The sequence below is a fragment of the Pseudomonas sp. Pseusp21 genome (assembly GCF_059492145.1).
In genome coordinates this window covers 3,529,850-3,991,222 of sequence record NZ_CP168520.1, presented here as the reverse complement: position 1 = coordinate 3,991,222, position 461,373 = coordinate 3,529,850, and the positions used below count along the sequence as shown (strand labels likewise).

The 461,373-nt window shown below is 60.8% G+C and carries 396 protein-coding genes, 3 tRNA genes and 4 rRNA genes (2 of these 403 only partly in view); 217 read left to right on the top strand and 186 right to left on the bottom strand.

Annotated features, from left to right (window positions below):
• The 3 genes in view from rimA to rimK are tightly spaced (at most 16 nt apart) and all read left to right on the top strand, a layout consistent with a single transcriptional unit that may run on beyond the window.
• Positions 1-115, top strand: the 3' end of a protein-coding gene (rimA, locus tag ACEN93_RS18180) for a S6 modification regulatory phosphodiesterase RimA (protein ID WP_007952688.1). It extends 665 nt beyond the left edge of the window; only the last 115 of its 780 coding nucleotides appear in the window; its start codon lies beyond the left edge, outside the window; its stop codon occupies positions 113-115.
• 16 nt (positions 116-131) lie between these two features.
• Complete coding sequence (rimB, locus tag ACEN93_RS18175) at positions 132-611, top strand: retropepsin-like aspartic endopeptidase RimB (protein ID WP_011331964.1); 480 nt, start codon at positions 132-134, stop codon at positions 609-611.
• Positions 608-1,513 carry a 30S ribosomal protein S6--L-glutamate ligase gene (rimK, locus tag ACEN93_RS18170; RefSeq protein ID WP_007949201.1) on the top strand — a complete coding sequence of 302 codons (906 nt, stop codon included), beginning with the start codon at positions 608-610 and terminating at the stop codon, positions 1,511-1,513. The genes rimB and rimK overlap by 4 nt, the downstream gene beginning before the upstream one ends.
• Before the next feature lie 83 nt (positions 1,514-1,596).
• Here rimK and ACEN93_RS18165 read toward each other — a convergent pair whose 3' ends face one another.
• Together ACEN93_RS18165 and ompR are read right to left on the bottom strand one after the other, a co-directional pair.
• The gene (locus ACEN93_RS18165) at positions 1,597-2,910 is read right to left on the bottom strand and encodes an ATP-binding protein (protein WP_039764576.1); all 1,314 of its coding nucleotides are present in this window, start codon (positions 2,908-2,910) and stop codon (positions 1,597-1,599) included.
• A gap of 114 nt (positions 2,911-3,024) precedes the next feature.
• Complete coding sequence (gene ompR / locus ACEN93_RS18160) at positions 3,025-3,765, bottom strand: osmolarity response regulator transcription factor OmpR (RefSeq protein ID WP_007952694.1); 741 nt, start codon at positions 3,763-3,765, stop codon at positions 3,025-3,027.
• Positions 3,766-4,125: 360 nt separating this feature from the next.
• Here ompR and ACEN93_RS18155 point away from each other — a divergent pair, with 360 nt between their 5' ends.
• The 7 genes from ACEN93_RS18155 (at position 4,126) to tauD (ending at position 12,497) form a co-directional block, all read left to right on the top strand.
• Positions 4,126-6,450, top strand: coding sequence for a Tex family protein (locus ACEN93_RS18155; RefSeq protein WP_134333983.1), 2,325 nt, complete (start codon positions 4,126-4,128; stop codon positions 6,448-6,450).
• A complete protein-coding gene (locus ACEN93_RS18150; protein ID WP_052266506.1) occupies positions 6,450-6,833 on the top strand; it encodes a PaaI family thioesterase in 384 nt (127 codons plus the stop codon). Before ACEN93_RS18155 ends, ACEN93_RS18150 begins: the two co-directional genes overlap by 1 nt.
• Before the next feature lie 214 nt (positions 6,834-7,047).
• Positions 7,048-8,631, top strand: coding sequence for a glutamate--cysteine ligase (gene gshA, locus ACEN93_RS18145; RefSeq protein ID WP_039764572.1), 1,584 nt, complete (start codon positions 7,048-7,050; stop codon positions 8,629-8,631).
• A gap of 341 nt (positions 8,632-8,972) precedes the next feature.
• Positions 8,973-9,950 carry a taurine ABC transporter substrate-binding protein gene (tauA, locus tag ACEN93_RS18140; protein WP_039764570.1) on the top strand — a complete coding sequence of 326 codons (978 nt, stop codon included), beginning with the start codon at positions 8,973-8,975 and terminating at the stop codon, positions 9,948-9,950.
• A 16-nt stretch (positions 9,951-9,966) separates the two neighbouring features.
• Positions 9,967-10,761: a taurine ABC transporter ATP-binding subunit gene (tauB, locus tag ACEN93_RS18135; protein ID WP_039764568.1), complete on the top strand. Its 795-nt coding sequence runs from the start codon at positions 9,967-9,969 to the stop codon at positions 10,759-10,761.
• Positions 10,758-11,597, top strand: a complete 840-nt coding sequence (gene tauC / locus ACEN93_RS18130) for a taurine ABC transporter permease TauC (protein ID WP_039764566.1) — start codon at positions 10,758-10,760, stop codon at positions 11,595-11,597. Before tauB ends, tauC begins: the two co-directional genes overlap by 4 nt.
• Positions 11,598-11,654: 57 nt before the next feature.
• The gene (gene tauD / locus ACEN93_RS18125; RefSeq protein WP_495610342.1) at positions 11,655-12,497 is read left to right on the top strand and encodes a taurine dioxygenase; all 843 of its coding nucleotides are present in this window, start codon (positions 11,655-11,657) and stop codon (positions 12,495-12,497) included.
• 143 nt (positions 12,498-12,640) lie between these two features.
• Here tauD and mgrA read toward each other — a convergent pair whose 3' ends face one another.
• From mgrA to ACEN93_RS18110, 3 genes are read right to left on the bottom strand one after another with little or no spacing between them, the layout of a single operon-like run.
• Positions 12,641-13,678 (bottom strand): L-glyceraldehyde 3-phosphate reductase, encoded by a 1,038-nt coding sequence (mgrA, locus tag ACEN93_RS18120; protein ID WP_495610341.1) that lies wholly within the window; start codon positions 13,676-13,678, stop codon positions 12,641-12,643.
• A gap of 39 nt (positions 13,679-13,717) precedes the next feature.
• Positions 13,718-15,037, bottom strand: a complete 1,320-nt coding sequence (locus ACEN93_RS18115) for an LLM class flavin-dependent oxidoreductase (protein WP_495610340.1) — start codon at positions 15,035-15,037, stop codon at positions 13,718-13,720.
• A gap of 1 nt (position 15,038) precedes the next feature.
• A complete protein-coding gene (locus tag ACEN93_RS18110; RefSeq protein WP_495610339.1) occupies positions 15,039-17,264 on the bottom strand; it encodes a TonB-dependent receptor in 2,226 nt (741 codons plus the stop codon).
• A gap of 206 nt (positions 17,265-17,470) precedes the next feature.
• Here ACEN93_RS18110 and ACEN93_RS18105 point away from each other — a divergent pair, with 206 nt between their 5' ends.
• On the top strand, positions 17,471-18,508 hold the full coding sequence (locus ACEN93_RS18105) for a LacI family DNA-binding transcriptional regulator (RefSeq protein WP_039764559.1): 1,038 nt from the start codon (positions 17,471-17,473) through the stop codon (positions 18,506-18,508).
• Between the two features lie 87 nt (positions 18,509-18,595).
• Entirely contained in the window at positions 18,596-18,856 is a 261-nt protein-coding gene (locus tag ACEN93_RS18100; protein ID WP_007952727.1) for a hypothetical protein, read from the top strand.
• A gap of 24 nt (positions 18,857-18,880) precedes the next feature.
• Here the strand turns inward: ACEN93_RS18100 and betT are convergent, their stop codons facing one another.
• Both betT and epsC read right to left on the bottom strand, forming a co-directional pair.
• The gene (gene betT, locus ACEN93_RS18095) at positions 18,881-20,842 is read right to left on the bottom strand and encodes a choline transporter BetT (RefSeq protein ID WP_200889778.1); all 1,962 of its coding nucleotides are present in this window, start codon (positions 20,840-20,842) and stop codon (positions 18,881-18,883) included.
• A gap of 408 nt (positions 20,843-21,250) precedes the next feature.
• Positions 21,251-22,177, bottom strand: a complete 927-nt coding sequence (gene epsC, locus ACEN93_RS18090; protein ID WP_007952730.1) for a serine O-acetyltransferase EpsC — start codon at positions 22,175-22,177, stop codon at positions 21,251-21,253.
• A 190-nt stretch (positions 22,178-22,367) separates the two neighbouring features.
• On the opposite strand from epsC, the gene ACEN93_RS18085 reads away from it, so the two are divergent.
• The 11 genes from ACEN93_RS18085 (at position 22,368) to ACEN93_RS18035 (ending at position 33,872) form a co-directional block, all read left to right on the top strand.
• A complete protein-coding gene (locus ACEN93_RS18085; protein ID WP_495610338.1) occupies positions 22,368-23,372 on the top strand; it encodes a D-cysteine desulfhydrase in 1,005 nt (334 codons plus the stop codon).
• Between the two features lie 245 nt (positions 23,373-23,617).
• A complete protein-coding gene (tcyJ, locus tag ACEN93_RS18080) occupies positions 23,618-24,418 on the top strand; it encodes a cystine ABC transporter substrate-binding protein (RefSeq protein ID WP_039764552.1) in 801 nt (266 codons plus the stop codon).
• Complete coding sequence (tcyL, locus tag ACEN93_RS18075) at positions 24,418-25,083, top strand: cystine ABC transporter permease (RefSeq protein WP_007952735.1); 666 nt, start codon at positions 24,418-24,420, stop codon at positions 25,081-25,083. The genes tcyJ and tcyL overlap by 1 nt, the downstream gene beginning before the upstream one ends.
• A 4-nt stretch (positions 25,084-25,087) precedes the next feature.
• Positions 25,088-25,837 carry an L-cystine ABC transporter ATP-binding protein TcyN gene (tcyN, locus tag ACEN93_RS18070; RefSeq protein ID WP_064382730.1) on the top strand — a complete coding sequence of 250 codons (750 nt, stop codon included), beginning with the start codon at positions 25,088-25,090 and terminating at the stop codon, positions 25,835-25,837.
• 453 nt (positions 25,838-26,290) lie between these two features.
• Positions 26,291-27,055, top strand: coding sequence for a hypothetical protein (locus tag ACEN93_RS18065; protein ID WP_495610337.1), 765 nt, complete (start codon positions 26,291-26,293; stop codon positions 27,053-27,055).
• Between the two features lie 266 nt (positions 27,056-27,321).
• Positions 27,322-28,563 (top strand): SfnB family sulfur acquisition oxidoreductase, encoded by a 1,242-nt coding sequence (locus ACEN93_RS18060; RefSeq protein WP_039764545.1) that lies wholly within the window; start codon positions 27,322-27,324, stop codon positions 28,561-28,563.
• A 38-nt stretch (positions 28,564-28,601) separates the two neighbouring features.
• On the top strand, positions 28,602-29,795 hold the full coding sequence (locus ACEN93_RS18055; RefSeq protein ID WP_495610336.1) for an SfnB family sulfur acquisition oxidoreductase: 1,194 nt from the start codon (positions 28,602-28,604) through the stop codon (positions 29,793-29,795).
• Positions 29,795-31,147 carry an LLM class flavin-dependent oxidoreductase gene (locus ACEN93_RS18050; protein WP_074689426.1) on the top strand — a complete coding sequence of 451 codons (1,353 nt, stop codon included), beginning with the start codon at positions 29,795-29,797 and terminating at the stop codon, positions 31,145-31,147. The genes ACEN93_RS18055 and ACEN93_RS18050 overlap by 1 nt, the downstream gene beginning before the upstream one ends.
• Positions 31,148-31,301: 154 nt before the next feature.
• Positions 31,302-32,111 carry a MetQ/NlpA family ABC transporter substrate-binding protein gene (locus ACEN93_RS18045; protein WP_007952748.1) on the top strand — a complete coding sequence of 270 codons (810 nt, stop codon included), beginning with the start codon at positions 31,302-31,304 and terminating at the stop codon, positions 32,109-32,111.
• A 2-nt stretch (positions 32,112-32,113) separates the two neighbouring features.
• Positions 32,114-33,238 (top strand): methionine ABC transporter ATP-binding protein, encoded by a 1,125-nt coding sequence (locus tag ACEN93_RS18040; RefSeq protein ID WP_495610335.1) that lies wholly within the window; start codon positions 32,114-32,116, stop codon positions 33,236-33,238.
• A complete protein-coding gene (locus tag ACEN93_RS18035) occupies positions 33,228-33,872 on the top strand; it encodes a methionine ABC transporter permease (protein ID WP_039764534.1) in 645 nt (214 codons plus the stop codon). Before ACEN93_RS18040 ends, ACEN93_RS18035 begins: the two co-directional genes overlap by 11 nt.
• A gap of 53 nt (positions 33,873-33,925) precedes the next feature.
• Here ACEN93_RS18035 and ACEN93_RS18030 read toward each other — a convergent pair whose 3' ends face one another.
• Positions 33,926-35,296 (bottom strand): hypothetical protein, encoded by a 1,371-nt coding sequence (locus ACEN93_RS18030; protein ID WP_052266505.1) that lies wholly within the window; start codon positions 35,294-35,296, stop codon positions 33,926-33,928.
• Between the two features lie 217 nt (positions 35,297-35,513).
• Between ACEN93_RS18030 and ACEN93_RS18025 the strand changes: the two genes are divergently transcribed.
• On the top strand, positions 35,514-36,140 hold the full coding sequence (locus ACEN93_RS18025; protein ID WP_039764532.1) for a class I SAM-dependent methyltransferase: 627 nt from the start codon (positions 35,514-35,516) through the stop codon (positions 36,138-36,140).
• Between the two features lie 3 nt (positions 36,141-36,143).
• Here ACEN93_RS18025 and ACEN93_RS18020 read toward each other — a convergent pair whose 3' ends face one another.
• The 4 genes from ACEN93_RS18020 to ACEN93_RS18005 form a co-directional block, all read right to left on the bottom strand.
• The gene (locus tag ACEN93_RS18020; protein ID WP_495610334.1) at positions 36,144-38,396 is read right to left on the bottom strand and encodes a glycoside hydrolase; all 2,253 of its coding nucleotides are present in this window, start codon (positions 38,394-38,396) and stop codon (positions 36,144-36,146) included.
• 90 nt (positions 38,397-38,486) lie between these two features.
• Positions 38,487-41,552, bottom strand: coding sequence for an efflux RND transporter permease subunit (locus ACEN93_RS18015; protein WP_495610333.1), 3,066 nt, complete (start codon positions 41,550-41,552; stop codon positions 38,487-38,489).
• The gene (locus ACEN93_RS18010; RefSeq protein WP_074689416.1) at positions 41,549-42,613 is read right to left on the bottom strand and encodes an efflux RND transporter periplasmic adaptor subunit; all 1,065 of its coding nucleotides are present in this window, start codon (positions 42,611-42,613) and stop codon (positions 41,549-41,551) included. Before ACEN93_RS18010 ends, ACEN93_RS18015 begins: the two co-directional genes overlap by 4 nt.
• Positions 42,610-43,713 carry an efflux RND transporter periplasmic adaptor subunit gene (locus tag ACEN93_RS18005; RefSeq protein ID WP_495610332.1) on the bottom strand — a complete coding sequence of 368 codons (1,104 nt, stop codon included), beginning with the start codon at positions 43,711-43,713 and terminating at the stop codon, positions 42,610-42,612. Before ACEN93_RS18005 ends, ACEN93_RS18010 begins: the two co-directional genes overlap by 4 nt.
• Before the next feature lie 144 nt (positions 43,714-43,857).
• Between ACEN93_RS18005 and ACEN93_RS18000 the strand changes: the two genes are divergently transcribed.
• Complete coding sequence (locus ACEN93_RS18000; RefSeq protein WP_163973828.1) at positions 43,858-45,018, top strand: AAA family ATPase; 1,161 nt, start codon at positions 43,858-43,860, stop codon at positions 45,016-45,018.
• A 151-nt stretch (positions 45,019-45,169) separates the two neighbouring features.
• Here the strand turns inward: ACEN93_RS18000 and ACEN93_RS17995 are convergent, their stop codons facing one another.
• From ACEN93_RS17995 to ACEN93_RS17935, 13 genes are all read right to left on the bottom strand, one after another.
• Positions 45,170-46,048: a transporter substrate-binding domain-containing protein gene (locus ACEN93_RS17995; protein WP_011331934.1), complete on the bottom strand. Its 879-nt coding sequence runs from the start codon at positions 46,046-46,048 to the stop codon at positions 45,170-45,172.
• Positions 46,045-46,842, bottom strand: a complete 798-nt coding sequence (locus ACEN93_RS17990) for an amino acid ABC transporter ATP-binding protein (protein ID WP_103385561.1) — start codon at positions 46,840-46,842, stop codon at positions 46,045-46,047. Before ACEN93_RS17990 ends, ACEN93_RS17995 begins: the two co-directional genes overlap by 4 nt.
• A complete protein-coding gene (locus tag ACEN93_RS17985) occupies positions 46,839-47,498 on the bottom strand; it encodes an amino acid ABC transporter permease (RefSeq protein ID WP_007952770.1) in 660 nt (219 codons plus the stop codon). Before ACEN93_RS17985 ends, ACEN93_RS17990 begins: the two co-directional genes overlap by 4 nt.
• A complete protein-coding gene (locus ACEN93_RS17980) occupies positions 47,479-48,144 on the bottom strand; it encodes an amino acid ABC transporter permease (RefSeq protein WP_074689410.1) in 666 nt (221 codons plus the stop codon). Before ACEN93_RS17980 ends, ACEN93_RS17985 begins: the two co-directional genes overlap by 20 nt.
• Positions 48,145-48,742: 598 nt before the next feature.
• The gene (locus ACEN93_RS17975) at positions 48,743-49,540 is read right to left on the bottom strand and encodes a MetQ/NlpA family ABC transporter substrate-binding protein (RefSeq protein WP_011331930.1); all 798 of its coding nucleotides are present in this window, start codon (positions 49,538-49,540) and stop codon (positions 48,743-48,745) included.
• A 164-nt stretch (positions 49,541-49,704) separates the two neighbouring features.
• The gene (locus ACEN93_RS17970) at positions 49,705-50,637 is read right to left on the bottom strand and encodes a sigma 54-interacting transcriptional regulator (RefSeq protein ID WP_039764514.1); all 933 of its coding nucleotides are present in this window, start codon (positions 50,635-50,637) and stop codon (positions 49,705-49,707) included.
• Between the two features lie 54 nt (positions 50,638-50,691).
• Positions 50,692-51,273, bottom strand: coding sequence for an alpha/beta hydrolase (locus ACEN93_RS17965; RefSeq protein WP_007952774.1), 582 nt, complete (start codon positions 51,271-51,273; stop codon positions 50,692-50,694).
• 169 nt (positions 51,274-51,442) lie between these two features.
• On the bottom strand, positions 51,443-51,844 hold the full coding sequence (locus ACEN93_RS17960) for an ExbD/TolR family protein (protein WP_003220570.1): 402 nt from the start codon (positions 51,842-51,844) through the stop codon (positions 51,443-51,445).
• A 1-nt stretch (position 51,845) separates the two neighbouring features.
• Positions 51,846-52,571 (bottom strand): MotA/TolQ/ExbB proton channel family protein, encoded by a 726-nt coding sequence (locus tag ACEN93_RS17955; RefSeq protein WP_011331927.1) that lies wholly within the window; start codon positions 52,569-52,571, stop codon positions 51,846-51,848.
• Between the two features lie 45 nt (positions 52,572-52,616).
• Entirely contained in the window at positions 52,617-53,438 is an 822-nt protein-coding gene (locus ACEN93_RS17950) for an energy transducer TonB (RefSeq protein ID WP_039764508.1), read from the bottom strand.
• A 379-nt stretch (positions 53,439-53,817) separates the two neighbouring features.
• Positions 53,818-54,144, bottom strand: coding sequence for a hypothetical protein (locus tag ACEN93_RS17945; protein WP_039764506.1), 327 nt, complete (start codon positions 54,142-54,144; stop codon positions 53,818-53,820).
• A 181-nt stretch (positions 54,145-54,325) separates the two neighbouring features.
• Positions 54,326-55,669 (bottom strand): aryl-sulfate sulfotransferase, encoded by a 1,344-nt coding sequence (locus ACEN93_RS17940; RefSeq protein ID WP_074689408.1) that lies wholly within the window; start codon positions 55,667-55,669, stop codon positions 54,326-54,328.
• A 23-nt stretch (positions 55,670-55,692) separates the two neighbouring features.
• The gene (locus ACEN93_RS17935; protein WP_074689406.1) at positions 55,693-58,053 is read right to left on the bottom strand and encodes a TonB-dependent receptor; all 2,361 of its coding nucleotides are present in this window, start codon (positions 58,051-58,053) and stop codon (positions 55,693-55,695) included.
• A gap of 165 nt (positions 58,054-58,218) precedes the next feature.
• Between ACEN93_RS17935 and ACEN93_RS17930 the strand changes: the two genes are divergently transcribed.
• Entirely contained in the window at positions 58,219-59,163 is a 945-nt protein-coding gene (locus ACEN93_RS17930; protein ID WP_127796589.1) for a LysR family transcriptional regulator, read from the top strand.
• A 101-nt stretch (positions 59,164-59,264) separates the two neighbouring features.
• Positions 59,265-60,875: an alkaline phosphatase family protein gene (locus ACEN93_RS17925; protein WP_495610331.1), complete on the top strand. Its 1,611-nt coding sequence runs from the start codon at positions 59,265-59,267 to the stop codon at positions 60,873-60,875.
• A gap of 136 nt (positions 60,876-61,011) precedes the next feature.
• Here the strand turns inward: ACEN93_RS17925 and ACEN93_RS17920 are convergent, their stop codons facing one another.
• The gene (locus tag ACEN93_RS17920) at positions 61,012-61,932 is read right to left on the bottom strand and encodes a TauD/TfdA dioxygenase family protein (RefSeq protein WP_103385555.1); all 921 of its coding nucleotides are present in this window, start codon (positions 61,930-61,932) and stop codon (positions 61,012-61,014) included.
• 180 nt (positions 61,933-62,112) lie between these two features.
• On the opposite strand from ACEN93_RS17920, the gene ACEN93_RS17915 reads away from it, so the two are divergent.
• Positions 62,113-63,033, top strand: a complete 921-nt coding sequence (locus ACEN93_RS17915) for a LysR family transcriptional regulator (RefSeq protein ID WP_414881268.1) — start codon at positions 62,113-62,115, stop codon at positions 63,031-63,033.
• Between the two features lie 39 nt (positions 63,034-63,072).
• On the opposite strand, the gene ACEN93_RS17910 is transcribed toward ACEN93_RS17915, so the two are convergent.
• Positions 63,073-64,086: an ABC transporter substrate-binding protein gene (locus tag ACEN93_RS17910; RefSeq protein ID WP_085667641.1), complete on the bottom strand. Its 1,014-nt coding sequence runs from the start codon at positions 64,084-64,086 to the stop codon at positions 63,073-63,075.
• Between the two features lie 309 nt (positions 64,087-64,395).
• Between ACEN93_RS17910 and ACEN93_RS17905 the strand changes: the two genes are divergently transcribed.
• The 3 genes from ACEN93_RS17905 to ACEN93_RS17895 are packed head-to-tail and all read left to right on the top strand — an operon-like array spanning position 64,396 to position 68,431.
• On the top strand, positions 64,396-65,994 hold the full coding sequence (locus ACEN93_RS17905) for an ABC transporter permease (protein ID WP_495610330.1): 1,599 nt from the start codon (positions 64,396-64,398) through the stop codon (positions 65,992-65,994).
• Positions 65,991-66,806 carry an ABC transporter ATP-binding protein gene (locus ACEN93_RS17900; RefSeq protein WP_495610329.1) on the top strand — a complete coding sequence of 272 codons (816 nt, stop codon included), beginning with the start codon at positions 65,991-65,993 and terminating at the stop codon, positions 66,804-66,806. The genes ACEN93_RS17905 and ACEN93_RS17900 overlap by 4 nt, the downstream gene beginning before the upstream one ends.
• A gap of 14 nt (positions 66,807-66,820) precedes the next feature.
• Positions 66,821-68,431: an arylsulfatase gene (locus tag ACEN93_RS17895; RefSeq protein WP_495610328.1), complete on the top strand. Its 1,611-nt coding sequence runs from the start codon at positions 66,821-66,823 to the stop codon at positions 68,429-68,431.
• Between the two features lie 109 nt (positions 68,432-68,540).
• Here ACEN93_RS17895 and ACEN93_RS17890 read toward each other — a convergent pair whose 3' ends face one another.
• On the bottom strand, positions 68,541-69,614 hold the full coding sequence (locus ACEN93_RS17890; protein ID WP_085667639.1) for a fatty acid desaturase: 1,074 nt from the start codon (positions 69,612-69,614) through the stop codon (positions 68,541-68,543).
• Between the two features lie 100 nt (positions 69,615-69,714).
• Here ACEN93_RS17890 and ACEN93_RS17885 point away from each other — a divergent pair, with 100 nt between their 5' ends.
• A complete protein-coding gene (locus ACEN93_RS17885) occupies positions 69,715-70,719 on the top strand; it encodes an AraC family transcriptional regulator (protein ID WP_085667638.1) in 1,005 nt (334 codons plus the stop codon).
• Positions 70,720-70,734: 15 nt separating this feature from the next.
• On the opposite strand, the gene ACEN93_RS17880 is transcribed toward ACEN93_RS17885, so the two are convergent.
• From ACEN93_RS17880 to ACEN93_RS17870, 3 genes are read right to left on the bottom strand one after another with little or no spacing between them, the layout of a single operon-like run.
• Positions 70,735-71,958, bottom strand: coding sequence for a type II toxin-antitoxin system HipA family toxin (locus ACEN93_RS17880; protein WP_085667637.1), 1,224 nt, complete (start codon positions 71,956-71,958; stop codon positions 70,735-70,737).
• On the bottom strand, positions 71,951-73,363 hold the full coding sequence (locus ACEN93_RS17875) for a heavy metal sensor histidine kinase (RefSeq protein WP_085667636.1): 1,413 nt from the start codon (positions 73,361-73,363) through the stop codon (positions 71,951-71,953). The genes ACEN93_RS17880 and ACEN93_RS17875 overlap by 8 nt, the downstream gene beginning before the upstream one ends.
• On the bottom strand, positions 73,353-74,033 hold the full coding sequence (locus ACEN93_RS17870; protein ID WP_039772967.1) for a heavy metal response regulator transcription factor: 681 nt from the start codon (positions 74,031-74,033) through the stop codon (positions 73,353-73,355). Before ACEN93_RS17870 ends, ACEN93_RS17875 begins: the two co-directional genes overlap by 11 nt.
• Before the next feature lie 136 nt (positions 74,034-74,169).
• Between ACEN93_RS17870 and ACEN93_RS17865 the strand changes: the two genes are divergently transcribed.
• Complete coding sequence (locus ACEN93_RS17865) at positions 74,170-74,652, top strand: GlcG/HbpS family heme-binding protein (RefSeq protein WP_495610327.1); 483 nt, start codon at positions 74,170-74,172, stop codon at positions 74,650-74,652.
• Between the two features lie 16 nt (positions 74,653-74,668).
• A complete protein-coding gene (uraH, locus tag ACEN93_RS17860; protein ID WP_210710050.1) occupies positions 74,669-75,079 on the top strand; it encodes a hydroxyisourate hydrolase in 411 nt (136 codons plus the stop codon).
• Positions 75,080-75,140: 61 nt separating this feature from the next.
• Here the strand turns inward: uraH and ACEN93_RS17855 are convergent, their stop codons facing one another.
• Positions 75,141-75,824 carry a Crp/Fnr family transcriptional regulator gene (locus ACEN93_RS17855; protein WP_074689381.1) on the bottom strand — a complete coding sequence of 228 codons (684 nt, stop codon included), beginning with the start codon at positions 75,822-75,824 and terminating at the stop codon, positions 75,141-75,143.
• Positions 75,825-75,909: 85 nt separating this feature from the next.
• Here ACEN93_RS17855 and ACEN93_RS17850 point away from each other — a divergent pair, with 85 nt between their 5' ends.
• The gene (locus tag ACEN93_RS17850; protein WP_495610326.1) at positions 75,910-76,434 is read left to right on the top strand and encodes an Mpo1 family 2-hydroxy fatty acid dioxygenase; all 525 of its coding nucleotides are present in this window, start codon (positions 75,910-75,912) and stop codon (positions 76,432-76,434) included.
• A gap of 123 nt (positions 76,435-76,557) precedes the next feature.
• Here ACEN93_RS17850 and ACEN93_RS17845 read toward each other — a convergent pair whose 3' ends face one another.
• From ACEN93_RS17845 to dibA, 6 genes are all read right to left on the bottom strand, one after another.
• On the bottom strand, positions 76,558-77,547 hold the full coding sequence (locus ACEN93_RS17845) for a sulfate/molybdate ABC transporter ATP-binding protein (RefSeq protein ID WP_064592629.1): 990 nt from the start codon (positions 77,545-77,547) through the stop codon (positions 76,558-76,560).
• A gap of 3 nt (positions 77,548-77,550) precedes the next feature.
• A complete protein-coding gene (gene cysW / locus ACEN93_RS17840; protein WP_011331905.1) occupies positions 77,551-78,423 on the bottom strand; it encodes a sulfate ABC transporter permease subunit CysW in 873 nt (290 codons plus the stop codon).
• A gap of 13 nt (positions 78,424-78,436) precedes the next feature.
• Positions 78,437-79,255, bottom strand: a complete 819-nt coding sequence (gene cysT / locus ACEN93_RS17835) for a sulfate ABC transporter permease subunit CysT (protein WP_007952818.1) — start codon at positions 79,253-79,255, stop codon at positions 78,437-78,439.
• Positions 79,256-79,325: 70 nt separating this feature from the next.
• Positions 79,326-80,339: a sulfate ABC transporter substrate-binding protein gene (locus ACEN93_RS17830; RefSeq protein WP_011331904.1), complete on the bottom strand. Its 1,014-nt coding sequence runs from the start codon at positions 80,337-80,339 to the stop codon at positions 79,326-79,328.
• A gap of 139 nt (positions 80,340-80,478) precedes the next feature.
• Positions 80,479-80,661, bottom strand: coding sequence for a sulfur starvation response protein OscA (gene oscA, locus ACEN93_RS17825; RefSeq protein WP_039772974.1), 183 nt, complete (start codon positions 80,659-80,661; stop codon positions 80,479-80,481).
• A 190-nt stretch (positions 80,662-80,851) separates the two neighbouring features.
• Positions 80,852-82,771 (bottom strand): phosphodiesterase DibA, encoded by a 1,920-nt coding sequence (gene dibA / locus ACEN93_RS17820; protein ID WP_495610325.1) that lies wholly within the window; start codon positions 82,769-82,771, stop codon positions 80,852-80,854.
• A gap of 147 nt (positions 82,772-82,918) precedes the next feature.
• Here dibA and desA point away from each other — a divergent pair, with 147 nt between their 5' ends.
• Entirely contained in the window at positions 82,919-84,103 is a 1,185-nt protein-coding gene (gene desA / locus ACEN93_RS17815; protein WP_039772978.1) for a delta-9 fatty acid desaturase DesA, read from the top strand.
• 146 nt (positions 84,104-84,249) lie between these two features.
• A complete protein-coding gene (locus ACEN93_RS17810; RefSeq protein WP_495610324.1) occupies positions 84,250-85,239 on the top strand; it encodes a GGDEF domain-containing protein in 990 nt (329 codons plus the stop codon).
• A 27-nt stretch (positions 85,240-85,266) separates the two neighbouring features.
• Here ACEN93_RS17810 and ACEN93_RS17805 read toward each other — a convergent pair whose 3' ends face one another.
• The 3 genes from ACEN93_RS17805 to gabD form a co-directional block, all read right to left on the bottom strand.
• Positions 85,267-86,478 carry a response regulator gene (locus tag ACEN93_RS17805; RefSeq protein WP_039772982.1) on the bottom strand — a complete coding sequence of 404 codons (1,212 nt, stop codon included), beginning with the start codon at positions 86,476-86,478 and terminating at the stop codon, positions 85,267-85,269.
• Positions 86,479-86,619: 141 nt separating this feature from the next.
• The gene (gene gabT / locus ACEN93_RS17800; protein WP_007957613.1) at positions 86,620-87,897 is read right to left on the bottom strand and encodes a 4-aminobutyrate--2-oxoglutarate transaminase; all 1,278 of its coding nucleotides are present in this window, start codon (positions 87,895-87,897) and stop codon (positions 86,620-86,622) included.
• A 186-nt stretch (positions 87,898-88,083) separates the two neighbouring features.
• A complete protein-coding gene (gene gabD / locus ACEN93_RS17795) occupies positions 88,084-89,526 on the bottom strand; it encodes an NADP-dependent succinate-semialdehyde dehydrogenase (RefSeq protein WP_011331898.1) in 1,443 nt (480 codons plus the stop codon).
• Between the two features lie 443 nt (positions 89,527-89,969).
• On the opposite strand from gabD, the gene ACEN93_RS17790 reads away from it, so the two are divergent.
• A tRNA-Arg gene (locus ACEN93_RS17790) sits at positions 89,970-90,046 on the top strand.
• Between the two features lie 65 nt (positions 90,047-90,111).
• Here the strand turns inward: ACEN93_RS17790 and ACEN93_RS17785 are convergent.
• The 5 genes from ACEN93_RS17785 to ACEN93_RS17765 all read right to left on the bottom strand — a co-directional run bounded on the left by ACEN93_RS17785 (position 90,112) and on the right by ACEN93_RS17765 (position 93,949).
• Positions 90,112-90,381 (bottom strand): hypothetical protein, encoded by a 270-nt coding sequence (locus ACEN93_RS17785; RefSeq protein WP_219736870.1) that lies wholly within the window; start codon positions 90,379-90,381, stop codon positions 90,112-90,114.
• A gap of 20 nt (positions 90,382-90,401) precedes the next feature.
• Positions 90,402-91,004, bottom strand: a complete 603-nt coding sequence (locus ACEN93_RS17780; protein WP_495610323.1) for a hypothetical protein — start codon at positions 91,002-91,004, stop codon at positions 90,402-90,404.
• On the bottom strand, positions 91,001-91,582 hold the full coding sequence (locus tag ACEN93_RS17775) for an RNA polymerase sigma factor (RefSeq protein WP_371855319.1): 582 nt from the start codon (positions 91,580-91,582) through the stop codon (positions 91,001-91,003). The genes ACEN93_RS17780 and ACEN93_RS17775 overlap by 4 nt, the downstream gene beginning before the upstream one ends.
• 29 nt (positions 91,583-91,611) lie before the next feature.
• Positions 91,612-93,300 carry a vWA domain-containing protein gene (locus tag ACEN93_RS17770; RefSeq protein ID WP_495610322.1) on the bottom strand — a complete coding sequence of 563 codons (1,689 nt, stop codon included), beginning with the start codon at positions 93,298-93,300 and terminating at the stop codon, positions 91,612-91,614.
• Positions 93,301-93,388: 88 nt separating this feature from the next.
• Positions 93,389-93,949: a YbhB/YbcL family Raf kinase inhibitor-like protein gene (locus tag ACEN93_RS17765; RefSeq protein ID WP_074689365.1), complete on the bottom strand. Its 561-nt coding sequence runs from the start codon at positions 93,947-93,949 to the stop codon at positions 93,389-93,391.
• Positions 93,950-94,088: 139 nt separating this feature from the next.
• On the opposite strand from ACEN93_RS17765, the gene ACEN93_RS17760 reads away from it, so the two are divergent.
• Positions 94,089-95,618: an FAD-dependent oxidoreductase gene (locus ACEN93_RS17760; RefSeq protein WP_074689363.1), complete on the top strand. Its 1,530-nt coding sequence runs from the start codon at positions 94,089-94,091 to the stop codon at positions 95,616-95,618.
• On the opposite strand, the gene pgaD is transcribed toward ACEN93_RS17760, so the two are convergent.
• From pgaD to ACEN93_RS17690, 14 genes are all read right to left on the bottom strand, one after another.
• The gene (gene pgaD / locus ACEN93_RS17755; protein WP_074689361.1) at positions 95,611-96,144 is read right to left on the bottom strand and encodes a poly-beta-1,6-N-acetyl-D-glucosamine biosynthesis protein PgaD; all 534 of its coding nucleotides are present in this window, start codon (positions 96,142-96,144) and stop codon (positions 95,611-95,613) included. The two genes, ACEN93_RS17760 and pgaD, sit on opposite strands and share 8 nt — an antisense overlap.
• Entirely contained in the window at positions 96,141-97,496 is a 1,356-nt protein-coding gene (pgaC, locus tag ACEN93_RS17750; RefSeq protein ID WP_039772995.1) for a poly-beta-1,6-N-acetyl-D-glucosamine synthase, read from the bottom strand. The genes pgaD and pgaC overlap by 4 nt, the downstream gene beginning before the upstream one ends.
• 1 nt (position 97,497) lies before the next feature.
• Positions 97,498-99,495 (bottom strand): poly-beta-1,6-N-acetyl-D-glucosamine N-deacetylase PgaB, encoded by a 1,998-nt coding sequence (gene pgaB, locus ACEN93_RS17745; RefSeq protein ID WP_085667628.1) that lies wholly within the window; start codon positions 99,493-99,495, stop codon positions 97,498-97,500.
• Positions 99,496-99,507: 12 nt separating this feature from the next.
• The gene (gene pgaA, locus ACEN93_RS17740) at positions 99,508-101,988 is read right to left on the bottom strand and encodes a poly-beta-1,6 N-acetyl-D-glucosamine export porin PgaA (protein WP_085667627.1); all 2,481 of its coding nucleotides are present in this window, start codon (positions 101,986-101,988) and stop codon (positions 99,508-99,510) included.
• 256 nt (positions 101,989-102,244) lie between these two features.
• Positions 102,245-103,750: a YdgA family protein gene (locus ACEN93_RS17735; protein ID WP_039773001.1), complete on the bottom strand. Its 1,506-nt coding sequence runs from the start codon at positions 103,748-103,750 to the stop codon at positions 102,245-102,247.
• A gap of 199 nt (positions 103,751-103,949) precedes the next feature.
• Positions 103,950-104,585, bottom strand: coding sequence for a hypothetical protein (locus ACEN93_RS17730; protein WP_011331886.1), 636 nt, complete (start codon positions 104,583-104,585; stop codon positions 103,950-103,952).
• Positions 104,586-104,678: 93 nt separating this feature from the next.
• Positions 104,679-106,121, bottom strand: coding sequence for an efflux transporter outer membrane subunit (locus ACEN93_RS17725; RefSeq protein WP_074689355.1), 1,443 nt, complete (start codon positions 106,119-106,121; stop codon positions 104,679-104,681).
• On the bottom strand, positions 106,118-107,005 hold the full coding sequence (locus ACEN93_RS17720; protein WP_074689353.1) for an efflux RND transporter periplasmic adaptor subunit: 888 nt from the start codon (positions 107,003-107,005) through the stop codon (positions 106,118-106,120). The genes ACEN93_RS17725 and ACEN93_RS17720 overlap by 4 nt, the downstream gene beginning before the upstream one ends.
• Entirely contained in the window at positions 107,002-107,211 is a 210-nt protein-coding gene (locus ACEN93_RS17715) for a DUF1656 domain-containing protein (protein ID WP_007957657.1), read from the bottom strand. Before ACEN93_RS17715 ends, ACEN93_RS17720 begins: the two co-directional genes overlap by 4 nt.
• Positions 107,208-109,271 (bottom strand): FUSC family protein, encoded by a 2,064-nt coding sequence (locus tag ACEN93_RS17710; protein WP_495610321.1) that lies wholly within the window; start codon positions 109,269-109,271, stop codon positions 107,208-107,210. The genes ACEN93_RS17715 and ACEN93_RS17710 overlap by 4 nt, the downstream gene beginning before the upstream one ends.
• The gene (locus tag ACEN93_RS17705) at positions 109,268-109,696 is read right to left on the bottom strand and encodes a MarR family winged helix-turn-helix transcriptional regulator (protein WP_039773010.1); all 429 of its coding nucleotides are present in this window, start codon (positions 109,694-109,696) and stop codon (positions 109,268-109,270) included. The genes ACEN93_RS17710 and ACEN93_RS17705 overlap by 4 nt, the downstream gene beginning before the upstream one ends.
• A 121-nt stretch (positions 109,697-109,817) precedes the next feature.
• Positions 109,818-110,063, bottom strand: a complete 246-nt coding sequence (locus tag ACEN93_RS17700; protein ID WP_081353107.1) for a type II toxin-antitoxin system Phd/YefM family antitoxin — start codon at positions 110,061-110,063, stop codon at positions 109,818-109,820.
• Positions 110,064-110,151: 88 nt separating this feature from the next.
• A complete protein-coding gene (locus ACEN93_RS17695) occupies positions 110,152-110,397 on the bottom strand; it encodes a DUF2789 domain-containing protein (RefSeq protein ID WP_074689349.1) in 246 nt (81 codons plus the stop codon).
• A gap of 127 nt (positions 110,398-110,524) precedes the next feature.
• Positions 110,525-110,986 carry an aminoacyl-tRNA deacylase gene (locus ACEN93_RS17690; protein WP_007957669.1) on the bottom strand — a complete coding sequence of 154 codons (462 nt, stop codon included), beginning with the start codon at positions 110,984-110,986 and terminating at the stop codon, positions 110,525-110,527.
• 197 nt (positions 110,987-111,183) lie between these two features.
• On the opposite strand from ACEN93_RS17690, the gene ACEN93_RS17685 reads away from it, so the two are divergent.
• Entirely contained in the window at positions 111,184-111,711 is a 528-nt protein-coding gene (locus ACEN93_RS17685) for an NfeD family protein (protein WP_495610320.1), read from the top strand.
• Positions 111,712-111,713: 2 nt separating this feature from the next.
• On the top strand, positions 111,714-112,472 hold the full coding sequence (locus tag ACEN93_RS17680) for a slipin family protein (RefSeq protein ID WP_039773021.1): 759 nt from the start codon (positions 111,714-111,716) through the stop codon (positions 112,470-112,472).
• 43 nt (positions 112,473-112,515) lie between these two features.
• Here the strand turns inward: ACEN93_RS17680 and ACEN93_RS17675 are convergent, their stop codons facing one another.
• From ACEN93_RS17675 to ACEN93_RS17620, 12 genes are all read right to left on the bottom strand, one after another.
• A complete protein-coding gene (locus ACEN93_RS17675) occupies positions 112,516-114,096 on the bottom strand; it encodes a glycosyltransferase family 39 protein (RefSeq protein WP_163973803.1) in 1,581 nt (526 codons plus the stop codon).
• Positions 114,097-114,151: 55 nt separating this feature from the next.
• Entirely contained in the window at positions 114,152-115,663 is a 1,512-nt protein-coding gene (locus tag ACEN93_RS17670; RefSeq protein ID WP_254778413.1) for an efflux transporter outer membrane subunit, read from the bottom strand.
• Entirely contained in the window at positions 115,660-116,730 is a 1,071-nt protein-coding gene (locus ACEN93_RS17665; RefSeq protein WP_495610319.1) for an HlyD family secretion protein, read from the bottom strand. Before ACEN93_RS17665 ends, ACEN93_RS17670 begins: the two co-directional genes overlap by 4 nt.
• An 18-nt stretch (positions 116,731-116,748) precedes the next feature.
• Complete coding sequence (locus ACEN93_RS17660; RefSeq protein WP_039773028.1) at positions 116,749-118,284, bottom strand: MFS transporter; 1,536 nt, start codon at positions 118,282-118,284, stop codon at positions 116,749-116,751.
• Positions 118,285-118,386: 102 nt separating this feature from the next.
• Complete coding sequence (locus ACEN93_RS17655) at positions 118,387-119,304, bottom strand: LysR family transcriptional regulator (RefSeq protein ID WP_495610318.1); 918 nt, start codon at positions 119,302-119,304, stop codon at positions 118,387-118,389.
• Positions 119,305-119,362: 58 nt separating this feature from the next.
• A complete protein-coding gene (locus tag ACEN93_RS17650; protein WP_011331855.1) occupies positions 119,363-120,229 on the bottom strand; it encodes an ABC transporter permease in 867 nt (288 codons plus the stop codon).
• Positions 120,230-120,249: 20 nt separating this feature from the next.
• A complete protein-coding gene (locus ACEN93_RS17645; RefSeq protein WP_007957720.1) occupies positions 120,250-121,110 on the bottom strand; it encodes an ABC transporter ATP-binding protein in 861 nt (286 codons plus the stop codon).
• Between the two features lie 5 nt (positions 121,111-121,115).
• Positions 121,116-122,141, bottom strand: a complete 1,026-nt coding sequence (locus tag ACEN93_RS17640) for an ABC transporter substrate-binding protein (RefSeq protein ID WP_007957722.1) — start codon at positions 122,139-122,141, stop codon at positions 121,116-121,118.
• Positions 122,142-122,159: 18 nt separating this feature from the next.
• Positions 122,160-123,056 carry a TauD/TfdA dioxygenase family protein gene (locus ACEN93_RS17635; RefSeq protein WP_039773033.1) on the bottom strand — a complete coding sequence of 299 codons (897 nt, stop codon included), beginning with the start codon at positions 123,054-123,056 and terminating at the stop codon, positions 122,160-122,162.
• 375 nt (positions 123,057-123,431) lie between these two features.
• Positions 123,432-124,799: an HlyD family type I secretion periplasmic adaptor subunit gene (locus ACEN93_RS17630; protein WP_011331851.1), complete on the bottom strand. Its 1,368-nt coding sequence runs from the start codon at positions 124,797-124,799 to the stop codon at positions 123,432-123,434.
• A complete protein-coding gene (locus ACEN93_RS17625; RefSeq protein ID WP_064382650.1) occupies positions 124,789-126,945 on the bottom strand; it encodes a type I secretion system permease/ATPase in 2,157 nt (718 codons plus the stop codon). Before ACEN93_RS17625 ends, ACEN93_RS17630 begins: the two co-directional genes overlap by 11 nt.
• A 34-nt stretch (positions 126,946-126,979) precedes the next feature.
• Positions 126,980-128,332 (bottom strand): TolC family outer membrane protein, encoded by a 1,353-nt coding sequence (locus ACEN93_RS17620; RefSeq protein ID WP_495610317.1) that lies wholly within the window; start codon positions 128,330-128,332, stop codon positions 126,980-126,982.
• A gap of 359 nt (positions 128,333-128,691) precedes the next feature.
• On the opposite strand from ACEN93_RS17620, the gene ACEN93_RS17615 reads away from it, so the two are divergent.
• Together ACEN93_RS17615 and ACEN93_RS17610 are read left to right on the top strand one after the other, a co-directional pair.
• Positions 128,692-143,424, top strand: coding sequence for a retention module-containing protein (locus ACEN93_RS17615; protein WP_495610316.1), 14,733 nt, complete (start codon positions 128,692-128,694; stop codon positions 143,422-143,424).
• 146 nt (positions 143,425-143,570) lie between these two features.
• Entirely contained in the window at positions 143,571-143,909 is a 339-nt protein-coding gene (locus ACEN93_RS17610; protein ID WP_085613332.1) for a tryptophan synthase subunit beta, read from the top strand.
• Positions 143,910-144,068: 159 nt separating this feature from the next.
• On the opposite strand, the gene lapD is transcribed toward ACEN93_RS17610, so the two are convergent.
• A complete protein-coding gene (gene lapD / locus ACEN93_RS17605; protein WP_490841127.1) occupies positions 144,069-146,015 on the bottom strand; it encodes a cyclic di-GMP receptor LapD in 1,947 nt (648 codons plus the stop codon).
• Between the two features lie 14 nt (positions 146,016-146,029).
• Positions 146,030-146,722 (bottom strand): cysteine protease LapG, encoded by a 693-nt coding sequence (gene lapG, locus ACEN93_RS17600; protein WP_039773040.1) that lies wholly within the window; start codon positions 146,720-146,722, stop codon positions 146,030-146,032.
• Between the two features lie 193 nt (positions 146,723-146,915).
• Between lapG and ACEN93_RS17595 the strand changes: the two genes are divergently transcribed.
• The 5 genes from ACEN93_RS17595 to ACEN93_RS17575 all read left to right on the top strand — a co-directional run bounded on the left by ACEN93_RS17595 (position 146,916) and on the right by ACEN93_RS17575 (position 153,974).
• Positions 146,916-147,626, top strand: coding sequence for a GntR family transcriptional regulator (locus ACEN93_RS17595; RefSeq protein ID WP_039773042.1), 711 nt, complete (start codon positions 146,916-146,918; stop codon positions 147,624-147,626).
• A 754-nt stretch (positions 147,627-148,380) separates the two neighbouring features.
• Positions 148,381-149,154, top strand: a complete 774-nt coding sequence (locus tag ACEN93_RS17590; RefSeq protein WP_039773044.1) for a DUF3050 domain-containing protein — start codon at positions 148,381-148,383, stop codon at positions 149,152-149,154.
• Positions 149,151-150,080 carry a diiron oxygenase gene (locus ACEN93_RS17585; RefSeq protein ID WP_210710063.1) on the top strand — a complete coding sequence of 310 codons (930 nt, stop codon included), beginning with the start codon at positions 149,151-149,153 and terminating at the stop codon, positions 150,078-150,080. The genes ACEN93_RS17590 and ACEN93_RS17585 overlap by 4 nt, the downstream gene beginning before the upstream one ends.
• A 13-nt stretch (positions 150,081-150,093) precedes the next feature.
• Positions 150,094-153,483, top strand: a complete 3,390-nt coding sequence (locus ACEN93_RS17580) for an amino acid adenylation domain-containing protein (protein WP_495610315.1) — start codon at positions 150,094-150,096, stop codon at positions 153,481-153,483.
• 23 nt (positions 153,484-153,506) lie between these two features.
• On the top strand, positions 153,507-153,974 hold the full coding sequence (locus ACEN93_RS17575) for an SRPBCC family protein (protein ID WP_039773050.1): 468 nt from the start codon (positions 153,507-153,509) through the stop codon (positions 153,972-153,974).
• Positions 153,975-154,032: 58 nt separating this feature from the next.
• Here the strand turns inward: ACEN93_RS17575 and ACEN93_RS17570 are convergent, their stop codons facing one another.
• Entirely contained in the window at positions 154,033-155,913 is a 1,881-nt protein-coding gene (locus ACEN93_RS17570) for a methyl-accepting chemotaxis protein (RefSeq protein WP_064592567.1), read from the bottom strand.
• Between the two features lie 311 nt (positions 155,914-156,224).
• Between ACEN93_RS17570 and ACEN93_RS17565 the strand changes: the two genes are divergently transcribed.
• The 4 genes from ACEN93_RS17565 to ACEN93_RS17550 all read left to right on the top strand — a co-directional run bounded on the left by ACEN93_RS17565 (position 156,225) and on the right by ACEN93_RS17550 (position 161,571).
• Positions 156,225-156,725, top strand: coding sequence for a sigma-70 family RNA polymerase sigma factor (locus ACEN93_RS17565; protein WP_495610314.1), 501 nt, complete (start codon positions 156,225-156,227; stop codon positions 156,723-156,725).
• A complete protein-coding gene (locus tag ACEN93_RS17560; protein WP_495610313.1) occupies positions 156,725-157,726 on the top strand; it encodes a FecR domain-containing protein in 1,002 nt (333 codons plus the stop codon). Before ACEN93_RS17565 ends, ACEN93_RS17560 begins: the two co-directional genes overlap by 1 nt.
• A gap of 87 nt (positions 157,727-157,813) precedes the next feature.
• Entirely contained in the window at positions 157,814-160,315 is a 2,502-nt protein-coding gene (locus ACEN93_RS17555) for a TonB-dependent siderophore receptor (RefSeq protein ID WP_495610312.1), read from the top strand.
• 77 nt (positions 160,316-160,392) lie between these two features.
• Complete coding sequence (locus ACEN93_RS17550; protein WP_495610311.1) at positions 160,393-161,571, top strand: PepSY-associated TM helix domain-containing protein; 1,179 nt, start codon at positions 160,393-160,395, stop codon at positions 161,569-161,571.
• Positions 161,572-161,644: 73 nt separating this feature from the next.
• Here ACEN93_RS17550 and rrf (ACEN93_RS17545) read toward each other — a convergent pair.
• The 8 genes from rrf (ACEN93_RS17545) to ACEN93_RS17510 all read right to left on the bottom strand — a co-directional run bounded on the left by rrf (ACEN93_RS17545) (position 161,645) and on the right by ACEN93_RS17510 (position 170,150).
• Positions 161,645-161,760 (bottom strand): 5S ribosomal RNA (gene rrf / locus ACEN93_RS17545).
• A gap of 106 nt (positions 161,761-161,866) precedes the next feature.
• Positions 161,867-161,982, bottom strand: a 5S ribosomal RNA gene (rrf, locus tag ACEN93_RS17540).
• Positions 161,983-162,139: 157 nt separating this feature from the next.
• Positions 162,140-165,030, bottom strand: a 23S ribosomal RNA gene (locus ACEN93_RS17535).
• A 238-nt stretch (positions 165,031-165,268) separates the two neighbouring features.
• Positions 165,269-165,344 (bottom strand) — tRNA-Ala (locus ACEN93_RS17530).
• Positions 165,345-165,354: 10 nt separating this feature from the next.
• Positions 165,355-165,431: transfer RNA gene (locus tag ACEN93_RS17525), tRNA-Ile, on the bottom strand.
• Positions 165,432-165,554: 123 nt separating this feature from the next.
• Positions 165,555-167,091 (bottom strand): 16S ribosomal RNA (locus tag ACEN93_RS17520).
• Together the 16S, 23S and 5S rRNA genes with 2 tRNA genes alongside form the textbook arrangement of a ribosomal RNA operon.
• 643 nt (positions 167,092-167,734) lie before the next feature.
• On the bottom strand, positions 167,735-168,955 hold the full coding sequence (locus tag ACEN93_RS17515) for a CaiB/BaiF CoA transferase family protein (RefSeq protein ID WP_495610310.1): 1,221 nt from the start codon (positions 168,953-168,955) through the stop codon (positions 167,735-167,737).
• Between the two features lie 13 nt (positions 168,956-168,968).
• Positions 168,969-170,150, bottom strand: coding sequence for an acyl-CoA dehydrogenase (locus ACEN93_RS17510; protein WP_011331834.1), 1,182 nt, complete (start codon positions 170,148-170,150; stop codon positions 168,969-168,971).
• A 158-nt stretch (positions 170,151-170,308) separates the two neighbouring features.
• On the opposite strand from ACEN93_RS17510, the gene ACEN93_RS17505 reads away from it, so the two are divergent.
• The 10 genes from ACEN93_RS17505 to ACEN93_RS17460 all read left to right on the top strand — a co-directional run bounded on the left by ACEN93_RS17505 (position 170,309) and on the right by ACEN93_RS17460 (position 180,150).
• Entirely contained in the window at positions 170,309-171,208 is a 900-nt protein-coding gene (locus tag ACEN93_RS17505) for a LysR family transcriptional regulator (RefSeq protein WP_074689734.1), read from the top strand.
• A 434-nt stretch (positions 171,209-171,642) separates the two neighbouring features.
• A complete protein-coding gene (locus ACEN93_RS17500) occupies positions 171,643-172,764 on the top strand; it encodes a Re/Si-specific NAD(P)(+) transhydrogenase subunit alpha (RefSeq protein ID WP_039764785.1) in 1,122 nt (373 codons plus the stop codon).
• 15 nt (positions 172,765-172,779) lie between these two features.
• Positions 172,780-173,100 (top strand): NAD(P) transhydrogenase subunit alpha part 2, encoded by a 321-nt coding sequence (locus ACEN93_RS17495; protein ID WP_003220416.1) that lies wholly within the window; start codon positions 172,780-172,782, stop codon positions 173,098-173,100.
• Positions 173,100-174,533 (top strand): NAD(P)(+) transhydrogenase (Re/Si-specific) subunit beta, encoded by a 1,434-nt coding sequence (locus ACEN93_RS17490; protein WP_490842867.1) that lies wholly within the window; start codon positions 173,100-173,102, stop codon positions 174,531-174,533. The genes ACEN93_RS17495 and ACEN93_RS17490 overlap by 1 nt, the downstream gene beginning before the upstream one ends.
• A gap of 214 nt (positions 174,534-174,747) precedes the next feature.
• Positions 174,748-176,241: a succinyl-CoA:acetate CoA-transferase ScpC gene (gene scpC / locus ACEN93_RS17485; RefSeq protein ID WP_074689736.1), complete on the top strand. Its 1,494-nt coding sequence runs from the start codon at positions 174,748-174,750 to the stop codon at positions 176,239-176,241.
• A gap of 321 nt (positions 176,242-176,562) precedes the next feature.
• Entirely contained in the window at positions 176,563-176,778 is a 216-nt protein-coding gene (locus tag ACEN93_RS17480) for a DUF1127 domain-containing protein (RefSeq protein WP_011331828.1), read from the top strand.
• A 332-nt stretch (positions 176,779-177,110) separates the two neighbouring features.
• Positions 177,111-177,428 (top strand): DUF2388 domain-containing protein, encoded by a 318-nt coding sequence (locus ACEN93_RS17475; protein ID WP_007953908.1) that lies wholly within the window; start codon positions 177,111-177,113, stop codon positions 177,426-177,428.
• 107 nt (positions 177,429-177,535) lie between these two features.
• Positions 177,536-177,844, top strand: a complete 309-nt coding sequence (locus ACEN93_RS17470; protein ID WP_064592548.1) for a DUF2388 domain-containing protein — start codon at positions 177,536-177,538, stop codon at positions 177,842-177,844.
• A gap of 27 nt (positions 177,845-177,871) precedes the next feature.
• A complete protein-coding gene (locus ACEN93_RS17465; RefSeq protein ID WP_039764795.1) occupies positions 177,872-178,192 on the top strand; it encodes a DUF2388 domain-containing protein in 321 nt (106 codons plus the stop codon).
• Positions 178,189-180,150 carry a DUF7844 domain-containing protein gene (locus ACEN93_RS17460; RefSeq protein WP_064592546.1) on the top strand — a complete coding sequence of 654 codons (1,962 nt, stop codon included), beginning with the start codon at positions 178,189-178,191 and terminating at the stop codon, positions 180,148-180,150. Before ACEN93_RS17465 ends, ACEN93_RS17460 begins: the two co-directional genes overlap by 4 nt.
• Positions 180,151-180,215: 65 nt before the next feature.
• Here ACEN93_RS17460 and ACEN93_RS17455 read toward each other — a convergent pair whose 3' ends face one another.
• The 3 genes from ACEN93_RS17455 to trpB form a co-directional block, all read right to left on the bottom strand.
• Positions 180,216-180,659 carry an anti-virulence regulator CigR family protein gene (locus ACEN93_RS17455; RefSeq protein ID WP_085667265.1) on the bottom strand — a complete coding sequence of 148 codons (444 nt, stop codon included), beginning with the start codon at positions 180,657-180,659 and terminating at the stop codon, positions 180,216-180,218.
• Positions 180,660-180,781: 122 nt separating this feature from the next.
• Positions 180,782-181,594: a tryptophan synthase subunit alpha gene (trpA, locus tag ACEN93_RS17450; protein ID WP_085667266.1), complete on the bottom strand. Its 813-nt coding sequence runs from the start codon at positions 181,592-181,594 to the stop codon at positions 180,782-180,784.
• A complete protein-coding gene (gene trpB, locus ACEN93_RS17445) occupies positions 181,594-182,841 on the bottom strand; it encodes a tryptophan synthase subunit beta (RefSeq protein ID WP_103385843.1) in 1,248 nt (415 codons plus the stop codon). Before trpB ends, trpA begins: the two co-directional genes overlap by 1 nt.
• Positions 182,842-182,953: 112 nt before the next feature.
• On the opposite strand from trpB, the gene ACEN93_RS17440 reads away from it, so the two are divergent.
• Positions 182,954-183,871: a LysR family transcriptional regulator gene (locus tag ACEN93_RS17440; RefSeq protein ID WP_039764803.1), complete on the top strand. Its 918-nt coding sequence runs from the start codon at positions 182,954-182,956 to the stop codon at positions 183,869-183,871.
• Here ACEN93_RS17440 and ACEN93_RS17435 read toward each other — a convergent pair.
• Positions 183,844-184,170: an ElaB/YgaM/YqjD family protein gene (locus ACEN93_RS17435; RefSeq protein ID WP_011331820.1), complete on the bottom strand. Its 327-nt coding sequence runs from the start codon at positions 184,168-184,170 to the stop codon at positions 183,844-183,846. The genes ACEN93_RS17440 and ACEN93_RS17435 overlap by 28 nt on opposite strands.
• A gap of 156 nt (positions 184,171-184,326) precedes the next feature.
• Between ACEN93_RS17435 and ACEN93_RS17430 the strand changes: the two genes are divergently transcribed.
• Both ACEN93_RS17430 and ACEN93_RS17425 read left to right on the top strand, forming a co-directional pair.
• Entirely contained in the window at positions 184,327-184,542 is a 216-nt protein-coding gene (locus ACEN93_RS17430; RefSeq protein ID WP_007953919.1) for a dodecin, read from the top strand.
• Positions 184,543-184,670: 128 nt separating this feature from the next.
• Entirely contained in the window at positions 184,671-184,895 is a 225-nt protein-coding gene (locus ACEN93_RS17425) for a DUF1161 domain-containing protein (protein WP_039764805.1), read from the top strand.
• A gap of 61 nt (positions 184,896-184,956) precedes the next feature.
• On the opposite strand, the gene ACEN93_RS17420 is transcribed toward ACEN93_RS17425, so the two are convergent.
• Positions 184,957-185,958, bottom strand: coding sequence for an LLM class flavin-dependent oxidoreductase (locus tag ACEN93_RS17420; RefSeq protein WP_039764807.1), 1,002 nt, complete (start codon positions 185,956-185,958; stop codon positions 184,957-184,959).
• A gap of 243 nt (positions 185,959-186,201) precedes the next feature.
• Here ACEN93_RS17420 and ACEN93_RS17415 point away from each other — a divergent pair, with 243 nt between their 5' ends.
• Both ACEN93_RS17415 and ACEN93_RS17410 read left to right on the top strand, forming a co-directional pair.
• Complete coding sequence (locus ACEN93_RS17415; RefSeq protein ID WP_011331817.1) at positions 186,202-186,633, top strand: OsmC family protein; 432 nt, start codon at positions 186,202-186,204, stop codon at positions 186,631-186,633.
• A 103-nt stretch (positions 186,634-186,736) separates the two neighbouring features.
• The gene (locus ACEN93_RS17410; RefSeq protein WP_007953935.1) at positions 186,737-186,976 is read left to right on the top strand and encodes a DUF1161 domain-containing protein; all 240 of its coding nucleotides are present in this window, start codon (positions 186,737-186,739) and stop codon (positions 186,974-186,976) included.
• A 6-nt stretch (positions 186,977-186,982) separates the two neighbouring features.
• On the opposite strand, the gene ACEN93_RS17405 is transcribed toward ACEN93_RS17410, so the two are convergent.
• Together ACEN93_RS17405 and ACEN93_RS17400 are read right to left on the bottom strand one after the other, a co-directional pair.
• Positions 186,983-187,402 (bottom strand): PA0061/PA0062 family lipoprotein, encoded by a 420-nt coding sequence (locus ACEN93_RS17405; RefSeq protein WP_074689740.1) that lies wholly within the window; start codon positions 187,400-187,402, stop codon positions 186,983-186,985.
• A 40-nt stretch (positions 187,403-187,442) separates the two neighbouring features.
• Positions 187,443-187,865 (bottom strand): PA0061/PA0062 family lipoprotein, encoded by a 423-nt coding sequence (locus tag ACEN93_RS17400; RefSeq protein ID WP_074689741.1) that lies wholly within the window; start codon positions 187,863-187,865, stop codon positions 187,443-187,445.
• A gap of 57 nt (positions 187,866-187,922) precedes the next feature.
• Between ACEN93_RS17400 and ACEN93_RS17395 the strand changes: the two genes are divergently transcribed.
• Complete coding sequence (locus ACEN93_RS17395; protein ID WP_134334198.1) at positions 187,923-189,005, top strand: aminopeptidase; 1,083 nt, start codon at positions 187,923-187,925, stop codon at positions 189,003-189,005.
• Between the two features lie 102 nt (positions 189,006-189,107).
• Here the strand turns inward: ACEN93_RS17395 and ACEN93_RS17390 are convergent, their stop codons facing one another.
• A complete protein-coding gene (locus tag ACEN93_RS17390; protein ID WP_074689743.1) occupies positions 189,108-189,758 on the bottom strand; it encodes an HAD family hydrolase in 651 nt (216 codons plus the stop codon).
• Between the two features lie 28 nt (positions 189,759-189,786).
• A complete protein-coding gene (locus ACEN93_RS17385) occupies positions 189,787-190,332 on the bottom strand; it encodes a gamma carbonic anhydrase family protein (RefSeq protein WP_039764816.1) in 546 nt (181 codons plus the stop codon).
• An 89-nt stretch (positions 190,333-190,421) separates the two neighbouring features.
• Here ACEN93_RS17385 and prlC point away from each other — a divergent pair, with 89 nt between their 5' ends.
• The 3 genes from prlC to ACEN93_RS17370 all read left to right on the top strand — a co-directional run bounded on the left by prlC (position 190,422) and on the right by ACEN93_RS17370 (position 194,916).
• A complete protein-coding gene (gene prlC, locus ACEN93_RS17380; protein ID WP_495610309.1) occupies positions 190,422-192,473 on the top strand; it encodes an oligopeptidase A in 2,052 nt (683 codons plus the stop codon).
• Positions 192,470-192,760 (top strand): YheV family putative zinc ribbon protein, encoded by a 291-nt coding sequence (locus tag ACEN93_RS17375; RefSeq protein ID WP_007953955.1) that lies wholly within the window; start codon positions 192,470-192,472, stop codon positions 192,758-192,760. The genes prlC and ACEN93_RS17375 overlap by 4 nt, the downstream gene beginning before the upstream one ends.
• Positions 192,761-192,873: 113 nt before the next feature.
• Positions 192,874-194,916 (top strand): M3 family metallopeptidase, encoded by a 2,043-nt coding sequence (locus tag ACEN93_RS17370; protein ID WP_495610308.1) that lies wholly within the window; start codon positions 192,874-192,876, stop codon positions 194,914-194,916.
• Here ACEN93_RS17370 and ACEN93_RS17365 read toward each other — a convergent pair.
• Positions 194,903-195,547, bottom strand: coding sequence for a phosphatase domain-containing protein (locus tag ACEN93_RS17365; protein WP_495610307.1), 645 nt, complete (start codon positions 195,545-195,547; stop codon positions 194,903-194,905). The two genes, ACEN93_RS17370 and ACEN93_RS17365, sit on opposite strands and share 14 nt — an antisense overlap.
• Before the next feature lie 296 nt (positions 195,548-195,843).
• Between ACEN93_RS17365 and ACEN93_RS17360 the strand changes: the two genes are divergently transcribed.
• Genes ACEN93_RS17360 through ACEN93_RS17350 form a run of 3 tightly spaced genes read left to right on the top strand, consistent with a single transcriptional unit; the run spans position 195,844 to position 199,691 of the window.
• The gene (locus ACEN93_RS17360; protein ID WP_103385836.1) at positions 195,844-196,590 is read left to right on the top strand and encodes a gluconate 2-dehydrogenase subunit 3 family protein; all 747 of its coding nucleotides are present in this window, start codon (positions 195,844-195,846) and stop codon (positions 196,588-196,590) included.
• 2 nt (positions 196,591-196,592) lie between these two features.
• Complete coding sequence (locus ACEN93_RS17355) at positions 196,593-198,377, top strand: GMC family oxidoreductase (RefSeq protein ID WP_103385835.1); 1,785 nt, start codon at positions 196,593-196,595, stop codon at positions 198,375-198,377.
• 12 nt (positions 198,378-198,389) lie between these two features.
• The gene (locus ACEN93_RS17350; RefSeq protein WP_495610306.1) at positions 198,390-199,691 is read left to right on the top strand and encodes a c-type cytochrome; all 1,302 of its coding nucleotides are present in this window, start codon (positions 198,390-198,392) and stop codon (positions 199,689-199,691) included.
• A 53-nt stretch (positions 199,692-199,744) separates the two neighbouring features.
• Here ACEN93_RS17350 and ACEN93_RS17345 read toward each other — a convergent pair whose 3' ends face one another.
• A complete protein-coding gene (locus ACEN93_RS17345; RefSeq protein WP_007953977.1) occupies positions 199,745-200,047 on the bottom strand; it encodes a hypothetical protein in 303 nt (100 codons plus the stop codon).
• 233 nt (positions 200,048-200,280) lie between these two features.
• On the opposite strand from ACEN93_RS17345, the gene ACEN93_RS17340 reads away from it, so the two are divergent.
• From ACEN93_RS17340 to ACEN93_RS17330, 3 genes are all read left to right on the top strand, one after another.
• Positions 200,281-201,339, top strand: coding sequence for a PA0069 family radical SAM protein (locus ACEN93_RS17340; RefSeq protein WP_039764828.1), 1,059 nt, complete (start codon positions 200,281-200,283; stop codon positions 201,337-201,339).
• Positions 201,340-201,577: 238 nt separating this feature from the next.
• Positions 201,578-202,309: a carbonic anhydrase gene (locus ACEN93_RS17335; protein ID WP_039764830.1), complete on the top strand. Its 732-nt coding sequence runs from the start codon at positions 201,578-201,580 to the stop codon at positions 202,307-202,309.
• Between the two features lie 90 nt (positions 202,310-202,399).
• Positions 202,400-203,926, top strand: a complete 1,527-nt coding sequence (locus ACEN93_RS17330) for a SulP family inorganic anion transporter (RefSeq protein WP_103385833.1) — start codon at positions 202,400-202,402, stop codon at positions 203,924-203,926.
• A gap of 51 nt (positions 203,927-203,977) precedes the next feature.
• Here ACEN93_RS17330 and ACEN93_RS17325 read toward each other — a convergent pair whose 3' ends face one another.
• Complete coding sequence (locus ACEN93_RS17325) at positions 203,978-204,610, bottom strand: hypothetical protein (protein ID WP_039764833.1); 633 nt, start codon at positions 204,608-204,610, stop codon at positions 203,978-203,980.
• A gap of 369 nt (positions 204,611-204,979) precedes the next feature.
• Between ACEN93_RS17325 and coxB the strand changes: the two genes are divergently transcribed.
• The 4 genes from coxB (at position 204,980) to ACEN93_RS17305 (ending at position 209,274) form a co-directional block, all read left to right on the top strand.
• Positions 204,980-206,107: a cytochrome c oxidase subunit II gene (gene coxB, locus ACEN93_RS17320; RefSeq protein ID WP_039764835.1), complete on the top strand. Its 1,128-nt coding sequence runs from the start codon at positions 204,980-204,982 to the stop codon at positions 206,105-206,107.
• 82 nt (positions 206,108-206,189) lie between these two features.
• Entirely contained in the window at positions 206,190-207,782 is a 1,593-nt protein-coding gene (gene ctaD / locus ACEN93_RS17315) for a cytochrome c oxidase subunit I (RefSeq protein WP_039764837.1), read from the top strand.
• Positions 207,783-207,809: 27 nt separating this feature from the next.
• Entirely contained in the window at positions 207,810-208,361 is a 552-nt protein-coding gene (locus ACEN93_RS17310; RefSeq protein WP_011331799.1) for a cytochrome c oxidase assembly protein, read from the top strand.
• Positions 208,362-208,386: 25 nt separating this feature from the next.
• Positions 208,387-209,274, top strand: coding sequence for a cytochrome c oxidase subunit 3 (locus ACEN93_RS17305; RefSeq protein ID WP_011331798.1), 888 nt, complete (start codon positions 208,387-208,389; stop codon positions 209,272-209,274).
• A gap of 76 nt (positions 209,275-209,350) precedes the next feature.
• On the opposite strand, the gene ACEN93_RS17300 is transcribed toward ACEN93_RS17305, so the two are convergent.
• Complete coding sequence (locus tag ACEN93_RS17300) at positions 209,351-209,554, bottom strand: twin transmembrane helix small protein (protein ID WP_011331797.1); 204 nt, start codon at positions 209,552-209,554, stop codon at positions 209,351-209,353.
• A 72-nt stretch (positions 209,555-209,626) separates the two neighbouring features.
• Between ACEN93_RS17300 and ACEN93_RS17295 the strand changes: the two genes are divergently transcribed.
• From ACEN93_RS17295 to ACEN93_RS17275, 5 genes are read left to right on the top strand one after another with little or no spacing between them, the layout of a single operon-like run.
• Complete coding sequence (locus tag ACEN93_RS17295; RefSeq protein ID WP_085667441.1) at positions 209,627-210,367, top strand: SURF1 family protein; 741 nt, start codon at positions 209,627-209,629, stop codon at positions 210,365-210,367.
• Positions 210,333-210,926, top strand: coding sequence for a PA_0111/PP_0108 family redox-active disulfide protein (locus ACEN93_RS17290; RefSeq protein ID WP_085654030.1), 594 nt, complete (start codon positions 210,333-210,335; stop codon positions 210,924-210,926). The genes ACEN93_RS17295 and ACEN93_RS17290 overlap by 35 nt, the downstream gene beginning before the upstream one ends.
• A 10-nt stretch (positions 210,927-210,936) precedes the next feature.
• The gene (locus tag ACEN93_RS17285) at positions 210,937-212,016 is read left to right on the top strand and encodes a COX15/CtaA family protein (RefSeq protein ID WP_495610305.1); all 1,080 of its coding nucleotides are present in this window, start codon (positions 210,937-210,939) and stop codon (positions 212,014-212,016) included.
• Entirely contained in the window at positions 212,004-212,903 is a 900-nt protein-coding gene (cyoE, locus tag ACEN93_RS17280) for a heme o synthase (protein WP_007953992.1), read from the top strand. Before ACEN93_RS17285 ends, cyoE begins: the two co-directional genes overlap by 13 nt.
• Complete coding sequence (locus ACEN93_RS17275) at positions 212,900-213,535, top strand: SCO family protein (protein ID WP_007953994.1); 636 nt, start codon at positions 212,900-212,902, stop codon at positions 213,533-213,535. The genes cyoE and ACEN93_RS17275 overlap by 4 nt, the downstream gene beginning before the upstream one ends.
• Before the next feature lie 157 nt (positions 213,536-213,692).
• Here ACEN93_RS17275 and ACEN93_RS17270 read toward each other — a convergent pair whose 3' ends face one another.
• From ACEN93_RS17270 to ACEN93_RS17260, 3 genes are all read right to left on the bottom strand, one after another.
• Entirely contained in the window at positions 213,693-214,466 is a 774-nt protein-coding gene (locus ACEN93_RS17270) for a MetQ/NlpA family ABC transporter substrate-binding protein (RefSeq protein ID WP_103385831.1), read from the bottom strand.
• 74 nt (positions 214,467-214,540) lie between these two features.
• Positions 214,541-215,215, bottom strand: a complete 675-nt coding sequence (locus tag ACEN93_RS17265) for a methionine ABC transporter permease (protein ID WP_007953997.1) — start codon at positions 215,213-215,215, stop codon at positions 214,541-214,543.
• Positions 215,215-216,222 carry a methionine ABC transporter ATP-binding protein gene (locus ACEN93_RS17260; protein WP_007953999.1) on the bottom strand — a complete coding sequence of 336 codons (1,008 nt, stop codon included), beginning with the start codon at positions 216,220-216,222 and terminating at the stop codon, positions 215,215-215,217. The genes ACEN93_RS17265 and ACEN93_RS17260 overlap by 1 nt, the downstream gene beginning before the upstream one ends.
• 260 nt (positions 216,223-216,482) lie before the next feature.
• On the opposite strand from ACEN93_RS17260, the gene katE reads away from it, so the two are divergent.
• Positions 216,483-218,624: a catalase HPII gene (gene katE, locus ACEN93_RS17255; RefSeq protein WP_495610304.1), complete on the top strand. Its 2,142-nt coding sequence runs from the start codon at positions 216,483-216,485 to the stop codon at positions 218,622-218,624.
• Positions 218,625-218,716: 92 nt separating this feature from the next.
• Here the strand turns inward: katE and ACEN93_RS17250 are convergent, their stop codons facing one another.
• Genes ACEN93_RS17250 through zur form a run of 4 tightly spaced genes read right to left on the bottom strand, consistent with a single transcriptional unit; the run spans position 218,717 to position 221,516 of the window.
• The gene (locus tag ACEN93_RS17250; RefSeq protein WP_064592487.1) at positions 218,717-219,430 is read right to left on the bottom strand and encodes a PA5502 family lipoprotein; all 714 of its coding nucleotides are present in this window, start codon (positions 219,428-219,430) and stop codon (positions 218,717-218,719) included.
• Positions 219,431-219,467: 37 nt separating this feature from the next.
• Positions 219,468-220,256: a zinc ABC transporter permease subunit ZnuB gene (gene znuB, locus ACEN93_RS17245; protein WP_007954005.1), complete on the bottom strand. Its 789-nt coding sequence runs from the start codon at positions 220,254-220,256 to the stop codon at positions 219,468-219,470.
• Positions 220,249-221,034 (bottom strand): zinc ABC transporter ATP-binding protein ZnuC, encoded by a 786-nt coding sequence (gene znuC / locus ACEN93_RS17240; protein ID WP_039764852.1) that lies wholly within the window; start codon positions 221,032-221,034, stop codon positions 220,249-220,251. The genes znuB and znuC overlap by 8 nt, the downstream gene beginning before the upstream one ends.
• Positions 221,034-221,516 carry a zinc uptake transcriptional repressor Zur gene (zur, locus tag ACEN93_RS17235; RefSeq protein ID WP_011331783.1) on the bottom strand — a complete coding sequence of 161 codons (483 nt, stop codon included), beginning with the start codon at positions 221,514-221,516 and terminating at the stop codon, positions 221,034-221,036. Before zur ends, znuC begins: the two co-directional genes overlap by 1 nt.
• Before the next feature lie 66 nt (positions 221,517-221,582).
• On the opposite strand from zur, the gene ACEN93_RS17230 reads away from it, so the two are divergent.
• Complete coding sequence (locus tag ACEN93_RS17230; RefSeq protein ID WP_495610303.1) at positions 221,583-222,503, top strand: zinc ABC transporter substrate-binding protein; 921 nt, start codon at positions 221,583-221,585, stop codon at positions 222,501-222,503.
• Positions 222,504-222,545: 42 nt separating this feature from the next.
• Here ACEN93_RS17230 and ACEN93_RS17225 read toward each other — a convergent pair whose 3' ends face one another.
• Both ACEN93_RS17225 and ACEN93_RS17220 read right to left on the bottom strand, forming a co-directional pair.
• Positions 222,546-223,499, bottom strand: coding sequence for a homoserine kinase (locus tag ACEN93_RS17225; RefSeq protein ID WP_103385829.1), 954 nt, complete (start codon positions 223,497-223,499; stop codon positions 222,546-222,548).
• 61 nt (positions 223,500-223,560) lie between these two features.
• Positions 223,561-223,857 carry a DUF2782 domain-containing protein gene (locus ACEN93_RS17220; RefSeq protein ID WP_074689754.1) on the bottom strand — a complete coding sequence of 99 codons (297 nt, stop codon included), beginning with the start codon at positions 223,855-223,857 and terminating at the stop codon, positions 223,561-223,563.
• Positions 223,858-223,931: 74 nt separating this feature from the next.
• On the opposite strand from ACEN93_RS17220, the gene polA reads away from it, so the two are divergent.
• On the top strand, positions 223,932-226,739 hold the full coding sequence (gene polA / locus ACEN93_RS17215) for a DNA polymerase I (protein WP_210710318.1): 2,808 nt from the start codon (positions 223,932-223,934) through the stop codon (positions 226,737-226,739).
• Positions 226,740-227,153: 414 nt separating this feature from the next.
• On the opposite strand, the gene yihA is transcribed toward polA, so the two are convergent.
• Positions 227,154-227,798: a ribosome biogenesis GTP-binding protein YihA/YsxC gene (yihA, locus tag ACEN93_RS17210; RefSeq protein ID WP_039764859.1), complete on the bottom strand. Its 645-nt coding sequence runs from the start codon at positions 227,796-227,798 to the stop codon at positions 227,154-227,156.
• 191 nt (positions 227,799-227,989) lie between these two features.
• On the opposite strand from yihA, the gene ACEN93_RS17205 reads away from it, so the two are divergent.
• The 7 genes from ACEN93_RS17205 (at position 227,990) to ACEN93_RS17175 (ending at position 235,331) form a co-directional block, all read left to right on the top strand.
• Complete coding sequence (locus ACEN93_RS17205) at positions 227,990-228,295, top strand: c-type cytochrome (protein WP_039764861.1); 306 nt, start codon at positions 227,990-227,992, stop codon at positions 228,293-228,295.
• A gap of 32 nt (positions 228,296-228,327) precedes the next feature.
• Positions 228,328-228,939 (top strand): c-type cytochrome, encoded by a 612-nt coding sequence (locus tag ACEN93_RS17200; protein ID WP_039764863.1) that lies wholly within the window; start codon positions 228,328-228,330, stop codon positions 228,937-228,939.
• A gap of 200 nt (positions 228,940-229,139) precedes the next feature.
• Positions 229,140-229,781 carry a thiol:disulfide interchange protein DsbA/DsbL gene (locus tag ACEN93_RS17195; RefSeq protein ID WP_210710317.1) on the top strand — a complete coding sequence of 214 codons (642 nt, stop codon included), beginning with the start codon at positions 229,140-229,142 and terminating at the stop codon, positions 229,779-229,781.
• A gap of 14 nt (positions 229,782-229,795) precedes the next feature.
• Positions 229,796-230,674 (top strand): endonuclease/exonuclease/phosphatase family protein, encoded by an 879-nt coding sequence (locus ACEN93_RS17190; protein ID WP_039764867.1) that lies wholly within the window; start codon positions 229,796-229,798, stop codon positions 230,672-230,674.
• On the top strand, positions 230,671-232,761 hold the full coding sequence (locus tag ACEN93_RS17185) for a GGDEF domain-containing protein (RefSeq protein WP_085667283.1): 2,091 nt from the start codon (positions 230,671-230,673) through the stop codon (positions 232,759-232,761). Before ACEN93_RS17190 ends, ACEN93_RS17185 begins: the two co-directional genes overlap by 4 nt.
• Before the next feature lie 101 nt (positions 232,762-232,862).
• Positions 232,863-233,642, top strand: coding sequence for an N-acetylmuramoyl-L-alanine amidase (locus ACEN93_RS17180; protein WP_039764871.1), 780 nt, complete (start codon positions 232,863-232,865; stop codon positions 233,640-233,642).
• A gap of 75 nt (positions 233,643-233,717) precedes the next feature.
• Positions 233,718-235,331, top strand: coding sequence for an EAL domain-containing protein (locus ACEN93_RS17175; RefSeq protein ID WP_170928281.1), 1,614 nt, complete (start codon positions 233,718-233,720; stop codon positions 235,329-235,331).
• Here the strand turns inward: ACEN93_RS17175 and ACEN93_RS17170 are convergent.
• Both ACEN93_RS17170 and algB read right to left on the bottom strand, forming a co-directional pair.
• Complete coding sequence (locus ACEN93_RS17170; RefSeq protein WP_085667284.1) at positions 235,328-237,118, bottom strand: KinB sensor domain-containing domain; 1,791 nt, start codon at positions 237,116-237,118, stop codon at positions 235,328-235,330. The two genes, ACEN93_RS17175 and ACEN93_RS17170, sit on opposite strands and share 4 nt — an antisense overlap.
• A 10-nt stretch (positions 237,119-237,128) precedes the next feature.
• The gene (gene algB / locus ACEN93_RS17165; RefSeq protein WP_039764876.1) at positions 237,129-238,475 is read right to left on the bottom strand and encodes a sigma-54-dependent response regulator transcription factor AlgB; all 1,347 of its coding nucleotides are present in this window, start codon (positions 238,473-238,475) and stop codon (positions 237,129-237,131) included.
• Between the two features lie 427 nt (positions 238,476-238,902).
• On the opposite strand from algB, the gene ACEN93_RS17160 reads away from it, so the two are divergent.
• The 5 genes from ACEN93_RS17160 to ACEN93_RS17140 all read left to right on the top strand — a co-directional run bounded on the left by ACEN93_RS17160 (position 238,903) and on the right by ACEN93_RS17140 (position 243,247).
• Positions 238,903-239,187, top strand: coding sequence for a hypothetical protein (locus ACEN93_RS17160; RefSeq protein WP_039764878.1), 285 nt, complete (start codon positions 238,903-238,905; stop codon positions 239,185-239,187).
• A gap of 67 nt (positions 239,188-239,254) precedes the next feature.
• Complete coding sequence (locus tag ACEN93_RS17155; RefSeq protein ID WP_003177151.1) at positions 239,255-239,419, top strand: DUF1328 domain-containing protein; 165 nt, start codon at positions 239,255-239,257, stop codon at positions 239,417-239,419.
• 2 nt (positions 239,420-239,421) lie between these two features.
• The gene (locus ACEN93_RS17150; protein WP_039764879.1) at positions 239,422-239,886 is read left to right on the top strand and encodes an inhibitor of vertebrate lysozyme family protein; all 465 of its coding nucleotides are present in this window, start codon (positions 239,422-239,424) and stop codon (positions 239,884-239,886) included.
• 697 nt (positions 239,887-240,583) lie between these two features.
• A complete protein-coding gene (gltP, locus tag ACEN93_RS17145) occupies positions 240,584-241,915 on the top strand; it encodes a glutamate/aspartate:proton symporter GltP (RefSeq protein WP_039764881.1) in 1,332 nt (443 codons plus the stop codon).
• Positions 241,916-242,017: 102 nt separating this feature from the next.
• Positions 242,018-243,247 carry a nucleoside recognition domain-containing protein gene (locus ACEN93_RS17140; protein ID WP_074689763.1) on the top strand — a complete coding sequence of 410 codons (1,230 nt, stop codon included), beginning with the start codon at positions 242,018-242,020 and terminating at the stop codon, positions 243,245-243,247.
• A 3-nt stretch (positions 243,248-243,250) separates the two neighbouring features.
• Here the strand turns inward: ACEN93_RS17140 and ACEN93_RS17135 are convergent, their stop codons facing one another.
• The 9 genes from ACEN93_RS17135 to ACEN93_RS17095 form a co-directional block, all read right to left on the bottom strand.
• Complete coding sequence (locus ACEN93_RS17135) at positions 243,251-243,877, bottom strand: ABC-type transport auxiliary lipoprotein family protein (protein WP_039764884.1); 627 nt, start codon at positions 243,875-243,877, stop codon at positions 243,251-243,253.
• Complete coding sequence (locus tag ACEN93_RS17130) at positions 243,874-244,812, bottom strand: MlaD family protein (protein ID WP_495610302.1); 939 nt, start codon at positions 244,810-244,812, stop codon at positions 243,874-243,876. The genes ACEN93_RS17135 and ACEN93_RS17130 overlap by 4 nt, the downstream gene beginning before the upstream one ends.
• Position 244,813: 1 nt before the next feature.
• The gene (locus tag ACEN93_RS17125; protein WP_039764888.1) at positions 244,814-245,617 is read right to left on the bottom strand and encodes an ABC transporter ATP-binding protein; all 804 of its coding nucleotides are present in this window, start codon (positions 245,615-245,617) and stop codon (positions 244,814-244,816) included.
• A complete protein-coding gene (locus tag ACEN93_RS17120) occupies positions 245,614-246,762 on the bottom strand; it encodes an ABC transporter permease (RefSeq protein ID WP_085647177.1) in 1,149 nt (382 codons plus the stop codon). The genes ACEN93_RS17125 and ACEN93_RS17120 overlap by 4 nt, the downstream gene beginning before the upstream one ends.
• Positions 246,763-246,817: 55 nt before the next feature.
• Positions 246,818-247,846, bottom strand: a complete 1,029-nt coding sequence (locus ACEN93_RS17115) for a DUF5924 family protein (RefSeq protein WP_039764894.1) — start codon at positions 247,844-247,846, stop codon at positions 246,818-246,820.
• A 75-nt stretch (positions 247,847-247,921) separates the two neighbouring features.
• On the bottom strand, positions 247,922-249,313 hold the full coding sequence (locus ACEN93_RS17110) for a M16 family metallopeptidase (RefSeq protein WP_495610301.1): 1,392 nt from the start codon (positions 249,311-249,313) through the stop codon (positions 247,922-247,924).
• A gap of 94 nt (positions 249,314-249,407) precedes the next feature.
• Positions 249,408-251,066 carry a Na/Pi cotransporter family protein gene (locus tag ACEN93_RS17105; RefSeq protein WP_074689766.1) on the bottom strand — a complete coding sequence of 553 codons (1,659 nt, stop codon included), beginning with the start codon at positions 251,064-251,066 and terminating at the stop codon, positions 249,408-249,410.
• A 214-nt stretch (positions 251,067-251,280) separates the two neighbouring features.
• Positions 251,281-252,048: a TerC family protein gene (locus ACEN93_RS17100; RefSeq protein ID WP_039764900.1), complete on the bottom strand. Its 768-nt coding sequence runs from the start codon at positions 252,046-252,048 to the stop codon at positions 251,281-251,283.
• Between the two features lie 71 nt (positions 252,049-252,119).
• A complete protein-coding gene (locus ACEN93_RS17095) occupies positions 252,120-253,427 on the bottom strand; it encodes a CitMHS family transporter (RefSeq protein ID WP_007954069.1) in 1,308 nt (435 codons plus the stop codon).
• A gap of 324 nt (positions 253,428-253,751) precedes the next feature.
• Here ACEN93_RS17095 and ACEN93_RS17090 point away from each other — a divergent pair, with 324 nt between their 5' ends.
• Complete coding sequence (locus ACEN93_RS17090; protein ID WP_085667287.1) at positions 253,752-254,153, top strand: GFA family protein; 402 nt, start codon at positions 253,752-253,754, stop codon at positions 254,151-254,153.
• Here the strand turns inward: ACEN93_RS17090 and ACEN93_RS17085 are convergent, their stop codons facing one another.
• Positions 254,154-254,480, bottom strand: a complete 327-nt coding sequence (locus tag ACEN93_RS17085) for a DOPA 4,5-dioxygenase family protein (RefSeq protein ID WP_039764906.1) — start codon at positions 254,478-254,480, stop codon at positions 254,154-254,156.
• Positions 254,481-254,564: 84 nt separating this feature from the next.
• Between ACEN93_RS17085 and ACEN93_RS17080 the strand changes: the two genes are divergently transcribed.
• Positions 254,565-255,224 (top strand): NAD(P)-dependent oxidoreductase, encoded by a 660-nt coding sequence (locus ACEN93_RS17080; protein WP_074689770.1) that lies wholly within the window; start codon positions 254,565-254,567, stop codon positions 255,222-255,224.
• A gap of 4 nt (positions 255,225-255,228) precedes the next feature.
• On the opposite strand, the gene ACEN93_RS17075 is transcribed toward ACEN93_RS17080, so the two are convergent.
• Positions 255,229-256,179, bottom strand: a complete 951-nt coding sequence (locus ACEN93_RS17075) for a choline sulfate utilization transcriptional regulator (RefSeq protein ID WP_134334191.1) — start codon at positions 256,177-256,179, stop codon at positions 255,229-255,231.
• 114 nt (positions 256,180-256,293) lie between these two features.
• Here ACEN93_RS17075 and betC point away from each other — a divergent pair, with 114 nt between their 5' ends.
• From betC to ACEN93_RS17060, 3 genes are all read left to right on the top strand, one after another.
• A complete protein-coding gene (gene betC / locus ACEN93_RS17070; RefSeq protein ID WP_495610300.1) occupies positions 256,294-257,808 on the top strand; it encodes a choline-sulfatase in 1,515 nt (504 codons plus the stop codon).
• A 16-nt stretch (positions 257,809-257,824) separates the two neighbouring features.
• Positions 257,825-258,742, top strand: a complete 918-nt coding sequence (choX, locus tag ACEN93_RS17065; RefSeq protein ID WP_495610299.1) for a choline ABC transporter substrate-binding protein — start codon at positions 257,825-257,827, stop codon at positions 258,740-258,742.
• A 102-nt stretch (positions 258,743-258,844) separates the two neighbouring features.
• Entirely contained in the window at positions 258,845-260,413 is a 1,569-nt protein-coding gene (locus tag ACEN93_RS17060; RefSeq protein ID WP_163973779.1) for a SulP family inorganic anion transporter, read from the top strand.
• Between the two features lie 7 nt (positions 260,414-260,420).
• Here ACEN93_RS17060 and aroE read toward each other — a convergent pair whose 3' ends face one another.
• Positions 260,421-261,242, bottom strand: a complete 822-nt coding sequence (gene aroE / locus ACEN93_RS17055; protein WP_039764917.1) for a shikimate dehydrogenase — start codon at positions 261,240-261,242, stop codon at positions 260,421-260,423.
• 9 nt (positions 261,243-261,251) lie between these two features.
• Positions 261,252-262,166, bottom strand: coding sequence for an oxygen-dependent coproporphyrinogen oxidase (gene hemF / locus ACEN93_RS17050; protein WP_007954079.1), 915 nt, complete (start codon positions 262,164-262,166; stop codon positions 261,252-261,254).
• A 147-nt stretch (positions 262,167-262,313) separates the two neighbouring features.
• Between hemF and ACEN93_RS17045 the strand changes: the two genes are divergently transcribed.
• The gene (locus tag ACEN93_RS17045) at positions 262,314-263,291 is read left to right on the top strand and encodes an NADPH:quinone reductase (protein ID WP_074689774.1); all 978 of its coding nucleotides are present in this window, start codon (positions 262,314-262,316) and stop codon (positions 263,289-263,291) included.
• A 23-nt stretch (positions 263,292-263,314) separates the two neighbouring features.
• Here the strand turns inward: ACEN93_RS17045 and ACEN93_RS17040 are convergent, their stop codons facing one another.
• The 8 genes from ACEN93_RS17040 to ACEN93_RS17005 form a co-directional block, all read right to left on the bottom strand.
• Entirely contained in the window at positions 263,315-264,613 is a 1,299-nt protein-coding gene (locus ACEN93_RS17040; RefSeq protein WP_495610298.1) for a phenylacetate--CoA ligase family protein, read from the bottom strand.
• The gene (locus ACEN93_RS17035) at positions 264,603-265,871 is read right to left on the bottom strand and encodes an aminotransferase class I/II-fold pyridoxal phosphate-dependent enzyme (RefSeq protein ID WP_074689776.1); all 1,269 of its coding nucleotides are present in this window, start codon (positions 265,869-265,871) and stop codon (positions 264,603-264,605) included. Before ACEN93_RS17035 ends, ACEN93_RS17040 begins: the two co-directional genes overlap by 11 nt.
• Positions 265,868-266,962 carry a DUF3419 family protein gene (locus tag ACEN93_RS17030; RefSeq protein WP_074689777.1) on the bottom strand — a complete coding sequence of 365 codons (1,095 nt, stop codon included), beginning with the start codon at positions 266,960-266,962 and terminating at the stop codon, positions 265,868-265,870. Before ACEN93_RS17030 ends, ACEN93_RS17035 begins: the two co-directional genes overlap by 4 nt.
• A 42-nt stretch (positions 266,963-267,004) precedes the next feature.
• The gene (locus ACEN93_RS17025; RefSeq protein ID WP_495610297.1) at positions 267,005-267,739 is read right to left on the bottom strand and encodes an iron-containing redox enzyme family protein; all 735 of its coding nucleotides are present in this window, start codon (positions 267,737-267,739) and stop codon (positions 267,005-267,007) included.
• Positions 267,717-268,388: a GNAT family N-acetyltransferase gene (locus ACEN93_RS17020; RefSeq protein ID WP_064592414.1), complete on the bottom strand. Its 672-nt coding sequence runs from the start codon at positions 268,386-268,388 to the stop codon at positions 267,717-267,719. The genes ACEN93_RS17025 and ACEN93_RS17020 overlap by 23 nt, the downstream gene beginning before the upstream one ends.
• A 270-nt stretch (positions 268,389-268,658) precedes the next feature.
• On the bottom strand, positions 268,659-269,216 hold the full coding sequence (gene tsaC / locus ACEN93_RS17015) for an L-threonylcarbamoyladenylate synthase type 1 TsaC (RefSeq protein WP_011331748.1): 558 nt from the start codon (positions 269,214-269,216) through the stop codon (positions 268,659-268,661).
• A gap of 54 nt (positions 269,217-269,270) precedes the next feature.
• On the bottom strand, positions 269,271-270,371 hold the full coding sequence (gene dprA, locus ACEN93_RS17010; RefSeq protein WP_495610296.1) for a DNA-processing protein DprA: 1,101 nt from the start codon (positions 270,369-270,371) through the stop codon (positions 269,271-269,273).
• A gap of 79 nt (positions 270,372-270,450) precedes the next feature.
• The gene (locus ACEN93_RS17005) at positions 270,451-271,476 is read right to left on the bottom strand and encodes a LysM peptidoglycan-binding domain-containing protein (protein WP_039764931.1); all 1,026 of its coding nucleotides are present in this window, start codon (positions 271,474-271,476) and stop codon (positions 270,451-270,453) included.
• Between the two features lie 169 nt (positions 271,477-271,645).
• On the opposite strand from ACEN93_RS17005, the gene def reads away from it, so the two are divergent.
• From def to ACEN93_RS16980, 5 genes are read left to right on the top strand one after another with little or no spacing between them, the layout of a single operon-like run.
• On the top strand, positions 271,646-272,152 hold the full coding sequence (gene def, locus ACEN93_RS17000) for a peptide deformylase (RefSeq protein ID WP_039764933.1): 507 nt from the start codon (positions 271,646-271,648) through the stop codon (positions 272,150-272,152).
• Positions 272,153-272,208: 56 nt separating this feature from the next.
• Positions 272,209-273,168: a methionyl-tRNA formyltransferase gene (gene fmt, locus ACEN93_RS16995; RefSeq protein ID WP_074689778.1), complete on the top strand. Its 960-nt coding sequence runs from the start codon at positions 272,209-272,211 to the stop codon at positions 273,166-273,168.
• Complete coding sequence (gene rsmB, locus ACEN93_RS16990) at positions 273,165-274,475, top strand: 16S rRNA (cytosine(967)-C(5))-methyltransferase RsmB (RefSeq protein WP_490841423.1); 1,311 nt, start codon at positions 273,165-273,167, stop codon at positions 274,473-274,475. The genes fmt and rsmB overlap by 4 nt, the downstream gene beginning before the upstream one ends.
• 22 nt (positions 274,476-274,497) lie before the next feature.
• A complete protein-coding gene (trkA, locus tag ACEN93_RS16985) occupies positions 274,498-275,874 on the top strand; it encodes a Trk system potassium transporter TrkA (protein ID WP_495610295.1) in 1,377 nt (458 codons plus the stop codon).
• A gap of 20 nt (positions 275,875-275,894) precedes the next feature.
• Complete coding sequence (locus ACEN93_RS16980) at positions 275,895-276,209, top strand: tetratricopeptide repeat protein (RefSeq protein ID WP_495610294.1); 315 nt, start codon at positions 275,895-275,897, stop codon at positions 276,207-276,209.
• Between the two features lie 51 nt (positions 276,210-276,260).
• On the opposite strand, the gene ACEN93_RS16975 is transcribed toward ACEN93_RS16980, so the two are convergent.
• Together ACEN93_RS16975 and tag are read right to left on the bottom strand one after the other, a co-directional pair.
• Entirely contained in the window at positions 276,261-277,148 is an 888-nt protein-coding gene (locus tag ACEN93_RS16975) for a lysophospholipid acyltransferase (protein WP_064592406.1), read from the bottom strand.
• A gap of 40 nt (positions 277,149-277,188) precedes the next feature.
• Entirely contained in the window at positions 277,189-277,746 is a 558-nt protein-coding gene (gene tag, locus ACEN93_RS16970; protein ID WP_495610293.1) for a DNA-3-methyladenine glycosylase I, read from the bottom strand.
• 81 nt (positions 277,747-277,827) lie between these two features.
• Here tag and glyQ point away from each other — a divergent pair, with 81 nt between their 5' ends.
• The 4 genes from glyQ (at position 277,828) to ACEN93_RS16950 (ending at position 282,238) form a co-directional block, all read left to right on the top strand.
• Positions 277,828-278,781, top strand: coding sequence for a glycine--tRNA ligase subunit alpha (gene glyQ / locus ACEN93_RS16965; RefSeq protein WP_003187265.1), 954 nt, complete (start codon positions 277,828-277,830; stop codon positions 278,779-278,781).
• Positions 278,778-280,832 carry a glycine--tRNA ligase subunit beta gene (gene glyS, locus ACEN93_RS16960; protein WP_039764947.1) on the top strand — a complete coding sequence of 685 codons (2,055 nt, stop codon included), beginning with the start codon at positions 278,778-278,780 and terminating at the stop codon, positions 280,830-280,832. The genes glyQ and glyS overlap by 4 nt, the downstream gene beginning before the upstream one ends.
• A 4-nt stretch (positions 280,833-280,836) precedes the next feature.
• Positions 280,837-281,376, top strand: coding sequence for a D-glycero-beta-D-manno-heptose 1,7-bisphosphate 7-phosphatase (gmhB, locus tag ACEN93_RS16955; protein ID WP_165369524.1), 540 nt, complete (start codon positions 280,837-280,839; stop codon positions 281,374-281,376).
• An 82-nt stretch (positions 281,377-281,458) separates the two neighbouring features.
• Positions 281,459-282,238 carry a lysophospholipid acyltransferase family protein gene (locus ACEN93_RS16950; protein ID WP_495610292.1) on the top strand — a complete coding sequence of 260 codons (780 nt, stop codon included), beginning with the start codon at positions 281,459-281,461 and terminating at the stop codon, positions 282,236-282,238.
• Between the two features lie 156 nt (positions 282,239-282,394).
• Here the strand turns inward: ACEN93_RS16950 and ACEN93_RS16945 are convergent, their stop codons facing one another.
• The gene (locus tag ACEN93_RS16945) at positions 282,395-283,936 is read right to left on the bottom strand and encodes a sensor histidine kinase (protein WP_039764954.1); all 1,542 of its coding nucleotides are present in this window, start codon (positions 283,934-283,936) and stop codon (positions 282,395-282,397) included.
• 166 nt (positions 283,937-284,102) lie between these two features.
• Here ACEN93_RS16945 and ACEN93_RS16940 point away from each other — a divergent pair, with 166 nt between their 5' ends.
• A complete protein-coding gene (locus tag ACEN93_RS16940; protein ID WP_039764956.1) occupies positions 284,103-284,819 on the top strand; it encodes a response regulator transcription factor in 717 nt (238 codons plus the stop codon).
• Between the two features lie 64 nt (positions 284,820-284,883).
• On the opposite strand, the gene gyrB is transcribed toward ACEN93_RS16940, so the two are convergent.
• Genes gyrB through dnaA form a run of 4 tightly spaced genes read right to left on the bottom strand, consistent with a single transcriptional unit; the run spans position 284,884 to position 291,091 of the window.
• Complete coding sequence (gyrB, locus tag ACEN93_RS16935; RefSeq protein WP_011331734.1) at positions 284,884-287,301, bottom strand: DNA topoisomerase (ATP-hydrolyzing) subunit B; 2,418 nt, start codon at positions 287,299-287,301, stop codon at positions 284,884-284,886.
• A 5-nt stretch (positions 287,302-287,306) separates the two neighbouring features.
• Positions 287,307-288,410 carry a DNA replication/repair protein RecF gene (gene recF / locus ACEN93_RS16930; protein ID WP_003220208.1) on the bottom strand — a complete coding sequence of 368 codons (1,104 nt, stop codon included), beginning with the start codon at positions 288,408-288,410 and terminating at the stop codon, positions 287,307-287,309.
• 14 nt (positions 288,411-288,424) lie between these two features.
• Positions 288,425-289,528 (bottom strand): DNA polymerase III subunit beta, encoded by a 1,104-nt coding sequence (dnaN, locus tag ACEN93_RS16925; RefSeq protein WP_011331733.1) that lies wholly within the window; start codon positions 289,526-289,528, stop codon positions 288,425-288,427.
• Between the two features lie 39 nt (positions 289,529-289,567).
• Positions 289,568-291,091, bottom strand: a complete 1,524-nt coding sequence (gene dnaA, locus ACEN93_RS16920) for a chromosomal replication initiator protein DnaA (RefSeq protein ID WP_039764962.1) — start codon at positions 291,089-291,091, stop codon at positions 289,568-289,570.
• A gap of 568 nt (positions 291,092-291,659) precedes the next feature.
• Between dnaA and rpmH the strand changes: the two genes are divergently transcribed.
• From rpmH to ACEN93_RS16795, 25 genes are all read left to right on the top strand, one after another.
• Entirely contained in the window at positions 291,660-291,794 is a 135-nt protein-coding gene (gene rpmH, locus ACEN93_RS16915; RefSeq protein ID WP_003213577.1) for a 50S ribosomal protein L34, read from the top strand.
• Positions 291,795-291,810: 16 nt separating this feature from the next.
• Positions 291,811-292,212: a ribonuclease P protein component gene (rnpA, locus tag ACEN93_RS16910; protein ID WP_039765426.1), complete on the top strand. Its 402-nt coding sequence runs from the start codon at positions 291,811-291,813 to the stop codon at positions 292,210-292,212.
• The gene (yidD, locus tag ACEN93_RS16905; RefSeq protein ID WP_010465488.1) at positions 292,205-292,450 is read left to right on the top strand and encodes a membrane protein insertion efficiency factor YidD; all 246 of its coding nucleotides are present in this window, start codon (positions 292,205-292,207) and stop codon (positions 292,448-292,450) included. The genes rnpA and yidD overlap by 8 nt, the downstream gene beginning before the upstream one ends.
• Positions 292,451-292,452: 2 nt before the next feature.
• Positions 292,453-294,135 carry a membrane protein insertase YidC gene (yidC, locus tag ACEN93_RS16900; protein ID WP_495610291.1) on the top strand — a complete coding sequence of 561 codons (1,683 nt, stop codon included), beginning with the start codon at positions 292,453-292,455 and terminating at the stop codon, positions 294,133-294,135.
• Positions 294,136-294,216: 81 nt separating this feature from the next.
• Complete coding sequence (gene mnmE / locus ACEN93_RS16895; protein WP_039764968.1) at positions 294,217-295,587, top strand: tRNA uridine-5-carboxymethylaminomethyl(34) synthesis GTPase MnmE; 1,371 nt, start codon at positions 294,217-294,219, stop codon at positions 295,585-295,587.
• A gap of 552 nt (positions 295,588-296,139) precedes the next feature.
• On the top strand, positions 296,140-298,038 hold the full coding sequence (gene mnmG, locus ACEN93_RS16890) for a tRNA uridine-5-carboxymethylaminomethyl(34) synthesis enzyme MnmG (RefSeq protein WP_064600632.1): 1,899 nt from the start codon (positions 296,140-296,142) through the stop codon (positions 298,036-298,038).
• A complete protein-coding gene (rsmG, locus tag ACEN93_RS16885) occupies positions 298,035-298,679 on the top strand; it encodes a 16S rRNA (guanine(527)-N(7))-methyltransferase RsmG (RefSeq protein WP_495610290.1) in 645 nt (214 codons plus the stop codon). Before mnmG ends, rsmG begins: the two co-directional genes overlap by 4 nt.
• Before the next feature lie 18 nt (positions 298,680-298,697).
• Positions 298,698-299,495, top strand: a complete 798-nt coding sequence (locus tag ACEN93_RS16880; protein ID WP_039764974.1) for a ParA family protein — start codon at positions 298,698-298,700, stop codon at positions 299,493-299,495.
• Positions 299,496-299,504: 9 nt separating this feature from the next.
• A complete protein-coding gene (locus ACEN93_RS16875; protein WP_011336720.1) occupies positions 299,505-300,377 on the top strand; it encodes a ParB/RepB/Spo0J family partition protein in 873 nt (290 codons plus the stop codon).
• A gap of 148 nt (positions 300,378-300,525) precedes the next feature.
• Entirely contained in the window at positions 300,526-300,933 is a 408-nt protein-coding gene (locus ACEN93_RS16870; protein ID WP_003229783.1) for a F0F1 ATP synthase subunit I, read from the top strand.
• A 16-nt stretch (positions 300,934-300,949) separates the two neighbouring features.
• Positions 300,950-301,819, top strand: a complete 870-nt coding sequence (atpB, locus tag ACEN93_RS16865; RefSeq protein ID WP_039764981.1) for a F0F1 ATP synthase subunit A — start codon at positions 300,950-300,952, stop codon at positions 301,817-301,819.
• A gap of 134 nt (positions 301,820-301,953) precedes the next feature.
• Complete coding sequence (atpE, locus tag ACEN93_RS16860) at positions 301,954-302,211, top strand: F0F1 ATP synthase subunit C (RefSeq protein ID WP_003097235.1); 258 nt, start codon at positions 301,954-301,956, stop codon at positions 302,209-302,211.
• Positions 302,212-302,268: 57 nt separating this feature from the next.
• Positions 302,269-302,739: a F0F1 ATP synthase subunit B gene (locus tag ACEN93_RS16855; RefSeq protein WP_007954149.1), complete on the top strand. Its 471-nt coding sequence runs from the start codon at positions 302,269-302,271 to the stop codon at positions 302,737-302,739.
• 12 nt (positions 302,740-302,751) lie between these two features.
• Complete coding sequence (locus tag ACEN93_RS16850) at positions 302,752-303,288, top strand: F0F1 ATP synthase subunit delta (protein WP_011336717.1); 537 nt, start codon at positions 302,752-302,754, stop codon at positions 303,286-303,288.
• A gap of 21 nt (positions 303,289-303,309) precedes the next feature.
• Positions 303,310-304,854 (top strand): F0F1 ATP synthase subunit alpha, encoded by a 1,545-nt coding sequence (gene atpA / locus ACEN93_RS16845; protein WP_039764983.1) that lies wholly within the window; start codon positions 303,310-303,312, stop codon positions 304,852-304,854.
• Between the two features lie 50 nt (positions 304,855-304,904).
• Positions 304,905-305,765 (top strand): F0F1 ATP synthase subunit gamma, encoded by an 861-nt coding sequence (gene atpG, locus ACEN93_RS16840; RefSeq protein WP_007954161.1) that lies wholly within the window; start codon positions 304,905-304,907, stop codon positions 305,763-305,765.
• Positions 305,766-305,792: 27 nt separating this feature from the next.
• Positions 305,793-307,169, top strand: coding sequence for a F0F1 ATP synthase subunit beta (gene atpD, locus ACEN93_RS16835; RefSeq protein WP_007954162.1), 1,377 nt, complete (start codon positions 305,793-305,795; stop codon positions 307,167-307,169).
• A 45-nt stretch (positions 307,170-307,214) separates the two neighbouring features.
• Entirely contained in the window at positions 307,215-307,640 is a 426-nt protein-coding gene (locus ACEN93_RS16830; RefSeq protein ID WP_007954164.1) for a F0F1 ATP synthase subunit epsilon, read from the top strand.
• Positions 307,641-307,758: 118 nt separating this feature from the next.
• Positions 307,759-309,126, top strand: coding sequence for a bifunctional UDP-N-acetylglucosamine diphosphorylase/glucosamine-1-phosphate N-acetyltransferase GlmU (gene glmU, locus ACEN93_RS16825; RefSeq protein WP_085667305.1), 1,368 nt, complete (start codon positions 307,759-307,761; stop codon positions 309,124-309,126).
• Between the two features lie 127 nt (positions 309,127-309,253).
• On the top strand, positions 309,254-310,030 hold the full coding sequence (locus ACEN93_RS16820; protein WP_495610289.1) for a DeoR/GlpR family DNA-binding transcription regulator: 777 nt from the start codon (positions 309,254-309,256) through the stop codon (positions 310,028-310,030).
• A 2-nt stretch (positions 310,031-310,032) separates the two neighbouring features.
• Complete coding sequence (glmS, locus tag ACEN93_RS16815) at positions 310,033-311,865, top strand: glutamine--fructose-6-phosphate transaminase (isomerizing) (protein WP_039764991.1); 1,833 nt, start codon at positions 310,033-310,035, stop codon at positions 311,863-311,865.
• Between the two features lie 199 nt (positions 311,866-312,064).
• Positions 312,065-313,264 (top strand): Fic family protein, encoded by a 1,200-nt coding sequence (locus ACEN93_RS16810; protein WP_239065528.1) that lies wholly within the window; start codon positions 312,065-312,067, stop codon positions 313,262-313,264.
• Positions 313,265-313,274: 10 nt separating this feature from the next.
• A complete protein-coding gene (locus ACEN93_RS16805; protein WP_495610288.1) occupies positions 313,275-314,201 on the top strand; it encodes a LysR family transcriptional regulator in 927 nt (308 codons plus the stop codon).
• Positions 314,202-314,305: 104 nt separating this feature from the next.
• Positions 314,306-314,932, top strand: coding sequence for a glutathione S-transferase family protein (locus tag ACEN93_RS16800; protein WP_039764994.1), 627 nt, complete (start codon positions 314,306-314,308; stop codon positions 314,930-314,932).
• Between the two features lie 38 nt (positions 314,933-314,970).
• Positions 314,971-317,001, top strand: a complete 2,031-nt coding sequence (locus ACEN93_RS16795) for a 2Fe-2S iron-sulfur cluster-binding protein (protein ID WP_495610287.1) — start codon at positions 314,971-314,973, stop codon at positions 316,999-317,001.
• A 4-nt stretch (positions 317,002-317,005) separates the two neighbouring features.
• Here ACEN93_RS16795 and ACEN93_RS16790 read toward each other — a convergent pair whose 3' ends face one another.
• The 8 genes from ACEN93_RS16790 to ACEN93_RS16755 are packed head-to-tail and all read right to left on the bottom strand — an operon-like array spanning position 317,006 to position 325,991.
• A complete protein-coding gene (locus ACEN93_RS16790; protein ID WP_064600616.1) occupies positions 317,006-318,136 on the bottom strand; it encodes a glycosyltransferase family 4 protein in 1,131 nt (376 codons plus the stop codon).
• Positions 318,137-319,267, bottom strand: coding sequence for a glycosyltransferase family 4 protein (locus tag ACEN93_RS16785; RefSeq protein WP_039764999.1), 1,131 nt, complete (start codon positions 319,265-319,267; stop codon positions 318,137-318,139). It abuts the gene before it with no gap.
• A complete protein-coding gene (locus ACEN93_RS16780) occupies positions 319,251-320,618 on the bottom strand; it encodes a glycosyltransferase family 4 protein (RefSeq protein WP_085667310.1) in 1,368 nt (455 codons plus the stop codon). Before ACEN93_RS16780 ends, ACEN93_RS16785 begins: the two co-directional genes overlap by 17 nt.
• Positions 320,615-321,865 (bottom strand): ABC transporter ATP-binding protein, encoded by a 1,251-nt coding sequence (locus tag ACEN93_RS16775; RefSeq protein ID WP_163973769.1) that lies wholly within the window; start codon positions 321,863-321,865, stop codon positions 320,615-320,617. The genes ACEN93_RS16780 and ACEN93_RS16775 overlap by 4 nt, the downstream gene beginning before the upstream one ends.
• On the bottom strand, positions 321,865-322,662 hold the full coding sequence (locus ACEN93_RS16770; protein ID WP_210710298.1) for an ABC transporter permease: 798 nt from the start codon (positions 322,660-322,662) through the stop codon (positions 321,865-321,867). Before ACEN93_RS16770 ends, ACEN93_RS16775 begins: the two co-directional genes overlap by 1 nt.
• Positions 322,663-324,105 (bottom strand): mannose-1-phosphate guanylyltransferase/mannose-6-phosphate isomerase, encoded by a 1,443-nt coding sequence (locus ACEN93_RS16765; protein ID WP_039765006.1) that lies wholly within the window; start codon positions 324,103-324,105, stop codon positions 322,663-322,665.
• A 3-nt stretch (positions 324,106-324,108) separates the two neighbouring features.
• A complete protein-coding gene (gene gmd / locus ACEN93_RS16760) occupies positions 324,109-325,080 on the bottom strand; it encodes a GDP-mannose 4,6-dehydratase (protein ID WP_039765008.1) in 972 nt (323 codons plus the stop codon).
• A complete protein-coding gene (locus ACEN93_RS16755; RefSeq protein WP_103385804.1) occupies positions 325,077-325,991 on the bottom strand; it encodes a GDP-mannose 4,6-dehydratase in 915 nt (304 codons plus the stop codon). The genes gmd and ACEN93_RS16755 overlap by 4 nt, the downstream gene beginning before the upstream one ends.
• A 426-nt stretch (positions 325,992-326,417) precedes the next feature.
• On the opposite strand from ACEN93_RS16755, the gene ACEN93_RS16750 reads away from it, so the two are divergent.
• Genes ACEN93_RS16750 through ACEN93_RS16720 form a run of 7 tightly spaced genes read left to right on the top strand, consistent with a single transcriptional unit; the run spans position 326,418 to position 335,474 of the window.
• Positions 326,418-327,965, top strand: coding sequence for a glycosyltransferase (locus ACEN93_RS16750; protein WP_495610286.1), 1,548 nt, complete (start codon positions 326,418-326,420; stop codon positions 327,963-327,965).
• Positions 327,959-329,263, top strand: a complete 1,305-nt coding sequence (locus tag ACEN93_RS16745; RefSeq protein WP_074689849.1) for a glycosyltransferase — start codon at positions 327,959-327,961, stop codon at positions 329,261-329,263. Before ACEN93_RS16750 ends, ACEN93_RS16745 begins: the two co-directional genes overlap by 7 nt.
• Positions 329,260-330,144: a class I SAM-dependent methyltransferase gene (locus ACEN93_RS16740; protein ID WP_074689851.1), complete on the top strand. Its 885-nt coding sequence runs from the start codon at positions 329,260-329,262 to the stop codon at positions 330,142-330,144. The genes ACEN93_RS16745 and ACEN93_RS16740 overlap by 4 nt, the downstream gene beginning before the upstream one ends.
• A complete protein-coding gene (locus ACEN93_RS16735; protein ID WP_495610285.1) occupies positions 330,141-331,295 on the top strand; it encodes an acyltransferase family protein in 1,155 nt (384 codons plus the stop codon). The genes ACEN93_RS16740 and ACEN93_RS16735 overlap by 4 nt, the downstream gene beginning before the upstream one ends.
• A complete protein-coding gene (locus ACEN93_RS16730) occupies positions 331,289-332,107 on the top strand; it encodes a class I SAM-dependent methyltransferase (RefSeq protein ID WP_039765018.1) in 819 nt (272 codons plus the stop codon). The genes ACEN93_RS16735 and ACEN93_RS16730 overlap by 7 nt, the downstream gene beginning before the upstream one ends.
• A 48-nt stretch (positions 332,108-332,155) precedes the next feature.
• Positions 332,156-333,349 (top strand): DUF3142 domain-containing protein, encoded by a 1,194-nt coding sequence (locus tag ACEN93_RS16725; protein WP_210710294.1) that lies wholly within the window; start codon positions 332,156-332,158, stop codon positions 333,347-333,349.
• Positions 333,336-335,474 carry a hypothetical protein gene (locus ACEN93_RS16720; RefSeq protein WP_495610284.1) on the top strand — a complete coding sequence of 713 codons (2,139 nt, stop codon included), beginning with the start codon at positions 333,336-333,338 and terminating at the stop codon, positions 335,472-335,474. The genes ACEN93_RS16725 and ACEN93_RS16720 overlap by 14 nt, the downstream gene beginning before the upstream one ends.
• Here the strand turns inward: ACEN93_RS16720 and ACEN93_RS16715 are convergent.
• Positions 335,471-336,100 carry a LysE family translocator gene (locus ACEN93_RS16715; RefSeq protein WP_039765022.1) on the bottom strand — a complete coding sequence of 210 codons (630 nt, stop codon included), beginning with the start codon at positions 336,098-336,100 and terminating at the stop codon, positions 335,471-335,473. The two genes, ACEN93_RS16720 and ACEN93_RS16715, sit on opposite strands and share 4 nt — an antisense overlap.
• A gap of 144 nt (positions 336,101-336,244) precedes the next feature.
• Here ACEN93_RS16715 and ACEN93_RS16710 point away from each other — a divergent pair, with 144 nt between their 5' ends.
• A complete protein-coding gene (locus ACEN93_RS16710; protein ID WP_007954205.1) occupies positions 336,245-336,718 on the top strand; it encodes an Lrp/AsnC family transcriptional regulator in 474 nt (157 codons plus the stop codon).
• Positions 336,719-336,755: 37 nt separating this feature from the next.
• Here the strand turns inward: ACEN93_RS16710 and lpdA are convergent, their stop codons facing one another.
• Positions 336,756-338,156, bottom strand: a complete 1,401-nt coding sequence (gene lpdA, locus ACEN93_RS16705) for a dihydrolipoyl dehydrogenase (RefSeq protein WP_039765024.1) — start codon at positions 338,154-338,156, stop codon at positions 336,756-336,758.
• Positions 338,157-338,366: 210 nt separating this feature from the next.
• On the opposite strand from lpdA, the gene hflK (ACEN93_RS16700) reads away from it, so the two are divergent.
• From hflK (ACEN93_RS16700) to cfaB, 5 genes are all read left to right on the top strand, one after another.
• A complete protein-coding gene (hflK, locus tag ACEN93_RS16700; RefSeq protein ID WP_210710292.1) occupies positions 338,367-340,313 on the top strand; it encodes a protease modulator HflK in 1,947 nt (648 codons plus the stop codon).
• A complete protein-coding gene (hflC, locus tag ACEN93_RS16695; RefSeq protein ID WP_045121726.1) occupies positions 340,310-341,356 on the top strand; it encodes a protease modulator HflC in 1,047 nt (348 codons plus the stop codon). Before hflK (ACEN93_RS16700) ends, hflC begins: the two co-directional genes overlap by 4 nt.
• Positions 341,353-342,411, top strand: a complete 1,059-nt coding sequence (gene hflK, locus ACEN93_RS16690; RefSeq protein WP_039765030.1) for a protease modulator HflK — start codon at positions 341,353-341,355, stop codon at positions 342,409-342,411. The genes hflC and hflK (ACEN93_RS16690) overlap by 4 nt, the downstream gene beginning before the upstream one ends.
• Positions 342,408-344,315 (top strand): heavy metal translocating P-type ATPase, encoded by a 1,908-nt coding sequence (locus tag ACEN93_RS16685; RefSeq protein WP_074689865.1) that lies wholly within the window; start codon positions 342,408-342,410, stop codon positions 344,313-344,315. The genes hflK (ACEN93_RS16690) and ACEN93_RS16685 overlap by 4 nt, the downstream gene beginning before the upstream one ends.
• Positions 344,316-344,492: 177 nt before the next feature.
• Positions 344,493-345,680 carry a C17 cyclopropane fatty acid synthase CfaB gene (gene cfaB, locus ACEN93_RS16680; protein ID WP_103385797.1) on the top strand — a complete coding sequence of 396 codons (1,188 nt, stop codon included), beginning with the start codon at positions 344,493-344,495 and terminating at the stop codon, positions 345,678-345,680.
• Positions 345,681-345,682: 2 nt separating this feature from the next.
• Here the strand turns inward: cfaB and cls are convergent, their stop codons facing one another.
• Positions 345,683-347,122, bottom strand: coding sequence for a cardiolipin synthase (gene cls / locus ACEN93_RS16675; protein WP_074689867.1), 1,440 nt, complete (start codon positions 347,120-347,122; stop codon positions 345,683-345,685).
• A 146-nt stretch (positions 347,123-347,268) separates the two neighbouring features.
• Between cls and ACEN93_RS16670 the strand changes: the two genes are divergently transcribed.
• Positions 347,269-347,787, top strand: coding sequence for a DUF3617 domain-containing protein (locus tag ACEN93_RS16670; protein ID WP_007954220.1), 519 nt, complete (start codon positions 347,269-347,271; stop codon positions 347,785-347,787).
• A gap of 37 nt (positions 347,788-347,824) precedes the next feature.
• On the opposite strand, the gene ACEN93_RS16665 is transcribed toward ACEN93_RS16670, so the two are convergent.
• Genes ACEN93_RS16665 through folE2 form a run of 6 tightly spaced genes read right to left on the bottom strand, consistent with a single transcriptional unit; the run spans position 347,825 to position 353,037 of the window.
• Positions 347,825-349,162, bottom strand: coding sequence for a dihydroorotase (locus tag ACEN93_RS16665; RefSeq protein WP_495610283.1), 1,338 nt, complete (start codon positions 349,160-349,162; stop codon positions 347,825-347,827).
• A 3-nt stretch (positions 349,163-349,165) separates the two neighbouring features.
• On the bottom strand, positions 349,166-349,726 hold the full coding sequence (locus ACEN93_RS16660) for a gamma carbonic anhydrase family protein (protein WP_495610282.1): 561 nt from the start codon (positions 349,724-349,726) through the stop codon (positions 349,166-349,168).
• Complete coding sequence (locus ACEN93_RS16655) at positions 349,723-350,598, bottom strand: metal ABC transporter substrate-binding protein (RefSeq protein WP_085667320.1); 876 nt, start codon at positions 350,596-350,598, stop codon at positions 349,723-349,725. The genes ACEN93_RS16660 and ACEN93_RS16655 overlap by 4 nt, the downstream gene beginning before the upstream one ends.
• Before the next feature lie 11 nt (positions 350,599-350,609).
• A complete protein-coding gene (locus ACEN93_RS16650; protein WP_039765042.1) occupies positions 350,610-351,476 on the bottom strand; it encodes a metal ABC transporter permease in 867 nt (288 codons plus the stop codon).
• Entirely contained in the window at positions 351,476-352,144 is a 669-nt protein-coding gene (locus ACEN93_RS16645) for a metal ABC transporter ATP-binding protein (RefSeq protein ID WP_039765044.1), read from the bottom strand. Before ACEN93_RS16645 ends, ACEN93_RS16650 begins: the two co-directional genes overlap by 1 nt.
• On the bottom strand, positions 352,141-353,037 hold the full coding sequence (folE2, locus tag ACEN93_RS16640) for a GTP cyclohydrolase FolE2 (protein WP_064600558.1): 897 nt from the start codon (positions 353,035-353,037) through the stop codon (positions 352,141-352,143). Before folE2 ends, ACEN93_RS16645 begins: the two co-directional genes overlap by 4 nt.
• An 84-nt stretch (positions 353,038-353,121) precedes the next feature.
• On the opposite strand from folE2, the gene ACEN93_RS16635 reads away from it, so the two are divergent.
• Positions 353,122-354,321: an N-acetylmuramoyl-L-alanine amidase gene (locus ACEN93_RS16635; RefSeq protein ID WP_414882453.1), complete on the top strand. Its 1,200-nt coding sequence runs from the start codon at positions 353,122-353,124 to the stop codon at positions 354,319-354,321.
• On the opposite strand, the gene ACEN93_RS16630 is transcribed toward ACEN93_RS16635, so the two are convergent.
• Positions 354,318-354,692 (bottom strand): hypothetical protein, encoded by a 375-nt coding sequence (locus tag ACEN93_RS16630; protein ID WP_039765049.1) that lies wholly within the window; start codon positions 354,690-354,692, stop codon positions 354,318-354,320. The genes ACEN93_RS16635 and ACEN93_RS16630 overlap by 4 nt on opposite strands.
• Before the next feature lie 221 nt (positions 354,693-354,913).
• On the opposite strand from ACEN93_RS16630, the gene zigA reads away from it, so the two are divergent.
• Together zigA and ACEN93_RS16620 are read left to right on the top strand one after the other, a co-directional pair.
• Positions 354,914-356,119, top strand: a complete 1,206-nt coding sequence (gene zigA / locus ACEN93_RS16625; protein WP_085667324.1) for a zinc metallochaperone GTPase ZigA — start codon at positions 354,914-354,916, stop codon at positions 356,117-356,119.
• Entirely contained in the window at positions 356,119-356,769 is a 651-nt protein-coding gene (locus ACEN93_RS16620) for a DUF1826 domain-containing protein (RefSeq protein WP_495610281.1), read from the top strand. Before zigA ends, ACEN93_RS16620 begins: the two co-directional genes overlap by 1 nt.
• A 4-nt stretch (positions 356,770-356,773) precedes the next feature.
• On the opposite strand, the gene ACEN93_RS16615 is transcribed toward ACEN93_RS16620, so the two are convergent.
• Positions 356,774-357,130 (bottom strand): NADH:ubiquinone oxidoreductase, encoded by a 357-nt coding sequence (locus tag ACEN93_RS16615; protein WP_103385792.1) that lies wholly within the window; start codon positions 357,128-357,130, stop codon positions 356,774-356,776.
• A gap of 25 nt (positions 357,131-357,155) precedes the next feature.
• Here ACEN93_RS16615 and ACEN93_RS16610 point away from each other — a divergent pair, with 25 nt between their 5' ends.
• Positions 357,156-358,127, top strand: a complete 972-nt coding sequence (locus ACEN93_RS16610) for a CobW family GTP-binding protein (RefSeq protein WP_495610280.1) — start codon at positions 357,156-357,158, stop codon at positions 358,125-358,127.
• A gap of 1 nt (position 358,128) precedes the next feature.
• Here ACEN93_RS16610 and ACEN93_RS16605 read toward each other — a convergent pair whose 3' ends face one another.
• Positions 358,129-358,542: a DUF3301 domain-containing protein gene (locus tag ACEN93_RS16605; protein ID WP_495610279.1), complete on the bottom strand. Its 414-nt coding sequence runs from the start codon at positions 358,540-358,542 to the stop codon at positions 358,129-358,131.
• Positions 358,543-358,659: 117 nt separating this feature from the next.
• On the opposite strand from ACEN93_RS16605, the gene pdxY reads away from it, so the two are divergent.
• Positions 358,660-359,532: a pyridoxal kinase PdxY gene (pdxY, locus tag ACEN93_RS16600; protein WP_039765058.1), complete on the top strand. Its 873-nt coding sequence runs from the start codon at positions 358,660-358,662 to the stop codon at positions 359,530-359,532.
• A 103-nt stretch (positions 359,533-359,635) separates the two neighbouring features.
• Here pdxY and ACEN93_RS16595 read toward each other — a convergent pair whose 3' ends face one another.
• The gene (locus ACEN93_RS16595) at positions 359,636-360,118 is read right to left on the bottom strand and encodes an acyl-CoA thioesterase (protein WP_003229693.1); all 483 of its coding nucleotides are present in this window, start codon (positions 360,116-360,118) and stop codon (positions 359,636-359,638) included.
• A gap of 282 nt (positions 360,119-360,400) precedes the next feature.
• On the opposite strand from ACEN93_RS16595, the gene ACEN93_RS16590 reads away from it, so the two are divergent.
• Entirely contained in the window at positions 360,401-362,164 is a 1,764-nt protein-coding gene (locus ACEN93_RS16590; RefSeq protein WP_495610278.1) for a cation:proton antiporter, read from the top strand.
• Between the two features lie 21 nt (positions 362,165-362,185).
• Here the strand turns inward: ACEN93_RS16590 and ACEN93_RS16585 are convergent, their stop codons facing one another.
• The 4 genes from ACEN93_RS16585 to uvrD form a co-directional block, all read right to left on the bottom strand.
• On the bottom strand, positions 362,186-362,593 hold the full coding sequence (locus ACEN93_RS16585) for an SMI1/KNR4 family protein (RefSeq protein WP_007954245.1): 408 nt from the start codon (positions 362,591-362,593) through the stop codon (positions 362,186-362,188).
• Between the two features lie 138 nt (positions 362,594-362,731).
• Complete coding sequence (locus ACEN93_RS16580; protein ID WP_236187615.1) at positions 362,732-363,610, bottom strand: Tim44 domain-containing protein; 879 nt, start codon at positions 363,608-363,610, stop codon at positions 362,732-362,734.
• A gap of 175 nt (positions 363,611-363,785) precedes the next feature.
• The gene (locus ACEN93_RS16575) at positions 363,786-364,226 is read right to left on the bottom strand and encodes an EamA family transporter (RefSeq protein ID WP_064379739.1); all 441 of its coding nucleotides are present in this window, start codon (positions 364,224-364,226) and stop codon (positions 363,786-363,788) included.
• A gap of 148 nt (positions 364,227-364,374) precedes the next feature.
• The gene (gene uvrD / locus ACEN93_RS16570) at positions 364,375-366,558 is read right to left on the bottom strand and encodes a DNA helicase II (protein WP_495610277.1); all 2,184 of its coding nucleotides are present in this window, start codon (positions 366,556-366,558) and stop codon (positions 364,375-364,377) included.
• A gap of 259 nt (positions 366,559-366,817) precedes the next feature.
• On the opposite strand from uvrD, the gene ACEN93_RS16565 reads away from it, so the two are divergent.
• The 3 genes from ACEN93_RS16565 to ACEN93_RS16555 all read left to right on the top strand — a co-directional run bounded on the left by ACEN93_RS16565 (position 366,818) and on the right by ACEN93_RS16555 (position 371,023).
• Entirely contained in the window at positions 366,818-369,691 is a 2,874-nt protein-coding gene (locus ACEN93_RS16565; protein ID WP_495610276.1) for a putative bifunctional diguanylate cyclase/phosphodiesterase, read from the top strand.
• A 150-nt stretch (positions 369,692-369,841) separates the two neighbouring features.
• Entirely contained in the window at positions 369,842-370,708 is an 867-nt protein-coding gene (gene hexR, locus ACEN93_RS16560; RefSeq protein WP_007954250.1) for a transcriptional regulator HexR, read from the top strand.
• A 108-nt stretch (positions 370,709-370,816) separates the two neighbouring features.
• Complete coding sequence (locus ACEN93_RS16555) at positions 370,817-371,023, top strand: PA3496 family putative envelope integrity protein (RefSeq protein WP_103385789.1); 207 nt, start codon at positions 370,817-370,819, stop codon at positions 371,021-371,023.
• Here the strand turns inward: ACEN93_RS16555 and ACEN93_RS16550 are convergent.
• Complete coding sequence (locus tag ACEN93_RS16550; RefSeq protein ID WP_103385788.1) at positions 370,965-371,927, bottom strand: LysR family transcriptional regulator; 963 nt, start codon at positions 371,925-371,927, stop codon at positions 370,965-370,967. The genes ACEN93_RS16555 and ACEN93_RS16550 overlap by 59 nt on opposite strands.
• A gap of 190 nt (positions 371,928-372,117) precedes the next feature.
• Between ACEN93_RS16550 and ACEN93_RS16545 the strand changes: the two genes are divergently transcribed.
• Together ACEN93_RS16545 and oadA are read left to right on the top strand one after the other, a co-directional pair.
• Entirely contained in the window at positions 372,118-373,533 is a 1,416-nt protein-coding gene (locus ACEN93_RS16545) for an acetyl-CoA carboxylase biotin carboxylase subunit (protein ID WP_007954255.1), read from the top strand.
• Positions 373,534-373,544: 11 nt separating this feature from the next.
• Entirely contained in the window at positions 373,545-375,353 is a 1,809-nt protein-coding gene (gene oadA, locus ACEN93_RS16540) for a sodium-extruding oxaloacetate decarboxylase subunit alpha (protein WP_039765069.1), read from the top strand.
• Between the two features lie 104 nt (positions 375,354-375,457).
• Here oadA and ACEN93_RS16535 read toward each other — a convergent pair whose 3' ends face one another.
• On the bottom strand, positions 375,458-376,846 hold the full coding sequence (locus tag ACEN93_RS16535) for an autotransporter outer membrane beta-barrel domain-containing protein (RefSeq protein WP_495610275.1): 1,389 nt from the start codon (positions 376,844-376,846) through the stop codon (positions 375,458-375,460).
• 278 nt (positions 376,847-377,124) lie between these two features.
• Positions 377,125-380,082, bottom strand: a complete 2,958-nt coding sequence (locus tag ACEN93_RS16530; RefSeq protein ID WP_495610274.1) for an autotransporter outer membrane beta-barrel domain-containing protein — start codon at positions 380,080-380,082, stop codon at positions 377,125-377,127.
• Positions 380,083-380,322: 240 nt separating this feature from the next.
• Here ACEN93_RS16530 and ACEN93_RS16525 point away from each other — a divergent pair, with 240 nt between their 5' ends.
• Together ACEN93_RS16525 and ACEN93_RS16520 are read left to right on the top strand one after the other, a co-directional pair.
• The gene (locus tag ACEN93_RS16525; RefSeq protein WP_495610273.1) at positions 380,323-381,675 is read left to right on the top strand and encodes a HipA domain-containing protein; all 1,353 of its coding nucleotides are present in this window, start codon (positions 380,323-380,325) and stop codon (positions 381,673-381,675) included.
• A complete protein-coding gene (locus tag ACEN93_RS16520; protein WP_039765075.1) occupies positions 381,672-381,950 on the top strand; it encodes a helix-turn-helix domain-containing protein in 279 nt (92 codons plus the stop codon). The genes ACEN93_RS16525 and ACEN93_RS16520 overlap by 4 nt, the downstream gene beginning before the upstream one ends.
• Positions 381,951-381,980: 30 nt before the next feature.
• Here the strand turns inward: ACEN93_RS16520 and ACEN93_RS16515 are convergent, their stop codons facing one another.
• From ACEN93_RS16515 to ACEN93_RS16505, 3 genes are read right to left on the bottom strand one after another with little or no spacing between them, the layout of a single operon-like run.
• Positions 381,981-382,652, bottom strand: coding sequence for a GNAT family N-acetyltransferase (locus ACEN93_RS16515; protein ID WP_103385784.1), 672 nt, complete (start codon positions 382,650-382,652; stop codon positions 381,981-381,983).
• 12 nt (positions 382,653-382,664) lie between these two features.
• Entirely contained in the window at positions 382,665-383,111 is a 447-nt protein-coding gene (locus tag ACEN93_RS16510) for a GNAT family N-acetyltransferase (protein WP_039765078.1), read from the bottom strand.
• A gap of 10 nt (positions 383,112-383,121) precedes the next feature.
• A complete protein-coding gene (locus ACEN93_RS16505) occupies positions 383,122-383,745 on the bottom strand; it encodes an FMN-binding negative transcriptional regulator (RefSeq protein ID WP_085667442.1) in 624 nt (207 codons plus the stop codon).
• A gap of 92 nt (positions 383,746-383,837) precedes the next feature.
• On the opposite strand from ACEN93_RS16505, the gene pdxR reads away from it, so the two are divergent.
• The gene (gene pdxR / locus ACEN93_RS16500) at positions 383,838-385,418 is read left to right on the top strand and encodes a MocR-like pyridoxine biosynthesis transcription factor PdxR (protein ID WP_495610272.1); all 1,581 of its coding nucleotides are present in this window, start codon (positions 383,838-383,840) and stop codon (positions 385,416-385,418) included.
• Here the strand turns inward: pdxR and ACEN93_RS16495 are convergent.
• The 4 genes from ACEN93_RS16495 to ACEN93_RS16480 all read right to left on the bottom strand — a co-directional run bounded on the left by ACEN93_RS16495 (position 385,400) and on the right by ACEN93_RS16480 (position 393,387).
• Complete coding sequence (locus tag ACEN93_RS16495) at positions 385,400-390,016, bottom strand: dermonecrotic toxin domain-containing protein (protein WP_495610271.1); 4,617 nt, start codon at positions 390,014-390,016, stop codon at positions 385,400-385,402. The genes pdxR and ACEN93_RS16495 overlap by 19 nt on opposite strands.
• 117 nt (positions 390,017-390,133) lie before the next feature.
• On the bottom strand, positions 390,134-391,234 hold the full coding sequence (locus tag ACEN93_RS16490; RefSeq protein ID WP_495610270.1) for a polyamine ABC transporter substrate-binding protein: 1,101 nt from the start codon (positions 391,232-391,234) through the stop codon (positions 390,134-390,136).
• Positions 391,231-392,256, bottom strand: coding sequence for a histone deacetylase family protein (locus tag ACEN93_RS16485; RefSeq protein ID WP_495610269.1), 1,026 nt, complete (start codon positions 392,254-392,256; stop codon positions 391,231-391,233). The genes ACEN93_RS16490 and ACEN93_RS16485 overlap by 4 nt, the downstream gene beginning before the upstream one ends.
• Before the next feature lie 132 nt (positions 392,257-392,388).
• Positions 392,389-393,387: an AraC family transcriptional regulator gene (locus ACEN93_RS16480; protein ID WP_074689909.1), complete on the bottom strand. Its 999-nt coding sequence runs from the start codon at positions 393,385-393,387 to the stop codon at positions 392,389-392,391.
• A gap of 391 nt (positions 393,388-393,778) precedes the next feature.
• Between ACEN93_RS16480 and ACEN93_RS16475 the strand changes: the two genes are divergently transcribed.
• Positions 393,779-394,189, top strand: a complete 411-nt coding sequence (locus tag ACEN93_RS16475) for a hypothetical protein (RefSeq protein ID WP_495610268.1) — start codon at positions 393,779-393,781, stop codon at positions 394,187-394,189.
• 163 nt (positions 394,190-394,352) lie between these two features.
• Here ACEN93_RS16475 and ACEN93_RS16470 read toward each other — a convergent pair whose 3' ends face one another.
• The 3 genes from ACEN93_RS16470 to aspA form a co-directional block, all read right to left on the bottom strand.
• Entirely contained in the window at positions 394,353-395,357 is a 1,005-nt protein-coding gene (locus ACEN93_RS16470; RefSeq protein WP_039765091.1) for an asparaginase, read from the bottom strand.
• Between the two features lie 99 nt (positions 395,358-395,456).
• The gene (locus ACEN93_RS16465; RefSeq protein WP_163973737.1) at positions 395,457-396,902 is read right to left on the bottom strand and encodes an alanine/glycine:cation symporter family protein; all 1,446 of its coding nucleotides are present in this window, start codon (positions 396,900-396,902) and stop codon (positions 395,457-395,459) included.
• 441 nt (positions 396,903-397,343) lie between these two features.
• A complete protein-coding gene (gene aspA / locus ACEN93_RS16460) occupies positions 397,344-398,768 on the bottom strand; it encodes an aspartate ammonia-lyase (protein ID WP_039765095.1) in 1,425 nt (474 codons plus the stop codon).
• Positions 398,769-398,948: 180 nt separating this feature from the next.
• On the opposite strand from aspA, the gene ACEN93_RS16455 reads away from it, so the two are divergent.
• From ACEN93_RS16455 to ACEN93_RS16435, 5 genes are all read left to right on the top strand, one after another.
• Complete coding sequence (locus ACEN93_RS16455) at positions 398,949-399,866, top strand: LysR substrate-binding domain-containing protein (protein ID WP_039765098.1); 918 nt, start codon at positions 398,949-398,951, stop codon at positions 399,864-399,866.
• Positions 399,867-400,082: 216 nt separating this feature from the next.
• Positions 400,083-400,574, top strand: a complete 492-nt coding sequence (gene purE / locus ACEN93_RS16450) for a 5-(carboxyamino)imidazole ribonucleotide mutase (RefSeq protein ID WP_007954291.1) — start codon at positions 400,083-400,085, stop codon at positions 400,572-400,574.
• Between the two features lie 10 nt (positions 400,575-400,584).
• On the top strand, positions 400,585-401,667 hold the full coding sequence (locus ACEN93_RS16445) for a 5-(carboxyamino)imidazole ribonucleotide synthase (RefSeq protein ID WP_414882440.1): 1,083 nt from the start codon (positions 400,585-400,587) through the stop codon (positions 401,665-401,667).
• Between the two features lie 113 nt (positions 401,668-401,780).
• The gene (locus ACEN93_RS16440) at positions 401,781-402,026 is read left to right on the top strand and encodes a GlsB/YeaQ/YmgE family stress response membrane protein (RefSeq protein ID WP_003229635.1); all 246 of its coding nucleotides are present in this window, start codon (positions 401,781-401,783) and stop codon (positions 402,024-402,026) included.
• 103 nt (positions 402,027-402,129) lie between these two features.
• Complete coding sequence (locus ACEN93_RS16435) at positions 402,130-402,666, top strand: DUF3299 domain-containing protein (protein ID WP_039765102.1); 537 nt, start codon at positions 402,130-402,132, stop codon at positions 402,664-402,666.
• Positions 402,667-402,713: 47 nt separating this feature from the next.
• Here the strand turns inward: ACEN93_RS16435 and ACEN93_RS16430 are convergent, their stop codons facing one another.
• Together ACEN93_RS16430 and ACEN93_RS16425 are read right to left on the bottom strand one after the other, a co-directional pair.
• Positions 402,714-403,613 (bottom strand): D-hexose-6-phosphate mutarotase, encoded by a 900-nt coding sequence (locus tag ACEN93_RS16430; RefSeq protein WP_039765104.1) that lies wholly within the window; start codon positions 403,611-403,613, stop codon positions 402,714-402,716.
• A 57-nt stretch (positions 403,614-403,670) separates the two neighbouring features.
• The gene (locus tag ACEN93_RS16425) at positions 403,671-404,075 is read right to left on the bottom strand and encodes an acyl-CoA thioesterase (RefSeq protein WP_003229628.1); all 405 of its coding nucleotides are present in this window, start codon (positions 404,073-404,075) and stop codon (positions 403,671-403,673) included.
• Between the two features lie 377 nt (positions 404,076-404,452).
• Here ACEN93_RS16425 and ACEN93_RS16420 point away from each other — a divergent pair, with 377 nt between their 5' ends.
• Positions 404,453-405,751: an MFS transporter gene (locus ACEN93_RS16420; RefSeq protein WP_074689921.1), complete on the top strand. Its 1,299-nt coding sequence runs from the start codon at positions 404,453-404,455 to the stop codon at positions 405,749-405,751.
• A 14-nt stretch (positions 405,752-405,765) separates the two neighbouring features.
• Here the strand turns inward: ACEN93_RS16420 and ACEN93_RS16415 are convergent, their stop codons facing one another.
• Positions 405,766-406,257, bottom strand: coding sequence for a PIN domain-containing protein (locus tag ACEN93_RS16415; protein ID WP_039765106.1), 492 nt, complete (start codon positions 406,255-406,257; stop codon positions 405,766-405,768).
• Positions 406,254-407,312 (bottom strand): helix-turn-helix domain-containing protein, encoded by a 1,059-nt coding sequence (locus ACEN93_RS16410; RefSeq protein ID WP_039765108.1) that lies wholly within the window; start codon positions 407,310-407,312, stop codon positions 406,254-406,256. The genes ACEN93_RS16415 and ACEN93_RS16410 overlap by 4 nt, the downstream gene beginning before the upstream one ends.
• Positions 407,313-407,499: 187 nt before the next feature.
• Between ACEN93_RS16410 and ACEN93_RS16405 the strand changes: the two genes are divergently transcribed.
• The 7 genes from ACEN93_RS16405 to ACEN93_RS16375 all read left to right on the top strand — a co-directional run bounded on the left by ACEN93_RS16405 (position 407,500) and on the right by ACEN93_RS16375 (position 416,712).
• Entirely contained in the window at positions 407,500-408,501 is a 1,002-nt protein-coding gene (locus ACEN93_RS16405; protein WP_064600501.1) for a phosphate ABC transporter substrate-binding protein PstS, read from the top strand.
• A gap of 424 nt (positions 408,502-408,925) precedes the next feature.
• On the top strand, positions 408,926-410,959 hold the full coding sequence (locus tag ACEN93_RS16400) for an ABC transporter permease subunit (RefSeq protein WP_495611558.1): 2,034 nt from the start codon (positions 408,926-408,928) through the stop codon (positions 410,957-410,959).
• 16 nt (positions 410,960-410,975) lie between these two features.
• Entirely contained in the window at positions 410,976-412,646 is a 1,671-nt protein-coding gene (gene pstA, locus ACEN93_RS16395; protein ID WP_011336614.1) for a phosphate ABC transporter permease PstA, read from the top strand.
• Between the two features lie 93 nt (positions 412,647-412,739).
• Entirely contained in the window at positions 412,740-413,573 is an 834-nt protein-coding gene (gene pstB / locus ACEN93_RS16390) for a phosphate ABC transporter ATP-binding protein PstB (protein ID WP_007954333.1), read from the top strand.
• 124 nt (positions 413,574-413,697) lie between these two features.
• Positions 413,698-414,459, top strand: a complete 762-nt coding sequence (gene phoU, locus ACEN93_RS16385) for a phosphate signaling complex protein PhoU (protein ID WP_007954334.1) — start codon at positions 413,698-413,700, stop codon at positions 414,457-414,459.
• Between the two features lie 177 nt (positions 414,460-414,636).
• The gene (locus ACEN93_RS16380; protein WP_490842908.1) at positions 414,637-415,593 is read left to right on the top strand and encodes a response regulator; all 957 of its coding nucleotides are present in this window, start codon (positions 414,637-414,639) and stop codon (positions 415,591-415,593) included.
• A 222-nt stretch (positions 415,594-415,815) separates the two neighbouring features.
• Positions 415,816-416,712: a peptidoglycan DD-metalloendopeptidase family protein gene (locus ACEN93_RS16375; RefSeq protein ID WP_039765119.1), complete on the top strand. Its 897-nt coding sequence runs from the start codon at positions 415,816-415,818 to the stop codon at positions 416,710-416,712.
• A gap of 6 nt (positions 416,713-416,718) precedes the next feature.
• Here the strand turns inward: ACEN93_RS16375 and ACEN93_RS16370 are convergent, their stop codons facing one another.
• The 3 genes from ACEN93_RS16370 to phoB form a co-directional block, all read right to left on the bottom strand.
• Entirely contained in the window at positions 416,719-418,059 is a 1,341-nt protein-coding gene (locus ACEN93_RS16370; RefSeq protein WP_007954342.1) for a hemolysin family protein, read from the bottom strand.
• A 111-nt stretch (positions 418,060-418,170) separates the two neighbouring features.
• Positions 418,171-419,457, bottom strand: a complete 1,287-nt coding sequence (phoR, locus tag ACEN93_RS16365) for a phosphate regulon sensor histidine kinase PhoR (protein WP_495611557.1) — start codon at positions 419,455-419,457, stop codon at positions 418,171-418,173.
• 139 nt (positions 419,458-419,596) lie between these two features.
• A complete protein-coding gene (gene phoB, locus ACEN93_RS16360) occupies positions 419,597-420,286 on the bottom strand; it encodes a phosphate regulon transcriptional regulator PhoB (protein WP_007896474.1) in 690 nt (229 codons plus the stop codon).
• Between the two features lie 151 nt (positions 420,287-420,437).
• On the opposite strand from phoB, the gene ACEN93_RS16355 reads away from it, so the two are divergent.
• Positions 420,438-420,821 (top strand): COG4315 family predicted lipoprotein, encoded by a 384-nt coding sequence (locus tag ACEN93_RS16355; protein WP_064600493.1) that lies wholly within the window; start codon positions 420,438-420,440, stop codon positions 420,819-420,821.
• A 62-nt stretch (positions 420,822-420,883) separates the two neighbouring features.
• Here the strand turns inward: ACEN93_RS16355 and ubiA are convergent, their stop codons facing one another.
• Positions 420,884-421,774, bottom strand: coding sequence for a 4-hydroxybenzoate octaprenyltransferase (gene ubiA / locus ACEN93_RS16350; RefSeq protein ID WP_074689927.1), 891 nt, complete (start codon positions 421,772-421,774; stop codon positions 420,884-420,886).
• Positions 421,774-422,325, bottom strand: a complete 552-nt coding sequence (locus ACEN93_RS16345; RefSeq protein WP_495610267.1) for a chorismate--pyruvate lyase family protein — start codon at positions 422,323-422,325, stop codon at positions 421,774-421,776. Before ACEN93_RS16345 ends, ubiA begins: the two co-directional genes overlap by 1 nt.
• 199 nt (positions 422,326-422,524) lie before the next feature.
• Between ACEN93_RS16345 and ACEN93_RS16340 the strand changes: the two genes are divergently transcribed.
• The 3 genes from ACEN93_RS16340 to ACEN93_RS16330 all read left to right on the top strand — a co-directional run bounded on the left by ACEN93_RS16340 (position 422,525) and on the right by ACEN93_RS16330 (position 424,328).
• Positions 422,525-422,692: a rubredoxin gene (locus ACEN93_RS16340; protein ID WP_007954349.1), complete on the top strand. Its 168-nt coding sequence runs from the start codon at positions 422,525-422,527 to the stop codon at positions 422,690-422,692.
• Positions 422,693-422,713: 21 nt separating this feature from the next.
• Positions 422,714-423,862 carry an NAD(P)/FAD-dependent oxidoreductase gene (locus ACEN93_RS16335; protein ID WP_495610266.1) on the top strand — a complete coding sequence of 383 codons (1,149 nt, stop codon included), beginning with the start codon at positions 422,714-422,716 and terminating at the stop codon, positions 423,860-423,862.
• A 190-nt stretch (positions 423,863-424,052) separates the two neighbouring features.
• Positions 424,053-424,328 (top strand): HU family DNA-binding protein, encoded by a 276-nt coding sequence (locus ACEN93_RS16330; protein ID WP_003213368.1) that lies wholly within the window; start codon positions 424,053-424,055, stop codon positions 424,326-424,328.
• A 99-nt stretch (positions 424,329-424,427) separates the two neighbouring features.
• Here the strand turns inward: ACEN93_RS16330 and ACEN93_RS16325 are convergent, their stop codons facing one another.
• From ACEN93_RS16325 to ACEN93_RS16315, 3 genes are read right to left on the bottom strand one after another with little or no spacing between them, the layout of a single operon-like run.
• Positions 424,428-425,372, bottom strand: a complete 945-nt coding sequence (locus tag ACEN93_RS16325; RefSeq protein ID WP_039765128.1) for a phosphatidate cytidylyltransferase — start codon at positions 425,370-425,372, stop codon at positions 424,428-424,430.
• The gene (locus tag ACEN93_RS16320; RefSeq protein ID WP_039765129.1) at positions 425,369-425,968 is read right to left on the bottom strand and encodes a lysophospholipid acyltransferase family protein; all 600 of its coding nucleotides are present in this window, start codon (positions 425,966-425,968) and stop codon (positions 425,369-425,371) included. Before ACEN93_RS16320 ends, ACEN93_RS16325 begins: the two co-directional genes overlap by 4 nt.
• Positions 425,955-426,587, bottom strand: coding sequence for a CDP-alcohol phosphatidyltransferase family protein (locus tag ACEN93_RS16315; RefSeq protein WP_039765131.1), 633 nt, complete (start codon positions 426,585-426,587; stop codon positions 425,955-425,957). Before ACEN93_RS16315 ends, ACEN93_RS16320 begins: the two co-directional genes overlap by 14 nt.
• 691 nt (positions 426,588-427,278) lie before the next feature.
• On the opposite strand from ACEN93_RS16315, the gene tssA reads away from it, so the two are divergent.
• The 29 genes from tssA to ACEN93_RS16170 form a co-directional block, all read left to right on the top strand.
• The gene (gene tssA / locus ACEN93_RS16310; protein WP_495610265.1) at positions 427,279-428,841 is read left to right on the top strand and encodes a type VI secretion system protein TssA; all 1,563 of its coding nucleotides are present in this window, start codon (positions 427,279-427,281) and stop codon (positions 428,839-428,841) included.
• A 32-nt stretch (positions 428,842-428,873) separates the two neighbouring features.
• Entirely contained in the window at positions 428,874-429,377 is a 504-nt protein-coding gene (gene tssB, locus ACEN93_RS16305) for a type VI secretion system contractile sheath small subunit (RefSeq protein ID WP_003229587.1), read from the top strand.
• A gap of 28 nt (positions 429,378-429,405) precedes the next feature.
• Entirely contained in the window at positions 429,406-430,881 is a 1,476-nt protein-coding gene (gene tssC, locus ACEN93_RS16300) for a type VI secretion system contractile sheath large subunit (protein ID WP_011336600.1), read from the top strand.
• Positions 430,882-430,890: 9 nt separating this feature from the next.
• Positions 430,891-431,298: a type VI secretion system baseplate subunit TssE gene (gene tssE / locus ACEN93_RS16295; RefSeq protein WP_039765135.1), complete on the top strand. Its 408-nt coding sequence runs from the start codon at positions 430,891-430,893 to the stop codon at positions 431,296-431,298.
• Positions 431,299-431,309: 11 nt separating this feature from the next.
• Positions 431,310-431,834, top strand: coding sequence for a PAAR domain-containing protein (locus tag ACEN93_RS16290; protein ID WP_495610264.1), 525 nt, complete (start codon positions 431,310-431,312; stop codon positions 431,832-431,834).
• A gap of 57 nt (positions 431,835-431,891) precedes the next feature.
• On the top strand, positions 431,892-432,860 hold the full coding sequence (locus ACEN93_RS16285) for a DUF6402 family protein (RefSeq protein ID WP_074689936.1): 969 nt from the start codon (positions 431,892-431,894) through the stop codon (positions 432,858-432,860).
• Positions 432,857-433,270: a hypothetical protein gene (locus ACEN93_RS16280; protein WP_074689938.1), complete on the top strand. Its 414-nt coding sequence runs from the start codon at positions 432,857-432,859 to the stop codon at positions 433,268-433,270. Before ACEN93_RS16285 ends, ACEN93_RS16280 begins: the two co-directional genes overlap by 4 nt.
• Before the next feature lie 49 nt (positions 433,271-433,319).
• Entirely contained in the window at positions 433,320-433,763 is a 444-nt protein-coding gene (locus ACEN93_RS16275; protein ID WP_074689940.1) for a hypothetical protein, read from the top strand.
• Positions 433,764-433,780: 17 nt separating this feature from the next.
• The gene (locus ACEN93_RS16270) at positions 433,781-434,212 is read left to right on the top strand and encodes a hypothetical protein (RefSeq protein ID WP_495611556.1); all 432 of its coding nucleotides are present in this window, start codon (positions 433,781-433,783) and stop codon (positions 434,210-434,212) included.
• Positions 434,213-434,239: 27 nt separating this feature from the next.
• Positions 434,240-436,027: a type VI secretion system baseplate subunit TssF gene (gene tssF, locus ACEN93_RS16265; protein WP_011336593.1), complete on the top strand. Its 1,788-nt coding sequence runs from the start codon at positions 434,240-434,242 to the stop codon at positions 436,025-436,027.
• Complete coding sequence (gene tssG, locus ACEN93_RS16260; protein ID WP_039765146.1) at positions 435,991-436,998, top strand: type VI secretion system baseplate subunit TssG; 1,008 nt, start codon at positions 435,991-435,993, stop codon at positions 436,996-436,998. Before tssF ends, tssG begins: the two co-directional genes overlap by 37 nt.
• Positions 436,999-437,009: 11 nt before the next feature.
• Entirely contained in the window at positions 437,010-439,667 is a 2,658-nt protein-coding gene (tssH, locus tag ACEN93_RS16255) for a type VI secretion system ATPase TssH (RefSeq protein ID WP_039765149.1), read from the top strand.
• 10 nt (positions 439,668-439,677) lie between these two features.
• Positions 439,678-441,204, top strand: a complete 1,527-nt coding sequence (locus tag ACEN93_RS16250; RefSeq protein ID WP_085747929.1) for a sigma-54 interaction domain-containing protein — start codon at positions 439,678-439,680, stop codon at positions 441,202-441,204.
• Positions 441,205-441,297: 93 nt separating this feature from the next.
• Positions 441,298-441,438, top strand: a complete 141-nt coding sequence (locus tag ACEN93_RS16245; RefSeq protein ID WP_003229566.1) for a hypothetical protein — start codon at positions 441,298-441,300, stop codon at positions 441,436-441,438.
• Between the two features lie 18 nt (positions 441,439-441,456).
• On the top strand, positions 441,457-442,650 hold the full coding sequence (tagH, locus tag ACEN93_RS16240) for a type VI secretion system-associated FHA domain protein TagH (protein WP_039765152.1): 1,194 nt from the start codon (positions 441,457-441,459) through the stop codon (positions 442,648-442,650).
• A 5-nt stretch (positions 442,651-442,655) separates the two neighbouring features.
• Positions 442,656-443,156 carry a type VI secretion system lipoprotein TssJ gene (tssJ, locus tag ACEN93_RS16235; RefSeq protein ID WP_011336587.1) on the top strand — a complete coding sequence of 167 codons (501 nt, stop codon included), beginning with the start codon at positions 442,656-442,658 and terminating at the stop codon, positions 443,154-443,156.
• Between the two features lie 2 nt (positions 443,157-443,158).
• Positions 443,159-444,490: a type VI secretion system baseplate subunit TssK gene (tssK, locus tag ACEN93_RS16230; protein WP_039765155.1), complete on the top strand. Its 1,332-nt coding sequence runs from the start codon at positions 443,159-443,161 to the stop codon at positions 444,488-444,490.
• Between the two features lie 5 nt (positions 444,491-444,495).
• A complete protein-coding gene (icmH, locus tag ACEN93_RS16225; protein WP_011336585.1) occupies positions 444,496-445,371 on the top strand; it encodes a type IVB secretion system protein IcmH/DotU in 876 nt (291 codons plus the stop codon).
• Between the two features lie 13 nt (positions 445,372-445,384).
• Positions 445,385-448,924 (top strand): type VI secretion system membrane subunit TssM, encoded by a 3,540-nt coding sequence (gene tssM, locus ACEN93_RS16220; protein WP_039765157.1) that lies wholly within the window; start codon positions 445,385-445,387, stop codon positions 448,922-448,924.
• Positions 448,924-449,652 (top strand): PP2C family protein-serine/threonine phosphatase, encoded by a 729-nt coding sequence (locus tag ACEN93_RS16215; protein WP_039765158.1) that lies wholly within the window; start codon positions 448,924-448,926, stop codon positions 449,650-449,652. The genes tssM and ACEN93_RS16215 overlap by 1 nt, the downstream gene beginning before the upstream one ends.
• Positions 449,649-450,650 (top strand): serine/threonine-protein kinase, encoded by a 1,002-nt coding sequence (locus ACEN93_RS16210; protein ID WP_085667340.1) that lies wholly within the window; start codon positions 449,649-449,651, stop codon positions 450,648-450,650. The genes ACEN93_RS16215 and ACEN93_RS16210 overlap by 4 nt, the downstream gene beginning before the upstream one ends.
• A gap of 28 nt (positions 450,651-450,678) precedes the next feature.
• A complete protein-coding gene (locus ACEN93_RS16205) occupies positions 450,679-452,715 on the top strand; it encodes a type VI secretion system Vgr family protein (RefSeq protein ID WP_495610263.1) in 2,037 nt (678 codons plus the stop codon).
• Positions 452,716-452,725: 10 nt separating this feature from the next.
• Entirely contained in the window at positions 452,726-453,736 is a 1,011-nt protein-coding gene (locus ACEN93_RS16200) for an SEL1-like repeat protein (protein ID WP_064379819.1), read from the top strand.
• Complete coding sequence (locus tag ACEN93_RS16195) at positions 453,736-456,864, top strand: glycoside hydrolase family 19 protein (protein WP_495610262.1); 3,129 nt, start codon at positions 453,736-453,738, stop codon at positions 456,862-456,864. The genes ACEN93_RS16200 and ACEN93_RS16195 overlap by 1 nt, the downstream gene beginning before the upstream one ends.
• Entirely contained in the window at positions 456,861-457,634 is a 774-nt protein-coding gene (locus ACEN93_RS16190; RefSeq protein ID WP_064379824.1) for a hypothetical protein, read from the top strand. Before ACEN93_RS16195 ends, ACEN93_RS16190 begins: the two co-directional genes overlap by 4 nt.
• 104 nt (positions 457,635-457,738) lie before the next feature.
• Complete coding sequence (locus ACEN93_RS16185) at positions 457,739-459,127, top strand: lysozyme inhibitor LprI family protein (RefSeq protein WP_495610261.1); 1,389 nt, start codon at positions 457,739-457,741, stop codon at positions 459,125-459,127.
• A 58-nt stretch (positions 459,128-459,185) separates the two neighbouring features.
• A complete protein-coding gene (locus ACEN93_RS16180) occupies positions 459,186-459,935 on the top strand; it encodes a hypothetical protein (RefSeq protein ID WP_256586976.1) in 750 nt (249 codons plus the stop codon).
• Positions 459,936-459,966: 31 nt separating this feature from the next.
• Positions 459,967-461,058: a tetratricopeptide repeat protein gene (locus ACEN93_RS16175; protein WP_495610260.1), complete on the top strand. Its 1,092-nt coding sequence runs from the start codon at positions 459,967-459,969 to the stop codon at positions 461,056-461,058.
• A protein-coding gene (locus ACEN93_RS16170; RefSeq protein WP_495610259.1) for a lysozyme inhibitor LprI family protein crosses the window boundary here: on the top strand, positions 461,055-461,373 show its 5' portion. The gene runs 206 nt beyond the window's last position; the window shows 319 of its 525 coding nt (coding positions 1-319); the start codon lies at positions 461,055-461,057; its stop codon lies off the right edge, out of view. The genes ACEN93_RS16175 and ACEN93_RS16170 overlap by 4 nt, the downstream gene beginning before the upstream one ends.

Genomic DNA, 461,373 nt, shown 5'->3' with positions numbered 1-461,373 from the left:
GGGTGAACGGGATTTCCTGGCGGACTGCGGAATATTTCTGATGCAGGGTTACTGGTTCGCCAGACCCGCATTCAAAGCGTTAGCCCAGGTGTCCCCTGAAGCGTGGACGCGTTAATCGTTGGTTTTTTCCATTGAAGACATTTGACCATTTGACCGTTATCGGTCTGCGCGAGTGGGTGGCGCTTCCGGATCTGGGAGTCGCCGGCCTTCGGGCAAAAATCGACACCGGCGCCAGCACCTCCAGCCTGCATGCCACCGACATCGAGCCGTTCGAACGCGACGGCGAGAAGTGGGTGCGCTTCACCGCGCACCTGGGCACCGTCGTGCAGCTGCGCCATCGACGCTGCGAAGCGCCGCTGGTCGCCCGCAAGACCATCAAGAGTTCGAATGGCCAGGCTCAGGTGCGCTACGTGATCAGCACCACCCTGGCCCTGGGTGATCGGGTCTGGCCGATCGAATTCACCCTCGCCTGCCGCAAGTCCATGCGCTATCGCCTGCTGCTCGGTTCCAAAGCCCTGATCGACGGCCAGCTGGTGGTCAATCCGGGCATCAAATATGTACAAGACAAGCCGGTGTTCCCGGTATCTACCTCCTCCACAGGTGTTGCATGAAGATCGCTGTGCTGTCGCGGAACCCGCGTCTGTATTCCACCCGCCGTCTGGTCGAAGCCGGAACCGAACGCGGGCATGAAATGGTGGTGATCGACACCTTGCGCGCCTACATGAACATTGCCAGCCACAAGCCGCAGATCCACTACCGCGGCAAGCCGCTGGAAGGTTTCGATGCAGTGATCCCGCGGATCGGCGCGTCGGTGACGTTTTATGGCTGTGCGGTGTTGCGCCAGTTTGAAATGATGGGCGTGTTTCCGCTCAACGAATCGGTGGCCATCGCCCGCTCGCGGGACAAGCTGCGTTCGCTGCAATTGCTGTCGCGCCGGGGCATCGGTTTGCCAGTGACCGGCTTCGCCCACTCGCCTGACGACATTCCCGATCTGATCGACATGGTCAACGGCGCGCCGCTGGTGATCAAAGTGCTCGAAGGCACCCAGGGCATCGGCGTGGTGCTGTGCGAAACCGCAACGGCTGCGGAGTCGGTGATCGAGGCGTTCATGGGCCTGAAGCAGAACATCATGGTGCAGGAATACATCAAGGAGGCTGGCGGCGCCGACATCCGCTGCTTCGTGGTCGGCGACAAGGTGATCGCGGCGATGAAGCGTCAGGCCAAGCCCGGCGAATTCCGCTCCAACCTGCACCGTGGCGGCAGTGCCAGCCTGATCAAGATCACTCCGGAAGAACGCATGACCGCGCTGCGTGCGGCAAAGGTCATGGGGCTGGCGGTGGCGGGTGTCGATATCCTGCGCTCCAACCACGGGCCGCTGGTGATGGAGGTGAACTCGTCACCGGGCCTGGAAGGGATCGAAACCACCACGGGCAAAAACGTGGCGGGGATCATCATCGAACACCTTGAGAAGAATGGCGGGCCGAACATGACCCGCACCAAAGGCAAGGGATAGGGGCACTGGGGAGCGGCGAGCTACGAGCTGCAAGCGGCGAGTAAAAGCAGCTTTGGCTTGTCGCTTGCCGCTTGTAGCTGCCGTTAAACGGCATCTCTTGGCAGCATCAACCCCAGCGGCAATCGAACCCGCGCCTCCAGCCCGCCACCGGAGCGGTTGCGCAGTTCAACATTGCCGCCGTGCATCGAAGCAATCCGCTTGACGATCGCCAGCCCCAGGCCGGTACCTTTTCCGCCCCGCGCCCGATCACCTCGGGTGAACGGGTTGAAAATCGCCTCAAGTTCCGACGGGGCGATTCCCGCCCCACGGTCCATTACGCTCAGCACCACGTACGGCGCACTCGTGTCCCCGGAGACATAGGCCGCGACGTCCACGCTGCCGCCAGCATGATTCAACGCGTTGCCAATCAGGTTGTTCAGCAAACGCTTCATCGACACCCGCCGCAACGGGAACGGCTGGATCGGCTCCAGGCGCAGGCGCACTTTCTCTTCACTCTGGTTGTACGGTGCCGCGACTTCACGCACCAGATCACTGAGATCCACTTCCTCCACCGACTCGTCCCGACCATCGCGAATGAACGCGAGGAACTGGTCGAGGATGGCGTCCATGTCTTCGATGTCGCGCACCATATCGTTGGTCAGATCCGTGCGGTCCCCCATCAACTCCAGCGACAGCCTCAAACGGGTCAGCGGCGTACGCAAGTCATGCGAGACCCCCGCCAGCATCAGCTCACGCTCGCGGCCGGCCTGCTCGACGTCTTCGGCCATCTGGTTGAAGGCGCGATAAACCTCGGCCATCTCGCTGGGGGTGTCACTGATCGGCAGGCGCACGCTGCGGCCCTGGCCGAGTTGCCGGGCGGCGTAGACCAGACGCTTCAACGGTTGGTTGAGCTGGCTGACGAAAATCCACGCAGACGCCGTGGACAGCAACCCGATCGCCAGGAACCAGCCGAGCACGTTCCAGATTTTCTGGCCACGCAACGGGTGTGGATACAGTGGCACTTTCAGCCAGCCATCACCGAGGCTCGGCGCGCGAACCCATAAGGCCGGCGGTGAGTGCATGCGCAAGCGCACTTCGGTGTCAGCGCCCAGCTCCGCCTGCATCTGCCGCTGGTAGATTTCACTGTAGGGCCAATGTTGTTCGCCTTCCGGCACACCGGCGCCGACCACCCGGATCAAGGTCGCGGCATCGGCGATTTTCGCGCGGTTTTCTTCATCGGCGGCCCAGTAGGCACGCAGCGTCAGGGCGACGCCGTGGCTGTATTGGCGGTCCACCAGCACGTCCTCGTTCATCAAGAGATAAACCAGGGTCAATGCCTTGGAAAACAATACGACGATGAGCACCAGCCACAGGGTGCGGGAGAAGAAACTTTGGGGGAACCAGACGGGGGTTTTCATGGATAACCGCTACACACTTGCAGGAGCGAGCAATGCTCGCATATTGCGGATTGCGAGTCTGCGCGGACGGCGTTTCCGACCGTCCCCCGCAGACTCGCTCCTACAAATCACCCATCACTTGGTGGAGTTGCCATCCGGCACGAACACATAGCCAACACCCCAGACGGTCTGGATGTAACGCGGCTTGGACGGATCGGGTTCGATCATCCGGCGCAGACGGGAAATCTGCACGTCGATGGAACGCTCAAGGGCATCCCACTCACGGCCACGGGCCAGGTTCATCAGCTTGTCGCGGGTCAGCGGCTGACGGGCGTTCATCACCAAAGCCTTGAGTACCGCAAACTCACCGGTGGTGAGCATGTGCACTTCATCGCCGCGTTTGAGTTCGCGGGTGGCCAGGGAGAGCACGTAGTCGCCGAACGTGACGTTTTCTTCTTCACTGCCCGGCGCGCCCGGCACCGGTGCGGCCTGACGGCGCAACACGGCCTTGACGCGGGCCATCAGCTCGTCCGGGTTGAACGGTTTGGCCAGATAGTCGTCGGCGCCCAGTTCCAGGCCCTTGATACGACTCAGCTCGTCGCCCTTGGCGGTCAGCATGATGATCGGAATCTGATTGTTCGCGCCACGCAGGCGACGGCAAGCAGTCAGGCCGTCTTCGCCGGGCAGCATCAGGTCGAGGACGACCAGGTTGAACACTTCACGCGACAGCAGACGATCCATCTGCTCGGTGTTCGGTACGGCGCGGGCACGGTAGCCCTTGCTGACGAAAAAGCGTTCCAGCAGGCTGCTCAGCCCCGGATCGTCGTCAACGATGAGAATTTTTTCGCCTTCAGCAGTTTGTGCAGTGCTGCTCATTGGATGCTCCTTTTAGCTCGGCGCGCATTATGGCGTAGCTGCCGTTATACGCACCGTGTGCATTGTTAGCAGATTTTTCCTTCACTGCCAGAAAACCGGGGCTTGTGCCTACAGACTGCGTCGCCCCCGAATGACAGAACGCTGGTTATAATGCGCGGCCTTTTGTGCCAGGCAACGTCTGAATCGTTACCGCAGGTGGCCGTCCCTTATTTTCATGGGCGCCGCAGTAATTGTTCGATTTCACGGGTCAATGGGATGCCTTTTGACCCAGGCAGCGGCCAGCATCAAGCCGCCCCACCAGACTCCGGGCCTTCATTTACGCGCCTGCGAGCCTGCTTTCACAATTTGTCAGGTGGTTTTATGGACAGCATCAACAGCCGCATCGCCGAGGAACTCGGCGTACGCCCACAACAGGTCGAAGCGGCCGTCGCGCTACTCGATGAAGGCTCTACCGTTCCCTTCATCGCCCGTTACCGGAAAGAAGTGACCGGCAGCCTCGATGACACCCAACTGCGTCATCTGGAAGAGCGTCTGCGCTACCTGCGAGAACTCGACGAACGGCGCATCAGCATTCTTTCCAGCATTCAGGAGCAGGGCAAACTCACCCCTGAGCTGGAGCGCGAAATCAAACTCGCCGACACCAAGACCCGCCTCGAAGACTTGTACCTGCCGTACAAGCAGAAGCGCCGCACCAAGGGCCAGATTGCCCTGGAAGCCGGCCTCGGCGAACTGGCCGACGGTCTGTTCAACGACCCGTCGTTGACCCCGGAAACCGAAGCCGCGCGCTTCGTCAACGCGGAAAAAGGCGTGGCCGACGCCAAGGCAGCACTGGAAGGCGCCAAGTACATCCTCATGGAGCGCTTCGCCGAAGACGCCAACCTGCTGGAAAAACTGCGCACCTACCTGAAGCAGGAAGCCACTCTCAGTGCCCGCGTAATCGCCGGCAAGGAAGAGGAAGGCGCCAAGTTCCGCGATTACTTCGAACACGACGAACCACTGAAAAGCATGCCGTCGCACCGCGCACTGGCGATTTTCCGTGGCCGCAACGAAGGCATTCTCAGCTCTGCACTGAAAGTCGGCGAAGAGCTGCCGGGCACCCTGCACCCGTGCGAAGGCATGATCGGCCAGCACGTCGGCATCCAGAACCAGAACCGTCCGGCCGACAAATGGCTCGGTGAAGTGGTGCGCTGGACCTGGAAGGTCAAGCTCTACACCCACCTGGAAACCGACCTGCTGGGCGAGCTGCGCGACGGCGCCGAAACCGAAGCGATCAACGTGTTCGCTCACAACCTGCACGACCTGCTGCTGGCCGCCCCGGCCGGCCCGCGCGCAACCCTGGGCCTCGACCCGGGCCTGCGTACCGGCTGCAAGGTCGCGGTGGTCGACTCCACCGGCAAGCTGCTGGATCACGCCACGGTTTACCCGCACGTGCCGCACAACAAATGGGATCAGACCATCGCCATCCTGGCCGCCCTGTGCGCCAAGCACTCGGTCGACCTGATCGCCATCGGCAACGGCACCGCCAGCCGTGAGACCGACAAGCTGGCCATCGAACTGATCAAAAAATATCCAGCAATGAAAATGACCAAGGTCATGGTTTCCGAAGCTGGTGCATCGGTGTACTCGGCCTCGGAACTGGCAGCCAAGGAATTCCCGGATCTGGACGTGTCGATCCGTGGCGCGGTTTCGATTGCCCGTCGCCTGCAGGATCCACTGGCCGAACTGGTGAAGATCGACCCGAAATCCATCGGTGTCGGCCAGTACCAGCACGACGTGTCGCAGCTGAAACTGGCGCGCGGCCTGGACGCCGTGGTCGAGGACTGCGTGAACGCCGTGGGCGTGGACGTGAACACCGCCTCCGTGGCACTGCTGGCGCGGATCTCCGGCCTCAACGCGACCCTGGCGCAGAACATCGTGGCCCACCGTGACGAGCACGGCGCGTTCAAAACCCGCGCGGCGCTGAAGAAAGTCGCGCGTCTGGGCGAGAAAACCTTCGAACAGGCCGCCGGCTTCCTGCGCGTGATGAACGGCGACAACCCGCTGGACTCCTCGGCCGTTCACCCGGAAGCCTATCCGCTGGTGCAGCGCATCGCCGCTGAAACCGACCGTGACATCCGCTCGCTGATCGGCGATGCGGCGTTCCTCAAGCGTCTGGATCCGAAGAAATTCACCGACGAGACTTTCGGTCTGCCCACCGTCACCGACATTCTGCAAGAGTTGGAAAAACCGGGCCGCGACCCGCGTCCGGAGTTCAAGACCGCCGAGTTCCAGGAAGGCGTCGAGGACCTGAAGGACCTGCAACTGGGGATGATCCTCGAAGGCGTGGTGACCAACGTGACCGCGTTCGGTGCGTTCGTCGACATCGGCGTGCATCAGGACGGTCTGGTGCACATTTCGGCGCTGTCGGAGAAATTCATCAAGGATCCGCGCGAAGCGGTGAAGGCCGGTGACGTGGTGAAGGTGAAGGTCATGGAAGTCGACATCCCGCGCAAACGCGTCGGCCTGTCGATGCGCATGAGCGACACCCCGGGCGAGAAGATCGACGGTGCCCGTGGCTCGCGTCCGGGCTCGGCGCCACGCCAGTCGCAGGGTTCGGCGCCACGCAAGGAAAGCACCCCGGCGGCTCCGGTGAATAACGCAATGGCCTCGCTGTTCGCCAACGCCAAGCAGTTGAAGAAACGCTGATGGAAATGCCGGCCGGGCTTGTCGAGAGCGCGTTTTTCAAGCTGTTGGGCTGCCGTCTGCACAGCCTGGAAACCGGGGTGGCGCAAGTCGCCCTGGCGCTGGAACCCGAACTGCGCAATCGCGGCGGCAAGCTGCACGGCGGCGCGCTGTTCAGTCTGGTCGATATCGCCATGGGGCTGGCCTGCTCCAGCACCCACGGTTTCGACCAGCAGAGCGCAACCATCGAGTGCAAGATCAACTACATCCGCGCCGTCTCTGAAGGCGAGGTGCTGTGCACGGCGCGGGTGATCCACCCGGGCCGGCGCACGCTGGTGGTCGAAGCCGACGTGATGCAGGGCGACAAACTGGTCGCAAAAGCGCAAGGCACGTTCGCTGTCCTGTAGATGTTGTTCATCATTTTGAGTTAATTTCGGCGCTGTGATCGCAGCGTCGGAGTTTTCCTCGCCCGCGTCTGCCAGATTCAGGGACTGAAGTTGGCGTTTCCAATGGGGCTTTCATGGCCCGAAAACCAGGCGAAAACGCCAGTTTCAACTTCACCCTTGTAGACCGTCCTGCCCACCCCCATATTGGGGCGACTGACGCGTGAAGGAATCCAAATTGAGCGAACTTCTCAACCGCCGCCTGGCTCTGCTCGGCGAGCGCGCTAACCTCTCTCTGCTTGAGCAGTGCCTTCACGGTATCGAACGTGAATGCCTGCGGGTGACCGGCGAAGGCCGCCTGGCCCAGACGCCGCACCCTGAAGCCCTGGGTTCCGCGCTGACCAACGAACAGATCACCACCGACTATTCCGAGTCGCTGCTGGAGTTCATCACGCCCGCCCTGCCGGACCCGGCCGATACCCTCGCCAGCCTGGACAAGATTCATCGCTTCGCCTACAGCAAGCTCGGCAACGAATACCTGTGGAGTCCATCGATGCCGTGCCCGTTGCCGGCCGAGGAAGACATCCCGATCGCCTATTACGGCACCTCCAACATCGGTCAGCTCAAGTACGTCTACCGCAAGGGCCTGGCCCTGCGTTACGGCAAGACCATGCAGTGCATCGCCGGGATTCACTACAACTTCTCCCTGCCGGAAAAGCTCTGGCCGCTGCTGAAAGAAGCCGAAGGCTTCGTCGGCACCGACCGGGATTTCCAGTCGTCGTCCTATATCGCGCTGATCCGTAATTTCCGCCGCTACAGCTGGCTGCTGATGTACCTGTTCGGCGCTTCGCCGGCGCTGGACGCGGGTTTCCTGCGCGGTCGCTCGCACCAGTTGGAACAGCTGGATCCGGACACCCTCTACCTGCCCTACGCCACCAGCCTGCGCATGAGCGACCTCGGTTACCAGAGCAACGCCCAGGCGGGCCTGACCCCGTGCTACAACGATCTGGCGAGCTACACCGACAGCCTGCGCCAAGCGGTGGCCACGCCGTACGCGCCGTACGTTGAAATCGGTACGCACCAGAATGGCGAGTGGGTGCAACTGAACACCAACATCCTGCAGATCGAAAACGAGTACTACTCCAACATCCGCCCGAAACGCGTGACCTACACCGGCGAGCGGCCGATCCAGGCCTTGATGGCCCGTGGCATCCAGTACGTCGAAGTGCGCTGCCTGGACATCAACCCGTTCCTGCCGATGGGCATCGACCTCACCGAGTCGCGCTTCCTCGACGCATTCCTGCTGTACTGCGCGCTGAACGAAAGCCCGCTGCTGACCAACAATTCCTGCGGCAACGCCACCTCCAACTTCCTCAGTGTGGTCAAGGAAGGTCGCCGTCCGGGCCTGCAATTGCAGCGCGACGGCCAACCGGTCGAGCTGAAGGAATGGGCTGCCGAACTGCTGGAAAAAATCGCTCCGCTGGCGGCGCTGCTGGATCAAAGCCATGGCGGCGATGCCCACAGCAAGGCGCTCGATGCGCAACTGGCCAAGGTCAAGGATTCATCCCTGACGCCTTCGGCCCAGGTGCTGGCGGCCATGGCCACGCACAAGGAAAGCTTCGCGCAATTCTCCCTGCGCCAGAGCCAGGCTCACGCCGAGTTCTTCCGCAGCGAGCCGTTGGCGGCTGAAGAGCAAGCGAAGTTCGAAGAACTGGCGCGGTCTTCGCTGGCGCAACAGGCGGAGCTGGAGCAGAACGAGGTGGGCGATTTCGACGTGTTTGTCGGGTCGTATCAGGCGAGCATTCTGGCGATCAGCAACTGACATCAGAAGGTTCTTTGATCGTTCCCACGTCGAGGCGTCGAACCGTCTGCGTGGTAACGCCTCAATGGACGCTCCGCGTTCAAGTGACGCGGAGCGTCACGAGCTGCATTCCCACGCAGAGCGTGGGAACGATCAAAAAAAGCCTCAAGGGACGCTCTGCGTCCCAGTGACGCGGAGCGTCACAAGCTGAATTCCCACGCAGAGCGTGGGAACTATCAAATACCCCCGGCTTAGATTTTTCCGCTCATAAGCTAATTCTAAAAAGTTATTTATTTTTAGATTCTTAGATCATTTAGTCTCCTTTCACGCCGACGCTCGGTCGCCTGATATGGAGCTCTTGAATGAAACTGAATTTCCCGCTTCGCCTGCTGGCCTTGGCCTCTCTGGCTGCTGCGAGCTTCCTGGCTCAGGCCGCCGACCTCACCGTCGCCTACCAGACCACCGTTGACCCGGCGAAAGTCGCCCAGGCCGACGGCGCCTACGAGAAAGCCACCAAGGCTGACATCAACTGGCGCAAATTCGATAACGGTGCCGACATCATTGCCGCCATCGCCTCCGGTGACGTGCAGATCGGCTACCTCGGTTCCAGCCCGCTGACCGCTGCGATCACCCGCAAAGTTCCGGTGGAAACCTTCCTCATCGCCACCCAGATCGGCGCCGCCGAAGCGCTGGTCGCCCGCGACGGCTCCGGCATCAAGACGCCGCAGGATCTGGTCGGCAAGAAAATCGCCGTGCCGTTCGTATCCACCGGTCACTACAGCCTGCTGGCCGCGTTGAAGCACTGGAACATCGATCCATCGAAAGTCACCGTCCTCAACCTCGCCCCGCCAGCGATCATTGCTGCGTGGAAACGCGGTGACATCGACGCTACCTACGTTTGGGATCCGGCGCTGGGTGTGGCCAAGGAAAACGGCAAAGTGCTGATCACGTCTGGTGAACTGGCCAAGTTCGGCGCGCCGACCTTCGACGCCTGGATCGTGCGCAAGGACTTCGCCGAGAAGCACCCGGAAATCGTCACCGCATTCGCCAAGGTCACCCTCGACGCCTACGCCGACTACCGCAAGGATCCGAAAGCCTGGCTGGCCAATCAGAGCAACGTCGACAAGCTGGTGAAACTCTCCGGCGCCAAAGCCAGCGACATTCCATTGCTGCTGCAAGGCAACGTCTACCCGCTGGCAGCGGATCAAGTCAGCGACCTCGGCGCTCCGACCACCAAAGCCATCACCGACACCGCTGCGTTTCTCAAGGAGCAAGGCAAGGTCGAAGCGGTACTGCCGGACTACGCGCCGTACGTCAGCGCCAAGTACATCACCAACTGATCGGGAGTTAACTGCGATGGCCTTGCTACAGCTGGAGCGCATCAGCGCACAGTATCCCGGCAGCCCGGAACCGGTACTGTCCGATATTTCCCTGACCCTCGGCCCTCAGCAATTGCTGGTGGCCCTCGGCCCGTCCGGCAGTGGCAAGACTTCGCTGTTGAACCTGATTGCCGGTTTCGTCGAACCGAGCGCCGGCCGCATCACCCTCGACAACGTGCCGGTCAAAGGTCCGAGCGCCGAACGCGGCGTGGTGTTCCAGGACGACGCCCTGTTGCCCTGGCAGGACGTGCTGGCCAACGTCGCTTTCGGTCTGGAACTGGCCGGTGTGGCCAAGGACAAACGCGAACAGCGCGCTCGGGAAATGCTCGCACTGGTCGACCTTTCCGGTTTTGAACATCGTCGCATCTGGCAGCTGTCCGGCGGCCAGAAACAGCGTGTTGGCCTGGCCCGCGCTCTCGCCGCCGACCCACGTGTATTGCTGATGGACGAGCCCTTCGGCGCCCTTGACGCCTTCACCCGTGAACAGATGCAGGAGCTGTTGCTGCAAGTCTGGCAACGCACCGCCAAACCGGTGTTCCTGATTACCCACGACATTGAAGAAGCGGTGTTCCTCGCCACTGACCTGATTCTGCTGGCGCCGAATCCGGGGCAGATCGTCGAGCGTCTGCATCTCGACTTCGGCCAGCGTTACGCCGCCGGTGAGTCGGCACGAGCCATCAAATCCGACCCGCGTTTTATCGAAACCCGCGAACACGTGCTTGCCAAAGTGTTCTCGCAACGCAGCGCCGTTCTGCGGCAGGAGCACGCATGAGCAGTTACGACGTTTCCGCCACCGCCGTGAAACCCGCCGCCACGTCGGTGGTGACTCCCGTACGCCGCAGCCTCAGCACTCGCTGGATCAGCCTGCTGACCCTGTTCGCGTTGCTGGTGATCTGGTGGGCGGTGACGGCCACCGGCCTGATCGAGCCGCTGTTCCTGCCGCCACCGTCCGCCGTGCTGCAAAAAGGCTGGTTGCTGGCGACCACGGGCTACATGGATTCGACGTTGTGGCAGCACTTGGGCGCGAGCCTCAGCCGAATCGGCCTGGGCCTGGGTTTTGCGATTCTGACCGCGGTGCCGGTGGGCATCGCCATCGGCGCCAACCGCATCGCCCGTGGCGTGCTCGATCCGCTGATCGAGTTCTACCGGCCGATTCCGCCACTGGCCTATTTGCCGCTGATCGTGATCTGGTGCGGCATCGGCGAGTTGTCGAAAGTGCTGCTGATCTACCTGGCGATTTTCGCTCCGATCGCGATTGCCACCGCCACCGGTGTGCGCACCGTCGACCCGGCCAAATTGCGCGCCGCGCAGTCGCTGGGCGCCACCCGGGCGCAACTGATCCGCCATGTGATTTTGCCAAGTGCGCTGCCGGACATTCTGACCGGTGTGCGCATTGGCCTGGGTGTGGGTTGGTCGACCCTGGTCGCCGCCGAACTGATCGCGGCCACCAGCGGCCTGGGCTTCATGGTGCAGTCGGCTGCGCAGTTCCTGGTCACCGATGTGGTGGTGCTGGGGATTCTGGTCATCGCCCTGATCGCCTTCGCCATGGAAATGGGCCTGCGCGCCCTGCAACGCAAACTGGTGCCGTGGCACGGCCAGGCCCACTGATTTTTCAGCACTGACTACCCCGACAGTTTCGGGGCCCCGGAATTGAAGAGAACCACCATGAGCAGCCTGAACATCACCCCGTTAAGCTCGGCCCTCGGCGCACAGATCAGCGGCGTCGACATCAGCCAGCCGCTGAACCTGGAACAGCGCGACGCTATCGAGCAGGCACTGCTCAAATACCAGGTGCTGTTCTTCCGCAATCAACCGATCGAGCCTTCGCAGCAGGCGCGATTCGCCGCCTACTTCGGCGATCTGCACATTCACCCGATCTACCCGAACGTGCCGGAGCAGCCGGAAGTGCTGATCCTCGACACCGCCGTCACCGACGTGCGCGACAACGCGATCTGGCACACCGACGTGACCTTCCTGCCGACCCCGGCCATGGGCGCGGTGCTCAGCGCCAAGCTGTTGCCGGAGTTCGGTGGCGACACATTGTGGGCCAGCGGGATTGCTGCGTATGAGGCGCTGTCGGCGCCGATGAAAGCGTTGCTCGAAGGGCTGACCGCGACTCACGATTTCACCCGCTCGTTTCCGCTGGAGCGCTATGGCAACACGCCGGAGGCACTGGCGCAGTGGGAAGAGGCGCGGCGCAAGAATCCACCGCTGTCGCATCCGGTGATTCGCACGCACCCGGTGAGCGGACGGCGTTCGCTGTTCGTCAACGAAGGGTTCACGTCGAAGATCAATGAGCTGTCGGAGACCGAGAGCGAAGCGGTGTTGAAGTTCTTGTTCGCGCATGCGACGCGGCCGGAATTCACCATTCGCTGGCGCTGGCAGAAAGATGACATTGCGTTCTGGGACAACCGCGTGACGCAGCATTACGCGGTGGATGATTACCGGCCGGCACGGCGGGTGATGCAGCGGGCTACGGTGTTGGGGGATGTGCCGTTTTTTCGCTGAGCCTTTAACGCAAGAGCAAGATTGATCGTTCCCACGCTCTGCGTGGGAACGCCTCTACGGACGCTCCGCGTTCGGCTTGGCAGGGGACGCGGAGCGTCCCGGGCTGAATTCCCACGCGGAGCGTGGGAACGATCTGTGTGTCGTTATTCTGCCGTCGAAGGCTTCTCCCAAAGATTAATCCCGCCCTCCTGAGCAAACCGGTCAATCTCCGCCAGTTCCTCAGCACTGAAACTCAAATTCTTCAACGCCCCGACGTTCTCGATAATCTGCTCCGGTCGGCTCGCGCCAATCAGCGCCGAAGTCACCCGAGGATCCCGAAGTGTCCACGCCAACGCCAGTTGCGCCAGGCTCTGCCCACGACGTTTGGCGATCTCGTTCAACGCCCGCACGTGAGCGATGTTCGCCTCGGACAAGTGCGAAGCCTGCAACGAACCACCACCCGGACGATTGACCCGCGCATCCGCCGGCACGCCGTTGAGGTATTTGTCGGTCAGCAGGCCTTGCGCCAGCGGGGTGAAGGCAATCACGCCGGTGCCGAGCTCATCGGTGGTGTCGAGCAGGTCCTTTTCCACCCAGCGGTTGAGCAGGTTGTACGCCGGTTGGTGAATCAGCAGCGGCACTTTCCACTCTTTGAGAAACCCGGCGATCTCGCGGGTTTTCACTCCGGAGTACGACGAGATGCCGATGTACAGCGCCTTGCCCTGCTGCACCGCCGTGGCAAGGGCGCTGGCGGTTTCTTCCAGCGGGGTGTCCGGGTCGAAACGGTGCGAATAGAAGATATCCACATAATCCAGGCCCAGGCGTTGCAGGCTTTGGTCGAGGCTGGCCAGCACGTATTTACGCGAGCCGCCGCCCTGGCCGTAAGGACCGGGCCACATGTCCCAACCGGCCTTGCTGGAGATGATCAGTTCATCGCGGTACTGCTTGAAGTCTTCGCGCAGCAGACGGCCGAAGTTGATCTCGGCGCTGCCGTAGGGCGGGCCATAGTTGTTGGCCAGGTCGAAGTGGTTGATGCCCAGGTCGAAAGCCGTGCGCAGCAACGAGCGCTGGGTGTCGATCGGCGTGCTGTCGCCGAAGTTGTGCCACAGGCCCAGGGACAGCGCCGGCAGCACCAGACCGCTGCGTCCGACGCGGCGGTAAGGGATGGAGTCATAGCGGTTTTCGGCAGCGGTGTAAGTCATCGAATCCTCTCTTGTCGGTCTTGAATCGGGTGTCGATTGCTACGCAAATCTATTGCCGGGCCGGGCCAGGCCAAGGTTCTGGCGCAAGGTCCGGCCCTCGTATTCGATTCTGAACAGCCCACGCCGTTGCAGTTCCGGGACCACGCCATTGGCGAAGTCTTCGAGCCCGCCGGGCAGGTGCGGCACCAGCACATTGAAGCCGTCCGCCGCGCCCTGCTCGAACCACTCCTGCAAGCGGTCGGCAATCTGCGCCGGAGTGCCGACGACGCTGTAATGCCCGCGACCGCCAGCGATTCTGCGACCCAGTTCGGCCAGGGTCAGATGTTCTCGGCCGGCCAGTTCGGTCAACAGTTTCTGTCGGCTTTGCTGGCCGCTGTCAGTCAGCGGCAACTCCGGCAGCGGCCCGTCCAGCGGGTACTTCGACAGATCGAAGTTGCCCAGCATACGCCCAAGCAGAGCGATGCCCACCTCGGGTTCGACCAATTGCTGAAACGTTTCACATTTTTCCTGCGCTTCGGCTTCCGTCTGCCCGACCACGACAAATACGCCGGGCATGATTTTCAGCGAATCGGCACTGCGTCCGTACTTCGGCAAGCGCCCCTTGAGGTCGGCGTAAAACGCCTGGGCGCTGGCCAGTGAAGTCTGCGCGGTGAACACCACTTCGGCGGTCTGTGCAGCCAGTTCACGTCCGGTTTCCGACGAGCCGGCCTGCACGATCACCGGCTGACCCTGTGGCGAACGCGCGACGTTCAGCGGGCCCTTGACCCGGAAGTGCTCACCGACGTGATCCAGCACATGCAGTTTTTCCGGGTCGTAATACGCGCCAGTGACCTTGTCGCGAATGAAGGCATCGTCCTGCCAACTGTCCCAGAGCCCGGTGACGACCTGATGAAATTCCCGGGCGCGGCTGTAGCGTTCGACATGGCCGATGTGTTCGTCGCGGCCAAAATTCTGCGCTTCGGCGGCGTTGTCCGAGGTCACCAGATTCCACCCCGCTCGGCCGCCGGACAGGTGATCGAGCGAAGCGAATTTACGCGCCACGTGGTACGGCTCGTTGTAACTGGTGGTCGCGGTGGCGATCAGGCCGATGTGTTCGGTCACCGCGCTCAACGCCGAGAGCAAGGTCAGCGGCTCGAAATGATCGGAACGGGCCATGCGACTGGCGATGTCCTGGGTCGGCGCGGCAACGCTGTCGGCAACGAACAACGTATCGAACTTCGCTGCCTCGGCAATCTGTGCCAGGCGTTTGTAATGGGCGAAATCCAGTCCCGCGTTGGCCGGCACGTCCGGATGACGCCACGCGGCGACGTGGTGCCCGGTGGCCATGAGGAACGCGCCGAGTTTCAGCTGTCTGCTCATCTCAGAAGTCCTTGCGCAGTTGCACGCCGAAGTAGCGCTCGTCGTCGCGAGGCACGGCGCGGTAGATGTAGTTGCCTCCGCTGGCGAGCAGCGGCGAATAGGACTTGTCGGTGAGGTTCTTGCCGAGCAACGCCACGCGCCAGCCGTTGGTGTAATCGGCCAGAGCCACGCTGGCGTTCCAGAGGCCGTAGGCGCCCTGCTTGGTGTCGGCGTTCTGGCTGATGTCGTACTGCACTTCGCTCTGCCAGCTGTAGTCGGTGCCGAGTTCGATATCCAGGCCGTTATCCAGCGGGATGGTGTAGTCGGCGCGCACGTAGCTTTTCCAGTCCGGGCTGAACGGCAGCGGTTTGCCGTTGACGTTGCACGACGCCGCCGCGCCCGCCGGGCAGGCGAACTCGTCGATGCGGGCCCGGGTGTAGGCCAGCGCGCCGGAGAACTTCAGTTGCTGGGTCGCCTGCAGGGCGAAATCAAGTTCCACGCCTTCGGTGCTGACGCTGCCGGCGTTGATCAGGCGCGTTACGACTTGCCCGGCGACGGTGTCGAAAAAGTTAGCCTGGTAGTTGTCGTAGTCGCTGTGGAAAACCGCGAGGTTGGTGGTCAGGCGATTGTTCCAGGACGAGGCTTTGATCCCCGCCTCCCAGGTGTTGGAGGTTTCCGGTTTCAGCGCTTCGGTATCGCGCGGCTGCATGTTGAAGAACACGTTGTAGGCCGGGCCTTTGTAGCCGCGCGAGTAGGTCAGATAGGTGGTGACGGTATCGCTCAGGTCGTACTGCAAACCGAGCCGACCGGACCAGCCATCCTCGTCCACCGACCCGGAACTGCGGGTGGCCGGTTGAATGCCGCTGACGGTGGTGGCGGAAGTGGAAACACGACGGTGATCGTATTCGAGATCGTCGTGGGTGTAGCGCAGGCCGGCGATACCACGCAAGTCCGAGGTGAAATTCAATGTGCTTTCGCCGAACACCGCGTAGCTGTCGCTGGTGGTGCTGTAATCGGCGACGCCGCGATCAGTTCGTGTGGTGGTGGTCAGCGTGCGCTGATAGGTTTCCTCGTCCTTGCCGTGCATGTAGAACAGGCCGCCGACGTATTCGAGGAACTCGCCTTTCGGCGACGCCAGACGCAGCTCCTGCGAGTACTGGTCGAAGGCCAGATCGCCCTTGTCCGCCGTGCCGGGGAACGCGGCCGTCACCGTGCCGAGGCGGTCGCCGTCCTGATACTGGGTGTTGTCCCAGCCGCGCCACGCGGTGATCGAGGTCAGGGTGTAATCGCCCAGTTGCCAGTCGAGCTGGCCGGACAGGCCCTTGTTGGTGTCCTCGACGTGGGAGCGGGTGTCGGTGTTGATGTCGCGGTTGTGGCTGGTGGCACTGACCGGGCTCAACGCATTGGCGAAGGCCGGGGTCAACGACTTGGTCACGACGCCGTTGGGGCCGTCATCGTGGGACTGCATGTAGTCGGCGATCAGGGTAAAGGTGACGTCGTCGTTCGGGGTGAATTCCAGTTTGCCGCGCACGCCGCGATGGTTGTAGCCGTTGACCTCCTGACCGTTGTGCTGGTTGTCGACGTTGCCGTCGTAAGTGCCGAACAAGGTGCTGATCGAGCCCTTGAGCGTGTCCGGAATCAGGCTGCCACCGATGCCGAACCGGGTGCGGCTTTCATTGCCGCTGTAATACGACTGATCGATGTAGCCGTGGGTCGCGGCGGTCGGCGCCTTGCTGGTGATGTTCAGCACGCCGGCCGAGGCATTCTTGCCGAACAGCGTGCCTTGCGGGCCGCGCAAGACTTCGACGCGTTCCAGGTCCAGCAGGTCAAGAGTGGACTGGCCAGGACGGGCGTAGACCACGCCATCGATTACCGTGGCCACGGTCGGCTCGACGCCTGGCGAGGTGGAAATCGTCCCCACGCCACGCACGAACAGCGAGGTGTCCTTGTTCGACGCGCCGGTGCGGAAATTCAGCGACGGCACTTGCTGGACGATGCTCGCCACGCTGTTGCGGTTGTCGCGTTCCAGCTGCTCGCCGTCGATCACCGATACCGCCACCGGCACCTTTTGCAGCGACTCTTCGCGGCGGGTGGCGGTGACCGTGACGGATTTGAGGGTCGGCTCCTGATCGGTGCTGTCGGCGGCGAACGCGACGGGCAGCGGCAGCGCGGCCAGCCCGGTGAGTAGCCAGCCCGCAGCGCGGATCGATTGCGCCAGTTTGTGTGTCGCCCCAGGAATGTTATGCATGTTTGCCCGCTCGAAAAGTTGCCCTGAACCGCTGCCGTTCTGCGACGACAGCGCCTGTCTCGGTGTCTTGGGCATTCGCTCGAGCGAGTAGCAGACAACGCGCTTTGTTAGCGCTAACATCGCCAGTATTGGCAAGCCGGACATAGACCGTCCAATACTGAAAAATTACTTTTATATGCGTTTTGGTTTTTAAGAAGGATCGAGCCTTGAGCGAAGAAAAGCCCCGCAAACGCCGTGGCGCCGGTCGCGTGACCCTCAACGCGGTGGCGCGCCAGGCCGGTGTTTCGGCGATCACCGTGTCGCGCTATTTCAACCAGCCGGAACAGGTCTCGCCCGAACGCCGCGAGCGCATCGCGGCGGTGGTCGCCGAGTTGGGTTATGTGCCGAATCTGGTGGCCGGCGGGCTCGCCTCGGCGCGGGGGAAAATCGTCGGCATGGTGATCCCGAACATCTCCGGGCCGATCTTCGCCAACACCATTCAGGGCTTCAGCGACACCCTCAGCCGTCACGGCTACCAGCTACTTCTTGCCTCGAGTTACTTCAGCACTGAACAGGAAGAAAACGCCGTGCGGGCCTTCCTCGGCTGGTCGCCGGCGGCGCTGGTGGTGACCAGTCACTTCCACAGCGCGGGCACAGAAAAGATGCTTGCCGAAGCGGATATCCCGGTGATCGAAACCTGGGATTACCAACCGGATCGCGAGCCGATGCAGATCGGCTTTTCGCACTTCGAAGTGGGTGTCAGCGCCGCTCGTTATTTGCACAACAAAGGCTATCGACGCATCGCCTTCGTGCAGAACAGCGCACCCGGCGACTTCAGCGCACTGGAGCGCCGCGACGGTTATGCGGCGACCGTGCGTGAGTTGGGCCTGGAACCGTGGGTGTTCGCACCGGACGCCGATCGCGCCCCATTCGAGGCCGGCAAGCAAGCAATGGAAGCGCTGATGAACGCCTCACCCCGCCCGGACGCGATCATCTTCGCCAACGACAACCTCGCCGCCGGCGGCCTGCTGGCCGGACAACGCGCCGGCCTCAAGATCCCCGAAGACTGCGCCGTCCTCGGTTTCGGCGACTACCCGTTCGCCGAGATGCTGCTGCCGAGCCTGAGCACCATCAAACCGCCGGCGCTGGAGATCGGTGTACTGGCAGCGACGCGGGTGCTGGAAAGCCTTGGCGTGTTGCCGAGCGATGAGGTACAGCGGTTGAATCTGCTGCAGTGCACGGTCATAGAGCGGGAAAGTACCTGACGAATATGGCGTGGGCTGGTTTGGCTATGCTCTAAATGAAACCGCGAAGGCGCCCGACCAAACACCGACTATGCCGCAGGCCTCCCCATGCACACCGCAATCATCATCTTCTTCGGCCTGATCCTGCTGGCGCTGATGTTTTACATCGGCGAGCGCATCGGCTTCAGTCGGCAGACGCTGGCCTATGGTTTCGCGGCGTTGTGGCTGGCGTTGACGGTGATCAATGGTGCGGTCGGCGTGGTCCACGCCGGGCAGCCGTTGGGGTCGGAGATTGCGATCGGCAGCGCCGTGTATGGTGTGCCGCTGGCGGCGATGGTGTTGTTCATGGTGCTGAGCGCCGAGACTTGAAAGCGTCCCGGCGCTCTGCCCCGATCAACGCACCAGATGCAGAAACTGCATGTGCCGTTCGTACTGGTCGAGGATGTCGTTGATGATCTGCTCTTTCGTGTAACCGACCAGATCGTAATCCTGACTGCCCTCGCTCAAGTGCACTTCAGCGCGGTAGTAGCGGCGATTGTTAAGCTGCTTGGAGCCCATGCCGCCACGGGCAAACGACGGCGTGAAGTAGCCGCGCATCTGCACCTGATAGATGAACGGGTGCTGCTCGCCGTGACCGATTTCCAGGCTGACGCTGTCGTGTGCCGGGTCCGGTTGGGTGACCACGTTCAGGCCTTTCTCGGCGAACACGGCCGTCACTTCTTCGATGGCCGGTTTCACCGTGGTGTCCATGAAGCGGTACACCTCGTCGCGCGACGGGAAGTGCACAGCCTGGCTCAAACGCTGACGCCAGCCGCCCTTGCCACGCCGTGAACCGGACACCGGCGCCAGGGAATGCAGTTGCGCGATCTGCTTCTGCGACTCCAGGTAAAACGCCTTGTGCAGGCCCCACATCATCAGCAGCAAGATCATCGAGAACGGCAGCGAGGTCAGCACCACCGCCGACTTCAACGCATCGATGCTGCCGGAGAACAACAGTGCGCTGGTCACCAGCGCGGTCATCGCGCCCCAGAACACCCGCAGCCATTTCGGCCCGTCTTCATCCGGGTTGCCGCCCTTGGCCGACAGGGTCGAGAGCACCACGGTGCCGGAGTCGGCGGAGGTGACGAAGAACACGAAGCTGATGAACACCGTTACCGCGATGACGGTTTTGCTCCACGGGTAGGTTTCCAGCAGCAGGTAAAGGGTCATCGACGGGTTGTCGAGGGCCGACATGCCCAATGCTGACATACCGTGATTGAGCACCTGGTCGATGGCGCTGTTGCCGAAGATCGACATCCACGCCAGGGTGAAACCGAGCGGAATCAGCAGCACGCCGAAGACGAATTCGCGGATGGTCCGGCCACGGGAAATCCGTGCGATGAACAGGCCCACGAACGGCGACCATGCAATCCACCAGGCCCAGTAGAACACCGTCCAGCCGCCGAGCCAGTCGCTCGGTTTGTCGTAGGCGTAGAGGTCGAAACTCTTCATCGGCAACGCGCCGAGGTAGTCGCCCAGGTTCTGGATCAGGGTGTTGAGCAAATGCTGGGTGGGGCCGGCGAACAACACGAACAGCAGCAGCGCGCAGGCCAGCAGCATGTTGATGTCGGACATCACCCGCACGCCTTTATCCACACCGGAGACGGCGACGATGATCGCCGCACCCATCATCAGCGTGATCAGGCCGACCTGAATCCACTGGGTGTGGGCGATGCCGAACAGATAGTCCAGACCGGAGTTGAGATGGAGCACGCCGAAGCCCATGTCCGCACCAAGGCCGAACACCGTGGCGATGATGCCGAAGCCGTCCACCGCGTAGCCGATGGGGCCGTTGATGCGCTTGCCGATCAGCGGGTACAGCGCCGAACGCAGGGCCAGTGGCAGGTTGTGCCGATAAGCGAAATACGCCAGCGCCATGCCGACGAAAGCGAACACGCCCCAGCCGTGCAGGCCCCAGTGTAGAAACAGAATCTGCATCGCCTGACGCGCCGCGTCCGCCGTGCCGGCCTCGCCTTGCGGCGGCTGAAGCATGTGGGTTAGCGGTTCGGACACGCAGAAGAAAAACAGCGTGATGCTGATCCCGGCGGCGAACAGCATGCCGGCCCAGGACAGGTAACTGAATTCGGGTTCGTCGTGGTCGGCACCGAGTTTGATCTTGCCGTAGCCCGACAACGCGGTAACCACCACGAAGATCAGATACAGGGTCATGGCGAGCATGTAGTACCAGCCGACCGTGTTGGCCGCCCAGTTTTGCGCTTCGAGAAGCCAGGCGCCGGCCTGTTCCGGCATGGCGATGACGGTCAGGCCGAACAGCAGGATCACCGTCGCGGCGAACCAGAACACCGGCGGATTCATGCGTACCAGACCGCTGGCGGGGGTAGACGATGCACTCATGAACGGTGCACCTCAAGGGGTTGGAAAATGGCTGAAATGATCGGACTCAGCAAAGGCAAGCCTCCTGTTGTGAGCGGGCGGCGAACCGCCGGTTTAACTTGAATGAACGTTCAAGTTAAACATGGATAGCGCGCCAAGGACTAATCGCAGGGCTCAGCGGTACCTTTCGTACGCTAGCTCAAGAGGGGGTATGACGCTGTGGCGAGGACGATCGTTCCCAAGTGATCGTTCCCACGCTCTGCGTGGGAATGCCGCCCTTGACGCTCCGCGTCATATTGCAGGCCACTCTGTAATTCGGGGGACGTCCGGAACGCGGAGCGACCCTGGAGGCGTTCCCACGCAGAGCGTGGGAACGATCAGGTGTAATCGTTACTTCTGCGTCCCGTCGTCATGCTGCAGATTGGCTTGGGTCAGGTTGCACCCGGCCGGCACGCTGCGGGTCAGCCACACGTTGCCGCCGATGGTCGAACCCTTGCCGATGGTGATCCGCCCGAGAATCGTCGCCCCGGCGTAGATCACCACGTCGTCCTCGACGATCGGGTGGCGTGGATGGCCTTTCTGCAACTGGCCGTCCTCGTCCGCCGGGAAGCGCTTGGCGCCGAGGGTCACCGCCTGATAAATCCTGACGCGCTCGCCGATGATCGCGGTCTCGCCGATCACCACACCCGTCCCGTGGTCGATGAAGAAACTGCGGCCGATCTGCGCGCCCGGATGAATATCGATGCCGGTCGCCGAGTGGGCGATTTCCGAGCTGATCCGCGCCAGCAGCGGCAGGCCTGCGCGGTACAAATGGTGGGCCAGACGATGGTGAATCACCGCCAGAATCCCCGGATAGCACAGCAGCACTTCATCGACGCTGCGCGCCGCCGGGTCGCCGTGGTAGGCGGCCAGCACATCGGTGTCGAGCAAGCTGCGCAGGCCCGGCAATGCGAGGGCGAAATCCTGGATGATCCTGATCGCCTGCGCCTCGACCTCAGTGTCGGCCTGGGCGCTGTGACGGGCGACGTAACGCAGTTCGAGTCGTGCCTGAGCCAGCAATGCATTCAGCGCGACGTCGAGAGTGTGACCGACGTAGAAATCCTCGCTTTCCTCACGCAGATCCACCGGCCCCAGCCGCATCGGAAACAGTGCGCCACAGAGGGCTTCAAGGATTTGCGCCATTGCATCACGGGACGGCAACTCGCGTCCGCCCTGCTCGCCGGAAGCACGGCCATTTTGGGCCCGCCACTGATCCCGCGCGGTACGCAGCTGGCTGACGATGGTCTGCAATTGCCAATGGCTGGAACGCTCGCTCACGGTAAAGACTCCTCACGGGCGGCCGGACTGTCTGGCCGCGTCAACGGCGACTACTTTACGGCAACCCCATCGGGGCGAATTAAGAACCGATAGTGCTGGACTAAGCACATTTGGCTATAAGCGATTGACGGTTGCCCCGGTAAATCGGCGTGCCTATAGTCCGGTGATCTTCCTCCGCCAGTACGGAACCATGTCCACACAACCGATCAAACAACAGCTGCAACGCTTCAACCGCCTCGACCTGCTCGGCCAACCGACCCCACTGGAAAAGCTCGAGCATCTGTCCACTTGGCTCGGCCGCGATGTCTACATCAAACGCGACGACCTGACGCCGCTGGCCATGGGCGGCAACAAGTTGCGCAAGCTCGAATACCTTGCCGCCGATGCCCTCGCCCAAGGCGCCGATACCCTGATCACCGCCGGTGCACTGCAATCGAACCACGTTCGCCAGACCGCCGCGCTGGCCGCGAAACTGGGCCTGGGCTGTGTGGCGCTGCTGGAAAATCCACTGGGCACCGACGACAGCAACTACACCGGCAACGGCAATCGCCTGCTGCTGGACCTGTTCGACACCAAGGTCGAGCTGGTCGACAACCTCGACAACGCCGACGAACAACTGGCCGCCCTTGCCGTGCGCCTGCGCAGCAACGGCAAGAAGCCGTATCTGGTGCCGATCGGAGGCTCCAACGCCCTCGGCGCGCTGGGTTACGTGCGCGCCGGTCTGGAGCTGGCAGAGCAGATCAAGGACACCGGCCTGCAATTTTCCGCCGTGGTCCTGGCCTCGGGCAGTGCCGGTACCCACAGCGGTCTGGCGCTGGCGTTGAGTGAAGCCCTGCCGCAACTGCCGGTGATCGGCGTGACGGTGTCGCGCAGCGAAGAAGATCAGCGCCCGAAAGTCCAAGGCCTGGCCGAACGCACCGCCGACCTGCTGGGCGTGGCGCTTCCGGACAGCTTCAAGGTCGAGTTGTGGGACGAATACTTCGGCCCGCGCTACGGCGAGCCGAATGCCGGGACGCTGTCGGCAGTGAAACTGCTGGCCAGCCAGGACGCCGTGCTGCTCGATCCGGTCTACACCGGCAAGGCCATGGCCGGGTTGCTCGACGGCATCGGTCGCGGGCGTTTCGACGACGGCCCGATCATCTTCCTGCACACCGGCGGCGCCCCGGCGTTGTTCGCGTACAAGGATTTTCTCTGACGCGCTCGTTCCCACGCGCTGCGTGGGAATGCATCCCGGAATACGAAAAACAGATATTCCACAGATGAATAACAAACGGAAAATTCATTATTTTCAATTCTAAAAGAACCGTCATATAGTCTCGCCGCAGGCGAATTTCGCGAGAGACGCATAAGCTGCTTTAAGGCAGGATAGCGCTGTCGTCCAATTCCCGGATTCGCCAACTTTCCTTAAGCGTCTTCCATAAGAAAACACAGGGGCTTGTCATGATTCTTTCCGCACTACGTCGAAATCTGCTGGTAGGTTCGCTGGGCCTGGCACTGAGCGCCGGTCTGCTGGGGCAGGCGGTTGCCGGTGAGCAACTGCAACAGATCAAGGACAAAGGCGTTATCAACGTCGGCCTGGAAGGCACTTACCCACCGTTCAGCTTCGTCGATGCCGACGGTAAGCTGTCGGGTTTCGAAGTCGAACTGTCCGAAGCCCTGGCCAAGAAGCTGGGCGTGAAGGCCAAGATTCAGCCGACCAAATGGGACGGCATCCTCGCGGCCCTGGAATCCAAGCGTCTGGACGTCGTGGTCAATCAGGTGACCATTTCCGACGAGCGCAAGAAGAAGTATGACTTCTCCGAGCCGTACACCGTTTCCGGGATTCAGGCGCTGGTACTGAAAGACAAGGCCGCCGCGCTGAACATCAAATCCGCCGCTGACCTGTCCGGCAAGAAAGTCGGCGTGGGCCTGGGCACCAACTACGAACAGTGGGTCCGCGCCAACGTGCCGGGTGCCGACGTGCGCACCTACGACGATGATCCGACCAAGTTCGCCGACCTGAACAACGGCCGTACCGACGCGATCCTGATCGACCGTCTGGCCGCACTGGAATACGCCAAGAAAGCGCCGAAAACCGTCGCCGCCGGTGAAGCCTTCTCGCGTCAGGAAGCCGGTATTGCCCTGCGCAAAGGCGAGCCTGAACTGCTGGCCGCCGTGAACAAGGCCCTCGACGAACTGCGTGCCGACGGCACCCTTGAGAAGCTGTCCACGAAATACTTCAACGCTGACGTCACCCAATAATGGAAGAAGCTTTCCAACTCGCACTGGACTCCGCGCCCTTCCTGTTGAAGGGCGCGTACTACACGGTAATCCTCAGCCTCGGCGGCATGTTTTTCGGCCTGCTGCTGGGCTTTGGCCTGGCGTTGATGCGCCTGTCGCGTTTCAAGTCGGTCAGCTGGCTGGCCCGCATCTACGTGTCGTTCTTTCGCGGCACGCCGTTGCTGGTGCAACTGTTCGTGATCTATTACGGCTTGCCGCAATTGGGCATGGAACTCGACCCGCTGCCGGCGGCGCTGATCGGTTTCTCGCTGAACATGGCCGCCTACGCCTGTGAAATCCTGCGGTCCGCGATCGGTTCGATCGAACGCGGCCAGTGGGAAGCCGCCGCGAGCATCGGCATGACCCGCGCGCAGACCCTGCGCCGGGCCATCCTGCCGCAGGCGATGCGCACGGCCTTGCCGCCGCTGGGCAACAGCTTCATTTCGCTGGTCAAGGACACCGCGCTGGCCGCCACCATTCAGGTGCCGGAGCTGTTCCGTCAGGCGCAGCTGATTACCGCCCGGACTTTCGAAGTCTTCACCATGTATCTTGCCGCCGCGCTGATCTACTGGATTCTGGCCACGGTGCTGTCGCACTTCCAGAACAAGTTGGAAGAGCGGGTCAATCGGCACGACCAGGAGTCCTGACCCCATGATTGTCGTGGAAAAACTGACAAAGCAGTTCAAGGGTCAAGTCGTGCTCAACGGCATTGATCTGGAGGTGAAGGAAGGCGAGGTCGTGGCAATCATCGGCCCCAGCGGCTCGGGCAAGACCACGTTCCTGCGCTGTCTGAACTTCCTCGAGGAACCCACCAGCGGCCGGATCAAGGTCGGCGAGATCGAGATCGATACCAGCCGCCCGCTGAACCAGCAGCAGAGCCTGGTGCGCAACCTGCGCCAGCATGTGGGCTTCGTGTTCCAGAACTTCAACCTGTTCCCGCACCGCACCGCTCTGGAAAACGTCATCGAAGGCCCGATCGTGGTCAAGAAGACGCCCCGCGATGCAGCCATTGCCCTGGGCAAGAAGCTGCTGGCCAAGGTTGGCCTGGCGGGCAAGGAAGACGCCTACCCACGGCGCCTGTCCGGTGGCCAGCAACAGCGCGTGGCGATTGCCCGGGCGCTGGCGATGGAGCCGGAAGTGATCCTGTTCGACGAGCCGACCTCGGCCCTCGATCCGGAACTGGTGGGTGAAGTGCTGGCGACCATCCGCGGCCTCGCCGAGGAGAAACGCACCATGGTGATCGTCACCCACGAAATGGCGTTCGCTCGTGATGTGGCCAACCGCGTGGTGTTTTTCGATAAAGGCGTGATCGTCGAACAAGGCGAAGCTAAAGCGTTGTTTGCCAATCCGAAAGAAGAACGCACTCGACAGTTCCTCAGCAAGTTCAGAAATAACGGCTGACCTGTAAACTTTCCGGAATACAAACTTCCATGGATGGAAGTTCTACTTACACCTCCCGACAAAACTTGATCAAGCGATTGCAGAATATATATACGTCCTGCAACAGACTCGACATGATTAAAGTGCGCGCCCTCGAATTTCCCACTGCACGATCCAATAGCTGCCAGAGCACGCAAAGCCCGGCAGATACCGTGGTTCAATTCGCCATACCAGATAGGTAGAGTGCTTTACCACTGTAGGAGAATTCTGATAAATCCGTAATTCTGCAATTAACCAACCCCGTCCATTGACAGAACTTCCGGCGAACTTTTATCTAGTCACTTATCGCAACCCGCCACATCAAAAAGACCAAATAACGATTGGCCGAAAGACCCCGTATTTATTACCGGGCAATTCTGGCCATTTGAACTTTCAGAAACGGATTTCGCTGCAAGGCTTCAAGGAGAGGATTTCATGACCCGCACTTCGCCTATCCCCGAACTGGCCGCGCCGAGCCTGGCGCCATCCCAGAACAACGGCATCAACCTCGCGGCAGCGGCTCAGCTGCTGGTCAATGTGCCGCCCTACCCGGACATGGATACGGGCGACCTGATCGAACTGTTCTGGAACAACTGCTACGTCGCTTCTCACATGCTGACAGCGCAGGACGTCGCGACCCCGGTCAGCCTGCGAGTGCCGGAGAGTTTTATCGCCAGCGGCTCGTCATGCATCCACTATCGGGTCATGCGGGTAGGTCACGGCCCATCGTTGTCGGCAGCCGCGCGGGTCACAGCCAAGCTCGACTGCCCCGGCGGGCAACCACCGGCGGTGTGCGGTGACGAAAACCAGCAACTGGCCCCCGTGACCCTGCCCGACACCATTCGCCGTCAGGGCGTCAACGCAAACCAGATCAGACGCGGCGTGCCACTGACCATCGAGCCGTATCTGAACATGGCCGAAGGCGATGCCATCACCTTGCGCTGGGGCGATGTACGGATGGATCTGGCACTCATCACCCCGGCCGATATCGGCAAGCCGATTCAGGTCTGGGTGCCGCCGGCAGTCATCACCGAGGCCGGCGAGGATCTGCGGCTGGACGTGACCTATTGCATCCTCGACCGGGTCGGCAACAACTCGCGCTGGGCACCGCCGCGAACGCTGAAGATCGGTTGCGTGAATCCCTACCTCAAGGTGCCGCTCAAGGAAACGCTGAAGGCGGCAGAGCCACAAAAGAAATGAGCCAAAACGGTCGATGAGGGACGCCGTCCCTCGTCGCCGCACGCTTGACCAGCCAGACCACGCCCCCTTCTATACATATTCCTAAAAGTTAGTTTATTTAAATTTTATACGCGCTTAGGGTATATGCACCGGACCACCGGACATTCTTTCGTTCGCCGCACCTTTGCGGCGTTTTTCATGAGATGTGAGGTAGGTAGCATGGTCCGGAACACAATCACCCCAGTGCAGATCGCCAGGGCATTGCGTGCAGCCAAGGAGCGGCACTGATGTCCAGTCTGGCAGACGCAAACGTCCAGAGTGACCTGGACATCGCCCCGCTGTTGTTGCCCGCGCAAGTGCTGCGCAACGACGCTCAAGCCATCAAGGCCGCCCATGAGCTGGCGCAGGTCGCCCGCGTGCAGGCCGCCAAACGTGATCGCCAGCGCAAGCTGCCGTGGTCGGAAATCGAACAGTTCACCCGCAGCGGCCTCGGCAGCATCGCGATTCCGCGCGAGTACGGCGGCCCGCAGGTTTCCTTCGTCACTTTGGCCGAGGTGTTCGCGATCATTTCCGCGGCCGACCCGGCGCTGGGACAAATCCCGCAGAACCAGTTCGGCATCATCAACCTGATCCTCGGCAGCGCCACCGAGCAGCAGAAAAAGCATCTGCTGCAGAGCGTGCTCGAAGGCTGGCGCATCGGTAACGCCGGGCCTGAACGCGGCACCAAGGACACCCTGGAACTGAAGGCGCGCATCACCGCTGACGGCGATGACTACGTGATCAACGGCCAGAAGTTCTATTCCACCGGCGCCCTGTTCGCCCACTGGGTGGCGGTCAAGGCGCTCAACGATGACGGCAAGCAAGTGCTGGCCTTCGTCCGGCGCGGCACGCCGGGATTGCGCATCGTCGATGACTGGTCGGGTTTCGGCCAGCGCACCACCGCCAGCGGCACGATCCTGTTGAACAACGTGCGGGTCGATGCCGGCCTCGTGGTGGACAACTGGAAGATCAACGAAAAGCCCAACACCCAAGGCGCGGTGTCGCAGCTGATTCAAGCGGCGATCGACGCCGGGATCGCCCGTGGCGCCATCGATGACGCCATCGAATTCGTCAAGACCCGCGCCCGGCCGTGGATCGACGCTAACGTCGAACGGGCCAGCGATGACCTCTACGTGATCGCCGACATCGGCAAACTGAAAATCGAACTGCACGCTGCCGAAGCGCTGTTGCGCAAGGCCGGGCAAGTGCTGGATCAGGTGCATGCCGCGCCACTGACCGCCGAATCCGCCGCCCGCGCTTCGATTGCCGTGGCCGAAGCCAAGGTGCTGACCACCGAGATCTCGCTGCTGGCCAGCGAAAAGCTCTTCGAACTGGCCGGCAGCCGCGCCACCCTCGCCGAATTCAACCTCGACCGTCACTGGCGCAACGCCCGGGTGCACACCCTGCACGACCCGGTGCGCTGGAAGTATCACGCGGTCGGCGCCTATCGCCTCAACGGCAAGTTGCCGGCTCGCCATTCCTGGATCTGACGACCCGAACACTTTTGACCAGATCTCTGGAGAAACACATGACTCTTTCCCATCCCGTCGCGCTCATCACCAGCGACGAGCAAGCCTTGATCGTCGCCAGCGACCTGGCCGAAGATTTCCAGCGCGACAGCAACCTGCGCGACCGCGAACGGCGCCTGCCGCTGCCGGAGCTCGACGTGTTTTCCCGCTCCGGCCTGTGGGGCATCAGTGTGCCCAAGGAGTACGGTGGCGCCGGTGTGTCCAACGTGACCCTGGCCAAAGTCATCGCTTTGATCGCCAGGGCCGATGGCTCGCTGGGGCAGATTCCACAGAACCATTTCTATGCCCTCGAAGTGCTTCGGGTGAACGGCAGCCACGAGCAGAAACAACGGCTGTACGCCGAAGTCCTCGCCGGCCAGCGCTTCGGCAATGCCCTGGCAGAGCTTGGCACCAAGACTGCCCACGACCGTGTCACCAGCCTGAAACGCGACGGCAGCGGTTATCGCATCAATGGCCGCAAGTTTTATGCGACCGGTGCCATTTACGCCCAACGGATTCCAACGTCGGTAGTCGATGAAAACGGCGTGCAGCAACTGGCCTTCGTCCCGCGCGACAGCAAAGGCCTGACCGTGATCGACGACTGGAGCGGCTTCGGCCAGCGCACCACCGGCAGCGGTTCAGTGGTGTTCGAAGACGTGTATGTCGCCGCCGAAGATGTCATCCCGTTCCAGAGCGCTTTCGAGCGCCCGACCCCGGTCGGCCCGCTGGCGCAGATCCTTCACGCCGCCATCGACACCGGCATCGCCCGCGCCGCTTACGAAGATGCGCTGCACTTCGTGCGCAGCAAGACCCGGCCATGGATCGATTCAGGTAACGACAAAGCCACCGAAGACCCGCTGACCCTCAAGAGCTTCGGCCACCTGAGCATCCGCCTGCACGCCACCGAAGCCCTGCTCGAACGCGCCGGCGAATTCCTCGATGCGGCCCAGGCTGAGACCAATGCCGAGACGGTTGCAGCGGCCTCGATTGCCGTCGCCGAAGCACGGGCGATCAGCACCGAAATCTCCCTGGCCGCCGGCAGCACCCTGTTCGAACTGGCCGGCAGCCAGGCCACCCTGATCGAACACGGCCTAGACCGCCACTGGCGCAACGCCCGGGTTCACACCCTGCACGACCCGGTGCGCTGGAAATATCACGCGGTCGGCAATTACTACCTCAACGATGAAAACCCTCCGCTGCGAGGGACCATCTGATGAGCAAGAAAAAGATCCTGCTCAATGCGTTCAACATGAACTGCATCGGCCACATCAACCACGGGTTGTGGACCCATCCACGCGACACCTCGACCCGATACAAGACCATCGAATACTGGACCGAACTGGCGCAACTGCTGGAGCGCGGGCTGTTCGACGGGCTGTTCATCGCCGACATCGTCGGCGTGTACGACGTCTATCAGAACTCGGTGGACGTCACGCTGAAAGAGTCGATCCAGCTGCCGGTCAACGATCCGCTGCTGTTGGTGTCGGCGATGTCCGCGGTGACCAAAAACCTCGGTTTCGGCCTGACCGCCAACCTCACCTACGAGCCGCCGTATCTGTTCGCCCGACGCATGTCGACACTCGATCACCTGAGCCGTGGACGGGTGGGCTGGAACATCGTCACCGGTTATCTGGACAGCGCCGCCAAGGCCATGGGCCTCAGTGAACAGGTCGAACATGACCGGCGTTACGACCAGGCCGACGAGTACCTCGAAGTGCTCTACAAACTCTGGGAAGGCAGCTGGGAAAACGGCGCGGTGCTCAACGATCCGCAGCAGCGGATCTACGCGCAGCCGGACAAGGTGCACAAGGTCGAACACAAGGGCGAGTTCTATCAGGTCGAGGGTTATCACCTGTGCGAACCGTCACCGCAGCGCACGCCGGTGCTGTTCCAGGCCGGCAGTTCGGATCGCGGTCTGCTGTTCGCCGGGCGGCATGCCGAGTGCGTGTTCATCAGCGGCCAGAACAAGCAGTCGACCAAAGTGCAGGTGGACAAGGTCCGCGCCAGCGCTGTCGAAGCGGGTCGCAACCCTGAGGACATCAAGGTGTTCATGGGCCTCAATGTGATCGTCGGCGAGACCGAGGAAGCGGCCTGGGCCAAGCACGCCGAATACCTGAGCTACGCCAGCGCCGAAGCGGGCGTGGCGCATTTTTCGGCGTCCACTGGCATCGACTTTTCCCAGTACGAAATCGACGAACCGATCCAGTACGTGAAGAGCAACGCGATCCAGTCCGCCACCAAGAACCTGCAGAACAACGACTGGACCCGCCGCAAGTTGCTCGACCAGCACGCTCTGGGCGGGCGCTACATCACCGTGGTCGGCTCACCGCAGCAAGTGGCGGATGAACTGGAATCGTGGATCGCCGAAACCGGCCTCGACGGCTTCAACCTGACCCGCATCGTCACCCCGGAAAGCTATGTGGATTTCATCGATCTGGTGATTCCGGAGCTGCAACGGCGCGGCTCGTACAAGACCGCGTACGACACCGGCAGCCTGCGGGAAAAACTGTTTCACGGCGAAGCGCATTTGCCGCAGCAACACACCGGCGCCCACTACCGACACTAACCCCGGCACTGATCGTTCCCACGCTCTGCGTGGGAATGCAGCCTTGGGACGCTCTGCGTCCAGACAGCGGACGCAGAGCGTCCATTGAGGCGCGCTCCCACGCGGAGCGTGGGAGCGATCAGCACAAACCTTATGTACTGACTGGAAAACCACCATGACCAAGAAGCTCCTGTCCCACCCAGTCAAAGCACTGGCCCTGGCCTTCGGCCTGTTCAGCTCGGCGGTGTTCGCCGCAGATGCCCCGTTGAAAATCGGCACCACCGCCGCCTTCGCGATTCCGCTGGAAGCCGCCGTCGAAGAGGCCTCCAAACAGGGCCTGAAAGTCGAGCTGGTGGAATTCACCGACTGGATCGCACCGAACGTCAGCCTCGCCGCCGGTGACATTGACGTGAACTACTTCCAGCACATCCCGTTCCTGGAAAACGCCAAGGCCGCCTCCGGTTTCGACCTGGTGCCGTTCGCGCCAGGGATCATCAACAACGTCGGCCTGTACTCGAAGAAATACAAAAGCTTCGACGAGCTGCCGGAAGGCGCCAGCGTCGCCATCGCCAACGACCCGATCAACAGCGGACGCGGGCTGCAATTGCTGGCCAAGGCCGGTCTGATCACCCTCAAACCGGGTGTTGGCTACAAGGCCACTGAAGACGATATCGTCGCCAACCCGAAGAAGATCAAGATCCTGCAAGTCGAAGCCGTGCAACTGGTGCGCGCCTACGATGACGCCGATCTGGTCCAGGGCTACCCGGCCTACATCCGTCTGGCGAAGACTTTCGACGCCGGCTCCGCGCTGCTGTTCGACGGCCTCGACCACAAGGAATACGTGATTCAGTTCGTGATCCAGCCGAAGAGCAAGACCGACCCGCGCCTGATCAAGTTCGTCGACATCTACCAGCATTCGCCGGCCGTTCGCGCCGCACTGGATAAGGCCCACGGCAAGCTCTACCAGGCCGGCTGGGAAAGCTGAGGATGACCGCGGCCATCCAACGGCGACTGGATCTTCCAGAGCCACCCGCGCTGGCACAGCGCACCGAACTGCATCCCGAACTGAATCGCGCTCATGTGCGTTTCGTCGGGCTCGGCAAGACCTACGACGGCAAACAAGGCCCGGTCGCCGCCCTGCAAGGCATCGACCTGGCGATCCAGCGCGGTGAAGTGTTCGGCATCATCGGCCGCAGCGGCGCCGGCAAATCGTCGCTGATCCGCACCATCAACCGCCTCGAACAACCGACCTCGGGCCGGGTGCTGATCGATCAGGTGGACATCGGCGAGTACGACGAGGATCGCCTCGTCGCCCTGCGCCGACGGATCGGCATGATCTTCCAGCACTTCAACCTGATGTCGGCGAAAACGGTGTGGCAGAACGTCGAACTGCCGCTGAAAGTCGCCGGTGTCCCGAAGGAACAACGGGAGAAAAAGGTTCGCGAACTGCTGGAACTGGTGGGCCTGCAAGCCAAGCACAAGGCTTATCCGGCGCAGCTGTCCGGCGGGCAGAAACAGCGCGTCGGCATCGCCCGTGCGCTGGTGCATGACCCGGACATTCTGCTGTGTGACGAAGCCACCTCGGCCCTCGATCCGGAAACCACTCAATCGATCCTCGGCCTGCTGCGCGAGATCAACAAACGCCTGGGCCTGACCATCGTGCTGATCACTCACGAGATGGCAGTAATCCGGGAGATCTGCGATCGCGTCGTCGTGCTCGAACACGGCCGCATCGTCGAGCAGGGCCCGGTCTGGGAAGTGTTCGGCAATCCGCAGCACGAGGTCAGCCAGACTTTGCTCGCGCCGTTGCAGCACGCTTTGCCTGAAGAATTGCAAAGCCGTTTGCAGGCACAGCCTTTATCGGCGGACGCGGCCGTGGTGCTGCGCTTGCAGTTCACCGGCAGCCAGCAGGACGAACCGGATCTGGCCGCGCTGTTCGCCGCGCTCGGTGGCCGGGTGAAATTGCTCCAGGGCGGCGTGGAACGGATTCAGGGCCACGCGCTCGGGCAACTGTTGCTGGCGGTCGCGGGTTCGCAGCTGAATGCCGAGCAATTGCGTGAGCGCGCCGGGCAATGGGCACAACGCACGGAGGTGCTGGGTTATGTGGTTTGATCGCTTGCTGCAGGGTTTTATCGACACGTTTCTGATGGTTGGCGTGTCGTCGCTGATCGCGTTGCTCGTCGGGATTCCGATGGCAGTGATTCTGGTCACCAGCGACAAGGGCGGCATTTACGAAGCGCCAGTGCTCAATCGCGCGCTGGGTGCGTTCGTGAACCTGTTTCGCTCGATCCCGTTTCTGATCCTGATGGTCGCGCTGATTCCGTTCACCCGGCTGATCGTCGGCACCACCTACGGTGTGTGGGCGGCAGTCGTGCCGTTGACCATCGCGGCCACGCCGTTCTTTGCACGGATCGCCGAAGTGAGCCTGCGTGAAGTCGACTACGGCCTGATCGAAGCAGCGCAAGCCATGGGCTGTCGGCGCTGGCACATCGTCTGGCATGTGCTGTTGCCCGAGGCGCTGCCGGGGATTGTCGGCGGTTTTACCATCACCCTGGTGACGATGATCAACTCCTCGGCCATGGCCGGGGCGATCGGTGCCGGCGGCCTGGGCGACATCGCCTATCGCTACGGCTATCAGCGCTTCGACAGCCAGATCATGCTGACCGTGATCGTGCTGCTGGTGGCGCTGGTGGCGGTGATTCAGCTGGGTGGCGATCGCCTGGCGCGGGGTTTGAACAAGCGCTGAGCTCTCGCACGAAAGCGGAAAGGTCCGCTTTCGTGCCTTGCCGGGCCAAGGGTTCAGCTCACCAACAAACTGCTCATCAAGCGGCTGTCGGCCGTTCTCGCCAGATGCAATTGCTGCAGGCTTTTCGCAGCATAAACAATGCTGTCGGCATTGTTCGAAGCCATCTGTGTCCGCACCGTCGGATGGGCGTTGAACAGCTCAACGGCACTCTGAACATCCAGCGCATCCGAAACCCCCAAAGCCTGCGCGACTCCAGCGATGAAGCTGTCATGGTCACTCGTGAAGCCGTTCAGATACGCCACCGTCAATCCACCCTGCATGATGACCTCGGACACACCGCGCTCGGCAATGTCGTAGGCAGGGACGGGACGATCCAGTGCTTTTCCCATCAGGACATCCAGGTAAAAGAAATCCACTGCACCGGGCCCTACGCTCTTGAATCGATTGATCCGGTTGGTGTGCATCATTTCGTGGCCCAAAACAGCCGCAAATCCCCCTGGCTCGATGAGATTCTGGCTGATGAAGAACCGGCCATGGAAGTCGAGTGTGAACATCCGGGCCCTGCGATCCGGGTCAAACTCCACGCCCACGAACTTGTCCTGCCCCCACGGTCCCTGATACTCCCTGGACAGCGCCTCGCCCCGCGACAGGCAATCGCCGAGTCGCTCCCTGACGAGTTCATAATGCTGACCGAAGTACCCCTGCAATACTTCTGTGGTCTCGACATAGTTCGCCCCGATGCAGTCCTTTGCATCGGAGAACATTCCCTGCGCCCTTCCAAGCTCCGAACGCAAAATGGCTGAATGCTGGGGGGAAAACTGTCCCAGACCGCGCGCGACAATGGTTACGGACTCGGAAACCCGTTGCTCGAACCGGTCATCGCGGCCCTCGTAGAATTTTCCCGGCGCGTCTGTCCGGGTGTTCATGACGTTACTGATGTCGGACAGAATCGAAGCGTGCACCGGCTTCCAGATCATCGTCCGACGATCGAGTACCAGCGCAGGTCCTGATGCAACCCCTTCGGACGATAAAGTGGCGCGATACTCGCCTGTTGTCGCGTCCTGCCGAATCTGCACGACTTCGCCCGGTGCGATGTCGACGAACTGGCGCCCCTTGAAGTGCCTGATGCCCTTGGCGTCGGCCGCTGGCAATTGAGCGGGAAGTGTCAATCGGTAGTTGTTCAGCGATGGCAGCACCGATTGAATGGAAGCACTTTCAACAAGCGGCAGCGGACTGGTCGTGATGTGATCGGAAAATATCGGGAGCCCGGGCTGACTGTCGGCGACTGGTTGTGCAACTCGTGACACCTTCACCGCAGGCTCGTCGATCGAATGCGTCCTGCCAGGCCGCAAGCGGTTGAAGGTCGTGTCCGTCGCAGAACGAGGGGGCGGTGAGGTAACGGTGGTTTTGCGACCCGTGATCATGGGAAATCCTGTTTTTCCAAGTGAGTCCCTCCTGATTGAAAAGGGCAGACAACGCGACAGCCATCTATCGCACGGGCGCTATTTCAGCAGTCGCCCGAACACGCCGTGCGGTAAATAGTTATGACATCGACACCGACCTCATTGCGGATCCCTGGTCTCACAGGCCTCGCACGCATGGCGTATATTCCGATAACCCGATTGCCACCGCAGCCCGACCATGAAACAGAATCCTCTCGACCTTGAGCAGATCACCTCCACCACCCTCGGCCACTACAATTCGGTGGCCGAGGATTTTCGTGAAGGCACCCGCGATCACGATGTCAGCCAGAACATCGACGCCCTGTTGCGGCACATCCAGGGTGACGCGCCGTTTTCCATCCTCGATTTCGGCTGCGGGCCGGGGCGGGATTTGCAGACATTCACCCGGATGGGACACGTCGCCGTCGGTCTCGACGGCGCGGAGAAATTCGCGCAGATGGCGCGGGATGACAGTGGCTGTGAAGTATGGTGTCAGGACTTTCTGAAGCTGGATCTGCCGGCAGAACGCTTCGACGGGATCTTCGCCAATGCGGTGCTGTTTCATGTGCCGTTGCAGGAGTTGCCCCGGGTCTTGAAACAACTGCACGGGACATTGAAACCGGGCGGCGTGCTGTTCAGTTCCAATCCGCGCGGGGATAACCGTGAGGGCTGGAACGGGCCGCGTTATGGCTCGTATCACGATCTGCAAGCATGGCGCGGGTTGTTGACCGCTGCCGGGTTTGTCGAGCTGGAGCATTACTACCGGCCAGCGGGGCTGCCGCGTGAGCAGCAGCCCTGGCTGGCGAGTGTCTGGCGCAAGACCTGAGACTCAGGGCCCTGTCTCAACCTGAAAGTAAGCTGGCGCTTGCTCGGGCGAGCGCACGGTGATGCTCCGTGCGGGCAATGTCTGGCCCTGTACTTCGCGCCCCTGCACATCAAAATTGGCCAGCAATTGCGTGCCGTCTTCAAAGGCTGTCTGCTGCACCAGCCGATCTTCGCTCAACCATTCGAAACCGGTGAGCGCCTGGGGCGCCAGACGTTCATGCAACGGACGGAAAAAAGCATCCTGACGGGCAATCAGCGGTATGCGTTGCGCCAGAGTGTCGGCGCTGAGGTGATACAGCGGCGCGACGTTGTAGAGCAACTGAGCGAGTTCGTTATCTGCCCGTACATTGGTCAGTTTCAGGCTATCGAACAGCCAATGGTGGGACGTGATGACCGAGCCATGGAACACCGCCTGATACAACGGCAAACGACTGGCCGGATCAAAGTGAATACGCCGCAAAGATTCCTTGATCGGCACAGGTTTGAAGAAAACCTCCGGCTGCTCAGGCGGATACCACTTGCCTGCAAAATACCTGGACTTGGTGTTCTTGCTCATTTCGACGTCGCCCCAACCGATCACCGGGGTCTGCATCCCATGGGCGAACAGCACGCCTTGCGCGGTCGTTGCGTTGCCATCCTCCGAACCGGCAGGCAGCTTAAGCACTTCATTGATCCAGCGTGATGCTCCGATGTTGCCCTCGGCATTCTGTGCCTGGGTCATCGTTGCCCCGGGACGGTAGCTGTCGAACAGCATCCCGGTGGCATAGGCATCGAGAAACCAGCTATTGAAACCGGCGGCATCCCGAATGGCCGTCACACGTCGCTCAAGCAGTGGGCGCACGCACCGGGGATCGGTGTAATGCCCCGATTGCTGGAAGCCGCTTTTCAGCGTTCCATCGCTCTTCACGATTGCGCATTCAAGATTCGCCTTGTCCCCCAGGTGTGCGGTGGTCCAGTCAGGATTTTCACTGCGGCTCAGCGCCGTCTCATAGGAATCGTAAGGCGCGATCAGATAGCCCGCCGCCACGCCCGCCTTGATCGTCTCGGGGTGCCAGAGGCCGCCTTCCCAGCCCTCACCAAGTCCCAACCACAAACGGGACAGTCCGGCGTTCTGCAATTGCTTGATCGTATCCAGTGACAGAGTGCTGCCCCATCGCTCCGGCTCGGGAATCAATGCGTCGCCGAGATCGGCTGCCACTTTCGCGCGTACTTCAGCGTAACCTTTGACGAGAGCCTGCATGTCCGGCACCGCTCGGGCCTGCCAGGTCTTGCGTGCAAGGGTATTCAGGGCGTGGTTGAGACTGCGTAAAAGCACTTTTTTCTGATAGCCGCTCAACTCCCCGCCAGTGGCAAGTATCTGCAACGCCTCACGGTCCATCCCCGTTTTCAGCTCACGGGCCAGTGAGCCGCTGCCGCGCAACGTGTCGAGCAGCACGGGCCAGCTGCGCACATCCTTGGCCCCCAGCAGATCGTTGCCCCAAAGATACAGATGACTGGCGCCCGGCAGCCGCTTCGCCTGAGGCGTTTTCTCGAATTTGCTGCTCAGCGTTTCATAGCGACCGTTATCGATCAGCCATTGCCGGTAGCGTTTGGCGCCAGCCAGCGGGTCCGCCGCCCCGAGAAACAGCGTGAACGTCAATGGCGCGGACGGATCGAGCGAAGTGAAGCGATGCCGCGCGGACAGTGCCAAAGCCTTGCCCTGGGCACTGAACAACAGCCGATTGTTGAAGGGATTGGTCATCAGCCAATGCAGGCTGAAGCCATCCTGTTCAACACCCCAGAGCGGCAGACTCAGATCCTGAGTGGTATTGAATTCGCCCTGACTCAAAAGGAATGCCTGCCACACCCGATCGCCTCGCGGCACATAGTGCCCCTCGGCCAGGGGCCAGATCAGTCCCTTGCCCATCGCGCTGGCGGGTTGGCGCAAAAATTCCAGTTCTGCGGGCTCACGCGCCGTGATCGAGAAGGACAGATCACGTTGATCGAGCGCGGCACTGAGGGTCCAGGCTCCGTCATCCCATTGCCAATCGATGCGATCACCCCGTCTGCTCAAGTGGCTGACCTTATGCGCGGCAACGCCCGCCGAGGCCTGCACCGTCGCACCGTTTGCACGCGTGATACGAACAGCCAGCGTTGCCGGATCGAGTTGCACGCGCCAAAGCAAGTTCTCCAATACCGTATCGGCCTGTGACGGGGACGGCAGGCTCAAACCGGCAATCAGCAATAACACGCGCAGCCAGAAGGTAACGGTAAGCATCAGACATCCCTTCTCCTGGAGGAGAAGGGACGGTAACCGAATACTCCGATGCTGTAAGTCAGACCCTTCGCAAATATGTAACAGGCGTACTCACTGTGCCGATGACGCAGCGTCCTTCTTCGGCTCGCGAATCTTGTACCAGGCCACGTACAGCGCCGGCAGGAACAGCAGCGTCAGCAGGGTCGCAATCACGATCCCACCGATCATCGCGTAGGCCATCGGCCCCCAGAACACTTCCCGGGCGATCGGGATCATGCCCATGCTCGCTGCGGCGGCGGTCAGCAGGATCGGCCGGCGCCGGTGTTCGGTGGCTTCCACCACCGCATCCCATGGCGCGTAGCCTTTGCGCTCGAACTCGTCGATCTGGGTCACAAGGATCACCGAGTTGCGGATGATGATGCCGATCAACGCCAGAATCCCGAGGATCGCCACGAAGCCCATCGGCGTACCGGTCGGCACCAGCGCCAGCACCACGCCGATCAGCCCCAGCGGCGCGACACTGGCCACCAGGAACAGCTTCTGCACACTGTGCAACTGGATCATCAGGAACGTCGCCATCAAAAACAGCATCAACGGCAGCACTTTCGCAATCGGCCCTTGGGCCTTGCCACTCTCCTCGACCGTACCGCCGGTGGCGACCTTGTAGCCAACGGGCAGTTTTTCGGCGAACGCGTCGATGGACGGCTTCAACAGTTTCACCAGATCGGTCGGCTGAATCTCGTCACGCACCGACGCCTTGATGGTGATGGTCGGCAAGCGGTCACGGCGCCACACCAGCGGCTGCTCCAGCTCATAACGAACGGTGGCGAAGGCCAGCAAGGGGATCGACGTGCCGTTGGGCGTGACGATCTGCAGGTTCTGCAGGGTTTCCGGCGTACCGCGTTCCGAGTTCACCGCCCGACCGACCACGTTGATCAGGTAGATGTCATCGTTGACCTGGGTCAGCGGCGCGCCACTGACAATGCTGTTCATCAGGTTCGCCACGTCTTCGGACGACAGCCCAAGCTGGCGCGCCTTGTCCTGGGCGATGTCGATTCGCAGGACCTTGCCCGGCTCGTTCCAGTCGTAAATGATCTCGCCGATGTGCTCGTTCTTGTCCAGTTCAGTCGCCAGGTCGATGGCATGCTTGCGCACCTGGTCAATGTCCTTGCCGCTGATCCGGTACTGGATCGGACGCCCTACCGGCGGGCCCATTTCCAGCGCCTGCACGTAGCTGCCGATGCCGACGAAATCCTTGTGCAGCCGTTCGCGCAGGCGTTGGCTCAAAGCCTCGCGGGCTTCAAAGTCTTTGCTGACGATCACCAGTTGCGCGTAGTACGGGTTCTGCAATTGCTGGTCGAGTGGCAGGTAGAAACGGATCGCGCCCTGACCGATGTAGGTGCTCCAGCGCACGATGTCCGCGTCGCCCTTGAGCGTGGCCTCGAGCTTGTCGACGGCCTTGCGGGTCTCGTCGATCGAGGCGTTTTGCGGCAGGTTGAGGTCGACCAGAATTTCCGGTCGATCCGAGGACGGGAAGAACTGATTCTGCACAAATCGCATGCAGAACACCGCCAGCACAAACAACAGCACGGTGATGCCGATGGCCCACCAGCGATTGCGCATGCACCACAGCAAACCGCCATTGAACGCCCGACCAACGCGCCCCGGTTCGGCCTCATGGGCTTTCACGTTGGTACTGAGAATGTGCACGCCGATCACCGGGGCGAAGAACACCGCCACGATCCAGGACACGATCATCGCCACGGCAATCACCGCGAACAGCGTGTAGGTGTACTCGCCGGCAGAACTGGCGTTGAGACCGATGGGGACGAAACCGGCGACCGTCACCAGCGTACCGGTGAGCATCGGGAACGCGGTCGAGGTGTAGGCGAACGTCGCCGCCTCCTCCTTGCTCTCGCCCATTTCCAGGCGCGTGACCATCATTTCCACAGTGATCATCGCGTCGTCCACCAACAGGCCGAGGGCAATGATCAGAGCGCCAAGGGAAATCCGCTGCATGGTGATGCCGCTGTATTCCATGAACACAAACACCATCGCCAGCACCAGCGGGATCGAGCACGCCACCACCAGCCCGGCGCGCACACCGAGACTGATGAAGCTGACCAACAGCACGATCACCACTGCCTCGAACAAGGCACTGGTGAAGCCGCCAACGGCCTCCTCCACCACCACGGCCTGATCGGACACCGTGTGCACACCCACGCCAACCGGCAGATCCGCGGTCAGTTCATCGATGCGCTTGTGCAGGGCCTTGCCGAATTCCTGAACGTTGCCGCCCTTCTGCATGGCAATCGCCAGACCGATCGCCGGCTTGCCGTCGAAGCGGAATTCCGGCGTGGCCGGATCGGTGTAACCGCGAGTGATGTCGGCCACGTCGGCCAGGCGATAGAAGCGGTCGTTGAGCTTGAGATTGACCTCGGCCAGGTCTTTCTCCGAAGCGAACTGGCCCGAAGTCCGCACGGAAATCCGCTCCGGGCCCGCCTCGATCACACCGGCCGGAGTCACGGCGTTCTGCGACTGCAGGCTCTGCACCACCTGACGCTGATCGATGCCCAGCGCCGCGAGTTTGCGGGTGGAGAAGTTCAGGTAAATCACTTCGTCCTGCTGGCCGATCATTTCGATCTTGCCCAGCCCCGGGACATTGCGGATCTCGGCCCGCGCCTGTTCCACGTAATCGCGCAACTGGCGCATGGTCAGGCCGTCGGCGGTGAAGGCGTACACCGAGCCGAACACATCACCGAATTCGTCGTTGAATCCCGGCCCCTGAATCCCTTGAGGAAACTGCCCGCGAATGTCGTCGATCTTCTTGCGCACCTGGTACCAGATTTCCGGAATGTCCTTGGCGCTGGTGGTGTCGCGCAGGTACACGTACACCGTCGATTCGCCGGGGCGCGTGTAGCTTTTCACGTAGTCGAGGGAATCGAGTTCTTCGAGTTTTTTCTCGATGCGATCGGTGACCTGCTTGAGGGTTTCTTCCTGGGTCGCGCCCGGCCATTTGGTCTGGATCACCATGGTCTTGATGGTGAACGACGGGTCTTCCTCGCGCCCCAGATTGAAGTAGGAGAACACCCCCATGAGCAATGCGACGAACATCAGATACCAGACGAAAGACTGATGCTTGAGGGCCCATTCGGAGAGATTGAAAGAGCCTTTCATTGACTGTCCTCGTCAAGTTTTACGGATTGTCCGGGTTTGAGACTGTTGACGCCGGCGCTGACCACGCGCTCGCCGTTCTTCACGCCCCCCGCGAGCACCACGCTGCTGTCGGTGCGGCTGATCACGCTGACGTCGCGCGGGTTGACGGTTTTGCTTTGGGTGTCGATGACCCAGATTCGCGGTTTGCCGTCGACCTCCTGCAATGCTGTGGCAGGCAATTCGATACGCGGCTTGATCGCCGAGCTGAGGGTGACGCTGATCGCCGTGCCGAGGCGGAAGCCGTCGGGCGTATTGGCCAGGGTCAACCGTGCGCGGCGGGTGCGCGTGGCACTCTGGGCCTGGGGTTCGATCTCGCGCAGGGTGGCCGTGGTGTTGATGCTCGGGTCGAGCTGCCCGGCCACCAGAAACACCACGTCGGACGGGATCTCATCGACCAGGGTGTCCGGCAGATCGATCACCGCTTCCTTGATGTCCGGTTGTGCCAGGGTCACCACCTGCTGGCCCGCCGTCACCACTTGTCCGGCCTCGGCGTTCCACGCGGTGACCACCGCCTTGTGGTCGGAGCGTAGCTGGGTGTAATCAAGTTGATCCTTGCTCTGGTTGACCGCCGCGCGCGCCTGATCCAGCGAGGCCTGAGTGGTCTTCAGGTCCGTCATGGCAATGTCCAGTTGTGCCTGCGCGCCGACACCACGGTCGAACAGCGCTTGCTGACGGCGGGCATTGGCCTGGGCATTGATCAGTTGTGCCTGAACCCTGGCGAGGTCGCCCTGGGCCGAACGCAACTGGTTCTGCTGATCGGTCGGATCGAGGGTGGCAAGCAGCGTGCCCTTCTGCACTTCGGTGCCGACATCGACGTTACGGCTGGCAATGCGCCCGCCGACACGAAAACCGGTGTTGCTTTCATAGCGCGCCTGAATGCTGCCGGCGAAACGCCCGAGGTTTTCCTCGCTCATCGCTTCGACCTTGACCGACAACACCGGCCGTACTGGTTCCGGCGGTGGCTCGCTTTTCGAACAGGCGGCCAGCAACACGCCAATGGATAACAGCCCCAGACGCTTCATGGCTGTGCTCCCGGTTGCAGATCCTTGTAGGTGTTTTCGGCAATTTCGACCTTCATGCCCGGATGCAGCAACTGCCCACCCGCGACAATGACTTTTTCCCCACCCTTGAGGCCCTCGCTGATGATGACCTTGCCGATCAGGTAGCGGCTGACGGTGACGTTGTGCAACTGCGCTTCACCTTTGTCGTCGACCATCCACACCGCCGGATCGCTGACGTTCTTGGTCAGCGCCGACCACGGTAATTCAACGGCCGACTTGCCGGTGCCCTTGGCCGTGGCGCTCACCACCGAGCCCAGCTGCATCCCCTGCGGCAGGCTGTCGAGGCTGACCTTGACCTGCACCGTGCCGGACTGCGCGGACACCGCCGGGGTGATTTCGCGCACGGTGCCGGTGGTCTTGATGGCGGGGTTGTCGAGCAGGCTGACGACAATCGAACGCTCCGCCGGCCGTTCGGCCAGCAGGGATTCATAAACGTTGAACACGGCGTCGCGGTCACCGTCCCGGGCCAGGCTGAAAATCGGTGCCGTGGCCTGAACCACCTGGCCGACTTCGGCCTGGCGCTCGGTTATAACGCCGGGCGCATCGGCGATCAGCGCGGTGTAGCTCAATTGATCCTTGGCATTGGCCAACTGCGCCTGCGCTGCCCTCAAGGCACTCTGGCTGCTGCGCAATGCAGCCTGCGCGGAATCGTATTCGCTCTGGCTGGTGTAGCCCTTGGGCAACAGTTTCTGCTGGCGGACGAACGCGGCGGCGCTCTGTTTGACCCGCGCCTGCTCGGCCACTACCTGAGCCTGTGCGGAATCGACGTTGGTCTGCAAATCCTTCGGATCGAGCTTGGCCAGCACTTGTCTGGCCGAGACGCGGTCACCGACATCGACCATGCGCTGGATGATCTTGCCGCCGACCCGGAACGACAGTTCTGTCTGCACGCGGGCCTGGACGTCGCCGGTGAGAGTCACGGCGGCGGCGTAATTGGCGGGGTTGACCTCCTGCACGAAGACCCGGGGCAGGTATTCGGCGGGGGCCTTTTTCTCGCCGCATGCGCTCAATAAAGCGAGCAGACTCAGCATGACCGCTGTTTTCAATCCGGGACTCGCCATGCAGACTCCTTCCTGTGTACGAACGTGCAAGTGACGATACGACTGTGAGCTTAGAACAGGGTTCAACCTTCGTCCGGGCGATATATGCATTTCTGTGCAGCGAGTATCCTGACCCGGATTTCGGGGCACTCAAGAAGGATTTTCATGCTCAAGACCCTCGCGGTGGCCAATTACCGCTCGATCAATAAATTGGTGATTCCGCTGGGCCGTCTGAACCTGATCACCGGCCCCAACGGCAGCGGCAAATCCAACCTGTACCGGGCGCTGCGGTTGCTCGCGGAAACCGCTCAGGGCGGCGTGGTCAATGCGCTGGCCCGTGAGGGCGGGCTCGACTCGACGTTCTGGGCCGGGCCGGAAACCATCAGCCGGCGCATGCGCAACGGCGAGGTGCCGATCCAGTCCACCGTGCGCCAGGGCGTCAAACGCCTGCGCCTGGGCTTTGCCGGGGAAGATTTCAGCTATTCGATCGCCCTGGGCTTGCCGGAGCCGAGCCTTTCGTTCTTTTCCCTCGACCCGGAAATCAAAAAGGAATGCATCTGGGCCGGACCGCTCTATCGTCCGGCCAGCCTGCTGGTGGATCGCGACGGGCCGATGATCCGCACCCGTGAGGGTCGCAGCTGGGACGTGCTGGCCCAGCACACGCCGAACTTCGACAGCCTGTTCGATCAGGTCGGCAGCCTGCGCACCTCGCCGGAAGTGTTCCAGATGCGCGAGTTCATCCGCCGCTGGCGCTTCTACGATCACTTTCGCAGCGACGCCGACGCCCCGGTGCGCCAGCCGCAACTGGGCACGCGCACGCCGGTGCTACATCACGACGGGCGCGATCTGGCGGCGGCGTTGCAGACCATCCGCGAGATCGGCGATCCCGAGGCGCTGCAGGCGGCGATCAGCGATGCGTTTCCCGGTGCACGGCTGAGCATTGCGCCGCTGGCAGGCGGACGCTTCGCTATCGAGTTCTTTCAGGAAGGATTGCTGCGGCCGTTGTCGGCGGCGGAACTGTCGGATGGCACGTTGCGCTATCTGCTGCTGGTCGCCGCGCTGCTGACGCCACGCCCGCCATCGCTGATGGTGCTGAACGAGCCGGAAACCAGCCTGCATCCGGATCTGTTGCCAGCGCTGGCGCGGTTGATCATCCGGGTGTCGGAGCAGTGTCAGGTGTGGGTGGTGTCCCATGCCCGGCGATTGATTTCGGCGCTGCAGGAAGACCCGGAATGCAATTGCATCGTGCTGGAAAAGACCCTCGGCCAGACCGGGATCGTCGGGCAGAGGGTTCTGGATGAGCCTGCGTGGAATTGGCCTGATTAGCCTCACACTCTCGCTCCCACACCGTACCTGATCGTTCCCACGCTCTGCGTGGGAATGCCTCTGGGGACGCTCCGCGTCCAGTGACGCGGAGCGTCACGGGCTGCATTCCCACGCGGAGCGTGGGAACGATCAACGATCATCTACCAGGGAGTTAACCCTGCCACTTCCCGCCTTCGACAATCACGCTCTCAGGCTTGGTGTCATCACTCAGTTCTTTACGCACATATTGGTCATACAGCTTGAGCAGGTATTTCTCTTCCCCCAGCTTGGCCAACTCCGCGTTCACCCAATCGCGCAATTCGATGTTGCCCTTCTTAACCGCCGGCGCAATCGGCGCTTCGGCACCGAGTTTTTCATCCAGCACTCGGTAGCCCGGGTTCTGCTTGGCCCAGCTGAACAGCACCAGATTGTCCTGCGCGTAGGCATCGCCACGGCCGTTGGCCAGGGCTTGCAGGGACTCGGAGTTTTTCTCGAACTTCAGCAGTTTCCAGTCCGGATGGTTTTTGGTCAGCCAGATATCGGCGGTAGTGCCGGTGGTGACGATGGTGGTGCGGGTCGCCAGGTCATCCAGTTTTTTCACCTCGCTGCCCTGGGGCACCAGCGCCTGCACCGCGACCTTCAGGTTCGGGTTGGTGAATTCCACCGCTTCCTTGCGCTCCGGAGTCACGGTCATGTTGGCGAGGATCAGGTCGACCTTGTCGCTTTGCAGGAACGGAATGCGGCTCGCCGGCTCCACGGCCACGAACTCGACCTTGTTTTCGTCGCCCAGCAGATCCTTGGCGAATTGACGGCCGATATCGGTATCGAAGCCGACGTAACGCCCCGCTTCGTTGACGAAACCGAACGGCGGCTTGTCGGTGAACACGCCGACGATCAGTTTGTCGCGGGCCTTGATCTTGTCCAGGTAACCGGCCGGCGCGGTGCTTTCGCTGGCGACTTTCGGCTTGGCCGGTTCTTCGGTCTTGTTGCAGCCGGCCAACAGCGCGAGGCTGATCAGCGGTAGTGCGAATAAGGCTTTGGCAGTTTTCATGGCAGTTCCAGTTCCTTGGTTTGAGACGTTGTGGGCGAAGTCGTTGAAGTCAGCGCTTCGACGTAGGAGAACTTCTCCAGGAACTGCTGCGCGCGTGCGGTTTGCGGGTTCGTAAAGAAAAGCTCGGGCGGGTTCTGCTCAAGGATGCGCCCGCCATCCATGAACACGATGCGATCGGCCACCGCGCGGGCGAAGGCCATTTCGTGGGTGACGATCAACAGGGTCATGCCTTCGCGGGCCAGGCCCTGAATCACTTCCAGCACTTCCTTGACCATCTCCGGATCAAGGGCGGCGGTGACTTCGTCGAAGAGCATGACCCGCGGGTTCATGCACAACGAGCGGACGATGGCGATGCGTTGCTGCTGGCCGCCGGAGAGCTGGCGCGGGAAGGCGTCGCGTTTGTCCGCCAGGCCCACGCGTTCGAGCAACGCTTCGGCTTGTTGCTGTGCTTCGCGGCGTTCGCGTTTCTGCACTTTCAGCGGGCCGAGCAGCAGGTTGTCGAGCACGCTCATGTGCGGAAACAGGTGATAACTCTGGAACACCATGCCGATCTGCTGACGCACTTCGCGCCAGTCGGTGGCCTTGTCCAGCAATTCACGGCCGGCGAACTTCAGGTGACCGCTGTGGGCGGTTTCCAGACCGTTGAGGCAGCGCAGCAGGGTGCTTTTGCCGCAGCCGCTGGGGCCGAGGATGACGATGACTTCGCCGGATTTCACTTGCAGGTCGATGCCCTTGAGCACCTGCTGTTCGCCGAAGAATTTGTTGAAACCCTGAAACTCGATCAATGCGCTCATGCTTGCGTCCAGCGCCGCTCCAGCACGCGCGAGGCGGCCGACAGCGGGTAGCAGATAAAAAAGAAAAACAGAAACAGCGCGCCGTAGATCAGCACCGATTCGTAGGTGCGCTCGATGATCTGCTGACCGACCTTGATCACATCCACCACGCCAATCAGCACCGCCAGCGAACTGGTCTTGATGATCCGCGTGTAGACGTTGATGGTCGGAGGTGTCATGCGTTTCAGCGCCTGGGGCAGCAGCACATAGCCGTAGAGCTGCGCCGCGTTCAGCCCGATCGACAGCCCCGCTTCACGCTGCCCGCGCGGCAACGAATGCAGCGCACCGCGCGCCACTTCGCCGACCTCGCTGGCGCCCCACAGCGACAGCACCAGCACCGCACACCAGAAGCTCGGCAGGCTCAGGCCGAAGAAAATCGGCAGGCCGAAAAACAGCAGGTACAACCAGACCAGCACCGGGATCGCCCGGAACAGTTCCAGATAGATCCGCAGCAGCGCGTTCAGCCACGTCACGTTGAGCGTGCGCAGCACGCCGTAGAGCACGCCGCCGACGGTGCTGATGGCGATACTCAGGAACGAGATCGACAGGGTTTGCCCGGCGCCTTTGGCCAGTTGCGGCAACGACACCCAGAGCAGTTCAAGACCCGAACTGGCCATGCTGGAGCCTCCTTTCCAGACGGCTCAACAGCAGCGACAGCGGCAGGAACAGCAGCACGCAGATCAGCGTCAGCACGGCGAGCATTTCATAGGTCTTGTAGTAGAGCGCGATGTAGCTCTTGGTGGTGTAGAGAATTTCCGGCACCGCCACGGCCGAGACCACGGTGGTCTCCTTGAGCAGGAAAATGAAATTGGCGAACAGCGACGGCAGGCTGAGGATTCCCGCCTGCGGCAGGATCACGTAGCGCAGCAACTGGCCGTGGGACAAACCGATGGAGCGACCGGACTCAAGCTGCGCCTGGGGCACCGCATCGACGCCGGCGCGCAGCACTTCAGTGAGGTAGGCGCCGCCGAGAAACGTCATGGTGATGATCGCGGCGCTGAATCCCGAAACCTTGATTCCCAGCGCCGGCAACGCGAAGTAAACGAAGAACAGCTGGATCAGCAGCGGTGTGTTGCGCGCCAGCTCCACATACAGGCCGACCAGCTTTTGCAGGTAAGGCGTGCGGAACACCAGAATCGTCGCATTGAGCAACGCCACCAGCAGCGAGGTGCCAATGGCGATCAAACCGACCTGCAGCGTCACGCCCACGGCCTTGAGAAACGCCGGCAGGGTGCTGAGGATAAATGCGTAATCGAAGGTCATGAAACATCCTGACGCCGCTCGGTAAGCGGCGGTGGTGCAGTCCATGGACAGCGGGTAACTGTCCGGCAGGCACCGACTTTAAAGGCATAAGAAAAAGAATTTAAATACCGTTAAAGCATATTGATATCACGAAAAAACTATCCTGCGGGTTTGCCCCGACAGAATAAGAAGGCTATTTTTCCTTTCGCTGTAGGACGGATCTTTTTTTCATGAAAGCCCTCCAAGGACGAACAGCTTTTGGCCAGACTCCCCCGGCCAAACCCATAACAAGGAAGAGAACATGGACGTAAAAGTGCCGCAGCGACCGGACCCGCAGGATTTCGTGAAATGGCTGGTGGCTTTGCGCAGGGCGCTGAAAACCAGCGCTGCGTAGCCCCCACTTCGATCGTTCCCACGTCGAGGCGTCGAACCGTCCGCGTGGGAATGCAGCCCGGGACGCTCCGCGTCCCATCAAGAGCCGAACGCAGAGCGTCCGATGAGGCATTCCCACGCAGAGCGTGGGAACGATCATCGCAAACGCACACACAAAAACGCCGATGACCATCGCTGGTCATCGGCGTTTTTTTTCAACCTTGAAGGGGGTTGCTGTTGCGTCGGATCAGAACGCCGGCAGTACCGCGCCGTTGTACTTCTTCTCGATGAACGCTTTGACTTCAGGGCTGGTCAGGGCAGCGGCCAGTTTCTTGATGGCGTCGCTGTTCTTGTTGTCTTCACGGGCGACCAGGAAGTTCACGTAAGGCGAATCCGCGCCTTCGATCACCAGGGCGTCCTTGGTCGGGTTCAACTTGGCTTCCAGCGCGTAGTTGGTGTTGATCATGTCCAGGTCGACTTCTTTCAGAACACGCGGCAGCAGGGCCGACTCCAGTTCCTTGAACTTGAAGTTGTGCGGGTTCTTGGCGATGTCTTTCGGCGTGGCCAGGGCGTTCTTCGGATCTTTCAGTTCGATCAGGCCAGCCTTCTGCAGCAGGATCAGAGCGCGACCGCTGTTGCTGCCTTCGTTCGGAATGGCGATGGTAGCGCCGTCCGGCAGTTCAGCCAGGGTCTTGTACTTGCTCGAGTAGCCACCGAACGGTTCAACGTGCACGCCTTGCACGGTCACCAGGTACTTGGCCTTGTCGTCCTTGTATTTGCCGGCGTTGAAGCTGTCCAGGTAAGGCTTGGTCTGGAAGTAGTTGGCGTCCAGACGCTTCTCGCCAACCTGTACGTTCGGCTGTACGTAGTCGGTGAAGACCTTGATTTCCAGATCCACACCTTCTTTGGCAAGGGTCGGCTTGATCAGTTCGAGGATCTCGGCGTGCGGTACCGGCGTCGCAGCAACCACCAGTTTCTCGCCGGCCTGGGCCAGGGAAGCAGTCAGAGCAGCCGCCAATGCGGTAAACAACAGAACCTTTTTCATGCAGTGTCCTTATCGAAAATCGGTCGTCATCGACGACGGCATTAATACGTGTGCCAGCGATGTGCTACTGCTGGCGTGAAGCGGACAATACCGGGATTTTTTATTCCCGGACAATAACGTTTATTCAGCTTCATATTCCATTTTGTTCATGTTGAACAAAATGGTTACAACGCCTCGCTCAGGCTCAACAGCAATTCTTTCAATGCCTTACGTTCGTCGACGGTGCCGTTGAGGCTCACGCTCGCCACCTGACGCTCGATCTGAACCTGCGGCCCAGACACCTCGGGCAGGTTCAGGTGCTCCGGCAGGATTTCGTCGCCGGTGCTCACCAGCAACGCAAAATGAATGACGTTTTCCAGCTCCCGAGTGTTGCCCGGCCAGCTGTGTTGCTCGAGCACCTGTTGCGCCGCTTCGCTGATCAAAGGCACCGGCAGATCCAGGCGCTGGCTGTAGATGCCGAGGAAGTACTCGGCCAACGACAGAATATCGCCGACCCGCGCACGCAATGCCGGCAGTTCCAGATGCCCTTCGCTGAGATAGTGATAAAGCCGCTCGTGGAATTTCCCCGCCGCCACCGCTTGGGCCAGATCGATGCTGGTCGCCGCCACCAGGCGCACGTCCACCGGGCTTGGTTGATGCGCACCGACGCGGGTGACTTCGTGGTTTTCCAGAGCGGAAAGCAATTTGATCTGGATCGGCAGCGGCAGGTCGCCGATCTCGTCCAGGTACAAGGTGCCGCCGTTGGCCGAGCCGAACCAGCCGGCGCGACTGCTGGCCGATCCGCTGTAGCTGCCGGCGGCGTAGCCGAACAACTCCGCATCGGCGTAGGTCGGGCTGATCGCCCCGCAATTGACCGAGACAAACAGCCCGCTGCGATCACTGGCGCGGTGAATGTGGCGGGCGAGCAATTCCTTGCCGGTGCCGGTCTCGCCGCGAATCAACACCGAGATCGAGCGCGGTGCGAGCTGGGCCATTTCCTCGCGCAACTGGCGCGAGCGTGGATCGACGAACACCAGCGCCTTGGCGCGGATGCTCAGGGGACTTTTTTCCGCATCGGGAAAGGTCAGCAACGGCTGGCCGAAGGTTTCAAAACTCATGGCAGACTCCCGCCCCAAATCGCCGGGAGACGGGGGCGTTGAAAAAAAAAGTGGTCAGGCACGGCGCCGGGCGTGGTGTTCCATGCGGTTTTGCAGGCGATACAGATAAGCGAATCCCTGCTCCCAGCGTTGATGCCCGGACTTCACGTTGATATGGCCGGCGCCCGCGAGAATCCCCGCCTCGGCGCCCCAGTTGCGCGCCAGTTCCAGCGCACGCGGCGCACTGACGGCGGCGTCGTTGTCGGAGCTGACGACCTGGCTCGGGAAGGGCAGCAGATCGGTCGGGATCGGCGCGAAATTGCGCAGCGCCGGCACGCAGGCCGGACGCTCGACATCCGCCGGCGCAACCAGCAGCGCCCCGCGCACCTGACGCAAGTGATGCAGCGGCGCGGTGGCCGCCCAGTGCGCCACGGTGATGCAACCCAGGCTGTGCGCGATCAGAATCACCGGCGAGCTGTCGGCGGCAATCGCCTCGGCCAGCGCCGCGACCCAGTCTTCACGACGCGGCGTCAGCCAGTCGGCCTGCTCCACCCGCGCGCTGTTGGGCAGGCTGTTCTGCCAGTGGGTTTGCCAATGATCTTCTGGCGATCCTTGCCAGCCCGGCACAATCAGATAACGGATTGATTCGTTGCGCATGGGGGAGCTCTCCTGCGTCGTGTCTGTTCCTGAACGAGTATAGGGACGGGATTTATATTCGTTAAGGAATAAGAAGCTATTTATTAATACCCGAAAAGAATATCAAGCATTGGGCAAAAAAAGGGGCCGCACCCTGCCAAGGAGACGGCCCCGGAAAAACGTGAAACCCTTATCGTGCAGTGATCACCGACAGCTTGGTGATGCCCGCCCGCTCAATCGAAGCCATGGCTCGCGCCACTTCGCCGTAATTCACCCCGTCGTCCGCCTGCAATTGCACGCGCACTTCCGGGTCCTTGGCCTTGGCCGATTTGAGGTTGAATTCCAGCAGATCCGGCTGGATTTCGTCCTTGTTGATAAACAGTTTTCCCGCACCGTCGATGCTCACCACCAACGGGTCTTTCTGCTCGACCGGCGCCACTGCTTCGGTCTTCGGCAGGTTGATCGGTATTGCGTTGGTCAAAAGCGGCGCGGTGACGATGAACACCACCAGCAGCACCAGCATCACGTCCACCAGCGGCGTCACATTGATCTCGCTCAGCACCTCGTCGCTGTCTTGCGTGGAGAAGGCCATATCAGGACGCCTCCTTCACTTTTGTTGCGTTGCCCTGGGCCGCAGCCTTGTGCGCGGTCGGGTGGATCAGCACGCGGAACGAGCTTTTTTGCGCCAGGCTGTAGAAGTCGTGGGCAAAGTCGTCCAGGTCCGCCGCCGTCAGTTTCAGACGACGCAAAAAGTAGTTGTAAACCAGCACCGCCGGCACCGCGACCGCGATCCCCACACCGGTGGCGACCAGAGCTGCACCGATGGGACCGGCGACCGTTTCCAGGCTCGCCGAACCCGCCGCGCTGATGCCTTTCAACGCTTCCATGATTCCCCACACCGTACCGAACAGACCAATGAACGGCGAGGTGCTGCCAATACTCGCGACCACTGCCAGACCGGTCTCCAGCGAACGACGCTCGCGGACGATCTGCTGGCGCAAGGCACGTTCGAGGCGATCTTGATGGTTGATCGCCTGGCTCAGGTCATTGGCCTGCGGCGCCTCGCCCACTTGTATCGCCGCATAACCGGCCTGTGCCACCCGCGCTGCCGCGCCGGGCTGGGTTTCGCTCAACTCGGCGGCGGAGTCCAGACTCGACGCCGCCCAGAAGCGCTTGTGAAATTTGCGGTCCTGCGCCTTCAACCGGCCGAACTGCACAGCCTTGAGCAATGCCAGGCCCCAAGTGGCGACAGAGAAGACCACCAGCAGCCAGATCACCGCGCTTTCGATGGATTCCAGTGGAGATGCCAGTAACGTCATGATGTGTTCCCTCGTGTAAACGTTTAGCGCGAAATTGGTTTCGGTTTAATGAATCTTGAAATCGATGGGTACGCTGACCCAGCCGTCCTGGGCGACATCACCCTGCTTGGCCGGCACGAAGCTCCAGCGCTTCACGGCGTCCAGCGCCGCGTCGTCGAGTTGTTGCCGGCCACTGCTTTTCTGAATCTGGATCTCGCCCGGTTTGCCGCTGGCCAACACGTGTACCCGCAGCAACACCGTGCCTTCCCAACCGCGACGCTGGGCCAGCGACGGATATTCCGGCGCCGGGTTCTTCAGGTACGCGGCGTTGGCCGAGGCCGGCGTCACCGGAGCAGGCGCTGGTGGTGCAGGTGGCGCGGGCGCGGCGACCGGGGCGGCCGGGGCGGCCGGTTGTGGCGGCGCCGGTGGTTGCTCGACGGCTTTTGGCGCTGGTTTCGGTACGGGTTTGGCGACCGGTTTCGGTTTGGCAATCGGCTTCGGCTTCGGTGGCGGCTTGGTTGCCAATTCGTCTTCCACCGGCGGCGGAGGCTCGACCACCGGTGCCGGTGGCGGCGGCACAACTACAGGTGGTGCCGGTGGCGCCGGGCGCGAAAACTCGATGGTCATCGGCGGAATTTCCGGCGGCACGATCGGCAGCGCCGGCGTCGGATGCTGGTTGATCCAGTAGATCACCGCGCCGTGCACCACCAGCGCCAGAACGCCGAGCAGAATCGTTTCGCGGCGGCTCAGAATGCCCTTGGGCGCGCGCTGCAAACGCAGCTGCCCCAACGGCACGCGATGGGGCCGGCCGAGATCGACCAACTCGCCGCTCGGCGCCTGGCGCCACAGCACCTCCTGTGCGCTGGCGGCGGTCTGGACATTGCCCATTGATTTACTCCCTGCGGTCTCTTTGCGTTTTTTCGCGTAGCCGATTCGCCGCTTGTTGAATCCCCCACGGCGTGATCGATGGGTCAATCATTGGGCTAGACGCTTATCTCCGAAAGTAATCTTTCATGTTATGAATAGACGTTTATGGAATATATGAAACGGTCATTTCCGCCAAAGCCACGGCCTGCAAGGCTTCCAGCGATTCGCCAAAATCGACATGCTTTCCCGGCATAAAAAGTATTCATCCAAGGCATCGGGTTATCGGTGACCCGGGATTCAGTGACAACTAATTCCAAGGTGATAGTTGACAAACTTTTTAAAGGACAAACAAAAAGGCCGATGCATGTTTAATGCATCGGCCTTCGATTTGCGGAATTTCTTATTGCTTCAGAAACTCACCACCCAAGTTCACAACTTCACCATCGAAGTTCACGCGGGAGCCGGTAGCCCGGAGTTTTGCGTAGTTGTGATCAGGCGAAAACAGCGTCCAGGTCTGATACCCACTATTTCCGTTCTGAGCCAGTACCGCGATTGTAGTCGGGTTGCCGGTGCTGTTCTGGAAGTGGTAGTTCCCGTAACGGATGTCGTAATTCACGCCACCCTGGCTGAGGGTGCCGCTGAAGCTACCATTGGAATCATTACCGTCGGTGATAACCAGCTTGGCGCCAGAGTTGGCATTTACATAAGTGCCATTAATGCTCGACATAACGAGATTTCCTTTATCGTTGGATAAGTGTCTTCCGATGAGAGCAAGTTTCCTCCTGGAAACTCACGACACTCAGGATGGTTGGACATTCATTTATTGTCCACGCGACTTTTCAACGAAATTGCTATATGCACTATTCATGTCGCTCATAACTTATTTCGATTCGGAAGACTCTTAATAACTAACGACTGGCATTGGTTTGTTGCACACCAATGGCCGGCGCAATCACTGCCGTTTCCGAGCGCGGCGTTTCTGCCGGCACCCAGTCATAACTCACAGGAAGGGCCCGATAGACCCAGTTGCTGATCGCGTCGCTGCCCGGTGCCTTGCCCAAATAAGGGCTGACGTATTCCCAGACGTTTTCACCACTGGCCGTCACCTGGAAAAACCGCCCGTTCATGCCTTCATCGATCAGCGTATTGCCGTTGGGCAAGCGCCGCGCGCTGCTGATGAACGAGCTGTAAAACGCCCACCCCGGCTGCTTTGAATTGGCGGCGCTGTACTGCCAGACGATTTCATTTTTCACCGGGTCGATCTCCAGCACCCGCGAACCGGAAATCAGCCCCAGCGTGACGTTCGGGTAACCCGCCGAACCCTGGTTGTCGAACACCAGCAGATTGCCCGCGCCGGGCAGTCCGGCGGGGATGATGTGCGCGTCATGCTGACCGACGAACTGGTCTACCGGGCGCGGAATTTTCTGCGCGGTTTTCGGATTGGCCAACGGCAGATTCGGCCCCAGGCGCCAGACCACCTTGCCGCTGTGTTTGTCGATGATCGCGATGAAGTTCGCGTTGCGCGAATCGATCAGCAGGTTGTCCGGATTGAAGCGCTTGTCGCCGGCATCGAACCACTTGTTCGGCCCGACCAGGCTGAGGTTGTTGATGTGCAGGTAATCCGGATTTTCACTGGCGCGAACCAGCTTCAACTGCTCGGCGGTGAAGCCGAATTCGTTCAAGTGATCCGACGCCAGCCACTGCCATTTCACCTCGCCGGCGGGGCTGACTTCATAGATCACATCGTCGATCACCTCGGGCACCTTGAAGCCTTTGACCTTGTGCACCTTGTTCGCCAGCACCACGGTGTTGCCGTTGCTCAGGCGACGCTGATCGTGATGCTGTTGCGCCGCCCCACCGGGGGCCTTGTCGCCCCACTGCCAGACGACTTTGCCATTCCAGTCCAGCTCGCCGACGCTCTGATTGCCGAGGCCATTGCCAGCGGAACCGAGCTTGCCCGGATCCTTTTCGCTCAGTTGCAACAACACATGGCCACGCTCGCCACCGACCAGTTGCGGGTCGATGATCGCCGACGGGAAACCCGACTGCGGCCAGCTCTTCACCTCGTTGCCGTTCATGTCGATCAGGTGCGTCTGCTTGTCGGCACCGCTGAAGATCACATACTGATTGAAGGCCTTGGCCGGGTCGTATCGGGTGACGCCGGTGGGATAAACGCTCGGCGCGGCGAGCGCCCCGGCACTGAGCACTGCGCCGGACAACAACACCGGTAAAGCGGTTTTGATGCGCAACATGATGCAGCTCCTTGAAGGATCGATCAGAAGTCGTAGCGACCGGTGACGCCGAGGGTGCGCGGCGTACCGAGCAGGCCTTCATAGCCTCCGTTGCCGCCGGTCCACAGGGTTGTGTAGTAGGTTTTGTCGAAGGCGTTTTTCAGCCACAGCGAGACGTCCCACTGACCCTGATTGAAATCGCCGCGCAGGCCGGTGGAGAGATTGACCACCGCGTAACTCGGGATCTGGCCGTAGTCGGAATCTTCGACCGTGCCCACCGCTTTGGAGCGGAACGCGTAGCTGCCGGTGACGTAAGGTTGCAGACCGTTATCCAGATTCCATTCGTACTTGCCGTTGGCGTTGCCGATCCATTTCGAGGCGCCGACCACCTGATGGCCGCTGAGGTCGCACGAGGCCGGAGCACCCGGTGCCTGGCTGACTTCAGGCGGGCACGGCGCGTCCTTGTAGGAGAGATAGCTGACGTCGTTGTACGAGCCGTTGAAGTTCAGCGTCAGGCCGCGCAGCGGGATCAAGGTGCTTTCGAATTCCACCCCGCGCGAGCGCACCGAGCCGGCGTTGGTCAGGTATTGCACACGGTTGACGTCGTCGTAGGCGTTGGTCTGGTAAGCGTTGACCTGAGTCCAGAACACGTTGGCGTTGAGCTGCAAACGGCGATCCCACAGCGTGCTCTTGAAGCCGAGTTCAGCGTTGTTGGCGCGCTCGGTGCCGATCAGCAGCGAGTCGGCGCCAGCGGTCGGGGCCGAGCCGACCACGAGGTTGACCCCACCGGATTTTTCGCCGTGAGACAAAGTGGCGTAGCCGAGCAGGTCATCGGTGAAGCGATAGCTGAGGTTGAGCAATCCGGACGGGCTGGAGCTGTACTGATTCAGGTCGCCGGAATCGTAGGCACCGGTGCGGCCGCGTCGCGCAGTGGCTGCGGCACCCGTGACAGCGGCGCCACCGACCGGCGCGTCACGATTGACCCAGGCGTTCTTCTCTTCATAGGTGCCACGCACCCCGGCGGTGAAATCCAGTCGCGGTGTCAGGTGCCAGGTGCCTTGGGCGAACAGCGCGAAGCTGTCGGTCTTGATGTGGCCACGACCGACGCTGTTGACGTTGGCCAGCGCACCCCGTGGCGTGCCGTTCCAGATGTCTGCCTGCGGGCCGTAATAGGCGAAGGATTTGTTGTCCAGATCCGAGCCGAAGTAATAAGCACCGAGGACGTAATCGAAGAACTCGCCCTTGGGCGACGCCAGACGAAATTCCTGGGAATACTGTTTGTCCTCCACCGACACCCCGGCGTTGTAGGTGGCCGGCACATTGAGGCCATCGTCGTTGCGCGGGGTGAAATTCCAGAAGCGGTAGGAGCTGACCGAGGTCAGGGTGAAGTCGCTCGGCAGGGTCCAGTTGGCCTCCACCGATGTGCCGCCCTGATGCACGGTGACGTGCTGGTCGTTGTCCAGATTGACCTTGCGGTGCGAGCCGTTGACCAGTGTCGCGCCGGCAGCGGCGGCGCGGGCCGAGTAGAGATTGACGCCATTGATGGTCGGCCCGGTGTTGTACAGCACGCGGGTGCCGGCGCTGGAATCCTCTTCGTTGTAGTCACCGATCCAGCGCAGGTTGAAATTCTCGTTGGGCTTGAACAGCAGTTGCGCCCGGAAGCCGTCGCGGGAGCCGCCGTTCAGATCATGGCCGTTGAATTCGTTCTTGATGTCACCGTCGCTGCGGGTGCGATAGGCAGAGATGCGTCCGGCCAACTGATCGTTGAGCGGCCCGGAAAGCGTGCCCTTGGTCTGGAAATAACCGTCCTCGCCGACCGACGTTTCGATGCTGCGCTCCGGGGTGAAACTCGGCGCGCGGGTGCTGATGTTGATCACGCCGGCGGTGGTGTTCTTGCCGAACAACGTCCCCTGCGGCCCGCGCAGGACTTCCAGCTGCTCGATGTCCATCAGATCGAACACCGCCATCCCCGGGCGACCCAGATAAACGTTGTCGATGTACAGCCCGACGCTGCCTTCCAGACCATCGCTGGCCGGGTTGTTGCCCAGGCCCCGGATCGACACGCTGGACTGGCGCGCATGCATGTAGGCGACGTTGACGCTGGGCACCAGTTGCTGCAGATCCTGAATCCGGTAGACCCGCTGCGTCTCCAGAGTCTGGCCGCTGACCACGCTCATGGGCGTCGGCACGTCCTGAGAACTTTCTTCGCGACGGCGGGTGGTAACGGTCACGGTTTCCAGTTGCGAAGTGGCGGTCGCGGTCTTGCCAGTCGGTGCCGGCGCGGGAGTTTCTGTCTCAGCGGCGTAGCCGTGGGTCCAACTGGCACTCCCCGCCAGCAACAGGGCCAGAGGCAGGCGTTTGAGCCGTCGTGGCGGCGGCGGTGAAGCGAGGTTCAACGGACTCATGGGACTGCTCCTGGTCAAAAAACACGCAGACATCTTCCGTGCCGCATATTCTTTTAAGTTATTTATTTATGTTTTTACAAAGATTTACTGCATAAGAGATTGCCTTTATAAGGAGTCGACCTAATGCATATCCAATGCATTTCCCGGATATTTTTTATGTGAAAAATGCATATCGACTTGCGCCAACTCAGACACTTCATTGCCCTTGCCGAACAACGCAGCTTCGTCGCCGGCGCGCAGGCGGTGAACCTGTCGCAGTCGGCATTCAGCCGCAGCATTCAGGCGCTGGAGCACAGCGTCGGTTGCCAGTTGGTGGATCGCGGACGCAAGGAATTACCGCCGACCAAACAGGGCCAGGTGCTGCTTGAACATGCGCGGCGGCTGGTCAGCGGTGCGCAGCAGATGGCCAACGAGATCAGCCAGTTCAACGGGCTGGAGGCCGGAGAGTTACGCTTCGGTTGCGGCCCGGCGCCGGCGGCGGGATTAATCCCGCGAGCGATCGGCAGCTTCATCGGCCGCTACCCGAAAGCGCGGGTGCATTACCAGGTCGATGACTGGCAGAGCCTGAGCAAAAGACTGCTAAGCGAGGAGTTCGAATTCTTCGTTGCCGACACTCGGCACTTCGAGGCAGATCCGGATTATCTGACCCACCGGTTGCGACCGCGCAAATGGCATTTCTGCTGCCGCGCCGGGCATCCGCTGGCCGCATCGGATCGGGTCACCGCCGAGCAACTGATGAGTTATCCATTGGCCGTGAGCATTCGCCCGCCAAACCTGCGCAAGGTCATCGTCGACCTCAGTGGCCGGCCGGATTTCGTCCCGAACGTAGAGTGCGAGAACAGCGCCAGCCTGCTCGGCGTGGTGTTGCGTTCGGATGCGATCGGCATCGTCGGTGCCTATTCGGATGCACTGCATCAAGCCCGGGGTGAGCTGGTGTGCTTGAAGGTCGAAGGGTTGGCGGATGATCTGGAGGAGCTTTACACCCGTTATGGAATCGTCAGCCGCGCCGGGTATCGGTTGTCGCCACTGGCCGAGGCGATGATCGAGCAGATCAAGGCGATCGATGCGGTAGAAGAAGAGGTGTGTTCACTGGCGAACCTCGCCGTCTGAGCCCATGCGTTTCATGCATGGCAAGCATTCCCCGAATGCACTTGCCGAACACCCTCGCCGAAAGCGAAAAACCTCGCCTGTCTTCCTGACTGGTGAACCCCATGTCCAACCCGCAAAACCCCGTGCGCAACGTGCTGTACATCATGTGCGATCAACTGCGCCGCGATTACCTGTCCTGCTACGGCCACCCGCACCTGCACACCCCGAACATCGATCGCCTGGCCGCCGCCGGCGTGCGCTTTAGCCGTGCCTACACCCAGGGCACGATTTGCGGGCCGTCGCGGATGTCGGCCTACACCGGGCGCTATGTCAGCAGCCATCAGGTGGCGTGGAACGCCGTGCCGCTGCCGCTGGAAGAACTGACCATCGGCGATTACCTGAGACCCCACGGCATTCGTACTGCGCTGGTCGGCAAGACCCACGCCACGGCCAACGTGGATGCCTTGCAGCGGTTGGCGATCAACCCTGAAAGCGCCCAGGCCGAAGTGCTCAACGAGGTCGGCTTCGAGCCGTACCTTCGTCACGACGGCATCTTCCCCGACGACCCGCTGTTCGATGACAAACGCGAATCCGCGCCATACACCCACTACCTGCGCGAGCAGGGTTTCGAAGGGCGTAACCCCTGGCATGACTGGGCCAACGCGGCCGAAGGCGACAACGGAGAAATCCTCAGCGGCTGGAAAATGCGCAATGCCCATTTGCCGGCGCGAATTCCCGAGCAACATTCAGAGACTGTCTACACTACAAATCGAGCCATCGACTTCATCGGTGAGCAAGGTGAAAAACCGTGGTTTTTACACCTGTCCTATATCAAACCCCACTGGCCCTACATCGTACCGGCGCCGTACCACACTTTGTACAGTACGAAATCGATTCTCGAACCGGTACGTAATGCCTCTCCAAGCGACCACCCGGTCTATCAGGCCTTTCGCCAGCATGAGGAAAGCCTGAATTTCTCCAAAGATCTGGTACGACTGAACGTGATCCCGACGTACATGGGCCTGGTCAAACAGGTCGATGATCAGTTGGGGCGGCTGTTCGATTTCCTGCAAAGCAACGGCCGCTGGGAGGACACGCTGATCGTGTTCACCAGCGATCACGGCGACTTCCTGGGCGATCACTGGCTGGGTGAGAAGGAGTTTTTGCTGGAGCAGGCGGTGGGCGTTCCATTGATCGTGCGCGACCCGCGTGCGGCGGCGGACATCACACGGGGCACGGTGGACGAACGCCTGGCGGAAACCATCGACGGCGTGCCGACCTTTCTCGAAGCGCTGGGCGTGACGGGCGCCGAGCATCGCCTGGAAGGTCGCTCGCTGATTCCGCTGCTGCACGGTGAAAACCCCGACTGGCGCCGCTATGCGATCAGCGAATACGACTACGCCTTCCAGGCCCCGGCACGGGAGCGACTGGGCCAGCCGATCGACCGTTGCCGCATGACCATGGTGCGCAGCGAGCGCTGGAAATACCTGGCGTATGACGGCTTCCGGCCGCAGCTTTTCGATCTGTTGAATGACCCGCAGGAGCTGCAGGATCTGGGCGCGGACCCGGCGTATGCGGCGGTGCGCGAGGAGCATGCGGGGCATCTGTTCGAGTGGGTGCGCGGGTTGAAGCGGCGCACGACGATCAGTCATCAGGAGATCGATTTGCGCGGGCAGCGGTTTCGTTATGGGGAGCCGGAGACCGAGAAGATGGTGCAGATCGGCGTTTGGTGACAGTGATCGCTCCCCCCGCCGAGGTGCTGATCGTTCCCACGCTCCGCGTGGGAACGCCTCAATGGACGCTCTGCGTCCGCTTTGGGACGCGGAGCGTCCCGGGCTGCATTCCCACGCAGAGCGTGGGAACGATCATTCAAACGCCGACGATTTCTGCGCCTTTGATGGTCTGGCTACGCTGCCCATTCGCCCCGACCGGCACTTCCCCTTTCAGCGTCACCCGACGCACCACACGATCCTGAGTGCCGTAATCATCAATCGCATAATGCTGCGTCGAACGGTTATCCCAGATCGCCACATCACCGGCCTTCCAGCGCCAGCGCACGACGTTCTCCTGGCGGATCACATGGCTCTGCAGCAAGCCGAACAGGTGCGCCGAATCCGCCTGGGAATAGCCCTTGATGCGTTTGACGAAATGCCCCAGCAGCAAGCTCTTTTCGCCGCTGATCGGGTGTACACGAACCACCGGATGTTCAGTCTCATAAACGGTCGAGGTGAAGATCTTGCGATAGCGCTCAAGCTTCTCCGCCGACACGTCCGGCTTCACGGCGGCGTAGTCGTATTCGTTGCTGTGCACGGCCACCAGTTTGTCCGCCAGCTCGCGCAACTCGGTCGGCAATTCGTTGTACGCGGTCGCGGTGTTCGCCCACAGCGTGTCGCCGCCGAACGCCGGGGCCACCACCGAGCGCAGAATCGAGGCTTTCGGGTAGGCATCGACGAAGGTCACGTCGGTGTGCCACGAGTTGGCGCGCTGCCCTTCGGCGCCGTCCAGCTCCAGCAGGTAACGGGTGCCCTCGCGGGACGGCACAGTCGGGTGCGCCACCGGCTCGCCGAGCAAATGCGCAAAGGCTTCCTGACGTTGATCGTCGAGCTGGGTCTGCTCGCGAAAGAACACCACCTTGTACTGGATCAGCGCCTGTTGAATGGCTTCAACCGTCGCGGCATCCAGCTCACCGGACAGCTGCACGCCACGGATTTCGGCGCCGATACGGCCGGCCACCGGATGGATGTCCAGCGTGTGGACAGCGGGTTTTACAGCGAGTGCGGCATTGCTCATGGGTAGACCCTCATCGACTGCTTGCGGTTGGACGGCAGCGAAACAACGCTCTATCTATATTCCATTTACATCTAATAGATATTCACATGCTTCGTTGACGGAATAAGAGCTTGCATTTAAAACCTCAAGCAACCTCGTCGCAAATGCCTTCGAGCTATTTTTAGGATGCCGGAAAAGCATATGGATCTTCGCCAGTTGCGCTACTTCATCGCCCTCAACGAACACCGCAGTTTTGTCCGCGCGGCCGACGCCATGGGCATCACTCAACCGGCGTTCAGCCGCAGCATTCAAGGGCTGGAGCAGGAGTTCGGCTGCGTGCTGGTGGATCGCGGCAACAAGGATCTGCGCCCCACGCCCGAAGGCCAGGTGGTGCTGCAACACGCCCTGACCCTGGTGCAAGGCGCGGCGTTGCTCAGCGCCGAGGTGACGCAGATGACCAAGCTCGACGCCGGCGAACTGCACTTCGGTTGCGGCCCGGCGCCAGCGGTGAAACTGGTGCCGGACGCGGTGGCGCAATTCATCAATGCGCACCCGAAAGTGCGCACCTGTTTTCAGGTGGATAACTGGGAAAAACTCAGCCGTGCCCTGAGCCGCGAAGAGATCGAATTCTTCATTGCCGACATCCGCCATTTCGAGTCCGACCCGAACTTCCAGACCCAGCCGCTGACGCCCAAGCGCGGGGTGTTTTTCTGTCGGCCGGGGCATCCGCTGCTGGCCAAGGAAAGCCTGTCGACCAACGACATGTTCGACTACCCGCTGGCGACCACGCTGATCCCGCCGGGCATTCGCAAATTGCTGGCGAATCTCAGCGGGCGGATCGATTTTTCGCCGACCATCGAGACCGAGCACTTTCCGGCGCTGGTGAAAGTGGTGCTGCAATCCAACGCGATCGGCGTCGGTACTGAAGAGGCGTTTGTCGAGGACATTGCCCAGGGCTCGCTGGCGCTGCTGCACTGGCGCAATCTGCCGCAGAACCTGGAGAGCATGAATGCGCGGTGCGGGATCGTCAGCCGCACGGGATTCCGGCTGTCACCGGCAGCGCGGGCGATGATCGAGACGTTGGTGGCGGTGGATAAACAGGCGATCAGCATCGCGGTATGAGGGTCATTCCCACGCCTTGCGCGGGAATGACCACATGACTCATAGCTTTGCAGCCGCCAGTTCAGGCGCCACCCACTCGTTCACCTTGAACGGCTTGCGGATCAGCTTCTGCTGCGCAGCCAGATCCACCTTGCCCTGCAGGTTCTGAAGGAACAGCGGATCCAGTGTCGAAGGGAACACTTCGCTCAGGTTCTGATCCTTCAGATCCTGGGTCAGGATCACCGGCGGATAGCTCGCCAGCCCCGAGACGAGTTGCACATAGGCGTCCTTGTTGCTGTCTTGCGTCAACCAATCCACCGCCTGCTGCTGCGCCTTGAGCAGTTTTGCCACGGCTTCCGGATGCCCATCGACAAACTTGCCAGTCCCCACCAGCACCGACTGCACACTGCCGGCGCCACCGAGATCCTTGGTATTCAGAGGCAACTCGGCCAGGCCTTTGGCCTGCAACGCGGTCAGCCCGGAACTGCCCCATGACGCATCGATCTGCTTCGCCGCAAGCGCCGCTACCGCTGCGTTGAAATCGAGGTTGATCACCTTCACGTCCTTCTCGCTCAGGCCCACGCTGGCCAGCGCCGCATCGAACGACAACTGGGTCGCAGTGCCGCGGAAGATTGCCACGCGCTTGCCTTTGAGATCCTGCAGCGTCTTGATCCCCGAACCCGGCACGACGCCGAGGTATTGCTTCACACCCCGGGCGCTGGCGCTGAGCAGGCGCGTATCCAGACCGTTGGACTTGCCGATGATGGCCGCCAGATCTCCGAGATAGGCCAGATCCACTTGGCCATTGGCGAACGCTTCGTTGATCACCGGTCCAGCGCCCTTGAAGAAGCTCCACTGAATCTTGATGCCTTGATCGGCGAAGGCCTTTTCGAAGATCTGCTGATCGCGCAGCACGTCCACGATGCCCCCGCCGCTGTGCTGGGTACCGGCGCTCAGATCAGGCACGGCAATCCTGATTTCCTTGAGCTCGTCGGCCTGGGCAGAGAACGCCAGCAGCCCCGCCAGCGCCGGCGCGGCAAACAGACTGATGACACGTTTGAAAGGAAGGTTCATGGGTGCGGCTCCTGATCACGGCGGGCATTGAGGAGCCGAAAGTAGGCACATTCCGCATCAACGTTTAAATACTTAAAAAGCACATTTTTATAGCTTTAAACGCTAAGCCAGAGTGCACAGGGCCTGTAGATCGATATGCATGCAGAGCATCGAAAATATTCTCCGAATGCATTGGATGCGCATGGGCTGGAGGCCTTAAATGGTCTGGCTTATCTCCCAATAGCATTGAATTGAATTTTTATATATCAAATTTGCATACCGCACTTCCATGAAGGCAGGCCTGCCTGCAACCCGACAACGGAGGTCACCATGGCCCGACAATCCCTGCTCAGCCTGCCGCTGCACGCACCACCGCTGAAAGCACTGCGCTCATGGCCAAGCCTTGGCCAGCGTGTGCTGCCGTGGCTGCTGCCCCTCTCCCTGTTCGCCCTGTGGTGGCTGGCGGCGCGCAATCAATGGATGAGCGAACAGATCCTGCCCGCGCCGTCACTGGTGTGGAGCAGCGCGATCGAATTGTCCCAGGGCGAGTTGTGGAGTCATTTGTGGATCAGCCTGCAACGGTTGTTCTGGGGACTGCTGGCGGGTGTTAGCGCCGGCGCAGTGCTCGGTGCGGCGCTGGGCTTCAGCCGCCGCCTCGAGCGCCTGATCTTCCCGACATTCGCCGGCCTGGCCCAGGTGCCGACGCTGGCGTGGATTCCGTTGTTCATGGTGTTTTTCGGCATCGGCGAAACGCTGAAACTGGTGGTGCTGGTCAAAGCCATCGTGGTGCCGGTGACCTTGCATACGCTGGTCGGCGTGCGCGATGCGCAACCCAAGCTGCGCGAAGCCGCCGCTGTTTTACGTTTGCCTCCACGACTGTTGATCCGCCGACTGGTGCTGCCCGCCGCGCTGCCAGCGTTCATGGCCGGCGTGCGTCTGGCACTGGCCGCTGGCTGGACGTCGTTGCTTGCCGTCGAGCTGCTGGCCTCCAGCGAAGGCATCGGTTACCTGATGGTCTGGGCGCGTCAGCTGTTCATGCTCGACATCGTCTTCGTGTGCATCGTGGTGATCGGTCTGATCGGCGTGGCGATGGATCGCGGCATCGGTCTGCTGGACAGGAAACTGGTGCACTGGCCGCACCCAGCCGCGGCGGAGATTCGTCGCGGCCCGCGCTACGAAGGCTGGCAACGCGTGCAGCCGTGGCTGCTGCCGCTGGCGCTGTTTGCATTGTGGCAACTGGCGGTCGATCAGCAATGGATCGATGCCAACATTCTGGTCAGCCCGTGGGTGGTGCTTGAGGCGACGAAAAACGGATTGCTCGACGGCACGTTGATCTCCGGCATGGCCCTGAGCCTGGGCCGCACACTTGGTGGCCTGTTGATTGGCGGCGGCCTCGGCCTCGGGCTGGGTTTATTGCTGGGTCTGTCGCGCACCAGCGAACGCGTACTCGGCCCGACCTTCGCCGCCCTGCGCCAGATCGCGATTTTCGCCTGGGTGCCGCTGCTCACCGCGTGGTTCGGGCTAGGTGAACTGGCGAAATGGGTGTTCGTCGCCCTCGCCGCTTTCTTTCCGTTGTTTGTCGCAACTCAACGCAGCGTCGCCAACCTCTCGCCACAACTCAACGAAGCCGCGCAGGTGCTGCGCTTGAGCCTCGCTCAACGCCTTCGGCGACTGGTCCTGCCGGGCGCCGCGCCGGGGATTTTCGCCGGTCTGCGCCTGAGCCTGATCTACGCCTGGCTCGGCACCATCGGCGCCGAATATTTCATGCCGTCCAACGGCGGCATCGGCAGCCAGATGATCGGCGCCCAACAACTGCTGCGCATGGACCTGATCATGGCCGGGATGCTGCTGGTCGGACTCACCGGCGCCCTGCTCAACCTCATTGGCCAACGCCTGGAAATCCGCGCCACCCGCTGGAGACACGCATGAACGCACCGATTGTCAGCTTCAACCATGTAGGCAAATCTTTTGACGTCGACGGTTTCGAACTGGAGGCGATTCGCGAATTCAACCTCGACATCGCCGAGGGCGAATTCGTCGCCATCGTCGGCTCCAGCGGCTGCGGCAAATCCACCTTGCTGCGTTTGCTGGTGGGCCTCGATACGCAGTTTCGCGGGCAGATCAGCGTCGACGGCAAAGCCGTCAGCGGTATCGGCGGCGAGCGCGGCATCGTGTTTCAGGAACACCGTTTGTTCCCGTGGCTGACGGTGGCGGACAACATTGGCCTGGGCCTGGTCAACGAGCCGCTGAGCGCCGCTGAGAAGCAGCAACGCATCAATGATTTCATCGAGCTTGTGGGTCTGCGCGACTTCACCCGCGCCTACCCGCATCAACTCTCCGGCGGCATGGCCCAGCGCGTGGCGATTGCTCGCGGTCTGGTGGCCAGCCCACGAATCCTGCTGCTCGACGAACCCTTCGGTGCCCTCGACGCGCTCACCCGCCAGCAGATGCAGGACGAACTGCTGGCGATTCGCGAGCGGGCAAAGATCACCACGATTCTGGTCACCCACGATGTCGAGGAAGCGATTTTCCTCGCCGACCGCGTGGTGGTGATGGAACCGCGCCCCGGCCGGATCAAGCGGGTGGTGGACATCGCCCTGCCCCATCCGCGCCAGCGCAGCAGTTTCGACTTCCATCAGCTGCGCGAAGAACTGCTGCATGAACTGACCAGTGACGACCATTACCAACCGAGCGCACCGGTGCAGATCCGCGATCTGCCGCTGTCGTTCATTGCCTGCTGAACAGGAGCCTGTCGATGCCGCAACGTCCCAACTTTCTGGTGATTCTGGCCGATGACCTCGGCTTCTCCGACATCGGCGCGTTCGGCGGCGAAATCGCCACGCCGAACCTCGATGCCCTGGCCAACAATGGCCTGCGCCTGACCGATTTTCACACCGCACCGACCTGTTCGCCGACCCGCTCGATGCTGCTCACCGGCACCGATCACCACATCGCCGGCATCGGCACCATGGCCGAAGCGCTGACTCCGGATTTGATCGGCAAACCGGGTTACGAAGGCTATCTCAATGACCGTGTCGTCGCGCTGCCGGAGTTGCTGCGCGAGGCCGGTTACCAGACCTTGATGAGCGGCAAATGGCACTTGGGCCTGACCGCCGAACTGGCGCCCCACGCCCGAGGCTTCGAGCGTTCGTTCTCGCTGCTACCCGGCGCGGCGAACCACTACGGATTCGAACCCACCTACGATGAACACACACCCGGCCTGCTGAAATCCACCCCGGCGCTGTACATCGAGGACGACACGTTCATCGACGAATTGCCCAAGGATTTCTATTCCTCCGACGCGTTCGGCGACAAGCTGTTGCAGTACCTCAAGGAGCGCGACCAGAGCCGGCCGTTCTTCGCGTACCTGCCGTTCTCCGCGCCGCACTGGCCGTTGCAGGCCCCCGCCGACATCGTCGAAAAATACCGTGGCCGCTACGACGCGGGCCCCGAAGTCTTGCGCCTCGAGCGTCTGGAAAAACTCAAGTCGCTGGGGCTGATCGAGCCGGATGTCGAACCGCATCCGCTGATCCAGCTGACCGCGCAATGGGACGCGCTGAGCGATGAACAAAAACGCATTTCCGCCCGGGCGATGGAAGTCTACGCCGCGATGGTCGAGCGCATGGACTGGAACATCGGCCGTGTCGTCGACTACCTGCGCCAGCAGGGCCAGCTCGACAACACCTTCATCCTGTTCATGTCCGACAACGGTGCCGAAGGCGCGCTGCTGGAAGCCTTTCCGAAATTCGGTCCGGAGCTGATGACGTATCTGAGCCAGCATTACGACAACAGCCTCGACAACATCGGCCGCGCCAATTCCTATGTCTGGTACGGGCCGAACTGGGCGCAGGTGGCGACCGCGCCGTCACGCCTGTTCAAGGCGTTCACCACCGAGGGCGGAATTCGCGTTCCGGCGCTGCTGCACTATCCGCAACTGCCGCTGAAGGGACAGATCAGCCATGGTTTCGGCACGGTGATGGACATCACGCCGACCATCCTCGATCTGGCCGGCGTGCGCCATCCGGGCAAGCAATGGCACGGCAAACCGGTGGCGCCGTTGCGCGGGAAATCGTGGCTGGGCTTTTTGTCCGGCGAGACAGCGCAGGTGCATGACGAACACACCGTCACCGGCTGGGAATTGTTCGGGCGCCGGGCGATTCGGCAGGGTCAGTGGAAGGCGGTGTGGATTCCCGGGCCGGTGGGGCCGGCGACCTGGCAGCTTTACGATCTGGGCAGTGATCCGGGGGAGATTCATAACCTGGCGTCGAGTCAGCCGCAAAGGCTTGAAGCGCTGATCGAGCATTGGCAGCGGTATGTGGAGGAGACCGGGGTGATTTTGAGTGAATCGCCGTTTCAGCCGGATTGAGGGGGCTGAAATATTGCCATCGCGAGCAGGCTCGCTCCCACATTGGATCGTATTCACAATTCACTTGTGGGAGCGAGCCTGCTCGCGATGAGAGCGTTGCAATCACCCATCAAGCCTGAGCTGTACGAGCCTCTTCGGCCGATACCTTCACTTGGCGTACAAACCGGTTCGCCCGCCCGAACGTCCCGAAATCATTAAACCGAACCCCCATCTCCCGCATCACCTTATGCGCCACCGGCACCGTCAGCTGGCGAATGTAAAACGGCTCCTTCACCACAAAATGATGAATCCCGTGACTGCTGCCGAAGTTGAAGCAGAACGCCTGCAACGGCCACAGCCACCAAGGATTCAGCACCTGACATTGCTGCAACACATTGCCCGGTTCCACATCCCCGTAGTAATGCATGTTGGAGCTGATGAAGTGCAGGCAAAACGTGCGCAACACGTTCGGGCCAATGATCACCACGGCGGCGATATCGATCACCTGCATCACTGAAAGCGTGGTCGCCGACCATTCAATCGGCGAGCCCATCAACGAGGCGATCCCGTTGGCGGCATGGAACCCGAGAAACACATACCACGCCCCCCAATGCACCAGCGCCAGCGGCGCGTAGACCTTCAGCGTACGCTTGATGATGCTGAACTTGTGCGTCCAGGTCTTGGCCCGGAGCATGCGGATGAATGCTGACATCACGTTGTCGCCGACCATCAGCAATCGCGCAAAACCCCATGGCTCGCCGTTGGTGATCGCCCGTTCTTCCATGTCGGTTTCAGTGCCGGACACCTTGTGATGATTGAGGTGCAGATGGCGGCGAATCCACGGGTTGATCGTGCTCGGCCGCGCCAGCCACACCAGGCCCATCATCAGGTTGTGCGGCACCCGCTGTTTGCGGAAATACATGCTGTGGATCAGGTCGTGCTCAAGCTCATGGGTCAGCGAAGCGAAGAACGCGTTGAGCAACAGGCACGCCCACCACGCCAGGTGCCCGCTGATATACAGCGCCGCCGAACCGATCATTCCGGCCAGGGCAAAGGCGAGAATCCCGGCGCCGAGTGCATCCTGATGCTTGAGAATCGGGTAGCGCTCGCGCAGTTCCACGCCCTTGGCCAGCACCACTTCGCGAATATGCGCTGATCGCTGGGCAGCATTGTGTCGCTGGGGGCTTGCAGAAGTACGGTCCATGCTTCCATCCTCTGGTTATTGATGTTCGCATCCTGCCTCGCGCGGACTCCAAACGCGGTAGCCGAGAACGCCAACCTGTTGACCGGAAGCGCCAATCAGCATGAAGGAACCGACTTCTCTCGCCAGCTGGACCCGTGCCCTGCGCAAGCAACTCGACGCGCTGGGGCTGGACAGCACTGCCCTGTGTCAGCAGGCCGGGCTCGATCCGCAACTGATGGACGACCCGAACGCCCGCTATCCGTTGTCCGCCACCACGCGCCTGTGGGAAATCGCGGTGCAGGTCAGCGGCGATCCGGCAATCGGCTTGCGGGTGTCGCGGTTCGTCAGCCCCACGACCTTTCACGCACTGGGCTATGCGTTAGTGGCCAGCGGCAGCCTGCGGGAAGTGTTCGAGCGGATCGTGCGTTATCACCAGGTGGTCAGCGACGCGCTGGAACTGGAGCTGACCCGCACCGAGGACCGCTACCGCTTTCGCCTGAAAATCCCGGCCGGCAATCCGGCGCCCGCCTTCGAAGCCATCGACGCCTTTGCCGCCATCTACGTACGCACCTGCCGCAATCGCCTGGGCCGCGACTACGCGCCACTGGCGGTGTACCTGCGTCGCCCGGAACCGGTCGATGCGCATCAATGGCACAAGGTGTTCCGCTCGCCGGTGCACTTTTGCGCCGAAGAAGACCGGATCGAATTCGCCCTCACCGACTTCGACAGCCACCTCGACGACGCCAACCCGGAACTGGCCGAGCACAACGAAGCGGTGCTCAAACGCACCCTCGCCCAGCTCAAACCGCTGACCTGGGAGCGCAAGGTGCGCGACGCCATCGAAGAACAACTGCCCGAAGGCGAACCCAGCGCCGAACGCATCGCCCAGGCCCTGCACCTGAGCCTGCGCAGCCTGCAACGGCATCTGGCAGACGAGGGTTGTCGCTTCGACACCCTGCTGAATGAAAGCCGCGAAAACCTCGCGCTGCTGCACCTGCGCGATCCGCAATGCTCGCTGAGCGAGGTCAGTTACCTGTTGGGATTTGCCGACACCAGCAGCTTCAGCCGCGCGTTCAAACGCTGGACGGGGATGACGCCGGGGCAGTTTCGGGATCAGTTGCGCTGAGCGCAAATGGGTCGCTCAACCCTTGGTCAGACTGCGCTCAATCCCGGATTCCCACTGCTCGATCATTGCCGTACCTACCTCGGCGAACGCCTGATGGGTTCGGCAATGCTCAAGCATTTCCGCCATCGCCGTCTGCATGCCATGAACAACCTGCTGCAGTAGTTCATTGCACCGGCCTTCAGTGAGATTGCACGCCGTACGGCCGAAGCGCATCAGCGCCTTGTACTTGGGCCATGCCTTCGACCCGCCCAACAGCAAGGCCAGGCTGTCGTTCCTGATGTAAACCGATGTGGTGATGATGTCGTAAGCCGGGGCTAGCCGGATCGAAGCCTGCGCGCCGCAATGGTCATACAGCACACCGAAGTTCTTCAGATGCGCATCGCCGTTTTTCAGTCCCGCTGACAGCGCCACGATCTTGAAAAAAGCTTCCAGCGCCTGACTCAACAGCGCAGGAGAAACAAAGGCTTTGATCTGTCGGGCAGCGCCTTCGTAAGAACCATCGTATTTGGCTCTGGAAGGCCAGCCATTGAGTACGCAAAAGTCCTCGAAACCCAGATAGCCATGCTCAGTCAGGTCAAAACGCTCGACCACCAGAAACTTGCCCTGCTCACTCAATTCAAACTTTGGCACTTCAAGTCCGCTAAGCGCTGCGGCGCGCATACAGAAGTATTCGTTGGTCGCCAGCTCGGGAAACTCTTCGGGACGGAAGGCTTTGACCAGATGTGTGGAGCCTCGGTGAATCGGGTAAAGAGCGGCTGTCACACCATCGCGTACCAACACCTTAGGCTGCACGCCTGAAACACCGGAATACTGGCCATGTTTGTGCAACAGATTGTCAAACAAGCCATGAACGCCGTCATGTATCAAAAGATCGGACAATAACGTTTCGGGCTGATGATCTGTGACCGATTCGCAGGCTACTGCCAGCCGTCCTAGCTGACTTGAACCCACTATTGCCAGCAACGCAAAAGCATCGAAGTCACGAACTGCTTCGCCGAAGCGTCGAATCAATTCATCGCGCAATGCCCCTTCTGGCAAGTTCATCTCGAAAATCGGATGAACACCTCGCTCCCAGCCGTAGTTTTCCATCCGAGCTGACATCGTTAGCGAAACAGCATTCTCAGCGTTCACGCCCTCACAGTATCTGAACACGCTCTCCATGCCGGACTGCCCACGAACGAGTGTCCCTACGGAGCTATCAGCGACGGTGATTTCCAAACCCCGAATCAAATCAATCATGAGAATTCACCCTCCTCGGTGCATCAAGAGGGAAACCAAGCTCAAAAACTGTTCCCTTAACTTCACTACTCACCCGCACCCGCCCCCCATGCAACTGCATGATCGACTGCACGATTGCCAGTCCCAATCCGCCGGAGTCTCCTGGCTCCGCGCGGGACGGGTCGACGCGGTAGAAGCGGTCGAACAGTTTGCCCAGATGTTCATCCGCGATAACCGGGCCGTGGTTGTGGACCTGCAGCCAGCACAGGCCTGGCTCATCGCGTCGGCGCAGGCTGATGACCGAATCGGCGTCGGCATGGCGTACGGCGTTGGCCAACAGGTTGCCCAAGGCGCGTTGCAGCAGTTGCTGATCCGCCAGCAATTCTCCGCTGAACGTGTTTTCCAGACGGATTCCCCGGTCATCGGCCAGGGCTTCGAAGTAGTCGCATAACTCATCGCCGATTTCGTGCAACTTCAGCGTGCGCAGATCGAGTGCTCGCTCAGCCTGCTCGGCGCGAGCGAGAAACATCAGGTTCTCGGCCATGCGCTTGAGCCGTTCGAACTCTTCCATGTTCGACGCCAGCACTTCCTGATACTCGGTGCTGCTGCGCGGGTAATTCAGTGCCTGGCCGTTGCTCGCGAGCAAGGTGTGCAACGGCGTGCGGATTTCGTGGGCGAGGTCGGCGGAAAACTGTGAGAGGCGCTGGAAGCCGTCGTCCAGCCGCACCAGCATGCCGTTCAGCGCGTGCACCGGTTCCAGCAATTCCGCTGGCGTGCCGGCGGTAGGAACGCGTTGGTCGAGGCTGCGCAGGTCGATGCCGCGCAGCGCTTCACTCAGCTTGCGCAGAGGGCGCAAGCCTCGGCGCAACAGCACCAGACCCAAGGTGAAGGCAAGCAAGGCGCCAAGGCCGACGGCCAGATACAAGCGCAGGCGATAGCTGCCGAGCATCTGTTCGCGCTCGCTCAGCACCTTGCCGGCAATCACGGTCAGCGCTTCGCCGTTCGGCCCTTGGGCCTGACCTGACAGCAGGGCCAGCTCGACACCGTCCGCCGCCTGCCAGGTCAGCACATCACGGCGTTGCGGCGGCTGATCCCGGGGGATGGCCTGCACGGGCGGCAGTGCGCGCTGGCGAGGGTTGATCGTGATCACATTCGAGCCGTCCGCGCGTTGCACCAGCAGCAGACTGTCGAGGTTGCCCAGCATGTTCTGGTACAGCCGTGGCCGCGCCTGCAGGGCGTCGAGGCTGTCGCTGTCGGCGAGCAGCGCGCGCACCTGTTCCAGGCGACCGAGTAACGCCATGTCGTCGCGCCAGGCGATTTCCGAGGCCAGCGAGCGATACAGGAACACGCCAATCGCGCTGAGTACCAACGCACAGACAGCAGCGAACGCCAGGGCCAGGCGCCAGGCGATGGATCTAGCGCGCATCGTCGGGCGCTTCGAGTTGATAGCCGACCCCGCGCACGGTGTGGATCAGTTTGGGCATGTATGGATCATCGACTTTCGAACGCAGCCGACGCACCGCGACTTCGACCATGTTGGTATCGCTGTCGAAATTCAGGTTCCACACCTGCGAAGCGATCAGCGTGCGCGACAGCACCTCACCTTGGCGGCTGGCGAGCAAATGCAGGAGGGCGAATTCCTTGTTGGTCAGGGCGATGCGCTGGCCGCCCCGGCTGACCCGGCGGCGCAGCACGTCGATTTCCAGGTCGGCGATGCTGTACGACTCGGCCTCGCGCATCGGCCCGCGCCGCAACAACGTGCGCACCCGCGCGAGCAATTCGGCGAAGGCGAACGGCTTGAGCAAATAGTCATCGGCCCCCAGTTCGAGGCCGCGCACGCGGTCTTCGATGGCGTCCTTCGCCGTCAGGAACAGCACCGGCGTGGCGCCGCGCTGGCGGATCAGCTGCAGCAGTTGCCAGCCGTTGAGGCCCGGCAGCATCACGTCGAGGATGATCAGGTCATATTCCTGCTGCTCAATAAAGTAGCGACCGTCGAGGCCATTCAGCGCCACGTCCACGGCAAAACCCGACTCACCCAGCCCTTTGGCGATGAAGTTCGCGGTTTTGGCTTCATCTTCTACGACCAGCAAACGCATGGCACACCTCGATTGATCAGAGACACAGGCTAGGCCCCTTCGGCGACGTTGCCCATTACAAACTTGTAATCCGACTGACGAGGTTTCGACGGGGACCGGCGGATAAGGTGGTGGCCTTCGCTTCAGGAGCCTGTCCATGACCGCTAAATACTTGATCGCCAGCCTGGCAATCAGCTTCGGCACCGCCGCAATCGCCGCGCCTGATCTGCCCCATCACGCCGACCTCGATCTGAAAACCGCACGGCTGCTGGCCGACACAGCGCTGGAAACCTGCACCGGCACGGTGTCGGTGCTCGACCGTGGCGGCAACCTGTTGGTGATCCTGCGCGGCGACGGTATTGGCCCACACAACACCGCCGCCAGCCAACGCAAGGCCTACACCGCGCTATCGACGAAATCCCCGACCCGATTGTTTGCCGAGCGCGCCCGCAACAACCCGGAAACCGCCAACCTCAACACCCTCGATGAGTTGCTGTTGCTAGGCGGTGGCATCCCTCTGTTTGCCGGGAAAGAACTGGTCGGCGCCATGGGCGTGGCCGGTTCCGGCGGCGGCGAGCAGGACGAAAACTGCGCAATCAAGGCTGCCGACATCGTCGGCCTGTCCATCAACCGTACTTGACCCCAGGAGCATCACCATGACCCCACTGCGCATGACTTTCACCGCGCTTGGCCTGAGCGCTTTTTCGAGCCTGGCGCTGGCCGCCGGCAACCCGCTGAGCGTACACGTACTCAATCTGGAAAACGGCCTGCCGTCGTCGGGCATCAACGTGACGCTGGAGCGCCATGTCGGCCAGGACTGGCAGCCGCTGGCGCAGGGCACCACCAATGAACAGGGGCGGATCGCCGAACTGTTCCCGGCGAACAAACCGTTCGAAGCCGGTGAGTATCGGGTGGTGTTCAAGACCGGTGAGTACTTCGAGAAGACCAAGCACGAGACGTTTTTCCCGGAGATTCCGGTGATCTTTAAAGTGAAGCAGACGGATCAGCACTACCACATTCCGCTGCTGCTGAGCCCTTATGGCTTCTCCACTTATCGCGGTTCGTAAAAACAACATCGATCCAATGTGGGAGCGGGCAAGCCCGCTCCCACAGGGAAACCCGTGTTCTTCAGAGGGTCGCCAGCGCGCGCAGTCGCACAGCGTCGAGGATTTCGATCTCGCCATAACTCAAGCCGATAATCCCCTGCCCCTGCAACTCCTTGAGGATCTGGTTGGTGGTCTGCCGCGACAGCGACAGCATCGACGCCAACTGCTCCTGAGGCAGTTGCAGCACGCGGCGCGGCGGGTCCAGTTCGCCATAGCCCTCGGCGATCATCAGCAAGCGATGAGCCAGACGTGCCGGGGCCGGCAGCAGGCTCAGCTGTTCGAGGTTGATGAAGGTCAGGCGCAGCTTGTGGCTCATCAACAGAGCGAGATGCCGCCAATAAACAGGTTGCTCGTCGAGCAGTTTCAGCAGCGTGGCCTGGGGAATGTTCAGCAGCGTGCAGGGCCCGACCGCGTAGGCATCGTGGGTGCGGGGCTGGCCGTCGAACAGGCAGATTTCGCCGAACCAGTGCGGCGCCTCCACCAGACTCAGCAACGCCTCCTTGCCCTGCTCGCTGACCGCGCCGATGCGTACCGCGCCATCGAGCACCGCGTACAGCCCGCACGGCGCATCTCCGCGCTTGAACAAGCGCTGCCCCGCCGCCAGCCGCCGCTCCCGGGCCGCCGCCAGCAGACTATCCTGAAAGGACGAGGGCAGATGACTGAACCATTGCCCGGTCAGCAGGCGCTCACGCCAGACCTTATCCATGCGTTCTCCGAAAGATTGTCGCCTGCCTGACAGAGCGAGCCGTGAACCCGGGGCATGATTCGATCACCCTACAGGAGGAACAACAATGAAAAGCCTCGTCGATCATTTGAGTCAATACGCCGCTTACCACCGTGACCCGCGCAATATCGCCAGCCACTTTATCGGGATTCCGCTGATTGTGGTGGCGGTGGCCGTGCTGTTGTCGCGGCCGGAATGGTCGGTGGGCGGATTGTGGATTTCCCCGGCGGTGATCGCTGCCCTTGCTTCGGCGTGGTTTTACCTGCGTCTGGAGCTGAAGCTCGGGGTTCTGATGACCGTGTTGATGGGGCTGTCGGTCTGGGCCGGGCATGTCCTGGCGCAGCAGAGCACCATGGTCTGGCTGAGTGCAGGTCTGGCGATGTTCGTGATCGGCTGGGTGATCCAGTTTGTCGGACACCATTACGAGGGGCGCAAACCGGCGTTCGTCGATGACGTGAGCGGACTGATTGTCGGGCCGCTGTTTGTGGTGGCGGAACTGGCGTTCATGCTCGGGATGCGGCATGAGCTGAAAGAGCAGATCGAGGCGCGGGCGGGTGTGGTGCGGGTCAATCCGCATCGCGCGGCTGTCTGAACCACTGCCCGGCTCGCTCGTTCCCACGCTCTGCGTGGGAATGAATCCCGTGACGCTCCGCGTCACAGTGGACGCGGAGCGTCCATAGCGGCGTTCCCACGCAGAGCGTGGGAACGAGCGAGATCAAAGGCTGGCGACTTTCTGCCAGACCTTCGGCTTGAAGAACAACGTCTCCCCCTTGGCCAACCCGGTCAGGCTGTCGTGGTCTTTCACCACTTCCGCCTCGATCAGATCAGCCTGGCCCTCAACCTTCAACGTCACCCGCGTGGTCGCACCCAGCGGCCGGATATCGCGGACTTCAGCGGCGTGGTGATCCTCCAGTTCATGCCGCGACAGCGACACTTCGTGCGGGCGGAACAGCACGTGATTGTCATCGCCCAGATGCAGACGGTTCGAGTCGCCGAGGAAGTGATAGACGAAATCGCTGGCCGGGTTTTCGTAGACGTCGCCCGGTGAGCCGATCTGCTCGATCACACCCTTGTTCATCACCACGATGCGGTCAGCCACTTCCATCGCCTCTTCCTGGTCGTGGGTCACGAACACCGAGGTCAGGTTGATGTCTTCGTGCAGGCGCGCCAGCCAGCGGCGCAGCTCTTTACGCACCTTGGCGTCGAGGGCGCCGAACGGCTCATCGAGCAGCAGCACTTTCGGCTCTACCGCCAGGGCGCGGGCCAGGGCGATACGCTGACGCTGGCCGCCGGACAGTTGCTCCGGATAACGATCCGACAGCCAGTCCAGTTGCACCATATTCAGCAGCTCGTGGACCTTGGTCGCGATCTGGCTTTCGTTCGGGCGCTGGTTTTTCGGTTTCATGCGCAGGCCGAACGCGACGTTGTCGAACACGGTCATGTGGCGGAACAGGGCGTAGTGCTGGAACACGAAACCGACGTTGCGATCCCGCACGTCGTGGCCGGACACGTCCTCGCCGTGGAACACGATGTTGCCGTTATCCGGGGTTTCCAGACCGGCAATGATGCGCAGCAAGGTGGTCTTGCCGCAGCCGGACGGGCCGAGCAGCGCCACCAGTTCACCGCTGTGGATGTCCAGGCTGATGTTGTCCAGCGCCTTGAACGCATTGAAATTCTTGCTGACGTTACGCACTTCGATCGACATGAATTATTCCTCCGCGGCGCTGGCGCGCAGGCGGTTGATACGGTTTTCGCTCCACTGCTTGAGCAGCAGGATGAAGAGCGCCAGGATCAGCAACAGGCTCGCCACGGCGAACGCGGCCACGTGGTTGTATTCGTTGTAGAGGATCTCGACGTGCAGCGGCAAGGTGTTGGTCACCCCGCGAATGTGCCCGGAAACCACCGACACCGCACCGAACTCACCCATGGCCCGCGCGGTACACAGCACCACGCCATAGATCAGGCCCCATTTGATGTTGGGGACGGTCACATGCCAGAACATCTGCCAGCCATTGGCGCCGAGCAGGCGCGCGGCTTCCTCTTCCTGAGTGCCTTGTTCCTGCATCAGCGGGATCAGTTCACGGGCCACAAACGGCACGGTGACGAAGATCGTCGCCAGCACGATGCCCGGCAGGGCGAAGACGATCTGGATGTCGTGATCCTGCAGCCACGGCCCGAACAGGCCCTGGGCGCCGAACATCAACACGTAGACCAGACCGGCGATCACCGGTGATACCGAGAACGGCAGGTCGATCAGCGTCACCAGCATGCTCTTGCCGCGGAACGAGTACTTGCTCACGCACCACGCGGCACTGACACCGAACACCAGGTTCAGCGGCACCGACACCAGCACCGCGATCACGGTGAGTTTCAGCGCCGACAAGGCATCCGGTTCAAAGATCGCAGTGAAGAATGCACCGAGGCCGTTCTTCAATCCCTGCGACACCACGATGAACAGCGGCAGCAGCAGAAACAGGAAGAAAATCAGCCAGCCGAGGCCGATCAGGATCCGCCGCGAAGTGGCGCTGCCACGGCGGGCGGCGTTGGCCGAGGAAGCGGCCGCAATAGACGATTGGGACATGGTTCGCGCCTCCTTATGGGGTTTCGATGCGCCGCTGCAGCAAGTTGATCAGCAGCAACAGGACGAAGGAAACCACCAGCATCAACACGCCGATGGAGGTAGCGCCGGTGTAATCGTACTGGTCGAGCTTGACCATGATCAGCAGCGGCAGGATCTCGGTTTTCATCGGCATGTTGCCGGCGATGAATATCACCGAACCGTACTCGCCGACGCCCCGGGCGAACGCCAGGGCGAAACCGGTCAGCCAGGCCGGCAACAGCGCCGGCAGCAGAATGTGGCGAAACACCTGCAACGGTTTGGCACCGAGGCATGCGGCCGCTTCTTCGACTTCACGCGGGATGTCGGCCAGCACCGGCTGCACCGTGCGCACCACGAACGGCAGCGTCACGAAGGTCAGCGCCAGGGTGATTCCGAGTGGGGTGTAGGCGATTTTGAAACCGAGGTCGGCGGCGAACTGCCCGACCAGTCCGGTCGGGGTGTACAGCGCCGTCAGCGCAATACCGGCCACCGCGGTCGGCAGGGCGAACGGCAGATCGATCATCGCGTCGATCACCTTGCGCCCCGGGAACGTGTAACGCACCAGCACCCAGGCCAGCAACGTGCCGATGATGCCGTTGATGATCGCGGCGCACAGCGCGGTGCCGAAGCTCAGCTTCAATGCGGCGAGCACGCGGGGCGCGGAGATGATCGTCCAGAACTGATCCCAGGTGAGTTGGGCGGCGTGGACGAACATCGCCGCCAGCGGGATAAGCACAATCAGGCTGAGGTACACCAAGGTGTAGCCCAGCGTCAGCCCGAAGCCGGGTATGACGGGGGAGATACGACGCGACATAAAAGTCCTTGGTTTGAGAACGCGCAAAGCCCCGAACATAAATCCGGGGCTCGTTTTAGGCTATTGAAACTTACTGCGCCTGATAGATCTGGTCGAACACGCCACCGTCGTTGAAGAATTTCGGCTGTGCGGTTTTCCAGCCGCCGAAGTCCTTGTCAATGGTCACCAGTTCCAGTTTCGGGAACTGCTGGGCGTACTTGGCTGCCACGTCCTTGTCACGCGGGCGGTAGAAGTTCTTCGCCGCGATTTCCTGACCGGCCGGGCTGTACAGGTGCTTGAGGTAGGCTTCGGCGATCTGCTCGTTGCCCTTCTTCTCGGCGTTCTTGTCGACCACAGCCACCGGTGGTTCGGCGAGGATCGACAGCGAAGGCACGACGATGTCGAACTTGTCCTTGCCGCCGTCTTCTTTCAGCGCCAGGAAGGCTTCGTTTTCCCAGGCCAGCAACACGTCACCCTGACCGTTGTTGACGAAGGTGATGGTCGAGCCACGGGCGCCGGTGTCCAGAACCGGCACGTGCTTGAACAGGGTCTGTACGTATTCCTTGGCTTTGGCTTCGTTGCCGCCGTTGGCTTTCAGACCGTAGGCCCACGCCGCGAGGAAGTTCCAGCGCGCACCGCCGGAGGTTTTCGGGTTCGGGGTGATCACCGAGACGTCATTCTTGATCAGATCGCCCCAGTCCTTGATGCCTTTCGGGTTGCCCTTGCGCACCAGGAACACGATGGTCGAGGTGTAAGGAGTGCTGGCGTCCGGCAGACGCTTCTGCCAGTCGGCCGGCAGGGTCTTGCCGAGCTTGGCGATTTCGTCGATGTCGCCGGCCAGGGCCAGGGTCACGACGTCGGCGCGCAGACCGTCGATCACCGCACGGCCCTGCTTACCCGAACCGCCGTGGGATTGCTGGATTTTCACAGTGTCGCCGGCGTGCTCCGACTGCCAGTACTTCACGAATTCGGCGTTGTAATCCTGATACAGCTCGCGCGTCGGGTCATACGACACGTTGAGCAGTTCGTAATCCTTGGCAACCGCGGAACCGGCAAACACAGCACTGGCCAGGGCGGCCAAAGCGTAACGGCGAATCGACGACATGGTGAAAGCTCCTGGAATTCTTGGTGGTGGCTTTTTCTTATGGATTGCGAAAATCGGGTTGCCTGTAAAGATCACCGCCTGCGCCCACTCTTGCATTGATCCCCGGCAAGAGCGGGCGCAGGCTGGAATCTTTCTGGATTCAGCTCGGTTTGTTGCCCGGTTGCTGCAAGCGGAATTTCTCTTTGCGTTCGATCTGGACCACCTGGGCGTTATGCACAGTGATTTCCACCGCGCCGAAACGCAGGTCGCGCAAGGCGCTCTGGATTTCGCGCAAAATGGTGCTTTCGTCCTGACCGTCAACGCTACGCAGGGATGCGCTCATGGTGCTGCTCCTTTGTATGGGATATGCCTGGCAGTGGGCGGCACTGCGTTCGGCGTGGGAGCAATATAAGAGAGCTTTGGATATTCTTAAAAAGACTATTTAAGAATGTTTATATAACTGGAAAACATTATGTGATGCAGCAAGGGTTTGCGGCGGATTTGCCCGCCGGCAAACCCGCCGTACGCCGTCATCAACCGATCAAGGGCGCCCGGTTCCAGTCGATTTGCGCTTCCGGGACCGGCCGCCCAAACCAGTAGCCCTGCCCCAGATCACAGGCCTGCTCCAGCAGGAACGCGGCCTGTTCCACCTGCTCGATGCCCTCGGCATGCACCTGCATGCCCATGCTGCGGGCCAGGGCGATGATCACCCGGACGATCGCCGCATCGTCCTCGTCCCACGGCAGGCCGGCGACGAAACCCTGATCGATCTTGAGCTTCTGCACCGGCAGGCGCTTGAGCCGCAGCAACGACGAATAACCGGTGCCGAAGTCATCGATGGCCAGACGAATGCCCAGCTCGCGCAAACGATGCATCTGTTCCAGCGCGACTTCCGGATCGTCCATCACCGCGCTTTCGGTGACTTCCAGCTCCAGATAGGCCGGATCCAGGCCGGTCTCGTGCAGCACCTGCGCCACCTGCTGATACAACTCGCGGCGAGCAAATAACCGCGAGGACACGTTCACCGCGACAAACGACAGCACCACCCCGGCCTGCTGCCATTGGCACATCTGCCGGCAGGCCTGCTGCATGACCCAGGCGTCGATTTCCGAGATCAGCCCGGTACGCTCGGCAATCGGGATGAACTCCGCCGGCGACACCAGGCCCCGCTGCGGATGCTCCCAACGCACCAGCGCCTCGACGCCGATCAGGCGACTGGTTTGCAGGTCGTGCACCGGTTGGTAGTAGACCCGCAGTTCCTGCTGCTCCAGCGCGCGGCGCAACTCGAAGGCGATTTCGACCCGCTGCTGGGCGTGAGCCGTGAGTTCTTCGGTGTACAGCGCGTAGCCATTGCGGCCGCTGCTCTTGGCCTTGAACAGTGCCGCATCGGCGTTGCGCAACAGCTGTTCGGCGCTCAGTGCATCGCTGGGAAACAGGCTGATGCCGAGGCTGGCGTTGATGAACAGTTCATGGCCGTCGAGGCAGAACGGCTCCTTGAGCGCATCGAGAATACGCTGAGCCAGCGCTGCCGCCTGTGCCGGCTGTGGACAACTTTCCAGCAGAACCGCGAATTCATCGCCGCCCAGCCGCGCCAGGGTGATGCCCGGCCCGAACAACCCCTGCAAACGCGCGGCGACGGCCTTGAGCAAACGGTCACCAATGGTGTGACCGAGGCTGTCGTTGATCAGTTTGAAATGGTCCAGATCGATCATCAGCAATGCGCAGCCGCGCTTGTGGGTCTGCGCCGATGCCAGCGCCTGTTCGGCGCGGTCGCTGAACAGCAGGCGGTTGGGCAGGTCGGTCAGCGGATCGTGGTGGGCCAGGTGCTTGAGTTCGTGCTCGGAATCCTTGATCGCGCTGATGTCGGAAAACACCGCGACGTAATGGCTGAGACGGTTGTCATCGTCACGAATGACCCGGATCGTCTGCCATTGCGGGTAGATTTCACCGCTCTTGCGCCGGTTCCAGATCTCGCCGCTCCATTCGTCCCGCGCCTGTAAAGAAGCGAACATCGCCTGATAGAACCCCGGCGGATGGTGCCCGGACTTGAACATGCTGGGCTGCTGGCCGATGACTTCATCGCGCTGATAACCGGTGATTTCCATGAACGCGCGATTGACGTGCACGATCAGCCCCTGCCGGTCCGTGACCAGCACGCCTTCGCGTGTGCAATCGAATACCGCAGCGGCCTGACGCAGGCGTTCGCGATCCGCCTGGCGTTCACGCAATCGGGCGCCGATGCCCAGGCATTCGAACAGCCGCGCCCGGGCCAGGAAGATCAACCCGGCGCTGAGCGCCACGAACAAGTAGCCGTTGATCAGTTGCCAGCGCAGCAACTCGTCAGAGCTATCGAAGAAACTGTTCAATAAATAACCAGTACCTTGCAGCCAGACCACGGCAAGGACCAGGTAAAGCAGCGCTGCACGCAAGGCATCGCGGTATGTGGCAGACATTCGGCCGTCCATGTCCCTACAAAAATGTCGGGATTATAGGTCAAGAAACATCCAGCCATCTCTTATCTGAAAGGGCGACTGGTTTTATCTGTGTGCTTGGTGATAATGCAACGGCTGTTTTTTTCTTTATCGAGGGCCCTATAGCCTATGTGGTACGAAGGTTTTCTTGGCTTGTCGGCCTGGTCGCTGGTCGCCGTCACCCTGGTGATGACCCACGTGACGATCGTTGCCGTCACGGTCTACTTGCACCGCTACTCGGCCCATCGCTCCCTGGAGCTGAATGCCGGCCTGAAGCATTTCTTCCGTTTCTGGCTGTGGCTGACCACGGCGCAGAACACCCGCGAGTGGACTGCCATCCACCGCAAACACCACGCCAAATGCGAAACCGAAGACGACCCGCACAGCCCGGTCGTCAAGGGTCTTTCCACCGTCTTGCGCAAAGGTGCCGAGCTGTACCGCGAAGAAGCGCAGAACCCGGAAACCCTGCGCATCTACGGCAAGAACTGCCCCGAAGACTGGATCGAGCGCAACCTCTACAGCCGCTACCGGCTGCTGGGCGTGGCGATCATGGCCGTCGTCGACCTGCTGCTGTTCGGCACCATCGGCATCACCATCTGGGCGATCCAGATGATGTGGATCCCGGTCTGGGCGGCCGGCGTGGTCAACGGTCTCGGCCATGCCGTCGGCTACCGCAACTTCGAATGCCGCGACGCGGCGACCAATCTGGTGCCTTGGGGCATCCTGATCGGCGGCGAAGAACTGCACAACAACCATCACACCTACCCCAACTCGGCCAAGCTGTCGGTCAAGAAGTGGGAGTTCGACCTCGGCTGGGCCTGGATCCAGGTCTTCAGCTTCCTGCGTCTGGCCAAGGTCCAGCGTGTTGCCCCGATCGCCCACCGCGTCGAAGGCAAGGGCAGCCTGGACATGGACACCGCCATGGCGATCCTCAACAACCGCTTCCAGATCATGGCCCAGTACCGCAAGCTGGTGATCGGCCCGCTGGTCAAGCAGGAACTGGCCAAGGTCGATCATTCGGTACGCCACCAGTTCCACCGGGCCAAACGCCTGCTCTCGCGGGAAACCAGTCTGCTGGAAGATCGCCACCACGCGCGCATCCAGAACATGCTCGAGCACAGCCAGGCGCTGAAGGTAATCTACGAGAAACGTCTGGCCCTGCAGCAGATCTGGGTCAAGACCAGCGCAAATGGCCACGACATGCTCGCCGCCATCAAGGAATGGGTACACGAGGCCGAGGCCAGCGGCATCCAGTCCCTGCGCGAATTCGCTGACCAGTTGAAAACCTACTCGCTGCGCCCTGTCGCCGCCTGAGTGCCGTTGATCGGTGCGCCCGGTTCCCGGGCGCACCCTTCGGAACTTCACCCTCGATCCCCTATCTCAAAGACACTTCGCCACCCCCGGCGGGTTTTCCCGTGGCCGTTGTCGATTGATCGGCACGCCCTTTGAGATTCGTGTCGATGGTCAACAACAATCAAAAAGACTCATCCCCTCCCCAGTGGCCCGAGGCCGCGCAAACCCTGATGGCATTGATGCACGCCCAGGGCGAAGTCGCCCGGCTCAGCGAACGCGAGCAGCTGTTCAGTTCGCTGCTGGTCAGCGTCAACGCCGTGCTTTGGGCCTTCAACTGGGAAACCCGTCAGGTGTTGTACGTCAGCCCCGCTTACGAGCGGATCTTCGGTCGTTCCGCGGGCCTGTTGCTGGCCGACTACAACCAGTGGCGCGACAGCATCTACCCGGATGATCTGGAATACGCCGAACGCAGCCTCGCCGAAGTGCTGCACAAAGGCGCCGTGGAAGACCGTGAATACCGGATCATCGCCGCCGACGGCCAGGTTCGCTGGGTCAGCGACAAGTGCTTCATCAATCGTCAGGACGAACCGGGGCAACCGGTGATCATCGTCGGCATCGCCGAAGACATCACCGACAAGAAGCAGATGGAAACCGAACTGCAACGCCTGGCCACCACCGACGTGCTGACCCAGAGCAGCAATCGCCGGCACTTCTTCGAATGCGCCCACCGGGAATTTGAACAAGCCCGCCTGCAAGGCGCGCAAATGGCATTCCTGCTGCTGGACATCGATGACTTCAAAGTGATCAACGACACCTACGGCCACCCGGAAGGCGACAACGTGCTGCAACGAATCGCCGAATGCGGTCGTGCCTCGTTACGCCGGGGAGACCTGTTCGGGCGGATTGGCGGTGAGGAATTCGCTGCGGTTTTCCCGGGCTGTGCGCCGGACATGGCGATGCAGGTGGCCAAACGGCTGCAACGGGAAATCCAGCGGCTGAGTTTCAATCACGGTGAACAGACGTTCGGTATCACCGTCAGCCAGGGCCTGACCAGCCTCACCCCGGAAGATGAAAGCCTCGACACCCTGTTCGCCCGCGCAGACGCGGCGATGTACGAGGCCAAACGGCAGGGCAAGAACCGGATCATTTCCGCCTGATTCAAGAGCGGATGCGCAATCAAGCCGCTATTTGCGCATCCGCATCAGCTCCGGCAAGCCGATTTTGAGCAAGCGCGCCGTGCGGCTCTTCGCCAGCTCCTCAACGCCCTCATGCTCGGTCAGCCGCGCCATCTGCGCCGCCATGTTCATCACCAATGCCTCGCGGGAATACACCCCGCCACCGAGCTGGTAGACCGAGGCAATCAGCTCGCGCAACTCCAGCGGCAAACGCCAGCGAGTGCGCAGCGCCGAGCCATACGCCGCACCGAATTCGGCCAGCGCATCGCCGACTTCTTCCAGTTCATCCAGCTCGCCGCCGGCCTGCTTCCACTCTTGAAGACAACGCAGCAACGCCAGATCGCCGAGGCGATGGAGCATCCCGGCGCAGTAGCAGCGTTCCTGATCCAGATCGAGCAGACGCGCCAAGGTGCGGGCGTATTCGGCGGTGTGCAACGACAGGCCCCAATAACGCTCGGCGTAATCGGCCAGGCATGGGTCGCTGAGCCGGGCGCTGCGCTTGAGTGCCAAACCAAGGATCAGGTTCATGCTTTGGCCGGTGCCCAGGCGATGCAGCGCCTGCGCCAGGGTCTGTACTGGCGCACCGTGGTGCTGGGCGGCGCTGTTGGCGGCGGCGATCAACACGGCGGTGATCTGCGGGTCGGTGCGAATTTCCTCTTCCAGCAGCTTCAGATCCAGGCCGTTGGGATTGAGGCTGCGCTTGACCGCCACTTGCACGTCGGTCATCAGCGGCGCGCCGTCGGCCTGCTCGCGGCGACGTTCGAGGAACACCGACAATGTCATGCCCGGCGCCAGCGCCGGTACTTCGCAGAACACTTCCTCACCGGCGTTCAGCAGCAGCCCCTGCAAACGCTCGGTCAGGCTTTCCATGTTCAGGGGTTTGGCCAGGTAGGCGGTCGGCGCCAGCGGCAAGGCTTCGCGCACGCTGGCGCTGTCGTTGCGACTGCTCATCAGAATGAACGGCAGCGGCGGATTGCGTTTGCGCTGGCGCACGCTGCGCAACACGTTCAAGCCATCGACGCCGGGCAACTCCCAGTCGACGATCGCCAGGTCATAGGGCACTTCGCTGAGCAGCGTCATTGCCTCCTGGCCATCGGCGCACAGATCCAGCCGCGCGTCGCAACGCACATTCAGCAACACTTGTTTGAGCAGGTCACGAGACCACGGGTCGGCCTCGGCAATCAGGACTCTTGGTACAGCGGGTAAATCGACGGCCGTCATGCTCGCCCTCCCTTGCAATGCTTGAACCTTAGCCAATGCTGGCGTTTCGGTACAACCTGAAAACCGCGCAGGTGTTTCTCCCGGCATGAAAAAACCCGCCGAAGCGGGTTTTTTGTCGATCCGATCACACGGTGCTACGGATTACAGCTCCGAGAAGCACTCTTCGATGATCGCCAGGCCTTTGTCCAGTTGCTCGTCCGGCGAGGTCAGCGGTACCAGGACGCGCAGCACGTTGCCGTAGGTGCCGCAGGACAGCAGGATCAGGCCCTTGTCACGCGCCTTGGCCACGACAGCAGCAACGGCGGTCGGGTTTGGCTTGTGGCTGTCGCCGTTTTCGAACAGCTCGACTGCGATCATGGCGCCCAGGGCACGGACTTCGCCGATCACCGGGTACTTGGCCTGGATGGCTTTCAGGCCGGTGACCAGACGCTCGCCGACAGCCTTGCAGCGGTCCAGCAGTTTTTCTTCTTCGAACACTTCCATCACGGCCAGGGCCGCGGCGCAAGCGATCGGGCTACCGGCGTAGGTGCCGCCCAGGCCGCCTGGCGCGATGGCGTCCATGTATTCGGCCTTGCCGCAGACACCGGCCAGCGGGAAGCCGCCAGCGATGGATTTGGCGAAAGTGGTCAGGTCGGCAGCAACGCCCATCTGTTCCATGGCGAAGAACGTGCCGGTACGGCCAGCGCCGGTCTGCACTTCGTCAGCGATCAGCAGGATGCCGTGCTGGTCGCACAGGGCGCGCAGACGCTTCATGAATTCTTTCGGTGCGACGTAGAAACCACCTTCACCCTGCACAGGCTCGATGATGATCGCGGCGATGTCTTTCGGCTCGGCGTCGTTCTTGAAGATGCGCTCGATGGAAGCGATCGAGTCGTCGATGCTCACGCCGTGCAGTTCGTTCGGGTACAGCGCGCGGAAGATGCCGCCTGGCATCAGGCCCATGCCGGCCGAGTAAGGCACGACTTTACCGGTCAGGCCCAGGGTCATCATGGTGCGACCGTGGTAAGCGCCGGTGAAGGCGATCACGCCAGCGCGGCCAGTGGCGGCACGGGCGATCTTGACGGCGTTTTCAACGGCTTCGGAACCGGTGGTCACCAGCAGGGTTTTCTTGGCGAAGTCGCCCGGTACGCGAGCGTTGATTTTCTCGCACAGTTCGACGTACGGCTCATAGGCCAGCACCTGGAAGCAGGTGTGGGTCAGCTTGTTGAGCTGCTCGGTCACGGCGGCGATGATTTTCGGGTGCACGTGGCCGGTGTTCAGTACGGCGATACCGCCGGCGAAGTCGATGAATTCACGACCTTCAACGTCGGTCACTGTCGCGTTCTTCGCGGACTCGGCGAAGATCGGGTGAATCTGGCCAACACCACGTGGAACAGCTGCGGTACGACGGGCCATCAGTTCAGCGTTAGTCTTGCTCATTACAGTCCTCATTCGCCGCTCATCGGGCGGCGTGGTTCAAGGATAAAGCGGGAGGAATCGGCGGTGGCAGCATGCGATGATCGACTGCCACGGCGTTCCCGGCCGCAGAGAAAATTCCGGTTTGAAACGACGCAAAGGGACAGCGCTCTCGTGCCCTTTGCGTTTACAGCGATCTTCTACCGAGGCTTAGATGCCCAGGCAGAGGTATTTGATTTCCAGGTAATCTTCGATGCCGTACTTGGAGCCTTCACGGCCCAGGCCCGAGGCCTTGATGCCGCCGAACGGCGCGACTTCGTTGGAGATCAGCCCGGTGTTGACGCCGACCATGCCGTATTCCAGGGCTTCAGCCACACGGAACACACGGCCCAGGTCGCGAGCGTAGAAGTACGAAGCCAGACCGAACTCGGTGTCGTTCGACATTGCGATCACGTCGGCTTCGTCTTTGAAGCGGAACAGCGGCGCCAGCGGACCGAAGGTTTCTTCCTTGGCCACCGCCGCGTCTTTCGGCACGTTGGTCAGGATGGTCGGCTCGAAGAAGTTGCCTTCCATCGGCTTGCCACCGGCCAGAACGGTTGCACCTTTGCTCACGGCGTCAGCAATGTGCTCTTGCACCTTGGCCACGGCTTTCTCGTCGATCAGCGGGCCGGTGGTGGTGCCTTCTTCCAGACCGTTGCCGATCTTCAGCTTGGCGACTGCCACTTTCAGCTTCTCGGCGAACGCGTCGTAGACCGAATCCTGAATGTACAGACGGTTGGCGCAGACGCAGGTCTGGCCGTTGTTGCGGTACTTGGAAATGATCGCGCCTTCGACGGCCTTATCCAGGTCCGCGTCGTCGAACACGATGAATGGCGCGTTGCCGCCCAGTTCCAGGGAGACTTTCTTGATGTCCTTGGCGCATTCCGACATCAGCTGACGACCGATTTCGGTCGAGCCGGTGAAGGACAGTTTGCGCACGATCGGGTTGCTGGTCAGCTCGCTGCCGATATCGCCGGCGCTGCCGGAGACCACGCTGAACACACCTTTAGGGATGCCGGCGCGCTGGGCCAGTTCGGCCAGAGCGAATGCGGAGAACGGCGTTTGCGAAGCCGGCTTGAGCACCATGGTGCAACCGGCGGCCAGCGCAGGACCTGCCTTACGAGTGATCATCGCCGCCGGGAAGTTCCACGGGGTGATGGCAGCGGTCACGCCGATCGGTTGTTTGATCACGATCAGGCGCTTGTCCGGCTGGTGGCCCGGAATCACGTCGCCGTAAATGCGCTTGGCTTCTTCGGCGAACCACTCGATGAACGAAGCGGCGTAAACGATTTCGCCCTTGGCTTCGGCCAGTGGTTTGCCTTGTTCGAGGGTCATCAGGCGAGCGAGGTCATCCTGGTTCTCGATCATCAGTTCGAACCAGCGACGCAGTTTGCCTGCACGCTCCTTGGCGGTCAGTGCACGCCAGGCCGGAAGCGCCTTGTCGGCGGCTTCGATGGCGCGGCGGGTTTCGGCAGCGCCCATCTTCGGCACGGTGCCCAGAATCTCGCCAGTGGCCGGGTTGTTGACCTTGATCGTCTGACCGTTGTCCGCGTCGACCCATGCGCCATCGATGAAGGCTTGCTGGCGGAACAACTGGGTGTCTTTAAGCTGCATGTCGGCTTTCCTTAACAGCACCGCGCAAGGCGCGGAGCAAAATTATGATTGTAGAAAGGCGCCTCGCAAGGCTGCCGTCAGGGAAATCATTTACCGGGCTGGCACAAAAATAGCGCACGACTCAAAACGCGTGCGGCTCAGCACCTGGATAAGGAGCGTTTGAAATCTCAAACGAATCCTAGGTTCAAAGGGGTTGGAGGACAATAGGGCGTTCGAAAAAAAGAACAAAAACGCCGCAATTGCTGAACATTTCAGATCAACGTACCCACAGCCCCGATCGCAGGGAAACCATAGAACAGCCTCCCCAAAGCGCCAAGCGAGCCTTTTGCAGGACGTTACAGCTTTATGGAATGCAGAGTTTTCCAACCGACACTTGCACTGACAATCCACGCCAAAACCCGGCATGGACGCCCCGAGCCGACCTAGGTATGATGTCGCCCGCTGCACCAGTAGCTCAGCTGGATAGAGTACTGCCCTCCGAAGGCAGGGGTCGTGGGTTCGAATCCCGCCTGGTGCGCCATGAACAAAACGAAAAAGCCCCGGACTGCAAGGTCCGGGGCTTTTTTGTGCCTGCTGGCTGGCGACTCACTCCGTCGTCCAGTCAAACTCGTCGTATTCATCATCGTCTTCATCGTCCTCGATCAAGTCATCATCGAGAACGTCTTCCTCCAGATCCTCTTCGGCCTGCTTGGCCAGAAGAAACTCCTTGCGACTCTCCGTCACTGCCCGCCGCAGTTCCTCACCCTTCACCGGGCAGTTGAGCATTTGGGCGATGCGGTCGATTTTTTGGGCCACGGCATCCTCCAGCGCATCGGCAATGACCCGATAGTGCGCGTTTTTGCGGGTCAATGCCAAATGGCGGATGGCTGATACGGTCAGTTCTTGCGGATTTTTTCCAGCCGCAGGTCGAGATTCACGTTCGGGTAGCGCTTGTGCAAGTTGTTGAACAGGGTGTCAGCCGCTTGCGACTGGCCGGACTCGCGCAGGCGCAGGACCTCGCGCAGTTGCGCGTCGAGACCGTTGACCGGGGCGGCGGCGCGCTTGCTGACCTTGGCTTCCTCCGCCGTGTCGGCGCTGATCGATTCGCTCTGCATCGGTGCAGCCATTTCCGCCATCGGCGCGGGTGCAGGCGCGGAAAGCCCGCCAGCGGGGGCCGACAACGATCGGGCCTCCTGGCGGGCCACGGGCGCGGCCGGTTTCGCGGCGGGGGCGAAATCGTATTGAGCGGCGGGCTCCGGCGCGCGCTGCACCAGCGACAGCATCAGCGCGATGCCGACCAGGCTGGCGAAAACCACCTGGTAGCGCGGTGTCTGGCAGGCCTTGAGCCAGCGTTGCCAGAGACTCTGCCGTGGCGCCGGGGTTTCACGGCGGGCGGCGTTGAGGATCAGCGCGTCGAGATGCGCCGGCGGTTCGGCGTTGTGCTGTTCGCGCACGTGCTTGAGCACTTGCTCTTCGGGTGTCGGGCGGGCGTCCGTCATGTCAGTACCTCCTCGGCCAGCAGCCGACGCAGTTTTTGCTGGGCGTAGCGCAAGCGGCTCTTGACGGTTTCCAGCGGTGTTTCGGTGAGGCTGGCGATTTGCGCCAGGTCGAGGTCGCCATGGGCGCGCAGCAGGAACACTTCGCGCTGGTCGGCGGGCAAGGATTGCAGGGCGCTCTCCAGGCGCTGGCTGTCGCGGCTGAGGTTGAGCAATTGTTCGGGATCGGAGGCGTCGTCGCTGACGGCGTGGAATTGCTCGTCATAGCTGTCATGCAGCGGTTGCCGGGCGCCGTGTTTGCGCCAGTGGTCGATCAGGCGATTGCGGGCAATCTGGAACAACCATGTACGAAAGGTCGCCCGGCCTTGTGGCTGACTGGCGCTGCGGATCAGGCTCAGCCAGGTCTCCTGGAACACCTCGTCGGCCAGTTCAGGTTTGCCGCTCAAACCGAGCAGAAACCGGTAAAGACTCTGCCGATGACGGGCGTACAGGATCTCGAACGCCCTGCCGTCACCCTCGCGATAACGGGCCAGCAGCGATTCGTCGCTGCTGGCCTCAAGGCTGTCGGCGGAGGTAAACAGCTGGGTGATGAAGCCTTTGAGGCGGCTCACTATTCAATCCGTCGCTCGGTGGAGATTGCGTTGGAGGCCGTGGACGTACGCAAGCTCTGCGCCAGCTCCACCAACTGCACGAACTCGCTGCGCAGGCCGAAGCGGTCATCGCCACGGGCACCGCGGGCCAGGGCTTCGGTGTCCTTGAGGCTGAAATCGCCGGTGTAGCGACCGTCCTTGAGTTGCTGGGAAAACGCGGCGACGGCGGCGGCGAAACGCAGATCCTCACTGGCCGGCGCCACCTGACTGGCAATCGGCCGCTCGATCAGCAGACTTTTCCCACCCTCAGGCTTTTGATATCGCACGCGTAGCATGGCCAATTCTCCTTTCTTCTCGGAAACCACTGCATCGGTTTTTCCGTAACGCAGCGGTTCCAGCCAGCCCTTCCCGCCTGTCGGGACAATTTCATACAACGCCGTCACCGTATGGCCTGCACCGATTTCACCGGCATCGACCTTGTCATTACTGAAATCCTCACGCTTCAACGCGCGGTTTTCGTAGCCGAGCAGCCGGTATTCGCTGACCTGCGCCGGGTTGAACTCGACCTGCAACTTGACGTTTTTCGCCACCACGGCGAGGGTCGAACCGAGTTGATCCACCAGCACCTTGCGCGCTTCGCGCAAGTTGTCGATGTAGGCGTAGTTGCCGTCACCGGCATCGGCCAGTTGTTCCATCAGGTGTTCATTGTAGTTATCCACACCAAAACCCAAGGTGGTCAGGGAAATCCCGGTCTTGCGTTTATCCACAGCCATTTGTTTCAGGCTGTCGAAGTCGCTGATGCCGACGTTGAAGTCGCCGTCGGTGGCCAACAGGATGCGGTTGATGCCGTTGGGGATGAACGCTTGCTGCGCCATCTGGTAAGCCAGTTCGATGCCTGAAGCGCCAGCGGTTGAGCCGCCGGCGGTCAATTGCTCGATGGCTGTGCGAATTTTCGCTTTTTCCCGTCCGGAAGTCGGCTCCAGCACCACTCTGGATTCGCCGGCATACACCACCAGCGAAACCCGATCCTGCTCGCGCAATTGATCGACCAGCAACTTCAGGGTGCTTTTGACCCGCGGCAAGCCTTCGGGGCGGTCCATCGAGCCGGACACATCCACCAGAAATACCAGATTGGCCGGGGCCAGTTCCGCCACCGCGCGATCGGAGGCCTTGATGCCGATGCGCAGCAAGCGGGTGTGCGGGTTCCACGGTGAAGCGGCCAGTTCGGTGGTCACGCCAAAGGGCGAGCCATCGCTCGGCAGCGCGTAGTCGTAGGGAAAGTAATTGACCATCTCCTCCAGCCGCACCGCGCCTTCCGGCGGCAGTCGACCCTGATTGAGCAGTCGCCGAACATTGGCGTAGGCGCCGGTGTCGACGTCGGCACTGAAGGTCGAGACCGGGGTTTCGGCGACGCTGTGGATCGGGTTGTCGGCCAGCTTGGCGTACTGCTCGCGTTGTTCGTCACGATAGCCTTGTGGATAACTTTCACTGGCCGGCATCGGTGCAAAACTGGCGATCGGCGCTGCCCGTACACTGCGTTTGGCCATCGCGCTGTCGGCCATCACCGCTTCAGGCTGCACGGAGGATTTCAGTTCGGTCTGCGCCGGCGGCGCGACGGTGGTTTCCGGGCTGGAGGAAACGCCGCAACCGGCAACCACCAGCAACACACTGGCAGCAAGGGGGCGCAGAAACGTGGAAGGGAGGGACATGGGGGCTGACCTCGGGGAAGAATTGATCCATTCATCCCCTGAGACGGGCAGCCCTTTGCGTTCGGGTTAAACCTCGCCGAAATTTTTTTCAGCGGTGATAGCGCCGCACCGCACTGCTGTTGCGCAGCACGTGGCCTTTGATTTTTTCCATCAACTGGGCGCGGGTCAGGCCGGCAGGCAAGGCGTCCGGGGCCAGATCCAGGGCATAGATCTGGATGATGTAATGGTGCGCGCTGTCGCCCACCGGCGGGCACGGGCCGATGTAGCTGGTGGTGCCTTTGCTGTTGGTGCCACCGACGCCTTCAAGTGCCGATTTCGCTCCAACGCCGGCGGGAATCTGCCGGGTTGTGGCCTTGATGCCGTAGTGAACCCAGTGATCGACGCCTGCGCCTTTCTGGCCGTCCGGATCGTGCATGACGATGGCGTAGCTCAGGGTTCCGGCCGGGCCGGCATTCCAGCTCAGGGCCGGCGACTGGTTCTTGCCGCCGCAACCGGCTGCATCGCTGGCCGCCGCCGAGGTGAACAGGCGGTTATCCGACACGCCGGGAATGCTGAGGGTGAAACGCTCCTGGGCCTGCGCCGGAAACTGCACGCAAAGGGCGACGGCAACGGCCGCCAGCCAAGGGTTGAGAGAGGTCAATCGGGTCATTCCGGGAGCACCTTGTGCAGTTGGGCCTTCGTCGGCCTGCAAACTATAGCCGTACCGTTCGTGCCGTGGCAGTGGGAAATGGCTGAACCTCGCAATGCAGCCCAAACTCGTAAGAGAAATGCCTGTGAGGAGCACGACCATGACCCTGCACCGTGTCGCCCGTTTCGCCGATGTGCCTGAAGACCGTGGGCTGGAGGTGCAGATCGGCGACTGCAAGATCGTCCTGCTGCGCGCCGCCGGCCAGTTGCGCGCCTTTCAGGGGCAATGCCCGCACGCCGGCGCGCCGCTGGCGGAAGGTGCGTTGTGCCACGGCCGGCTGATCTGCCCGTGGCACAAGGCAGCTTTTCGTGCCGAAGATGGCGCGTTGTGCGAGCCACCGGCGCTGGACAGCCTCAAGCGTTATCCGCTGGAACTGCGCGGCGACGAGGTGTGGGTCGATGACCAACCACTGCCGGATCCGCACACCCCGCCGCAGGACGATCCGCGCACCTTTGTCATCGTCGGCGCCGGTGCCGGGGGAACGGCCTGCGCCGCCGCCCTGCGGGAAAAAGGCTTCGGCGGGCGAATCGTGCTGATCGACCGCGAGCCGGACGCCGGCTACGACCGCACAGTGCTGAGCAAATTCGTGCTGTCCGGGGAAATGCCGCCGCCGGAAACCCCGCCCCTGCGCGAAGACGATTTTTACCGCGAACAGCACATCAACCGGGTTTCAGGCGAGGTCACCGGGCTCGATGCCGATACCAAAACCCTTCACCTGAGCGATGGCCGCACACTGCATTACAGCGCGGCGGTGCTGGCCACCGGCGCGACGCCCAACGCATTGGAGTTACCCGGGGCCGACCTGCCCCAGGTGTTTGTCCTGCGCTCAAGAACCCAGGCGCAATCCATCATGGACGCCGCCCAACCGGGCCAGCGCGCGGTGATCATTGGTGACAGCTTCATTGCCCTTGAATGTGCTTCAGCCTTGCGCCAACACGGTCTCGAGGTGACGGTGCTGGCCCGTCACGCGATTCCCTTCGCGGCGCAATTCGGTGAAGCCGTCGGCAAGGCGATCCGGGCACTGCACGAAGAAAACGGCGTGAAATTCATCACCGATCACGAAGCCAGGGAGATCACCGGAGATGGCAAGGTCGAGGCGGTGTTGCTCGACAATGGCCTGCGCCTGTCGGCGGATCTGGTGTTGGCGGGAATTAGCGTACATCCAGCCACCGAAGCGTTCGGCGACTTGCCGCGCGAGGACGATCAATCACTGTTGGTCGATGCCAGCCTGCGCGTCACCGACAACCTGTGGGCGATTGGCGATATCGCCACCTTCCCGCTGAACGGCAAACCACAACGCATCGAACACTGGCGCCTGGCCCAGCAGCACGCGCGAATCGCCGCCGCCAACCTGCTCGGTGGCGACGAGCATTATCTCGACGTGCCGTATTTCTGGACCTGGCATTTCGGCCGCAACTACGACTATCTCGGTCACGCCGAGCAGTGGGACGCAGTGGAATTCATCGGCGAACCCGAACAGCCGCCATTTATCGGGCTGTTCGGGAGCAAGGGCGTGGTGGTGGCGGCGGTGGCCTGCGAAGAGGAGCGAGCGATGGCGCTGCTGGCCGAACGCATGAAACGACCGCTGCCGATGGATGAAGCCTGGCGGCTGATTCGCGCCGTCAGGTGATCCGGTTCAGCGGCTCGCGGTTGTCGTCGTCCTCGGCGTGCAGAAATATCACCCGAGGATGCTCGAGTGGCGCCAGCGGTGGCGGGAGCTCCTGCGGCTGAACCGGCCACAGATGCGGCACCACATGACTGACGTCGCCGTCCTGATCGTTGTGGATGGTCATCACGCCCGGCCCGCGCAGTTTCTGAAAGCGCTCGTCGCACAGCTTGAAGCTGCGGCTCAGCCCCTCATCGTCGACCACCGGGGACGGCAAGCGGCGCTGGGCGAAACTTCGGCTCTTGCGTTGCTGATAGCGCGCCCAGCCGATCAGGATCACCGCGTTGACTAAAGCCACCCACAGGTAAATCTGCAAGGTGCCGAGGGCTTCGAATGCCGAGTTGTCGATGCGTGGCCCGCCTTCGTGGGTCTCGATCAGCGGCCATAAACCGCGCGCCAGCAGATACAGCAGGCCGATCCAGGCCAGCACGGTGAAGAACGCATCGACCACCACCAGAAACGGCCGTTGGCGGGTCCGGATGATTTTCATTTGATAACCTCCTCTTCATCGTTCCCGAGCGGCTTGATACCCCGGTCGGGACTGACCCAGCGCGCACGCTTCTGGTGTTGGCCGAACAAGACTTTGGGGAAACTGACCAGCGTGGTCAGCAGGCTGACGAACCAGAACGCGATCGGATACCAGACCACCCAGAACATGGTCTTGCCCAGGCCCGGTTCGTAGCGCCGGTCAATGATGATGCTGACCGCGAACTGCACCAGACAGACAAACGCCAGCAGCAGACCGGTGAACGCCGGCGGCATCAGGTGATCGACCGCAATCGCTTCAGGCATGACCACAAACTTGCCGACGGCCCAGAAAATCACCGACAACAGGAAGGTGAACGCCCAACCGGTCGACAGGCAGTATTCGAACAGCAGCGGCCACAGGTAACGATGGCGGTACTGCCAGATTCCGCGAATGTTCTTGAACAGCACTTCGGCGCCGCCCTGGGCCCAGCGCAGACGCTGCTTCCACAGACCACGCAGGGTTTCCGGCATCAGGATCCAGCACAGGGCACGGGGCTCGTAAAAGATGCTCCAGTGGTCCAGTTGCAGCTTCCAGCTGATGTCGATGTCTTCGGTGATCATGTCCGGGCTCCAGTAGCCAACCCGGTTCAGCGCCGTGCGGCGGAACGCGACGATCACACCGGACACGGTGAAGATCCGCCCGAACACCCGCTGAGTGCGCTTGATCAGCCCGATGATCGACGAGAACTCACCGACCTGAACCCGCCCGACCAATGTCGAACGCGTGCGGATCCGTGGGTTGCCGGTCACCGCGCCCAGTCGTGCGTTGTCGAGCATCGGCGCCACCAGATAAGCAGCAGTGTTCGGCGCCAGCAGCGCGTCACCGTCGATGCACACCAGATATTCACTGCGCGCAGCGATGGCGCCCATGCGCAGGGCCACGGCCTTGCCCTGGTTTTCCGCCAGGTGCAGCACCCGCAGCCGTGGATCTTCCTTGGCCAGTGCATCCAGCACTTCGGCGGTGTTGTCCTTGGAGCCGTCGTTGATCGCGATGACTTCGATGTTCGGGTAGTGCTGCGCCAGCGCCGCGTGGATGGTGTCGGCGGCGTTGTCGCCCTCGTTGTAGCAAGGGATCAGGATCGAAATCAGCGGTTCGCCTTCCAGCGGTGGCGGCAGGGTGTCGTCCTTCCACGGCCAGTGCCGCTCCCAGTGCAGCCAGAAATACAGGCCACCGGAAATCCACAACCCGGACATGAACAGCGGGTAGAAGAACACGAAGTCCATCAGGAATTGCCCGGTGACCAGGAAGATCAGCCCCAGCGGGACGCCGAGGACGATCGCCAGAACAAGCAGGGCCAGCAGTCTATCCAGCATGTCATGGGTTCCATTTGTTGGAGAGCGCAGGCCGCACGGTTTTCAGGTCCGGCAGGTTCTCGAGAAAGTTGTCCGGGTAGTAGCCGAAACTGGTGGCGCCCTGACGCTTGAGGCGGCTCATCCAGTCGGCCAGTTGCGCGCCGTCGATGTCGGTCTGGTCCTTTTTCGTCCAGTCCCGGGCCTGCAATTCGAACACCGTGCGATTCAGCGCACCGGGGCGCTGTTTGATCTTCGCCACCAGCGCTTCGAGCCACGGGCCGGACTGCGCATACGTCTGTTTTTCCATGAGCGGCATGGCCATCGGCGCCGTCCAGTCGTAAGTCCCGAGGAAGTCATCGAGGTTCTGCGCGAACCACGCTTCGCTGTGCGGATTGAGCACTGGCTCGGCGAAGATGTTGCGCGCGGTGAGCACTTGCGGGCCACGAATCGCGCGCACCTTGGCGGTCAGCTCATTGGTGAAGTCGATCAGGTAGCGGCTCTTGAAGCGCGTCCAGCGCTGCATGGCTTCCGGATCGTCACGCAGGGCGGCGATCGAGTCCGGCAAACCGTTCGCGGCATAAGCCTTCAGCGCCTGCGGGCCGGCGTCTTCGAAGTCCGAAAGCACCGCGTCGTCGTGGTAGAGAATGCCGTCGACCGAGGTCAGGCGTGCCACGTCTTCGTAGATCTCACCGATGATCCGCCGCACTTCGGGATCGAACGGCGACAAGCGTTTGTATTGATCCGGGTCGACCGCGGTCGTGCCGGTCTTCGGATCCCAGCGCGTCACCCGTGGCAGCTTCGAATCCAGTTCGAAACTCAGCACCGGCATCCACGCAAAGACCTTCACGTGAGCCCGGGTACGCAGTTGCCAGGCGACGCGGTCGAACAGGTCGGCGCGCATCGGCAGATGACGGTTGGGGAAGTACAACGAATGCACCAGCCCATCGCCCTTCGGATCGGCGAAGGCTTGCAGGAACACCGTGTTGGCGCCCATGTCAGCCATGCGCTGGATCAGTTTGCCGAGGTTGATTTCCTGCTGCGCCGGGTCCGGGTCGTAGACGTTGTCCAGATCGACGTGGACCACGCGCATGGTGAAATCCGATTGCACGCCGACCACGCTGTTGGCGAAGTGCTCGCCGTCAGGGTCAGAGGCGACCAGGAAACGCGGCCCGCTCATCAGGTTGTCGAGGGCATCGAGGCCGTCATCGAGGGTCAGGGCCATTTCATAGCCCTCTTCGCTGACCACGGTCAGCGACGTGCCGTCCGCCGTGCCGTAAGGCCAGACCCAGACGCGCGGTTTCTTACCGGTGTTCTTGCGGATCTTCTCCGAGATCGCCTGCACGTCGGCGCGGATCCGCGCCTGGAAATCGGCCTCGGATTCGTAGCGTTTGCTCACCGGATCGTAGCGGCGGGTCGCGGCCGCCGGCTGCAGGTTGCCTTGCGGGTTGGCGAGAATGCCTTTGTGATTGGCATCGGTGTGAGCGGCGATTTCCACCAGACCCGATTGCGAGATTTCCCGCACCTGAGCCCAGGTCAGGAAGTCGGAGCGCGCACGCGGTGTACCGGCGAAATCCACCGGCTGGTTCAGCGGCGTGTCGATCCAGGTGCCGACCGGCGCCAGCAGCGCATGCCAGTTGTAGGCGCGCAACACCGGCAACACGCGGGTGTAGAAGCTTGAGTAACCGTCGTCGAAGCTGAGCAGGATCGCCTTGGGCGGCAGTTCCGGCCCGCCTTTGCGCGCGGCCATGATCTGGTCGACCGTCACCGGTTTGTAGTTGTTTTCCCGCAGCCAGGCGAGTTGCTCAAGCAGGCGCTCGGTGCGCACCGCCACCACCGCCTGATCGGGGTCACGATCTTCGACGTCATGGTAGGCAATGCCCAGCACGTGGTTTTTCGGCCAGGGCTTTTCATTGGCTGCCAGCGGTCGCTCGGACGGCGGCACGAAGGCCGGGGCTTGCTGGGCGCAGGCGCTGACCAGCAGCACTCCCAGCAGAAGGAAGAAACGCGAAATCAAAGGCATCTTCAAACTCTTCTAGAAGCGGAAAGTGAGGTCGACGAGCAGACGCAGATCGGTTTCCCGGTCACCGTCGTAGGGCCGGTTGATCACGCTGAACAAACCGCCCACCTCGAACACGTCGTTCCAGGCGTAGCGCTGGCCGTAACCGAGCAATGCCATGCCGCCGGTGCCGTGATCACGCTGGCTGTAAGTGCCCGCTCCGGCCTGGAACTGCTGGCTCCAGACGGTTTCGTAGCGGTGGTACAGCACGTGATTGACGTTGAGCAGCGGCATGACGCTGAAGTCCGACTTCGGGTTGAAGTACGGCACGTCATCGGACTTGGAGTTGTGGCTGGTGCCCACTTCCAGGCCCGCATCGACTTGCAGGTTCGGCGCGCTGTAGACGCCCTCTTTTCCGGTCAGCAAGGCTTCGACACGGTTGTTGCCGTCGCTGAAGTGCGACGGGCTGACCGCCAGCCGCCACTCGCGGCTCTCGTTGGCGCGCCAGCGGATGAAACCGCTGCCGCCGTTGGCCTTGATGTCGCTGTTCAATGCCCGCAGCGGGGTTTCGGCCGAGAGGTATTCGAGGCTGCCGCCGTATTGCCAGTGATCGTCGATGTCGCGGGCAATCGCCAGGCGCGCACCCTGCTTGTCGCCGAAACCATAGGAATGGTTCGACACTTCGGCTTCGAGGGTCATGTCGCGGGTGCGACGCTCCAGACCGACACGCTGGAAGCGATGGTGGCCGGTGCCTTCGGCAAAATCGCCGGTGGCGTAACCGGCCCCGGCGAACACTCGCCAGTCTTCATCGATTGGCGGGCTGTAGAGGGTGGTCTGGATGCCGAAATCCCGGCTGCCGGTGACCGCGCCGGCATCGCCACCGCTGCCACCGTTGGCCTTGCCGCCATAGGCCTCGACGCGCAGCTCGGACATGTCGTGCACTTCACGTTCACGGGCCAGACGCTGGACCTGACGGTTGTCGGGAAAACGCGCCACCACGTCATCGGTCAGCGCATCCATCTGCCGCCATTCCTGCAAGTCCATGGCGGTGCGGGCCTGCGCGACTTCCAGGCCCATGTCGCGCGGCGCGATGCTCTCGGTTTCCTTGAGCTGGTTTTCCGCGCGGCGCGGCCAATTGCGAGCCAGGTACAGGTCGGCCTGGGCCAGGCGCAGGCCGATGTTGCCCGGCGCCTGGTCCACCAGGGTCTGCAAGCGCTCTTCGCCGTGAGGCAGGTCGGAACCGTAGGTGCCGGCCTGTGCCGCCAGTTGCTGGGCGTCCATCCATTCATCGTTGGGGTTGCCGATCGGCAAGCCCTTGAGTTCGACACGCGGCTTCTGCGCCTTGGCCTGATCCTCAGCGACCTTGCGCGCCTCTTCGGCGCGGTCGCTTTCCAGCAGCGCGTAATACAGCGCCGTGGTGTCTTCGAGTCGGTCGCCGACATCGGCGTCCGGCGCCGCCAGCACCTGACGGTAGAGATCGGTGGCGATTTCCGGCTGGCGCTGATCCAGATAGGACGCTGCCACCCAGCGCAGGGCGTAGGTCGGGATCTTCACGCCTTCGGCTTGCAGCTTCTGGTATTCGCTGATGACTTCGGCGGTGCGCGCCCGGGCCTTGAGTGCGCCCATGCGGTCGATGCGCCAGCGGGTCACGTCATCGTGGGCGCTGGCGTCCGGGGTCCAGGTGGCGAGCAACTGGTCGTAGTCGGCCAGGGCGCGGTCGGCGATCACGTAGCGTTCTTTTTCGCTGCGGGTGGCCAGTTCGGCCAGGCGCACGCGTTCGGCGGCCAGATCACCTTCCAGTCGACGCAAGGTAACGGGATCGATCAACCCCGGACGCTGCCTGGCAAGCCGCAGCGCCGGTTCCGGCAGACGCGCCTTTTGCAGGGCGACCACGTATTCGCGGGCGACCTCCGGTTTGTTGCCGGCGCGCATGAAGGCCTGGTCGTATTCGAACAGCGCGTCGTACGGCTTGCCGGCGCGATTCAGGGCGTAGCCCAGCGCCAGTCGGCGGGAGGGATCATCGGGTTTGGCGGCGACCAGCGAACGGGCGCGGATCACCCCTTCGTCGGGCTTGCCGGAGTCGGCCTGGGTCAGCGCCAGACCGAGTTGCAGGTCGGCGTTGTCCGGCTCCAGCGTCAGGGCCTTGTTGTAGACCTGGATCGCCTGATCCCAGCGCTTGAGGTTGCGATAGGCCCGGGCGGTGGCGGTCAGTGCCTGGATCGGCAGCACGCGGCCACGACCCTGGGTCTCGTAGACCTGCACCACTTCGGCGTCGAGCCCGGCCCAACTGGCGATTTGCAGGTGATCGCTGACCTGGCCGGTGGTGGCCTGGGCCGGCGGCACCTGACGCAAAACGGTCAGCGCGGGCGTGTAATGCCCGGCCCGGGCGTCGAGCACCATTTGATCGTAGGCCGTATCGGCGAACGCGAACGCCGGCCAGAGCAACTGGCTGCACAGCGCGACTCGAAACAAAGGGCGTAAACCACGATGTAATACAGGACCATCAATACGCGGCATTCGTCAGCATCCTTACATGGCCAGCCGGGTAGCAGTGCCCCCCCTTGCCCAATTCGTAACGGAGGCCAGGTAGATCACCTGGCCAAGCTATCCAAGCAGTCTTGCACGCAAGCGTAGATCAATATTCAGAACACAATAATTGTTCAGATTCGTGACGATGACTGGCCCCGGCTAACCGTTGACCCGGATGCCAGACAGCAAAACGCCCGGCGTCTGCGGGTGCAGAGGCCGGGCGTTTCGGTGAAGCGCGGGGCGTTTACTGAGGCTGTTCGATACTGCCGAACTTGCTCATCAGGAAGCCCACGAACTGCTCGACGGTCATCTTCTGGCCGTTGAATTCAACCTGATTGGCGGCGTAATGCAGCTTGGTGACAACGTTGGTGCCATCCAGGGTCGCCAACTGCGAACCAACGGCCATGCCGGCGAACATGTCAGCGCCAGCGCTGGCCTGGTCGACGATGGCCTTGGCATCGGTCTGGCCATCGATTTGCGCCTGCACGCTGAGCAGGTCGACCAGCATCGGCTTGGACACCAACACATTGATGTCCAGCAGCGCGATCAACTGTTTGCCCAGTTGATCCGGTGGCAGGTCCATCGACGCAGGCTTGGTCAGATCAAGCACCAGATTCGCCCGGCTTTCGCCGTTGGCGGTTTTCAGCGACAGGTCTTCCAGCGCCAGTTGCGGCCCGGCCGCCAGCAGTTTCTGCAGGTCGGCCTTGACCTGAGTCGACTCGGCCTCGGTCAGGTTCAGCTCCGGTGCCGGCAGGCCGGCGGCGGTGGCTTCGGCAGCGGCTTTTTCGTATGGCTGCAGCTTGGTCTGGTAGATCTGCATCAGCGACATTGCCGACGGGATGTCGAGGTTTTTCAGGCTCATGGCCAGGTTGGCCGAACCGATCTTCTTGTCGTTGAGGGTCACTTCAGCGACCTTGTAGTCGGCACGGCCGGAGGCGTTGCTGCCGTTCTCTTCGGTACGGTTCTTCATTTCGAAGTTCTTCACGCCCAGCACCGACTGCTTGGCGCCGAAGGTAGTCTTGCTGCTGGTCAGCTCCAGGGTGTTCTCGCCGGTGTAGTAGCCGTAGGTGCTCTTGGCGAGATTGCTGGCCAGGGTCAGGCCATTGAGTTCGATCTGCACCGGCGTCTGGTCTTCGGCGACCGTGGTCAGGCGCAGGCTGTCCATGTAGCCGTCGGCCTTGACTTTCTGGGCCTGGGCGCTGGCGGAAATATCCATGTTCAAGCCGGAAAACTTCAGGTTCGACTTGTCATCCAGCGCAGCTTCCAGTGGCAGCAGTTCGAGGTTGCCGGTGGTGGACTGGTCGTAGCCGATATTGACCACACCTTTGAGCGGCGCCGCGCCCTTGGTGGCGGCAAACCATTTTTCGGTGATCGGGGTCTTTTCCAGCTCAAAGTGACTGGTGGCCATGACCGGCAGCCATTTCAGCGAAACCAGACGCGAGAACGGCAGCGGGCCATGTTCGATGCGGTCGACGAACAGCAGCTCGACCGGCGCTTCGCCGAACATTTCACCCTCGCCCTTGAGGCGATAGTGCGCGGTGCTGCTGAAGGTGTTGCGCTCCAGCGACACCAGTTCCAGCGACGCACTGCCGTTGGAGCCGGCCATGGCGGTCTGCAACTCGCTGTTGGCATTGGCGACGGCATTGTTCAACACGCCTTCGATTTTGGTGCCGGTGTACCAGGCCCCGCCTACGCTGATGGCGCCAATGGCCACAACAATTCCGAGAAGCACGCCTGCTGATTTATTCATGAATGACCTGATCGATTTCCGTGGCTGAAAGTGTGGTCGTCTTCCCTGAACCCGTGACCGGGCCGTGGCGCGACTCCGCTGAATTTAGCGGTGGAGATTAGCACCGGGCGCGCCTGGCAGCCCAATGTTTAAAGGTTAAAGAGTGTCGACAAGACATGGACAAACAAAAAGATCGCCGGGTTCGGCGATCTTTTCGGGCTCAGGAGTATTGAACCTCGATCTCGTCCAGCTGATGGTCGAAGCTTTTCAGCCTCGCGGTCCAGGTGTACACCAGCACTTCGAAATCCCGGTCGATCACCGCTCCGCCCGGCCCGTCGCTGCGCGGGTCGCAGAAATCCAGTTGATAACGCTCGCGGGCCATGGCCGTGGCGACGTCCGACAGTTCGCGGGCGTTGTTGAGCCAGTGCCAGCCGTCGCCGGCGACTTGCCGGTCGAGGGCCAGACATTGTTTTTTCAGGGCTTCGAGGCTTTTTTCCAGCGGCGTGCCGGTGAGCTCGCCCATGACTTCGGCGAAGGTACGCCCCGGCTGCCAGTAGCCGCCCCAGAAGTAGCGGTCGAATACGGTTTCGACTTTGCGCAGCGCGACCTTGGTGTCCCAGATCAGCAGCAGCGTCTTGCTTTGCTCAAGCTGGCGTTTTTTGAGTCGCTGGGTCTGTACCAGCGCCGACGCCACGACCACGATCGCCATGACCGCGATCAGCGCCACGGTGCTGTCGAGAAAGACCATTGCCTTGTCGATCTGGTGGGCCAGCATGATGCCGTAGAAATAGGTGGCCGACAGCAGCACCAAGGCTACCAGGGCGCACCAGAAGCCAAGAGCGTAAGGGTTTTTCATTATTGGTTTCCCCTAGACCTGCGCTAGCGATGTGCACTGAAAAGGCGCCTGGTTCGGGGCGCCCTTTCAATACCTCAAAGCATAGCAACGGCCTCAGGGTTTGCTGGCGCTCGAGGCTTGCGTTCGTCCGCTTTCCCAACCGCCGCCCAGGGCGAGGAACAAATCGATCTGGCTCATGGCAACCTGGGTGTTGGCGGCGGCCAGTTGCGCGGTGACGTCGGTGTAGGTGCGGGTGGCCTGGAGATCGGCGAGGAACGACTCGCGGCCGGCCTGGAAAAAGCGGTGCGTCTGGTCCGCCGCCAGTTTTGCCGACTGTTCGGCATCGGCCAGTGCATCGCGGCGTTGCAGCAGCGCGGAGTACTGGGACAGGCCGGTCTGGGTTTCGCGGATGGCGTTGAGCACCACGCCGTCGAAATGCGCCAGCGCGCCTTGGGTGGTGGCTTCGGCTTCACGGATGCGGGCCCGGGCGCCGTTGGTCGGCACGCTCCAGCTCAGCGACGGGCCGAAGCCCCAGCGATTGGTGGACGGTTTGCCCAGGTTGTCGAGAATGCCGACGGTGCCGATTGTCGCGCCGAAACTGATGTCCGGGTACAGCTCGCCGGTGGCGATACCGATCCCGGCGGTCGCGGCCGCCAGACGCCGCTCGGCCTGGCGGATGTCCGGCCGGCGCTTGAGCAGCGCGGCGCCATCGCCCACCGGCACCAGTTGAGCGATTTTCGGCAGTTCGGCGCAGGTCGCGGTGCCGGCCGGCAGTTGATCGACAGGCTTGGCCAGCAGCATCGACAGACGGAACAACCCGGCCTGCCGCGCCGCCTCATAGCGCGGCATGTCGGCGCGCAGGGATTTGAACTGGGTCTGCGAACGGGTGACCTGGGTTTCATCGCCGCGCCCGGCGTCGCGCAGACGCTGGATCAGCGTGGTGCTCTGGGATTGCAGATCGAGGGAATGCTGGGCGATTTCCCGCTCCTCGTTCGCCGCGCAGACCTGGGTGTAGGCCCGCACCACGTCGGCGACCAGGGTGATACGTGCGGTGTCGGCAGCGGCCTGGGTTGCGTCGGCATTGGCCTTCGCCGCTTCTATCCCGCGTTGCAGCGTGCCCCACAGGTCGAACTGATAGGACGCGCTGATGCCGATATCGCCGATGTTGGCCACCGGCACTTTCTCCGGCAGCAGGAACGCCTCGCCGGATTCCTGCAAGCGTTGCGCGCCCATTTTCACGCCGCCGCTCCAGCCACCGGCCGCCTCGGCTTCATCGACCTGGGCACGGGCCCGCGACAGGTTCGCCGCCGCCACCCTCAGATCGGTGTTGGATGCCATGGCCTGCTGCACCAGTTGATCCAGACGCGGATCCTGATACAGCCGCCACCAGTCCGCCGGCACCGGGGCCGACACCACCGGTTTGCCGGCCACCGCCAGGTCGCCCTGGAAATCCTTGCGCTGGATCGCCGCGTCTTCGGGCACGTGGTAGTCCGGCCCGACCATCGAGCAGGCCGACAGCATCACGCCCAGCCCGGCGACCATCAGGGCCCTGTTCATTGCGCGGGCTCCTGCGGTTGATCGTCGATGATCGACACGGTGGCGGTACGCCCGGCGATCATGCGGAAGTCATCCGGCACGTCGTCGAAGGCAATGCGCACCGGAATCCGTTGCGCCAGACGCACCCAGCTGAACGCCGGGTTGACGTTGGGCAGCAGGTTGCTGCCGCTCGAACGGTCGCGGTCTTCGATACCGGCGACGATGCTTTCGACATGCCCGCGCAGGCGGGCGCGGTCGCCGATCACGCGGATATCCACCGACTGCCCGACATGGATGCCGTCGAGTTTGGTCTCTTCGAAATAGCCGTCGATGTGGAACGAATTGCTGTCGACCACCGACAACACCGGACGCCCGGCAGTAACGAATTCCTGCGAGCGCGGTGCACGGTCGTTGACGTAGCCGTCCACCGGACTGCGGATCACCGAGCGGTCGAGATTGAGCTGAGCGCTGTCCACCGTCACCAGCGCTTCGGCCAGGGCCGATTGCGCGCGGGCCACTTTCGACAGGCTTTCTTCCAGCTGTTCGGCTGGCACCAGATTGCCCAGACCACGGTTACGCTTGGCTTCACGCTGCGCCTGAGCCAGGGTTTCTTCGCGATCAGCAACCGCCGCCCTGGCCTGGCGCAACGCCAGTTTGAAACGGTCCTGGTCGATGCTGAACAGCACCTGGCCGCGCTTCACCAACTGGTTGTCCTTCACTTCGACCTGCTGGATCAGCCCGGACACGTCCGGGGCGATCTGCACGATGTCGGCGCGAATGTGGCCGTCGCGGGTCCAGGGCGCGAACATGTAATACATCACCATGCGCCAGACCACGACGACGGCGAAAGTCACGATCAGCAGCGTCAGGACGACGCGACCGAGGGTCAGAAACGGTTTTTTCATGTCATCAGGTATCGACTGAGTGAATCCACGCCGTACAGCATCACGGCGTAGAGAGCCACGTTGAACAATGCCCGGTGCCAGACCAGACGGTAGAAATGCAGGCGTGTGAGCACGCCGTGTACCAACACAAACAGCACATAAGTGATGCCCATCAACACCAACAGGGTCGGCAGGAAAATGCCGCTGATATCCAGATCACCGATCATAGGGGCGCTCCTTCGGGCAGCGGTTCTTCGGGCTCTGCGTTGGAAACGAATTCCACGCCGGGCAACAGCGCCAGGCGCAAACCGCTCAAGGCGTGCAACAGGTTGAGCCGGGTTTCTTCATCGCCGTGGCCGTTGAGCGCGCGGCGGGTGCGATCCATGGTCATCAGCAAGGCGCTTGGCGCTGGCAGGCGTTCGCCGGCCTTGAGACAGGCCCGGAAATACTCGCCGACCTCTGCCACCACTTGCTTGAGCAGCGCGTTCGGCGCGCCCGTCACTCGCGGTGTGTAGGCGAGCAGGTCGAGCAGGTTCAGCCCCACGCGCACTTCGCGCATGGCGATGCCAGTGTCCTGGCCGGTCAGCGCCAGACGCGGCAGGTGCTGCATCAGGCGGTCGAGCAGTTGCACGCCCAGTTGCCGGTGCTCGGCGAGGTTGGCCGGTTCGGTCATGCTGACGATGTCTTTCCAGCTGAAACGGGTCAGGCGTTTGGCCGCCAGTTCGGCGCCGAACGGCCGGGCGATCAGGGTCCAGATAAACGCGAACAACAACCCAATCGGGCCCGCCAGGTTGGAATTGACGAAGGCAAAGAAGTCCGCGTCGTAAGCACCGGAAATGCTGATGAACGACGAGGTGTTGACCAGCGTCAGCAGCATGCCGAGGTAGAAGCGTGGCTGCACCGTCAGGGTGCCGACACAGATGAACGGCACCGCGAATGCCAGCACCAGCATCGGGAAATCGTGCAGGTTCGGCAGCACCAGAAACAGGTACAGACTGGCAAACAGCACCGACATTCCGGTCCAGAAAAAGAACCGGTAAATCTGCGGCGCCGGGTCGTCCATCGAGGCGAAGAAGCTGCACGACACCGCCGCCAGAATCACCGCGCTGCCGCCGTCGGTCCAGCCCAGCAGGATCCACAACACCGAGGCAACGATGATCGCCAGAATGGTTGAGGCCACCGAATACAGCATCAGCCCGCGGTCGATGAATGGCGTCAGGCGACCGAGGCGCCAGTGGCGATAGACCGCGCGCCAGCTGTCCTGGCGCTCGCACAGGATCGCGTCCTGCAGGCTGCGGCAGTCCTGCCACAGATCGATGAATTCGCCGAGGCGATACAGCGCGTTGGAAAACAGCAACTGCTTGCGATCTTCGAGGGTTTCGGCGCTCGGTTGCAGCGCTTCGAGCTGATCCCGCAGCGCTTGCCAGCGTTCCAGATCGGCGTCTTTGTGGCCGAGCCATTCGCGGGTCGCGGTGAGCAGTGGTGCGAACTTTTCCACCAGCTCGGGCGTGCGCCGTTCGAGGGCGTACAGCGAATCTTCGAGGGCATCGATCACCGGCAGCAGGTGGATCATCCGCCCGCGCAATTCCTTGGTGTTGCGTACGGTTTGCGGCCGCGCACCTTCGTGCGGCAACTGGCCGATCATCAATTCCAGGCTGTTGAAACTGCCGACCATCGCCATGCGCAGGGCGGTGACTTCTTCAGGCTGGACGTCGCGGCTGAGGAATTTCAGGCTGTAAGTCGTGGCGTCGGCGAACCATTTGCCCACGGCATCGTTGAACACCGGTGCCAGGCGTCGTGGCCAGAACATCGCGCCGACCACCGCCGCCACGGCGATGCCGAGAAAGATCTCTTCAGTCCGCGACTCGGCCACGTCCCACACCGCCAACGGGTTATCCACCACCGGCAGGGCGATCAACGGCAAGGTGTAGCCGGCCAGCATCAGCGCGTAGTTGTTGGCGGTGCGCAGGTGCAGGGACAGGAACAGCAAAATCCCCGTCCACAGGGCGATGACCACCACCAGCACGTATGGGCTCTGCACGAACATCGGCACGAACAACACCGCCGCCGCCGCACCGAGAAACGTGCCGATCGCGCGATACAGCGCCTTGGAACTGGTCGGGCCGAGGAACGGGCTGGAAACGATGTACACCGTGGCCATCGCCCAGTACGGACGGGGCATCTGCATGAGCAAGGCGATGTACAGCGCGGTCATCGAAGCCGCAAACGTGCGGATCCCGTAGAACCAGTCCCGCGCCGGGGGCATGCCGGAAAAGAACCCGTTCACGGATTGATCACCGTTGGCGGAGTGGCCGCCTCAAAAGCTCTCAGTACTCGAAGCGTAGCCTCCAGATCGCGCTGGTCGATGCCTTCGAGCACTTCATGACGCAGACGTACCAGTTGCGCCTCCACCGCTTGCACCAGCTCACGGCCGGCGTCGGTCAGGCTCAGGCATTTGGCGCGACGGTCCTGGGCATCTTCGGTGCGGCAGACAAACCCGGCGTGACACAACTGATCGAGCAGGCGCACCAGCGACGGCGACTCCATCCCCGCCGCCTGTGCCACCTGCACCTGGCGCACACCCTCGCCCAACCGCCCGATCATCAACAACGGGACGGCGCAGGCTTCGGAAATTCCATAGTTGACCAGCGTGGTCTGGCAGATCTTCCGCCAATGCCTGGCGGCCACCACCATGGCACTGCTGATGTTCATCTGGAGAGCGTCGAGGTTATTCGGCACGAGGGAATGCACACACTGTTAGTTTGCTAACTATCAATATCGCATTGGAGGGGAAATTCAGTCAAGTTTTGAAACAAATCTCCTCGAAGGTTTTTTACAGTTGATCCAGCTCGATGGGTTTTCCAATTTCATTGCGTCGCGAGTGAATGATCAACGCCAAATACTGATCGTCCAGCCGTTCAATAACCGCCTCATACAATGATGCGGAAAGCAGGACAGCTAAAACTTGACTGTGCTTTTGTAAAACGACTGGCTCATATTTGACGTCCTTGATTACCGCATCAAAATTTTCTTTAAAAGCCTCGACACTGATCATTTTTACCGGGGGGAATCTTTGCATTTTTCAGCTTCCAGTCTTCTTTGAAATCGGAAGCTACCCCAGATAGAGAGGGCGATTGAGGATATCCTGTGACGAAATTTTACGCTGACTAAGCGCCCCGCCCCTTCCTCAACATCACATCCAACTGATCCACCACCTCCGCCCAATCCGCATCATCGAGAATCTCGTCCCGCAGGAAATCCGCCTGGCTCTTGCTCCAGAAAAACGCGTCGCACAAGTGCAGTTCGGGTTTGAGCGGGGAATGGGTGGCGATGAACTGGTCGATGCTGACCGGGTCGTTGTCCAGGCCGAGTTGCTTGAACAGGGATGGGAGGCTGTGCGTCGGGTTTTCCATGTCGGAACTCCTGCGAGATTTATAGGGTGTGAAAGATTTTTCGCGAGCAAGCCCGCTCCACAGGTTTAGCGCAGAACCTGTGGGAGCGGGCTTGCTCGCGATTGGCGTCGACACAGACGCTGAAAAGCTATTGACTCAACTCCCGCACCTGCGCATGCGGCACCATTTTCAGGAATTCGGGCATGCTCATGTGCAGCAGGTTGTTGTGGTTGCCGGCTTCCAGGTAGATGTCTTTCTGCCGGGTCAGCAGCGGGTCGATGACCATGTCCAGGCCATAGGAATCGCCCAGTGGCGGTACGGCGCCGCGTTCGCAGTCGTCGAAAATGTGCGCCAGATTGCTTTCGCGGGTGATTTGCCATTCGCCGCTGCTGCGCACCTTGCTCAAGTCCAGGTGACGGCTGGCGGGCAGCACCGCCATCAGGTAGTGCCCGTGACGGTCGTCCAGGATCACCGATTTGGCCACCCGTTCTGCGGCAATCCCGGAGACCCGCGCCGTTTCCAGGCTGCTGGACGAGTGCGGGTGGGTGACGATGTCATATTCGCATTGCGCCCGGTTGAGGCTGCTCTGCACTTTCTTGGCCATACGCATGATGCACCTCGGTGCCCGCCGACGCTGCGCGGCGGACGGTAATGAAACGCTGTGGCTGTCCTTCAAAGTCTAGTCCCGTCGACCGCGCACACAGGGAAATCCGCCCACTGGCGGGGCGGGGAGAATTGATCAAAATTCATCCAGCCACAGCCTCAACTAGACTGTAAGAACAACCCCTGACTCTCGCGGAGGGTCACGTGAACATCCGTTGCTGTGCGCTTGCCCTGTTGCTGCTGAGTGGATCGGTGGTTGCGGCAGACACCCCGTTTACCGCTGTCAGCCCGGTCGGTCTGTGGCTGATCACCCTGGGCATCACGTTTCTGATCGCCGAAGCCGCGCTGCCCAACTACGGGGTGATCGGCCTCGGCGGCATCGTCATGTTTGTGATCGGCGCGCTGATCCTGAGCAACGCCGAACTGCCGGTACCGATGATGATCGGCCTCGGCCTGGTCAGCGCCCTGTTGCTGATCGCGCTGCTGGTCCGCGCCCTGAAAACCCGACCGCGCCAACCGGTCAGCGGCGATGCCGGCCTGCTCGGCAGTGTCACGGCGGTGACGGTGGTGCAACCGGAAGACAGCCGCAACGGCTGGGTGCAGTTACAAGGAGAACGCTGGCAGGTGCTGAGCGCCACGCCGCTGCACACCGGGCAACCGGTGCGGGTGGTCGGACGCAAGGGCCTGTTGCTGCAAGTGGCCGCGACTGACGCGGCACCGCTCGGAGAGTGATCATGGGCCTGCAAATCGGTTTTGTCGCGCTGCTGCTGTTGCTGATCGCCCTGGCCGGCTCGACGTTCCGCATCCTGCGCGAATACGAACGCGGCGTGGTGTTCCAGCTCGGACGCTTCTGGCAGGTCAAGGGACCGGGGCTGATCCTGCTGATTCCGGTGGTGCAGCAAATGGTCCGGGTCGATCTGCGCACCATCGTCCTCGACGTGCCGCCGCAGGACGTGATCACCCGCGACAACGTGTCGGTGAAGGTCAACGCGGTGCTGTACTTCCGCGTGCTTGACCCACAGAAAGCGATCATCCAGGTCGAAGACTTCCTCATGGCCACCAGCCAACTGGCCCAGACCACCCTGCGGGCGGTCCTCGGCAAACATGAGCTGGACGAACTGCTGGCCGAACGCGAACGCCTGAACATCGACATCCAGCAAGTGCTCGACGCCCAGACCGACGCCTGGGGCATCAAGGTCGCCAACGTCGAAATCAAGCACGTCGACCTCAACGAGTCGATGGTGCGCGCCATCGCCAAACAGGCCGAAGCCGAGCGCGAACGGCGCGCCAAGGTGATCCACGCCGAAGGCGAATTGCAGGCCTCGGAAAAACTCATGCAGGCCGCCGAAATGCTCGGTCGCCAGCCCGGCGCCATGCAACTGCGCTACATGCAGACCTTGAGTTCGATTGCCGGCGACAAGAGCTCCACCATCGTGTTTCCGTTGCCGATTGAACTGCTCAAAGGCATGGCAGATTTGTCAGGTAAATCCTGAGGCAAAAGCTCGCAGTCGGCAGCGGTGTCTATGAGGGGCGGTTTTAGTCGAGTGGTGGCTGGGGGATGAACAGGCGTGCCTTGGCGCCGCCGGCATGGATTTCGGCGCCGGGCTGCCAGGTGGCGGGTAAGGGTGAGAATTCTTCCGCAGCGTCGAACGTCCCGACCAGCCAGACCCGTCCATGCCCCGGCAGTTGCGCGAGGCTGTCCAGATAGACCTCGCGGCTCACCAGTGTGCCGAAGCCGTACTCATTCGGTTGTGTCGAACGGCCGTCCGCTGTCGGCGGAGTAAAGAGGCGCACCTGCGCACCGCTGCGGTCGTAATAGACGTAGCTCAAGTACCAGAGCATGTCGCTGGTGACGATACGATCGCCCGGCAGGAAATGCTGATTGACGTAATTCACCACGCGGTCGAACTGATCATCGCTGTCGACGTTGGCGTTGTTGTTCACGCCGAGCAGTTCCACGCCGATCAGTGAGACCAACACCGCCAAAGCGAGCAACCGTGCGTGGCTGTACAAACGGTCAATGGCTAACGCCGCCAGCATCGGCAACCCCAGGGCGTACGCCGTCAAATAGCGCTCGACGAAGACCGGCGTGATGAATGACACCGCAAATACCAGCAGCAGCGGCAGTCCGGTGTACAGCGCCAACAGCATACTGCCGCGCGACACGCTGCGATCGCGCATCACCGCGACAGCCGCCAGTGCCAGCAATGCCAGGGGCAACGCTGCGAACGTCAGCAGCGGTAACGTATCGCCATCGTCCTGAATCAACCACGACCAGATCATCGACGGCAGCGAACTCAAGGTGACGGCCGGCTCCCAGCCGACATCGCCGCCGGCCCTGAGCTGTTCCATGTGCTGCATCAAGTCGAGCAGATTGGGCAGCCAGGGCAGGTACAGCACGACGATGGCCAGGTTCGCCAGCCACCAGTTCCAGCGCTGGATATGGCGGAATCGATAACCGCGCTGTACGCGGATCGCGATCAGGTAGAGCCAGTGACACAAAACCGCGAGAACGGCGAAGTAGTGGGTGTAGAAGGCCGCGCTCATCAACAACGCGTAAATCACCAGATAGCGGTTTCGCTGGGGGCGCCTGATCCAGTAAACCAGCGCCAGGCTCGCGGCGAGCAACAGCCCTCCGAGCAACGCGTACATGCGCACTTCCTGGCTGTAGCGCACCGCTGTCGGCAGCAGCGCCAGCAACAGACCGGCGATGAAGGCTGCCCGGCGTGTGGCCAGGCGATCCACCAGCCAGACGCCCAACCCGACCGCCGCGATGCCGGCCAGCGCACTCAGGCAGCGGATCGCGAAGATGCCGTCACCGAACAGCTCGATCCAGCCATGCAGCAGTATGAAGTACAGCGGCGGATGCACATCGAAGGCCGCGTGCTTCCAGATTTCGCTCAACGGATAGCGCGCCAACAGCAGACTGGACCCTTCATCGCCCCAGATCGCCGCCGCCGTCAGGTCATAAAAACGCACGAACGCCGCCAGCGCGAGGATCGGCCACAGCCAATGATGTTTTACCCAGCGCACCCAGCGCAGGCTGCCGAACCAGGAGCCGGGTGCGGCAAAGGGATCTTGCGTGTCGCCCATTGGCGTGACTCTGTTAACCGCCATTGCTTCCTCTTGCCGCGCCGTTGCGCCACGAGAGTATGACGCGCCAACCTGCTCATCACTTTAGGTCAGCCACAGCAGAACCGTCGACGCCGGCTGGCGCTTTCGCGACACTCGGCAACACGGCGGCCCGGTTCTCGTCTGGGTACACCGACTCCCATCCCCCACCCAGCGCCCGGTACAGCCCGACCATCGCCAATGAAACGCCGGTGGAGCTTTCCACCCATTGTTCCTGGGTGGCGAGCAGTGCGCCTTGCACAGTGAGGACGTTGACGAAGTCGACCACGCCCTCGACGTATTGCTGTTGCGCGGTGCGCAGGGCGATCTGGTTCTGGCGCACGGCTTCGGCGAGGCTGTCGCGGCGGCGCTGGCTGGCGTTGTAGGCGGTCAGTTGGTCGTCGATTTCGTGCCAGGCGCGCAGGACGGTCTGTTGATAACCGATCGCCGCTTCCTGCTGCTGGGCTTCGCGCAGTTGCAGCACGCCGCGCAAGCGGCCGCCGTCGAACAGCGGCAGGCTGAATTGCGGGCCGATGCCGAAGGCGCGTGAGCCCCAGGAACCGAAATCGCTGAGCTGCATGGCTTGCGAGCCGAGATTGCCGGACAGGGTGATGCGCGGATAGAAATCGCCCTTGGCCACGCCGATGTTGGCGGTGGCGGCATGCAGACGGGCTTCGGCCTGGCGAATGTCCGGGCGGCGTTCGGCCAGTTGCGACGGCAGGCCGATGGCGACGGTCAATGGCGACTGCGGCACCGGCGCGTCTGTGGATAACTCTTGAGCCAAGGCCTGTGGCGGTTCGCCCATCAACAGGCTGATGGCGTTGATCAGTTGCGCCTGACGTTGCTCCAGCGCCGGCAGGCGCGATTCGATGGCCGCCACCTGCGCGGCGGCTTCGGCGACGTCGAGATCGGTGGCCACGCCATCGTTGAGGCGCAGTTGCGAGAGCTTCAGGCTGTGCCGCGCCACCTCGAGGTTCTGCTCGGTGACCGCGCGGGTGTTCTGCACGCCGCGCAGCTGGATGTAGTTCTGCGCGGTGTCCGCGAGCACCGCCAGCAGCACACCGCGACGGTCGTTTTCCGCGACTTCGAGGTTGGCATCGGCCGCTTCGGTTTCCCGGCGCACACGGCCCCAGAAATCCAGTTCCCAGGAGGCGGAGAAACCGGCGTCCCACAGGTTGAACGCGGAATCGCCGTTGTGCCCGGACGGGTCGTTCAAGCCTTCACCGCTGTTGCGTTTGCGGGCGTAGCTGCCGGTGGCGGCGGTCGTCGGATAGCGGTCGGCGCTGATCACCTGACGGGCAGCGCGGCTTTGTTGCAGACGGCTGCTGGCCAGTTGCAGGTCAAGGTTGCTGCGCAAGGCGCGCTGGGTCAGGGCCGAGAGCTGCGCGTCGTGAAAGACTTCCCACCAGCGCTCGTTCAACGGTTCGCTGACGGCCTGGCTGGGGGCACTTTTTGACGGTTTGGCCCACTCGGCAATCCGGGTGGTTTCGGGTTTCTGGAAGTCCGGGCCGACGGTGCACGCCGCCAACGCCGACAGACTCAGGACAACCGTCATGGACTGAAAGCGCTTCATCGCTGCGTCACCTCACGCACCGAGGCGGCCGAGCTTTCGGTGTCGATGCTCGCCTCCACCGACATCCCCACTCGCAGCCGTTCGGCCAGCGGCTGGCCCGGATCCAGCAAAACCTTTACCGGAATCCGCTGCACGACTTTGGTGAAGTTGCCGGTGGCGTTGTCCGGTTTGACCGCCGCAAAAGTCACGCCGGTAGCCGGGGCGATGCTTTCGACACGGCCGGTGAGGGCTTCGCCGCCGAGGCTGTCGACCCGCACGACCACATCCTGCCCCGGCTGCACGTCGGTGAGCTGGGTTTCCTGGAAATTGGCGACCACATAGGCCTGTTTCAGCGGCACCACCGCCAGCAGTTTGCTGCCCGGCGTCACATAGGCGCCGACCCGTACGGCGCGCTCGCCGATCATGCCGTCCTGGGGCGCGGTGATGCGCGTGTAGGACAGCTCGAAACTGGCGATTTCCAGCGCGGCCTGAGCGTGCTTCAAACTGCCTTCGGCAGCATCGCGCTGCGCCGTCAGAATCTCGACCTGCTTACGTTCCGCTGCCAGTTTCGCGGTGGCCGTGTCCAGCCGCGCAGAAGCCTGATCGATCCGGGTGCGCGCCTGCTGCGCGTTCTGCACGGTGCCGGCACCGACGCCGGCCAAGTGGTTGTAGCGGTTCAATTCCTGCTGGGCGAAGGCCATTTCAGCCTTGGCCGATACCACCGACGCCTGCGCCTGTGCGATCACCGAAGTTTGGCGCTCCAGAGTGGCCTTGGCGTTCTGCAACTGCGCGCGGGCCACCAGGGTTTGCGCATCGGCGGCTTCGGCGGCGGCGCGCAGGTCGCGGTCATCGATCAGCGCCAGCAACTGCCCGGCCTTGACCTGCTGGTTGTCTTCCACCAGCACCTCTTTGATGAATCCGGCCACACGCGGCACCACCAGGGTGAAGTCGGCAGAAACGAATGCATCGTTGGTGTTCTGCTGGGTGCGTTTGCCGAACAGGCCGGGCATCGCCAGATACACCAGCACACCAACCGCCAGCGCAGCGGCTACGGCCACCGCGAGTTTTTGCTTTGCTTGAGTCGTCATAAAAACCTTCTGTTTCAGTCAGGTCGGCGCGCGCGGCGGAAAGATCCGCGTCGGCAGCCAGAAAATCAGCAGGATCAGCGCCACCGCGACGCCAGCCATGCACAGATAAAGATCCGAAGAAGTCAGCACCACCGCCTGTTCGTGCAAGCGATGGGCGAGGCCGGGGTCGTTGCTCGCGGCCAGCGGCGAATTGCCGAGACGATCGACCAGCATCGTCGAGTGAAAATGCAGGCGCGAAGTGGTCAGCGCCTCGATCACGCCGGTGGCGACCACCGCCGCCAAGCCTTTCACGGTGTTGAACCAGGCCGAGGCGAACGGCCCGTCCTGGGGCTGGATGCTGCCGGTCGACAACATCAACAACGGCAGCACCGCCATCGGCTGGCCGAAAATCTGCAGCCATTGCAGGACGTAGAAATCGTCGCGAATCCATTCCGAGGTCAGTTGCGAGCCGCCCAGACACGACAGGGTCAACATGCTTAAACCCACGCCGAGCACCCAGCGGCAATCGACCCAGCGCAGGTTGCACAGCGCCGCCACCAGCGGCAGCGCGATCAACTGCGGCAACGCCGCGATCAGCATGATCGGCGCAGTCTGTACCGGCCGGTAACCCTGCACCTGAGCCAGATAACTCGATGGAATCAGCACCACCGCCAGCAGCACCACCAGCACGCCGGCCAACGTCATCAGTGCGAACGACAGGTTGCGGATGCCGAGCATCTGTAACTTGAAAAACGGAATCGGTTGCGACCATTCATTGATCAGAAACGCCACCAGCAACAACGAACCGGCGCCGAGCAAAGCGCAGATCAGGTTCGACTCGAACCAATCCAGGCGATTGCCCTGCAACAGACCGATCACCAGCATGCAGATCGCCGGAAAGCCCAGCAGCAGGCCTTTCCAGTTAAATGTTTTGAGGCGTTCCAGACGCAGCGGATCCTGCGGCAAGCCATAGGCGACAGCGGCCATGGCGATCAGGCACGGCACGATGATTTGCCAGAACGTCCATTGCCAGCCGACATATTCGGTCCACAACCCCGCCAGCGGCGTGCCGAGACCGGGGCCGAACGTCGCGGTCAGGGCGTAACCGGCGAGGCCGTAAAGCTTGATGTTGGCCGGCAGGAATCGCAGCGCAACGGTCATCAGCATCGGCGGCAACGCGCCGCCAGCCAGGCCTTGCAGGATGCGCATCAGCAGCAGGCTTTCATAGTTCGGGGCGAACGGACAGAGCACCCCAAGCAGGGTGAACACACCGATGGCGCAGAGGGTGAAGCGACGCAGGGAAAAGGTCACCGAGCACCACGGCGCGAATGCCATGGCCGCCACCGAGGTCGCGGTGTAGCTGGCGACCAGCCAGGTGCCTTCGTCGTAACCGATGCTCAGGGCGCCGCGAATGTCGGCCAGGGCGACCTTGGTCACCATCTCGTTGAGACCCGACACCAGCACCGCCAGCAGCACGCCGACCAGACCGATGATGATCCGCGCCCCGAACACCGGTGGCGCGGCTGCCATCGGAGCGGTTGCGGCGATCGGCGCCGTGACCGTCAGGGATGTCATGCAAGCAAACTCCGGAGGGAAAAATACCGGAGCATGTTAGTAGGGCTTAGTGCTGACGAAAATTGACTTATTGGCAGCTTATAAGTGCACCAGACGCAATTGTCAGGGCTGTGCCGCCAGCCAGGTTTCGTCGCAGCAGGTCTTGAGGGTTTCCCGCAGCCAGCGGTGGGCCGGATCCTTGTCGAAACGCGGGTGCCAGGCCTGGGTCAGCATCAGGGTCGGCAACGGGACCGGCAGATTGAACGAGCGCAGCTTCAAGCCCAGCCGCCGCACGCTGAGTAGCGCTTCCTTGGGCACCGGCAGGATCAGGTCAGAGTCCGGCAGGGCGAACATCGCCGCGTGGAAACTCGGCGCAATCACTGCCACCCGCCGCTCCAGCCCCAGGGCATTCAAAGCGGTGTCGATGGGCCCACGGGCGATGCCCCGGCGGGACATGCTGATGTGGGAAAAACCGGCGTAACGTTCGGCCGTGATCTCGCCATCCAGCAGCGGATGATCCTCGCGCACCAGACCGACAAAGTGGGTGGAAAACAGGTTCTGCACTTTGACTTCCGGCGTCACCGGGCGGGTGTTGCTCACGCTCAGATCGATCCGCCCTTCGCGCAGGGCTTCATCGTCGCCGTCGCCCTCGGGGACGAAACGTAACTCACAGTGCGGCGCCAGTTGATCGAGGGTGTCGAACAGCTTGCCGCCGTACACCCCGACGAAAAAATCGTTGGCACGAATGCTGAAGCGCCGGCGCAGGGTGCCCAGCTCCACGGCGTCCGCCGAGCGGAAAAGCAACGCCGCCTGCTCGACCACATCGCGCACCTGCTCGCGCAGTTCCAGGGCCTTGGGCGTCGGCACCAGACCGCGGCCGGCACGCACCAGAATCGGATCGCCAATGGCTTCGCGAATCCGCGTCAGGGTGCGGCTCATGGCCGCCGAACTGAGGTTCATCCGCCGTGCGGCGCCGACCACGCTGCCCTCGTCGAGCAAAGCGTCGAGGGCGACCAACAGGTTCATGTCCGGGAGTTGCATGCTGAGCACTCGTGACCGATCAGGATTGATTCGCACGCAATGCTAGCAGATCAGAAAATCAGCGCTGCATCCCCCAGCGCTTCACCGTCACCCGCTCCAGCGTGTCGAACACCAGGTTCTCCACCAGCAAACCGATGAGGATCACCACCGCCAGACCGGCAAACACCTTGTCGGTGTACAACTCATTGCGGTTCTGGAAGATGTACCAGCCCAAACCACCCTTACCGCTGGTGGCACCGAACACCAGTTCGGCGGCGATCAGGGTGCGCCAGGCGAAAGCCCAGCCGATTTTCAGTCCGGCGAGGATTGATGGCAGCGCCGCCGGAATCAGGATGAACAGCACGAAGCGCATGCCCTTCAAACCGTAGTTGCGCCCGGCCATGCGCAGGGTTTCCGAGACGCCGAGAAACCCGGCGTAAGTGTTCAGCGCCAGCGCCCACAGCACCGAATGCACCAGCACGAAAATCAGGCTGTTCTGCCCCAGGCCGAACCACAGCAACGCCAGCGGCAACAGCGCAATCGCCGGCAGCGGGTTGAACATCGAGGTCAGGGTGCTGAGCAAGTCCCGGCCAACCTGGGTCGAAACCGCCAGCGTGGTCAGGGCGAAGGCCAGGACGATGCCGATCAGGTAACCCTTGATCAGCACCACCAGCGAAATCCACACCTTGCCCAGCAGTTCGCCGCTGAGCAGGCCGTCGTACAGCGCATGACTGGTCTGCAAAAAGCTCGGCAGCAACAGGTCGTTGTTTTGCACCCGGGCGACCACCTCCCAGAGCACGGCGAGCAAAATCAGGATCACGCTTTTGCGCAGCCAGCCCTGTTGCCACAGGCGCTGGCCCAGCGGCAGCTCGCGCTCCACCGGAACGCTGGTCAGCGGTTGCAGATCGTTTTCGAATTCTTGACGTACGGATGATGAATGGCTCATCGGGCAATCCTCCAGGCGGCTCAATAAGCGATGCGGATATCAGTGAAATCCAGTTCGCGCTCGGTTTCCGGCGACTGGCCTTCATCGAACAGCAATCGGTGAATGCGCCGCGCCGATTCCTGAAACGCTACACCGCCGAGGCTGTGCAAATCGTATTGATGACTGTGCACTTCCGCCCTCACCCGCCCTGGATGCGGCGACAACAGCAGGATCCGATTGCCGACCACCAGCGCTTCTTCAATCGAGTGGGTGACGAACAACAAAGTGAAACGCACCTCCTCCCAGAGCAGCAGCAATTCCTCCTGCATCTTGCGCCGGGTCAGGGCATCCAGCGCGGCGAACGGCTCGTCCATCAGCAGGATTTTCGGCTGCATCGCCAGCGCCCGGGCAATCGCCACCCGCGCCTTCATGCCGCCGGACAAGGTGTGCGGATAGGCATCGGCGAACGCCGCCAGACCGACTTTCTCCAGGTAATGCAGCGCACGCTCTTCAGCTTCCTTTTTCTTCAGCGTGCGCGAAGCCAGCAGCGGAAACATCACGTTCTGTTTGACGGTTTTCCACGGTGGCAGTTGATCGAACTCCTGAAACACCACGATCCGGTCCGGTCCCGGCGCGTCGACTCGCTGGCCCTGCAGACGGATCTCGCCCTCGCACGGTGCAATGAACCCGGCGACGGCTTTGAGCAAGGTGGATTTACCGCAGCCGGACGGACCGAGCAGCACGAAGCGATCCTGTTGATCGACTTCGAAACTGACCTGATGGGTGGCCCGCACGACGCGCTGCGGCGTGCGGTATTCGAGGCTGACCTGATCGACCGCCAACAGCGCTTGCGCAGTGGCGATCGGGTTGCTGGCCGCGTGGCCTTGCAAAGGGGCGTTCATGTCGATCAGCTCCCCTGCAACGGTTTGGCGTCCTGGAAGAAGTAGTCCTTCCACGATTCGGGTTTGTTCTTGATCGCGCCGACGCGGTAGAGGAATTCGGCGAGCGGGTAGGTGTTTTTCGGCGTGACGCTGAATTCAAACTGCGGGTTGTCGATGATTTTCAGCAACGCGGCGCGGTCGATCTTGGCCTTGGTCACGCGGATATAAGTGTCCGCCGCCGCGCCTTTATCGTTCTGCGCAAATTGCGCGGCTTCGGTCAGCGCTTCGACGAACGCCTTGTAGGTTTTCGGGTTCTCGTTGCGGAATTTCTCGGTGGCGAACAGCACGGTCGGCGAGTTCGGGCCGAGCACGTCATAGGAGTTGAGCACCACATGCACGTTCGGATTTTCCAACGCCTGATCCTGGAACGGCGGGTTGGAGAAGTGCCCGGTCAGCTCGGTGCCGCCGGCGATCAACGCAGCAGTGGCGTCCGGGTGCGGAACGGCGATGGTGTACTTGTCGAGGCGGTTGAATTCCTTGTCGCCCCACTGTTTGGCCGCCGCGTATTGCAGGAAGCGCGACTGCACCGAAACGCCCACCGCCGGCACCGCGATGCGGTCCTTCTCGGTGAAGTCGGCGATGGTTTTGACCTTGGGATTGTTGCTGACCAGGTAGTACGGGAAGTTGCCCAGTGAGGCCACGGCTTTGACGTTTTGTTTGCCGTGGGTGCGATCCCAGATCGTCAGCAACGGCCCGACACCGGCGCCGGCAATGTCGATGGAACCGGAGAGCAGTGCATCGTTGACCGCCGCGCCGCCGGACAACTGGGTCCAGTCGACCTTGATGTCGAGGCCTTCCTGCTTGCCGTACTTCTCGATCAGTCCCTGATCGCGCACCACATTGAGCAATAAATAGACAATGCCGAACTGCTCGGCGATGCGGATTTCACCTTCGGCGTGGGCCACAGTCGGCGCCACCAGGCTGCCGGCGATCAGGCTGAACCCGAGGCCGATGGCCGCCGCCAGCGGCGCGAATGGAAGACGTTTGGACATGATCGGATCTCCGGCAAATCAGAAAGGCGCGTCGCCCTGAATGGTGGTGCGATACAGCTTGCGGCGCAGGTGCGCAGGGCAACCGGCGGCAAGGTGGATCAGCGAGCGGTTGTCCCAGAACACCAGATCGTGGGGCTGCCATTGATGGCGGTAGATGTTCTGCGGCAGCACGCTGTGGGCGTAGAGCTCGTCGAGCAGTTGTTTGCTCTCGTCTTCCGGCAGGCCGACGATGCGGGTGGTAAAGCCTTCGCTGACGAACAACGCCTTGCGGCCGTTTTCCGGATGGGTGCGGACCACCGGGTGCACGACCTCGGCGACCTGGGCCAGTTGCTCCGGGGTCAGGGTCGGGCGCCAGTTGCCTTCGAATTTGGTTTCGCTGTAACGCGCGGTGTAGGAATGCGCAGCCGAGCGGCCTTCGACCGCTTTGCGCAGCGCGTCGGGCAGGCTGTCCCAGGCTTTGTGCATGTCGGCGAACAGGGTGTCGCCGCCTTCAGACGGCAGCTCCTGGGCGTGCAGCATCGAGCCAAGGCTCGGCAGCTCTTTATAGGAAAGGTCCGAGTGCCAGAATTTGCCGGCATCACCGAGGCCGATGTTCTGGCCGTTTTCGACGATGTTGGAAACGATGAGGATTTCCGGGTGATTGGCCAGCAGGAACTGCTTGAGCACGTGGATCTGCAACACGCCGAAGCGGCGGCTGAAGTCGATCTGCTGTTGCGGGGTGATGCGCTGGTCGCGGAACACCACGACGTGGTGATCGAGGTGCGCGCGGTGGATGCGGGCGAAGTCTTCATCGTTGACCGGACGGGTCAGGTCGAGACCGATGATTTCGGCACCAACGGCACCGCTGAACGGGCGGACTTCGAAGGTTTGCGGCGCGGCAGTCGCGGCGCTTGGGGTAGCAGTAGCTGCGGACATCAATCAATCTCCCACGCACGGCGCGCTCAATGGCGCGCGCGTCGATCAGAAACTCACGCTGGATTGCGTGTTGGTTCGTGTCGTGCGGCGCGCCGATTGGTCGGCAGGTACGCAGGAGGCTGACTTTATAGCTATAAGAAGCGGAATTTAAATACTGTTAACGAATAACGATATGGCGAATGCTTAGGAATGGACTGGATGGTGAGTGACCATTTGTGTCACTTCTGGACGGAATGTGTTGTTCCGACAGACGCCTTCGTCGGATCGCCGCCCGGAGCAAGCCCGCTCCCGCACTCGATCGCGTGTCTCTGGAAAAACGCAGTCGAGTGTGGGAGCGGGCTTGCTCGCGAAGAGGCCGGAAAGGCCAATAAAGATCTAGCGTTCGTGCAACGCCTCGGCCCGCGCCCGGATGATCGGCTTGAGCAGATAGCTCAGCACGGTCTTCTTGCCGGTGATGATATCCACCGACGCCACCATCCCCGGGATGATCAGCAACGGCTTCTCGTCAGTGCCGAGATGGCTGCGCTCGGTGCGCAGCTTGATGACGTAGTAGGTGGTTTTCTTGTCTTCGTCGGTGATGGTGTCGGCGCCGATCTGTTCCAGCTTGGCCTTGAGACCACCGTAGATGGTGTAGTCGTACGCGGTGAATTTCACCGTGGCCTCCTGGCCCGGATGCAGGAACGCGATGTCCTGCGGGCGGATCTTCGCTTCGACCAGCAGGGTGTCGTCCAGCGGCACGATTTCCAGCAGGTCGCTGCCCGGCTGGATCACGCCGCCGATGGTGTTGACCAGCATCTTGTTAACGATGCCCCGTACCGGCGAGGTGACGAGCGTACGGCTGACCCGGTCTTCCAGCGCCTTGCCGGTGGCCTGGGCCTTGTTCAGGTCGGTGCGCGCCTCGTTCAACTGAGTCAGGGCTTCGCTGCGGAATTTGCCGCGGGTCTCGTCGATCTTGCGCTGTACTTCCTTGATCGCCGATTCGGCGCGCGGGATCGCCAGGGTGGTGGCGTCGAGCTGACCACGGGTTTCCACTTCGGCACGCTTGAGTCGCAGCACTTCCACCGGCGATACCGCGCCCTGAGCCACCAGCGGCTCGGACATGTTGATTTCCTGGCGTTGCAGACCCAGTTGCTGACGGTACTGCGCCTGCTTCGAGGTGAACTCGCGCAGCTCTTGCTGGCGCTGAATCAACTGTTCCTGCAGGCCACCGACCTCGTCGTGCAATTGCTGACGACGGCTGATGTACAGCGATTCTTCACTTTTCGCCTGACCCGGCACGGCTTTGAGCACGTCCTCGGGGAAATTCAGCGGCCGGTCATCGACCTCGGCGCTCAGGCGCTCGACCCGCAGCAGCATCGACAGCCGATCAGCCTCGGTTTCACCGACGTTGGAGGCGAATCGCGTGTCATCCAGGCGTACCAGCGGTGCGCCGGCCTCGACGATCTGGCCTTCCTTGACGAACAGCTCGGAGACGATACCGCCCTCGAGGTTCTGGATTTTCTGGATCTTCGACGAGGGAATCGCCTTGCCGTCGCCCTTGGTCACTTCGTCGATGACGGCGAAGTTGGCCCACAGCATCAGGAACACGAAGAAACCGATGATCGCCCAGATCGTCAGCCGCACCACGCGCGGCGCGTCCTCGATCAAGGCCTTGTTGACCTCTGGCAGCGGCTGGCCCTGCAGCGATGCCGAGCCCTTGAAGTAGCGGCGGATCGAATCCTTGAAACCCGACTTAAGCAACACTGATCTGCCCCTTCTTCAACGCTTCCATCACGGCCGCTTTCGGGCCATCGGCGAGAATCTGCCCACGGTCGACCACCAGCAGGCGATCGACCAGCGACAGCAGCGATGCCCGGTGCGTCACCAGCACCACGGTCTTGTTTTCCACCACCGCCGCGAGGCGTTGCTTGAGGCGTTCTTCGCCGGTGTTGTCCATGGCGCTGGTCGGTTCGTCGAGCAACAGAATCGGCGGATTGAGCAACAGCGCCCGGGCCAGGGCGACGTTCTGGCGCTGACCACCGGACAGGTTCTGCCCGCGCTCGCCGACTTGCAGCTCATAACCCTGCGGGTGCAGTCGGGCGAATTCGTGGACGCCGGCCAGTTCAGCGGCCTGCAGGACAAGTTCGTCTTCGACGTAACGAGCGCCGGAAATCAGGTTGTCGCGCAGGGTGCCGGCCAGCAGCTGGATGTCCTGGGGCACGTAGCCGATGTTGTAGCGCAGCTCGCTGACGTCGATCTGGCGGATGTCGACGCCATCCACCAGCAACGCACCATCGTCCGGCTGATAGAGGCCGACCAGCAATTTCGCCAACGAACTTTTGCCCGAGCCGCTGCGGCCGATGATGCCGATCTTCTCGCCGGGACGGATCACCAGGTTGATGTTCTTCAGGGCCGGGTTCTGCTGTTCCGGGTAGGTGAAGCTGAGCTGGCGGCATTCGATCGCGCCTTGCAGCACCTTGCGGCTCAGCGGGCGCTCTTCGAAATTGCGCTCTTGAGGCAACTCCATCATCTGGTCGACCGAAGTCATTGTCACCCGCGCCTGCTGGTAGCGGGTCAGCAGACCGGACAGCGACGCCAGCGGGCTGAGGGCGCGGCCACTGAGCATGTAGCAGGCGATCAGGCCGCCCATGCTCAGGTTGCCGGCGATGATCTGGTACACGCCGAAGACGATCATGATCACCCCGGCCAGTTGCTGGATCAGCAGGGTGATGTTCATCGCCAGACCGGAGAGCATTTTCACCCGCAGCTCGAGGCGGCTGAGGGTGCCGATGGTTTGCTCCCACTGATATTGGCGTTCGCTTTCGGCATTGTTGACCTTCACCGCGTCGAGGCCGGCGAGGGTTTCGATCAGGCTCGACTGACGCTCGGCGCCGAGGGCCATGGTGCGTTCCATGGTTGCCACCAGCGGTTTCTGCAAGGCATAGCCGATCAGCAGCGCAATCGGGAAGGCCAGCACCGGAATCCACACCAGATGCCCGCCGAGAATCGCGATGACGATGAAGATCAGGATGGTGAACGGCAGGTCGATCAGGCTGGTCAGGGTCAGCGAGGCGAGGAAATCGCGCAGGCTCTGGAATTCGTGGATGTTCTGGGCAAAGCTGCCGACCCGCGCCGGGCGGTATTTCATGGCCATGCCGACGATGCGTTCGAACAGCGTGGCGGAGATGATCAGGTCGGTTTTCTTGCCGGCCAGATCCAGGCACAGGCTGCGCAGGCTCTTGAGGATCAGGTCGAACAGATAGGCGCCGGTGATGCCCAGCGCGAGGACCCACAGGGTCGCTTCGGCCTGGTTCGGCACCACGCGGTCGTAGACATTCATCACGAACAGCGGCGCGGCCATGGCGATGATGTTGATCAGGAAACTGGCGGCGATGGCGTCGGCGTACAGCCAGCGCGAACGCTTGAGGGTGTCGCGAAACCACGAGCGTGCACGCGGGATCAGCGTGCCGTGGTTGACGTCGAATTTGTGCTGGGGCTGGGCGAAAAACACTTTGCCGGTGTAGTCGTCGGCCAGCAGCTCGCGGCTGACCAGGGATTCACCGCCGTCGCTTTCGCTGAGCAGCACCCGCGCATCATTCTCACCCTGCCAGCCGAGCAGGACGGCACTGCGGCCATCCTTGAGCAGCAACAGCGCCGGCATGGCAATCGCCGGAATCTCTTCCAGCTTGCGTTGCAGCACCCGCCCTTGCAGCCCGGCGCGCGCCGCTGCACGGGGCAGCAGCTCGACACTCAGGCGTTGTTTGGGCAGCGGCAGGCCGGTGGTCAGCATCGCCGCGCTGGCAGGTTTCTGGTGGAGCATGCAAAGAGCGAGCAGACCGTCCAGTAACGGATCGTCATGCAACGCGCGTGGATCATGACTGAGATGAACTCGACTGACTTCTGATTCCACGCTCGACACTCTTTAGCAGTTGAAAAGGGACAACTCAATTCATCCCAGGCAGCTGAACCTTGGGCTTCACGTCGTTCTGCACAACGGATGCCAAGGGTGCGACCACTCCCTGGCTCTTGAGCAATTCGCCCATGGTCGCCTTGATTCGATACTGAGTAAATAACTGAATGTTTTTGATTTCAGCCAGACGCCGCGAAGCGGTGAACAGCTCGTTTTCGCTGTCGAGCAAATCCAGCAGGGTCCGTTCGCCGAGGCTGAACTGGCGCTGGTAAGCAGTGCGCACCGAGGTGCTGTGATCAACGTACTGCTGAGCGATCGGCACCTGGGCGTTGGCGTTGTTCAGGGCGTTCCAGGCCAGGCCCAGCTCTTCATTCAATTGGCGCAAGGCGTTGTTGCGGATATCCAGCGCCTGGTTCGACAGGTAGGACTTGGATTCCAGATCCGCCTTGTTGCTGCCGCCCGAATACAGGTTGAAGCGCATGCGCAACATGGCCTGCCATTCGTTGTTGTGACCGTTCTGGCCGTCGAGGTCGTTGTCGGCAGTGCGGCCCAGCTCGGCGTCGAAGCGCGGGTAGAAGGTCGACTTGGCAGTCTCGTATTGCTTTTCAGCCGCGGCGATATCGGACTCGGCCGAACGCAGGATCGGGCTGTTTTCCAGCATCTGCTGGCGCGCTTCATTCAGGTTGGCCGGCATCATCGCCATGAACGGCGCCGGACGCTCCAACTGATCGGGCATCTGGCCGACAGCGCTGAGGAAGTTGGTTTCCGAGTCGGCGAGGTTGGTCTGCTCGGTGATCAGGTTGTTGCGGGCCTGGGCCATACGCGCTTCGGCCTGATCGAGGTCGGCCCCGCTGCCGACGCCGCGCTGGGTGCGCAGCTGGATCTGGTCGTAGATGCGTTGGTGACTTTTGAGGTTTTCTTCGGCCAGACGCACGAATTCGCGACGGGTCAGCACATCCAGATAAACCTGGGCCACGGTCAGCGCGGTGCGCTCGGAAGTGCCGAGCAGGGAATACGCGCGGGAGTTGACGGTGGCTTGTTGACGCCCGACTTCGCTGGACGTCGCAAAACCGTCAAAAACCATTTGCGACAGACGTAAACTTGACTCGCTGCGGTTCAGGGTTTCCCAGTGATTGCCGCCACCATTGGCACGGGTGGTCACGCTGTCGGTGCCTTCACGACCATAACCGCCCAGCAGATCGACCTTGGGCAGGTATCCACCTTTTGCAGCCTTTAATTGATAATCCGCGGCCAGCCGACTGTTGACCCCTGCCTGGATTTCCGGATGGGCATCCAGCGCCTGCTGCATGGCTTCTGGTAAGGATTGTGCTTGTACGAAAGAGGCGGCGAGAGCGAAGGGTAGAGCCTTGAACAGGTGCGAACGCATGGTAAAGATTTCCCAGAACTTCTTGTCTTGAATCACAGCAAATTGGTGAGCTGCGTCGGAAGATGGCAACCGGAATGACCGTATGTCGGAAAGTTTAAAACCGGAACTGGATCACACGCTGAAGGGCAGGTCGCCGCATAAATATCAATGTGACATTACTGGGACGATTGTTTAGGATGGCACCCAGAAGGTCAATAGTTTGGCATAAAGTTAATAGCGAAAGAATCTAGCCAAAATATTGACGAACAGCAGCGTCAACTTTGTTTCCTCTTTTTTTAAAAGTACGTCCAGACTGAATCGGCGCAGACAGCCATCAGGTCTATGGAAGTCAACTGAACGTGACACCCGGAGAGTCTTCAATGAGCAGTGTTGTTGCCATCGTCAAAAGCATTGTCGGTCAGGTTTTCGTGGTGTCCCCAGAGGGCGTCCGTCGCGTACTCGTTGAAGGCGACCGGCTGTTTGCCGGCGATCAGGTCGACACCGGCGTTTCCGGCGCCGTGTCCCTGGAACTGGCCGATGGCCGCACGATCGATCTGGGCCGTGACACTCAGTGGAGCGCCGATACCCCGGACTCCAGCACCGACCTGGCCGAAGCCACCGCGCAAGCCGCGCCGTCGGTAGAAGAGCTGCAACAAGCCATCGCCGCCGGTGTCGACCCGACTACCGCCCTTGAATCCACCGCAGCCGGCCCGACCGCCGCGGGGACTGGCGGTGCCGCCGGCGGCGGTCACAGCTTCGTGATGCTCGATGCGACCGCCGGCCGTGTCGACCCGACCATCGGTTTCCCCACTGCGGGCATCAACGCTGCCGGCCAGGCCGCGCAGAACATCACCGGCGGCCAGACCACCGACACCAACGCCAATGCCCTGCGCGAATCGACCCTGAGCCTCAGCGCCACGCCGAGCATCACCGAAGCCGGCGGCGTGCTGGTGTACACCGCAACGCTGACCCAGGCGCCGCTGACCGACCTGACCATCACCCTGTCCAACGGTGCGGTGATCGTGATTCCGGCCGGTTCCACCACCGGCACCGTCAACGTGCCCCTGGCGCCGAACGACACTGTTTATAACGACCCGACCCAGATCGACGTGACCGTCACCGGCACCACCGGCGGCAACGGCATCACCGTGACCCCGCCGACCACCCCGGCCACGACCCAGGTCACCGACACCATCGACACCACCACCGTCACTCTGACGGCGGGCCCAAGCGTGACCGAAGGCGGTCAGATCACCTACACCGCCACGCTGACCAACCCGGCGCAGACGCCGGTGACCGTCACGTTGTCCAACGGCTCGACCATCACTATCGGCGCCGGCCAGACCACCGGCACCGTCAACGTGCCGACCGCACCGAATGACGTCTATAACAACGGCAGCACCGTTACCACCACCATCACCGGTGCCACGGGCGGCAACTTCGAAAACCTGGTGCCGAACCCGACACCGGCGGTCACCAACATCGTCGATTCGGTCGACACCACCAATCTGACTCTGACCGCCACCGGCACCGTGGTCGAAGGTGGCCAGATCACCTACACCGCAACCCTGACCAACCCGGCGCAGACGCCGGTGACCGTCACCCTGTCGAACGGTTCGACCATCACTATCGGCGCCGGCCAGACCACCGGCAGCGTCAACGTGCCGACCGCACCGAATGACGTCTACAACAACGGCGGCACCGTCAGCACCACGATTACCGGCGCTACCGGCGGCAATTTCGAGAATCTGGTGCCGAACACGACGCCAGCGACTACTACCGTCACCGACTCCATCGACACCACCAACCTGTCGCTGAGCGCCACCGGTTCCGTGGCGGAAGGCGGTTCGATCGTCTACACCGCGACGCTGAGCAATCCTGCGGGTACGCCGGTGACCGTGACGTTGAGCAACGGCGCCGTCATCACCATTGACGCCGGTAAAACCATCGGCACCGTGACCGTTCCGGCGCCTGCCGATGACGTCTACAAAGACGCGGGCAAGGTCGAAGTCACCATCAAGGACGCCACCGGCGGCAACTTCGAGAATCTGGTGCCAAGCACTGTTCCCGCTGTCACCGAAGTGACTGACACCATCGACACGTCGACGGTCAAACTGACGGCTGATACTTCGGTTGCAGAAGGCGGCACCGTTACTTATACCGCTACGGTTGGCGCACCAGTCACCGGTTCGCCGGTGACTGTCACTTTGGCCAACGGCCAGACCATCACCATCGAAGTCGGTAAAACCACCGGCACCGTGACCACCACCGCGCCGAACGACGCATTGGCTGGCAATGCACCGCTGACCAACTCGATCACCGGCGTTTCCGGCGGCAATTACGAAAATCTGGTGGCCGACAAGACCCCGGTCTCGACCACGGTTACCGACGTTGCCGACACCACCAACCTGACCCTGAGCGCCACCGGCACTGTCGCCGAGGGCGGTTCGATTGTTTACACCGCGACGCTGACCAATCCTGCGGGCACCCCGGTGACCGTGACGTTGAGCAACGGCTCCGTCATCACCATCGAAGCGGGTAAAACCACTGGCACCGTGACCGTTCCGGCGCCTGCCGATGACGTCTATAAAGACGCCGGCAAAGTCGAAGTGACCATCAAGGACGCCACCGGCGGCAACTTCGAGAACCTGGTGCCAAGCACCGTTCCGGCTGTCACTGAAGTCACCGACACCATCGACACCACCACGGTCAAACTGACCGCGACAGAGTCAGCGGCCGAGGGCGGCACCGTTACTTACACCGCGACAGTTGGAGCGCCCGTAACTGGCTCGCCGGTCACCGTGACCCTGGCCAACGGCCAGAGCATCACGATTGAAGTGGGCAAGACCACCGGCACCGTCACCACCACCGCACCGAACGACGCATTGGCCGGCAACGCACCGCTGACCAACGCGATCACCGGCGTGAGCGGCGGCAACTACGAGAATCTGGTCGCCGACAAAACCCCGGTCAGCACCACCGTGACCGACACCGTCGACACCACCAACCTGACCCTGAGCGCCACCGATTCCGTGGCCGAGGGCGGCTCGATCATCTACACCGCGAGCCTGACCAATCCGGCCGGCACGCCGGTGACCGTGACCTTGAGCAACGGCGCGGTCATCACCATCGAAGCCGGCAAGACCACCGGCACCGTGACCGTTCCAGCGCCTGCCGATGACGTCTACAAGGATGCCGGCAAAGTCGAAGCGACCATCACCGGCGCAACCGGTGGCAACTTCGAAAACCTGGTGCCAAGCACTGTGCCGGCCGTGACCCAGGTCACCGATACCATCGACACCTCGACCGTCAAACTGACCGCGACCGAGTCGGCGGCGGAAGGCGGTACCGTTACTTACACCGCGACGGTGGGCGCCCCGGTAACCGGCTCGCCTGTGGTTGTGACCCTGGCCAACGGTCAGGCGATCACCATCGAAGTCGGCAAAACCACCGGCACCGTGACTGCCACGGCGCCGAACGACGTACTGGCCGGCCATGCACCGCTGACCAACTCGATCACCAACGTCAGCGGCGGCAACTACGAAAACCTCGTGGCCGACAAAACCCCGGTCAGCACCACCATCACCGATACCGTCGACACCACCACCGTATCGCTGACCGCCACCGGCAACGTCAACGAGGGCGGGCAGATCGTCTACACCGCGACCCTGACCAATCCGGCCGGCACCCCGGTGACCGTGACGTTGAGCAACGGCTCCGTCATCACCATCGAAGCCGGCAAAACCACCGGCACCGTGACCGTTCCAGCCCCGGCCGATGACGTCTATAAAGACGCCGGCAAAGTCGAAGTGACCATCAAGGATACTTCCGGCGGCAATTTCGAAAACCTGGTGGCCAACCCGACGCCAGCGGTGACCAACGTCGCCGACACCATCAACACCACGCACCTGACCCTCAGTGCCGAAAGCTATGTGCTCGAAGGCACGTCGATCACTTACACCGCAACGCTGACCAACGCCGCGCAGACGCCGGTAACCGTCAACCTGAGCAACGGCCAGACCATCGTTATCGAGGCCGGCAAGACCAGCGGTTCGGTGACCATCCCGGCGCCGAGCGATGACGTCTACAAGGATGTCAGCAAGCTCACCGTGACCATGACCGATGCCAGCGGCGGCAACTTCGAGAAGCTCGACGTCAGCAAGACGCCAGTCAGCACCACGGTCAACGACACCATCGACAAGACCACGCTGACCCTGAGCGCCAGTGACACCGTCAGCGAAGGTGGCCAGATCACCTACACCGCGACCCTGAGCAACCCGGCCGGCACCGCCATGACCGTGACCCTGGCCAACGGCGCGGTCATCAACATCGCCGCCGGTGCCACCAGCGGTTCGGTGAACTTCCCTGCGCCGGCCAACACGCCTTACATCGATGGCGGCAAGGTACAGACCGCGATTGCCAGCCACAGCGGCGGCAACTTCGAACAGGTCGATGCCAACCGTTCGGCTGTGGTGACCAAGGTCACCGACACCGTCGACACCACCAACATCAGCCTGAGCGCCACCGGTTCGGTCGCCGAGGGCGGTTCGATCGTCTACACCGCGACCCTGACCAACCCGGCCGGCACGGCCATGACCGTGACCCTGAGCAACGGCGCGGTGATCAACATCGCCAAAGGCGCGAGCACCGGCACCATCACCGTCGCCGCACCGAGCGACGACGTGTACAAGGACGCCGGCAAAGTCGACGCCAGCATCACCAAGACCACCGGCGGCAACTTTGAAAACCTGGTGGTCGACAAGACCCCGGCGGTGACCGACGTCACCGACACCATCGATACCAGCACCGTTTCCCTGAGCGCCACGGCCAGCACCGTTGAAGGCGGCGTGGTGGTTTACACCGCCTCCGTCACCGCACCGGTGACCGGTTCGCCGGTGGTCGTGACCCTGTCCAACGGCCAGACCATCACCATCCCGGTCGGCGCCAGCAGCGCCAGCGTCAACTACACCGCGCCGAACGATGCACTGGCCGGCGGCAACACGCTGAGCGTGAAAATCGACGGCACCAGCGGCGGCAATTACGAAAATCTGGTCGCCGACAAGACGCCGGCCGTGACGTCAGTCACCGACACCGTCGACACCACCAACCTGACCTTGAGCGCTACTGGTTCCGTGGCTGAAGGTGGTTCGATCGTTTACACCGCCACGCTGACCAATCCGGCTGGCACGCCAGTGACCGTGACCCTGAGCAACGGCTCGGTGATCACCATCGAAGCCGGTAAAACCACCGGCACCGTGACCGTTCCTGCGCCGGCCGATGACGTTTACAAAGACGCCGGCAAGGTCGAAGTGACCATCAAGGACGCAACTGGCGGCAACTTCGAGAACCTGGTGCCAAGCACCGTTCCGGCCGTGACCGAAGTCACCGACACCATCGACACCTCGACCGTCAAACTGACCGCGACCGAGTCGGCTGCTGAAGGCGGCACCGTCACTTACACCGCCACCGTTGGCGCCCCGGTAACCGGTTCGCCTGTGACCGTGACCCTGTCCAACGGACAGTCGATCACCATTGAAGTGGGTAAAACCACGGGTACCGTGACCACCACCGCGCCGAACGACGCGCTGAACGGTCACACCCCGCTGACCAACTCGATTACTGGCGTGTCTGGCGGCAACTACGAAAACCTCGTGGCCGACAAAACCCCGGTCAGCACCACCGTGACCGACACCATCGACACCACCAACCTGACCCTGAGCGCCACGCCGGAAGTCAACGAAGGTGGTCAGATCACCTACACCGCGACCCTGACCAACGCCGCCGGCACTCCGGTGACCGTGACGTTGAGCAACGGCGCCGTGATCACCATCGAGGCCGGCAAAACCTCCGGCACTGTGACCGTCGATGCACCGAAGGACGACGTCTACAAGGATGCCGGCAAAGTCGAGACGACCATTTCGACCACCACCGGTGGCAACTTCGAAAACCTGGTCACCAGCACCGCCCCGGCGGTCACCACCGTCAATGACACCATCGACACGTCCACCGTGTCGCTGACCGCCACCGCCAACGTCGCCGAAGGCGAAACCGTGGTCTACACCGCGACCGTGACGGCGCCAGTGACCGGCTCGCCGGTCGTCGTGACCCTGTCCAACGGCCAGACCATCACCATCGCCGTCGGCGAGACCACCGGCACCGTGAACTTCGTCGCGCCGAACAGCCCGCTGGCGGGCGGCAGCTCGCTGAGCGTGACCATCGACAAGGCCACCGGTGGCAATTACGAAAACCTGGCGGTCGACAGCAAACCGGCAAATACCTCGGTTTCGGACACTGTCGACACGACCAACCTGAACCTGACGGCCACCGATTCGGTGGCCGAGGGCGGTTCAATCACTTACACCGCGACCCTGACCAACCCGGCAGGTACGCCGGTGACCGTGACCCTGTCGAACGGCGCTGTCATTACCATCGAGGCCGGTAAAACCACCGGCACCGTGACCGTCGATGCGCCGAAGGACGACGTCTACAAAGACGCCGGCAAAGTCGAGGCGACCATTTCAACCGCTACTGGCGGTGGTTTCGAGAACCTGGTGCCGAGCACCGTTCCGGCCGTGACCAACGTCACCGATACCATCGACACCACCACGGTCAAACTGACCGCGACCGAATCGGCAGCTGAAGGCGGCACCGTTACCTATACCGCCACCGTTGGTGCCCCGGTAACCGGCTCGCCTGTGACCGTGACCCTGGCCAATGGTCAGTCGATCACCATCGAAGTGGGCAAAACCACCGGCACCACCACCACCACAGCGCCGAACGATGCGCTCAACGGCCATGCGCCGCTGACCAACGCGATCACTGGGGTGACTGGCGGTAACTACGAAAACCTCGTGGCCGACAAGACCCCGGTTTCGACCACCGTCACGGATACCGTCGACACCACCAACCTGACCCTGAGCGCAACGGGCTCGGTGGCCGAGGGTGGTTCGATCGTTTACACCGCGACCCTGACCAACCCGGCCGGCACTCCGGTGACCGTGACCCTGTCGAACGGCGCTGTCATCACCATCGAGGCCGGCAAAACCTCCGGCACCGTGACCGTCGATGCGCCGAAGGACGACGTCTACAAAGACGCCGGCAAAGTTGAGGCAACCATTTCGACCGCCACCGGCGGCAACTTCGAGAACCTGGTGCCGAGCACCGTTCCGGCCGTGACCGAAGTCACCGACACCATCGATACCACTACGGTGAAACTGACCGCGACTGAATCGGCAGCTGAAGGTGGCACCGTCACTTACACCGCGACCGTGGGCGCACCTGTGACCGGTTCGCCAGTCACCGTGACGCTGTCCAACGGTCAGTCGATCACCATCGAGGTGGGCAAGACCACCGGCACCGTGACCACCACTGCGCCAAACGATGCGCTCAACGGCCACACGCCGCTGACCAATGCGATCACTGGCGTGAGCGGCGGCAATTACGAAAATCTGGTCGCTGACAAAACCCCGGTCAGCACTACCGTGACCGACACCGTCGACACCACTAATCTGTCGCTGAGCGCGACCGACAGCGTGGCCGAAGGTGGCTCGATCGTTTACACCGCGACCCTGACCAACCCGGCCGGCACCCCGCTGACCGTGACCCTGTCGAACGGCGCTGTCATCACCATCGAGGCCGGCAAAACCACCGGCACCGTGACCGTCGCCGCGCCAACCGATGACGTCTACAAAGACGCCGGCAAGGTCGAAGTGACCATCAAGGACGCAACCGGTGGCAACTTCGAGAACCTGGTTCCGAGCACCGTTCCAGCCGTAACGGAAGTCACCGACACCATCGACACGACGACCGTGAAGCTGACCGCTTCCGAAACGGCCACTGAAGGTGGCACCGTTACTTACACCGCGACTGTTGGCGCGCCAGTGACCGGTTCGCCTGTGACCGTAACCCTGGCCAATGGTCAGTCGATCACCATCGAAGTCGGCAAAACCTCTGGCACTGTCACCACCACCGCGCCGAACGATGCGCTCAACGGCCATGCGCCGCTGACCAACGCGATCACTGGCGTGTCTGGCGGCAACTACGAAAACCTTGTAGCCGACAAGACCCCGGTTTCGACCACCGTCACTGACACCGTCGACACCACCAATCTGACCCTCAGCGCCACCAACTCGGTGGCCGAAGGCGGTTCGATCACTTACACCGCCACCCTGACTAACGCTGCGGGCACCCCCGTGACCGTGACCTTGTCGAACGGCGCCGTGATCACCATCGAGGCCGGCAAAACCACGGGCACCGTGACCGTCGATGCACCGAAAGACGACGTCTACAAAGACGCCGGCAAAGTCGAAGCAACCATTTCGACCGCCACCGGTGGCAACTTCGAGAACCTTGTTCCGAGCACTGTTCCGGCCGTGACCCAGGTCACCGACACCATCGACACCACCACGGTCAAACTGACTGCGACCGAGTCGGCGGCTGAGGGCGGCACCGTTACTTACACCGCCACCGTTGGCGCCCCGGTAACCGGTTCGCCTGTGACCGTGACCCTGGCCAACGGTCAGTCGATCACCATCGAAGTCGGCAAGACCACCGGTACCGTCACCACCACCGCGCCGAACGACGCGCTGAACGGTCACACCCCGCTGACCAACTCGATTACTGGCGTGTCTGGCGGCAACTACGAAAACCTCGTGGCCGACAAAACCCCGGTCAGCACCACCGTGACCGACACCATCGACACCACCAACCTGACCCTGAGCGCCACGCCGGAAGTCAACGAAGGTGGTCAGATCACCTACACCGCGACCCTGACCAACGCCGCCGGGACTCCGGTGACCGTGACCTTGAGCAACGGCGCAGTGATCACCATCGAGGCCGGTAAAACCTCCGGCACCGTGACCGTCGATGCACCGAAGGACGACGTCTACAAGGACGCCGGCAAAGTCGAGACGACCATTTCGACCACCACCGGTGGCAACTTCGAGAACCTTGTTCCGAGCACTGTTCCGGCCGTGACCCAGGTCACCGATACCATCGACACCACCACGGTGAAACTCACCGCCACCGAGTCGGCGGCTGAAGGCGGCACTGTCACTTACACCGCCACCGTGGGCGCTCCTGTGACTGGCTCGCCAGTGACCGTGAACCTGTCGAACGGCCAGAGCATTACCATCGAAGTCGGCAAAACCACCGGCACCGTCACCACCACCGCGCCGAACGACGTGCTGACCGGTCATGCGCCACTGACCAACGCAATCACCGGCGTGAGCGGCGGTAACTACGAAAATCTGGTGGCTGATAAAACCCCGGTTTCGACTACCGTCACCGACACCGTCGACACCACCAACCTGTCGCTCAGCGCGACTGGCACCGTGGCCGAAGGTGGTTCGATCACCTACACCGCGACACTGACCAACGCTGCTGGCTCGCCAGTGACCGTGACCTTGTCGAACGGCGCCGTGATCACCATCGAAGCGGGTAAAACCACCGGCACCGTGACCGTTCCAGCGCCAGCCGATGACGTCTACAAGGACGCCGGCAACGTACAGGCAACGATCACCAACGCCAGCGGTGGCAACTTCGAGAACCTGGTCACCAGCACCACGCCAGCCGTGACCAGCGTCACCGATACCATCGACACCACTACCGTGAAGCTGACCGCAACTGCGACGGCGGCCGAGGGTGGCAACGTTGTCTACACCGCCACTGTTGGCGCTCCGGTGACTGGCTCGCCAGTGACGGTAACCCTGTCGAATGGTCAATCGATCACCATCGAAGTCGGCAAGACCAGCGGCACCGTGACCACCACCGCGCCTAACGACGTGTTGAATGGTCATGCACCACTGACCAACGCGATCACCGGCGTGAGCGGCGGTAACTACGAGAATCTGGTGGCCGACAAGACCCCGGTCAGCACCACCGTGACCGACACCGTCGACACTACCAACCTGTCCCTGAGCGCCACCAACTCGGTCGCCGAGGGTGGTTCGATCACTTACACCGCAACCCTGACCAATGCTGCGGGCACTCCGGTGACCGTGACCTTGAGCAACGGCGCCGTGATCACCATCGAAGCCGGCAAAACCACCGGCACTGTGACCGTTCCTGCACCAGCTGATGACGTCTACAAAGACGCCGGCAACGTACAGGCCACGATCACCAACGCCACCGGTGGCAACTTCGAGAACCTGGTGACCAGCAACACACCTGCCGTGACCAGCGTCACCGACACCATCGACACCACCACCGTGAAGCTGACCGCAACCGCAACAGCGGCCGAGGGTGGCACCGTCACCTACACCGCCACCGTGGGTGCGCCGGTGACTGGCTCGCCGGTAACCGTGAATCTGGCCAACGGTCAGTCGATCACCATCGAAGTCGGCAAAACCACCGGCACCGTGACCACCACCGCGCCGAACGACGCGTTGACCGGCCACACACCGCTGACCAACTCGATCACCAACGTTTCTGGCGGCAACTACGAAAACCTCGTGGCCGACAAGACGCCGGTCTCGACCACCGTCACCGACACCATCGACACCACCAACCTGTCGCTCAGCGCGACCGGCACCGTGGCCGAAGGTGGCTCGATCACTTACACCGCGACTCTGACCAACGCCGCTGGCTCGCCAGTGACCGTGACCCTGAGCAACGGTTCGGTGATCACCATCGAAGCCGGCAAAACCACCGGCACCGTGACCGTTCCTGCGCCAGCCGATGACGTCTACAAAGACGCCGGCAACGTGCAGGCGACGATCAAGTCCGCCACCGGCGGCAACTTCGAGAACCTGGTCACCAGCACCACGCCAGCCGTAACCAGCGTTACCGACACCATCGACACCACCACCGTGAAGCTGACCGCGACCACGACGGCGGCCGAAGGTGGCAACGTGGTCTACACCGCGACCGTCGGCGCACCAGTGACTGGCTCGCCAGTGACCGTGACCCTGGCCAACGGTCAGTCGATCACCATCGAAGTCGGCAAAACCACCGGCAGTGTGACCACCACCGCGCCGAACGACGTGTTGAATGGTCATGCGCCACTGACCAACGCGATCACCGGCGTAAGCGGCGGCAACTACGAGAATCTGGTGGCAGACAAGACCCCGGTCAGCACCACCGTCACCGACACCGTCGACACCACCAACCTGTCCCTCAGCGCGACCAGCACCGTGGCCGAGGGTGGCTCGATCACCTACACCGCAACCCTGACCAACGCCGCTGGCTCGCCAGTGACCGTCACCCTGAGCAACGGTTCGGTGATCACCATCGAAGCCGGCAAAACCACCGGCACCGTGACCGTTCCTGCGCCAGCCGATGACGTCTACAAAGACGCCGGCAACGTACAGGCCACGATCACCAACGCTACCGGCGGCAATTTCGAAAACCTGGTCACCAGCACCACACCAGCAGTGACCAGCGTCACCGACACCATCGACACCACCACCGTCAGCATCACCGGCAGCACCTCGGTGACCGAAGGCCAGACCGCAACCTACACCGTCAGCCTGACCAACCCGGCGCAAACCGAAGTCACCCTGAAAATCGTCTACAGCGGCACCGCCGCCGACGGTTCGGACTTCACCGGCGTGTACACCGTGAAGATTCCGGCCGGTGCCAGCAGCGCGCAGTTCAACGTCGCGACCATCGATGACAAGATCACCGAAGGCACCGAAAACTTCGTGGTCAAGATCGACTCGGCCACCGGTGGCAACTTCGAAAACCTGGCGGTCAGCAGCACCAATGGCAGCGTCAGCACCTCGATCATCGACAACGATGCACCGCCGGTCATCGACCTCGACGCCAACAACTCAAGCGGTGCAACGGGTGCCGACTACAAGGTGACCTTCACCGAGAACACCCCGGGCGCAGGTGTGTCGATTGCCGACACCGACATCAAGATCACCGACCCGGACAGCACGATGCTGACCGGCGCCACCGTCGTGCTGACCAACCGTCAGGACGGCGATGCGCTGAACCTGGGCAACAGCGTCAACGGCATCACCATCAACGCCAACAGCACCAACGGCACCGTCACCCTGACCCTGTCGGGCAACGCGACGCTCGCCGACTACATGCAGGCCATCAAGAACATCAGCTTCACCAACAGCAGTGAAGACCCGAGCACCGTGCCGCGGATCATCACCGTGACCGTGACCGATGGCGGCAACTACTCCAACACCGCGACCACCACGGTCAACGTAGTGGCGGTCAACGATGCGCCGGTCGCTGCACCGGTCAACGTCACCGGCACCGAAGACACCCCGCTGGTTCTCGGCTGGTCGACCTTCGGCGTCAGCGACGTCGACAGCCCGGCCAGCAGCCTGGGCGTGAAAATCACCCAGCTGCCGGGCGAAGGCAAACTGCAGTATCTGGACGGTTCGACCTGGAAAGACGTCGCCACCAACCAGACTTTCAGCAAGGCCGATATCGACGCTGGCAAGTTGCGCTTCCTGCCGGATGCCAACGAGTCGGGTGTGAACGGTTACGGTGGCACTGGCGTTGGTAACAATCAGGCCGACTACGCGCAGATCAAATTCCAGCCAACCGACGGCCAGTTGCTGGGCAACACTGGCACCATCAAGATCGATATCACGCCGGTGGCGGATGCGCCGACCCTGTCGGTGGCCGACAACAGCGTGAAGTCCACCGGGCTGATCAAGGAAGTCTGGACCGGTCTCTCGGGCCTGGGCACTGACGGCAGCGGCGCCAACTCGACCACCCTGAAAAACGTGATCGACGGCGCGGGCAAGCCGAACACCAGCGGCACCGTGAACAACGTGCAGTCCGACGGCAGCGTGACCGCCGGCACTGCGTCGAAAACCTCGGGCCTGATTTATCTGGAAGCCGGCAAGACCTACACCTTCAGCGGCACCGGTGACGACAGCCTGCTGGTGACCATCGGCGGCAAGAACGTGGCCTCGACCACGTGGGGCGCGGGTGGCAACCTCAACGGTTCGTTCACCCCGACCACCAGCGGCTACTACACCCTGGACATCTACCACCACAACCAGAGCGGCCCGGGCAGCTACGACGTCAACCTGTCGGTCAACGGCAGCACGCCGATCGACCTGAGCAGTGCCGGCGTGCCGATCTATACCGGCGTGCAGGATCTGGTGAATGCCGGCGTAACCGTCTCCGATCTGCACGGCAGCAACGGCGAAGGCTATTACGACGGCTACAAGCTCAACACCGGCGCCGAAGGCACCACCGTGAAACTGTCGTCGATCAGCACCGCGCTGACCGATACCGACGGTTCGGAAACCCTGAGCATCAAGATCAGCGGCGCACCGGTCGGTTCGGTGCTCAGCGATGGCGCAGGCCACAGCTTCACCGTGACCGCCACCAGCGGCGACGCCAACGTCACCGGCTGGAACCTCGGCACCCTGACCGTGACCCCGCCGACCTACTACAACGGCCAGTTCAACCTGACCGTGACCTCGACCTCAACCGAACAGGTCGGCGGCTCGGCCAGCACCACTGCGACCATCCCGGTCACCGTGGTGCCGGCGGTATATAACGCGGTGGTCGCCACCTCGGCGGACGACACCGTCACCGGCACCGACGGCAACGACATCATCGTCGCCGACATCGGCGGCCTGACCGTGGTGCCGGGCACCAACTACAACATCGCGTTCATGGTCGACAGCTCGGGCAGTATGAGCGCCTCGTCGATCAACGCCGCCAAGGACTCGCTGACGTCGGTGTTCAACACCCTCAAACAGAGCCTGGGCAGCAACTCGGGCACGGTGAACATCTTCCTGGTGGACTTCGACACCCAGGTCAACAAGTCGGTGTCGGTGAACCTCAACGACCCGAACGCGCTGACCTTGCTCAAGGCCGTGCTGGACTCGATGTCGTCCGGCGGCGGTACCAACTACGAAGACGTGTTCAAGACCACCGCGAACTTCTTCCAGAGCGCTGAAGCGGTGGCCAACACCGGGGCGAAGAACCTTACGTACTTCATCACCGACGGCCAGCCGACCTACTACCAGAGCGGCGAGCAGACCAACCCGACGCTGTACGGCAACGTGAAGCTCGACGACGTGGTGAAAACCAGCAACTACAAGCTGGGCAACAGCTTTGCGACTTACATCGACAGCACCCACTACCTGAGCATCAACACCTCCGGCGAGGTCGTGTTGCAGACGTACAAGAATGGCTACTGGAACTGGAACAGTCTGGGCACCATTCATGCTCAGGGTGACGGCACCTACGAGATCTCGAGCCTGGCCGGCAGCGGCAGCAGCACCTCGTCGTACACCACCGACAACTCCGCCGCCGGCTTCGCACTGCTGAGCGGTCTGTCGAACGTCGAAGCGATCGGCCTCAATAACGGCGTCAGCCTCAGCGATTTGAAACCGTACGATTCGGACAAGACGCCGCAGACCAACATCGATCCGAAGGACCTGGCCAACTCGATCATCGGCCACACCGAAGCGACGATGCCGGGCAACGACACCGTCAGCGGTGGCGACGGCAACGACATCCTGTTCGGCGACCTGGTGAGCTTCAACGGCATTGCCGGCGAGGGTTATCAGGCAATGCAGGCGTTCGTGGCCAAGGAAACCGGGGTCGACGTCAGCAAAGTCACCACCAGCAACGTGCACCAGTACATCACCGAGCACTATCAGGCGTTCGATGTGTCCGGTGCCCACGACGGCAACGACACGCTGCTGGGCGGCGCGGGCAATGACATTCTGTTCGGCTCGGGCGGCAACGACCTGCTCGACGGTGGCAAGGGCAATGACATCCTGCTCGGCGGCACCGGCAACGACACGCTGATCGGCGGTCAGGGCAACGACATCCTGATCGGTGGTTCCGGTGCCGACACCTTCGTCTGGAAGGCAGGCGACACCGGCAACGACGTGATCAAGGACTTCAAGGCCAGCGAAGGCGACCGCATCGACCTGCGTGACCTGTTGCAGGGCGAGACCGGCAGCACCATCGACAACTTCCTGAAGATCACCACGGTCGACGGCGTGTCGTCGCTGCAAGTCAGCTCGGGCGGCAAGTTCAACTCGGGCGATGCCGCAGCCGCCACCCCGGACGTGACGATCAAACTGGAAGGCAACAACTGGTCCACGGCCAATATTCACAATCTGATTGCCGGCAGCGATCCGACCATCAAGGTCGACCACAACAACAGCTGATGCGTGAACAACGGCCGCCCCACTGGGGCGGCCGTCACGTTTGCAGCGCTTGAACCGGTGACGATTTCGTCGGCGCACCGCATACTCGCGCGCAGTTGGCTATGCTGCTGACAGCATGACGCTGGTCCATTTCCGAGGGATGCTCAATGTTTTACGTGCAACGCGATGCGCAGGGTCAGTTGATTCGCGTGGAAGCTGCGGCCTACGCCGAGGCCACGGAAACGCTGCCGGCCGACCACCACGAAATCCAGGCCTGGTACGCCAACGAGGCCGTGGAGAACAGCCTCAAACAGCTCAAGCAGAGCGACCTGGAAATGATCCGGGTACTCGACGACCTGATTCAGGTGCTGACCCAAAAAGGCGTGATCCGCGTCACCGACCTGCCAGCGGCGGCCCAGGCCAAGTTGATGGACCGGACCCAGGCGCGGGAAGCGCTGGGCGGGTTGAGTCAGTTGATCGATGAGGATGAGGGCGGGTTGATCTAATCCAGGATCTTCGATGAAGTTTGATCGTTCCCACGCTCTGCGTGGGAATGCCGCCCGTGACGCTCCGCGTCACAACGGTGTCTGACGCGACACCGACGGTGTGACTGGAACGCAGAGCGTCCCTTTATGCATTCCCACGCAGAGCGTGGGAACGATCAGTCAGCCCCAGAGTTTCGGCTCACCGAACAGTTGCCCCTGAACCCCATACAACCCCATCTCGCGAATCACCGACAATTCCCCTTCCGTCTCGACCCGCTCGGCAATCAGCGGCAGATCGATGCTGTGCGCCGCACGCTGGATCGCTTCGATGAACAGACGCTTGTCGCTTTCCTGATCGATCGCCCGGATGTAGCTGCCATCGATCTTCAGGTACGCCAGCCCCAGCCGCGCCAGGTTGCCGATCATGCTGAAACGCCCGCCGAAGCGCTGCAGGCTCAGGGAGAAACCGAGTTCACGCAGGCGCCGGGTCAATTGTTCCAGCACCGCTTGCTCCGGCAATTGCTCCTCGCCGATTTCCAGGGTCAGGCGCGCACCGAGGTTGGAATGCGCCCGCAGAATCTCGAACACTTTGTTCAACGCCTGCGGATCGGCGAGGGTCGCCGATGACAGGTTCAGCGCCAGGGACTCTTCATGACCGGCCATCTGTTCCAGCACCTGCTCGAGCATCAACCGGTCCAGTCGCGCGGTCCAGCCGAAGCGCTCCAGCCACGGCAGGAAGCGTCCGGCGGGAATGGTCTGGCCCTGATCGTCGAGCAAGCGTGACAGCACCTTGTAATGCAGCACCAGTTGCGTGTCCTGCGCCGCCACCACCGGCTGGAAGAACAGCTCGAAACGCCGCTGATTCAACGCCTGATCGAGCAGGCGATGCCAGGCGTGGTGATCGTCGCCGACCTCCGCCACCAGGCTCTGATCGAGGCACGCCCAGTTCTGCTCGCCCTGCCCTTCGGCCTGGGCCAGCGCCTGATCGCCGAGGCTGAGGACCGCTTGCGGCGAATCGCCGTGAGCGAACGGTGCCAGGCCGATAGAAGCCACGGCGGGCACGTCGGTGGCGCCTGTCGCGTGCAGGCTGCTCAGGGCACTGTCGAGGCTCTGCGCCAGTTGCAGCGCTTCTTCACGGGTCAACCCCGGCGCCAGCACGGCGAATTCACCGCCGCGAATCCGGGTGACGAGGTTCTGGGTTTCCGGGTATTTGGCGCACTCGCGGGACAGTTGCTCGCCGACCGCTTTCAACAATTCATCGGTGCGCTGACCGCCGAGGCGCTGGTTGAGACCGGCCAGATCCTTGACCCGCAACAGCAGCAGATAACCGGAACTGGCCTGCTCCGGGTTGCTCACCCGCGCATTCAGCTGCATCTCGAAATAACGCCGGTTGGCCAGCCCCGTGAGGTTGTCCTGATAGGACTCGGTGCGCAGTTTTTCACTGCGCTCGGCCTGCTCCTGGAACAGCGCCTTGAGCTTCTCGACCATCTGGTTCATCGCCAGCACCACGCGGCGCAATTCAGGCGTGCGCGGCAGATCCGGCAGACTCAGGAACTCACGACGGGCGATGGCGTGGGATTGCTTGACCATGTAATCCAACGGCTTCAGTTGCCGGCGCAGCAACAGCGCACCCAGCACCGCACTCACCGCCCCGCAGACCAGCAACCAGCCAAGGCTGCCGAGCGCGCTCTGCCAGAGCTTGGCCAGGGCGAACATCGGGTGGCTGACCACCTCGACCCGCGCCGCCTGCTCCCAGCCACGGCTGACCAGCGCATCGCCACCGGCCGGTTCCAGGCCGATCAGTCTGACGAACCAGTCCGGCACGTTGGTGACCGCCGGAATGCCGTTGCGCTCGACAATGGTCTGGTCGGTCTTCAGATCGACCACGCGGATGCTCGAGTAATAACCGCTGTCGAAGATCGAGCTGACCAGCAACTCGACCATCGCCGGGTCATCGATGTTCGGCGTCAACGACAGCGCCAGCGCCGTGGCCGCATCCTGGGCGTGGGAGCGCAACTGGTTGACGTACTGGGTGCGCGAGCTCTCCAGACTGACCATGAAGCTGCCGGTGAAGGCAACCACCAGGAACAGACAGATAGCGATCAACAGCTGTTTGAACAAAGACATCTGAGCGCGTGCTCCTAGTTAGTCGTCTCGACCGGAAATCCTTCGGCCTGCATTTTCTTCAACACATCCTGCCAGCGTGACAGGCGTTTGGTGTCACCGACCTTCTTGTTGCCCTTGGCGCCCGGCAGGTACAGCCCTTCGGCATTGAAAGAGTAGACCGGCAGCAAATCGGTTCGCTCGGCGGCCGGCTTGATCGGGTCGATCAGGCTGTCGAGCACCAGCGGCATGGCGTCAGGGCTGGAATAGTAAGTCAGGACCATGTGCGCGCGGTTCTGGCGCAGGGCCTTGACGTAGGTGATGCGCAACTTGTCACTGGCCACACCGAGGTGGCGCAGGCTGAAATACTTGGCGATCGCATAGTCTTCGCAGTCGCCGGCGCCTTTCCACAAGGCTTCGATGGGGGTTTCCCAATAGTCGACCTCGTGCCACAGATCGATGTCTTCGACGTAGCGCATCTGTTTGTTGAAAAACAGGTTCACCACTTTGAGCTTTTCCATCTCGCTGACCTGCTTCTGCGTGGCCAGCAGATTCTGCCAGGCATCGATCCGCTGTTGCCCGGCGCCCAATGGCCCGTACAGTGCCGTGGCCTTGCGGCTGATCGCGGAAAAATCCCAATCGGCATGCAGACCGCCCAGCATGATGCCGGCCAGCAGCAGCGCGCCGGCAAGCCAGCGCGCAATCCGTGGGATCACGTAACGTACCGCCAATGCAAGGCATCCAGGGCAGAGAGGAAAGCGCTTGATGGTGAAGGTTAGCCCAGCAAAAAACAATGGCACCATGAGATCATCGCTGCCGCGCTAAACTTCAGATGTGACAGGGTTCTTCTACACGGTTTGACAACCTGTAGAGCAATCACTAGTGTCCTTTGGATCCAAATCCGCAGTCATAGGGTGTGCAGTTGTGACCCAAAAGCCCAAGCCACTCCACAGCATCAAAGTCGACGGCCCGATTCCCGCGCATCTGGCGCGCTCGGTCATCGAAGAAACCCTGCGCGCCGCCATTCTCGACGGGCGCCTGCCCTGCGGCACCGCCGTGCGCCAGCAGGATCTGGCCGACCTGTTCGGTGTCAGCCGCATGCCGGTGCGCGAAGCCTTGCGCCAGCTCGAGGCCCAGGGCCTGCTGAACGTCACTGCCCACAAGGGCGCCGTGGTGGCGCCGCTGATCCAGGGTGACGCAACGGAAACCTATGAGCTGCGCATTCTGCTGGAGTCCGAAGCACTGCGCCAGTCGATCCCGCTGCTGACCCCGGTCGACCACGAACGCGCGGCCGGTTTCATCGAAGAACTGGAAAACGAACACGACTACACCGAAATCGGTCGGCTCAACCGTCTGTTTCACATGGCGCTTTACGGCAAGGCGCCCAATGGCCGACTGTTGCGGCTGGTGGAAGACGGCTTGAACGAAGAAGAGCGCTTCCTGCGCTTCAACCTCGAGGCCATGGGCCTGGGCAAAATCTCCCAGGACGATCACCGCGCGCTGTTGCAGGCGGTGAAAGAGCGTGACACCGCGCACGCCGTGACACTGCTGGAGCAGCACCTCAACCGCGGTGTCGAGGTCATCACCCGTTACCTCGCCAGCTCCGCCGGCCAAAGCCGCAAAGCGGCGCACTGAATCCTCCCTCCCGGGTGAGCCTCCACTCACCCGGCGAATAACCCGCTTACAAATCCCCCCACCCGTCACGGTCATTTGCCGTGGCACATCGACGCCTGCGCTCTAACCTCCCTTCTGCTTTGAACAGCCCGGAATTTGCACCGCAAGGAAGTCATTTTCGACGATAGCCGCGGCGCCGATTTACGCGCACCCTTGAATCGCCAACCCAATATAGAACGGGGACGCGCCGCCCCGGCAGCAGTCCCCGCACCAGGAACCTACGGAAGGAGCCTTGTCACGGGAACAGGAAGAAACGGCGCTCTTACAGCCCGACTTCATCCCCTCATATCAATTCGATTACTTAATTTGAAAGTTGCTTCGAGTGAGGCATTCACTCTTGTCGTTCAATTTTGGCCATTAAACGCCGAAAGGAGCAACTACGCCCAAATAAAACTTAACTTATAAGTTTTATCAGCCCCACTCATACTTCAAAAACAGCCAACTAAAAATAATTAAAAATAAACTTGTTAAGTTGTTTTGCGATGTATTAGTTTTTCTTCGCCGAGTTTGGATCCGAAATCACCAACCCGGCACAACCTTGCGCTACGGCCAGGTTCGCAGCGGTTTATCCGTCCGCTGCTGTCCCGGGCCCTTCAGACATTGCCTGTTTTCATCGAAACCGAATGAGGCTGTCGTTCGCCTGGAGAAACTTGCTCAACGTTGTTAGCGATTAATTGAGCAATCCTTATTCCCTATTAACCAGAGTCTCGCAACCATGCCAACTAAAGAGCAACTTACACTGAAGAAAGCCGAACTCAGCATTCATCCGATCTTCTCCGAGATCGATTCTTTGGCGACATTGCGCCGGTTCATGGAGTCCCATGTATTTGCTGTCTGGGACTTCATGTCGCTGACCAAACGCCTGCAGCAGGAACTGACTTGCACTCGCCTGCCGTGGTTACCGCCACGAGATCCGCACGCAGCAAGACTGATCAACGAAATCGTGCTCGGGGAAGAATCGGACGATCGGCTGTCACACGGGCATTACAGCCACTTCGAACTGTACCTCGATGCCATGCGCGAAGTCGGTGCGGACACGACAGCCGTGGAACGCTTCGTGACGCTGCAACAGGAAGGCGTGAGTTACGACGTCGCCCTGCAAAGCGTCGAGGTCGATCCGGCCGCTGCGCGGTTCGTCCGCGACACTTTGCACACCGCACTGCATGCACCCGGTCACAGCGTTGCCGCCGCCTTCCTGCACGGTCGCGAGAGCGTGATCCCGACCATGTTCCAGCGCATGCTCGATGCCTGGGGCATCGGCGTCGAGCAGGCGCCGACCTTCCGTTACTACCTGGAGCGACACATCGAAGTCGACTCCGAAGACCACGGCCCCGCCGCAGAACAACTGCTGGATCGACTGGTGGACGGCGATCCGCAGCGCGAAGCGGAGGTCTACGCCAGCGCCATCGCCGCCGTGGAAAGCCGCATCGCTCTGTGGGACGGCCTGCGCCTGAGCATGCGCGAACCGTTGGCGGAGGTGGCCCAATGAACGCCGCCGACTACCAGTCTTTCGCCGACGCCTGGGAAAGCCGCGCGACCATCCGCACCCGGCCACGCCGCGTGCTGGAGGACGACGCGCGGCTGATCTATCCGCTCAGCCGCCAGCCGTTGGTGCTCAGCGAAACCTTCCTGCGCGAATGCCCGCAGCAGCGTGATTTCGCCCTGGTGCAGACGCTGTACAAATTCATCAACGACGTGGTGATTTTCGAAACCGAGATCGTCGACAAGACCGCCCGCAGCATCGCCAAGAACCGCTTCGCCGTGGCCTTCCCGTTCGCCTGTCGCTACGACGCCATGACCGTGGTGGTGGACGAGGATTACCACGCGCTGGTGGCGATGGATTTCATGCAGCAGACCGTGGCCATGACCGGCATCGAGCCGATCGAGCTGCCGAATGAAATCGAACTGAGCCGGGCGATTCCGGCCGCCGTCGAACTGGCCCCGCAACACCTGCGCAGCGCCGTGGAGCTGATCTGCGTGGCCATCGCCGAAAACACTGTGACTGGCGATGTCGCGGCGTTCGCCCGGGACGACACGGTCAAGCCGTCGATCAAGGGCCTGATGGCCGACCACTTGCTCGACGAGGGCCGGCACTCGAGTTTCTGGGCGCGGATGGTGCGCATCTACTGGCACACCGCGAGTGATGCGGATCGCGACTGCATCGCGCAGATCCTGCCGGTGTTCATCGGCCATTACCTCACCAACGACATCCAGAAGTCCTTCGACCTGCGCCTGATCGACGCCCTGCCGGTCAACGATGCCACCCGCCGCGCACTGAAAGACGAGATGGCCGGGCTGGCCTTCCCGATCAATCGCCACCACCCGCTGGTGGGCAACATCGTGCGGTTTTTCCACAACAGTTCGCTGCTCGACACACCGTGCGTGCAGCACGCCCTGCGCGACTACCTGGTTTGACAAGGAGGCTGACATGAGACGTCTCGACATTTTGCTGAGGGGCCGTAGTCAGGCCTTGACCGACCTGACGCAGGAGCTCGAACAACACGGTCATTCGTTGCTGACGGAGGTTGCTCCGTCGGTGGATCTGGTGATCGATGACGGCAGTCTTGCGCCACAGGATTACGGCACGACAGCGCAGCTGAACTTGCGCCTGGGCATTGGTGCAACGGGCATCGGCGGATTGCCGGTGCTCGATCTGCTATGCCTCTGCAACTCGACGCTGCTGAGCCGCGTGCCCATCGCCGACGAACCGTCCGGCAATGGGCAGGCCCTGCGCCAGCGAACACTGGCGCAAGTGGTGGACGAAGTGGCGCTGCTGGTCAGCCGTTTTTCCCGCGATGCCGAGTATTTCCAGCACGCGACAGCGGCCCGTGCGCCGGACTTCGAGCTGGTGGAAAACCTGCTGTTCCTCGACAGCCTGGCTTACATCCATCGCCTCAATGCCACGGCCCATCCGGCCTTGCTGCAACAGGCGCAAATCCCGGTGATCGAGCGGCTGCAACAGAGTCTGATCGAACACGCGGAGCGCCCGGCGCTGCACCTCGCCGAGCAGTCGATCAGCTATCGCCAGTTGCATGATCACAGCCGTGCAATCCAGCAACGGTTGCTGACAATGCTGGAGACACAGCAGCAACCGTGGGTGGTGGGGATTTGTCTGCCGAAATGCGATGCGCTGTTTGCTTCGATCCTGGCGATTCTCGGCAGCGGTGCGGTGTACCTGCCGCTGGAGCCGAGCCATCCGCTTCAGCGCCAGCAGTACATTCTGGAAAACGCCGGGGCGGTGCTGTTGCTGCACGACGGCGAACACCCGCTGAGCGCTTCGATGCCGGGGCTGGATGTCTGCCGCATCGACCGCACTGACGTCGATCTGTCGCAACCGTTGGTTCGTCACCGGATCGAGCTCGGCGCGCCGTGCATGGCGCTCTACACCTCAGGCACCACCGGGCATCCGAAGGGTGTGCTGCTGAGTCAGGCAAACCTTGCCCACTTCACCGCGTGGTACGCCAGCTATGTGCAGTTGCGGGCCGAGAGCCGGGTGCTGCAGTTCTCGTCGCTGAGTTTTGACTCGTCGCTGATCGACATTTTCCCGACCCTGCTCGAAGGCGCGGAACTGGTGGTGCCCGACGACAACCAGCGCCGCGATCCGCTGCAACTGGTGGCGCTGATCCGACGGCGGCAACTGACCCACGCGTTCCTGCCGCCGGCGCTGTTGAGCATCCTGCCGCTGGAGCAACTGCAAAACGTCGGGCAGATCATGACCGGCGGCGACGTCTGCGAGCCGTTCGTGATCGAGCAACTGACGCGCCAGGGCAAGCTGCATAACCTCTACGGTCCGACCGAAGCCACGGTGCTGATCACCGCGCGGCAACTGCAACCGGGCGACAGTAATCGCACCCTCGGCGGGCCGATTGCCAACAGTCAGGTGCTGATCCTCGATGACGATCTGCAACCGGTGCCGGAGCAAACGGTGGGCGAATTGTTCATCGTCGGCCCCGGCGTATGCCTGGGTTACCTGAACAATCCACAGCAGACGGCGGAGCGCTATCTGGACTTGGAGTTGCCGGATGGTCAGCGTCTGCGCGCCTACCGCAGCGGCGACATGGCCAAGTGGGGCGAGGATGGCATCGAGCTGTGCGGACGCCGCGACAATCAGGTGAAGATTCGCGGCTTCCGGGTCGAGCCGGAAGAGATCGAACGGTGCCTGCGCGAGAGTCAGCTGTATCGGCAGATCGCCGTGGTGATCGACAGTCAGCGACGGATTCTGGCGTTCCTTGCCCAGCCGCAATCGGATGCCGCGCGCGAGTCGTTGAAAGCTCACGCGCAGCAGTTTTTGCCTGACTACATGCAACCGGTGGCGTGGACGGAACTGCCGAACATGCCGTTCGCCGCCAACGGCAAAGTCGACCGAAAAGCCTTGCTGGAGTTGCCGGTCAGCGTGCAGGACAGCGGCCCGAAATGCCTGCCGGCCAACGCCGAAGAAGCGCTGCTGTTGGAGATCTGGGGCGAGTTGCTGGAGCTGCCGACCAGCGACATTTCCACCGACGAAAGTTTCTTCAATCTCGGCGGTCACTCGATTCTGCTGTCACGCATGCTCCTGCGTCTGCGGGAGGAATTCGGCCGCAGCATTTCGATCAACCGCTTCATCGAACTGCCGACCATCGCCAAGCTCGCCACGCTGGTGCGCGGCACCGACGACAGCGCGGTGCTCAGCGCCCAGGCAATGGCCGACGCCGAGCGAGCGCTGGACATCGAGCCGCTGCCGATCAGCCGCATGGGCGATGTGCACAAGGTGATCGTCACCGGCGCCAACAGCTTTGTCGGTGTGCATATCGTCGAGGCGCTGCTGGGATGGGGCGCCAGCGAGGTGGCGTGCCTGGTGCGCGACGGCGGCGGGCAAACCGCGGCGCAGCGCTTTGCCCAGTCATTGCGAGAGAACCGGCTGGAGCATCTGGACCTGAGTCGGGTGCGGGTCTATTCGGTGGACATCACCCGGCCGCAACTGGGCCTCGCCGATGACGATTTCGAGCGACTGGATCGTGAATTCGGCGCGCTGGTGCACAACGCTGCCAACGTCAATCACGTACTCGACTACGAGTCGCTGGCGGCGGACAACGTCGAGCCGATTTTCGAACTGCTGCGGCTGTGCGAAGGGCGCAGCAAAAAGGTGTTCAATTTCGTCTCGACGCTGTCGGCCTCCAGCACCGTCGACGACGCAGGCCGGGTGCTGGAACTGCCCGCCGCACCGACGCCGCCGATCTACATCCGCAACGGCTACAACCTGTCGAAATGGGTCGGCGAGCGCATCCTCGAACGGGCCCGGGAGCGTGGGGTGCGGGTCAATCTGTATCGGCCCGGCAACATCAGTTTCAACAGCCTCAGCGGCGTGTGCCAGCCGCACAAGAACCGTTTGATGCTGATGCTCAAGGGCTCGATCCAGCTGGGTCAGGTGCCGGCCTTCGCGCTGAATTTCGACCTGATGCCGGTGGACTTTCTTGCCCGTTTCATCGCCTTCCACGCCAGCCGTTATTCGGCCGAACGGGCGGTGTTCAACCTGCACAACCCGGAGCCTCTGAGCTGGGATGCCTACGTCGCGTCGTTCCGCGAAACCGGCAGCGAGTTTTCGCTGGTCAGCGTCGCCGACTGGCAACAACAACTGGACCGGGTCGATGCCGACAACGCGCTGTTCGGCGTGCTCGGTTTTTACCTCAACGGCTTCGAGGAAGACATCGGCGACATCTCCCTGATCGGCCACGCCAACGCCCAGGCCGGCGTGCAGCAGATGGGCGCGCACTACCCGGAAAAATCCCCGGCGCTGCTGCGTCGCGGCTGCGACTACCTGAAAGAAATCAACTTCATCTGACTCATCAACCAAGGAGCAACACCATGAGCAATCTTCAACCCGACACCCTGATCAAAAACCCTCACGGCTGCCACGTCGTGTCTTCGGTGGAAGTACCGGTGGACGCCAGGCAAGTGTGGGCAGTGGTCGGTAAATTCGACGGTTTCGACCGTTTCATTCCGGCGCTGTCGCACATTGAAATGACCGGCGAAGGCGTGTCGTCGCTGCGCAAGAAGTTCTTCAAGGATGGCAACATCGTGGTCGAGCAACTCAACTCCCGGGACGACCAGGCGCTGAGCATGACCTGGACCACCATCTACAACACCCTGGGCGTGGCCAATCTGTGGGCGGCGATGAATGTGGAATCTTTGGGCGCGGGCAAGTCGCGGGCGACCTGGACGATCATTGCCGAACCGGCCAGCGGTGGGCCCGAGGCACTGCCGGGGTTCAAGGATTTCGTGCAGGGGTTTGCCGATGACGCGATGGGCAATGTGCTGAAGCTGTTTGTGTAAGGCATGAAAAAGCCCGCTGCGGATCACTCCGCAGCGGGCTGTTTTTTACCGCAAGCGATCAGATCTTGAAGCTGTCGACCAGCTGTTTCAAACGGTTGGCCTGCTGCGACAACGCATCGCAATCCTTCAACGTTTCATTGAGGTTGGCCACGCTCTGCTGGTTCAGCAGGTTGATCTGGTTGACGTCGACGTTGAGGGTTTCCACCACGGCAGTCTGTTCCTCGGTAGCGGCGGCCACCGACTGGTTCATGCCGTCGATTTCGCCGATGCGCTGGGTCACGCTGACCAGGCGCAGACCGGCCTGGTTCGCCACTTCAACGGTCTCCTCGCTGGACGCCTGACTGGCGTTCATGGTGGTCACCGCTTCGCGGGAGCCGACCTGCAGCGAAGTGATCATCTTGTGGATCTCTTCCGCCGACTCCTGGGTGCGGTGAGCGAGGTTACGCACTTCGTCCGCCACCACCGCAAAACCGCGTCCGGCTTCACCGGCACGGGCCGCTTCGATGGCCGCGTTGAGCGCCAGCAGGTTGGTCTGCTGGGAGATGCCTTTGATCACATCGAGAATGTGGCCGATGTTGTCGGTGCTCGCGTTCAGGGTTTCGATCTGGGTGCACGACAGGCTGATCTTCTGCGACAGCTCGGTCATGGCCTGAATCGTCTGCTCGACCACCTGACGACCGTCATCGGCCTGCTCGCTCGCGCCGCTGGCGTGTTGCGAAGCGTCGGCGGCGTTGCGGGCGATTTCCTGAGTGGCGGCACCCAGTTGATTGATCGCGGCGGCCACGCTGTTGGTGCGCGCGCTTTGCTCGTCGGAACCGATGATCGAGGCGTTGGACGATGCCATCACCCGTTGCGACAGGTCGTGTACGTGGCGAGTCGCGGAAGACACTTCGGAAATGGACGCGTGAATCCGCTCCACGAACTGGTTGAACGAACTGCCCAGCTCACCGAACTCGTCCTTGCTTTCCACTACCAGACGACGGGTCAGGTCGCCCTCACCCTGAGCGATGTCCTGCATCGCGCGGCCCATGGTGATCAGCGGACGCATCAGGACGGTGATCAGCAGGCTCAGGAACACCGCAATCGCGCCGACGGCGACGAACATTGCGATCAGTGCCGAGGTGCGGAACTGGCTGAGTGCGGCGTAGGCCTTGTCGCGGTCGATCGACAGACCGATGTACCACTCGGCATTCGGCAGACCGGCGACCGGAGTGAACGAAAGGATGCGTTCCTGGCCGTTGAGCACCACGTTCTGGTTGCCCTTCTCAATGCGCACTCCAGCGTTCGGGTAGATGTCCTTGAGGTTCTTCATCACCTGGTCTTTGTCCGGGCTGACGATCACCTGACCGTCACCGCTGACCAGGAACGCGTGGCCCAGACCGCCGAAGTCCACCGAGTTGATGATCTTCACCAGGGTTTCCAGGCTCAGGTCACCGCCCACTACGCCAAGCAGCTCGCCGTTCTTTTTCACTGGCATGGCGATGGTCACCACCAGACCGCCAACGGCGGCCATGTATGGCGGGGTCAGCATGGTCTGGTCAGCGGCCACGGCCTGCTTGTACCAGGGGCGCTGACGCGGGTCGTAGCCGTCCGGCATCTTCGCGTCAGGGCGCTGGGTGAACACACCGTTGGCCTGGCCGACGTAGGTGAACTGGAAGTTCGAGGTGAAGGCCGGTTGATCGACCAGCCCCGGGAAGTCGGCATTCTTGCCTTGATGGGCGACGTTCTGCGCGAGGTTTTCCAGCACCAGAATCCGCCCGCTCATCCAGTTCTGCACACTGCTGGCGGTCAGGTCACCGGCCTGCTGGACCGAGGACTGGAGGTTCTGGCGAATGGTGTTTCGCTGCAGATAGTCGTTGTACAAAGTGAACAGCGCGAACGCCAGGACCACGACGCCCGAGGCGGCCAGCAGGATTTTATGGCTGAACTTGAGATTCATTTCATGGGACTTCTTATGCGAAAAGTGGGGATGCGTTCCGGATGCAACATTCCATGTACAGCGCAGGCAGCGTTCTGACGGCTGCTCTACTTTGGTGCACGCATGTCTCACCAGTCTGTCGGCACGCTTTGGAGAAAACTTAGGGCTTTGCAGGAAATGGACGGCATTTCTGTCAGATTCCCGCCGGACGGCGTATTAGAGCGGTCGCCTCTGCTTTTTTGATGAGCGTTTTGCAGCGCCGGTTGCAAATTCTGTAACCCTTGATGACAATGCGACTAATTATCATTTGTGACGTTCGGGCTGTCGCGTTCATGTCCTCACCTGAGTTGGCTGTACAGGCGCTTTACAGTAGTCATCACGGCTGGCTCAACGGCTGGTTGCGCGCGCGGCTGGGCAATGCCGCCGATGCGGCGGATCTGGCTCAGGACACCTTCGTGCGTTTGCTGCAGCGCACCGAGCGTCTGGAACTCAAGGCACCTCGCGCGTTTTTGCGCACAGTTGCCCGAGGGCTGGTGATTGATCATTGGCGCCGTGAAGAAATTGAACGCGCCTATCTGGAAACCATCGCCCATTTGCCTGAAGCCGAAACCCCGAGTGCCGAATCCCGCGCATTGGTGATCGAACTGCTCGAAGGCATTGCCCGCATGCTTGAAGGCTTGAAGCCGAAAGTGCGTCAGGCATTTCTGCTGGCTCAGTGCGAAGGTTTGACCCACAAGCAGATCGCCGAGCAGATGGGGCTGTCCCTGCGCTCGGTAGAACGCTACGTCGCCGATGCGCTGTTTCACTGCTACGTGCTGCGGTACGAAAACTGATGCCGGTGGATAACCTCTCGCTTGGCCGACGCGCCGAGCCACCGCAGCAAGTCGTCCGACAGGCCATTCACTGGCTCCTGCGCCTGCGTAATAACAACGGCAACCCGCGCCTGAATCGCCAGTGCGAACAATGGCGCGCCGAGCACCATGATCACGAACTGGCCTGGCAACGGGTGCAGTCTCTGCAAGCCGAACTGACCCACAAGCTGCGCGCCGTGCCCGGTGCGCAGGTGGCATTCAACACGCTGGAAAACAGTGCGCAGGGGCTGGGGCGACGTCAGGCATTGAAGCTGTTGTCCGGCGCGCTGCTGATGGGCTCGGCGGGATGGCTGGCCAAAGACACGTCCGTCTGGCAACAGTGGAGCGCCGACTACGCCACCGCTACCGGCGAACGCCGTGGCTTCCAGCTGCCGGACGGCACGCGGATCGAACTCAACACCGCCAGCAGCGTGGATCTCGATTACACCGCGCAACAACGGCTGATCAAGCTGACCCGTGGCGAAATCATCGTCACCTGTGGCGGTGCCGATGAAGGTGCGCCGATTGACCGACCGCTGCGGGTGCAGAGTCGTCATGGCAGTTACGAGCCGTTCAAGGCGCGATTCATTCTGCGCCAGGAAGATGACTGCACGCGCCTGAGCGTCACCAGTGGCCGGGTCGCGATTCACTCCGCTGGCAACTCGACGGAGGCCATCGCCGGTCAGAGCTATCTGATCGATCACCATCAAATTCGCCCGGCGCCGCCGTTGGACATGGATGCCGGTGCCTGGGTCGACGGGCTGATCGTGACCCGCAACATGCGGCTGGGCGACTTCCTCGGCGAAGTCGGGCGGTATCGTCAGGGATTTCTGAGCTGTGCGTCGGATATTGCGGATTTGCGTCTGTCCGGCGTGTTCCGTCTTGAGGACACCGACAAGCTGCTGGCGATCCTGCCGCAGACCCTGCCGGTGCAATTGCGCTACCGCACCCGTTGGTGGGTGACGCTGGAGTCTGTGGCCTGAAAGTATTTTGGCGGGTTTTCGCGGCAAGTCCGGCTTAGTCAGTAAGCACTTCAACTCAGCCTTCGCGACTGCCTACGGAAACCTACAATGACTGCGCGCGTTACCTGTAAGAACCCTCTGAATTTCTCTGCCGAATCGGGAGTGTTGCGCCACGCCGTTCGGGCGGCGCTGTTTTCTACTGCACTGGGCGTTGGCGTGCTGCCGAGCCTGAGCATGGCGGCCAATGCCAGCGAGGTCAGCAGCCACCGCTACAACATCGCCCCCGGACCGCTGGGCGATGCGCTCAACCAGTTCGCGCGTGAGGCGGGCATCACGTTGTCGATGACGCCGCAGCAAACCCAGGGCCGGCAGTCACCGGGTGTGCAGGGCGAGTACTCGACCGATCAGGCCTTGAGCCATTTGCTCGACGGCGCGGGCCTGGAAGCGATCAGCCAGGACGGCAGCAGCTATGTGTTGCGCTCGGTCTCAGGAACCGAAGCGCTGGCCCTGCCGACCACCGACATCAAAGGCTTCGCCCTCGGCAACGCGCTGGGCAGCATGGACGGCTACAACGCGACGCACAGCCAGATCGCCACCAAGACCAGTACCGCGCTGCTGGAAACCTCGCAAAGTGTGTCAGTAGTCACCCGTGAGCAAATGGATGACCAAGGCTCGCAAACCGTGTCCCAAGCCATGCGTTACTCCCCCGGCGTACTGACCAACCCTTACGGCGCGACGCACCGTTACGACTATGTGGCGATGCGCGGCTTCAACGACGGTTCGGTGGATAACATCTACCTCGACGGCCTCAAGTCGATGGGCGACAGCGGCACCTACAGCACGATGCAGGTCGATCCGTATTTCCTCGAGCGCGTCGATATTCTGAAGGGCCCGTCGTCGGTGCTCTACGGCCGCAGCTCGCCGGGCGGTCTGGTGGCGCTGACCAGCAAGAAGCCGCTGTACGAGGCCTATCACCAGGTACAAGCCACCGTGGGTACTCAGGGCCAACGTGGTGTCGGTTTTGACTTCAGCGGACCGGTCGATGACGACAAGCGCATCGCCTATCGTCTGATCGGATTGACGGATCAGTCCGACACGCAATTCGACCACAACAAGGAAAAGCGCTTCGCCCTCGCGCCAACCGTCAGCATCGATTTCAGCGAGGACACGTCGCTGACTCTGCAAGCGTATCTGCAGCATGACCCGGACGGCGGCTATCACGGTGGCGTGCCGGCCGACGGCACGATTCATCAGCGCAACGGTAATCGTATCTCGCCGCACTTCTTCGAAGGCGAGCCGGGCATTGACGGTTACTCCCGTGATCAGCAGTCGTTCGGTTACCAGTTCGAACACCGCTTCAACGACGTCTTCACCGCGCGGCAGAACTTCCGCTACCTCGACTCCAAAGTGAACATGGATCAGGTGTACGCCTATGGCTGGACGTCGCCGACCAGCAACGAACTGAATCGCTACTACACCGGCGGTGACGAGCGCCTCCATGCGTTCATCGTCGATAACATGCTCCAGGCTGAATTCTTCACCGGCGCGACCAAGCACACAGTGCTGATGGGGGCGGATTACCAGCGGCGCAAAACCGTGGTCGACTGGACCAGTGGCGGCCTGGCGCCTATCAATGCGTTCAACCCGGTGTATGGCAATTCCGCTATCACGCCATACGGCGAGACGAGCTATCTGCGGCGCCTGGAGCAGACCGGCGTTTACCTGCAAGACCTGATCGAGATGGACAAGTGGCGCTTCTCGCTGGGCCTGCGTCAGGACTGGGTGGAAACCTCCGACGAAAACCGCATCGCCGAAGCCGGCCGTCCGGTCGGCACCGAGATCAATGATCGACGCACCAAGCTCACCGGCCGTGCCGGCGCGCTGTATCTGTTCGATAACGGCCTCGCACCGTACGTCAGCTATTCCGAGTCGTTCAACCCGAACTCCTACGCGGACAGCGCCGGCAATCCTCTCGCACCGACCGATGGAACGCAGTGGGAAATGGGCCTGAAGTATCAGCCGCCAGGTACCGACAATCTGTTCACTGCCTCGCTGTTCCGCATCGATCAGGAGAACCTGGCGACCAAACTGCCGCAGGAAAACTTCTATCGCGCTGTAGGCGCTGTCCGCTCTCAAGGCCTGGAACTGGAAGCGCACATGCAGTTGACCGACAACCTGAAAGTCCTCGGCAGCTACACCTTCACCGACATTGAATACTCGAAGTCGATGACCAGCACCTTGAGCACACCGACCAATGTGATCGAGAACAAAGGCAACTCGCCAACCCAGGCACCGCGGCACATGGCGTCCTTGTGGGCCGACTACAAGTTCGACAGCGCGGCGCTTGATGGCCTGCGACTGGGCGGTGGTGTGCGTTATGTCGGCTATAGCTGGGCGGATGCAGAGAACACCATGAAGGTGCCGTCCTACACATTGTTCGACGCATCGATTGGCTATGACCTCGGCAAGGTCGGTCTGAAGGGTATCGACGTACGCCTGAATGCGAACAATCTGACCAACGAATCCTACGTGGCCTCCTGCGCCAGCCTGGACTTCTGCTACATGGGCGAAGAGCGCAACGTCGCCGCCACGGTCAGTTACCAGTTCTAAGCCTTTGTCTTGTGCATGAAAAAGCCAGCCCCTGATTTCAGGGGCTGGCTTTGTCGTATCTGTGGGGGGAAGTTTCCATGCGTTCGTTTCTGGTTTTGTTGCACCGGTATATCGGGTTGGCCACGGCGGTTTTTCTGCTCCTGGCCGGGATCACCGGAAGCATTCTGGCGTTCAACCATGAGCTGGATGAGTGGTTGAATCCGGAGTTTTACGCGGCGTCGGCCGAGGGAGAGCGTCTGCCGCCAGGTGAGCTGGTTGATGCGGTGCAATCGGCCCTTCCGAAGTTGCAGGTCTGGTACATGGAGTACCCGAACGAGGCAGGCCACACGGCATTACTGGCGGCGGTACCGCGCAATGATCCGGCGACGGGTGAACCGTTTAAAGAACGCAATCAGGTGTTCTACCTCGACCCTGTCAATGGCGAGCAAAAAGGTCAGCGTTACTGGGGCGAGTGCTGTTTCCAGCGTGAGAACTTCGTTCCGTTCATTCTCGAGTTTCACTACAACCTGACACTGCCCGGTAACTGGGGTTTGCTGCTGATGGGGTTGGTGGCCATAGCCTGGGTGATCGACTGCTTAATCGCCCTCTGGCTGACATTGCCGCGGGGGAAACCGTTCTGGAAGAAGTGGTCGAGCGCCTGGAAGATCAAGGGCGGCCATGCGTATCGACTCAACTTCGATCTGCATCGGGCAGGGGGCTTGTGGCTGTGGTTGTTATTGCTGCCGATAGCCGTCAGCAGCGTGGCGATGAACCTGCCGAGCCAGGTTTTCAAACCGGTGGTGTCGTTGTTTTCTTCGATTGAACCGAGCGTATATGAGGCCCGAGGGCGAATGCCGGCCGAAGAGCTGGGGATCACCCGATTGAGTTATCAACAGGCGTACGAAAGGGCACAGCAGGAGGGAAAAAGGTTGGGGCTGACAGCAGCGATCGGCGAGTTGTATTACAGCTTTGAATACAACTTTTACGGTGCGGGATTTGGACAGCATGACACCGAGGCCCACGGCAAATCCTGGTTATTCTTCCACGGTACTGACGGACGATTATTGGGGCAGGAGATCGCAGGAGAAGGGACGTTGGGAGAGCGGTTTTATCGGTTGCAGTTGCCGATACATGGGGGGCGGATCATAGGCTTCACCGGACAAGTGATGATCGCAGTATTGGGTGTTCTGATTGCGGGGTTGTCGGGGACTGGCGTCTACATCTGGTGGCGCAAATGGCAGGCTCGTCGGAGCAGCAAGACGCGCAGAGCTGTTTGAAGATCAGACTTTTATGGGCTCTGAAACGACAAAACCCCTGTCTGCATTAGCAGACAGGGGTTTCGGAATTCAATCTTGACGATGACCTACTCTCACATGGGGAAACCCCACACTACCATCGGCGATGCATCGTTTCACTTCTGAGTTCGGGATGGGATCAGGTGGTTCCAACGCTCTATGGTCGTCAAGAAATTCTGTGACCAGCCCGTTACCGCAGTAACGTTCCGGCAAAAATCGGTGACTTCTACTAAAACAAAACCCCAACTGCTTTCGCAATTGGGGTTTCGGAATTTAATCTTGACGATGACCTACTCTCACATGGGGAAACCCCACACTACCATCGGCGATGCATCGTTTCACTTCTGAGTTCGGGATGGGATCAGGTGGTTCCAACGCTCTATGGTCGTCAAGAAATTCGGGTACTGACTCGTGACCGGATGGCCTCGCTTCAGCAAATTGGGTATGTGACAGCTGTCGGTGTTTTGTGAGCGTCGAACTTTCGGTTCATTGCGTCTTCACACACCGCAATCTGATGCTCTTTCGAGTCTACAGATTGCTTGGGTGTTATATGGTCAAGCCTCACGGGCAATTAGTATTGGTTAGCTCAACGCCTCACAGCGCTTACACACCCAACCTATCAACGTCGTAGTCTTCGACGGCCCTTCAGGGAACTCAAGGTTCCAGTGAGATCTCATCTTGAGGCAAGTTTCCCGCTTAGATGCTTTCAGCGGTTATCTTTCCCGAACATAGCTACCCGGCAATGCCACTGGCGTGACAACCGGAACACCAGAGGTTCGTCCACTCCGGTCCTCTCGTACTAGGAGCAGCCCCTCTCAAATCTCAAACGTCCACGGCAGATAGGGACCGAACTGTCTCACGACGTTCTAAACCCAGCTCGCGTACCACTTTAAATGGCGAACAGCCATACCCTTGGGACCGGCTTCAGCCCCAGGATGTGATGAGCCGACATCGAGGTGCCAAACACCGCCGTCGATATGAACTCTTGGGCGGTATCAGCCTGTTATCCCCGGAGTACCTTTTATCCGTTGAGCGATGGCCCTTCCATACAGAACCACCGGATCACTAAGACCTACTTTCGTACCTGCTCGACGTGTCTGTCTCGCAGTCAAGCGCGCTTTTGCCTTTATACTCTACGACCGATTTCCGACCGGTCTGAGCGCACCTTCGTACTCCTCCGTTACTCTTTAGGAGGAGACCGCCCCAGTCAAACTACCCACCATACACTGTCCTCGATCCGGATAACGGACCTGAGTTAGAACCTCAAAGTTGCCAGGGTGGTATTTCAAGGATGGCTCCACGCGAACTGGCGTCCACGCTTCAAAGCCTCCCACCTATCCTACACAAGCAAATTCAAAGTCCAGTGCAAAGCTATAGTAAAGGTTCACGGGGTCTTTCCGTCTAGCCGCGGATACACTGCATCTTCACAGCGATTTCAATTTCACTGAGTCTCGGGTGGAGACAGCGCCGCCATCGTTACGCCATTCGTGCAGGTCGGAACTTACCCGACAAGGAATTTCGCTACCTTAGGACCGTTATAGTTACGGCCGCCGTTTACCGGGGCTTCGATCAAGAGCTTCGCGTTAGCTAACCCCATCAATTAACCTTCCGGCACCGGGCAGGCGTCACACCCTATACGTCCACTTTCGTGTTTGCAGAGTGCTGTGTTTTTAATAAACAGTCGCAGCGGCCTGGTATCTTCGACCGGCGTGGGCTTACGCAGCAAGTGCTTCACCCTCACCGGCGCACCTTCTCCCGAAGTTACGGTGCCATTTTGCCTAGTTCCTTCACCCGAGTTCTCTCAAGCGCCTTGGTATTCTCTACCCAACCACCTGTGTCGGTTTGGGGTACGGTTCCTGGTTATCTGAAGCTTAGAAGCTTTTCTTGGAAGCATGGCATCAACCACTTCGTCGCCTAAAGGCAACTCGTCATCAGCTCTCGGCCTTGAAACCCCGGATTTACCTAAGATTTCAGCCTACCACCTTAAACTTGGACAACCAACGCCAAGCTGGCCTAGCCTTCTCCGTCCCTCCATCGCAATAACCAGAAGTACAGGAATATTAACCTGTTTTCCATCGACTACGCTTTTCAGCCTCGCCTTAGGGACCGACTAACCCTGCGTCGATTAACGTTGCGCAGGAAACCTTGGTCTTTCGGCGTGGGTGTTTTTCACACCCATTGTCGTTACTCATGTCAGCATTCGCACTTCTGATACCTCCAGCAAGCTTCTCAACTCACCTTCACAGGCTTACAGAACGCTCCTCTACCGCATCACTTGCGTGATACCCGTAGCTTCGGTGTATGGTTTGAGCCCCGTTACATCTTCCGCGCAGGCCGACTCGACTAGTGAGCTATTACGCTTTCTTTAAAGGGTGGCTGCTTCTAAGCCAACCTCCTAGCTGTCTAAGCCTTCCCACATCGTTTCCCACTTAACCATAACTTTGGGACCTTAGCTGACGGTCTGGGTTGTTTCCCTTTTCACGACGGACGTTAGCACCCGCCGTGTGTCTCCCATGCTCGGCACTTGTAGGTATTCGGAGTTTGCATCGGTTTGGTAAGTCGGGATGACCCCCTAGCCGAAACAGTGCTCTACCCCCTACAGTGATACATGAGGCGCTACCTAAATAGCTTTCGAGGAGAACCAGCTATCTCCGAGCTTGATTAGCCTTTCACTCCGATCCACAGGTCATCCGCTAACTTTTCAACGGTAGTCGGTTCGGTCCTCCAGTCAGTGTTACCTAACCTTCAACCTGCCCATGGATAGATCGCCCGGTTTCGGGTCTATTCCCAGCGACTAGACGCCCTATTAAGACTCGCTTTCGCTACGCCTCCCCTATTCGGTTAAGCTCGCCACTGAAAATAAGTCGCTGACCCATTATACAAAAGGTACGCAGTCACAGAACAAAGTCTGCTCCCACTGCTTGTACGCATACGGTTTCAGGATCTATTTCACTCCCCTCTCCGGGGTTCTTTTCGCCTTTCCCTCACGGTACTAGTTCACTATCGGTCAGTCAGTAGTATTTAGCCTTGGAGGATGGTCCCCCCATATTCAGACAAAGTTTCTCGTGCTCCGTCCTACTCGATTTCATGACTAAGAGACTTTCGCGTACAGGGCTATCACCCACTATGGCCGCACTTTCCAGAGCGTTCCGCTAATCTCAAAGCCACTTAAGGGCTAGTCCCCGTTCGCTCGCCACTACTAAGGGAATCTCGGTTGATTTCTTTTCCTCAGGGTACTTAGATGTTTCAGTTCCCCTGGTTCGCCTCTTGCACCTATGTATTCAGTGCAAGATAACCATCTTGTGATGGCTGGGTTCCCCCATTCAGACATCTCCGGATCAAAGTCTGTTTGCCGACTCCCCGAAGCTTTTCGCAGGCTACCACGTCTTTCATCGCCTCTGACTGCCAAGGCATCCACCGTATGCGCTTCTTCACTTGACCATATAACCCCAAGCAATCTGGTTATACTGTGAAGACGACATTCGCCGAAAATTCGAATTTCTCAACTAAGAGAACTCACAAATTTTACCTTAGCCTGATCACCACCAGTGAAAGTGGCCATCAGTCTATCTTTCTATCACATACCCAAATTTTTAAAGAACGATCTAATCAAAAGACTAGAAATCAATATTCAACTCGAATATTCATTTCTAAACTCTCAAACTTTCGAAGCAGTTTATGGTGGAGCCAAGCGGGATCGAACCGCTGACCTCCTGCGTGCAAGGCAGGCGCTCTCCCAGCTGAGCTATGGCCCCATAACAAAATTGGTGGGTCTGGGCAGATTCGAACTGCCGACCTCACCCTTATCAGGGGTGCGCTCTAACCAACTGAGCTACAGACCCAATTTCGAGCTTGTAACTGCTAGCTGTGAGCTATCAGCTTGGAGCTTAAAGCTGCTTCTATCGTCTTCTTCAATGAATCAAGCAATTCGTGTGGGAACTTATGGAGCAGCTGATGTCGTCGATTAAGGAGGTGATCCAGCCGCAGGTTCCCCTACGGCTACCTTGTTACGACTTCACCCCAGTCATGAATCACACCGTGGTAACCGTCCTCCCGAAGGTTAGACTAGCTACTTCTGGTGCAACCCACTCCCATGGTGTGACGGGCGGTGTGTACAAGGCCCGGGAACGTATTCACCGCGACATTCTGATTCGCGATTACTAGCGATTCCGACTTCACGCAGTCGAGTTGCAGACTGCGATCCGGACTACGATCGGTTTTATGGGATTAGCTCCACCTCGCGGCTTGGCAACCCTTTGTACCGACCATTGTAGCACGTGTGTAGCCCAGGCCGTAAGGGCCATGATGACTTGACGTCATCCCCACCTTCCTCCGGTTTGTCACCGGCAGTCTCCTTAGAGTGCCCACCATAACGTGCTGGTAACTAAGGACAAGGGTTGCGCTCGTTACGGGACTTAACCCAACATCTCACGACACGAGCTGACGACAGCCATGCAGCACCTGTCTCAATGTTCCCGAAGGCACCAATCCATCTCTGGAAAGTTCATTGGATGTCAAGGCCTGGTAAGGTTCTTCGCGTTGCTTCGAATTAAACCACATGCTCCACCGCTTGTGCGGGCCCCCGTCAATTCATTTGAGTTTTAACCTTGCGGCCGTACTCCCCAGGCGGTCAACTTAATGCGTTAGCTGCGCCACTAAGAGCTCAAGGCTCCCAACGGCTAGTTGACATCGTTTACGGCGTGGACTACCAGGGTATCTAATCCTGTTTGCTCCCCACGCTTTCGCACCTCAGTGTCAGTATCAGTCCAGGTGGTCGCCTTCGCCACTGGTGTTCCTTCCTATATCTACGCATTTCACCGCTACACAGGAAATTCCACCACCCTCTACCATACTCTAGCTCGCCAGTTTTGGATGCAGTTCCCAGGTTGAGCCCGGGGATTTCACATCCAACTTAACGAACCACCTACGCGCGCTTTACGCCCAGTAATTCCGATTAACGCTTGCACCCTCTGTATTACCGCGGCTGCTGGCACAGAGTTAGCCGGTGCTTATTCTGTCGGTAACGTCAAAATTGCAGAGTATTAATCTACAACCCTTCCTCCCAACTTAAAGTGCTTTACAATCCGAAGACCTTCTTCACACACGCGGCATGGCTGGATCAGGCTTTCGCCCATTGTCCAATATTCCCCACTGCTGCCTCCCGTAGGAGTCTGGACCGTGTCTCAGTTCCAGTGTGACTGATCATCCTCTCAGACCAGTTACGGATCGTCGCCTTGGTGAGCCATTACCTCACCAACTAGCTAATCCGACCTAGGCTCATCTGATAGCGCAAGGCCCGAAGGTCCCCTGCTTTCTCCCGTAGGACGTATGCGGTATTAGCGTTCCTTTCGAAACGTTGTCCCCCACTACCAGGCAGATTCCTAGGCATTACTCACCCGTCCGCCGCTGAATTCAGGAGCAAGCTCCCTTCATCCGCTCGACTTGCATGTGTTAGGCCTGCCGCCAGCGTTCAATCTGAGCCATGATCAAACTCTTCAGTTCAAACATCTTTGGGTTTTTAAGAAACCCTAAACTTGGCTCAGCAATCGTTGGTTACATCTTTGATTTCTCGCGGAGTAACTTGTGATGCTGATAATCTTGTTGACTATCAGTCTGACTCCACAAGCACCCACACGAATTGCTTGATTCAGTTGTTAAAGAGCGGTTGGTTAAGATCTTTCGTCTCAACCGAGGCGCGCATTCTACAGCAGCCTCATTTGCTGTCAAGTGATTATCTTCAGAAGTTTTCGAAGATTTCTTCAACAACTTCAACCACTTGCGCTTCCGATCTCTCGTTAGCGGGAGGCGAATTCTACAGCGTTACACGCTGCTGTCAACACCTCTTTTTCTCCGCTTTCGACCGAGAAGATCGAACCGTTGAAAGCACCAGAAAACCGGCATTTCCAACTCCTTCCAGACTTCGATGAACTGAAGCGATCCACTATCGAAACTTACTTAACTCATTGATTCTCAAGGAGTTTTCCGTTTCGACTGCGCCGGAAGTGGGGCGAATTATAGAGACTCAGAATCTGCCGTCAACACTTAATTTCGCTTTTCTTTCAATAACTTGCCGATAGGCCAAAAAGCACTCAAGTCCTTCTATATAGAAGAAGGATTCAGCACCCTTTCTATATAGAGAGAACTCTCAGAGCACTCCATCCTCCTTCATCGCAGCCACTGCACCCGCCCCCAAGCCCAGCACGCGCTGTAAAACCTCCAGCGTATGCTCGCCCAGCAAAGGAGGCGCACGGTGATACTCGACAGGCGTACGCGACAACCGGATCGGGCTGGCCACCTGCGGCACCATCCCCGCCAGCACGTGAGGCAACTCAATTGCCAAGCCGCGAGACTTCACCTGTGGATCCTCGAACACCTGTGATAGATCATTGATCGGCCCACATGGCACGCCCGCCTGCTCCAGCTGACTTACCCACTCTGCGGTGGTCTTGAAAACGGTCGCCTGGCGGATCAGCGGAATCAGGACGGCCCGATTCGCCACTCGCAGCTTATTAGTCGCGAAACGCGGATCATCCGCCCACTGCGGCTGCCCCGCCACTTCGGCGAACTTGCGGAACTGCCCGTCATTACCCACCGTGAGAATGAAGTCGCCGTCAGCCGTAGGAAAATCCTGGTACGGCACAATATTCGGATGCGCATTCCCCAGCCGCTTTGGCGCAGTGCCCGTCGTCAGGTAGTTCATCGCCTGGTTGGCCAGGCACGCCACCTGCACATCCAGCAAAGCCATATCGATATGCTGCCCACCACCATCGTGATCACGGTGGGCCAGCGCCGCCAGAATCGCCACGGTCGAATACAGCCCCGTCAGGATATCCGTGAGCGCCACACCCACCTTCACCGGCCCCGCACCCTCATCACCTTCGGGCCGCCCGGTCAGGCTCATCAGACCGCCGAGCCCCTGGATCATGAAGTCATAACCCGCACGCTTCGCATACGGTCCGCTCTGACCGAAACCGGTGATCGAGCAATAGATCAGATCCGGATTGATTGCCTTCAGCGACTCGTAATCCAGGCCATAAGCCGCCAGCCCCCCCACCTTGAAGTTTTCGATAAGGATGTCGGACTTGGCTGCCAACTCCCTTACCAGCTTCTGACCCTCGGGACGCGTGAAGTCGATCGTCACCGATTGCTTGTTGCGGTTGGCCGACAGGTAATAAGCCGCCTCGCTGGTGTTCTCGCCATAGGCGTCTTTCAGGAAGGGCGGCCCCCAGGCGCGAGTGTCGTCACCATTGCCCGGGCGCTCGACCTTGATCACTTCCGCCCCAAGGTCGGCAAGAATTTGCCCGGCCCATGGGCCGGCCAGCACTCGCGATAAATCCAGTACCCGTAGATGCGACAGCGCGCCCATGGTCGCTCTCCTATTAATAGAACGCCTGCAGGCCGGTCTGCGCACGACCGAGGATCAGCGCGTGAACGTCGTGAGTACCTTCATAGGTATTCACCACTTCCAGGTTGACCAGGTGACGGGCCACACCGAACTCATCAGAGATCCCGTTGCCGCCCAACATGTCACGCGCCATACGAGCGATCTCGAGAGACTTGCCGCAAGAGTTGCGCTTCATGATGGAAGTGATTTCAACCGCAGCAGTGCCCTCATCCTTCATGCGGCCCAGACGCAGACAGCCTTGCAGCGCCAGGGTGATCTCGGTCTGCATGTCAGCCAGCTTCTTCTGGATCAACTGAGTAGCGGCCAGCGGACGGCCGAACTGTTGACGATCCAGGGTGTACTGGCGAGCGGTGTGCCAGCAGAACTCGGCCGCGCCCAGCGCACCCCAGGAAATGCCATAACGTGCAGAGTTGAGGCAGGTGAACGGACCTTTCAGACCACGCACGTCCGGAAAGATGTTCTCTTCCGGCACGAACACGTTATCCATGACGATTTCGCCGGTGATCGAAGCCCGCAGGCCGACCTTGCCGTGAATCGCCGGGGCGCTCAGGCCTTTCCAGCCCTTCTCCAGTACGAAGCCACGGATGTCGCCGGCATCATCTTTGGCCCAGACCACAAACACATCGGCGATCGGGCTGTTGGTGATCCACATCTTGGCGCCGGTCAGGCTGTAGCCGCCATCGACCTTGCGTGCACGCGTAATCATCGCGCCCGGGTCGGAGCCGTGGTTCGGTTCGGTCAGACCGAAGCAGCCGATCCACTCGCCGGAAGCCAGTTTCGGCAGGTACTTCTGTTTCTGTGCTTCGGTACCGAATTCGTTGATCGGCACCATCACCAGCGAAGACTGCACACTCATCATCGAACGGTAGCCGGAGTCGACACGCTCGACTTCACGGGCAATCAGGCCATAGCTGACGTAGTTGAGGCCGCTGCCACCGTACTGCTCGGGAATGGTTGCGCCCAACAGGCCGACTTCGCCCATTTCACGGAAGATCGCCGGATCGGTCTTCTCATGGCGGAAGGCTTCCAGAACACGCGGCGCGAGGCTCTGCTGGGCGAATTGCTCGGCAGTGTCGCGGATCATGCGTTCTTCTTCAGTCAGCTGTTGATCCAGCAGCAGTGGATCGATCCAGTTGAAGCTAGCTTTACCGCCCATGAGTGAGTCCTCGCAAATCGGGTGAATTAACGTGGCATTGATCCTAGGCCCGCTTCGCCATCCCGGCAAACGAGGATTTCGCATCCTGTTGTGCTAATTTCTCACTCCGAAACGTCGCGAAATGCCGATTAAGCGATATATTAGTGAGGTTGACGTACATGCGCCGCAAGATACCCAGCACCACCGCCCTGATCAGCTTCGAAGCCGCCGCCCGTCACGAGAGCTTTACCAAGGCCGCCGAAGAACTTTCCCTCACCCAGGGCGCCATTTGCCGACAGATCGCCAGCCTGGAAGACTTCCTCAGCGTCGAACTCTTCCGACGCTCGCGTCGCGGGGTGAAACTGACAGAAGCGGGCCTTTCCTACAGCCGCCGGGTTGCCACTCAACTCGACGCCGTTGAACGCGACACCCTGTCGGTGATGGGCCAGCAAGGTACCAACGTGATCGAACTCGCCGTGGTGCCCACCTTCGGCACGCAATGGTTGTTGCCAAGGCTGAAGGACTTCCAGCTCAAGCACCCGGAAGTGACGGTCAACCTGACGAATCGCACGCGCCCATTCCTGTTTGCCGACACTGACTTCGATGCAGCCATCTACTTTGGCGATGCCGACTGGTCCGGTACCGAATCCCACAGGTTGATGGGCGAGAATCCGATGCCGGTATGCAGTCCCGCCCTGCTCGGCAACAAGACGCATCTGACACCCGATAAAATCGCCGATCTGCCGCTGCTCCAGCAAACCACCCGCCCCTACGCCTGGCGACAGTGGTTCAACTCGCAACACCTGAACATCCCCCGCGACATGACAGGTCCGCGCTACGAGCTATTCTCCATGCTGGCCCAGGCTGCCATGCACGACATGGGCATCGCGCTGATCCCACCGTTCCTGATTCAGCGCGAACTGGCCGAGAAACGCCTGGTGATTGCCAACCCAAACGCGCTCTCCAGCATCAAGGCGTATTACCTGATGATTCCGGAGCGAAAGGTCGAATCGGCGTCACTCAAGGCTTTTCGCGATTGGCTGGTGAACCAGGCACACAGCTACAACCTAGAAGGATAAAGGGCCTCAGCGATTACTAACCCCGTAGTCAGGAAAACCAAAGCCCTACAGATATAACTATTTGTCGCAAATAGACAGACTGTATCCGAAAGTCGTACAGACGTCCCACAAGCGCCTGACGACGTGGCTTTGCGCCCTCATTCGCGACTCATTGCGACCTATTCACGTCACCGATGAGAAAATTCTTCAAATTCATCCAGACTCCTTGAAAGGCACGGCCTGCAAGGGATTCAACTGGCCATCTGCGACATTCGGTCACGGGATGACTTGTAGTTAATTTTCCGTCACCCGTCATAATCCCTTGAAGGGCATAAACTTCGCCTGCAAAATGCCGCGCCCCGCCCTGATTTGGCGGGATCGTGCTGATCGGCCGCCCCAGTCGCACCATCCGTAGTGCATGGGTTTACTCAATAAGATCACGCAGGAGATTTGACGTGCACATTGGTGTTCCTCTCGAAACCCAGACCGGTGAAACACGGGTTGCTGCAACCCCGGAAACCATTAAAAAGCTGATCAGCCAAGGTCATAAGGTCACTGTGCAAACCGGCGCCGGCGTTAAAGCCAGCGTTGTCGACAGTGCCTATGAAGCGGCAGGCGCAACCATTGGCAGTGCCAATGACGCGTTTGGCGCCGAGCTGATTCTCAAAGTGGTCGCGCCAAGCGATGCCGAACTGACGCTGATCAAGCGCGGAACGGTGCTGGTGGGCATGCTCAACCCGTTCAACAACGACACCATCGCGAAGATGGCCGAGTGCGGGATTACCGCGTTCGCCCTGGAAGCGGCGCCACGCACCTCCCGGGCCCAGAGCCTCGACGTGTTGTCGTCCCAGGCGAACATTGCCGGCTATAAGGCGGTGCTGCTGGCCGCCCACTACTATCCGCGCTTCATGCCGATGCTGATGACCGCTGCGGGCACCGTGAAAGCGGCGCGCGTGCTGATTCTGGGTGCCGGTGTAGCCGGGTTGCAGGCGATTGCCACGGCGAAACGTCTGGGTGCCGTCATCGAAGCGTCCGACGTACGTCCGGCCGTGAAGGAACAGATCGAATCCCTCGGCGCCAAGTTCGTCGACGTGCCTTACGAGACCGATGAAGAACGCGAATGCGCGGTCGGCGTCGGTGGTTACGCACGCCCGATGCCGGCGAGCTGGATGCAGCGTCAGGCCCAGGCCGTGCACGAGCGCGCCAGGCAGGCTGACATTGTCATCACCACCGCACTGATTCCGGGCCGCAAGGCACCAACGCTGTTGAGCGCGGACACCGTGGCGCAGATGAAACCCGGCTCGGTGGTCATCGACCTCGCGGCAGCACAGGGTGGCAACTGCCCGCTGACCGTGGCCGATCAGGTCGTGATCGAGAACGGCGTGACCATCGTCGGCCCGACCAACCTCGCCGGTGAAGTCGCCGCAGACGCCTCGGCGCTGTACGCACGCAACCTGCTGGACTTCCTGAAGCTGGTCTTTACCAAAGAAGGCCAGTTCGAAGTGAACCTCGAAGACGACATCGTCGCCGCGTGCCTGATGTGCCGCGACGGCCAAGTCATCCGCAAAAACGCCTAAGCAGGGATTCAGACGATGGAAGAGCTTATCTCCCCCGGTATCTACAACCTGATCATCTTCGTGCTGGCGATTTATGTCGGTTATCACGTGGTATGGAACGTTACACCCGCGCTGCACACGCCTTTGATGGCGGTGACCAACGCCATTTCGGCGATCGTGATCGTCGGCGCCATGCTCGCCGCCGCACTGACCGTCACCCCTCTGGGCAAGACCATGGGCACCCTCGCCGTGGCACTGGCCGCGGTCAACGTATTCGGTGGCTTCCTGGTGACCCGCCGCATGCTTGAGATGTTCAAGAAGAAAGCCCCGAAAGCAAAAGAAGAGGCGCCTAAGTAATGAGCATGAACCTCGTCACGACGCTCTACCTGATCGCGTCGATCTGCTTCATCCAGGCCCTCAAGGGCCTGTCGCACCCGACCACGTCGCGCCGCGGCAACCTGTTCGGCATGCTCGGCATGGCACTGGCAATCATCACCACGGTCGGCCTCATCTATAAGCTGGGCGCTGAGCTGGCGACTGCAGGCATCGGTTACGTGATCGTCGGCCTGCTGATCGGCGGCACCGCCGGTTCGATCATGGCCAAGCGCGTTGAAATGACCAAGATGCCGGAACTGGTTGCGTTCATGCACAGCATGATCGGTCTGGCAGCGGTGTTCATCGCCATTGCTGCCGTGGTCGAGCCGCAGTCGCTGGGCATCGTCAAGCAACTGGGCGACTCGATCCCGGCGGGTAACCGTCTGGAGCTGTTCCTGGGCGCAGCCATCGGTGCAATCACCTTCTCCGGTTCGGTGATCGCCTTCGGCAAGCTGTCTGGCAAGTACAAGTTCCGGCTGTTCCAGGGCGCACCGGTACAGTTCAGCGGCCAGCACAAGCTGAACGCGGTACTGGGCCTGGCGACTCTGATCCTCGGCGTCACTTTCATGCTGACCGGCAACCTCGCCGCGTTCGCACTGATGCTGGCCCTGGCGTTCGTCATGGGCGTGCTGATCATCATCCCGATCGGCGGCGCCGACATGCCGGTGGTGGTGTCGATGCTCAACAGCTATTCCGGCTGGGCGGCGGCGGGTATCGGCTTCTCGCTGAACAACTCGATGCTGATCATTGCCGGCTCGCTGGTGGGTTCGAGTGGTGCGATCCTCTCGTACATCATGTGCAAGGCGATGAACCGTTCCTTCTTTAATGTACTGCTCGGCGGTTTCGGCAATACAGCAGATGCCGGCCCTGCCGGTGAGAAGGAAGCCCGTCCGGTGAAATCCGGTTCGGCTGACGACGCGACCTTCCTGCTGAGCAACGCCGACACCGTAATCATCGTTCCGGGTTACGGCCTGGCCGTGGCCCGTGCACAGCACGCGCTGAAAGAGCTGACCGAGAAGCTGACCCACCATGGCGTGACCGTGAAGTACGCGATCCACCCGGTGGCCGGCCGGATGCCTGGGCACATGAACGTACTGCTGGCCGAGGCCGAAGTGCCGTACGACCAGGTGTTCGAGATGGAAGACATCAACTCCGAGTTCGGTCAGGCCGATGTGGTTCTGGTGCTGGGCGCCAACGACGTGGTCAACCCGGCTGCCAAGAACGATCCGAAATCGCCGATTGCCGGCATGCCGATCCTCGAAGCGTTCAAGGCCAAGACCATCATCGTCAACAAGCGCTCGATGGCCAGCGGCTATGCCGGCCTGGACAACGAACTGTTCTATCTGGACAAGACCATGATGGTCTTCGGCGACGCGAAAAAAGTCATCGAAGACATGGTCAAAGCGGTCGAGTAACCCTCGCCGGCAACACCGAACGCCCCGACTTGTCGGGGCGTTTTTGTTTGCGCAAACCGTCGGACAATTTGCCGCGTTGTTGCAGATCCGGTAACGGTGTTTTACTTGAAACCCGCTAAATAGACGCCTCGTTTGCGACCTTGGTAGCGGGACAGGCGCTCGCGAAATTCACTAGACTGCGCATCCTGCAACTCGCTGCCCGAGAAAATAATCCATGTACCGTGACCGTATTCGCCTGCCTTCGTTGTTGGATAAAGTGATGAGCGCCGCCGACGCCGCTGCGCTGATTGAGGACGGCATGACCGTCGGCATGAGCGGCTTCACCCGCGCCGGCGAAGCCAAGGCCGTGCCCCATGCGCTGGCCGAGCGAGCCAAGGTCACGCCGCTGAAGATCAGCCTGATGACCGGCGCCAGTCTGGGCAATGACCTCGACAAGCAACTGACCGAGGCTGGCGTGCTGTCCCGGCGCATGCCGTTTCAGGTCGACAGCACCTTGCGCAAGGCAATCAACGCCGGCGAAGTGATGTTCATCGACCAGCACCTGTCGGAAACTGTCGAGCAATTGCGCAACCAGCAACTGAAGCTGCCGGACATCGCCGTCATCGAAGCTGTGGCCATCACCGAACAGGGCCACATCGTGCCGACCACTTCGGTGGGCAACTCGGCGAGCTTCGCGATCTTCGCCAAACACGTGATCGTCGAGATCAACCTGGCGCACAACGCCAACCTCGAAGGTCTGCACGACATCTATATCCCGACCTATCGCCCGACCCGCACGCCCATCCCGCTGGTAAAGGTCGACGACCGCATCGGCAGCACTGCGATCCCGATCCCGCCGGAGAAAATCGTCGCCATCGTCATCACCCAACAGTCGGACTCGCCGTCCACCGTGTCGTCGCCGGATGTCGATACCAAAGCCATCGCCGATCACCTGATCACCTTCCTCAAGCAGGAAGTCGATGCCGGGCGCATGACCAACAAGCTCGGCCCGTTGCAGGCCGGAATCGGCAACATCGCCAACGCGGTGATGTGCGGGCTGATCGATTCGCCGTTCGAAGACCTGACCATGTATTCCGAAGTGCTGCAAGACTCGACCTTTGACCTGATTGATGCGGGCAAGCTGAGCTTCGCCTCGGGCAGCTCGATCACTCTGTCGGAGCGGCGCAACAGCGACGTGTTCGGCAATCTGGAGAAGTACAAGGACAAGCTGGTATTGCGTCCGCAGGAAATCTCCAACCACCCGGAGGTGGTGCGGCGCCTGGGCATCATCGGCATCAACACCGCCCTTGAGTTCGACATCTATGGCAACGTCAACTCCACCCACGTCTGCGGCACGCGGATGATGAACGGCATTGGCGGCTCGGGCGACTTCGCGCGCAACGCACACCTGGCGGTGTTCGTGACCAAGTCGATCGCCAAGGGCGGCGCGATTTCCAGCGTGGTGCCAATGGTCAGCCACGTCGACCATACCGAGCATGACGTCGACATCCTGGTGACCGAAGTGGGCCTGGCCGACCTGCGCGGCCTGGCGCCACGGGAACGCGCCCGGGTCATCATCGATAATTGCGTGCACCCGGATTACCGCCCGGCGCTGAACGATTACTTCGAAAAAGCCTGTGCGATCGGCGGCCACACCCCGCACATCCTGCGTGACGCCCTGAGCTGGCACATCAATCTGGAAGAAACCGGACGCATGCTGGCGGTGTAATCCGCACAGATTTTCCGCTGGCGCAAACACAGTTTCGTCAGCGGAATTTTGAAAACCGCCGCAGCCGTCAAAAACTGTACTGCTGTACCGGTCTTTTCCTACGGCTTTTGCCTACTCTAATCATCGATTTGGGTAAAAATGCACCAAATAAGCGCAGACAAGTACAGTTTGCGCAATTTTGACCCGTACACCCCCTATAAACAGTTAACTGGTCACTCACAATACAGGTGAACTGTATCTAGAGAGTCTGGCCAAACGAGAGGATCATGGGCACCAGTTAAACCACTACCTAATCCCGCCACAAGCGGAAGGATGTCAACCATGGAACGTACACTCAGTTCCGAACTGTTCTTCGAAGACAAAGCTGTAAAAACCCAGGCTTCCCTGCCTCTGCGCGTTATCGCCAACCTGATGTTGTGGCAGCGCCGCATCTCCAGCCGCCACCAACTGGCTCGCCTGGATTCGCGTCTGCTGGCCGATGCCGGTATCAGCGAAGCACAACGCTACGAAGAGCTGAGCAAGCCGTTCTGGCGCTAAGCAGCGTCGCTGGCTCTGGTCGCTAGACCCACCGCCAGCAACCCGAATTGAATAAACAAGACCCGTCGCGGGAAACCGCGACGGGTCTTGTCGTTTGTGCCCTGAGAAAACCGAGTAGCCACCCTCGATCATCGGACAGGTACAGTTCTCATACTTAAATTCAAGACAGGTACAGTTACGAGAAATCGGTTCAGGCCAGCATCCTGACCACTGTGCGAAGTTGCAACGGAAGCCTAAGCTCCATTCAGAACGTGGCGAATGCTGTGCAACTGGCGTCTGACCTTCAGACACCGAGCCACCTCTCAATACGGTTTATCCACAGGAGTTCTCCCATGTCCCGTCTTCGTCTGCTCAGCGCCGCCGCTCTGCTGGCCGTAGCTGCCAACGCCAGCGCCACCAGCTTCATCGTGACCACCGACGCCGTTGTTGGCGCGCTCAAGTCCTCTTCCGATGCCACCTCCGACGTTACTTCGTCCTTCCGTGACGACAAGATCGTGCTCGCCGCCCGTGACGACGCTGCCAGCTTCGTAGCCAGCGAAGGTGAAATCCGTGGCGTGAAACTGGAGAGCGCACTGGATCACATCCGTCATCAGGCTCCGCAACTGAACGCGACCGACGCACAGCTGGCCCAGGCCATTCTGACGATCTAAGCGACAGGGGCATCGCGGGACACGCCGGTCGTGTCCCGATGTTTCGGCGCTGGCTCTAGTCGGGGCATTGCGCTAGCCTTGGGACTCGCCAACAGTTGCCGAGTCCCATGCGTTTTCTTTCAAATCTGCTTATCCCTTCTTTACTGCTCACCGCCTGCTGGATTCCTCTGGCAGACGCCTTCGATGTGTCCACACAGAACACCGTCGTCAGCGTCTGGGCCACGGGCATGGTTTCTTCCGCACCGTTCGACCGTAAACTGATCATCGCCGCGCACGACGATGCCGCAGCGTTCGTTGCCAGTGACGGCCAGATGCGCGGCGCACAGCTCGAATCTGCGCTGCATTACCTGCGCAAGAGCCGGCCAAAACTTCATGTCAGTGACCTTGAACTGGCACAGGCAATTCTCGTCCAATAGTCATCCCTGTCCTTTCGGAGTCGTTCCATGCGTAGCCCGCTGATTGCTGCCGCCCTTGGCCTGCTGTTGTTGGCCGATATGGCCCAGGCACACACCCTGGTAGCCACCAGTAACATCATCGTCCGCGCCTCCCAGCGCACCATCGATTTCACCTCCGACACCACTACGTCGATTCGCGATTCGAAAATCATCCGCGAAGCCCATGACGACGCTGCCAGTTTCGTGGCCAGCGACGGTGATATCCGTGGTGCAAACCTGGAAGCGGCCTTCAAAACCTTGCGCACCCGCGTGCCGGAAGCCCGCGACGCCAGTGATCAGGTACTCGCCGAAGCCATCCTCGCACTGTGAGGTCACTCGGCGCCTGGCTGCTGGCCGGGGCGTTGTTGCTGCTTGGCAACAGCGCCCACGCCGGCCTGCAATTGCGGCTCAAGACCGATGGCTTGAGCCCCGCCCAACAACAGGCCAGCCAGGCACTGCTCGATGAAGCCATGCAGGCGTTGCCGCCGAGCTTCATCGAACGCCTGGACCGGCGCATCGATGTCGGCTGGACCGACGACATGCCTGGCAACGCCTATGGTCAGGCGACGCTCGTCTCCGAACTGGACCTGAACCGCAAACTGCTCGCCAGCCTCACCGACGGCAGTGCGGCCAAAGAAAAAACCAATCGCCCCCATGGCACCGTTCGCCGAGAACTGCTGGCCACGGTGCTGCATGAAATCACTCACATTTACGATCGCGCGCGCTTGTGGCCAGCGGCCGAACGCACGCTGATCCAGCGCTGCACCCGGCGCAACAACAGCGCCGGGCTGATCGGCATTCCCGATGAGTGCCGCGGCCAGAACGGTCGGCGCTTCACCCTCAGCGATGATCCACGCCTGCTCGATCTCGCCGGCTGGCAGCAATACGTCGGGCGTCGGGGTGAGCGGGAACAGCACAACCGGCAGATCGCTCGCAGCCCCGACCTCTACGAAATCTCCAGCCCGAAGGAGTTTGTCGCGGTCAACATGGAGTATTTCCTCCTCGACCCGAGCTACGCCTGCCGTCGCCCGGCGCTGTATCGCTATTACCAGGAACACTTCGGCTGGGCACCGCCAGCAAAGGATGAATGCGCCAAAACCTTCGCCTTCCTCAACGCCGGCAACGACTTTGCCAAACAGCCCCTGGGCCAGGTCGATCCGGAACGTGTGTACGCGGTGGATTACCTGCTGGCAGAAGCCAACCAGAACTGGGTCAGCCGTTGGGGCCACAGCATGCTGCGTCTGGTGATCTGCGCACCTGGCCGGCCACGCGGGCCGGACTGCCGGCTGGATCTGGATCAGCATCTGGTGTTGTCGTACCGCGCCTTCGTCGGGGACGTGCAGCTGTCGAGCTGGGACGGTCTTGTCGGCAAGTACCCGTCGCGCCTGTTCGTACTGCCGCTGGCGCAGGTGATCGACGAGTACACCAAGACCGAACTGCGCAGCCTGGCGTCGGTGCCGCTGAATCTCTCGCGCAGCGAAATCGAGGGCGTGGTCGAACACGCCGCCGAAATGCACTGGAGCTACGACGGCAATTACTTCTTCCTCTCCAACAACTGTGCGGTGGAAGGCCTGAAACTGCTGCGCAGCGGCAGCAACAACGCCCGACTCACCGGCCTCGACAGCATCATGCCCAACGGCTTGCTGGAAGTGCTGAAGGGGCGCGGCCTGGCCGACACCAGCGTGCTTGATGATCCGAAAGAGGCGTTGCGCCTGGGTTATCGCTTTGACTCGTTCCGTGACCGTTATCAGGCGATGTTCGATGTGTTGAAGAAGCAATTGCCGATCAAGCAGACAACCGTTGAAGAATGGCTTTCGCTGTCCGCCGAAGAGCGTCGCCCATGGTTCGAACGGGCCGACCTGCGCACCAGCGCCGCGCTGTTGTTGCTGGAACAAGCCAGTTTCCGCCGCCAACTTTTGCTGGCTCAGGATGAGGTCAAGCAACGTTACCTCGGCGCCCGGGAGCTGGAAAACGGTGGCATGGACAAGGCCAACGCGACGTTGCAGCAGATTCTCGCCAACAGCGGCTTCCTCAGCCGGCCGGCAGAATTGCTCGACTCCCGAGGTTATGGCCTGCCGCAACCAAGCGAATTCAGCCGACTGGAAGCAGAAAGCAGCCAGCGCCAGAAACAATTGCTGGCCCTGACCGGCGATCTCGATAAGGAAGTGCGCGCGCTGCTGGAGCCCAAACGAGCAGCCGAGATTGCGGCCAGCGAGGCCAACGTAAAGCAGATCGGCGAACATCTGCGCAAACTGCACAAAGCCTCGGGCGGATTGGAGTTGCCCTGAACAACAGCCCTGAAAACAAAAGACCACAGCCCGTAAAGGCTGCGGTCTTTTTTATTGCCTGACGGTCAGTACAGAACGCCATCCAACACTTCGTAAACAACCCCGCTACCCACCGCGATCAGCACGATGTCACCGCCGGCACGACGCCATTCATAACCCGGGTAATAAGGCAGACGACTCAACGCCCGGTTATCCAGCCGCTCGCCGTAATAGCCGCGGGGCAGCGGCCGGCCACGTACCAGGTGGATGCCTGGAGGTGGCGGCGCACCGCGCACGAAGTAGCCATGATTGTCGCGGATCACCTGACGCACCGGGCCGAAATCCCGAGGCGGCGGGCCGCCGCGATGGTTGCTTTGCCAATCATGGTGATCACCACCGCGATTGTCGTAGTGGCCCTGTTGCGGGCCGCCGTGGTCGTGATCGTCGCGCGGATCGGCGCTGGCCAGCAGCGGTGTCGCGCTGATCATCAGCACGCCCAGACTGGCAATCAGACGTTTCGGCATTTTCATCGGGTCTTTCCTCACTGCACTGACAGCAAAAAGGGATTCAGAACGTGGTTCTGAATCCCTCGGTCTTGCTTGGTTAGTCTGTGCTTGGAGGCTCTAATTCCTCTGTATCAGGAACTTTACCTTCAGCTGACGCGAGCCTTACGCACGCCTTCGGACAGCGCCGAACACAGGCTCAGCACGCCGTCGATGGCCTGGTCCGGCGTGGTCGCGTTGGCGATGTGATCGATCAGCGCCGAGCCCACCACCACACCGTCGGCCAGACGCGCAATGGACGCGGCCTGCTCCGGCGTGCGGATACCAAAACCGATGCTGATCGGCAGATCGGTATGACGACGCAGACGCGCCACCGCCTCCTCGACGTGTTCCAGAGTCGCCGCACCGGCGCCGGTCACACCGGCAACCGACACGTAGTAAACGAAGCCTGAGCTGCCATTCAACACTTTCGGCAGACGCGCATCATCGGTGGTAGGAGTGGTCAGACGGATGAAGTCGATGCCCGCCGCCTGGGCCGGGTCGCACAGCTCCGAGTTATGCTCCGGCGGCATGTCGACCACGATCAGGCCATCAACGCCGGCCTCTTTGGCTTCAGCGATGAAGCGCTCGACGCCGAACTTGTGGATCGGGTTGAAGTAACCCATCAGCACCAGCGGGGTGTCGCTGTTTTCCTTGCGAAACTCGCGGACCATTTGCAGGGTTTTGATCAGGTTCTGTTTGGCACCCAAGGCGCGGATGTTCGCCAGCTGAATCGCCGGGCCGTCGGCCATCGGGTCGGTAAACGGCATGCCCAGTTCGATCACGTCGGCACCGGCTTTCGGCAGGCCCTTGAGGATCGCCAGCGAGGTGTCGTAGTCCGGGTCGCCAGCAGTGACGAAGGTCACCAGGGCGGCGCGGTTCTGTTCCTTGAGTTCGGCAAAGCGGGTTTGCAGGCGGCTCATCAGTGTTTCTCCTGCTTCGATTGCTCTTGTTGAGAATGTTCCATGTGGTGCATGACGGTCTGCATGTCTTTGTCGCCGCGACCGGACAGGTTGACCACCATCAGGTGATCCTTCGGCAGTTTCGGTGCGCGTTTGAAGACTTCGGCCAGGGCATGGGCGCTTTCCAGTGCCGGAATGATCCCTTCCAGACGGCAGCACTGGTGGAACGCAGCGAGGGCTTCGTCGTCGGTCACCGAGGTGTACTGGACGCGGCCGATGTCATGCAACCACGCGTGCTCAGGGCCGATGCCCGGATAGTCGAGGCCGGCGGAAATCGAGTGGGCGTCGATGATCTGGCCATCGTCGTCCTGCAGCAGGAAGGTGCGGTTGCCGTGCAACACACCCGGGACACCGCCGTTGAGGCTGGCCGCGTGCTTGCCGGTTTCGATGCCGTAACCGGCGGCTTCGACGCCGATGATCTCGACGCTCTTGTCGTCGAGGAACGGGTGGAACAGGCCCATGGCGTTGGAACCGCCGCCGATGCATGCCACCAGGCTGTCCGGCAGGCGACCTTCTTGGGTTTGCAACTGATCGCGGGTTTCCTTGCCGATTACGGCCTGGAAGTCACGAACCATGGCTGGATAAGGGTGCGGACCGGCCACGGTGCCGATCAGGTAGAAGGTGCTGTCGACGTTGGTCACCCAGTCACGCAGCGCTTCGTTCATTGCGTCTTTCAGGGTGCCGGTGCCGGCGACCACCGGGATCACCTCGGCGCCCAGCAACTTCATGCGGAACACGTTGGCCTGCTGACGCTCGATGTCGGTGGTGCCCATGTAGATCACGCAGTCCAGACCAAAACGCGCAGCCACGGTGGCGGTGGCTACGCCGTGCATACCGGCTCCGGTCTCGGCGATGATGCGTTTCTTGCCCATGCGCCGCGCCAGCAGGATCTGGCCGATGCAGTTGTTGATCTTGTGCGCGCCGGTGTGGTTCAGCTCTTCGCGCTTGAGGTAGATCTTGGCGCCACCGCAGAACTCGGTCAGGCGCTCGGCGAAATACAGCGGGCTCGGACGTCCGACGTAGTCGCGCTGGAAGTAGGCCAATTCTTCTTTGAACGCCGGATCTTCCTTGGCCGCCTCGTATTCGCGGGCCAGGTCGAGGATCAACGGCATCAGGGTTTCCGCGACATAACGGCCGCCGAACGAGCCAAACAGGCCGTTGGCGTCAGGGCCGTTACGCAGATCGGAGGTGTTCGAAGTCTGGGTCATGGTTCGCTCCAGCAGATTTCACGAGAAGACAATGGCGTTCACTCTACCCCTGACCTTTCAGGCTGAAAACCGATAAGATCGCCACAACCTGTCAGGAAAACTCACAGATATCATGAGCCATGACCTTCCCCCGCTGAACGCCCTGCGCGCCTTCGAAGCCACCGCCCGCCTGAACAGTGTCAGCCAGGCTGCAGAGCAACTGCACGTCACCCACGGTGCGGTCAGCCGCCAGCTCAAGGTGCTGGAAGAGCATCTCGGCGTCAGTCTTTTCGTCAAGGACGGTCGTGGCCTGAAACTCACAGATGCCGGCATCCGCCTGCGCGATGCCAGCGGCGAGGCGTTCGACCGCTTGCGCAGCGTCTGCGCCGAACTGACCCAAAGCACCGCCGATGCGCCGTTCGTGCTCGGTTGCTCCGGCAGCCTGCTGGCGCGCTGGTTCATTCCGCGATTGGGACGCTTGAATGCGGATCTGCCGGATTTACGTCTGCACCTGTCAGCCGGCGAAGGCGATCTCGACCCGCGCCGTCCGGGACTGGATGCATTGCTGCTGTTCGCCGAACCGCCATGGCCGGCAGACATGCAAGTCTACGAGCTGGCCAGCGAGCGCATCGGCCCGGTCATGAGCCCGCTGTTCAGCGGCTACCAGCGCCTGCAATCGGCACCGCCCATCGCCCTGCTGGACGAGCCCTTGCTGCACACGACTTCACGCCCGCAAGCCTGGCCGAGCTGGGCGCAGCAAAGCGGCTTCGACGCCAAGGCGTTAAAACTGGGGCAAGGTTTCGAACATTTGTATTACTTGCTGGAAGCGGCCGTCGCCGGGTTGGGCGTGGCAATCGCACCGGAACCGCTGGTGACCGAAGACTTGAAGGCCGGACGCCTGGTCGCGCCATGGGGTTTCAGTGAAACCCCGGCGCAACTGGCGTTGTGGCTACCCAAGCGCGCCGCGGACGGACGCGCCCGGCAATTGGCGCAGTGGCTCAGGAACGAGCTGCGCCAGACGGATCACTCGCCGCGCTTGAACAGCAAGTAAGCGGCCAGCAGACCCAGCGCACCGACCGCCACACCGGCAGTCGTCCACGGGTGTTCCTGCGCGTAATCGCGGGTGGCGATCCCGGTCTCGCGGGTTTTGACTTTGACTTCTTCGTAGGCATCGCTGAGCAGGCTGCGCGAATGTTTCAGCGCGCTTTCAGCGTTGCTCTTGAGCGCCTTGAGGGTCTTGCGCGACTCGTCAGAAGCGTCGTCCTTCAGGCTTTCCAACGACTTGAGCAGACTCTCGATCTCCGCTTCCATGCTTTGCAACGAGGCTTTGCGTAACGAGGTGTTGGCCATGGTGGCTCTCCTGCATTGGTGATGAGTGGCGTGTGTTGGTTGGGACTTCAGCGTTTCTGGAAAGTGCAGAAAATCTGAACTTCCTCTTGTCCGGATCGCCGAAATCAACACGGCAAATCGCTGCTAGGCTCAATTGCACACTTCAAGGAGAACACCATGAGTGACCATCACACCTACAAGAAAGTCGAGCTGGTCGGTTCGTCCACCAGCAGCATCGAAGACGCCATCAACAATGCGTTGGCCGAGGCCAACAAGAGCATCAAGCATCTGGAATGGTTTGAAGTGACCGAAACCCGCGGCCACATCAAGGATGGCAAGGCTGCCCACTTTCAAGTGACCCTGAAAGTCGGGTTCCGGATAGCCAGCAGCTGAGTTTGGTCTACGCTTCTGAACTTGCGCGCTGGCCGAGTGCCATAGGAATGGCAATGCGCTACGAGGTGAGTGCATCGAGCGAACGGCTCGATGCCCGCCTTAATTAATCCGACCAGGGAGTGCGACCGATGAAGAAGTTGATATTGGCAGTAGGTTTGTTGAGCCTTGCGGGTGGTGCGTTTGCTGCCGGCAAGCCCTGTGAAGAACTGAAGGCTGAAATCGCGGCCAAGCTGGATGCCAAGGGCGTTTCCGGGTATTCGCTGGAGATTGTCGACAAGGGTGCGGCCAGTGGCGGCAAAGTCGTCGGCACCTGCGAAGGCGGCGCCAAAGAGATCGTCTACACCCGCGGCTGATCACGCCGGAAAAACAAAAGCCGACGCTATGCGTCGGCTTTTTTGTGCGCGGCTATCGGGCTCAGCCCTTCATCACCTGCGCCAGCAGTTCGTAGGAATGCAGGCGATCGGCGTGCTCGTACAGGTCGCAGGTGAAGATCAGCTCATCAGCCTGGGTCTGTTCGATCAGCACTTCGAGTTTCGCGCGGATTTTCTGCGGGCTGCCGACCATCGCCAGACCGAGGAAATCACCCACGGCCTCACGCTCGTGGGGCAGCCACAGGCCGTCCATGGTTTTCACCGGTGGGCGCTGCACCAGACTTTGCCCACGCATCAGCGCGAGGATTCGTTGGTACACGGAGGTCGCCAGGTAGTCGGCCTGTTCATCGGTGTCGGCTGCCACCAGCGGCACGCCGAGCATCACATACGGTTTATCGAGCACCGCCGATGGCTTGAAGTGATTGCGGTAGACGCGAATCGCCTCGTGCATGAAACGCGGCGCGAAATGCGAGGCGAAGGCGTAAGGCAAACCGCGCTCACCGGCCAGTTGCGCACTGAACAGACTCGAGCCGAGCAGCCAGATCGGCACGTTGGTGCCGGTGCCCGGCATCGCGATCACCCGCTGATCCGGCGTGCGCGGACCAAGAAAGCGCGCCAGCTCAGCCACGTCTTCGGGGAAATCATCAGCACTGCCGGAACGCTCACGACGCAAGGCACGGGCGGTCATCTGATCGGAACCCGGCGCACGGCCCAGGCCGAGGTCGATACGTCCCGGATACAGGCTTTCGAGGGTGCCGAACTGCTCGGCGATCACCAGTGGTGCGTGGTTGGGCAGCATCACGCCGCCAGAGCCGACCCGGATGGTCGACGTGCCACCGGCCAGATAACCCAGCAACACCGAGGTGGCGGAACTGGCGATGCCGTCCATGTTGTGGTGCTCAGCGACCCAGAACCGCGTGTAGCCGAATTTCTCGACATGCTGCGCCAGGTCCAGCGAGTTGCGCAGCGACTGGGCCGGACTGCCGTTCTCGCGCACCGGCACCAGATCGAGGGTGGAAAATTTTACGTCGGACAGTTGCTTCATAAACCTGCATCTCCGATTGAGGGCGCAGGTTTGTTCTTGGCGAACGCAAACCTGCCCAATTCATAAGCGTGTTCTGTGCAATAAGGGCATATACCCGAGTTTCAATAGCCGATCCGAAATTTCCTACTAAAAAAGTCAACGATTCACTTGGGCTGAACTTTGTTCCGACGTCTATCCTCAGAAGCCTTGCAGGCAAAAACCACGACGGCGCGGCATTTCGCGCCCGATTTGAAGGAGGCACACATGGCTATCGTGAAGAAGGCATCCGCGCATTGGGAAGGTGACCTGAAAACCGGCATCGGCTCGATTTCCACCGAAACCGGCGTCCTGCGTGAAGCGCCCTACGGCTTCAAGGCCCGCTTCGAAGGCGGCAAGGGCACCAATCCGGAAGAACTGATCGGCGCCGCCCATGCGGGCTGTTTCTCCATGGCGTTCTCGATGATTCTCGGTGACGCCGGGCTCAAGGCCGACAGCATCGACACCCAGGCCGAGGTCACGCTGGATCAGGTGGACGGCGGCTTTGCAATCACCGCAGTGAAACTGATCCTCAAGGCAAAAATTCCGGGAGCGACCCAGGCGCAGTTCGAAGAGCTGAGCAACAAGGCCAAGGAAGGTTGCCCGGTGTCGAAGGTGCTGAATGCGAAGATCAGTCTCGACGCATCTCTGGTCAGCTGACTGCCTTGAGCCGGATCAGAACCCGCCAGGCAAAAGTGTGGTCGAATAAATGACAGCAGCTTTCGCGCATCTTCGTGCGCGCTGCTTCGATGGAGCTTCAACCATGAAACGTTTTGCCTTGGCGGTTATCTGTGGCGTGCTGGCAACGTCGGCCTTCGCAGCGCCCAAAGATTGCGAAGAACTCAAGCAAGAGATCGAAATCAAGATTCAGGCGAATGCCGTGCCCTCCTATACCCTGGAGATAGTTTCCAAAGAGGAGGCGGAAAAACACGACATCGCCATGATCGTCGGCACCTGCGACAACGGCACCAAAGCCATCATCTATCAGAAGAACGACCGCTGATACGCCTCAGATGATGCAGTTGACCTCGCGGTCTTCGGCGACGATTTCCCGCTTGTCGTTGTACAGGCGCGCACTCGGGGTAAACGCCAGAGAACGGCCTTCCAGCCTGTAACGCTGCCCTGCTTCGAAATGATCGTAGCGGATGGTCAGGTAGCACAGCCGCTCCACCGGGCCGGTCATCAGGCTGCCGCCTCCGCCGAACACTTCAAAGTCGAAGCGCACCCGCAACTCATGGCTGCCGGGCGTAACCTGAAAGAAACGCCCGTCAGTCAGTCGCTTATTGTCGAGACGCTCAGCCATCAGCAACTTACCGCCCGGGGACGGCGTCGAGAACTCGACCCAGGCCATGTTCGGATCGACGGGGGGCAACGGTGTCTGGCAACCGGCGAGCAGGCTGACGGCGAGCAACAGCATCATCGTACGCATGATGGATGTCCGTGAGTTCGGACATCCAGCATAACGCCGATCAGGTTCGCTGACAGCCCGCCGGCGTGCCCTGGCCCACCACGTTGCGTTGTTGATCGTAGAGTTTGGCCCACGGGCGGAAACCGATGCTTCCCGCCTGCAACTGATAACGCTGGCCGGCGTTGAAATCCTTGAATTTCACGTTCAACTGACAATCACGCCAAAGCGGCTCGGCATCCGGGCCGATGTTGGTCGCCTCGACCGGAAATTGATAACGCACCCTCAGCTCATGGCTGCCGGGCTGCACTTCGAAGTAACGATGATCGACGGCAGCCTTGTCGTCGACTTCCAGCGCCTGCAGCGCCGTGTCCTGTTGCCGGGCATCCAGATCGATCCAGGCTTGCGAGGGGTCAGGGTTCGGCATTCCGAATCCGGCACAACCGGCCAGCGTCAGCACGCTTCCTGTCAGTATCAACATGCGCATAGCGGAGCTCCAATGGGCGGGATAGTCTTGGGCAGACTTTCCGGGGGATTTCTTATTTTGATCAGGCCGCTTCCAAGCCATGGGTTACTTGATCGCGTTTTGCGGATTTTGTTTCCGGGTGTGATGATTTTGTTGCTCAACGGTTGCTCAAGCCTGAGCTATTACAGCCAGCTGGCCAGCGGTCAGCTGCAGCTTTTGCGGGCGCGGGAGCCGGTGGCCAAGGTGATCGCCGACCCGGCTCGCGACGCCAAACTGCGCACTCACCTGGCCCAGTCCCAGAAAGCCCGGGCTTTTGCCAGCGAACACCTGCATCTGCCGGACAACCAAAGCTATCGCCTCTATGCCGACATCGGTCGGCCGTTTGTCGTGTGGAATGTGTTCGCCACCCCGGAGTTTTCCCTGAGCCCGCAGAACCATTGCTTCCCGATTGCCGGTTGCGTGGCCTATCGCGGCTATTACAGCCAGAGCGCGGCGCGGGGCGAAGCCGCGATTCAGCGCCTGCAAGGCATGGACGTGTCGATCGGCGGCGTCGAGGCTTACTCGACCCTGGGCTGGTTCAATGACCCGATCCTCAATTCGATGATGGGCTGGGGCGACGAGCGTCTGGCAACGCTGATCTTCCATGAACTGGCTCACCAGCGTTTCTATGTGAAGGACGACACCGAGTTCAACGAGTCCTTCGCGACCTTCGTCGAGCAGGAAGGTACGCGGCAGTGGCGAGCGTTTCGCGGCTTGCCCCCGGAAAATGACTCGAAGCTCAAGCAACGGGACCAATTCATTCAGTTGATCCTCGATACCCGCTCACGTCTTGAAAAGCTTTATGCACAACCATTGGCGGCAGCGCAGATGCGCGAGCGCAAGGCGGCGGAGTTCGAACGGTTTCGACACGACTACCGAACAATGCGCGATAGCCAGTGGGCCGGCGACAAACGCTATGACGCCTGGGTCAATGCGCCGTTGAACAACGCGCGGCTGTTGCCGTTCGGGCTGTATGACCAGTGGGTGCCGGCGTTTGCGGCGTTGTTCAGGCAGGTCGGTGGGGATTGGCTGAGGTTTTATGCGCAGGTGGAGAGGTTGGGTGAGTTGCCAGTGACTGAGCGCAAAGCGGCGCTGAAAGCGTTGGTAGATTCGAAAGTCTGAGTGGCTGAAAGGTCCTGTTCGCGAGCAAGCCCGCTCACACATTAAGTCTGTGTTCAACACAAAACCAATGTGAGAGCGGGCTTGCTCGCGAAGGCTATCTGATCAGCGCTGCAAAAATGCCTGATGCAACTGATCCAAAGTCTCGAAGTGATAAGCCGGCGCCTCGGCATTCAACTCTTCAAAACTGCCAAACCCATAACCAACAGCCGCCGCATCCAGACCGTTGCTACGAGCACCAATCAGGTCGTGCTTGCGGTCACCGATCATCAGCGTATTGGCCGGATCCAGCCCTTCCTCGGCGATCAGGTGAGCAATCAGCTCGACCTTGTTGGTGCGGGTGCCGTCCAGTTCGCTACCGTAGATCACCTTGAAGTGTCTGGCGAAATCGAAGTGCCGGGCGATTTCCCGGGCGAACACCCACGGCTTCGACGTCGCGATATACAGCTGCCGGCCTTGGCCGCTCAGAGTTTCCAGCAACGGCGTGACGCCTTCGAACACCCGATTCTCGTAGAGGCCGGTGACCTTGAAGCGCTCGCGATAGAAATTCACCGCCTCCCACGCCTTCGCTTCATCAAAACCATAAAACTGCATGAACGCCTGCAACAGCGGCGGGCCGATGAAGTGTTCCAGCTTGGTCAGGTCCGGCTCATCGATGCCGAGTTTGCTCAAGGCGAACTGGATGGAACGGGTGATGCCCTCGCGCGGATCGGTGAGGGTGCCATCGAGGTCGAACAGTACGGTCTGGTAATGCATGAAAAATCCCGGGCGGTAGAGAGAAAAGTCAGAGCTGGTCGTAGCCTTCAGCCAGATGCAGGTCCTTGAGCTTCACGTAGTTCGCCGCGCTGTAGGTGAAAAAGGCGTTTTCCTTGTCGGTCAGCGGGCGAACCTGTTTCACCGGACTGCCCACGTACAGAAATCCGCTTTCCAGGCGCTTGCCCGGCGGCACCAGGCTGCCGGCGCCGATGATCACGTCGTCCTCGACCACCGCGCCGTCCATGACGATGCTGCCCATGCCGATCAATACGCGGCTGCCGACGGTGCAGCCGTGCAGCATGACCTTGTGGGCGATGGTCACGTCATCGCCGATCAGCAGCGGGAAGCCGTCCGGGTTGAACGGGCCGGCGTGGGTGATGTGCAACACGCAGCCATCCTGCACGCTGGTGCGCGCGCCGATGCGGATGCGGTGCATGTCGCCGCGGATCACGGTCAGCGGCCACACGGAGCTGTCTTCGCCGATTTCGACGTCGCCGATCACCACCGCCGAGCCGTCGACAAAAGCGCCTGGGTTCAAGCGTGGGGTGTGATTCTGGTACTTGCGAAGGGACACGATTAGTTCTCTCTCTGTCGCCGATAGCTGCGGTGGGTGTCGATTGTAATTAAGATGGGCGCATGTTTCTTCCAGCCAAGGTGCCAACCGTGAGCGTGAACAACCCTCTTCTGCAGTCCTACGACCTGCCGCCGTTCTCCGCGATCCGTGCCGAACACGTGCAGCCTGCCATCGAAACCATCCTGGCCGACAACCGCGCCGCCATCGCCGAAATCCTCAAGACCCAGGGCCAGAACCCGACCTGGGCCGGGCTGGTGCTGGCGATGGACGAACTCAATGATCGCCTGGGCGCCGCGTGGAGTCCGGTCAGCCACCTCAATGCCGTGTGCAACAGCGCCGAACTGCGCGAAGCCTACGAGTCGTGCCTGCCGGCATTGAGCGCCTACTCCACCGAGATGGGCCAGAACCGCGAGCTGTTCCAGGCCTATGAGGCCCTGGCCAACAGCCCGGAAGCCGCCGGCTTCGACGTGGCGCAGAAAACCATTCTGGAACATGCCCTGCGCGATTTCCGCCTGTCGGGTATCGACCTGCCGGAAGCCGAACAGAAACGCTACGCCGAAGTGCAGAGCAAGCTGTCCGAGCTGGGCAGCCGCTTTTCCAATCAGTTGCTCGACGCCACCCAGGCCTGGACCAAGCACCTGACCGATGAAGCCGCCCTCGCCGGCCTGACCGATTCGGCCAAGGCGCAAATGGCTGCTGCCGCCCAGGCCAAAGGCCTCGACGGCTGGCTGATCACCCTGGAATTCCCGAGCTACTACGCGGTGATGACCTACGCCCAGGACCGTGCGCTGCGCGAAGAAGTCTACGCCGCCTACTGCACCCGTGCGTCGGATCAAGGCCCGAACGCCGGCCAGAACGACAACGGCCCGGTCATGGATGAAATCCTCGACCTGCGTCAGGAACTGGCGAAGCTGCTCGGTTTCTCCAGCTTCTCCGAACTGAGCCTGGCCACCAAAATGGCCGAATCCAGCGATCAGGTCCTGAGCTTCCTGCGCGATCTGGCCAAGCGCAGCAAACCGTTTGCCGCCCAGGATCTGCAACAGCTCAAGGCTTACGCCGCCGAGCAGGGCTGCGCCGATCTGCAAAGCTGGGACAGCGGTTTCTACGGTGAAAAACTCCGTGAACAACGCTACAGCGTGGCTCAGGAAACCCTGCGCGCCTACTTCCCGATCGACAAAGTGCTGGGCGGTCTGTTCGCCATCGTTCAACGTCTGTACGGCATCGAAATCGCCGAACTGAAAGGCTTCGACACCTGGCACCCGGATGTACGCCTGTTCGAGATCAAGGAAAACGGCCAGCACGTCGGCCGCTTCTTCTTCGACCTCTATGCCCGCGCCAACAAGCGTGGCGGCGCGTGGATGGACGGCGCCCGCGACCGTCGCCGCACCGTCGACGGCGTGCTGCAAAGCCCAGTGGCCAATCTGGTGTGCAACTTCACCCCGGCCGACAGCGGCAAGCCTGCGCTGCTGACCCACGATGAAGTGACTACCCTGTTCCACGAATTCGGCCACGGCCTGCATCACCTGCTGACCCGAGTCGAGCATGCCGGCGTGTCCGGCATCAACGGCGTGGCGTGGGACGCGGTCGAGCTGCCAAGCCAGTTCATGGAGAACTGGTGCTGGGAGCCGGAAGGTCTCGCGCTGATCTCCGGCCACTACGAAACCGGCGAGCCGCTGCCGCAGGATCTGCTGGAAAAAATGCTCGCGGCGAAGAACTTCCAGTCCGGCCTGATGATGGTGCGCCAACTGGAGTTCTCGCTGTTCGACTTCGAACTGCACGCCACCCACGGTGACGGCCGCAGCGTCGCGCAGGTTCTGGAAGGCGTGCGCGACGAAGTCTCGGTGATGCGTCCGCCGGCCTACAACCGCTTCCCGAACAGCTTCGCCCACATCTTCGCCGGCGGTTACGCGGCGGGTTACTACAGCTACAAGTGGGCGGAAGTGCTGTCGGCGGATGCCTTCTCCAAGTTCGAAGAAGACGGCGTGCTGAATGCCGACACCGGTCGCGCCTTCCGCGAAGCGATCCTGGCCCGCGGTGGTTCGCAGGCGCCGATGGTGCTGTTCGTCGACTTCCGTGGCCGTGAGCCGTCGATTGACGCACTCTTGCGCCACAGCGGCCTGAGTGAGGACGCGGCAGCATGAGTGAGGCACCCGTGAAGACCAAAAAACGCTTTATCGCCGGGGCGGTCTGCCCGGCGTGCAGCGAGCCGGACAAACTGATGATGTGGAGCGAGGACGATGTCCCGCACCGTGAATGCGTGGCGTGCGGTTACAGCGACACGCTCAATGCCCAGGGGCTGTCGGTGCCGAAAGAGCTGGGCACGCGGGTCAACACCAGCGCGCTCAAGCCTGCACCGGACAAAACGGTTCAGGCGGTGCAGTTCTTCCCGAATCCGAAGCTGAAGAAAAAGCCTGACGAGCAGCACTGATCCTCAACCACCTTCCCCGATTCGGCGGTGGAAGGTGGTATTGGCTTAACACCTGTCCCCCGCACTTGCTTCGTAGGCTGGCCCCTTTGCGCCACGCCTCGAAGGAAGCTGCCATGCCCGACACCAATCCCCTCCTGCAACATTGGACGCTGCCACCCTGGCCAGCGATTCGCGCCGAGCATCTCGTGCCGGCAGTCAACCGCATCATTGCCGACAATCGACACATCATCGCCCAAGTGATCGCCAGTCAGTCCGAACATCCCGGCTGGGATGATCTGGTGCTGAGCATCGACGAAGCCGATGCCCGCCTCAGTGAATTCCGCTCGATTCTCGAAACGTTGTCGATGGTCAGATCCGACGATGCGGTCTGGCTCGTTGAAAGCGCCAAGGCGCATCTGGCGATCAATCAGTATCGCTCTGAAAAATCCCGCAATCGCCGGTTGTACAAGACCTATCAGCGTTTGGCGCAGAGCTCGATCGCCGGCAGTTTCGATGAGTCGCGCAACATCGCACTGTCGCGAATTCTGCGCCGATTCAAGCAGTCGGGCATTGAGCTTCCCACTGAACAGCAGCAGGAGCTGGCGCGGTTGAACCGCGAGATCGGTGGGTTGGAATTCGTATTTCTGGACAACCTCGAGCGCTGGGCCGAGGCGTGGAGCAAACGTGATGACGATGTGGCACTGCTTACGGGCCTGCCGCCGGCGATGAAGGATCGCCTGGCGCGCGCCGCACGCCAGGCCGGGCATGACGGCTGGCTGATCCGCCTGGACCAGAACACCTGCCAGCACATCCTCAAGTACGCCGAAAACCGCGCCTTGCGGGAGGAATGCTATGTGGCCTACCTGACCCGTGCCTCTGATCGGGGCCCACTGGCCGGACGCTTCGATAACGGCCCGGTGCTGGCCAAGCTGCTCGCCTTGCGCCAGCAGAAAGCCCGTTTGCTTGGCCACGAAAACGCCGCGCAACTGAGTCTGGCCAAACACAGCGCCGGGACGACGGCGTGGGTCAGTGGTTTTCTCCAGCGTCAGGCGGCGCAGCTGGCACCTGCCCTCGCGCAGGATGCAGAACAACTGGCGGCCTTTGCGCAGCAATGCGGGATCGACCGGGTCCAGCCGTGGGATGAAGACTTCCTCGCAGAACAATGGCGCCAGCAGCAGTTTCCCGGCGCACTGGAAAACCTGCGTGATTACTTCCCACTCGAGGGCACCCTGCGCAGGCTCTTTCTGTTCTGTGAACGGATGTTCGGGATCCGCATCGTCGAGCAGTCCGGCGGCGGGCAGTGGCATGACGATGTGCGCCTGCTGGAAATCAGCGAGCATGAACAGGTCATCGGCTACATCTACCTCGACCCGTTTCACCGCGACAAGGCGGTGGACTTTCCCGGCACCACCACACTGCGCAATCGCCGGATCAACGCCGAAGGTCGCCCGGCGCTGCCGATTGCGCTGCTCTACAGCAATTTCACACCGGCCACCGACACCCATCCGTGCCGGCTCGAAATCGACGATCTGCGGGTGCTGTTTCATGAATTTGGCCATTGCCTCCAGCACGTGTTGACGCGTTCGCCCCATTACACGCTGTCCGGCATCCTGCAATTGGGGCATGAAGCGGCAGAGTTTTCCGGGCAATTGTTTGAGCAATGGTGTCAGTCGCGCGAGTTTGTGCTGTGGCTCGGTGCCCATTTTCAGACCGGCGAGCGCTTGAGCGCCGCACGGGTCGACGCGGCTCTGTCAGCCAGTCAGGCCCATTCCAGCCGGCAACAGGCCTTGTTGCTGATGGGGGCGATGATTGACTTCGAACTGCACTTGACCCACGGCGATGGACGCTCGGTCGAAGAGGTTTGCAACGATGTGCAGCGCACTCTGACTCATCTGCAATTACCGGACGATCACCGGTTCGCCAATGGTTTCGATTACATGGTGACCCAGTACGACGCTTCGGTTTACGCCTATGTCTGGTCGAACATGCTGGCCCAGGAAGCATTCAAGCGCTTCAGCCGCGACTGGGTGTTCAACGCGCAGACCGGTCGTGAGTTTCGCGCAACGTTCTTTACACCGGGTGCGGGGCGTCCGCTCCTGGATGCGGTTGAAGCGTTCATCGGCCGGCCAGTCGCCGGCCTCGTTAATGAGGAGGCCGGAAGGGTTACTTCAGATTGACCGTCTGAAACCAGCTCTTCATCGAGCACGTAGCAAACGCGCTGGTACTGCAATCGCCATTGGCCAGCGCGGTGCGCAACTTGTCGACATCGACCTGCATCACGTAACGCACGCTGTCCCGGAAGTGCCCACTCTCACCAAAGCCGCCTTGAGTCATTTCGTTCAGCGCGTCTTCCTTGCTCCAGCCCTGCACGACGATCCGGTACATCGCCGCCATCAGGCCGGTGCGATCGGAGCCGTGCTTGCAGTGCATCAGCACCGGGCCGTCGGCTTCGGCGGACTGAATGGCACGCAGGGTCTTGAGCACATCACTGTCGTCCACGTGATTGGTGCGATAGGGCAGTTGCACCTGATGGATACCGGGGGCTTTCAGCCAGTTGGAATCCGCTTCCGGCAAAAAGTTGATGACCGTGGCCACTTTCAGGTTGTTCAGCAACGGTACCGCGCCGTCGTCGGGGAGCGCGCTGCGATACAGCGTGGGCGACATCTGGAACAGGTTGTATTGCACCTCTACCGGTTGCGCCCACTCGACGGGACGGGAAGCCGGGGTTTGCGCGGCCTGAGCTGGACTCCAACTGAACAGGGCCAGCAGCGATAAACAGAAAGCGGAGGAAAAACGCGTCAGGAACATGCTTTACGGCGACCGTGTGGGTTTCGTCAGTGAAGGCCGCAGCTTGCGAGCTTCGCGGTCAAATCCCCGTGAGGCGCTTGTAAAAGAATCGTGAATACCGCGGTTCCCTTGATCGAAAAGCGCTGTTTTTTTGGCTGAATCGGTTCATCCGGTTGCTTAGCCTGCTACCATTTGTCACATCATGTTGCAGACGCGTCCCCTTCTACCGGTCATTCCGGCCACGTCGCAGCCAGAAAATTCTTGAGCCGTTCGCAGAAACGGCTGACAACCATCAATGCCTGATGAGGTGCATCCCCATGTCTGATGAAGATCGAGACAACCCGCGGCGTGAGTTTTTGCGCAAATCCCTGACCCTGATTCCGGTCGTCACCCTCGCTGGCAGCGGTCTCGGCAGCACGGTGCTGCAAGCCGCGCCTGAAAGCGCGCCTGCCACGTCCCAGGCGAAAACGGCCGCCGTTGAAGCGAGCACCTATCAGCCGAGCTACTTCACCGCAGAAGAGTGGGCATTCATCAATGCCGCCGTCGCGCAGTTGATCCCCAACGATGCGCAGGGTCCAGGTGCACTCGAAGCTGGCGTGCCGGAATACATCGACCGTCAGATGAACACCCCCTACGCCGCCGGTGCCCTTTGGTACATGCAGGGCCCGTTCAATGCCGACGCCGCGCCGGAGATGGGCTGGCAGAGCAAACTGGTCCCGAAAGAGATCTATCGCCTCGGCATCGCCGCCACGGATCAGTGGGCAAAATCCATCAACGGTAAAACATTTGCCGAGCAAGACAGCGCTACCCGAGACGATCTGCTCAAGCAGCTTGAAGCTGGAAAACCGCAATTCGACGCGGTTCCGGCGAAGATTTTCTTCAGTCTGCTGCTGCAAAACACCAAGGAAGGGTTCTTCTGCGACCCGATCCACGGCGGCAATAAAGGCATGGTCGGCTGGACCATGATCGGCTTCCCGGGCGCCCGCGCCGATTTCATGGATTGGGTGGAACGCAACGAGCAGTACCCCTTCCCGGCAGTTTCGATTCGCGGCGAGAGGGCGTGAGCATGGCAACGGTAATGAAGAAGGTCGACGCAGTGATCGTCGGTTTCGGCTGGACAGGCGCGATCATGGCCAAGGAGCTGACCGAGGCCGGACTGAACGTGCTGGCGCTGGAGCGCGGGCCGATGCAGGACACTTACCCGGACGGCAACTATCCTCAGGTGATCGACGAACTCACCTACAGCGTGCGGAAAAAACTCTTCCAGGACGTTTCCAAGGAAACCGTCACCATCCGCCACAGCATCAACGACATCGCCCTGCCGAATCGCCAGTTGGGCGCGTTCCTGCCCGGCAATGGCGTGGGCGGCGCCGGGCTGCACTGGTCGGGCGTGCACTTTCGGGTCGACCCGATCGAGTTGCGCATGCGCAGCCACTACGAAGAGCGCTACGGCAAAAGCTTCATCCCCAAGGACATGACCATCCAGGACTTCGGCGTCAGCTATGAAGAGCTGGAGCCGTTCTTCGATTTCGCCGAAAAAGTCTTCGGCACCTCCGGCCAGGCCTGGACCGTGAAAGGCCAACTGGTCGGCCAGGGCAAGGGCGGCAACCCGTACGCACCGGATCGCTCGAACCCGTTCCCGCTGGAAGCGCAGAAGAACACGGTTTCCGCACAGCTGTTCGGTAAAGCGGCTACGGAGGTGGGTTACAAACCCTACAACCTGCCTTCGGCAAATACGTCGGGGCCGTACACCAACCCTTACGGCGCGCAGATGGGCCCGTGCAACTTCTGCGGTTTCTGCAGCGGTTACGTCTGCTACATGTATTCCAAGGCCTCGCCGAACGTGAACATTCTGCCGGCGCTGAAGCCGCTGCCGAATTTCGAACTGCGGCCTAACGCCCACGTTCTGCGGGTCAACCTCGACAGTACGAAAACCAAAGCCACCGGCGTCACCTACGTCGACGGCCAGGGCCGCGAGATCGAGCAACCGGCGGATCTGGTAATCCTCGGCGCGTTCCAGTTGCACAACGTGCGCCTGATGCTGCTCTCCGGCATCGGCAAACCGTACGACCCGGTCAGCGGTGAAGGCGTGGTCGGGCGCAACTTCGCCTACCAGAACATGGCCACCATCAAGGCGTTCTTCGACAAGGACACCCACACCAACAACTTCATCGGTGCCGGCGGCAACGGTGTGGCGGTGGATGACTTCAACGCCGACAACTTCGACCACGGGCCTCACGGTTTCGTCGGTGGCTCGCCGATGTGGGTCAACCAGGCCGGCAGCCGACCGATCGCCGGCACCTCCAACCCGCCGGGCACCCCGGCCTGGGGCAGTGCGTGGAAACGCGCGACCGCCGATTACTACACCCACCAGGTGTCGATGGACGCCCACGGCGCACATCAGTCCTACCGTGGCAACTACCTCGATCTGGATCCGGTGTACCGCGATGCCTACGGCATGCCGCTGCTGCGGATGACGTTCGACTGGCAGGAAAACGACATCAAGATGAACCGCTTCATGGTCGAGAAAATGGGCAAGATCGCCGAGGCCATGGGCCCGAAAGCCATCGCCGTGATCGGCAAGAAAGTCGGCGACCACTTCAACACTGCGTCGTACCAGACCACCCACCTCAACGGTGGCGCGATCATGGGCACCGATCCGAAGACCAGCGCGCTGAACCGTTACCTGCAGAGCTGGGACGTGCACAACGTATTCGTTCCGGGTGCCTCGGCGTTTCCGCAAGGGCTGGGCTACAACCCCACCGGCCTGGTTGCCGCGCTGACCTACTGGTCGGCGAAAGCGATCCGCGAGCAATACCTGAAAAACCCCGGCCCGCTGGTTCAGGCTTAAGGAGCGATGACCATGAAGACTCTCGTTATCGCGACCCTCGCGCTGCTCGGCTGCACTGCCGTTCATGGCGCCGAAGTTGATCAATCCTTGATCAAACAAGGCGAATACCTCGCCCGTGCCGGCGACTGCGTGGCCTGCCACACGGCCAAGGATGGCAAGCCGTTCGCCGGTGGCCTGCCGATGGAAACCCCGATCGGCACGATCTACTCGACCAACATCACCTCGGATAAAACCGGCGTCGGTGACTACAGTTTCGAGGATTTCGACCAGGCCGTGCGGCATGGCGTGGCCAAAAACGGCAGTACCTTGTACCCGGCGATGCCGTACCCGTCCTACGCCCGTGTCAGCGAACCCGACATGCAGGCGCTTTACGCCTACTTCATGCACGGCGTGGAACCGGTGGCGCAAGAGAACAAGGCCAGCGATATCCCGTGGCCATTGAGCATGCGCTGGCCGCTGATGGGCTGGCGCTGGCTGTTCGCGCCGAAGGTCGAGGATTACAAAGCCGCGTCGGACGACGCCGTCGTCAGCCGTGGGGCGTATCTGGTGGAAGGCCTCGGACATTGCGGCGCGTGCCATACGCCACGGGCCCTGACCATGCAGGAAAAATCCCTGAGCGCGGCCGAAGGCAGCAGTTTTCTGTCAGGCAGTGCGCCGCTGGAAGGCTGGATCGCCAAAAGTTTGCGCGGCGACCACAAGGACGGTCTCGGCAGTTGGAGCGAAGAGCAACTGGTGCAGTTTCTCAAGACCGGTCGCAGCGACCGCAGCGCGGTGTTCGGCGGCATGAGCGACGTGGTCACCCACAGCATGCAGTACATGACCGACGCCGACCTGACCGCGATTGCCCGTTACCTGAAATCGCTGCCGGCCAATGATCCTGCCGACCAGCCGCACCAGTACGACGAAAAAGCCGCCAAGGCCTTGTGGAATGGTGACGACAGTCAGCGTGGCGCGTCGGTGTACATCGACAACTGCGCCGCCTGCCACCGCACCGACGGCCATGGCTACACCCGGGTGTTCCCAGCGTTGGCAGGTAATCCGGTGTTGCAATCGGACGACCCGACTTCGCTGATCCACATCGTGCTCAAGGGCGGCACGCTGCCTGCGACGCACACGGCGCCGTCGACGTTCACCATGCCTGGCTTCGCCTGGCGTCTGTCGGATCAGGAAGTGGCGGATGTCGTGAGTTTTATTCGTGGAAGTTGGGGTAACAAGGCATCCCCTGTCACCGCGAAAGAGATTGCCAAGTTACGCACCGACGATATGACTACAACATCAGCCGGTGATCTTGGCCAAGTAACAAGCCACAAATAAGCGCAATAACCCCTGCATGATTAATCATGCGGGGGTTATTTATTTAATGGCTGTTACGGATTGGTAATACTGGCATAGGCTTTGGCCAGGGCAACCAGTTTGGCTCGATCCTGCTCACCGATTTCACCGTCACGATCCACATCGTGCTCCAGACGGCCGATGCTGAAGGTATGGCCGCCATCCCGGGAGGTCGCGGTGACAAAAATCGGATCAACCAGCATTTCGGTCTGTACGCCGGCCTCGGCATCCCAGCCCAGTTCCTTACGCGCCAGTTGCATGGAAACCAGTGTATTGGGTTCCGATGGGCCGGGTTGCATCAGTTGCAGAAAAATACCGCGCGAATTAAAAAACGACATCATCAAATCCTTTTGTCTTTTATATAGTCAAGTGGTGTGAAGCGGAGTGGATACTACGAACTTGAACAGTGAACGAACAGCCAACTTATGTTTCTTCAATTTGCACAACTACAACTTTAGCTCTAAACAAACTTACAACTAACTGCGCGATTTATTGATGGACGGCTGAACGGTAGTGGATCCTCCGCCACCTTGCGGATACTGTATGCATGTACAGACCAAGGACACCCGTGATGACCAGCCCCTTGCCCCCGCGCGGTCGCGGCACCGCGACCAACCCGCACAACCGCTTCGCGCCGAGTCGTTCGGTGGCCGAAGATGATGGCTGGTATCAGGAAGTGCCACTGACTCAGGGCACCGAAGTCAGCTTCGAAACCGCGAAGACCATCATCACCCGCAACACCTCGCCGGACCTGCCCTTCGACCGCTCGATCAATCCCTATCGCGGCTGCGAGCATGGCTGCATTTATTGCTATGCACGGCCCAGCCACGCCTATTGGGACATGTCGCCGGGGCTGGATTTCGAAACCAAACTGATCGCCAAAACCAACGCCGCCCAGGTGCTGGAAGAACAGCTGGGGAAAAAAGGCTATCAATGTGCGCCGATCAACCTCGGCTCCAACACCGATCCCTATCAGCCGATCGAACGCGAACACCGGATCACCCGCCAGACCCTCGAAGTGCTGCTGCGCTACCGGCATCCGGTGACGATCGTTACCAAGGGCTCGCTGATCCTGCGCGACCTCGACCTGCTCACCGAACTGGCACAACAGCGGCTGGTGGCGGTGATGATCAGCCTGACCACCCTGGACGACGAACTCAAACGCATCCTCGAACCCCGCGCCGCTGCGCCCAAGGCCCGGTTGCGGGCGATCCGGGTGATGCGCGAGGCGGGGATTCCAGTGGGCGTGCTGTGCTCGCCGATGATTCCGATGATCAACGACAGCGAAATCGAAAGCCTGCTGACCGAGGCCCACGCGGCCGGCGCCCAGAGCGCTGCGTACATGATGCTGCGCCTGCCGCTGGAGGTGGCGCCGCTGTTCGAGGAATGGCTCGAGGCGCACTACCCGCAACGTGCGGCGCATGTGCTGAGCCTGATCCGCCAGAGTCGTGGCGGCGAGCTGTACGACAGCCGTTTCGGTGCCCGGATGCGCGGTGAAGGGCCGTTTGCCGACCTGCTCGCCCAGCGCTTCGCCAAAGCATTGAAACGTCTTGGGCTCAATCACCGCGAAGGCTTCAACCTCGACTGCACGGCCTTCTGTCCGCCGGGTCGCCAGATGGCGCTGATTTAGCGACAATTGGCCCTTGGTTGAGAGGAAGGAATGCTTGGCCCGGTTTACGCCGGTCACGTTTTTTGTGACCTGGAACACACGTTCTAGAGCGCTTGATTCAGTTTGAGTTAAGTTTCGGCAGTTACCTTGTTCATCGAGTGACTGACGGGTCGGGATGACCCGGATGTTCTAAACAGCCACTGGCTTCACACCGGAATACACGGGAACGACTCCCCGAATCCGCCAATGAGGATGAATCATGAGTGACAAGGATAAACAGCCGTTGGCTGCGTCGGCGCAAGCCGCCCCTGTGGCGGAATCCGCCGATGCAGCGTTGAATCGTATCGTTGACGGCTTTTTGCATTTTCATCATGAGGTCTTCCCACAGCAGGAAGAACTCTTCAAGAAACTCGCCACGGCCCAATCGCCACGGGCCATGTTCATCACCTGCGCCGACTCGCGCATCGTTCCTGAACTGATCACCCAGAGTTCGCCCGGCGATCTGTTCGTGACCCGTAACGTCGGCAACGTCGTACCACCCTACGGCCAGATGAACGGCGGCGTTTCCACCGCCATCGAATATGCGGTTCTGGCACTTGGCGTGCAGCACATCATCATTTGCGGCCACTCCGACTGCGGCGCCATGCGTGCGGTACTCAATCCGGACAGCCTGGAAAAGATGCCGACGGTCAAAGCCTGGCTGCGCCACGCCGAAGTCGCGAAAACCATGGTGCATGACAACTGCAACTGCGCCGACGAAAAAGAAAGCATGCCGATCCTCACCGAGGAAAACGTCATCGCCCAACTGCAGCACTTGCGTACCCATCCTTCGGTAGCCTCACGCATGGCGAACGGTCATCTGTTCATCCATGGCTGGGTCTACAACATCGAAACCAGCGAAATCAAAGCTTACGACGCGGATCAGGGTTGCTTCCTGCCGCTCGACGGCAGCCATCCGATTCCGGTGGCGACGCCCAAAGCGCGCTTCTAAATCCTCCTAAAAATCCGTGTGGTTTGACGCCGGCCGCTGTTTCAGCGGCCAGGCCTTGCCACGCCTGAAGAAAACTTCGGGAGTATCGCCATGCGTGCGGCTCAATTGAAAGCTGTGTTGCCACGGGAGCTGCTAGCTTCGGTGGTTGTGTTTCTGGTCGCGTTGCCGCTGTGCATGGGCATTGCCATTGCGTCAGGGCTGCCGCCGGCCAAAGGCCTGATCACCGGGATCATCGGCGGTCTGGTGGTGGGCTGGCTGGCGGGGTCGCCGTTGCAGGTCAGCGGGCCGGCGGCGGGTCTGGCGGTGCTGGTGTTCGAGCTGGTGCGCCAGCACGGCATCGAAATGCTCGGGCCGATCCTGCTGCTCGCCGGTTTCCTGCAACTGGTAGCGGGACGCCTGAAGCTCGGTTGCTGGTTCCGGGTCACGGCGCCAGCGGTGGTGTACGGCATGCTTGCCGGTATCGGTGTGCTGATCGTGCTGTCACAGGTGCATGTGATGCTTGACGCTTCACCGAAACCCTCCGGTCTCGACAACCTCACGGCTTTCCCCGGCGCGGTGGCGCAGGCCTTGCCGTCCTTTGGCTGGCAGGCCGGGCTGCTCGGGCTGTCGACCATCGCGGTGATGTGGCTGTGGGAAAAATTCCGCCCGCATTCGCTGCGTTTCATTCCGGGCGCGCTGCTCGGAGTCGGACTGGCGACAGGCGCCAGCCTGCTGCTGGCGCTGCAAGTGAAGCGGGTTGAAGTGCCGGCGAATCTGGCCGAAGCCATCGACTGGCTGACACCGGCGGATCTGCTCAGCCTGGCCGACCCGACGCTGCTGATCGCCGCGTTCGCCGTCGCCTTCATCGCCAGCGCCGAAACCCTGCTGTCCGCCGCCGCGGTGGATCGCATGCACAGCGGCCCGCGTTCGGATTTCGACCGTGAGCTGTCGGCGCAAGGCGTCGGCAACATGCTCTGTGGTCTGGTCGGCGCGCTGCCGATGACCGGGGTGATCGTACGCAGTTCGGCCAACGTCCAGGCCGGCGCCACCACACGCTACTCGACGATTTTCCATGGCCTGTGGCTGCTGGCGTTCGTGCTGTTGCTGTCGAGCGTGTTGCAGAGCATTCCGGTGGCGAGTCTGGCGGGCGTTCTGGTCTACACCGGTTTCAAACTGGTGGATCTCAAGGCGTTTCGTGGTCTGGGGCGTTATGGCCGGATGCCGATGTTCACCTACGCCGCCACGGCGCTGGCGATCATCTTCACCGACCTGTTGACGGGCGTATTGATCGGTTTCGGCCTGACGTTGTTGAAACTGGCGTTCAAGGCCTCGCGCCTGAAAATCAGCCTGATCGATCTGCCGCAGGAAGGGGAAATGGAGTTGCGTCTGGTGGGCGCCGCGACGTTCCTCAAGGTGCCGGCGCTGACTCAGGTACTGGGCAGCATTCCGCCGGGCACGACGGTGCATGTGCCGCTCAATAACCTGAGCTACATCGACCATTCGTGTCTGGAACTGCTCGAAGAGTGGGGCCGGGCGAATGCGGCCAAGGGGGCGAAACTGTTGATCGAGTCTCGCGGGTTGAAGCGACGGCTCGAGGGGCGGATCCGCACCACCACCGGGATCGGAGCGGCGGGCTGAAAACACTTGGGGGAACAGAGCAATCTGTTCCCCCAATCGTTTGCGCCGAGATCAAGCCGCAGGCTGATCCAGCTCCAGGCCCACGCCCAGACGCCGGCTCATGCACGGCCAGCGTTTCCATGCCGCACCGGTGTCCGGGCTGCTGAGTTTCTCGCGGTAGGCTTCCACCGACTCCAGCGCAAAGCTGTCGTCGTCGAGCATGCTGTCCACCGCGTGGTGCACCACTTCGTCGAGTTGGTTGGCAAATTCCTCACCGATCAACTGGTGAGCAATCAGATTGGCGACCGTCATGTCCAAGGGGATCAGTGGCTGGCCGAAATGCTTGATGTACAGGTCGTTGACCTCTTCGACAAAACGGTGCGCCAGATAGGCTTCGTCCAGCAGACTGTCCAGGCCCACGGGTGGCTGGAGGAAGTACTGCTCGGCGATTTTCAGCACCGGTTTGATCTGCGATTCGATTCCCGCTTCCCTGGCGACTTCATTGGCTGCATCCAGCAGGTCTGGCACTTCATCGATGTAGGCGGCGACAAAACGCGTCAGCACGCCATTGGCGTCGGTTTCCGGCAACTGGATCGCCGGGTGCAGGTGTTGCATTTGAGCTTCCAGCTGACGGGTCAGCTTTCCGGTTTCAATCTCGTGTTGTCGGGCTATGTGTATTTGCTCGCGCAATGCGGCGGTGTTCATGAAAACTCCAGGAAACAAGGCAATGAAATAGGGAAGACATAACTTAGCTGGCTTACGAAAAATGCTAAGACGCATTTGTCATAATTATTTCATCCTTGATGCACCGGCGTTATATCGGTTTGCCACCACTCGTCTGCATCCTTCTCCATTCGTGCCCTGGAACGCAAGCGTCAGCTGTTTCATTCGATTTACGTCCTCACATTGCATTTCTCGGTGGCTGTCTATACTCGCCATTGAATGGAGTTAGCTGATGACGCCCGACTGCCCACGCAGCAAGGCCCGGCGATTCAAGTTCGTAGTCTGATGCAGCCGCTCCCTTGCCTCTGGTGAAAGCCGGCGGGATAACAAGAACGATAAGGGGAACCCGCAATGATGCGACATCCACACGTCTGGATGGGCCTCCTGTTGTGGTCGATTTTCAGCCCGGTGCACGCTGCCTGGACTGTGAATATGGCGCCTGGAGCGACTGAAATCAGTCACGCAGTATTCGACCTGCACATGACCATTTTCTGGATCTGTGTGGTGATCGGGATCATCGTCTTCGGCGCCATGTTCTGGTCGATGATGGTGCACCGCCGTTCTACCGGGCAGGTCGCCGCAAAATTCCACGAAAGCACCACCGTCGAAATTCTCTGGACCGTCGTCCCGCTGCTGATCCTAGTGGCGATGGCCGTTCCGGCGACCGCGACCCTGATCAAGATGTACGACACCAGTGAGCCGGATATCGATATCCAGATCACCGGTTATCAGTGGAAGTGGCACTACAAATACCTGGGCCAGGACGTCGAGTTCTTCAGCAACCTGGCCACGCCCGCCGAGCAGATCCACAACAAGGAGGCCAAGGGCGAGCACTACCTGCTCGAGGTCGACAAGCCGCTGGTGCTGCCGACCGGGGCCAAGGTGCGCTTTCTCGTGACCTCCGCCGACGTGATCCACTCCTGGTGGGTGCCGGCCTTCGCGGTCAAGCGTGATGCGATCCCCGGGTTCGTCAACGAAGCCTGGACCCGCATCGACAAGCCCGGCCTCTATCGCGGCCAGTGCGCCGAACTGTGCGGCAAGGATCACGGCTTCATGCCGATCGTGGTCGACGTCAAGGAGAAGGCCGACTACGAAAAATGGCTCGCCGAGCGCAAGGCCGAAGCGTTGCAGCTCAAGGAGCTGACCAGCAAGGAATGGACCCTCGACGAACTCAAGGAACGTGGCGACAAGATCTACCACACCACCTGCGTCGCCTGTCACCAGGCCGAAGGCCAGGGCCTGCCACCGATGTTCCCGGCACTCAAGGGCTCGAAAATCGCCACCGGCCCGAAAGACGCGCACCTGAGCATTGTCTTCCACGGCAAGCCCGGCACCGCCATGGCGGCGTTCGGCAAGCAGCTGTCGGAAGTCGATATCGCAGCGGTCGTGACCTACGAACGTAACGCCTGGGGCAACAACAAGGGCGACATGGTCACGCCAAAAGAAGTGCTGGAGCTGAAACAGGCGGAAAGCAAATGAGCCGGTCTATTGCGTACTTCGTGAACCGGTCGGGGCCCTGCGTCCCGGCCTGCCCAGTCCACTCACTTGAAGGAGACCGGCCATGAGCGCTGTCATCGATGACCACGGTCATGCCGAGCACGACCACGCCCACGGCCCCGCCAAAGGCCTGATGCGCTGGGTGCTGACCACCAACCACAAGGACATCGGCACGCTGTACCTGTGGTTTGCGTTCTGCATGTTCCTGCTCGGCGGCTCGTTCGCCATGGTGATCCGCGCCGAGCTGTTCCAGCCCGGCCTGCAGATCGTCCAGCCGGAATTCTTCAACCAGATGACCACCATGCATGGTCTGGTGATGGTATTCGGGGCGGTGATGCCAGCGTTCGTCGGCCTCGCCAACTGGATGATCCCGTTGATGGTCGGCGCGCCGGACATGGCCCTGCCGCGGATGAACAACTTCAGCTTCTGGCTGCTGCCGGCGGCGTTCCTGCTGCTGGTCTCGACTCTTTTCACCCCCGGTGGCGGGCCGAACTTCGGCTGGACGTTCTACGCGCCGCTGTCCACCACCTATGCCCCGGAAAGCGTGACGTTCTTCATCTTCGCCATTCACTTGATGGGGATCAGCTCGATCATGGGCGCGATCAACGTGATCGCCACCATCCTCAACCTGCGCGCCCCCGGCATGACCCTGATGAAAATGCCGCTGTTCGTCTGGACCTGGCTGATCACCGCGTTCCTGCTGATCGCGGTGATGCCGGTGCTGGCCGGGTGCGTGACGATGATGCTGATGGACATCCACTTCGGCACCAGTTTCTTCAGTGCCGCCGGTGGCGGTGACCCGGTGCTGTTCCAGCATGTGTTCTGGTTCTTCGGCCACCCCGAGGTGTACATCATGATCCTGCCGGCCTTCGGTGCCGTCAGCCAGATCATCCCGACCTTCTCGCGCAAGCCGCTGTTCGGCTACACCTCGATGGTCTACGCCACGGCGAGCATCGCGTTCCTGTCGTTCATCGTCTGGGCGCACCACATGTTCGTGGTGGGCATCCCGCTGGTGGGCGAGTTGTTCTTCATGTACGCGACGATGCTGATCGCGGTGCCAACCGGGGTGAAGGTGTTCAACTGGGCCAGCACCATGTGGCAAGGCTCGATGACCTTCGAGACGCCGATGCTGTTTGCCGTGGCGTTCGTGATCCTGTTTTCCATCGGCGGTTTCTCCGGGCTGATGCTGGCCATCGCCCCGGCCGACTTCCAGTACCAGGACACCTACTTCGTGGTCGCGCACTTCCACTACGTGCTGGTGCCGGGGGCGATCTTCGGGATTTTCGCGTCGGCCTATTACTGGCTGCCGAAATGGACCGGCCACATGTACGACGAAACTCTGGGCAAGCTGCACTTCTGGCTGTCCTTCGTCGGCATGAACCTGACGTTCTTCCCGATGCACTTCGTGGGCCTGGCGGGCATGCCCCGACGGATTCCGGACTACAACCTGCAGTTCGCCGACTTCAACATGGTCTCGTCGATCGGCGCGTTCATGTTTGGCGCCACGCAGATCTTCTTCCTGTTCATCGTGATCAAGACCATCCGTGGCGGCGAACCGGCTCCGGCCAAACCGTGGGATGGCGCCGAAGGTCTGGAATGGAGCGTGCCGTCTCCGGCGCCGTATCACACCTTCACCACACCGCCGGAAGTGAAATGAACCCTGTAGCCGTTGAGGGCCGCCACCATGGCTGACTCGATCTCGATGAAGAAGCTGGTCACCCGACTGCTCGGCGTGGTGGTGGCGATGTTCGTCTTCGGCTTTGCCCTGGTGCCGATCTACGACGTGATGTGCAAGGCGTTCGGCATCAACGGCAAGACCGCCGGGCAGTACGAGGGCGAGCAGACCGTCGATGCCTCGCGGCAAGTGCGGGTGCAGTTTCTGTCGACCAACACCGCCGACATGCCATGGGATTTCTATCCCAAGCATGACGAGCTGACGGCCAACCCCGGCGCGGTGAACGAGATGATCTTCATCGCGCGCAATCCCACCGACAAACCGATGAGCGCTCAAGCCGTACCGAGCATCGCGCCGAGCAATGCGGCCGCGTACTTCCACAAGACCGAATGCTTTTGCTTTACCCAGCAGGTGCTGCAGCCCGGTCAGCAGATCGAGATGCCGGTGCGTTTCATCGTTGACCGCGACATGCCCAAGGACGTGAAGCACCTGACGCTGTCCTACACGCTGTTCGATATCACCGCCCGACATCCTCCGGTGGCTGCAAACACTGGCGGTTAAGCGTGCCCGATAAGGAGAACAATAAATGGCAACTCATGAGCACTATTACGTCCCGGCCCAGAGCAAGTGGCCGATCGTGGCCACGGTGGGGATGTTCGTCACCGTGTACGGCCTGGCGACCTGGTTCAACGATCTGAAGGCAGCGCGTCCGGAATCCCACGGCCCGCTGATCTTTTTCGTCGGCGGTCTGTTGCTGGCGTACATGCTGTTCGGCTGGTTCGGCACGGTGATCAAGGAAAGCCGCGCGGGGTTATACAGCCCGCAGCTGGACCGCTCGTTCCGCTGGGGCATGAGCTGGTTCATCTTCTCCGAGGTGATGTTCTTCATCGCCTTCTTCGGCGCGCTGTTCTACGTGCGGCACATTTCCGGCCCGGCGCTGGGCGGCGAAGGCACCAAAGGCATCGCTCATATGCTCTGGCCGAACTTCCAGTTCACCTGGCCGCTGTTGCACACGCCGGATCCGAAACTGTTCCCGCCGCCCAAGGAAGTCATCAGCCCCTGGGGCCTGCCGCTGATCAACACCATCCTGCTGGTGAGCTCCAGCGTGACCATCACCATTGCCCACCACGCGCTGAAGAAAGGCCATCGCGGCGCGCTGAAACTGTGGCTGGCGATCACCGTGCTGCTGGGTTGCGCGTTCCTCGGCTTCCAGGCCGAAGAATACATCCACGCCTACCACGAACTGGGGCTGACCCTCGGCTCGGGCATCTACGGCGCGACGTTCTTCATGCTCACCGGTTTCCACGGCGCCCACGTGACCATCGGCACGATCATTCTGTTCGTGATGCTGATGCGCATCATGAAGGGCCACTTCGACAACGAACATCAGTTCGGTTTTGAAGCGGCGAGCTGGTATTGGCACTTCGTCGATGTGGTGTGGATCGGCTTGTTCATCTTCGTTTATGTGCTTTAACAGCAGCCGCGAGCTGCGAGCTTCAAGTCAAAACGGTAAGGCTTGTAGCTTGTAGCTTGTAGCTTGGCGCTTGCAGCTACCACGGCACGTGGGACACCAGTTGGCCGCTGTAGAAACCCCAGGCGATCAGGCCGACGGTGACAGCGGCCAACGCCACCCGAACACTCAAGGCGATCACCAGCCGATTCGAGCTGCTGTCGTCCTTGACCAGGAAAAACAGGCCGCTGAACAGGCTGACCACCGTGGCAATCAGCATCAGGACGATGGCTGCTTTGAGCATGGGAAGAACTCCGGGGGAACAAGCGATGCAGTTGAGTATAGCGATCGCACTGACTGATTTTCTGGCGCGGCCATGAAGCGCTTCCGGCCGGGTGTGGTGCCGACACTGGTGGTCGGCCTGCTGCTGCCGTTGCTGATTTCGCTGGGCTTCTGGCAACTGGGCCGGGGCGCGGAGAAAACCGCCCTGCTCGCCAGCTACGCCGAACGCCGCGCCGCCGAACCGATGGCCAGCACCGAGTTGCTGCACAGCGCCGATCCGGCCTTTCGCCGGGTGCATCTGCACGGCCAGTTCGACGCCGCCCACAGCCTGTTGCTGGACAACCGCCAGCGCAACGGCAAGGTCGGCGTCGAATTGCTGCAACCGTTTCAGGATCAACGCAGCGGCCAGTGGCTGCTGGTCAATCGCGGTTGGCTGCCGTGGCCGGACCGGCGCACGGCCCCGCAATTCAATACGCCAGCCGATGCCGTGAATGTCGATGCCTGGGTGTATGTCGCCCCCGGTGCCACCTTCCAGCTGCATGCCGATCCGGTCAGCAGCACCTGGCCGCAGACCGTCACCGCCATCGAACCCGCGAAGCTGTGGAAAACCCTCGAACGCGACGGGTTCGCCTACGAATTACGCGCCGAACCCGGCCCCGCCAGCTATCAGGCCGACTGGCCGGTAGTCGCGATGGGCCCGGAAAAACACCTCGGTTACGCCGTGCAGTGGTTCGCCATGGCCACCGCCCTGCTCGGTCTCTACCTCTATCTCGGCTGGCACAACGCAAAGGAGAAACACCATGGGAGCGGCCATGAATCCACCCAGCATGTCTGAAACGAAAGTCCCGGCCAGTCGCCGTCGCGGACGCATCCAGTTGCTGCTGATCGTGCTCGGCGTGGTCGGTCCGATGATCCTCGCCACCGGCATGTACAAGTTGCAGTTCTGGGTGCCGGAAGGTCGCAGCTATCACGGCGAACTGATCGGCAACGGCCAGACCCGCGCTGACCTCGGTATCCAGGCTGACGAAACGCGCTGGCAGATGCTCGTGACCGCGCCGAAAGACTGTGCGGTGGACTGCCAGCAACTGGTGTACCTGGCGCGGCAGATCCAGATCGGCCTGGGCCGCGAAGCCGGGCGCGCCAGCCACGCCCTGGCCGCTGCACAACCGTTGACTGCCGACTACGAAGCCAAGCTGACCCGCGAATACCCGCAGCTGCAACGCTACCCGCTGGACCCGGCGACCTTCAGCAAGGCCACGGGCGACAAGGCCACGCCGCAACTGTGGATCATCGATCCCCACGGCAACCTCGTGCTGCGCTACGACCCGAGCGTCAAGGGCAAGGATCTGCTCAACGACCTGCGCCACCTGCTGAAACTGTCGAACATCGGATAAGGGCATCGTCATGGCCAAACCTGGATTTCGCCTCGCGCTGTTTGCCACCCTGCTGGCACTGATCGTGGTGCTGCTCGGCGCCTACACCCGCCTGACCCATGCCGGCCTCGGCTGCCCGGACTGGCCGGGCTGCTACGGGTTCATCAGCGTGCCGAAAAGCGAAGCCCAGCTGGCCCATGCCGAACTGCATTACCCCGACTCGCCAGTGGAGGCGCACAAAGGCTGGAACGAGATGATCCACCGTTACTTCGCCGGCACCCTCGGCCTGCTGATCTCGGTATTGGCCGGTCGCGCGTGGGTCAATCGTCGTCATCCGGGGCAACCGCTGAAACTGCCGCTGCTTCTGCTGGCGGTGGTGTTCGCCCAAGCGGCGTTCGGCATGTGGACGGTGACGCTCAAGCTCTGGCCGCAAGTGGTAACCGGGCATCTGCTCGGCGGCTTCGCGACCCTGAGCCTGCTGTTTCTGCTGACGTTGCGACTGTCCGGCGTACTGCCGGCGCTGACCGTGCCCAAGCGTCTGCAATATTGGGCGACCGCCGGATTGCTGTTGGTGATCGGCCAGATTGCTCTCGGCGGCTGGGTCAGTTCCAACTACGCGGCGGTGGCCTGCATCGACTTCCCGACCTGCCACGGCCAATGGCTGCCGCCGGCGGATTTCGCCAACGGCTTTCACCTGACTCAACACATCGGCCCGAATTACCTCGGCGGGCAACTCGACAGCGATGCACGCACGGCGATTCACCTGACCCACCGCATCGGCGCGCTGCTGGTGACGCTCGTCCTGCTCGGTCTGGCCTGGCAACTGAAAGTCGTGGGCATGACCCGACTGGCCGGGCTGGTGCTGATCGCCCTCGCCGCGCAGATCACCCTCGGCATCAGCAACGTGCTGTTCCATCTGCCGCTGCCGGTGGCCGTAGCGCATAACGCCGGCGGTGCGGCGCTGCTGCTGGCCATGGTGCTGGTCAACTATCACGCGCGAACCAGCCTGGTTCGGGTCAAGCAGCCGATGATCGCGCGCTGGCGCCTGAGCCCGCGCAAACACTCGGCGGCGCCCATCACTATTAAAGGAGAGACGCCATGGCGATTCTGATCGGCGAACGTCCGGCGCAGGCGCTGTGGCGTGATTACCTGGAGCTGACCAAACCGAAAGTCGTGGTGCTGATGCTGATCACCTCGCTGGTGGGCATGTTCCTCGCGACCCGCGCCGGGGTGCCGTGGACGGTGCTGGTGTTCGGCAACCTGGGGATCGCGTTGTGTGCCGGTGGCGCGGCGGCGGTCAATCATGTGGTGGACCGACGCATCGATGCGGTCATGGCCCGCACCCACAAACGGCCGCTGGCGGAGGGCCGGGTTTCGCCCACAGGAGCACTGACCTTTGCGCTGGTGCTGGCGTTGCTCGGCCAGGCACTGCTGCTGACCTTCACCAATCCGCTGACTGCCTGGCTGACCCTGGCCTCGCTGCTCGGCTACGCGGTGATCTACACCGGTTTTCTCAAGCGTGCGACGCCGCAGAACATCGTCATCGGCGGCCTCGCCGGCGCCGCTCCGCCGCTGCTCGGTTGGACCGCCGCGACCGGCCACGTCAGTGCAGAACCGCTGCTGCTGGTGCTGATCATCTTCGCCTGGACCCCGCCGCACTTCTGGGCGCTGGCCATCCACCGCAAAGAGGAATACGCCAAGGCCGACATTCCGATGCTGCCGGTCACCCATGGCGAGCACTACACCAAGGTGCACATTCTGCTGTACACCTTCGCCCTGCTGGCGGTCAGCCTGTTGCCGTACGTGATCCACATGAGCGGCCTGCTGTACCTGATCTGCGCGCTCGGGCTGGGCGCCAGGTTTCTGCAATGGGCCGTGGTGCTGTACCGTGGCACTCGGCCGCACGCGGCGATCAACACCTTCAAGTACTCTATCTGGTACCTGTTTCTGCTGTTCATCGCCCTGCTCGTAGACCACTACTTACTGTTGAACCTATGACTCGAACCCAGAAAACCGTCTTCATCCTCGTCGCCGTGATCGCGCTGATCCTCGGCCTGACCGTCAACAAAGTGCTGAGCGGCAAGGGCCAGGGCGACCCGACTGCATTGATCGACGCCGGCATCATCCTGCTGCCGCAGAGCCGCAACCTGCCGGACGTGACGATGACCAATCAGGACGGCCAACCGGTCACGGTCAACGAGCTCAAGGGCAAGTGGAGCCTGCTGTTCTTCGGCTACACCTTCTGCCCGGACATCTGCCCCACCACCCTCGCCCAGCTGCGCCAGATCAAGAGCGAACTGCCGAAGGATGCCGTGGACAAGTTGCAGATCGTGCTGGTCAGCGTCGACCCGAACCGCGACAACCCTGCGCAGTTGAAACAGTACCTGGGCTACTTCGATCCACAGTTCATAGGCCTGACGCCAAAATCCATCGACGAGCTGCAGAAGGTGGCGAACGCGGTGAGCATTCCGTTCATTCCGGCGGACACCAGCAAGCCGAATTACACGGTGGATCACAGCGGCAACCTGGCGGTGATCGGGCCGGATGGGACACAGCGCGGGTTTATTCGGGCGCCGTTGAATAATGCCAAGCTGGTGGCGCAGTTGCCGGTGATGTTGAACCGCAAGTAAAAACTGAACGCACTAAAAAGGGGACGCCACTGGCGTCCCCTTTTCGTTTTGATCGTTCCCACGCTCTGCGTGGGAATGCAGCAAGGGACGCTCTGCGTCCCAGCGGACGCGGAGCGCCCGGGGATGCATGCCCACGCAGAGCATGGGCACGATCAAATCAGAACGCCGGCAACACCGCGCCTTTGTACTTCTCGGTGATGAATTTCTTCACTTCCGGGCTGTGCAGGGCGGCGGCCAGTTTCTTCATGGCGTCGCTGTCCTTGTTGTCCGCGCGGGACACCAGGATGTTCACGTAAGGCGAGTCGCTGCCTTCGATGACCAGCGCATCCTTGGACGGATCGAGCTTGGCTTCCAACGCGTAGTTGGTGTTGATCAGCGCCAGGTCGACCTGGGTCAGCACGCGCGGGATGGTCGCGGCTTCCAGTTCACGGATCTTCAGGTCTTTCGGGTTCTGGGCGATGTCCTTGACGGTCGACAGGATGTTGCTCGGATCATTCAGGGTGATCACGCCGGCCTTGGCCAGCAGCAACAGCGCACGGCCGCCGTTGGTGGCGTCGTTCGGGATCACCACGTTGGCGCCGCTTGGCAGCTCTTCGATTTTCTTGAACTTGCTGGAGTAGGCGCCCAGCGGTTCCAGGTGCACGCCGGTCACGGACACCAGGCTGGTGCCCTTGGCCTTGTTGAACTCATCGAGGTACGGCTGGTGCTGGAAGAAGTTGGCGTCCAGACGCTTCTCGGCCACTTGTACGTTCGGCTGTACGTAGTCGGTGAAGACCTTGACCTTCAGATCCACGCCTTCTTTGGCCAGTGCCGGCTTCACGAATTCGAGGATTTCCGCGTGCGGTACCGGAGTGGCAGCAACGGTCAGGGTTTCGTCGGCGTGGGCCGAGAACGCTGCAAAGGCAGCCAGGGCAACAATCAGTTTTTTCATTCAGCTAACTCCTTTTTATGGCGCCCGTCTGGCGCCTGCCAGCGAATGGCCGGCTCATGTCATTACAAAACCGGTTATTTGCGCGAGAAGTGCACGACCAGTCGGTCGCCGACCATTTGCAGCACTTGCACCAGAATCAGCAGCAACACCACGGTGACAATCATCACGTCGGTCTGGAAACGCTGATAGCCGAAACGGATCGCCAGGTCACCCAGGCCACCGGCACCGACCACACCGGCCATCGCCGTGTAGGAAACCAGTGTAATCGCCGTCACCGTAATTGCTGCGAAGATGCCCGGACGGGCCTCCGGCAGCAGGGCGTTCATGATGATCTGGCGAGTGGTCGCGCCCATCGACTGGGTCGCTTCGATGATGCCGCGATCGACTTCACGCAGGGCGGTTTCCACCAGCCGCGCAAAGAACGGTGTCGCGCCCACTACCAGCGGCGGAATCGCACCGGCCACGCCCAGCGAGGTGCCGGTGATCAGCACGGTGAACGGGATCATCACGATCAACAGAATAATGAACGGCAGCGAACGCAGGATGTTCACCACCAGCGACAGCAAGGCGTACACGCCTTTGGCTTCGAGCAACTGGCGTGGGCTGCACAGGAACAGCAGCACGCCCAGCGGCAGGCCGAGCAGCACGGTGAACAGCAGCGAACCGCCGAGCATCATCATGGTGTCGCCGGTTGCGAGCCAGATTTCGTACCAGTCGATATTGGTGAAGAAACTCATCAGGTCTTCCATTAGCGCAACACCTCCATGTGAACGTCAGCGGCGGTGAAGCGGGCGAACGCCGCTTCCATGTCGCCACCGGTGACGGCGAGGGTCAATTGCCCGTAAGGAATGTCTTTGATGCGGTCGATGCGACCGGCCAGGATGCTGTAATCCACACCGGTTTCCCGGGCGACGGTGCCGAGCAACGGCGCGTAGGTCGCTTCGCCCTGGAAGGTCAGACGCACGATGCGGCCCGGCACGTGAGCGAAGTCATCGCGCTGCTCGCTTTCGTCGATCTGCTCGCTTTCCTGAACAAAGCGCTTGGTGGTCGGGTGCTTCGGATGCAGGAACACATCGGCCACCGAACCTTGCTCGACGATCACACCGGCGTCCATCACGCCGACCTGATCGCACACGCGGCGGATCACATCCATCTCGTGGGTGATCAGGACGATGGTCAGTTTCAGCTCGCGGTTGATCTCGGCCAGCAGTTGCAAGACCGACGCTGTGGTCTGCGGGTCGAGGGCGCTGGTGGCTTCGTCGCACAGCAGGATCTTCGGCTTGGTCGCCAGAGCGCGGGCGATGCCGACACGCTGCTTCTGACCGCCGGACAGCTGCGCCGGGTACTTTTTGGCGTGATCGGACAGACCGACCCGCGCCAGCAACTCGGCCACACGCTGGTCGATCTCGGCGCGGGACAGTTCACCGGCCAGGGTCAGCGGCAGCGCGACGTTGTCGGCCACAGTCTTGGATGCCAGCAGGTTGAAGTGCTGGAAGATCATCCCGACCTGCTGACGGAAACGGCGCAGGCCGTTGGCGTCCAGCGCGGTGACTTCTTCGCCGTCGACGATGATCTTGCCGCCACTGGATTGCTCCAGGCGATTGATCAGGCGCAGCAGGGTACTTTTTCCCGCGCCGGAATGGCCAATCAGGCCGAACACCTGACCGTTCTCGATGGAGAAGCTGGTCGGGTGCAGCGCGGTGATGTCCTTACCGGCGACGCGGTAAGTCTTATGGACGTTTTGAAACTCGATCACGTAGCGAACCTTGTGGGGCGCGTTGGAAAAGGATCAGCGGTTAGCCGGGCGCGCATTTTAGCCTGTCCGTATAGAGGTTCTTAGCATTTATTTCGCAAATAACCTTCGATTTGGCAATAACAGGATCAAAGGTCATAAAAAAGGAACGCCCGAAACCCTCGTCAGTCACTACTTAAGCGACTTGAAAACCCTGGGTGCCGTGCCTGGGAAACACTCAAGCGTCCCGGAGCAATCCCGGGACAAACAGGAGTTCATGACTGATGAGTACCAAGAAACCTGCCAATGACAAAAGCCAACTGGCCGGCACCGATACCCCGGATCGCGCCAACACCAATGCCAAACTCGACAGCCTGGAGAAGTTTCGCTCCGACGCTACCGGTCAGGCCCTGCGCACCAATCAGGGCGTGAAAATTGCTGATAACCAGAACACCCTCAAGGCCGGGGCTCGCGGGCCGTCGCTTTTGGAAGACTTCATCATGCGTGAAAAGATCACGCACTTTGACCATGAACGGATTCCCGAGCGCATCGTTCACGCCCGCGGCACCGGCGCCCATGGATTCTTTCAAAGCTACGAGAACCATGCGGCGCTCACCAAGGCCGGTTTCCTGCAGGATCCGGGGAAGAAAACTCCGGTATTCGTGCGCTTTTCCACGGTCCAGGGGCCGCGCGGCTCCGGCGACACCGTCCGTGACGTGCGCGGTTTTGCCGTGAAGTTCTTCACCGACGAAGGCAACTTCGATCTGGTCGGCAACAACATGCCGGTGTTCTTCATTCAGGACGCGATCAAGTTTCCTGACTTCGTCCACGCGGTGAAACCCGAACCGCATAACGAGATCCCTACCGGCGGCTCGGCTCACGACACGTTCTGGGATTTTGTGTCGCTGGTACCGGAATCGGCGCACATGGTGATCTGGGCCATGTCCGACCGGGCCATCCCGAAAAGCCTGCGCAGCATGCAGGGCTTCGGCGTGCACACCTTCCGGCTGATCAATGCCGAGGGCAAATCGCGCTTCGTCAAATTCCACTGGCGCCCTACCGCCGGCACCTGTTCTTTGGTTTGGGACGAGGCGCAAAAACTTGCGGGCAAAGACACCGACTACCATCGGCGCGATCTCTGGGAAGCCATCGAAATGGGTGACTACCCGGAATGGGAACTCGGCGTTCAGATCATCGAGGAGGAAAACGAGCACGACTTCGACTTCGACATCCTCGACCCGACCAAACTGATTCCCGAAGAAATCGTTCCGATCACGCCGCTGGGCAAGATGACCCTCAACCGCAACCCGGACAACTTCTTTGCCGAAACCGAGCAGGTCGCTTTCTGCCCCGGCCATATCGTGCCGGGCATCGACTTCTCGAATGACCCGCTGCTACAAGGCCGGCTGTTTTCCTACACCGACACGCAGATCAGCCGACTCGGCGGGCCGAACTTTCATGAGTTGCCGATCAATCGCCCAGTGGCACCGTTCCACAACGGCCAGCGCGATGCCCAGCACCGTACGGTGATCGACAAGGGCCGCGCTTCGTATGAACCCAATTCCATCGATGGCGGCTGGCCGAAGGAAACCCCACCGGCGGCGCAGGACGGCGGGTTCGAAAGCTATCCGGAGCGCATCGATGCCAACAAGATCCGTCAGCGCAGCGAGTCGTTCAGCGACCACTTCTCCCAGGCGCGGCTGTTCTTCAACAGCATGAGCCCGCACGAGAAAGAGCACATCATCGCCGCCTACAGTTTCGAACTCGGCAAGGTTGAGCGTGAGTTCATCCGGGCGCGGCAAGTGAACGAGATTCTCGCCAACATCGATCTGGAGCTGGCCAAACGCGTGGCGGCCAACCTGGGTCTGCCAGCGCCAGGCAAAGGTACCGTGGACGTGCCTGAAACATCACTGGATCGTTCGCCGGCGCTGAGTCAGGCCAACCTGCTGCCGGAGAACATCAAGACACGAAAAGTTGCGATCCTTGCGGCCAACGGCGTCGATGGTGCGGCGATTGATGCGATGAAGAAGGCGCTGGCGGCAGAAGGTGCACACGCCAAATTGCTCGGCCCGACCTCAGCGCCGGTGAAAACGGCGGATGGCAAAAGCCTGGCGGTGGATGCGTCGATGGAGGGTTTGCCATCGGTAGCGTTCGACGCGGTGTTCGTGCCGGGTGGCGCGGCGTCGGTTAAAGCGTTAAGCGGTGACGGCGTGGCGTTGCATTACCTGCTGGAGGCGTACAAACACCTGAAGGCGATTGCGCTGCATGGCGAGGCCAAACAGTTGCTGGACGTGCTGAAGCTGGAGGCGGATGCGGGGTTGCTAGAAGGCAAGGATGTAGGCGCGCTGACCAAGCCATTCTTTGCTGCGATCGGGCAGCATCGGGTCTGGGATCGGGAGCCTAAGGCCAAGGCGATTCCGGCTTGATAGTTTTGTAATTTCTGAAACAGTCATCGCGAGCAGGCTCGCTCCCACAGGAATCATGTTGTACCTGTGGGAGCGAGCCTGCTCGCGATTTTTTATGGTTTACGAGGACTCAAAACCACTTGAGCGGGAACGCTGCGCAGGATCTGCTTTTTGATTTGCAGATCGAAGTCCGGATCAAGCTTCTTAACGCGCTTGGTGATCAACGTCGCCAGCCACGGGTAATCATTGGTGCGCGGGGCCTGAATGCTCACCGCACAGTCGTAATTCACCACATCGGCGGCGATCGCATCCAGCTGGCGGCGAAGTTTGCGGCTATCGGTGATATTCAGCGCAACCGTGGTGCTCTCGGCAGTCGGATCGATCACTTTGGCCTTCGGCTTGGCTTCAGCGGCTTGCAGCGCCGCTTCGGCTTTCTCCAGTTCAGCCTTGCGCGCTTCGGTGATCGCGCCATTGACGCCACCGGTCAGTGCCGGGGCCTTGGGCATCAGCACGCGGGCACGGGCCAACGCGGTCGCGGCCGCATTCACATCGCCCTTTTGCAGGACGATCTGGCTGCGGCGCAGATAGGCCTCGGCCAACTGGCGCTGGTATTGCTCAAGGGATTGATCGTTGGGTGTTTCGGCCTGCAAGGCTGCCAATTGGTCTTCGGCAGTGGCCAGTTCGCTGCTGGCCAGGCTTTGCTCCAGCTGTGCGATGGCCGTGGCCCGCGCATCGGGGACTTCGGCCACCGGTGGCGTGCTTTGGCAGGCGCCCAGCAGCACTGAAAAGGCCACAAGGAGCAGATAACGGGAGGCGAACGGCTTCATTCCTGCGACTCTCTATTTGCGCAAAAAACGAGCAAGTCTACACCCCTCGACGGGGCAGAACAAAACTCAGCAGAAACAGTGCGGCCGCCGTCACAACGATTGACGGGCCTGCCGGGGTGTCCTTGAACCACGACAACGCCAGCCCGCCACACACGGCGAGCATGCCCAGCACGCTCGCGCCCAGTGCCATCTGTTCCGGCGAACGGGCGTGACGTTGTGCCGCAGCCGCCGGGATGATCAACAGCGAAGTAATCAGCAACACACCGACGATTTTCATCGCCACGGCGATCACCACCGCGATCAACAGCATCAGCGCCATGCGCAAACCGGCCACCGGCAGACCTTCGACTTTGGCCAGTTCTTCGTGCACGGTGATTGCCAGCAGCGGGCGCCACAGCGTCACCAGCAACACCAGCACCGCCGCGCTGCCGCCGAGGATCCACGCCAGATCGGTCGGGCTGATCGCCAGCAGGTCGCCGAACAGATAGGCCATTAGGTCAATCCGCACTTCATGCATGAAGCTTAGTACCACCAGCCCGAGAGAGAGCGTGCTCGGCGCAAGAATGCCCAACAGTGTGTCGGACGCCAGCGGCTGGCGCTGTTGCAAGGTCACCAGCAGCACCGCCAGCAGCAGGCAACCCACGGTGACCGCGACGGTCGGGCTGACATCCAGCAGAAAGCCCAGCGCCACGCCGAGCAGTGCGGCGTGGGACAGCGTGTCGCCAAAATAGGCCATGCGCCGCCAGACCACGAACGAGCCCAGCGGCCCCGCGACCACCGCCAGCGCCAGACCTGCAAGCAGGGCGTAGAACAGAAAATCAGCCATGCTTGCAGCTATCTCCGTGAACGTGAGGTTGGCCCGTCAAAGGCCCCTTGACCACCGAACCGTGCAGGTCGTGGGCATGGTCATGATGGTGGTGATAGATCGCCAGGCTCGGCGCATTGTTGCCGAACAGCTCGACAAAAGCCGGATCGCCACTGACCTGCTCAGGATGCCCGGAGCAGCAGACGTGACGGTTGAGGCACACCACCTGGTCCGTGGTGCTCATCACCAGATGCAGATCGTGGGACACCATCAGCACACCGCAACCGTGACGGTCGCGCAGACGGGTGATCAGGCTGTACAGCTCGGCTTGCCCGGCAACATCGACGCCCTGCACCGGCTCGTCGAGCACCAGTAGTTCCGGCTCGCGCAACAAGGCACGGGCCAACAGCACGCGCTGCATTTCACCGCCAGAAACACTTTGCACCGGGCTGTCGATGACGTGCTCGGCGCCGACTTCCTTGAGTGCCGCCAGCGCACGCGGACGATCGACGCCCGGCACCAGCCGCAGAAAGCGCAGGACTGACAGCGGCAAGGTCGGATCGACGTGGAGTTTTTGCGGCATGTAACCGACGCGCAGCTTCGGCTTGCGCCAGACGCTTCCGCTGTCGGGTTTCAGCAGCCCGAGCACGGCGCGCACCAGCGTGGTCTTGCCGGCGCCGTTGGGGCCGATCAGGGTGACGATCTGCCCCGGCTCGACGCTCAGGTGAATGTTGTCCAGCACGTTCTGCCCGGCAAATCGGACAGCCACCTGCTCCAGACGGATCAGCGCATCGCTCATCAAGCCCCCCGGCAACCGGAGCAGAGGCCGACCACTTCGACGGTCTGGGCCTCGACGATGAAGCCGACGTCCTTGGCGCTGTGAACGATAGCGTCGCTGATGGTTTTTTGCTCAAGTTCGATGGCGGCATGGCATTCGCGGCAAATCAGGAACTGACCCTGGTGCGAATGTTTCGGGTGAACACAGCCAACGAAGGCGTTGAGCGAGGAAATGCGGTGCACCAGACCGTTTTCCAGCAGGAAATCCAGCGCCCGGTATACGGTCGGCGGCGCGGCGCGGCGGCCGTCCTGCTCGCTGAGCACGGCCAGGATGTCGTAGGCACCCAGCGGCTTGTGACTCTGCCAGACCAGTTCCAGCACCCGCCGGCGCAACGCGGTCAGGCGCAAGCCTTTCTGTGCACACAGGGCATCGGCCTCGGACAGCGCGCTGTGAACGCAGTGCGAGTGGTCGTGAGGACGGCTGGCAATCGGTGTAATAGGCATGAGCGGCGACGAGTTTGGTTAGAGACGTTATTATGTTACCCGTTCTCGCCTCATTGAGTGGTCATCGTGTCCCGACTTTTTTCTGTTTTTGTCGTATTCATCACCGGTTTTCTGCTGATCGGTCCGGCTCAGGCCGAGGTCAGAGTCCTCACCAGCATCAAGCCCCTGCAACTGATTGCCGCTGCGGTGCAGGACGGCGTGGCTATTCCCGAAGTGCTGCTGCCACCGGGGGCTTCGCCACATAACTACGCGTTGCGTCCGTCCGACGTGCGCAAGATGCAATCGGTGGACCTGCTGTACTGGATCGGCCCGGACATGGAAAGTTTCCTGCCTCGCGTGCTGAACGGTCGTACGTTGCCGAGCGTCGCGGTACAGGACCTGCCTGGCATGAAACTGCGCCGCTTCGCCGCAGACAGTCATTCCCATGCCGAAGAAGCCGACGAACACGACCACGATCATCGTCCGGGCAGCCTCGATGCGCATCTCTGGCTATCGCCGGTGAACGCGCGGGTTATTGCCGACAAAATGGCCGCTGACTTGAGCGCCGCAGACCCGGCCAATGCCGAGCGCTATCAGAGCAACGCCAAGGCGTTCGATGAACGTCTGGATGCACTGGATCAGCGCTTGAAGAAACGTCTGGCCGGTATTGAAGGCAAACCCTACTTCGTCTTCCACGAAGCCTTCGACTACTTCGAGGAGGCCTACGGCTTGAAGCACACCGGCGTGTTCAGCGTAGCGGCGGAAGTGCAGCCGGGCGCCCAGCATGTGGCGGCGATGCGCGCGCGCTTGCAGGAAGTCGGCAAGACCTGCGTGTTCAGTGAGCCGCCGCTACGTCCACGTCTCGCCGAGACCCTGGTGGCAGGCCTGCCGGTGAAACTGGCGGAACTGGATGCGCTGGGCGGGTACACGCCAGCGACGGCTCAGGGTTACGAGCAAGTGCTGGAGAAGCTGGGGAATGATCTGGCGGGTTGTCTCGAATCGCTCTGATACAAAAAAAACCGCAGCCTGTGCAGGCTGCGGTTTTTTCTTTTACAGGGCGAAAGGTAGCGGCGTATTGACCGTCTGACGCTGCGCCAGCCGCTGCTCGAACTCTTTCGGATCGTGAATCAGCACGTCCTGCCCGGCGAACGATTCCGCCGCAATCAGCCGCGACAGCCAGAACCGCACGCACGCCACTCGCAGCATGGTCGGCCACAATTCGGCCTCGGCCGCCGTGAACGGACGCAGTGCCGCGTAGGCACCGAGGAAGGCCCGAGCACGCGGGCCGTCGATCAGGCCATCATCGTCCGAACACCAGTCGTTCAAGGCGATCGCCACGTCGTAGAGCATCGGCCCGGAGCAGGCGTTGTAGAAGTCGATCAGCCCGGTCAGGTGCGTGCCTTCGAACATTGCGTTGTCGCGAAACAGGTCGGCGTGGATATTTGCCCGAGGCAGCGCGAGAATTTTCTCTTTCTGTTGGGTGATTTCGTCCAGCGCGGTTTGCAGCAGCGCACGCGGCGCGTCGCTCAGGTGCGAAAGAAACTGTGTGCCTTCTTCCAGCATCCAGTCCAGACCACGATCGGTCTTGCGTTTGATCATGTTGTTGCCCTGGGTTGCCAGGTGCAGGTGCGCCTGCAAGTCACCGACCTGCGCGCAATGCTGGGCGTTGGCCTGCTTGATGTGCTTGCCGGCCAGACGCGGTTGCAGCAGCGCCGGCTTGCCTTTCAGCTCACGCAGGGCCACGCCGTCAGTGGTGCGCAGTGCGTAGGGCACCGGCAGGTCGGCTTCGTGGAGGACGTCGAGCAGGTCGATGAAGAACGGCATTTCCTGCACCGGGCCGCGCTCGACCAGGGTCAGGACGAACTCGCCCTTTTCCATGCTGATGAAGAAGTTGGTGTTTTCGCTGCCGGCGGCGATCCCCTGGAAATCGAGCAGACGGCCGAGCCCGTATGGGGCGAGAAAGGTTTCCAGCTCGGGCCGAGCCAGGGGGGTGAACACAGACATGGTTAAAAACTGCTCAGTTCTGGCGCCGCCATCAAACGGCGCCGATTAAAAGTCAGGAAACTTACTTCCAGGTAAAGATTTCCCACGACGGAATAAGCATATCCGGCTGGTCGGACCGGATGTAGTTCGCGTCCGAACCATCGGCGCGCACCAGGAAATAGGGTTTACCGCCCTTCGGTGTGACCTTGATCGCGTAGACGAATCCACTGCGGCTGTATTCCTGAATGACCTTGTCGCCTTCCGTGTGCGTGCTAATGGTAACTTCCGGCTCCGACGATGGCGCATCATCCGCCGCGATCGCGGCCAGCGGTGAAACAGCAATCAGACTGACCAGCAGCAAGCGATTTAACGTACGCATGATAACCTTGTCCCTTTGTCGTCAACGGTCCCGCTATTCTAGCGCCGGGCCCGCCGAAAAGGTTGATTCTGCTCATGAGCCAAGCCCCCCTCGTCCTGGTGGACGGTTCGTCTTACCTGTACCGCGCCTTTCACGCGCTGCCACCGCTGACCACCTCCAAAGGCCTGCCGACCGGTGCGGTCAAAGGCGTGCTGAACATGCTCAAGAGCCTGCGCAAGCAGTATCCGGACAGCCCGTTCGCCGTGGTGTTCGACGCCAAGGGTGGGACATTTCGCGATGAGATGTACGCCGAATACAAAGCCAACCGCCCAAGCATGCCCGACGACATGCGCGTGCAGATCGAGCCGCTGCACCAGAGCGTGATCGCCCTCGGTTTCCCGCTGCTGTGCGTCGAAGGCGTCGAGGCCGATGACGTGATCGGCACCCTGGCCCGCAGCAGCGCGGCCGCCGATCGTCCGGTGATCATCTCCACCGGCGACAAGGACATGGCGCAACTGGTCGACGGCCACATTACCTTGGTCAACACCATGTCCGGTAGTTCGATGGATGTGGAGGGCGTGAAGGAGAAATTCGGCGTCGCTCCGGAGCAGATCATCGATTATCTGGCCCTGATGGGCGATTCTTCCGACAACATTCCCGGCGTTCCGGGCATCGGCCCGAAAACCGCTTCCGGCTTGCTGGTGGGCGTCAACGGCGGTCTGACCGAGCTGTATGCGCAGCTCGACATCGTGCCGACCCTGCCGATCCGTGGCGCCAAGACCCTGCCGGCCAAGCTCGAAGAGCACAAGGAGATGGCGTTCCTCTCCTATCAACTGGCGACGATTAAGGTCGACGTGCCGCTGGACATCGGCCTCGACGACCTGCAAATGGGTCCGGAGGACCCGGCCAAACTTTACGAGCTGTACACCCTGCTGGAATTCAAGAGCTGGCTGAATGACCTGGATCGCGATGCCAAGCGCCAGGAACTGAGCGCTGCTGCCGAGCCTGCGCCGGCCGGCGATCTGTTCAGTGCGCCTGCCGAAGAGGAAGCGCCCGCCGCTGCGGCTGAAGCCGCGTACGAAACCATCCTCGATCAGACGCGATTCGACGTCTGGCTGGAAAAACTGAAGAACGCCAAGCTGTTCGCCTTCGACACCGAAACCACCGGTATCGACGCGCAGCAGGCGCAACTGGTCGGGCTTTCCTTCGCGGTACAGGCCAACGAAGCGGCGTACATCCCGCTGACCCACTCCTACATCGGCGTGCCGCAGCAGCTGGATCGCGACACCGTGCTGCGCGCGCTCAAGCCGATCCTTGAAGACCCGAACAAGCTCAAGGTCGGACAGCACGCCAAGTTCGACATGAACATCCTGGCCAACTGCGCCATCGGCGGTGATCAGAATGAAGGCATCACCGTGCGCGGGATTGGCTTCGATACGATGCTTGAGTCCTACGTGCTCAACTCCACCGCCACCCGTCACGACATGGACAGCCTGGCGCAGAAATACCTGAACCACACTACCGTGAGCTTCCAGGACATCGCCGGCAAAGGCGCCAAGCAGCTGACCTTCGACCAGATCGCTCTGGAACAGGCCGGGCCGTATGCCGCCGAAGATGCCGACGTGACCCTGCGCCTGCACCAGACCCTGTTCGAAAAACTCAGCGCCATCCCGAGCCTGGCCAGCGTGCTGACCGACATCGAGATCCCGCTGGTGCCAGTGCTCGCTCGCATCGAGCGCCAGGGCGCGTTCGTCGATGCTGACCTGCTCGGCATCCAGAGCATTGAGCTGGGCGACAAGATGGTCGCGCTGGAACGTGAAGCCTTCGAGATCGCCGGTGAAGAATTCAACCTCGGCTCGCCAAAGCAACTGGGCGTGATCCTCTACGAAAAACTTGGCCTGCCAGTGCTGAAGAAGACCGCCAAGGGCCAGCCGTCCACCGCCGAAGAAGTGCTGGCGAAACTGGCCGAAGACGATCACCGCTTGCCGAAAGTGCTCATGGAACACCGTTCCATGAGCAAGCTGAAAAGCACCTACACCGATCGCCTGCCGGAGCAGATCAATCCGCGTACCGGGCGTATCCACACCTCGTACCATCAGGCCGTCGCGTCGACCGGACGCCTGTCGTCGAGCGATCCGAATCTGCAGAACATCCCGGTGCGCACCGCCGAGGGCCGACGCATCCGTCAAGCGTTCGTCGCGCCGAAAGGCTATAAACTGCTGGCGGCGGACTACTCGCAAATTGAACTGCGAATCATGGCCCACCTGTCCCGCGACGAAGGGCTGATGAATGCCTTCCGCAACAACCTGGACGTGCACACCGCCACCGCGGCCGAAGTATTCAAGGTCGAGCTCAACGAAGTGACGTCCGACCAGCGCCGGAGCGCCAAGGCGATCAACTTCGGCCTGATCTACGGCATGGGCGCGCAGAAGCTGGGCAAGGACATCGGCGTCGACACCAAGACTGCCAAGGCCTACATCGACACCTACTTCGCGCGTTACCCGGGCGTTCGCGAGTACATGGATCGCACCCGCGCCCAGGCAGCAGACCAAGGCTTCGTGGAAACGATCTTCGGTCGTCGTCTGTATCTGCCGGAAATCAACTCGAACAAGCCGCAGGATCGCGCGGCCGCCGAACGCACGGCGATCAACGCGCCGATGCAGGGCACCGCAGCAGACATCATCAAGAAAGCCATGGTGGCGGTGGATAACTGGCTGAGCGCTTCCGGGCTGGACGCCAAAGTCATCCTGCAGGTGCACGACGAACTGGTGCTGGAGGTTCGCGAGGATCTGGTCGATCAGGTTCGCGAAGAAATTCGCGTGCACATGAGCGAAGCGGCAAAACTGGATGTGCCGTTGCTGGTGGAAGTGGGAGTTGGCAACAACTGGGACGAGGCGCACTGAGGCCTCTGGGACGCGGCTTTGCTGCGACCGAGCGTCGCGGCAAAAGCACCGAAAACCGCTTAGGCCTGATCGTTCTTGAGTTTATTCCAAAGTTTTTTGAAAAGATTCTGAACTAATCTTGCGACAGGGCACTCAGAGATACTGAATGGCTGGTGAAGCCCTTCGATGCTCCTATGTTGTGTTAAGTGTTGGCAGATATCTGAACCCCGCCCTAGCGGTTCGGAACTTAAACCCCGGAACTTCTCCCTCCCCATACGAAGTCCGGGGCTTTTTTTTGCCTCAAAATTGGCTGTAGCGCGGTCATGCTGCGTTAAAAGCGTTAGTAAAAATGCTCATTTAGGTCCCCTAAACTCCGATTTTTACTAACACTTTTGCCTTGCCTGACCGCACTACAGCCAATTTTCCATATCCTTATTATTCAGCCGCTGCTTCCGCGCCTTTATCGGCCAGTTCCATCCAGCCTGCCAACACAGTGTAGGCCTCTTCCAGACCCATGCGTTTCGGGGCGGAGAACAGCTGGATAGTCACTTGATCGCCCCACCCCTTACGGATTTCCGACTGCACCTTGAGCAGCGTGTTCTTGGCCGCGCCGTAGGTCAGTTTGTCGGCCTTGGTCAGCAGGATGTGCATCGGCATGCCGGCGGCAACGGCCCAGTCGAGCATCAGCAGGTCGAAATCGGTCATTGGATGACGGATGTCCATCATCAGAATCAAACCCTTCAAACTCTCGCGGCCACCGAGGTAAGCCTCGAGGTGACGCTGCCAGTGCTGCTTGAGCGGGATCGGTACTTTTGCATAACCGTAACCCGGGAGGTCGACCAGACGCCGTTCATCGTCTAGCTTGAAGAAGTTCAACAGCTGTGTGCGACCCGGGGTTTTCGAGGTGCGCGCCAGGCTGGCGTGAGTCAGGGTGTTCAGCGCGCTGGATTTACCGGCGTTGGAACGACCGGCAAACGCCACTTCGAAGCCTTCGTCGTCGGGGCACTGATCGACCTTGGCGGCACTGAGCATGAACGTGGACTGTTGGCACAGGCCGAGGATGGGATTCTTGAGTTGCATGGGATTTCCGATGTGGGCGGCGCCGGGATTAGGCGCGGAACGCGGTGTCGCTTCCGTTTCAGTGACGCCAGTATATAATGCCGCAGATTTTGTGTGTGCTTTGTCCCAGCGAAGGATGAAGTTCACGAGAGCGACAGACCTTGATTGCGCATTAGAACGCAGAACGCTCTCAACCCTGAAAAGGTCGTTTTATGACGAAATGGCTGCTGGCTGCCGGAGTCTTGATGCCGATTTACAGCGCACAGGCTACACAGGATCCGGAAGCCGTGTACAACCGTGTTTGTGGAGCCTGTCATTCCGGCCAACTACCCATGGCGCCCAAAAGAGGCGATCAGGAAGATTGGACGCCGAGGTTGGCGAAAGGTATGGAGACGCTGGTGCAACACGTGACCCAGGGTTTCAAGGCGATGCCGCCGCGTGGTTTGTGCATGGACTGCAGTGCCGAGGATTACCAGGCCCTCATCCTCTGGATGAGCGAGAGTAAGCCCGGTCCATAACTCTTAACCCTTAGCCGTAGTTGGATTAGCTGATGAACAAACTGATCGTGAGTCTGCTGTTGACCGTGGGAATCTCAGGCTTCGCCCATGCCGCAGGCGATGCAGCCGCAGGCCAGGCGAAAGCTGCCGTATGCGGCGCCTGCCATGGCCCGGATGGCAACAGCATGGCGCCAAACTTTCCAAAGCTGGCCGGACAGGGTGAACGCTACCTGACCAAGCAATTGCACGATATCAAGTCGGGCAAGCGCACCGTTCTGGAAATGACCGGCCTGCTGACCAACCTGAGCGATCAGGACCTGGCCGATATCGCCGCCTACTTCGCCAGCCAGAAAGGCAGCGTCGGCGCCGCCGATCCGAAGATCGTCGCTCGCGGTGAAGCCCTGTTCCGTGGCGGCAACCTCGAGAAAGGCCTGCCAGCCTGCACCGGTTGCCACTCGCCGAACGGCGCCGGCAACGCAGCCGCCGGCTTCCCGCACCTGGGTGGCCAACACGCTCAGTACATCGCCAAGCAGCTGACCGATTTCCGCAAGGAAGAAGCCGGCCGCAACAACGACGGCGACGCGATGACCATGCGCACCATCGCCCGCAAGCTGAGTGACGAAGACATTGCGGCAGTCTCCAGCTACATTCAGGGCCTGCACTGAGACGCACGATTCGAGCATTGCGTGCGATGGCCAACGCCTGCCACGTTAACGCTCGATTAATCCGTCGCAGCAAGTATAAAAAGGGTGGCTTTGGCCGCCCTTTTTTGTGGCCGCTGCCGTTACACTACAGAACTCATGCCCGCCAGGATCTGTCTGAAAACAGGTCGCGCGAGGCGACCAAAATTGTCCAGGAGTAAAGCATGCGTAATCTGATCATCAGCGCCGCCCTCGTCGCTGCCAGCCTGTTCGGCGTGACCGCCCACGCCGCCGAAGCCCCTGCTGCCCCTTACGTCGAACTGAGCAACCCGGTGCCGGTCGCCGTGCCTGGCAAGATCGAAGTGGTCGAGCTGTTCTGGTATGGCTGCCCGCACTGCTACGCGTTCGAGCCGGTGATCAATCCGTGGGTTGAAAAACTGCCGTCCGACGTCAACTTCGTGCGCATTCCTGCGATGTTCGGTGGCCCGTGGGACGCTCACGGCCAGATGTTCCTGACCCTGGAAGCCATGGGCGTCGAGCACAATGTGCATGCTGCGGTGTTCAACGCCATCCAGAAAGAACACAAGAAGCTGACCGACAAGAACGACATGGCCGACTTCCTCGCCACTCAAGGCGTGGACAAGGACAAGTTCCTGGCGACCTTCGATTCGTTCGCCATCAAAGGGCAGATCGTGAAAGCCCGCGAACTGGCCAAGAAGTATGAAATCTCCGGTGTTCCAACCATGATCGTCAACGGTAAGTACCGCTTCGACATCGGCTCCGCCGGCGGCGCCGAACAGGCGCTGAAACTGGCTGATCAACTGGTGGCCAAAGAGCGAGCGGCCAACAAGGCAGCCGCCAACTAAGCGCGGCAATCGCCATGCGCCGCTGGGGAACCGAACGCGTCGTTGGCCTGCATGATCCGCAGGTCAACGAGCATCACCTGGAATCGACGGGCCTGCCCGCAGACAGCCGTCTGCGCTTGCTCAGCTTCAATATTCAGGTCGGCATCAGCACCGAGCGCTATCGGCACTACCTGACCCGCAGCTGGCAGCATCTGCTGCCGCACCCCGGGCGCTCCAGCAATCTGCAAAAGATCGGCAATCTGCTCGGCGACTTCGATCTGGTCGCCCTGCAGGAAGCCGATGGCGGCAGCCTGCGTTCAGGCTACGTCAATCAGGTCGAACACCTGGCCCAGCTCGGCGCCTTCCCCTACTGGTATCAACAACTCAATCGCAACCTTGGCCGACTGGCCCAGCACAGCAATGGTGTGCTCAGTCGCCTGCGGCCGTGGGCGATTGAAGACCACCCGCTACCGGGCCCAAAGGGACGCGGGGCGATTCTGGTGCGCTTCGGCGAAGGCCCGGAAGCGCTGGTGGTGGTGATGATGCACCTGGCGCTCGGCGCCCGGGTGCGCAGCATGCAACTGGCCTACATCCGCGAGCTGATCGGCGGCTACAAGCACCAAGTGCTGATGGGCGACATGAACACCCACGCCAGCGATCTGCTGCAACACTCGCCGTTGCGCGACCTCGGCCTGCTCGCCCCGCAACTCGAAGCGACATTCCCCAGCTGGCGCCCCCAGCGCTGCCTGGATCATATTCTGCTCAGCCCGACCCTGACCCTGGAAAAGGTCGAAGTGCTGGCACAACCGATTTCCGATCACCTGCCGGTCGCGGTAGAGATTCGTCTGCCGGGTTCGCTCACGGCCGATGCATTGCCCGCGTTGAGCACTGCCCTTCGCGGAACCCCTGAATGAGCGACGAAGCCCAGCGCTGGAAAGAGAAATACCTCAAAAGCATCGAACAACAGGAAAAGCTCGAACGTCGATGGGACGCCCGGCTCGACCTGCTGCGCCGCGGCCTGGTGCGCAGCACGCTGGCAGCAGAAGGCACCGACCGCGTGGTCGACCAGTGCATGAAAGAAATGCGCGACGTGGTGCGCACCGATGACATGGACGCTGGCCTCGCCGCCCTGCTGCCGCGCCTGGAAAAAGCCGTGCTCGATTCCGAGCAGCGTCGGGAAACCCGGATCGAACAGGTCAGCACCGCACTGACTGCGCTGGTCACTCAGTTGCAATCCCTGCCCCTGCCCCGCGATGTGGCCCAGCCGCTGAAGAAATTCGCCAAGCAGCTGGATGGGCGGGTGAGTCAGGCCAGAGAGATGCCGCTGCTGCTCAGCGAACTCAGCGGCTTGCAGGGCAAGGCCTTGAGCCAGCTGGCAACGCCGGCGGAACCGGGACGCCCGGGCTTGTTGCAGCGCCTGTTCGGCAATCGCGACAGCGAGGAAACGCCTGCTCCAGTGGCTCAAGCCGCTGCGGTCGCACCACCAGCGCAGCCACAGCAAGCGCCCGTCACACATGAAGCTGCGCCAGCGCCGGAAGCGGCTGTTACAAGCGCCGAACCGGTCGCCACTGCGAGCGTCAGCCAAGCACCGGTTGCCGCCCCCGTGGCCGAACCCGCGAAAACTCCAGAGCCACCCCCCGAATATCATGCGGAGCCGGAGGTGGCGGCCTTCGAGCCGGCCAGAATTCTCACCGAATCCCCCTCCGCCCCCAGCGAACCAGAAACCGCCGAGCCAGAACCGGAGCCGCAGACCTTCACGCCTCCTCCGGTTTTCGCGCCGGCAGTGCCCACGGCCATCAACCCCGACGAACTGATCCACCCCGGCGATAACCCGCCGCCCGTGATCCTCGACAGCCTGCCCCTGCCCGAGCCCATCGCCCAGGCATTGGCCGCCATCGATCCGGAACAATCCGAGCACGACATCCTCTACGCCCTGCCGGACTCCCCGGAGCCGTCCTACAGCTCGGTCGCCAAACACATCGAAGACACGCTGATCGGGCTGCTGGATGACCTGACCTTGCCGGAGCGCCATCGCCCGCAAGCCGAGGCCATGCGCGATCGATTGAAAAACGGCCTGAACTGGTACGAATTGCTGCCGATCCTCGACGATCTCGCGACCTTGATGCTGGCCATTACCGACAGCGGCCAGCACGAATTCGAAGCCTACCTGCAGCAACTCAACGAGCGCCTCGAAGCGTTCCAGAGCAACTTGCAGGCCGCCAGCGAAGGCCACGCCGACAACAGCTCTGCGGCGCGAGCGATGGACACGCAGATCCGCGAACAGGTCGACGGCCTGCAGAACAGCGTGCAGGAAGCGGCCGATCTGGACGATCTCAAGCAGGTGCTGGAAAACCACCTCGAAGGCCTGCTCGGCACCATGGATCAGCACCAGAAGCAGCGCGACGCCCGGGAACAGGAAGTGGCTGGACGCCTGAAAAGCCTGGCCGAACGCGTCGCACACATGGAGCAGGAAGCGCAGGGTTATCGCGAACACCTCGAAGAGCAACGCCAGAAAGCCCTGATCGATCCGCTCACCGGCCTGCCCAACCGCGCCGCCTGGACCGAACGGCTCGAACATGAAATCGCCCAATGGCAGCAGCACGGCAATACCTTGAGCCTGGCCATGCTCGACCTCGATCACTTCAAACGAATCAACGACAACTACGGGCATCTGGCCGGCGACAAGGTCTTGAAAATCATCGCCACGGTGCTGCGCAAGCGTTTGCGCGGCAGTGATTTCATCGCCCGTTTCGGCGGGGAAGAGTTTGTCCTTCTGCTCCCGGCCACCCCGCCGGCGGTCGGCGCCAAACTCCTGGAAACCCTGCGCGCCGCCATCGAAGCCTGCCCGTTTCACTTCAAGGGCGAGCGCGTCACGATCACGGTTTCCATGGGGCTGGCGGCATTCCGGCCGGGAGAACACAGCGATCTGGTGCTCAAAAGAGCCGATCAGGCGCTTTACCGGGCAAAAAACGCAGGGCGTAACCGGGTAGAGCTGGGCTGAGGCAATTGTTCCATATTGTTTAAATCAGCCCTTTAAGCGTCGAAGCGCAAGGCGATACGTTACACTGTTGCATTATCGTCTTGCGTGTACTGCCCTCTGCCATGAAATTTTTCACCCTCCTCGCGTCGCTCCTCTTATTGGCCGGTTGTGCCAGCGGCCCGCGTTTCGACACCAGCCATCCTTCGGTCAATCACGACAGCCGTGTGCAGTTCGTGATCGTGCACTACACCTCCGCCTCGCTCGAACGCTCACTGCAATTGCTGACCCACGGCGAAGTCAGCAGCCATTACCTGATCGGCGATGACAAGAACGCCACCATCTATAAGCTGATGGACGAAAACCTGCGCGCATGGCACGCCGGCGAAAGCGAATGGCAAGGCCGTACCTGGCTCAACTCCAGCTCGATCGGCATCGAAATCGTCAATCCGGGCTTCAAGGACACACCGACCGGTCGCCTCTGGTATCCCTACAGCGAAGCCCAGGTGCAATCGTTGATCGTCCTGCTCAAGGACATCAGCAAACGCCAGGGCATCAGCCCGCGCCACATCATCGGCCATAGCGACATCGCCCCGTTGCGCAAGCTCGACCCGGGGCCGCTGTTCCCCTGGAAGCGACTGGCGGCCGAGGGGCTGGGGCTCTGGCCCGACGAGCAAGCCGTGGCACGCCAGCAAGCGCAGTTCGACGCCGAGCTGCCGAGCATCACCTGGTTCCAGAGCCAACTGGCACGCCTGGGCTACTCGACGCCGCAAACCGGTGAGCTGGATGTAGCGACCCGCCATGTGCTCGCGGCCTTCCAGATGCACTACCGCCCTGCGCGCTTTGACGGCACGCCGGATGCGCAAACGGCAGCGTTGCTGCTGGTGCTGAATCAGACAAAATAATGACGCCCGCCCGACGGTCAGGGCGAAATCGCAATCAGCAGCTATAACTCATTGGTAATTCTTCGGATATCCATGATGGTTGCTACCCGAGAGACGCTGCGTAGCTGGTTTTATCGCCCCTGGTTTCTGGCGATGATCGCGGCTGTCCTCAGTGCGAGCCTGCTGATCACCGGCGGGCTGTTCGTGGCCGTGCGCCAGGTCGAGCAAAGCGAAAGCCAGGAAATGAACGCCCAGGGGGAGCGGTTCCTGGCACGTCTGGAGCAACTCTTCGGCCAGTTGCGCGAAAGCCTCGACGACCTCGAAGCCCAGCCCTTGCGCAGCTGCGACGACGAAATGATCGCCACGTTGCAGCAAGTGACGTTCAACTACCGCTTCGTCTATGAAGCCGCCTACATGGACGCCACGCGGATTTGCTCCAACCGTCCGCGCCAAGAAGGCCTGTCGGTGATCCGTCCTCCGGACATCAAGGGCCCGACCTACAGCTACTGGCTGAACACCACCACCGAACCCGATGAAAACCGCGCAGCGCTGATGCTCGGGCGCGGCAACTTTCGCGTAGCCACCTCGCGCGGACATCTCACCGACATGGTCGACCTGTTGCCCGGCAGCAGCCTGTTGGTAGTGCTGGATCACGGGACCCGGGCGATTCCGGTGCTCGGCGTTCCACAGGTCTGGCCGCCCACCGAGCCCTGGCCGCCGAAAACACCGAACGCGCTGCAAGTCACCCAGTCACACCTGATCTACCGCATGCCCACTGACAACCCGGAATACCAACTGGTGCTGATCAGCCCGCGCACGGGCATGCACATTCCGGAGCTCTGGTGGTGGATGGTGCCTTTCTGTCTGGTGCTCGGTGCGCTGGTGGGCGTACTGGTGTTCTGGGTCGTGCGCCAGCGCCAGTCGCTCGACGCCGAGCTGCACGGCGCCATCCGCCGCGGCGAGTTGCAGGTGCTTTATCAGCCGATCTTCGATCTCGACAGCCGCAACTGCGTCGGTGCCGAAGCATTGCTGCGCTGGCGCCGGCCGGACGGCACGCTGACCAGCCCCGACCTGTTCATCCCGATGGCCGAGAACACCGGACAGATTCGCCAGATGACCGACTTCGTCCTGCAACGCCTGCTCGAGCAGTTGGGTCAGTTGCTGCGGGCCAATCCGCAGCTGTACATCTCGGTGAATCTGGCCGCCTGCGACGTGATGGTGCCGCGCATCGGCCAGGTCATGGCGCGGCTGCTGACCCTGCATCGGGTGGCGGCGCGGCAGATTGCTTTCGAGGTGACCGAGCGCGGCCTGATCGATGTGGTAGTAGCCCGGGAAAACCTGCAGGCGCTGCGCGATGTCGGGCATCAGGTGCTGATCGACGATTTCGGCACCGGCTATTGCAGCCTGGCCTATTTGCAAACCCTGCCGGTGGATTGCCTGAAGATCGACAAGGCATTTATCGACGCCCTCGGCCATGACGCTGCCAGCAGCGGTGTCGCGCCACACATCATTCACATGGCCCAGGCGCTGGACCTGAAGGTGATTGCCGAAGGGATCGAATTCGAGTCACAAGCGGCGCTGCTGAGCAGCGAAGGGGTGAAGTTCGGTCAGGGCTGGTTGTTCGCCCACGCCTTGAGCGCGGTGCAGTTCATCGAACTGATTACCCGTGGACGGCGACTCGCCGGCCGCCGGATCGACGACGAAGCCTAAACCGCCAGCGCCATATAGAACTGCGTGCCCTGCCCCGGCCGCGAGTAAACGCCCATCCGCCCACCGTGCAACTGAACGATTTCCTTGCACAGCGCCAGACCCAGCCCGGCCCCACCCTTCTTGCGGCCCACCTGAACGAAAGGTTCGAAAATCCGCCCTTGCTGACCGTAGGCAATCCCTTCGCCGTTGTCTTCGACGCTGATGATCACCCGTTCGCCATGGCGACGGGCCTGCAAGCGGATCAGCCCGTCGCGCGCCGTGTGGCGCAAGGCGTTGTCGATCAGGTTGTCGAGGACTCGATCGAGCTGCGCCTGATCCGCCTGCAAGCGTGGCAGCGGGCTCTGCGCTTCGACGGTCAAGGTAACGCCCTTCTGCGCTGCCGAATCGGCGAAACGCAAACGCGCCTGTTCAAGCAGGTCCTCGATGGAACACGGCGCCAGTGTGAGTTTCTGCAAACCGCTCTGATAACGCGAAAAGTTGAGCAGATCGTTGATCAACTGCATCAGACGCTGCATTTCTTCATTGACCGTGTCGAGCAGATCGGATTCGCGCGACTCCGGAGGAAACTTCGCCCGCTCGCGGAACAGTCCGAACGCCATGTGCATGCCCGTGACCGGCGTGCGCAGTTCGTGAGAGGCGCGCAACACGAATTCGCTGCGCACCCGTTCGAAGGCGCGCTGCTCGGTGACGTCGTGCAGGACCATCACGGCGCCGAGTATATGCCCCTGGGTATGGCTGACCGGCGTCAGGCTGTAGGTCAGCAGGCGCGTTTCGCCGTCGACCTCAATGCTCAAATCTTCCGGCGCCCGCTCAAGGTTGCCACCGCGCAACACCAGTTGCAGCTGTGCATCCAGCTCCGGTCGCTGAAGCGCCGTGCCGAGGCCTTCGCCGAAACGGTCGCTGTCCCAGCCCAGTTGTCGCTGGGCCACCGGGTTCAAGTGTTCCAGACGACCCTGACGGTCGATCATCAGCAAACCGTCATCGATGCTGTCGAGCACCGCTTGCAGACGCTGCTGGCCGGCGAGCAATTCGTCGACATTGGTCGCCTGATGTTCGCGCAGGGCTTCGGCCATCAACCCGAAGCGCCGGGTCAGCAAGTTGATCTCCATAGCCGAGGACACCGGCAGGGTCACCTCGAAATTGCCTTGGCCGATATTGTCCGCCGCTTTGGCCAGCGCTTCGATCGGCGCACCAAAACGCCGGGCAATGCCCTGTGCGGTAACGAAGCCAATGATCAGCACCGCCAGCCCCACCAGTCCCAACAGGCCAGCGATCAGCAACGCGCGGTCGCGGGCGGCATGCTGGACTGAATTGATGTTGTCCAGTGCGTGCTTGTGCTCGGTAATCAATCCATTGCGCAGGGTATTGAAGCGCTCACGCAAGTCGCCACCGCCACTCAGGGCAGCAGCCGGGTCGCGGGAGATGTCGAACGCCTGGAGGAAGCTCAGATAATCGGCTTTGGCCTGACTGAATCCATACTGGCGATCGTCGTCTTTCTGCTCCTGGGCGATGCCCTCGTCGAGCAACTGGAAGTAATGCTGTTTGGACGCTTCGAACGCCACGGGGTCGGGCTTTTCGGCGAGCATCATGATCAGTTGATCGCCGAGGGTCTGGCGCAGCTTGAGCCCGAGATCGAGGGTGACGAAGTTGTTGCGGATCAGCGCCTCCTGAGTGCCGGCCATCTGCATCACGCTGACCAGCCCGAGCATCAGCCCGAGCAAGGCCACGGTGATCAGCGCGGAAATGCTCAGGAACAAGCGAGTCCGCAACTTCATCGCCAGTTTCATCGGCGGGCGCTCACAGGTTGTACTGCTTGCGCTTGCGGTACAGGGTCGAGGCGTCAATTCCCAGGGTCTTGGCGGCCTGATCGAGGGTGCCCGCGGTCGCCAGTACTGCGCCGATGTGGGCCTTCTCCAGTTCGTCGAGACTCAGCGCCGCGCCGACCCGTGGCGCATTGTTCGCCGGTTGTTCGGCCATGCCGAGGTGGCTGATTTCCACACGCTCCTGCGGGCAAATGATGCTGGCCCGCTCGACCACGTTGCGCAGCTCGCGAATGTTGCCGGGCCAGCGATAGCCCAGCAGTGCTTCGCGAGCCTCGTCACTGAAGCCCCGGGCCGGACGCGCGTATTCCTTCACGAAGCGGGCGAGGAAACGGTCGGCCAGGGTCAGGATGTCTTCGGCCCGCTCGCGCAGCGGCGGCAAATGCAGGGTGATGACGTTCAGACGATAGAGCAGGTCTTCGCGGAAACGTCCGTCACGCACCATGTCTTCGAGATTGAGGTTGGTGGCGGCAAGAATCCGCACATCGGCGCGGCGGGTGACCGGATCCCCTACCCGCTCGTATTCCTTGTCCTGGATGAAACGCAGCAACTTGGGTTGCAATGTCAGCGGAAAATCGCCGATCTCGTCGAGAAACAGCGTACCGCCATCGGCCTGGTTGACTCGACCCAACGTGCTTTCGCTGGCCCCGGTGAACGCGCCGCGACTGTGACCGAACAGCTCGCTTTCCATCAGTTCGGCGGTCAGCGACGGGCAGTTGATGGTGACGCAGGATTTCTTCTCGCGCTTGCTCCAGCCGTGAATGGCTCGGGCCAGCTCACCTTTACCGGTGCCGGACTCGCCGAGGATCAGGATGTTGGCGTCAGTGCCCGCCACTTGCCGCGCGGTTTCCAGTACGACTTTCATCGCCGGGCTGTGGGAATCGAGACCGTCCTTGGGTTTGCGAATCTCGCCTTCGAGGGCTTCCAGACGCGCCGACAGCTGACGTACTTCCAGTTGCTTGGCGGTCGCCAGGCGCAATTGATCCGGGCTGCACGGTTTGACCAGATAATCGGCAGCGCCGGCCTGAATGGCGTCCACCGCGGTGTCGACGGCCGAATGGGCGGTGACGATCACCACCCGCATCCACGGCGCCTGAATGCGCATCTGCGCCAATACATCCAGGCCGTTGTCTTCGCCCAGACGCAAATCCAGAAAGCACAGATCGAAAACCTGGCGTTGCAACAGCGCTTCAGCCTGGGCCGCACTGTTGGCAGTGGCGACAGAATAACCTTCGTCTTCGAGGCAATAACGAAAGGTTCGCAGGATGGCGGATTCATCATCCACCAGCAGAATGCGGCCTTGGTGCTCAGTGGCTGATTCCATTTTTCCTACGCTCCATAAATGAATGTCTTGGGTTAGTCCCGGAAAAATCGGGCAAGTTGCATGGTTGATTCTGATCGATTCCAGTCATAGCAGGGTAGCTCTCTCCTGCCCTTACGGCTAATCCACTGATTTTGTTGATTTTTTAAACATCGCACAGTTTCAGGACGATTTCCTGCCTCCTTTTCTGACATCCGCACCCTGCTCTCAATTCAAAAAGAATGATTTCTCCTACGAAATAATCGTGCATTACGCACGACGCCGCGAGGGTCATCGTGCAGGATGCGTCGTCAGTAACTTTTGCAGCATCTATAACTATTTGATTTTATTAGATTTTTTTAAACAAAAAAGCTGGCATGCGGGCTGCAATACATCACTCAGCCCGGGCAGAAATGCACTGCCCCAACCGAACAAGAGTGAGGAACCCAGGATGACTCGCCAACGTGCCGCCCAAATGCGTATTTCGCCACTGCATCTGCAGCAGGCCCTGTTTGGCGCACTTGCGCTGCTGATCACTCTGATCGCCTGCCAGCAATACCTGCGCTGGGAGCAGAGTCAGCAGCCTGAGCCCCTTATTTCCATGCAACACGCGACGCAGACGCACTTCAGCGCCGTCAGCAGCAGCCAGGCCGACAACGGCGCGATGCGCATGATGGACGTCGACCAGCCACAACCGCTGGGCGACATGCCCCGTGAAGAACGCTGGGTTTTCTGATCAACGAATCTGGGCGCCTACGCGCCGAGACCGGCAACATCCCTAAATAGAAGCAAGGAGAATCACCATGTTGAGCTGGGCAATCACATTCCTGATCATTGCCATCATCGCCGCAGTACTGGGCTTCGGTGGTATCGCGGGCACCGCCACGGGTATCGCCAAGATTCTGTTTGTCGTGTTCCTGGTGATGTTCATCGCTTCCTTCTTCTTTGGCCGTCGCGGTCGAGGTTGAACATGAAGGGGTTAAAGACACTGGCAGCCGCCCTGCTCCTGGGCGGTAGTGCCATGGCAATCGCGGCCAATGACGGTCAGGCGCGGGTCAACGAACTGTTGAGTTCCGACCCGCAATACAGGGAAACCTGGGAAGGCGTGGTGAAGAAGGAAGAACGCCTGCCGGAATGGGTGATGAACCTGTCCGGCACGCCTGACCAGCAGATGAATGCCGTGACCGAAGATGGCGACAAGTATCTGGTCGGCCCGCTCTGCGAATCCGCAGACAAATGCATGAACCATCGCTTGATCGTCGCGTTCAGTTTCGACAAGAAAGACGCTTACGCCATGCTTGTGGATGTGCCCGAAGGACTGCCGGCGGACAAGTCGCCAACGCGACATGCCACCTACCGCTTCCTCGGCAAACCCGATCAGGGCATGCAAAACCTTCTGATGGAAACGCTGAAGAAAGATCCGAACTGGTATTGAACACGAGAGCAGCCGAAAGGCTGTCCTCCATTGCGTCGGCCCGAGGAAGGCCGGTGCATGACCAGGGGGCCGGGACGTTCTGACTGTTGCAGGGTCGGAGTGACCTACGGGTACAGGGAGTGCCTGCGATGAGGGCCGGGTCAGGGTAAAAGCTGCGACGCAAGTTCGCCAACCGGAGTGGTTCGACGGACTTGCGCTGGGCTTTCAACGTGACAAAACGTTGATCCAGAGCGTTCTGCTCAACTTTTTTATCGCTCACACTGCATGCGAAAGCATTTCGCGGTGTTTCCTGGCGACCGTATATCGAGAAAGAGTCGATCGAGTAAGTCGGACTTTTAGTTTCCGAACGTAGGCATTTTCCTAAATTTTTCGTCGAAATCACTCGTTCAAAAAATAACCAACCTACGCTGTAATGGCCGGTTCACGGCACTTATGCCTGCCGAAATGTCGTATTCGAACCGGTTGGGACGCCAGTTTCATAAAAAAAAGCTCATGCCGATTCGGCATAGGGTAGGCGTTTACGGCATTAGACGGCGCAACCTTGCATCGGAATAGTTGCGCCTTTTTTCGCCTGCCGGAGAGCCGTAAACACGCGCTCCGGGGCACCTTATACGGAGGCAGATGCACAGACTTTTCCGCTGATGAGCGTTCCAGTTCCTGCATGTGCCTGAGTCAAACGCAAGTAAGGGTAAAGATAATGAAGAAGGCAAAGCTCAGCCTCGCCTGGCAGATCCTCATCGGTCTGGTATTGGGGATTGCAATCGGCGCGTTGCTCAACCATTTCAGCGCCGAAAAGGCCTGGTGGATCAGCAACGTCCTGCAACCGGCAGGCGATATCTTTATCCGTCTGATCAAGATGATCGTGATCCCGATCGTTATCTCTTCCCTGATCGTCGGCATCGCCGGCGTGGGCGACGCCAAGAAACTCGGGCGCATCGGCCTGAAAACCATCATCTACTTCGAAATCGTCACCACCATCGCCATCATCGTCGGCCTGCTGCTGGCCAACCTGTTCCATCCGGGTGCCGGCATCGACATGAGCACCCTGGGCACTGTGGACATCTCCAAGTACCAGGCGACCGCCGCCGAAGTGCAGCATGAACACGCGTTCATCGAGACCATCCTCAACCTGATCCCGTCGAACATCTTCGCGGCCATGGCTCGCGGCGAAATGCTGCCGATCATCTTCTTCTCCGTGCTGTTCGGTCTCGGTCTGTCGAGCCTGCAGTCGGACCTGCGCGAGCCGCTGGTGAAGATGTTCCAGGGCGTCTCGGAAAGCATGTTCAAAGTCACCCACATGATCATGAACTACGCGCCAATCGGCGTGTTCGCCCTGATCGCGGTGACCGTGGCCAACTTCGGTTTCGCCTCGCTGCTGCCGCTGGCCAAGCTGGTGATCCTGGTTTACGTCGCCATCGCCTTCTTCGCCTTTGTGGTGTTGGGCCTGATCGCCAAGATGTTCGGTTTCTCGGTGATCAAGCTGATGCGCATCTTCAAGGATGAGCTGGTCCTGGCTTACTCCACCGCTTCCTCGGAAACCGTGCTGCCACGAGTGATCGAGAAGATGGAAGCCTATGGCGCACCGAAAGCCATCTGCAGCTTCGTGGTGCCGACCGGTTACTCGTTCAACCTCGACGGCTCGACCCTGTACCAGTCCATCGCGGCGATCTTCATTGCCCAGTTGTACGGCATCGACCTGTCGATCAGCCAGCAACTGCTGCTGGTCCTGACCCTGATGGTTACCTCCAAAGGCATCGCCGGCGTGCCGGGCGTGTCCTTCGTGGTGCTGCTGGCCACCCTGGGCAGCGTGGGTATTCCGCTGGAGGGCCTGGCCTTCATCGCCGGTGTCGACCGTGTGATGGACATGGCGCGTACCGCCCTGAACGTGATCGGCAACGCCCTCGCCGTACTGGTCATCGCCCGTTGGGAAGGCATGTACGACGACGCCAAGGGTCAGCGCTACTGGAACTCGCTGCCGCACTGGCGCAGCAAGGAAAAACTGCCGGCCGGTGAAGTTTCGAAAAACTGATCCCCGCCCGCCAGGCACCCTGACAAACCCCGGAGAAATCCGGGGTTTGTCGTTTCTGGCGACCCCGCTATCATTCGCCGCATCTTCCGGGGGATTTGACTGATGCTTAATGGCCTGTGGCTTGGCTTCTTCATCGTGGCAGCCGTTTCGGCGCTGGGGCAATGGCTGATCGGCGGCAATGCCGGGATCTTCGCGGCGATGGTGGAAAGCATTTTTGCCATGGCCAAGCTGTCGGTCGAAGTCATGGTGCTGCTGTTCGGCACGCTGACCCTGTGGCTGGGTTTCCTGCGCATCGCCGAGAAGGCGGGGATTGTCGAGTGGCTGGCCAAAGCGCTGGGCCCGCTGTTCCTGCGACTGATGCCGGAAGTGCCGCCGGGTCACCCGGCCATCGGCCTGATCACCCTGAACTTCGCCGCCAACGGCCTGGGCCTGGATAACGCCGCCACGCCGATCGGCCTTAAAGCCATGAAGGCGCTGCAAGAGCTCAACCCCAGCTCGACCATCGCCAGCAACGCGCAAATCCTGTTCCTCGTACTGAATGCCTCGTCCCTGACCCTGCTGCCGGTGACGATCTTCATGTATCGCGCCCAGCAAGGCGCGCCGGACCCGACGCTGGTGTTCCTGCCGATCCTGCTGGCCACCAGTTGCTCGACCATCGTCGGCTTCCTGTCGGTGGCGTTCATGCAGCGCCTGCGGGTCTGGGACCCGGTGGTGCTGGCCTACCTGATTCCCGGCGCGCTGATTCTCGGCGGCTTCATGGCGTTGCTCGCGACGATGTCGGCCGCCGCACTGGCGGGGCTTTCGTCGATTCTCGGCAACCTGACGCTGTTCGGCCTGATCATGCTGTTCCTGGTGATCGGCGCCTTGCGCAAGGTGAAGGTCTACGAGGCCTTTGTCGAAGGTGCGAAGGAAGGTTTCGACGTTGCCAAGAACCTGCTGCCGTATCTGGTGGCGATGCTCTGCGCGATCGGCGTATTGCGCGCGTCAGGCGCACTGGACTTCGGCCTCGACGGCATTCGCCATCTGGTGGAGTGGGCAGGGTGGGACACGCGCTTCGTCGATGCGTTGCCGACCGCCATGGTCAAACCGTTCTCCGGCAGCGCCGCCCGGGCGATGCTGATCGAAACGATGAAAACCTCGGGCGTGGACAGCTTCCCGGCGCTGGTCGCGGCGACGATTCAGGGCAGCACCGAAACCACCTTCTACGTATTGGCGGTCTACTTCGGCGCGGTGGGCATCCAGCGCGCCCGGCATGCCGTAGGTTGTGCGCTGCTGGCCGAGCTGGCGGGTGTGCTCGGCGCTATCGGCGTTTGCTACTGGTTCTTCGGTTAAGGCTCAAGGCCGGGCAGGAGGGGCAACTTTCTGCCCTTGCTCCACCGCCCACGCCACGACTTTCGCGGTGAGACGATCACTGGCCTGACCGAACCCGGCCACTACCGCCGGGACCTTCACATCACTGAGCGGCTGACGTTCTTCGAATCGGCGACTGGCGAGAATTCGCTGGTCATAGCCGCGCACCAGCAACGCATCGACACGCACCACCACGCTGGCCTGATTGCCCTGATACTCGGTCTGAAACGCCTGCAGACTGCCGCCCAATTCCAGGTCTGCCTGGAAGTTGCTGTCATCGGTGCTCAACAGCGACACCCGGCCATCGCGCTGGAATCCATCCAGTAACCGGTTACGCACCAGCACCGGCGCCGGATCGCTCCAGCGCGAGGCCTTGTAACTGCTGATCACATCACCCTGAGGAATCACCGCGATGCTTGGTCGGTTCAGCGCTTCGCTGGCCTGCAGTTTGTTCAGGCGCAGCGACCAGTGCTGAGCAGCCGCCGAACCGGCCGAGGCGGGTGCCTGTGCCGCCGGCAGGCGATAGACATCCGACGGTTCGGACTTGGGCAGGATCGAGCACGCGCTGATCAGCGTGAAGCCGGCGAGGAGGGCGAGGCGAGTCAGCTTCATGGCGTGAACTCCTTGTTCTTGTCACTGCCCAGCAGGTAACCGCTGGGGTTGGCCTCCAGGCGTTGGGAAATGGCGCGCAGCGAATTCAGAGTCTCCCTCAGTTCACGGATCGCCGGGGCCAGGCCGTTGAGGCCCTGCATGCCGCTGTCGAGGGAATTCTGATTCTTGCTGAGCAGGCCGTTGATGGTGACGCTGCTTTGCTCCAGGGATTTCATCGCCTGTTCGGCACTGCCGAGCGCCTGTTTGCCCTGATCGTTGAGCAGGCCGTTGGCGTTGCGCATCAGCGCGGACGTCTGTTCGAGCATGTTGCCGGCCTGTTTGCCGACCGTCGCCAGTTGCTGCATGGCCTGACGCAGGTCGCCGCGCTGATCGTTGATCGAACCGGTGGTCTGCTCCAGATGCTCAAGGGTCTTGCTCACGCGCTCGATGTTGTCGGCAGAGAATATCTGATTGGCATTACTGAGCAACGTCGTGACCCCGCTCATCAAATCGTTGCTGTCGCTGAGCAGCCGCGAGATGGGCGAGGGCGAGGCGACGATGGTCGGCAGGTTGCCATCATGGCCCTTGAGTTTCGGACTTTGCGGCGTGCCTCCGCTGAGCTGGATGATCGAGGTGCCGGTGATCCCGGCCAGGGCCAGTTTGGCTTCGGTGTCTTCCTTGACCGGCGTGTCGCCGGCCAGACGAATCCGTGCCAGCACCCGACGTGGGTCCTGCGGGTCGAGGCGCAGGCTGACCACGTCGCCGACCTTGATCCCGCTGTACTGCACCGGGCTGCCCCGGGACAGGCCGCTGACCGCCTCGTTGAACACGACTTCGTAATCCTTGAACTCGGTGTCGACACTGGACTTGGCCAGCCACAGACCGAAGAGCAGGGCGCCTGCCACCACAATCACCGTGAACAGGCCGATCAATACATGATGGGCTCGGGTTTCCATGTCAGACCTCGTTGAGCTGTTTGGCGGCGTCCAGCGCCGAGCGGCCGCGAGGGCCGTGGAAGTATTCGTGAATCCACGCGTCGTCGGTTTCCGAGACCACGTCGATGGGACCGGCCACCAGCACCTTCTTCTGCGCCAATACCGCGACGCGGTCGGTGATGGTGTAGAGCGTGTCGAGGTCGTGGGTCACCAGAAATACGCTCAAGCCCAGAGCATCGCGCAGGGTCAGGATCAATTGGTCGAACTGCGCGGCGCCAATCGGATCGAGGCCGGCAGTGGGTTCGTCGAGAAACAGGATGTCCGGATCCAGCGCCAGCGCCCGGGCCAGTGCCGCGCGCTTGATCATCCCGCCGGACAGCGAGGCGGGGTACTTGTCCGCCGCCGACAACGGCAGCCCGGCCAGCGCCAGCTTCACCGCCGCCAGATGTTCGGCGTCGTCACGGCTGAGCCCGGCGTGCTCGATCAGGGGCAGGGCGACGTTCTCGGTGACGGTCAGCGACGAGAACAGCGCGCCTTTCTGAAACAGCACACCGAAGCGCCGCTCGATCAGCGAACGCTCATGCTCCGGCAGGCTCGGCAGGTTCTGGCCGAACACCTTGACCATGCCTTCGCTGGGCTGGCGCAGGCCGACGATGCTGCGCAGCAACACCGATTTACCACTGCCGGAGCCGCCGACCACGGCCAGGATTTCGCCTTTGTACAAGTCGAGATCGAGGTTCTCGTGCACGCTCTGGCTGCCGAAGCGATTGCACAGGCCACGGACTTCAATCACCGCCTCGGAGGGCGCGCGGGGTAGACGACTCACCAGCCCATCTCCATGAAAAACAGCGCAGCGACCGCGTCGAGCACGATCACCACGAAAATCGATTGCACCACGCTTGAGGTGGTGTGGGCGCCGACCGATTCGGCGCTGCCGCTGACCTTGAAGCCTTCCAGACAACCGATAGCGGCGATCAGGAACGCGAAGATCGGGGCTTTGACCAGACCCACCAGGAAATGTTGAATCCCTATGTCGCTTTGCAGCAGCGACAGGAACATCGCCGGCGAGATATCCAGCGACACCGCGCAAACCACCGCGCCGCCGACGATCCCGCAGATCATCGCCAGAAACGTCAGCATCGGCAGCGCCACCAGCAGCGCCAGCACCCTGGGCACCACCAGCAACTCCATGGGGTCGAGGCCGAGGGTGCGAATCGCGTCGATTTCCTCGTTGGCCTTCATCGAGCCGATCTGCGCGGTGAAGGCACTGGCGGTGCGGCCGGCCATCAGAATCGCCGTGAGCAGCACCCCGAACTCGCGCAGGAAAGCGAAGCCCACCAGATCCACGGTGAACACGCTGGCGCCGAAACTGGCCAGCACCGTCGCCCCGAGGAACGCCACCACCGCGCCCACCAGAAAGGTCAGCAACGCGACGATGGGCGCAGCGTCGAGGCCGGTCTGTTCGATGTGGGCGATCATCGGCGTGATCCGCCAGCGCTTGGGCCGGAAAAGGCTGCGGGCGATGGTTTCGAGAATCAGGCCGACGAAGCCGAGCAATTGCAGGGTGTCTCGCCAGACCGTGTCGACGGCCCGGCCGATGCGCGTCAGCAGTTGCACGCTGACGCTGATTTCCGGTTCCTTGATCGGCACGCAGAAGTCGGTCAGCGAACGATACACAGTTTGCAGCAAGGCGCGGTCGGCGCTGGAAATCGTGCAATCGGGGTGTTCGGCGGACTTGCCCAGCCGCTCCGAGCCGAGCAGCTCCACCAGCAGCGACGCACCGGCGGTGTCGAGGGCGCCGAGGCCGTTGAGGTCGATGGGGGTGTTGGCGTCGTACTGGCCGTGGAGCGTTTCGCTCAGTTGCTTGAGGTCGGCGTAATGGGCAAGCGTCCAGTCCCCGGTGACACGCAGGCGGGCAGGGGTGATCGAGGTGTCCAGGCGGGCACTGCCGGTCGTTGGGCTGCTGGTCATAAGCTCCGTGCTTGTTCGGCTTTTGAGACGAACCTACGTAATAGCACGAACCCGGTTACTTTTCTTTGGTCGGTGTGCTGTCCGTGACCTCGAAGCGCAGCACGCCAATCACCTGACCGTCCTCGGTCAACACTCGCACCTGCCACTTGCCCGCCGGGTTGCCGGGGAAGTTCTGCTTGTGGGTCCAGGCCCGGTAGCCTTCCTTGCGCCCGCCGTGGATGTCGAGGGCGATGCGGTCGACCTCTTTGCCGTTGAACTGCCAGACGTGATAAATCCGCTCGTCGAGCCCGCGCGGCGCGTTGATCGCGGTGTAGGCGTAGAGCCCGCCGCCACGGATCTGCTCGGCGCTGACTTCCTTGAGGCTGGCGCCCGGAACCCGGTCCTGCACCTGAGTGCTGATCGCCACGTCGGTCATCCACAGCGTCGCCGGCGGCACCCACGAACGCAGGACCCAGCCCACGCCACCGATGCCGACCGTAATGCACAGGATCGCCAAGGCATTGCGCACGGTGCGGATCGGGAAGATCGACGCCAGGCTCGGGAACGACAACACCACCGCAATCCCCAGCGCCCATTTGAAGCTTTGCGAGGTGGTCAGGTGCATGATCACCGGCAGCGCCGTGAGCAGGGCGGCGAACAGGGTCAGGGTGTGCAGCGCTAGGAACGCCCAGCGCCGTGGCGCCAGCCATTTGTAGTAGAGCGGGTCAACGATCGAGATCAGCGCCGCGATGCACAGCAGCCCGGTGAAAAACAGCTGGCCGCTGTTCCAGGTGGTGGTGATGAAGAAGAACGGCAGGACGAAAAACAGGCTTTCCTGGTGGATCATCTGCGTCGCGTAACGCAGCAGCGGCTGGGGGATTTCCCGTTTGAAGATTCGCGTGAACAGTTTGGTCAGGCTGTTTTCCAGCATCAGCCAGATCCAGCTCAGCAGCATGATCGTGGTGATCCAGCTCGCCAGCCCCTGTTGCCGGTCGACCAGAATGAAGCTGCCGACCCCGGAGATGAAACCGCCGAGCGCAATGACCCCGGGATAGCGCTTCATCAGTTCGAGAATGCGCTGGATCAGGAGGGTCAATTTAGACATTTGGGCGGTTCACGACAGTCGAGGAAAAAACCCCGACAGAGTACCGCCCGCCGGGCCGTGTGGCGAGGCTGCCGGTCATTCCGGATGCACGGACTTGCGCCGATGCAGGCGCCAGCCGAGCAGAATCAGCACCAGCACGCCCAATCCGCCCGCCAGCAGCCACAACACCTGATCGTCGCTGAGCAGCGGTTTCTCGATCCGCAGATAACCCGGTTGCAGCAACAACTCGCGCATGGCCTTGTTCGCCGCCTCCAGCGTCACGCCTTGCAGCTCCCGCGCAGGATCGGCAAAGCGGCCATCCTCGTAGTCGCCCAGCGCGCTCCAGTAATAGTCGGCCATGGCGCTGGTGCCTTGCACGGCCCAGGCCTGGTGGGCGATGGCGGCTTGTTTCAAGCGATTGAAGGTGTCGGCGTCGAGGCCGTTTTTCAGCAGGTCGGCCTTGAGGTCTTCCAGCACTTGTTCGGCTTCGGCGATATCACCGCGATCCAGATCGGCGTTGAGGCTCATGAAACCGACGCCGCCGAACACTTCGCGCTCGGCCCAGGGCCCGTAGGACAAACCGTGGTTCAGGCGCAACTGGCGGTATAGCGCCCACTCCAGGTATTCCTTGAGCAGGTCGAAGGTTTCGTCGTACTGATCGTCCAGCACTGGCTCCGGCACCAGCCAGTGCAGCTTGGCGCTGTTGCCGATGAAACCGCGAGTGATCGTGCGTTCGTGGGCGGCGCTGGCGCGGATGTCCGGCAACGGACGGTGTTCGCTCGGGTCGACCGCTTCAAGTGCGCCCCACGCCCGTTCCAGATAGGCCGGCAGCAGTTTGTCGAGGTCACCAACGACAATCAGGGTCATGTTGTTCGGCGCGTACCAGGCCTTGCGCACCTTCTCCAGCTGCTCGCGAGTCAGGCCATCGACTTCGGCCCGCTGCGGGCATTTCAGGCCCAGTTCAACCGCTAGTTGATTGCTCGCGGTGTGGCCCAGGTCCTGCCGGTCGAGGAAGCGTTGCAGCCGGGTGTAATGGCCGCCGTCCTCGCGCTCGACCACCCGTTTGGCCGCGTTGATCGCGTTGTCGTCGAAGCGGGTCTGGGTCAGCAGGTCCAGCAGCAGGTCGAGGACCTTGCGCTGGTTTTTCGCCGGGGCTTCGATGACAAACGTGGTGTCGGCGTTGCTGGTGAAGGCGTTCCAGTCACCGCCGAGTGCCTGCATGCGCTCTTCGAGACCACCTTCACCGGTGGCGTCGATGCCGCTGAACAGCAAGTGTTCGAGCAGGTGCGGCAGCTCCTTTTCATTGCAGTCGAAATCATCGAGACCGACGCCGATCACCAGCCGGATCGCCACGTGCCCACGCTCGGTGCCGGGCTTGAGCAGCAATTGCAAACCGTTGGGCAGCGCATAGCCTTCGACCTGAAAACGATCCAGGGCGAAGGCGGGCAGGGAACCGAGCAGCAGACAAGCGAACAACAGGCAACGCATAACGAGCTTCCATACGGCTGAATTGGAGATCCGTGTCGTCAGTCCGGCCGCGAGGCCGAACCTTGAGTTACTGACTGACCACAACCCCAGACGTTCAAGGCGAATGCGTGATGTCCGCCATATCGTCCGCCGCCAGCGCGCCGGTATCGGAAGTTTCCAGCACCACATAGGCGCTGCTGCAGAACAGCGAGTTCAAACGTTTCATGTCAGCAATCAGCTCCAGGTGCAACGAACTGGTCTCGATACTCTGCACGATCTTGCGTTGCAATCGGCTGACATGGGCGTGGGCCAGACGCCGTTCCTGGGCGCGAAAGCGACGTTTCTCGCGCAGCAACTGGCGGGCGCTTTCCTTGTCGCCGCTAAGGAACACCGACAGCCCGAGCCGCAGGTTGGCGATCAATTGCTGTTGCAGCCCGGCCAGCTCTTCCAGTCCGTCTTCGGAAAACGACCGGCGTTGCGAAGTCTTCTGCTGCTGCACTTTGCGCAGCATGCGTTCGATCAGGTCGCTGGCCAGTTTGAGGTTGATCGCCAGCTCAATGATCTCCGCCCAGCGACGACTGTCCTGCTCGCCGAGATCTTCGCGGGGCATCTGCGCCAGGTACAGCTTGATCGCGCTGTACAGCGCTTCGACGTCATCGGTCAGCTTGCGCATTTCCTGAGTGATGGCGGTCTGTTTGCCGCGCAGCACGTCGAGGGTCGCGTCGAGCATGTTGTCGATCAGGTCGCCCATGCGCAGGGTTTCCCGGGCGGCGTTGGCCAGTGCCAGGCTCGGCGTGACCAGCGCGGTGGGATCAAGGTGGCGGGGCTTGGCGGTGCCGTTGACCTCCGGCCGCTCCGGCAGCAGCCAGGCACACAACCGCGCCATCGGCCCGACGCTCGGCAGCAGGATCAGGCAACGCGCGGTGTTGTAGAGCAGGTGGAACCCGATGACCATTTCCTGGGGGCTGAAATCCAGGCTGTCGATCCAGTGCACCAGCGGATCCAGCACCGGAATGATCAGCAACAGCCCGATCAGTTTGTACAGCAGGCTGCCCAGCGCCACCTGCCGGCCGGCGGCGTTCTGCATGCTGGTGCTCATGAACGCCAGCACACCACTGCCGATGTTGGCGCCGATCACCAGACCGATCGCCACCGGCAGACTGATCACCGCAGCGCCGGCGAGGGTGGCGGTCAGCAGCACGGCCGCCAGGCTGGAGTAGGAAATCATCGCGAACAGCGCGCCGACCAAGGCGTCGAGCAGGATATCGCCGGTCAACGAGGCGAAAATCACCTTCACCCCTTGGGCATGGGTGATCGGCGCAGCGGCCTCGACGATCAATTGCAGCGCCAGAATGATCAGCCCAAGCCCGATGGACACGCGGCCCATCTGCCCGAGCCGCGTCTGTTTGCGCGACAGAAAGAAAATCACCCCGATAAAAATCAGCAGCGGCGACAGCCACGACAGGTCGAACGTCAGCACCCGCGCCATCAGTGCCGTACCGACGTCGGCACCCAGCATGGTCGCCAGGGCCGGGGTCAACGCCATCAGGCCCTGACCGACAAAGGACGTCACGAGCATGGCAGTCGCGTTGCTGCTCTGCACCATCGCGGTCACGAGGATGCCGGCGACAAAGGCCAGCCAGCGTTTGGACATGTTCTGGCCGATCACGTGGCGCAGATTGGTGCCGTACACCCGCAGGATGCCGGTTCGAACGATATGCGTGCCCCAGATCAGCAGGGCCACGGCAGACAGCAAATTGAGCAGGGTGAGCATGCAGACCCCCTGTAATGGCAGCGCCCCAGAGGGGCAAGTGGACGGTACCGCGCAATTTCTACGTTCTGATACTTAAGCTGTAGTTGGCTAACGGTCTGGGCGCCAGCATTGCACAGCTAAAGCGGGGATTGAAACAAAAGTGTCATGAAAACAGGTTCATGCAGCCATGAAAAAAGGGCCCGAAGGCCCTTTGATCTGTTGCGCAGCGTTCGGGTTACTGACCCGGAATATCCTTGCGCAATTTCACCGGATCCTGCTGTTTGCGTTTTTTCGCGATGGCGGTGCGCATCTTGATGTTGATCGCTTCGACCGCCAGCGAGAATGCCATGGCGAAGTAGACGTAGCCTTTCGGTACGTGCACGTCGAACGACTCGGCAATCAGCACGGTACCGACTACCAGCAGGAACGACAGCGCGAGCATTTTCAGCGACGGGTGCTTGTCGATGAACTCGCTGATCTTGCCCGAGGCCAGCATCATCACCAGCACGGCCACGATGATCGCCGCGACCATGACCGGAACGTGGGACACCATGCCGACGGCGGTGATCACCGAGTCCAGCGAGAACACGATGTCGATGATTGCGATCTGGATGATGGTGTAGAGGAAGTTGCCGCCCTTGCCCGAAGGCTCGTCGCCAGCTTCGTCTTCACCTTCCAGTGCGTGGTACATCTCCTGGGAGCTTTTCCACAGCAGGAACAGGCCACCGAAGAACAGGATCAGGTCGCGACCGGAAATGCCCTGGCCGAACACTTCGAACAGGTCGGCGGTGAGGCGCATGACCCAGGTGATCGACAGCAGCAACAGGATCCGCGTGATCATGGCCAGGCCAAGACCGAAGATCCGGGTGCGCTGCTGCATGTGTTTGGGCATGCGGCTGACCAGGATCGAAATCATGATGATGTTATCGATGCCCAGAACGATTTCCAGGGCGGTCAGGGTGAAGAAGGCAACCCAGATCTCAGGGTTGGTCAGCCATTCCATGTGTATTCCTTTGAGCGAGTGTTAAACCAGGACGCCAGCAATCAGCTGGCGTCCTGGTGAGTTTGGTGCCGTTACAACGTGCTGAACAGCGGGAAAGTCCCCAACAACAGGGCGGCGACCAGTATGCACAGGCAGACCAGCACTGCCCACTTCAGGGTGAAACGCTGGTGATCGCCGAACTCGATCCCCGCCAGTGCGACCAGCAGGTATGTCGACGGCACCAGTGGGCTCAGCAGGTGAACCGGCTGACCGACGATCGAGGCACGGGCCATTTCCACCGCGGTGATGCCGTAATGGCTGGCCGCTTCGGACAACACCGGCAACACACCGTAGTAGAACGCGTCGTTCGACATGAAGAACGTGAACGGCATGCTCACCAGCGCCGTGATCACCGCCAGGTACGGGCCGAGGAAATCAGGGATCACCGCCAGCAGGCTTTTCGACATCGCATCGACCATGCCGGTGCCCGACAGGATACCGGTGAAAATGCCCGCCGCGAAGATCAGACTGACCACCGACAGCACGCTGCCGGCGTGGGCGGCGACGCGATCCTTCTGCATTTGCAGGCAAGGGTAGTTGACGATCATGGCAATACTGAACGCCACCATGAACAGCACCGGCAGCGGCAACAGGCCGGCAATCAACGTGCACATCAGGGCCAGGGTCAGCAGGCCGTTGAACCAGATCAGTTTCGGACGGCGGGCATCCGGGAATTGCGAGACGCTGATTTCGCTGTGATCGATTTCGTCGCCGATCAGGTGCAGCTCACCCAGACGCGCACGCTCACGTTTGCCGTAGAAGTAGGCAATGATCAGGATCGCCACCACACCGGCCGCCATCGCCGGGATCATCGGTACGAAAATGTCCGACGGGTCCACGTGCAGCGCACTGGCGGCACGGGCGGTCGGGCCACCCCATGGGGTCATGTTCATCACGCCGCCGGCGAGGATGATCAGACCGGCCATGATCCGCGGGCTCATGCCGATGCGGCTGTACAGCGGCAGCATGGCGGCCACGCAGATCATGTAAGTGGTCGCGCCGTCACCATCGAGGGAAACGACGAGCGCCAGAACGGCGGTGCCGACCGAAACTTTCAGCGGGTCGCCCTTGACCAGTTTGAGGATCTTGCGCACGGCCGGGTCGAACAGGCCGGAGTCGATCATCAGGGCGAAATACAGAATCGCGAACATCAGCATCACGCCGGTCGGCGCAAGCTTGGTAATACCTTCGAGCATCATCGGGCCGATCTTCGGAGCAAAGCCACCGAACAGGGCGAACAGGATCGGGATGATGATCAGAGCGATCAGCGCAGACAGGCGCTTGGTCATGATCAGGAACATGAACGTGATGACCATGGCGAAGCCAAGGAAAGTCAGCATGGGAATACTCCAGGCGTAGCGCGGCTAGGTAAGTGAGCGGATCGGGTTGGATCAGCGCAGAACGGGAAGCACAAGGCGTACGGGCGGAGTCGGAGCGAGGAGGCGCGTTACAGAGGACATCAGAATCACCATTGTTGTTGTTAATTGGGCCTGTCGTGCGGGCAATCACACGCGTTGGCCAACCGGTCTGTTGCCGGCAGTGGGGGCGATCCTAATCGGGGAACCTTTCAGCTACCTTTCGCGCAAGAAAGCTTTGGGCGAACGGCCAACCGGCCGTCGGATGCGGGCTAGAGTCAATGAACACGGGAAGCGGAGGGCAGGGCGATGACTGAGTTGCACAGCGGTGGCTGCCATTGCGGACATATCCGCTATCAGTTCAGCGGAGCGTTGCACGACATCGCCCACTGTCATTGTTCGGTCTGTCGAAAGGTCAGCGGCGGCATCGTCACCACCTGGATCACGCTGCCGGCAGCGAACTTCCAGTGGCTGGCCGGGACGCCTTCGCGCTATGACTCGTCGACCAGTTGCGCCCGGTTCTTCTGTCCGAACTGCGGCGCACAACTGGCGCTGGTAACGTTGCTCAGCCCCGAGAGCATCGATCTGACGGTCGCCACACTGGATCATCCGGAGCAGGCCGCCGCAGAGCGGCATATCTGGACCGACAGCCAGTTGCCATGGCTGCACCTGGACGAGCATTTACCTGGCGAACCCGAAGAAACCATCTGATTAAAAAACAGACAGATCCAGCGGCCGCATCGCCCCCATCCAGATTGCATGGTCGGTGTGGTCGAGCAAGTCATCGCCGGTGTCCGGGTGCAGGAACACCACCAATCCCTTGCGATTGAGCGCCAGCCACGGCAGCACATCGCCGATCAGCTCCGGGCCGAAGGCCAGCTGGCAGCTCCAGTCCGGGTGCGGGCCGACCGGGCGCTCATGCACGCGGCCCATCTTCAATGGAAATAATTGCGCGGCCTGCTCACACAGCGCCCGCGCCTGTTCGATCGTGCTGGCGTCGTAATAAACGTGGGCGTGATAACCCTTGATCGTCTGCATCGCAAACCCTCTGAATCGGTTCGAACCCTCGGCGCTGCCCGTATGTCACACGCCATACAAGGGAAAACAAAAGGGACCTCAGCCATGAAAAATGCCGAAACCCCGGCGGTGAAAGTGGTGCTCTATGGTGCCATGAGTAGCCTGGGCAGTGCGTTGATGGCTGAACTGCTGCGTCGCCAGCACGAAGTCATTGCCATCCTCGACGATCTGACGGCGCTCGCCCCACGGCCGGGGCTGCGCACCAAAAGCGGCGATCTGCTCGATGCCGAGCGGGTCAATCAGAGCGTGGCCGGCAGCACGGCAGTGATCTGCCTGCTGAATGCGCCGGGCTTGCCACTGAGCAGTGATCATGTCGAGAAATCCGTGGTGCTGGGGCCGGTGGAACAGGTGCTGGCGGTGGATGCACTGATCGATGGGCTACAGGCGGCAAACGTCTCGCGGCTGTTTGTCATCGGCGAATTCGAAGCACTGGACGATCCGGAAAACGCCGACCCGCTGCAACGCCACGCCGCTCTGGAAGTGCGCGAAGCCCTGCAAAGCAGCCCGCTGCACTGGACGCTGGTGAATGCACCGCGCAGCGTCGCCGGGCTGACGATCGAGCATTTCAATCAGGTCGGCCGCACGCTCGAACCGGGTCTGGCCGAACCGCTGGAGCGCCTGAACCGGGTAGCGGTGGGCATTGCCGATGAGCTGCGGCTGAATTTGCATCTGCGTCAGCACGTGGATTTTGTTGCCGCCTCTTGATCCGTTACACAGCAATCGAAGGCAACGGCAGCCCGGCCAGGGATTCGGCGCTGCTGGCTTGTTCGGCCATCAGCCAATCCACGAACGTCTGGATCAACGCGCCCCGGCGTTTGCGCTGCGGCAGCACCACGTAATAACCGAGACGCGACAGGGTGGTTTCGGCGATCGGCCGGCACAATAGACCTTGAGTGAGCAAGTTATCCACAAGGTGCCGCCAGCCGATGGCCACACCCTGACCGCCAATCGCCGCTTGAATCAGCAGGGTGTAATTGTCGAAGCGCAATTGGCCCGGCGCTGGCGGCGCGCTGATGTTCAGCGCGCGAAACAGACCGCTCCAGTCGAACCAGTTGCTGCTGTTTTCCCCGCGCAGGTGCAGCAATGGAAACTCCATCAATGCCTGGGCGGGCATGGGCAGGGGACGATCCTTGAGCAATTGCGGGCTGCACACCGGGAATACTTCTTCGCTGAACAACCAGTGACTTTCGCCCTGTTTGAAGCGACCGTCGCCGAACAGCACCGCAACGTCGATATCCGGGCGCAGCATGTTGTGATTGCGCTCGCTGGTGACCAGGCTCACGTCCACCTGTGGATAAGCTTCATGGAAGCGGTGCAGACGCGGCATCAGCCAATACGCGGCGAAGGCGAAGTCGGTGGCGACTTGCAGTACTTCGTGCTGCTGTTGTGAGCTGATCGCGCTTAATCCCGCGTCGATATTCTGCAAACCAAGGGTAACTTGCTCGAACAGGATCGAGCCGACCTCGGTCAGTTCGATGCCCCGGTAGATACGATCGAACAGCCGTGTGCCGAGTTGCTCTTCCAGCCGTTTGATCTGCTGGCTGATTGCCGGTTGCGTCGTGCCGAGCTCCACCGCCGCAGCGGTAAAACTGCGATGACGGGCCGCCGCCTCGAAAGCGCGCAGCAGGTCGAGCGACAAATCACCGAGAGCTTCATACATAAGCTGTGCTTATCCTAGTCATTGTCCGGCGCGGGCTTTACCGGATATTGCGTGGAATCCATGCTCGATCGCAGCAATGTCGCATAAATATTCACTATGGAATGCCGCGATCACATGAAGCGCAAGAACATTCTTTTCATCATGGCCGATCAAATGGCCGCGCCAATGTTGCCGTTCTACGGCCCGTCGCCGATCAAACTGCCGAATCTCAGCCGCCTCGCCGAACAAGGCGTGGTGTTCGATGCCGCGTATTGCAACAGCCCGCTGTGCGCACCGTCGCGTTTCACCTTGGTCAGCGGCCAGTTGCCGAGCAAGATCGGCGCCTACGACAACGCCGCCGATTTCCCCGCCGACATTCCCACCTACGCCCATTACCTGCGCCGCCTCGGCTATCGCACCGCGCTGTCGGGCAAGATGCATTTCTGCGGCCCCGATCAACTGCACGGTTACGAAGAGCGCCTGACCAGCGACATCTATCCGGCCGACTACGGCTGGGCGGTGAACTGGGACGAGCCTGATGTGCGGCCGAGCTGGTATCACAACATGTCGTCGGTGTTGCAGGCCGGCCCGTGCGTACGCACCAACCAGCTCGACTTCGACGAAGAGGTGGTGTTCAAGGCTCAGCAATACCTGTTCGACCACATCCGCGAGGATGGCGATCAGCCGTTTTGCCTGACCGTGTCGATGACTCACCCTCACGATCCGTACACGATTCCCAAGGCGTTCTGGGATTTGTACGAAGATGCGGACATACCGCTTCCCACGACGCCGGATCAGCATTCACTCGATCCGCATTCCCAGCGTTTGCTCAAGGTCTACGACCTGTGGGACAAGCCGCTGCCTGTGGATAAAATCCGCGACGCCCGTCGGGCGTACTTCGGTGCATGCAGCTATATCGACGCCAACGTCGGCAAACTTCTGCAAACCCTCGAGGACTGTGGGCTGGCGGACGACACCGTCGTTGTGTTCTCCGGTGACCATGGGGACATGCTCGGCGAACGCGGCCTCTGGTACAAAATGCACTGGTTCGAGATGGCCGCGCGGGTGCCCCTGTTGATAAGTGCACCTGGCCAGTTCCAATCAGGCCGTGTCAGCGGCGCAGTGTCCACCGCCGATCTGTTGCCGACCTTCGTCGAACTGGCCGGCGGCAGCCTGGAGCCTGACCTGCCGCTGGACGGCCGTTCGCTGGTTCCGCACCTGCAAGGGCAGGGCGGTCACGACGAGGTATTCGGCGAATACATGGCCGAAGGCACTGTCAGCCCGCTGATGATGATCCGCCGTGGCGCCTTCAAATTTATCTACAGCGAAACCGACCCTTGCCTACTCTTCGATGTGGATAACGATCCGCGCGAGCAGGAAGAACTCAGCCAATCACCGCAACATCGCCAGCTTTTCGACGATTTTCTTGCTGAAGCACGGGCCAAGTGGGACATCCCGGCGATCCACCGCGAAGTCCTCGAAAGCCAGCGTCGCCGGCGCTTCGTCGCCGAGGCGCTGACCCTCGGCAAGCTGAAGAGCTGGGACCACCAGCCGCTGGTGGACGCCAGTCAGCAGTACATGCGCAACCACATCGACCTCGATGACCTGGAGCGCAAGGCCCGTTATCCACAACCCTGCCAAAACCAATAACGTTAAGGGGAAGTCCATGGTCAAGTTATCCACAGTCCTGACGGTCAGCCTGCTGGCACTGGGCAGCGCATCGGTGTTTGCCGAGAGCTGCGACACGGTGAAAATGGCCGACCCCGGCTGGAGCGACATCGCCGCGACCAATGCCATCACCGGGTTTCTGCTGGATGGCATGGGCTACAAGGCCAAGGTCGACACGCTCGCGGTGCCGATCACCTTCGGCGGCTTGAAGGATGGCCAGGTCGACGTGTTCCTCGGCAACTGGATGCCGGCGCAGCAGGGTTTCTACGACAAGTTCGTCGCCACCGGTGACGTCACCCAATTGGCGAAGAACCTCGACGGCACCGAATTCACCCTGGCCGTGCCGGATTACGTGTGGGACGCGGGTGTGCATAACTTCGCCGACTTGAATAAGTACGCCGATAAATTCGAGAAGAAGATTTACGGCATCGGCTCGGGCGCGCCAGCGAACATCTCGCTGCAAGAGATCATCAAGAAAAACGACTTCGACCTGGGCCAGTGGAAGCTGATCGAGTCCAGCGAACAGGCGATGCTGGCCGAAGTCTCGCGGGCGGTGAAGAAACAGAAATTCGTCACCTTCCTCGGCTGGACCCCGCACCCGATGAACGTGCAGCTGAAAATGCACTACCTCAAGGGCGGCGAGAAGTACTTTGGCGACACCGGTAGCGTCTACACCCTGACCCGCAAGGGCTATGCCGAGGCTTGTCCGAATGTGGGTAAATTGCTGACCAATCTTTCGTTCACTCAGGAGATGGAGAACAGCATCATGGCCGAGGTGGTGAACAAGAAGGTCAGCAATGCGGAGGCGGCGAAGGCGTGGATCAAGGCGAATCCGGGGGTGTTGGACAAGTGGCTTGATGGTGTGAAGACCGTGGACGGCAAAGATGCGTTGGCGGCAGTTAAAGCCAAACTGTAACTGCGCGGGCCGATCGTTCCCACGCTCTGCGTGGGAATGCCGCAATGGACGCTCCGCGTCCCGGGCTGCGTACAATGCGCAAAATTTCATCCGAGAGGATCCATGGCCCTCCCCAGCCGCCGCTCACTTTTCCCCTTCCTGACCTGGCTGCCCCGGCAGACCCGCGCCAGCGTCGGGCGGGACCTGGTCGTCGGCCTCAGCGGGGCGATTCTCGCGTTGCCCCAGTCGATTGCCTACGCCCTGATCGCCGGTCTCCCACCGGAATACGGGCTCTACGCCGCCATCGTTCCGGTGTTGATTGCTTGTCTGTGGGGCTCGTCGTGGCATCTGATCTGTGGGCCGACGGCAGCGATTTCGATTGTGCTGTTCGCCAGTGTCAGTCCGCTGGCTGTGCCTGCGTCTCAGGACTACATCACCCTGATCCTGCTACTGACCTTCCTCGCCGGGATTTTCCAGTGGTTGCTCGGCCTGTTGCGCTTCGGCGCGCTGGTAAATTTTGTCTCGCATTCCGTGGTGCTGGGTTTCACCCTCGGCGCTGCGGTGGTGATTGCCATCGGTCAATTGCCGAACCTGCTGGGACTGGATCTGCCGGCCAAGGCCACGGCGCTGGCCAGCCTGATGGATCTGCTGCGCCATCTCGGGGCTGTGGATAAACCATCGCTGCTCCTTGGTGTGGCAACGGTGGTGGTCGGTGCGTTGCTCAAACAATGGCTACCTCGCTGGCCGACGCTGTTGATGACCTTGGTCCTCGGCAGTCTGGTGGTGTGGCTGTGGCCGGCGATGTTCGGCCATGTTCAATTGGTCAGTGCATTTGTCGGGCGCTTGCCGCCGTTCAGTGGATTGCCGCTGGATATGGATCTGATCCTGCGCCTGCTGCCCAGTGCCGTGGCGGTGGGCATGCTCGGGCTGGTCACCAGCCTGTCGATTGCCCGTTCGATTTCCGCACGCTCGCAACAGCTGCTCGACGCCAACCAGGAAGTGCGCGCGCAGGGTCTTTCGAATATTGTCGGGGCGTTCTTTTCGGGATCGTTGTCCGCTGGCTCGTTCACCCGTTCCGGGCTGAGCTATGAGGCCGGGGCGTGTTCGCCACTGGCCGGGGTGTTTTCGGCGTTGTGGGTGGCACTGTTCGCGATTTTCGGTGCGGGGCTGATCGCGCATATTCCGATTCCGGCCATGGCCGGCAGCATTCTGCTGATCGCCTGGGGACTGGTGGATCATCGCGGCATTCGTGCGCTGCTGCGGGTCAGCCGGGCGGAATTCGTGGTGATGGGCCTGACCTGCATTGCCACGTTGCTGCTGGAATTGCAGACGGCAATCTATGCCGGTGTGCTCGCCTCGCTGTTTTTCTACCTCAAGCGTACTTCGCAGCCGAGGGTGCAGCACTGGCGTGATGGCGAAGATGATGTACTGCGGGTCGGCGGCTCGATCTTTTTCGGCGCCAGCCACTATCTGCAAGTGCGCCTGCAACGGATGCACGGCGCGCGGGTGGTGATCGAGGCGCAGCAGATCAACTTCATCGACTATTCCGGCGTGGAAATGCTCCATCAGGAAGCCCGGCGCCTGTTGCGCCAGGATCGCAGCCTGACCTTGCGTCAGGCGCGACCGCAGGTGGTGGAGGAGTTGCGCAAACTCGAAGGGCCGGAGAAATGCCCGATCCGCTTCGAGGACTGAGGGCGCCTTACAGCGCCAACTGCCGACGCAATTCCGCCAGAACCGGCGCAGTGTCGGGACGCACACCGCGCCACAGGAAGAACGCCTCGGCAGCCTGTTCGGCCAGCATGCCCAAACCGTCCATCACCACACCCGCGCCGTGCTCGCTGGCCCAGCGGCAGAACGCGGTCGGTTCCTTGCCGTACATCATGTCGTAGCACAAGGTCTTGCCGGGCTCGATCAGGCTTGGCGCAATCGGCGGCACGTCGCCGGTGAGGCTGGCGGAGGTGGCGTTGATGATCACGTCCACCGGCTCGCGCAACCAGTCGTAACCACTGGCCGACACCGGCCCCAGATCACAGAACAGTTCGGCCAGCAGCTCGGCCTTGTCCACCGTGCGATTGGCGATGATCACCGAGGCCGGTTTTTCCGCCAGCAACGGCTCCAGCGCACCACGCACCGCGCCACCGGCGCCGAGCAGCAGAATGCGTTTGCCGGCGAGGCTGAACCCGGCGTTGACCGTCAGATCGCGCACCAGCCCGGCGCCGTCGGTGTTATCGCCGAGCAGGCTGCCGTCGTCGAGCTTGCTCAAAGTATTCACCGCACCCGCGCGTTTGGCGCGGGCAGTCAGGCTGTCGGCCAGGCGATAGGCGTCTTCCTTGAACGGCACGGTCACGTTGGCGCCGCGACCTTCCTGGAAAAACGCCGTGGCGCAGCCGGAAAAGTCCTCGAGCGGCGCCAGCAGGGTGCTGTAGTCGAGACGCTGCCCGGTCTGTTCGGCGAACAGTTTGTGAATCATCGGCGACTTGCTGTGACCAACCGGGTTACCGAAAACAACGTAACGATCCATCACAAGTCCTCAGGCCTGAGCCAGCCAGTCGCGGTCTTGCAGGAAGTACTCGGTCAGGCGCGCTTCTTCGCTGCCCGGCTCGGCTTTCCAGTCGTAGGCCCAGCGCACTTGCGGTGGCAGCGACATCAGGATCGACTCGGTGCGCCCGCCCGATTGCAGGCCGAACAGGGTGCCACGGTCGTAAACCAGGTTGAATTCGACGTAGCGGCCACGGCGGAATTCCTGGAACTCGCGCTGTTTGGCGGTGAAGGCGTCGTTCTTGCGCCGTTGCACGATTGGCAGGTAAGCGTCGATGTACGCATCGCCGATGGCGCGCATGAAGGCGAAACTGGTGTCGAAGTCCCACTCGTTCAGGTCATCGAAGAACAACCCGCCGATACCGCGCGGTTCGTGGCGATGCTTGATGTGGAAGTAGGTGTCGCACCAGGCCTTGTAGCGCGGGTAGACGTCCGGGCCGAACGGCGCGCAGGCCTGCTCGGCGACGCGGTGCCAGTGGATGCAGTCTTCTTCGTTGCCGTAGTACGGGGTCAGGTCGAAGCCACCGCCGAACCACCAGACCGGCTCTTCACCTTCCTTCTCGGCGATGAAAAAGCGCACGTTGGCGTGGGACGTCGGTACATGCGGGTTGTGCGGGTGAATCACCAGCGACACGCCAAGGGCTTCGAAACCACGCCCGGCCAGCTCCGGCCGATGGGCACTGGCAGACGGTGGCAGGCCACTGCCGAAGACGTGGGAAAAGTTGACGCCGCCCTTTTCGATCACCGTGCCGTTCTCGATCACCCGGGTCCGACCGCCACCGCCGGCCGGACGGGTCCAGGCGTCTTCGACGAAGCGCGTGCCGCCGTCTTCGGTCTCCAGCGCGGCGCAGATGCGGTCTTGCAGGTCGAGCAGATAGGCCTTTACGGCGTCGGTGCGGGTCGTCATGGCTTCACCTTGGATCGGGCGGAACTGCGCGGCGCCCCGCGCAAATGGGCGCGTAGCATACCATCGCAAACCGGCACGCCGCAGTTGACGAAGATCAAGCATGAGCGTTCGATAGGGACCTTCCCAAATGACCCAAGGAGTAGGCAGATGGCCAAGCGAATCCAGTTCCGCGCCCACGGCGGCCCCGAAGTGCTCGAGTACGTTGACTATCAACCGGCCGAACCCGGTCCGCAGCAGGTTCGCGTGAGCAACAAGGCCATCGGCCTGAACTTCATCGACACCTACTACCGCAGCGGTCTTTACGCGCCACCGGCGTTGCCTTCGGGCGTGGGTGCGGAAGGCGCCGGCATTGTCGAGGCCGTGGGCAGCGAGGTCACCCGGTTCAAGGTCGGTGACCGTGTGGCGTACGGCAGCGGCCCGTTGGGCGCGTACAGCGACGTCCACGTTCTGCCGGAAGCGAATCTGGTGCACCTGCCCGACGCCATCAGCTTCGAAACCGCCGCCGGCGTGATGCTCAAGGGCCTGACCGTGCAATACCTGCTGCGCCAGACCTACGAACTCAAGGGTGGCGAAACCATTTTGTTCCACGCAGCGGCCGGCGGTGTCGGCTTGCTCGCCTGCCAATGGGCCAAGGCCCTGGGCGTGAAGCTGATCGGCACCGTCAGCTCGAAAGCCAAAGCCGATCTGGCCAAGGCCCACGGCGCCTGGGAAACCATCGACTACAGCCACGAAAATGTCGCCCAACGGGTGCTGGAATTGACCGACGGGATAAAAGTCCCGGTGGTCTACGACGGCGTCGGCAAGGACACCTGGCCGGCTTCGCTGGACAGTGTGGCGCCCCGTGGCCTGCTGGTGAGCTTCGGCAATGCGTCGGGCGCGGTGGACGGAGTGAACCTGGGAATTCTGGCGGCAAAAGGTTCGCTCTACGTCACCCGGCCAACTCTGGCGACCTACGCCAATAACGCCGAAAACCTGCAGCGCATGGCCGACGAGCTGTTCGGGATGATCACCAGCGGCAAGCTGAAAGTGGATATCAGCCAGCGTTATCCATTGGCTGACGCGGCGAAAGCGCAGACCGAGCTGTCGGCGCGGCGCACCACGGGCTCCACTGTCCTGCTGCCCTGACCACCGATGACCTCGGCTCATCTTCATGACTGTACCGGGGTCTTTTCCGTCGTCACGAAAAACGGCGTCTTGCCGGCCAGGGTAGTTTCGAATTCCTGACGGGCAAGACGCTTCACCTCCAGCCCCAGCACACCGGGCAGCCTGAGCAATGCACTGGCCTGTCCTTCGATTTGCAACGCATCTTCAATGACGCTCTGTGCGTTGGCTGTCAGTACGTCCTCGGCTATGACCAGACGCATGCGTGCCCCCTCGGGCTGTCGATCAATCTGCACCTGGACATCGGTGTTCTGCAGCTGCGGCAAAAGCTGTCGGAGTACGTGCAACACCTGTGACTGAGTGATGATCGCGCCCCCCAGTTTGATCGATGTTTCCACCCGCCCCTCAAGCGCCAGTACCGGCATGGAACTGCCACAGTCGCACTTCGTCACTGTGCGCAGGATTCGCCCACGATCGCCGATCCGGTAACGCAACAACGGCACATGATCAGGCAGCAGCGGTGTCAGTAAGAACTCACCGGTTTCTTCTTCAGCCACAGCTTGAAGGGTCAACGGATCAACCACTTCGAGCAGCATGGCATCGGCATGCAGGTGATAAAAGCCATGCTCCAGATGGGCGCACTGAAAACCGATGGGGCCGGTCTCCGTCGAGCTGTAGCCCAACGAGCGAATGTTGAGCATCGGCCAGTCCCGGGCCAACTGGTCGCGCAGCTTTTTACTGCAGGGTTCTCCAATGTAGTAAAGCCACTTCAGACTGCACAATTGCACAGCGCCGACTGTTTCATGATTGAACAACGCAGCGGCGAAGGAGGGAGTGCATATCAACGCATCAACCTTGTGTGCCTCAATCAGCTCGGCAACGCGCTGCACGCCCATCTGTGAACCGGCAGGCAGCAGGCGTGCGCCAATGTGCTCGACGATGGCTGCCGCGTATTGAAAGGCACCCTGCATTTCCCCGGCTGTCAGGCAGTTGACGACCACCTCAGGGCGTTCGTCCGTCGCACCGAACATCCGTGCCCCCAAGGGCACGATTGCAGCGTTGAACGCCCAGGAATGGGTGATCTGTTTGCGATTGCCGGTGCTGCCTCCCGAGGTCAGGGTCAGCCCGCCGCCCTGTGCTCGATGGGAAGCTTCGCCGAGGGTGGAAAACAATACGCCGCCGGACTCATCTTCCACCGCCAGAACCGGCAATCGATGCAGATCGGCCAATCCCCGCACTTCCAGGATTCGCGGATACAGCGCACGAAACCACGGCAGTGAACGCGCGTGAGCCAATTTATGCACAAGCGCCTCGGTCCAAACGTCGGTGACCGGTTCATTGCTCATTGCCGCGCCCTCCCTGACGAATGCCCAACTCATCAAATCCGCTACGGACGGCGTTCGCCAGAGACTCCAGATGGAGCTGACTGTGGCTCGCGCTGATGGCCAGACGCAAAATGGCCTCGCCCTTGGCCACCACCGGAAACACCGCGGTGGTGACCGCCATGCCCTGCCGGCGCAAATGCTGCGCCAGGCTTATCGCATCTCTCTCGGCCCCGACACGGATAAAACGAATGGGAGACGCGACGTGATGATTGCCCAGCACCGGCCCCAGCAACCTGTCGACCGTGGCGATGTTTCGCCACAACGCCGCCTGCAACTGCTCCAGTTCCGGGGACAAATGGATTTTGCCGGAAGCGACTGCCGCACCTACCCCGCCAACGGACAATGGCCCGCCAAACGTGTAAGTCGACGCATGGCGCCGAATCATCTCGGCATCGGCTTCGGTGCGCACAGTGATTGCCCCACCGGTTGCACCGAACGCCTTGGACAGCGACGACAGGAGGATCAGCCGGCCGCGCTGGCGTTCATCCGCCGCGTCCAGAGCGTAACCACCTCCGGCCAAGCCATGGATCGAGGTACCGTGGGCGTCATCCGCATAGAGATAACCGTCGAAACGCTCCGCCAGTTGCAGCAGCCGATTGATAGGGTACACACCGCGCATTGAGCCAATGCTGTCGGTCAGGATGATCGGGGTATTACCCGCCGCGACTGCCGTTGAACACGCTTCTTCGACCTGCTCTACGTCGCTGCAATCGCGGCGCTGTATTGGCCCGAATTGCCAGAGAATGCCTTGCAGCACCTGCATCGAAGCGTGAGCGGCACGGTCGACGATCCAGCACGGGCCACGACGCATGGGATACGAGGGCATCTCGCCGGAGCCGAGCAGCGGCAGACAGCCAAGGTGCGCACTGCCCACCGAGTTGAAGGTAACTGTGTGTCCCTGAAATATCCGGTTCAGCAGTTCATCCAGCTCACGCATGGGCGGCAACAGCGCCCGAGTTCGTGCGGCGGCGAACTGCACACCGAAAGACTCCGCAGCGCTCATGGCTCCTCGAATCAAACGAGGATCACATTCCAGGCCCAGATAAGAGCAGGAAAGAAACTCGGTCAGCCGTTCGCCGTTGTCGAGTTCGATCTCCTTGCCTTCACGCTTATCCAGCTTCAGGCCGTTCAGCCCTGCATCGAACAGCTGTTGCTGATCGTCACGCGCTTGCCGGACACGGTTTTTGATCCAATTGACGGTCGGTTGAAAGGTGTTCATCGGGATACCTGCAAAGAGGGAGAGCGGCGATAGACCTGGACATGCCAGAGCTGGGTTCTTTCTCGTGCAATGTCTGCCTGGTACTGGTGGGTGATATCGCAGAAGCCAGGGCAATCGGGTCGCACCACATGCAAATGCCCCCGCATGACCACCTGTGCGTTTTCCGACAGCGCCGGGGCCAGGCGCTGCAAAACGTTCTTGCCGGCCGCTTCGGGCATGAAAGAAGGCACGTCCGACAGCGATACGAAATCGATGTCGGCTTCCCCGGCAGCACAGTCAAGGATGTCAGCCTGCATCACACGTAACTCGCACTGCCGAAGTCCCTCACGGGCCCGCTGGAAGATCTGCGGATCGCACTCCAGCGGAAAGCCTTGTGGATAACGCAGCTCACCGAAAAACAGCATTTGCAGGAAAAAGCTCTCGCGGACCACTTGAGTGGTGAACAACGTATGGAAAATTCCCAGATACGCCGCGCGGGAACTGATCCCGAGGTTGTTGGGTGGAAACGCGCCCTTGTACAACAACGAATTGAGGACCGCCGCGTTTCCCAGCAAAGCGATCACGGCTTTCCAGCGCCTGAGCGGAAAGCGGGCTCGGTAATATTCCGTTTGTTCGTCAAGCTGGCTGAACTGAAAAATGCCCCGGCCGGCCTTGCCGGTAAACAGTCCGGTGATCTTCGCCAACCGCTTCAGGGTTTGCTCGAATGCGCCCATGTAGATCGGCGCTTCCCAACGTCGGGACTGGAAGAAAGCGGACAACCAGCGACGATCCGCCGGCGGTAAAACCAGTTGCTGGAAAAGAGAGCGGCGCCGCGCCCGCATACTTTCCATTCGATAGCCCATGAACGCCATGAACGACTCGTGATCGGTCTGTTCCAGCAGGGCAAACCGCAATCGGGTAAACGCCAGTTGCGGCGCGCTGATATCGGTACAGGTCATGCGTGTCGGGGAGGCGGCCAATAACGGCAACAGCCGGCCGCCGCATCCGGCGATACCCAGCACGTGCCCGGCACGTCTGGGCAGGATCGCGTACTCAAGCGCGGTGTCCTCATCCCCGAGCGTGTAGTTGAGCCGGTCGAAATAATCAGCCATGTCTGCCTCCAGCCATCTGATCTGAACATCGGCGGGCGGCCTTCATTGGTTGGCCAGGGCGTGGAGGAAGTCATAACCGGGCGCCAGCCCGTTTTGCCAGGCCTCGAACTGCTCATAGACCGCCTCAAGCATGTTGCCGGTCAGGCGCAGGCTGGTTTCCATCACGGTGGCAATCGCATCCCAGTCTTCCTGACGCTTGCAGGTGCGCTGCAGCATGAGTTTGATTTCGTTGAAGTGCTCGATATCAATGTCGGAATGTGCAATGAAGAATGTAAGTTGAGCGGGTTTTAGCGACAGTGTTTCACTCAGACTATCTATGAGCGGAGTAATGAACTGGTAGGCATTTTCTGCCCAATAACTATAACCAAGTCGTTGTAGCGGATTACCGGTAAAGGAAATCCAGTATAAGTACGCGATCAATACATCTGTAGCCGGAAGTGCAGGCGGAATATCAAACACTTCATTCTTCAAACCAAGACTCATGACATCGTGTAGTGCCATCTTTTCATGGCCGACTTCCTGTGCCGCATGTTCAAAACAGAACTTTGCATACACAGGATTATCCGCATGTCGGACACCGACCAATCCTTGATTTCGCGCATTGTGCGCCGTGTAGTGAAAAGTCTGAATCATATAGATCGCGTACAAGGCTTTGGAAACGCTGCCCTCACGGATGGCTTTCACCAGCCGCGAACTTTCCAGAATATCGGTCCATGACTTTTCGATTCGCTCATCGAGCAGGCTTAATTGTTGTTCAAAACTGAGAGGCGTATTCATCAATGGGGGTCTCCAATGGGTTGGCGAGCAGGTGGGCAGACTGTTGAAGTGCCGTGAGGATTTGCTGCCATTGAGCCGAGAGCAGCCAGTAATCGCCGCGTTGGCGCTGTTCGATGCGAAGGGCGTCGGTGGTGATGGGCGTCAGGCCGAAGCGCTGGAACAGTCGCCGCTGCGGTGATCGGCAGAGTGCGGTAACGCCCTCATAACCCCGCGTGACCGCCCATTCCGTGGCAGCGGCCAGCAGGCCGTTGATCGACATGGGGAACTGAGTTTGCGAGTGACTGATCAAGCGACTGAACTCGACATGGCGCGACAGCGTCGTGGCGGGAGACAGTTGCTGCTGCGCCAGTGAGGCCCATTCGAACGGCGCAGGGGTCACTCTCAATACGGCCGTGGGCCTGTCGTGCTGATACAACAGAAAGTGGGTACTGCGCGAAATAATCGCCAGGCGTGTTTCAAGTGACCTGGCTCTGGGTGTCAACATGTAGTGTTGCAATCGCAGCCGGAAATGGCGAGAAACAAACCGTTCAAACTCTCGTGTGTCTGATCCTGCTTCAAGAATAACGATGCGATAGTTTTCATGACGCCTTTTAAAGGTCGTCTGAATCTCCTGCAGATAATCCGTTAATTGCGAATCCCTGATATCCATTTCTTCTCCGCAGCCGTTAACTTTTCGAAGTTTTCTGAGCGCATTGAAATAATGAATGGTTTTAGAAAAATCGCCACTGTGTGGCTTCTGAGAATAACGTCGGAAAAATTACAACAATTGAATACTTAAAGATTCATCTGACGTAGAAAGGAAAATTTAAAACCAAAACCCGAGTTATTACTTCAGATACATGAAGGAAAAATCGCAGGCACGCGTAGTACTCCTCGCCATGAAAGCCGAGGAGCACTCAAAAATTAACCAAGGGTGGTATCAGGCCGGACGCACGATATTGCCGGTGGCCAGATCCCGAATCAGACTCGGATTCTTGCGACCGCCAAGCGCTCCGCCAAGCACCAGATCGACCTGACCACGGAAATACTGCTCGACCCGCAAGCGCGTGCGCGCTGCCGGCCGCCCCTGCGGATTGGCCGACGTCGAAATCAACGGCCCTACCAGCGAGCACAGATCCCGCACCTGCGGATGATCGCTGACCCGCAGCGCCACGGTGTCATGCACCCCGGTCACCCACTCTGGCAACAGGTTCTGGTGCGGCACCAGCCAGGTGTTCGGGCCCGGCCAGGTGCTGGCCATGCGGTCGATCCAGTCCTGCGGGAAATCCTCGAACAGAAAATCGAACTGACGAATGTTGTCGGCGACGAGGATCAAGCCCTTGTCCACCGAACGGTTCTTGATCGCCAGCAGGCGATCCACCGCTTCTTCATTCCAAGGATCGCACCCCAGCCCCCAGACGGCTTCGGTTGGATAGGCAATCACCGCCCCGGCGCGAATCTCTCGTGCGGCTTGTTGCACACGCCAACTGTTGACCATGAAAAACTCTCCGCAAACAGGTTTCGCGCAGTTTACCGATCTTCAATGTAAAACCTAGCTCACGCGCGCAAACCAGCGGCCGTTTTCGCACACCGCGCGGCCATCCATCTCCAGTTCGGTGAGTGCCGCCAGCACTTTGGGGAGCGCCCAGCCACTGCTGTCGGCCAGCCCCTCGCTGGTGTGCGGCGCCGCGTGCAGCAAGCTCAACAACGGGTTCTCCGGATTGGCTGCGGCTGTGGATACCGGCAGATGCTGCCAGCCGCGCAGGGCTTCGAGAATATGCTCGATGGTTTCCACCAGCACGGCTCCGTCGCGTATCAGTTGATGACAGCCCCGAGCGCCGGGGTGATGGATCGAACCCGGAATGGCGTACACCTCACGCCCCTGTTCCGCCGCCAGCCGTGCGGTGATCAAGGAACCGCTGGCGACACTGGCCTCGACCACCAGCACGCCGAGGGACAAGCCGCTGATGATGCGGTTGCGTCTCGGGAAGTTGCTCGCCGTCGGCCCGGTGTCCAGAGGAAATTCCGAAAGCACCGCACTGCCGGACGCAATCATCGCGTCCGCCAGCCGACGGTTGCGCTGTGGATAAAAGTTTTCCAGGCCGGTACCGAGCACGCCGACCGTTTGCCCGCCGACGTCGACAGCGGCTTGATGCGCCGCCGCATCGATGCCCAGCGCCAGGCCACTGGTGATGACGAATCCGGCCCCCGCGAGACTGCGGGAAAACGCAGCGGCAGTGTCCATGCCCGGACGGGAAGCGCGGCGACTGCCGACCATCGCCAGCTGCGGTTTTTCCAGAATCCGTGGGTTGCCAGCGACGAACAGCAAGGGCGGCGGGTCGGGAATCTGCGACAGCAAGGCCGGGTAATCCGGGTGATCCCACATCAACAAATGTTGATCCGGACGCTCTAGCCAGCGCAATGCGTGGCTGGCGCCGTCGCGAACTTCAGAACAGCGTCGGGCCTCGGCGCAAGCCGCCGGCAAACCCAGCGAGCGCCAGGCGCTGGCCGGCGCGCCGATCGCCTTCGAGGCGCAGCCGAAGGCTTCGAGCAGTTTGGCAAAACGTTTGGGACCGACTTCCGGCAAGCGGTGCAGGCGCAGGCGCGCTTCCAGTTCTGCCGGCGAAACCGACGGGGAGACAGGCATCATCATGGATCATCCTTGATCGTTATAAGGCCCGAACCTTTCGGAACAAGCTGTGGATAACTCTGTTGGTAACTTGTGAAGCCAGCTAAGGATTTCGCACCTTGTCCAGCACCGCCAGCGAGCGCGATGCGTTCAGCACGAGGCCGTAACTGAGTTTGTCGTAGGTGCGGAACACCATCAGCAATCCGGCACGTTCATCCGGGATTTTCAGCGGCTGGCCGGTGATCCGGTCGCGCACGGTTTCCCCGGTTTTCATCACCACCAGCACGTTGCCTTCGGCCAGACCGTCGCGTTTGCCTTTGTTCAGGGTCACCACGTCCATCGCGCCGATCTGCGTGACGCCGCGCGGCACATCGATGATCAGGCCGTTGATGTCGGTGGAGGGCGCGCTGGGCATGAAGGTCGAGTTGATCGAACGCTCTTCGCCGCTGAACAAGCGGTCGCCGAGGCGCACTTCCTGGGTCGTGCGTTGCAGGGCGAGGGTGGCGACGTCGCCTTCGGTGGCGACGATCTCACCACCGCCGATGTCGTCGGCGTTGATCCCCAGAAACTCCTTGCTCTGCGGATCGGTGTAGACCTTGCCCTGGCGGAAGATGCCGTAGACCGGCTGGTTCGGATCGAAATGGCCACGGGCGAAGATCCGGTCACCGGTGCCGCTGAGCACCCGTTCGGCATCGCCGGCGACGATGTACGGCGCCTTGTCGAAGTCCTCGACGTTGTCGACGATGCGGTTGCTCAGCAGAAAGCTGTTGATCGATTTGAGCGGAATGCTCGGAATCGCATCGGCCACCGGACTGGTGCGGATGCGCGGCGACAGCTTGATGGTGCCGCGTGACTCGCCGCGATTGACGGTCAGGCGCGGCTGGCCGTTGACGTAACTGAGCGTCAGCGTGTCGCCCGGATAGATCAGGTTGGGGTTTTCGATCTGCGGATTGGCCCGCCACAACTGCGGCCACTGCCAGGGTTCGCGCAAATATTTACCGGAGATGTCCCAGAGCGTATCCCCCGAAACCACCGTGTATTGCTGTGGAAAACCTTCCTTGAGTTGCACTTGCCCGTACGCGGTACCGGCCGAGGCCAGAAACAGCAGGGCGAGTAGTGATTTCCTCATGCGGTGAATCCCTTTATTATGTGCGTTCGCGTGAAACGCCAGAGCCCCCGTGGCTCGCTCCCTGCTCTATGCTGAAAATCAAGGAGCTACGTTTCACAACGGTAGCCTGCATCTTCGGACCCGCCAGGCCATCGCCCGACTTTACCTCACACGTGCAGCAATCAAGCTTATGGCCATTTTGAACATCCTCGAATTTCCGGACCCGCGTCTGCGCACTATCGCCAAACCTGTGGCTGTAGTGGACGACGAAGTGCGTCAGCTGGTCGATGACATGTTTGAAACAATGTATGAAGCGCCGGGCATCGGCCTTGCCGCGACCCAGGTCAACGTGCACAAACGTATCGTCGTGATGGACCTTTCCGAAGACCGCACCGAACCGCGGGTGTTCATCAACCCCGAGTTCGAACCGCTGACCGACGAAATGGAGCAGTACCAGGAAGGCTGCCTCTCGGTGCCGGGCTTCTACGAAAACGTCGACCGCCCGCAGAAGGTCAAAATCAAGGCTCTGGACCGCGACGGCAAGCCTTACGAACTGATCGCTGAAGGCCTGCTCGCCGTGTGCATCCAGCACGAATGCGACCACCTCAACGGCAAGTTGTTCGTCGATTACCTGTCCACGCTCAAACGCGACCGGATCAAGAAGAAACTGGAAAAGCAGCACCGCCAGAACGCTTGATGCCCCTCTCCAAAGGCTTGCTGCGGCAAGCCTTTTTCTTTTTATGAGACTCCCCCATGACTGAGCCACTGCGCATCGTTTTTGCCGGCACCCCGGAATTCGCCGCCGAACACCTCAAGGCCCTGCTGGACAGCCCTTACGAGATCGTTGCGGTCTACACCCAACCGGATCGCCCGGCCGGTCGTGGGCAAAAACTGATGCCGAGCCCGGTCAAACAGCTCGCCCTGGAAAACAATATTCAGGTGTTGCAGCCGCCGACCCTGCGCAACGCTGACGCTCAAGCCGAGCTCGCTGCGCTCAAGCCGGATTTGATGGTGGTGGTTGCCTACGGCCTGATCCTGCCGCAAGCGGTGCTGGATATTCCGCGCCTGGGCTGCATCAACAGCCACGCCTCGCTGCTGCCACGCTGGCGCGGTGCGGCGCCGATCCAGCGCGCCGTGGAAGCGGGCGATGCCGAAAGCGGCGTGACCGTGATGCGCATGGAAGCCGGCCTCGATACCGGGCCGATGCTGCTTAAAGTCGTGACCCCGATCAGCGCCGAAGACACCGGCGGCAGCCTCCATGATCGCCTTGCCGAAATGGGCCCGCCCGCCGTGGTGCAGGCGATTGCCGGTCTGGCCGCTGGCACCCTGGAAGGCGAAGTGCAGAACGACGAGCTCGCCACCTACGCGCACAAACTGAACAAGGACGAAGCACGCCTCGACTGGAGCCGTCCGGCCGTCGAGCTGGAACGTCTGGTTCGCGCCTTCAATCCATGGCCGATCACCCACAGCACGCTCAACGGCGAAGCGCTGAAAGTGCTGGCGGCGACACTGGCCGAAGGCAAAGGCGCACCGGGCACCATTCTCGGCGCCAGCAAGGACGGCCTGCTCGTCGCCTGTGGCGAACAGGCTCTGTGCCTGACCCGTCTGCAATTGCCCGGCGGCAAGGCGCTGAACTTCAGCGATCTGTTCAACAGCCGTCGTGAGAAATTCGCCACCGGCACCGTGCTGGGTGCAGCGGTGGACGCACAATGAACCCACGTCTGGCCGCCGCCAAGGCACTCGCCGCTGTCCTCAGCGGCAAGGCTTCGCTCAACAGCTCCCTGCCGACGCAACTGGACAAGGTCGAGGATCGCGATCGCGGCTTCACTCAGGATCTGGCGTTCGGCACCGCCCGTTGGCAGCCACGCTTGTCGGCGCTGGCAGAAAAACTGCTGCAGAAGCCGTTCAAGGCAGCGGACGCCGATGTCGAGGCGCTGCTGCTGGTCGGTCTCTATCAACTGCTCTACACCCGCGTCCCGCCGCACGCCGCCATCGGCGAAACCGTCGGTTGCGCCGACAAGCTGAAAAAGCCTTGGGCGAAAGGTCTGCTCAACGCCGTACTGCGCAATGCCCAGCGCGAACATGAGGCGATCTTCGCCGAACTGGAACGCGATCCGGTGGTGCGCACCGCCCACCCGCGCTGGCTGCAAAAATCCCTGAAGGCCTTCTGGCCTGAGCAATGGGAAGCGATCTGCGAAGCCAACAACGCGCATCCGCCGATGATCCTGCGGGTCAACCGTCGTCATCACAGCCGCGATGCCTACCTGGGTCTGCTGACTGAGGCGGGTATCGCCGCACAGCCGTGCACCTTCAGCCGCGACGGCATCATCCTCGACAATGCCGCCGACGTACGCAGCCTGCCGGGCTTCGCCGAAGGCTGGATCAGCGTGCAGGACGAAGCCGCGCAACTGGCCGCCGACCTGCTTGACCTCGCGCCGGGCCAGCGAGTGCTGGACGCCTGCTGCGCGCCGGGCGGCAAGACGTGCCACATACTCGAAGCCGAACCGGCACTGGCCGGCGTGGTGGCGGTGGATCTGGAAGCCAAGCGTCTTGTGCGGGTGAAGGAAAACCTCGAACGCCTCGGTCTGAACGCCGAACTGATCGCCGCCGACGGTCGCGACACGGCAGCGTGGTGGGACGGCAAACCGTTCCAGCGCATCCTGCTCGACGCGCCATGCTCGGCCACCGGCGTGATCCGCCGTCATCCGGACATCAAGCTGACCCGTCAGGCCGACGACATCGCCGCCCTCGCGCAACTGCAAGGCGAGTTGCTCGACGCGATGTGGAAAACCCTCGAAGTGGGCGGCATTCTGCTCTACGCCACCTGCTCGACCTTGCCGACCGAGAACACCGAAGTGATCGCCGCGTTCCTTGAGCGCACGCCGGGCGCGCGGGAGCTGGATCTGGCCACCGCCGCCGGGATCAAGCAGCCCCATGGTCGCCAATTGCTGGCCCAGCAGGGCGGGCATGACGGGTTCTACTACGCCAAGCTGATCAAGATCGCTGCCGCGCGCGGCTAAACGGATTCAATGGAGTGACTGGATGAAAATCATCATCCTCGGTGCGGGACAGGTCGGCGGTTCGCTGGCTGAACATCTGGCCAGCGAGGCCAATGACATCACGGTGGTCGACACTGACGGCGACCGTCTGCGCGATCTTGGCGATCGCCTCGACATCCGCACCGTGCAGGGCCGAGGCTCGCTGCCGAACATTCTGCGTCAGGCCGGTGCCGACGACGCCGACATGCTGGTCGCGGTGACCAACAGCGACGAAACCAACATGGTTGCCTGCCAGGTCGCTCACACCCTGTTCCACACCCCGACCAAGATTGCCCGGGTGCGCGAAGCGTCTTATCTGACCCGCGAGGAGCAGCTGTTCCAGAACGAGGCGATTCCGGTCGACGTGCTGATCAGTCCCGAGCAGGTCGTCACCAACTACATCAAGCGTCTGATCCAGCATCCCGGCGCCTTGCAGGTGATCGATTTCGCCGAAGGCCAGGCACAACTGGTCGCGGTGCGCGCCTACTACGGCGGGCCGCTGGTGGGCCAGCAGCTGCGCCAGTTGCGCGAACACATGCCGAATGTGGAAACACGGGTGGCCGCGATTTTCCGCCGCGATCGACCGATTCTTCCCCAGGGCGATACGGTGATCGAGGCCGACGACGAAGTCTTCTTCATCGCTGCACGTGAGAACATTCGCGCAGTCATGAGCGAAATGCGTCGCCTCGACGAAACCTACAAGCGCATCGTCATCGCCGGTGGCGGGCAGATCGGCGAGCGGCTGGCCGAGGCCATCGAAAGCCGCTATCAGGTGAAGATCATCGAGATGAATCCGGCGCGCTGTCGTTATCTCTCCGACACCCTCGACAGCACCGTGGTGTTGCAGGGCAGCGCGTCGGATCGCGACCTGCTGCTGGAAGAGAACATCGCCGACGCCGACATCTTCCTCGCCCTGACCAACGATGATGAAGCCAACATCATGTCGTCGCTGCTGGCCAAGCGTCTGGGCGCGAAGAAGGTGATGACGATCATCAACAACCCGGCCTACGTCGACCTGATCCAGGGCGGTGACATCGACATCGCCATCAGCCCGCAACTGGCGACTATCGGCACCTTGCTGGCCCACGTGCGGCGCGGCGATATCGTCAGCGTGCACTCGTTGCGGCGCGGCGCGGCGGAAGCCATCGAAGCGGTGGCCCATGGCGATTCGAAGTCGAGCAAGGTCATCGGCAAGGCCATCGAAAACATCGCGCTGCCACCGGGCACCACCATCGGCGCGATCATCCGCGATGAAGAAGTGATTATCGCCCATGGCGACACGGTGATTGCCGCCGGCGACCATGTGATTCTGTTCCTTGTGGATAAAAAGCATATTCGCGATGTGGAGAAGCTGTTCCACGTGGGCCTGAGTTTCTTCTGACCGACCAAGAGGCGAGACCGATGATCGAATCCCTGGAAAAAATGCTCGCCAAGGGTGTGGATAACTCGCTGCTGCGCTTCGGCTTGGGCAAGGGTTATCTGGATCTGGGAGAGAACGCGAAGGCGGCCGAGCATTTCCAGCATTGCGTAGGCTTTGATCCGAAGTATTCGGCGGCGTGGAAGCTGCTGGGCAAGGCGCAACTGGCGCTGGGTGATCTGGCGGCTGCTCGCCAGGCGTGGAAGCAGGGGCTGGAAGCGGCCCGGGCCCATGGCGACAAGCAGGCCGAAAAGGAAATGACGGTGTTTCTGAAGAAGCTCGAACGGCAGAAGCCGTAACGGCTGTGGATAACCCGCTTTGTCAGGTTATCCACAATTGCACATCGCCGATCAGTACCAACGCGCCTCGCCCGGCGGACGCTTCTTGAAGCGTTTCATGCTCCACATGTACTGGCTCGGATAAGCGGCCACATAACGCTCGACTACCTGACTCATTGCCGCGCAGGACGTTTCGGTGTCGGTGCTGTACATGGCTTCCGGCGCCGCTTCGAGGATCACCTTGTAGCCGGAACCGTCCGGCAGACGCAGGGCGTGCAGGAATACGCCGACGGCCTTGCCACCGGCGAGCATGTTCGGTACGAACTTGCTGGTCAGGGCCTGAGTGGCGAAGAACGGCACGAAGATCCCGGCGGATTCCGCCGGTTCCGGATCCGCGGGAATCCCCACCTGGCCGCCCTTGCGCACTTCCTTGATGACACTGAGGATGCCTTCCTTGGTCGACGCCGCCACGCGGTTGCCCAATTGCACCCGCTGCTTGCGCAGCAATTCATCCACAGCCTTGAGCTTTGGTGGCCGGTAGAAAATGATCGGTTTGCACTGGCTGCAATAGAAGTGGTTGAGCACTTCCCAGTTGCCCAGGTGACTGGTGATGCCAACCACGCCCTTGCCCGAGGCCAGCGCGTCTTTCAGCACTTCAAGGCCTTCGACTTCGCGTACCAGGTCGATGGAGCGCTGGGCCGGCCAGATCCAGGCGCAGGCGCTTTCGGTCAGGGACTTGCCGATGTCCTTGAGGCTCTGGCCGACCAGACGCTCGCGTTCGGCCGGGTCCATCTGGGGAAAACATTTGGCCAGGTTGATCCGCACCACATCCCGGGAGCGGTTGGGGGTTTTCCACATGATCCAGCCGATTGCCGAACCCACGGCCTGCACGGCCCGCCACGGCAGCAGGGCAAACAGCCGCAGAGCGCCAACCAGCATGGCGCCTTTAAACTTTTCCACAGGTCACTCCTGATCTTGTGCTGTGCGCGAGGCGGCCATTCTAACCGCCGTTGACGAGCTGCGCGTAGCGGTCGCAGTCCTGAGTGTGATCCATGACCATGCCCGAGGCCTGCATCAGCGCGTAGCAGATGGTCGGGCCGACGAAGGTGAAACCGGCTTTTTTCAGACCTTTGCTCATGGCCACGGCCTGCGGGGTGATGGCCGGGACTTCGCTGCGATCCTTGAAATGATTGATCACCGGGCGGTTATCCACAAACGACCAGAGAAACGTCACCGGATCCTCCAGCGCCAGCCAGGCCTGGGCGTTGCGCCGGGCGGCATTGAGTTTGAGGCGATTGCGGATGATTCCCGGATCGAGCATCAATTCATCGATTTCCGCGTCGCTCATCTGCGCCACGCGCTGTACGTCGAAGCCGAACAGCACCTCACGATATCGCTCGCGCTTGCGCAGCACGGTGATCCACGACAGGCCGGCCTGGAACCCTTCGAGCAAAAGCAACTCGAACAAACCCTGCGCATCGCGTAGCGGCGTACCCCACTCCTGATCGTGGTAAGCCATGTACAGCGGATCTTCGTTGCACCAAAAGCAGCGTGGCATAAGGCTCCAGGGGGTGGAGGTGCGACTGAATCGGGTATACTCCCGCTCTTTAAATCGCAGCCCAAGAAACAGGTGAATTTCGTGAGCCAGCCTACGCCAGCCGTGCGTACCTTCCAAGACTTGATCCTCGCGCTCCAGCAGTACTGGGCCGAGCAAGGTTGTGTGGTACTTCAGCCCTACGATATGGAAGTAGGCGCCGGCACTTTCCACACCGCGACATTCCTGCGCGCCATCGGCCCGGAAACCTGGAACGCCGCCTACGTGCAGCCAAGCCGCCGTCCGACTGACGGCCGTTACGGCGAAAACCCGAACCGTCTGCAGCACTACTATCAGTTCCAGGTGGTTCTGAAACCGAACCCGGACAACTTCCAGGAACTGTATCTGGGCTCCCTCAAGCATGTCGGCCTGGACCCGCTGGTCCACGACATCCGCTTCGTCGAAGACAACTGGGAATCGCCGACCCTAGGCGCCTGGGGTCTGGGCTGGGAAGTCTGGCTGAACGGCATGGAAGTGACTCAGTTCACCTACTTCCAGCAAGCGGGCGGCATCGAGTGCTACCCGGTGACCGGCGAGATCACCTACGGTCTCGAGCGTCTGGCCATGTACCTGCAAGGCGTGGATTCGGTCTACGACCTGGTCTGGGCTGACGGTCCGTTCGGCAAAGTGACCTACGGCGACGTGTTCCACCAGAACGAAGTGGAGCAGTCCACCTACAACTTCGAACACGCCAACGTCGACAAACTGTTCGAACTGTTCGACTTCTATGAAAGCGAAGCCAAGCGCCTGATCGAACTCGACCAGCCGCTGCCGTTGCCAAGCTACGAAATGGTCCTGAAGGCCTCGCACACCTTCAACCTGCTGGATGCGCGCCGGGCGATCTCGGTGACTGCGCGTCAGCAATACATTCTGCGCGTTCGCACCCTGGCGCGTTCCGTCGCCCAAGCCTACCTGCTGGCCCGCGCCAAGCTGGGCTTCCCGATGGCAACCCCGGACCTGCGTGACGAAGTACTGGCCAAGCTGGAGGCTGCACAATGAGTGCTCAAGATTTTCTGGTTGAACTGGGCACCGAAGAACTGCCACCCAAAGCCCTGAACACCCTGGCCGAAGCGTTCCTGGCCGGTATCGACAAGGGCCTGCAGGCTGCCGGCCTGAATTACGAGAGCAAAACCGTTTACGCCGCGCCGCGTCGCCTGGCTGTGCTGATCACTGCGCTGGCCACCCAGCAGCCGGACCGCAGCATCAACCTCGACGGCCCGCCACGTCAGGCTGCGTTCGATGCAGAAGGCAATCCGACTCAAGCGGCACTGGGTTTTGCCAAGAAGTGCGGCGTCGAGTTGAGCGAAATCGACCAGAGCGGTCCGAAACTGCGCTACAGCCAGAACATCGCCGGTAAGCCGACTGCAAGTCTGCTGCCGACCATCGTCGAAGACTCGCTGAACGACCTGCCGATCCCGAAACGCATGCGTTGGGGTGCGCGCAAGGAAGAGTTCGTGCGTCCGACCCAGTGGCTGGTGATGCTGCTCGGCGATCAGGTCATCGACTGCACGATCCTCGCGCAGAAGGCTGGCCGTGAATCCCGTGGCCACCGTTTCCACCACCCGCAAAGCGTGCGCATCGGTTCGCCTTCGAGCTACCTGGCCGACCTGCGTGCCGCGTACGTACTGGCCGATGCCAACGAGCGTCGCGAAATCATCGGCAAGCGCACCGAAGAACTGGCAACCCGTCAGGAAGGCACCGCAATCGTGCCTCCTGCGTTGCTCGACGAAGTGACCGCGCTGGTCGAGTGGCCGGTGCCGCTGGTGTGCTCGTTCGAGGAACGCTTCCTCGACGTGCCGCAGGAAGCGCTGATCACCACCATGCAGGACAACCAGAAGTACTTCTGCCTGCTGGATGCCGACGGCAAGTTGCTGCCACGTTTCATCACTGTGGCCAACATCGAATCCAAAGACCCGCAGCAGATCATCGCCGGTAACGAGAAGGTGGTTCGCCCACGTCTGACCGACGCCGAGTTCTTCTTCAAGCAGGACAAGAAGCAGAAGCTCGAAGCGTTCAACGATCGCCTGCAGAACGTGGTGTTCCAGGAGAAACTGGGCAGCGTCTACGACAAGGCCGAGCGCGTGTCGAAACTGGCGGCCTACATTGCCGCACGCATCGGCGGCAACGCTTCGTGGGCTGCCCGCGCAGGCCTGCTGTCCAAGTGCGACCTGGCGACCGAGATGGTCGGCGAGTTCCCGGAGATGCAAGGTGTCGCCGGTTACTACTACGCCCTCAATGACGGCGAGCCGGAAGACGTTGCCCTGGCGCTGAACGAGCAGTACATGCCGCGCGGTGCCGGTGCTGAACTGCCAGCCACCCTGACCGGTGCGGCCGTGGCCATCGCCGACAAACTCGACACCCTGGTCGGCATCTTCGGCATCGGCATGCTGCCGACCGGCAGCAAAGACCCGTATGCCCTGCGCCGTGCGGCACTCGGCGTGCTGCGGATCCTGATCGAGAAACAACTGGATCTGGACCTGAACGACGCCGTGGCTTTCGCCGTGAATGCGTTCGGTGCCAAGGTCAAGGCTGCCGGCCTGAACGACGCGGTGCTGGAGTTCATCTTCGACCGTCTGCGTGCGCGTTACGAAGACGAAGGCGTGGATGTCGCCACCTACCTGTCGGTACGTGCCCTGAAGCCGGGTTCGGCGCTGGACTTCGACCAGCGTGTGCAAGCGGTTCAGGCCTTCCGCAAACTGCCGGAAGCGGCAGCGCTGGCGGCGGTGAACAAGCGTGTGTCGAACCTGCTGAGCAAGGTGGAAGGCTCGGTGCCGACCGAAGTCCAGGCCAAGTACTTCGACAACGCCAACGAGTTCTCCCTGTACTCGGCGATCCAGCAAGCGGACCAGGCTGTACAGCCAATGGCTGCGGCGCGTCAGTACAACGAATCGCTGGCACGCCTGGCCGCTCTGCGCGAGCCGGTGGACGCGTTCTTCGACGCGGTGATGGTCAATGCCGACGACGCTAATGTGCGGGCCAACCGTTACGCGCTGCTGGCGCGTCTGCGTGGCCTGTTCCTGGGTGTTGCCGACATTTCGCTGCTGGGTTGAGGGATTGCTGTTGAAACTGCTGATTCTCGATCGGGACGGAGTGATCAATTACGACTCCGACGCTTATATCAAGTCGGTGGAAGAGTGGATTCCACTGCCCGGCTCGATCGAAGCGATTGCGCAGTTGAGCAAGGCCGGCTGGACGGTGGCGGTCGCCACCAACCAGTCGGGCATTGCTCGTGGCTACTACGACCTCGCCACCCTCGATGCCATGCACGCGCGCCTGCGCGAACTGGTGGCGGAGCAGGGCGGTGAAGTCGGGCTGATCGTGTATTGCCCGCATGGGCCGGACGAGGGTTGCGACTGCCGCAAGCCGAAACCGGGGATGTTGAAAACCATCGCGCAGCATTACGACGTCGCGCTGACGAATGTCTGGTTCGTCGGCGACAGCCTTGGTGACCTGGAGGCCGCCAAAGCCGTCGATTCACAGCCCGTTTTGGTAAAGACCGGGAAAGGCGAAAAGACTCAGGCCAAGACCTTGCCGGTGGGCACCCTGATTTTTGACGATCTCGCGGCGATTGCCGCAGAACTTATCCACAACTAGAGTGCTTCTGAAGTTCCTGACCAGGGATTGATCGGGAGTGCGCTTGAACAGTCGGGCATCGCCCGTAACGGTAAACGTCGCCATGTCGATACTGCAGGCCATCAGAATCTTCCTCTTTTACCTGCTGCTGGGCACCACCGCTCTGCTGTGGTGCAGCCTGAGCTTTTTCATCGCGCCCTTTCTGCCATTCAAGGCGCGCTATCGTTTCATCAACGTGTACTGGTGCCGCTGCGCCTTGTGGTTGACCAAGGTGTTTCTCGGTATCCGTTACGAAGTCAAAGGCGCGGAAAACGTGCCTGACCGGCCGTGCGTGATTCAATCGAACCACCAGAGCACCTGGGAGACGTTTTTTCTCTCCGCTTATTTCTCGCCCTTGAGCCAGGTGCTCAAGCGTGAATTGCTGTACGTGCCGTTCTTCGGCTGGGCCATGGCCATGCTGCGACCGATCGCGATTGACCGCGACAACCCGAAAGCCGCCCTCAAGCAGGTGGCGGCGAAAGGTGACGAGCTGCTCAAGGACAATGTCTGGGTGCTGGTCTTCCCTGAAGGCACTCGCGTTCCCCACGGCACCATCGGCAAGTTCTCCCGCAGTGGCAGCGCATTGGCGGTGAATGCGGGGCTTCCGGTACTGCCGATTGCACACAATGCCGGCAAGTTCTGGCCGAAAATCGGTTGGGGTAAAAAGCAGGGTGTGATTACCGTGGTCATCGGTGAGCCGATGTACGCCGAGGGCAGTGGCCCGCGCGCCATCGCCGATCTGAATGACCGGGTGCAGGCGTGGAACGAGAAAACGCAACGGGAAATGGGCTCGCTGCCTCCGGCCCCTCAGGCACCGGCTGCGAACGATCAGATCGCTGTCTGAGATTTGTGGATAACCTGTGTACGGTTTGTTCGCAAAATCCCGAATTATCGAATTAAGTGACTGATTTACTTATATATTTCCGAAGCTGATAAAACACCGTAAAAGGTGCATAAGTTTTTTCGGAAGTAAGGAAACCGGCTGATATAGCCGGTTTTTTTATGCCTGCTCTTCAGCGATCAGTGGCAGTTCCAGACGGAATGTCGTGCCTTGATCGACCACGCTCAGGCACTCGATCCGACCGCCATGGTGATCGACCACGGCTTTGACCATCGACAACCCCAGGCCCACGCCGTCGATGCCCTGTGCAGAAGAAAAGCGCCGGTACTGGCTGAACAGGTCGGGCAGCTCCTCTGCAGCGATGCCTTTGCCTTGATCGGTCAGTTCACAACGCAGCCAGTCGTTGTGGCAACTGACACGCATGTCGACCGTGGATTCGGCGGGACTGTACTTGATTGCATTTTCCAGCAGGTTGAACAGGGCGCGGGTCAACAAGCCTTGATCGGCCAGAATCAGACGCTCCTGTGATTGCTCGTCCATGTCGCTCAGGAGCTCGATGCGTTTTTGCTGAGCGATGGGCAACGCCTGATCCAGAACGTCCATGACCAGCATCCCGAACAGGCTCGGTTGAAACTGGTACGCCTCGGATTCCGCACGGGCCAGCAGAACGAAGCCGTCGGTGAGTTCCAGCGCCCGGCGTACCTGGCGCTCAATCTGTTCGAACAGTGGCGAATCCGTTCCCGCCTGATGTCGGTGCACATCGAGCAGGGCAAGAATCGCCGAATGGGGCGCGCGCAGGTCATGGGACAGGAAGCGCAGCAACACACCGCGCTGTTCCTCGGCGGCGCGTTCGGCGCTGAGGTCAGTGAGACTCAGGAGCCAGCCGATCGGCAGGTCGCCATCAACCGGCAACAATGCGGCGCGTTCCAGGCGCAGGCTACGTTCCTTGTGGTCACGAAACTCCAGCAGAGGCAGCTCGGACAGCGGCGGGTGTGGCTCTGTGGATAACTCCGGATAGCCCAGGCCCGCCAGTTGATCGAGCACATCCTCGCCCACCAGATTGTGATCGAACAGGCTCCGGGCCTTGCGATTGCCCAACAAGACTTGCCCCCGTGGATCGCTGATCAGGGTCGCGACCGGCAGATACTCCAGCCCGTCGGCGATGAATCGGCGGGTATCGCGAGTGCGGCTCATGGCTTGCTCAAGCGCCATGATCTGCCCCTGCAAGCGGTCGGCGCTGGGAAACTGCGCCCGACGCCGTTCGGGAAAGACTTTCGGTTCACTGTCCAGCCGCGCCAGCTCCCAGCCGAAGTAGGTCAGCACCACACTCAGGCGTCGCCAGTTCCAGATCAGATAGCCGAACAGCATGCCCAGCACCGCAGGCGTGGGTGACCACCAACGCCGCATTTCAGCCAGGCCTGCACTGGTCAGCAGCACACAGGCCATCCCGCCCAATGTCAGCCAGAGTGCCAGACGCGGGCGCCACAGCAGCAACCCAAGTACGCAAGCGACCAAGGCAACTGAAAGTCCCGCGCCCATCAACGGCGCCGGATCATGCAAATTGATCTGCGCACGCCAGGAAAGCAGTGCAGTCAGCGGCAACAGCACTAGACTTATCCACACCCACTCGCGCACCAGTTGCCGGAACAAACGCTGAACCTGGCTGGGTACGCGGCTTTCGTGTCGGCGGTGGTTATTCATGGGAAACAGGGCAGGGCGGGTTGAATGGTTTCATAGGCGGCCGGTCTGAGGACGTAGACCCGAAGAATCATAGCGGCTCACCCCTCGGCGTGCCGCTTACTTTCACTGCATGGAGTGAGCCGATCCGGTCGGCACCCATTGCCCGAGCGACAAGGAACCACCGCGTATGCGCGTTGCGATACTGGACGATGAACCCGCCGAACTGCGCCGGGTCGAGCAGACCCTGCAACAAATGGCCGAGGCCGGAGGACAGCCCTGGTCACTGCACAGCTTCGAAAGCGGTGAAGACCTGCTGCGACAGTTGCGCCGGGAAACCTTCGACCTGCTGATCCTCGACTGGCAATTGCCCGACCTCACCGGCCTGGCGCTGCTGCGCTGGACCCGCGAACACATGGAAGCCCCGCCGGCCGCCATCATGCTCACCAGCCGCGATGGCGAGAGCGATATCGTTCAGGCCCTGAATGCGGGGGCCGACGATTACGTCAGCAAGCCGTTTCGGCCCAATGAACTGAAAGCCCGAGTTGCAGCGGTGCTGCGCCGGCACAGCCTGCAACGTAGCACCCCGGCCGAGGTTCTGCGTTTCAATGACCTGGTGTTCGATGACGCCGAACTGACCGTCACCCGCGACGGGAAACCGATCGTCATGACCGAGCGCGAGTATCGTCTCGCCCATTGCCTGTTCAGCAACCTCGGCCGACCACTGTCACGGGATTACCTGTACGAACGATTCTGGCCCCACGAAGAGATGTCCACATCGCGACCGCTGGACACGCATATCTATCGCCTGCGCAACAAGCTCGGGCTGACGGCGGATCGGGGTTGGCAGTTGTTGACGATTTATGGGTATGGGTATCGGTTGGAGAGTGTGGCGGCGGGGGAGTGAATCGCAGGCAATAAAAAAAAGGCCAACGCTGATGCGTTGGCCTTTTCGTTGGTACTGACCAGGATCAGAAATCCAGGTTGGATACCGCCAGAGCGTTGCTCTCGATGAAGTCACGGCGAGGTTCGACCGCATCACCCATCAGGGTGTTGAAGATCTGGTCTGCGCCAATGGCGTCTTCGATGGTGACTTTCAGCATGCGGCGCACGCTTGGGTCCATGGTGGTTTCCCACAGCTGATCCGGGTTCATTTCACCCAGACCTTTGTATCGCTGGATGGTGTGGCGCTTGGTGCTTTCGGCCATCAGCCAGTCCAGGGCCTCCTTGAACTCGGTGACCGCTTTCTTGCGCTCGCCACGCTGGATGTACGCGCCTTCGTCGAGCAGGGTGCTCAGTTGAGCGCCGAGGGTGACGACGGTCTTGTAGTCGTTGCTGCCGAAGAAATCGCGGTTGAAGGTGACGTAGTTCGACAGGCCGTGGGAGATCAGTTCGACCTCTGGCAGCCAGACGCCACGTTCACGATCTTCACGCAGGCTGGCCTTGTAGACCAGGCCCGACTTCTCGACGGTGCGCAGACGGACTTCGTACTGGGCCAGCCAGTCTTGCATCTTGGCGTGGTCGCCGAGCATTTCCAGGCTGACGGCCGGCAGGTAGATGAAGTGCTCGGTCAGCTCCTGCGGGTACAGGCGCGACAGACGCTTGAGGGTCTTCATCACCATGCGGAAGTCGTTCACCAGACGTTCCAGCGCTTCACCGGAAATACCCGGGGCGTCTTCGTTCAGGTGCAGGCTCGCATCTTCCAGGGCCGACTGCGTCATGTACTCTTCCATGGCGTCGTCGTCTTTGATGTATTGCTCTTGCTTGCCTTTCTTGACCTTGTACAGCGGCGGCTGGGCGATGTAGATGTAGCCGCGCTCAATCAGCTCCGGCAACTGACGGAAGAAGAAGGTCAGCAGCAGGGTACGGATGTGCGAACCGTCGACGTCAGCATCGGTCATGATGATGATGTTGTGATAGCGCAGCTTGTCGATGTTGTACTCTTCGCGACCGATACCGCAGCCCAGCGCGGTAATCAGGGTGCCCACTTCCTGGGACGAGATCATCTTGTCGAAACGAGCTTTCTCGACGTTGAGGATCTTGCCCTTCAGCGGCAGGATGGCCTGGGTCTTGCGGTTGCGTCCCTGCTTGGCAGAGCCGCCCGCGGAGTCACCTTCCACAAGGTACAGTTCGGACAGCGCCGGGTCTTTTTCCTGGCAGTCAGCGAGCTTGCCCGGCAGGCCGGCGATGTCCAGCGCGCCTTTGCGGCGGGTCATCTCACGAGCCTTGCGCGCGGCTTCACGGGCACGGGCGGCGTCGATCATCTTGCCGACAACCAGTTTGGCTTCGTTCGGGTTTTCCAGCAGGAAGTCGGAGAAGTACTTGCCCATTTCCTGTTCGACCGCGGTCTTCACTTCAGAAGACACCAGCTTGTCTTTGGTCTGGGAGCTGAACTTAGGATCCGGCACCTTTACCGAGATGATCGCGGTCAGGCCTTCACGGGCATCGTCACCGGTGGTGGCGACTTTGTGCTTCTTCGCCAGACCTTCCTGCTCAATGTAGTTGTTCAGGTTACGCGTCAGTGCGGAGCGGAAGCCCACCAGGTGGGTGCCGCCGTCGCGCTGCGGAATGTTGTTGGTGAAGCACAACAGGTTCTCGTTGAAGCTGTCGTTCCACTGCAGGGCGATTTCCACGCCGATGCCGTCTTCACGCTGGATGTTGAAGTGGAACACCTGGTTGACCGCAGTCTTGTTGGTGTTCAGGTATTCAACGAACGCACGCAGGCCGCCCTCGTACTTGAACAGCTCTTCCTTGCCGCTGCGCTCGTCCTTGAGGACGATACCGACACCGGAGTTGAGGAAGGACAGTTCACGAATACGCTTGGCCAGGATGTCCCAGCTGAAATGAATATTCTTGAAGGTTTCGCTGGAAGCCTTGAAGTGAATCTGGGTGCCGGTGGTTTCGCTGTCGCCAACGATCGCCATCGGCGCCTGAGGTACGCCGTGGACGTAGGTCTGTTCCCAGATCTTGCCGCTGCGGCGAACGGTCAGGACCAGCTCTTCGGACAGCGCGTTCACAACCGAAACACCTACACCGTGCAGACCGCCGGATACCTTGTAGGAGTTGTCGTCGAACTTACCGCCGGCGTGGAGGACAGTCATGATGACCTCGGCGGCGGAAACGCCTTCCTCTTTGTGCACGTCTACCGGGATGCCACGGCCGTTGTCTTTAACGGTGATGGACTCATCCGGGTGGATGATGATGCTGATGTCGTCGCAATGGCCGGCGAGGGCTTCGTCGATCGAGTTGTCGACCACCTCGAACACCATGTGGTGCAGACCACTGCCATCGTCGGTGTCACCAATGTACATACCGGGACGTTTGCGCACGGCATCCAGGCCTTTCAGCACTTTAATGCTCGATGAGTCGTACGTATTTTCTTCGCTCAATGCCTTCACTCCCGATGGTCGTGGGTCTGGGTGATACGGCCCTGTTCCACGTGGAACAGAGCGACTGGCGTTTCCGTCTGCCAGCCTTCCCTCAATAATTCGTGATCTACACAGGTGATAAAAACCTGGCAGCGTAAGTCTTCCAGCAAGCGGCACAGCGCGCGACGATGGCTCTCGTCCAGTTCGGACGGCAAGTCATCCACCAGATAAATACACTGGCCGCGTCGGGCCTGGCTCACCAGATGCCCCTGGGCAATCCGCAATGCACAGACCACCAACTTCTGCTGACCCCGGGACAAGATGTCCGCGGCGTTGTGTGCACCCAATCTAAGACGCAAGTCAGCCCGTTGTGGCCCGGCCTGGGTATGACCCATCTGCTGGTCCCGTTGCACGGATCCGGCGAGTACAGCGCTCAATTCCCGGTCTTTGTCCCAGCCTCGGTAATAGCTGAGCGTCAAACCTTCGAGCTCAACCAGTTCGCTCAAGGTTTGTTCAAAGACTGGTTTCAAGGCTTTGATGTAAGCGCGGCGGTATTCATCGATTTCAGCGCTGGCCTGGCACAGTTCCCTGTCCCAAACCGCTTGCGAAACGGCGTCAAGTGTACCATGCCGCAGCCAGGAGTTTCTCTGGCGCAAGGCCTTCTGCAAACGCTGCCAGGTGGCCATGAACCGTGGCTCGACGTGGAATACGCCCCAATCGAGGAACTGCCGGCGAATCTTCGGCGCACCCTCCAGCAGGCGAAAGCTGTCGGGGTTGATCAACTGCAGCGGCAGAATCTCCGCCAGTTGCGCAGCGCTGCGGGCATTCTGACCATCGATGCGAATCTGGAACTCGCCCTGACGGTCGCGAGATATCCCCAATGCGCTGTGGCCACCCTCGGCAAGTTCAACCTGACCGAATACGGTGCAGGCGAGTTGCTCATACTGGATGACCGGCAACAGCCGCGTGCTACGAAACGAACGGGCAAGCCCAAGCAGGTGAATGGCTTCCAGAACACTGGTTTTGCCGCTGCCGTTGGCACCGTAAAGAATGTTGATTCGGGGGGAGGGGGAGAAGGTCACCGGGTGCAGATTGCGCACCGCGGTGACCGAAACGCGACTTAACGACATCCAGAGTCAGCTGATTACAGACGCATCGGCATGACAACGTAAGCCGAATCGTCGTTGTCGGACTCTTGCACCAGCGCACTGCTGTTGGAGTCGGACAGGATCAGACGAACCTGCTCGGTGGTCATCACGCCCAGCACGTCGAGCAGATAGCTGACGTTGAAGCCGATTTCCAGGGAGCCGCCGTTGTATTCCACGCCTACTTCTTCTTCCGCTTCTTCCTGCTCCGGGTTGTTGGCCTGGATCTTCAACTGACCGCTGGCCAGTTGCAGACGGATACCGCGGTACTTCTCGTTGGACAGAATCGCGGTACGGCTGAACGCTTCACGCAGCGCCTGACGATCGCCCAGTACCAACTTGTCGCCGCCTTTCGGCAGAACACGCTCGTAGTCCGGGAACTTGCCGTCGACCAGCTTGGAGGTGAAGGTGAATTCGCCGGTGGTCGCGCGGATGTGGTGCTGGCCCAGCACGATGCTGACATTGCCATCCGGCTCGGTGAGCAGACGTGCCAGTTCGAGAATACCTTTACGAGGCACAATCACCTGATGGCGATCCTGCTGGCCGATGTCGGCCTGCATCGAGCACATGGCCAGACGGTGACCGTCGGTGGCCACGGCACGGATCACACCGGTCGACACTTCCAGCAACATGCCGTTGAGGTAATAACGCACGTCTTGCTGGGCCATGGCGAAACTGGTGCGTTCGATCAGACGACGCAGCTTGCTCTGTTCCAGGCTGGTGGTCAGCGAACCCGGGCCTTCTTCCACAGTCGGGAAGTCGTTGGCCGGCAGGGTCGACAGGGTGAAACGGCTACGGCCGGCTTTCACCACCAGCTTCTGCTCGTCGACCTTGATGTCGATCAGCGCATCGTTTGGCAGGCTCTTGCAGATGTCCATCAGCTTGCGCGCAGGCACGGTGATGGAACCCGTTTCAGCCGGCTCCTCGAGTTGCACGCGACCGACCAGCTCGACTTCCAGGTCGGTACCGGTCAGCGACAGTTGCTGGCCATCGACAACCAGCAGCACGTTGGACAGTACCGGCAAGGTCTGTCGGCGCTCGACGACGCCTGCGACCAGTTGCAGGGGTTTCAACAGGGCTTCGCGTTGAATGGTGAAATGCATGGTCTAGTCCCTTGCCTTAATAAGCTGCGCTGGTGTTCATCAAGTGGTCAGTGTACGCAGCAGGTTCTTGTAGTCCTCGCGGATGTCCGCGTCGGATTCCTTAAGTTCATTGATCTTGCGGCAGGCGTGCAACACGGTCGTGTGGTCGCGACCGCCAAACACATCGCCGATTTCCGGCAGGCTGTGGTTGGTCAGTTCCTTGGACAATGCCATGGCCACCTGACGCGGACGAGCGACCGAACGCGAACGGCGCTTGGACAGCAAGTCGGAGATCTTGATCTTGTAGTACTCGGCGACGGTGCGCTGAATGTTATCCACAGAGACCAGTTTGTCCTGCAGCGCCAACAGGTCTTTCAGGGATTCGCGAATCAACTCGATGGTGATGTCGCGGCCCATGAAGTGCGAGTGGGCGATCACGCGTTTCAGCGCGCCTTCCAGCTCACGGACGTTGGAGCGAATGCGCTGGGCAATGAAGAACGCCGCATCGTGTGGCAACTCGACTTTGGCCTGGTCGGCCTTCTTCATCAAGATGGCGACGCGGGTTTCCAGCTCCGGCGGCTCGACGGCAACCGTCAGGCCCCAGCCGAAGCGGGATTTGAGGCGCTCTTCAAGGCCTTCGATTTCTTTCGGGTAGCGGTCACTGGTGAGAATGACCTGCTGGCCACCTTCAAGCAGGGCGTTGAAGGTGTGGAAAAACTCTTCCTGGGAACGTTCCTTGCGGGCGAAGAACTGAATGTCGTCGATCAGCAGGGCGTCCACCGAACGGTAGAAACGCTTGAACTCGTTGATCGCGTTCAGTTGCAGTGCCTTGACCATGTCGGCCACGAAACGCTCGGAATGCAGGTACACGACCTTGGCATTCGGGTTCTTCTTTAATAGATGGTTACCCACCGCGTGCATCAAGTGCGTCTTACCCAGACCCACGCCACCATAAAGGAAGAGCGGGTTGTAGCCGTGCTTGGGATTGTCTGCCACTTGCCAGGCCGCCGCACGGGCGAGCTGGTTGGATTTACCTTCGACGAAGTTTTCGAAGGTGAAGGTGCGGTTGAGGTAGCTGGTGTGCTTGAGCGCGCCTTCGACCTGCACGGTGCGCTGTTCGGCGCGAACCGGGGCCTGTTGCGAAGCGGCACCGGCCATCGGATCGAAGCTGTCGCGGGACGGCTCTTCACTGATTTCTTCGGTTTTCTGCGTCGAACGCTTGGTCGGTGCAGGCGTGGGAGCTGGCGCTGGTGCGCTTGCCGGCGCGGCATTGGTCTGAGCCTGGGACACTTGCGCAGCGGCCAATGGCGCATTCGGTGCGGCACGCGGTGCCGAACTGCGTTTGCTGCCTATTAATAAGGAAAGCGACGGTGCCAGACCGTTGCCATGCTCATCCAGCAGTTCAAGGACGCGCCCCAGGTACTTTTCGTTGACCCAGTCCAGAACAAAACGGTTCGGTGCGTAGACGCGCAACTCGTCGCCTTCGGCTTCGACCTGTAGTGGACGGATCCAGGTGTTGAATTGTTGGGCAGGCAGCTCTTCGCGCAAAAGCTCCACGCACTGCTGCCAAAGTTCCACTGACACGGATATCCCCTAAGTTGAAAGCCGGTGAGGCAAAAACAAGCGGCCATTGTAGCGGCCAGTCGTCCACTTATCCACATGCAGGTTGCCCGGTGGACATGATTTATCAATGCGTTAAACGAGAAAAAGGCGACCGACGGTGTGTGCATAAGCTCTGTGGATAACCGTATCTGAGCACACTGGACAACTGGGGGCGAAACTCGGTGGATAACCATCCTGTGGATAACCACCCATTCCACACACAGGTTATCCGACAGCGCAGCACAGGCTGAACACGGTTTTCCACTGTAGTTGTCATTCTCTGTACATCGCTTGAAACAAGGCCTTGAGCCAGTTATCCACAGACAGTGGTGTTCCTAGCTTTTACAAGCTTTACAGAAAAGCTTTAAATAATTCCCTTCTTTATTTTTATCTCTGGCAAACCGGGTAATCAGGTCCTGGACGCTCTGAAGATCTATTTATAAGGAAACGCTGGTTGGAAATTGACCTATGGACTTGCTTTCTCTAGAATCCCCGGTCTCTTAAAACGGGGGCCATTCCGGCCCGTTGTGGACGAACCAGGTAACACGACATGAAACGTACTTTCCAACCAAGCACTATCAAACGCGCTCGTACCCACGGTTTCCGTGCTCGCATGGCTACCAAGAACGGTCGTGCCGTACTGTCGCGTCGTCGCGCCAAAGGCCGCGCACGTCTGGCAGTTTGATAATCCGGCACTGGAGGTGAGTCAGGACTTCAGTCGGGAAAAGCGTCTGCTTACTCCCCGGCATTTCAAGGCAGTCTTTGACTCCCCTACCGGCAAGGTTCCGGGGAAAAATCTCCTGCTCCTTGCGCGCAACAACGATCTCGATCACCCCCGTCTCGGACTGGTTATCGGGAAAAAGAGTGTAAAACTCTCCGTCGAGCGCAATCGCCTCAAACGTCTGATGCGCGAATCGTTTCGCCTGCACCAGGATTCACTGGTCGGCTGGGACATCGTTATCGTCGCGCGCAAAGGTTTGGGTGACGTAGAAAACCCCGAATTGATTCAGCATTTCGGCAAACTCTGGAAACGTCTGGCACGCAACAAGCCGGCACCAGCAGTCAAAACCGAAACTGTAGGGGTAGACAGTCCAGATGCGTAAACTGGCACTCGTTCCGATCCAGTTTTATCGCTACGCCATTAGTCCCCTGATGGCCAGTCACTGTCGTTTCTACCCCAGTTGTTCTTGCTACGCGTATGAAGCCATCGAAAATCATGGCCTTCTGCGCGGTGGCTGGCTGACCTTTCGTCGTTTAGGTCGCTGTCATCCGTGGAATCCCGGTGGTTATGACCCGGTTCCACCTATCCCTACCTCCCGTTCTTCTTCGATGGCCGAGTAATCATGGATATCAAACGCACGATCCTGATCGTCGCCCTGGCAATCGTGTCCTATGTCATGGTCCTTAAATGGAACCAGGACTATGGCCAGGCTGCCCTGCCGACTCAGAATGTTGCTTCCAGTACGACTACATCCGGTTTGCCGGACACCGCCACTGGCAATAATGCTGCTGCCAGTGACGATATTCCGCGCGCCGCAAGTGATACCAGCGCACCTGCCGAAACGCCGGTCGCCGTCAGCAAGGATCTGATCCAGATCAAGACCGACGTGCTCGATCTCGCGATCGATCCACAAGGCGGTGATGTTGCCCAGCTGACCTTGCCGCTGTATCCACGTCGTCAGGATCGTCCGGACGTTCCGTTCCAGCTGTTCGACAACGGTGGCGAACGTACTTATCTGGCCCAGAGCGGTCTGATTGGCACCAACGGTCCGGATGCAAACCCGGCCGGTCGCCCGATCTACTCCTCGGAGAAGAAGACTTATCAACTGGCTGACGGTCAAGACCAACTGGTCGTCGACCTGAAATTCAGCAAGGACGGCGTCAATTACATCAAGCGTTTCACTCTGAAACGTGGCCTGTATGACGTGACCGTGACTTATCTGATCGACAACCAGAGCGCTCAGCTCTGGTCCGGTTCGATGTTCGCCCAGCTGAAACGCGATGCCAGCGCCGATCCTTCGTCCACAACTGCAACCGGTACCGCGACGTACCTGGGCGCAGCCCTGTGGACAAGTTCCGAGCCGTACAAGAAAGTGTCCATGAAGGACATGGACAAAGCTCAGCTCAAGGAAACCGTCACCGGTGGTTGGGTAGCCTGGCTGCAACACTACTTCGTGACTGCATGGGTTGCTCCGAAGGGCGAAAACAACATCGTCCAGACCCGTAAAGACAGCAAAGGCAACTACATCATCGGTTACACCGGTCCTTCGCTGACCGCTGCACCGGGTGCGAAAGTCGAGACCAGCGCTGTTCTTTACGCCGGTCCGAAAAGCCAGGCGGTGCTGAAAGAGTTGTCCCCAGGTCTGGAACTGACTGTCGACTACGGCATTCTGTGGTTCATTGCCCAGCCAATCTTCTGGCTGTTGCAACATATCCACAGCATCGTCGGCAACTGGGGCTGGTCGATCATCTTCCTGACCATGCTGATCAAAGGGATTTTCTTCCCTCTGTCGGCCGCCAGCTACAAGTCGATGGCCCGCATGCGCGCCGTGGCTCCGAAACTGGCTGCACTGAAAGAGCAACATGGCGATGACCGGCAGAAAATGTCGCAAGCCATGATGGAGCTGTACAAGAAAGAGAAGATCAATCCGCTGGGTGGCTGCTTGCCGATCCTGGTGCAGATGCCGGTTTTCCTTTCCCTGTACTGGGTTCTGCTGGAAAGCGTGGAAATGCGCCAGGCGCCATTCATGCTGTGGATTACCGACCTGTCGATCAAGGATCCGTTCTTCATCCTGCCGATCATCATGGGCGCGACCATGTTCATCCAGCAGCGTCTGAACCCAACACCTCCGGATCCGATGCAGGCCAAGGTGATGAAAATGATGCCAATCATCTTCACCTTCTTCTTCCTGTGGTTCCCGGCGGGTCTGGTGCTGTACTGGGTTGTGAACAACTGCCTGTCGATTGCCCAACAGTGGTACATCACGCGTAAGATCGAAGCGGCGACGAAAAAAGCCGAGGCGTAACTTACTCTGTGGATAACACCACTCAAAACGCCCCCTAGTGGGGCGTTTTGCTATCTGCCATTTTTGTCTGGATACCGGTTTATGAGCGCACCTCGTGAAACCATCGCAGCCGTCGCTACCGCCCAGGGCCGTGGCGGCGTGGGCATCGTTCGAATTTCCGGGCCGCTGGCCAGTGTTGCGGCCAAAGCCATCAGCGGCCGTGAACTGAAACCACGGTTTGCCCACTACGGCCCGTTCTTCAGTGACGATCAACAGGTGCTGGATGAAGGTCTGGCGCTGTATTTCCCCGGGCCGAACTCGTTCACCGGCGAAGATGTACTGGAACTGCAGGGCCACGGTGGCCCGATCGTCCTCGACATGTTGCTCAAGCGTTGTCTGGAACTGGGCTGCCGTCTGGCCCGTCCCGGAGAATTCAGCGAACGCGCCTTCCTCAATGACAAACTCGACCTTGCTCAGGCCGAGGCCATCGCCGACCTGATCGAAGCCAGTTCTGCACAGGCCGCGCGCAACGCCTTGCGCTCCTTGCAAGGTGCGTTTTCCCAACGTGTGCATAACCTCACCGAACAGCTGATCGGCCTGCGGATCTATGTAGAAGCGGCTATCGACTTCCCGGAAGAAGAAATCGATTTTCTCGCCGATGGCCACGTGCTGAGCATGCTCGACAAGGTTCGTAACGAGTTATCCACCGTATTGCGCGAAGCCGGGCAGGGCGCGTTGCTGCGGGACGGTATGACCGTGGTGATCGCCGGTCGTCCGAATGCCGGTAAATCCAGCCTGCTGAATGCGCTGGCCGGTCGTGAAGCCGCGATCGTGACCGAAATCGCCGGCACCACTCGGGATATCTTGCGCGAACATATCCACATCGACGGCATGCCGTTGCACGTTGTGGACACCGCCGGTCTGCGTGATACCGATGACCATGTGGAAAAGATCGGCGTTGAACGAGCATTGAAAGCCATTGGCGAGGCTGATCGAGTGCTGCTGGTAGTCGACGCCACTGCGCCAGAGGCCGCCGATCCGTTCGCCTTGTGGCCGGAATTCCTCGAAACCCGGCCGGATCCGGCGAAGGTCACATTGATCCGCAACAAAGCCGATCTGACTGGCGAAGCCATTGCCCTGGAAGTCAGTGACGATGGCCATGTGACGATCAGCCTGAGCGCCAAATCTGCGGGAGAAGGTCTGGATCTGCTGCGTGATCACCTCAAAGCCTGCATGGGTTACGAGCAAACCTCGGAAAGCAGCTTCAGCGCACGACGCCGGCACCTGGAAGCCCTGCGTCATGCCAGTGATGCCCTGGAACATGGACGTGCCCAGCTGACGTTGGCGGGTGCTGGTGAACTGCTGGCCGAAGACCTGCGTCAGGCCCAGCAGTCCCTTGGGGAAATCACCGGAGCGTTCAGCTCGGATGATCTGCTGGGACGGATCTTTTCCAGCTTCTGCATCGGTAAATAAGCCTTCCGTTGTCCACAGACAGGTCCGTTTGCGACCTGTCTGTTCTCCCTCCCTCGTATTTCCTTCCTCCAGTGCCGGACAGATTCCTGTTCCTGAGCGGATTTTCTGTGTCCGCGATTCCTTCATTCACCCGATTTCTGTGGATTAAGCCCTGTGAATAACTGCCACTGAGGGCAGTTGATAACAGGACCTGAAAGCTGAACATAACTACCTCTGTGGATAACCTACCCTTTCATCCACAGGCTTACACCGGTTATCCAACGGCCTCATGGCGACATGGCCACAGGGTTTTGAATCTTTGTACACATTGAAAATAAAGGCCTGTGTAAATCTATCCACAGAAATCATGGGCAGTAAGAATAAGCTTTAAAACAAAGGTTTTATAAATTTCTCTCTTTTTTATTCTTTTAACCGCGAGTTCTCCACAGCTGGTTAAATTTTGTGCAAAGGGTTCTTTAGGAAGGGCGAAGTCCCTATACTTGCCGACCAGGTCCAGAAACCTGATCTCAAACTATTCCTGAATTACCTACTTAAGCAGGCACGAGGTGCGTGGTGGATTTCCCTTCCCGTTTTGAAGTGATCGTCATCGGCGGCGGTCATGCCGGTACCGAGGCAGCACTGGCCTCAGCACGCATGGGTGCAAAAACCCTTCTGCTGACGCACAACGTGGAAACCCTCGGTGCCATGAGTTGCAACCCGGCTATCGGTGGCATCGGCAAAAGCCATCTGGTCAAGGAAATCGACGCCCTCGGCGGCGCGATGGCCATGGCCACCGATCTGGGCGGTATCCAGTTTCGCGTGTTGAACAGCCGCAAAGGCCCGGCCGTACGGGCGACCCGTGCGCAAGCCGACCGGATTTTGTACAAAGCCGCTGTCCGCGAAATACTGGAAAACCAGCCGAACCTGTGGATATTTCAACAAGCCGCTGACGACCTGATCGTCGAGCAGGAACAGGTACGCGGTGTCGTCACGCAAATGGGTCTGCGTTTCTTCGCCGATTCCGTGGTTTTGACCACCGGTACGTTCCTGGGCGGACTTATCCACATCGGCTTGCAGAATTTTTCCGGTGGTCGCGCCGGTGATCCACCATCGATCGCCCTGGCGCATCGTCTGCGTGAATTGCCGCTGCGTGTCGGTCGCCTGAAAACCGGTACGCCACCACGTATCGACGGCAAGTCTGTGGATTTCTCGGTGATGACCGAGCAGCCAGGCGATACGCCGATCCCGGTGATGTCGTTCATGGGCAACAAGGAACAACATCCACGGCAAGTCAGTTGCTGGATTACCCACACCAACGCCCGCACCCACGAAATCATTGCCGCGAACCTCGATCGCTCGCCGATGTATTCCGCTGCAGGCGAAATCGAAGGCATTGGTCCGCGTTATTGCCCGTCGATCGAAGACAAGATTCACCGATTTGCCGACAAGGAAAGCCATCAGGTGTTCATCGAGCCGGAAGGCCTGACCACCCATGAGCTTTATCCGAACGGGATATCCACAAGCTTGCCGTTCGACGTGCAATTGCAGATCGTGCAATCGATCCGCGGCATGGAAAACGCGCACATCGTGCGTCCGGGTTATGCGATCGAGTACGACTACTTCGATCCGCGCGACCTGAAGTACAGCCTGGAAACCAAGGTGATCGGCGGTCTGTTCTTCGCTGGCCAGATCAACGGCACCACCGGTTACGAAGAAGCCGGTGCGCAGGGTTTGCTCGCCGGTGCCAACGCTGCATTGCGTGCGAAAGGCAAAGAAGCCTGGTGCCCGCGTCGCGACGAAGCCTACATTGGGGTATTGGTCGACGACCTGATCACCCTCGGTACCCAAGAGCCGTACCGCATGTTCACTTCCCGTGCCGAGTACCGCCTGATCCTGCGTGAGGACAACGCCGACCTGCGTCTGACCGAAAAAGGTCGCGAACTGGGCCTGGTCGATGACGCGCGCTGGGCAGCGTTCTGCAAGAAACGCGAAAGCATCGAAATCGAAGAGCAACGCCTGAAAAGCACCTGGGTTCGCCCGGGCACCCCGCAGGGCGATGCGATTGCCGACAAATTCGGCACGCCGCTGACTCACGAATACAACTTGCTCAATCTCTTGAGCCGTCCGGAAATCGACTACGCTGGTCTGGTCGAAGTGACCGGGCAGGGCGCCGAAGATCCACAGGTCGCCGAACAGGTCGAGATCAAGACCAAGTACGCCGGTTACATCGATCGCCAACAGGACGAAATCGCCCGTCTGCGCGCCAGTGAAGACACGAAACTGCCTGTGGATATCGATTACGCCAACATTTCCGGTCTCTCCAAGGAGATCCAGAGCAAGCTGGGTGCCACGCGTCCCGAGACGCTGGGCCAGGCTTCGCGGATCCCCGGTGTGACCCCGGCAGCGATCTCGCTGTTGATGATTCATTTGAAAAAACGCGGCGCGGGCCGTCAGTTGGAGCAAAGCGCTTGAGTTCTAAGGTCACTTCGCAACACGCCGAAGAGTTATCCACAGGAGCCCGCGAGCTCGGTGTCAATCTCACTGAAACCCAGCACGAACTGCTGCTGGGTTATCTGGCCCTGTTGATCAAATGGAACCAGGCCTACAACCTGACTGCCGTTCGAGATCCGGACGAAATGGTTTCCCGCCACTTGCTCGATAGCCTCAGCGTAATGTCGTTCATCGAAAACGGCCGCTGGTTGGATGTCGGCAGCGGCGGCGGTATGCCGGGGATCCCTCTGGCGATCCTGAATCCGGACTCTCAGGTGACCTGTCTGGACAGCAACGGCAAGAAAACCCGCTTCCTGACCCAGGTCAAACTCGAACTCAAACTGGATAACCTGCAAGTTATCCACAGTCGCGTCGAAGCCTTCCAGCCTGCACAGCCGTTCAACGGGATCATTTCCCGGGCGTTCAGCAGCATGGAGAACTTCACCAACTGGACTCGCCACCTCGGCGACGCCGACACGCGCTGGCTGGCAATGAAGGGCGTCCATCCGGCGGATGAGCTGGTAGCATTGCCGGCAGACTTCAAACTCGATAGCGAACACGCCCTGGCCGTACCCGGTTGCCAAGGCCAACGCCATCTGCTGATACTGCGCCGCACGGCATGATTGGGAACACAAGCAAGAATGGCTAAGGTATTCGCGATAGCGAACCAGAAGGGTGGTGTGGGCAAGACCACCACCTGCATCAACCTCGCAGCATCCCTGGTCGCGACCAAGCGCCGGGTGCTGTTGATCGATCTCGATCCACAGGGCAACGCCACCATGGGTAGCGGTGTGGATAAGCATGGCCTGGAAAACTCGGTCTATGACCTGCTGATCGGCGAATGCGATCTGGCCCAGGCAATGCACTACTCCGAACATGGCGGCTATCAACTGCTGCCGGCCAACCGTGACCTGACGGCGGCCGAAGTGGTGTTGCTGGAAATGCAGATGAAAGAAAGCCGTCTGCGCAGCGCGCTGGCGCCGATCCGCGAGAACTACGATTACATTCTGATCGACTGCCCGCCGTCACTGTCGATGCTCACGCTGAACGCACTGGTCGCCGCTGACGGGGTCATTATCCCCATGCAGTGCGAGTACTTTGCGCTCGAAGGTCTGAGCGACCTTGTGGATAACATCAAGCGCATCGCTGAACTGCTGAACCCGAACCTGAAAGTCGAAGGCCTGTTGCGGACCATGTACGACCCGCGTCTGAGCCTGATGAACGACGTTTCAGCCCAGCTCAAGGAACACTTCGGCGATCAACTGTACGACACGGTGATCCCGCGCAACATTCGTCTGGCCGAAGCACCAAGCTACGGCATGCCGGCGCTGGCCTACGACAAGCAATCGCGTGGCGCGCTGGCCTATCTGGCCCTGGCGGGCGAGATGGTTCGCCGTCAGCGCAAAAATTCACGCACCGCCGCTGCCCAGCCAACTTAAGGAATCCCCATGGCCGTCAAGAAACGAGGTCTCGGACGAGGACTGGATGCGCTGTTGAGCGGTCCGACTGTCAGCTCGCTGGAAGAACAAGCGGCGCAGGCTGACAGCCGCGAGTTGCAGCACCTGCCGCTGGACCTGCTGCAGCGCGGCAAGTATCAGCCACGCCGGGACATGGATCCGCAGGCGCTGGAAGAGCTGGCGCAATCGATCAAGGCCCAGGGCGTGATGCAGCCGATCGTGGTTCGCCCGATTGGTGGTGGTCGTTTTGAAATCATTGCCGGCGAGCGTCGCTGGCGCGCGAGTCAACAAGCCGGGCAGGAAACCATCCCGGCGATGGTGCGCGATGTGCCGGATGAAACGGCAATCGCCATTGCGCTGATCGAGAACATCCAGCGCGAAGACCTGAACCCGATCGAAGAGGCGGTAGCCCTGCAGCGCTTGCAGCAGGAATTCCAGCTCACTCAGCAACAGGTTGCCGAGGCTGTGGGCAAGTCCCGCGTCACCGTGGCCAACCTGTTGCGCCTGATTGCGCTGCCGGAAGTCATCAAGACCATGTTGTCCCATGGCGACCTGGAGATGGGTCATGCCCGTGCATTGCTCGGTCTGCCGGACAATCAGCAGGTGGAAGGGGCGCGACATGTTGTCGCACGCGGTCTTACCGTGCGCCAAACTGAGGCACTGGTTCGCCAATGGTTGAGTGGCAAACCGGAGCCGGTAGAGCCTGCCAAACCTGACCCGGATATCGCCCGCCTCGAACAGCGTCTGGCCGAGCGCCTGGGCTCTGCGGTGCAGATCCGCCACGGGAAGAAGGGCAAGGGTCAGCTGGTGATCGGATACAACTCCCTCGATGAGCTTCAAGGTGTGCTCGCACACATCCGCTGAAACAATTCCTCTTGTAGCGCGCAGTCGGAAATCACTACCTGACAGTTGAATAGGGGCAGAACCGCCCCTATACTCTGCGCGCATTTTGTCGGCACAAATTATGCCAAGTTATTGAATTTCGGCAGCCGACCATTGGAGAGCAATAGTGATGGAAACCCGCAAGCCAAACCGCCTGCCGTTCCATCGCCTGGCGGTTTTTCCGGTGTTAATGGCTCAATTTGTCATTTTGCTCATTGCCGCTTTGGCGCTCTGGCAATGGCACGGAGTCGTTGCCGGATACTCGGGACTTTGCGGAGGCCTGATAGCCTTGCTGCCCAATGTTTATTTCGCTCACAAGGCATTTCGGTTTTCCGGCGCCCGAGCAGCCCAGTCCATCGTCCGGTCTTTCTATGCCGGCGAGGCAGGCAAACTGATTTTGACGGCAGTGCTGTTTGCACTGGTGTTTGCAGGTGTGAAGCCACTGGCGCCGATCGCTGTATTCGGCGCCTTCGTGCTGACTCAGTCGGTCAGCTGGTTCGCTCCCCTGCTGATGAGAACAAGACTTTCGAGACCTTAGGGCGTTTGAGGCAACCATGGCAGAAACAACCGCTTCGGGCTATATCCAGCACCACTTGCAGAACCTGACCTTCGGTCAGCTACCCAACGGCGGCTGGGGCTTTGCCCACACCGCAGCAGAAGCCAAGGAAATGGGCTTCTGGGCTTTCCACGTCGATACCCTCGGCTGGTCGGTCGCGCTGGGTCTGATCTTCGTCATTCTTTTCCGCATGGCGGCCAAGAAGGCGACTTCCGGTCAGCCGGGTGCACTGCAGAACTTCGTTGAAGTCCTGGTCGAATTCGTCGATGGCAGCGTGAAAGACAGCTTCCATGGCCGTAGCCCGGTGATCGCACCGCTGGCACTGACCATCTTCGTCTGGGTGTTCCTGATGAACGCCGTCGACCTGGTACCGGTCGACTGGATTCCTCAGCTGGCCATCCTGATCTCCGGCGACCACCACATCCCGTTCCGCGCCGTGTCGACTACCGACCCGAACGCGACCCTGGGCATGGCGTTCTCGGTTTTCGCACTGATCATTTTCTATAGCATCAAGGTCAAGGGCATCGGCGGTTTCATCGGCGAACTGACCCTGCACCCGTTCGGCAGCAAGAACATCTTCGTTCAGGCCCTGCTGATCCCGGTGAACTTCCTGCTGGAATTCGTGACCCTGATCGCCAAACCGATCTCTCTGGCTCTGCGTCTGTTCGGCAACATGTATGCCGGCGAGCTGGTGTTCATCCTGATCGCTGTGATGTTCGGCAGCGGCCTGCTCTGGCTCAGCGGCCTGGGCGTTGTCCTGCAGTGGGCGTGGGCTGTGTTCCACATCCTGATCATCACCCTGCAGGCGTTCATCTTCATGATGCTGACCATCGTCTACCTGTCGATGGCGCACGAAGAAAACCATTAAGACCAGTCTCGACTAGTCTGATGTCCTTCCCGGTCAAACGGGAAGGGGCTCCTCACGGGGCACCATGAAACGATTTGTTTTACCGCTTTAATCTAAAAAACCTAAACCATACGACGTAAAAGTCGGGAGGAAAGATGGAAACTGTAGTTGGTCTAACCGCTATCGCTGTTGCACTGTTGATCGGCCTGGGCGCACTGGGTACCGCAATTGGTTTCGGCCTGCTGGGCGGCAAGTTCCTGGAAGGCGCAGCGCGTCAGCCAGAAATGGTTCCAATGCTGCAAGTTAAAATGTTCATCGTTGCCGGTCTGCTCGACGCCGTAACCATGATCGGTGTTGGTATCGCTCTGTTCTTCACCTTTGCGAACCCGTTCGTTGGTCAGATCGCTGGCTAATCATTCGGATCTCCGAGTGATTTGGTGTGATGGACAACGTAACTGCGAGGTGTTGGCGTGAACATTAATGCGACCCTGATTGGCCAGTCCGTTGCGTTCCTGATTTTTGTACTGTTCTGCATGAAGTTCGTATGGCCTCCGGTCATCGCAGCTCTGCACGAACGTCAAAAGAAGATCGCTGATGGTCTGGACGCTGCCAGCCGTGCAGCTCGCGACCTGGAGTTGGCCCAAGAGAAAGCGGGTCAGCAACTGCGCGAAGCGAAAGCTCAGGCAGCTGAAATCATCGAGCAAGCCAAGAAACGCGGTAACCAGATTGTCGAAGAGGCCGTTGAAAAGGCCCGCGTCGACGCTGACCGTGTGAAGGTTCAGGCTCAAGCCGAGATCGAACAGGAACTGAACAGTGTCAAAGACAAGCTGCGCGCCCAAGTGGGCTTGCTGGCTGTCGGCGGCGCCGAGAAGATCCTGGGTGCCACAATCGATCAAAACGCGCACGCAGAGCTGGTTAACCAACTGGCTGCTGAAATCTAAGCGAGGGCGATCATGGCAGAACTGACCACGTTGGCCCGACCTTACGCTAAGGCGGCCTTCGAGCACGCTCAGGCCCACCAGCAACTGGCCAATTGGTCAGCCATGCTCGGCCTGGCAGCAGCGGTGTCGCAAGACGACACCATGCAGCGCGTGCTCAAGGCCCCGCGACTGACGAGCGCAGAAAAGGCCGCCACGTTCATTGACGTGTGCGGCGACAAGTTTGATGCCAAGGCACAGAACTTCATCAATGTCGTTGCCGAAAACGACCGTCTCCCGCTTCTGCCGGAGATCGCCGCTCTTTTCGACCTGTACAAGGCCGAGCAAGAGAAATCGGTAGACGTTGAAGTGACCAGTGCTTTTGCATTGAACCAAGAACAGCAAGACAAACTCGCCAAGGTTCTCAGTGCACGACTCAACCGGGAAGTGCGCCTGCAAGTCGAGGAAGACAGCTCCCTTATCGGGGGTGTGGTCATCCGCGCCGGCGACCTGGTTATCGATGGCTCGATTCGCGGCAAAATCGCGAAACTTGCCGAAGCATTGAAATCTTGAGTTTGAAGGGGCAGCAGAGCAATGCAGCAACTCAATCCTTCCGAAATAAGTGAAATTATCAAGGGCCGCATCGAAAAGCTCGATGTGACCTCCCAAGCCCGTAACGAAGGCACTGTCGTCAGCGTATCTGACGGTATCGTGCGGATTCACGGTCTGGCCGACGTCATGTACGGCGAGATGATCGAGTTTCCGGGCGGCGTCTACGGTATGGCCCTCAACCTGGAGCAAGACTCCGTAGGTGCCGTTGTACTGGGCGCGTACACCAGTCTGGCTGAAGGCATGAGCGCCAAGTGCACCGGCCGCATCCTCGAAGTTCCGGTTGGTAAGGAACTGCTGGGTCGCGTTGTCGACGCACTGGGTAACCCTGTTGACGGCAAAGGTCCACTGGGCAACACCGAGACCGACGCGGTCGAGAAAGTTGCTCCGGGCGTGATCTGGCGTAAGTCGGTAGACCAGCCTGTACAGACTGGCTACAAGGCTGTCGATGCCATGATCCCTGTCGGCCGTGGCCAGCGTGAGCTGATCATCGGTGACCGTCAGATCGGTAAAACCGCTCTGGCGATCGACGCGATCATCAACCAGAAAGACAGCGGCATTTTCTGCGTCTACGTGGCAATCGGTCAGAAGCAATCGACCATCGCCAACGTGGTTCGCAAGCTGGAAGAAAACGGTGCACTGGCTAACACCATCATCGTTGCAGCGAGCGCCTCGGAATCTGCAGCACTGCAATTCCTGGCTCCGTACTCCGGTTGCACCATGGGTGAATTCTTCCGCGACCGCGGTGAAGACGCGCTGATCGTCTATGACGATCTGTCCAAGCAAGCAGTGGCTTACCGCCAGATTTCCCTGCTGCTGCGCCGTCCACCAGGCCGTGAAGCTTACCCAGGCGACGTGTTCTATCTCCACTCCCGTCTGCTGGAGCGTGCATCCCGCGTTTCGGAAGAGTACGTAGAGAAGTTCACCAACGGCGCAGTGACCGGCAAAACCGGTTCCCTGACCGCACTGCCGATCATCGAAACCCAGGCTGGCGACGTTTCCGCGTTCGTTCCGACCAACGTGATTTCCATCACCGACGGTCAGATCTTCCTGGAATCGGCCATGTTCAACTCGGGCATCCGCCCTGCAGTGAACGCCGGTGTTTCGGTATCCCGTGTGGGTGGTGCCGCTCAGACCAAGATCATCAAGAAGCTGTCCGGTGGTATCCGTACCGCTCTGGCTCAGTACCGTGAACTGGCGGCATTCGCCCAGTTCGCTTCTGACCTGGACGAAGCGACCCGCAAGCAACTTGAGCATGGTCAGCGCGTTACCGAGCTGATGAAGCAGAAGCAATACGCGCCAATGTCGATCGCCGACATGTCGCTGTCGCTGTATGCCGCTGAGCGTGGGTTCCTGACTGACATTGAAATCGCCAAGATTGGCAGCTTCGAACAAGCGCTGATTGCTTTCTTCAACCGCGATCACGCCGATTTGATGGCGAAGATCAACGTTAAAGGTGACTTCAATGACGAAATCGACGCTGGCCTGAAGGCTGGTATCGAGAAGTTCAAGGCCACCCAAACCTGGTAAGCCGCAGCGGGAGCCGCAAGGCTCCCGCTTGCTAACCTGATAGGTGTTACATGGCAGGCGCAAAAGAGATTCGCAGTAAGATTGCGAGCATCAAAAGCACGCAAAAAATTACCAGCGCCATGGAAAAAGTGGCGGTCAGCAAAATGCGCAAGGCACAAATGCGCATGGCTGCTAGCCGTCCTTATGCGGAGCGTATCCGCCAGGTAATTGGGCATCTGGCCAACGCCAACCCGGAATACCGCCACCCGTTCATGATCGATCGCGAAGTAAAGCGCGTCGGTTATGTCGTGGTGAGCAGTGACCGTGGTCTGTGCGGCGGCTTGAACACCAACCTGTTCAAGGCCCTGGTCAAGGACATGGCGGTAAACCGCGAAAACGGCGTCGAGATCGATCTGTGTGTCGTTGGTAGCAAGGGTGCGGCCTTTTTCCGCAACTTCGGCGGTAACGTCGTTGCAGCTATCAGCCACCTGGGTGAAGAGCCGTCGATCAATGATCTGATCGGCAGCGTCAAGGTGATGCTGGATGCCTACCTGGACGGCCGTATCGACCGCCTGTCCGTGGTATCCAACAAGTTCATCAACACCATGACGCAACAGCCTACCGTGGAGCAGTTGATTCCATTGGTGGCGACCCCGGATCAAGAACTCAAGCACCACTGGGACTACCTCTACGAACCAGACGCCAAAGAGCTGCTTGACGGCTTGATGGTGCGTTACGTGGAGTCGCAGGTGTACCAGGCGGTGGTCGAGAACAACGCGGCTGAACAGGCTGCGCGGATGATCGCGATGAAGAACGCTACCGACAACGCCGGTGATTTGATCAGCGATTTGCAGCTGATCTACAACAAGGCGCGTCAGGCTGCGATCACCCAAGAGATCTCGGAAATCGTCGGCGGCGCTGCCGCGGTTTAACGGTTCAAATATTCAGAGGATCCAGCTATGAGTAGCGGACGTATCGTTCAAATCATCGGCGCCGTTATCGACGTGGAATTTCCACGCGACAGCGTACCGAGCATCTACGACGCCTTGAAGGTTCAAGGCGCCGAAACCACTCTGGAAGTTCAGCAGCAGCTGGGCGACGGCGTGGTTCGTACCATTGCGATGGGCTCCACCGAAGGCTTGAAGCGCGGTCTGGACGTCAACAACACTGGCGCAGCCATCTCCGTACCGGTCGGTAAAGCGACTCTGGGCCGGATCATGGACGTACTGGGCAACCCGATCGACGAAGCTGGCCCGATCGGCGAAGAAGAGCGCTGGGGTATCCACCGCGCCGCTCCTTCCTTCGCTGAACAGGCCGGTGGCAACGAGCTGCTGGAAACTGGCATCAAGGTTATCGACCTGGTTTGCCCGTTCGCCAAGGGCGGTAAAGTCGGTCTGTTCGGTGGTGCCGGTGTAGGCAAGACCGTAAACATGATGGAACTGATCCGTAACATCGCCATCGAGCACAGCGGTTATTCCGTGTTCGCCGGTGTGGGTGAGCGTACTCGTGAGGGTAACGACTTCTACCACGAGATGAAGGACTCCAACGTTCTCGACAAGGTAGCCCTGGTCTACGGTCAGATGAACGAGCCACCGGGAAACCGTCTGCGCGTAGCGCTGACCGGTCTGACCATGGCCGAGAAGTTCCGTGACGAAGGTAACGACGTTCTGCTGTTCGTCGACAACATCTATCGTTACACCCTGGCCGGTACCGAAGTATCCGCACTGCTGGGCCGTATGCCTTCGGCAGTAGGTTACCAGCCGACCCTGGCTGAAGAGATGGGCGTGCTGCAAGAGCGCATCACTTCGACCAAGCAAGGTTCGATTACTTCGATCCAGGCCGTATACGTACCAGCGGACGACTTGACTGACCCGTCGCCAGCGACCACGTTTGCTCACCTGGACGCCACCGTCGTTCTGTCCCGTGACATCGCTTCCCTGGGTATCTACCCGGCGGTAGACCCACTGGACTCGACTTCGCGTCAGCTGGACCCGAACGTGATCGGCAATGATCACTACGAGACCGCTCGTGGTGTTCAGTACGTGCTGCAGCGTTACAAAGAGCTGAAGGACATCATCGCGATCCTGGGTATGGACGAGCTGTCGGAAGCCGACAAGCAGTTGGTAAACCGTGCTCGTAAGATCCAGCGCTTCTTGTCGCAGCCGTTCTTCGTGGCTGAAGTCTTCACCGGTGCTTCGGGTAAATACGTTTCCCTGAAAGACACCATTGCTGGCTTCAAAGGCATCCTCAACGGTGACTACGACCACCTGCCAGAACAAGCGTTCTACATGGTCGGCGGCATCGAAGAAGCGATCGAGAAAGCCAAGAAACTGTAATCCAGGCGCCCGGCAACGGGCGCTAATTTAGGTTGAGGCAATCAGATGGCTATGACAGTCCATTGCGACATCGTCAGCGCGGAAGGAGAAATCTTTTCCGGCCTGGTCGAGATGGTGATTGCGCACGGTGCTCTGGGTGATCTTGGTATCGCTCTGGGCCACGCGCCGCTGATCACTAATCTGAAGCCAGGTCCGATCCGCCTGATCAAGCAAGGCGGGGAAGCCGAGGTGTTCTACATCTCCGGTGGTTTCCTCGAGGTTCAGCCGAACATGGTCAAGGTGCTTGCCGATACCGTGCAACGTGCCGCCGACCTGGATGAAGCTCAGGCTCAAGCAGCTCTCAAGGCTGCCGAAGCTGCTCTGCATGAGAAGAGCGCAGATTTCGACTACGGAGCTGCGTCCGCACGTCTGGCCGAGGCTGCAGCTCAGCTGCGCACCGTCCAGCAGATCCGCAAGAAGTTTGGCGGTTAATCCGTCAGCCACTTGTTGTGCGATTGATAAAAAAGGGTAGCCTCGGCTACCCTTTTTTCTTTTCAGAATTCCCGAAACCCGGTCGCAGTTGCTGACCACCCAGGATTGGTAGCCAGTCATGTCTCTTGAAATCGTTATCCTCGCGGCCGGTCAAGGCACCCGCATGCGTTCCGCGCTGCCAAAAGTGCTGCACCCGATTGCCGGCGACTCCATGCTCGGCCATGTTATCCACAGTGCCCGCCAACTTGATCCCCAACGCATTCACGTGGTCATCGGCCATGGTGCCGATGTCGTGCGTGAACGTCTGGCCGCCGATGATCTCAATTTCGTATTGCAGGACAAGCAGCTGGGCACCGGTCATGCGACTGCCCAGGCTGTGCCGTTCATCACCGCCGATACCGTTCTGATTCTCTACGGCGACGTGCCGCTGATCGAAGTCGAGACCCTGCAGCGTCTGCTCAAACACGTCGTGCCCGGGCAGATGGGCTTGCTCACCGTCGAGCTGGACGATCCGACCGGTTATGGCCGCATCGTGCGCGATGCCGACGGCAAGGTTGCCGCCATCGTCGAACACAAGGACGCCAGCGAAGCGCAACGGGCGATCACTGAAGGCAACACCGGCATCCTGGCAGTGCCGGCCAATCGTCTGGCGGACTGGATGAGTCGCCTGTCGAACAACAACGCTCAGGGCGAGTACTACCTGACCGACGTGATCGAGATGGCGGTCAGCGATGGCCTGACCGTCGCCACCGAACAACCTCACGATCCGATGGAAGTGCAGGGCGCCAATGATCGCAAACAGCTCTCCGAGCTGGAGCGTCATTACCAGCTGCGCGCCGGTCGTCGCCTGATGGCTCAGGGTGTCACCCTGCGCGATCCGGCCCGTTTCGATGTGCGAGGCGAAGTGACCGTCGGTCGCGATGTGCTGATCGACATCAACGTGATTCTCGAAGGCAAGGTTGTCATAGAGGACGATGTGATCATCGGCCCGAACTGCGTGATCAAGGACAGCACCCTGCGCAAAGGCGTGGTGGTCAAGGCCAACAGCCATATCGAAGGCGCGGTGCTGGGCGAAGGCAGCGATGCCGGCCCGTTTGCCCGTCTGCGTCCGGGCACTGTGCTGGAGGCCCGCGCCCATGTGGGTAACTTCGTCGAACTGAAAAACGCGCGCATGGGCGAGGGCGCCAAGGCCGGGCACCTGACTTACCTGGGCGATGCCGAGATCGGTGCACGCACCAACATCGGCGCCGGCACCATCACTTGCAACTACGATGGCGCCAACAAGTGGAAAACCGTGTTGGGCGAGGATGTGTTCATCGGTTCCAACAACTCGCTGGTGGCGCCTGTGGATATCTCTGCCGGTGCAACTACTGCAGCCGGCTCGACCATCACTCAGAATGTGGATAACGCGCAATTGGCTGTTGGCCGGGCGCGGCAGAAGAACATCGATGGCTGGAAGCGGCCTGAGAAGATCAAGAAGAGCTGAGTTATCCACAATTCTCAAATTAAAAAAGACCGCTGCCAGCGGTCTTTTTTTGGGCACCGACTTGACGATTCGCAGCTGATAGGTTTTGATTGCTTCCGTTATCTTTCGAATCGAAACTTAATTAGCCATGTCGAAACGCAACACACCTCAGCGCCGTCACAACATTCTGTCTTTACTCAATGAGCTGGGCGAAGTGAGTGTGGATGAACTGGCCAAGCGCTTCGAAACTTCGGAAGTTACGATTCGCAAGGATCTCGCCGCTCTGGAAAGTCATGGCTTGCTGCTGCGTCGCTATGGTGGCGCGATCACCATGCCCCAGGAACTGGTGGCGGACGTCAGTCAAAACGTTTCCAAATACAAACAGGCGATTGCCCGCGCCGCCGTCACACGCATCCGCGAGCACGCCCGCATCATCATCGACAGCGGCAGCACCACCGCCGCGATGATTCCCGAGCTCGGCCAACAGCCGGGGCTGGTGGTGATGACCAACTCTCTGCATGTGGCCAACGCCCTGAGTGAACTCGAGCACGAGCCTGTGCTGCTGATGACCGGTGGCACCTGGGATCCGCACTCGGAATCCTTTCAGGGCCAGGTCGCCGAGCAGGTACTACGCTCTTACGACTTCGACCAGTTGTTTATCGGTGCCGATGGCATCGACCTGGTGCGTGGCACCACCACCTTCAATGAATTGCTCGGCCTCAGCCGGGTGATGGCGGAAGTGGCGCGGGAAGTGATCGTGATGGTCGAGGCCGACAAGATCGGCCGCAAGATTCCCAACCTGGAGCTGCCATGGAGCAGCGTCCATACCCTAATTACCGATGATCGCCTGCCCCTGGATGCGCGCGATCAGATTCAGGCTCGCGGTATCAACTTGATTTGCGCGACTGTCAGTCAGGAGAAATAAGCATGTGTGGAATTGTCGGCGCGGTAGCTGAACGTAATATCACCGCCATTCTGGTCGAAGGCCTCAAACGCCTCGAATACAGGGGCTATGACAGTGCCGGTGTTGCGGTGTACACCAATGACGGCGCTCTGGAACGCACTCGTCGTGTCGGCAAAGTCAGCGAACTCGACGCGGCGCTGGCCGAACATCCGCTGGTTGGCCGTCTCGGTATTGCCCACACCCGCTGGGCCACCCATGGTGCGCCGAGCGAGCGCAATGCTCACCCGCATTTCTCCGGTGACGTCGCTGTCGTGCACAACGGCATCATCGAAAACCATGAGGCGCTGCGTGAACAACTGAAGGCACTGGGCTACGTGTTCACCTCGGACACTGACACCGAAGTCATCGCTCACCTGCTGACTGAAAAACTCAAGACCTTGCCGGACCTGTCGGACGCTCTGAAGGCTGCGGTCAAGGAGCTGCATGGCGCTTACGGTCTGGCGGTTATCCACGCAAAGCAACCGGATCGACTGGTTGCTGCTCGCAGCGGCAGCCCGCTGGTGATCGGTCTGGGCCTGGGCGAAAACTTCCTCGCTTCCGATCAACTGGCCCTGCGTCAGGTCACCGACCGTTTCATGTACCTGGAAGAGGGCGATATCGCCGAAATCCAGCGGGACAAGGTGCAGATCTGGGACGTGACCGGCAAAGCCGTCGAGCGCCAGACCGTCCAGTACACGGATGGTGCGGAAGCCGCCGACAAAGGCGAGTTCCGTCATTACATGCTCAAGGAAATCCACGAGCAGCCGTCCGTGGTGCAGCGCACCCTGGAAGGCCGATTGAGTGCGAATCAGGTGCTGGTGCAGGCTTTCGGTCCACAAGCTGCTGAACTGTTCGCCAAAGTGCGCAACGTACAGATCGTGGCGTGTGGTACCAGCTATCACGCGGGCATGGTTGCCCGTTACTGGCTCGAAGAGCTGGCCGGGATTCCGTGCCAGGTCGAGGTCGCCAGTGAATTCCGCTACCGCAAGGTGGTGGTGCAGCCGGACACCCTGTTCGTCACCATCTCCCAGTCCGGCGAAACCGCCGACACCCTGGCCGCCCTGCGCAACGCCAAGGAACTGGGCTTCCTCGCCAGTCTGGCGATCTGCAACGTCGGCATCAGTTCGCTGGTGCGCGAATCCGACCTGACCCTGCTGACCCAGGCTGGTCGTGAAATCGGCGTGGCCTCGACCAAGGCCTTCACTACGCAACTGGTCGGTCTGCTGCTGCTGACCCTGTCTCTGGGCCAGGTGCGCGGTACATTGGGCAAAGGCGTTGAAGCCACGCTGGTCGAAGAACTGCGTCGTCTGCCAACTCGTCTGGGCGAAGCGCTGGCGATGGACAGCACGGTGGAAAAAATCGCAGAGCTGTTCGCCGAGAAAAACCACACGCTGTTCCTGGGCCGTGGCGCGCAATTTCCGGTGGCGATGGAAGGGGCCTTGAAGCTCAAGGAAATCTCGTACATCCACGCCGAAGCCTATCCAGCTGGCGAGCTGAAACACGGCCCGCTGGCGCTTGTGGATAACGACATGCCGGTGGTGACCGTCGCGCCGAACAACGAACTGCTGGAGAAGCTGAAGTCCAACCTGCAGGAAGTCCGCGCCCGCGGTGGCGAACTGATCGTGTTCGCCGACGAAAAAGCCGGGATGACCAATGGCGAAGGCACCCACGTAGTGCAGATGCCGCACATCCACGACATCCTGTCGCCGATCCTCTACACCATTCCGCTGCAACTACTGTCGTACTACGTTGCGGTGCTCAAGGGCACGGACGTGGATCAGCCGCGTAACCTGGCGAAGTCGGTGACGGTGGAGTGATGGGCTGCACAAGAGCGCGAATTATTCGCGCTCTTGTGCAGAACACAGATACACCGCAGCAATTCCTACAGAAAATCCGGAAAAAAAATCCGCTAACTACACCCATTAATGAAATCTCCTACATTACTCAAGGCTAGGTAATTAAAGGCTTTGAGCGTAATCTTGAATTCGCAAAAAAATCCGCGATTCTGGAGGTTTGATGAGTGCTGAATCTGTCTTGGGAAACCATTGGCTCGAGCCGCTCATGCCTGTATTTCCCAGCGAAATATTGCAACTGGCCGAGCAAGTGCCCTTTCAGGCGGGAAAACTCAGCGCCATGGTTTCTCCCCCCATGCTGCAACGCGTCGGCGGCCTACTGCGTGTCACCAGCAGTTTTTACAGCAACCTGATAGAAGGCCAGTTCACGGAGCCAGTGACGCTTGCCCCGACAGCTCCAAAACGTCACCGCAAAGAGCTCACAGAGCTGGCTATGACGCACATCGGCACACAGCAGGCATTTGAACGAGCACTGACTATGCATAAGGACCTGTCATGGGAAACCCTGTTCAGTCCGGCATTCGTTACGCGCCTGCACAAGCGTCTTTTTCTCGGTGCTTGCGACGAGCAACTGAGCCTGAGTGACGGGAGTCAACTGGTGCCTGGTCAACTGCGGGATGTGGCGAGTCAGGAAGTGCTTGTCGGCAATCACGCGGCCCCCTCCTGCCAATCTGTATCGCCCATGCTTAACCGGATGCAGCAGGTATACGGTCGTTTGCCGGACGCTCGGAGTCGACTGCTTGCCGTCATGGCTTATCACCATCGATTGGCCTGGGTGCATCCTTTCGTTGACGGAAATGGACGAACAGTCAGGCTGGTGACGCATCTCCAGTTGCAGAAACTTGGGCTGGTTTCGCCGCTCTGGTCCTTATCCCGCGGGCTTGCTCGACAGCAGGCGTCCTATTACGCCCGGCTGGCCAACGCCGACAAGCCGCGTCGTGGGGATCTGGATGGTCGTGGTCAACTGACGCAGGCCGGTTTGTTCGAATTTGTCGGTTTCATGCTGGAAACCTGTCTCGACCAGATGCGTTATACAGAGCAGGCGTTGAACATCTCCAATATGCGCGAAAGGTTGCATACCATTTTTGCTTGGGACGAGCGGATCAAGCGAGAGGGAATCAAGCTGGAAACAGCCCGTGCTTTGCATGTTCTGCTGACGCAGGGCACGTTGAGCCGCGCGGATTTCAAAATCTTCACGGGATTGTCCGATCGGGTGGCAACGGATCAATTGAGAAGTCTCGTACAACTGGGTCTGGTTCAGAGTGCGACACCCAAGGCACGTGATCTCTATCCGGGTTTGCCGATCTGGTTTGCTCAACTGTTATTCCCTGACTTGCATCAGCGGATGAACGCCGCGGTTTAGGAGTTGAAAAGTGGATCGCTTTCAGGAAATGCAGGTTTTCGCCATCGTCGCCCAGGAGCAGGGCTTTTCTGCTGCGGCGCGGCGTCTGGGTCTGTCGGCGGCGAGCGTGACCAGGGCGGTGGCGGCGCTGGAGCAGCGGATCGGCACGCAGTTGCTGATCCGGACCACCCGCAGCGTGCATTTGAGCGAAGCGGGTCTGCGTTATCTGGAAGACTGTCGGCGGATTCTCGCCGAGGTGCAGGAAGCGGAGGATTCCGCTGCCGGCAGTCATACCCAGCCGCGTGGGCAGTTGACGGTGACGGCGCCTGTTTTATTCGGCGAGCTGTTTGTCACGCCGGTGATGGCGCGTTATCTGACGCAATACCCGGACGTTTCCATCAACGCCCTGTTGCTCGACCGGGTAGTAAGCATGGTCGAGGAGGGCATTGACGTCGCGGTGCGTATCGGCGAGTTGCCGGACAGCAATCAGCATGCGATCCGGGTCGGTGAGGTACGGCGGGTGATTTGCGGCTCGCCGGAATACTTCGCGGTCCATGGTCGGCCTGCCCATCCACAGGCATTGGCTGGTGCGCCGGTGGTGGCGACATCGGCTATCGGTCAACAGCGCAGTTGGCCATTCATGGAACACGGTGAACTCATCGGCGTAAAACCGGAACCGCGTCTGGTGGTCACCGCCAATCAGGCTGCGATCACGGCGGCGTCGCTGGGCCTGGGACTGACCCGGGTGCTGTCTTATCAGGTGGCCAGCAAGGTCGCCTCCGGCGAACTGGAAATCGTCCTCGCCGAGTTCGAACTGCCTGCGTTGCCGATCCATGTGGTGTATCAGGGCGGACGCAAGGCGCCGGCGCGGGTGCGCAGTTTTGTCGATTTCATGGTGAACGCATTGCGTGAGCATCCGGCGCTGAAAAACGCCGCGTTATTTCATCCAGAGAAATAATGGATTGCGTTTGCTGGTGATTCTGTTGTTTTCACGATAGGTGGAAGATGGCTCCCACGGCCGCCGTCCACCCTGAACGGCGCCATCATCCAGCGGAGTCGACCATGCAAGCGATCAAACTCTACAACTTCCCGCGTTCCGGCCACGCCCATCGCGTCGAACTGATGTTGTCACTGTTGCAACTGCCGACCGAACTGATCTTCGTCGATCTGGCCAAGGGCGAACATAAACAGGCGCCATACCTGGCTATCAACAGCTTTGGTCAGGTTCCGGCCATTGATGACAATGGCGTGGTACTGGCCGACTCCAACGCGATTCTCGTCTACCTGGCACAGAAATACGGCAACGGCCGCTGGCTGCCGAGCGATCCGGTCGGCGCCGCGCATGTGCAGCGCTGGTTGTCCGCTGCCGCCGGGCCGATTGCTTTCGGCCCTGCGGCCGCCCGCCTGATCACGGTGTTCGGGGCGAAGTTCAACGCCGAGGAAGTCATCACCCGTGCGCACAACTTTCTCAAGGTGATGGACCTGGAACTGGGCAAAACCCCGTATTTGGCGGGTACTGAGCCGACCATCGCTGACGTGGCGGCCTACAGCTACATTGCCCACGCACCGGAAGGCAATGTGTCGCTGGACGACTACGCTAACGTTCGCGCCTGGCTTTCGCGCATCGAGGCGCTGCCCGGTTTTGTCGGCATGCCGCGCACCATTGCCGGCCTGCAAACCACCGTCTGACATTCAATCTGCGCCGACGGCGCAGGGGAGAGACCGTGATGGAACGTTCACCGTGGCACGCTGGCGAGCAACAGTTACAGGCCCATGTCGGCGTTGCCGAGCGCATGGCGGAATTCGGGCGTAAGGTGATTCGCACCTGGATGCCGGATCAACACCGCCAGTTCTATGAGCAATTGCCTTTCATGCTGTACGGCGCGGTGGATGCCGAAGGTCGACCCTGGGCCAGTGTGCTGGAGGGGGAGCCGGGCTTTGCTCACTCTCCCGAGCCGACGCAACTGCAGTTCGCCAGTCTGCCGGCTGCCGATGACCCGGCGCAGTTACAAGCCGGCGCCGCCATTGGTCTGCTTGGTATCGAACTGCACACCCGCCGGCGCAATCGGCTCAATGGCCACATCGATAATCTTGACGCGAACGGGTTCGGTCTGACGGTGGATCAATCGTTCGGCAACTGCCCGCAATACATTCAATTGCGTCAGTTTCAGCGGGTGCCGCTGACCGATCCGCAGACCCGCAAAGCCGAACACCGTGACAGCCTCGATGACGCCGCCATTGCGCTGATCGAAAGCGCCGACACTTTCTTTGTCGCCAGTTACGTTGATGTCGACGGCGAGCGTTCGGTGGATGTTTCCCACCGCGGCGGTCAGCCCGGTTTTGTGCGGATCGAGGGTAATCGCCTGACGATCCCTGATTTTGCCGGCAACCTGCACTTCAACACGCTGGGCAATCTGCTGCTCAATCCCTTGGCCGGCTTGCTGTTCATCGACTTTTCCACAGGCGATGTGTTGCAGCTCAGCGGTCGCACCGAGATCATTCTCGAGGCGCCACAGATCGAGGCCTTCCAGGGCGCCGAACGCCTGTGGACTTTCGAGGTGGAAAAACTGGTTCGGCGTCCGGCAGCGCTGGCTCTTCGCTGGCGCTTCGACGGGATGTCACCCACCAGCCTGCTGACCGGTAACTGGGCCCAGGCCGATGCACGGTTGCAGGCCAAGGCATTGGGAGACAGCTGGCGGCCATTGCGCGTGGCAAAAGTCGAAATGGAAAGCCGTCACATCCGCTCGATCTATCTGGAGCCGGACGATGGCGCAGGACTGCCGGTGTTTCTCGCCGGGCAGCATCTGCCGCTGCGGTTCACTCTCGATGGCGAGGTGCACATCCGTACCTACAGCCTGTCCGGCGCGCCGTCGGACGATTTTTTCCGGATCAGCGTCAAGCGCGAAGGACGGGTGTCGACGCACCTGCATGAGCAGATTCGCGTAGGCGATGTGCTGGAGGCGCGCTTGCCTCAAGGGCATTTCACGGTCGAGGCGCTGGAGCGCCGTCCACTGGTGTTGTTGGCGGCCGGAGTCGGCATCACGCCGTTGCTGTCGATGCTGCGTGAGGTGGTGTATCAAGGCCTGCGGACCCGGCGGATTCGCCCGACCCTGTTTGTTCAGAGTTCCCGCAGCCTCGCCGACCAGCCGTTCCGCGCAGAGGTGGATCGGTTGCTGGAGGAAGCCGGTGATGCCGTGAAGGTGTTGCGAGTGCTCAGCCAGCCGGAAGACGATCTGGTCGAAGGAAAAGACTTCGACCTGCGTGGCCGTATCGATGGCGATCTGTTGCGCAATCTGCTGACCGACGAGGACTTCGATCAGGTCGACTTCGTGCTCTGCGGTCCCGGCGGTTTTACCCAGGGTATTTACGACATCTTGCGCGAACTGGATGTGCGGGACGGACAGATCCATGCCGAAACCTTCGGCCCTTCGACCCTCAAGCGCCAAGCCGATCCGGACGCGATCGTGATGGAACAACCGCCGGCTGCGACCACGTCGGTGCCGGTGGTGTTCGAACGTTCAGCCAAGGAAGCGCGCTGGCAGCCCGATGGCGGCAGTCTGCTGGAGCTGGCGGAAAGTCGCGGCTTGCGTCCGGAATTCAGTTGTCGCGGGGGTTCGTGCGGCACCTGCAGGACGCGGCTGATCAGTGGCGCGGTGAATTATCCACAGCCTCCGGCAGAAGTGCCGGAGGAGGGGCAGGTGCTGATTTGCTGCGCGGTGCCGGCGCAGAGTGCCCAGCCGCTGGTGCTGGATCTGTAACGGATCAGGCGTAGGACAACGCCTTTTCTTCCAGCAGCTCCTGATACAGCTCGGTCCATTTGCGGCCCATTTCATCGGCTGTGAATAACTGCCGATAGCGGGCCTCAGCCTTGAGGCCCATTTCGGCGGCGCGGGCCGGGTTTTCCCACAGGGTGCGCATCGCTTCGCGAAATGCCGGTGGATGACTCGGTGGCACCACCAGTCCGGTTTCGTTGTGGATGTTGATGTAGCTGGTGCCGGTGCCGATCTCGCTGGAGATCATCGGTTTGCCGTACATCGCGCCTTCGAGCAGCGAAATGCCGAACGCTTCCGAGCGCAGGTGCGACGGGAACACGATGGCGTAGCTCAGTTGCAGCAGGGCGACCTTGTCTTCATCGCTCAGCCGTCCGAGGAAATGAATGTTGCGCAGACCCAGGGCCGCGGCCTGGGCGTGCAGTTCCTGCTCCAGCGGGCCGGCGCCGACGATCACTACCGGATAGTCCACGTCTTTCAAGGCTTCGAGCAGGATGTGCAGGCCTTTGTAATAGCGCATCACCCCGACGAACAGGAAAAACTTGTCCCCAAGCTGCTGACGCCAGCGGTTCATGCGCTCGACGTCAGGCTGTGGATAACCGGCCTTGTTCAAGCCATAGGGGATGACGCGAGTCTTGTCCTGGAATTGCTGCAACACATCACTGGTGTGCAGATAGTTTGGCGAAGCCGCGACAATCCGGTCGGCGCTGGCGAGAAAGCGGTTCATCAGCGGGCGATAGAGTTTGAGCAGGTGCTTCTGGCGAATGATGTCCGAGTGATAGGTCACCACCGTCGGTTTGTTCACGCCGCTGGCAAAATGCACGAGATCCATGAACGGCCACGGGAAGTGGTAGTTGATTACGTCGGCTTCGGCGGCCAGTTCACGAAACTGCTTGAACACGCTCCAGGAAAAACCCGTGGAGGCGAACTGGATATCCAGTTTGGCCCGATGCACTTCATGCTGGCCGAGACGCACCACCGCAGGTTCTGGATTGGCGCTGAGGGTCAGCACCTGGCCTTCGATGCCGTGTTGGGCGCCACTTTCGCAGAGTTGAAAGATCACTTGCTCGATACCGCCGACCGAGTCAGGCAGGTACGTCTTGAAGAAATGAAGAACTCGCATTCAACCTCCCATGGCCTGGTGGTAGGCGCCGGCCGTGGCCTGCGCGCAACGCTTCCAGGAAAAAAGCCGTGCCTGCTGCAATCCGGCTTCCCGGCATGCCTGCCAGTGCGCTTGATCATCGATCAGTCGGCTCATCGCATCACGCAAGCCGTCTGCATCGTCAGCTTCAATATAGTTGCCGGCGTCGCCCGCCACTTCCGGCATGGCCGAAGAGCGGGTGATTACCACTGGCGTGCCGCTGGCCATCGCTTCCAGCACCGGCAGGCCGAAACCTTCATACAGCGACGGAAAAATCAGCGCCCGGGCGCCGGCCAGCAATTGCGCGACTTGCTCATCGGGCAGGTAGCCGAGCAGGCACACGTGCCCGCTAGCCAGTGCCTGTCGCAATTCATCACTGAACTGGTCGCGCTGCCAGCCGGCCATGCCGACGATCAACAGCGGGAAACGCTGGCGCACCCGATCTGGCAACAGCGCGTGGGCGCGCAGGGCCAGATTCAGGTTCTTGCGCGGCTCCAGGGTGCCGACGCAGAGAAAGTACTCCCGGTACTCGACCGCATGGGCCTTGAGCACCGCATCGATGGCTTGTGGATCGCGCGGCCTGAAACGCTCGGCGACACCCAGCGGCGCGACCACGAAGCGCTCGGCAGGCAGTCCGAAATACTCCCGGGCCTCGTCAGCGATGGCTTGCGAGTCGGTCAGAATGATCCGCGCCTGGCGTACGCCTTCGGCGAGCCGGCGCTCGATTTCCCGCAGCCGCGCCGGTGGCTGGGTCTCGGGGAAATGCAGGTGCGTGAGATCGTGCAGGGTAATCACGGTCGGGCCATCGAAGGCCAGCGGCCACAGACTCGGTTCGTGGTACAGATCGACCGGTTGCGCCGGGCCCTGATCGAAGCGTTTCTGTTCAAGCCAGCGGCGCGCCTGATAGGCCCCGGGGATCTGCCGCAGCAGCGGCGTCAGGCGCGAATAACCGGGCATCGCCGCTTCCGGCAGTTGCGCACTCCAGCCCCAGCCATGGAACAGCGCCACCTCGATATCGGTTTCAGTGTGCAAGGCATTCACCAGTTCGGCCACGTAATGGCCGATGCCGGTGCGCGGTGCCTGGAGGATGCGGGCGTTAAGGGCTATGCGCATGTTGCCTCGCTGACACCTGAGGTGCCTCCAGCACATGGCGCGCGGTACGCTCGGCCAGTTGCGCGCTGGCTTCCCGCCAGCCGATCCAATGCCAGTCGCTGACATCGCGGGCGGCGGGGAATCGGCCGCTGCGCTCAAAGCTCTGCACCAGATCGGCGAGGCTTTGCGGCGACTGCAGGTCGAAATAGGCCATGAACTCACCGCCGATCTCGCGAAACACCGGGATGTCGCTGCCCATCGCCGGCAGCCCGCGCTGCATGGCTTCCACCAGCGGCAGGCCGAAACCTTCGACGAACGAGGGAAACACCAGCGCGCTGGCATGGGCGTAGGCATGTTCGAGGCTGGTGTCGCTCAAGTCGTTGAACATGAACAGGCGTCGGTTCAGCTCGGGATGATGGCGGATCCGGGCCAGCAGCGCGTCGCACTTCCAGCCAATGCGCCCGGCAATGCACAACCGGGCTTTCGAGCCGTTCGCCCAGGCATGGTCGAAGGCATCCAGCAGATAGTCGTGGTTCTTGCGCGGCTCGATGGTGCTGACCATCAGGAACACCGGCTCCGGTGTTGCGAACAGCTGTTGCAAACGTGGTTCGACGGCGGCTTCGACGCTCTGCAGATCCAGCTCCGAACCGAGGTGAAAGTAGTCGAACCAGCGTTTGCCGACTTGTGCCGACCCGAGGCGACGCTGCATTTCTGCACGCAACTGATCACGCACGGTGGCGGAAATGGCCATGAAGCCGTCGGCGTTGCGGGCGATCCAGTCGAACCACTCGCTGTACACCTCGACCAGCCGCGTGTCGTAAAACTGCGGGTGGGACAGGGGAATCAGGTCGTAGATCACCGCAACGATGCCCAGGCCTTCCTGTTTGAGGCGCTCGGCATGCAGGAAAAAGTCGGAATGCCAGGACGAATCCAGCAGCACCAGTTGATCGCCCGGCTGGTGTTGCAGCGGCTCGCAGCGTTGGGGCATTTGATAGCGATTGACTAGCCCGACCAGCCGCAGCGGTAGCCCGAATGCACCGAACGAGGTCAGGCGATAGCCGACGTACAACACGCGTCGTGCCAGTTTTGTGCGGCAACGAGTGTCCAGCCGTTGATGCAGCTGCCAGAAACGATGAGCCAGCCGTTCAAGACGTTCGCCAAACGTGACGATGGCATTGAACAGCGGCGAATCCAGCGGCGCCAGACGCTTCACTCGGTACAACTGGCCCTTGAGCAGAACCACCGGCACGCATTCGATCCCTTCGGCGCTCGGCGGCAGCTGTTTGATGACGTTGCGCACCACCCGCTGAATCCCCGAATTGACCTTCGGGTGTTTGAACACGTGGGTGCATTCAACCAGCAGGCGGGTCATGGCGCGCGCTCCGCGAGGCTGTCCGCGTGGCGGGTGATCGAGGTGCTGGCGCCCAGCCATGAACAGCCGACGAAATCTTCCTGGCGGTTGTTGATCACGTGGAACACCAGACCGTAGTCACGCCATTCGAAGTTGCGGTCCAGGTGCGAGTCCAGTCGCGACAGGCTCAGGGCCACGGAGTAATTGCCCTTGCCCAGGCCCATGACGAAGGCGAAGCGATAGATGATGCGTTCACCCGCACTCAGGTCTTCCAGCGCCTGGTTCTGACGGTGGGTGTTGATGCCGTACATGGCCTGGCCCAGGCGATCCTTGATCATGAAGCCGAGCACCAGCCGCTCGATGTCCTGGCGAATCTCCACCTCGACTTCCAGTGTCACCGGCTGACCGACTTCGGCGGCGTCGATGGAGCGTCCGCGTTCATCGAGCAGGCGCACGCTGAGGATCCCGGCCTCGCCGGTGCCCGACACAGTGCGTACCTGGCCGCCGTCGAGCAGTTCCTGGCGCACGGTCTGGCCTTCGCGTTCGGCGAGCAGGGCGTTGTAGTAATCCATGACCGCTTCGGGTTTGTCGTGCATCACCATGTGGCCGCCTTCGAGCAGGATCGCCGAGTCGCAGATCGACTGGATCGCGGAGCGGTCGTGGGACACGATCAACAGCGTGGTGCCGGCCTTGCGGAAGCTGCGGATGCGGTCGAAGCTCTTGTGTTGGAAGTAGGCATCGCCCACCGAAAGCGCTTCGTCGACGATCAAAATATCCGGGCGGCGCGCGGTGGCGACGCTGAAGGCCAGGCGCATCTGCATGCCGCTGGAGTAGGTGCGCACCGGGTGATCGATGGCCTCGCCGATTTCCGCGAAGCGTTCGATGTCCGGCATCAGGGCTTCGATGTCTTCGACCTGCATGCCCAGCAGTTGCCCGGCCATGATTGCGTTCTGTCGGCCGGTGAAGTCCGGGTGAAACCCCATGCCCAGTTCCAGCAGCGCCGCGACCCGGCCCACAAGCTGAATCTGGCCGCAGGTCGGTTGAGTGGTGCCGGTGATCATTTTCAGCAGGGTGCTTTTGCCGGCGCCGTTGACCCCGACAATCCCCACCGCTTCACCGGGAGCGATTTCAAAATTCACGTCCTGCAGCACCCAGTGCTGGCGATGGCGCATCGGCGAAAAAGGAATCAGCCATTCGGCCAGGCGACTCCAGCGGGTGGGGTACTGCTTGTAGGCCTTGCCCAGGCCTGTGACGCGTATGTGCCCCATCAGAGTTCATCCACCATTTCGCCGACCCGCCGACGAAACAGGCGCAGGCCGACCGCGCACAACAGCAGGCCGATCACGAAGATTGGCAGCAGCGAACTCCACACCGGCCACTGACCATAGAGAAACAGATTCTGGTAACTGCCGATCAGGTTGGTCAGCGGATTGAGCTGCAACAGGCGCTGCACCCACTCGGGCAGGATGCTCAGCGGGTACACGATCGGCGTCAGCCAGAACCAGAATTGCAGGCAGATGGCGAACAATTGCCCGACATCGCGAAAGAACACGTTGAGCACGCCGAGGATCATGCCCAGTCCGGCGCAGAACAGCACTTGCAGCGCCAGCAGCGGCACCAGTGCCAGCAGGGCTATGCCCGGCCAGCGCCCGCTGATCAGCAGAAACCCGAGGAACAGGCCGATGATGATCGCGAAGTTGATTCCTGCATTGAGCAGCACGATCACCGGCAGGCACAGGCGCGGGAAGCTGATTTTTTTCAGCAGGTTGGCGTTTTCCAGAAACATGTTCTGGCTGCGCAGGGTGATTTCCGAGAACAGGCCCCAGGTCAGCAGCCCGGCGCACAGGTAGACGCTGTAGGCCATGCCGTCGTCCACGCCGGGCAGGCGGGCGCGCATGATGTGGGAAAAGATCACCGTGTACACGATGATCATCGACAGCGGGTTGAGTACCGTCCACAGCGCGCCGAACAGCGAATTGCGATACCGCGCTTGAAACTCCCGCTTGACGCTACCGAGGATGAAACCCCGATAGTCGTGCAGCGAGCGGTACAGGGAAAGCAGCATTCACACCGTCCTGCCGTATTGGTCTTCGAAGCGGACGATGTCGTCCTCTCCCAGGTATTCACCGCTTTGTACTTCGATGATCACCAAGTCGATCACGCCGGGGTTTTCCAGACGGTGCTTGTGACCGGCGGCAATGAACGTCGATTCGTTCTTCGCCACCAGGGTCGTGCCGCTGCCGTTGTTGGTGACTTTGGCCATGCCTTCGACCACCACCCAGTGTTCATTGCGGTGATGGTGCATCTGCAACGACAGCTTGCCGCCGGGTTTGACCACGATGCGCTTGATCTTGAAGCGCGGGCCTTCTTCGAGCACGGTGTAAGTGCCCCACGGACGGCTGACCGTACGATGCAGGCGATAGGCTTCGTGGGATTTGTCCTTGAGCTGTTTGGCCACGCGTCGCACATCCTGGGCACGGTCGGCGTGGGCTACCAGCACGGCGTCGGCGGTGTCGATGATTATCAGGTCTTCCACACCGACGGCAGCCACCAGCCGGCCATCGCTTTGAACGAAGTTGTTGCGGCTGTCGATGAAGATCGCTTCGCCGCTGGCGCGGTTGTTATCCGCGTCCGCCGGCACCAGCGCGGCCACTGCACCCCATGATCCGATGTCGCTCCAGTCGAAACCCGCCGGCACCACCACAACCTTTTCCGAGCGCTCCATCAGTGCGTAGTCGATGGAGATGTCGGTGATCTCGGCGAACAGCTGGGGCGACAGTTCCTGTTGCAGGCAACCGGCGGTTTCCACCGGTTCGCTGGCGGCCATGCAGGCGCGGGCCTGTTCCAGCAGCTCGGGGGCGTGCAGCGCCAGCTCGGCGATCACCGTTGCGGTGGAGAAACAGAACATCCCCGAATTCCACAGAAAATTGCCGCTCTCCAGATAATGGGTGGCGGTCTGCAGGTCGGGTTTTTCCACGAATCGCTGGACCTTGGCCGCGCCCCGGTCGTTGAGCGGTGCGCCGGTCTCGATGTAACCGAAGCCGGTTTCCGGGGCGGTCGGCACCACGCCAAAGGTCACCAGATAACCGTCCTTCGCCAGATTGACCGCGTGCTCGACCGCGCTTTTGAGCGCCTCTTCATTGACGATCAAATGGTCGGCGGGCATCACCACCATGATTGCCGCATCACCGTGCAGGGCTTGCAGCGAGAGTGCCGCCGCCGCAATGGCCGGTGCGGTGTTGCGTCCGGTGGGCTCGAGCAGGAAGTGTCCGCGATGCCGGGACAGGCGCGCGGCCTGATAGTGATCCTTGCTCTGGAAGTAGTACTCGCGGTTGGTCACCGTGACAATGTCGCCCCAGCCGTCCAGCAGCGCGGCGGCGCGCCGGTAGGTCTTGCCCAGCAGGGACTGGCCGTCGGGCAGGGTCATGAACGGCTTCGGATGGCCTTCGCGGGAAACCGGCCACAAACGGGTGCCGGCACCGCCGGACAGAATCACGGGGATCAGCATGGCCTACTCCTTGGCGACGCGTTTCATGTCCGCATCCATCATCATGCGGATCAGGGTGTCGAGGTCGGTCCTGGGTTTCCAGCCGAGCACGCGCTGGGCCTTGGCCGGGTTGCCGAGCAGCACTTCGACTTCCGCCGGGCGGAAAAACGCCGGGTCGATCTTCACGTAATCCCGGTAGTTCAGGCCGACGTGATCGAAGGCGATGCGGCACATCTCGCGCACGGTGGTGGTGACGCCGGTGGCGACCACGAAATCGTCGGGCTTGTCCTGTTGCAGCATCAGCCACATGGCCTCGACGTAATCACCGGCAAAGCCCCAGTCGCGCTTGGCGTCGATGTTGCCCAGGGCCAGCTCCTGCTGTTTGCCCTGTTTGATCCGGGCGGCGGCGTCGGTGACCTTGCGGGTCACGAATTCGATGCCGCGCAGGGGCGATTCATGATTGAACAGAATGCCGCTGCTGGCGTGCAGGTTGAAGCTTTCGCGGTAGTTGACGGTGATCCAGTGGCCATAGAGTTTGGCCACGCCGTAAGGACTGCGCGGGTAGAACGGGGTGTTCTCGTCTTGCTGCTCGGCCTGGATCAGACCGAACATTTCGCTGGTGGACGCTTGATAGAAACGCGTGTGCGGGCTGAACTGACGGATCGCTTCGAGCAGGTGGGTCACGCCCAGGCCATCGACGATCCCGGTGGTCACCGGTTGGTCCCAGGAGGCAGCGACGAAGCTCTGGGCTGCCAGGTTATACACCTCGTCCGGTGCCGACTTGATCACCGCGCGCTGCACCGAGCAGGCATCGGCCATGTCGCCATCCAGGTAGACGATGTCCGCTTCGACGCCCATCTCCCGCAGGCGCCAGCGCGAGTCGCTGCTGCGCCGTGCGACAAGGCCGTGAACCTTGTAACCCTTGTCGAGCAGCAGCTTGGCCAGATACGCGCCGTCCTGGCCGGTGATCCCGGTGATCAATGCACTTTTTGTCATTCTTGTCGTACTCGCGTCTCCCAGTCGGACAGGATCGCCCGCAGGGATTGTTGTGTAGTGATTTGCGGCGTCCATCCTGTGGTCCGGGCCAGCCGTTGGTGGCTGCCGCAGACGCGACGCTGATCCGCGCGGCGCATGCGCGCCGGATCCTGAACCAGTTGCAGCTCGACCTCGGCCAGGTCGCCCATCTGTTCGATGAGGCTGCGGATGCTTTGCTCACGGCCTGAGCAAATGTTGTAGACCTGCCCCGGCGTGCCTTTCTCCAGCAGTGCGAAATAGGCCGAGACCACGTCGCCGACATCGAGGAAATCGCGGGTGACATCGATGTCGCCGACTTCCAGGCGCGGCGCTTGCAGTCCTTGCTTGATGCGGTTGATCTGCCGCGCGGCGCTGGCGATGACGAAGCTTTCCTTCTGCCCGGTACCGATGTGGTTGAACGGCCGCGCCACCAGCACCGGCCAGCCTTCGCTGAGGCCCCATTGCAGGCTGAGGAATTCGGCCGACAGCTTGCTGACCGCATAGGGATTGCGCGGGCAGGGTGGTTGTTGTTCGGTGATCGGCAGCGCGGGTTCTTCGACCTGGCCGTAGACATCGCCCGAGCTGACATACAGGAACGTGCCCTTGAAGCCACGGGCCTTGAGGGCCTGCAACAGGTTCAAGGTGCCGAGCAGGTTGATGTCGAAGGTGCGTGCCGGGTCGCGGAAGGCTTCGGGGACGAAGGTCTGGCCAGCCAGGTGAATGACCGCGTCGGGCAGCTGTGGCCAGAGATCGATGAGGCTGTCCGGTTTTGTCAGGTCGTAAGCCGAGGCGGCAGGCAGCAGCTGCCACGTCGCGTCTTCCCCTTGCAGACGTGACTGGATGTGTTGTCCTACGAACCCACTGAGGCCCGTGATGAACAGACTTTTTTTCAAACAGCGACCCCTTGGTCTTTAACTTTCACCTCTTCCCACAGGCTTTAAGGGAATGTCTGTCAGACCCCTGAAAAAACCGGGCAGAACGGCAGGTGAAGTCATTGTTGTAGTTGTTTGGCTGCCAATCTGTGCCAATTGCGCAGCAATTTCAACCGGCCAAACCGTGACCGGTCAGTTCTCGTCAGAGTAGTCGGGTTTTTCTCGCCGGGCGGTTCCCGAAGGCGCGACGGATGTGTTTAGAATGCCCCTCGTCGCGATCCCCGGCGGCTTTTCGCAAGGATCGTGCGACAGGGTAAAACCGACCATTAAAACAAGAACAGAGACGTGCCCGATGACGCAGGACGAACAGCGCTGATGCCGGTTCGATCCGACGCCCGGCCGTCATAGCGTGAAGCTGCCGGGATGGCGGTTGCACCGTGGGATGCCATGAATTTCATTCTCTACTCGGACGTCAACGACCGCTCCATCAGCCAGAGTCTGGGGCGTCCCGAATACAGCTACTACTTCGTGCTCAAGGCCTATCGCCCGGTGCTGGAAAGCCTGGGGCGGGTGCATGTGGTGTCTAACAGCGTCGAGGTTGATCCACTCTATCGGCAACTGCTCGCCGCCGGTGAAAGCAGCGTTTTCCTGTCCTTCACGCCGCCACAAAATACCCCGACCGACCTTGAATGCCCGACGATTTGCGTCATCGCATGGGAGTTCGATTCGATCCCCGATGAATCATGGGACGATGATCCGCGCCACGACTGGACGCAGATGCTCGCACGACAGGGACGGGTCATCACGCTGTCGAGCCACACTGCCCGGGCGATCCGCCGCGCCATGGGCGAGGACTTTCCGGTACTCGTGCTGCCGACGCCCTTGTGGGAAAACTTCGCCGCCATTCGTGAGCAACATGTCAGTGAGCCGATCAATCCCGGCGCGACCCTGGCTATCAAGGGCTGCATTTTCGACAGCCGCACGCTGGGACTGTCTGCCGACGATTTGCTGCCCAAACCGCTGACCGCCGAACAACTGGCTGAAATCGAGGCACTGCGCCCGCCACCGCTGACGTTCAAACGCCGCCTGGTCATTGCCCGTCATTATCTGCGTCTGTGGAGGCTGGGGGCGGGTGAAGAACGGGTGAAGTTCCTGCATCACTGGTACTGGGAAGGTGTGCAGGATCTGCTGTCGGATCGCACACACGCCTGGCTCGAGAAACGCCTGCCGGCCATTGCCGCTCCGCATGCGGTGGCCGTGGCCGAGCCACCGCCGCTGGATCTGCCGGACACGTCCTCGGTGGTCGAGACCACGGTGGAAGGCGTGATCTACGTGACGGTGTTCAACCCCAGGGACGGCCGCAAGAACTGGCATCATCTGGTTACCGCCTTCTGCTGGGCCTTTCGCGAAACGCCTGACGCGACACTGGTGCTGAAGATTACCCAGAACGATCTGGCGTCCTACTACAGCGAACTGATGACCCTGCTCGCACAACTGACACCGTTCGCCTGCCGGGTGCTGGTGATGCATGGTTATCTGGACGACGCGCAATACGCGCGGCTCTACCAGGCTGCGAGTTTCTACGTGAACGCCTCACGCTGCGAAGGCCTGTGCCTGCCATTGATGGAGTTCATGTCCAGCGGCAAACCGGTGATCGCCCCGGATCACACGGCCATGGAAGACTACATCGACGACACCGTGGCCTTCGTCGTCCGGTCCAGCGAAGAGCTGACGATCTGGCCCCAGGACACCCGCATCATTTACCGCACCCTGCGCTATCGGCCGGACTGGGCTTCGCTCAAAAGCGCCTATGAGAACAGCTACCGGATGGCCAAGGCGCAGCCGCAGGAATACGCGCGCATGTCTGCCGCCGCTGTCGAACGCATGCACGATTACTGCGCGTTTGCCCCGGTACAACGGCGCATGGCGGACTTTTTCGGCCTCGTGCCGCTGGCTGCCGATGCCGCCCCCGTGACGGACAACGCCTCATGCTGATCATCATTCATTCGGAAACCAACCAGCACACCATCGCGCAGAACCTGGGGCGTTCGGAGTACAGCTATTACTTCGTGCTCAAGGAGTATCGCCCGGTGCTCGAACGCCTTGGGCGTGTGGTGGAAGTCGTCGATCCGGCGCGCGAAGTCGATGCGTTGTATCTGGAATGCCTGTCCCGTGGCGAGCCCTGCGTGTTCCTGTCGTTCTCGCCGCCGCACCGCACGCCGATCCACCTGGCATGTCCGACGTTGCCGGTGTTCGCCTGGGAATTCAGCACCATCCCCAACGAACCCTTCGACAACGAGCCGCGCAATGACTGGCGCACGGTGCTCCGGGCCTGCGGCGCGGCGATCACCCATTCCACCTACACGGTCAACGCCGTGCGCGAGGCCATGGGCGCCGATTACCCGATTGTCGCGGTGCCGGCGCCGGTGTGGGATCGCTTCGCGGCCCGTGGCGCGCAGCTTCAGGGCCAGCCCTCGACAGGGCCGGTACGCCTGACGATCAAGGGGCTGGTGGCCGACAGTCGTCAGCTTGATCTCAATGCGTTTGGCCCGAAACACCTGCGCCGTGGCCAGGGTATCGATTTCCAGGCACCGGTGCGCGAGCAAGAGTTGCTACTGGAGGGGGTCGTCTATACCTCGGTATTCAATCCCGGTGACGGACGCAAGAACTGGGAAGACATGCTCAGCGCCTTCTGTGTGACGTTTCGCGATGTCGAAGACGCGACACTGGTGCTCAAGCTCACGCACCACGATGCCGAAGAGGCGCTCAGCGACATTCTTCATCATCTGTACAAGAACCAGTCCTACCGCTGTCGCATCGTGCTGATTTACGGCTACCTCGCGGATGCCGACTACGAGCGTCTCGTGCAGGCCACCCGGTACGTGGTCAACACGTCCTACGGCGAGGGCCAGTGTCTGCCACTGATGGAATTCATGTCCTGCGGCAAGCCGGCTGTGGCGCCGCGCACCACGGCGATGATCGATTACCTGAGCACCGATAACGCATTCGTGGTGGAGTCCACCGATGAACTCACCGCCTGGCCTCACGATCCGCGCAAGGCGTTCCGCACGTTGCGCTATATGACCAACTGGGCGTCGGTCTGTGTGGCCTATCGCGACAGCTATGAGGTGGCGAAGAACGATCCCGGGCGCTATGCACAGATGTCGGCGCAGGCCGTTGCCAGCCTGCAGGCGTTCTGCAGTCAGGCGGTGGCCGAGCAGCGGTTGCGCGATTTTCTCGTTCAGGTACACGAGCACCTTGGTGCCGCTGCAACGGAAGCCACGGGGACATGATCCGCGCATGGCTGAGGCGTTTGCGTCCGGTTGCGCACCCGGCGCCGGTATCCGTGCCTGAACCGGTTGCCGCGGGCGTGTCGCCCAGGGATGTGGGTCTGCATGACGCCATGCTCGACGGCTGGTTTCACGGCGACAGTGGTGAGTTGCTCAAGGGCTTTGTCATTGACGCGGACGACACCCTGCTCGACGTGGGGTGTGGCGAGGGTGTCGCGACATTGTTCGCCGTGCGCCAGGGCGCCTCGGTGATCTTCACCGACAGCGAACACGACAAGGTGCGCGACCTCGCCCGACAAGTCGAAGCGCAGAGCCGCAAGGCCAGTCTCGGTCTGGTCAGCAACAGCCTGCCATTGCCGCTGAGCGACGGCTGTGCGAGCAAGGTCGTGTGCATGGAAGTGCTGGAACACATCGATCATCCCGAGCCGTTCATGGCCGAGCTGGTACGCATGGGCCGTCCCGGTGCGCTGTACCTGCTCAGCGTGCCGGCACCAGTGGGCGAGCATTTGCAGCAGGGCATCGCCCCGGCGGGTTATTACCAGTCGCCCAATCATGTGCAGATCTTCACCCCGGAACGCTTCGCGGCATTGGTTGAGGATGCTGGTCTGGTGATTGAGCATCGTCAGGCCACGGGATTTTTCTGGGTCATGGGCATGATCTTTTTCTGGGCCAGCGAGCGGGCTGCTGGCCGTGACCTTGGCGGTGCCGTGCGCGACCGGATCCAGGCGCCGTATCCACCGTTGATGGAGAGCTGGGCCAGAACCTGGCAGGACTTGCTGGCGCAGCCAGACGGTTTGGCGATCAAGCAGATGCTCGACCGGTTCATGCCCAAGAGTCAGGTGATCATCGCCCGCAAACCGCTCGATGCAGGACCTGTGTCATGAGCGGCAAGCGGATCATGGACATCGAAGTCCTGCGCGCTGTCGCGGTACTCGGCGTGCTGTTTCATCACCTGCAGGGCAGCCTGTTCACCGACCCGGTGCCGCTGCTTGAAAGGGTTCATGCCTGGGCGCAGCCATGGTGGGGCGTTGACCTGTTTTTTGCGATCTCGGGGTTTGTCATTGCCCGCAGCCTGATCCCGGCGCTGAGCGGTTGCAGCAATCGCCAGGAATACTGGGAGCAGACGCGCAATTTCTGGCTGCGTCGGGCGTTTCGTCTGTTGCCCTCGGCCTGGCTGTGGCTGGCGTTGATGCTGCTGGCGTGCGTGTTTCTGAATCGATCAGGCGCGTTCGGGACGTGGTCCGCCAACGTCCAGGCCACGTTGGCCGGGGTGCTGCAGTACGCCAACTTCCGCTTTGCCGATGCGTTCTTTCATTACGAATACGGCAGCAGTTTCGTCTACTGGAGCCTGGCGCTGGAGGAGCAGTTCTACCTGTTGTTCCCGCTTGTGATCATGCTGTGCCGCAAGTATCTGGTGTGGGCATTGCTGGCGCTGGTGGCGGTGCAATTGTTCACGGTGCGCACGCCGCTGTTGATGGTGATTCGTACCGATGCGCTGGCGCTGGGTGTGCTGTTGGCCATGTGGAGCGTGCAGCCGGGTTATCGCCGTTGGGAGCCGGTATTCCTGCGGCGGCCATGGGCCGGAGTGTTCGCGCTGATCGGCCTCGGAGCGCTGCTGAGCTTCATGGCCACCGACCGTTTCACCTTCGCCGGTTACCGCATCGGGTCTATCGCCGTGCTCAGCGCCGTGCTGGTGTGGATCGCTTCATACGACCGCAATTACCTGCTGCCGGCCGGTGGCCTGCAACGACTGATGGCATGGATCGGCAGCCGCTCCTACGGCATTTACCTGATCCACATCCCGGCCTATCAACTGGTGCGGGAACTGATTTTCCGTTTGCAGGGTGCCGGCCTGCCGAGCCCGGCCGGGCATCCGATCATGACGCTGCTGATTGCCGGTGGCCTGATCGTGCTGCTCAGCGAACTCAATTACCGCTTGATCGAAATGCCCATGCGCAATCGAGGCGCCACGCTGGTGAAACGCCTCGGCACCTCGCGAACCGTTGTCTCGCCCCCTGGAGCCACCTCATGCTGAGCCTTTTGAAAAAACTCACGGCGGCTCCGGCCCCCGCACACGCTGTCGCACCGGTCGCCGACAAGGTCGACCCTTACATGCTCGGCCTGCACGACGCGATGCTCAGCGGCTGGTTCAACCAGGAAACCGGCGAGCTGTTCAAAGGCTTCCCGGTGACCGCCGACGACACCTTGCTGGACGTTGGCTGCGGCGACGGTGGCAACGTGCATTTCTGCGGCATGCGCGGGGCGAAGATCATCATTGCCGACATCGACGGCGCCAAGGTCGAAGCGACTCGCCAGCGCCTGAGCGATACGCCGGCGCGTGGCGTCGAATGCCATGTGACCGACTGCAATCCGCTGCCGATCGCCGATGGCACCGCCACTCGCGTGGTGTCCACTGAAGTCATCGAACACGTCGACGACCCGGCGCAGTTCCTTGCCGAACTGGTGCGCGTCGGCCAGTCGGGCGCGCTGTATCTGCTGACCGTGCCGCACCCCAGCTCCGAAGACCTGCAAAAAGACATCGCCGCGCCGGAGTATTTCCAGAAGCCCAACCACATTCGCATCATCAGCGAAGAGCAGTTCAAGGCGATGGTCAGCGAGGCGGGACTCGAGATCATCAGCCATAGCCAGTACGGCTTTTACTGGTCGATGTGGATGATGCTGTTCTGGGAAGCGAAGGTCGAATTCAGCAACCCGGATCATCCGCTGCTCAACCATTGGGCCGAGACCTGGCAAGCGGTGCTCGACTCGCCGCGCGGCGCGCAGATCAAGCAGGCGCTGGATGCGGTGGTGGCGAAAAGTCAGGTCATCATTGCCCGCAAGCCCTGAACGCTTTTGTGTAACCTTGCAGCCTGATGTCTCAGGGATCTGCAAGGTATGCGCTTTATCATCGGGTGGTCCGCCCTGGTGGCTGTGTTGTTGCTGTGTGCTTGTGAGCGACAGGACGCAGTGCCACTCGATCAGCAACTTTACGTCTGGCAACGGCAATGGACGCCGGCCCATGAGCTTGCCCTGAATGACAGTCGCAACGACTTTTCGACGTTGCGGGTCTTGGCGTTGCAGGCGTTCCCGAATGCCGGATGGAGTCGGGCACGCGTCGATTCTGCGTTGCTGAGACGCGATGCCCGGCCGTTGATCGCGGTGATTCGCCTCGACGGCCAGCTCAAGGCGCTCGATTCGCAAGCGGTTACGGCGCAAATCCTTCAAGTGCTCGCTGACTGGCAAGTTCAGGGGCTTACCTTGGCCGGGGTCGAGATCGACCATGATGCCGGCAGTGCCCGACTGTCGGCCTATACCGAATTCCTCACACACTTGCGCGGCGCATTGCCGGCCAGCCTGCCACTGAGCATCACCGCGCTGCCTGCCTGGCTCGACAGCCCGCAATTGCCCGCGCTGCTGGCGACCGTCGACAGCAGTGTGTTGCAGGTGCATGCCGTCAGCGATCCGCGTCGCGGTCTGTTCGACTCCGAACAGGCGCAGCGCTGGGCCAAGGCCTGGGGGCGAGTGACCGACAAACCGTTTTATCTGGCGCTGCCGGCCTATGGTGTAGCGCTGTTGCCGGATGTCGATGGCGCTCCGGTGGTGGAAAGCGAAGTACCGCTCGAGCGCGGTGGTCAGCGGCGCGAATTGCTCGCCGATCCGCAACAACTGGGCCGACTCGCCAATGAATTGCGCGAGGATCGCCCGGCGCATCTGGCCGGCCTGATCTGGTTTCGTCTGCCGTTGGCCAACGACCGCAGAGCCTGGAGCCTGAGCACGCTGCGCGCGGTCGCCCGAGGCGATGCGTTGAGCAGCCAGCTCGGCGTGGTGTTTACCGAACAGAATGGCCTGCAAGACATTGCCCTGCGTAACGTCGGTAACCTCGACAGCGCCTGGCCCGCCCGCATCACCATCCAGGCCCGGGGCTGCGAAGGCGCTGACGCGCTCGCCGGTTATTCGTTGCAACAAGACCCGGATCTGCTTACCTTCACCCGCCTGCGCGACGGCCGATTGCCGGCGGGAGGGCAGCGCGCGATCGGTTGGGCACGCTGCGCAAATATTGATCAAGGAGGTTCGCATGTTGACCCGTAACTGGCCCCGCCATCTGCTTTGCCTGAGCCTCAGCCTGCCGCTGGGCTCGGCGCTGGCCTGTGGCCCGGACTTCCCGATGCGTCTGCTCGACGATCGCGGGCAATCGCTGGCGGAGCTGCCGGAGGGCAACTTCAGGTTCGAGATCAGTCGCCTCGGCAAAACCATCGCCGGGCTGAAGAACGTCACCGCCGCCACCCACAATCCGGATGACATCTACGCCGAGGCGCCAGAACCCGCCGAGGTGCGCGACAAGGCCGAGCAGATCGGCCTGACGCCTGAACAGCAAGCGCTGGTCAAACAGCTGCGCAGCCTGACCGACGCGCGTCAGGTCGACGCGCAGGGTGCGAGCCTGCCGGCGGAACTGCGTCTGTATGTGGCGGGCGCGGTGGCGTTCGGCGCCGGTGACCATCAACTGGCGGTCGAGTATTTCCGTCAGTTGCTGGCGCTGCCGGCCGATCAGCGTGCGTTGCGCAGCACCTGGGCCGCGTATTCGCTGGGCCGGGCGTTCTTTGCCATGAGCAGCGAAGCGGGCGATGCGCTCGAAGCCTTGGAAAACGCCATCGACGCCTTCCGCCAGACGCGGCAATTGAGCATCGACGGTTTCAGCGATCCGCTGGAACTGGGCGTGGCCAGCCTCGGCGAAGAGGCGCGGGCGTTGCGCATGGCGGGTGACTGGAACAGCGCGATCAAGCTGTATGCCGCGCAGAACCTGCACGGCTCGGACGTCGGTTACACCTCGCTGAAGCAGTTGATGAACGAACTGGCCGAGGAGCCCGAAGATCGGCTGGCGAAATTGCTGCGCCGCGAAGCGGTGCAGCAACTGGTGACCGCCTCGCTGATCAGCCGGATCGGCTGGTCGTTCGGCGATGAGCCACCGAACGAGAAGAAGCTGGTCAAAGCGCTGCAAGCGAGCACGCGCGGCAGCCTCGACAACGCTGATCGCCTGGCGGCGATGAATTATCAGCAAGGCGATTACGCCAGCGCCAAGGCGTTCCTCGAACACGCGGGCGACAGCGGTCTGGCGTGGTGGCTGCGGGCAAAACTGGCGGTGCGCGATAGCGATCGGAACGCAGCGGCTGCGGCCTACGCGAAGGCTGCGCAAGCGTTCCCGCAGGACGAATCCTGGGGCGAGCGGCGTACCGCCGACTGGAATCTCGAAACCGTGCAGCCCAAATGCCGGGTCGAAGGTGAAAGCGCAATTCTTGCGCTGCAACGTGGCGAGTACCTGCAGGCCTTCGACCAGTTGTATCGCAGCCAGCATATTTACTGGTTCGACGCCGCGACCGTGGCCGAGCGAGTGCTGACGGTCGAGGAGCTGAAAAACTATGTCGATACCAACGTGCCGGCACCGCCCGCGCTGAGCCAGCAGGATCGCGACAATTACGTGCCGCTGCCGGTGGCCGCCAGCCTGCGCAATCTGCTGGGGCGGCGCTTGTTGCGTGAGGGGCACTACGCAGAAGCGGTCGGTTATTTCGACAATGCCGATCTGCAGAACAAGGCCCGGCTCTATGGCGAGCAACGCCTGAAGGCCGACTCAGCGTGGTGGCCGACCCAACGTGCCAGCGCACTGTTCAATGCTGCGTGGACAGCCCGTGAGTGGGGCATGGACATCCTGGGCTACGAAATGGCCCCGGATTACGCGACCTTCGGCGGCAACTACAGCCTGGAAAACACCGAGCTGAAAGTCGGGCCGCTGGTCAGCGAGGCCGAAGTGCGACGTCAGAAGGCCAGTGAAGCGCAACCGGATGAGCGTTATCACTATCGTTTTGTCGCCACGGCGCTGGCCAGCCGTGCGGCGGATAATCTGCCGCACACCAGTCAGGCGTTCGCCGCTGTGTTGTGCTCGGCGGCGGGCTGGAACAGCAGCCTGGAAGAGCAGAGTGCGTTGTACAAACGCTATGTCGATGAAGGGCCGTACGTCCCGTGGGCCGTGGATTTCGGCCATCAATGCCCTTATCCGGATTTTGAAAACGCTGACAAGCGCTACGTCACTCAGGTGACCGATTCGGTGCGTTCGACACTGCGGCCGTACAAGTGGCCGGTGCAGATCGGAGCGATCGTGGCCTTCAGCGCTGTGGCGTTGCTGCTGATCACCCGCCGCCAGCGCAAGGCCCGCAAAGCCTAAGCCTGCTGGACGAACGTCAGGCGCACGGCAAAGCCGATCAACAGGCTGCCGAACAGCCACTGTTGCACTCGCTGGGCCGTCGGGCTGTGTTTCAGCCAGCGGCCCAGCGCGGCGCCGGTCAGGGCGTAGGCGCTGTCGAACAGCAGACCTGTGCCCACCAGCATCGCACCGAGCACGGCGAACTGGGTCAGCACCGCTGCGCCATTTGCCACGATGAACTGCGGCAGCAGCACCGAGCAGAACAGTAACGCTTTCGGGTTGAGCAGGTTGGTCAGCAGGCCGCGGCGGATGGCCGCGTACCACTGCGCATGACTGTCCGTCACGGTGCCGGCGTCCAGATCCGGCAACAGCGTGGTGCGCAGGCATTGAATGCCGATCCACAGCAAATACGCCGCCCCGGCGATCCGCACAGCATCGAAGGTCCACGGCGCCGCCTTGAACAGCGCCGCCAGCCCCAGCGCCGCGAGCGCTACATGACAGCCTCGGGCGATGGCCAGACCCACCGCCGTGGCCAGCGCTGCGCCGCGTCCCTGACGGGCACCGGTCTGCAACAGCAGGATCATGTCCGGGCCGGGCAACAGAAAGACCACTGCCAGCGCCAGGAAAAACAGCCAGAGACTTGCCATATCGCACCCCTTTCGTTGTCGATTCGGTAGCCTCAGTCTAGGGCCGAAGGGCAGGGCAGGTGGTTGCGTAGTCAGCTTCTAAAGGCCTCTGGATTGGCATAATCTGCGCTCTTTCACCGCGAAAACCATCAGGATCTGCCAACCATGAAACTGGATGCCTTCGACCGCAAGATTCTTGCCGCACTGCAACGGGACGGACGCCTGAGCAACGTACAACTGGCCGACGAAATCGGCCTGTCGGCATCGCCGTGCCTGCGCCGGGTGCGGATGCTCGAAGAGGCCGGGGTGATTCGCGGATATCAGGCCAATCTGGACCGTGATGAAGTGGGGTTGGGGCTGACGGTGTTTGTCGGGGTCAAGGTCGAGCGCCACAACGACGAACAGGCCGAGGCGTTTCACCGGGCGGTGACGGCGTTGCCGGAGGTGATTTCAGCGTTTCTGGTGTCCGGGGAATCGGACTTTCTGCTGCAAGTGGTGGTGCCGGATCTGCGCGCCTACGACCGCTTTCTCACCGGTTGCCTGTTGAAGCTGCCGGGGGTGAGCGATATCCGCAGCAATTTTGCGATCCACACGGTGAAAACGCCCGGCGCATTGCCGCTGGGGCATCTGCCGTCCTGATACTTCCCGCATTGCGCGGGAAGTATTCGCACAGTGCTTACATCTGCGTCGCCATCCCTTCGACATTCATTGCCGCCTGACGCAACGCTTCGGAGCGGGTTGGATGCGGGTGACAGGTCAGCGCGATGTCTTCGGCCGAGGCGCTGAATTCCATGGCCACGCAGAACTCGCCGATCATTTCGCTGACGCTCGGGCCGACCAGGTGTACGCCGAGGACTTCGTCGGTGCGCTCATCAGCGATGACTTTGGCAAAGCCTTCGGTCTCGTGATTGATCTTCGCCCGGCTGTTGGCGGTGAACGGGAATTTGCCGACCTTGTACGCCCGGCCTTCAGCCTTCAGCTGCTCCTCGGTCTTGCCGACGCTGGCCAGCTCCGGGCGGGTGTAGATCACGTTGGGAATCAGCTCGTAATTGACCTCGCCGGCCTTGCCGACGATCTGCTCGATGCAGGCCATGGCTTCGTCTTCGGCCTTGTGCGCGAGCATCGGCCCCGAGGTCACGTCACCGATCACCCACACACCGGGCGCTTCGGTGCGATGCTGTTTGTTGGCGAGCATGCCGCGTTTGTCGGTGCTCAGGCCGACGTTTTCCAGGCCCAGGCCCTGGGTGTACGGACGACGACCGATGGCCACCAGCACATAATCGGCTTCAAGGATTTCCGCGCTGCCGCCAGCGGCAGGTTCGACGCTGAGTTGTACGCCAGTGGCCGAGGAGGTGGCGCTGGTCACTTTCGAGCTCAGCTTGAAGCTGATGCCCTGTTTACTCAGTGAGCGTTGCAGAGTCTTGCCGGCTTCGCCGTCGACACCGGGGCAGATGCGGTCGAGGTATTCCACCACGGTCACCTGCGCGCCGAGCCGGCGCCAGACCGAGCCGAGTTCGAGGCCGATCACGCCCGCACCGATCACCACCAGATGCTTGGGCACTTCGCTCAAGGACAGCGCACCGGTCGAGTCGAGGATGCGCTTGTTGTCGATCTCCACACCGGGCAGGGGAGTGGGCTCGGAGCCGGTGGCGATGACGATGTCCTTGGCAGTCAGCTCGATCCGGCTGCCCTGATCGCCGGTCACGCTGACTTTTCCGGGGCCGTCGATATGGCCCCAGCCCTTGATCCAGTCGACCTTGTTCTTGCGAAACAGGAATTCGATGCCTTTGGTCAGGCCGCTCACGCTTTCGTCTTTCTGTTTCATCATTTGCGCGAGGTTGAGCGTGGGTTTGACCTCGATACCGAGGTTGGCGAACTCCGCTCCCAGCGCTGCTTCGTACAGCTCTGACGCATGCAAAAGCGCCTTGGACGGCATGCAGCCGACGTTCAGGCAGGTGCCTCCCAGCGTGGCGCGGCCCTCGACGCATGCGGCCTTGAGGCCCAGCTGGCCGGCGCGGATCGCTGCGTTATAACCGCCCGGGCCACCGCCCAGAATCACCACGTCATAGTTGCTCATGCTTTTACTCCTGGCTGAAGGATGCGGATCGGTAAAAGTAGTTGGTGCTTAAAATTACGAACGTAATATGTGCGTTTCCAGACATTTCGGTCAAGGCTTCAGGCAAGCGACAGGTTGCCCATCTTTGAATGATGCAAATGAGTACAAATATTTCACGACTTTCGTTATATCGTAACGATATGTGCAGTGAGCCAAAGAGTTTGGGGGGATATGCAAGTCGATCTGGATGAAGGCACGCCGGTGACCGGGTTGCCGCGCTTTCAGCAAGCGGCAACGCAGGGCCGGCGTTTGCGTCGCCTGGCGATCGGTCTGGGCGCGCTGGCCGGGGCAGGGTGGGTGCTGGCATTTTTTGTCGGGCTGTTTGCGCCGCAATCGCTGTGGCCCGCGTTGCTGGTCAATCAGAGCGCGGCGTTGCTGGTGCTGGTCGCCGGGCTGCAATCGGCATGGTGGGTGACGCAATGGCGGGCGTGGGTGATCAATCCCGTCGTGCCGGTGACGGTTGCTGAAGAACCTGCGCCGGATGGCTGGTACGAGCGGCTGCTGGATCGGATGAGCCAGCGCAGTCTGCATCTGCTCGGGCAGATCGGCGCGGCAACGTTGTGGCTTGGCGGGTGGTCGTTGCTGGTGCTGCTGAGCCTCGAGCAGACGTGGAATCTGACGCTGCCGGCGGCGGGTGTGGGGTTGTCCGCCACGGTCGGCGCGGCTATCGCGTTGCTCTTGGCGTTCGGTCTGCTGGTGCTGGAGCGACAGCTGGCGCAGGAAAACCCGGCGCAATGGCCCGAGGCCGGAGCGCTGGCACAGCTGACGCGAGTTGCAATCATCAGTCTGGTGCTGGGCGCGTTGTGCCTGTTGTTCGCCAGTGACAGTGCGATCTGGCCGGTGCGTCTGGCAGTGTTGATCGGCATTCTGCCGGGGCTGGTTGCCTTGGAATTGCTGCTGCGTGCACTGCTGTCGTTGTTCAGCCCGCGCCGCGAACAACTCGAACCGGTGCTGCTGGCCCGTAGTTTCGTCGCCGATCTGCTGCGCTGGCCGCCACAACCGTTGCTTGCGTTGCAGCATGAGTTGCATAACCGCTTCGGCATCGATCTGCGTCAGATCTGGGCCTTCAGTTACATGCGCCGCGCGTTCTTGCCGGTGTTGGTACTGGTAGCAACGGTGGGCTGGTTGCTCACCGGCCTTCACGAAATTCCGATGCAAAGCCGTGGCATTTACGAGCGTTTCGGTAAACCGGTGCAGGTGTTCGGGCCGGGGCTGCATGCGGGTTTGCCCTGGCCGTTGGGGCGTGTGCTGAATGTCGAGAACGGCGTGGTCCATGAATTGGCGACCAGCGTCGGCGAGAACCCGGCACCCGTGCAGTTGGACCCGGCAGAAGGTCCGGCGCCACTGACAGCCAACCGTTTGTGGGACGCCAGTCACGTCAATGACAAGTCCCAGGTTATCGCCAGCAGCCGGGGCGATCAGCAGAGCTTTCAAATCGTCAACATGGACGTGCGCTTCGTCTATCGCATCGGCCTGAGCGATCAAGCCGCACTGGCCGCCACCTACAACAGCGCCGATGTGCCGACGCTGATCCGCAGCACCGCCAGCCGGATTCTGGTGCATGACTTTGCCTCGCGCACACTCGATGGTTTGCTTGGCGAGGACAGGACCGGACTCGCCGAAGAAATCGGCCGCGCCGTGCAAAGCGATCTGCAGAAACTCGACAGCGGCGTGGAAATTCTCGCCACAGTGGTCGAAGCGATACACCCGCCGGCCGGTGCGGCCAATGCCTATCACAGCGTGCAAGCGGCGCAGATCGGCGCTCAGGCGTTGATCTCTCGCGAGCGCGGCGCCGCTGCCGAAGCGAGTAACCAGGCGCAGTTGCAGGCCAGCCTCGCTCGGGATCAGGCCAGTGCCAACGCCCATGAAATCAATGCCACCGCCCGGGCGGCGGATCTGAAGTTCAGCGCCGAACAAAAGGCCTACGCCAGCGCCGGCCAGGCCTTCGTGCTGGAGCAATACTTCAGCCAACTCAGCCAGGGTTTGAGCAAAGCCAAACTGTTGGTACTCGACCATCGCCTGGGCGGCAGCAGTAACGCACCGACCATCGACCTGCGTACGTTCACGCTGCCGGCAGATCCGGCGCGCACCACCGCTCAGCCAGGAGCCACCCATTGAGCCAGTCGCACACTCACGATCACCATGACCACAGCGGCCACGATCATGCTCATGGCGGCGGTCATCACCATCACGGGCATCATCACCATCACCACGGTGCGCCGGAAGAGGCAGGGCCTTTTCCGTGGAAACGTATGGGCTGGGCAGCGTTGCTGGTGGCGTTCGCCATCGCGGCGGCGAGCCTGGTGCAAGTGCGCTCCGGTGAAGCCACGGTCATCACCCGTTTCGGCAATCCGTCCCGCGTGTTGCTGGAGCCGGGTCTGAGCTGGCGCTGGCCGGCACCGTTCGAAGCGGCGATTCCGGTGGATCTGCGTTTGCGCACAACCTCCAGCGGCTTGCAGGACGTCGGCACCCGCGACGGTTTGCGCATCATCGTTCAGGCGTACGTGGCCTGGCAGGTGCAGGGCGATCCCGACAACGTGCAACGCTTCATGCGCGCCGTGCAGAACCAGCCGGACGAAGCGGCGCGGCAGATTCGCACGTTTGTCGGCTCGGCACTGGAAACCACGGCCAGCAGTTTTGATCTGGCCAATCTGGTCAATACCGATGCCAGCCAGGTTCGCATCGCCGATTTTGAAGCGCAGTTGCGCCAGCAAATCGATCAGCAACTGCTCGCCACTTACGGCGTGCGGGTGGTGCAGGTGGGCATCGAACGGCTGACATTGCCATCGGTGACCCTCACTGCAACGGTTGACCGGATGCGCGCCGAGCGCGAAACCATCGCCACCGAGCGCACGGCCATCGGCAAGCGAGAGGCAGCGCAAATCCGCTCCGCCGCCGAACGCGATGCGCGCATCGTGCAAGCCGATGCCACGGTGAAAGCTGCCGATATCGAAGCGCAATCGCGGGTGGAAGCGGCGCAGATTTACGGACGTGCTTACGCCGGTTCGCCGCAGCTGTACAACTTGCTGCGCTCGCTGGATACCCTCGGCACCATCGTTTCGCCGGACACCAAACTGATCCTGCGCACCGACGCCGCGCCGTTCCGGGTGTTGGTCGACGGTCCGCCCAATCTCGACAGCAAGAGCGGATCGCAGCCATGAATGAAGTTCCACGTGGAACACATTCGCTGAACAGTCCGTGGATTCAAGCGGGACGTCTGGCGTTTTTCGCTCTGTATGCGGTGACAGTGCTCGCGGCATTGGCCTGGGCGTTTTCCAATGTCCGGCAGATCGATCCGCAAAACCGCGCGGTGGTTTTGCATTTCGGAGCGCTGGATCGCATTCAGAATGCCGGGTTGTTGTTGGCGTGGCCGCAGCCGTTCGAACAGGTGGTTTTGTTGCCGGCGGCGGATCGGGTGATCGAGCGCAGAGTGGAAAACTTGCTGCGCAGCGATCAGGCCCTGCAGGCGGATCGCGTGGCAACCTTCGCCACGCCGCTGAGTGATGCGCTCGCCGGTTCCGGTTATCTGCTCACCGGTGACGCCGGTGTTGTGCAGCTGGATGTGCGGGTGTTCTACAAGGTCACCGATCCTTATGACTTTGTGCTGCAAGGCGAGCACGTGCTGCCGGCGCTGGATCGAGTGGTGACCCGCAGCGCAGTGGCGCTGACGGCCGCGCGGGACCTGGACACGATTCTGGTCGCACGACCAGAGCTGATCGGCGCTGACAATCAGGCCGCCGAACGTCGCGAACGACTGCGCGGCGATCTGGTGCAAGGCATCAACCGCCGCCTCGCCGAGTTGAAGGCGAGCGGTCAGGGCATCGGCATCGAAGTAGCACGGGTCGATGTGCAATCGAGTCTGCCGGAGCCGGCGGTGAGCGCGTTTAACGCGGTCCTCACCGCCAGCCAGCAAGCCGACAAAGCGGTCGCCAATGCCCGCACCGAGGCCGAGAAGCTCACTCAGTCCGCCAACGAACAGGCTGACCGCACGCTGCAAGTCGCCCACGCCCAGGCAGGTGAGCGCCTGGCCAGAGCTTCCGCCGACACGGCGACGGTATTGAGCCTGGCCAAGGCGCAACAGCAGGGCACGGACCCGCAAATGCTCTTGCGTCTGTACCGCGAGCGGATGCCGAAGATTCTCGGTCAGGCCGGTTCGGTCACCACGGTCGATCCAAAAGACGATTCACGCCTGATCATTCAGGGAGCCAGCAAATGACTGCCACCACCACCGCACCGAGCTTGTTGTCCTCGGCCGAACAACGCCGCGCCGCGCGCCAGTTGACCTTGGCAATGCTCGCCCTCGGCTTGCTTGGTCTGGGGTTGATCTGGCGCTGGTTGATGCCGGAACAGACGGGCGTCAGTCAGTTGCTGCTCGGATTTGCTTCTTTGTTAGTCGCGGTGCCGGTAATGCGTTCGGCGTGGTTCAGCCTGCGTTATCCGAGCCTGCACGGCATCACCGACCAGTTGATCGCCCTGGCGATGATCGGGGCCTGGGCCACGGGCGATCTGCTCACGGCGGCGCTGTTGCCGATCATCATGATCTTCGGCCACGTGCTGGAAGAACGCAGTGTGATCGGTTCCGAGGAAGCGATTCATGCCCTCGGCCAATTGACCCGCAGCCACGCGCGCAAGGTGCAGGCGGACGGCTCGATCATCGAAGTCGACAACGGCACGCTCAAGGCCGGCGACAAAGTCGAAGTGCGCGCCGGGGATCGAGTGCCGGCGGACGGTCGGGTTTTATCCGGCCAGGCCAGCCTCGATACGGCGTCGATCACCGGTGAGTCGGTGCCGGTCGAGGCGGGCGTCGGCATGGCGGTATTCGGCGGTGCGATCAACCTCGACGGGCTGCTGCGAATCGAAGTGACTCGCACCGGGGATGAGTCCACCCTCGGCAAAGTCATCGCGCTGATGCAGAACGCCGAACGCTCCAAACCACCGATCACTCGTTTGCTCGAACGTTATGCCGGCAGTTACATGGTGCTGGTGTTGCTGCTCGCGGCGGTGACCTGGTTTATCACCAACGATGCGCAGGCGATGCTCGCGGTGCTGGTGGCGGCATGCCCATGCGCGCTGGTGTTGTCGGCACCTGCCACGGCGATTGCCGGGGTGGCGGTGGCGGCGCGGCACGGGATTCTGATTCGCAGTTCGGCATTCCTTGAGGAGCTGGCCGATCTCACTTCGCTGGTCGTCGACAAGACCGGCACCCTGACGTACGGCACGCTGCGCTTGCAATCGATCAACAGCCTGCGAGCAGATCACGGGTCGGTGATGGCGCTGGCTGCAAGCCTGGGTGCGGCTAGCAGCCATCCGGTCAGCCGCGCGCTGGCCGGACTGGTCAGCGCAGAAGAGGCGCTGGTGCTGACCGATATTCATGAGCGGCAGGGGCTGGGCGTAGTGGCCAAAACCGCGCAAGGCGACGCCGCACTCGGGCGTCCGGAGCTGTTTGCGCAGTTGGGCATCCCGACCACCGCCATCCCCGAACACGATGGCCCGATTGCCGGGCTGGCACTGAACGGCGAATTCCTTGCCTGGCTGTTGCTGGCCGACACCGTCAAACCGGAAGCGCGATTTGCGTTGAGCGAACTGCGTGATCTCGGGTTGGGGCGGCAACTGCTGTTGACCGGTGACCGTCAGAGCGTCGCGCAAACCCTCGCCAGGGATGTCGGCCTGCACGAAGTCGAAGCCCAGGCGTTGCCCGAAGACAAGCTCAATCGAGTGCTCAAGGAAATCGACAACGGCTTCCGGCCGATGGTGGTCGGCGACGGGATCAACGATTCGTTGGCGCTCAAGGCGGGTGTTGTGGGTGTGGCGATGGGCGCGGGCGGCGCGGATATTGCGCTGGCATCCGCCGATATCGTACTGATCGGCAGCGACCTGCGGCGGCTCGGCACCTGTGTGCGCCTGAGCCGCCAGTGCCGACGGACCTTGCAGGTGAACGTGATCATCGGTCTGGGCTGGACGCTGGCCATCGTGGTGTTCGCGGCCTTCGGCTGGCTCGGTGCGGCGGGGGCGATGATCGCCGCGTTGCTGCACAATCTGAGTACGCTGTTGGTGCTGGGCAATGCCGGACGCTTGCTGCGTTTTCAGGAACCACTGCTGAAGCTCAAAGCGTCGGACTGATCAATTTTCGAACTGTGCGCCGGTCTCGCAGTCATTTGAGAAGGCGCACTGAACCAGGGATGACAGCGCGATGACAGCCTCTGAGGCTGATAGTCGGCGACTATCAAATCGATAGCCTGCTAATTTTCAAGGATGGTCTACCCTCAGATCAGACGTCTGAAACCAGGGGGATATTCCATGCTCGCGCAACTTCCACCGGCCTTACAGAATCTGCAGCTTCCGCTACGCCTGCGACTCTGGGACGGCCATGAATTCAATCTGGGCCCGACGCCCAGTGTCACCATCGTGGTCAAGGACCCGTTGATGGTGTCCCAGTTGACTCATCCAAGTCTCGACGCGCTGGGGGCGGCGTTCGTCGAGGGCAAACTCGAACTGGAAGGCTCGATCAGCGAGGTCATCCGGGTGTGCGATGAGTTGAGCACGGCGCTGCTCGACGAGGACGAAGACAGTCAGCCGGTGCGCACCGTGCATGACAAGGAAACCGACGCCAAAGCCATTTCCTATCACTACGACCTTTCCAACGCGTTCTACCAGCTGTGGCTGGACAGCGACATGGCGTATTCCTGCGCGTATTTCGAAACCGGCAGCGAATCCCTGGAGCAAGCCCAGCAAGCCAAGTTCCGGCACCTGTGCCGCAAGCTGCGCCTACAGCCCGGCGACTATCTGCTGGACGTTGGTTGTGGCTGGGGCGGACTGGCGCGGTATGCCGCCCGTGAGTTCGGCGCCAAGGTCTTCGGTATCACCCTGAGCAAAGAGCAACTGGCCCTGGCCCGCGAGCGTGTCAAAGCCGAGGGGCTGGAAGATCAGATCGAACTGCAACTGCTCGACTACCGCGATCTGCCCCGGGACGGGCGTTTCGACAAAGTGGTCAGCGTCGGCATGTTCGAGCACGTCGGCCACGCCAACCTCGCCGAATACTGCAAAACCCTGTTCGGCGCGGTGAAAGAGGGCGGTCTGGTGATGAACCACGGCATCACCGCCAAGCACACCGATGGCCGCCCTGTGGGGCGCGGCGCCGGGGATTTCATCGAGAAATATGTGTTCCCCAACGGCGAGCTGCCGCACCTGGCGATGATCTCGGCCGAGATCAGCGAAGCGGGTCTGGAAATCGTCGACGTCGAGAGTCTGCGCCTGCACTACGCGCGCACGCTGGACCACTGGAGCGAACGGCTTGAGGACAACCTCGAAGCCGCTGCGAAACTGGTGCCGGACCAGGCGCTGCGTATCTGGCGTCTGTACCTGGCGGGCTGCGCTTATGCGTTCGCTCGCGGCTGGATCAACCTGCACCAGATCCTCGCCGTGAAGGCCCATGCCGATGGCAGCCATGAACTGCCGTGGACGAGGGACGACATCTACCACCCTTGAACCTAGAGGATCGGTGAAATCAGCCGGGCGATCCGCATACCGACCTGTTGCAGGCGGTGGATCTCCCGGCTTTCTTCTTTGGCGACTTCGTAGGCCTGGGCGAAATCATCGTTGAGCATCTGTTCCACGCTGGCGGCAAATTCGCTGTCGACGGTCAGCAGCATTACCTCGAAATTCAGCCGGAACGAGCGGTTGTCCAGGTTGGCACTGCCGATGGCGCTGATTTCGCTGTCGATCAACACCACTTTCTGATGCAGGAAACCCGGTTCGTAGCGGAATACCCGCACGCCGGCGCGCACCGCTTCGAACGCATACAGGCTGGAGGCGGCGTAGACGATGCGGTGGTCGGGGCGCGAAGGCAGCAACAGGCGCACGTCGACTCCGCGCAGCACCGCGAGGCGCAATGCTGCGAATACGGCTTCGTCGGGAATGAAGTAGGGGCTGGTGATCCACACGCGCTCGGTGGCGGCGTGGATGGCTTCGACGAAGAACAGCGAGCAGGTTTCGTAAGCATCCGCCGGGCCACTGGCGAGCAATTGGCAAAGCACGCCGTCCTCCGGGTACGCGTCCGGCAGGATCAGCGGCGGCAATGACCGCGCGGCCCAGAACCAGTCTTCGGCAAACGACTCCTGCATGCACGCCACCACCGGGCCGCGCACCTGGACGTGAGTGTCGCGCCACGGCGCCAGCGGTGGTTTTTCACCCATGTACTCGTCGCCGACGTTGTGGCCGCCGACAAACCCGATCAGCCCGTCGACCACCACGATCTTGCGGTGGTTGCGAAAATTCACCTGGAAACGATTGAGCCAGCCGCTGCGGGTGGCAAACGCCTTGACCTCGACGCCTCCGTCGCGCAGCGCCTGCACGTAGCTGTGGGGCAGGGCGTGGCTGCCGATACGGTCGTAGAGCAAATGGATCACCACGCCTTCGGCGGCTTTCTTCAGCAGCAGGTCACGCAGGCGCTGACCGAGACGATCGTCGTGAATGATGAAAAACTGGATCAGCACCGCTTCCCGCGCCTGGTCGATTGCGTGGAAAATCGCCTCGAAGGTCGCCGCGCCATTGATCAGCAATCGCACTTCATTGTTGGCCAGGCACGGCATGCGCCCCAGCTTCGGCATCGCCCGCAACGAATCGTAAGCATTCGAGGCGCGGGCGGTCAGGGCCTCTTCCACCCACGGCCGCCAGTTGAGCTCGGAAATCGCCAGGCGCATTTGTTCGTTGGCCTGACGGCGGGCCTTGATGTAGCCATCGAAGGTGCTGCGGCCGAACACCAGATAAGGAATAAGGGTGAGGTAGGGAATGAAGATCAGCGACAGCGCCCAGGCGATCGAGCCTTGGGCGGTGCGTACGGTCAATACGGCATGGATCGCGGCGATCGAGCCGAGGGTGTGTATCAGGGCGATCAGGTAACCGAAAATGTGCGGTCCGAAATAATCCATGGGGCAACCTTGCTCCTGAAGATTCAATGCTTAACAGACCATGTTCCATGGCGATTGTCGCTATTTGTTTTCACGCCGTCAGCGCCCGCCATGAACCGAAACAGGCGGCCGGCGTCTAACGGCCACTACTGATCAGGAGTTTTTCAATGAACGTTCGTCTGCTGGGTTTGGCGCTGGGCCTGGGTTTGGCCTTGCCGGTGGTTGCTCAGGCGCAAATGCTGCAGCCGGGGTTGTGGGAAATGACGTCGAGCAATGTGAAGGTCGATGATCAGGTGATGGATGTGCAATCGATCCTCGGCCAGATTCAGGGCCAGATCACCCCGCAGCAGCGGGCGGAACTGGAGAAGCAGGGGATCAATATCGGTGGCAAGGGTATCCGCGCCTGCCTGACGCCGCAGCAGGTGGCAACCAACGATATCCCGCTGGCGGACCCGCAGTCGGGTTGCAAACAGCAGATCACCGAGCGCGTCGGCAACCAGTGGAAATTCCGCTTCAGTTGCCCGAAAGCCCAGGGCACCGGCGTCGCGACGTTCCTCAGTGATCGTGAGTTCACCACCGTCGCCAACGGCACTTTCAACGCTATCGGGATCAACCAGAAGGGCAGTCTGGAAACCCGGGCGGTCTGGCTGGGGCAGGATTGCGGTACCGTCAAACCGAGAGCGTAAATCAAACCGCCTCCACATCGAGTGGAGGCGGTTTTTTTCAGCGCATGAACCGCAGCGGCAATCCCTGACAGTTGTCATGGATCCGATGGTCATGCCACGCAATCAGCCCCGACACCATCGTCGTGCTGACCCGATGCCGAAAGCTGCGCTGAGCGAAGGGCGTCCAGCCGCATTGCGACAGAACCGGTTGGCGGGACACCGCGACACCCCCAGGCTCCGGTTGAACCAACACCAGATCCGCCCAATATCCTTCACGTAAATAACCGCGATCCGGAATGGCAAACAGATCGGCCACCCGGTGGCTGGTCTTCGCCACCAGCGTGGTGATCGGCAATACGCCATCCGCCACCAGTTCCAGAAGCGCCGGCAGCGCGTGTTGCACCAGTGGCAGTCCAGACGGCGCCTGTTCATACGCTTGCTGCTTTTCCGCCCAGGTGTGCGGTGCGTGATCGCTGCCGATCACGTCCAGTCGATTGCTCAGCAGTGCCTGACGCAAGGCATCACGATCGGCTTGGGACTTGATCGCTGGATTGCATTTGATCAGGTTGCCAAGCTTCGGATAGTCACGGTCATCGAACAGCAAGTGATGCAGGCAGACTTCGGCGGTGACGCGTTTTTGCGACAGCGGTTTGTCTTCGAACAACGCCAGCTCGCGGGCCGTTGTCAGGTGCAGGACGTGCAGGCGAGTGCCATGACGTTTGGCCAGATCCACCGCCAGAGACGATGAACGAAAGCAGCTGTCGGCATTACGGATCAGCGCATGGGCATCGGCTGGCAATTGGTTGCCGAAGCGTTCGCGCAGGTTCGCGGCGTTCGCATCGATGCTCGGCGTGTGTTCACAGTGGGCCAGCAGAATCGTCGGCACTTTGGCGAACAGACGCTCGAGGGTGTTGGGGTCGTCCACCAGCATGTTGCCGGTGGACGCGCCCATGAACACTTTGACCCCGGCCACTTCGCTCGGGTTGAGTGCTGCGACCGTGTCCAGATTGTCGTGACTGACGCCGAAGTGAAAACCGTAGTTGGCCACCGAGTTGATTGCCGCCCGGCGCTTTTTGTCGGCCAGCGCTTCGAGAGTCAGAGTGGCAGGGTGGGTGTTGGGCATGTCCATGAAACTGGTGATGCCGCCGGCCACGGCTGCACGGGACTCGGTGTGGATGCTGCCCTTGGCCGGCGCACCCGGCTCACGGAAATGCACTTGGTCATCAATCATTCCCGGCAGCAGCCATTGACCGTCGGCGTCGATTTCACGGGTCGCGTTTTCCCCTTCGATGCTGCCGGCGATCTTGACGATGCGCCCGTGGCTGACCAACAGATCGGCGTCGAACTCACGCCCCTCGTTCACCAGCCGCGCATTGCGAATCAACACACTGCTCATGATTCAGAACTCGTTCTGCAAGGCTTTGTAGCCGCGCACCAGGTCGACGTTGGTGCGCGCCACATCTTCGGAAAACTCCGAAGCGCTCACGCTCACCGGCGGGAATTGCGAGAGGTCGGTGCCCGGGCCGATGCGCGTGGTGGAGGGCACGTAGAACGCGTCCGGCAGATCTCGGCCGTCGACCACCGAGTTGTGCCGCACCACACAGCCGTTGCCCACCACGCAATTGAACAGCACGCTGTTGAAACCGATGAACACCCGGTCGCCGACCGTGCACGGGCCATGCACGATCGAGCGGTGGGCGATGGAGCTGAATTCGCCGATAGTCACCGCCGCGCCGGATTTGGAGTGGATCACCACGCCGTCCTGGATGTTCGAATTGGCGCCGATGGTGATCGGCTCCATGTCGCCCGTGGCGTCCACTTCATCGGCGCGGATCACCGCGTACGGGCCGACGAATACGTTTTCACTGATGACGACTTTGCCGCAGATGATCGCGGTTTTATCGACGTAGGCAGACTCGGCAATCTGCGGCAAATCACCGGAAGGATTTTTACGGATCATGGTTGGCTCAGGGCTTGGTAAAGAGTGTTGAGGTTGTATTCGAACAGCCCTGTGAAGGTGCTGGCCGGACCGCTGGCGGCGAGGGCGTCGGAGTACAGCGTGCCGCCGATGTGTGCGCCGCTTTCGTCGGCGATCTGTTTGAGCAGGCGCGCGTCCTTGATGTTTTCCATGAACACCGCTTTAACCTTGGCCTGACGAATCTGGGTGATCAGCGCGGCGACTTCGGCAGCGGAAGGTTCGCGTTCGGTGGACAGACCTTGTGGCGCCATGAAGTCTATGCCGTACGCCTGACCGAGATAACCGAAGGCGTCGTGGCTGGTGACGATCTTGCGGTTGCCCGGCGGCAAGGAACCGAGCTTCGCTTTCGCTTGGGCGAGGAGGGCGTAGATCTGTTTCAGGTAGGCCTGGCTGTTGCGCTCGTAGTCGGCTTTGTTTGCCGGGTCAGCGGCGATCAGCGCCTTGGTGATGTTGGCGATGTAGAGCTCGGCGTTCGCCAGGTTGTGCCAGGCGTGAGGATCGGGAACGGTTTCGCCGTCCTCATCCAGCGACCGCGGAATCACGCCGCGACTGGCGCTGATCACCGGGGCTCTGGTGTCGGTGCTGGCGACCAGCCGATCCAGCCACGGCTCGAAACCCAGACCGTTCTTGACGATCAGTTTCGCCTTGAGCAGGGCTTTGGCGTCGTCCGGAGTGGGTTCGTAAGTGTGGGCATCGGCGTCAGGGCCGACCATGTTGGTGATCTGGATATGCTCGCCGCCGACCTGATGCACCATGTCGGCAAGGATGCTGAAACTGGTGACCACCGGCAGTTTTTCCGCCGCCGATAACGACATCGACAGCATCAGGCTGAACAGCACGAGTAGAGCGCGCATCGGGAAACACCTCATTGGGATGTGAGCAAAGGCGGGCGGCGCAACAGACCGTGAACCGGTCCGAACACCACGGACAACAGGTAACCGCCACCGGCGACCAACACGATGGCCGGTCCGCTGGGCAGCGAGTAGTAGAACGACAGCAACAGGCCGAGCCATACCGATGCGCAACCGATGAGCGCGGCGATAGCGATCAGGATCGGCAGGCGCCGGCTCCAAAAGCGTGAGGCGGCGGCCGGCAGCATCATCAGGCCGACCACCATCAAGGCGCCGATGGCCTGGAAACCGATCACCAGATTGAGCACCACCAGCGTCAGGAACACGCCATGGGCGACGGGGCCGAGTCGGCTGACCGTGCGCAGAAAAAACGGATCGAGCGTGTCGAGTAGCAACGGTTTGTAGATCAGTGCCATGGCCATCAGGCTGAGTGCCGACACCCACAGCATGCCGTTGAGGGTCGGCCCATCGACCGCCAAAGCGGAGCCGAACAGCAGGTGCAGCAAATCGAGTCGCTTGCCAGCGATGCCGAGAATCAGCACGCCGCTGGCCAACGAGATGGGATAGATCGCGGCGAGGCTGGCGTCTTCGCGCAGGCCGGTGCGCCGGGTGATCCACGCGGCGAGTCCGGCCATGCTCAGGCCGGCACCGAGTCCGCCGAGGGTCAAGGCCGGCAGACTCAACCCGGCGAACCAGAACCCCAGCGCGGCGCCGGGGAGGATGCCGTGGGCGACGGCGTCGCCAATCAGGCTCATCCGGCGCAGGATCAAAAACACGCCCAATGGCGCGGTGCTGCACGCCAGGACCAGACCGCCGAGGAGGGCCCGGCGCATAAAGACGAACTCGTGGAACGGTTGCCATAAATGGCTCAGCGTGAGCATCAGGCCACCTGCGTGTGAGGTGTTTGCTGAATGAGGTCGGTGCTGCTGCCGAATGCGCAGCCGCTCTGTTTGATCAGCAAGGTCTGTGGAATGTGTTGGCGCACGGCGGCAAGGTCATGGCAAACCACCACCAGGGTTCGTCCCTGCTCATGCCAGGCGTGCAGGTGTTGCCACAACAGTTTCTGCCCCAGTTCGTCGAGCGCGGCATGGGGTTCGTCGAGCAGCAGCAACGGAGTGTCGGCCAGACTCAATCGGGCGAGCAGGGCGCGTTGCAGTTCTCCGCCGGAGAGGGCCATCAGGGGACGATGTTCCAGTCCGCTCAGATGCCAGTCTTCCAGTGCGGATTCGAGACGCTGGGCTCTGAGATGCGACGACAGTCGGCGTCCCCAGAAACCGGCGGCCACCAACTCTTGAAGACTGATCGGGAACTGTCGATCCAGATGCTGTTGCTGAGGCAGGAAGGACAAACCGCTTTGGCGTGGAACACCCAGTTCGACTTTGCCGGCCAGCGGTCGCTGTAATCCGGCGATGACTTTGAGCAGGCTGCTTTTGCCGCTGCCGTTGACGCCGATGATTGCCGTCAGACTGCCGCTTTCCAGCCGAAGGTTCAGAGGCGCAGTGAGCGGTTGGCCGGGTGTTCCCCAGCTCAGGTTCTGGCAACGAATCATGGCTGCTCCCGGCGCCAGTGACTTTCGGCGACCGCATCGTGGGCATGAAGGCTTTCGGCGTGGATGACTCGGACGTGAAACTCGCTGATACCGGGTGAACGACGCAGGGCCAGATTCAGGCGTCGAGCAGCGTCTTCGCAGAACATCAGGTTCTGGCCGTTGGCGAGGGCGAAGGCTTGTTCGTCGGCGCGCTTTACGGCGGTTTGTACGGCGGTGCCGAGGGCTGCTTCGGCGTCGTTGATGATAGACGTCAGCGGCAATTCGTCGACGAATTCGTCCAGATGCAGATGCAACTGGGCGGTACTGCGTTGGCTGTGAGGTGTGGCCACGATGCCTTGAGTCGAACCCAACCACGCCAATACGTCGGCGTGCTGCAGCGGTTTGTTGGCAAAGTCGTCGATGAATTGTTGCTGGATCAGTTGCCTCGCCAATGCTGCAGAACACGGGCAAGTCGACGAGTAAGCCACCTCCATTTTCAGTTCCACGTGGAACATTTTGCTTTTCAGGTGGGCTGAAACAGTGACGGGGTAGGTTTTCCATCCTGCCAAAGGACTGACCAATGCCGACCTTCTCAGCAATAAATCTGTGTGGATATTGAGATAGGCGGCTTCGGAAAGATCTTCGTGGCTGTCGAGAAAACGCTGCAGAACTTTTCGCAAAAGGGCGGGAGAAAGGTTCTCCTGCTCCAGCGCTTCCAGCCCCAGATAGAGCCGCGACATGTGAATGCCGCGTGCGTCTCCATCATCAAGACTGACGCCTGCATCCGCTTTTGCAGCCAAGCGTTGGCCTTCGATAAACACAGGTAATGCAATGCCGCACATTCCCACCCATTCGAGTGGCAGGGCCTGGCGGGCGGCTTGAGCCGCGACATCCGGCAAAGTCAGCGCGTTCATGAGCAGTTCCATCATGGTGATTGAATTTAATGTTACATTATAACAATTCAAACCACGATGCCTTTTTCATGAACAGGCTTTCATATGCACAGACGCCACTTGCTCAACCTGATGCTGGCCAGCGCGGCCTTTGTTTTGCCTTTTTCGGTGTCCGCTACGCAGATACGCAATGCGCGGCTTTGGCGTTCGGATGACAAGCTTCGGCTGGTGTTCGATCTGAGTGGTCCTGTGAGCTACAAGACCTTCACCTTGAGTGCGCCGGAGCGGTTGATCATCGATTTGAGCGGCGCCAGCCTGAGTGGGGATTTCAGCCAGTTGGCGTTATCCGGCACCCCTATTCATTCGATCCGCTCCGGCCATTTTGGCCAAGGGAACACCCGGATCGTGCTGGATCTAAGCAGCCCGGTTCAGCTCAACTCATTTTTGTTGGCGCCTCAAGATGGGCAAGGACATCGCCTGGTTTTGGACTTGATGAGCGCATCATCGGGGCCGCCTCCAAGCGTTCCACGTGAAACACCCCAGGAAAAATCCCACCCCAAGCGCGACATCATGGTGGTGGTCGACCCTGGTCATGGCGGAAAAGATCCGGGTGCAATCGGCGCCAAAGGCGAGCGGGAAAAGGATGTGGTTTTGTCTATTGCACAACTACTCGCACGTCGGCTTAAACGAGAGAAAGGATTTGATGTGAAGCTGGTTCGTAACGACGATTTCTTCGTCCCGTTGCGCAAGCGTGTGGAGATTGCGCGTCAGCACAAGGCCGATATGTTCATCTCGGTGCACGCCGATGCTGCACCGCGTCTGACGGCTTCCGGGGCGTCGGTGTACTGCTTGTCCGAAGGTGGCGCTACGTCCGCCACCGCGCGGTTCATGGCGCAGCGTGAGAACGGTGTGGATCTGCTTGGCGCCACCAGCCTGCTCAATCTCAAGGACAAGGATCCGATGCTCGCTGGCGTGATCCTCGACATGTCGATGAACGCAACCATCGCTGCCAGTCTGCAACTGGGAAGCACAGTGCTGGGCAGCCTGGCCGGCATCACCACGCTGCATCAAAAGCGCGTGGAACAGGCTGGATTTGCCGTTCTGAAATCGCCGGATGTGCCGTCAATCCTGGTGGAAACCGGGTTCATTTCCAACGCACGGGACAGTCAGCGCTTGGTGACCGCGCGTCATCAGCAGGCCGTGGCGGACGGTTTGTTTGAGGGCTTGCAGCGCTATTTCCAGAAGAATCCACCTGTCGACAGCTATATGGCCTGGCAACAAGAGCAGAAAGGATCGCGGGTTTAGCAGCCAGTGATCCGGCTGCAGGTGAACTTCGCACTGCTGCCGCCTGAGCTGGAGAACCGATTGATCGTCGTCCAGCCCACTCGCCGGTTGTAGCCAACCCAGGCTTCTCCATCGGAAGCGATGCCGGTGAAGAAGGTCAGTTGCCCATAGCGGCTGTTGGTTTGTGCCCAGTAGCGGTTTCCCGCTTTCTCGAATCCGCGCAGGTAAATCGTGCTGCCGACGGTGTTGACGCTGTAGGCGTTGCCGTTGGCATCGATGCACGCCAAAAGGTTCGCGCTGCGCGTGCAATTGGCGAGTCCCGGCACTTGTGCTTCGGCCTTCAGCGTCAGCAATGCCAGGCAGATAAACGAGTATTTCAGCGCGGTTTTCATGACTTAACTCGGCGACGACCTATTGCAGCTTCCGGCCCTTTGTCACTTTGGGCAAGAAGAGAGTGGATTGATTTTGTTGTTATACTATAACATTAATCGGACAAGGCTTTCCGTGGCTTCCATTTCAAGCGTCTGCTTCCCTGGTGATCTCATCGAAGCTCAAGAACGCTCGCCCCGAGAGCCTCAGCGTTGTTTAGCGATCGTCTGATGAGGTTTATCCAATGTCTTCCCGACTTCCCGTGACCGTTTTGTCCGGCTTTCTCGGTGCCGGAAAAAGTACACTTTTGAATTACGTACTACGTAACAGAGACGATCTGCGCGTCGCCGTTATCGTCAACGATATGAGCGAGATCAATATCGATGGCAGCGAAGTCCAGCGTGATGTCAGCCTGAACCGTGCAGAAGAGAAGCTCGTGGAAATGAGCAATGGCTGTATCTGCTGTACGTTACGTGAGGACCTTCTGGAAGAGGTCAGTCAGTTGGCCCGCGAAGGCCGCTTCGACTATTTGCTGATCGAGTCCACCGGAATCTCCGAGCCGTTGCCAGTGGCCGAGACATTCACCTTCCGTGATGAGCAGGGGCAAAGCCTCGCCGACATCGCTCGCCTCGACACCATGGTCACTGTAGTCGACGGTATGAGCTTCCTGCCGGACTACCTGGCCGCTGAAAACCTCGCCTCCCGTGGCGAATTCCTCGGTGAAGAAGATGAGCGTTCGATCACCGATCTGCTGATCGAGCAGATCGAATTCGCCGACGTCCTGTTGATCAGCAAGATCGACCTGATCAGCAGTCGCGAGCGGGAAGAGCTGATGGCCATTCTCAGACGCCTCAACGCTCAGGCCGAGATCATTCCGATGGTCATGGGTGAGGTACCGCTGGAGAAAATTCTCAATACCGGTCGTTTCGACTTCGAAAAGGCCGCCCAGGCCCCGGGCTGGTTGCAGGAATTGCGTGGCGAACATGTGCCGGAAACCGAGGAGTACGGCATCGCATCCACGGCCTATCGGGCGCGCCGGCCCTTTCATCCGCAGCGTTTCTTCGACTTCATCGATCGTCCTTGGGTAAACGGCAAACTGCTGCGCTCCAAAGGCTTCTTCTGGCTGGCCAGCAAACCCACCGACGCCGGTAGCTGGTCTCAGGCAGGTGGCCTGATGCGCCACGGTTTCGCCGGGCGCTGGTGGCGCTTCGTGCCTAAAGAACAGTGGCCGCAGGATCAGGAAAGTACCGCCGCGATTATGGAAAACTGGATCGCCAGCGTAGGCGATTGTCGCCAGGAGCTGGTGTTTATCGGGCAGAACATCGATTTCGCACAGCTGTCGTCGGAACTCGATGATTGCCTGCTGACCGATGCCGAGATGGCGCTCGGTACTCAAGGCTGGCTACAGCTACGTGATCCTTTTGGCTCCTGGCACGACGAGGTCGCCTGATGCTCGCCCTGAAACCGCTGCCAGGCAGCACGCGTCATCAGTCTTTCGGCCAGACCCCTCAGGCGCTGGCGAACATACTCGACGATGAAATCAACCTCGCGGTCTGGCAACGACAGCTTCCGCTGCACATTGCCGAATTTGCGGACTTATTGTTGTCTCTGAACGAACCTTACGCCGAGGCGCTGTGCCTGGAATTGCCGGACGAAGACGCAGAACCGGATCTCACGGGACTGGCCAGCGGCTTTCGCGATCTGGAAGGCTACGAAGGGTTTGTCGCCGACTTGAAATGGCTGGTCAGCGCCTTCGCCTGCCTGCTGGGCGCGCGGCGAATCGGCTTGCGCCTGCGGGTGCTGGACAAGGCGATGTGTCCGCGTTTCCACGTCGATCATGTGCCGGTGCGGTTGATCACCACGTACGCCGGTGTCGGCAGTGAATGGCTAAGGGAAGGGCAGATGGACCGTCGGCAACTGGGACAACCGCAAGCCGAGCCCCAGGATATGTCACGGATTCAGCAATTGAATCGCGGCGAAGTGGCATTGCTCAAGGGCGAAAAATGGCACGGCAACGAAGGTTTCGGCCTGATTCATCGCTCGCCGCAACCGGCGCCAGGTGAGCGGCGGCTGATGCTGACCCTCGACTGGCTCGGATAGCGCCTCAGGGCTTGAGCCATTTCCCCTGGCTCTGAGCCTCGCAATAGGGCTGCAAATACGCCGTATCGGTGGCCACGCCGTAATAGTGGATATCCTGGCGATAAGGCATATTGGCGACTTGCGCGTTGCTGCACACGCCGAACGCGCCGGCGGGGCACTGGTCGACGTATTGAACCTCGACTTTCTGCCCGGCCAGGGTCGGCTGGCAGAAGCCGTCGTTGAACAGTTTTTCCGGGATGTTGCGGTTCTGCTGGCAGACTTTCACGTCGAGCCGCTCCGCCTGACTGTGCACCACGCAGGCCTGGGCCAAAGCCTCGCTCGACACCAGCGTCAGCAGCAACGACCATCCCATCCACCGCATCTTCGACCTCCAGAAAACCTTGAACATGTTGCAGAACATTCCCACCCACGTCATCGCCGGCCCCTTGGGCGCGGGCAAGACCAGCCTGATCCGCCAGCTCATGGCCCAGCGACCGGCGGGCGAGCGTTGGGCGGTGCTGATCAACGAGTTCGGCCAGATCGGGCTCGACGCGGCGCTGTTGACCCGCGACGCCGATGGTATCGCACTGGGCGAAGTGGCCGGGGGCTGTTTGTGTTGCGTGAACGGTGCGCCGTTCCAGATCGGTCTGGGGCGATTGTTGCGCAAGGCACGGCCGGATCGCTTGTTCATCGAGCCCTCGGGGCTCGGGCATCCGGCGCAGTTGCTGAAGCAGCTGAACGAGGCGCCGTGGCAAGGCGTACTCGCCGTACAACCTTGCTTGCTGGTGCTGGACGCCCAGGCCCTTGCCGCGGGCAAAACGCTGCCGGACGCGCAGCAGGAAGCCTTGGCCAGCGCAGGCCTGCTGCTGTTGAACAAGGCAGAAAACCTCGACGAGCCCACGCGTGAGCGAATCACCCGACAGTTGCCGTCTGTACGATTGATCTGGACGCAGCAGGCGATGCTGCCGCTCAGCGAATTGCCGGGACTGGCGGTACAGGCGCAGGCAGGTGTGGATAAGTTGATCGTGCCCCAAGCGCTGGCACAGATGCCGGCCATCTGGAGCGATCCGGCGCTGCCGATCTGCCTGAGTCAGGCCCAGGAGGGTGGCTGGAGCATCGGTTGGCGCTGGCATCCGAGCCAGGTGTTCGACGTGTCGGGGATAACCCGATGGCTGAAAAGCCTGAACTGGCGCCGGGCCAAACTGGTAATTCACAGCCTGGACGGCTGGCAGTCAGCCAATGCGCTGGATAATGCCGAGCTCAGCTGGCTGCCCAGTGAATGGCGCAAGGATTCCCGGATCGAGCTGATTTTCGACGAACCGCAGGCGGTCAGTGAATTACAGGCCGGGCTGGCCCGGTTTCGGCTTCAGGCAGGTTGATTCAAGGCTTCCACTTGGTGTGTTCCTGACGCCACTGGCTCAGCTCAATCACTTCACCACGCGGTTTTGTCACCTCCACCACCGGCGGTGTGTCATCAAATGGCGCCGGGTAGGGCGCCAGTTCGATCTGCGCGCTGTGCGCACCGAACTGGGTGATCGTGCCGTTATGTCGGGTTTCGCCGGTCACGGTAAATTCGAAATTGTAGACCCGGGCCAGACGTCGCCGACCGCTGGCGTCCTTGATCAGGCCGATCTTCTTCAGCGCCACGTTACCGTCGAGCAGATCGACGCCGACATTCACGCAATGCTGTTTAACCCGCTCCAGCGCCCGCTCGCGCAAGCCGTGGTTGTGCCAGAGCCACGCACCGGCGGCGGCGAACAGCATCAGCACGAAAATGTTTTCCAGGGTGAGCATCAACACGAAACTCCAAATGATTGCGTCAGCTTAACTGCGTCGCCGGTCTGTCGTACAGGCTGCGTTTCGTCGCATACTGCGCGGCTTGAATTTCAATCGTTTTACGGAAAAACCCGAATGAAACGTACGCCTCATCTGCTCGCCATCCAGTCCCATGTGGTGTTCGGCCACGCCGGCAACAGCGCTGCGGTTTTTCCGATGCAGCGGGTCGGGGTGAATGTCTGGCCGCTCAATACGGTGCAGTTCTCCAACCACACCCAGTACGGCCAGTGGGCCGGTGAAGTGCTGGCACCGCACCGGATCCCCGAGCTGGTCGAGGGCATCGCCGCGATCGGTGAGCTGGGCAATTGTGATGCGGTGCTGTCAGGTTATCTCGGCAGTGCGGCGCAGGGGCGGGCGATTCTCAGTGGCATCGAGCGGATCAAGGCGGCCAACCCGAAAGCCCTTTATCTGTGCGACCCGGTGATGGGGCATCCGGAAAAGGGCTGCAGCGTTCCTGCTGAAGTCAGTGACTTCCTGCTGGAGGAGGCCGCTGCCGTTGCGGATTTCATGTGCCCGAACCAGTTGGAGCTGGACAGCTTCTCCGGGCGCAAGCCGCAGTCGCTGTTCGATTGTCTGGCGATGGCGCGTGCGCTTCTGGCGCGTGGACCGAAAGCGGTGCTGGTCAAGCATCTGGATTATCCGGGCAAACCGGCGGATGGCTTTGAAATGTTGCTGGTGACGGCCGAGGGCAGCTGGCATTTGCGGCGTCCGCTGCTGGCGTTTCCGCGTCAGCCGGTGGGGGTGGGCGATCTGACGTCCGGTCTGTTCCTGGCGCGTGTGCTGCTCGGTGACAGCCTGGTGGCGGCGTTTGAATTCACCGCAGCAGCGGTACATGAAGTGCTGCTGGAAACCCAGGCCTGCGCCAGTTACGAGCTGCAACTTGTGCGGGCGCAGGACCGGATTGCGCATCCGCGGGTGAAATTCGAGGCTACGCCGATCAGCCTCTGATGCCGCGTCGGCTTCAATCGCGAGCAGGCTCGCTCCCACAGGTGACGTTTTATCCGTGGGAGCGAGCCTGCTCGCGATAGCGGTCGTCAGATCGCTAAAAATCTCAGGCGTCGCCCTTGATTTCCTGATAGCGCTTTTCCAGCTCCTGACGGATCTGCCGGCGTTGTTGCGCCTGCATGTAGCGGCGTTTGTCTTCGCTGTTCTGCGGTTGCAGCGGCGGTACGGCGGCGGGTTTGCGCTGATCGTCCACCGCGACCATGGTGAAGAAGCAGCTGTTGGTGTGACGCACCGAGCGCTCGCGGATGTTCTCGGTCACCACTTTGATACCGACTTCCATCGAGGTGTTGCCGGTGTAGTTCACCGACGCCAGGAAGGTCACCAGTTCGCCGACGTGGATCGGCTCGCGGAAAATCACCTGATCCACCGACAGGGTCACCACGTAGCGGCCGGCATAACGGCTGGCGCAGGCGTAGGCCACTTCGTCGAGGTATTTGAGCAGGGTGCCGCCGTGGACATTGCCAGAGAAGTTGGCCATGTCGGGGGTCATCAGTACCGTCATCGACAGCTGGGCGTTTCCGGGTTCCATAACGTTCTCACGGGTCAAGGCAGGGTTGCTGGAAGAAACACCTCTGCGGGTGCCTGGTCGCTTTTCAAAAGCACCGTTATCGGGACGCCAGGCAACTGGCCGCCGTCACGCCCGAATCGATCTGTTTCCATATATTGCACCGCCTTTCAGCCGGAAGTCGCGGTGTTACCCTGCAAAAGCGCCTCCCCAAGGGCGATTCCTACACCCAAAGCGGATTTTTACTCAGCTCGCCCAGACATTTCCCATGCCTGCGTGAGCCTCGTCATTCAAGGAGCCCACACCATGCATGCCATCAGCTTTATTCAGGATCTGGCGGTGATCATGTTGGTCGCAGGTGTGGTGACCGTGTTGTTCCACCGTTTCAAGCAGCCGGTGGTACTTGGCTACATCGTCGCCGGCTTCATCATCGGCCCCCACACACCGCCCTTCGGTCTGATCCACGACGAAGAAACCATCAAGACCCTCGCCGAGCTGGGGGTTATTTTCCTGATGTTCTGCCTGGGCCTGGAGTTCAGCCTGCGCAAGCTGTTCAAGGTCGGTGCTACGGCATTCATCGCGGCGTTCCTCGAAATTGTTCTGATGATCTGGATCGGCTACGAAATCGGCCGCTGGTTTGACTGGAACACCATGGATTCGCTGTTCCTCGGCGCGATCCTGGCGATTTCCTCGACCACCATCATCGTCAAGGCGCTCAACGACCTGAAGATGAAGAACGAGCGCTTCGCGCAGTTGATTTTCGGTGTGCTGATCGTCGAGGACATTCTCGGCATCGGCATCATCGCCTTGCTGTCGAGCATCGCGGTGAGCGGCACGGTGAGCTCCGGCGAAGTGTTTTCCACGGTCGGCAAGCTCTCGCTTTTCATGATTGTCGCCCTGGTGGTCGGCATTCTGCTGGTGCCGCGTCTGCTGGCTTACGTCGCCAAGTTCGAAAGCAACGAGATGCTGCTGATCACGGTGCTGGGCCTGTGTTTCGGTTTCTGCCTGTTGGTGGTCAAGCTTGAGTACAGCATGGTGCTGGGGGCGTTCCTGATCGGCGCGATCATGGCCGAGTCGCGGCAGCTGCTGAAAATCGAGCGCCTGATCGAGCCGGTTCGCGACCTGTTCAGCGCGATCTTCTTCGTCGCCATCGGCCTGATGCTCGACCCGATGATCCTTCTGCAATACGCGTGGCCGATCGCGGTAATCACTGTTGCCGTGGTGCTGGGCAAGATGCTGTCCTGCGGCCTCGGTGCGTTTATCGCCGGCAATGACGGACGCACCTCAATGCGGGTCGGGATGGGGCTTTCGCAGATTGGCGAATTCTCCTTCATCATCGCGGCGCTGGGGATGACCCTGCAGGTCACCAGCAACTTCCTGTATCCGGTGGCCGTGGCGGTTTCGGTGATTACCACGTTGCTGACGCCGTACCTGATCCGGGCTGCCGATCCGCTGTCGATCAAGCTGTCTGCCGCCATGCCGCAGCGAGTCGGTCGAGTGTTCGGGATGTACGGCGAGTGGCTGCGCAGCATTCAGCCGCAGGGTGAGGGCGCGATGCTGGCCTCGATGATCCGGCGGATTCTGCTGCAGGTCGGGGTCAATCTGGCGCTGGTGATCGCGATCTTCTTTGCCGGCGCTTTCTTTGCCGGGCGCCTCTCGATCTGGATGCAGGACTGGATCAGCGATCCGAGCTGGCAGAAGGCGTTGATCTGGGGTGGGGCGTTGCTGGTGTCGCTGCCGTTCCTGATCGCGGCCTATCGCAAGCTCAAGGCGCTGTCGATGCTACTGGCGGAGATGGGTGTGAAGCCGGAAATGGCCGGGCGTCACACGCAGCGAGTGCGCCGGGTGATAGCCGAAGTGATCCCGATCATCTCGCTGCTGGTGATTTTCCTGCTGCTGGCAGCCTTGTCGGCCAGTATCTTGCCGACCAACAAGTTGCTGGTGCTGATCGCCGTGGTCGCAGCCGCCGTGGCGGCGCTGCTCTGGCGCTGGTTCATCCGGGTGCACACGCGGATGCAGGTGGCCCTGCTGGAAACTCTCGACAACCACAAGGAGCCGTCGGGGCACTGACCACCCATGGGATGGGGCGTTTCAGCTTTCCAGCCAGACGTCCCGAGCCCAGTGCCAGACCGATTCCCAGGACTCTTCGGTGATCAGTTCTTCCTCACCCGACCACAGCACCACGGTGCCGTCTTCTTCGACGCAGTAGTAGTCGTCACCATCCTGGCAGATCGGGATCAGGTCGCGCGGCACGCCGGCATCCCAGGCGTTGGCGGCGACGTCCGGCAGGTAGGTGTGGGATTGCGGGTCGGTGACGGTCACCGGCTCCAGGCTGCCGTAAACCACGTCGCTGACGGTCAGCAGAAACTCTTTGAAGACGAACGGGATGTTGATGAAGAGTTCTTCTTCGATTTCCACCAACTGGTCTTCGTCAGGCAATTCCAAAGGAACCGGTACGGGTTCGTTGGCTTCGCGCAGTTGTTCGATGATTTCTTCCACGTCCGGGATCCTCTTGCTTGAATGGCGCGGTTTATATGGGGCGGTTTATACAGTAGCTCGCTATAGATGCAACCGCGAAATAGAAAACCCCGGCCGAGGCCGGGGTTTTCATTACTGCGCGTAAAACGTCGGAGGTGATCAGCCGTTCTGGCGGATACCGGCGACCAGCCAAGGCTGGTTGTCGCCCTGTGGACGCTCCATGTTCCAGCTTTCGCTGAACACTTCGCCCTGCTGGTCGAAACGCGAAGTCTTCGACACGCCGTTGAAGGTCAGGGTAGCGATGGTCTTGTCCGCACGGTCATCCACGCCATCCAGTTGTACCTGGAGGTTGTCGATGAAGGTGGACTGGAAGGCATCGCCCAGTTCCGCGCGCTCGCGCTTGAGGAACTCGAACATTTGCGGGGTCACGAACTCGGCGATCTTGTCCATTTCGTTGGCGTCCCAGTGCTGCTGCAGCGCCTGGAAGTGGCTGCGGGCAGCTTCAAGGAAGCGCTGTTCGTTGAACCAGGCCGGAGCGTTGATCACCGGACGGGCGGCAGCAGGCGCGGCCGAACCACCGAAGATCGAACCCATGGCTGCTGGTTTCTGTTCGAACACTTCACGCTGCATCGGCGCGCCGGCCGGAGCGAACTGCTCCTGCTGCTTGCGACGACGGGCGGCGATGAAGCGGAAGATCACGAACGCGATCACGGCCATGATCAGGATGTCGAAGATCTGCATGCCTTCGAAGCCGCCGCCCATGAACATGGAAGCGAGCAGGCCACCGGCCGCGATGCCGGCCAGAGGGCCGAGCCATTTCGAAGCACCGCCGGCCTTGGCCGCAGCGCCCGCGGCACCGGCAGCACCAGCGGTCGCCGCAGCGCCGCCCATGCCTGGGGAAGAAGGAGCCATCTGGCTGGTCTGGTGCGTCGGCGCAGCGCCGGCGCTTTTGCCACCACCAAAGCGCTTGGCGTTGGCGTCGAGGCTCATCGTCAGGCCGATGCACAACGCCATGGCGATGCTAAGAAAACGTTTCATAAAGGGAATTCCCGTTTGTGGAGACACGCGCGCCATGTTGCACAGCTGAAGTGTTACTGGCTAGCGAGAGAGTGTTTCGGGCTTTTGCCTGACAGGTTACGTTCAGCTCGGTCGGGGCAATAAGGCTATGTACTTTTGTCTGTAGGAAAAGGAGATAGGTTCAGCAGGAAATAGATCAGCGCCGCAAGGCCAGCATCACCACACCAGCGGTGATCAGGCCGATGCCGCCCCACTGGCGCAGGTCGAGTTTCTCGCCCAGCAGGATCACACCGAGCACCGCCACGAAGACCACGCTGAGCTTGTCCACCGGGGCGACCAGCGACGCCGGGCCGACTTTCAATGCCCGGAAGTAGCACAGCCACGAAGCACCGGTTCCCAGGCCCGACAACAGCAGGAACAGGTAGCTCTTGGCGGAGATCGATCCCAAGGACTGATATTGGCCCGTGGCGTACAAAATCAAGGCCAGGCTGACCAATACGACGATTGTGCGCAGCAGGGTGGCGAAGTCGGAGTTGACGTTTTCGATGCCGATCTTGGCGAAGATGGCCGTCAGCGCGGCGAAAGTGGCCGAGAGCAGGGCCCAGAACGTCCAGGAAGAAAAGAAGCCCGAGCCCATGGATGTTGCCTCCAGTGTTCGTGTCCGATCGTTCCCACGCTCTGCGTGGTAACGCCGCCATGGACGCTCCGCGTCCACAGTGACGCAGAGCGTCACGTGATGCATTCCCACGCAGAGCGTGGGAACGATGAGCAACGACGGGCTGCCCTTAAATGGCTTCCAGCTTCGCGTACCCGAGCATCAGCCACTTGCTGCCTTCGGCGAAGTTCACCTGCACCCGGGCCTGGGCGCCTGCGCCTTCGAAGTTGAGGATCACACCGTCGCCGAAGATCGAGTGACGGACAGCCTGGCCAAGGCTCAGGCCGGTTTCCGGAATCTCGCTGCCGCTGAACAGGTTGCTGCCGCCCATCGACTGGTTGCCGCTGAACGGCCGGCTGACGCTGTTTGACAGGCGTACTTCCTGAATCAGGCCTTTCGGTACTTCCCGTACGAAACGCGACACCTTGTTGTAGGTTTCGCTGCCGTACAGGCGTCGGGTTTCAGCATAGGTCATCACCAGATTCTGCATCGCCCGGGTAATGCCGACATAGGCCAGACGCCGTTCTTCCTCAAGGCGTCCAGGCTCTTCCAGGCTCATTTTGTGCGGGAACAGGCCTTCTTCCATGCCCACCAGGAACACGTAAGGGAATTCCAGACCTTTGGCGCTGTGCAGGGTCATCAACTGAATGCTGTCTTCGTGCTCGTCGGCCTGGGTGTCGCCGGCCTCCAGCGAAGCGTGACCGAGGAATGCCGCCAGCGGCGTCAGTTCTTCGTCTTCTTCGGTGTTCTCGAAGTTGCGCGCGGCGCTGACCAGTTCCTCAAGGTTTTCCACCCGGGCCTGGCCTTTCTCGCCTTTTTCCGCTTCGTGATAGGCGATCAGTCCGGATTGCTCGATGACGGTTTGAGTCATCAGGTGCAACGGCATCTCGGCGCACTTGGCGGCAAGGTTTTCGATCAGCTCGATAAACGCGCCCAGCGCACCGGCGGCACGACCGGTCAGGCCCTTGTTGGCCACCAGCTGGCGCATGGCTTCCCACATCGACACATCGCTGTGACGGGCATGGTCGCGAATCGCTTCGACGGTTTTCTCGCCGATGCCACGCGCCGGGACGTTGATCACCCGTTCCAGCGCCGCATCGTTGCCGCGACCTTCCAGCAAACGCAGGTAGGCCATGGCGTTCTTGATTTCCGCCCGCTCGAAGAAGCGCTGGCCGCCATAGATGCGGTACGGAATGCGTTCACGCAGCAAGGCTTCTTCAAGAACGCGCGATTGGGCGTTGGAGCGGTAGAGAATCGCGATATCGCTGCGAGCCAGGCCGGTTTTCAGCGCGCTTTCGATGGTTTCGACAACGTAGCGCGCTTCATCGTGTTCGTTGAAGGCGGCGTAGAGGTTGATGGCTTCGCCGTCGCCGCCATCGGTCCAAAGCTCTTTGCCCAGACGTCCGGTGTTGTTGGCGATCAGGGCGTTGGCGGCTTTCAGGATGCCGGCCGTGGAGCGGTAGTTCTGCTCCAGACGGATGGTCACCGAATCCGGGAAGTCGGAAGAGTACTGGTGGATGTTCTCGATTTTCGCGCCGCGCCAGCCGTAGATCGACTGATCGTCGTCGCCGACCACCATCAGGCTGTCGCCGCCCTTGCCCAGCAGACGCAACCAGGCGTACTGCACGGCGTTGGTGTCCTGGAATTCGTCCACCAGAATGTGTCGGAAACGCTTCTGGTAGTGCGCCAGCAGGCCCGGGTGGTCGCGCCACAGGTCGAGGGCGCGCAGCAGCAGTTCTGAGAAATCGATGACGCCGGCCCGCTGGCATGCCGCCTCGTAGGCTTCGTAAATGCCGCGCATGGTGGCCAGGAACAGATCGCCGCTGGCTTGAATGTGTTGCGGACGCAGACCTTCGTCTTTCTGCCCGTTGATGAACCACTGGGCCTGACGGGCCGGCCAGCGTTGCTCGTCCAGCCCCAGCTCGCGGATCACCCGCTTGACCAGGCGTTGCTGGTCGTCGCTGTCGAGAATCTGGAAAGTCTGGCTCAGCCCGGCTTCCTGCCAGTGCGCCCGCAGCAGGCGGTGCGCCAGGCCGTGGAAGGTGCCGACCCACATGCCGGCCGGGTTGATGCCCAGCAACTGCTCGATGCGGTGACGCATCTCGGCAGCGGCCTTGTTGGTGAAGGTCACCGACAGAATCGAGTGGGGCGAGGCGTTCTCGACCTGGATCAACCAGGCGATACGGTGCACCAGCACTCGGGTTTTGCCGGAGCCGGCACCGGCCAGGACCAATTGACGACCAACGGGAGCCGCTACGGCCTGGCGTTGGGCATCGTTGAGGGAGTTCAGCAGAAGGGAGAGATCATCGCGCATCGGGGCATTCTAGGGTGCGCCGCAGGCCCGGGCAAACCGAGCTTTGCATTAGCCGATGAAAGTGCTGCCGATGACGACCGGTCGGTCACCGGCTACAGGCGTTGGCCCGCCTGAGCTCAGGGCTTTGGTGGGGGCTGGGCGGGGGAAAAGTTTCGGTGAAATTATGATCTGGGGCAGTTTGGCAAGTGGTTCGGCTTGTGTATGCTCCGTCCACGTTTCCGGGCGCATGCTCACACTTATAAGAACAAGAACGTTGCCTATGACCCTCAGCTTCGACCTGTCGGGCCCCTCCGTGGAGCCTCGGGTGATCCGCAAGCTTTACGCCACCCAGATGGCGGTCGAGCGCACGCGCCTTCTTTATCAGGGTTCGCTGCTGCCCACCCTGTTCATGTTGATCAACGGTCTGGTCTGCGCCGCTCTGCTCTGGAGCCCGCAGCGTTACTTCGTGGTCAGCGTCTGGCTGGTGTGGCTGTTGTCGCTGGTGGCGTTGCGGGTGATTCAGGTCGCCGCGTTCGACTCGGCGATTCCCGATCGCCAGGCCCAGCCGATCTGGGGGCGCATGTTCCTGCTCGGCTCGACCATGACCGGCCTGACCCTGGCCGGCGCCGGCATCGCCCTGGTCCCGGCCGACAACTTCATGCAGCAGGCCTGGGTGTTCGGCCTGATCGGCGCCGCGACCCTGTCGGCCAGCGTGGCCTACGCCGTGAGCATTCCGGCGTTTCTTTCCTTTACCTTGCCGTGCCTGCTGCCGGCCATCGGCTACCTGTTCTGGGGTGGCGACGAGCTGGCGCGCGGCTGGGGCTGGCTCGGGCTGATCCTGCTCGGCTCCCTGAGCGTGGTGGCGTGGCAGGTCAATCGGCTGATCGATCGCGGTTTGCTGCGGCGCTTCCAGAACCAGCACCTGATCGAGCACCTGCAACAAACGCAAACCCGCAGCGAACAGCTCAATCAGGAGCTGGCGAAGGAAATCGAGCAGCGGCGGTGCGCCGAGGGCAAGCTGCGCGAGGCGCAGGTCGAGTTGGAGGATCGGGTCGCCCAGCGCAGCCGAGAGCTGGATGTCGCCAACCAGGCGCTGAGCAAAAGCGAGGCGCGCCTGGCCCTGGCGTTGAAGGCCAGTGAGCTGGGGCTGTGGGACTGGAACCTGCAGACCGACGAGGTTCACCACACGCAGATTCAGGAACTGTTCGGCCTCGACCCGCAGTACGTCACCGGGCTGCTCAGGCATCTGCGACCAAGGCTGCACCCGGATGATGTGCCGCCGCTCAAACGCGCGCTGACCGAGCACTTGAAGGGGCGCACGGAGGATTATCAGATCGAATACCGCGTGCGCCATGGCGACGGTCACTGGGTCTGGATCGAAGACCGTGGACGGGCGGTGGAGCGCGACGAGAACGGGCGGGTCATCCGCATGGTCGGCACCCGCCGCGACATCAGCGTCAGCAAAAGTCTGGAAGCCCAACAGCAATTGGCGGCGACGGTGTTCGAGGCTGCCAGCGAAGGCATCGTGATTCTCGATCCGAATTACTCGCTGATCGCCATCAACCAGGCCTTCAGCCGGGTCACCGGGTATGACATCAACGACATGCTCGGACGCAACGTTGTCGAACTGCCGTGCAGTCGCGACGCCCGCCGCCATTACGTCGCGATTCGCCACGCGCTGGAGCAGCACGGCAGTTGGCAAGGCGAACTGGTGGAAACCCGCAAGAACGGCGAGTTGTATCCGCAATGGCTGCAACTGAATGCCGTGCGCGACAGTCGGGGAAATGTCAGCCATATCGTCGGCTTCTTCGCCGATCTGTCGGCGCGCCGCGAATCCGAAGAGCGCATGCGCTACCTGACCCACTACGACGAACTCACAGGCCTGGCCAATCGCTCGCTGTTCCGCGAACGCCTGCACGAAGCCCATCAGCGCGTGCGACAGGGCGGGCGCCGGAGTCTGGCGCTGCTGCACATCAATCTGGATCGCTTCAAGCTGCTCAACGACAGCCTTGGCCACGAGATTGCCGACCAGTTGCTGCAAAAGATGTCCCGGCGTCTGGTCAATGCTCTGCCGGAAGCCGACACCATTGCCCGGCTGTCCGGCGATGAGTTCGCGGTGCTGTTCGACGCCTACGGCAACCTGTCGAGCCTGGCGCGGGTCGCCACGCGACTGTCGAGCAAGCTGCGCCTGCCGTTGACCGTGGAAGGGCATGAGCTGGTAGTCAGTGCCTCAATGGGCATCAGCATGCTGCCGGACAACGCCCGGGAGATTTCCGCACTGGTCAGTCAGTCGAACATGGCCATGCAACATGCCAAGCACCTGGGCGGCAACAACTTCCAGTTCTACACCGACAGTCTGCAGGCCAGCACGCTGGAGCGCCTGCAACTGGAAAACCAGCTGCGCAAAGCCATCGAGGAAAAGCAGCTCAAGGTCTTCTATCAACCGAAGCTGTGCCTGGGGACCGGCCGTCTCAACGCGGCGGAAGCGCTGGTGCGCTGGGATCATCCGACCATGGGGCGGGTGCCGCCGGGGGACTTCATCGGTCTGGCGGAGGAGACGGGGCTGATCGGCCCGATCGGCGAATTCGTCCTGCGTCAGGCCTGCTGGCAGGCGTGTGAATGGCAGCGTCAGGGGCTGGCGCCGATCCGGGTTTCGGTGAACCTGTCGGTTCATCAACTGCGCCAGGGCAAACTGGTCAGTCTGGTGCGCCAAGTGCTGGAGGAAACCGGCCTGGCGCCGCATTACCTTGAACTGGAACTGACCGAAAGCCAACTGCTCGACAGCGTCGAACACATCATCGCCACGTTCCAGCAGTTGCGGGATCTGGGGGTGAAACTGGCCATCGACGATTTTGGCACCGGCTATTCATCGCTGAGCTATCTGAAGCGGATTCCGGTGGATTACGTGAAGATCGATCAGGCCTTTATTCGCGGGTTGGGCGAGGGCAGCGAAGACGCGGCGATCACCCGGGCGATCATTGCGATGGCTCATGGGCTGTCACTTAAAGTGGTCGCCGAAGGTGTCGAGCGATCCGAGCAACTGGCGTTTCTGAAAGCTGAAGGTTGCGATGAGGTGCAGGGCTATCTGATCAGTCGTCCGGTGGAGGCGGTCGGCCTTGCTGCGTTGCTGCGTGAACAGGAAAAACCGCTGTAAAGGGCTACATGCAACGCATGTCGCCTGATCCGGGGGGATCCGGTTACGCATTGAGCAGGCAAAAAGCCGATTCATGTAGTATAACTACAAGCTTGCTACATCCCTGGCATCTGGCCAAAGCACATCTTTCCATAACAAGAGTCCAGCCCCTTGAATCTGCTGCAACACATCGCCCAGTCACGTCACCTGTTACGCAAGTCGGAGCTCAAGGTCGCCGACCACGTGCTGCTTGACCCTGCGGCAGTGATGCACAGTTCCATGGCCGACCTGGCTCACAGCGTCGGCATCAGCGAGCCGACCATCGTGCGCTTCTGCCGGGCCATCGGTTGTTCCGGTTTCCAGGATCTGAAACTCAAGCTCGCGCAAAGCCTCGCGGCCGGCGCCAGCTTCGGTCAGTTCGCGATCCATGAAGACGATTCCGTTGCCGACTACAGCCTGAAGATTTTCGACACCACGTTGCACACGCTGATGGAGGTTCGCGAGAAGCTCGATCCCCTTGAGCTGCAGCGGGCGGTGACGTTGATGTCCCAGGCCCAGCGCGTCGAATTCTATGGTTTTGGTGCGTCGGGCGCGGTGGCGGCGGATGCGCAGCACAAGTTCTTCCGTCTGCTGCTGACGGCGGCGGCGTATTCCGACCCGCACATGCAGGCGATGTCGGCGGTGACGCTGAAGCCCACCGACGTAGCGATCTGCATTTCCCAGTCCGGCCGTTCCAAAGACCTGCTGATCACCGCCAACCTCGTTCGCGAGAGCGGTGCATCGCTGATCACCTTGTGCCCAAGCCAGACACCGCTGGCCGAGCTGTCGACCGTCAACCTGGCAATCGACGTGCACGAGGACACCGAAATCTACACCCCGCTGACCTCGCGTATCGCTCACCTGGTGGTGATCGACGTGCTGGCGATGGGCGTGGCCATGGCGCGCGGGCCGAGCCTGGTCAACCACCTCAAGAGCGTCAAGCGCAGCCTGCGCAGCTTGCGGCTGTCGCCAAAATCGGTGAAAGCGCTGGATGACTGATAGTGATGGGGTGAAGGCAATCTTCATCTGTCTGTAACCCCGTCGAAGCCAAACCGTCATCCCTTGCGCCTATCGTGAAACTCCCGTAATCGCCTTGGGAGACTCGAAATGGCTCAGCCTTACGAAGAACGCAACAGCGCCGCGAAAACCCGTCGTCAGCAGGAAGACCAGCGCCGCATGGAATTTCGCCGCGCCATCGAAGATCGCTTCGAACTTCGCCAGCTTCAGGCCGAAATCGGCGATTTTCCCGAGGACATCAATCACTGGCAGGCAGCGCCGGCAGCTGCCCGTCGAAGCGCTCAACCAGCGCGCTGATCTGCACCCTTTCGCTGCGGATAAACGCCAGGAAGGCGTGCGCCACCGGTGACAGCCGTTTGGCCTTGGCTTGCACCAGGCACCAACTGCGAAACAGCGGCAACTCTTCGACCGGCAGCTCGACCAGGCCGCCGGTCGCCAGCTCCAGGTTCAGGGCGTGGCGCGTCAACAGCGCCAGGCCCAGACCCGCCACCACGCATTCACGCTGGGCTTCGGCCGACGCCACTTCCTGGGTCTGGGTGAAGTGCACGCGCTTCTCCTTGAAATACTCCTCGCAGGCCAGCCGCGTACCCGAACCGGGTTCGCGGATCAGCAAGGTGTAAGGCTCCAGATCCTGCAAGCGCAGCGGGCCCATGTGCGCCAGCGGATGATCCGGCCGCGCCACGGCGACGATCGGGTTGTTGAGGAACGGCAGGAACTCCAGACCCATGTCCTGCGGGACCATCGACATGATCACCAAGTCGTCGCGGTTATCGGAGAGGCGGCGGATCACTTGGCCGCGGTTGACCACCGTCAGCTGCAGGTTCACTTCCGGATGCTGGCGCTTGAACGCCGCAAACAGGTGCGGCACGAAGTATTTGGCGCTGGACTCCACCGCCAGCTTCAATTGGCCCTGCAGTGAGCCCTGCATGTCCGACAGCTGCATGTCGAGGTTTTCCAGGCGGCCGAAGATGTCCCGGCTGGCGCGCTGAAGTGCTTCGGCCGCTTCGGTCATGTAGAGTTTTTTGCCGACGTAATCGAATAATGGCTGCCCGATCAGTTCTTCGAGCTGACGAATCTGTAGGCTGACGGCCGGTTGTGTGAGCGACATTTCCTCGGCCGCTCGGCTGTAGGAACGTAAATCACACACTTCGTTGAAGATCTGCAATTGACGCAATGTCATACGCATCAAGGACTTACGCATTTTCTAACGACTCTGGCCATTGGCTGATGCGATGACTATAAGTCTTTACTTATGCCTGACCCAATTTTTATTCATTTTTGTTAATCCCTTGTCAGCGCTAGTGTGGAGCCGAGACCAGATTGAAACATTTGGTCACGTGCCGACCTGGGTCTAGCAGGTCGTGGTGCCACCGGCTCAAGGGAACCTCCAAGTGATAACAAAGATCCTGATCGCCAACCGTGGTGAGATTGCCGTACGAATCGTGCGTGCCTGCGCCGAGATGGGCATCCGCTCGGTCGCGATCTATTCCGACGCCGACCGGCATGCCTTGCATGTGAAGCGTGCGGACGAGGCCCACAGCATTGGTGCCGAGCCGCTGGCCGGTTACCTGAACCCGCGCAAGCTGGTGAACCTGGCCGTGGAAACCGGCTGCGATGCGCTGCACCCCGGCTACGGTTTCCTTTCGGAAAACGCCGAGCTGGCAGACATCTGCGCCGAACGTGGGATCAAATTCATCGGCCCGTCGGCGGAAGTCATCCGCCGCATGGGCGACAAGACCGAAGCGCGCCGCAGCATGATCAAGGCCGGTGTGCCGGTCACGCCGGGCACCGAAGGCAACGTCTCGGGCATCGAGGAAGCATTGAGCGAGGGCGACCGCATCGGTTACCCGGTGATGCTCAAGGCCACTTCCGGTGGGGGCGGTCGCGGTATCCGTCGCTGCAACAGCCGCGAAGAACTCGAACAGAATTTCCCTCGGGTCATTTCCGAGGCCACCAAGGCCTTCGGTTCGGCGGAAGTGTTTCTGGAAAAATGCATCGTCAATCCCAAGCACATCGAAGCGCAGATCCTCGGCGACAGCTTCGGCAACGTCGTGCATCTGTTCGAACGTGACTGCTCGATCCAGCGCCGCAACCAGAAGCTGATCGAAATCGCCCCGAGCCCGCAACTGACCCCGGAACAGCGCGCCTACATCGGCGACCTGTCGGTGCGCGCGGCCAAGGCTGTCGGGTACGAGAACGCCGGCACCGTGGAGTTCCTGCTCGCCGAGGGCGAGGTGTACTTCATGGAGATGAACACCCGGGTGCAGGTGGAACACACCATCACCGAAGAAATCACCGGGATCGACATCGTCCGCGAACAGATCCGCATCGCCTCCGGCCTGCCGCTGTCGGTGAAGCAGGAAGATATCCAGCATCGCGGTTTTGCCCTGCAATTCCGGATCAACGCCGAAGACCCGAAGAACAACTTTCTGCCGAGCTTCGGCAAGATCACGCGCTACTACGCCCCCGGCGGCCCTGGCGTGCGCACCGACACGGCGATCTACACCGGCTACACCATTCCGCCGTTCTACGACTCGATGTGCCTGAAACTGGTGGTCTGGGCGCTGACCTGGGAAGAGGCCATGGACCGTGGTCTGCGCGCCCTCGACGACATGCGTCTGCAAGGCGTGAAGACCACCGCCGCGTACTACCAGGAAATCCTGCGCAACCCGGAATTCCGTAGCGGCCAGTTCAATACCAGCTTCGTCGAAAGCCACCCTGAGCTGACCAACTACTCGATCAAGCGCAAACCCGAAGAGCTGGCCCTGGCCATCGCCGCCGCCATCGCCGCCCACGCAGGCCTGTGAGGAATACAAGAATGAGCAAGAAGATCTTCGTTACTGACACCATCCTGCGCGACGCCCACCAATCGCTGCTCGCCACCCGTATGCGCACCGAAGACATGCTGCCGATCTGCGACAAGCTCGACAAAGTCGGCTACTGGTCGCTGGAGTGCTGGGGCGGCGCGACGTTCGACGCCTGCGTGCGTTTCCTGAAAGAAGACCCGTGGGAGCGTCTGCGCCAACTGCGCGCCGCGCTGCCCAACACCCGTCTGCAAATGCTCCTGCGCGGGCAGAACCTGCTGGGCTACCGCCACTACAGCGATGACGTGGTCAAAGCGTTCGTCGCCAAGGCCGCGGTCAACGGCATCGACGTGTTCCGCATCTTCGACGCAATGAACGACGTGCGTAACCTGCGCGTGGCCATTGAAGCGGTGAAAGCTGCCGGCAAACATGCCCAGGGCACTATCGCCTACACCACCAGCCCGGTGCACACCATCGATGCGTTCGTTGCCCAGGCCAAGCAAATGGAAGCCATGGGTTGCGACTCGGTGGCGATCAAGGACATGGCCGGTCTGCTGACCCCATACGCCACCGGTGAACTGGTACGTGCACTGAAAGCCGAACAGTCGCTGCCGGTGTTCATCCACTCCCACGATACCGCTGGCCTGGCAGCGATGTGCCAGCTCAAGGCCATTGAAAACGGTGCCGACCACATCGACACCGCGATCTCCAGCTTTGCTTCGGGCACCAGCCACCCTGGCACCGAATCGATGGTTGCTGCGCTCAAGGGCACCGAGTTCGATACCGGTCTGAACCTGGAGCTGCTGCAAGAGATCGGTCTGTACTTCTACGCCGTGCGCAAGAAGTACCACCAGTTCGAAAGCGAATTCACCGCCGTCGATACCCGTGTTCAAGTCAACCAGGTGCCGGGCGGGATGATTTCCAACCTGGCCAACCAGCTGAAAGAGCAGGGGGCTCTGAACCGCATGGGCGAAGTGCTGGCGGAGATTCCGCGCGTGCGTGAAGACCTCGGCTTCCCGCCGCTGGTGACCCCGACTTCGCAGATCGTCGGCACCCAGGCGTTCTTCAACGTGCTGGCCGGCGAGCGCTACAAGACCATCACCAACGAGGTGAAGCTCTATCTGCAAGGCGGTTACGGCAAAGCGCCTGGCACCGTGAACGAGAAGCTGCGTCGTCAGGCCATTGGCAGCGAAGAGGTGATCGACGTACGCCCGGCCGACCTCCTCAAGCCGGAAATGGCCAAGCTGCGTGCCGATATCGGCGCACTGGCCAAGTCCGAAGAAGACGTGCTGACGTTCGCCATGTTCCCGGACATCGGCCGCAAGTTCCTCGAAGAGCGTGCCGCCGGCACCCTTACCCCGGAAGTGCTGCTGCCGATCCCGGAAGCGGGCAAGGTGGCTTCGGCCGGCGGCGAAGGCGTACCGACCGAGTTCGTCATTGACGTTCACGGCGAAACCTACCGCGTGGACATCACCGGTGTCGGCGTCAAGGCTGAAGGCAAGCGTCACTTCTACCTGTCCATCGACGGCATGCCGGAAGAGGTGGTGTTCGAACCACTCAACGAATTCGTCGGCGGCGGCAGCAGCAAGCGCAAGCAGGCTTCGGCACCGGGTCACGTCAGCACCACCATGCCGGGCAACATCGTCGATGTGCTGGTCAAGGAAGGCGACACCGTGAAGGCGGGCCAGGCCGTGCTGATCACTGAGGCGATGAAGATGGAGACCGAAGTCCAGGCGGCGATTGCCGGCAAGGTCACCGCCATTCACGTTGCCAAGGGCGACCGGGTGAACCCGGGCGAAATCCTGATCGAGATCGAAGGCTGAGATAACAGCCTCGATACAACGCTTTAAACCTCGGGGGGGCATGTGCTCCCCTTTTTTTTGCTTTCAAGTTGCTGCCGCAACGTGCGGCAGCAGCCAGTCCGGACTCAGAACGCCATTCGCCACTGGCCCGATACACCATGGTTTCGGCTGTCGGTACCGATCTCACCCGACAAGCCAACACCGAGTGTGTGATTGGCCGAGACGGTCAGATCAAGCCCGGTGTCCAGCGTCAGGCTGTTGCGGTCCAGCTCTGCGCCATAAACGGTGTAGTCACGGCCGCCGGTGACCAGACGTTGCCGGGTGCTAGTGTCGGTCTCGCCGTAAACATGTTTCCATCCCGCGCTGAGTCGTGGCGTGAGGCGCATGCCGTTATCCAGCGTGCTGACTTTCGCCATGCGCAGGCCGACGGTGGTGTTGAAGTTGCCCTGGGATTGATCACCCACCCGGAGCGCCGCATCCCCGCCTTTTTCGGTGTAGCCATCGCGGTGGTAACGCTGGTAGCCAAGGCCCGCAAATGGCTCGATGCTGACGTTGGCCCGACCCAGGTTGTATCCCGATTCGATGAACGCTTGCTGGGTGCTGGCCTGGTAGTTGCCCTTGAGCCGGTCGTGGAAGCGACCGAACGCAACTTCACGGCGCGTGCTGCCTTCATGGCGGCTCCAGGTTGCACCGAACCGGAGTGACAACGGGCCGGTCTGGCGCAAGGCGTAAGCACCGAGGTGCCAACTGTCGAGATCGCCGTCCAGCTCCTTGCTGTCCATGCGCGTGCCGGAGGTGCCGCCCATCAAGCCCAGTCGCCAGTCTTCGTCGAGCCGCCAGTCCGCACCGATCAGCAGTCCTTTGGTGGAATGCTGCATGGGCTCCACATCGCGATCCAGTTTCCCGCTGTGGCCGAGGGCCTGCAGCCAGACCCTGCCGCTCTCGGCGTTTCCGGCCGCGTGGCGCGGTGCGTTTGGCTGGTTTTCATGCAGGTTATCGAGCTGGTGCATGGCCGACAGCAGGCTGGCGCTGACCGGTGTGACGCTGCTCAAGGTGGCCTTGGCGAGGTTGGCGTTGTTACCGCCGGCCAGTTGATCGTAGGCGAGGGCGGCCGTAGTTTCGTCGGCAGCGAGCAGGGCTTCGATGGCTGCGTTCCCCGGAGGTAGAGGGGAATCCGTTGACGGCGGCTGGTCTACCACTTCGGTTTGTTGAGCTGCGGACGTTTCGGCCAGAACCGATTCCGGTAAGGGCGCTGGTTTTTCCAGGCTTTCTTTGAGTGCGCTGCCGCTTTGCGTCGTGGCGACTTTCTCGGAGGGAATGTCATCGGGTGCAGGAAGGGGGGCTGCTGGAATCTCAGTGCTGACCGGAAATGTTTCTGGCGTCGGAGCGATACTTTCTGCAAGCAGTGGCTCTGGAGCGAGACTGGGCGGAGCAGGTTTTTCTTTCTTCTTGCGCGCAGGCTTGGGTTTCACTTCGTCCATGACGGGCGCGTCGGGCTCCGACTGCTCTGCCATAGAAAACTCCACGCAACCGACTACCAGCGCGACCGCCAGGACAAGATGTTGGAGCTTGTATTTGCATTGGATGGGCATTCCGTTCGCCTCAGGTGAAATGAGGCCAAACTGTAAAAGTCGATGCCGGTGCGCCGATGCCGGGCAATTCCGAGCTGAACGCAGGTGATGACGTCTGCTTTTGTAGCCCGGGCGCTGGCGGGTAATGAACCCGCCATGATTACCCGATCGCCCAGACGCCTTTACCTACAGCTCCCGCTGAAATCCGGATTGGCGAAATCTCAAAAACTCATCTGCCACTGCCCGATCAACCCGTGATTACGGCTGTTGCTGCCAATCTCGCCGCTGTATCCAACCCCCAGCGTATGCCGCGCGGAAATGCCCAGATCCAGCCCCGCTTCCAGCACCAGACTGTCACGATCCAGCGAGCTGCCGTCGACACTGAACGCCGTGCCACCCACGACGAAGGCCTGACGGGTCGAGCTGCTGACATCGCCGTAGGTGTGCTTCCAGCCGGCGGCCATGCGCGGGGTGAGGCTCATGCCATTGTCCAGCGAGCTGAGGTGCGCCAGGCGTACACCGAAGGTGCTGCTGAAGTTGTCCTGGGTCTGGCTGTCGACCTGCAAGGCCGCCGCGCCACCCTTTTCCTGATAGCGCTCGCGGTGATAGCGCTGGTAGCCGAGGCTGGCGAACGGTTCGGCGCTCAGTCGGCCGCTGCCCATGGCATAGCCGAGTTCGGCGAAGGCTTGTTGGCTGTCGGCGTCGTAATCACCTTTGGGGCGATCGCTGAAACCATTGAACGCGATGGTGCGTTTGCTTTCGCCCTGATGGCCGCTGTAAGCCGCGCCGAGGCGCAGGGCCAGCGGGCCGTTTTGATGCAGCGCATAAACACCGGCGTGCCAGCTCTCGACATTGCCGTCGACACCGGTGGCGTCAAGGTCGGTCTTCGAATAGCCGCCGAGCACGCCCAGACGCCATTGTGGATTGAGTGCCCAGTCGGCACCGAGCACGCTGCCCTTGGTGCGCTGTTCCAGACCGCTGCTGCCGTGTTCGCCATCCAGCTTGCCGTAGCCGCCGATGGCCTGCAGCCAGAGCCGGCCCCGAGCGTTCGGGTCATTAAGGTTTCGCGCTTCTGACGGAACGCCGTTAGCCGCGAGGATCGGCGTATCACGCTGATCAAGACCGACCATCATGCCGGGACTGCCACCCATTTGCTGCATGGCCGAGAGCATGCTGCTGCCGACCTGGCTGCTGGCGCCGAGAGTGGCGCTGGTGAGGTTGGCGTTGCTGGCGCCGGCCAGTTGCTCGATGGCCGCGCCGGCGCTGGATTGCGTGGTGTTGAGCAGGGCGTTGTACAGCGCATTGTTCTTGCCGATCGAGGCCAGGCTGTTGGCGGCATTGCTGCCGTTGCCGGTGGCGGCGAATTCATTGAACGCCACGTCATTGCGGGTGTAAGTCAGGTCGACCTGCGTTGGCGTGTAAGCGAGGGTCGGTGTGAGGAACGCGTAGTCGCTGGTGACCGCGCCGAACGTGCCGTTGACCCGCGCTGCCTGCAGCACCGTGTAATGGCTCTGCCACGGATAAGTGCCGCTGCCGGGATTGACCGCCAGCGTTGCGCCGTTGAGGTTGGCCGTGCCGCCGATCTGGACTGGCGCGCTGCTGCCATCGGCGTTGACGCCGTAGGCGAGGGTGGATGCGCTGCCCATGTTCAAGTCGTGCGCGACGGTCGCGGTGCCGAGGCGGGAGTCAGTACGCAACGTGCCATTCACGTTGAGGTTGCCCACCGAACCACCACCCGCATACACACCTCCGGCGTCCACGGTCAGGTTGCCGGCGATACCGCCCTGGTTGATCAGCGTGGCGCCGTTGCGCACGGCACCGCCGTCGCTGAAGTCGCCGCTGCCGGTGAGCGTCCAGGCGCCTTGCTTGACTTCCAGCCATTCAAAGTTGCGGCTGGCACCGAAGCTGCCGCCGGCTGCGTCATCCATCACTACGCGGTCGTAACCGCTGCCGCCATCGACCACGCCGACAAAGCGGCTGCCGCTGCGCAGGGTCAGGCTGTCATTGCCACCACCCAGGTCCAGCGCCAGGCCGTTGCTGCCGCTGATCGTGCCGCCGTTGATCACGCTGTCGGCGAACTCTCCGACGAATTTCACGCCGAAGCCGTCGAGGCCCTGGATAGTGCCGTAGTTCTCCAGCGTGGTGGCCGCCAGCCCCGAACCGCCGCTGCCGTCATCCACCAGAATGGCGCTGTTGGCGCCGCTGATCAGTGCATCCTTGGCGTTGAGAATGTAACCGCCGCCCAGGGCAATGCCTTCACTGCCATTGGCGAAACCACCCTTGTCCACACCGCCGGCACCGACGCCCTGGATGATGCCGTAGTTTTCGATGTGAGCGATGTTGTCGATGTCCACGCCGTCGCCGTCACCATTGGGTTGCAGCCCGGAATACGCGCCAGTGATGGTGCCGTGGTTGATCACCGTGCCGTCGCCATCGGAACCGAAACCGGAGCCGTTGCGCCCGGTGATCTGCCCGTAGTTGACCAGCGTCGCTCCCAGGTCAGTGGTGATGCCATGCCGCCCGCCGGAAATCACGCCGTAGTTGGTCACGCTGACGCCGGTCGCGGTGTCGATATCGATGCCGTCGAACTTCTGGTCGGCGTTGTGCGAGTCACCGGTGGAGATCTCGCCGTAGTTGCTGATGGTCGCATTGGCGCCGGTTTTCATGCCGTCGCTGGCGTCGCCACGAATCAGCCCGCCCGCGCGGTTGATGATCGTGGTTTTTACCCCGTCGCTGCGCAACGCATCCAGATCCAGGCCTTGGCCGGTGGTCGAGCGAATGGTGCCACTGTTGTCGATCAACAGGCTGCCGCTGACAAAGTTGCTGTCGATGCGAATCGCATCGTTGGAACCGAGAATCTGCCCGCCGCTGCGGTTGTAGATCGCGTAGTTGCGCGCCTGGGTCAGGTCGCCGCTGCTGTCGATGGCCCGTCCGCCGGTAGAAATGATCTTGCCTGCGTTATCGATGATCACACCGACGCCGCTGGTGCCGTCCTTGAGGCTCACAGCCTTGCCGCTGTTGGTGATGCTGCCCGGCGCCGAAATCGTCAGTGTGTCTTTACCGCCCAATGTTTGCGACGCGGTGGTGGCGGTGTCGATCTGCACGGTCTTGCCATGGGCGGCGCTGGTGGCGATCAGCAGGGCAATGGCAAACGACAGTCGCTGGGGCGGGAAGGGCATGGGCAGAACGTCCTTTTTGTTATAAGCGGGGCGTTCTGTATAGCGGAGGGTTTTTACAGAATGATGTCCGTGGCGAACTCAGCGGCATCCGCATTATTTTGCGTTTATTTCGAGGTTTTATTTCTTAATCTGCACTTTATTGCAGATTAATGAATCTCTCTATCTTCTTAAATGCACTATATTGCACTTGTAGTTCACCAAACGACCGCATTAATGCATTTAATTGCAGATGAGAGCCGCATGCACAACCTGACATTGCAGATATTCGACGCCGGCAAATGGCATGACGCGATGGTGTTGAGTTTCGACTCGCCCGAAAAAGGCTTCGAAAGCCGCTGCAGTTTTGGCTACGAGTCGGCGTATCTGGTCGAAAACATTGAGGCTATCGGCTCGCCTTTTTCCAAGGCCGTGAGTGCGCTGTTGCCCCTTGATTGGGAAGGCCGGCGATCCATCACCCCTGCATTCGTGCATGACATCGCGCCGGCAGGCGCCGCTAAAAGGTTTCTTCTCGCACGTCTTGGGCAGGAGAAACCTGCAGGCATCAGTGCCGATCTTTACCTGCTCGGTCGCTGCACTCCGGCTCCGATCGGCAACATGCGGATAAAAGAGTCGGCCGAGGCTGTCGACGAGCGCAAGCCCATCGGGTTTCAGCGTCAGGAGGTCGTCAGCCGTGACCACCGCTTCCTTGAATATGCCTATGAAATGGGAGCTGCGATTGGTGGGGCGACTGGGGCCGGAGGTGAGGCTCCCAAGATTCTCCTGGCCGAGGATCATGCCGGTCTTTTGTACCCCGATGCCGTGCTGGATGATGAAAACGTCCATCAGCACTGGTTTGTGAAGTTCGCCCGGAATAAGGGAAGTCAAACCGATCAAGACATCCTGCGCAGCGAATTCCACTACTACCAGGCGCTTCAGGCACTGGGCATCGAAACCGTCGCGGCAGAAGGTCTGGCGTTAGAGGAGGCGAACAAACCCAGCTTGTGGATGCAGCGTTTTGATCGCCAGGTGACGAGCCGTGGGGTAGAGCGTTTTGCCGTGGAGTCGATTTACTCGTTGGCCGAAGTGACGACGCCGGGAAGCGCGATGAACCATATGGAAGTCATTCGCATGCTCGCCGAACTCTGGCGCAATGCGGGGCAAGCGGATCAGATTCCGGCACTGGTGGCGGACTATTTACGTCGGGACCTGATCAACAAGATTCTTGGCAACTCGGATAACCACGGTCGCAATACCGCAATCATTCGTGACGAGGGCTCGTATCGTCTGGCCCCCATTTATGACCTGGCCCCCATGGTCATGGATGACGAAGGTGTGACCCGCACGACCAAATGGCCAAAAGAGCTGGAGAGGGCGGGAGATGTCGATTGGCGAGGGGTTTGTCGCGCATTGGCGGATATTTCCGATCCGGATGACCCCTTGGCAGGGTTGTCCGACGCGCCGGAATCTTTCGAGCGCCTGCGTGAAGATGTGCAGTGCCTGGCCGAGTTGCCCGACATTTTGAGCGCCAGCGGTTTGCCTGACCGGACGATGAATCATCCGGGCGTCCACCTGAAAAACCTGGAGCAACGATTGAAAGAGTGGGATCTGAAATGAGCATGACCGTCGTCGAGCGAACCGTGCTCATCGAAAGCATTCAAGAAGCGCTGGCTGAAGGAACCGTAGAAATCGGTGAAGCCGTTCGCCGTTTACGCGTGGAGGTGACCGGGCTGCATCAGACCCAGTTCGCAAAGATGTGCAAGATTTCGGTACGCACGCTGGTGCACATCGAACACGGCGAGGGTAATCAGACACTGAAATCCCTGAATGCCGTGTTCCGCCCGTTCGGGCTGAAAATGGGCGTGGTACGGGTTCGGCGAAACAACAGCTGAACCCGCAACCCGCTTAGTGTCGAGCAAGTTTCAAGCGCGGCACTCAACCAACCCTCTCACCTGCCCATCGGCCGTCTGATTCTCATCGCTCAACCAGCGCTCGAACCCCGCCGCAATCGCCGGCCATTCCGAGTCCAGAATCGAGTACCACGCGGTATCGCGGTTCTGGCCCTTGACCACCATGTGCTGGCGGAACACGCCTTCGAAGCTGAAGCCCAGGCGCTCGGCCGCGTATTTGGAGCGGGCGTTGCCGTTGTTGCATTTCCATTCCAGGCGGCGGTAGCCGAGAGCGAAGGATTCTTTGGCCAGCAGGTAGACCGCCTCGGTGCTTTTCGGCGAGCGCTGCATCGGGGCGCCGAAGGTGACGTGGCCGATTTCGATGCGGCCCTGGGCCGGGACGATCGACATCAGGCTGAGGATGCCTTGCACCTGGCCGCTGACGCGGTCGATGACACTGAAGAAATACGGGTCGCTGTGGGCCGCGTGGTTGTTCAGCCAGTCATTGAAGACGCTGCGTTCCGGAAACGGCCCGTAGGGCAAGTAATCCCAGAGTTTCGGGTCGGCGCCGGGGCCTTGCAGGGCGTTGAACAGGTCGTCGCCGTGGCGCGCCGGGTCGAGCTTTTCGAGGCGGATGAAGCGGCCTTCGATCAGGGTGGTGGAGGGCGGCGGCACACCTTTCCAGTCGGCGAGGGAAGTCGTCATGCATGTGGCTCCTTAAATGGCTTTGCGAAACTGGATGAAACCCGGGCGCTCGGCGATGCGCTCGTAGAGCTGGATCGCCGTGGCGTTGGTTTCGTGGGTCAGCCAGTGCACCTTGCAGCAACGATCGGCCTTGGCCGTGGCGTAGACATGTTCGATCAGCAGGCGACCGACGCCGGTGCCACGGGTTTGCGGCTCCACCAGCAGGTCTTGCAGGTAGCAGGAGTTTTCGATGCTCCAGTTCGAACGATGGTAGATGAAATGCACCATGCCCACCGCTTTGCCGTCGGCCCAGGCGAGGGCGGCGTGGGTCGGTTCGTTCGGGTCGAGAAAGCGCTGCCAGGTGCTTTGGCTGACGGCGTCCGGCAATTCCGTGTTGTAGAAGCGCAGGTAGGCCTGCCACAGCGGCAGCCAGGCGGCGTGATCGGCGGCGCTGACCGGACGGATGTCGATCTGACTCATGGTGATTTCCTTAACGCATCAAGTGAGCGAGGGTTTGATCGTTGATGTCGGGGCTGGCAGACAGGCCTTCGCGCACGCCGGCGATGTCTTCGGCGCTGCGGTTCTGGCTGAGCTTGCGCTTGCCTTCGAGGCGGTCGATCGGAATGGCGAACCCGACGATGGCCTTGAGCATGCCGTCGATGTAATCGGCCGGGGCATCGTCGACCGACCAGGGCTGGGCGCGGCCGGCCTCATGGCGATTGGTGAGGGTGCTGACGATATCCAGCAGGCGACCACCGTCGCTGAAGGTTTCGGCGTGACCGTAGGCGTGCACGGCGACGTAGTTCCAGGTCGGCACGACTTTGCCGTGCTCGGCCTTGCTCGGGTAAAAGCCCGGGCTGACGTAGGCATCGGCACCGGGGAAAATCAGCAGGGCCTCGGCGCCGTCGCGCAGGTCTTTCCACTGCGGATTGGCTTTGGCCAGATGCCCGTACAGCGTGCCGTTCGGACCTTGTTCGCGATGCAGCAACACCGGCACATGACTGGCCTGCAAGCCTTGTTCGCCGTGGGTCACCAGAATGGCGAGGCGGGTGGCGAGGATCAGTTCGTGCAGTTGGGACAGGTCGTCGATGGCAAAGGCGCGGGGTGTGTACATGGAGAAAATTTCCTTGGCGAATGCCTGCATCGTAGGCAGGCTATTGGTCTGTTGTAAGAGCCATTGATGACCAATTTCATAGGTCCATTGTCATGCCCGATTCGACCACGCTGTCGCTGCCGTTCAACCCTGCCGGTATCGAACTCGACCGCCGCAAAGGCTTGAGCCGCCAGCTCTACCAGGCCTTGCGCCTGCGGGTACTCGACGGGCGCCTGGCCAGCGGCACGCGGTTGCCGGCGAGCCGCGATCTGGCGGCAGCGTTGGGGATTTCCCGCAACAGCGTGGTACGTGCCTACGATCAGCTGTATGCCGAAGGTTTCATCGAAGGCCGGGTCGGGGACGGCACTTATGTGGCGCAGTTGCCGCAATCGCTGGCGCCCGCGAAAAAACTATCCACAAAACTATCCACAAAAGTATCCACAGGGTTTTCAACAGGCTTACCCACAGCCTTATCCACAATTTCGGCCAATTCCACTGGGAATTTATCCAGCAAAGTTATCCACAGCCGTGCGTTGCAGCGGCTTGAGCAGAACCATTTACCGACGCCACCGAGCGGTCCGCCGCGAGCATTCCGGGTCGGTATTCCGGCCTTCGATCTGTTCCCTTTCGACGTCTGGGCCAAGCTGAACGCGGCGTTCTGGCGCAAACCCGATTTGCAGCAACTGTGTTACGGCGATCCGGCAGGCGATGCGCGCCTGCGCGGTCTGATTGCCGCTTATTTGCGCAGTTCGCGCGGCATGCAGTGCTCGGCTGAGCAAATTGTGATCACCAGTGGCGCACAACAGGGAATCAGCCTTTGTGCACAGTTGCTGGTGGAGCCGGGCGCCGGGGTCGGTATCGAGAATCCCGGCTACCGCGCAGCCGGTCATGCCTTTGCGCTGGCCGGTGGTCGATTGCAAGGTATTGCCGTGGACGAAGAGGGTATCGACTGCGCGGCACTGGCGGCCGCCGAAGATTGCCGGGTGGCTTATGTCACGCCGTCTCATCAGTACCCGACGGGGGTGGTGATGAGTCTGGCGCGACGCCTGGAACTGCTGACCTGGGCCGAGCGCACCGGCGGCTGGATCGTCGAGGATGACTACGACGGCGAGTATCGCTACACCGGCGCGCCCTTGGCCCCGCTGGCTGCGCTCGACCGCCAGGGTCGCGTGTTGTACGTCGGCACTTTCGGCAAAGTTGCGTTCCCGGCGCTGCGCCTGGGGTATCTGGTGTTGCCGCCGGGACTGGTGGAAGCCTTTGCGCAGCGGCGGGCGGTGGATGTCCGGCATTCCGAAGTGAGCACTCAAGCGGTGATGGCCGAGTTCATGGCAGCCGGGCATTTCCAGCGGCACATCCGACGGATGCGCCGGGCAGCGCTGAGCCGGCGCAACACGTTGATCAACGGTTGGCCGCAAGGCCTGGCGGGTGTCGGCGCACTGCCGGCGGTGTCGGCCGGGCTGCATCTCACCGTGGCGGTCGACAGCGTGGCCCGCGAACAACAACTGATCGAACAGGCCGCCAGCGTAGAGGTGGAGATCCATGGCCTGAGCAAATACTGGCTGCCGGATTCGACGACGCCGCTCGATCAGCGTGCCGGCCTGGTGCTGGGTTTTGCGGCGGTGCCGGAGCCGGCGATCGAGTCGGCTCTGGTCCGTTTGCATGAAGTGTGGCGCCGTTATTCGTCTTTCGGTTGAGGCTCCGGCTCCGGCTCCGGCTGTGGTTTGAGGAACAGATCGCGTACCTGCGGATCGACAATACGCCGTAGTGCATTATCGACGGCATCGAAGGTGCTCAGTGTCTGACGGGATTTTTCATCGAGCGTCTGCAGATAGGCATCGGCCGGTTTCAGATGGGCGATGGTGTACTGCTCATCGGCATCCTTGAGCTGGTCGTAGTGGAAATGCGCCACCCACAACGGCTTGTCCGCCCGGGACTTGTCGAGAATTCGATACTCCTGGAAGTAGTCTCCGCGATGGCGGGTGCGAATACGACCGCGTGGATCCTTGCTGACCTTGAGCTGCCCATGGTCGTGCAGCCAAAGGAAGTAGGCTTCCCGAGGTTTGCGTTGTTTAAGCATGGCCGCATAGGCCGCAATACCTTCAGCGTGGGTGCGGGTGGCAGCTTCGCGCAGATCGCCGCTCAACGAAGTGACGGGCCACGGATCCTTTTTCGCGTTTTTTCTGCGGATGATCGCTTCGTCGACATCGCTGGCCGCTTTTTTGAGGCGTTCGACCTGCTGCTCGAACATGTCGCGGATGTCTGCGGGAATACGCCCTGGCCGCCTGGCGTCCTCGCGGGTCTTGCGGTTGAAACGGTCGATGTCTGCTGCAAGCTGCATGGCTGATGAAATAAGGTCTTCGTCATCCGCAGGCGCTTTCGGTTCGGGCCGTTGGGTGGAAAATTTGACGAATGCGGTCTCGCTGTCGGCGTCGCCTTCCGGGGCGGTCGAAGCCTGTTCGTCCACCTCAGGGCGTGGACGACTCTTGGTGATTTTCACTTTGGACTGCGATGTGGACGGCTGCGGCCGGGACTTGACGGGCGTCGGTCGCTCTTGCGGTTCGGGCAACTCCGTGGTCAGGCGCTCGCGGGCGACCGCACGGAATTCGCCGATCAGTTCGCGGATCCTGTCGAGCCTTGCCTGGACGAACTGACCGGGGTGCTCGGCGGGCAGCTGTTCGACGCGTTCTCCGAGACTGGCGAACAGGTCGTTCCATCGCGACAAACGTTCGATACGTGCCGGCTGCCCATCCGCCGCCACCTCTGTTTTGCTCAGCAGGCTCAACTCATGAGCAGCGTCGGCAGCGGTGGCCGTAATGATCCCGATCGCGACGCGGGCTTCATTCATGGCGGCCCCCGGTTGCTCCACGACACAGCGTTCGTAGGACATGCCGATTTCATTGGCTTTCAGGTCCAGCGGGGTGAAGTCCGGCAGTAGAAGCTCCAGCTTCTCTGCCACCTTCCGGGCCTTGCTCGAATGGCCGCTCAAGACTTGCAGTGAGTGATCCAGCGTCTCCAGGTTGACAATCATTTGATCGCTCAACGCGGTGGCGACGGTGGCGATCTCGATCTGTTGCTTGCGCGGTAGCGGTGTCCGGTGGTTCACACTGTCGACGAATATCTGTGTGGTTTTGGCGTAGATCCGCATCTTCACCCGCAGCCAGGAGCCAAAGCAGCGATGCTGACCCAGGGTCAGCGTCATCAGTTTGGCCTGATGCAGTGAACCGCCGCCTCCTGACTGGCGCCAGAGTTCGAGTTGGGCCAGGGCCTGGGTGTAGTCGTTGCCCAGTTTCGTGGCCCTGTCCAGATAAGTGGAAGCAGCGCGTTCAAATCCGGCCTCGCTGGTATCTTTTGGAAGGGATACCAGCGCTTGCAGAAGTCGTGTTTTTTCCTGGGTTTCACGCGCTTCGAATTGCTCCAGCTTGGTCCAGGCGGCGTCCATCGTCTGCTTTTTGGAGCGACGGAAGGCCTCGATCCGGCTTTTCGGCATGCCCCCGCGCAAGCGCAACTTCGGATCCCAGTGCCATTGTCCGGTTGTCTCGTCATATTTCACGGCCATGCCGATATGCAGCGGATCGACCGGATCGACAAGGTGCACCGGCTCGTCTTTTTCGGCGCTGACCTGGAACCAGCGCGTGCCGACCTGGACGCAGGTCTTGCCCTTCAGGGTGTACAGATGAGTGTGCGGCGAGGGTTGTTTGCCGATCAAGTCAGGTTTGGGGATCTGGAACCGGTCGAGCATCTTGATGAAGCGTGTGCTGTTGTCCGGTCGCAGCAGTGCCCCCTGTTCGATTTGAGTGAGATGTGCGGCAGGCACTTCTCCGATAAGGGGTGTTGGATCGAGTGTGACGGATGGCGTGGCCTCTTCCGGGGCGGGTTCTGTTTTCTGCGCAGGCAATCGGACGGCTTCGTCCTGCTGTTTCAGGCGCGGCAGCCACGAATGATTGCGTCGCGCCACGACGTGCTGGGTCAGGATGATGCCGAGCGTCAGCAGCACATCGCCGGTGGATTTCCAGGCCACCACGGTGTCGTCACGTTCATGGGCATCGATCGCCTGCTGGATCTGCGTGATGGTCTGCCAGACCCAGACGGCGGTGCCCGCCGCGCCGCTCATGAAGTTTGCGGCGACATTGAAGGCTGCCCAGCCACTGTCCGTCAGAAGCGCCCAGCGGCGCTCGCTGTTGGACTGTGACTGGCGGTTCGCAAGTTCAACCAGCGCCTGACTGTTCGCCGCGTACAGCGACGCGAGAATGTCCCCGTGGAGTGGTGCGTTCTCCAGTTCGATCGGACCGGTCAGGTCGAGGTGCATGAAGGGTTCGGTGCCCAGTTGGGTGATGATCCATGGCGAGGGCAGACCGACCGGGAAGGCGTACTGCGAGTACTCGAAGCTCCGCGCCGCGTTGTCCAGCCAGGCCAGTACCGAGCTGCGCAATTCGCCATCCTGATAAAGCGCATACATAAGGTTCTGCAAAGACGCGAACTGCATCAATGGCGTGTCCAGCAGCGGACGGTATAGCAGGCAAGGTCCCTGGGTGTGTACGCGCGGGCAAATGATGAACATGTTGGTGACTACGTCCGAACGCCGGCTCAAACGGCGGCGAGGGACAAACGCCAGAGGACGGATGGTGACCGGATGTTCGGGTGTCGGCAGTTTGCGGGTGATGGCATCCATCAATTGGCAGACATACGCATAACCGTGTTCATCGACGCCGCCCTGCTGCTTGAGTTTGCACTCCAGCGCCAGCAGCGGCAGAAGCGTCGGCAATTGGCGCAGGTAGCGGGTCTTTTGCGCAGCCGAACGGATCGGGTCATCAATCAACGCGCGTTTGATCACTTGCGGGTAGTGACCGCCGATGTCGACCTTTTGCGCGATGCCGCTCAGAAAATCCACAGTCAGCCAGGCAGGCACGGCCCGGCCATTGTCGAAGGCGATTGTGGCTTGATAGGGCGGAGCGTTTTGCAGGGCGAATTCGCCCAGGGTTTCGTGAGTCCGGTCAAACGGGTTGGGCAGCGTGAAGCCGCCGGTTTCGAAGCTGTGGGTGACGATGATGCGCAAGTGTTCAAAAGGCAGGTCGGCAGCTCCGGTGGCGCTTTTGTCGGCGATGATCGCTTCGCGCATCCGGCGTTCGGCATAGGGTTCGATCAGCGGGATGTCGTCTTCCTTGAACACGCCATTCTCGGATTCGTTGCGCAAGGTTCCGAGCTCGGCAATGTAGCGACTGTAGTCTTGCAGATCATCAGCAGAGCCGGCTTGCAACCAGTCGGGAATGACCTCTTCCAGTTTGTCGAGACGGGCTCGCTCGAGCGAACTGAAACGTGCACGGCTTTGTCGCGCGGAACCGGCGCGGGCACTGATCGACGGGCTGGCGGGATCCAGCGCCTCGATGGCTTCGAGCTGATTGCTGATCAGCGCTTGTGCCACGGCATCGAAAATATTCCCTTCAGGCTCGATCAGGCGCCATTTCAGTGAGCGACCGGCCAGCTCCGGGGCGATCCGCTGCGGGAGCGTTTCACCCAGCTCGGTCAGTGAATCGAATGACTCATAGCCATCGGCAACGGTGTACATCAAGACGCGTTGCCGCTGTTTGACGGTCGCGGTCAGCACCAGCGCGCCGGCGATGATCAGGTGTGTGCTGTCGTCGCCTTCGACCAGGTCGATATCCATCAGGCAGGCCTTGAGCCCGACGTAATCGCTGTTCACGCCCGATCGTCCGGCCCGGTCCGGGTGCTGCGCGACAAATCGTGCCAGTGCGCAATCGTCGGCGCCCCAGCCGCTGGCCGTCTGCACATTCGCAGCCGAACACACAAGATCGGACAGCTCTTGCCAGCGTGGCCGGCTGCCGGGCGATTCGTTCCAGTAATCAAGCTGGCGCTGCTGGTATTCGAGGAACAGAAACGGGGCGTGATCGTTCATCAGCGAAGTGATGTCGTCCATGCTCACCGGCAACAGAATCGGCGGGACGGCTTCGGGTGATCGGGTCAGGAAGTGCTCCCCGTCAAGATAATCAGCCTTGGTCTTGTGCAGGGAGTGCTGGATAAAGGCGTGAGTCAGGGACTCGTAGGCGAAGGCTCTGGAGGGGCTCTGCAAGGGATCGGATTCGCGCAGGGGCGTCGCAAGCAGGGTTCGATCCGGATCGATGTGTTGCTCGGGATGGTTTTTGCTCAGCGCTTTGCGCAATAACGCCGAGGCGACCTGATGCAGCGAGTAACCCTGGCCGATCAGTTCAGCCAGCAGGCTCTGTTTCAACAAGGGAGGGGAAACACTGGGTACAGTGATGGCGGTAGATTCTGTCATGGTCATGTCCATGGGAAAAATCCGGACACTAGAACCTCGGTCGCGACGCAGTGGGGTACATAAATCTTGCAGGCAAAAAAAGACCCGCGAAGGCGGGTCTGTTCAGGTTGTCAGGTTTCAGGTGCCGGACTTGATTTTGGTCCACGCCCGCGTGCGTGCCCGTTCCGCATCGCGCGGCAACGGTTGCAGGGTGTAGAGCGTATTCATCGCCGCATCGGTCGGGTACAGATTCGGATTGTTGCGAATTGCCGGATCGACCTGCGCGGTAGCGTCCTTGTTCGGGTTCGGATAGCCGACAAAATCGCTGACCGGCGCAATCACCTGCGGTTGCAGCAGGTAGTTGATGAAGGTGTAGGCGTCCTGGGGATTCTTCGCGCCTTTCGGGATCGCGAGCATGTCGAACCAGATCGGCGCCCCTTCCTTCGGCAGGCGCATGTCGACCACCACGCCGTTCTTCGCTTCCCTGGCGCGGTTGGCGGCTTGCGAGAAGCTGCCTGAATAACCGACCGCGACGCAGATGTCACCGTTGGCGATATCGGCCATGTACTTGGACGAATGGAAGTAGGTCACATATGGACGGATCTTCATCAGCAGCGCTTCAGCCTTGGCGTAGTCCGCCGGGTTCTTGCTATTGGGATCCAGGCCAAGGTGTTGCAGGGCCAGCGGCAGGATCTCCGAAGGCGAATCGAGCAGGGCCACGCCGCACTGCTTGAGCTTGCTGATGTTCTCTTCCTTGAAAATCAGGTCCCAGCTGTCCACCGGCGCGTTGTCGCCCAGCACCGCCTTGACCTTGGCCGGGTTGAAGCCGATCAGGATGGTGCCGTACATGTACGGCACGGCGAACTGGTTGCCCGGATCGTTGGCCTCGATCAGCTTCATCAGTTTCGGGTCGAGGTGGTTCCAGTTCGGCAACTGGCTGCGATCCAGCGGTTGGAATACCCCGGCCTCGATTTGCTTGGCGAGGAACACGTTGGACGGGACCACCACGTCATAGCCGGAGTTGCCGGTCAGCAGCTTGGCCTCCAGCGCTTCGTTGGTGTCGAAGATGTCGTAGACCAGTTTGGTCTGGCTGTTCTGCGCCTTGAAATCTTCCAGTGCCTTGGGGGTGATGTAGTCGAACCAGTTGTAGACGCGCAGGGTGCGTTCATCCGCGTGTGCGGCGCCGCTCAGCAGCGCCGCGCACAACGCTGGCGCGATGAGGTGCTTGATTCTGCTCATTGTTCGAAACCTTCGAGCACGTTCACCGCGTTGATGCCGATTTCTTCTACCGCGTAGCCACCTTCCATGACGAACAGAGTCGGTTTGCCGAGCGCCGCGATGCGTTTGCCCATCGCCAGGTAATCCGGACTGTCGAGTTTGAACTGCGAGATCGGGTCGTCCTTGAAGGTGTCGACGCCCAGCGACACGACGATGATGTCGGCGCCGTAGTTGTCGATCTGCTGGCAGGCTTGATCCAGCGCCGCACTCCAGACATCCCAGCCGGAACCGGCCGGCAGCGGGTAGTTGAAGTTGAAGCCTTCACCGGCGCCTTCGCCGCGTTCATCCTCGTAGCCGAGGAAGAACGGGAATTCCGCTTCCGGGTGGCCGTGGATCGAGGTGAACAGCACGTCGCTGCGCTCGTAGAAAATTGACTGGGTGCCGTTGCCGTGGTGGTAGTCGACGTCGAGGATCGCGACCTTCTTGTGGCCCTGATCGAGGAATGCCTGCGCGGCGATGGCGGCGTTGTTGAGGTAGCAATAACCGCCCATCAAGTCGCCGGCAGCGTGGTGTCCCGGTGGACGGCACAGGGCGAAGGCACCCCGGGCGCCACGCTGGATTTCCGCTTGTGCGGTCAGCGCCACCTGCGCCGCGCTGTACGCCGCTTGCCAGGTGCCGGCGGTGATCGGCGCGCCGCCGTCGAAGCTGTAATAACCGAGCTGGCCGTGCAGGCTGGTCGGCTTGACCTGACGCAAGGTGCGCGCCGGCCAGGTGTAGGGCAGCAAGTCGCCGTCGGCGTTGAATTCGGTCCAGCGCGCCCAGGCACCTTTGAAGAAGTCGAGGTAGTCGCGGCTGTGGATGCGCTCGATCGGCCCGAGGCCGAAATCCTTCGGCGCCTCGACCGGGCCGAGGTTTTGGTTTTTCACCCGCTGCAGCACGTGGTCGGCGCGCGACGGCATCTCGAAGCAAGGCTTGAGTTGCCCGTCGATCAATTCGCAACGGCCATGGTGCAGGTGGTGATCGTCAGAGTAGATCGTCAGCATTTGTTGTTCTCCGCAGGGGCTGATTCGGTTGGCTCCAGTGTTGCGGCGTGGAGCGAATCGGAGAACGGCCAGAGAGGCCAAAAGGGGATCGATGTGGCCAAAAATACTGACCTGATATCGCCCCTCGACGGTTTAACCGTGTGGTCGGAACTGACTCGGCGCCACGCCGCTCCAGCGCACGAAGGCATGGCGGAAGCTCGCGGTCTCGCTGAAGCCCAGGGTTTCGGCGATGCGGTAGATCGGCAACTGATCCTCGCAAAGCATCTGCTTGGCCCGCTCGAAACGCAGTTCGTCGAGCAGCTCCTGGTAGCTGCAACCCATGTCCTTCAGATGCCGGCGCAAGGTACGCGGCGAGCAGTTCATCTGCTGCGCCAAACCTTCCAGCCCCGGTGCGGCGTTGAGCTGAGCGCTGAGCAACTGGCGGATTCGCCCCAGCCACGCCTGACGGCCGGTGAACTCGGTGTTCTGCTTGCGGCAGCGTTCGGCCATGGCCTGGTGGGTGATGATGTCAGCCAGCGGCAGCGGCTGATCGAGCCAGCGCCGGTCGAAGGCGAAGGCATTGTCCTTGGCGCCAAAGTGCAGCGGCGCCTTGAAGAGTTCGGCGTAGCTGTCGCGGTAATCCGGCGCGGTGTGTTCAAAGCGGGTGGCCAGCAATGGCAGCGGATGGCCGAGCAGGTCGTCGCAGATGACTTTCAGCGACACCAGACAGAATTCGGCATTGAACACCGCCATCGCCGGGCTTTCGCGGTAATCGGCAGCGACGAACCAGACGCGCTCGCCGTCGTCCTCCAGGCTCAGTTCGAAAAGTGTTCCCAGCAGCGCCGGATACCGGATCGCCAGGCGCAAAGCGTCACCGAAGGTGGCACAGGTCAGCAGCGCGTAACCGAGGATGCCGTAGCAGGAAACGTGCATGCGCCGGCCCAGTTCCAGACCGATGTCATGCTTGAGCGCGACTGCATTGGCGCAGACCTGCATCTCCTGGTTGGTGGTGATGCGAGTGTCGGCCCGGCTCAGATCCGCCGCGCTGATGCCGCTGCCGGCCAGCAGCGCTTCGCTGGACAGGCCCTGATCCCTGAAGGTGTTGAGCACCAGGGAGACAGCGTTGAGGGTGGTGAGGTGGGAGTGGAGCATGGGGCAATCCGGGCTGAAAAGAACTGTATTGGTGCAAGTTGCGTGCCGGGCAATTTGGGTTTGGCGAGAGCGCCGGATGATAGTTGGTTTAAGTTTTTTACGTGGAGTTTTAATATTTCGTAAATGTTCACAGCGGAAATATTCTGAGTTGTTGGATTAAAAATATAAAGTCAGAGCTGGGGGCTTCAATTTACATGCTTGATTGTGAGCTAACCACTGTCAGAAATTACAGGTCGGATCTATAAATACGACCGCTTGTCGGTTAATTTAAATTCTCGAATTCTATTTGACATGAATTTTTTGACTTCTATTGTGAAAGTTGTCGCCCCGCCCGAAGTCAGCAGTTGGAATGCGACCATTTTTGATTCGCTGGAAAGCAAAGGAGATTGAAATGAGCAAGAAAGCAGACTTTGACGACATCGTTGCCGATAAATTTAAAGGTTTGAAAATGGGTCCGGCCGAGGGGAGTATGAAGGTAAGGATTAATGGTCTGGAAAAAGTATTTAGTACGACTAAGGGTTCCAACCATGAGAGCAGCATGTTTATCATTTACAAGTATGAAGACATAAAGATCAATATTTTCTGCATTAAGGAATATGGTGTAGAAATACCCTTTGATATCTGGAGTGACACCGTTCTGCAATTTGTAACGCCTGAAGGTATTCAGTATCCAAGTGAAGGCGGTGTGACCCTATATGAGGGTACAGAACCTAATTCATATCATGGGGTTTTTCATGCGAAAATTGCGGAGGGATCGACAAGCCTGGATAAAGGGGTTTTTGATGTAGTATTCCCTCAATGAGTAGTATGGAAAGGTGGGTACTTTTGGAGTGTGATCAGAAGGGTAACTCCAAACTCACGCTAGGAGGATTTGCATTTACGTAAGATTGATTGTTTTAAAACCTTCCTGCAGAAGTTCTGCAGGAAGGTCAATTGATGTTAAAAAATTGTATTTACAGCCCTGATCAGATGAGTTCGCCGCACAGATCGAGTTCGACCAGTCGCCGCACTTCAGCTGTCTCAAGACTCGCACCAAGCAATCCGTTCAACTTGCCGAACGCTGCCTCGCGAGTCATCCCGCCACCAGACAACACGCCAACACCACGCAAGCGGCTGCCCGCTTCGTAGACATCCAGCTCCACGCCGCCTTCATGGCACTGCGTGACCGCAACCACGACCACGCCGTTGTCCCGCGCCCGGCCGAGGCTGGCGAGGAATTGCGGGTTATCGCTCGGTCCGGTGCCGCTGCCGTAGCATTCCAGCACCAGACCCTGAATGCCGCTGTCGAGCAGGCCGTCGATGATCTCGGCGCCAATGCCTGGGAACAGCGGCAACACCGCAACCTTGGCCAGTTGCTTCGGTTGGTTGTAGTTCAGCGCGGCCGGCAAGGAAGTGGCTTTCACGCCGCCGCCCTGACGCTCCAGGCGTTTGAACGGATGACGGCCGAAGCTGCGCACTTTCGCGCAGCGGGTCGGGGCCAGCAGTTCGCCGTGGAAATACAGATGCACGCCCGGCGCCAGGCCGTGGCCGAGGGCGACCAGTGCGCCGCTGAGGTTTTCCCAGGCGTCGCTGTCGGTGACGCCGGCCGGCAGCATCGAACCGGTGAAGCACACGCGGGCATGCAGGCCGAGCAATTGGAAGCTCATGGCGGCGGCGCTGTAGGCCAGGGTGTCGGTGCCGTGCAGGATCAGTACGCTGTCGCAGCCTTGCACATCGACGGCGTCGACCACCGCTTCTCGCAGTTGCTGCCAGTAGGCCGGGGTCATGTTGGCGCTGTCGATCAGCGGCGACATCTCGCGAAAGCGCCACTGCGGCACCACCAGCTCTGGCTGGCTGTGCAGGTAATCGCGCATCCGCGCTTCGAAACCGGACGCCGGGGCCAGGCCATTGGCGCTGGCCTGCATGCCGATGGTGCCACCGGTGTACAGCACCATGACGTGCTGGGCGGCAGGGTAGGTCGAGGAATTCATGGGGAGTTCTCCTGAACGAGGACAGCATGCGGTCGAGCATGACGCCGACCGCTGCTTGTGTCACGCCGAGCGCAGGATCTGCGCCCGGTTTTTACCCGATCAGCGTTGCGCTGCCGGGATGCCTTGCGGCTGAGTGTTGGCCTGGGTGTCGGCCGACGGGTTGGCAGGCCAGGCTTTCAGGTCCAGATCCAGGTCGCTGAACTTGCTGGAGTCGAACACCGGCTGGTCGACGCCTGCGCGGCGCTGCGCATCGTAGTCGCGCATCACGCGCATGCCGACCTTGAACAGCAGGGCCAGGGCCATCAGGTTGACGAAGGCCAGGCAGGTCATGGTGATGTCGGCGAAGGCGAACACGGTCGACAGGTCCTGCATCGAGCCCCAGACCACCAGCGCCAGCACCAGGCCGCGGAACGTCATCAGTGCAGCGCGGTTGCGGGTGAGGAACTGCAGGCTGTTTTCGCCCAGGTAGTAGTTGTAGAGGATGCAAGTGAAGACGAACAGCGACAGTGCGACGCTGACGAACATGCGGCCCCAGTCACCGACCACGGCGGCCAGCGAGTTCTGGGTCAGGACGATGCCGTCACCCTCGAAGCCCGGGGTGTAGAAGCCCGACAGCAGGATCAGCAGCGCGGTGCAGGTGCAGATCACGAAGGTGTCGAGGAACACGCTGAACGCCTGAACCACGCCCTGAGCGCCCGGGTGCTTCACGGCCGCCACGGCGGCGACGTTCGGCGCACTGCCCAGGCCCGCTTCGTTGGCGAACACGCCACGTTTCACGCCCATCACGATCGCGCTGCCGAGCAGGCCGCCGAAAGCCGGGTCGAGACCGAAGGCGCTTTTGAAGATGGTCACCAGCATGGCTGGCACGTGTTCGATCTGGGTGCCGATCACGTACAGGGTCACGCCGATGTAGGCCAGGGTCTTGATCGGAACCAGCAGGTCGGACACCGAAGCAATACGCTTGATGCCACCGATGAAGGTAATGGCCAGCAGCACCGCCAGGACGATGCCGGTGTGTTGCGGGTCGAAGGCAAAAGCGTTCTGCAGCGAGTGGGTCACGGTGTAGGACTGCAGGCCGATGAAGGCGAAGCCGTAAGTGACCAGCAGCAGGATCGAGAACACCACCGCCATGCCTTTGAGCTTCAGGCCGTGCTGGATGTAGTAAGCCGGGCCGCCACGGTACAAACCGTCGCCATCGGCGCGCTTGTAGACCTGGGCCAGGGTGCATTCGAAGAAGCTGCTGGACATGCCGACCAGAGCGGTCACCCACATCCAGAACACCGCACCCGGACCACCCAGGGTCACGGCGATGCCGACACCGGCGATGTTGCCTGCACCGACGCGGCCGGCGAGGCTGAGCATCAGGGCCTGAAACGAGCTGAGTTGCCCGGCGCTGCCCTTGAGGCTGTCGCGGAACACCGCGAACATGTGGAAGAAGTGGCGCAATTGAACGAAACGCGAGCGAATCGTGAAGTAGCTACCGAGCCCGACAATGAGCACGATCAGTACTTTCCCTGAGAGGAAGTCGTTGATGACTTCGAGCATGGATTTTTCCTCGCTGTTTATTGTTTAAGCAAATGCTGGATGGTCAGAAACATCGCGTTACACCGGTGTGCGCGCGGCACAACGGGCGAGGCGAGGGTTCGTCCCGGATCCATATCGCGGGTTTGTTATTAGTTCGGGTTTCGCATGGGTTATGGCCTCGTTACCGACGACCGCTCACGCGAAGAGGGGCGGCACTATACCGATCAGTGCGGCGCCCGTCTGCACGGTTGTGGTGCAAGCGACGAAACGAAGCTTTGAAACACCCGACGTTACCGGCGTCGGGCTTGTCTGGGAGCCGGTTTGCAGCCAGCTTCCATACATACGGTTCTCAGGTTCAAACAGTTAAAAAAAAGGGCTCGGGGAATCATCCCCAAGCCCTCAAAAGGTGAGAGGTGTCTAGTCCCTCGACCTGGTGAGCGGTGCTACAAGTCACGCGTCGGCTCAGGCTTTGAGCGGAACCAGACGCGGAGCAATCATGTTTTCCGGGCGCAGGATGTCGGCGAGCATGGCTTCGTCGAGCAGACCTTCTTCGCGCACCAGTTCCAGCACGCCGCGGCCGCTTTCAAGGGCGATACGGGCGATGCGGGTGGCGTTTTTGTAGCCGATGTACGGGTTCAGTGCAGTGACCAGACCGATCGAGTGTTCGACCAGTTCGCGGCAGCGCGCTTCGTTGGCGGTGATGCCGACGATGCAGTGCTCGCGCAGCATGTCCATGGCGCGTTGCAGCAGGCGGATCGAGTCGAGGATCTTGAAGGCGATCAGCGGCTCCATCACGTTCAGTTGCAGTTGGCCGCCTTCGGCTGCCATGGTCAGCGCCAGATCGTTACCGATGACCTGGAATGCCACCTGGTTCACGGCTTCCGGGATCACCGGGTTGACCTTGCCTGGCATGATCGAGCTGCCTGGCTGACGCGCTGGCAGGTTGATTTCGTTGATGCCGGTGCGCGGGCCGCTGGACAGCAGGCGCAGGTCGTTGCAGATCTTCGACAGCTTGACCGCGGTGCGCTTGAGCATGCCGGAGAACAGCACGAAGGCGCCCATGTCGGAAGTGGCTTCGATCAGGTCGGCGGCTGGAACCAGCGGTTGACCGCTGATCAGCGCCAGACGCTGTACGGCCAGGGCCTGGTAGCGCGGGTCGGCGTTGATGCCGGTGCCGATCGCGGTGCCGCCCAGGTTCACTTCGGTCAGCAGTTCCGGGGCCAGCGTCTTCAGACGGGCCAGGTCTTCGCCCATGGTGGTGGCGAAAGCACGGAATTCCTGACCCAGGGTCATCGGCACGGCGTCTTGCAGCTGGGTACGACCCATCTTCAGGACGTGGTTGAATTCTTCACCCTTGGCCGCAAACGCCTGAATCAGGCTGTCGAGGCTGGCCAGCAGCGCGTCGTGACCCAGCAGCAGACCCAGGCGGATCGCGGTCGGGTAGGCGTCGTTGGTCGACTGCGCCATGTTCACGTCGTCGTTCGGGTGCAGGTACTGGTACTCGCCTTTCTGGTGACCCATCGCTTCAAGAGCAATGTTGGCGATCACTTCGTTGGCGTTCATGTTGGTGGAGGTACCGGCGCCACCTTGAATCATGTCGACCACGAACTCTTCGTGGAAATCGCCGCGGATCAGACGGGCACAGGCTTCGCTGATGGCAGCGTGCTTGGCTTCGCTCAGGTGACCCAGCTCGCGGTTGGCGTCAGCAGCGGCCTGTTTGACCATTGCCAGACCGACAACCAGCTTCGGGTAGTGCGAAATCGGAACGCCCGAGAGACGGAAGTTGTTCACCGCTCGCAGGGTCTGGATGCCGTAATACGCTTGAGCAGGGACTTCGAGGGTGCCAAGCAGGTCGTTTTCTGTGCGGAATGATGCAGCGGAGGACATGATAGAAATCATCTCGATAGGGACCCGGTCTGTGCCGGAACGCTGCGAATGCTAGGCTTGTGGGAATTTTTGGGCCAATGCTGTTAAACACTGCCCTATGCACATTCGGCATAATGCCCGTGTGACGCCGCATGCGCGGCAGACGTGCGACCTGTTTTGGTGCGTGTCCGGGAGGACGTGATGAATCTGGAAAGCAAATGGCTGGAGGACTTCAGTGCTCTGGCCGCCACCCGCAGCTTCTCGCAGGCGGCCGAACGGCGCTTCGTGACCCAGCCGGCCTTCAGTCGGCGGATCCGCAGCCTGGAAGCGGCGCTCGGGCTGACGCTGGTCAACCGCTCGCGCACGCCGATCGAGCTGACGGCGGCGGGGCAATTGTTCCTCGTAACCGCGCGCACCGTGGTCGAACAGCTCGGTGAAGTGCTGCGCCATTTGCATCACCTCGAAGGTGGGCAAGGCGAAGTGATCCAGGTCGCAGCGGCGCATTCGTTGGCGCTCGGATTCTTCCCGCGCTGGATCGCTCAACTGCGCAACGAAGGCCTGAACATCGCCACCCGGCTGGTCGCGACCAACGTTGGCGACGCGGTGCACGCGCTGCGTGAAGGTGGCTGCGACTTGATGCTGGCGTTCTATGACCCGGACGCCGCCATGCAGATGGACCCGGAAATCTTCCCGTCGCTGCACCTGGGCCAGACCGAAATGCTCCCGGTGTGCGCGGCGGATGCCGATGGCAAACCGATGTTCGATCTGGAAGGCGAGGGCAGTGTGCCGTTGCTGGCGTATAGCGCCGGAGCGTTTCTCGGGCGTTCGGTGAATGGCTTGCTGCGCCAGCGTCAGCTGCGTTTCACCACGATTTATGAAACCGCCATGGCCGACAGCCTGAAAAGCATGGCGCTGGAAGGCCTTGGTATCGCCTGGGTTCCGCAACTGAGCGTGCGGGCCGAACTGGCCCGTGGCGAACTGGTGGTCTGCGGCGGTGCGCAATGGCATGTGCCGCTGGAGATTCGCCTGTACCGCTGCGCGCTGGTGCGCAAGGCCAATGTGCGGTTGTTGTGGCGCAAGCTGGAAGGCGGGGCGGCGCAAGGTCCGGCCGGTGCGTGAAACATGTCCCGGTCACTGACCTTCGAGTCAATAAAACCGGGCTTTTGCGGCAGATGACAGATGGTCGCAACGGGGGCTGTTTATTGCTTTCTTTGCGGTATACTGCGCGGCCTTCGGCCGGTTCGTCCGGCCATTTTTCCTACAACAAGCCACGCATCCTGCGTGGCTTGTTGTTTTTGACGCGCCTGCGGGCGCCCAGAGAGAAGAGGCGCGACGATGAGTGCACTGGTTGGCGTGATCATGGGCTCCAAGTCCGATTGGTCCACCCTTAGCCACACCGCCGATATGCTGGAAAAGCTCGGCATCCCGTACGAGGTCAAGGTGGTTTCTGCCCACCGCACCCCGGATCTGCTGTTCCAGTACGCCGAAGAGGCTGAAGGCCGAGGAATCGAGGTGATTATCGCCGGTGCCGGTGGCGCAGCCCACCTGCCAGGCATGTGTGCGGCCAAGACCCACCTGCCGGTGCTGGGCGTGCCGGTGCAGTCGGCGATGCTTTCGGGCGTCGACTCGCTGCTGTCGATCGTGCAGATGCCGGCCGGCATTCCGGTCGCCACCCTGGCCATCGGCAAGGCCGGCGCGATCAATGCCGCGCTGTTGTCGGCGAGCATCCTGGGCGCCAAGCATCCACAATTCCACGCGGTACTGAAAACCTTCCGTGCCGAGCAGACAGACAGCGTCCTGGACAATCCAGACCCACGTATTGCCTGAGGTTGTTGAGATGAAGATCGGTGTAATCGGTGGCGGCCAGTTGGGTCGCATGTTGGCCCTGGCGGGTACTCCGCTGGGCATGAACTTCGCTTTCCTCGACCCTGCGCCGGACGCTTGCGCCGCTGCGCTGGGCGAACACCTGCGGGCCGATTACGGCGATCAGGATCACCTGCGTCAACTGGCCGATGAAGTCGATCTGGTGACCTTCGAGTTCGAAAGCGTCCCGGCGGAAACCGTAGCTTTCCTTTCGCAATTCGTGTCGGTCTACCCGAGCGCTGAAGCCCTGCGCATCGCCCGCGACCGCTGGTTCGAAAAGAGCATGTTCAAGGACCTGGGGATTCCGACCCCGGCGTTCGCCGACATCCAGTCGCAAGCCGACCTGGACGCCGCCGTTGCGTCGATCGGCCTGCCGGCCGTGTTGAAAACCCGCACCCTGGGTTACGACGGCAAGGGCCAGAAAGTCCTGCGCAAGCCGGAAGACGTGGTCGGTACGTTCGCCGAACTGGGCAGCGTGCCTTGCCTGCTGGAAGGCTTCGTGCCATTCACCGGTGAAGTGTCGCTGATCGCCGTGCGCGCCCGCGATGGCGAGACGAAATTCTATCCACTGGTGCACAACACCCACGACAGCGGCATTCTCAAGCTGTCGGTCGCCAGCTCCGATCACCCGCTGCAGGCCCTGGCCGAAGACTATTCCAGCCGCGTACTCAAGCAGCTGGATTATGTCGGTGTGATGGCGTTCGAGTTCTTTGAAGTCGACGGTGGCCTCAAGGCCAACGAAATCGCCCCGCGCGTGCACAACTCCGGGCACTGGACCACCGAAGGCGCCGAGTGCAGCCAGTTCGAAAACCACCTGCGGGCCGTTGCCGGTCTGCCGCTGGGCTCGACCGCCAAGGTCGGCGAGAGCGCGATGCTCAACTTCATCGGTGTGGTGCCACCGGTCGAGAAGGTCATCGCCATCGACGATTGCCACCTGCATCACTACGGCAAGGCCTTCAAGGCCGGGCGCAAGGTCGGTCACGCCAACCTGCGCTGCAAGGACAAGGCGACCCTCGAGCAGCAGATCCTCAAGGTCGAAGCGCTGATCGCCGAGTAACGACAGTTTCATCTGGCAACGGCGGAACCATTGCGGGGCCGCCGTTCTCTGATGGCAGGATGCGAAAGTCTGGCTAGGCTTCATCGCATATCTACCATTCAGAGGGAAATGCCATGGGAATTATCGGAACCATCTTTATCGGCCTCATCGTCGGCCTGCTGGCGCGGTTCCTGAAACCGGGCGATGACAGCATGGGCTGGATCATGACCATCCTGCTCGGTATCGGCGGTTCGCTGGCAGCCACCTACGGCGGCCAGGCCCTGGGCATCTATCAGGCCGGTCAGGGCGCAGGTTTCATCGGTGCGCTGGTTGGCGCCATCGTATTGCTGGTGATCTACGGCCTGATCAAAAAGAACTGATTCAAAGCGACAAAGTCCTCTCCGCCAATCCGGCGGGGAGGGCTAAAATGCTCGGCGATTCAGCGTCCCCTCCCTTTTCGAGCATCCTTTACCGAGCACCTTCATGCGCCGTCTTCTGTTGACTCTCCTTTTGCTGGGCAGCGGTATGGCCCACGCCGGCGAACTGCCGGAAACCGACTGGCTGGAACTGATGCCCAAGTCGGACCAGAAAGCCCTCGAGGCCATGCCTGAAATCGACCACAACTCCCCGGAAGCCACCGGCACCTTCACCCAGAAAGGCGGGATGAAGCAGGCCAAAGGTTTGCCGGCGGTGATGTATTCGACCAAGACCGTGGCGTCGATGAATGACAAACACATCCGCATCGGCGGTTATCCGGTGCCGCTGGAATCCGACGCCAAGGGTCGCAGCACGCTGTTCTTCCTTGTGCCGTACCCGGGCGCCTGCATCCATGTTCCGCCACCGCCACCGAATCAACTGGTGCTGGTGCGCTATCCGAAGGGTTTGAAGCTGGACGATATCTACACGCCGTTATGGGTGACCGGCACGCTGAAGATCGAAAAGGTCAGCAATGACCTGGCCGATGCGGCGTATGCGCTGGAAGCGGACAAGGTGCGGGTGGTGCAGGAATCGGATCTGTAATTCAGACCCGCAAAAAAAACGCAGCCTCAGGGCTGCGATTTTTGTTTTCAGAGTGGCTCGCTGCCAATACTGACACCCATTGTGTGACCGGCATCCGGCGCCAGAGTCATCACATCACTCATCACGTTCGCCGTCTCGATGCACAGCATGCGCTGCCAGCCGTCGTTATCCATGTCGCTGAGCGCGGCGGCGCGGTCTATCCACGGGTTCCAGATCACCGCCGTGCGTGAACCGGTAGCGGTCAGCACGATGCGCCGTTCCCAGGCCGGGTCGACGATGCTCAGTTGCGACGGAGCGTCGAGATAGATGCGGTCGGTTTCCCCGGCAAAACGCAGGTCGCCTTGCTGGGTGTGAGTCTTCCAGTCGTCCAGGGTCTCGATGTAATCCAGGCCATCCACGCCTTCGACGCGCACGTTGCGCACATCGCTGACCGCGAAATAGCTGTGCAGCGCCTGGCTGATGCTGACGGTGTCGGCGCCACGGTTGTGGCTGGTCAGGCTGATGTGCAACTGATCGTCGAGGCGCAGGGTCAGGGTCAGGTCGACCTGATGCGACCAGCCCGGAAAACCGCCTTCGGGGTAGGGCAGGGTGAACTCCACCTTCAGGCTTTCACCTTCGGTTTCGATGCCGCCTAGTTCCCAATCCATCGCCCGGACAAACCCGTGGGCGGCGGCCGGTTCCTCGCTGACGCGCATCGCCTGCACGCTCTGCGGGTTGCGTTCGAACTTGCCGAACCACGGCCAGCACACCGGCACACCGGCGCGGATGCTCTGGCCGGTCTTGAACACGGCCTTGTCGTTCAGCCAGATGATCGGCGGCTGGCCGTCCACCTGATAACTGAGGATGTGCGCGCCTTGCTGGGCCACCAGCACTTCGGCCTGACCGTGGCGGATGCGCCAGCAGTTCAGTTCATCCAGTTTCACGGCTTCAACGTTGGGCGTGTTCATGGGACAACTCTCGATCAGCAACTTGGACGACTATCGACCGTGAAACGGTCGCGAGGTTTAACGTGCGCGTGGCGGCACCGAGCGGGTGCGACCGCTGCCATCGATGGCAACGAACACGAACACCGCTTCGGTCACTTTACGCCACTCGCTGGACAGCGGGTCGTCGCTCCACACCTCGACCATCATCTGGATCGAGCTGCGGCCGATTTCCAGGGTCTGGGTATAAAAGGACAATTGCGCGCCGACAGCCACCGGCACCAGAAACGCCATGCGGTCGATGGCGACGGTCGCGACACGGCCACCGGCAACACGGCTGGCCATGGCCGTGCCGGCCAGGTCCATCTGTGCGACCAGCCAACCGCCGAAAATATCGCCGAAGCCGTTGGTTTCGCGGGGAAGTGCGGTGATTTGCAGGGCCAGGTCGCCTTGCGGGATCGGATCTTCTTGTTCGAGCTCTATCATGCCGGGGGTGCCTCTGACCCGTGACTCTTCGTTGGTGCTGCTGGTGGTAGCCGTCTTCGGGAAAAACGATTCAGCACCGAACATACTACGTTCGTCACGTTTTCCATCAGGCGCCTAAGGAGAAACTCTGCGAAACCGGCTAATCCCGAGCAAAGGCCGGGCCAACGACGTTTTCGCACAGCAACCCCCTACAAACCGGAGCAAGGTTGCGAGTATATCGGTCGGTAGACTCCGCGACGACCGTCCGGTTCTGATTTCGACCGGCAAATACGCACCTCTATGTGCTTTTTCGAACAATTTGCTATGGTGCCGAACCTGCCCGAGCCACAGCCAGCGTTGTTGTGGCGGCAGATCCGACTATAAGAGAAGACCTTGCCATGACCACAGCGCCCTCGAGCCTCGCGCAGCCCGACCAACCCGCACGACCGTTGACCCGCAATGACTACAAGACTCTGTCGCTATCGGCCCTGGGGGGCGCGCTGGAGTTTTACGATTTCATCATCTTCGTGTTCTTTGCCACCGTGGTCGGCAAATTGTTCTTCCCGGCCGACATGCCCGAGTGGCTGCGCCTGATGCAGACCTTCGGCATCTTCGCCGCCGGTTACCTCGCACGGCCGCTGGGCGGGATCGTGATGGCGCACTTCGGCGACCTGCTGGGGCGCAAGAAGATGTTCACCCTGAGCATTTTCATGATGGCGGTGCCGACCCTGATCATGGGCCTGCTGCCGACCTACGCGCAGATCGGTCTGTGGGCGCCGATCCTGCTGCTGTTGATGCGTGTCATCCAGGGCGCGGCGATTGGCGGTGAGGTGCCGGGGGCGTGGGTCTTCGTTTCCGAACACGTACCCGGCAAGCACATCGGCTACGCCTGCGGCACCCTGACCAGCGGCCTGACGGCAGGCATCCTGCTGGGATCGCTGGTCGCCACCGCGATCAACAGCCTCTATACGCCAACGGAAGTTTCGGATTACGCCTGGCGGATCCCGTTCCTGCTGGGTGGCGTGTTCGGCCTGTTCTCGGTTTACCTGCGCCGCTGGCTGCACGAAACCCCAGTGTTCGCCGAACTGCAACAGCGCAAGGCGCTGGCCGAAGAAGTGCCGCTGCGCGCCGTGCTGCGTGACCATCGCGGGGCGATCGCAGTGTCGATGCTGCTGACCTGGCTGCTGTCCGCCGGTATCGTCGTGGTGATCCTGATGACCCCGACCGTGCTGCAAACGGTCTATCACTTCTCGCCGACCACCGCGCTGCAATCCAATAGCCTCGCGATCGTATTCCTGAGCTTCGGCTGCATCATTTCCGGCGCGCTGGCGGATCGTTTTGGTGCCGGTCGCGTGTTTGTGTTCGGCTGCGCGGCTCTGCTTGCCAGCTCCTGGACGTTCTATCACAGCCTCGCCGATCACCCGAACTGGCTGTTCCCGCTGTACGCGTTGACCGGTTTCCTGGTCGGCACCATTGGCGCGGTGCCTTATGTGATGGTGAAGGCTTTCCCGCCGGTGGTGCGCTTCAGCGGTCTGTCCTTCTCTTATAACGTCGCTTACGCCATCTTCGGCGGCCTGACCCCGATGGTCGTCAGCCTGCTGCTGAAAGAAAGCGCGATGGGGCCGGCCTACTATGTGGCGGTGCTGTGCGGGATGGGGATCCTGGTCGGCGCGTGGTTGTGGAAGAAGGGACGCTGATTTAGTTCCAGAACTCAGGGCTTTCGCCAGCGCGAAAGCCTTGTTTCACACTCGCCAATCGGCAGGCGAGCACCGTGTTCGAGCATGTGAGCCAAAGCATTTGCAGCTTCTGTTTCGTCGATGACTTGGTGCTCTACCATTAAATCGAGCAGCCATAGCGCGCCGTGTACCTGTAACCCATCTCTTTGGGCCTGACGGCGCAACCTGCCATCTCCGGTGAGTAAAGGACGGCCCGTTTCCTGCGCAAGCAAGTAGCAGGAGACATCGGCTAAAGAGCTGTTGTTGTGCTCGATCCTCAGCCCCGACAATCTTATTACACCTGCCTCATCGAACGATTCGACAATCAACCCTCGGTCGAGCAGCTCGTCGTGTGAAAAGTCGTCGAGTTCGTACATTACGAAGTCAGTGCAACACAGCGTAAACGGCAAGCTGAACATCTGCTCCAGCAATCCGGCATTTCTGAAGTCGATCCAGATATTTGTATCACTGATATAGATCAGACTCATGCACTCTCCAGTGAGCCCAAGAAATTGGGGTCAAGTGCGCTCACTGGTTTGCGCAGGAGTTCAGCAGCCCGCGACTTGGTGATCAATCCTTCTGCCAATCCCCAGAACACCAGGGAATCAAAGCGCTGGGGCGGTTTGCACGGCATAGGTTCGGGCTCTGCTTTGCGCCAGCCGTTGGCACTGAATTGAATAGTGAGGGATTTGTAGCCACTTTCGCTAAGTAGCTTCAGATCCTTCAGTCGTCTCAACGCAGCGTGCATCGATATTCCGTATTGGCGTTTGGCGATCAGTAGCTCTCGTGGATGGACTCTGGACCGGGGATGGCTGCCGAAATCGCCGGTTACGCTTTTGGCGGGATAGAGAAATGCGCCGGCAAAACGGTGACAACAGTTTTCTTTGTCTCTCTCCGGCATGTCTCCAGGCAACGCCATAACCCAATGGCCGAGCTCATGAGCAGCCGTAAATCTGATTCGCTCACCTGGACGGTCAGCATTCAAAGCAATTAGTACATGTTCGCCGTCACCGGTAGCAGCACAAGCGCCATCGAAATCATCTGGGCCGTTCAGCATTGCAACCTTGATGCTGTGCTCTTCCAGTTGCTCAGTCAGATTGGCGATGGGATCGCTACCGATTCCCCAAAACTGGCGAAGCTTCTCGGCTGCCAGCTCAGCCTCCTCAAGGGTTGAAACAGGGAGCATCTGTGCGGGGGTAGCAGGGGTCTGGATATCTGCAGGATCGAAACATTGCTCAAGTGAAATGTAGCGCTCGAGATGTTCCCGAATTTTTTCTTCAACTTGAGCTTGGCGATACTTGGGCATTCTGGCCAGCTTTCGAAACTCAAGAGGTGCCAGAGGAATAACCTCCGCGCGGAAAAAATATTCGGGGCTGACCTGAAGTGCCTTGGCCAGTTGCAGCAGGCGAGAAGAGTTTGGAGTGCTCAACCCTTTCTCATATTTGCTTAACGCTTGTTTGGTGATGTCGCCAAGCTGGGCCGCCAGACCCTCTAGGGTGAGGCCTCGTTGCAGGCGGGCGCGGCGAATTCGGTCGTTTATCATGAGTTCCTCTCGTGGTTGACAAGGCTATCTTTTGGATTCGATTTGTCAACCTGCTGCGGAATTCATTTTTTGCGACACCTCGGATGCTGGCCTTTCATCCAATTGTCATATTTCAGCCATAGAGTGTTCACACGGCCTGCTGATACTTGGCCCCGACTTAACACACCCTATCTGCTAGGAGTAAGGCATGAAACTGAAGCGTTTGATGGCGGCAATGACTTTTGTCGCTGCTGGCGTTGCGACTGCCAACGCGGTTGCCGCTGTTGACCCTGCGATCCCGAGCTACACCAAGACCACTGGTGTGTCGGGCAACCTGTCCAGCGTCGGCTCCGATACCCTGGCCAACCTCATGACCCTCTGGGCTGAGAACTACAAAAAAGAATACCCGAACGTAAACATCCAGATTCAGGCCGCTGGCTCCGCCACTGCGCCACCTGCGCTGACTGAAGGCACCTCCAACCTGGGCCCGATGAGCCGCAAGATGAAGGACACCGAACTGGCGGCCTTCGAACAGAAATACGGCTACAAGCCAACCGCTATCCCGGTTGCCGTGGACGCCCTGGCTGTCTTCGTACACAAGGACAACCCGATCCAGCACCTGACCATGGAACAGGTTGACGCAATCTTCTCGTCCACCCGTCTGTGCGGCGCCAAAGCCGACGTGAAAACCTGGGGCGACCTGGGCGTGACCGGCGACCTGGCCAACAAGCCAGTTCAACTGTTCGGTCGCAACTCGGTATCCGGCACCTACGGCTACTTCAAGGAAGAAGCCCTGTGCAAAGGCGACTACAAGCCTAACGTCAACGAACAACCAGGCTCGGCTTCGGTCGTGCAGTCGATCAGCTCCTCGCTGAACGGCATCGGTTACTCGGGCATCGGCTACAAGACCGCCAGCGTGAAAACCGTGGCCCTGGCCAAGAAAGGCAGCTCGGACTTCATCGAAGACACCGAAGAAAACGCCCTGAACGGCAAGTACCCGCTGTCGCGTTTCCTGTACGTATACGTCAACAAAGCCCCGAACAAGCCTCTGGCCCCGCTGGAAGCCGAGTTCGTGAAACTGGTTCTGTCGAAACAGGGCCAGGAAGTGGTCGTGAAAGACGGCTACATCCCTCTGCCAGCCAAGGTTGCTGCAAAAGCACTGGCTGACCTGGGTCTGCAGGAAGGCGGCGCTGAAGTCGCAAAAAAGTAACAAACTGAGTCAGGGGTGAACCCCGCCTGACTCACGTGTGGGGCCCGGCCCGCAAGCGGCCCGGCCCCCACACTCCCCGAATTCTTCTATCCACTGCCAGTGCCCTGCTGGCGGCGGATTTGGTGCGTCACTGCATTGTCATCTTTCTGTCATACAGGATCGCTAGGGTGTGCGCATGAATGATCTGGCCAATTCCAAAATGACTACGAACCCTCCCAAGCGCATTGACTTCAATACGCCTGAGTTGCAACGCAAGCGCCGCATTCGCGCGCTCAAGGATCGCTTCACCCGCTGGTACGTCCTCGTCGGCGGTCTGGCGGTACTGGCAGCCATCACCCTGATCTTCTTCTTCCTCGCCTACGTCGTCGCGCCGCTGTTCAAGGGTGCCGACCTGACCGCGAAAGATGCACTCACCCCGGCCTGGATGCAGGACGCCGGCAAGCCGCTGATGATTTCGCTCGAAGAGCAGAATCAGGTGGCCATGCGCGTTTCCGACAAGGGCCAGGCGCTGTTCTTCGACATCGACAGTGGCGCTGAACTGAAGCGCGTCGATCTGCCCTTGCCGGCAGGCGCCAGTGTGACCTCCATCGGCGAAGACCAGCCGGGCCATCCGCTGGTGGCCGTGGGCCTGTCCAACGGCCAGGCGCTGGTGTTCCGTCACACTTATAAAGTCAGCTACCCGGATGGCAAGAAGACCATCACTCCGGCCATCGAGTATCCGTACGGCGAGACACCGATCGCGCTGAACGAAAGCGGCGGTGCGCTGGAGCACGTCAGCCTCAACGCCACCGATTCGACCCTGATGCTGGTCGGCTCCACCGGTTCGCAACTCAATGTGCTGTCGCTGACCAGCGAAGAAAACATGATGACCGGCGAAGTCACCAACGAGCAGAAGCGTATCGATCTGCCGCAGATGACCGAGCCCGTAAAAAACATTTTCGTCGACCCGCGCCAGCAGTGGCTGTACGTGGTCAACGGTCGTGCCCAGGCCGACGTGTTCAGCCTGCGCGACAAGAGCCTCAACGGTCGCTACAAACTGCTGGAAAACGCTGACGCTGAAGTCACCGCGACCACGCAACTGGTCGGTGGCATCTCGCTGATCGTCGGTGACTCCAAAGGTGGCCTGGCCCAGTGGTTCATGGCCCGCGACACCGATGGCGAGCTGCGCCTGAAGCAGATCCGCACCTTCCAGATGGGCTCTACGCCGATCGTTGAAATTTCCGCCGAAGAACGTCGCAAGGGCTTCCTGGCCCTGGATGCCAGCGGCAAGCTCGGCGTGTTCCACAGCACCGCGCACCGCACCTTGCTGGTCGATCAAGTCGTCGAAGGCCAGGGCCTGTTCGGCCTGTCGCCGCGCGCCAACCGCGTGATCGTCGAAGCCGGCGGCAAGCTGCAACCGTTGCTGCTCGACAACCCGCACCCGGAAGTGTCGTGGAGCGCGCTGTGGAGCAAGGTCTGGTACGAGAACTACGACGAGCCTAAATACGTCTGGCAATCGACTGCGGCCAACACCGATTTCGAACCGAAACTGAGCCTGTCGCCACTGACCTTCGGCACCCTGAAAGCCGCGTTCTACGCGATGCTGCTGGCTGCACCGCTGGCCGTCGCCGCTGCGATCTACACCGCGTACTTCATGGCCCCGGGCATGCGCCGCAAGGTCAAACCGGTGATCGAGCTGATGGAAGCGATGCCGACGGTGATCCTCGGCTTCTTCGCCGGTCTGTTCCTCGCGCCTTATGTAGAAGGGCATCTGCCGGGCATCTTCAGCCTGCTGATGCTGCTGCCGATCGGCATTCTGATCGCCGGTTTCACCTTCAGCCGCCTGCCTGAATCGATCCGCCTGAAAGTCCCGGACGGCTGGGAAAGTGCACTGCTGATTCCGGTGATCCTGTTCGTGGGCTGGCTGTCGTTGTACATGAGCCCGTTCATGGAGAACTGGTTCTTCGGCGGTGACATGCGCATGTGGATCTCTCACGACCTGGGCATCACCTACGACCAGCGCAACGCTCTGGTGGTCGGTCTGGCCATGGGGTTTGCGGTGATCCCGAACATCTACTCGATCGCCGAAGACGCCGTGTTCAGCGTGCCGCGCGGCCTGACCCTGGGCTCGCTGGCCCTCGGTGCCACGCCGTGGCAGACCATGACTCGCGTGGTGATCCTGACTGCCAGCCCGGGCATCTTCTCGGCGCTGATGATCGGCATGGGCCGTGCGGTCGGTGAAACCATGATCGTGCTGATGGCCACCGGCAACACCCCGGTCATGGAAATGAACCTGTTCGAAGGCCTGCGCACCCTGGCCGCCAACGTCGCGGTGGAAATGCCGGAGTCGGAAGTCGGCGGCAGCCACTACCGCGTGCTGTTCCTCTCGGCGCTGGTGCTGCTGTTGTTCACCTTCGTCATGAACACCCTCGCGGAACTGATTCGTCAGCGTCTGCGCAAGAAATACTCGTCGCTTTAAGCAAAGGTAGAAGTCTGTGAAACAGAACTCCCTGAAAGGATGGTTCAAGAGCGGCGCCCCGGGCGTCTGGATCAGCGGCGGCGCGGTGTCCATCGCGGTCATCATGACCATTGGCCTGCTGGCGGTGATCGCCGTGCGCGGTCTGGGTCACTTCTGGCCGGCGGATCTGATCCACGCCAGCTACGACGTTCCGGGCCAGGGCCAGCATCTGGTCGTGGGCGAAGTGGTGCAGAAAGAAGAAGTGCCGCGTGCCCGTCTGAAGAGCGCCGGCCTGCCGGTACCGGACGAAGGTCCGGAATTCATGACCCGTGAGTTGATCAAGGTCGGCAACCGAGACCTGAACGGCAACGACTTCACCTGGATCGTCGGCGAGTGGCTGACCGACCAGAAGAATCCGCCGGAGCTGATGGCGCTGGAGCGTCGTGAGTGGGGCAACTTCTACGGCTACCTGGTCAACGTCAAACAGGACGGCAAGGTGATCGCCGAAGGCGAAGCCGCCTGGCCTGAGCTGCAAGCGCGGATCGATCGCGTGAACAAACTTGCCGCCCAGCTCAAGACTCTGGAAAAAGTCGATATCGGTGCGATCAACGCCGGCCTCGAGCGCATCCGTCTGCACGGTCGCAAGCTGGAACTGGAAGGCAAGCTCGACGCCACCGCGCAAGCGGACATGGAATCCGAGCGCGCCGAGCTGAACGCCCGCTATCAGGACATCGAAGCCCGTCTGGCTGATCTGCACGCGCAGTTCAACCGTGACGCGCTGACCGCTCGCGATGCGAACGGCAAGGAAATCGAAATCGGCCTGGGCAAAGTGGTTCACGCTTACCAGCCGAACGCGATGGGTACGTTCACCAAGATCGGTTTCTACTTCAGCAAGGTCTGGGAATTCCTGTCCGACGACCCGCGTGAAGCGAACACCGAAGGCGGGATTTTCCCGGCGATCTTCGGCACCGTGATGATGACCCTGATCATGGCGATGATCGTGACCCCGTTCGGCGTGTTGGCGGCGGTGTACCTGCGTGAATACGCCAAGCAGAACACCCTGACCCGGGTGATCCGGATCGCGGTGAACAACCTGGCGGGTGTTCCGGCGATTGTTTACGGCGTGTTCGGTCTGGGCTTCTTCGTCTACGTGCTCGGTGGCTCTCTCGACCGTCTGTTCTTCCCTGAAGCGCTGCCGGCACCGACCTTCGGTACGCCGGGTCTGCTCTGGGCTTCGCTGACCCTGGCGCTGCTGGCGGTGCCGGTGGTGATCGTGGCGACCGAAGAAGGTCTGGCGCGTATCCCGCGCACCGTGCGTGAAGGCTCGCTGGCCCTCGGCGCGACCAAGGCTGAAACCCTGTGGAAGATCGTTCTGCCGATGGCCAGCCCGGCCATGATGACCGGCATGATCCTCGCCGTGGCTCGCGCCGCCGGTGAAGTGGCGCCGCTGATGCTGGTGGGTGTGGTGAAACTGGCGCCGTCGCTGCCGGTGGACGGGAACTACCCGTATCTGCACCTGGATCAGAAGATCATGCACCTGGGCTTCCACATCTACGACGTCGGCTTCCAGAGCCCGAACGTCGAGGCCGCGCGGCCGCTGGTGTATGCCACGGCGCTGCTGCTGGTGCTGGTGATCGCCACCCTGAACCTGTCGGCGGTGTACATCCGTAACCACCTGCGCGAGAAGTACAAGGCGCTGGACAGCTAAAGCCATTAGCCACAAGCGGCAAGCTACAAGCCGCTTTTGCTCAAACTTGCAGCTTGCAGCTAGAAGCTTGCAGCTACGAACGGAGTGAGACCCATGCAGCACGAAACACATACCCACGGCATCAACATGTCTGCCCTGGGCCGCGACAAGCAGAGCCTGAACCTCGAGCAGGAAACCGTGGCCATCGAAGTACCGGGCCTGAGCCTGTACTACGGCGAGAAACAGGCGCTGTTCGACGTCAGCATGAACATCCCGAAACAGCGCGTGACCGCCTTCATCGGCCCGTCCGGCTGCGGCAAGTCCACGCTGCTGCGGACCTTCAACCGCATGAACGACCTGGTGGACGGCTGCCGTGTCGAAGGCGCGATCAACCTGTACGGCAACAATATCTACCGCAAGGGCGAAGACGTGGCCGAGCTGCGTCGCCGGGTCGGCATGGTGTTCCAGAAGCCTAACCCGTTCCCCAAGACCATCTACGAAAACGTGGTCTACGGCCTGCGCATCCAGGGCATCAACAAGAAGCGCATCCTCGACGAAGCCGTCGAGTGGGCACTGAAAGGTGCGGCCCTGTGGGACGAAGTGAAAGACCGTCTGCATGACTCGGCCCTCGGCCTGTCCGGTGGTCAGCAGCAGCGTCTGGTGATCGCCCGCACCATCGCCGTGGAACCGGAAGTGCTGCTGCTCGACGAACCGTGCTCGGCACTTGACCCGATCTCGACCCTGAAAGTCGAAGAGCTGATCTACGAGCTCAAATCCAAGTTCACCATCGTCATCGTTACCCACAACATGCAACAGGCGGCGCGGGTGTCCGACTACACGGCGTTCATGTACATGGGCAAACTGGTGGAATTCGGCGACACCGATACCCTGTTCACCAATCCGGCCAAGAAGCAGACCGAAGACTACATCACAGGGCGATACGGCTAGCCGTACAGCTGCAAGCGGCAAGCTTCAAGCGGCAAGTTAGAAGCGATGCGGCAGGGAACACCACATAACAGCTTGCAGCTCGTAGCTTGCAGCTCTTGGTTAAACGCTTTTTCGGAGCGAACGCATGATTTCCAAAGAAGGCCTCACTCATCACATTTCCGCGCAGTTCAACGCCGAACTGGAAGAAGTGCGCAGCCACCTGCTGGCCATGGGCGGGCTGGTCGAGAAGCAGGTCAACGACGCGGTCACCGCGCTGATCGAGGCCGACTCGGGCCTGGCCCAGCAAGTGCGCGAGATCGACGACCAGATCAACCAGATGGAACGCAACATCGACGAAGAATGCCTGCGCATTCTGGCCCGTCGTCAGCCGGCGGCCTCCGACCTGCGTCTGATCATCAGCATCTCCAAGTCGGTGATCGACCTGGAGCGTATCGGCGACGAAGCGACCAAGATCGCCCGCCGTGCGATCCAGTTGTGCGAAGAAGGCGAAGCGCCGCGCGGTTACGTCGAGGTTCGCCACATCGGCGACCAGGTGCGCAACATGGTCCGCGATGCGCTGGACGCCTTTGCACGCTTCGACGCCGACCTGGCGTTGTCGGTGGCGCAGTACGACAAGATCATCGACCGCGAATACAAGACCGCCCTGCGCGAGCTGGCGACCTACATGATGGAAGACCCACGCTCTATCTCGCGGGTCTTGAGCATTATCTGGGTGCTGCGTTCGCTGGAGCGGATCGGCGACCACGCGCGCAACATCTCGGAGCTTGTGATTTATCTGGTGCGCGGCACCGATGTGCGGCACATGGGCCTCAAGCGCATGAAGGAAGAAGTTGAAGGGACAAGTGGCGAAACCGCTAATGTTCCGGGCGATGCTGACGATAAGTAAGATTGCCTGAGAAAAGCGCCCGGCCCTTTGGCCGGGCGTTTTTGTTTCTGCTTCTCATAGGCAGAACCGAAATAAAAAGCAGCACCCGCGAACGAAAAGTCCCGGCGTGACTGAAGAGTTTTGGCAATGTGCCATCAGCCAGCGTTATGCTTGCCGGGATTTTAATAGGGGTGTTGGATGAGCAAGATCAGTGTGTTGGTCGTGGACGATGCATCGTTCATTCGTGACCTGGTGAAAAAGTGCCTGCGTAATTACTTCCCGGGGATCCGCACCGAGGACGCCATCAATGGCAAGAAGGCTCAGGCCATGCTGGCCAAGGAAGCCTTCGACCTGGTGCTGTGCGACTGGGAAATGCCGGAAATGTCCGGTCTCGAACTGCTGACCTGGTGCCGTGAGCAGGACAACCTCAAGACCATGCCATTCATCATGGTCACCAGCCGGGGCGACAAGGAAAACGTCGTGCAGGCGATCCAGGCCGGTGTCACCGGTTACGTCAGCAAGCCGTTCACCAACGAGCAACTGCTGACCAAGGTCAAGCAGGCCCTGAACAAGGTCGGCAAACTCGACACCCTGATGAACAGCGCCCCGACCAAGATGAACTCGGCGTTCGGCAACGACTCCCTGAGCGCGTTGACCGGTGGCAAGGCTGCCGTGGTTGGTTCTCCACCGACGGCTGCGGCAGTGAATCCGTTTGCCAAGCCTGCCGCTGCGGCCCCGGCACCTGCCGCCGCGCCACAGCGTGGCCTGCTCAACAGCCCGCCTGTGAAAGCCCCGGCAGCCTCCAGCGCTCCGGTCGGCGGTCGCGGTCAGGGCCAGCTGCGCCTGCCAAGCGGCACCCAGCAATGCGTGATCAAGGCCCTGAGCATCAAGGAAGCGCTGCTGGTGGTGAAACGCACCGACACCCTGCCGCAGATCCTCGACAGCGCGGTGCTGGACCTGGAGCAGGGTGACAATGCGGAAATCGCCCGCCTCAACGGCTACCTGCACGCCGTCGTCGCCCACGAGCCGAAACCTGACAGCGACTGGCTGCAACTGACCTTCCGCTTCGTCGACCAGGACGCGCAGAAGCTCGACTACATCTCCCGCCTGATCGCCCGCGGCACGGCGCAGAAGCACTTCGTTCCGGGCGCGTAAGCGTCGTTTTACGCTGATCGTTCCCACGCTCCGCGTGGGAATGCCTCAAGGGACGCTCTGCGTCCTCACGCATGGGACGCAGAGCGTCCCGGGCTGCGTCCCCACGCAGAGCGTGGGGACGATCATCTCCTGCACCTGCCATTTTGAAACATCTGTCGACTAGCCTGGTCTGCTTCAGCTGCTAGGCTCATTCCCAGGCCTTACTCGACAGAACTTTTGCCCATGCCCCTGCGCCTGCTGTTTTTCTGTGGTCTGTTCATGGCCTCCACCTCGACGGTGGCCATGACGATCTACAAATCCACCGATGCCAACGGAGTGGTTTCGTACAGCGACCGTCCGAGCAAAGGCTCCCAGGTGTTCGTGTTTCAGGACCGGATGGTCGAGCGCCTGGAGCGCCAGGTCTATCTCGACATCAAGAAGCAGAAGGGCGCGGACGTGGTGTTCGTGCGCAACGACCTGTATGCGCCGGTCGAGGTTGCCCTGGCGTTTACCGGGATGAGCAACGTGCGCGGCGCACCGGCGCAAACGATTCGCCGGGTGCTGCCGGCGCGCAGCAATACGCGGCTGGCGTTGCTGACGCCGGTATCCGGTGGCAAACCGCTGGTGTACACGCCGATGTTCCAGTATTCCCTCGGCGACCCGGCTGGCGCGGCTCAGGGCTATCGCTATCCGTTTCCATGGCGTGGCGGGCCGTTTCGCCTGAGTCAGGGCGCCAATGGTGATTACAGCCACTTCGGGCCGAAGAACAAATACGCGATGGACATTGCCATGCCGGTCGGCACGCCGATCATCGCGGCGCGGGCCGGGGTGGTGGTGAAGACCGAGAATTCCCAGAACGGACGCGGCACCGATCCGTCCGGCAACTTCGTGCGGATCCTGCACGACGACGGCACGATGGGCGTGTACCTGCATCTCAAACAAGGGTCGGTGAGTGTGCGCGAGGGGCAGCGAGTGGCGGTGGGCAGTCCGCTGGCGCTGTCCGGCAACACCGGCAACAGCAGCGGCCCGCACCTGCACTTCGTGGTGCAGCGCAATACCGGGATGGGGCTGGTGTCGATTCCGTATCAGTTCAACCGGCCGCTGGGGGCGTTGCCCAACTTTGCGCTGGGCAAGCAGTAAACCCCGTCAGTCGAGCATCAGCACCTTGGCCAGAATGATCTTCGGACCTTTCATCTTTTTGATGATGATCCGCAGGCCTTCGACTTCCAGCACTTCTTCCTCTTCCGGCACCCGTTTCAGGGTTTCGTAGATCAGCCCGGCGAGGGTTTCGGCTTCGATGTGATCCAGGTCGATCCCCAGCAGGCGCTCGACCTTGAACAGCGGCGTATCGCCCCGCACCAGCAACTTGCCCGGCTGGTAGGCGAGGATGCCGCGCTCGGCCTTGCGGTGTTCGTCCTGGATGTCGCCGACCAGCACTTCCAGCACGTCTTCCATGGTCAGGTAGCCGATGATGTTGCCGTCGGCTTCTTCAACCACAGCGAAGTGCGAGCCGCCCTTGCGGAACTGTTCCAGCAGCTGCGACAGCGGCATGTGCCGCGACACGCGCTCCAGCGGGCGGGTCAGTTCGGCGAGGTTGAACGACTCGGGAATGTGATCCAGCGCCGCCAGCTCCAGCAGCAGATCCTTGATGTGCAGCAGGCCGACGAACTCCTTGCGCTCGCTGTCGTACACCGGATAACGGCTGAACTTGTGGCGACGGAACATCGCCAGGATTTCTTTCAGCGGGGCGTTGAATTCGAGGGTAATCAGGTCTTCCCGGGAGTTGGCCCAGTCGACCACTTCCAGTTCGCCCATTTCCACCGCCGAGGCCAGCACGCGCATGCCCTGGTCGCTCGGGTCCTGACCACGGCTGGAGTGCAGGATCAGTTTCAGTTCTTCACGGCTGTAATGGTGCTCGTGATGCGGGCCGGGTTCACCTTGTCCTGCAATGCGCAGGATGGTGTTGGCGCTGGCGTTGAGCAGGTAGATCGCCGGGTACATGGCCCAGTAGAACAGGTACAGCGGCACCGCCGTCCACAGCGACAGCAGCTCGGGTTTGCGGATCGCCCAGGATTTGGGTGCGAGCTCGCCGACCACGATGTGCAGGTACGAAATGATGAAGAACGCGGTGAAGAACGAGATGCCTTTGACGACTTCCGCCGACTGCACGCCGACCGCGCTCAGCAGCGGTTCGAGAATGTGCGCGAACGCCGGCTCGCCGACCCAGCCCAGGCCGAGGGAGGCGAGGGTGATACCGAGCTGGCACGCCGAGAGGTAAGCATCGAGCTGACTGTGCACCGTGCGCAGGATGTGCCCGCGCCAGCCGTGCTGTTCAGCGATGGCTTCGACCCGGGTCGAGCGCAGTTTGACCATGGCGAATTCCGCCGCAACGAAGAAGCCGTTGAGCAGAACCAGGATCAGAGCGAAAAGAATCATGCCGAAATCGGCGAATATTGTTGCGAGGGACAAGCCAGGGGAAGGGTCCATGATGGAGTTTTGCGGGTTCCGTGTGATTCGAAAGAAAGAAAAATCCGCACCTGAAAGGCAGGCGCAAGTCAGCCAATGTAGCGGCTGACCTGGCGATTGCCTAGTCCGGCATTACTCAGTGGCGCTGATGACCCGTGCCTGAGCGACCTGGGCCGGGGCGAAATGGCAGGTGAAGGTGCTGCCATGACCGGGCACGCTGCTGATCTCCATCCGAGCGCGATGGCGCAGCAGCACGTGTTTGACGATGGCCAGACCCAGGCCCGTGCCGCCGGTGTTGGAGTTGCGGCTGGAGTCGACGCGGTAGAAGCGTTCGGTCAGGCGCGGCAGGTGTTTGCTGTCGATGCCGATCCCGGAATCCTGCACGCTCAGGTGCGCGCCCTGATCGTCGCCCCACCAGCGGATGCGGATATTGCCTTCGGCCGGGGTGTATTTGACCGCGTTGAACACCAGATTGGAAAACGCACTGCGCAGTTCCGCCTCGCTGCCCTTGAGCAGAATGCTGGTGTCGGCTTCCAGGGTGATTTTCTGATTCTTCGATCCTGACAGCTGCTGCGCGTCGCTCTTGATCGACTGCAACAGGGTGTCGATGTGCACCGGCTGGTTGTCCGACGGGTAGTCGGTGGCTTCCAGTTTGGCCAGCAGCAGTAAATCGTTGAGCAGGGTCTGCATGCGTCCGCCCTGTTGCTGCATCTGCTGCAGGGCACGGCTCCAGCGCGGGTTCACTTCCTCGACGTTGTCGAGCAGGGTTTCCAGGTAGCCGCAGATCACCGTCAGCGGGGTGCGCAGCTCATGGGAGACGTTGGCGATGAAGTCCTTGCGCATCTGTTCCAACTGATGGATGCGGGTGACGTCGCGGACCAGCATCAGGTGCTCGTTGTTGCCGTACCGCGTGAGGTACAGCTGGATGCGTACGCGATCGTTGGTCGGCGAAGGGATTTCCAGCGGCTCGGCGTAGCTTTCCTGCTCGAAGTATTCCTTGAAACGCGGATGGCGGACCAGGTTGGTTACCGGTTGGCCGCTGTCCTGCGGGGTCTTGAGGCCGAGCAGGGTTTCGGCGGCGCGGTTCCACCACTCCAGGTTGCCGTCGCTGTCGAGCATGATCACCGCGTCTTTCAGCGCGGCGGTGGACTCCTGAACGCGGTCGATCACCGCTTGCAGGCGTCCGCGTACCCGTTGGTCGCGGCGTTGCAGGTGGTAGATGCTGTCGAACACCTCGCCCCACAGGCCGTAGCCGTCGGGCGGTGCTTCATCGGGTTGGTGCAGGCGCAGCCATTCGTGCAGGCGCAGCAGTTGCTTGAGCGTCCAGGCCAGATAAAGGCCCAAGCCCGCCGCCAGGCTCCAGCCGTAGTAGCCGGTGATCAGGCCGATCACCAGGCAGCCGGTGACCAGCAACAGCATGTGGCGAATCAGGGTGCCATGCCAGTTTTGGTTCACGGAACGTCCTTAAACGCAGCGTCGAGTGTCGAGCTGCAAGCTTCAAGCTAAAGCGGATCGGCTTTTACTTGCCGCTTGTAGCTAGAAGCTTGCAGCTGCCTATTTATGCTTTGGTGGAGAACCGGTAGCCGGTGCCGCGCACGGTTTGTACCAGATTTTCGTAGGCGTCGCCGAGAGCCTTGCGCAGGCGCCGGATGTGCACGTCGACGGTGCGCTCTTCAACATAGACGTTGCCGCCCCAGACCTGGTCCAGCAACTGGCCACGGGTGTAGGCGCGTTCCTGGTGGGTCATGAAGAATTGCAGCAGGCGGTATTCGGTCGGGCCCATCTCGGCAGGTTTGCCGTCGATGGTCACGCGGTGGCTGATCGGGTCGAGCAGCAGGCCGCCGACTTCGATCGGCGCTTCGCCATCGGTCGGGCCGGCGCGACGCAGCACGGCCTTGAGGCGTGCCACCAGTTCACGTGGGGAAAACGGTTTGGTGATGTAGTCGTCGGCGCCGACTTCCAGACCCTGGATCTTGTTGTCCTCTTCGCCCTTGGCGGTGAGCATGATGATCGGGATGTCCCCGGTCAGTTCGTCACGCTTGAGGCGGCGGGCCAGCTCGATGCCGGAAGTGCCGGGCAGCATCCAGTCGAGCAGGATCAGGTCCGGTTTGCGGTCGACGATGATGGCGTGGGCCTGCTGCGAGTTCTCTGCCTCGAGGCAGTCATAGCCGGCCATTTCCAACGCAACGGCGATCATTTCGCGAATGGGCGCTTCGTCGTCGACGATCAGAATGCTCCTGCCAACCATGCCTTAATCCTCTTGTCATTTAACTGTCTTGCGCCGCATTAGATAACGGAATTATTGCAGTCGTGTGACAGTATTTTAGTCCGGCGGCGATTGTGCGAATCCTGAACTAAGCTCTAAGTCCGAATCCTGACAACCACAAGAGAAGGTTTCCATGACTCAAATGACTGCTTCCTTTAAGGCTTTGCTGATGGCTGCTGCCCTGACTCTGCCCGGACTGGCGATGGCGGCCGAGCCGGCCATGATGAAAGACGGAATGATGGTCGACCACAAGGGCATGACGCTTTACACGTTCGACAAGGACAGTGGCGGCAAGTCGATGTGCAACGACGATTGCGCCAAGAACTGGCCGCCGTTGATGGCGCCGGCGGATGCCAAGGCTGAAGGTAAATGGACAGTCATCAAACGCGATGACGGCATGATGCAGTACGCCTACGACGGCAAGCCGCTGTACACCTTCGTGAAGGACGAGAAGCCCGGAGAAATGAAGGGCGATGGCATGAAGGACGTGTGGCACGTGGTTCACGAGCACAAGTAATTCATTGGCAGTGAATCAGGATCGCGGCCCGCAGGCATTGCCTCGGCCGCGATTTCTTGAGATCAGCGCAACGCGTAATCCAGCACGATCCCTACGAAAATCGCCAAACCGGCCCAATGGTTGTGCAGGAACGCCTTGAAGCAACGCATCCGGTCCCGGTCCCGGGTGTACCAGAATTCCCAGGCGTAGCACCCGGCGGCTACCAGCAGGCCGAGGTGGAACCAGATTCCCAGCTCGAATTTCGACCCCGCCAGCACCAGACAGCCCAGCGACAGCGCCTGCAAGGTCAGGATGATCACCCGGTCTGCATCGCCGAACAGGATCGCCGTGGATTTCACGCCGATCTTCAGGTCATCGTCGCGGTCGGTCATCGCGTAATAAGTGTCGTAGCCCACCGTCCACAGCAGATTGGCGATCCACAGCAGCCAGGCGGTTGCCGGCAGCTCACCGGTTTCGGCGGTGAACGCCATCGGCATGCCCCAGGAGAACGCCGCGCCCAGCACCACTTGCGGGTAATAGGTGTAACGCTTCATGAACGGGTAGGTGAACGCCAGCGCCAGACCGCCCAGCGACAGCCAGATGGTCGCGGCGTTGGTGCACAGCACCAGCAGGAAACTCACGCCCATCAGCAGCGCGAAGAACACCAGTGCCTCTTTCGAGCTGATCCTGCCGGCAGCGATAGGTCGCTGCGCAGTGCGTTTGACGTGGCCGTCGACCTTGCGGTCGGCCCAGTCGTTGATCACGCAGCCGCCGGCACGGGTCAGCACCACGCCGAGGACGAAAATCACGATATTGGCCAGCGACGGCGAGCCTTTGCCGGCAATCCACAGCGCCCAGAGCGTCGGCCACAGCAGCAGGTAAATGCCGATCGGCTTGTCCATCCGGGTCAGCTGGATGAAGTCCCAGGCACGCGGGTTCAAGCGATTCAGGGATTTGAGCAGACTTTGGTACATCAGCAGTTCTCCGGACGGGCGCGGACGGCATCCCACAGCGTAGGCAGGAAAATCTCCGCCACCAGCACACTCAAGGCGCCACGGTCGAAACGCGAGCGCCGCCCCCACAGGCCGGCAGCCCGGGAACCTTCGGGCAGCCAGTGTTCAGGGTAATGGCAGACTTCGATGGCGCGGCGCTGGAAGGCGTGATCGCAAAACAGCAGTTCGCCCAGCGAGCGGCTGCCCAGTTCATCCATGTGCAAGCCGTCGCCCTGCAAGGCACTGCGCGACGCCACGCTGCGGGCGAACACCCAGGCCTGGCCATGCCCGCGCAGATACACCTCGCGCACCCAGCCCTCGCTGCCTTCGGCCAGGTCCAGCGCGGCGCATTCGTCGTCTCGCAGGGTCTGCCAGCCTTCGAACAGCGGCGTCACGCTGAAGCCGTCATCGGACAGGCGCGTCAGCCGGCGGGTCAGGGAGCCTTCGTCGAACAGCCAGTCGCGCGTGGATGTGTCGGGGAGGGGTGTCAGTTCGCTTTGCGGGCGCCACAGCGGAGCGTTTGTGTGTTGCACAATGAGTCATTATTGGCAGCAAATGAGGCGGCGAGCTTACCATGCTGCACCGCGAGTTTGATTGATCCGGGTCGCCGCTGCGCCGAACAGGCTTGCATCTGCCCGGCACGATCAGTACAAAACGCCCTGAGCCGGACGGCAGCGCTGCACCATCGACCGTCCGCGCCGGTTAAAGCCTGAACCCTGAGGAAGTACCTGAATGAAAAAGTGGCAATGTGTGGTCTGCGGCCTGATTTACAACGAAGCCGACGGCTGGCCGGATGACGGCATTGCGCCGGGCACCCTGTGGCAGGACGTGCCGGAAGACTGGCTGTGCCCGGACTGCGGCGTCGGCAAGATGGACTTCGAAATGATCGAAATCAACTGAGAAAACACTGAGGAGTAGGGCATGAGCGCACCTGTCGTAATCGTTGGCACCGGGCTTGCGGGTTACAACCTGGCTCGCGAGTTTCGCAAACTCGATGGCGAAACCCCGTTGCTGCTGATTACCGCCGATGACGGTCGCTCCTACTCCAAGCCGATGCTGTCCACCGGCTTCGGCAAGAACAAGGACGCCGACGGCTTGAGCATGGCCGAGCCGGGCGCGATGGCCGAGCAGTTGAAGGCCGAGATCCGCACCCATACCCGCATCAGCGGCATAGATCCGGGCCACAAGCGGCTGTGGATCGGCGAGGAAGCAGTGAGCTATCGCGACCTGATCCTCGCCTGGGGCGCGGAAACCGTACGTGTGCCGATCGAAGGCGACGGCGGGGATCTGGTGTTCCCGATCAACGATCTCGAAGACTACGCGCGCTTTCGCGCCGCAGCCGCTGGCAAGCGCCGAGTGTTGCTGCTCGGCGCCGGACTGATCGGCTGCGAGTTCGCCAATGACCTGATTCTGGGTGGCTACGAGGTGCAACTGGTTGCACCGTGCGAGCAGGTGATGCCGACCCTGCTGCATCCCGCTGCGGCGGCTGCGGTGCAGGCCGGGTTGGAAAGCCTCGGTGCGCGTTTCCATCTCGGCCCGGTGCTGACCCGTCTGCAAAAAGTCGCGGATGGGCTGGAAGCACACCTGTCCGACGGCCAGGTCATCCCTTGCGATGTGGTGGTCTCGGCCATCGGCCTGCGCCCGCGGATCGATCTGGCGGCGGCCGCCGGCATCCAGACCAATCGCGGCGTGGTGGTCGACCGTCATCTGCAAACCTCTCACGCCAACATTTACGCCCTGGGCGACTGCGCCGAGGTCAACGGGCTGAATCTTCTGTACGTCATGCCCCTCATGAGTTGTGCGCGAGCGCTGGCACAGACCCTGGCCGGCAACCCGACCGTGGTGAACTACGGACCGATGCCGATCACCGTGAAAACCCCGGTCTGCCCGCTGGTGGTTTCCCCGCCGCCACGGGGCCGCGAAGGCGTCTGGACGGTCGAAGGGCAGGGCGCCGACATCAAGGTGCTGTGCCACGACGCAGACGGGCAATTGCTCGGTTACGCCCTGACCGGCGCGGCGGTGATGGAAAAACTTGCGCTGAACAAACAGCTTCCGGCCTTGCTGGCGTAAATACCGGTCGTTCTGTCGGAATCACCCCGCTTTTGCCCCCACAAACGTCGCGGGGAGACTGGCGCCGCCCTTAACCGCGTGCCATCCTCACTCCCGTCTGCCGCAGAGTAGAGCCTGCGGCGCCTTGGGCGCTGTTCCAACGAGAACAGCACGGACATAACAACAAAAAACCGTCAAAGGGGCTTCACTAATGCGTAAACCAGAACTCGCCGCTGCAATCGCTGAAAAAGCGGATCTGACCAAAGAGCAGGCCAACCGCGTTCTCAACGCCGTTCTCGAAGAAATCACCGGCGCCCTGCACCGCAAGGACAGCGTCACGCTGGTGGGCTTCGGCACCTTCCTGCAACGCCACCGCGGTGCCCGCACCGGCAAAAACCCGCAAACCGGTGAACCGGTGAAGATCAAGGCCAGCAACACCGTTGCGTTCAAGCCAGGCAAATCGTTGAAAGACAGCGTTAATCCATAATGGCGGTAAACGCCCGGTCAGCCGGGCGCGCTGCATGAAAAATGGGCATACCGATTGCGGTCGGATGCCCATTTTTTGTGCTCGATGATTGGGGCCGGATCAGGCCGAGAAGAAGTACCGGGTCAGGTGAAAGAAGATCGGCGCGGCGAAACAGATCGAGTCCATGCGGTCGAGCATCCCGCCGTGGCCCTTGATCATCGTGCCCCAGTCCTTGGCGCTCAGGCTGCGTTTGATCGCCGACATGACCAGGCCGCCGAGGAAGCCCATCACCACGATGACCAGCGACATCAGCAGCGACTGCCAGAAGCTGAACGGCGTCATCCAGAACATGCAACCACCGATCAGCGTGGCGGACAGCCCACCGCCGACCAGCCCTTCCACGGTTTTTGACGGGCTCACCAGCGGCGCAACTTTGCGTTTGCCGAACAGCTTGCCGAACACGTACTGCAGCACATCGCTCATCTGCACCACGAATACCAGGTAGAACAGCAGCAGGGCGTTCTGACCCTGGAAACCCTGCAGGTCCAGCAACAGCAGCGCCGGCGCATGGCTGATGCAGTAGATGCAGATCATCACGCCCCACTGAATCTTCGCCGTGCGCTCCAGAAAGCCCTCGGTGTCCTGGCTCAACACGGCAATCGCCGGCAGCAGCAGGAATGCATACACCGGCACCAGCAGGGTGAACATCGAATACCAATGGGTGCCGATCAGCAGGTATTGCAGCGGGATCAGGATGAAAAACGCCGAAAACAGCGCGTTATGGTCACCGCGTGCGGTCGGCGTGAGTGTTATGAACTCGCGCAGCGCAAACAGCGAAATGAAGCCGAACAGCACCACCGTCGCATTGGGGCCGAGCAGCCAGGACACAAAGAAAATAATGACCATCCCCCACCAGGCATTCACGCGCTGGTTGAGGTTTTCGATGGTCGCGATGGAGCTTTCGCTTTTCGCCCGCCGTGCCAGTACGCCGCCAATCAGCGAAGCCACCGCCAGCAACCCGGCGATTGCCGCGAAGAACCACAGGAACTTGGTTTCCAGACTCATTTCGACAACCTCACGATGGCGTCACGCGCCCGTTCCAGAAACGCCTGTTTCTCCTCACCGGCAATCCTCTGCAGCGGGTCGCCGATGCGGATCGTGCAGATGATCGGCAGCGGCACGTGTTTGCCTTTTGGCATCGAGCGATGCAGGTTTTCCAGGTAGATCGGCACCAGATCGACGTCCGGAAAGGTTTCGGCAAGGCGGAAGATCCCGGACTTGAATTCCCCCGGCAGCGCCTGGGTGGAGCGGGTACCTTCGGGGAAAATGATGATCGAGTGGCCGGCCCGCACTACATCGAAAATCGGCTCCAGCACATTGGTGCCCGGTGCCGGATTACGCTCGATCAGCACCGCGTTCAGGCCTTTCTGCGAGATGTACGATAGAAAGCGGTTCTTGCCCCAGTAGTCGGCGGCGGCCACCGGTTTCACGTTCAACCGGGCTTCCGGCGGCAGTGCGGCGATGATCGCCAGGGTGTCCATGTGGCTGGTGTGGTTGGCGTAGTAGATGCGCTGGCGCGTGAGGTCCGGCGGGCTTTCCCAGCGGGCGGTCACGCCGATCAAGAAGCGCAGCACCGAAATCAGCGCATTACTGATCCACATGGGCCTTCCCCTTCAGTTGTCTGGCGATGGCCAGGGTGCGCGTCACGCAGGTCGCGACGGAGCCAAGGGCGATGATCACCAGCGCGATCAGCAAAGCGTAGTGGGTCGCGTAGTAAATGGTTTCGAACACGTTCAACAGCAACGCCACGGTCATCACCGCCATCCGGTGCTGCTTGGCCATCGGTCCCATGAAGCTCTGGGTGAGCCCTAGAGCGCCGCCGAACACACGGACATACGCTGTCAGCGCAGCGGCCAATGCTGCGAACCAGCCAAGATCGGACTGGCCGATGGCAAAACCCAAGCCGACGATCAGCAGACTGTCGGCTACTCGATCCGGAAACTCGTTGTACAGGCTGCCAACGGCCGACTGCTTGCCGCCTTCGATCGCCACCATCCCGTCGAACAGATTGCACAGCAGCCGCAGTTGAATGCCGACGATACACAGGATCGAACCGGCCACGCCGTTATCGATGTACAGCGTCACCGCGCCGAACAGCGCGAAGAGCATGCTGATGACGGAGATCTGGTTGGGGGAGATGTCCCGCTTGACCAGTTCATCCGTGAAGCGTTTCGCCCAGCCCGCGGAGCGGGTCTTGATGGGCCGTCTGTTTTCATCCATTTGCCAATGTCCGTATCAGTGGTAAGCCGTCAATTGATGACTGAGGCTGGCAATATAAAGGCACGTGCGCAGCATGAAATATATTGATGTAAGAACAGTCCGCGACATTTGTCAGAACAATCCACATCGAAAGTGTGTGCTTAAGCAGGGCGAAGGCTTGATGGATTGACGGCGCCTTGCGGGAAGTCCTGCAATTGTGCGGCTAAAGAAGTCTTGTGAAGTATGCAAAGTGTGCGATGACATCAAATTGATGGCACTTTTATTGATACCAGTTGTCCTCCTCGATTTGTTTAAAGATGCCTATCTGTTTTCGGAAGATTCCTACTTTATTTTCTTTCCAGTGTTGTCATGCTTTCGTCCGTATTTTGGAACGTGCGTTCAAGGAGGTGTCGGCGGGTTTCAGGCAGCCGCTCTGGGACGCAGGTTACGCCGGGGTTTGAAAGGCACGGTTGATATAAGCCGATATCAGGGAAACCCCTGAGACATATAGGGCGATCTCCTACAGCGCCCAATGAACAGTTCGTCTTGTTGTTTAATCAGATGCTTGCTAGTGGCCATCATAGTGATTACGATGCGCGCACTTGAAAGAGCAAACACTCAATTGGATGAGTCTTCCGACTGCTCTTCGATACTGTCCCGCGCCGCTGCAACTCCAATAGGCGCACGACCGTAATCCTTATAAAGGCCATGGATGTCCTACTCAAGCAAACTTTCCGCCCATTACCTCGAACTCGCTAAAGTCTCTGTTTCCAAAGAGAATTTTGCGGGCGAAGACGTTCGTTTCTCGAGCGAATTCGAGGCCCTGGAAAGCGAGCTGGCCAAAGCCTCGTCGATGCACGAAAGCGGGCAGATCGACTGGCTGAAAATTCGCGAAAACAGCGAAAACCTCCTGCGCACCCAATCCAAGGATTTGCGTGTCGGCGCCTGGCTGACCTGGTCGCTGTACCAGCGTGAATCCTTCCCCGGCCTGCTGGCCGGCCTCGGTTTTCTGCACCACTTGTCGGAAAACCACTGGGCCGAGATTCACCCGCTCAAACCCCGCACCCGGGCCGCCGCCATTGGCTGGCTGGTGCCGCGTCTTGAGCAGGTGATCACCGAGAACATCGCGATCAAGGAACAGCTGCCGATGTTCCGGCAGTTGTCCGAGCATCTGTCCGGTCTCGACGCCGCCTGCACCGAGCATCTGGGCGATGATGCGCCGCTGCTGCTGCCGCTCTCCCGCCGCCTGAAAACCATGATCCAGCGCGCCGCCGACAACCAGCCGGCACCCGGCGTGGTGGGCGCGGCAGTGGCCCAGGTCAAGCAGGCGGCGACTCAGTTGCTGGCCCCCGGCGCGCCGATCGACAACGAGAAAGAAGCCCACAAGGCCCTGCGCGCCCAGCAGGAAAGCGCCCGCCCGTTGTGCGCCTGGTGGCTCAAGCAGAAAGCCACCGACCTGCGCGCGCTGCGCCTCAACCGCACCTTGCTGTGGATGACGATCGACGCGGTGCCCGAGCGCAACGCCGAGCAGATCACCGTGCTGCGCGGGTTGCCGGTGGACAAGCTCAAGCAGTATCAGGACCGTTTCGATCAGGGCAAATACGCCGACCTGCTGGTGGAACTGGAGGCGAGCCTGGCGAAGGCGCCGTTCTGGTTCGATGGCCAGAGGATGGTCTGGGAATGTCTCCAGAACCTCAACGCCGAGCTGGCCATGCGCGAAGTGGAAATCCACTTCGCGCTTTTGATTCAACGCCTGCCCGGCATCATCGAGCTGCGTTTCCATGACGGCGCGCCGTTCGCCGATCCGTCCACCCGGGCGTGGATCGCCGGCAACGTCATGCCGCACCTGCAAAGCGCCAGCGCGCCGCGCAAGGTCGAGACCGAGAACGCCGAAACCCAGCCGGCCTGGGAAAAGGCCCTCGAAGAAGTCCAGCCGATCCTGCGCAAGGAAGGCCTCAAGCCCGCGGTGCAGATCCTCAAGCAGGGGCTGCAATCGGCGCACGGCGGCCGCGAACGCTTCTTCTGGCAGTTCGCCCTCGCGCGGCTGTGTTTCCTGGCCAAGAAATACGAACTGGCCAAGAACCAGCTCGAAACCCTCGATCAGACATTACAGGACTCAGGCCTGCACGCCTGGGAGCCCGATCTTGCATTGGAAGTGCTGCACCTGCTGCACAGTTGCTGCGAGTTGTTACCGCAGAACCATGCCGTACGTGAACGCAAGGAAGAGATTTATCGCAGGCTGTGCCACCTCGACCTCGAAGTGGTACTCGAATAGGCCCCAGGGCCACAACCGCAAGGAGAAAAGCCATGGCCAAAGAAGGCTCGGTAGCCCCCAAGGAACGCATCAACGTCACCTTCAAACCCGCCACCGGCGGTGCTCAGGAAGAGATTGAACTGCCGCTGAAGCTGCTGGCAATCGGTGACTACACCCACCGCAAGGACGATCGCAAGATCGAGGATCGCAAGCCGATCAGCATCGACAAGATGACCTTCGACGAAGTGCTGGCCAAGCAAGAGCTGGGTCTGACGCTGAGCGTGCCGAACCGTCTGCAGGAAGATGGCGAGGCCGACGAGCTGGCTGTGCAACTGCGCGTCAACTCCATGAAGGACTTCAACCCGGCCAGCCTGGTCGAGCAAGTGCCTGAGCTGAAAAAACTGATGGAACTGCGCGACGCGCTGGTGGCCCTCAAAGGCCCGCTGGGTAACGCACCTGCGTTCCGTAAAGCCATCGAAGGCGTGCTCGCCGACGATGAATCCCGCGGTCGCGTACTCGGTGAGCTGGGCCTGAACGCCGCAGCTCCGGACGCTTGAGACTCCAGCAGCCAAGGAAGCCAACACAATGAGCACTAGCGCAGCACAACAGAACGCCGCAGAAAACGGCGAATACAGCATCCTCGACAGCATCATCGCCGAAACCCGCCTGACGCCGGACGACGAAGCCTACGACATCGCCAAACGCGGTGTGTCGGCGTTCATCGAAGAGCTGCTCAAGCCGCAGAACAATGGTGAGCCGGTCAAGAAAGCCATGGTTGACCGCATGATCGCCGAGATCGATGCCAAGCTCAGCCGTCAGATGGACGAAATCCTGCACCACCCGGACTTCCAGGCCCTGGAATCGTCGTGGCGTGGCCTGCAACTGCTGGTCGACCGCACCAACTTCCGCGAAAACATCAAGATCGAAATCCTCAACGTCTCCAAAGAAGACCTGCTAGACGATTTCGAGGACTCGCCGGAAGTCATGCAGTCGGGCCTGTACAAGCACATCTACACCGCTGAATACGGCCAGTTCGGTGGTCAGCCGGTTGGCGCGATCATTGCCAACTACTACATGTCCCCAAGCTCGCCGGACGTGAAGCTGATGCAGTACGTGTCCAGCGTAGCCTGCATGTCCCACGCACCGTTCATCGCCGCCGCCGGCCCAAAATTCTTCGGTCTGGAAAGCTTCACCGGTCTGCCGGACCTGAAGGATCTGAAAGATCACTTCGAAGGCCCGCAATTCGCCAAATGGCAGAGCTTCCGTACCTCGGAAGACTCCCGCTACGTTGGTCTGACCGTGCCGCGTTTCCTGCTGCGTAACCCGTACGACCCGGAAGAAAACCCGGTCAAATCGTTCGTGTACAAGGAAAACGTTGCCAACAGCCACGAGCACTACCTGTGGGGCAACACCGCTTACGCGTTCGGCACCAAGCTGACCGACAGCTTCGCCAAATTCCGCTGGTGCCCGAACATCATCGGCCCACAGAGCGGCGGCGCGGTTGAAGACCTGCCTCTGCACCACTTCGAAAGCATGGGCGAAATCGAAACCAAGATTCCTACCGAGGTTCTGGTTTCCGACCGTCGTGAATACGAACTGGCCGAGGAAGGCTTCATCTCCCTGACCATGCGTAAAGGCTCCGACAACGCGGCGTTCTTCTCCGCAAGCTCGGTGCAGAAGCCGAAGTTCTTCGGCATCAGCGCAGAAGGCAAGGCTGCAGAGCTGAACTACAAGCTCGGCACCCAACTGCCGTACATGATGATCGTCAACCGCCTGGCTCACTACCTGAAAGTGCTGCAGCGCGAGCAACTCGGTTCGTGGAAAGAACGTACCGACCTCGAGCTGGAACTGAACAAGTGGATCCGCCAGTACGTGGCCGACCAGGAAAACCCGAGCGCCGAAGTACGTGGCCGTCGTCCGCTGCGCGCTGCGCAAGTGATCGTCAGCGACGTTGAAGGCGAGCCGGGCTGGTACCGCGTCAGCCTGAACGTGCGTCCGCACTTCAAGTACATGGGTGCCGATTTCACCCTGTCGCTGGTTGGCAAGCTGGACAAAGAGTAAGAGCGACTCATGGACGGATACGGCAGCCTTTTCGAACGCCTCAACGGCGACGCGGAACTACGCAAGGGCAGGAGCCTCGAGGCTTCGGCCATGGCGTCGGTGGCTGCCCATCTGGCCAAAATGCTCAGCACCCGGGCCGGCAGCGTGCAAACGCTGTCCGACTACGGGTTGCCCGATCTCAATGACATGCGCCTGAGCCTGCACGACTCCCTGAGTCAGGCCCGCCTGGCCATCGAAAGCTTCATCGAAGCCTACGAGCCGCGCCTGAGCAACGTGCGTGTCATTTCCCTGCCGCGTGACCACGATCAGCTCCGCCTGGCCTTCAGCATCGAAGGCCTGCTGGAAGTCGAGGGTTTCAAGCGTCAGGTCAGTTTCTCCGCGCGCCTGGATGGCAGCGGTCAAGTGAAGGTCAACTAAGGAGAACCCCGATGTCTGGCAAACCTGCAGCACGCGTATCCGACCCCACCGCTTGCCCGCTCCCCGGCCACGGCACCAACCCGATCGCCGCCGGTTCCGGCGACGTGTTCTTCGACGGCCTCCCGGCCGCTCGCCAGGGCGATGCCTCGGCGTGTGGTGGTGCGATGGTCGGCGGTTTGGCCACGACGGTGAAAATCAATGGCAAGTCTGCTGTCACTGTGGATTCCGTGGGCTCTCACGGTAACAAAGTCACTGCCGGTTCCGGGACGGTGATTATCGGCAATTCACATTCGCCGGCGCCGTTTGTGCCGCCGTTGCCGGTTGAACTCAAATGGCCATTTAACGAGCACTTCGTGATCAATTGCGAAGAGACAGGCAAGCCGCTAGCTGGGGTGGAATACACACTTAAAACAGCTTCGGGGAAAATCATAAACGGTGTGACAGGTGCCGACGGGAAAACTCAAAAAGTGTTTTCCACTACTGCAGAAGCGGTTGAGCTGATCATAGATCCACAGAGTAGGGTTGTTCTCGCTTAGTTGTTGAACTTTAAAACTGGCGAAATTTGCGTGAAGTGATATCAGAGGGATGTGAAGATGGCTGCAACGACAGTAGCAACGACAATGACTCCGGCGAGTAACAAGTCCGGCCAGACTGCTACTGCACGTCAGTTCAAGATTACTGATATTCCGAACACGATGAGAAAAATCAACTGGCCTGTTGCAGCGGATCTGATGGCCCATTGGTTCAATGGCAAACCGTGGCCAAACGAAAGTGGTGGGATGGATGATGCTGTTAAAAGGCATGAAGCTTTTGCACCGGCAGAGTACATCGAAGAGTCCATAGTAAAAATGAGTTGGGTCCTTGGGTTTGAGCGTGCAAATACCGCATTCAAACAACTCAAGGCAAATTGGAATAGTCCCCTTGGGACCGATCTGATAAAGCAGAGATTGCGCAAGGCTTTTTCCAATAGTGCTCCTGGTTGTTATCCACTGGCTTTCAATGGAGTGGCCAGTGCTGCTGAAAAATTTGGTTACTCCAATAATAAAGTTGTCGAGTTCGAGCAGACCGGTGCTGATGACGTAAACGAGCTTCGAGCAGCACTCGCTAACTTTAATTTGCGTGTCATCGCCGAAGGCTCAGTGGTCGTTACAGGCAAGAGCATTGTTTTTACTCCATCAAAAATTGGTTTTTATATTGAAGATGCATACGACTTTAATGATGGAATTGCTCTTTTTAGTCAGGTTCTAGGCTACTGGAACTTTGATAAATTGATTACTGATCCCGCCGTCGGTTTTAAAACAAACGCAAAGCTGGCCGCCGAAATGAATTCTGTGGTGGCCGAGTCAACGTACAAGCAGGTAACGGGGCAGCAATCCCCTCAGCAAAAAGAAGAAGCCATACGTCGTTATAGAGAACTGGAAGGCAAACATTACATGCTTGTTCAAAATAGCGATTTTCGTGATTATCGGGATAAAAATAAAAAAGGCGGAGACTTTCGCGTTTATTCGGACATCTTGTACGAAACTGTATCAGTCGCGCCTATTGAGGTCCTTTTCAAATGAATTCATGGCGTAAGACTTTTATAAGCTTTGTAGCGCTTTTTGCTAGTTTGGTAATTGCTGTTGCTTTCATTGTAAATGGTGTTTTGAGTCGTGCGTCTGATGTCTCTAAAAAAAGTCCGTCCGGACAGTACCTTATAGAGTCTGTTCCTGCGAGTTCAATTTTAACTCCGAGAGATTCAGTTTATTTGCGTTTCACAGACTTAAATGACCCTGGTCGTGTTTATCGTACTCCTCTGTTTTCAGATGTTTCGTTGGATATGAGTGCGGATGAGGATGAAGAAACGGTGGGCGTTATCTTCATTGCGCTCAGCAAGAAAAGTAAGCAGTTCACGCTGGCATTGTCCAATCCACGAAAGCACTGGATGGATTTCTTTATTAGCAATACCCCTTACAAGGTTTTGGAAAATTGAAGGTCGCAATTCATGGTGCAGGTACTTGGTACGGGAATGTGAAGCCGGCATGAACATCTACGCCCGCGTTGCCATGAACCTGGCTTTCCATGCCGCTGGATGTGTTGCGTACGTTTTCCTGAACGACGCAGTGGTCGTTGCCTACAAAGCATTCAACGGCGGCTTCACCACCCGTGGCGTAGGCATCGGCATCGCACATTACATGTTCATTTATATTTTTTTCGCGGTGAACGCACTGGTTGCTGTGTTCCCGAACCTATGGGCAAAACTCGGCCTGCTCGCGCTGATGGTCTCTTGGATTCTATTCATGATGGTGCCCGACAACCCGTTGCGGGCGCTGTTCTACACCGTGGCTCAGGGCGGGGTGACGTTGCTGGCGATTCTGGCCACGCAGGTCATTGAGCTGCGCCTGGAAAAGCGCGCGTTGATGCGGCAGGCATTGCCTGCGATTGCTTCGCAGGTCGTGGTTTCGAAGATGAGGGCCTGCCCGTGATCGGTGTATCGAACGAGATGCCCATCCTCAGCCGCGCGCAGCTGAGTTTTTTCATGGGTGCCTTGTGGACGCCATTCTTGGCCATGCTGGCATTTTCATCCTATGGCCTGTGGATTGGCGATTATTCGACATTCGATTCGTCCGAGACCCACTGGGTGTATCTGTTGTGGTTCGGCGTGCCCGGACTGTTGTTGTTTGCGCTGTGGGTATCGCGGGCCGCGAAGAGCCGCAATGAGCAGCAGGCGCTGCGGATGATCTGGTTGGCGCCGTTGAAGTTCATCCCTTTCTACGCGGTGCCATGGATGCTTTATGGCTTGTGCAGCCTGGTCGTCGGGCCGTTCGACAATGCTTTCATGGCCTACGGATGGATCCTGCTCGTGCCGTACCTCCTGATCGGCGGTTACGTGTGTGCCGGTGTGACAGTCGCGCTCTACAGGATATTTTTTTGATGAGTTCCACTACCAGGCAGGTAACCCGTGTCCTTTAACCACTACTACCAAAGCGAACTCACCGCACTGCGCCAACTGGGCCGCCGTTTCGCCGAGCGTAGTCCGGCGTTGGCGCCGTTCCTGGGGCAGGCCGGGCGGGATCCGGATGTGGAGCGGTTGCTGGAAGGCTTTGCGTTTCTGACCGGGCGGCTGCGCCAGAAACTCGATGACGAGTTGCCGGAGCTCAGCCACTCCCTGATGCAATTGCTGTGGCCGAACTACATGCGTCCGCTGCCGGCGTTCAGCATTCTGCAGTTCGATCCGCTCAAGCGTTCCGGGCCGGCGCTGAAGGTCGAGCGTGACACGCCGATCGAGAGCGTGCCGATCGAAGACGTGCGTTGCCGTTTCCGCACCTGCTACCCGACCGAAGTCATGGCACTGGATCTGGCCGCGCTGAACTACTCGGTGAAGGGTGACGGCTCGCTGCTCAGCCTGCGCCTGGAGATGAGTGCCGACGGCCACCTCGGCGAGCTGGAGCTGAGCAAACTGCGCCTGCACTTTGCCGGCGAGCGCTATATCAGCCAGATGCTCTACCTGAGCCTGCTGCGCAACCTCGACGGCATCGAACTGATCCCGCTCGACGGCGCCGGCAAGCCGATCGATGGCGTGAGCGGCAAGCCGATGGCGTTCAAGATTCCGGGCGACCGCGTGAAGCCGGTGGGCTTTGCCGAAGAAGAAGCGTTGATCCCGTATCCGCTGAACACCTTCCGCGGCTATCGCTATCTGCAGGAATACTTTGCCTTCCAGGACAAGTTCCTGTTCGTCGATGTCCACGGTCTCGACATCCTCAAGGCGCTGCCGGAAGACACGCTCAAGCAGATGCGCGGCCTGGAATTGCGTTTCGACATCCGCAAGAGCGGCATCATGCGCATGCGTCCGACCCTGGATAACGTGAAGCTGTTCTGCACGCCGATCGTCAATCTGTTCAAGCACGACGCACTGCCGATCCGCCTCGACGGCAAACAGGACGAATACCTGCTGCTGCCGGCCGAATACGATCTGGAAAATTGCGGCGTGTTCTCGGTGGAAACCGTGACCGGCTGGAAGCCCGGTGGGCTCGGTTATCAGGAGTACGTGCCGTTCGAATCCTTCGAGCACGACCCTAGTTTCGACGTGCCCAACAGCCGTCCGCATTACAGCATCCGTCAGCGCTCGTCGCTGTTGCACGACGGTCTCGACACCTACCTGAGCTTCGGCATCCGCCACACCGAAGCCCATGAAACCCTGTCGATCGAGCTGGTCTGCACCAACCAGAACCTGCCGCGCAAACTCAAGCTCGGGCAGATCTGCATGGCCTGCGAAGAGACCCCGGAGTTCCTGAGTTTCCGCAACATCACCCCGGCCACTTCCAGTTTCGCGCCGCCGCTGAACCGTGACTTCCTGTGGAAGCTGATCAGCAACATGTCGCTTAACTATCTGTCGCTGGCCGACGTCAATGCACTGAAGGTGATTCTCGAAACCTACGACCTGCCGCGCTACTACGACCAGCACGCGGAGAAGGTCAGCAAACGCCTACTGGGCGGCCTCAAGCACATCAAGCATCACCACGTGGACCGCTTGCACCGTGGTCTGCCGGTACGCGGTCTGCGCACCGAACTGACCATCGACCCGGAAGGGTATATCGGTGAGGGCGATCTGTTCGTCTTCGCCTCGGTTCTCAACGAGTTTTTCGCGCTTTACGCCAGTCTCAATTCATTCCACGAGCTGCGGGTAAAAAGCACACAGGGAGAGGTGTACCAATGGACACCACGTATGGGCCTGCAGCCCCTGCTTTAAGCGGGCTGACGAAGGTAATACGCGAGTACTCGCTGTTTCAGGCCGTGCTGCTGGTGATCGACCGGCTGCGCGATGCGCACCCGTACCTGAGCGAAGACGACCTGTACGACCAGCTGGAATTCCAGGCCAATCCGAGCCTCGGATTTCCGCGCAGCGACGTCGATCGCGTGGAGTTTTTCGAAGAGCACGGGCAGATGCGCGCGCGCCTGCGCTTCAACCTGATCGGTCTGGTCGGTTCCGGTTCGCCGCTGCCGGCGTTCTACGGCGAGCAAGCCCTGGGCGACAGCGAAGACGGCAACCCGACGCGCAACTTCCTCGACCTGTTCCACCATCGCCTGCAACGGCTGATGCTGCCGATCTGGCGCAAGTACCGCTATCGCGCAAGCTTCCAGAGCGGCGCGGTCGATCCGTTCTCCTCGCAGCTGTTCGCCCTGATCGGCCTCGGCGGCGACGAGATCCGCAAGGCCAAGGAACTGAACTGGAAACGCCTGCTGCCGTACCTCGGCCTGCTCAGTCTGCGGGCGCACTCGGCGGCGCTGATCGAAGCGGTGCTGCGTTACTACTTCAAGCACGAAGACCTGGTCATCGAGCAATGTATCGAGCGCCGCGTGGAAATCCTCGAAGAACAGCGCAACCGCCTCGGCTTCGCCAACAGCGTGCTCGGTGAAGACCTGGTGCTGGGCGAACGCGTGCGCGATCGCAGCGGCAAATTCCGCATTCACATCACCGAACTCGACTGGGAACGCTTCCACGAATTCCTGCCCATCGGTTTCGGTTACCAGCCGCTCTGCGCGCTGGTGCGGTTCACCCTGCGTGACCCGCTCGATTACGACATTCGCCTGGTGCTGCGCCCGGAAGAAATCCGCGAACTGCGCATTGGCGAGAAGAACGACTGTCGCCTGGGGTGGACCAGTTGGCTGGGCTGCGAGAAAGCAGACGGCGTGGTGACCCTGGGCAGCAAAATTCATTAAGGACGTGAGCCATGATCAACGTAGACCTGCAACAACTCATCCAGGCGCTGGACGCCGAAACCCGTCGCGATCTGGAGCGTTCGGCCGAGCGCTGCGTGGCCCGTGGCGGCAGCAAGATTCTGGTCGAAGACTTGCTGCTCGGCCTGCTGGAGCGCCCGAACGGTTTGCTCTCGCGGGCACTGCAGGATGCCGACGTTGATGCCGGCGAACTGAGCGCCGCCCTGCAATCGCGGGTCGAGCACAGCGCTTCGCGCAACCCGGTGTTCGCTCCGGAACTGGTGCAGTGGCTGCAAGACGCACTGCTGGTGGCCAACCTTGAGCTGGGCCAGACCTCGGTCGAAGACGCGGCGCTGATCCTCGCGCTGCTGCGCAACCCGATGCGCTACGCCGGCAGCCGCTACCAGCCGTTGCTCGCCAAACTGAACATTGATCGCCTGAAGGAATTTGCCCTGTCGCAACAGCCTCAGGCAGCGGCCAACGGTAAGCCGGCCGCCCAGGGCGAATCGCTGCTGGAGCGCTTCACCCATAACCTGACCCAACAGGCCCGCGACGGCAAACTCGACCCGGTGCTGTGCCGCGATGGCGCGATCCGCCAGATGGTCGACATCCTCGCCCGTCGCCGCAAGAACAACCCGATCGTGGTCGGTGAAGCCGGTGTCGGTAAAACCGCCATCGTCGAAGGCCTGGCCTCGCGCATCGCTGCCGGTGAAGTACCGCAGGTGCTCAAGGGCGTCGAGCTGCTGTCGCTGGACATGGGCCTGTTGCAGGCCGGCGCCAGCGTCAAAGGTGAATTCGAACGTCGTCTGAAAGGCGTGATCGACGAGGTCAAAGCCTCGCCGAAGCCGATCATCCTGTTCATCGACGAAGCCCACACCCTGATCGGCGCGGGCGGTAATGCCGGCGGTTCCGATGCGGCCAACCTGCTGAAGCCGGCACTGGCGCGCGGCGAACTGCGCACCATCGCCGCGACCACCTGGGCCGAGTACAAGAAATACTTCGAGAAAGACCCGGCGCTGGCCCGTCGTTTCCAGCCGGTTCAACTGCACGAACCGACCGTGAGCGAAGCCGTCACCATCCTGCGTGGCCTGGCTCAGGTCTACGAAAAGAGCCACGGCATCTACCTGCGTGACGACGCGGTGGTTTCCGCGGCGGAACTGTCCGCCCGTTACCTGGCCGGTCGGCAGCTGCCGGACAAGGCTGTCGATGTGCTCGACACCGCGTGCGCCCGTGTTCGCATCAGCCTCGCTGCGGCTCCGGAAAGCCTGGAACGCCTGCGTGGTGAGCTGGCTGAAGGTGGCCGTCAGCGTCAGGCCCTGCGCCGCGATGCCGAAGCCGGTCTGCTGATCGACCACGAAGCGCTGGAGGCACTGGAAGCGCGTCTGGACGAAGCCGAAGCGGAAAGGGTCGCACTGGAAACCCAGTGGACCGAGCAGAAACAACTGGCCGAGCGCCTGCTGGAACTGCGTCAGCAACTGGCCAAGGCCCGTGAAGCCGCTGCGGTCGAGCCGGTTGTCACCGTTGAGGAAGACGCCGAAGGCACCGTGATCGAAACTCACGCCGCCGAAGTCGACGAAGCCCTCAGCGTCGAAGCGCTGGAAGCGCAACTCAACGAAACCCACAGCGCCCTGACCGCCGCTCAGGTCAAGGAGCGTCTGGTCAGCTTCGAAGTCTGCCCGCGTCTGGTGGCCGAAGTGATCAGCGCCTGGACCGGCGTGCCGCTGGCGCAACTGGCCCGCGAACACAACGCCAAGGTCGCCAGCTTCGCCACCGACCTGCGCACCCGCATCCGTGGTCAGGAACAAGCCGTGCACGCACTGGATCGCTCGATGCGCGCCACCGCTGCCGGCCTGAACAAGCCTGACGCACCGGTCGGCGTGTTCCTGCTGGTCGGCCCGAGCGGCGTCGGCAAGACCGAAACCGCACTGGCACTCGCCGACCTGCTATACGGCGGCGACCGTTTCATCACCACCATCAACATGTCCGAGTTCCAGGAGAAACACACCGTTTCCCGCCTGATCGGTGCACCGCCAGGCTACGTCGGTTACGGCGAGGGCGGCATGCTCACCGAAGCCGTGCGCCAGAAGCCGTACTCGGTGGTGCTGCTCGATGAAGTCGAGAAGGCCGACCCGGACGTGCTCAACCTGTTCTACCAAATCTTCGACAAAGGCGTGGCCAACGACGGCGAAGGGCGCGAGATCGACTTCCGCAATACGTTGATTCTGATGACCTCGAACCTGGGCAGCGACAAGATCAGCGACCTCTGCGAAGACGGCGCGCGTCCGACCGCCGAAGTGCTGGAAGAAACCATTCGCCCGGTGCTCAGCAAACACTTCAAACCGGCGCTGCTGGCGCGGATGAAAGTGGTGCCGTACTACCCGGTCGGCGGCCCGGTGCTGCGCGAGCTGATCGAGATCAAGCTCGGTCGTCTGGGCGAACGTCTGAACCGTCGCCAGCTGGACTTCACCTGGTGCCAGAACCTCGTCGATCACCTGTCCGAGCGATGCACGCAAAGCGAAAGCGGTGCGCGCCTGATCGACCACTTGCTCGACCAGCACGTACTGCCGCTGGTGGCCGACCGCTTGCTCGACGCCATGGCCACCGGTGAAAGCCTCAAGCGCGTGCATGCGACGCTCGACGGTGAAGCCAGCGTGACCTGCGAGTTCGCCTGAGGTGAGTGTGATGTTCACTCAAGTGCCGCAGCCACTGCTCTATGCCGAAGCCTTGCTGGCGCAGTTCGCCAGCCTGTCGCGCGCGGCGGACGGTGCTGCGCTGCTGGGTGACTTCGTGCGCGGTCTGGCCGGGCTGAGCGGTTGCGAACTGACGCAGCTGTACTTGCTGGATGCCACGCACACGTCGCTGGGGATGAACGCCGAATGCCTCGACGGCGTGCTGCAACCGCGCAGCGCGGCGAGTCTGCCGGCGGACTACAACGGCGAGCAACTGTTGCAGTTCGCCCTGTGCCAGAACCGCGTGGTGAGCTTCGACGACCTGGGCGGCAGCCTGCACGAAACCAGTTTTCTGCCGGCGTCGTCCACGCCGTGGCAGTCGCTGTTGTGCGTGCCGCTGGTCAATCAGCAGAAGGCCGTCGAAGGCCTGTTGCTGTGCGCCAGCCGTCGCCACATCAACCTGCAAGGGTTTGCCGATTCTCTCGGCCAGCTCGGCTCGTTCGTGCTGGGTCAGCTGCATCTGCTGCAACGTCTGCGCCAGCCAGTGGATGCGGCCGCGCCGGTCGTGCGCAGTCTGCCGAGTGCCAGCGGCTACGGCCTGATCGGCAAGAGCGCGGCAATGCGTCAGACCTACTCGCTGATCAGCAAAGTCCTGCACAGCCCGTACACCGTGCTGTTGCGTGGCGAGACCGGCACCGGCAAGGAAGTGGTGGCGCGGGCGATCCACGATTGCGGCCCGCGCCGGTCCCAGGCGTTCATCGTGCAGAACTGCGCGGCGTTCCCGGAAAACCTGCTGGAAAGTGAGCTGTTCGGCTATCGCAAAGGTGCGTTCACCGGGGCCGATCGAGACCGCGCCGGGCTGTTCGACGCGGCCAACGGCGGCACCCTGTTGCTCGACGAAATCGGTGACATGCCGCTGTCGCTGCAAGCCAAGTTGCTGCGCGTGTTGCAGGAAGGCGAGATCCGTCCGCTGGGTTCCAACGACACCCACAAGATCGACGTGCGCATCATCGCCGCGACGCACCGCGATCTATCGGTGCTGGTCAGCGAAGGAAAATTCCGCGAGGACCTGTACTACCGCCTCGCGCAATTCCCGATCGAATTGCCGGCCCTGCGTCAGCGCGAAGGCGACATCCTCGACCTGGCCAAGCACTTTGCCGATAAGGCCTGCACTTTCCTGCAACGTGATCCGGTGCGCTGGTCGGACGCGGCGCTTGAACACCTGTCCGGCTACACCTTCCCCGGCAACGTGCGCGAGCTCAAAGGCCTGGTCGAGCGGGCGGTGCTGTTGTGCGAGGGCGGCGAGTTGCTGGCCGAACATTTCTCGCTGCGTCTGGAATCGGCGCCGGTGCCGGAAGACCACTGCGGCCTCAATCTGCGCGAACGACTGGAAGCGGTCGAACGCAATCTGCTGCTCGATTGCCTGCGCAAGAACGACGGCAACCAGACGCTCGCCGCCCGCGAACTGGGCCTGCCGCGCCGCACGCTGCTGTACCGGCTCGGCCGCTTGAACATCAATCTGGGTGATTTCGATGGGTAGGCGAAAGTCCGTCGAATTCACCTCGAAAACCTTTTTCAGCGCCGCCCGCAAGGGTCGGCGCTTTGTGCTTTGTCTACACCTGGAGACCCTCTGATGTCTGTTCGTCACTGGCACGCTGTCCTGCTGACCCTCGTCGTTCTATGCGGCCTCGGCGGTTGCAGCGGCAATTACAAATTCAACGATAACGATTACCGCCCGTTGGGTGATCCGCAGGCGGTCAATCGCGGCAAGTGACCGCAAGGAGCATCAAACATGGAATTGGTTTTCGAAATGCTGAACACCAAGCAGTTCGTGCCCACCGAGCTGTGCCAGCGGACCTTCAAACAGGCCGGTGGCGTGATCGGGCGGGGCGAGGACTGCGACTGGATCATCCCTGACCGCAAGCGGCACTTGTCCAACCACCACGCGATCGTCAGCTATCGCGAGGGTTCGTTCTTCCTGACCGACACCAGCAGCAACGGTGTGCAGGACGGCGACAGCGGCGCACGCCTGCACAAGGGCGAACCGGTGCGCATCGAGCACGGCAGCACCTACGTGCTGGGCGACTTCGAGATTCGCGCACGACTGGTGCGCGACCCGGCGACGTTCGACGGTGAAGTCGGCCTGCCACGTGCCGCCGGCAGCATCATCCCGGACGACGCGTTCCTCGATCTCGATCCGCTGAAGTCGCTGGAGCAGCAAGAGCGCGTGTACTCGGAATTCGAGGAAATGCTCGCGCCGGTTACCGACCCTGAAGACTCCCGTCAGCGCGCCGACTACGCGCGCATCGACATGGAAAGCCTGATGGTGCCGGAGCTGATCGTCGAGCCCACGCCTGAGCCTGCGCCGGCGCCGAAAGCGGTCGAGCGTCAGAGCGAAACCTTCTGGGATAAATTCGGCGCGGCCCTTGGCGTGAACGTGAAGAACCTCAGCCACGACGAGCGTGAAGCGCTTGCGCTGAACGCTGCACGTCTGCTGCGCCAGAGCATCGGCGGTCTGCAACAGAGCCTGCGCACCCGTTCCGAGCTGAAAAACGAACTGCGTCTGGCCCAGACCACCGTACAAGGCACCAACAAGAATCCGCTGAAATTCGCCGTCGATCCGAGCGAGGCGCTGGACATCCTGTTGCAGCCGCACAAGCCGGGCCATTTGCCGGCCGAGCAGGCGATCTCCCGGGCGTTCCGCGATTTGCAGGCGCATCAGGTGGCGCTGCTGACCGCCAGCCGCGCGGCGGTGCGCGGCACTCTGGAGCACTTCTCGCCGGAGCAGTTGACCCTGCGTTTCGAGCGCGACAACAAGCCGTTGCTCGCCACCGCCGGCGGGCGCTGGAGAGCGTTCAACCGTTACCACCATGCGCTGCGTCAGGACGACGACTGGAGCGAGCGCCTGCTGGCCCGCGACTTCGCCCAGGCCTACGAAGAACAGATCCGCCTGATCTCCACCCTCCACACCGACCACCAAGGATGATGCGCATGTCTCGCCGCTCGACCGCTTTTTTCAAGACGCTGACCGCGCTCACCCTGTTGGTGCTGCTCGCCGGTTGTTCGTCGCTGTCGCCGTATTCGAAAGTGACCAAGATCAACCTGAAGCTGACCGGCAGCGATCAGCTGAACCCGGATCTCAATGGTCGTCCGTCGCCGATCGTGGTGCGCCTGTTCGAACTCAAGCACCCGGTGACCTTCGAGAACGCCGATTTCTTCAGCCTCTACGAGCGCGCCAAGGAATCCCTCAACCCGGATCTGGTGGCCAGCGAAGAACTCGAACTGCGCCCGGGTGAAACCGTGGAACTGAAACTCAGCGTGGAGGAGGGCAGCCGCTTCATCGGCATCCTCGCCGCGTACCGCGACCTGCCGGAAACCAAATGGCGCCACACGTTCCCGATCACACCGCTGGAAGTCACCGAAGCCGATCTGACCCTGGATCAAGCCGGTATCCGCAAGACCAACGAAGTGCTCGCCAAGGCGGATGACTGATCATGAATACCCATAAAGTCATCTGGCAGGAAGGCATGCTGCTGCGTCCGCAGCACTTCCAGCACAACGACCGCTACTACGATCACCAGATGAAGACCCGCACCCGGTTGCTGGGCGGCTACACCTGGGGTTTCCTGAACCTTGAGATCGACTTGCAGTTCCTCAACATGGGCAAACTGGTAATCAGTGAAGCCTCGGGAATTCTGCCGGACGGCAGCCTGTTCGAACTCGGCGGCAACACCGAACCGCTGGCGCTGGACGTGCCGCCGAACACCGGCAACACGCCGATCTACCTGGCGCTGCCACTGGTCACCGGTAACCACATCGAGGCCCGTCGCCCGGAGCAGTCCGACGTGCTGGCGCGTTACACCGCATATGACGCCGAAGTGGCCGACTCCAACGCCGGTGATGATTCCGCCAGCCAGGTCAGTTGCGGTCGCCCGGACTTCAAGCTGTTGCTCGGCGAGCAGCAGAGCGACCAGGCCTACGTGAAGCTGAAGATCTGCGACGTGCTCGACACCACGCCGGACGGCGTGATCAGCCTCGATCCGGATTTCGTGCCGACCTACATTCAGGCCCACGCCTCCAGCTACCTGCTGTCGTGCCTGAAAGAAGTGATCAGCATGCTCGGTCACCGGGGCGACACCATTGCCGAACGGATTCGTTCGAACGGCAAGGTCGGCGGCGCGGAAATCGGCGACTTCATGATGCTGCAACTGATCAACCGCACCGAACTGCTGCTGCGCCACTACCTGGGTCTGGAGCAGGTTCACCCGGAAGAGTTGTACCGCACGCTGCTGACCATGCTCGGCGATCTGGCGACCTTCTCCAGCGACAGCAAACGGCCGCGTCTGGACAGCCGTTACTCCCACGCCGACCAGGGTGCGAGTTTCCGCAAACTGATGGAGTCGATCCGTCAGGTGCTGTCGATGGTGCTGGAACAGCACGCCATCGAACTGATCCTGCAAGCGCGTCAGTACGGGATCATCGTGTCGCCGCTGCACGACCACAAACTGCTGGGCTCGGCGTCGTTCGTGCTGGCAGCCAGTGCCAACTGTGACTCCGAAGAACTGCGCAACCGCTTGCCTGCGCACCTCAAGGTCGGCCCGGTGGAGCGCATCCGCCAACTGGTCAACCTGCACCTGCCGGGGATCAAGGTCAAACCGTTGCCGGTGGCCCCGCGGCAGATCGCGTTCCACTCCAACAAAACCTATTTCATCCTCGAACTCAGTTCCGAAGACCTGGCACAACTCGAGCGCTCCGGCGGCTTCGCGTTCCATGTGTCCGGAGAATTCGCCGAGCTTGAACTGAAATTCTGGGCCATCAGGAACTGACCGACATGATCAAGGACATGGAACACAACCAGGACGACAAAACCGTCCTGCTCGACCGTCAGGGCCATGGCCCGGCGGCGAGTCCGCTGACCGACTTCGCCGCGCCACCGCGCTTCGAGCAACTGGAAGAACGGATGATCTACGCCGCGCGCCTGCGCCCGGCGGAAGCCTTCAACATCAGCCTCAATTCGCTGGTGGCGGCCTCGTCCGAACTGTTGTCGGAAGTGGTGCGCCTCAAGCACAGCGAAACCCGCGAAGACCTCTACGCGCTCAACGAGCGCCTGACCGCCGGGCTCAAGCTGTTTGAAGTACGCGCCCTGCACAACGGCGCCGAAAGCAGCCAGGTGATGGCCGCTCGTTACGTGCTCTGCACCGTGGTCGACGAAGCCGTCGTGACCACGCCGTGGGGCAACGAAAGCGAGTGGTCGCAGATGAGCCTGCTCAGCAGCTTCCACAACGAAACCTTCGGTGGCGAGAAGTTCTTCCAGCTGCTCGATCGGCTGTCGAAAAACCCGGTCAAGCACCTGCCGATGCTGGAGCTGATGTACCTGTGCCTGTCCCTCGGTTTCGAAGGCAAGTACCGCGTACAGGCGCGTGGCATGCTGGAACTCGAAGGCATCCGTGACGCCCTGTACCGGCAGATCCGTCAGTTGCGTGGCGACGTGCCGCGCGAATTGTCGCCGCAGTGGGAAGGCCTCAACGATCAGCGCCGCAACCTGGTGCGCATCGTGCCGGCTTGGATGGTGGTGCTGTTCACCTTCGTCTGTCTGGTGATGATGTATTCGGGCTTCGCCTGGGTCTTGGGCGAGCAGCGCGACACCGTTCTGCAACCTTATCAGCCGCTTGATCCGGCCGCGGCCCAGCCGCAGTCGCAGCCGTAAACAGGGACGTGTGATGAAAAAGTTTTTCAAGAAAGTCGGCGCCTTCCTGCGCCAGACCTGGGTCTGGACCTTGCTGCTGGTGCTGTTCGTGGCGCTGCTGGTGTGGTTCGTCGGCCCGTTGTTGGCAGTGGATGACTACAAGTTCTGGGAAAGCGCGACGTCGCGTCTGCTGACCATCAGCGTGCTGTTCCTGATCTGGGGCCTGACCATGGTCTTCGTCAGCTGGCGCGCCGGTATCCGCAAGAAAGCCGTCGAAGAAACCGAAGACGGCCAGGACCGTATCCGCCGCGAAGAGTTGATCGACGAAGAGCAGAAAGAGTTGAAGGAGCGTTTCAAGGACGCCCTGAAAACCCTCAAGACTTCGAGCCTGTACCGCGGCCGCAGCGAGCGCTGGCGCAATGACTTGCCGTGGTACTTGCTGATCGGCCCGCAGGCCAGCGGCAAGACCAGCCTGCTCGACTTCTCCGGGCTGGAATTCCCGATCAACAAGATCGACCGCAAACTGACCCGCGACACCCACGGCACCCGTCATTGCGACTGGTACTTCGCCGACCACGGTGTGTTGATCGACACCGCCGGCCGCTACCTGACCCAGCCGGATGCGGAAGTCGACGGCAGCGCCTGGACCACCTTGCTGGAGTTGCTGCGCAAGCGTCGTCGCGGTCGTCCGCTGAACGGCGTGCTGGTGACCATTCCGGTGGAAACCCTGACCGGTGGCAGCGAACAGGACATCGAAACCCTGGCCCGCCAGGTACGTGCGCGTCTGCAAGACGTCTATCAGAAGCTGCACGTCGATGTGCCGGTGTATCTGGTGCTGAGCAAGGCCGACAAGCTGCTGGGCTTCGACGAGTTCTTCGACCAACTGACTCGCGAAGAAAGCGATCAGGTGCTGGGCACCAGTTTCCGCAAGGATCAGGTCGGCACCGACGTGACGGTGCTGCGCAACGAGTTCGAAGAGCTGCTGCGTCGCCTCAACAGCCAGGTGATCATGCGCATGCACTCCGAGCGCGACACCCAGCGCCGTGGCCGCATCCTCGACTTCCCGCACCAGATGGGCCAGATCGGCGAGCGTCTGTGCCTGCTGGTCGACATGGCGTTCACCGGCAACCGCTACCAGCGTGCGACGCAACTGCGTGGTTTCTACCTGACCAGCGCACCGCACCTGACTCAGGAAATGGATTCGACCACCGCCGGCATCGGCGCGAGTCTGGGCATGAGCGCCGGCGTGCTGCCGACATTGCGCAGCGGTCGTTCGCGTTTCATCCATCACTTGCTCAGCCGGGTGATTTTCCCCGAGGCCGATCTGGCCGGTCTGGACAAGCGCGAGCGCAGCCGCATCCACTGGGGTCAGCGTGCGTTGTACGTCGGCGCACTGGGTGCGCTGGTCCTGTTCGGCATGCTCTGGGCCGGTGGTTTCTCGGCCAACTACGAACGTCTGGAAAACCTGCGCAATCTGGCGCAGAACTGGACGCAGCAACGCACGGCACTGTCGCCGCGCGATGACGCCATGGGCGCACTGAAAACCCTCGACACCAGCTACGCCGCGACTCAGGTGTTCCCGAAGAAGGGCGACGCTGCCTACCACGAACGGATGGGTCTGTATCAGGGCCAGGACGTCAATCCGGTGGTCAAGGAGGCTTACGAGCGCGAGCTTGAAAAGCAACTGCTGCCACGCGTCGCGACGATGCTTGAAGGCCAGATCCGCGCCAACATGAAGGACCGCGAAAAGCTGATCAACAGCCTGCGCGCGTACCTGATGCTGAACATGAAGGATCGTCGTGACGCGGCATGGCTCAAGGACTGGATCGCGGCGGACTGGTCGCAGCGTTACACCGGCAACACCGCGGTGCAGAACGGTCTGAACACGCACCTCGAGCGTCTGTTGCAGCAGCCGTTTATCTATCCGCTCAATGAGCAACTGGTGGCCCAGGCGCGTCAGATCCTGCGCAGCGAGTCGCTGGCGACCGTGGTTTACCGCATGCTCCGCGAGCAGGCGCGCAACCTGCCGGATTACCGTTTCAGCCAGCACCTCGGGCCGCAGGGCTCGCTGTTCATCGGCACTGAATACGTGATTCCGGGCTTCTACACCCAGACCGGATATCAGCAGTATTTCTCGGTCCAAGGCGCGTCGCTGGTGACCGACATCCTGCGTGACAACTGGGTGCTGGGCGAAGGCGCCGGCATCAGCGACATGGACTTGCGTCGCCTGATGGTCGAGCTGGAGCAACTGTACTTCCGTGACTACGCCAACTACTGGAGCGAAGCCGTTGGCCAGGTGGCGCTGCCGCCGATCAGCGATGCCGGTGAAGGCGCCGAGCAACTGGCGGGCCTGACCTCGGCCAACTCGCCGGTGCTGGCGCTGCTGACTGAAGTGCGCGAGAACACCCGTTTCCCGGCCGCTGCCGATCCGGTGGACGAGGCGGGTGACGCGGCTGATGCGCTGGCCGGACAGAAAGGCAAACTGGGCAAGGTCGGCAAACTCGCCGCGGCGGCAGCGGACAAGGCCTCGGCCCTGAACGTGGCGAAGAACCTGCCGGACACCGCCAAGAAGTCCCTGCAACGTCGCTTCGAGCCGCTGCACAAATTGCTCGACGACAACAATGGCCCGGCCGCTGACCTGACCCCGGCCTTCACCGCGCTCAACGACCTGCAACTGCAGCTGGCGGGCCTCGCCCGTTCCAGCACGCCGGAGCAGGCCGCGTTCGAGCTGGCCAAGACCCGCATGAGCGGCCAGCGTGATGCGCTGACCAACCTGCGCAATGCGTCCGGTCGTCTGCCGCGTCCGCTGAGCGTGTGGTTCAACGTGCTGGCCGAAGACTCGTGGCGCCTGGTGCTCAACGATGCCTACCAGTACCTGAACGGCCGTTATCAGAACGAGCTGTACAGCGTGTATGGCAAAACCATCAACAAGCGTTACCCGTTCAGCGCCTCGAGCACCAGCGACGTGGCGATCAGCGATTTCCGCGAGTTCTTCCGCGCTCAAGGCACCATCGACCGCTTCTTCGACAGCTACATGCGTCCGTTCGTCAGCGGTGATCCGGGCAACTACCGGATGCGCAGCGTCGACGGCCGCAGCCTGCCGGTGTCGAAGGTCTTCCTCGACCAGATGGCGGCGGCCCTGAACATTCGCCAGAGCTTCTTCTCGATCAACCCGGCCGAACCGACCGTGCAGTTCAAGCTGGAGCCGTACACCCTCGATCCGGCGGTGAGCCGTTCCGAGTTCAAGTTCGGCGACAAGACCATGGAGTACCGCCACGGTCCGATCCTGCCCATGAGTTTCAAGTGGCCGACCGATGCTGAAGACGGTCGCACCAGCCTGGTCATGGACAAGATGGCCGGGCGCCCGATCGGCATCGAGAAGAACTCCGGCCCGTGGTCGCTGTTCCGTCTGTTCGACCTGATGCAGACCGAGTACCTGACCGGTCGCGACGTGCTGGTGCTCAAAGCCGACGTGGGTGGCCTGCGCGCCAACTACCTGCTGACCAGCCAGCGCACGCCGAACCCGTTCGACATGGGCGTGCTGCGCACCTTCCGTATGCCGGTGCAGCTCTGATGCTGGTGGCCAGTCCCTGGCGCAGCGCGGCGCGAACCGACCCGGGCAAGGTGCGGTCGCGCAACGAAGATGCCTTCCTCGACACCCCGCAGCATGGGCTGTGGGTGGTCGCGGACGGCATGGGCGGTCATCAGGGTGGCGACATCGCCAGCCAGTTGATCGTCGCCAGCCTGGCTGAACTGCCGCAGCACGAGGACTTCGACGAACGCCTCAAAGCCATCCGCCAGTGCCTGCACTGGCTGAACCGGCGCCTGGGGCAGGAGTTGACCGTCACCGCCGGGCGCCACGACAGCATTATGGGCAGCACCGTCGTGGCGCTGCTGGTGGAAGGCAATCGCGCGGCCTGCATCTGGGCCGGCGACAGTCGTTGTTATATGTGGCGCGGGCAGCGGTTGTATCAGCTGTCGAAGGATCATTCGCTGCAGCAGCAACTGATCGACGAGCAACAGATGAGCGTCGAACAGGCAGCGGCGCACCCGGCCGCCCAGGCCTTGACCCGGGCGGTCGGCGCGGCGGAACAGTTGACCCTGGATGTGCTGGAACTCGAGGTCTATCCCGGTGATGTGTTCCTGCTGTGCAGCGATGGTTTGTATCAAGGCCTGAGCAGCGATGCCCTCGGCAACGCCCTCAGCCTGGCGGCGCCACATGTGGCGCTGGAACGTCTGTTCGACGGTGCCCTGCGGGGCGCCGCCCGGGACAACCTGACGGCCGTGGTGATTCGCCAATGACTGAAATCGAATCCTCAGTCGATGACTTGCTGATGAGCGAAGAGCAGGCCAACAACCTGACCTATTTCGCTTTTGCAAAGCAGCACAACGCCGAACCCGCGCTGGCGCCGACCAAGGCCAGCGTCGGCGCACTGCCGGATGTTCTGGCAGGCCGCTACCACCTCGAGCGCCTGCTCGGGGCCGGCGGCATGGGAGCGGTTTACCGGGCCCGGGATCTGCTGCACGAACAATTCGGCGATCCCGATCCTTACATTGCGCTGAAAATCCTCAGCGAAGAATTTGCCGAGTCGCCGGATGCCAGTGCCTTGCTCTACAGCGAGTTCGCCCTGACCCGACGCCTGCGCCACGACAACGTGCTGCGACCGCACACGTTCGAAGTGGACACCGATTGCCAGCGGGCCTTCATCACCATGGAACTCATGCGTGGCCTGACCCTGGACAAACTGCTCTGCGAGCGGCCGCTGGGCCTGCCGTGGAAAGAACTGCGCGACATCGCGCTGCCGCTGCTCGACGCGCTGGCCTACGCCCACCGTCGCGGCGTGCTGCACGGTGACATGAAACCGAGCAACGTCATGCTCAGCGAAGACGGCGTGCGCCTCTTTGACTTCGGTCTCGGGCAGGCCGAGGAGGGCATCCTGCCCGGCCTGCCGCACCTGAGCCGCGAGCGCTTCAACGCCTGGACCCCGGGCTACGCCGCCCCCGAACTGCTTGAGGGCCAACCGCTGTCGGCCAGCGCGGACGTGTACGGCGTGGCCTGCGTGATCTATGAACTGGCGGGCGGCAAACACCCGTTCCGCCGCTTGCCCTCGACCCAGGCCCGTGACGAACACCTGGAGCGCGAGCTGCAAGCCCCGGCAAATCTACCGACACACTGCTGGCCCGCACTGCGCACCGCGCTGGCCTTTGACGCGGCAGAGCGCACCATCACTGCCGACCAATTGCGTGACGCCTTGGGCGCCACTTCGTCCTGGCTGCAGCGTTTGCGGCTGAGGGCGTAACGGATGACATTCGAACAGGGAGCACTTTATGTTCAACCCAGCTAACGAAACGCACTTCAGCCTGACTGTTGAAGATTACGTAGGCGACCTGCAAGTCCTGTCGTTCACCGGCACCGAAGGCATCAGCCAGCCGTTTCGTTTCGACATCGAACTGGTCAGCGAAAACCCGGATCTGGACCTGGAAAAACTCCTGCACAAACAGGCCTTCCTCGCCCTCGATCCGCAGGGCTCCGGCATCCACGGCCAGATCTACCGCGTGGCCCAGGGCGATGCCGGCAAGCGCCTGACCCGCTACAAGGTTTCGCTGGTGCCGCAGCTGCAATACCTGCATCACCGCACCAACCAGCGCATCTACCAGCAGATGTCGGCGCCGAAAATCATCGCGCTGATCCTCGACGAGCACGGCATCAAGGGCAACGCCTACAGCTTCCAGCTCAGCCAGCCGTGCCCGGATCGCGACTACTGCGTGCAGTACGACGAAACCGATCTGCACTTCGTCCAGCGCCTGTGCGAAGAAGAAGGCATTCACTACCACTTCCAGCACAGCAAGAAAGGCCATCTGCTGGTGTTCGGCGATGACCAGACCGTGTTCCCGAACCTCGGCCAACCGACCGCGTATGTGCAGGGCAGCGGCATGGTCGCCGAAGAACCGGTGATCAAAGGCTTCAAGCTGCGCCTGGAAACCCGCACCAGCCGCACCACCCGCCGCGACTACGACTTCGAAAAACCGCGCCTGCAAATGGAAGCCGCGTACAAACCGGACGGCGAGAGCACTGAACCGGATCTCGAAGACTACGACTACCCCGGCCGCTTCATCGACCGCGCCCGCGGCAAGTTCCTCAGCCAGCGCGCCCTCGAGCGCCACCGCGCCGATTACCGCCAGGCCGAAGGTCGCGGCGACCAGACCAGACTGGTCAGCGGCCACTTCATGGAAATGTCCGACCACCCGCGCAGCGAGTGGAACGACCTGTGGCTGCTCACCGAAATCTTCCACGAAGGCAAACAGCCGCAAGTCCTCGAAGAATCGGTGACCAGCGACACCACCGACAACAAGGACGACTTCCACCAGGGCTACCGCAACCGCTTCCTCGCCACCCCGTGGGACGTGTTCTACCGCCCAGCGCTGGAGCACCCGAAACCGCGCGTGCTCGGCAGCCAGACCGCCATGGTCACCGGCCCCAAAGGCGAAGAAATTCACTGCGACCAATACGGCCGCATCAAGGTGCAATTCCACTGGGACCGCGAAGGCCTGGCCGACGACAAAACCAGCTGCTGGCTGCGCGTCTCCAGCTCCTGGGCCGGCGACCGCTATGGCGCCATCTCCATCCCGCGCATCGGCATGGAAGTCCTCGTCACCTTCCTCGAAGGCGACCCCGACCAACCCCTGGTGACCGGCTGCCTGTACCACAAGGAAAACCCGGTGCCCTACGCCCTGCCGGCGAACAAAACCCGCAGCGTCTTCAAAACCCTCAGCTCCCCGGGCGGCGGTGGCTACAACGAACTGCGCATCGAAGACAAAAAAGGCGCCGAACAAATCTTCATCCACGCCCAGCGCGACTGGGATGAAAACGTCGAGCATGACCAGAAGATTCGCGTCGGCAACGAACGCCACGACACGGTGGTGAAGAACACCTACACCGAGCTCAAGGCCGAAGAACACCGCACCACGATTTCCGATCGCAAGGTCGAAGCGCGGATGGACGACCACCTGACTATTGGCGAGAGCCAGCATGTGAAGCTCGGGACGGCGCAACTGACCAGTGTCGGGAAAGAGATTCACATCAAGGCGGGGGACAAGATTGTCATTGAGGCTGGGACTGAGCTGACGATTCTCGGCGGTGGCAGTTTCATCAAGCTCGATGGCGGTGGTGTGACGGTGGTTGGGCCGGTGGTGAAGATTAATGCTGGCGGTTCGGCGGGGAGTGGCACCGGGATCGGGATCAAGCCGCCGGTGCTGCCGGGGGCGGCGGATAAGGATAAGGCGGGGAGTTTGATGGATCAGGCGTTGTTGAATGCGCCGCCTGAGAAGGTTAAGCCGAAGGCTTTTTTTGTGTTTTCTGAGTGATGAGTTAGTTATGAAAATTAAAAAGAACGCCGGGAAATTCGGCTTGAGATGGATCGTGTTGCTGGTATTGGGCCTGAGTTCAGACGTATTCGCCATTCAGTGCCCTTCTGATAATTTTCATGGTTTTGTGAAAGAGTTTTTGGCGAAGCCAGAGGTGCAACGCGCGTTTACCGCTTCTCCTATCCACTTTTTGGAGGTTGTTGCCGAGGGTAGTCAACCTAAAGTGGTTGAGCGAGAAATTGAGGTACTAGGGGGGGGCGAGCTGAGCGCGGTCTCTCCCGAAGTAGTCGAAATGTCGAGTTTGGAGGTAAAGGTTCAACCTCCGAATAAGATCTTCGTACGTGATCGGGCAGGAGAGTTGCTGAAAATCCTTACATTCCAAAAAGCCGATTGCTGGTCTTTGAGTAGCCTTGAAAACTGGTCGCTAGAAACCGTGTTGGACTCTCAGGTTGATGCATCAAGTCTCCCTCCTGGGGAGCGCAGCTTGATGAGAGGGAAAAACTATGCTGATTTGGCGATGGAAGCAGAGTTTCCAGCATCAAGTCAGCTTTATATTTCTGCACTTGATAGCTATATGAACGGCGCAGATAAGGGCTCCATAGAAGCGGGGTATCAGGCAGTCTTGCTGAGCCTATCAGGTCAAGCGCCGCGCTTGGATGACGCAAGGATTCTTGAGCTTTTGCTCAGCGCGGCCAGCACTTCTGGAGCAGCAAATCTGGCACTAGCGAACTTCTATTGCGACGAAGGCCGTTATGACCAAGTCCGTCCCTGCGCAGATCCCCAAAAGTCTTTGAACGCCCTTGAGGCAGGTTCAAAACTGGGCTCTATGGAAGCGTTGAATCAATTGGGACTCTCATATGAAAGGGGGACCCTCGGTACTAAAAACATCAATCGTGCACTGGCGTGTTTCCAAGCTGCGGCTGCTCAAGGTTTTGAGTTATCCAAGGAAAATGCAGCGAGATTGATTGCCAAGAATGTAAAAACTGAATCCTCAAATTGCTTGAAGCAGGAAGCTAACTGATGACTACTGGAGTTCTTGAGCAGCGACCGCTCTATACCAAAGGCGATTATGTTTATGGTGGCGGCAAGGGAAAAGATACTGATGGCGACGGCAAAAAAGAGATTGATTGCTCAACTTTAGTGTGGGAAATGCTAAAGGCGGCTGGCTATAACGTTCCGTACAATAATACTGCTTTGCTCAAAACGAACGTCGACAATTACGATGTTATTGAGTGGAAAGATGTGTTGCCAGGGGACATCGCGCTTTGGCCAACCCATACGGGATTTGTCGAAGATATCGATGTCGAAAACAGAAGTGGAAACTTTTTCGGTTCACAAAATTCTACTGGTCCTGCTTCCGCTAAATTTGGGAACGGTTCAAATTATTGGCGAATGCCGATAAAGTTCTTACGAGTTAAGGAGATTTTTAAGACAGGTTCCCAACCTGCGTCTACCCCTGCGCCGACTCCCACAGCGCCGACTGCGCCAGCCGCTGTTCCTATAATGAATTTTCAATTTCCATTTAGAAAGGCTGATGGAACACAGTTCAAAGATTCTGAAGAGGTTTTTAAGGCCCTTGAGGGTGAGACTTCGGGAAATTTTTTATTAGGTAATCATGGTTTTTGGCATGGCGGAATTCATATATCACATAGGATTGCCCCGCAATGTATGCGAGACGAGCCTATTCGTTGTATTGGAGACGGTGTCGTCGTAGCCTACCGTTTGAATGAAGATTATCTAGCGACTGCATTTGAGGCATCAAATTCTACAGAAGTATTGAAATACTCAAATTCATTTTGTCTTGTTAGGCATGACTATAAGTCACCTCCGAATAAGGAAGTGACGCCTAACACTAAGAATGAGCTCGTATTTTATAGCCTGTATATGCATCTGCTACCATATGACAGGTATGCGGATGACCCAGAGCAACCAGGTGCTCCAAAAATAAAAATGATCGCAAGTGGGTTTAAAGCGCGAAGCGATATTCTTGGTGCAAGCGGCTGCGTCGAATATGGATCAATTTCTGCTGGAACTGAAATTGAAATACTAGAAGAACATTCTGATCACGTCCACGCCAAGGGTAAGCTGATTAAAGGTACTGTTGGAGGGCGCACTCCAGGGGAAGATTTTTGGTTCGCCTATAAGCAAAACGGCATCGCCTATCCAAGAGGTGATGGAAGCCCGAGCTGGAGCGCAATAACTGCACCAGAGCGAAAGAAACCAGACTATTGGAAGGGCAAAGTCAGAGCTGTAGTTTCCGGAACGGGGCTTACTTTGCGAGCGGCTCCCTCAACGCAAAGTCACGGTGCTTTAGCTGGGGCTGCAATTAGACAGGTAAATAGTCTAGGACAGAACGCAGACTTAGTTCTTTGTACAAATAGCATAATAGAATTTGATAGCGGGAAAGTTTTTAGCCTGAAGATTGGCTCTAAGTTTTTCAAAATGGCGGAATGCTCCTTTGTACCGAGTGCTTCCGGCGCTGCAACCGGTTTGAAAAGCCACTCCACTCCTGTGCCCGCCACTTTTTGGGCTTGTGTTGAAAAACCTTATGTTCAATTGCAAGGCTTGGTTCCGACTGAGTTTGATAAGATTGTGCCGATGGATACGGCAATTAAGGCAGGCGACACAATTGGTTTTCTTGGTTTAAATGAAACATTGGCAGGTCCAGATGGTGGAGTTTCGAGAAGTTATCAAGTTCACGTGGAGATTTTCTCGGCTGATCCTAAAATTGAGGATTTTCTAAAAAATAAAGCAAATGTGAAACAGGGGAAACAATACCTACATTTGCCAGCGAATACGAACTTAAGAAGCAAGCCACCGCAAACCGGAGTGGTGACGATTTCTAATGAAAGCTTTGTAGAGCTTGGAAAGGCCGTTCTATATAAGGACACTGAAGAATGGTATGAAATAACTATAATTGATAACGCAGAAAGCAAAACCGGCTTGCTCAAAAAAGAAGGCGCGAAGCTCCTCAGTCAACACGATTGGGAAAAACTAGGTTTTCGTGTTGTTAAGGAGTCGAATTCAAATTCCGATGGTTTTCTGGATCCCGGAGATATGCCGGATTTTTTTCAAGCCTTATATAAGGATTTGGATAAGTTTGGTAATAAGGATCAAAAAGTCACCCCCGAAGATTTTCCAATTGCGCTTAAGAATGTAGAGTTTAGAAACCACTGGTCAAAGCTTATTGCTTATCACCCAACAGAGTGGAGGTCTAAGTCTGATTCTGCCAAGTGGGCACGGCTAGATACGTTGCTCGAGGGGAATCCGTCTGTTTTAAAGCACGAGAAAGAACGGATAGATAGCTTAATATTTTGGGATGATCCGGTTACGCAGTCTAAAGGCGTGGGCGATGGAAATGTATGGCATTTTCATCCAATTGCTATGATCGGAAATATGATGCCTTCGTCGGGCACCAATATGTGCAAGAAGTGTGGCAGTAATATCGCGTTAACTAATGCATTGATGCGAAGCATTTGTCCATCCTCTGTAGCGGATACATTTATCAGTGAATTTGTTACGGTGGCGAACGAGCTTTTCCCCAAGTATGGTGTGAATACCTGTTCTCAGGTTTTCCATATAATGGGGCAGGGTAAGCACGAAACTTTTCAATTTTCTGCTTTCAGAGAGAGTCTAAATTATACTCGCCGTAGTTATACTGCCGAAAAACTCTATAGAATGGCACCGACCGCTATTAATGATGGTTTTGCAAGGCTGGGAATGTCACTAACCAGAGAGGAAAAACTTGAGTATATAGATCAGCATTTGATTGAAAACGATCCAGCGTACGGTAAACATAGCTTTGGTAGCAATCAGTACCCTCATAACGACTACAGGGGTAGAGGTCTTCTTCATTTGACTCACTATGCTAACTATCGTGAATGCGCTGTGGCGATAGGTGTGAATATCGATGCTAATCCAAACCTGGCACAAGACAATATGAAAGTCGCAATAGAGTCTGGTCTGTGGTTTTGGAAGTCGAAAGGTATCGGTGCGCTTGCGGATGCTAGCTCATCTGATATAGATGCCAAGATTAAGTCTGTAACTAGGGTTATCAACTCTGGGCTGAAAGAGCTTGATAAACGAGAGAAGTACACGAAAGAGATTGCTGAAAAATTTAAGGCTGGATTTGGAGGCTGTTCGTTATGAGAGCTTTGTTTAAGTCGGGATTTCTAATTTCATTTTGTCTGTATTCGGTAGCTTCATTTGCTTGCGATGTCCCTGAGAGTCAAGCTTACCATTCGATCTCAACAAAAGACGGTGCGATTGTTTTTGATCTGGTTCCCATAGAGGGTGAGGCGAGTAGTGACGGATCAAACAGTCAAATGGGTATAGATGTTAACTATATTGATTGTGCGAGTAGGGCTAAGACATTGGTCGGGCAGTTACCGTATTTGGCAGATACAGGACAAGTCCGTGCGGCTTTTTTTGCTGATGTAAAAGGCGGCTCTGAAAGTGAACTATTTGTAATTCACAGTGTGGGAATACATTCTGATACCGGAGTTAAGTACTCTGGCGAGTACTACAGTGTGCATGTTTACAAAAAGAGCGATGATGGTTACTCAAGGGATGAGCGGATTTCCAAGTATTTTGGTGAGGGTGGGGATATATTGACGGATGACTATAAGGGGTTTTTGTACGTGTTTCCTTACAAGGATCAATTATCTGTCAGTAATAAACTTGCTACCACGGCTTTTTCTAAATGGAATGACGGTATTCCTGTTCAGCTGACGATAAACAAAAAAGCCAAAATTTATAGTTCTCCGGTTTTTGACGATGTCACTCGTATGTATCTGATCGCTGGGGACAAGGTCCAGCAGGAAGCTGTTGAGGCTGGCTGGCTCTCGGTTATGTTCAAAACACCAAAAGGTAAAGAAATTCGCGGATGGATCTTATGTGGTGATGCGGATGGATGCTGATATCACGGGACTATGAACAGGGCAAAAAATTAGGGTTTGAATGGCGAGGGAAATGACCGCCGCCAAGCAATCCGTTTTGCAAAGCGCGAAGCGTGATGACCTGAATGAATCAAGGATTAAACACAGTGAAGCGTTTTTTTTTTGCGTTTATCGGCGGGTTTTTGCTGCCGGCTTCGGCGGTGTATGCGCAGGATGGCTGCACTCAGGTTACTTCGAGTCTGGAAATGGTGCCCTGTTCCGAATCGGCAATGAAGGCTGCCGATACGCAGCTGAACGTCAGCTATAAGCAATTGATGGCGCGGCTTGAGTCTGACTATCGAGCGGATCCGGCATTGGGCGCGGAGTACGCGGCGAAGGTTAAAGAGTCGCAACGTGCGTGGCTGAAATTGCGCGATGCGAATTGTCCGTTGGAGGCATTCGAGATCGAGACGGGAATGCCAGCGCATGTGGTCACGGTCAACTCGTGCATCGCCAGAATGAGTCGCGAGCGCTCGGCGTACCTGGACAAGATCGTTCCTGCTCTTGCATCCGACAAGAGCACTTCGACGGCGCCGGCCAACGGCGCTTGTCCTTCGGAGGAATTCCCTGCTTTCCTGACAGCGTTTTCCGCCAGCAGTGAATCACAGCGCCGTCTCACTGCGATGACGGTCAAGTCACTAGTGTTGAAGCCGGTTGCAGGCAAGGACGGTAGTACCTTTGAGCCTTCGACCTCGGGTGTCAGCGGAGCTTCTTTCACCTACCCGCTGATGGCCGCCATCACACCCGGCAAGACACCTGGAGTCGAGATTGAAGAGGTCGATGACAGTCACGTCAACGTGGTCGATAAGCGGGCGGGCAACAGCAATGTAAAAATCTTCAATTTCTCTCGTCAGGCGTGCTGGGTGCTTGAAGGCGTTGAAGACTGGTCGATCAGCGAGAAGGATCTTGTCGCAACACGTAACCCGGCAATGAGCCGTGCCGAGAACTTCTGTGATCAACGTGCCGAGGCTTTGGGAGGGCTGGGTTCGCTTGAGCAATACCGTCTGACTGCGGAATTGTTAGAAGCGTCCCTGGAAAATTATGTCTGTGCGGCAGAATCGGGTGACCCTGAGGCGAGTCTATCAGCGGCAAGCTTGAGTCTTTCGCAGATGGCATCTCAGTTGGAAACCAGCAAGGTTGAGGCGTTGTTCAAAGCGGCCTCGAAAATACCGAGTGGTGCGTTGGGCTATGCCACGTTTCTTTGCTCAGGAAACTCCACCGACTATAACGGTCCTTGCCTCCATCCCAAGCAGGCAGAAGAGCAGGTCATTCGGGCGATTACCATGGGCTCCAAGGAAGCGATGTTTTATCTGGCATCTACTTTTGAGGGTGGCGAGTTGGGAACGAAGGATATGTCCCGGGCGCTAGCCTGTTATCAAATGGCGGCTGACAAAGGTTATCGGTCGGGCGTCGACAGTGTGGCGCGATTGAAGTCGCAAGTTCCAGAGCCGATCAAGGCGAGCCATTGCATTTGAAACTCGAAGCGCGGATGTGTCGCGATTCTTTGCCGTTAAATTCCAAGTGAGTGGAACTGTGCCTGACTTGTCGATACCGGGTTTCGTAAGGCCTCGATTTCTGCGGGTATTGCTGATCGGCGTTGCTACTTTCGCGCAGGCCAGTCATGCCGCCGCAAGTGTTGTCTCGGTGGGCAATGCGTCGGGTCAGTCGCAGATCGCGCAAGGCCCAACCGAAGTTGCGGTCGACATGACACCTTGCCGGTTCTCAATGACGCTCTCGAAAGATCAATGGTTGCAGTTCAATACACCTGATCTGGTATTCATTGCGGCCAAACAAGTGCCTGAAACCTCTAGCGCTCCGCGTTTATCGCAAGCGCAGACCTCGACGGGTTATGAGTGGAGTTTCGAAAAGCCCACAAACCTGAGCCAGCCCTGGTTCGGTGTCATGTGTGAAAACACCAACAACTTTTCCGCGCTCACCACTCAGAAGCCGCCGCTTGATGACGCGATTGAGTTGCAACTAGTGCGAGAGAGTAACGACCTTAAATGCCCGGCGACCCTGACCGATCATGGTTGGGAGCCGACGTTGTTGGCCGGTGATCCGCAATCCTTCACTTTCGAATCCCTGCAGAGCGCAAGTTCATCAGGATTCGTCATTGGTTACCACGGCAAGAATCCACGTCAGTTCAGCCGTATCACCTTCTGCTTGATGCATAACGAACAGGTGCTGATCGGTTCGGCAGAATCGGGTTCATCAACCTCATTGGCGATCAGCGCCGAAGGCTTTGAACAAATCAAAACAGCGGTGCGCAGCATGGCTTTTTAGTAAGCCTGCGAAGACCGAACGGAGTTACAGCGTGAAAGGATGTTCAGTTCTACTCGGTGGCCTTCTGGCCATTGCCGCGTCCGTGGCTTTCGCACCACACGCGTTTGCAGCACCCCAAGTCCTCAAGGAAATCCCGGCAAGCCTATTGGGGGATGGGTCACGGCAAAACGTGTTCGTTCTGGCGGGAGGCGCGGACGAGGCATCCAACCGGTTGTTGATCGCGCCGGTGCAAGCACGTAATGAGGACATATTGCTCGATACGTCCAAGGCTTTGCCGCTGACGAAGAGTCAGTACTCGTCTGATCTTCTGGATAGTTTTAGCGTGCGGGTTTTCAACGGCCGGCCTGGAGCCATGACGGTTGTGGATCCGCAAGAGGAAGAGGTTCTGGTCAAACAGCGGTTCGTTGAGGCAGGGGACTACATTGCGCTGGTGACCAACGAAGAAGACAACGCTGTTTATAACTTCAATCTTTTGTTCACCTTCAATAAAGGCTCAAAGGAGTTTGAGCTGAAGAAAGTGCTGCAAGTGGTCAATAACCACTACTGCGATCGCTCGCTTGTGAGCGTAGCGGAGCTGCCGATTGAGACGTTGGGCCCAACCACTCTGGCTTCATTCAACGGCCTTGAAGCGCTTGAAAAGTTGTGGGCTGCAAACGTTGGCAGCCCTCAGGGCGGTTATAAAAAACTGATGACTGTCGGTTCGGCTGACCTGCTGGATAGAGCGCTGGCAGCCTATCGAAAGGGCGATAGCAGCTCGTTCAAGGAGGTTATGAGTTATATGTTGATGGGATATGACTCGCATAGCGCCTGCTCTCCGGAAAGTTATATCGTCGGAAAGTACTTCTTCTCGCAGCAACCTGGTTGGTCCAACGATGTCGGTTTTCTGCTGGGCGAGGCGGGTTATTACACGGAGTCTATCCAGTTACTGAATGCGGTGATTGCCCACAACCCGGAACGGACGGTGGCTTACCTGAATCTCGCAGACAGCTATTGGGCCATAAACGATAAAGAGCGGGCGGTGCCGGCGTACAAGCAATATGCATCGCGTATGTCGGACGCGGGAAAGGCTTCGAAGATTCCCGCTCGGGTTGCTGAGCGCAGTGCCGGAGTATCCGGATCATGATCAAACTCAAGGCGTTCTTTGGGCTGATCGCAGGTGTTTCTTTGACTGCTTTGCTGGTTCCTGCGCATGCCCAGGAAACCTGCAATCCCGACAGCTTTTCCAATCCCGATTTGGTCATTTGCGGTCAGCAGACTTTCAAGAAAGTCGACGCAGTGTTGAATGAGCAATACAAGAAAACGCTGGTCAGTTTGGCGCCCGCCGACAAGAAGCAACTGACTGACGTGCAAAAGAAGTGGGTGCGCTTCAAAGAGGCGTATTGCGAGGATATTTATCAGTCGGCCTTGCCCGGTGCAGAGGCGCCCATCGAAAAGCTTG

Excerpts from the sequence above, each read along its gene's own strand:
- rimK (WP_007949201.1), top strand. The coding sequence starts at position 608 with ATGAAGATCGCTGTGCTGTCGCGGAACCCGCGTCTGTATTCCACCCGC.
- ACEN93_RS18165 (WP_039764576.1), bottom strand. The coding sequence starts at position 2,910 with ATGAAAACCCCCGTCTGGTTCCCCCAAAGTTTCTTCTCCCGCACCCTG.
- ompR (WP_007952694.1), bottom strand. The coding sequence starts at position 3,765 with ATGAGCAGCACTGCACAAACTGCTGAAGGCGAAAAAATTCTCATCGTT.
- ACEN93_RS18155 (WP_134333983.1), top strand. The coding sequence starts at position 4,126 with ATGGACAGCATCAACAGCCGCATCGCCGAGGAACTCGGCGTACGCCCA.
- ACEN93_RS18150 (WP_052266506.1), top strand. The coding sequence starts at position 6,450 with ATGGAAATGCCGGCCGGGCTTGTCGAGAGCGCGTTTTTCAAGCTGTTG.
- tauA (WP_039764570.1), top strand. The coding sequence starts at position 8,973 with ATGAAACTGAATTTCCCGCTTCGCCTGCTGGCCTTGGCCTCTCTGGCT.
- tauB (WP_039764568.1), top strand. The coding sequence starts at position 9,967 with ATGGCCTTGCTACAGCTGGAGCGCATCAGCGCACAGTATCCCGGCAGC.
- tauC (WP_039764566.1), top strand. The coding sequence starts at position 10,758 with ATGAGCAGTTACGACGTTTCCGCCACCGCCGTGAAACCCGCCGCCACG.
- tauD (WP_495610342.1), top strand. The coding sequence starts at position 11,655 with ATGAGCAGCCTGAACATCACCCCGTTAAGCTCGGCCCTCGGCGCACAG.
- mgrA (WP_495610341.1), bottom strand. The coding sequence starts at position 13,678 with ATGACTTACACCGCTGCCGAAAACCGCTATGACTCCATCCCTTACCGC.
- ACEN93_RS18115 (WP_495610340.1), bottom strand. The coding sequence starts at position 15,037 with ATGAGCAGACAGCTGAAACTCGGCGCGTTCCTCATGGCCACCGGGCAC.
- ACEN93_RS18110 (WP_495610339.1), bottom strand. The coding sequence starts at position 17,264 with ATGCATAACATTCCTGGGGCGACACACAAACTGGCGCAATCGATCCGC.
- ACEN93_RS18100 (WP_007952727.1), top strand. The coding sequence starts at position 18,596 with ATGCACACCGCAATCATCATCTTCTTCGGCCTGATCCTGCTGGCGCTG.
- betT (WP_200889778.1), bottom strand. The coding sequence starts at position 20,842 with ATGAATCCGCCGGTGTTCTGGTTCGCCGCGACGGTGATCCTGCTGTTC.
- ACEN93_RS18085 (WP_495610338.1), top strand. The coding sequence starts at position 22,368 with ATGTCCACACAACCGATCAAACAACAGCTGCAACGCTTCAACCGCCTC.
- tcyJ (WP_039764552.1), top strand. The coding sequence starts at position 23,618 with ATGATTCTTTCCGCACTACGTCGAAATCTGCTGGTAGGTTCGCTGGGC.
- tcyL (WP_007952735.1), top strand. The coding sequence starts at position 24,418 with ATGGAAGAAGCTTTCCAACTCGCACTGGACTCCGCGCCCTTCCTGTTG.
- tcyN (WP_064382730.1), top strand. The coding sequence starts at position 25,088 with ATGATTGTCGTGGAAAAACTGACAAAGCAGTTCAAGGGTCAAGTCGTG.
- ACEN93_RS18065 (WP_495610337.1), top strand. The coding sequence starts at position 26,291 with ATGACCCGCACTTCGCCTATCCCCGAACTGGCCGCGCCGAGCCTGGCG.
- ACEN93_RS18060 (WP_039764545.1), top strand. The coding sequence starts at position 27,322 with ATGTCCAGTCTGGCAGACGCAAACGTCCAGAGTGACCTGGACATCGCC.
- ACEN93_RS18055 (WP_495610336.1), top strand. The coding sequence starts at position 28,602 with ATGACTCTTTCCCATCCCGTCGCGCTCATCACCAGCGACGAGCAAGCC.
- ACEN93_RS18050 (WP_074689426.1), top strand. The coding sequence starts at position 29,795 with ATGAGCAAGAAAAAGATCCTGCTCAATGCGTTCAACATGAACTGCATC.
- ACEN93_RS18045 (WP_007952748.1), top strand. The coding sequence starts at position 31,302 with ATGACCAAGAAGCTCCTGTCCCACCCAGTCAAAGCACTGGCCCTGGCC.
- ACEN93_RS18040 (WP_495610335.1), top strand. The coding sequence starts at position 32,114 with ATGACCGCGGCCATCCAACGGCGACTGGATCTTCCAGAGCCACCCGCG.
- ACEN93_RS18035 (WP_039764534.1), top strand. The coding sequence starts at position 33,228 with ATGTGGTTTGATCGCTTGCTGCAGGGTTTTATCGACACGTTTCTGATG.
- ACEN93_RS18030 (WP_052266505.1), bottom strand. The coding sequence starts at position 35,296 with ATGATCACGGGTCGCAAAACCACCGTTACCTCACCGCCCCCTCGTTCT.
- ACEN93_RS18025 (WP_039764532.1), top strand. The coding sequence starts at position 35,514 with ATGAAACAGAATCCTCTCGACCTTGAGCAGATCACCTCCACCACCCTC.
- ACEN93_RS18020 (WP_495610334.1), bottom strand. The coding sequence starts at position 38,396 with ATGCTTACCGTTACCTTCTGGCTGCGCGTGTTATTGCTGATTGCCGGT.
- ACEN93_RS18015 (WP_495610333.1), bottom strand. The coding sequence starts at position 41,552 with ATGAAAGGCTCTTTCAATCTCTCCGAATGGGCCCTCAAGCATCAGTCT.
- ACEN93_RS18010 (WP_074689416.1), bottom strand. The coding sequence starts at position 42,613 with ATGAAGCGTCTGGGGCTGTTATCCATTGGCGTGTTGCTGGCCGCCTGT.
- ACEN93_RS18005 (WP_495610332.1), bottom strand. The coding sequence starts at position 43,713 with ATGGCGAGTCCCGGATTGAAAACAGCGGTCATGCTGAGTCTGCTCGCT.
- ACEN93_RS18000 (WP_163973828.1), top strand. The coding sequence starts at position 43,858 with ATGCTCAAGACCCTCGCGGTGGCCAATTACCGCTCGATCAATAAATTG.
- ACEN93_RS17995 (WP_011331934.1), bottom strand. The coding sequence starts at position 46,048 with ATGAAAACTGCCAAAGCCTTATTCGCACTACCGCTGATCAGCCTCGCG.
- ACEN93_RS17990 (WP_103385561.1), bottom strand. The coding sequence starts at position 46,842 with ATGAGCGCATTGATCGAGTTTCAGGGTTTCAACAAATTCTTCGGCGAA.
- ACEN93_RS17985 (WP_007952770.1), bottom strand. The coding sequence starts at position 47,498 with ATGGCCAGTTCGGGTCTTGAACTGCTCTGGGTGTCGTTGCCGCAACTG.
- ACEN93_RS17980 (WP_074689410.1), bottom strand. The coding sequence starts at position 48,144 with ATGACCTTCGATTACGCATTTATCCTCAGCACCCTGCCGGCGTTTCTC.
- ACEN93_RS17975 (WP_011331930.1), bottom strand. The coding sequence starts at position 49,540 with ATGAAAAAGGTTCTGTTGTTTACCGCATTGGCGGCTGCTCTGACTGCT.
- ACEN93_RS17970 (WP_039764514.1), bottom strand. The coding sequence starts at position 50,637 with ATGAGTTTTGAAACCTTCGGCCAGCCGTTGCTGACCTTTCCCGATGCG.
- ACEN93_RS17965 (WP_007952774.1), bottom strand. The coding sequence starts at position 51,273 with ATGCGCAACGAATCAATCCGTTATCTGATTGTGCCGGGCTGGCAAGGA.
- ACEN93_RS17960 (WP_003220570.1), bottom strand. The coding sequence starts at position 51,844 with ATGGCCTTCTCCACGCAAGACAGCGACGAGGTGCTGAGCGAGATCAAT.
- ACEN93_RS17955 (WP_011331927.1), bottom strand. The coding sequence starts at position 52,571 with ATGACGTTACTGGCATCTCCACTGGAATCCATCGAAAGCGCGGTGATC.
- ACEN93_RS17950 (WP_039764508.1), bottom strand. The coding sequence starts at position 53,438 with ATGGGCAATGTCCAGACCGCCGCCAGCGCACAGGAGGTGCTGTGGCGC.
- ACEN93_RS17945 (WP_039764506.1), bottom strand. The coding sequence starts at position 54,144 with ATGTCGAGCATTAATGGCACTTATGTAAATGCCAACTCTGGCGCCAAG.
- ACEN93_RS17940 (WP_074689408.1), bottom strand. The coding sequence starts at position 55,669 with ATGTTGCGCATCAAAACCGCTTTACCGGTGTTGTTGTCCGGCGCAGTG.
- ACEN93_RS17935 (WP_074689406.1), bottom strand. The coding sequence starts at position 58,053 with ATGAGTCCGTTGAACCTCGCTTCACCGCCGCCGCCACGACGGCTCAAA.
- ACEN93_RS17930 (WP_127796589.1), top strand. The coding sequence starts at position 58,219 with ATGCATATCGACTTGCGCCAACTCAGACACTTCATTGCCCTTGCCGAA.
- ACEN93_RS17925 (WP_495610331.1), top strand. The coding sequence starts at position 59,265 with ATGTCCAACCCGCAAAACCCCGTGCGCAACGTGCTGTACATCATGTGC.
- ACEN93_RS17920 (WP_103385555.1), bottom strand. The coding sequence starts at position 61,932 with ATGAGCAATGCCGCACTCGCTGTAAAACCCGCTGTCCACACGCTGGAC.
- ACEN93_RS17915 (WP_414881268.1), top strand. The coding sequence starts at position 62,113 with ATGGATCTTCGCCAGTTGCGCTACTTCATCGCCCTCAACGAACACCGC.
- ACEN93_RS17910 (WP_085667641.1), bottom strand. The coding sequence starts at position 64,086 with ATGAACCTTCCTTTCAAACGTGTCATCAGTCTGTTTGCCGCGCCGGCG.
- ACEN93_RS17905 (WP_495610330.1), top strand. The coding sequence starts at position 64,396 with ATGGCCCGACAATCCCTGCTCAGCCTGCCGCTGCACGCACCACCGCTG.
- ACEN93_RS17900 (WP_495610329.1), top strand. The coding sequence starts at position 65,991 with ATGAACGCACCGATTGTCAGCTTCAACCATGTAGGCAAATCTTTTGAC.
- ACEN93_RS17895 (WP_495610328.1), top strand. The coding sequence starts at position 66,821 with ATGCCGCAACGTCCCAACTTTCTGGTGATTCTGGCCGATGACCTCGGC.
- ACEN93_RS17890 (WP_085667639.1), bottom strand. The coding sequence starts at position 69,614 with ATGGACCGTACTTCTGCAAGCCCCCAGCGACACAATGCTGCCCAGCGA.
- ACEN93_RS17885 (WP_085667638.1), top strand. The coding sequence starts at position 69,715 with ATGAAGGAACCGACTTCTCTCGCCAGCTGGACCCGTGCCCTGCGCAAG.
- ACEN93_RS17880 (WP_085667637.1), bottom strand. The coding sequence starts at position 71,958 with ATGATTGATTTGATTCGGGGTTTGGAAATCACCGTCGCTGATAGCTCC.
- ACEN93_RS17875 (WP_085667636.1), bottom strand. The coding sequence starts at position 73,363 with ATGCGCGCTAGATCCATCGCCTGGCGCCTGGCCCTGGCGTTCGCTGCT.
- ACEN93_RS17870 (WP_039772967.1), bottom strand. The coding sequence starts at position 74,033 with ATGCGTTTGCTGGTCGTAGAAGATGAAGCCAAAACCGCGAACTTCATC.
- ACEN93_RS17865 (WP_495610327.1), top strand. The coding sequence starts at position 74,170 with ATGACCGCTAAATACTTGATCGCCAGCCTGGCAATCAGCTTCGGCACC.
- uraH (WP_210710050.1), top strand. The coding sequence starts at position 74,669 with ATGACCCCACTGCGCATGACTTTCACCGCGCTTGGCCTGAGCGCTTTT.
- ACEN93_RS17855 (WP_074689381.1), bottom strand. The coding sequence starts at position 75,824 with ATGGATAAGGTCTGGCGTGAGCGCCTGCTGACCGGGCAATGGTTCAGT.
- ACEN93_RS17850 (WP_495610326.1), top strand. The coding sequence starts at position 75,910 with ATGAAAAGCCTCGTCGATCATTTGAGTCAATACGCCGCTTACCACCGT.
- ACEN93_RS17845 (WP_064592629.1), bottom strand. The coding sequence starts at position 77,547 with ATGTCGATCGAAGTGCGTAACGTCAGCAAGAATTTCAATGCGTTCAAG.
- cysW (WP_011331905.1), bottom strand. The coding sequence starts at position 78,423 with ATGTCCCAATCGTCTATTGCGGCCGCTTCCTCGGCCAACGCCGCCCGC.
- cysT (WP_007952818.1), bottom strand. The coding sequence starts at position 79,255 with ATGTCGCGTCGTATCTCCCCCGTCATACCCGGCTTCGGGCTGACGCTG.
- ACEN93_RS17830 (WP_011331904.1), bottom strand. The coding sequence starts at position 80,339 with ATGTCGTCGATTCGCCGTTACGCTTTGGCCGCCCTGGCCAGTGCTGTG.
- oscA (WP_039772974.1), bottom strand. The coding sequence starts at position 80,661 with ATGAGCGCATCCCTGCGTAGCGTTGACGGTCAGGACGAAAGCACCATT.
- dibA (WP_495610325.1), bottom strand. The coding sequence starts at position 82,771 with ATGTCTGCCACATACCGCGATGCCTTGCGTGCAGCGCTGCTTTACCTG.
- desA (WP_039772978.1), top strand. The coding sequence starts at position 82,919 with ATGTGGTACGAAGGTTTTCTTGGCTTGTCGGCCTGGTCGCTGGTCGCC.
- ACEN93_RS17810 (WP_495610324.1), top strand. The coding sequence starts at position 84,250 with ATGGTCAACAACAATCAAAAAGACTCATCCCCTCCCCAGTGGCCCGAG.
- ACEN93_RS17805 (WP_039772982.1), bottom strand. The coding sequence starts at position 86,478 with ATGACGGCCGTCGATTTACCCGCTGTACCAAGAGTCCTGATTGCCGAG.
- gabT (WP_007957613.1), bottom strand. The coding sequence starts at position 87,897 with ATGAGCAAGACTAACGCTGAACTGATGGCCCGTCGTACCGCAGCTGTT.
- gabD (WP_011331898.1), bottom strand. The coding sequence starts at position 89,526 with ATGCAGCTTAAAGACACCCAGTTGTTCCGCCAGCAAGCCTTCATCGAT.
- ACEN93_RS17780 (WP_495610323.1), bottom strand. The coding sequence starts at position 91,004 with ATGACGGACGCCCGCCCGACACCCGAAGAGCAAGTGCTCAAGCACGTG.
- ACEN93_RS17770 (WP_495610322.1), bottom strand. The coding sequence starts at position 93,300 with ATGTCCCTCCCTTCCACGTTTCTGCGCCCCCTTGCTGCCAGTGTGTTG.
- ACEN93_RS17765 (WP_074689365.1), bottom strand. The coding sequence starts at position 93,949 with ATGACCCGATTGACCTCTCTCAACCCTTGGCTGGCGGCCGTTGCCGTC.
- ACEN93_RS17760 (WP_074689363.1), top strand. The coding sequence starts at position 94,089 with ATGACCCTGCACCGTGTCGCCCGTTTCGCCGATGTGCCTGAAGACCGT.
- pgaD (WP_074689361.1), bottom strand. The coding sequence starts at position 96,144 with ATGAAAATCATCCGGACCCGCCAACGGCCGTTTCTGGTGGTGGTCGAT.
- pgaC (WP_039772995.1), bottom strand. The coding sequence starts at position 97,496 with ATGCTGGATAGACTGCTGGCCCTGCTTGTTCTGGCGATCGTCCTCGGC.
- pgaB (WP_085667628.1), bottom strand. The coding sequence starts at position 99,495 with ATGCCTTTGATTTCGCGTTTCTTCCTTCTGCTGGGAGTGCTGCTGGTC.
- pgaA (WP_085667627.1), bottom strand. The coding sequence starts at position 101,988 with ATGCCGCGTATTGATGGTCCTGTATTACATCGTGGTTTACGCCCTTTG.
- ACEN93_RS17735 (WP_039773001.1), bottom strand. The coding sequence starts at position 103,750 with ATGAATAAATCAGCAGGCGTGCTTCTCGGAATTGTTGTGGCCATTGGC.
- ACEN93_RS17730 (WP_011331886.1), bottom strand. The coding sequence starts at position 104,585 with ATGAAAAACCCTTACGCTCTTGGCTTCTGGTGCGCCCTGGTAGCCTTG.
- ACEN93_RS17725 (WP_074689355.1), bottom strand. The coding sequence starts at position 106,121 with ATGAACAGGGCCCTGATGGTCGCCGGGCTGGGCGTGATGCTGTCGGCC.
- ACEN93_RS17720 (WP_074689353.1), bottom strand. The coding sequence starts at position 107,005 with ATGAAAAAACCGTTTCTGACCCTCGGTCGCGTCGTCCTGACGCTGCTG.
- ACEN93_RS17715 (WP_007957657.1), bottom strand. The coding sequence starts at position 107,211 with ATGATCGGTGATCTGGATATCAGCGGCATTTTCCTGCCGACCCTGTTG.
- ACEN93_RS17705 (WP_039773010.1), bottom strand. The coding sequence starts at position 109,696 with ATGAACATCAGCAGTGCCATGGTGGTGGCCGCCAGGCATTGGCGGAAG.
- ACEN93_RS17700 (WP_081353107.1), bottom strand. The coding sequence starts at position 110,063 with ATGCAAAGATTCCCCCCGGTAAAAATGATCAGTGTCGAGGCTTTTAAA.
- ACEN93_RS17695 (WP_074689349.1), bottom strand. The coding sequence starts at position 110,397 with ATGGAAAACCCGACGCACAGCCTCCCATCCCTGTTCAAGCAACTCGGC.
- ACEN93_RS17690 (WP_007957669.1), bottom strand. The coding sequence starts at position 110,986 with ATGCGTATGGCCAAGAAAGTGCAGAGCAGCCTCAACCGGGCGCAATGC.
- ACEN93_RS17680 (WP_039773021.1), top strand. The coding sequence starts at position 111,714 with ATGGGCCTGCAAATCGGTTTTGTCGCGCTGCTGCTGTTGCTGATCGCC.
- ACEN93_RS17675 (WP_163973803.1), bottom strand. The coding sequence starts at position 114,096 with ATGGCGGTTAACAGAGTCACGCCAATGGGCGACACGCAAGATCCCTTT.
- ACEN93_RS17670 (WP_254778413.1), bottom strand. The coding sequence starts at position 115,663 with ATGAAGCGCTTTCAGTCCATGACGGTTGTCCTGAGTCTGTCGGCGTTG.
- ACEN93_RS17665 (WP_495610319.1), bottom strand. The coding sequence starts at position 116,730 with ATGACGACTCAAGCAAAGCAAAAACTCGCGGTGGCCGTAGCCGCTGCG.
- ACEN93_RS17660 (WP_039773028.1), bottom strand. The coding sequence starts at position 118,284 with ATGACATCCCTGACGGTCACGGCGCCGATCGCCGCAACCGCTCCGATG.
- ACEN93_RS17655 (WP_495610318.1), bottom strand. The coding sequence starts at position 119,304 with ATGCAACTCCCGGACATGAACCTGTTGGTCGCCCTCGACGCTTTGCTC.
- ACEN93_RS17650 (WP_011331855.1), bottom strand. The coding sequence starts at position 120,229 with ATGAGCCATTCATCATCCGTACGTCAAGAATTCGAAAACGATCTGCAA.
- ACEN93_RS17645 (WP_007957720.1), bottom strand. The coding sequence starts at position 121,110 with ATGAACGCCCCTTTGCAAGGCCACGCGGCCAGCAACCCGATCGCCACT.
- ACEN93_RS17640 (WP_007957722.1), bottom strand. The coding sequence starts at position 122,141 with ATGTCCAAACGTCTTCCATTCGCGCCGCTGGCGGCGGCCATCGGCCTC.
- ACEN93_RS17635 (WP_039773033.1), bottom strand. The coding sequence starts at position 123,056 with ATGTCCGCAGCTACTGCTACCCCAAGCGCCGCGACTGCCGCGCCGCAA.
- ACEN93_RS17620 (WP_495610317.1), bottom strand. The coding sequence starts at position 128,332 with ATGCGTTCGCACCTGTTCAAGGCTCTACCCTTCGCTCTCGCCGCCTCT.
- ACEN93_RS17615 (WP_495610316.1), top strand. The coding sequence starts at position 128,692 with ATGAGCAGTGTTGTTGCCATCGTCAAAAGCATTGTCGGTCAGGTTTTC.
- ACEN93_RS17610 (WP_085613332.1), top strand. The coding sequence starts at position 143,571 with ATGTTTTACGTGCAACGCGATGCGCAGGGTCAGTTGATTCGCGTGGAA.
- lapD (WP_490841127.1), bottom strand. The coding sequence starts at position 146,015 with ATGTCTTTGTTCAAACAGCTGTTGATCGCTATCTGTCTGTTCCTGGTG.
- ACEN93_RS17590 (WP_039773044.1), top strand. The coding sequence starts at position 148,381 with ATGCCAACTAAAGAGCAACTTACACTGAAGAAAGCCGAACTCAGCATT.
- ACEN93_RS17585 (WP_210710063.1), top strand. The coding sequence starts at position 149,151 with ATGAACGCCGCCGACTACCAGTCTTTCGCCGACGCCTGGGAAAGCCGC.
- ACEN93_RS17580 (WP_495610315.1), top strand. The coding sequence starts at position 150,094 with ATGAGACGTCTCGACATTTTGCTGAGGGGCCGTAGTCAGGCCTTGACC.
- ACEN93_RS17575 (WP_039773050.1), top strand. The coding sequence starts at position 153,507 with ATGAGCAATCTTCAACCCGACACCCTGATCAAAAACCCTCACGGCTGC.
- ACEN93_RS17570 (WP_064592567.1), bottom strand. The coding sequence starts at position 155,913 with ATGAATCTCAAGTTCAGCCATAAAATCCTGCTGGCCGCCTCGGGCGTC.
- ACEN93_RS17565 (WP_495610314.1), top strand. The coding sequence starts at position 156,225 with ATGTCCTCACCTGAGTTGGCTGTACAGGCGCTTTACAGTAGTCATCAC.
- ACEN93_RS17560 (WP_495610313.1), top strand. The coding sequence starts at position 156,725 with ATGCCGGTGGATAACCTCTCGCTTGGCCGACGCGCCGAGCCACCGCAG.
- ACEN93_RS17555 (WP_495610312.1), top strand. The coding sequence starts at position 157,814 with ATGACTGCGCGCGTTACCTGTAAGAACCCTCTGAATTTCTCTGCCGAA.
- ACEN93_RS17550 (WP_495610311.1), top strand. The coding sequence starts at position 160,393 with ATGCGTTCGTTTCTGGTTTTGTTGCACCGGTATATCGGGTTGGCCACG.
- ACEN93_RS17515 (WP_495610310.1), bottom strand. The coding sequence starts at position 168,955 with ATGGGCGCGCTGTCGCATCTACGGGTACTGGATTTATCGCGAGTGCTG.
- ACEN93_RS17510 (WP_011331834.1), bottom strand. The coding sequence starts at position 170,150 with ATGGGCGGTAAAGCTAGCTTCAACTGGATCGATCCACTGCTGCTGGAT.
- ACEN93_RS17505 (WP_074689734.1), top strand. The coding sequence starts at position 170,309 with ATGCGCCGCAAGATACCCAGCACCACCGCCCTGATCAGCTTCGAAGCC.
- ACEN93_RS17495 (WP_003220416.1), top strand. The coding sequence starts at position 172,780 with ATGGAAGAGCTTATCTCCCCCGGTATCTACAACCTGATCATCTTCGTG.
- ACEN93_RS17490 (WP_490842867.1), top strand. The coding sequence starts at position 173,100 with ATGAGCATGAACCTCGTCACGACGCTCTACCTGATCGCGTCGATCTGC.
- scpC (WP_074689736.1), top strand. The coding sequence starts at position 174,748 with ATGTACCGTGACCGTATTCGCCTGCCTTCGTTGTTGGATAAAGTGATG.
- ACEN93_RS17480 (WP_011331828.1), top strand. The coding sequence starts at position 176,563 with ATGGAACGTACACTCAGTTCCGAACTGTTCTTCGAAGACAAAGCTGTA.
- ACEN93_RS17475 (WP_007953908.1), top strand. The coding sequence starts at position 177,111 with ATGTCCCGTCTTCGTCTGCTCAGCGCCGCCGCTCTGCTGGCCGTAGCT.
- ACEN93_RS17470 (WP_064592548.1), top strand. The coding sequence starts at position 177,536 with ATGCGTTTTCTTTCAAATCTGCTTATCCCTTCTTTACTGCTCACCGCC.
- ACEN93_RS17465 (WP_039764795.1), top strand. The coding sequence starts at position 177,872 with ATGCGTAGCCCGCTGATTGCTGCCGCCCTTGGCCTGCTGTTGTTGGCC.
- ACEN93_RS17455 (WP_085667265.1), bottom strand. The coding sequence starts at position 180,659 with ATGAAAATGCCGAAACGTCTGATTGCCAGTCTGGGCGTGCTGATGATC.
- trpA (WP_085667266.1), bottom strand. The coding sequence starts at position 181,594 with ATGAGCCGCCTGCAAACCCGCTTTGCCGAACTCAAGGAACAGAACCGC.
- trpB (WP_103385843.1), bottom strand. The coding sequence starts at position 182,841 with ATGACCCAGACTTCGAACACCTCCGATCTGCGTAACGGCCCTGACGCC.
- ACEN93_RS17440 (WP_039764803.1), top strand. The coding sequence starts at position 182,954 with ATGAGCCATGACCTTCCCCCGCTGAACGCCCTGCGCGCCTTCGAAGCC.
- ACEN93_RS17435 (WP_011331820.1), bottom strand. The coding sequence starts at position 184,170 with ATGGCCAACACCTCGTTACGCAAAGCCTCGTTGCAAAGCATGGAAGCG.
- ACEN93_RS17430 (WP_007953919.1), top strand. The coding sequence starts at position 184,327 with ATGAGTGACCATCACACCTACAAGAAAGTCGAGCTGGTCGGTTCGTCC.
- ACEN93_RS17425 (WP_039764805.1), top strand. The coding sequence starts at position 184,671 with ATGAAGAAGTTGATATTGGCAGTAGGTTTGTTGAGCCTTGCGGGTGGT.
- ACEN93_RS17420 (WP_039764807.1), bottom strand. The coding sequence starts at position 185,958 with ATGAAGCAACTGTCCGACGTAAAATTTTCCACCCTCGATCTGGTGCCG.
- ACEN93_RS17415 (WP_011331817.1), top strand. The coding sequence starts at position 186,202 with ATGGCTATCGTGAAGAAGGCATCCGCGCATTGGGAAGGTGACCTGAAA.
- ACEN93_RS17410 (WP_007953935.1), top strand. The coding sequence starts at position 186,737 with ATGAAACGTTTTGCCTTGGCGGTTATCTGTGGCGTGCTGGCAACGTCG.
- ACEN93_RS17405 (WP_074689740.1), bottom strand. The coding sequence starts at position 187,402 with ATGCGTACGATGATGCTGTTGCTCGCCGTCAGCCTGCTCGCCGGTTGC.
- ACEN93_RS17400 (WP_074689741.1), bottom strand. The coding sequence starts at position 187,865 with ATGCGCATGTTGATACTGACAGGAAGCGTGCTGACGCTGGCCGGTTGT.
- ACEN93_RS17390 (WP_074689743.1), bottom strand. The coding sequence starts at position 189,758 with ATGCATTACCAGACCGTACTGTTCGACCTCGATGGCACCCTCACCGAT.
- ACEN93_RS17375 (WP_007953955.1), top strand. The coding sequence starts at position 192,470 with ATGAGTGAGGCACCCGTGAAGACCAAAAAACGCTTTATCGCCGGGGCG.
- ACEN93_RS17370 (WP_495610308.1), top strand. The coding sequence starts at position 192,874 with ATGCCCGACACCAATCCCCTCCTGCAACATTGGACGCTGCCACCCTGG.
- ACEN93_RS17365 (WP_495610307.1), bottom strand. The coding sequence starts at position 195,547 with ATGTTCCTGACGCGTTTTTCCTCCGCTTTCTGTTTATCGCTGCTGGCC.
- ACEN93_RS17360 (WP_103385836.1), top strand. The coding sequence starts at position 195,844 with ATGTCTGATGAAGATCGAGACAACCCGCGGCGTGAGTTTTTGCGCAAA.
- ACEN93_RS17355 (WP_103385835.1), top strand. The coding sequence starts at position 196,593 with ATGGCAACGGTAATGAAGAAGGTCGACGCAGTGATCGTCGGTTTCGGC.
- ACEN93_RS17350 (WP_495610306.1), top strand. The coding sequence starts at position 198,390 with ATGAAGACTCTCGTTATCGCGACCCTCGCGCTGCTCGGCTGCACTGCC.
- ACEN93_RS17345 (WP_007953977.1), bottom strand. The coding sequence starts at position 200,047 with ATGTCGTTTTTTAATTCGCGCGGTATTTTTCTGCAACTGATGCAACCC.
- ACEN93_RS17340 (WP_039764828.1), top strand. The coding sequence starts at position 200,281 with ATGACCAGCCCCTTGCCCCCGCGCGGTCGCGGCACCGCGACCAACCCG.
- ACEN93_RS17335 (WP_039764830.1), top strand. The coding sequence starts at position 201,578 with ATGAGTGACAAGGATAAACAGCCGTTGGCTGCGTCGGCGCAAGCCGCC.
- ACEN93_RS17330 (WP_103385833.1), top strand. The coding sequence starts at position 202,400 with ATGCGTGCGGCTCAATTGAAAGCTGTGTTGCCACGGGAGCTGCTAGCT.
- ACEN93_RS17325 (WP_039764833.1), bottom strand. The coding sequence starts at position 204,610 with ATGAACACCGCCGCATTGCGCGAGCAAATACACATAGCCCGACAACAC.
- coxB (WP_039764835.1), top strand. The coding sequence starts at position 204,980 with ATGATGCGACATCCACACGTCTGGATGGGCCTCCTGTTGTGGTCGATT.
- ctaD (WP_039764837.1), top strand. The coding sequence starts at position 206,190 with ATGAGCGCTGTCATCGATGACCACGGTCATGCCGAGCACGACCACGCC.
- ACEN93_RS17310 (WP_011331799.1), top strand. The coding sequence starts at position 207,810 with ATGGCTGACTCGATCTCGATGAAGAAGCTGGTCACCCGACTGCTCGGC.
- ACEN93_RS17305 (WP_011331798.1), top strand. The coding sequence starts at position 208,387 with ATGGCAACTCATGAGCACTATTACGTCCCGGCCCAGAGCAAGTGGCCG.
- ACEN93_RS17300 (WP_011331797.1), bottom strand. The coding sequence starts at position 209,554 with ATGCTCAAAGCAGCCATCGTCCTGATGCTGATTGCCACGGTGGTCAGC.
- ACEN93_RS17295 (WP_085667441.1), top strand. The coding sequence starts at position 209,627 with ATGAAGCGCTTCCGGCCGGGTGTGGTGCCGACACTGGTGGTCGGCCTG.
- ACEN93_RS17290 (WP_085654030.1), top strand. The coding sequence starts at position 210,333 with ATGGGAGCGGCCATGAATCCACCCAGCATGTCTGAAACGAAAGTCCCG.
- ACEN93_RS17285 (WP_495610305.1), top strand. The coding sequence starts at position 210,937 with ATGGCCAAACCTGGATTTCGCCTCGCGCTGTTTGCCACCCTGCTGGCA.
- cyoE (WP_007953992.1), top strand. The coding sequence starts at position 212,004 with ATGGCGATTCTGATCGGCGAACGTCCGGCGCAGGCGCTGTGGCGTGAT.
- ACEN93_RS17275 (WP_007953994.1), top strand. The coding sequence starts at position 212,900 with ATGACTCGAACCCAGAAAACCGTCTTCATCCTCGTCGCCGTGATCGCG.
- ACEN93_RS17270 (WP_103385831.1), bottom strand. The coding sequence starts at position 214,466 with ATGAAAAAACTGATTGTTGCCCTGGCTGCCTTTGCAGCGTTCTCGGCC.
- ACEN93_RS17265 (WP_007953997.1), bottom strand. The coding sequence starts at position 215,215 with ATGGAAGACCTGATGAGTTTCTTCACCAATATCGACTGGTACGAAATC.
- katE (WP_495610304.1), top strand. The coding sequence starts at position 216,483 with ATGAGTACCAAGAAACCTGCCAATGACAAAAGCCAACTGGCCGGCACC.
- ACEN93_RS17250 (WP_064592487.1), bottom strand. The coding sequence starts at position 219,430 with ATGAAGCCGTTCGCCTCCCGTTATCTGCTCCTTGTGGCCTTTTCAGTG.
- znuB (WP_007954005.1), bottom strand. The coding sequence starts at position 220,256 with ATGGCTGATTTTCTGTTCTACGCCCTGCTTGCAGGTCTGGCGCTGGCG.
- znuC (WP_039764852.1), bottom strand. The coding sequence starts at position 221,034 with ATGAGCGATGCGCTGATCCGTCTGGAGCAGGTGGCTGTCCGATTTGCC.
- zur (WP_011331783.1), bottom strand. The coding sequence starts at position 221,516 with ATGCCTATTACACCGATTGCCAGCCGTCCTCACGACCACTCGCACTGC.
- ACEN93_RS17225 (WP_103385829.1), bottom strand. The coding sequence starts at position 223,499 with ATGTCTGTGTTCACCCCCCTGGCTCGGCCCGAGCTGGAAACCTTTCTC.
- ACEN93_RS17220 (WP_074689754.1), bottom strand. The coding sequence starts at position 223,857 with ATGCGTACGTTAAATCGCTTGCTGCTGGTCAGTCTGATTGCTGTTTCA.
- polA (WP_210710318.1), top strand. The coding sequence starts at position 223,932 with ATGAGCCAAGCCCCCCTCGTCCTGGTGGACGGTTCGTCTTACCTGTAC.
- yihA (WP_039764859.1), bottom strand. The coding sequence starts at position 227,798 with ATGCAACTCAAGAATCCCATCCTCGGCCTGTGCCAACAGTCCACGTTC.
- ACEN93_RS17205 (WP_039764861.1), top strand. The coding sequence starts at position 227,990 with ATGACGAAATGGCTGCTGGCTGCCGGAGTCTTGATGCCGATTTACAGC.
- ACEN93_RS17200 (WP_039764863.1), top strand. The coding sequence starts at position 228,328 with ATGAACAAACTGATCGTGAGTCTGCTGTTGACCGTGGGAATCTCAGGC.
- ACEN93_RS17195 (WP_210710317.1), top strand. The coding sequence starts at position 229,140 with ATGCGTAATCTGATCATCAGCGCCGCCCTCGTCGCTGCCAGCCTGTTC.
- ACEN93_RS17190 (WP_039764867.1), top strand. The coding sequence starts at position 229,796 with ATGCGCCGCTGGGGAACCGAACGCGTCGTTGGCCTGCATGATCCGCAG.
- ACEN93_RS17185 (WP_085667283.1), top strand. The coding sequence starts at position 230,671 with ATGAGCGACGAAGCCCAGCGCTGGAAAGAGAAATACCTCAAAAGCATC.
- ACEN93_RS17180 (WP_039764871.1), top strand. The coding sequence starts at position 232,863 with ATGAAATTTTTCACCCTCCTCGCGTCGCTCCTCTTATTGGCCGGTTGT.
- ACEN93_RS17175 (WP_170928281.1), top strand. The coding sequence starts at position 233,718 with ATGGTTGCTACCCGAGAGACGCTGCGTAGCTGGTTTTATCGCCCCTGG.
- ACEN93_RS17170 (WP_085667284.1), bottom strand. The coding sequence starts at position 237,118 with ATGAAACTGGCGATGAAGTTGCGGACTCGCTTGTTCCTGAGCATTTCC.
- algB (WP_039764876.1), bottom strand. The coding sequence starts at position 238,475 with ATGGAATCAGCCACTGAGCACCAAGGCCGCATTCTGCTGGTGGATGAT.
- ACEN93_RS17160 (WP_039764878.1), top strand. The coding sequence starts at position 238,903 with ATGACTCGCCAACGTGCCGCCCAAATGCGTATTTCGCCACTGCATCTG.
- ACEN93_RS17155 (WP_003177151.1), top strand. The coding sequence starts at position 239,255 with ATGTTGAGCTGGGCAATCACATTCCTGATCATTGCCATCATCGCCGCA.
- ACEN93_RS17150 (WP_039764879.1), top strand. The coding sequence starts at position 239,422 with ATGAAGGGGTTAAAGACACTGGCAGCCGCCCTGCTCCTGGGCGGTAGT.
- gltP (WP_039764881.1), top strand. The coding sequence starts at position 240,584 with ATGAAGAAGGCAAAGCTCAGCCTCGCCTGGCAGATCCTCATCGGTCTG.
- ACEN93_RS17140 (WP_074689763.1), top strand. The coding sequence starts at position 242,018 with ATGCTTAATGGCCTGTGGCTTGGCTTCTTCATCGTGGCAGCCGTTTCG.
- ACEN93_RS17135 (WP_039764884.1), bottom strand. The coding sequence starts at position 243,877 with ATGAAGCTGACTCGCCTCGCCCTCCTCGCCGGCTTCACGCTGATCAGC.
- ACEN93_RS17130 (WP_495610302.1), bottom strand. The coding sequence starts at position 244,812 with ATGGAAACCCGAGCCCATCATGTATTGATCGGCCTGTTCACGGTGATT.
- ACEN93_RS17120 (WP_085647177.1), bottom strand. The coding sequence starts at position 246,762 with ATGACCAGCAGCCCAACGACCGGCAGTGCCCGCCTGGACACCTCGATC.
- ACEN93_RS17115 (WP_039764894.1), bottom strand. The coding sequence starts at position 247,846 with ATGTCTAAATTGACCCTCCTGATCCAGCGCATTCTCGAACTGATGAAG.
- ACEN93_RS17110 (WP_495610301.1), bottom strand. The coding sequence starts at position 249,313 with ATGCGTTGCCTGTTGTTCGCTTGTCTGCTGCTCGGTTCCCTGCCCGCC.
- ACEN93_RS17105 (WP_074689766.1), bottom strand. The coding sequence starts at position 251,066 with ATGCTCACCCTGCTCAATTTGCTGTCTGCCGTGGCCCTGCTGATCTGG.
- ACEN93_RS17100 (WP_039764900.1), bottom strand. The coding sequence starts at position 252,048 with ATGGAATGGCTGACCAACCCTGAGATCTGGGTTGCCTTCTTCACCCTG.
- ACEN93_RS17095 (WP_007954069.1), bottom strand. The coding sequence starts at position 253,427 with ATGCTGACTTTCCTTGGCTTCGCCATGGTCATCACGTTCATGTTCCTG.
- ACEN93_RS17090 (WP_085667287.1), top strand. The coding sequence starts at position 253,752 with ATGACTGAGTTGCACAGCGGTGGCTGCCATTGCGGACATATCCGCTAT.
- ACEN93_RS17085 (WP_039764906.1), bottom strand. The coding sequence starts at position 254,480 with ATGCAGACGATCAAGGGTTATCACGCCCACGTTTATTACGACGCCAGC.
- ACEN93_RS17080 (WP_074689770.1), top strand. The coding sequence starts at position 254,565 with ATGAAAAATGCCGAAACCCCGGCGGTGAAAGTGGTGCTCTATGGTGCC.
- ACEN93_RS17075 (WP_134334191.1), bottom strand. The coding sequence starts at position 256,179 with ATGTATGAAGCTCTCGGTGATTTGTCGCTCGACCTGCTGCGCGCTTTC.
- betC (WP_495610300.1), top strand. The coding sequence starts at position 256,294 with ATGAAGCGCAAGAACATTCTTTTCATCATGGCCGATCAAATGGCCGCG.
- choX (WP_495610299.1), top strand. The coding sequence starts at position 257,825 with ATGGTCAAGTTATCCACAGTCCTGACGGTCAGCCTGCTGGCACTGGGC.
- ACEN93_RS17060 (WP_163973779.1), top strand. The coding sequence starts at position 258,845 with ATGGCCCTCCCCAGCCGCCGCTCACTTTTCCCCTTCCTGACCTGGCTG.
- aroE (WP_039764917.1), bottom strand. The coding sequence starts at position 261,242 with ATGGATCGTTACGTTGTTTTCGGTAACCCGGTTGGTCACAGCAAGTCG.
- hemF (WP_007954079.1), bottom strand. The coding sequence starts at position 262,166 with ATGACGACCCGCACCGACGCCGTAAAGGCCTATCTGCTCGACCTGCAA.
- ACEN93_RS17045 (WP_074689774.1), top strand. The coding sequence starts at position 262,314 with ATGGCCAAGCGAATCCAGTTCCGCGCCCACGGCGGCCCCGAAGTGCTC.
- ACEN93_RS17040 (WP_495610298.1), bottom strand. The coding sequence starts at position 264,613 with ATGAGCAATGAACCGGTCACCGACGTTTGGACCGAGGCGCTTGTGCAT.
- ACEN93_RS17035 (WP_074689776.1), bottom strand. The coding sequence starts at position 265,871 with ATGAACACCTTTCAACCGACCGTCAATTGGATCAAAAACCGTGTCCGG.
- ACEN93_RS17030 (WP_074689777.1), bottom strand. The coding sequence starts at position 266,962 with ATGGCTGATTATTTCGACCGGCTCAACTACACGCTCGGGGATGAGGAC.
- ACEN93_RS17025 (WP_495610297.1), bottom strand. The coding sequence starts at position 267,739 with ATGAATACGCCTCTCAGTTTTGAACAACAATTAAGCCTGCTCGATGAG.
- ACEN93_RS17020 (WP_064592414.1), bottom strand. The coding sequence starts at position 268,388 with ATGGATATCAGGGATTCGCAATTAACGGATTATCTGCAGGAGATTCAG.
- tsaC (WP_011331748.1), bottom strand. The coding sequence starts at position 269,216 with ATGGTCAACAGTTGGCGTGTGCAACAAGCCGCACGAGAGATTCGCGCC.
- dprA (WP_495610296.1), bottom strand. The coding sequence starts at position 270,371 with ATGATGATGCCTGTCTCCCCGTCGGTTTCGCCGGCAGAACTGGAAGCG.
- ACEN93_RS17005 (WP_039764931.1), bottom strand. The coding sequence starts at position 271,476 with ATGAGGAAATCACTACTCGCCCTGCTGTTTCTGGCCTCGGCCGGTACC.
- def (WP_039764933.1), top strand. The coding sequence starts at position 271,646 with ATGGCCATTTTGAACATCCTCGAATTTCCGGACCCGCGTCTGCGCACT.
- fmt (WP_074689778.1), top strand. The coding sequence starts at position 272,209 with ATGACTGAGCCACTGCGCATCGTTTTTGCCGGCACCCCGGAATTCGCC.
- rsmB (WP_490841423.1), top strand. The coding sequence starts at position 273,165 with ATGAACCCACGTCTGGCCGCCGCCAAGGCACTCGCCGCTGTCCTCAGC.
- trkA (WP_495610295.1), top strand. The coding sequence starts at position 274,498 with ATGAAAATCATCATCCTCGGTGCGGGACAGGTCGGCGGTTCGCTGGCT.
- ACEN93_RS16980 (WP_495610294.1), top strand. The coding sequence starts at position 275,895 with ATGATCGAATCCCTGGAAAAAATGCTCGCCAAGGGTGTGGATAACTCG.
- tag (WP_495610293.1), bottom strand. The coding sequence starts at position 277,746 with ATGCCACGCTGCTTTTGGTGCAACGAAGATCCGCTGTACATGGCTTAC.
- glyS (WP_039764947.1), top strand. The coding sequence starts at position 278,778 with ATGAGTGCTCAAGATTTTCTGGTTGAACTGGGCACCGAAGAACTGCCA.
- ACEN93_RS16950 (WP_495610292.1), top strand. The coding sequence starts at position 281,459 with ATGTCGATACTGCAGGCCATCAGAATCTTCCTCTTTTACCTGCTGCTG.
- ACEN93_RS16945 (WP_039764954.1), bottom strand. The coding sequence starts at position 283,936 with ATGAATAACCACCGCCGACACGAAAGCCGCGTACCCAGCCAGGTTCAG.
- ACEN93_RS16940 (WP_039764956.1), top strand. The coding sequence starts at position 284,103 with ATGCGCGTTGCGATACTGGACGATGAACCCGCCGAACTGCGCCGGGTC.
- recF (WP_003220208.1), bottom strand. The coding sequence starts at position 288,410 with ATGTCGTTAAGTCGCGTTTCGGTCACCGCGGTGCGCAATCTGCACCCG.
- dnaN (WP_011331733.1), bottom strand. The coding sequence starts at position 289,528 with ATGCATTTCACCATTCAACGCGAAGCCCTGTTGAAACCCCTGCAACTG.
- rpmH (WP_003213577.1), top strand. The coding sequence starts at position 291,660 with ATGAAACGTACTTTCCAACCAAGCACTATCAAACGCGCTCGTACCCAC.
- yidD (WP_010465488.1), top strand. The coding sequence starts at position 292,205 with ATGCGTAAACTGGCACTCGTTCCGATCCAGTTTTATCGCTACGCCATT.
- yidC (WP_495610291.1), top strand. The coding sequence starts at position 292,453 with ATGGATATCAAACGCACGATCCTGATCGTCGCCCTGGCAATCGTGTCC.
- mnmE (WP_039764968.1), top strand. The coding sequence starts at position 294,217 with ATGAGCGCACCTCGTGAAACCATCGCAGCCGTCGCTACCGCCCAGGGC.
- ACEN93_RS16880 (WP_039764974.1), top strand. The coding sequence starts at position 298,698 with ATGGCTAAGGTATTCGCGATAGCGAACCAGAAGGGTGGTGTGGGCAAG.
- ACEN93_RS16875 (WP_011336720.1), top strand. The coding sequence starts at position 299,505 with ATGGCCGTCAAGAAACGAGGTCTCGGACGAGGACTGGATGCGCTGTTG.
- ACEN93_RS16870 (WP_003229783.1), top strand. The coding sequence starts at position 300,526 with ATGGAAACCCGCAAGCCAAACCGCCTGCCGTTCCATCGCCTGGCGGTT.
- atpB (WP_039764981.1), top strand. The coding sequence starts at position 300,950 with ATGGCAGAAACAACCGCTTCGGGCTATATCCAGCACCACTTGCAGAAC.
- atpE (WP_003097235.1), top strand. The coding sequence starts at position 301,954 with ATGGAAACTGTAGTTGGTCTAACCGCTATCGCTGTTGCACTGTTGATC.
- ACEN93_RS16850 (WP_011336717.1), top strand. The coding sequence starts at position 302,752 with ATGGCAGAACTGACCACGTTGGCCCGACCTTACGCTAAGGCGGCCTTC.
- atpA (WP_039764983.1), top strand. The coding sequence starts at position 303,310 with ATGCAGCAACTCAATCCTTCCGAAATAAGTGAAATTATCAAGGGCCGC.
- atpG (WP_007954161.1), top strand. The coding sequence starts at position 304,905 with ATGGCAGGCGCAAAAGAGATTCGCAGTAAGATTGCGAGCATCAAAAGC.
- atpD (WP_007954162.1), top strand. The coding sequence starts at position 305,793 with ATGAGTAGCGGACGTATCGTTCAAATCATCGGCGCCGTTATCGACGTG.
- ACEN93_RS16830 (WP_007954164.1), top strand. The coding sequence starts at position 307,215 with ATGGCTATGACAGTCCATTGCGACATCGTCAGCGCGGAAGGAGAAATC.
- glmU (WP_085667305.1), top strand. The coding sequence starts at position 307,759 with ATGTCTCTTGAAATCGTTATCCTCGCGGCCGGTCAAGGCACCCGCATG.
- ACEN93_RS16820 (WP_495610289.1), top strand. The coding sequence starts at position 309,254 with ATGTCGAAACGCAACACACCTCAGCGCCGTCACAACATTCTGTCTTTA.
- glmS (WP_039764991.1), top strand. The coding sequence starts at position 310,033 with ATGTGTGGAATTGTCGGCGCGGTAGCTGAACGTAATATCACCGCCATT.
- ACEN93_RS16810 (WP_239065528.1), top strand. The coding sequence starts at position 312,065 with ATGAGTGCTGAATCTGTCTTGGGAAACCATTGGCTCGAGCCGCTCATG.
- ACEN93_RS16800 (WP_039764994.1), top strand. The coding sequence starts at position 314,306 with ATGCAAGCGATCAAACTCTACAACTTCCCGCGTTCCGGCCACGCCCAT.
- ACEN93_RS16795 (WP_495610287.1), top strand. The coding sequence starts at position 314,971 with ATGGAACGTTCACCGTGGCACGCTGGCGAGCAACAGTTACAGGCCCAT.
- ACEN93_RS16790 (WP_064600616.1), bottom strand. The coding sequence starts at position 318,136 with ATGCGAGTTCTTCATTTCTTCAAGACGTACCTGCCTGACTCGGTCGGC.
- ACEN93_RS16785 (WP_039764999.1), bottom strand. The coding sequence starts at position 319,267 with ATGCGCATAGCCCTTAACGCCCGCATCCTCCAGGCACCGCGCACCGGC.
- ACEN93_RS16780 (WP_085667310.1), bottom strand. The coding sequence starts at position 320,618 with ATGACCCGCCTGCTGGTTGAATGCACCCACGTGTTCAAACACCCGAAG.
- ACEN93_RS16775 (WP_163973769.1), bottom strand. The coding sequence starts at position 321,865 with ATGGGGCACATACGCGTCACAGGCCTGGGCAAGGCCTACAAGCAGTAC.
- ACEN93_RS16770 (WP_210710298.1), bottom strand. The coding sequence starts at position 322,662 with ATGCTGCTTTCCCTGTACCGCTCGCTGCACGACTATCGGGGTTTCATC.
- ACEN93_RS16765 (WP_039765006.1), bottom strand. The coding sequence starts at position 324,105 with ATGCTGATCCCCGTGATTCTGTCCGGCGGTGCCGGCACCCGTTTGTGG.
- gmd (WP_039765008.1), bottom strand. The coding sequence starts at position 325,080 with ATGACAAAAAGTGCATTGATCACCGGGATCACCGGCCAGGACGGCGCG.
- ACEN93_RS16750 (WP_495610286.1), top strand. The coding sequence starts at position 326,418 with ATGAATTTCATTCTCTACTCGGACGTCAACGACCGCTCCATCAGCCAG.
- ACEN93_RS16745 (WP_074689849.1), top strand. The coding sequence starts at position 327,959 with ATGCTGATCATCATTCATTCGGAAACCAACCAGCACACCATCGCGCAG.
- ACEN93_RS16740 (WP_074689851.1), top strand. The coding sequence starts at position 329,260 with ATGATCCGCGCATGGCTGAGGCGTTTGCGTCCGGTTGCGCACCCGGCG.
- ACEN93_RS16735 (WP_495610285.1), top strand. The coding sequence starts at position 330,141 with ATGAGCGGCAAGCGGATCATGGACATCGAAGTCCTGCGCGCTGTCGCG.
- ACEN93_RS16730 (WP_039765018.1), top strand. The coding sequence starts at position 331,289 with ATGCTGAGCCTTTTGAAAAAACTCACGGCGGCTCCGGCCCCCGCACAC.
- ACEN93_RS16725 (WP_210710294.1), top strand. The coding sequence starts at position 332,156 with ATGCGCTTTATCATCGGGTGGTCCGCCCTGGTGGCTGTGTTGTTGCTG.
- ACEN93_RS16720 (WP_495610284.1), top strand. The coding sequence starts at position 333,336 with ATGTTGACCCGTAACTGGCCCCGCCATCTGCTTTGCCTGAGCCTCAGC.
- ACEN93_RS16715 (WP_039765022.1), bottom strand. The coding sequence starts at position 336,100 with ATGGCAAGTCTCTGGCTGTTTTTCCTGGCGCTGGCAGTGGTCTTTCTG.
- ACEN93_RS16710 (WP_007954205.1), top strand. The coding sequence starts at position 336,245 with ATGAAACTGGATGCCTTCGACCGCAAGATTCTTGCCGCACTGCAACGG.
- lpdA (WP_039765024.1), bottom strand. The coding sequence starts at position 338,156 with ATGAGCAACTATGACGTGGTGATTCTGGGCGGTGGCCCGGGCGGTTAT.
- hflK (WP_210710292.1), top strand. The coding sequence starts at position 338,367 with ATGCAAGTCGATCTGGATGAAGGCACGCCGGTGACCGGGTTGCCGCGC.
- hflK (WP_039765030.1), top strand. The coding sequence starts at position 341,353 with ATGAATGAAGTTCCACGTGGAACACATTCGCTGAACAGTCCGTGGATT.
- ACEN93_RS16685 (WP_074689865.1), top strand. The coding sequence starts at position 342,408 with ATGACTGCCACCACCACCGCACCGAGCTTGTTGTCCTCGGCCGAACAA.
- cfaB (WP_103385797.1), top strand. The coding sequence starts at position 344,493 with ATGCTCGCGCAACTTCCACCGGCCTTACAGAATCTGCAGCTTCCGCTA.
- cls (WP_074689867.1), bottom strand. The coding sequence starts at position 347,122 with ATGGATTATTTCGGACCGCACATTTTCGGTTACCTGATCGCCCTGATA.
- ACEN93_RS16670 (WP_007954220.1), top strand. The coding sequence starts at position 347,269 with ATGAACGTTCGTCTGCTGGGTTTGGCGCTGGGCCTGGGTTTGGCCTTG.
- ACEN93_RS16665 (WP_495610283.1), bottom strand. The coding sequence starts at position 349,162 with ATGAGCAGTGTGTTGATTCGCAATGCGCGGCTGGTGAACGAGGGGCGT.
- ACEN93_RS16660 (WP_495610282.1), bottom strand. The coding sequence starts at position 349,726 with ATGATCCGTAAAAATCCTTCCGGTGATTTGCCGCAGATTGCCGAGTCT.
- ACEN93_RS16655 (WP_085667320.1), bottom strand. The coding sequence starts at position 350,598 with ATGCGCGCTCTACTCGTGCTGTTCAGCCTGATGCTGTCGATGTCGTTA.
- ACEN93_RS16650 (WP_039765042.1), bottom strand. The coding sequence starts at position 351,476 with ATGCTCACGCTGAGCCATTTATGGCAACCGTTCCACGAGTTCGTCTTT.
- ACEN93_RS16645 (WP_039765044.1), bottom strand. The coding sequence starts at position 352,144 with ATGATTCGTTGCCAGAACCTGAGCTGGGGAACACCCGGCCAACCGCTC.
- folE2 (WP_064600558.1), bottom strand. The coding sequence starts at position 353,037 with ATGAACGCGCTGACTTTGCCGGATGTCGCGGCTCAAGCCGCCCGCCAG.
- ACEN93_RS16635 (WP_414882453.1), top strand. The coding sequence starts at position 353,122 with ATGCACAGACGCCACTTGCTCAACCTGATGCTGGCCAGCGCGGCCTTT.
- ACEN93_RS16630 (WP_039765049.1), bottom strand. The coding sequence starts at position 354,692 with ATGAAAACCGCGCTGAAATACTCGTTTATCTGCCTGGCATTGCTGACG.
- zigA (WP_085667324.1), top strand. The coding sequence starts at position 354,914 with ATGTCTTCCCGACTTCCCGTGACCGTTTTGTCCGGCTTTCTCGGTGCC.
- ACEN93_RS16620 (WP_495610281.1), top strand. The coding sequence starts at position 356,119 with ATGCTCGCCCTGAAACCGCTGCCAGGCAGCACGCGTCATCAGTCTTTC.
- ACEN93_RS16615 (WP_103385792.1), bottom strand. The coding sequence starts at position 357,130 with ATGCGGTGGATGGGATGGTCGTTGCTGCTGACGCTGGTGTCGAGCGAG.
- ACEN93_RS16610 (WP_495610280.1), top strand. The coding sequence starts at position 357,156 with ATGTTGCAGAACATTCCCACCCACGTCATCGCCGGCCCCTTGGGCGCG.
- ACEN93_RS16605 (WP_495610279.1), bottom strand. The coding sequence starts at position 358,542 with ATGCTCACCCTGGAAAACATTTTCGTGCTGATGCTGTTCGCCGCCGCC.
- pdxY (WP_039765058.1), top strand. The coding sequence starts at position 358,660 with ATGAAACGTACGCCTCATCTGCTCGCCATCCAGTCCCATGTGGTGTTC.
- ACEN93_RS16595 (WP_003229693.1), bottom strand. The coding sequence starts at position 360,118 with ATGGAACCCGGAAACGCCCAGCTGTCGATGACGGTACTGATGACCCCC.
- ACEN93_RS16590 (WP_495610278.1), top strand. The coding sequence starts at position 360,401 with ATGCATGCCATCAGCTTTATTCAGGATCTGGCGGTGATCATGTTGGTC.
- ACEN93_RS16580 (WP_236187615.1), bottom strand. The coding sequence starts at position 363,610 with ATGAAACGTTTTCTTAGCATCGCCATGGCGTTGTGCATCGGCCTGACG.
- ACEN93_RS16575 (WP_064379739.1), bottom strand. The coding sequence starts at position 364,226 with ATGGGCTCGGGCTTCTTTTCTTCCTGGACGTTCTGGGCCCTGCTCTCG.
- uvrD (WP_495610277.1), bottom strand. The coding sequence starts at position 366,558 with ATGCGCGATGATCTCTCCCTTCTGCTGAACTCCCTCAACGATGCCCAA.
- ACEN93_RS16565 (WP_495610276.1), top strand. The coding sequence starts at position 366,818 with ATGACCCTCAGCTTCGACCTGTCGGGCCCCTCCGTGGAGCCTCGGGTG.
- ACEN93_RS16555 (WP_103385789.1), top strand. The coding sequence starts at position 370,817 with ATGGCTCAGCCTTACGAAGAACGCAACAGCGCCGCGAAAACCCGTCGT.
- ACEN93_RS16550 (WP_103385788.1), bottom strand. The coding sequence starts at position 371,927 with ATGCGTAAGTCCTTGATGCGTATGACATTGCGTCAATTGCAGATCTTC.
- oadA (WP_039765069.1), top strand. The coding sequence starts at position 373,545 with ATGAGCAAGAAGATCTTCGTTACTGACACCATCCTGCGCGACGCCCAC.
- ACEN93_RS16535 (WP_495610275.1), bottom strand. The coding sequence starts at position 376,846 with ATGGCAGAGCAGTCGGAGCCCGACGCGCCCGTCATGGACGAAGTGAAA.
- ACEN93_RS16530 (WP_495610274.1), bottom strand. The coding sequence starts at position 380,082 with ATGCCCTTCCCGCCCCAGCGACTGTCGTTTGCCATTGCCCTGCTGATC.
- ACEN93_RS16525 (WP_495610273.1), top strand. The coding sequence starts at position 380,323 with ATGCACAACCTGACATTGCAGATATTCGACGCCGGCAAATGGCATGAC.
- ACEN93_RS16520 (WP_039765075.1), top strand. The coding sequence starts at position 381,672 with ATGAGCATGACCGTCGTCGAGCGAACCGTGCTCATCGAAAGCATTCAA.
- ACEN93_RS16515 (WP_103385784.1), bottom strand. The coding sequence starts at position 382,652 with ATGACGACTTCCCTCGCCGACTGGAAAGGTGTGCCGCCGCCCTCCACC.
- ACEN93_RS16510 (WP_039765078.1), bottom strand. The coding sequence starts at position 383,111 with ATGAGTCAGATCGACATCCGTCCGGTCAGCGCCGCCGATCACGCCGCC.
- ACEN93_RS16505 (WP_085667442.1), bottom strand. The coding sequence starts at position 383,745 with ATGTACACACCCCGCGCCTTTGCCATCGACGACCTGTCCCAACTGCAC.
- pdxR (WP_495610272.1), top strand. The coding sequence starts at position 383,838 with ATGCCCGATTCGACCACGCTGTCGCTGCCGTTCAACCCTGCCGGTATC.
- ACEN93_RS16495 (WP_495610271.1), bottom strand. The coding sequence starts at position 390,016 with ATGACAGAATCTACCGCCATCACTGTACCCAGTGTTTCCCCTCCCTTG.
- ACEN93_RS16490 (WP_495610270.1), bottom strand. The coding sequence starts at position 391,234 with ATGAGCAGAATCAAGCACCTCATCGCGCCAGCGTTGTGCGCGGCGCTG.
- ACEN93_RS16485 (WP_495610269.1), bottom strand. The coding sequence starts at position 392,256 with ATGCTGACGATCTACTCTGACGATCACCACCTGCACCATGGCCGTTGC.
- ACEN93_RS16480 (WP_074689909.1), bottom strand. The coding sequence starts at position 393,387 with ATGCTCCACTCCCACCTCACCACCCTCAACGCTGTCTCCCTGGTGCTC.
- ACEN93_RS16475 (WP_495610268.1), top strand. The coding sequence starts at position 393,779 with ATGAGCAAGAAAGCAGACTTTGACGACATCGTTGCCGATAAATTTAAA.
- ACEN93_RS16470 (WP_039765091.1), bottom strand. The coding sequence starts at position 395,357 with ATGAATTCCTCGACCTACCCTGCCGCCCAGCACGTCATGGTGCTGTAC.
- ACEN93_RS16465 (WP_163973737.1), bottom strand. The coding sequence starts at position 396,902 with ATGCTCGAAGTCATCAACGACTTCCTCTCAGGGAAAGTACTGATCGTG.
- aspA (WP_039765095.1), bottom strand. The coding sequence starts at position 398,768 with ATGTCCTCCGCTGCATCATTCCGCACAGAAAACGACCTGCTTGGCACC.
- ACEN93_RS16455 (WP_039765098.1), top strand. The coding sequence starts at position 398,949 with ATGAATCTGGAAAGCAAATGGCTGGAGGACTTCAGTGCTCTGGCCGCC.
- purE (WP_007954291.1), top strand. The coding sequence starts at position 400,083 with ATGAGTGCACTGGTTGGCGTGATCATGGGCTCCAAGTCCGATTGGTCC.
- ACEN93_RS16445 (WP_414882440.1), top strand. The coding sequence starts at position 400,585 with ATGAAGATCGGTGTAATCGGTGGCGGCCAGTTGGGTCGCATGTTGGCC.
- ACEN93_RS16440 (WP_003229635.1), top strand. The coding sequence starts at position 401,781 with ATGGGAATTATCGGAACCATCTTTATCGGCCTCATCGTCGGCCTGCTG.
- ACEN93_RS16435 (WP_039765102.1), top strand. The coding sequence starts at position 402,130 with ATGCGCCGTCTTCTGTTGACTCTCCTTTTGCTGGGCAGCGGTATGGCC.
- ACEN93_RS16430 (WP_039765104.1), bottom strand. The coding sequence starts at position 403,613 with ATGAACACGCCCAACGTTGAAGCCGTGAAACTGGATGAACTGAACTGC.
- ACEN93_RS16425 (WP_003229628.1), bottom strand. The coding sequence starts at position 404,075 with ATGATAGAGCTCGAACAAGAAGATCCGATCCCGCAAGGCGACCTGGCC.
- ACEN93_RS16420 (WP_074689921.1), top strand. The coding sequence starts at position 404,453 with ATGACCACAGCGCCCTCGAGCCTCGCGCAGCCCGACCAACCCGCACGA.
- ACEN93_RS16415 (WP_039765106.1), bottom strand. The coding sequence starts at position 406,257 with ATGAGTCTGATCTATATCAGTGATACAAATATCTGGATCGACTTCAGA.
- ACEN93_RS16410 (WP_039765108.1), bottom strand. The coding sequence starts at position 407,312 with ATGATAAACGACCGAATTCGCCGCGCCCGCCTGCAACGAGGCCTCACC.
- ACEN93_RS16405 (WP_064600501.1), top strand. The coding sequence starts at position 407,500 with ATGAAACTGAAGCGTTTGATGGCGGCAATGACTTTTGTCGCTGCTGGC.
- ACEN93_RS16400 (WP_495611558.1), top strand. The coding sequence starts at position 408,926 with ATGCAGGACGCCGGCAAGCCGCTGATGATTTCGCTCGAAGAGCAGAAT.
- pstB (WP_007954333.1), top strand. The coding sequence starts at position 412,740 with ATGCAGCACGAAACACATACCCACGGCATCAACATGTCTGCCCTGGGC.
- phoU (WP_007954334.1), top strand. The coding sequence starts at position 413,698 with ATGATTTCCAAAGAAGGCCTCACTCATCACATTTCCGCGCAGTTCAAC.
- ACEN93_RS16380 (WP_490842908.1), top strand. The coding sequence starts at position 414,637 with ATGAGCAAGATCAGTGTGTTGGTCGTGGACGATGCATCGTTCATTCGT.
- ACEN93_RS16375 (WP_039765119.1), top strand. The coding sequence starts at position 415,816 with ATGCCCCTGCGCCTGCTGTTTTTCTGTGGTCTGTTCATGGCCTCCACC.
- ACEN93_RS16370 (WP_007954342.1), bottom strand. The coding sequence starts at position 418,059 with ATGGACCCTTCCCCTGGCTTGTCCCTCGCAACAATATTCGCCGATTTC.
- phoR (WP_495611557.1), bottom strand. The coding sequence starts at position 419,457 with ATGCTGTTGCTGGTCACCGGCTGCCTGGTGATCGGCCTGATCACCGGC.
- phoB (WP_007896474.1), bottom strand. The coding sequence starts at position 420,286 with ATGGTTGGCAGGAGCATTCTGATCGTCGACGACGAAGCGCCCATTCGC.
- ACEN93_RS16355 (WP_064600493.1), top strand. The coding sequence starts at position 420,438 with ATGACTCAAATGACTGCTTCCTTTAAGGCTTTGCTGATGGCTGCTGCC.
- ubiA (WP_074689927.1), bottom strand. The coding sequence starts at position 421,774 with ATGTACCAAAGTCTGCTCAAATCCCTGAATCGCTTGAACCCGCGTGCC.
- ACEN93_RS16340 (WP_007954349.1), top strand. The coding sequence starts at position 422,525 with ATGAAAAAGTGGCAATGTGTGGTCTGCGGCCTGATTTACAACGAAGCC.
- ACEN93_RS16335 (WP_495610266.1), top strand. The coding sequence starts at position 422,714 with ATGAGCGCACCTGTCGTAATCGTTGGCACCGGGCTTGCGGGTTACAAC.
- ACEN93_RS16330 (WP_003213368.1), top strand. The coding sequence starts at position 424,053 with ATGCGTAAACCAGAACTCGCCGCTGCAATCGCTGAAAAAGCGGATCTG.
- ACEN93_RS16325 (WP_039765128.1), bottom strand. The coding sequence starts at position 425,372 with ATGAGTCTGGAAACCAAGTTCCTGTGGTTCTTCGCGGCAATCGCCGGG.
- ACEN93_RS16320 (WP_039765129.1), bottom strand. The coding sequence starts at position 425,968 with ATGTGGATCAGTAATGCGCTGATTTCGGTGCTGCGCTTCTTGATCGGC.
- ACEN93_RS16315 (WP_039765131.1), bottom strand. The coding sequence starts at position 426,587 with ATGGATGAAAACAGACGGCCCATCAAGACCCGCTCCGCGGGCTGGGCG.
- tssA (WP_495610265.1), top strand. The coding sequence starts at position 427,279 with ATGTCCTACTCAAGCAAACTTTCCGCCCATTACCTCGAACTCGCTAAA.
- tssB (WP_003229587.1), top strand. The coding sequence starts at position 428,874 with ATGGCCAAAGAAGGCTCGGTAGCCCCCAAGGAACGCATCAACGTCACC.
- tssC (WP_011336600.1), top strand. The coding sequence starts at position 429,406 with ATGAGCACTAGCGCAGCACAACAGAACGCCGCAGAAAACGGCGAATAC.
- tssE (WP_039765135.1), top strand. The coding sequence starts at position 430,891 with ATGGACGGATACGGCAGCCTTTTCGAACGCCTCAACGGCGACGCGGAA.
- ACEN93_RS16290 (WP_495610264.1), top strand. The coding sequence starts at position 431,310 with ATGTCTGGCAAACCTGCAGCACGCGTATCCGACCCCACCGCTTGCCCG.
- ACEN93_RS16285 (WP_074689936.1), top strand. The coding sequence starts at position 431,892 with ATGGCTGCAACGACAGTAGCAACGACAATGACTCCGGCGAGTAACAAG.
- ACEN93_RS16280 (WP_074689938.1), top strand. The coding sequence starts at position 432,857 with ATGAATTCATGGCGTAAGACTTTTATAAGCTTTGTAGCGCTTTTTGCT.
- ACEN93_RS16275 (WP_074689940.1), top strand. The coding sequence starts at position 433,320 with ATGAACATCTACGCCCGCGTTGCCATGAACCTGGCTTTCCATGCCGCT.
- ACEN93_RS16270 (WP_495611556.1), top strand. The coding sequence starts at position 433,781 with ATGCCCATCCTCAGCCGCGCGCAGCTGAGTTTTTTCATGGGTGCCTTG.
- tssG (WP_039765146.1), top strand. The coding sequence starts at position 435,991 with ATGGACACCACGTATGGGCCTGCAGCCCCTGCTTTAAGCGGGCTGACG.
- tssH (WP_039765149.1), top strand. The coding sequence starts at position 437,010 with ATGATCAACGTAGACCTGCAACAACTCATCCAGGCGCTGGACGCCGAA.
- ACEN93_RS16250 (WP_085747929.1), top strand. The coding sequence starts at position 439,678 with ATGTTCACTCAAGTGCCGCAGCCACTGCTCTATGCCGAAGCCTTGCTG.
- ACEN93_RS16245 (WP_003229566.1), top strand. The coding sequence starts at position 441,298 with ATGTCTGTTCGTCACTGGCACGCTGTCCTGCTGACCCTCGTCGTTCTA.
- tagH (WP_039765152.1), top strand. The coding sequence starts at position 441,457 with ATGGAATTGGTTTTCGAAATGCTGAACACCAAGCAGTTCGTGCCCACC.
- tssJ (WP_011336587.1), top strand. The coding sequence starts at position 442,656 with ATGTCTCGCCGCTCGACCGCTTTTTTCAAGACGCTGACCGCGCTCACC.
- tssK (WP_039765155.1), top strand. The coding sequence starts at position 443,159 with ATGAATACCCATAAAGTCATCTGGCAGGAAGGCATGCTGCTGCGTCCG.
- icmH (WP_011336585.1), top strand. The coding sequence starts at position 444,496 with ATGATCAAGGACATGGAACACAACCAGGACGACAAAACCGTCCTGCTC.
- tssM (WP_039765157.1), top strand. The coding sequence starts at position 445,385 with ATGAAAAAGTTTTTCAAGAAAGTCGGCGCCTTCCTGCGCCAGACCTGG.
- ACEN93_RS16215 (WP_039765158.1), top strand. The coding sequence starts at position 448,924 with ATGCTGGTGGCCAGTCCCTGGCGCAGCGCGGCGCGAACCGACCCGGGC.
- ACEN93_RS16210 (WP_085667340.1), top strand. The coding sequence starts at position 449,649 with ATGACTGAAATCGAATCCTCAGTCGATGACTTGCTGATGAGCGAAGAG.
- ACEN93_RS16205 (WP_495610263.1), top strand. The coding sequence starts at position 450,679 with ATGTTCAACCCAGCTAACGAAACGCACTTCAGCCTGACTGTTGAAGAT.
- ACEN93_RS16200 (WP_064379819.1), top strand. The coding sequence starts at position 452,726 with ATGAAAATTAAAAAGAACGCCGGGAAATTCGGCTTGAGATGGATCGTG.
- ACEN93_RS16195 (WP_495610262.1), top strand. The coding sequence starts at position 453,736 with ATGACTACTGGAGTTCTTGAGCAGCGACCGCTCTATACCAAAGGCGAT.
- ACEN93_RS16190 (WP_064379824.1), top strand. The coding sequence starts at position 456,861 with ATGAGAGCTTTGTTTAAGTCGGGATTTCTAATTTCATTTTGTCTGTAT.
- ACEN93_RS16185 (WP_495610261.1), top strand. The coding sequence starts at position 457,739 with ATGAATCAAGGATTAAACACAGTGAAGCGTTTTTTTTTTGCGTTTATC.